Origin of the sequence: Acidovorax soli (assembly GCF_014207955.1) — a bacterium.
GTDB lineage: Bacteria > Pseudomonadota > Gammaproteobacteria > Burkholderiales > Burkholderiaceae_C > Acidovorax > Acidovorax soli_A.
The window spans coordinates 1-451,666 of the sequence record NZ_JACHLK010000001.1; the positions used below are offsets into that span (position 1 = coordinate 1).

The window sequence follows — 451,666 nt, forward strand, 5'->3', positions numbered from 1 at the left end:
GCCGCCGTCAGCGTCGTCTTGCCGTGGTCCACGTGGCCGATCGTACCCACGTTCACGTGGGGCTTGGTACGTTCGAACTTACCTTTTGCCATTTTCAATTCTCCAAAGAGCGATGCCTGTGTTGTGGTTTAACGTCTGCATCCGGTTGCTGGTTCGTCCCGCACAGGGCAACGGGACGGCACCGGATCGCAGACTGCAAAAAACTTTGCGAAAGAGGGAGAACACCGCCGCGGCCTTCAAGCAGGCCCTGGCGGCATTCCGGACAGCCGCGCTTGCTTGTTACTTGGCGCGGGCTGCGACGATGGCTTCCGACACGTTGCGAGGTGCTTCGCTGTAGTGCTTGAATTCCATCGAGTACGTGGCGCGGCCTTGCGTGGCCGAGCGCAGCGTGGTCGAGTAGCCGAACATTTCCGACAGCGGCACTTCGGCACGGATGGCCTTGCCACCGCCCGGGATGTCGTCCATGCCCTGGACCATGCCGCGGCGGGAGGACAGATCGCCCATCACGGTACCGGCGTAGTCTTCAGGCGTTTCCACTTCCACGGCCATCATGGGTTCCAGGATGACGGGGCCGGCCTTGCGGCAGCCTTCCTTGAAGCCGAAGATGGCAGCCATCTTGAACGCCAGTTCGTTCGAGTCCACATCGTGGTACGAACCGAAGTGCAGCGTGACCTTGACGTCGACCACGGGGTAGCCGGCCAGCACGCCTTGCGTGACGGCTTCGTTGATACCCTTTTCCACGGCCGGGATGAATTCGCGAGGCACCACACCGCCCTTGATCGCGTCGACGAACTCGATGCCCTTGCCGGCTTCGTTGGGTTCGATCTTGAGCACGACGTGACCGTACTGGCCCTTACCACCGGACTGGCGCACGAACTTGCCTTCGGCTTCTTCCACCGTCTTGCGGATGGTTTCGCGGTAGGCCACTTGTGGCTTGCCGACGTTGGATTCCACGCCGAACTCGCGCTTCATGCGGTCCACGATGATTTCCAGGTGCAGCTCGCCCATGCCGGAGATGATGGTCTGGCCGGATTCTTCGTCGGTCTTCACGCGGAAGGATGGATCTTCTGCAGCCAGACGCTGCAGGGCGATGCCCATCTTTTCCTGGTCGGCCTTGGTCTTGGGTTCCACGGCCTGCGAGATCACGGGCTCGGGGAAAATCATGCGCTCAAGGATGATCTGCGAGTTCACATCGCACAGGGTTTCGCCCGTGGTCACTTCCTTCAGGCCCACGCAGGCAGCGATGTCGCCGGCGCGGATTTCTTCGACTTCCTGGCGCTCGTTGGCGTGCATCTGCACGATACGGCCGATACGTTCCTTCTTGCCCTTGATCGGGTTGTAGACGGTATCGCCCTTGGTCAGCACGCCGGAGTAGACGCGCACGAAGGTCAGCTGGCCGACGAACGGGTCGGTCATCAGCTTGAATGCCAGCGCCGAGAACTTCTCGTTGTCGTCGGCCTTGCGGGTGATAGGCTTTTCATCTTCGTCGGTACCGGCCACGTCGGGAATGTCCGTCGGTGCTGGCAGGTAGTCGATCACGGCGTCCAGCATGCGCTGCACACCCTTGTTCTTGAAGGCCGTGCCGCACAGCATGGGGTGGATCTCGGTGGCGATCGTGCGCGTGCGCAGACCCAGCTTGATCTCGGCTTCGGAGAGGTCGCCCTCTTCGAGGTACTTGTTCATCAGGTCTTCAGACGCTTCAGCAGCGGCTTCGACCATCTTCTCGCGCCATTCCTTGGCGGATTCCACCAGGTCGGCCGGGATGTCTTCGTAGTTGAACTTCATGCCCTGGGAAGCTTCGTCCCAGATGATGGCCTTCATCTTCAGCAGGTCCACCACGCCGGTGAACTTGTCTTCGGCACCGATCGGGATCACCACGGGCACGGGGTTGGCCTTCAGGCGCAGCTTCATCTGCTCGTAGACCTTGAAGAAGTTGGCACCGGTACGGTCCATCTTGTTCACGAAGGCCAGGCGAGGCACTTTGTACTTGTTGGCCTGGCGCCACACGGTTTCCGACTGGGGCTGCACGCCACCCACGGCGCAGTACACCATGCAGGCGCCGTCCAGCACGCGCATCGAACGCTCCACTTCGATCGTGAAGTCCACGTGGCCGGGGGTGTCGATGATGTTGAAGCGGTGCTCGGGGTAGGTATTGTCCATACCCTTCCAGAAGCAGGTCGTGGCAGCCGAGGTGATCGTGATGCCGCGCTCTTGCTCCTGCTCCATCCAGTCCATGGTGGCAGCGCCATCGTGCACTTCACCAATCTTGTGGCTCACGCCCGTGTAGAACAGGATACGTTCGGTGGTCGTGGTCTTGCCAGCGTCAATGTGGGCCGAGATACCGATATTGCGGTAGCGCTCGATGGGGGTATTGCGAGCCATGGTGGATCCTTGGATGGGTCGTGTTATTCAGGGGACGGGCCAGCATTGTGGCGCTGCAACCCGTCAATTTTGTGACCGCCGCAATCGCCACAAGGCTGCAGGCAGAAATGCCGGCAGCCTTGCGATGGGCGACGCGAGAGCGGTCGTCGATTTAGAAGCGGAAGTGGCTGAACGCCTTGTTGGCTTCGGCCATGCGGTGCACTTCGTCACGCTTCTTCATGGCGCCGCCACGGCCTTCGGTGGCCTCCAGCAGCTCGTTGGCCAGGCGCTGGGCCATCGACTTCTCACCGCGCTTGCGGGCGGCTTCCTTGATCCAGCGCATGGACAGGGCCAGGCGGCGGACAGGGCGCACTTCCACGGGCACCTGGTAGTTGGCACCGCCGACACGGCGGGACTTCACTTCGACCATGGGCTTCACGTTGTTGATGGCAACGGTGAAGGCTTCCAGGGGGTCCTTGTCAGGGTGCTTCTTCTCGATCAGTTCCAGGGCACCGTAGATGATGCGCTCTGCAACTGCCTTCTTGCCGCCTTCCATGATCACGTTCATGAATTTGGACAGCTCTACATTGCCGAACTTGGGATCCGGCAGGATTTCACGTTTGGGGACTTCGCGACGACGTGGCATTTTTCACCTCATATTGCTTCAGTTGGCATCTTTTCAGACACCGCGAGATTCATTCAGAACCCCACTTACTCGACCCACACGGAACAGTCCGCGCTTGGGGTCACTTCGTTTGACTGCGCCTGCCAGGCGAATCAAACACCGTTGGAGACACAACCGCCAGGGCTTACTTGGCCTTTGGCTTCTTGGCACCGTACTTGGAACGGGCCTGCTTGCGATCCTTCACGCCCTGCAGGTCCAGCGAACCGCGAACGATGTGGTAACGCACACCGGGCAAGTCCTTGACACGACCGCCGCGAACCAGCACCACGCTGTGTTCCTGCAGGTTGTGGCCTTCACCGCCGATGTAGGAAATGACTTCGAAGCCGTTGGTCAGGCGAACCTTGGCGACCTTCCGCAGAGCGGAGTTAGGCTTCTTTGGCGTCGTGGTGTACACACGGGTGCACACGCCGCGGCGCTGGGGAGAGTTCTCCATCGCAGGGCTCTTGGACTTGATCTTTTCGACCTCGCGCCCCTGACGGACTAGTTGATTGATGGTTGGCATGAAATACGTCCCTAAACGTAAAAAACGAAAACGTGAAACCCTTCGGAATTTCCGAAAAGCCTTCTAATGTAGCAGCAAGGCGTCGATCAGGCAAGCCGCATTGCGGCGTAACCCCAAGCATCTCCCGATGCGCCGATATTGCCTGCCGCGTTTAAAAGCGCAGGGCCAAGGCCAGGACCGCCGCGCAAGGGCCGCCCCGCCGCGCTGGCGGTGTCCCCCTTCCCGAATGGCGTAGCCATTCGAGAGAAGGGGGAAGGCGCGAAGCGACTCAGGGGGATGTACCTTATTTAATCCACAGGCGGATCGCATCCCAGGCGCGGCCCAGGATGCCGGCCTGGGCCACGCCGTCCAGTGCCACCAGGGGCACGTCGGCCAGCGTCTGCTCGCCCAGCACCACTTTCAGGGAACCCACATTCTGGCCCTTGGTGAAAGGGGCCACCAGGGGGTCGGGGCGCGCGATCTCGGTCTTGATCTTGCCGCCGCTGCCCGAAGGCACGGCCACCACGATGGCCTCGCTGCGGCCGATCTTGAGGGTGTTTTCCGTTCCCTTCCAGACGGCGGGGGTCGCCACGGGCTGGCCCGCATCGAACAGCTTGACCGCATCGAAGGCGGTGTAACCCCAGTTCAGCAGCTTCTGGCTTTCATTGGCGCGGGCATTCTCGCTCGCAGCGCCCAGCACGATGGACAGCAGGCGGCGCTGGCCCACATTGGGGAACTCGCGCTTGGACGTGGCCACCAGGCAGTAGCCGGCAGCGGCCGTGTGGCCGGTCTTCAGGCCATCGACCGTGGGGTCGCGGAACAGCAGCGAGTTGCGGTTGTTGCCATTGGAAGCCGGCGTGCCCGGATAGCTGTACTGCTTGGTGGCGTAGTAGTGCATGTACTCCGGGAAATCCTTCATGAGCCGGCTGGCCAGCACGCCCAGGTCGCGCGCGGTGGTGGTGTGGCCGGGCTCGGTCAGGCCCTCGGGGTTCTTGTAGGCCGTGTTCTTCATGCCCAGCGCCTTGGCCTGGTCGTTCATGAGCTTGACGAAGTTCTCGGCCGTGCCGCCCACGCCTTCGGCCAGCGCCATGGTGGCGTCATTGCCCGACTGGACGATCATGCCCTTGATCAGGTCGTCCACCGGCACCTGCATCTTGGGGTCGATGAACATGCGCGAGCCGGGCATCTTCCAGGCCAGCACGCTCACCGGCAGCTTCTGGTCGAGGGCGATCTTCTTGGCGCGCAAGGCGTCAAACACCAGGTAGCCCGTCATCAGCTTGGTCAGCGAAGCCTGCTCCACCGGCGCATCGATGTCCTTGGCGGCCAGCACCTGCCCGGCCGTGATGTCCAGCAGCAGGTAGTTGCGTGCGGCGATCTCGGGCGGCTGCGGGGCCTGCACCTGGGCCCACAGGGCGGCAGGCGCGAGCACCGCGGCAAGGACAACGGAGCGCAGCGCGGGCAGAAAGGACTTCATGGAAACAGGCATTCAGGTGAGAAGAGAAAAGAAAACAGCAGAAAGCAGGCAGAAGCAGCGCAATGCAGGTGTGGCGCGCGGGCGGGCCGCTGAGCCTCAGGCCCCGGCCAGCAGGTGGCGGGTCACCAGATTTTTCAACAGCGGCAATTGTCCGTGAAAGAAATGCCCCCCACCGGGAACGACTGTCACAGGGAGTATCTGGGGACGCGCCCAGTCCATCACCGCGGCCAGGGGCACGGTGTCGTCCTGCTCGCCATGCACGACCAGGGTGCGTTCGTGCGCCTCGGGCGGCACCGGCGCCACGGCGAATCGGCTGGCCGCCGTGCCCACCAGCACCACACGCTCGATGGAGCGCTCGGCCCACAGACGCGCCAGCGCATGGCTGGTCACGAAGGCGCCAAAGGAGAAGCCCGCCAGGGCCAGCGGCCCCTCGGGCGCCACCTGGCGCACCACCTCCAGCAGGTCTTCGGCCTCGCCCCGCCCTTCGTCGTGCGTGCCGGCACTGCCACCCACGCCACGGAAATTGAAGCGCACGGCCGTCCAGCCGCTGTGCACGAAGGCACGCGCCAGGGTCTGCACCACCTTGTTGTCCATGGTGCCGCCGAACAGCGGGTGGGGGTGGGCGATGACGGCCACGCCACGCGGGGCGGCCAGGCCCTCGGGCAGCACGGCGGCGTCGCGCACCGCCTCGATGGCGCCGGCTGCGCCGGCGAGGGTCAGGCGTTCGGTCTGGGAATTCACGGGATTTGCTACCAGGTCAATAGCAGCCTGCACCCAAAGGGCAAGGCAGGCCGCCTGGAATCAGAAGGTCGAAAGCGCTCTGAATGGAAATCAGCGGCCAAGTTCCGGGGGCGTCAGAAGCCGCTCCACGACCTGGCCATTCTGGAGGTGGGATTCGACGATCTCGTCAATGTCCGCGTTGTCCACAAAGGTGTACCAGACCGCCTCGGGATAGACCACCGCGATGGGCCCGCCCGCACAGCGGTCCAGGCAGCCGGCCTTGTTCACGCGCACCTTGCCGGCACCGGACAGGCCTGCGGCCTTGACCTGCGACTTGCAGCGGTCAAAGGCTGCCTGGGCGCCATGGTGGGCACAGCTGTCCTCGCCATTGGTGCGGTCGTTCAGGCAGAAGAAGATATGGCGCTGGTAATAGCCCGGCTGCGCCGCCGGGGTCGTCGTGGGGGTGTCGCTCATGCCGCCATTTTAGGAGCGGGCCTGCCCCCGGCCCACTCCCAGAGCCCCTACGGAGGACTTCAGTCCTGCAGAGAAGCTGTCAGAAATCGAAGCTGGCAGACACCTGCCAGGTGCGCGGCGGCGCCACGGCGATGAAGTTGCGCCCGGCAATCGTCCAGTAGGCCTTGTCCGCCAGGTTGGTGATGCCGGCCTGCAAAGTCATGGTGGTGCCATCGCCCACCGCGGTGCGGTAACGCACACCCACATCCACCCGGTTCCAGGCAGGCACGCGCTGGGTATTGGCCAGATCGACATAGGCGCTGCCCGTGTGCAGGTAGCGCCCCGTGAGCGTGAGCCCCGGCACCGCCGGCAGGTCGTACTCCGCTCCCAGATTGGCCGTGAGCTCGGGCACGCCGATGGCTTTCTTGCCATCGGCGGTACCGCCTGCCGTGCGCGCCATGCGGCCATCGGTCCAGGCCACACCGCCCAGCAGGCGCAGGCCGCGCGCCAGCTCGCCAAAGGTCTCCAGTTCCACGCCCTTGTTGCGCTGCAGGCCGGCAGCACGGAACACATTGCTGCCATCGACGAAGGCCGTGGCCCGACGGATGTTGAAATAGGCCAGCGTCACGCCGTAACTGCCCTGGTCCCACTTGAGCCCCAGTTCATGCTGCTTGGACAGGTAGGGCTCCAGTTGCTCGCCCGCATTGGCCGAGCCCGCGGGCGCAATGGCGCCCTGGGCCAGCGCTTCGGCGTAGTTGCCATAGAGCGAGACCCCGCCGCCCAGCTTGTACAGCGCCGCCACCGTGGGCGTGATGCGCGATTGGCGGTACGGCGCCTTCTCGATGCGCTGGTGGCGTGCCGCCAGTGTGAGCAGCAGGCGCTCGTCCAGCAGGGCCAAGGTGTCGGCCACGGCCAGGCTGTCCAGGTGCAGGGCCGGGCTGTCCACGCCCACCACAGGCGGGATGCCGTTGGCGAACGGGTCGGGCACGCTCAGTGGCTGGTAGATGTTGCTCACCACGGGCGCAGCCAGGGGCACCGAGATGGAGCGCAGGTTCTGCAGTTGCTGGCGCTGCAGCACCGTGCCCACGGCGAGCTTGTGGCGCACGGAGCCCCACTGGAACTCGCCACGCACCCCCAGGTCGGTCACCTGGTTGGCCTGGGTCCACAGCAGACTGGAGGCACTGGTGTAGCGCACTTCACCCGCCCCGTTGAGGGTGGTCTGGTCCACATACTGGCGCACCGGCGGGGCCTCGCGCATGCGGCCATGGCGGGCATGGGCCGTCCAGCCGCTGGCGAAGTCCCACTCGGCACTCAGCAGGCCATAGGTCTGGCGCAGATCCATCTTTTCCCATGAGGGCTTGGCATGCACGTGCGGATCGGGCACCGCCGGCACGGCCGCGCCCGCCTGCAGCAGCCAGTGGCCAAACAGCGGCGAGGATTCGCGCCGCGTGATACCGGCATCGAGCACCACGCGCACCTTCTCGCCCCGGTAGTCCAACGCCACCTGGGGCGCTATCAAGCGGCGCTGGGCGCCGTCGTAGAGCTTGCCGTCCTCGGCCGAGAGGTTCAGGCGCGCGCCCAACTGCTGGTCGACACCGAAGCGCTGGCCGATGTCGGCATGCGCGCCGAGCAGCGATTTGTCCAGCGCCAGAATGGAGACCGAACGCACAGGCGCATCGGTGGCGCGCTTGGGAACCAGGTTGAAGCTGCCGCCCACCGTGGCGCCGTAGCCCGACGCCCCCACCAGCCCGCCGGCCGGGCCCTTGAGCACCTCCAGCCGCTCGTAATGGCGCACCGGCACGCTGCTGTACGCAAACAGGCCCTCCACCCCGTCGAACAGGTAGGCGTCACTGTTGCCCAGGAAGCCGCGGATGGAGCTCTGGTCCAGCGGCGAGGTGGCCGACAGGCTGGTGCGGATCGACGGATCGTTGGCCACCATGTCGTTCACGGTGCGTGCGCCCTGGTTGCGCACCAGCTCGCTGCTCCAGGCCTTGGTATTGAAGGGTGTTTCGAAGACATCGCTGTTGCCCAGCATGCCGGTGCGGCTGCCGCGCGCGACTTGGCCGCCGGCATAGACGGGGGGCAGGTCACCCGGCCGCTCCTGCGCGGCCGTCACGCGCACGGCCGGCAGCGTGGCGGCGCCCTCGGCACCGGCCGGCACCGCTGCGGCAGCGGCGCGGCGCAGCGAATAGCCGCCACCGGGCTGCGCCAGGGCCTCCAGGCCCGTGCCGGCCAGCAGGCGTGACAACGCAGCACCGACCGGCATGGTGCCCGACAGGCCCGGTGTGGCCAGTCCCGCGACCAGCGCGGGCTCGTAACTCAGGTTGACACCCGCCGTGCGCGCAAAACGATCGAGTGCGCTGCCCAGCGGGCCAGCAGGGATGGAAAAGCTGCGGTTGTCGGCGCTGGCAGGCGGGGCGGTGGCGGCCGCAGGCTGGGCCAGCGCAGGCAGGCCTGCCAGGGCCAGCACGCAGGCCAGGGCGGCAGCAGTCGGATGGGAGGGGAAACGGTGCTCGTTACGGGGCATGGCAGCGGCGGATCCTGGGCAAGGGAGGGGCCCAGCAGGCAGTTGCCCGCAGGGTGCTTTCACCAGGGAGGCCGTATGAAACGCGCTATCCCCTCACTTTTTCTGAAAAATATTTTCAGCCCTGCGCCGAAGGCCCCACCGAGACCCACAGCCGGGAGCGGTAGATCACCTCGACCGGCTGGGTCTGCACGAGGAACTGCAACGCCCGGTCGGTGTCGCGCACGTGGTAGACCCCCGAAACGCGCAGCCCGGCCACCCGCTCGTCGCAGACGATGCGGCCGTGCCGGTAGCGTTCCAGTTCGGCCAGAAGATCGGCCAGGCGCATGTCCTGGCCGGCCACCACGCCGTCGGCCCATCCATCGGCATCGAAGCCCTGGGGCGATGCCGGCTCGGCTCCCGTGGCGCCCAGCCACCACGCATCGCCTGCGCGCGCCAGGGAGGAAGCGGTGGCCTCGGAGGGATGCAGCTGCACGGCGCCTTCCTGCACGCTGACCCGCGCCCGGCCCGCGGCCAGCCGCACCACGAAGCGCGTGCCCAGCGCCTGCAGGGCACCGAAGGGCGTTTGCACCCAGAACGGGCGCTTCGCCGTCGCGCCGGTATCCGCCCCGGTGGTGACCAGGATCTCACCGCGGTGCAATTTCAGAGTGCGCAGTCCGGGCGAAAAGACCGAAGAAAGCGCTGTGTCGGTGTTGAGCACCACCGTGCTGCCATCGTCCAGGCGCAGCGTGCGCTGCTCGCCCACGCCGGTGCTGGCATCGGCCAGCAGGCGCTGCCACGGCGCATGCTCGCGCACCGTCCAGCCAGCCACGGCGGCCATGCCCGCCAGGCCCAGCAGGCGCAAGCCCTGGCGGCGGCGCTGGCGCTGCGCATCGGCCGCCTGCAGGGTGCCCAGGGCCAGGGCGGGCGGCACGGCGGTGAAATCGCCACGCAGCGATTGCACGCGCGCCCAGGCGTTCGCATGGTCGGGTTCGGCCTGCAGCCAGCGCTCGAAAGCCGCCCGGGCGCGTGGCGTGGGGGCGCTGAAATCGAGCTTGACGGCCCAGGCGATGGCCTCGTCCACCACGCGCTGGGGCAAAGGGTCGGCGCCGGCCTTCATGGGCCGAAACGCAGCGCGTAGCAGTGGCGCAGGGCCGTGGCCACGTAGCGCTCCGCCGTGGCCAGCGAGACGCCCAGGCGCTCGGCGATCTGCGGGCAGGTCAGCCCTTCGAGCTGGGCCCACAGGAAGGCGGTGCGCACGCGCGGCTTGAGCGCATCAAGCATGCGGTCGATGGCGACCAGGGCCTCCAGCACCATCAGCCGGCTTTCGGGCGACGGCGCCTCGGCTTCGGGCAGGTGGGCCAGGGTCTCCAGCCAGGCCTGCTCCAGCGCCCGGCGGCGCCAGTGGTCGGCCACCAGGCCGCGCGCGATGGTGCTCAGGTAGGCCCGGGGTTCGCGCGGGGTTTCCGGCGTCTCGCGCGCCAGCAGGCGCATGAACACGTCCTGCGCCAGGTCGGCCGCGTCACAGCTATTGCCCAACTGGCGGCGCAGCCAGCCATGGAGCCAACCGTGGTGGCGGCGGTAGAGGGTGTCGATCTGTTGCAATGCTGGCGCGGCGGCGGGCATGGAAACCCTTTCGGCAGGCGGCGGGGCACGCCGCCATCTTTAAAATGAGAATTATTCTCAGTGTATCCAAAAGCAGCTTTGCCCGGCGACACCGCCTGCGTGGAAGCTCAGCTCTCCCGCCGCCCCACCCTGACCAGCACGAAAGCCAGGGCCCCATAGGGCCAGAGCCAGCCCAGCCACTGCCCCAGGCCGTAGAAGCGGATGAAGCGCCCCTGCTCCCAGGCCTGCAGGGTCTGGGCGAAGTAGGCGCTGGTGGGGGCCTGGTTGAGCAGGCCCAGATGCCACACCAGCACCAGCAGCAGCAGGGCCGCACAAGCCCGCCGGGGCACTGCCAGCAGCACCACGGCCAGCGCGAGCGCGCCCCACACGCCCACGCGCGCCGGCAGGCCCATCCATTCCCAGGCATGGGCCGGGCCCCAGCTGAGCGCGGCCGACAGCGCCGTGAGCACCACCCCGGCCACCACCACCGCCAGGGCAAACAGGGCCCTGCGCGAGGCCTGGCGGATCACGCAATAGCCCAGCAGGCAGGGGATCAGCAGGCCCAGCGTCACGCACAGCAGTTCACCGCCGGGGGACAACGGATCGAGCGCGGTATCGCGCATGGGCAGCCAGTCCAGGAAAGGCGTATCGGCCAGGATCTCGGCCAGCGCGGCCTCCAGCCGCTCCAGCACCTGCCCCAGGCCGAAGGGCACGGCCGCCGGAAACAGCAGGGCCAGCGGCCACAGCGCCAGCAGCACCAGTGCGCCCTGCGCGTCCTGCACGAACCAGCGGTCGCGAAAATCGCTCCAGCGGTCGATGGCGCCCAGGCGTTCGAGCGCCGCCGCCGTGAGCGCCCCCACCAGGGTGCCGGCCGAGTTGAGCGCCAGGTCCATGTTGGAGGGCACGCGCCGGGGCAGGTAGATCTGCAGGAACTCCAGGCCCAGCGACAGCAGCACGCCCGCCACCGTGGCCAGCAACCAGGCGCCCCAGCGCCAGCGCATGCGCATCAGCGCGAGCGCCAGCAGAAAGCCCAAAGGTGCATAGCCGACGAAATTGGCCGTGACATCGAACCCGGTCCAGTACGGCGGCGGCATGTGGGCCACCAGGAACACCCAGGGGTCAATGCCCTGTGCGCGCCAGCCGTCGAACGGGAACAGGCTGGCAAAGACGATCAGCGCCGCGTAGATCAGCGCCAGGGGGCCAGCGGAGCTCTTGTACACGGGCGCTCGGCGCGTCAGAAGGGTTTGACCACGACCAGCACCACGGCGGCCACCAGCAGCAGCACCGGGACTTCATTGAACCAGCGGAACCACCGGTGGCTGCGGCGGCTGGTGCCATCGGCCAGCTTGCGCAGCAGCACGGCGCAGGCATGGTGGTAGCCGATCACCAGCACCACCACGGCCAGCTTGGCATGCATCCAGCCATTGCCCGGCCCCCGGCCAATGCCATAGCCCAGCCACAGCCACAGGCCCAGGGCCAGCGCCGGCACCGCCAGCAAGGTCGTGAAGCGCAGCAGCTTGCGCGCCATGAGGACCAGGCGCTCGCGCTCGGCCACCGAGCCCGGGGCCACCATGGCCAGGTTCACGAAGATGCGCGGCAGGTAGAACAGGCCGGCGAACCAGCTGGCGATGAAGACGATGTGGAAGGCTTTGACCCAGAGCATGGTGGCAGTTTAAGGGGCAATCTGTGCCTTACGGATCGGGCTCCAGCGAAATCCGTCCTTTTGACATCTTACCAAGGCCTTCATTTTCAAAATCCAAATCAAAATATTTTATTCCAAATAAATTAACAGCAATTGATATACCCATCGAAACCCCACCAATATCAAAATCAATCAATGGCAAAACAGATCTTTACCCAACCAAGGAACGCTGGTAAGATGTGTCAAAATTTTACAGAGGGAGGCTGCCTTGCGGGTAGTATTAATTGCAGCATTGCTGGTATGCCCTGCCGCATTTGCGCAAACATCGTTAAAGGTGTCTGCCGTGGCGTGGCAAGGCCTCACCGCCGACGAGAAGGCGAATGTTCAACAAAAGTACGTGGTCGAGGTGATGGCGCCCGAATCATTCGGAACCATTATCGACAACCAGGGACTGGACCGATCCACCCCAGGCAGCAATGCCGGAACCGCCATGGGCGCCGCCATCGGCAGCACCGCCTATGTGGACAGGGCCATCAATCACGGTAACTATTCTGGCAAGACCCACGTGGCCGCTATGCTTCTAGGGATGCTGGTGGGATCCGCACTCGACCGACCGGCTCAATCCAGCTACCAGTTCCGCTATGCCATACGGCTGGGCAATGGAAACGTCATTTACCAAGATACCTATTCATCAACACCATTTCGACATGCTGTTGGTGTGTGTGTATTCACACCCTCCATTGACCTTGCGCCTGAGCAACACCTGTGCACGCAGACCACGGATACCTTCAAGAATTCCCTGGGCATTTTCAATGTGCCAACTGCGCTCAACGCGCCTGCTGGTGATCGCCTCAGTTCACCAGAAACACCGCCAACGCTACAGGCCACCGAGACTGCCAGCGAAACCGTCAGCTGCAAGCTTGGCACGTTGGCGCCCGTCAAAACCTCACCAGAAAAATGCAAACTCATCAATGGAGCAATCATCAATGATTAAGAAGACCCTTATGCTGGCTGCAGCCGTTTTGCTGTCAGGGTGCGCCGCAAATACCTACACGTTGAACCAGAAACAATATAGTGGAGAAAAAGCGTTTCACACGGCGGTAAGTGCGGATGTTGCAGAATCACTTGCGTCAGTCACTCCTTTGGCTGCCCCATTGACGAAGAAGCGGCTCATCGTTGCATTTCCGAGTCAGCAGGCAGCTTTTGAGGAGACTGGCAGAAGGCATGCAGCAATTGCAGGCAGGGAGGCCAGTGGGGTTCAACTAGAACTCTACAAAAACCTATCCATAGCCAATAACAGGTTGACCCGTGTTTTTTTTGAAGCCATTCAGAAAAAAGGAATTTATTCATCTATTGAAATTCGAGAGCTTCCCAGTGTTGTAATCTCCATAGAGCCATCCGTTGACTATGATGTCCTGTATTACACCGAGGCTGCAGCGAATTCAGGTCAGTATTTTTATGCATCGGCAAAACATGGAAAGCAGGTTTTCGCCTATGACCGCAGCGGAGTGACCTCGGCAGCCAAGGTGAGCGCTTTCATTGACGCAGCACAGGCACAAGCGATCCGTGAATGACCTTTCGCGCGACCGATTCAGGTTGAAGTCTCCGTAATATCAAAAAAAAGCCCGGCAAAAGCTGCCGGGCTTCGAAAGCCCTGCCTGCATTGCGGCAACCCAGGGCCCCGCTCAGGGAGGAAAAGCGGGGGGCAGCAAGCTGCCCGGAATCAATTTAGCACCAGCCCGCGGGGCATACAAGCAGGGTTTGACACGTCCGCAAAACACCCCCACCGGGCCGCTGGCGGCAGGCTTGAGGCACAATTTTCCCCATGCACCTCCCAAGCTCCGCCCTCTTCCCGCAGAACCGCCCGCGCCGCCTGCGCCGCGATGCCTTCACCCGCAATCTGGTGCGCGAGCACCGCGTGACGCCGCACGACCTGATCTACCCCGTGTTCGTGCACGAAGGCGAGAACCGGCGCGAGGCCGTGGCCTCCATGCCCGGCGTGGACCGGCTGAGCCTGGACCTGCTGCTGCCCGTGGCCGAGGACTGCGTGCAGCTGGGCATCCCGGTGCTGGCCCTGTTCCCGGCCATCGACCCGTCCCTGAAGACGCCCGATGGCAAGGAAGCGCTCAACCCCGACGGCCTGATCCCGCGCGTGGTGCGCGCCCTGAAGAAGGAATTCCCCGCCCTGGGCGTGATGACCGATGTGGCACTGGACCCCTACACCAGCCACGGCCAGGACGGCGTGCTCGACGACACCGGCTACATCGTCAACGACGACACGGTGGAGATCCTGACCGGCCAGGCGCTCACGCACGCCGAGGCGGGCGTGGACATCGTCGCGCCCAGCGACATGATGGACGGGCGCATCGGCGCCATCCGCGAAGCGCTGGAGGTGCAAGGCCACATCCACACGCGCATCATGGCCTACAGCGCCAAGTACGCCAGCGCCTTCTACGGCCCCTTCCGCGATGCGGTGGGTACGCGCGGCGCTCTGGGCAAGGCCGACAAGAACGTCTACCAGATGGATCCTGGCAACACCGACGAAGCGCTGCGCGAGGTGGCCCTCGATATCGCCGAAGGCGCCGACATGGTGATGGTCAAGCCCGGCATGCCTTACCTGGATGTGGTGCGCCGCGTCAAGGACGAGTTCCGCGTGCCCACCTTCGCCTACCAGGTGAGTGGCGAGTACGCCATGCTCAAGGCGGCCGCCGCCAACGGCTGGCTGGACCACGACGCCGTGATGATGGAAAGCCTGCTGGCCTTCAAACGCGCCGGCGCCGATGGTGTGCTGACCTATTTCGCGCGCGACGCAGCCCGCCTGCTCCTGGCGCGCTAGCCCGCAGCCCGGCACCGCGCCCATGCGCATCTTCCATATCCAGGGCAGCGGCGTGCAGGAGCTGGACACGCTGCCGGCGCAGCTGCCCGACCAGGGCTACCTGTGGATCGCCTGCGCACGCCCCGCCTTCCAGGCACAGCTGGCCGACGTGCAGGCCGCCCTGCTGCGGCTGACCGGGCTGCAGCTGGTGGACCTGCATGTGTCCGACCTGCTCAACGCCCAGTTGCCCTCGCACTACGACTACACCTCGCAGTACGATCTGCTGGTGTTCCGGCGCCTGGCCACCCTCCCGCCCGAGGACGACGCTGCCGCCACGCTGCAGCCCGCACCCCGGCGCGGCGGCCCGCCGGTGCTGCGGCGCATCGACACCAGCCCCGTGGGCTTTGCCGTGTTCGACCAGGTGCTGCTCACGGTGCACCCCGGCGACTGCAGCGTGCGCGACGCCTATGCCAGCCGCCTGCTCGCGGCCGCCCCGGCGGACCCGCGCGAGGGCCGGGCCAATCCGACGGCATCGGGCACGCGCAAACCCACCTCGCCCGCCGACCTGATGCTGCGCCTGGTGAACCAGATGGTGGACGGCTACCTGGACCTGCGCCGCGAACTGTCGCGCCAGCTCGACCACTGGCAGACCGAGCTGCTGCGGCCCCGGGCGCGCTACGTCAACTGGAGCTCGCTGCTCGACGCCCGCCTGTCGCTGCATGCCCTGGACGAGATCTGCGAGGACCAGCGCACCGCCGTGCAGGACTGGATCGACGCGCTGGAGACCTGGGCCGTGCCCGATTCGCCCACGGGCCTGCGCGACCTGGACCTGCTCAAGGTGCGCAGCCGCGACGTGCTCGAACACATCGAGCGCGTGGTGCACCATGTGCGGCGCATGGAGCAGAACACCGAGACCGCCGTGCAGATGCATTTCTCGGTGCAGGGCAACCGCACCAACGACATCATGCGCACGCTCACGGCACTCACGGCCGTGTTCCTGCCGCTGAACCTGATCGCAGGGATCTTTGGCATGAACTTCGAGTTCATCCCGCTGATCCACAAGCAGGACGGCTTCTGGTGGGCCATGGGCTCGATGATCACCATCGCCGTGGTGCTGGTGGCCGTCTTCTGGCGCAAGCGCTACCTGGCCCGCACGGGCAGCTGACGGCGGCAGTTGCCCCGCTCAGTTCGGGCCGGCGGCCAGCAGCGCGTCCTTGAGCTGGTTGTCCACCGGCGAGGCGCCCAACCAGATGCGCAGCACCATGCCGAAGTACTCGGCATCGCCGACCGGCGCGCCCTGGGGCTGGCCCTGGATGAAGAAGGTCGTGCCCTTGCCCGGCACGAACTCCATCGCGAAGGTGTCCCCCGAGGCCAGCTTGGTGCGGCCCGAGAAGATCTCGACCAGGCGGTTGCTCGAGGGCGTGTGGCGCCGGATCTGGTCGGGCGTGGCATTGGCCGACAGGCCCTTGATGAAGGACAGGCCCAGGTCCGTGCCCGGGATGTCGCGCTGGGCCACGAACTGCAGGCGCACCGGCCCGCTGGTCGCGGCCAGCACCTCGTCGGCCGTGCGCACCTTCCTGGGTAGGTACAGCGCCATGTCGTAGACCTTGAACACGGCGCGGTAGCGCGTGCCCGCACCCTGCAGCACCAGGGGCGTGCCCTGCACGTTCTGGGTCGGCTCGAAAGCCGTGGCGGCGATGGAAGGCGCCACGAAACCCAGGCTGGCGGCCGCCAGGGCCAGGGCGCAGGCGCTGCGGGCCACAGGACGGCTGCCGGCGTGGAAGGAAAGGATGGTTGTGTTATTCAAGGGCTTGTCTCCGCAATGCAGGGCCGGGGGCTGAAGCGATGAATTCCCGGCAGCCTCCGCCCGCGCTGGAATGATAGGCGACGCCGGGCCCGCCCCCACCCGCTACTTGCCCGGTACCGGCACACCGAACAGGGCGGCACCGTTGCCGAACGCCACCCCTTGCGCCAGCGCAGGCGGCAGGCCGCCGAGCCAGCTGCGGTAGCCCTTCATGAGCCCCTCGTAGTGCTGCCAGCGTTGGTTGACCCAGGTGTCCGAGCCGATCACAAAACGCGTGGGGTACTTGAGCAGCAGCGCTCGCCAGGCCGGGCACAGCTGCTCGTTGTCGCAGACCAGGCCCGGCCGGTAGGACAGTTCACCCACCAGCCCCGGGTAGCGCGCCATGAGCGCGTCCACCCGCTCCACCGGCGCGCCGCCGATGCCCGTGTGCGCCCAGACCAGGCGCAGCTTCTGCCCCTTGGAAGGCGTGTTGGCCATGAGCAGGTCGATCGCAACATCGTCCACATGGGCCAGGACCACCAGGTCGCGCTGCTCGGCCAGCACCATGAGCTTCTTGGCCACCGGGCCATCGGCATTGGCGCTGTCGTACAGGTGGAACTCACCGATGCCTTTGTAGGGCCCCGAGGCCGTGCCCTTGGCGAGTTCGGCCTGCACCATCTCGTAGATGCTCTCGTCGCGGAACCAGTTGCTGTAGTCGTCACGGTTGCGGTACAGGCGCACAAAGGGCACGACGGCGATGCCGGCGTCGCGCACCTCCTTCGAGGCGGCCAGCGCGAGCGAACCCGTGTTGGGCCGCGAGTTGGCCACGATGGCGCGCACACCCGAGGCCTTCATGCGCGCGATCACGTCGGCCGGCGGGTGCGGGCCGTTCTGGCCGTTCCAGGCCTCTTCGTTGTAGTGCAGGTGCGCATCGAACAACGGGCCGGCGTAGTCCGCAGCGTGTGCAGTGCCGGCCAGGCAGACGGCGGCCAGCAGACCGCCCAGCAGCGCACAACGTCGTGCCATGGCCTCAGCCCGCCAGGTGCTTGTCGAAGAAAGCCAGCGTGCGGTCGCGCGCGGCCAGGGCTGCGGCCTCGTCGTAGCTGCCGCGCTGATCGCAGTTGAAGCCGTGGTCGGCTTCGTAGAGATGCACCTCGACCTCGGGGTGGGCGCGGGCAAAGGCCTGCACGCCATCCACAGGGATGTGCTTGTCGCGCTGGCCGAAGTGCGCCAGCACCGGCACCCGGGGCGTGCGGCCGGCCTCGGCCTCGCTGGTCACGCCGCCACCATAGTAGGGCACAGCGGCCGACAGGCCCTGGAGCAGGCAGGCCGAGCGCCAGGTCAGCAGGCCACCCCAGCAAAAGCCGACGACGCCGACCTTGCGGCCGCTGCGCTCACCTGCGCAGTCAATGGCGGCCTGGATGTCGGGCAGCACGCCGGGGGCGGGCAGGCCTTCCACCGCCGCCTTGAGCGCAGCGCCGGCGGACACGTCCTCGGCCGTGTAGCCCAGCTCCACGCCTGGCTTCACGCGGTGGAAGGTGGCAGGCGCCACGGCCAGGTAGCCGCGCGCGGCCAGGCGGTCGGCGATGGCGCGGATGTGCGAGTTGACCCCGAAGATCTCCTGCAGTACCACCACGGCACCGCGCGGCGCGGTGTCCGGCTCGGCCACCCAGGCGGGAAACACGAAGCCATCGGCGGACTTCAGATCGACAAACTGACCCATGGTGCAACTCCTTGAAGACGACAAAACCAGACAAGTAGGGAATGAACGGGGCTCTCCAGCCCCGCAAGGGGGCCGAGCAATGCTGTAATGCCCCAATTCTTGCAGGAGACGCGGTTTTGGACAAAGTTGCATTGATCACGGGCGGCAGCCGGGGCATTGGCGCCGCCACCGCCCTGCTGGCCGCGCGCCAGGGCTGGGCCGTGGCCGTGAACTACCAGGCCAACCAGGCCGCCGCAGACGCGGTGGTCGGCCAGATCCGGGCCCTGGGCGGCACCGCCATCGCCGTGCAGGGCGATGTGGCCCATGAGGACCAGGTGCTGGCGATGTTTGCCGCCGTGGATGCGCAGCTTGGCCGCCTCACGGCCCTGGTGAACAACGCGGGCGTGGTGGACGTGACCCAGCGCGTGGACGAGATGGGCGTGGCGCGGCTGCGCCGCATGTTCGAGACCAATGTCATCGGCAGCATCGTCTGCGCGCGCGAGGCCGTGCGCCGCATGAGCACGCGCCATGGCGGCGCAGGCGGCTCCATCGTCAATGTGTCCAGCGCCGCATCGCGCCTGGGCTCGGCCCACCAGTATGTGGACTATGCGGCCAGCAAGGGCGCCATCGACAGCTTCACCCTGGGCCTGGCACGCGAGGTGGCGGCCGAGGGCATCCGCGTGAATGCCGTGCGCCCGGGCCTGATCGAGACCGACATCCACGCCAGCGGCGGCCTGCCCGACCGGGTGCGCGACCTGTCGCACCAGGTGCCCATGCAGCGCGGCGGCACGGCCGAAGAGGTGGCGCAGGCCATCGTGTGGCTGATGTCGGATGCGTCCCCCTACACCACCATGACTCTTCTCGACGTATCTGGAGGGCGCTGACATGGACCTGAAACCGCTCATCACCCTGCTGGCCATCGTGAACCCGCTGGCCATTGTCCCCTTCTTCATCCACTACACGCAGGGCTTCTCGGCCGCGCAGCGGCGCGCCACCATCCGCACGGCGGCGCTGGCCTCGTTCTGCGTGATCGCGGCCTGCGCGCTGCTGGGCCTGCAGATCCTGGAGTTCTTCAACATCTCGCTGCAAAGTTTCCAGGTGGGCGGCGGCATGCTGCTGCTCATCAGCGCGATGAACATGCTCAACGCCCAGCCGGCCGAGGCCAAGCCCCTGACCAACGAGCTGGAGGAAGGCGTGGAGAAGGCGGCCGCAGGCTCCAGCATCGCCGTGGTGCCGCTGACCATCCCGCTGCTGACCGGGCCGGCCAGCATGTCCACGGTGGTGATCTATGCCGACCGCGCCCAGACCATCTGGCAGCAGGTGGCGCTGGTGGGTTATGGCGTGGTGATCGCGCTGGCCACGGCCCTGTGCTTCTCTCTGGCCGACCCGATCGCCCGCGTGCTGGGCAAGACCGGCATCAATGTGATGACGCGGCTCATGGGCCTGATCCTCGCGGCGCTGGCCGTGGAGGTGATGGCCGATGGCCTGGGCAAGCTGTTCCCGGTGCTGGTGGCGCGTTGAGCTTCCCCGCACGCGCCCCCATGCCGGCCCGCCTGCTGCTGCTGGAAGACGACCCGGCCATTGCGCGCACGGTCGCCTATGCGCTGGAGCGCGAAGGGCTGGCGGTGGCGCACAGCGTGCTGGTGCAGGACGCGCGCGAGCAGCTCGCCCGTGCGCCTTTCGACCTGCTGGTGCTGGACGTGGGTTTGCCCGACGGCAGCGGCCTGGACCTGCTGCGCGAGCTGCGCGGCACTCCGGCCACGGCCGCCCTGCCCGTGCTGGTGCTCAGCGCGCACGGTGAGGAGATCGACCGCGTGCTGGGCCTGGAACTGGGCGCCGACGACTACCTGGCCAAGCCCTTCAGCCCGCGCGAGCTGTCGGCCCGCGTGAAGGCCCTGCTGCGCCGCGCCGGCACGCAGGCCGCTGCGCCGCCGGCCACGCGCCCGGCACCACTGTTCCACGACGACGAAGCCGGCCAGCGCATCAGCCTGCGTGGCCAGCCGCTGGCGCTCACACGGCGCGAATACCGGCTGCTGGCCTGCCTGCTGCGCGGCGCGGGCCGCATCCATTCGCGCGACGCACTGCTCAATGCCGCCTGGGGCGATGACAGCGAGAGCACCGACCGCACGGTGGACACGCACATCAAGACGCTGCGCGCCAAGCTGCGCGAGGCCGATGCCGGCCGCGAGTACATCAGCACCCACCGCGGCATGGGCTACTGCCTCGATTTGTAGCTGGACGGCTCCCCATGCGCCTGGGCATCCGCCTGCTGTTCGCCTTCTTCCTGATCAACGGCATCGCCGCGTTCTTCGTGCTGCGTGTGTTCACGGCCGAGATCAAGCCCAGCGTGCGCGAGGTGATGGAAGACATGATGGTGGACACGGCCAACATCCTGGCCGAACTGGCCAGCGACGACCTGGTGGCCGGGCGGCTGGAGGGCGGCGCCGTGGACAGCGCCTTTGCCCGCCATGTGCGCATCTACGCCACGCGGCCCATCGATGCGGCGATCTGGGGCTTTTCCAAACAGTCGCTGGACTACCGCATCTACGTGACGGACGCCAGGGGCCGGGTGCTGTTCGACTCGGAGAACCGCGCCGTGGGCGCCGACTACTCGCAGTGGCGCGACGTGGCGCGCACCCTGCGCGGCGAGTACGGCGCACGCTCCACCCGCGACATCCCGGACGACGATGCCAGCGGCGTGATGCACGTGGCGGCGCCCATCTATGCGCCCGGCGGCAGCGCCACCGCCGAGCGCCGGATCGTCGGCGTGCTCACCGTGGCCAAGCCCACGCGCACGGTGCAGCGCTTCATCGACCGGGCCGAGAACAAGGTGCTGGCCAGCGGCGTGCTGCTGCTGGCCCTGTCGGCCGCCGTGGGCGTGGCCGTGACGCTGTGGATGGTGTGGAACGTGCGCCGCCTGCGCGACTATGCGCTCAGCGTGCAGGGGCCGGCGGCCGGCGACCGGGACAGCCCGCCAGCAACGGCCCTGGCCGTGCCCGAAGTGCCCGGCGAGCTCGGCGACCTGGCGCGCGCCATGGACCGCATGCGCGCGCGGCTGGAGGGGCGCGACTACATCGAGGGCTATGTGCGCGCCCTCACGCACGAGCTCAAGAGCCCCGTGGCCGCCATCCGCGGTGCGGGCGAGCTGCTGCAGGACGAGTTGCCCGCGGCCGACCGCGCCGAGTTCGCCACCCAGGTGGTGCAGCAGAGCGAGCGCCTGCAGCGCATCATCGACCGCCTGCTGGAGCTGAGCAAGCTGGAGCAGCGCCACCATGCCGACGCCCAGGCACCCGTGGCGCTGCAGGACTGTGCCAACGCCGCCGTGGCCCAGACCCGGGGCCGCGCGGGCCAGCGCGGCATCGAGCTGACCGTCAGCGGCAGCGGCGCCAGTGGTCCCTGGGAACCCGAGCTCGTGACCCTGGCGCTGACCAACCTGCTGGACAACGCGATCGACTTCGCCCCCGGCGGCAGCAGCGTGCGCGTGGAGCTGGCCGGCACCACCGTGGCCGTGCAGGACAGCGGCCCCGGCGTGCCCGACTACGCCCTGCCCCGGCTGGGTGAGCGCTTCTTCACCACGGCACGGCCCGGCGGCGAGCGCAGCGGCTCGGGCCTGGGCCTGGCCATCGTGCGGCGCGTGATGGCGCTGCACGGCGGGCAGATGGCGGTGCGCAATACGGCGCCGGGGCTGCGGGTGGAGCTGGAGTTTCGGGGCGTCTAAGCCGCAGCCGACTGAATGCGGGGCTGGGCGTTCAGGAAGTGGACGAGGTCGCCCACGGTGCTGACCTTGCCGTAGAACGGGTTGCCCTGGGTGGACGAGAGGTCACGGCCCGCGCGCTGGGCGATGTCGGGCACCAGCGACAGGTCCAGGTCGTCGGCATCGAGGCGCAGGTCCTTCTGGAGCCGGTCCGTCACCCGCAGCGGAAACAATCCGACCTGTCCCGGCAATCCAGTCTGGAGTTCTTCATACACGGCGCGCACCACCCAGGTGTCCACGCCACGGCAGTCGATGGACCGGGCGAACTGGCAGATCGACTCACCCGACCGCTCCTGCGCCAGTTGCGCAAAGTGCCTTGCGTCCAACCAGCCGGCAACGGCAACCAAGCCCCACAGCACGATGGCCAGAAAGCACACCGCCAAAGGATGGGTCCAGACGACCCAGAGAGAGGCGATGGCCACCGCTGCCACGAGAAGGCGGCCCGGCCATGGCAGAGGCCTGGGCTGGCGCGAGACCGGAGGCATGGATCGGGAAGCGCGTCGCGTGGTGGGCATCGCTGCCATTCTGCCACCGCCCCCACTTCACACTGCCCTCACAAACTTCATTCCGCCCTCACACCCGCCGCCAACACTGCCTCCACATTCATCACACCGTGGAGGACTCTTTGAAACACCCCTTGTTCATCAAACTCGTGGGGCTGGCAGCCATCGTGCTGCTGCTCATGGTCGGGCTCGGCCTGATCGAGGACGTGGTGCGCGACCGGCAGCGCTACCGCAGCATGACGGCGCAAAGCGTGGCCGACAGCCTGGCCGGGCCACAGACGCTGATGGGGCCCATGATCCACAGCGCCTGCGTGGAGAGCTGGGATGTGGAGACCGGCAAGGGGGAAGAGCGCCGCACCGTGGAGCAGCGCCGCGAGTTTCTGCTCACGGCCATGCCCGAGCAGCTCAAGCTGCGCACCGGCGCTGCGATGGAAGAGCGCGCCCGCGGCCTGCACAAGGTCAACACCTACAACCTCAAGTCGCATGTCACCGCGCAATGGGGCGCCCTCAACAGCCTGCAGCCGCAAAGCACCGTGAAGGGCTCGCGCATGCACTGCGGCGCGCCCATCCTGATGGTGGCCGTGGGCGATGCGCGCGGCATCCGCATGGCGCAGGTCACGCTGGGCGAGCAGGCGCTGCCGCTCAAGCCCGGCACCTTCCACCCGACCTACACGCGTGGCCTGCACGCCGGCCTGCCCGAGTCGGTGCGCGGCCGTGCCGAGGGCCTGACGGCCACGCTGGACCTGGAGCTCGTGGGCACGGAACGCCTGTCCATCGTGCCGCTGGGCGGCAACACCGAAGTGCAGATGACCAGCGGCTGGCCGCACCCTTCGTTCTCGGGGCGGTTTCTTCCCTCCGAGCGCGAAGTGACCAAGGACGGGTTCAGCGCGCAATGGCGCCTGTCGTCGCTGGCCACCACGGCGCAGCAGGACATTGCCAACAGCAAGCGCATCTGCGTGGGCGGCCAGGACGCCCCGAACGAGTACGCAGTGCCGGGCGGGGGCACGGCCAGCGACTGCGCCGACAGCTTCAGCGTGGCCTTCATCGACCCTGTGAACCCCTACACCCTGGCCGACCGCGCCACCAAGTACGGCGTGCTGTTCATCGCGCTCACCTTCGTGGCCGTGGGCCTGTTCGAGCTGATGAAGAAGCTGCGCGTGCACCCGGTGCAGTACCTGCTGGTGGGCAGCGCGCTGTGCAGCTTTTTCCTGCTGCTGGTGAGTTTGTCAGAGCATGTGGCCTTCGGCGTGGCCTACGGCATCGCGGCCACGGCCTGCGTGCTGCTGCTGGCCTACTATGCCAGCCACATGCTGGGCAGCCTGGCGCGCGGCATTCCGCTGGGGGCCGGCATCGCGCTGCTCTACGGCCTGCTCTACGTGCTGCTGCAGCTGGAGCAGACCGCGCTGGTGGTGGGCTCGATCGCGCTGTTCCTGGTGCTGGCAGCCGTGATGGTGGCGACCCGCAAGGTGAACTGGTATGGCCTCAACGCCTCGGCGGGCGGCCCCCGCCCACCGGCACCGCGCCGCGAGCCGCCCTCGGTTCCGCCAGCCGCCTCCGGCCTGGTCAGCCCCCAGCAGCCCGCGAGCCCGGCATGACGCACGCAGCCTCCCCCACCGTGGCCTGGGCGCGGCACCTCACGGCCCCCGCCAGCCACCCCGTGCCGGCCTTGTCGGAGGCCGAGGTCCAGCGTGTGCAGCGCTACCGCGACCAGTTGCTGGCCGCCCTTACGGCCCATGACCGGGCCGCGCTGCAGACGGCCAAGCAGGCAGTGCTGCGCGCGGCCTATGGCCCGCCCCCCGATGCAGGCCCACCGGCATCCACCGCGCTGCGCGCGGCCCTGCGCGACCTGTCGTGGCACATGGCCATCCTTCTGTTGCCGCGCCGCCCCACCGCAGCCCTGCACCACTGAGCAGGGTGGACTCTCAGGCGGGCACGGCCTGGGGCGTGGAGCAAGCCGCGCCACCACAGCCCTGGAGCAGTTCGCCCGGCAGCGCTTCGGGCAGGTGCACGGCACCGGTAGCTGCATCAAAGCCCACGCGCCGCAGGTGCAGGGCCAGCGCGGCATCCATGGTCTGGGCATGCTGGGGGAACCACAGCGCCAGCTCCCCCGCCATCATGCGCAGCACCTGCAGGTCCCCCTGTGCAGCGCGCGCCGCGCCTTCGCGCATGACCTGCAGCACCACCTTGTGCTGCATGCTGTGGCAATTGCCCGAGGCGAAGCGCGTGGCCGCCATCCACCGGTCTTCCATGCCGAAATGCTGCTCGGTGTGGGTGGTCAGCTCCTGCCATCGGGCGAGGATCTGCGCGTCCTCTGCGCGCTCCACCCCGGCCAGCAGCGCCACGAACTCCTCGTGGGTTTCGTCCAGTTGCGGCAGGTCCAGTACCAGTGCCTCGGACCATTCCAGTGCTGCCATTGCGTGCTCCCTGCGTAACATTGAGCGGCCAGCTTAGGTGCGCCGGCACCGATCCGCCTTGACGCAGGTCAGACCCTGTTCTCCCCAACGGCAAAGCCCCGCACAGGGCGGGGCTTTGCAGCGGTGGGCGCAAGCCCGGGATCAGCTCTGGCCGTACATGCGCTTGGCGTCGTCCACGCACTTGGACTTGGCGTCGCCGCTCATGGCGTCGCAGCGCTCCTTGGCGGCCTTGTAGTTGGCCTCGTTCTTCTCGGCGGTGGCGTCCTTGCGGGCTTCGGCCACCTGCGCGCCCTTTTCGGCAGCGCTGTCGGCGGGCTTGGCGGCGGCCTTGGCCACCTTGGCGTTCTCCTTGGCCGTGGTGTGGGCGGCCTTGGCGTCCTTCACGCAGACGTCCTTGGCATTGCCGGTCAGGTCATCGCACTTCTCCTTGGCGATGGCGTAGTCGGCATCGGCACGGGCCATGCGGGCCTTGTTCGTGGCCTTGTCGGAGGGCTTGTACTGGGCTTCGAGTTCGGCCTTGGCGACGTCTTCGGCGCCCTTGGCTTCCTTCATGCAGATGTCTTTGGCATTGGCCTTCAGGGCATCGCAGGTGGTCTTGGCGGCCTTGTAGTCGGCCGAGATCTTTTCCTTGGCGGCCTTGTGTTCGGCATCGGTCATGGCCATGGCCGAAGTGGCCATCAGGCCGGCGACGACAGAGGCGATCAGGGTACGGGCGATTTGCATGGTTTTCTCCTCAGGGTCTCAGGGGGATGTTGGTGTGATGTGATGGGGTGAGGCACTGGCTCCGGCTGCCGGCCCTCTGCAGGGCAGGTCCCAGGAAGGTTGGCGGCGGGTGCCTGCGGCCTCTGTCAGTCGTTGAAGCGGAAGTCGGGGTGGCGGCTCTGCCAGTCCTTGAGCTGCTTTTCAGCCGCGTCGCGGGCCAGGCCCTGGCGCTCCTGCAGCTTGCCCAGGAACTGTTCGCGCTTGCCATCGATGACGTCCAGGTCGTCGTTGGTGAGCTTGCCCCACTGTTCGGTGATCTTGCCTTTGAACTGCTTCCAGTTGCCCTTGATGGTGTCTTCGTTCATGGTGTGCATCCTCGGAAAATGTCGCTTCAGCCATCCACTCGGAGTGCGTGGAACACTTGCGTGATGCGATGGAAAGACTGTAAGAACGGGGCCGTGCGCAGCGCGTAGTCCGCACCGTGGAACCCGCGTCGGCGCATGCCTACGGGCTGCCGGACAAGCCCCCGCTACGGCGTTCGAGCCGATTCCAGTCGCCGGAAAAGCGGGTGTTGCGGCAATGCATCGCCCAAAAACGCCGCCCGCCCTCTGTGGCGGTGGATACGCGTTTCTTTTGGTAACGCTTACTAGCATGTAGGGAATGCCAGTTTTGTAGGAGCTTGCCTACACTTCTCAACAAATCTTCACAAAAGTCGCTATGACACACGCCCACGAAGTTTCCGATGCGGCGCTGGCAACCGCTTTGCCCGCACGCGCGCCCTCCTCTGTGCCGCCGACCGATGCAGCGCCCGCCGCGTCGGATTCCGTGGGTTCTCCCTGGCTCAAGCTCTCTGCAACCGCGGCCGCCAGTGCGGCCCTCGCCGCCTGCGGTGGCGGCGAGGCCGAGGCCGAAGCGCCCCAGGCCCTGCGCCAGGCCGACAACGCGCCCCATGTACCGCTGCTGGGCGACATGGGCGGCTCGGGCTCCTTCCGCTCGGACCAGGCGGCCAGCCGCACACCCACGCCCGACGAGTTGATGGACTGGGCGGAGATGGTGTTCCCGCAGTACTTCGACTCGCACCAGGCCACCATCACCAACGGCGCGCTCGTCTTCCGCTACTACAGCGGCACGCGCAACTACCTGGGGGTGTACCAGGGCAATGTCGTGGTACTGGGCCCGCCCACCAACAACGCCGTGGTCAACGTCGGCGCACTGGCCAGCTTTGGCGAAGCGGTCTTCTCCAGTGGCCGGCCGCTCAACGACCCGGAGGCCGCGCGCTTCCTGCTGCAGGCGGGCTTTGCGGCCACCACGCAGGACATCGCCACGGTGCGCTCCATCGGCTTCGACGCCTGGCTGAACTCGCAGTTCAACGCCCCCATCGGCATCTCGGGCTGGGAGTGGCTCAACCAGCGTGGCTATGCCACCGTGGACAACTCCACGGCCTACTACGACAACACCTACCCCGGCGACTGCATGATCTGGTCGCAGCTCATGACCTCGCCCGACAGCCTGCGCAAGCGGGTCGCACTGGCGCTGTCGGAGATCTTCGTGGTCTCGCTCTCGGGCCTGGACTTCAACTGGCGCAGCCATGCGATCGCGCACTACTGGGACACGCTGGTCACCCACTCCTTCGGCAACTTCCGCAACCTGCTGCAGGACGTGTCGCTGAACCCGGCCATGGGCTACTACCTCAACACGCGCGGCAACCAGAAGGAGAACGCCGCCACGGGCCGCCAGCCCGACGAGAACTATGCACGCGAGGTCATGCAGCTGATGTCGATCGGGCTGGTCATGCTCAACATCGACGGCACCGTGCGCCGCGACGGTACGGGCCAACCCATCGAAAGCTACAGCCAGTCCGACGTGACCAACCTGGCGCGGGTCTTCACGGGCTATGACTACAACCAGTCGCTGAACCAGCAGGGTACCGTGCCCGGCACCACGCGCACGATACCCAACACGGCGTTCACGCGGCTGTCCATGTCGCTCAACGCCTCGCTGCACTCCAATCTGGCGGTGAGTTTCCTGGGGACCAACATCCCGGCCAACACGCCCGGTGCCACGGCCCTGGCGATGGCCATGGACACACTGTTCTACCACGGCAACGTGGCGCCCTTCATCTGCAAGCAGCTGATCCAGCGCCTGGTCACCAGCAACCCTTCTCCGGACTATGTGGCACGCGTGGCCACGGTGTTCAACAACAACGGGGCCAGCGTGCGCGGCGACCTGAAGGCGGTGGTCCGCGCCATCCTGCTCGATGACGAGGCGCGCTCCTCCGCCGGCCTCACGCAGCCGGGCTTCGGCAAGCTGCGCGAGCCCATGCTGCGCCTTGTGCAGTGGGGCCGCACCTTCAACATCAGCTCCGCCTTCGGCAGCTGGAAGATTGGGGACACCAGTTCGGCGGCATCGCGGCTGGGCCAGAGCCCGCTGCGCTCGCCCTCGGTGTTCAACTTCTTCCGGCCTGGCTACGTCCCTCCTTCCACCGCGCTGGCGCAGGCCGGCGCCGTGGCGCCCGAGTTCCAGCTGGTCAACGAGAGCAGCGTGGGCGGCTACCTCAACTACATGCAGGGTGTGATCCGCAACGGCATCTACGTGAATGCACCGGATGTCCCCTTCAACAGCAGCAACGGCACCAACGGCTACGACATCAAGGCGCTGTACACCCACGAAATGGTGCTGGTCGTCGATCCCGACGCGCTGGTCGCGCGCATCAACCTGCTGATGTGTGCAGGCCAGCTGTCGGCGGCCACGGTGAAATTGATCAGCGATGCCATCAAGGCCACGCCGGTCACAGCTGCGAGCACCGATGCCGTCAAGCTCAACCGCATCGCGGCAGCGATATTCCTGGTCATGGCTTCGGCCGAGTACCTCATCCAGAAATAAGAGGACACGCTGCCATGCACCTGCTCCAACCCGAACTCCACACCCGCCGGGCCTTTCTGCGCCGCAGCGGCCAACTGGGCCTGGCCGGAACCGCCCTGCCCTTTGCGCTGAACCTGGCCGCCATGGGCGAAGCCGCAGCCTTCACCGCCACCGACTACAAGGCCCTGGTCTGCGTGTTTCTCTACGGCGGCAACGACTATGCCAACACCGTGGTCACCTACGACGACCCCAGCTACCTCAAGTACAGCGCCATCCGCGGCGGCAACGGCCTCGCTGGCGGCGGCATCGCCATTCCCAAGGCGGAGCTGGCCAACACGCTGCTCAATCCCACGGCCGCACTGCCCGGTGGGCGCCAGTACGCACTGCACCCGGCCATGCCGGGGCTCACCGGCCTGTTCAACAGCGGCAAGGCCGCCGTACAGCTCAATGTCGGCCCCCTCGTGGTGCCACTGACCAAGGCCCAGTACAACGGCTCCAACCGCAGCCTGTACCCGCTGCCGCCCAAGCTGTTCTCGCACAACGACCAGCAGTCGGTCTGGCAGTCGTCCTCGCCCGAAGGCTCGACCATTGGCTGGGGCGGCAACATCGGCGACCTGGCCCTGTCGTCCAACGCCAACTCGCTGTTCACCTGCATTTCGGTGACAGGCAATGCGGTCTTCCTCTCGGGCGACTCGGCGCTGCAGTACCAGGTCAGCACGGGCGGTGCGATCCCCATCAATGGCGTCAAAAACAGCGTCTACGGCTCCACCGCCGTGCGCACGGCCTTGACCAGCCTGATCCAGCAAACCAGCGCCCAGACCCTGGAGAACGAGTACAACCGCGTGACCACGCGCGCCGTGACCTCCGAATCGCTGATCACCACCGGCATCGCCGGCGTGAACCTGGCGACGCCGTTCCCCGCCAACAATGGCCTGGCCGACCAGCTCAAGATGGTGGCGCGCCTGATCGGTGCGCGTGGCACCCTGGGCACCAAGCGCCAGGTGTTCATGGTGTCCATGGGCGGCTTCGACCTGCACGACAACCTGATCTCACAACAGCCCGGACTGATGCAGCGCCTGAGCGATGCCATGACGGCGTTCCACAACGCCACGGTCGAACTCGGCCTGGCCGACAAGGTGACGGCCTTCACCGCATCCGATTTCGGCCGCACGCTCAACTCCAACGGCGATGGCTCCGACCACGGCTGGGGCAGCCACCACCTGATGGTGGGTGGCGCCGTCAAGGGCAAGGCCTTCTACGGCTCGGCCCCACCGGTCAGCAACACCAACACCACTGCCGCCGAGGACCAGTGGCATGTGGGCCAGGGCCGCCTGCTGCCCAGCACCTCGGTGGACCAGTACGCAGCCACCCTGGCCAAATGGTTCGGCGTGAGCAGCACCGAACTGGCAGGGGTGCTGCCCAACCTGAGCCACTTCGGCGGCGCCGAGTACCCCGTGGATCTGGGCTTCATGAATGCATGATGTGAGCCCCCCCTGAGTCGCTTCGCGCCTTCACCCCCAGCGCGGCGGGGCGGCCCTTGCGCGGGGGCGCTGGCCTCTGGCGTGCCAGTTTCATGCGCCGCGGGCGGAGCGTGGCGCAGCAGGTAACCTTTAGGGGCCCGGCAGACTGCCCATAATGCAGCCATGAGCAGCATTCCCAACACAGCCATCCGCCCCCGGGTCGTCATCGTCGGTTGCGGATTCGGCGGGCTGGAGGCGGCCCGCGCACTGCGCGGCAGTGCCATCGATGTCACCGTGGTCGACAAGACCAACCACCACCTGTTCCAGCCCCTGCTCTACCAGGTGGCCACGGCCGGGCTCTCGGCGCCGGCCATTGCTGCCCCGGTGCGCCACCTGTTTCGCAAGCAGCCCAATGTGACCACCTTGCTCGGCGAGGTGGAGCGCATCGACGTGGCCGAGCGCCAGGTGCTGCTGCAGGGCGGCGATGCCCTGCCCTACGACCACCTGATCGTGGCGGCGGGCGCCACCCACAGCTACTTCGGCCGCGACGACTGGGCTGCGTTTGCCCCCGGCCTGAAGACGCTGGACGATGCCTTCGAGATCCGCCGCCGCATCCTGCTGGCCTTCGAGGCCGCCGAACGCGAGAACGACCCCGCCCGGCGCGCCGCCTGGCTCAATTTCGTGGTGGTGGGCGGTGGACCCACCGGCGTGGAGATGGCCGGAACCCTGGCCGAGATCGCGCGCCACACGCTGCCGGGCGAATTCCGCCACATCGACCCGGCGAGCGCAAAGATCATCCTGCTTGAAGGGGGCACGCGCGTGCTGCAGGCCATGCCCGAGGCCCTGAGCCAGCGCGCCAAGGAGCAGTTGGAAAAGCTGGGGGTCGAGGTGCGCGTGGATGCACGGGTCACCGCCATCGACGCCACCGGCCTCACCGTGGCCGGCCCCGCACCGGGCGGGGACCCGGCGGCCACCAGCTACACCATTCCCAGCCAGTGCATCGTGTGGGGCGCGGGCGTGGCTGCATCGCCGCTGGGCCGGCTGCTGGCCGAGGCCACGGGCAGTACCACGGACCGCGCCGGCCGGTTGGTGGTGGAGCCGGACCTCAGCATTCCTGGCCACCCCGAGATCAGCGTCGTGGGCGACCTGGCCGCAGCCAAAAGCCATGTGCCTGGCCAGGAGCCCACGCCCGTACCCGGCGTCTCCCCCGGCGCCAAGCAGATGGGCCGCGCCGCAGCCGCCAACGTGCTGCGCCGCCTGGCCGGCCAACCCTCCCAACCCTTCCGCTACCGCGACTACGGCAACCTCGCCACCATCGGCCGCAATGCCGCCGTGGTGGACCTCGCTTCGCCCATGGGCCCCGTGCGCTTTTCAGGCTACTTCGCCTGGCTGTTCTGGCTCTTCGCCCACGTCTACTTCCTCATCGGCTTTCGCAACCGTCTGGTCGTGCTCATGGACTGGGGCTGGGCCTACTGGAGCTTTGCGCGCTACGCGCGTGTGGTGACGGGCATCGAAGGCGCCAAGAAGCAGCTGCAGGAATAGAACCCACAGCCTGTGCGCATGCGCTGCCCAAGCCAGGGCAGCCGTGCAAGGGCCGCCCCGCCGCACGGGCTGCGTCCCCCTTCCCGAATGGCACAGCCATTCGAGAGAAGGGGGAAGGCGCGAAGCGCCTCAGGGGGATGTACCGAATGCAGTCAATACCCAGCGCCAATCGCCAGCGGCAGGAAGCTATCGACCGGCCCCAGCACCCCCGGTGCCGAACCCACCTGGGAGTAGCTCAACTGGCCGTTGCTGATGGACAGGATGGTGCCCGTGTCGCGGTAGAAGCGGTAGTACTGGTTGCCCGCCGTCAGCGAAGGCGCGAACGACGGCTTGAACATGGTGGGGAAAGTGTCTTCCGCGTAGTTGAACAACCGGTCTTCGGCCCGCGTGACCACGGCCTTGAAGGGCGCCAGCCCACCAGCCTGGCCCAGGCCGGTGAAATCCATCACGTAGCTGATGGAGCCGGTGGAAGGATCGACCTTGAACAGCTTGGTGAATGCGGCACCGTACAGGGTGTTGCTGTCGCCCTCGGCCAGGCCGTAGACCGAGGTCGCCAGGCCGAAGTTGCCGACGTTGGCCGACTGCTGGTTGTTGCGCAGGTTGACGATGCCCAGCGAGTCGTTCTCGCCCGCAAAGAACAGGCGGCCATTGAGGTAGGCCAGGTCGCCCGCCGACTGCGACGGCAGCGTGCCGACAATGGTGGACTGCGCGTTGTCGGGGTTGATCTGGTAGAGGTTCTTGTTGGTGCTGGAAGCGCCGAACAGCCGGCCGCTGCCATCGAAGGTCAGCGCGTTGGCACCGTTGATGCCGTGCCTGCCGATCAGCGTGGCCGCGCCCGCCGCATCCAGGCGGTACAGCGAGGTGAAGGTCATGACATACAGCGTGCCGGCAGCATTGGTGGCGATGTCGGTGATGGAGCCATCCACCGAGGGGCGAGACACCAGGGTCAGGGACTTGGCGTCCACGTCGACGAGCATGATCTTGCCGCTGTCCTGCACATAGAGCTTGTCACCGGCCCAGGCGGTGGTGGTGGCAGCGGCGGTGGCGACAAGGGCGATGGTGGCAGCGCAGGCAGAGCGCAGCAGCGATGGCTTGAAGAACATACGGGAAATTACCTCGGCAAGGAACGTGGATCGGAGCCCGTGGACGGGCCGCAAGCCGGTGTGCCATCCCGCCTCGCACCCACGGGGTCGGGGGACGGGGGAACCGGCGAAGGGCGGCAGCCAGCGCGGGGCTGATTGCAGCGCCAGGAACGTACTGACGATCCATGCGAAGCCGTGCCGGGCAGTGCCTGCGGGGCTGCCTGGCAAGGGTCTTGTGCGGCCCCGAACAGATCGTCAACACGGCCCGGACCATTATGGAAGAGCGCCCCTGGCTCCGGCACCCTACCAAGGTAGGGTTTGGGCGCCATACACAAAGTGTTTCATCCCGTGGTGGTGCCGCAAGCACCCGGGGCTTCAGCGCACCACGACCTGCTCCAGCCATTCGTCGAGTTCGCGCGCGACCTGGTTCGCGGCGTCGGCCAGGGCGCGCGTGCCGCCGGCTGCATCGGCCGTGGCGGCCGGGCGTTGCACGATGAAGACGCGCTGGCCCACCAGGTTCTCGCCCAGGCCGGTGGGCTCGGCCACGGTGGCGCGCAGGCGCAGCAGCGCGGCGCTGTCGGAGGCACTCGTGAACACCTGGCTGAACTCTTCGAGTTCCATGCGCAGCACGGTAGGCCGCTTGTTGGCCACACGCGCCTGCACCGCTGCATCGCTGGTGTTCAGGATGGCCCGGCGCAGGCCCAGGTGCTCGCGGATGCGCTGTTGCACCAGCGTGGCCGGCGGCTGGCTCCAGCGTGCCTGCGCATAGGGGCGCGGCTGCTGGGCGTCGGCATAGGCCAGGCGGTAGAGCACCGCGGTGCTGCTCTCGGGCATGCCGGTGGCCTCCACATCGGCCAGGGCCAGCGGCGGCAGCGGCGCGCGGCGGTCGCTGGGCGCCGTGGCCATGGCACCGGGGCCGAAGTCGTACTGCACGGCCCGCACCGGCGGTGCGGGCAGGGCCGAACATCCGGCCAGCACGGCGGCGGCACACACCAGGGCAAGGCCCCGAAGGCCCGGGCGGTTTGGTGCGGCGCGTTGGATATCCAGCATGGCGATGTACTCCTTGAATTCGTCGGACAGCGTGGACACCATCAGCGCGCGCCGCCCGGTGCGGCAAAGCCTTCTTCGCCCGGCCCCGGGGGGATGCGGCCCGCGCCGTAGATGAAGGACTGCGGGTTGTCACTGACACTGTTGGCGGCCCGCCCGATCTGGCGCGCCGTGCGCGACAGTTCATCGGCCGCGCGCGTGACGCGCGGCAGCGTGTTGCTGCCCAGCGCGTCGGCCGCGCGCGTGAGTGCCTGCGTGCCCTGGGTGATCTGGTCAATGGCCCCGCCTTCGGCCGCCAGCCGCTGGTTCGTGGCGTTGATGCCCGCGGCCATGTCCGACACGCTGGTGCCGGCCTTCTGCAGCGACTGCAGGGTCTGGCGCGCGTCGCCGGTCAGCGCGGGCAGGGAGGCCAGGGCCGGGTCGATGCGGGTCTGCACGGTGGTATCCAACCGCTTGGTGAGCGCGCTGACATTGCCGGCCGCCTGGCCGATGTTGCCGATGGCCTCGGTCAGCAGCTTCTGGTTGTTGTCGCCCAGCAGCTGGTTGATGCGGCGCGTGGCTTCCTCGACCTGGCCCAGGATGGCCGGCGCCTGTTCGGCCAGGCGGCCGAAGGGCGAAGGCTTGAGCGGCAGGCGCGGCAGGCCGCTCGGGCCGGGCGGCAGCTCCGGATAGGGCGACGCGGCATCGTCGAGCTGCACATGGGCCAGGCCGGTGACGCCCTGGTAGCCCAGCACGGCGAAGGTGTTGGGGCTGATCGGGGCCTGCTCGTTCACCGCGATGCGGATCAGCACGTTGCCATTGACCTGCGGGTCAAAGCCGATGCGCGTGACCTTGCCCACGGCCACGCCCTTGTAGCGCACGGTGGCCTGGGGCTGCAGTCCGCTCACGCCGTCCTTGGTGGACAGCTCGTACTGCTCGTAGTTGGCGTTGTCGCGCGTGAGCCAGATCGCCAGGCCCGCCAGCATGGCAGCCACCACGATGACGAAGATGCCGGCGGCGAGTGCATGGGATTTGTTTTCCATCAGGCGTCCTTGGAAGTCTGCGTTGTCGGGGCCGCGGCCGGCTGCCCGGGCACGCCTGCCAGGGGGGCCATGGCGCGCTGGCCTCGCTCCCCCATGAAGAAATGCTCGATGAACGGGTGCTTGACGCGTGCCACCTCGGTGGGTGGCCCGGTGACGATGACCTTCTTGTCGGCCAGCACGGCCACCCGCGTGGACAGGGCGAACAGGGTATCGAGGTCGTGCGTGACCATGACCACCGTGAGGCCCAGCGCCGCATGCAGCTCGCGCAGCAGCGCACAGAACTCGTCGGCGCTGTTCGGGTCGAGCCCGGCGGTGGGTTCGTCGAGCAGCAGCAGCGGAGGGTCCATGATGAGCGCGCGCGCCAGCGCCACGCGCTTGACCATGCCGCCCGACAGGTCGGCCGGCATGCGGCTGGCATGCTCGGGCTTGAGCCCCACCATCTGCAGCTTGACCAGCGCCGCATCGCGCACCAGCTCGTCGGGCAGCGTGCCCTGCTCGCGCAGCGCGAAGGCCACGTTGTCGAGCACGTTGAAGGCCGAGAACAGCGCGCCATGCTGGAACAGCATGCCCACACGGCTGGCGGCCCCCGCACGCCCCATCTCGGAAGCCGGCCGGCCGAGCACGGTGACCGTGCCGCGCGCGGGCCGGGCCAGGCCCAGGATCTGGCGCAGCAGCACCGTCTTGCCCGTGCCCGAGCCCCCCACCAGCGACAGCATCTCGCCACGCTGCACGGTGAACTCCAGGTCCTGGTGCACGGCGAAGGCCTCGCTGCCCTTGCCGAACACGCTCCACAGGCCCTTGACCTCGACCACGGGCGGTGTGCCCGGGGGCACGGCCAGCGCCTGGGGCCTGTTGGCGGGAGAAGCGGTGGGGGCAGTGACTGTCGTGGCCATGGCGTCAGATCCCGATGCTCTTGAAGGCGATGGCAAACAGCGCGTCCACGATGATGACCATGGTGATGGAGGTGACCACCGAGGCCGTGGTGCCCTCGCCCAGGCTCTGGGTGTTGGGTTTGACGCGCAGGCCCCAGTGGCAGCCGATGAGCGCGATGCAGGCGCCGAAGACCACCGACTTGGTCATGGCCAGGGTCAGGTTGCCCACCTTCACGGCGGCCGGCAGGGCCTGCACGAAGTAGGCGGGCGAGATGTCCATGGCGATGTCGGCCGCGAGCATGCCGCCGGCCAGCGCCGCCAGCGTGGTCCAGACGCTGATCAGCGGCATGGCCAGCGCCAGCGCCAGCGTGCGCGGCATCACCAGCCGAAAGCCGTGCGGGATGCCCATGACGCGCATGGCGTCGAGCTCCTCGGTCACGCGCATCACGCCGATCTGCGCGGTGATGGACGACCCCGAACGCCCCGCCACCAGGATGGCCGCGAGCATGGGCCCGAGTTCGCGGATCAGCGAGATCCCGAGGATGTTGACGATGAAGGACTCGGCACCGAACTGGCGCAGCTGCAGCGACATCAGGTAGGCCAGCACCACCCCGATCAGAAATCCGACCAGCGCCGTGATCGGCAGCGCCGTGGCCCCCATGCGGTACAGATGGCCCGACACATCGCGCCAGGGACCGCGCTGGGGCGCGCGCGCCAGGCGCAGCAGGTCCAGCACCAGCTGGCCCACCATCTGCAGCATGTGGCGCGCATGGTCCACGCCATGCAGCACCAGGAGCCCCAAGTGGTCCACCTCCTGGGCCAGGCGCCAGGGTTCGGGCGGCGGTGGCTCAGCCACGGTGAACCCGGCCACGCGCTCCAGGATGTCCCGCTGGATGTCGGTCGCCATCAGGCGCGCAGGCCAGGCACGGCCCCAGTGGTTCCACAGCAATTGCGCGCCCACGTGGTCCAGCCACTGCAGCTCGCGCAGGTCCCAGCCCAGCCCGGCAGTGGCCGGCTGCGCCTGGAGCTGGACGGACAAAGCCTTCCATTGCCTGCGTGTGCCCAGCTCGGCAGCCCCCCAGCGGCCATGCAGCAGCAGCCCCGGTCCTTCGGGGGTGTTGGTGCGGGCAATGCGCGGAGCTGGGTCGGTCATGGAACGGGCGGCGCAAGCCACCGGCAAGAGGGTAGGGGAAGCATGGTAGCGGAGCCGATGGCCCGCAGGTAGGACAAGCCCTCGCGTGCAAGCACGACACGGGCCCGAATGCTTGCAATTATTATCAAATTGCTTGCAATCGCAACCGCTGCAAGCCATGCGAGCTACAAACTTGCTAGCAAGCCGCGTTTACCCCCTCGACACCGCGGGCACGGTCCGCACAATGGCGCCGACCCCTCCGATCAACCTGCGCCAAGCCCTTGCCACACCGTATTTCCCATGAGCGACACCACGTTTGACCACATCATCATCGGCGGCGGCACAGCGGGTGCCCTGCTGTGCAACCGCCTGAGCGCCGACGGCCGCAAGCGCGTGCTGCTCATCGAGGCGGGCCGCAAAGATGATTACCACTGGATACACATTCCCGTGGGCTACCTGTATTGCATTGGCAACCCGCGCACCGACTGGCTCTACAACACCGAGCCCGACGCGGGCCTGAACGGCCGCACCCTGCGCTACCCGCGCGGCAAGACGCTGGGCGGCTGCAGCAGCATCAACGGCATGATCTACATGCGCGGCCAGGCGCGCGACTACGACCAGTGGGCCGAACTCACCGGCGATGCGAGCTGGCGCTGGGACAACGCCCTGCCCTACTTCCGCCGCCACGAGGACCACTGGCGCCTGGACCAGCCCGGCGGCGTGAACGAGAACTTCAAGCGCCTGCATGGCAACAAGTCCACTGGCAGCACCGGCGAGTGGCGCGTGGAAAAACAGCGCCTGCGCTGGGACGTGCTGGACGCGTTTTCCAAGGCGGCGCAACAGGCCGGCATCCCGGCCACCGACGACTTCAATGGCGGCAGCAACGAGGGCGTGGGCTATTTCGAGGTCAACCAGAAGAGCGGCTGGCGCTGGAACACGGCCAAGGCCTTTCTGCGACCCACCTGCTATGGCCGGCCCAACTTCGAGATGTGGACCAACGCCCATGCCACCAAGCTCCTCATCGAGACCCAGCCGGACGGCACGCGCCGCTGCACCGGCGTGCAGGTGTGGGACGGGCACGAGATGGTGACCGCCCACGCCACCGGCGAGGTGATCCTGAGCGCGGGCGCGATCAACTCGCCCCAGCTGCTGCAGCTGTCGGGCATCGGCCCGGCCGCATTGCTCCAGCGACATGGCATCGGCGTGGTGCAGGACCTGCCCGGAGTGGGCGCCAACCTGCAGGACCACCTGCAGATCCGTGCGGTGTTCAAGGTCAACGGTGTGCCCACGCTCAACACCATGGCCAACTCGCTCTGGGGCAAGGCCAAGATCGGCATGGAATACGCGATGAAGCGCAGCGGCCCGATGAGCATGGCGCCCTCGCAGCTCGGCGCCTTCACGCGCAGCGATCCGAACCAGCCCTGGCCCAACATCGAATACCACGTGCAGCCGCTGTCGCTCGATGCCTTCGGCGAGCCGCTGCACAGCTTTCCGGCCTTCACGGCCAGCGTCTGCAACCTCAACCCCACGAGCCGCGGCACGGTGCAGATCAAGAGTGCCGACTTCCGGGCCGCACCGGCCATCGCGCCCAACTACCTGAGCACCCCCGAAGACCGCCAGGTGGCCGCCGACAGCCTGCGCGTCACGCGCCGCATCGTCGCCCAGCCCGCGCTGGCCGCCTACCAGCCCGAGGAATGGAAGCCCGGCGTGCAGTTCGAGAGCGACGAGGACCTGGCGCGCCTGGCCGGCGACATCGCCACCACCATCTTCCACCCCGTGGGCACGACGCGCATGGGCCGGGCAGACGACCCGATGGCCGTGCTCGACCCGCAACTGCGGGTGCGTGGCATCGCCGGCCTGCGCGTGGTGGATGCCGGCGCCATGCCCACCATCACCAGCGGCAACACCAACTCACCCACGCTCATGCTGGCCGAGAAGGCAGCCGAATGGATACTGGCGGCGCAGAGGGCATGAGCCCTCTCGTTCAGCGGATGCCTCCCACGTAGCGCGGGATTTCGGCCACCGGCTCCGGCACCAGGCGCTGGCGCACGGCCTGGCTGGCGGTTTCCAGCAGGGGGCGGCGCTGCGGCGCGGGGGCCGGCGCATGCACGGCCTGGTCGAGCCGGTCCGCCCATTCGGCGAGTTCGGGCACCCCGTCATCCAGCGCATGCTGGCGCGCGAAGCGCACGACCTCCAGCGCATACTCGGCGTTGACCGCCATCCACTCGGTGTCGGTCACACGGCCGGTCTTGCGGCGCAGCAGCACGTGCAGGTGCGCTGCGATGGCGAGTTTGTCGCTGTCCTGCATGGTGGCTTGCTCCTCATTGGCCAAGTCGTTCCCGGTGCTGTGCAATATCCAGGCCCGTCTGCTCGCTCTGCTCGTCCACACGCAGGCCGAGCACCAGGTTGGTGATCCACAGCAGCAGCGCCGTGCCCACCAGGCTGAACAGCATCACGGCGCCCACGCCGATGGCCTGGGTCCACAGGCTGCCCGCCACGCCGCCCACACTGCGGCTGGCCAGCACCCCCGTGAGCAGCGAGCCCACGATGCCGCCAATGCCGTGCACGCCGAAGACGTCCAGGGAGTCATCGGCGCGCAGCAGGCGCTTGAGCCCCGTCGCGCCCCAGTAGCAGGCCAGGCCGGCCACCAGGCCGATGACCACGGCCGAGCGCAGGGTGACGAAGCCGGCTGCGGGCGTGATGGCCACCAACCCGGCCACCAGGCCCGAGCACAGGCCCAGCAGGGACGGGCGCCCGCGCATGACGGCCTCGCCCAGCATCCAGGACAGCGCACCCGCCGCGGCCGCCACATGGGTGACCGCCATGGCCAGGCCCGCCCGGCCATCGGCCGCCACGGCCGAGCCCGCATTGAAGCCGAACCAGCCCACCCAGAGCATGCCCGCCCCCACCATGGTCAGTGCCAGGCTGTAAGGCTCGAAGGGTTCGCGCCCATAGCCGCTGCGCCGCCCGAGGAACCAGGCGCACACCAGGCCCGCCACACCTGCGTTCACGTGCACCACCGAGCCCCCGGCAAAGTCGAGCGCGCCCATCTGCGCGAGCCAGCCGCCCGGCTCCCAGACCCAGTGCGCAATGGGGGCATAGATGAACACCGTCCACAGGCCGATGAACAGCAGCATCGCGGAAAAGCGCATGCGCTCGACAAAAGCGCCCACCAGCAGCGCCGCCGTGATGATCGCAAAGCTCAGCTGGAACATGGCATAGACCGATTCGGGAATGGCCGGCGCCACATGGCTCACCGCCAGCTTGCCGGCCGCCAGCTGGAAATCCAGCCCCGCGAAGCCCATGCGCTCGGTGCCGCCCAGCCAGGCACTGCCCGGCGTGAAGGCCCAGGAGTAACCGACCGCAAACCACAGCAGGCTGACCAGGGCCGCAATGGCCACCACGCTGGCCATGGTGTTGAGCACGTTCTTTCGGCGCACCATGCCGGCATAGAACAAGGCGATGCCCGGCAGCGTCATGAGCAGCACCAGCGCCGTCGAGGTCATCATCCAGGCAGTGTCGGCGGCACTGATGTTTTCCTTGGCCACCAGGCCGGGGCGAACCAGGGGAGCGGCGGCAGCGGCAGCGGCCGATGCGGCGGTTTCGGGAGCAGGGGCCTGCGCCCAGGCTGCTGCACTACAAAGCCCGAGGCACAAGGCCACGACCGCGACGAACCCATGGATGACTGCCCGCATCTGGAAGCTCCCTTTTCGCAATTTGTTACAGCGCACAACGCACAAGGCATGCCAAGCAAAAAACCGCATTTGGGGCAGACCAGGCCGGTCTCTGGCCGGTTTGCTCCCCCAAATGGGGGCGGGAAACCCCCAATGCACCAAGCGGGTGCCGCCGTTACAGTACCGTCACTCGAAAGCGCGCCCCGGTGTGCTGGACGAGGGGCCGAGGAGACATCCCTACAAGCACAACCGAACAAAGCACCCAGCGAGGTGCACCCCCTTTCCAGGCGCTGGCGATCCCAGCGCCTTTTTTATGCCCGCAACGCAGGCCGTTCCGCTAGCAAAAGCGTAGCTGGCGAGGTGCGACAATCAAGGGATGGAATGGATTTTCATCACCCTCGCTTCGCTGCTCGCCGGTTTTGTGGATGCCATCGTGGGTGGGGGCGGCCTGGTCATGGTGCCGGCCCTGTTCGCGGCATTTCCCAGCGCCGCGCCCGCCACGCTGCTGGGCACGAACAAAGCCGCCGGTGTCTGGGGCACGGCCATGGCCACCTGGCAATACAGCCGCCGCGTGCAGATGCGCTGGAGCGCCCTGCTGCCCGCTGCCGCGGCGGGCTTTGCCGGCTCGTTCGCCGGGGCCTGGGCCGTCACCGTGGTATCGCCCGACTTTCTGCGCCGGCTGCTGCCGCTGGTGCTGCTGGCCGTGCTGGCCTATACCCTGGCCAAGAAGGACATGGGCCGCCACCATGCTCCCCGCTTCCACGGCAGCGCCGAAACCGTGGCCGCCTGCCTGGTCGGCCTGGCCATCGGCTTCTATGACGGCTTCTTCGGCCCGGGCACGGGCAGTTTCTTCGTCTTTCTGTTCGTGCGCTGGCTGGGCTACGACTTTCTCAACGCCTCGGCCTCGGCCAAGCTGCTCAACACGGCCACGAATGTGGCGGCCATCGCCCTGTTCGCGGCCAAGGGCCATGTCTGGTGGCACTTTGCGGTCACCCTGGCGGTGGCCAATGTGGTGGGCAGCCTGATCGGCACGCACATGGCACTCAAGCATGGTGCGGGCTTCGTGCGGGGCATCTTCATCGTGGTGGTCGGGGCCCTGATCCTCAAGACCGGTTACGACGCCTTCCTGCGCTGAAGCGCAAGGTGATGAAACACCCCCTGAGGCGCTTCGCGCCTTCACCCCTCTCTCGCATTGCTGCGCAATGCGGGAGGGGGACGCCCCCAGCGCGGCGGGGCGGCCCTTGCGCGGAGACACTGGCATGGGTCGCGCCAGTGTCATGGGCCGCTAACGGTGCGCAGGGCCAGAGATAACTGAAAGAGGTACGCCCGCGCGCTACCAGTGCGGCAGCCGGTTGGGGAGTCGCCTCTAAAACCTGTTGTGAATTGGCATACAACCGGCCTCACACGGCATTTCGCGGTGGCGCCGGGAAAATTGCCTTCCCTATAATCGTGAACATTTCGTGACGCCAGACCTCGCAATCCGCGATGGCAGGCGCCGCATTCCCCCTCGTCTCCGGCCTGCTTACCCGCATGCCGGATTTTTTGTACCTGAAATACCCCGTACAGGATCCATCCCATGCAATTGTTCAAGGCTGTAGCCACCGCCCTCGCGCTCTGCGCCGCCTTCTCCGCCCAGGCCCGGACCCTGGATGAGGTGAAGAAGGACGGCAAGATCCTCATCGCGACCGAAGGACAGTTCGCACCCTTCAACTTCTTCAACGGCACCACGCTGACCGGCTTCGAAGTGGAAACGGCCGAGCTCGTGGCCAAGAAGATGGGCCTCACGATCCAGTGGAAGACCCTGGGCTTCGACGCCCTGCTGACCGGCCTGCGCCAGGACCGCTGGGACCTGGTGATCGCCTCGCACGGCATCACCGAAGAGCGCGCCAAGGCCGTGACCTTCACCGAGCCCCACTACTGCTCGGGCGGCATGATCATCGCGATGGACCCGGCCATCAAGAGCGCCAAGGACCTGGCCGGCAAGGTGGTCGCCGTGCAGACCGGCACCAGCTACCTCGAGAACGTGCAGAAGGTCTCGTCGATCAAGGAGATGAAGAACTTCCCCACCGACGTGGATGCCCGCAGTGCCCTGAACTCGCGCCGCGTGGACGTCTGGGTGACCGACCGCTTCGTGGCCAAGGCCGTGGCCGAGAAGAACCCCGGTGCCGGCTTCAAGCTCGGTGACATGCTGTTCATCGAGCGCATCGCCGCCGCCGTGGCCAAGGGCAACAGCTCGCTGGCCGCAGGCTGGAACAAGGCACTGGCCGAAGTGATGGCCGACGGCAGCTACGCCGCCCTGTCCAAGAAGTACTTCAACGAAGACGTCCGCTGCACGAACTGACCCCAGGTCCTGAACGGGGTTTCCCATGCTCACTGCCCTTTGGCCCGAGCGCTGGTCTCGCCAGCAGCGCAGCAACGCCACGCTCGTCTCGGCCGTCGTCCTGATGGTCCTGGCGCTGGCGCTGCTGGGCAAATTGCTCTCCTTCCTGCCCGATCCCATCGGGCCCAACGCCCAGGCCTTCTCGGACGGCGCGCGCACCACGCTGTGGCTCACTCTGGTGAGCGGCAGCCTGGGCCTGGTGCTCGGCACCGGCGCCGCACTGGCGCGCACCTCGCGCTTCGTGGCCGTGCGCTGGGTGGCCAGCTTCTACATCTGGGTCATCCGCGGCACGCCGCTGCTGGTGCAGATCCTGTTCGTCTACTTTGCACTGCCGGTGCTGGTGCCGGGCCTGAACCTGCCCGACTTCGCGGCCGCGGTGCTGGCCCTGGGACTGAACGTGGGCGCCTACAACGCCGAGGCCATCCGCGCCGGGCTGCTGGCCGTGCCGCGCGGCCAGACCGAGGCCGCCCGCGCGCTGGGCCTGGGCCGCATGCATGTCTTCCTGGACGTGGTGTTCCCGCAGGCCTTCAAGATCTCGCTGCCACCGCTCGTGAGCAACTTCGTGGCGCTGCTCAAGGATTCGTCGCTGGCCTATGCCATCGGCGTGGTGGAGCTGACCAACGTGGGCAACCGCATCCAGTCGGCCACCTTCCAGCCCATTGCCACCCTGTCCACGGTGGCCATCACCTACCTGCTGCTGACCACCCTGGTGACCCAGATCTCGAATGCCGTGGAATACCGCTTCGACGTGGAAGGGCGCAACAAATGAGCCGGCCTGCACCTTTCATCGTCGTCAAGCAGGTCTGCAAGTCCTTCGGCAGCCACCAGGTGCTGCGCGATGTCTCCACCGTGTTCAACACGGGCGAGGTCACCGTGATCATCGGCGCCTCGGGCTCGGGCAAGAGCACGCTGCTGCGCGCCATCAACCGCCTGGAGCCGCACGACAGCGGCAGCATCACCATCGGCGGCGAGCCGGTGGGCGACGACCAGCACACGCTGCAAAAGCAGCGCAGCGAGGTCGGCATGGTATTCCAGCAGTTCAACCTGTTCGGCCACATGAGCGTGCTGGACAACGTGACGCTGGCGCCGCGGCGCATCCGCCGCACGCCGCGCGCGCAGGCCAACGAGCAGGCCATGGCCCTGCTGCGCCGCGTGGGCATGCAGGACCACGCGCACAAGTACCCCTGGCAGCTGTCGGGCGGCCAGCAGCAGCGCGTGGCGATCGCGCGCGCCCTGGCCATGCAGCCCAAGGTGATGCTGTTCGACGAGCCCACCTCGGCCCTGGACCCGGAAATGGTGCAGGAAGTGCTGGACGTGATGCGCGAGCTGGCCCGCGGCGGCATGACCATGATCGTCGTGACACACGAAATGGGCTTCGCGCGCGAGGTGTCCGACCGCGTGATGTTCTTCGACCAGGGGCGCATCGCACACGATGCGCCACCTGCCGAGTTCTTCAGCAACCCCGCCAACGACCGCATCCGCGCCTTCATCGGCCGCATGGGTGCCTGAGATCCAGGCCCCAGTGAAACAACCACAAGCCCCTACCGGAGTGACCATGAAACTGAACCACACGTTCCTCGCCCTGATGGCCGCCGGCCTGTGCAGCCTGCCACCCGCAGCCTTCGCCCAGACCGCCAAGGATTTCGAAGACATGCGCAACGAGCTCAAGGCCCTGCGCGCCGAGCTCAACGCGCTCAAGGCCCAGCAAGCCCAGGCCCCCGCTGCTGCGCCGGCCGCCTCGGCATCGGCCTGGAACGACCGCATCGAGGCGGTCGAGCTCAAGCAGAAGGACGCCGTGGTGCTGGGTGACATCCCCGGCAGCTTCCGCCTGCCCGGCAGCGAGACCTCGATCCGCGTGTACGGCTACGCCGAAGCCAACATGGTCAAGGACTTCAAGGGCACGGCCCCTGGCGACCACTTCACCAACCTGATGGAACAGCCCCTGGGCGATGCGCGCGGCGGCAAGACCAGCCTGACGGCACAGACCTCGCGCTTTGGCTTCGAGACCTCCACGCCCACGGCCGTCGGCACCTTCAACACCAAGATCGAGGCCGACTTCTACGCCTACTGCGGCAGCGAGTGCAACCGCAACCGCCTGCGCCTGCGCCATGCCTATGGCGAGTACGCCGGCTGGCTGATCGGCCAGACCTGGTCGACCTTCATGGACACGGACAACCTGCCCGAGACCGTGGACTTCAACGGCCCGCCCGGCGCCACCTTCCGCCGCCCCGCCCAGGTCCGCTACACCTACAACAACCCCAACCTGGCCAAGTTCCAGTTCGCGCTCGAAGAGCCCACCGATGGCGCCAAGGGCCTGAACTTCGTGGCCCGCGTGGACAAGGCCTTCGACTGGGGCAATGTGAACGCCCGCCTGCTGTCGCACGAACAGCGCATCGAAGGCTTCAGCAAGCGCGGCCTGGGCTTCGGTCTGGGCGCCGGCTACAAGATCACCGGCACCGCCACGCTGATGGCCCAGTACACGCGCCTGGACGGCGACGGCGACGGTGCCTACCTGATCGGTGCGAACTACCCCGTGCTCGACGGCAGCACCGTGCGCCTGGACCGCTCGCACGGCCTCGTGATCGGCCTGAGCAATGTGTTCAGCGAGAAGATGCGCGCCACCGTGTCCCTGGGCGCCGTGCGCTCGCGCCAGCGTCTGGGCGACGACTATGTGAACGCCTACGGCGGCGAAGGCAACCACAAGCTCTACCAGTGGCACGCCGGCATGTACTACCTGCCGATCAAGAACGTGGAACTGGGCAGCGAGCTGATCGGCGGCCGCCGCACCACCTTCGACGGCCAGAAGGGCGACATGCTGCGCCTGAACCTGCAGGCCCGTTACCTGTTCAACTGATCGCTGGCGTTCCGCCCCGATCGATCGGGCTGGCCGGGTTGACCGGCCAGCCTTTTTTCTTTTGCATCGCAGCCTATGCGCACAGAACGTTTCGGCCTGCTGGCCCTGCTGGTGGTGACCCTGGTGTGGGGAACCACTTTTCCTTCCATGAAGCTGCTGTCCGCCCATCTCGACGCGCTGCAGATCATCTGGCTGCGCTTTGCCATCGCCCTGGCCGTGCTGGCCCCGCTGTGGTGGGGCATGCAGCGGCATGAGCGCCGCTGGGGCTGCGCCCTGGGCGTGCTGCTGTTCCTCGCGTTCTGGCTGCAGATCGAGGGGCTGGCGCGCACCAGCAGCAACCGCAATGCCTTTGTCACCGGCCTGAACGTGCTGGTGGTGCCGCTGATCGCGATGGCGCTCATGGGCCGGCGCTACGGTTGGCGCCTGTGGGCCGCCTGTGCCATGGCCTGCGCCGGCATGGCGCTGATGTTCCACGAAAACGAGCCCTGGAACCTGGGCGATACGCTGACGCTGGCGAGCACGGTGTTCTACGCCCTGTACATCCTGGCGCTGGAGGAATGTGCACGCCGCACGGCGGACCAGCCACTGCGCGCCACGCGCATGGCGGCAGCCCAGGCCCTGGTGATGGCCCTGGCGTCCACGCTCTTGCTGCTCGCGCGCGGCAAGGGGATGGACTGGCTGCCCCAGGCCGCAGACCGCCTGCCGACCGATGCCTGGCTGGCCCTGGTCTACCTGGGCCTGCTGGCCAGCGTGGTGGTGGTCACGCTGCAGGCCTGGGGCCAGCAGCGCGTGGATGCCATGCGCAGCGCCATCGTCTTCGGGCTGGAGCCGGTGTTCGCCGCCCTCACGGCCTGGGCCCTGCTGGGCGAGCGGCTCGGCTGGGCCGGCTTGAGCGGCGCCGCCATGATCGTGGCCGCCCTGGTGTTCAGCCAGCTGGCGCCGCCGGTCCAGGTGGCCAAAGCCTGATGGAATTCAGGGCGCCGGGGGGCTGACCGTGACGTCCGCCGCCAGGCGCGGCTTGCCGATAGGCGCGGCCGCCTGGCCCTTGCGCACGGCGGCCAGGTCTTCCTCGTTCGGGTACTCGCCCTGCAGCCAGTAGTCGAACACGCGGCGCGCGATCGGGCCGGCCGCCGCCGCGCCGAAGCCGGCGTTCTCCACGATGACGGCCAGCGCGATCTTGGGGTCTTCGGCCGGCGCGAAGGCCGCAAACAGCGAGTGGTCGCGCTGGTGCTCTTCGAGGGCCTTGGCGTTGTAGCGCACGTTCTGCCCCAGGCTGATGGCCTGGGCCGTGCCGGTCTTGCCAGCCGATGAGTAGGCTGCGCCGGCAAAGATGCGTGTGCCCGTACCGCCCTTGTTCACCGCCACCAGCGCGTTGCGCACGATCTCCACGTTCTTGGGCGAGAAGCCGAGGTTCTCGCCCGGCGGCTGGGCGACGGGCGTCACTGTGCCCGTCACCGTGTCGCGCACTGCCTTGATGAGGTGTGGTGCGTAGCGCGTGCCGCCATTGGCCAAGGTGGCCTCGGCCTGCGCCAGCTGCAGCATGGTGAAGTTGTTGTAGCCCTGGCCGATGCCCAGGGACACGGTTTCGCCCGGGTGCCAGCGCTTCATCTCGGGGCGCTTGTAGGCATTGCGCTTCCAGGTGGTGCTGGGCAGCACACCGCGCACCTCGCCATTGAGGTCGATGCCCGTGACCTGGCCCAGGCCCAGCGGCTTCATGAAGTCGTGGATGGTGTCCACCCCCATTTCGACGGCCAGCGAATAGAAATAGGTGTTGCTCGAGAACTGGATGGCGCGGTGCATGTCCACCCCGCCCAGACCGCCTTCGTGGCTGCGGAAGGTGTGGCCGCCGAAGGTGTAGAAGCCCGGGTCGCTGACCACCATGCTGGGGGAGCGCTTGTTCAACTGCAGCGCTGCGAGGGCCATGAAGGGCTTGTAGGTCGAGCCCGGCGGATAGGTGCCGCGCAGCGCGCGGTTGAGCAGCGGCTTGTCGATGGATTCGTTGAGCGTCTGCCAGCTTTCGCTGTCGATGCCTTCCACGAACAGGTTGGGGTCGAAGGTGGGCTTGCTCACCAGGGCCAGCACCTCGCCATTGCGCGGGTCGATGGCCACCAGGGCACCGCGCCGGTCGCCGAACATGTCCTCGATGAGCTTTTGCAGCTTGATGTCCAGCGACAGCATCACCGTGTTGCCCGGCGTGGCCGGGTGGCTGGCCAGGCGCCGCACGGCATGGCCCCCGGCCGAGGTCTCCATGCGCTCCACGCCGGTCAGGCCGTGCAGCATGTTCTCGAAGCTCTGCTCCACGCCGAGCTTGCCGATGTACTCGGTGCCGCGGTAGTTGGCCTCGTCCTCCGAATCCTGGATGCGCGCCTTCTCGGTCTGGTTGATGCGGCCGATGTAGCCGATGGCGTGCGCCCCCACCTCGCCCAGCGGGTAGTTGCGAAACAGCCGGGCCTTGATGTCCACGCCGGGGAAGCGGTAGCGCTGCGCAGAAAAGCGCGCAACCTCCTGGTCCGTGAGGCGTGTGCGGATGGGCAGCGACTCGAAGTTGCGCGATTCCTCCAGCAGGCGCTTGAAACGCCGGCGGTCGCGCTGCTGGATGTCAACCACCTTGGACAGCGCCTCGATGGTGTCTTCGAGCCCCCCGGTGCGCGAGGGCGTGATCTCCAGCGTGTAGGCCGCGTAGTTGGTGGCCAGCACCACGCCGTTGCGGTCCATGATCTGGCCGCGGTTGGGCACAATGGGCACCACGGCCGTGCGGTTGCTCTCGGCCTGCGCGGCCAGGTCGTCGTGGCGCACCACCTGCAGGTACACCAGGCGCGAGACCAGCAGGCCAAAAGCGAGGAACACCACCAATGCGATGGTGTAGACGCGGGCGCGGAACCGGAAGGAGTCCGCTTCGGCGTTGCGCAGCTCGGTCATAGCGGGCGATTCTGGTCGCGATCGGGCGGGCGCCGCTGGGGCGCCAGCAGCACCCAGCTGGCCAGCGGCCAGAGCAGCGCTTCCAGCACCGGCGCGACGAAGACCCACAGGCCCGGAAAGATACCGCCCGAGGCCACGCGCACCAGCAGCTCGATGGAATGCGCGATGAGGAACAGCGGCAGCACCTGCAGCGCCTGCGAGGGCACGCTGAACCACAGCAGGCGCCGGTGGATGGCGATGGCGCCAAAGGCCAGCACCGCATAGGACAAGGCGTGCTGGCCCAGCAGCGCGGACTGCTGCACGTCCATGCACAGCCCGAGCGCAAAGGCCGTTCCCATGCCGATGCGCAGCGGCTGGTGCACGCTCCAGAACACCAGCAACAGCATCAGCAGGTCAGGCGTCCAGACCACGCGCCCCAGGGGCAGCATGTTGAGGGCCAGGCCCACCGCCAGGCTGGCGGCGATGAAGACGGGGTTGACGGGCAACAGCAGCGGCTGGCCGCGCGGCATGATCATTTGTGGCGCCCCTTCCTGGTGGAGCTGGGCACAGGGGCCGGCTCGGGCCGCTCCGGGATATGCCCCGACAGCGGCTTGAGCACCACCACGTGCCGGGCGCCCTGTACCTGGGCCAGCGGGGCGCAGTAGATGCGCGCGAAGGCCGAATCGGCCCGGCGCTCCACGCGCACCACCTTGGCCACCGGCAGGCCCGAGGGGTACAGGCCGTCCACGCCGCTGGTGGTGAGCAGATCGCCCTCGCGCACGTCGGCATTGGCAGGCATGAAGCGCAGCTCCATGCCACCCTCGTTGCCGGCGACCGGGTCGCCATAGGCGACACCGCGCGCGCCGGTGCGGATGTTGAGCACCGGAATGGCCTGGTCGCGGTCCACGAGCAGCGTGACCTCGCTGAGCATGGGGAACACGCGCGTCACCTGGCCCAGGATGCCCGCTTCATCCAGAACGGGGGCCCCCAGTTCCACGCCGCCCATCTGGCCCTTGTCGAGCACCACCCGGCGGGTGTAGGGGTCAGCCGTGTCATAGATGACCTCTGCGGCCTGCGACGGCGTGCTGACCCGCTCGCGCAGCGCCAGCAGCTTGCGCAGCCGGTCGTTCTCGAGCAGCAACTGCTCGGCCTGGCTGGCACGCTCGGACATCTGCGCCATCTTGCTGCGCGCGGCATCGGCATCGCCCTGCGCGGTTTTCAGGTCCTGGAAGTAGCCGGCGCCCCGCCCTGCGAACTCCACGGGCTGCAGCATGAGCCACTGCACGGGGTAGAGCACGGTGGCCACGGCCTGGCGGAACGGGCCGGTCAGCTTGAAGCGCACGTCCGCCACCATGAGGAACAGGGCCAGCGCACTGTAGAGCGCCAGCCGCGACAGGGCCGAAGGCCCTTGTTTGAAGAAGGGGGGCGCACTGCGCTCCAGGGTTCCCAGGGGCATGGCGCTCAGCGTCGGATCCGCTGCGCGTGCGAACGCGGCGGCCAGGGGCACGGCTCAAAAAGCATCGGTGCGGTTGCGGTCATGCCATTTCAGCGCGATGGGGTGCCTGCGCGGTTGCGCGCAGGCACGGGGAACTTACTCGCTTGTAAAAATGCTGCCCTGGCGGTCCATGCGCTCCAGCGCAATGCCGCAGCCGCGCACCACGCAGGTCAGCGGGTCTTCGGCCACCAGCACCGGCAGGCCGGTCTCCTCGGCCAGCAGGCGATCAAGGTCGCGCAGCAGCGCGCCACCACCGGTCAGCATCATGCCGCGGTCGGCAATGTCGGCACCCAGCTCGGGCGGTGTCTGCTCCAGCGCATTCTTGACGGCCGAGACGATCTGGTTGAGCGGGTCGGTCAGCGCCTCCAGCACTTCGTTGCTGGAGATGGTGAAGCTGCGCGGCACGCCTTCGCTGAGGTTGCGGCCCTTGACCTCCATCTCGCGCACCTCGGAGCCCGGAAAGGCCGAACCGATGTTCTTCTTGATGGATTCGGCCGTGGGTTCGCCGATCAGCATGCCGTAGTTGCGGCGGATGTAGCTGATGATGGCTTCGTCGAACTTGTCGCCACCCACGCGCACGCTGCCCTTGTAGACCATGCCGCCCAGCGAGATCACGCCGACCTCGGTGGTGCCGCCGCCGATGTCCACGACCATGGAGCCGCTGGCTTCCGACACCGGCAGGCCGGCACCGATGCCGGCAGCCATGGGTTCTTCGATCAGGTAGACGGCGGTGGCGCCGGCGGCTTCGGCCGCGTCCTTGATGGCACGGCGCTCGACCTGGGTGGAACCGCAGGGCACGCAGATGATGATGCGCGGGCTGGGGGTGAACAGCGTGCGCGGGTGCACCATCTTGATGAACTGCTTGATCATCTGCTCGGTGATCACGAAGTCGGCGATCACGCCGTCCTTCATGGGACGGATGGCTTCGATGTTGCCGGGCACCTTGCCCAGCATGGCCTTGGCTTCGTGGCCTACGGCCTGGATGACTTTCTTGCCATGGGGGCCGCCTTCGTGGCGGATGGCAACGACGGAGGGCTCATCGAGCACAATGCCTTTGTCGCGGGCGAATATCAGGGTGTTGGCTGTGCCAAGGTCGATGGCAAGGTCGGTGGAGAAGTACCGACGGAAAGCTCCGAACATTCAAGAATCCTCTCAGGCATGGCGTGCGCATCGGCCTGCCATCGCCGGGTTTACGGGGTCAAATTTCGCTTTTTTCGCACAATGACCGGCATGAGGGAGGGTATTGCGGCAAAGCCGGGATAATACCCTATCCCCTGTGAATAACTCCCCTGGCTCCACCCCCCCATTCAGCTTTACATCTGGTTTCCCCCGAATTTTTTCCCTATGGCACTGACATCCCTGGACATCGGTCGAATCGCCAATCTGGCGCGACTGGAATTGAGCGCAAACGAAAGTGAGCGCATGCTCACCCAACTCAATGGATTTTTCGACATCGTCGAGAAGATGCGCGCTGTGGATACCGGGGACCTCACGCCCCTGGCCCACCCCGTGGCAGCCATCCAGGAGGTCGCCTTGCGCCTGCGCGACGACGTCGCCAGCGAGCCGAACCAGCGCGAGGCCAACCAGCGCAGCGCCCCTGCGGTAGAGCAAGGATTGTTCCTTGTGCCCAAAGTGATCGAGTGAGACCGGCATGAGCGACAACAAGAACACTGCATTGCACGACCTGACCGTCACCGCCCTGGCCGCACGACTGCGCGAGCGCCAGGTTTCCGCCGTGGAAGCGGCCCAGCACTTCCTGGCCCGCGCCAGGGACCACCAGTCGCTGGGTGCCTACGTGGCCGTCAACGAAGAAGCCACCCTGGCCCAGGCGCGTGCGGCCGATGCCCGCATCGCCGCGGGCACCGCCGGCGTGCTCGAAGGCCTGCCGCTCGCGCACAAGGACATCTTTGTCACGCGCGACTTCCCCAGCACCGCCGGCTCGAAGATGCTCGCGGGCTACCAGTCGCCGTTTGACGCCACCGTGGTGCGCAAGCTGGCCGAGGCCGGCGCCGTGACCTTGGGCAAGCTCAACTGCGACGAGTTCGCGATGGGCTCGGCCAACGAGAATTCGGCCGTGGCCCCTGTGGGCACCGACGCGCCCGCCCCGGTGCGCAACCCCTGGGACACCAGCCGCATCCCTGGCGGCTCCTCGGGCGGCAGCGCCGTGGCCGTGGCCGCGCGCCTGGCCCCGGCCGTGACCGGCACCGACACCGGCGGCTCCATCCGCCAGCCAGCCTCGTTCTGCGGCATCACGGGCATCAAGCCCACCTACGGCCGGGCCTCGCGCTACGGCATGATCGCCTTTGCCTCCAGCCTGGACCAGGCCGGCCCCATGGCCCGCACGGCCGAGGACTGCGCGCTGCTGCTGTCCACCATGTGCGGCCCCGACCTGGACCGCGACTCCACCTCGCTGGATGTGCCGGCCGAGGACTACAGCCGCTCGCTCAACGACCCCATCGAGGGCCTGCGCATCGGCATCCCGGCCGAGTTCTTCGGTGATGGCCTGGCACCCGACGTGCGCGCCGCCGTGGACGGCGCACTCAAGGAATACGAGAAGCTGGGCGCCAAGCTCGTGCCCATCAGCCTGCCGCGCACCGAGCTGTCGATCCCGGTGTACTACATCATCGCGCCGGCCGAGGCCTCGTCCAACCTGAGCCGCTTCGACGGCGTGAAGTTCGGCCACCGCGCCAAGGACTACACCGACCTGGTGGACATGTACAAGAAGACCCGCGCCGAAGGCTTTGGCGACGAGGTCAAGCGCCGCATCATGATCGGCACCTACGTGCTCTCGCACGGCTACTACGACGCCTATTACCTCAAGGCCCAGAAGATCCGCCGCATGATCGCCGACGACTTCCAGCAGGCCTTTGCACAGTGCGACGTGATCGCCGGCCCCGTGGCCCCCACCGTGGCCTGGAAGCTCGGGGAGCACGGTGCCGACCCGCTGGCCGACTACCTGGCCGACATCTTCACCCTGCCCGGCTCGCTGGCCGGCCTGCCCGGCATGAGCGTGCCCGCGGGCTTTGGCGAAGGCGGCATGCCCGTGGGCCTGCAGCTGATCGGCAACTACTTCCAGGAAGCGCGCCTGCTCAACGCGGCCCACCGGCTGCAGCAGGCCACCGACTTTCACCTCCGCCAACCCGGAGGTCTGTGACATGACGACAACGACGACCAGCAAACTGATCCGCGGCTACGAGGTGGTGATCGGCTTCGAGACCCACGCCCAGCTCGCCACCGAGAGCAAGATCTTCAGCCGGGCCGCCACGGCCTTCGGCGCCGAGCCCAACACCCAGGCCTGCGCCGTGGACCTGGCCCTGCCCGGCACCCTGCCGGTGATGAACCGCGCCGCCGTGGAATGCGCCATCAAGCTCGGCCTGGCCCTGGGCTCGCACATTGCGCCCGAGAGCATCTTCGCACGCAAGAACTACTTCTACCCCGACCTGCCCAAGGGCTACCAGATCAGCCAGTTCGAGATCCCTGTGGTGCAGGGTGGTGAGGTGCAGTTCTTCCTGGGTGACGAGAAGAAGACCGTGCGCCTGGTGCGCGCGCACCTCGAAGAGGACGCGGGCAAGTCGCTGCACGAGGACTTCATCGGCCAGAGCGGCATCGACCTGAACCGCGCCGGCACGCCGCTGCTGGAGATCGTGACCGAGCCCGACATCCGCTCCACCGAAGAGGCCGTGGCCTACGCCCGCGAACTGCACAAGATCGTGACCTGGATCGGCATCTGCGACGGCAACATGCAGGAGGGCTCGTTCCGCTGCGACGCCAACGTCTCGGTGCGCAAGCCCGGCGCCCCGCTGGGCACACGCCGCGAGATCAAGAACCTGAACAGCTTCAAGTTCATGCAGCAGGCCATCGACTACGAGATCCAGTGGCAGATCGACGAGATCGAGGATGGCCGCGCGATCCAGCAGGCCACGGTGCTGTTCAACGACGCCACGGGCGAGACCCGCGCCATGCGCACCAAGGAAGACGCGGCCGACTACCGCTACTTCCCCGACCCGGACCTGCCGCCGCTGCAGATCCCGAGCGCCTGGGTGGACGCGCAGCGCGCCCAGATGACCGAGCTGCCACGCACCATGGCCGCACGCTTCGTGGCCGACTATGGCCTGCCCGAGTACGACGCCACCACGCTCACGCAGAGCAAGGCCATGGCCGCCTACTTCGAGGCCGCCGCCCAGGCCAGCAAGCAGCCCAAGCTGGCCAGCAACTGGATCATGGGCGAGGTGTCACGCCGCCTCAACGCGGGCGACCTGGCCATTGAGGCATCGCCCGTGACGGCCGCCCAGCTGGGCGCGCTGATCGGCCGCATTGCCGACGGCACGGTGTCCAACAACGCCGCCAAGCAGGTGTTCGAGGCGCTGTGGACCGGGGAATCGGCCGATGTGGACGCCGTCATCGAGGCCAAGGGCCTCAAGCAGATGAACGACACGGGCGCGCTGGAGGGCATCATCGACGAGGTGATTGCCGCCAACCCCGACAACGTGGCCCAGTTCCGCGCAGGCAAGGACAAGGCCTTCAACGCGCTGGTCGGCCAGATCATGAAGGCAAGCAAGGGCAAGGCCAATCCGCAACAGGTCAATGACCTGCTGCGCGCCAAGCTGGCGGGCTGACCCCGGTGCAATGGAACGGCTGGCCTTTGGGCCGGCCGGCTTCCTGCAACAAGGTGGAACGAGGCGACTGCAGCGCCCCGGGTCCGATCAGCGTGCGCCCGAGGCAGCCGGTGCGACCGCACTCGACGCCGCGCCCCCCCCAGGCACCACCACGCCACGCTGCTCATCCCAGAGCCGGCGCAGCTGGGCCAGCTCGGTGTCGAAACGCTGGTGCACACGGCGCTTCTCGTCGCCCTGGCCAGCAATGAAGCGCTGTTGCTCGGCAATGCTGTCTTCGTTTTCGGCGATCTTGCGGCGCAGCGTCATCGGGGCCTTGTTGGGGTCCTTCTTGTAGAACTCCATCTCCGTATCCATGGCCTTGCGCTGCTCGCGCAATTCGACGATGCGCTTTTCCGCCGTGGCGGCGACGTCCTCCACCATCTGGATGGCCGCCCTGCGCTCCACGTCGTGGGCCGCCTTGTCGGGGTAACGCGCCGTCAACGCGCGTTCGCGGCGGCGTTCCTCCTGGGCACGGGAGCGCTCCTCGGCTTCCTTGCGCTGGCGCGCTTCGAGCACTGCGCGCTCCTGCTCCGAGAGCACCGGCCCCACCTGGCGCCGCACCATGCCCGAAGGGGCCAATTCACGCTGTTCGCGGTCTGCGCATTCGGGAATCGGCCGGTCCGCCGTGAGCTTGCGCCCATTGCGGTCGGTGCAGGTGTAGATGCTGCCCACCGGGCCGGAGGATTGTTGCGCCCACGCGGATGCCGTGACCAGGCCTGCCAGTGCCAACTCGCCAATGAGCCACGCCGTCTTGTGCAACTAGTTACCCTTCATTGACTCCGTACCGCTCGCGGTAGGCGGAAACCCGTTCGTGGTGGGCGCGCATCTCCGCCCCCCCTGTTTGCGATAGGTACAGCAATAAGTCTGCCAGCTTGGCGATAGTACAAACCTTCATGCCCAGCTGCTGGCGCACATACTGCACCGCACTGTGCTCCACGTCCAGTCCATTTTCAGTCGCTTTCTCCTGGCGGTCCAGCGCAATGGCCATGGCATGGGGAATGGCGCCCGCCGCCTGGATCAGGGCGATCGACTCGCGCGCGGCCGTACCGGCCGACATCACGTCGTCCACGATCAGCACCCGGCCCTTGAGCGGCGCGCCCACCAGGGTGCCGCCTTCGCCGTGGTCCTTGGCTTCCTTGCGGTTGTAGGCAAAGGGCACGTTGCGGCCATGGCGCGCCAGCTCCACCGCCACCGTGGCGGCCAGTGGAATGCCCTTGTAGGCGGGCCCGAACACCATGTCGAATTCGATGCCGCTGGCGATCAGGGCTTTTGCATAGAATTCGGCCAGGCGCCCCATCTTGCTGCCATCGTCGAACAGGCCGGCATTGAAGAAGTACGGGCTCATGCGGCCCGCCTTGGTCTTGAACTCCCCGAAGCGCAGCACGCCCGACTCCACGGCAAACCGTACAAAATCCTGCGCCAGCGGGTCCTGACCCGGGCCTTGCGCAACAACATCTACCATGGGAAATTCCTTGTTCAATTTGACCAGCCTCAACCTCAATGGCATCCGTTCGGCCACCACCAAGGGCGTGGAAAGCTGGATGGCTGCCACACGGCCGGATTGTATTTGCGTACAGGAAGTCAAGGCCCAGGCCGCCGACATCGCCACACGCTTCGAGCGGCTGGCCGAGATGGACGGGCATTTCCACTTCGCCCAGAAAAAGGGCTATTCGGGCGTGGGCATCTACACGCGCCACCTGCCCAGCGACGTCATCGTGGGCTACGGCTCGACCGAATTCGATGCCGAAGGCCGCTACCTCGAGCTGCGCTTTGACACCCCCAAGCGCAAGCTCTCCATCATCAGCGCCTACTTCCCGAGCGGCTCCTCGGGCGAGGAACGCCAGCTCGCCAAGTACCGTTTCCTGGCCGAATTCCACCCCCACCTGATGCAGCTCAAGGGGGAGCGCGAGTTCATTTTGTGCGGCGACATCAACATCGCGCACCAGCAGATTGACCTCAAGAACTGGCGCAGCAACCAGAAAAACAGCGGCTTCCTGCCCGAAGAACGGGCCTGGATGACAAAGTTGTTGCACACAACTGATGAAGGCGGCGGACTGATAGACGTTTACCGTCAGTTACAACCGACCACCACCGATACCGCCTACACGTGGTGGAGCAACCGCGGCCAGGCCTACGCCAACAATGTGGGCTGGCGCCTGGACTACCACCTGGCCACGCCGGCCCTGGCGGCCCTCGCGCGCACCGAGACCATTTACAAGGATGTGAAGTTCTCGGACCACGCGCCGATCACCATCGGCTACGACTTCAAGATGTAGCCCTGCTCAGCGCGGAAACCGCAGTTCGAAACGGACCGCGCCCGAGGCCGAGCAGGATGCCCGGGCCTCGCCCCCGTGCAGGTCCATGATCGCCTTCACGATCGCCAAGCCCAGGCCGCTCGATTCCGCAGGGCGGCTGCGCACAGCCTCGGCGCGGTAGAAGCGGTCGAACAGCCGAGTGAGCTGCTCCGCAGGGATCGGCACGCCTTCGTTTTCGACCGCCAGGACCGAGGCACCATCCTCCTGGATTCCTGTGAGCTGAATCACCGTGCCCGGTGTGCTGTAGCGCACCGCATTGACCACCAGGTTGTGCAGCGCGCGCAGGCACAGGGCCTGGTTGACCCAGGCCGTGCCACTGGCCTGTACCACAAGGCGCAGGCCCGCCTCGTCCGCAGGGCCTTCGAAGTAGTCGGCGATGCGCTGCAGCTCGGCCGCCATGTCCAGCGCAGTGCGCTCCACCTGCAGCGTCGCATGGTCGGCCTGGGCCAGGAACAGGATGTTGTCGACGGTGCGGCGCAGCCGATTCAGCTCCTCCAGGTTGGATTCGAGCACCTGCTGGTACTCCTCGGCCGTGCGTGTGCGCGCCAGTGCCACCTGCGTCTGCCCGATCAGGGCGCCCACGGGCGTGCGGATCTCGTGCGCCAGGTCGGCCGAGAACTGCGAAAGCCGCCCATAGCCGGTGGCGATGCGGTCGAGCATGGCATTGAACACCGCCACCATCTGCTGCAGCTCCAGCGGCGCGTCGTGCTCAGGCAGCCGGATCGCCAGGTTGACGGGATCGATGCGGGAGGCCTGTTCCGCCACCCGGTGCAGGGGCCTCAGGCCCCGGCGCAGCACCCCGTACACCAGCAGCGAGCAGGCGAGCACGGCCAGGAAGGTGCTGAACAGCACCTGGTCGCGGCTGCGCCGGATCATCTGCATCTCGCTGGCCAGGGCATGGCCCGCGAGCACCTCCACCATCCGTCCATCGTGGCCCGCGCGGGCGACCCCTGCGGCCCAGTGCATGCGGGGTATGCCCGGAGCCTCGCTGTGGCACACATCGCCCCGCGCCAGCGGTCTGTCCAAGGCCGTCGGCACGGCGCAGGCGGGCGGCGCCACCTGGCCGGGGTTGACTTCGACCAGCGGCGCCTCGCCCGCGCGGCGCAGCACGAACACATCGCCCGAGCTGCCCGACAGCGCTTCCAGCAGCATGGCCTGGTCGCGCAGCTCCTGCACGCTGCGCACATCGGCCAGCAGACGGCGCAAGCGCTCCACGCGCGTGATCAACTGCTCGTCGGCATGGGCCAGGATGGCACTGCGCGCGGCAAAGAAGTAGTTGCCGCCCAGCATGCCGGTGATCGACACCGCGATCAGCCCGCACAAGAGCGTCACACGGACAGCCAGCGAGCGCGGCAGCCAGGGCGCGGGCATCAATCACCGCCCTCGGAAGGCGGCTCGCCGAAGGCGTAGCCCACGTTGCGCACGGTGTGGACCAGTGGCGTGGCGAAGGGCTTGTCGACCTTGGCGCGCAAGCGCTTGATGGCGACATCGACCACATTGGTGTCGCTGTCGAAATTCATGTTCCAGACCTCGGAGGCGATCAGGGTGCGCGACAGGGCCTCGCCCTGGCGCTTCACCAGCAGGTGCAGCAGCAAAAACTCCTTGTTTGTGAGCGCGATCTCGGCACCTTCGCGCGTGACGCGGCGGCGCAGCACATCGAGGTGCAGGCCCGCGATGTCGTACACATCGGCCTCGCGCGCCGGCCCGCGCCGCAGCAGCGTGCGGATGCGCAGCACCAGTTCGGTGAAGGAGAAAGGTTTGACCAGGTAGTCGTCGGCCCCCAGTTCAAGCCCGCGGATGCGGTCGCTCAACTGGTCGCGTGCCGTGAGGAAGAGCACACGCACATCGCCCTTTTCGCGCAGCGCCGGCATGATCTGCCAGCCATCGATGCCGGGCAGGCTGACGTCCAGCACCACCAGGTCATAGGCCTCGCCCAGCGCCATGCGCAGGCCCTCGGTGCCGGTGCGGGCCAGGTCCACGCCGTAGCCGCTCTCGCGCAGGCCCTTCTTCAGGTAGTCCCCCGTCTTGGGATCGTCCTCGATGACCAGGATCTTCATGGCGCCGATTCTCGGGCAAAGCCGCGCTGCGGGTCGTGGATGACAGCTTTGTCATGCACTTGTCACCCCCGTCCGGGGCGCGCGATCCTAGACTTTTCCCATCTCCAGCAACCACCCACGACAAGGTCTTCTGCCCATGCCCAACCCCCTCTCCGCCCTCGGCATCGCCCACACCGCCCTCAGCCTCGTCCCGCTGGGCGCAGCGATCTACAGCTTTGCGCGCTACCGCGCCATCGAGCCGGACACCCGTGCCGGCCGCGTGTACCTGATTGGCCTGGTGGCCTCGGTGCTCACGGCCTTCGGCCTGTCGAGCACGGGCGGCTTCAATGCCGGGCACGCGCTGGGCATCCTGGCCCTGCTCGCCGTGTCCGGTGCCTGGCTGGCACCAAAACTCTCTTTCCTCGGGCGGGCCAGCGCCTACCTGGCCACCCTGGGCTGGTCGTTCAGCGTCTTTTTGCTGCTGGTACCTGGCATCAACGAGACGCTGACGCGCCTGCCGCCCGCGCAGCCGCTGGCCTCGGGGCCGGACTCACCGCTGGTGCGTGGTGCGCTGCTGGCCTGGCTGGGGATCTTTGCCCTCGGCTATGCCGCCCAGGTGTTCATGCTGCGCGCACGCCGGCGTGGCGCAGCCGCGGCACGCCGCTGAACGGCCGAAACGCTCAGCGCCGGCCGCGCGTGCGGCTGTGCACGATCAGCGCCCCCAGCACGATACCGGCTGCCAGGCTGGTGTGGCCGCTGTAGCTCACCAAGCCCATGCTCCAGCCCTGGGCCTGCACGATGATGGCCAGCGCCACCACCAGTGCTCCCCAGCCCAGCAGGCGCCACAGCCAGGTGGCGCGCGGAGCCAGCGGCTGGCCAAAGAGCTCGTCCTGCTGGCGCTCGGTGCCCAGCGCCAGCGCCGCAAACGCGACGAGGCAGACCACAAAGGTGGCAGCGTGGGCCATCAGGCACCCTCCTTCGCCATGGCCGCACCCGCCGGCACCACGGGGGCTGCAGGCGCACGCGCCGCCCGGCGCTTGGGGCCCTGGTGGCGCGCCGTGCGCACCGCCAGCCACCCATGCAGGCCGGCCAGCACCCAGAGCATGAGCTCGAAGCCCACGAACACCCAGTCACCCTGCGCCAGGCTGCGCCACAGCGGGCGGTCGGTGGTCAGCGCGCTGACCACGGGCAGCAGGGCCAGTGCCGCAGCCCCGATCCAGAACTGCTCGATCCACGCACGGCGCGAAGGCCGCAGCATGGCATGCGCCAACGTGAGGGCCCAGACGATAAAGAACACATGCACTTCCCAGGCGGTGCGCTCGGCCATGCCCTGCGGCAGCAGGCGGTTGCCCCAGAGGAAGCCCGCCATGGCGATGGACAGGCCGGCGATGCTGGCGATGTTGAGCTTTTCCACCAGCCGGAAGCCGAAATGCGGCCGCGCCGGGTCACCGAGCTTCTGGCGGCGCTTGACGGTCCACATCACGAGGCCCGTTCCCACCATGGCCGTGCCGGCCAGGCTCACGATGAAGTACAGCCAGCGCATGTGCAGGTCGGAAAACCGCCCAAGGTGCAGCGAATACAGCACGCCACGGGTTTCGGCCGCGGGGCCCACGCTTTCCTTGACCTCGAGCAGCTTGCCGCTCACGCCGTCGAACAGCATGTACTGCGGGCTCATGGTCACGCGGCCGGCCTCGCCGCGCGTCACGCTCACGCGCGCCGCGGCGTCGCCCGCGTTGGTGGCCGTGACCCGGCCCACATTGCCCTCGCCCCAGCGGGCCTGGGCCTGGCGCACCATGTCGTCCACCGGCGCCAGCGGCGCGGCCTGGCCCGTGGGCTTGCCGGGCTGGATGAAGGTGTTGAGCTGGGCCGTGAGCTCCTGGCGTTGCGCCGGCGTCTTGTACGCTGCCTGCTCGCCGAACGGCATGTACAGCGCCATCAGCGTGATCAGGCCGGTGTAGGTGATCATGAAGTGGAACGGCAGCCCGAACACCGAGAGCGCATTGTGCGCATCCAGCCACGAGCGCTGGCCCTTGCCCCAGCGGAAGGTGAAGAAGTCGGTGAAGATCTTCTTGTGCGTGATGACCCCGCTGACGATGGCCACCAGCATGAACATGGCGCAGAAGCCCGCGAGCCAGCGCCCCCACAGCACGGGCATGTAGTGGAACTGGAAGTGGAAGCGGTAGAAGAACTCACCGCCCACGGTCTCGCGCGAGGCCACCTTGTCGCCGGTCATCGGGTCGAAATTGGCGCTGCCGAAGCTGCGGCCGTTCGGGCCCGGCGCCTGTCCGCGCGGCAGGCGCCAGAAGCTGTCCATGGTGGTGTAGCGCTCGTCGGGCAGGCGCATGCTCCACTGCGGCGCGTTCGGCGCCAGCTCCTGCAGCTTGCCGGCGATGCGCTGGGCGGCCTCGGCCGCATCGGGCACCACCGAGCGGTGCGGCATCTCGGGCCGCATCCACTGCGAGATCTCGTCCTTGAAGTAGCTCACCGTGCCCGTGAGGAACATCGCATACAGGAACCAGCCGCACAGCAGGCCGGCCCAGGTGTGCAGGTCCGACATGGTCTGGCGGATGCCCGGTGCCTTGGGCGCATCCACCGGGGATGTTGTGTCCTTGTTCGTCATTGGGAAGCTCCTGCAGAGGACGACCATACGCTCCATGCGGCCAGCAACAGCGGCAGCGCCGCCACCAGCAGCCCGCCCCAGGCGCGCCAGGCGCTGCGCACGGCAAACACCCAGATCACCGCGCCGGTGTAGATCGCAAAGCTGGCCAGCATGCCCGTGATCACGGCCTGCGACCGCGTCATGGGCAGGGCCAGCACGGCCACGCTGAACAGCGCGGCCAGCACGTAGCCGCCGCCGATGGCGGCAACGGTGCGCGACAGCACCGGCCCGGCACGCCAGATGCCGCGCAACAGATTCGTCACCATGCCCACTGCTCCTGCCTCACCCGGGGCTTCAGAAGTCGACCGCAGCCGACAGCATCAGCGTGCGCGGAGCACCCACGGTCACGTAGTTGCTGATGACCCAGTAGTTCTTGTCGGCCACGTTTTCCAGGTTGGCGCGCAGCACCAGGGGCTTGCCGGCCACCTTGGTGGCATAGCGGGCGCCCAGGTCCAGGCGCGTCCAGGAGTCCACGCGCAGGCGGTTGGTCGCGTCGGCGTACATGCTGGAGGTGTGGATCACACGGCCGTTCACGCTCAGGTTCTGCACGGGGGTGTCCCAGTCCAGGCCCAGGTTGAAGGTGCGGTCCGGCACGCCGGCCGCGTCGTTGCCCTGGTTCACGCCACCGGCGGTGCGCGTGAGCTTGGCGTTGTTGAACGAGGCGCTGGCCATGGCACGCAGGCCGCGCTGCACTTCGCCGTAGGCCGTCAGTTCCAGGCCGCGGTTGCGTTGCTCGCCACCAAAGCTGTAGCGGTTGGTCACCGGGTCGGTCATGGCGCTGGGGCGCTTGATCTGGTAGATGGCGGCCTGGGTGGTCAGCTGGCCCCAGTCGACCTTCACGCCGATTTCGTTCTGCTTGGACTTTTGCGGTGCAAAGGTCTCGCCGGCGTTGGCCGTGCCGGGGCCGGCCGTGCCGCCGCGCGTGAGGCCTGCGGTGTAGTTGGTGTAGACCGAGATGTTCTTGGTCGGCTTGAATACCAGGCCTGCCAGCGGCGTCACGGCGCTGGCTTTGTAGTAGCTGGAGGAGGCGCCCGTGTTCACGTTGAATGCGCTTTGCTCGATGGTCTGGTCACGCATGCCCAGCGTCAGCAGGTAGCGGCCGCTGTCGAACGACAGGGTGTCGGCCAGCGCCACGCTGTGCTGCTCGAGCTCGCTGCTCTTGCTGGGGTTGCCACGCGGGAAGGTGATGGTGGGCAGCGGCGCAGGGTTGTAGATGTTGGAGGGTGCGTAGGTGCTGGTCAGCTGGTAGAAGTAGCCGATCTCTTGGTTCAGGTAATTCGTGGACAGGGCCACCGTGTGGCCGATGCCGCCGGTCTGGAACTTGGTGCGCAGGCCCGCGTCCATCGACGAGGTCTTGTTGTACGCGTCGTAGTAGCCATTGGCCACCGTGAAATTGCCCAGCGAATCCACACGCAGCCCGGCCGTCGGGAAGTTCTGCTCGTTGGTGTTGTGGGTGTAGCCCACGCCGCCATACACCACGGTGCTGTCGTTCAGGTCGTACTCCACGCGCGACATCAGGGTGCGCATGTCGTCCGTGAGGTTGGCGCCGGGGTAGATGCTGGTGCGGTTGTCCGGTGCGGCGGGCATCTGCGTGATGCCGGCGCGGAAGGCCGTCTGGGGGCGGAACTGCCGGGTTTCACCTTCGGTGGCATAGGCGTCCAGCGACCAGCGCAGGCGGCCGCCCGCGTAGTCCAGACCCAGGGCGGCCAGGTCGGCACGCTGGCGGCCACCATCGACGTTGCCCTCGCCGTTGCGCACCAGCGCGTTGGCGCGCACGCCCCACTGGTTGTCTTCGCCGAAGCGGCGGCCCACGTCCACATGGGCGCCGAACTGGGCCTTGCCCATGTAGGTGGTGGTCAGGCGCGTGATCGGCGTGTCGGCCGCGCGCTTGGTCACCAGGTTGATGCTGCCGCCCACGCTGCCGCTGGGGCCCACGCCATTGGTCAGGGCGCCAGGGCCCTTGAGCACTTCCACGCGCTCGATCAGCTCCAGCGGCATGCGGGTCGAGGGGCTGAGGCCGAACAGGCCATTCACGCTCACGTCGGTGTTGGACACCGTGAGGCCACGCACCTGGAAGTCGTCACCATAGCCGCCGCGCGCCTGCAGCGTGCGCACCGAGGCGTCGTTCATCACCACATCGGCCACCGTCAGGGCCTGCTGGTTCTGGATCAGCTCGTTGGTGTAGTTGGTCGTGCTGAAGGGCACGTTCATCTGGTCGGTCTTGCCCAGCATGCCCAAATCACCACCGCGCGCGAACTGGCCGCCGTGGTAGGTCTTCTGCAGGCCGCCAATGGCTTCGGCCTGCTCGCGCACCTTCACCTCGTCCAGCGTGGCGCCACTCTGTGCGGCCGCGCCCACGGCGGCCACGGCCAGGCCCGCGCCCAGGCATTGGCGCACCAGCAGGGCCAGGGGGTGGGGGGTGAAACGCTGGGAGTCGCGCAGCGAACGGGGGATCATGGATTGCATGGCAGGGCCGGAATATGGAAAAAAGACGAGCGAACGCCCGGCCGGGGCCGGGTCGATGGCATGGCGGGAAGTCGTACAAGCTGCGGCAGCGCGGGGCCGCTCAGGTTCATTCCTGGAAACAAATCAAAACGACAACTATTCTCATTTTAATTTAGCACTTGCCGAACGGGGAGGCCTGGCTCTGTAAAGCCCGTCTGCCGTCTGTTCGCGCAGTGCCGGGAAAACCCGAATCCACCGCAAGGCGCTGTTGGGCGCTACCAAATTCAGAGCAAACTGGTTATCAACCCGTTGCATCTTCGCAACGATACAGGGCATTCCAGGCCGTTGGAGTTCCTGGGACTGCGTCTTGCCGCCCCCCGCCCAACCCCGCTGCACTCCCAGAGGTAGGAGGACTGCATGCGCCCAGCCCTCCCCCTATTTCCCCCGTTGGCACTGCGGGTCCCTGTCCATCGTCATACTCCCCGGCGATGCAAGAACACCATGACCGACTCCGACGCCTGAACGAGGAAAACACCATGCCACTGCACCGAGCATCCCGACAAAGCCCTTCCCGCCCACTGATCGCCGCCTGCCTGGTGGCCGCCGGCACGGCCATCGCCGCCACCGCCGCGGTGGCAGGCACCGTGGATGTGCGCTTCGTCGCGCCGGAAAAGTACACCGACGCCAGTTACTCCAGCCCCGTGGCGGGCGAATCCGACCGCGCCCAGGTGCTGCGCGACATCGACCAGCACCTACAGCGTCTGGCTTCTCGGGGCCTGGCCCCCACCGACAACCTCAAGGTCGAGGTGCTGGACGTCGACCTGGCCGGCCACTTCCCCCCGCTGGGCGCCGGCGGCTCCGAGGTGCGCGTGGTCACCGACGTCACCGGCCCGCGCATCCGGCTGCGCTACAACCTGATGCGCGACGGCGCCGCCACGGTATCCGGCGGCGAAGAGGTGCTCAGCGACCTGAACTTCATGGTGCCCAGCAACCGCTACTCCAGCGGGGACCGGCTGCGCTATGAAAAAGTGCTGCTGGACCGCTGGTTCGAGAAGCGGTTCGGCTCCAAGTAGGCGCGCTTGTCCCTGGATTGCACGGGCCGGGTTTCCCCGATGTCTAATGGCGGCCCAGAAGACCTGTCCCCACGCCATGCTCCACTACCTCACCGTCCCCGTCACCGCCTTCCAGCAGAACGCCTCGATCCTCTGGTGCGACGCCACGAACAAAGCCACCATCGTCGACCCGGGTGGCGACCTCGACGTGCTGCTCGCCGAGGTGCAGCGCCTGGGCCTCACGCTTGACCAGATCTGGCTCACCCACGCCCACATCGACCATGCGGGTGGCACGGGTGAGCTGGCCGAGCGGCTGTCCCTGCCCATCGTGGGGCCGCACCCCGGGGACCAGTTCTGGATCGATGCGCTGCCGCAGCAAAGCGCGATGTTCGGCTTTCCGCCCGCGCAGCACTTCACGCCCACGCGCTGGCTGGCCGATGGCGACACGGTGCAGATCGGCAACGAGACGCTGCACGTGCGCCACTGCCCGGGGCACACGCCGGGCCATGTGGTGTTCCACGCGCCGCAGATCGACCGGGCCTTCGTGGGCGATGTGCTGTTTGCGGGCAGCATCGGGCGCACGGATTTCCCGCAGGGCAACCACCAGGACCTGATCGACAGCATCACCGGGCGCCTGTGGCCCATGGGGGACCAGACGGTGTTCATTCCGGGCCACGGCCCGGAAAGCACTTTCGGCCGCGAGCGCAAGAGCAACCCCTATGTCGGCGGCACCTGATCGCCGCTATTCGGAAGCCTTCTTTCCCAGCAGAGCAGTGAGCCCCGTGGCCAGGGTGCCGCGCCAGTGCAGGTAGTCGTGCCCGGAGGCGTATTCGCGGTGCTGCACGCTGTAGCCCTTGGCGCGCAGCACGTCGCGCAGGTGGCGCGTGGATTCGAGGATGCCGACCTGGCCGGTGCGGCCGCCTTCGAACAGGCCGGCCTCCAGGTAGAAGCGCACGGGCTTCACCGGGGCCTGCACATAGTCGCGTGTGAGCGATGAGGGTTGCTGGCCCGGCGTGCTCCACCAGAACGAGCCCGATTGGCTGTAGACGTTGCCGAACCACTCGGGGTGCGTGAGCCCCAGGTAGGCCGCGGCCAACCCGCCATAGCTGGCTCCTGCGACCACGGTGCGCGCGGGCGCGGCGGCCACGCCCTGGCTGCGCGCCCAGGGCATGAGCTCGGTGGCCAGGAAGCGGGCGAACGCCGGGTTGGGCGGCAGTTCGTCGCCGCGCGCCTGGCGGCTGGGGTTGCTGATGAGGATGGCGGCCATGGGTGGCAGTTCGCCGGCCGCGATCAGGTTGTCGAGGATGGTGGGGGTGGGCACCTCCTTCTGGTAGGTGTCGCCGTCAAACACCACCAGCAGCGCATTGGCGCTGGCGCCGGGCTGCCAGCCCGCGGGGCGGTACAGCGCCACGTCGCGTGTATTGCCCAGGGCCTGGCTGGTGATGCGGTGCGCCTCGACCGTGCCCTTGGGCACGCCGGGCCGCTCGGCCACCCAGGTCTGGGGCGGCGCATCGGCCAGCTCGAACACGGACTCGCCCGCATAGATGTCGATGGGCCGGTCGGGAAAACTGCGCGCATTGAACGGGTCGCGCTGGGCCGTGGCCAGGATGGCGCGGCGGCGCACCATGGGCGAGGCATTGAGTTCGGGCACGTCGGGCGCGAGCTTGTAGCCCAGGCGCGTGCCGGCCGGCACGCGGTAGCTGCGGTACCAGACGTCCGAGCTGCCCAGGCGCGTGAGCTGCTCGTGGTTGCCCGAGGGCGCGCCGAACAGCCAGGCATTGCGCTGCGCACCGCGCCAGACGAAGGTGACGCGCACCGTGCCGTCCTTGGCGGGCTCGGCATCGGCCTCCACCAGGGGCGTGCCGCGCTGCTGCACCTCCGCCCAGAAGGCCTCGGTGCTGCCGCCTGCGGCCAGGGATTGCTGCAGCGCACGGATGCGCGGGCTGTCGATGACCTCGGGCGGGGGCATCTGCTCGGCACGCATGACGACCTCGGTCACGCGCAGGCCATAGCTGCCGGCCACGGGCGCGCGCACCTCCAGGGCATAGGGCGGGTTGGGCCCGGCGACAAAGACGAACTCCTGCAGCTCCCCCACGCCCGTGGCCAGCACGCGTTCGCGCTTGCCCTCGGCGTTGGTGAGCACCAGGCGCATGCTGGCGCCCGTGAGGCTGCCGCGCACCATGTCGCCGGGCTGGGCCGTGATGGCATGGGCGCGCGTGGTCATGGCGGCGAGCGAACCCTGCACCTGCCCGCCCGCGCCGAGCGGCGCATCTGCCGGCGTCTGCGCGCCGGCGGGAGATATTGCCAGCAGCGCCCCCACCAGGACACACGCCGCTGCAACCACCCCATGACCATCCCACGAAAAACGCCCCATGCAAACACTCCTTGGTTATCAAAAATCGAACGCTGCCGACAGGCGCACGCTGCGCGGTGCGCCCACGTTCACGCGGCCTGCGCCCCAGATGCTGTCGTAGTACGCCTTGTTGGCCAGGTTGGTGACCGTGGCGCGCAGCACCACAGGCTGGGCGCCGACGCGCAAGGCGTAACGCGCACTCACGTCGACCGTGGTCCAGCCGGGCAGCTTGACACTGTTGTCGCCCGTGAGCCACTGGACGCCCGTGTGGTTCACCCGGCCCGAAACGGCCAGGCCCTGCACGCCCGGGATGGCCCAGTCGGCCCCCAGGTTCAGCGTGAGCTTGGGCACACCGAACTGGGCCAGGCCCTGGTTCACGCCCCGGGTGGTCTTGGTCTGCTTGGCTTCGGTGTAGGCCGCGCCGCCCAGCAGCGTGAGGCCCCGGGCCACCTGGCCGAAGATGTTCCACTCCACGCCACGGTTGCGCTGCTCACCGTCGAGCAACTGGCGGTTGTTGGCCTCGATCAGCGCAGGCTTGCTGATCTGGAACAGGCTCACGGTCTGCGTGATGTCGCCCATGGCCCACTTCACGCCCACTTCCATCTGTTGGGTCTTGTAGGGCTTGAAGGTCTCTCCCTCGTTGGCATAGGGTGCCTTCACCGTGGTGCCGGCGCTCAGGCCTTCCACGTAGTTGCCGTACAGCGAGATGTTCTCGCCCCAGGGCTTGGCGACCACGCCGACCAGCGGGGTCACGGCGGTTTCCTTGTACCTGGCGAGCTTCTGGTTCACCTGCTGGGCGCGCAGGCCCAGGGTGAGCTGCAGCTTGTCCTCGGCAAACGAGAGCGTGTCCACCACGCTCAGGCCGGTGAGCACGTCGTCGTTGTACCTGGTGAAGGTCGACGCAGCCGCCCCGGCCGGCATGGTGATGGGTGTGGGGTTGAAGATGTTGCTGGTGATGTTCGCCGTGCCGTTGCCGCGGCTGCCACCCTCGTAGTCGAGCACGTTGGCGGCCAAGGTGAGCTTGTGCGCCACCGCGCCGGTGGTGAACTGGCCGCGCAGGCCCAGCTCGGCCGTGCTGGTTTCGTACTCGCCCCAGGAGTTGTAGGCCGTGCCCGTGGCATTGCCGGTGGCCGCGTTGGCCACGGTCCACACCGGGCGGGTGCCGAAGATGAAGCCGTCGTACGAATGCTTTGCGTGGCCGGCCGAGGCAAAGGCCGTCCAGCCGGCGTTGAGCTGCGCCTGGCCGCGCACGATCAGGCCCTGGGTCTCGGTGTTGCTGAACACACCTTCGCCATAGAAGAAGTTGGTGGAGCCATCGGGCGCGCGCGGCACCGTGGTCCAGCCGGTGATGATGGGCTGCATGGTCACACCCTTGCGCACCTTGTTGGTGAGCGAGTAGGCATCGGCCTCCACGCTCCAACCCTGGCCCTGGTAGTCCAGCGCCAGGTGGCCGATCTCGCGCTTCTTGGTCTGGTGGTCGAGCCAGGTTTCGCCGCCCGACAGCACGCCGTTGACGCGCACGCCCAGGCGCTGCTCGGGGCCGAAGCGGCGCGCCACGTCGGCGTGCACGCCGACGTTGGATTGGTCGGACCAGGTGGTGGTCACGCGCGTGAGCGGGTCCTTGCCGGCGCGCTTGGGCACCAGGTTGATGGCACCGCCCACATCGCCCGCGGGCGGCAGGCCCATCATCATGGCGCCGGGGCCCTTGAGCACTTCCACGCGCTCGAACATCTCGGTGGGGGTGTTCTGCTCGGGCGCCAGGCCGTACACGCCGTTGATGGCCAGGGAGTTGGCCGACACGGCAAAGCCACGGATGATGAAGTTCTCCACCACGTGGCCTTCGTTGGTCGTCATGCGCACGGAGGGGTCGTTCTTGAGCACGGCGCCAATGGTCTGGGCCTGCTGGTCGGCAATGCCTTCGGCCGTGTAGGACGTGGTGTTGAACGGCGTGTCCATCACGCCCACATTGCCCAGGATACCGAGGCGCGCGCCCTTGGCGACCTGGCCGCCGGGGGCGACAGCAGGCAGGCTGTCAGGGGTTTCGGGCGCGGCGTTCACGGTCACTTCCTTGAGCGATGGCGCCGTGCTGGCTTGCTGGGCCATGGCGGCGCCGGTGCCCGCGAGCAGGGTCCACGCACAGGCCTGGGCGATCTGGCGCAGGGCGAAGGGTTGGGCAGTGAAAGTGCCCCGGGTCGGGCGGCGTGTGCTGTGCATGGTGGTCCTGGAAAGAAGCATGGAAGACGAAGGCCAGGCCCCACCGGAGGCCGAAAAAATCGGAATGATTGCGATTCACCCCATGGGTCGCACCAACGCCCTGGGCGGGCTGCGGCGGTGGAATCCGGCAGGCAACCTGGTTGCAAGTTGTGCCAACGATGATTCCACGCGGACTGTACGACCGTGTTTGCGCGGGCAACAAAGATCTTTGCCGCAGCGCGGCGCTCCCGCGCCTCAAACCCTCCCACGCGCCAATTTGGGCGACATGCCGAAACGCTTGCGGTAGGCCGTGGCGAAATTGGCCGCACTGTTGTAGCCCGCCACCAGCGCCGCCTGCGCCACCGAGAAGCCGTCGCGCTCCAACGCCTGGCGTGCGCGCTGCAGCCGCGATTCGCGCACGAAGTCGAACACCGTGGTGCCGTACACCGCCTTGAAGTGGCGCTGCAGCGTGTTGGCATTGGTGCCCGCCTGGCGCGCCAGCGCGTCCAGCGACAGGTCCATGGCGCCCTCGGTCTGCAAAAAGGCATGCAGGTCGCGCATGCGCCGGTGCTCGTGCGGCAGCAGGCGCAGGGCGGACGGCACGGGCGCCGGTGCGGGCACGGGGGCCGGCGCCGGGCCGCTGGCCTGCTGGTCCAGGCTGGAGAGGGCTTCGCCCACGAGTTCGAGCGCGCGGCTTTCCAGGTACAGGTGCAGCAGCAGCGGGCTCAGGTCGGGCGCGCGGGTGATCTGCTCGGCCAGCGCGGTGATGCGCGCCGAGGGCTGCCAGTGGTGCATGGCCAGGTGCTGGCGGCGAAAGCCGTCGATGGCGTCGGAGGCCGATGGCCCGGCCACCTGCTCCAGCCACTCGGCCCCCAACCCCACGCTCACGCGCCGGGCGTAGGAGCCCCCGCGCGCGCGGCGCTCGAAGCGCTCGGGCTGCGCCACCGATACCAGCAGCGCGCGCGGCAGGCCTGGCCCCGGGGCGCGCGTGCGCGGCAGGGCCGTGCCGGCACTGCTCGACAGTGCCACCCGGCGCGCGCCATAGCTCACGTCGACCGAGCCTTCGAGCAGCACCACGATGCGCAGGCCGGCCTCCATATCGCCGCTGGCGCGGAAATCCTGCGCGTCGGCCACATCGTCGGCATGCAGGTGCAGGCCCGGGCGCAGCACATGCAGGCGCTTCAGATGGCGCTGCAGCGAGGCCTGCATGCCTGCGGACGCAGGCGCCTCGGAGCTGACATGCAAGGGGCTGACGACGGACATGGTGCAGGGGAAAGAAGGGGGCGAACGCCGGGGCCGCTGGCGCAAAGGTTTTTCTCTGCATGGCAAACACAGCGGGCCCGCGGGCATGGGATGCTAGCAAGCTGTCACAATAAATGCAAATGATTCTCAATAGTGAAATTTCACTGCGAGACTTTTCCGCAACGTTTGCACGGACTGACCGCTGACCATGCCCCTCTTCTTCCTGCGCGCCGCCGCGCTGTTTGCCTTCTCCGGCCTCTTCTCGCTGCTGGTGCTGTGGTGCCCGCCCCTGCACGCCCAGGCCGCACCGGGTGCCCCCCAGACAGTGATCGACCTCGCGGGCCGCAGCGTCAAGCTGCCCGCCAAGGTGGAGCGCATCCTGCTGGGCGAGGGCCGGCTGCTGCCCGCACTGGCCGTGTTCGAGCGCGACGACCCGGCCCGGCGCCTGGTGGGCATGATGGGCGACTACGAAAGCCTGGACGAAGCCGGCTATGCCCAGTGGCGCAGCCGCTTCCCGCAACTCGACAAGGTGCCGCGCGTGGGCCGCAACAGCAGCGGCAGCTTCAGTGACGAGCAGGCCATCGCGCTGCGTCCGCAGGTCGCCATCCTGGGCCTGGCCGGTGGCCATGGCCCGAGCAAGAACGACCGCGAGACCTTAGCCCGGCTGGAGGCGGCCGGCGTGGCCGTGGTATTCATCGACTTCCGCCACGACCCGCTCAAGAACACGCCACGCAGCATGGAACTGCTGGGCACAGTGCTGGGCAAGCGCAAGGAGGCCGACGCGTTTGTCGCCTTCTGGCGCGCCCAGCTCGACCGCGTGGAGTCGCGCCTGCGCAGTGCGCCGGCCAGCATGCGCCACCCCACAGTGTTCCTGGAGAACCGGGTGGGCCTGTCGGACGAATGCTGCGCCACCATGGTCGGCCTGGTGGGCCTGCTGATGGACGCAGGCGGCGCGAACAATGTGGCGCGCGGCCTGATCCCCGGCGAGCACGGCACCTTGAACCCCGAGTTCCTGATCGCCACCCAGCCACAGCTGTACATCGGAACGGGCATCGGCAGCATGGCCACGGTGCAGAAGTCGCCGCTGCGCATCGTGCTCGGTGCCGACGCCACGCCCGAGGCGGCACGCGCCTCGCTGGTGCGCGCCACGCAGCGCCGCGGCATCGCCCAGCTGCAGGCCGTGCAGCAGCCGGGCCGCGCCCATGCCATCTGGCACCACTACTACAACTCGCCCTTCAACGTGGTCGCAGTGCAGGTGTTCGCCAAGTGGCAGCACCCCGAGCTGTTCGCCGATCTGGACCCGCGTGCCACGCTGCAGGAGATGTTCACGCGCTTCCAGCCCATTGCGCTGACCGGCGTCTACTGGACCAGCCTCTGATGCGCGCCGATCCCTTGCACAGCAGCACCCGCCGCGCGCTGCTGGCCTCGGGCGCGGGCCTTTGGCTGGCCGGCTGCTCCACCACTACGCCATCGCAGCCCGGCCCGCTGCTGCAGGCGCCCCCTGTGCAATTGCCCGGCACGCACCAGATGGACCTGCGCGACCCGGTGAGCGGCCACACCTGGCGCATCTGGGTGCAGCGCCCTGCCGGCCCCGCCCCGGCCACGGGCCACCCGGTGCTGTACCTGCTGGACGGCAATGCCTCGTTCGCGCTGGCCGCGCAGCTGGCACGCAATGGCGCGGGCCGCCCCGGCGAGCTGCGCAGCGATGGGGCCATCGTGGTCGGCATCGGCCACCCGGGCGACGCCACCATCCACCCCGCCGAGCGCCAGCGCGACTACACACCGCCGGTGCCCGGCGGCACGGCCACTGCCCAGGCGGGCGGTGCCGAGGTGCTGCTCGACTTCATCGCGCGCGAGCTTCAGCCGCGCGTGGCGGCCGCCCTGCCCGTGGACCCGCAGCGCCAGACGCTCAGCGGGCACTCATTCGGCGGCCTGATGGTGCTGCACGCGCTGTTCACCCGCCCAGCCCAGTTCACCCGCTATGCGGCCACCAGCCCCTCGGTCTGGTGGAACAATGGCCAGGTGATGGGCACGGCCGAGCGCTTCGTGCAGGCCTACACCGGCGCGCCGCGCCCCTTCCGCGCACAGCTGCAATTGCGCATCGGCAGCCTGGAGACCGCCGAAGCGGCCGCCACCCCGGCCCGCGCTGCGGTACAGCGCGAGCGCCGCATGCGGGAGCGCACCGAGGCCCTGGCCACGCAGCTGTCCGCGCTGCAATGGCCCGAGCTGGCCGTGCAGATGCAGGTGCTGGCCGGCGAGGACCATGGCAGCGTGATGGCACCCGCGCTGATCGACGCACTGGCCCTGGCCCAGCTGCCGCGCTGAGCCCCCTTTTTCCTGCGTACACGCCCGTGCCGTCCCCTATGTCCTCCTCCCCTGCCGAACCGCTGGCACAGCGCTACCGGCAATTCGTTCGTTTGCGGCTGGTGCTGCTGGCCGCACTGGCGGCCGTGCTGTGTGCCAGCGTGGTGGCCGACATCGCCATCGGCCCCTCGACCTTTGCCTTTGCCGACGTGCTGCGCGGCCTGTTCGCTCCGGAAAGCCTGCCGCAGGCGCAGCAGGTCATCCTCTGGCAGGTGCGCCTGCCCTACGCCGTGATGGCGGTGCTGGTGGGCGCCAGCCTGGGCCTGGCGGGCGCGGAGATGCAGACCGCACTGAACAACCCGCTGGCCAGCCCGTTCACGCTGGGCGTGTCGGCCGCCGCGGCCGTGGGCGCATCGGCCGCCGTGGTCAGCGGCTTCACGCTGCTGGCCTTTGGCGAGAACCTGGCCGTGCCGCTGTGCGCCTTCGCGGGCGCGGCCTGCGCCACGGCGCTGATCCAGCTGCTGGCCTGGCGCCAGGGCGCGACGGTGGACACGGTGGTGCTGTTCGGCATTGCGCTGCTGTTCAGTTTCGAGGCGCTGCTGTGGCTGCTGCAGTTCATCGCCGACAGCAATGCGCTGCAGCAGATCGTGTTCTGGACCATGGGCAGCCTGGGCCGCTCCACCTGGACCAAGATCGCCATCGTCGGCACGGTGCTGGGCGTGTGCATGCTCTGGTCGGCGCGCCAGGCCTGGGCGCTCACGGCACTGCGCGCGGGCGAAGACCAGGCGCGCAGCTTCGGCATCGCGGTGGAGCGGCTGCGCCTGGTGACCTTGCTGCGCGTGAGCCTGCTGGCCGCCACGGCCCTGTCCTTCGTGGGGACCATCGGCTTCGTTGGCCTGGTGGGTCCGCACATCGCGCGCATGCTGCTGGGCGAGGACCACCGCTACTACCTGCCGGGCAGCGCGCTGGCGGGGGCGCTGATGCTCTCGCTCGCCTCCATCCTGAGCAAGTCCCTGATCCCGGGCGTGGTGCTGCCCATCGGCATCATCACGGCCCTGGTCGGCGTGCCCCTGTTCATGGCGCTGGTGCTGCGCCAGCGGAGGCTGGGATGAGCACGGGCTTTGTACTGGACCAGCTGTCCGCCGGCTATCCCGGGCGGCCCGTGCTGTCGGGCGTAAGCGTGGACGGTATCCCGCCCGGCACACTGGTGGCCGTGGTGGGCCCCAATGCCGTGGGCAAGTCCACCCTGCTCAAGGCCATTGCCGGCCTGCGCCCGGCGCAAGGCCGCGTGCTGCTGGAGGGCACCGACCTGGCCACCCTGCCGCCGCGCGAGCGCCTGCGCCGCGTGGGCTACCTGCCCCAGGCCCTGCCGCAAAGCACCTCGCTCGTGGCCTACGAGACCTGGCACAGCGCCCTGCGCGCCGGCCGCAGCGAATGGAGCGCCGCGCGGCGCGAGGCGGCCATCGAATCGGTGGTGGCCGCGCTCGGCCTGCAGGCTTTGGCATTGCGCCGCCTGGACGAACTCTCGGGCGGGCAGCGGCAGATGGTGGGCCTGGCCCAGGCCATCGTGCGCGCGCCGCGCCTCTTGCTGCTGGACGAGCCCACGAGCGCGCTGGACCTGCGCTGGCAGCTGCAGGTGCTGCAGGCCGTACGCGCCCTGGTGCAGCAGCAGGGCACCGTGGGCCTGGTGGCCGTGCACGACCTGAATCTGGCGCTGCGCTTTTGCCAGCAGGTGCTGGTGCTGGGCGGCGGTGGCGTGCTGGCCGCGGGCGACCCCGCCCAGGTGCTCACCCCCGCGCTGCTGCAGCGCGCCTACGGCGTGCAGGCCCGCGTCGAACGCTGCTCGCTTGGCAACCTGCTGGTGCTGGCCGATACCGCCCTGCCCCTTGATCACCCGCTTTCCCACACAACGACGACCACGACCTCATGATGCGACGCCAGGGCCATGTGCCCACGCCCGAAGCCAGCCGTTACCTGCAACGCCTGTGCTACCACTTCACGCGCAAGATCAGCGTCACCTACGACGCGCACCAGGGCCAGGCCCATTTCCCCTGGGGCCTGTGCGTGCTGCGGGCCGACGATGCGGCCCTGCACTTCGACTGCAGCGCCGAGGACGATGCCAGCCTGGCCCGCGTGCAGTTCGCCATCGACTCGCATGTGGAACTGTTCTCGCGCAAGAGCCCCGTCGCCGTGGACTGGCAGCCGGTACAGACCCTCTGACTGCACAATAGGCGGGCATTGACCCGCTTGATCGGGCGATGGCCGGGGCGCCAGCTTTCTAGGATGTGACATTTTGTTAACAATCCCGGATGCCGACGGAATGCACCGGGCCCTGTCCCGCCATGGCATCCCCTGCTAGCACCACCCCTACCGCCCATCCACCCCGCCCTTTTGCCGTTCCGCAGCGCGGCTCCAGTGTGGCGGGCAAGGCCTACTGGGCCATGGCGCAGCGGGTGGCGCTCACGGCCGCCGCCATCGATTGCGGCTACTTCGTGCTGTTTCTCTGGCTCGGGTCCCCGCCGCTGGCCTGGGTCAACCTGGCCAGCATCGCGATGTACCTCGGGGCCTACCAGCTCATCCAGCGGCGGCGCAACACCGCCGGCATCCTGCTGATCTGGCTGGAGGTGATCGTCCATTCGGCCCTGGGCTCGCTGCTGGTGGGCTGGGACAGCGGCTTCCACTACTACCTGTGGCTGTTCATCCCGGCCATCGTGATCGCCAACTCGGGCCGCTATGCGGCGCCCATGGTGCTGGCCCTGCTCGCCTACTACCTGGGCCTGCGCTTCGCGTGCGACCACTGGGGTGCCCTGGCGCCGCTGCCCGGCAAGGGGCAGCAGATCGTGAACACCCTCCACACCTGCCTGGTGTTCGGCATGTTCGCGGCCCTGGCCGCGTTCTACCGCCGCACCATCCTGATCGCCGAGAACCGGCTGCTCAAGCAGGCCACGCTCGACGGGCTCACGGGCCTGAACAACCGCGCGCACTTCCACACCCTGGCCGGGCACACGCTGACGCGCATCCAGCGCACGGGCGAGCCCGTGGCCCTGGTGCTGTGCGACATCGACCACTTCAAGCAGGTCAACGACCGCCATGGCCATGCCATGGGCGACCGGGTGCTGGTGGCGGTGGCCGGCGTGCTCGCGCGCAAGCTGCGCGAGAGCGATGTGATCGCGCGCTGGGGCGGCGAGGAGTTTCTGGCGCTGATGCCTGCGAGCTCCCTGGAATCGGCGCTCGAAGTGGCCGAGCGCATCCGCGTGGCGGTGGAGCAGGTCGAGATCAGCGACCAGGGCACGCCGGTGCCGCTCACCATGTCCTTCGGGGTCACGCGGGTGGCGGGCAGCGACGACCTGCAGGCCGCCATCGTGCGGGCCGACAAGGCGCTCTACCAGAGCAAGAACAGCGGCCGCAACCGCGCTACCGCGGGCTGACAGAGGCGGCTGTGGGGTCTAGCCGCGCTTGCGCGCGGCTTCGTAGAGCTTTTGCACCTTGGGCACGTTGAGCTGCAGCTGCTCGATGCGCGCCGGGCCCGAGGGATGCGTGGACAGAAAGGCCAGCCCGCCCTGCTTGTTGCCCGTGGCATTGCCCATCTTCTTCCACAGGCTGACCGATGCCTCGGGGTCGTAACCGCCGCGCGCGGCGAGTTCCAGGCCCACCAGGTCGGCATCGCTCTCGTCCGAACGGCTGAACTGCAGCGTGAGCAACTGACCGCCCAGGCTGGCGGCGGCATTGCCCAGGTCGCCCAAGCCCAGCAGCTGCGAGCCCAGGCGCAGGCCGATGTTCGTGGCCTGGGTCTTGGCCAGGCGCTCGCGCGCATGCTCGCGCAGCGCATGGGCCATTTCGTGGCCCATGATCATGGCCGCCTCGTCGTCGGTGAGCTTGAGCTGGTCGAGGATGCCGGTGTAGAAGGCGATCTTGCCGCCCGGCATGCAAAAGGCGTTGATCTGCTTGCTGCCGATCAGGTTGACCTCCCAGCGCCACTGGCCGACCCGGTCGTTCCAGGGGGCTGTAAAGGGAATCAGCCGCTGCGCGATGGCGCGCAGGCGCTGCAGCTGGGGGTGGTTGTCGGGGGCCAGCGCACGCTGCGAGCGCGCCTGCTCCATCATCTGCTGGTACTGCTGCGCGGCAGAGCGCTCCAGCGTCTCGGCCGGGATCAGCTTGCGCAGGGTGGAGGAGCTACCCACATCCACCTGCGCGATGGCAGGCGCCACCGCGCCGGCCCCCGCGGCAAGGAGAAAAGCACGCCGCGCGGACCAGAGGGACGAAGGCGCGGCAACAGGAGCGGGGCAGAGCATGCACATGCAGGAATAATAGACAAAAACCCAGGCACCCATGTCAGATACCTCCCCCACCACCGGCATTCCCTCGGCGCCCCGTCCTTCCTGGCTGCAGACGCTGCGCATCTACCTGGAGCCCGCGAGCCTGCGCATGCTCACGCTGGGCTTCTCGGCCGGGCTGCCGCTGCTGCTGGTGCTGGGCACGCTCTCGTTTCGCCTGCGCGAGGCGGGCATCGACCGCAGCACCATCGGCTACCTGAGCTGGGTGGGCCTGGCCTATGGCTTCAAGTGGGTCTGGGCACCGCTGGTCGACCGCATGCCCCTGCCCCTGCTCACGCGCTGGCTGGGCCGGCGGCGCAGCTGGCTGCTGCTGTCGCAGCTGGTGGTGGTGGCCGGGCTGGTGGGCATGGCACTGGCGGATCCGCGCGAGATGCTGGGCCCCATTGTCTGGTGTGCGCTGGCCGTGGCCTTCGGTTCGGCCACGCAGGACATTGCGCTCGATGCCTTCCGCATCGAATCGGCCGACGCGCGCTACCAGGCGGCGCTGGCAGCCTCTTACCAGACAGGCTACCGCCTGGCCATGATCTGGGCCGGCGCCGGTGTGCTGTGGATCGCCGCACGCGCCGAGGTGGCGCCCGCCGTGGGCCAGGCCGTGGCCGGCTACCAGAACGGCGCCTGGCAGGCAGCCTACCTGGCCATGGCCGCATCGATGGCCGTGGGCATCGTGACGGTGCTGTTCTCGCGCGAGCCGGCGCAGCTGGCACTACCGCCCGCCAGGAACGCTGCCGAGTGGATCAAGGGCGCGGTGATCGATCCGTTTGCCGATTTCCTGGGACGCTATGGCTGGCACGCCGCGCTGATCCTGGCGCTGATCGCCGTGTACCGCATCAGCGACGTGGTGATGGGCATCATGGCCAACCCCTTCTACGTGGACATGGGTTACACCAAGGACGAGGTGGCCGCTGTGACCAAGATCTACGGCGTGGTGATGACGCTGGTGGGCGCCTTCGTGGGCGGTGTACTGTCCGTTCGATTCGGGGTGATGCGCATCCTGATGCTGGGCGCGCTGCTCAGTGCCGGCAGCAACCTGCTGTTCGCCTGGCTGGCCGGCCACGGCCACGACGTGACGGCGCTGATCGCCGTGGTTTCGGCCGACAACCTGGCCAGCGGCATCGCCTCGGCGGCCTTCATTGCCTACCTGTCGAGCCTGACCAATGTGAGCTACTCGGCCACGCAGTACGCGCTGTTCAGCTCGCTGATGCTGCTGCTGCCCAAGTTCCTCGCGGGGTTTTCGGGCCGCTACGTCGATCTGTTCGGCTACGCCCACTTCTTCACGGCCACGGCGCTGCTGGGCCTGCCCGTGCTGGCCTTGGTGTGGCTGGCCTCGCGCGTGCAGGCGCCGGCCAATGAACAACGGTAGGCGTGGTGCGCTATGCATTGCATAGCAAAAAGGGCTGCGGCGCCCGCCCCAGGTTTACGGAAGCTTTACAGAGGCTACAACACGGCGTGACGCCTGTGGGCGAGCATAGGGTGTACCCAATACACTGAACCCATGAGCTCCCAACTGCTGATGATCGAAGACGACGCCCGCCTCGCCGAGATGGTGGGCGAGTACCTGGGCCAGTCCGGCCTGGTGGTGACGCACCGCGCCGACGGCAAGAGCGGCCTGGCCGAGCTGCAGGGGCCCGATGCGGCCGCCCTGCCCGACCTGGTGATCCTGGACCTGATGCTGCCCGACATGGACGGCCTGGAGGTCTGCCGCCGCATCCGCTCGCTGCAGGGCCCGGCGGCCCAGGTGCCGGTGCTCATGCTCACGGCCAAGGGCGACCCCATGGACCGCATCATCGGCCTGGAACTCGGTGCCGATGACTACCTGCCCAAGCCCTTCGAGCCGCGCGAGCTGCTGGCGCGCATCCGCGCCATCCTGCGCCGGCGCACCGATGGCACGGCGCCCGCCGCGCAGGCCCTGCGCTTCGGCACGCTGGAGATCGACCGCGATGCGCGCACCGTCACCGTGGGCGGGCAGCCGGCCGACCTGACTTCCTACCAGTTCGACCTGCTGGTGGCGCTGGCCGAGCGCGCAGGCCGCGTGCTCACGCGCGACCAGATCATGGAGGCCGTGCGCGGCCGTGAGCTGGAGGCCTTCGACCGCTCCATCGACGTGCACATGGGCCGCATCCGCGCGGCCATCGAGGCCGATGCCAAGAACCCGCGCCGCATCCTCACCGTGCGCGGCGTGGGTTATGTGTTCGCCAAGCAGCAGGATTGACGCGCTGTGAGCCTGTCCAACCCCTTCGCCCGGCGCCTGTACCTGCGCATCTGGCTCGCCGTGGTCGGCGGCATCGCCGTGCTCACGCTGGTCGTGGGCTGGGCCTGGCGCATGGCCGAGGAACAGAAGGCGAGCAACAACCAGCCCTTCGTGCCCCCCTCGCGCGAAATGGTGCTGCGCGACGCCAAGGGCGATGTGGTCTTTCGCGGCCCCGCCACACGGCAGCCGTCGGAACCCGGCGAGAACGTGGAATTCCACATCGAATCCGACACCGGCCAGGCCTTTGTGCTGCAGATGGCGCCGCGCCAGAACCGCGGAGGTGGCCGCCCGGGCAACGCGGATGCCGCGTTCTGGACCCGCCCGCCCTTCGGCTTTCTCTGGCTGCTGGGCATCGTGGGCCTGGCCGTGGCCGTGGGCGTGTACCCCATCATCCGGCGCCTGACCCTGCGGCTGGAGGCCCTGCAGCGCAGCGTCAAGCATTTCGGCGAAGGCGATCTGTCGGTGCGCGTGCCCGAGCAGGGCCAGGACGAAGTCGCCGACCTGGCGCGCCAGTTCAATGCCGCCGCCGCGCGTGTGGAGAGTCTGGTCAAGTCGCACAAGTCGCTGCTGGCCAACGCCTCGCACGAGCTGCGCTCGCCGCTCACGCGCATCCGCATGGGCATGGAGCTCATGGGCGGGCAGCAACCCTCGCCGGCCTTCCGCGCCGAGATCCTGCGCAACATCGCCGAGCTCGACCAGTTGGTCGACGAAATCCTGCTGGCCAGCCGACTGGACGCGCGCGAAGCCGATGTGGGCACGGTGGAACTGGTGGACCTGGTGGGCCTGGCGGCCGAGGAATGCGCCCGCGTGGATGCCGACCTGGACGTGGGTGCCAGCCCCGACGGCGTGGACGTGCAGGGCATCTCCAAGCTGCTGCGCCGCGCCATCCGCAACCTGCTGGAGAACGCCCGGCGCTACAGCACGGGCGAGATCAGCGTGGCCGTGCTGCGCCGCCAGGGCCACGCCGAGGTGCGCGTGAGCGACCAGGGGCCGGGCGTGCCGGCGAGCCAGCGCGAGCGCATCTTCGAGCCCTTCTACCGCCTGCCCGGCGCCAGCGAACGTGCGGGCGGCGTGGGCCTGGGCCTGGCCCTGGTGCGTTCCATTGCGGGGCGGCACAACGGCGTGGTGTTCTGCGAAGACCGGCCCGATGGCGCGGGCGGCGCGTGCTTTGTGCTGCGCTTGCCAGTCACTTCCGCCAGCGCCACGCCATGAAGGCGTAGAGCCCCGCTCCCAGCACCAGCACCGAGCCCGCCACCCCCAGCGCCCAGTCGAAGCCCTGCGCCCGCGAACCGGCCTGCGCCAGCAACGCAGCCGCCATGGGCGGCCCGGCGATCTGGCCGATGCCGTACAGCGCCGTGAGCAGGCCCGTGAAGCCCGCGGCGGACTGGGGCCACTGGTGGCGCGCCTCCTGCAAGGCGAAGAAGGTGATGGCGGTGAAGGGCAGGCCCAGCAGCAGGCTGCCTAGCGCAAAGCCTGCCGGGCTGGGCCAGAGCATGCCCAGGGCAATGCCCGATGCCTGCAGCAGGTAAGCCCCGGCCAGCAACCAGCGGCGGTCGCGGTGGGGCGCAATGCGCGTCGAGAGCCAGGCACCCAGCGCCACACCGGCACCGAACACGGGCCAGAACAGGTCGGGCCAGACCGAGCCGGCCGGCAGTGCGGCGCGCGCGATCACGGGCAGAAAGGTGGCCGTGACGATGTAGCCCAGGCCCGCCAGGCCATAGGCCAGTGCATGCAGGGCCCGCAGCGCGGCCGGACGGGCCGCCGGCAGGGCCTGGGCAGCGCTTGCACCCGCCACAGCGCCGGGCGCCTCGCGGCCGCGCAGCACCGGCCAGATCCCGACGCACAGCAGCGCCGCCAGTGCGGCAAAGGTGGCCCAGCCGGCCGCCGCGCTCCAGCCCGCGGCGACCATGGCGCCCGTGGGCAGGCCCGTGGCCACGATGCCCAGGCCGGGGCCGCAGAAGATCAGGCCGGCAAGCTGGGGCTGCCCGAGGCGCGCGAGCTGCCCCATGCACCAGTTGGCCGTGCCCAGGAACACCAGCGCGCTCGCCACCCCGGCCACAAAGCGCAGCAGCGGCCACGATGCCGGCCACGGGCAGGCGAGCAGGCCCGTGAGCAGCACCGTGGCCACCAGCCCGCCACGCGCCAGCGCCGCATTGCCGGGCACCGCTGCGGCGGCGCGCCGCGCCAGCCACGGCAGGGCCATGTAGAGCAGTGCTCCGGCCAGGTAGCCGGCGTAGTTGGCCGTGGCCAGCCAGCTGCCAGTGGCAATGTCCAGCACGCCATCGTGCAGCATCATGGGCAGCAACGGGGTGAAGGCAAAACGACCGATGCCCATGGCCACGGCCAGGGCGACCATGCCGGCCAGCGCGACCCGCAGGGGGGCCCGTTCGGAAGCATGCATGCGGGCGGGGGAAGGGGGAGATGACACCTGGTCCATAGGGGTACCGCAAAGGGTTGCCACGGCGGATGCCGCGGCGTATCATCTTAACAAGAGATTGAATTTTTTTAATTCATACTTTTTCAAGATGATCGAATCACCCTCCCCGCTCGATCTGGCGGCCCTGGACATCTTCCGCACCGTGGCGGCCGAGGGCAGCGTCACGCGCGCGGCCGAACGGCTGGGGCGCGTGCAGTCCAATGTGACCACCCGGGTGCAGCAGCTCGAGGCGGACCTGGGTACGCCCCTGTTCCTGCGCGAAGGCAGGCGCATGGCGCTCACGCCCGAAGGGCAGGTGCTGCTGGGTTATGCCGACCAACTGCTGGCACTGGCCGAAGAGGCGCGCCAGGCAGTACGCCCCGGCCCGCCGGGCGGGCGCTTGCGCCTGGGCTCGATGGAAAGCACGGCTGCGAGCCGCCTGCCCGTGCCGCTGGCGCGCCTGCATGGCCAATGGCCGGGGGTGGCACTGGAACTCTCGACCGCCCCCACCCGGGAGCTCGTGGAACGGCTGCGCGCCCACGCGCTCGACGCCGTGCTGGTGGCCTGGCCCCCGGGGCAGGCGCCAGACCCGGTCTTCGAGACCCGGCCCGTGTTCACCGAGGAGCTGCTGCTGGTGCTGCCCGCAGGCCACCCGGCCGTGGCCGGGCCCGAAGAGGTACAGCCCGGCGCGCTCGCGGTGTTCGAGCCGGGCTGCACCTACCGGCGCATCGGACAGGACTGGTTCGCCCCGCGGCCGCAGCCCATGCAGGTGCTGGAACTGGGCTCCTACCATGCCATCCTGGCCTGCGTGGCCGCTGGGAGCTGTGCCGGCATCGTGCCGCGTTCGGTGCTGGCCATGACGCCCCACGCCGCCCTGTTGCGCCACCAGCCGATCATCCGCATCGACACCCTGCTCACCTGGCGCAAGGGCTACCGTTCCAGCGCGCTCGATGCCTTGCAGCAGGCCCTGTCTGCCGACTGACCGCTTTTTCACTTCCCCGCTCCAGGAGTCCGCCATGTCCGACCGCAGCCTTCGCACCGCCCTTTCGCTTCGCCTGCCCATCATCCAGGGCCCCATGACCGGCTCCGACACCCCGGCCCTGGCTGCAGCCGTCTCGGCCGCCGGGGGCCTGGGTTCGCTGGGCTGCGGCATGCGCTCGCCCGCGGCCATGATCGAAGCGGCGGCCGAGGTGCGCCGGCGCACCGACCGGCCTTTCTGCATGAACCTCTTCGTGCAGGACACGCCCACGCCCGACGCGGCCACCGTGGACGCTGCCGTGGCGCGGCTGGCCCCGCTGTATGCCGAGTTCGGTCAACCAGCGGCCGTGCCCGCGCGCTGGTGCGAGGACTTCGCGGCGCAGTTCGACGCGCTGATCGCCGCGCGCCCGGCGGTGGCGAGCTTCACCTTCGGCATCCTGTCCGCAGCGCAGGTGGAGCGCCTGCACGCCGCGGGCTGCTATGTGATCGGCACGGCCACCACGGTGGCCGAAGCCGTGGCCTGGGCCGATGTGGGGGCCGACGGGGTCTGTGCCTCGGGCATGGAATCGGGCGGGCACCGGGGCACCTTCCTCGGCGACTTCGCCTCTTCGATGGTCGGCACCATGGCCCTGGTGCCACGCTGCGTGGATGTACTGGCGCCACGCGGCGTGGCCGTGGTGGCGGCCGGCGGCATCATGGACGGGCGCGGTATCGCCGCCGCCCAGGCCCTGGGTGCCGAGGCGGTGCAGATGGGCACGGCCTTTTTGTCCTGCGACGAATCGGGCATTGGCGCCCCCTACCGCCACGCGCTGGCGAGTGCCAAGGGCACCGATACGCGCACCACACGGGCGCTGACAGGGCGCCATGCGCGCGGCATCGTCAATGCGCTGATGGACCGCCTCCAGGTCGATGAGACGGCCGTGCCCCCCTACCCCGTGCAGAACGCGCTGACGGGCGCGCTGCGCAAGGCCTCGAACGAGGCCGGCCGGGCCGACTACCTGTCGCTCTGGGCCGGCCAGGGCGTGGAGGCCGTGCGGCCCATGGCCGCCGGCGCGCTGGTGGCGCTGCTGGAAAAGGAATGGAGACAAGCCAGCGCGCGCGTGGGCGCAGTGCGCTGAAGCGAGGTCAACGCGTCCAGGGCAGGTCGCGCGCGGTACCTTGGATGACCGGGTGCTCGCGGTGCAGCACCTCGCCGGCCAGCACGCGCTCGTAGTAGCGCAGGTAGCCGCGTGCCATGGCCTCGGCGCTGAAGTGCTGCTGCACGTGCGCATGGCAGGCGCGCGGGTCGGCCTTGTGGGTGCGCACGGCCTCGGCCAGTTCACTGGCGCTGGCCGACAGGCTGCCGCACTCGGCAGGCACCAGCTCGGGCAAGGCACCATAGGGCGTGCTGAACACCGGGCAGCCGAAGTACAGGCTTTCGATCACGGCCAGGCCGAAGGGCTCGTGCCAGCGCACGGGAAAGATCAGACCGCGGGAAGCATTCAGCAGTTCGTTCTTCTGCGGGCCGCCGACCATGCCGAAGAAATGGATGCGGCGTGACAGCGTCCAGCGGAAGCCGCGCTTGAAGTTGATGCGGTCGCCGCCCAGCACGTCGAGCTCCACGCCCGCCAGCTTGGCCACCTTGATGGCGCCGGCCACGTTCTTCACGCCCCAGGCCGCCTTGCCCAGGAAGTGGTAGTGGTCGCGCGGGCGCGCGAAGTCCACCGGGCCATAGGCCGACCAGTCCAGGCCGTTGTAGACGAACTCGGTGGAGCCGTAGCGCGCCGCATGGTTGCGCGACAGGAACACGGTGTTCAGCGGCAGCGGCTTGGGCTTGCGCGCATTGCCGTGCTCGGTGACCAGGTAGGGCCGCGAGGGCTCGCTGCGCGGGTTGAACTGGAAGTGGGTGATGTCGACGTCGGCCGGGATCTGGCCGTCCCAGGGCGCGTCGGGTTGGATGGGCAGCACCTGGGCGAAATCGCAGCTCGAGCCTTCGGGCACGAGGTAGCTCACGCGGTGGCCCAGTTGCACCAGGGTCTTGCCCAGGTCCCAGATCACGCGCTCGGTACCGCCGTAGCCGTACACCGGAATGGGGGAGTTGTTGACCAGCAGGATATGCATGGGAAAGACGCCGTAGTGTCAGAAGGGGCGGCCGCAGCCGATGCGCGCACGCCGCTCGTGCAGGGCCGCCAGCACCAGCGGGCACATGAAGAGGTAGAACATGTTGCCGCTGTTGTGCGCGAGGAAGACCTGGGTCAGCCCGAAGCCGATGTACGACAGGGGCAGCATCACGCCCACCAGGCACAGCGAGAGCGATTCGCGGTCCATCTTGCCCGCGCCATCGCGGATGCGCCGGGCCGTGGGCCAGAACATCACCAGCGGAATGCCGTAGAACGCGAACAGCAGCAGCACGCCGGGCAGGCCGCGCTTGGCGAACAGGTCCAACACCTCGTTGTGCGCATGGCCGAACTCCAGCACCACGGGGTGCGCGAGGCCTGCGGCCACGCGGCGCGCCTTTTCCTGCTCGTAGCCGGCCCGGCCCCAGCCGGTGAAGGGCCGGTCCCAGCCCATCTGCCAGGCCAGCTGCCAGTGGGCCAGGCGCTGGCCCACCGAACTGCGGCCATCGCCGCGCTGCTGGTAGACCTGCATTTCCTGGCGCGCCTCGTCCACGCGCTGCTCCACGGCCGGCACCTGCGACAGCGCGGCCGCGGCAATGGCCAGCACACACAGGCCCCAGTACACGCGGCGCTGGCCGGTGGTGCGCACCAGCAGCCAGGCGCACACGGGCAGCAGCAGCACCAGCGCCAGCCAGCCGCCGCGCGACTGCGAAAGCACCGAGCCCACCGCACCGAGCACGATGGCGGCCACCAGCAGCAGCCGCTGCCAGGCCACCCAGCGCCGCCATTGCACGACCAGCAGCAGGCCGCTCATCACGGCCAGCAGCATGCTCAGGTTGCCGTACTGGATGGCGTTGGTGAAGCCGCTGGCACGCGGCAGCTGCTCCACGCCAATCTGGTAGATGCCGACCAGGCCACTGCCCACGGCCCCTACCGCCATGCCCATCCACAGCCAGGAGGCCCGCGGCTCGAAGGTCATGAGGTAGAAGATGCAGGGCAGCGCCAGCAGGTACTTGACCGGGCGGTCCATGCTGCCCCAGCCCCAGGTGGCGCCCACATCGAGCAGCCACAGCGCGGCCATGCACGAGAAGGCCGCCGTGAGCCACCAGGCGGCACGCGGCGCGGGGCGCCGCCACCACACGGGGGCGCTGGCCAGCGCCGCCAGCAGCAGCAGCGCCGCACCATAGGAGTAGCCGGACGGCAGCCACAACGCCAGGCCGGGCACCATGAAGGCGCCCACACTGGCGCTGCGCCCGAACCAGCGGTAGGTGCGGACCGTCACCGGATCACCCGGCCCGTGAGGCTGTCACGATCGTAGTGCAGCGCGGCATAGCGGAAGAAGCCTTCGAGCGCCACGAACAGGCAGTACAGGAAACCCGCGCCCCCGCACAGAAAGCCCAGGCGGAACACATACAGGCGCAGGAACATCGAGCCGCCCGAGGCCAGGCCACGCAGCACGCCGCCACGCTTGCCCAGCTCGGCGCGCTTGGCAGCGCCCAGCATCACGTACTGGGTGAGCTTTTCGAGGCTGGTGCGCACGGAGTTGCGCGTGTAGTGCAGCAAGCGCGCGCGCACCAGGCGGCGCGGTACCGCGGTGCCGCCGGGCTCGGGGTGCAACTGGGCCTGCTCGTGCACCACGCCCGTGAACTCACGGACCATGGAGCGCACGAACAGGCGCTCGATGCGCGACTGCGAGAGGAAGTAACGCAGCTCCTGGCCAAAGGCCACCATGCGCCAGCGGATGGTCCATACCGCGCGCTCGCCCGAGCGCACGATGGCCTGCACCTCCTGCTGGAAGGCAGGCGTCATGACCTCGTCGGCGTCGAGAAAGAACACATAGTCGCCGCGCGCGTGGGCGAGCAGGCGGTTGCGCTGCACGGCAAAGCCCTGCCAGTCGGGGTAGGAATGGACTTCCGCGCCCAGGCCCTGGGCCAGGGCGACCGTGTTGTCCGTACTGCCGCTGTCGACGACCAGCACCTGGTCGGCGAAGGCAGCGCTGCGCAGGCAGGCTTCAATACGGTGGGCTTCGTTGTGCGTGAGCACCGCCACCGTGAGCGTGGGCGACGCCTTTGCGTCGCCAGCGGCCACCGACATTGGTCAGTGGCCAGCGTGCACGTGCTCGCCCGCCTTCAGGCGGTACACCGTTCCGCAGTAGGGGCACTTGGCCTCGCCGCTGCGGCCCACGTCCAGATAGACCTTGGGGTGGCTGTTCCACAGTTTCATGTCGGCCTTGGGGCTGGGGCAGAAGACCCCGCCCTGGGCGTTCAGGTCCTTGGCCAGCAGTTCAATCACAGCTTGGGACATCGTTCAGACCTTTGCGAGCCAGTGGGCGTATTTCGGGTTGCGGCCGTTGACGATGTCAAAGAAGGCGCTCTGGATTTTTTCGGTGATCGGGCCGCGGCTGCCGCTGCCCAGCTCGATGCGGTCGAGCTCGCGGATCGGCGTGACTTCAGCGGCCGTGCCCGTGAAGAAGGCTTCGTCGGCGATGTACACCTCGTCGCGCGTGATGCGCTTTTGCACGATTTCCAGGCCCAGGTCCTTGGCGATGTGGAACACGGTGTTGCGTGTGATGCCGTTCAGGGCGCCGGCCGACAGGTCGGGCGTGTAGATCACGCCGTTCTTGATCACGAAGATGTTCTCGCCCGCGCCTTCGCTCACGAAACCGCTGCTGTCCAGCAGCAGGGCTTCGTCGTAGCCGTCGTCCAGGGCTTCCATGTTGGCCAGGATGGAGTTGGTGTAGTTGCTCACCGCCTTGGCCTGCGTCATCGTGATGTTCACGTGGTGGCGCGTGTAGCTGCTGGTCTTGACGCGGATGCCGCGCTTCATGCCCTCCTCGCCCAGGTAGGCGCCCCAGGCCCAGGCGGCCACCATCAGGTGGATCTGGTTGCCCTTGGGCGAAACACCGAGCTTTTGCGAGCCGATCCAGGTCAATGGGCGCAGATAGCACGATTCGAGCTTGTTTTCGCGCACCACGGCCTTCTGGGCTTCGTTCACTTCGTCCTTGCTGAAGGGAATCTTCATGCGCAGGATCTTGGCGCTGTTGAACAGACGGTCGGTGTGCTCTTCGAGGCGGAAGATGGCCGTGCCATCGGCGGTCTTGTAGGCGCGCACGCCTTCGAACGCGCCGCAGCCGTAGTGCAGGGTGTGGGTCAGCACGTGGATCTTGGCGTCGCGCCAATCCACCATCTGGCCGTCCATCCAGATCTTGCCGTCACGGTCGGCCATTGAGGGAACTACGGGGCTCATGGGGGTCCTTTGGGTTGCTGTAGGTCGCAAAACAGCGATTTTACGGGGCCGGAGGGACCTCGGCCACCGGAGCTGGCGCCTCGTCCTGGGCGGGGCGCACCAGTTCCCACTTCACGAGCTTGCCATTCTTGAACTCGCAGGTCACGAAGGAGCGGGATCCATCCGTCCAGCGGTACAGCTCGGGCTGGGCACCATCGTCGGACAGCAGCTGGCCCAGCGAGCGCGTCATGGCCACCACATGCATGAGGTTCACCCCGGGACGCAGCTTGGCATTGAGCATGACGGCGCTGCCAACGTGGCCGATGGGCCGGTCTGCCGCTTTTTTGAGCACATTCATGAGGCGCGTGAAGTGCAGCAGCGCCCACATCATGAGCCCGCCGCCCACAGCCGCCACGCCCGGCCACCCATATTGCACATAGCCGAATGCCAGGCCACCCACCGCCGCGAGCGGCACCACGAGATTGCGAAAATTCATGGGCGGTATTGTCTTATGCCCGGCGCGCACAGCCATCCGTGAAGACCGCAGGCCGGCAAGGCCCTCCCGGCCACCGCCCCTGGAACCCAACGCAGACTGCGCCTGCGTGGCGGGCACGGCCATTTCGTTGTGCAAACGCTACATCAAATGCATGGCTGCGGCCGCCGTATGGCGCAAGCGTGCGCCGCGGTTTACCCTCGCCCGGTTGATACAACCTGATACGCCGGGTGATGCCTGCGGGAGCACAAGCCATGAAACTGGACGACATACGCCTTTCCCCCAAGCTGTGGGGATCCATCGTGGGCCTGCTGGGTGCCATGCTGCTGGTGTCCCTCTGGGCCCAGGCCCGGACCGACAGCGTCGTGGGCGAGGCCATGGCCTCGCTGCAGTCCTACGACCAGCGCATCACCCTGGCCCTGCAATGGAAGGGCGCGACCGAAACCACGGGCGAGCGCGTGCTGGCCAGCAATTCCACCCCCGATGCGGACCTGACCACGCTGTTCGATGGCCGCGTCAAGGCCGGCGTGACCGGCATCTCGGCCATCCAGGCCAAGGTGGTGGAACTGGCCACCAGCCCCGCCGACAAAGCGGCCCTGGAGCGGGTGGCGGCCGAACGCACCAAGATCCTCGCCCTGAACAAGCAGGCCCGCGAGATCAAGCAGGGCGGCGATGCCGCCGCCTTCAAGACCTTCGTGGAGCGCCAGTACCTGGCGGCCATCGGCAGCTATGTGGACTCGCTCGAGGCCTTCGTGCAGCTGCAGCAGTCGCAGCGCGACGCCGCCAAGCAGGAAGCCGGCGCCGCCCTGGGCCGCGCACGGGTGCTGGCCTGGGCCATCCAGGGCCTGGTGTTCGTGCTCGGCCTGGTGCTGTCCTTCCTGCTGGTGCGCTCCATCAGCCGGCCGCTGGACCGCGCGGTGGAACTGGCCGACGCGATTGCCGGCGGCGACCTCACGGTGCAGGCCAAGGACGACCGGCAGGATGAATTCGGCCATCTGCTGCGCACGGTCTCGCAGATGGCCGAGCGCCTGCGCGCGCTCGTGTCCGAGGTGCGCACCGGTGTGGATTCGATGTCCAACGCCTCGGTGGAAATCGCCACCGGCAACCACGATCTGTCGTCGCGCACCGAGCAGACGGCCGCCAACCTGGAGGAAACCGCCGCCAGCATGGAGGAGCTGACCGCCACCGTGACCCAGTCGGCCGATACCGCGCGCCAGGCCAACCAGCTGGCCAGCACGGCCGCCCAGGCCGCCGGCCGCGGCGGCGAGGTGGTGGCCCAGGTGGTCGACAGCATGCAGACCATCACCAACAGCTCGCGCAAGATCGCCGACATCATCGGGGTGATCGATTCCATCGCCTTCCAGACCAACATCCTGGCGCTCAACGCCGCGGTGGAAGCCGCGCGCGCCGGTGAGCAGGGCCGCGGCTTTGCCGTCGTGGCCAGCGAGGTGCGCAGCCTGGCCCAGCGCAGCGCCGAAGCGGCCAAGGAAATCAAGGGCCTGATCACGGCCTCGGTGGAATCGGTGGAGACCGGCTCCGGACAGGTCACCCAGGCCGGCCAGGCCATGGACGAGATCGTCAGCAGCGTGCGCCGCGTCTCGGACCTGATTGGCGAGATCACGGCCTCCTCGTCCGAGCAGCGCGACGGCATTGCCCAGGTGAACGTGGCCGTGACCCAGCTCGACCAGATGACGCAGCAGAACGCCGCCCTGGTCGAGGAATCCGCCGCGGCCGCCTCGTCGCTGCGCGACCAGGCCCAGCGCCTGGCCGAGGTGGTGTCGGTGTTCAACGTGGGCTACCAGCAGCCCGCAGCGGCACCAGCGCCCCGCCGTGCCCCCGTGGCGGCGCCACGCCCGGTCGCGGCGCCTGCGCCCAAGGTCGCAGCCCCCACGGCTGCCGCCCGCAAGCTGCAGGCCCCCAAGGCGACTACGGCACCCGCACCCGCCAAGGCATCCACGCCAGCCCCAACGCCCAAGGCCGCAGCCAAGGGCTCGGACGACGACTGGGAATCGTTCTGAGCGGAAAGCCCCCGTTGGGCCACCCGCTCCCATGGGCCGTCACCCCGAGGACGGCCCGCCTGCATGCTCCCTGGCCCAGCGCGCCCGCCAGGCCGCGACCCAATCGAGCACCTGGTCGGCGGGCATGGGCCGCGCAATGAAGTAACCCTGGGCCAGGTCGCAGCCCGATTTCTGCAGGAAATCCCAGTCCTCGGCGTCTTCCACGCCCTCGGCCACCACCTCCATGCCCAGCTCCTTGGCCAGGCCCAGGCTGGCAAAGAAAATGGCGCGCAAGGTTTCGTTGTGGTGGGCGCCATGCACGAAACCCTGGTCGATCTTGAGTTCGTCGAAAGGCACATCGCGCAGCTGTGCCAAGGATGAGTGGCCGGTGCCGAAATCGTCGATGGAGAGCTTGAACCGGCGCAGGCGCAGGCGCGTCAGGATCTCCAGCGGCGCCCGCAGATCCTTCATCAATTGGCTTTCCGTCACCTCCAGGACGATGGACTGGGGCTTGACCTCGGCCGCAGCGGCCACGGCGGTGATCCGCTCGGGGAATTCCAGGGCATGCAGGTTGTCCATGGACACATTCACGGCCACCTTGAGCGCCAGGCCCTCGCGCGCCCAGGTGGTGCTGTCGCGCAACGCCTGGGCCAACACCACCTGGGTGAGCGCATCGATCAATCCATGGGCTTCGGCCAAGCCGATGAACTGGTCCGGGTACACCAGGCCGTCTTCCGGGTGGCGCCAGCGCACCAGGGTTTCCACGCCCACCACCGCGCCGGTCGAGACCGATACCTTGGGCTGGTAGTGGTTGACCAGCTCACCCGCCTGGATGGCCTGTGCCAGCCGCTCCACGCCATAGCCCTTGCCGTGCAGGTGCTGGGCGCGCCGTGCCGCAGGCACCCACCGCTCCACCAGCTGGAACAGCGCCTGCGGCGGCACGGGCTTTTGCAGGCTGCCCAGCACTTCGATGTGGTGGGCCTGCACCAGCCGGCGGGCCGAGTGCAGGGTGCGCTCATCCTCGCCGCTGACCAGGATCAGGCTGCCGGTGTAACCGTGCTCGACCAGCTTGCGCACGAACTCCACGCCATCCATGCCGGGCATGTTGAGGTCGCACAGGATGAGCTGCGGCGCCAGCGCGGCATCGTCCACCCGGTCGAGCGCCGCCTGGCCGTTGTCGCAGGTATCGACCCGGGTGAAGCCCAGGTTGGCCAGTTGCCGGGCCAGGAGCATGAGCATGAAGGGCTCGTCGTCGAGCACCAGGATGCGGATGTCCGATCGGGCGCTCATGGCGTACTGTCCCCCAGGTCGCCGGACAGGATCTCGGCCAGATGCTGGTCGACGGTGGCCATCTCCAGCTTGAAATGCTGGAAGGCCAGCGACAGCGCGTCGATCTGCCCCGCCGCGCCCACCTGCTCCATGTCGGCGCACAAGTCCCCCAGCGCCATGGCGCCCACCGACCGCGCTGCGGACTTGAGCTTGTGCACCGCCGCCACGGTCCTGGCCGCGCTGCCGGCACAGTAGGCCTGCTCCACTTCCTGGGCAATGCGTGCGGCACTGCTGCGAAAGGCCTGCAGAAACTCGCGCACGACCTGCGGGTCCTCCCCCACCAGGCTGCGCAGGACCTCCACGTCGACCGGGCCGGCGGGCAGGTGCAGCAGGCCGGGACTGCGCTCCCCCGGGGCCGGCGTGGCCGGCGAGGGCTTGGGCAACCAGCGCTCGAGCAGGTCCTGCAGGTCCGACAGGGGGGCAGGCTTGCTCATGTAGTCGTCCATGCCGGCATCCTTGCAGCGCTGCGCCTCTGTCTTGAGGGCATTGGCGGTCAGCGCCAGGATGCGCACGGGCGGATCGACCGCTTCGGCGGCGTGGATGCGCGCGTTCGCGCGTTCCTGCTCCTCGGCGCGGATTACCGAGGCCAGTTGGTAGCCGTCCATGCCGGGCATGTGCAGATCGGTCACGATCAGCGCATAGTCACCGCTGCGCCAGCGTATGAGGGCCTGCAGGCCGTCGCTGGTCAGATCGGCGGTCAGGCCCAGCAGCGACAGCTGCTGCATGATGACCTTCTGGTTGATTTCATTGTCTTCCACCACCAGTATCAGCCGGCGCTGGCGGCGTGCCTCTTCGCGCGACAGCGCCAGGGGCGCCGGGGCATGGCGCGCTGGCGCCAGCGCGCTCTGCTCGTCCTGGCAGGGCACACGCCCCGCCGCCATGGCCACGGCACGCAACAGCGCAGCACGCGTCAGCACATTGCCATCCACGGAGATGCGGTCCGCATCGAACTGCGGTGGGTAGCGGTGGGGGCCATGGCCGATGACCACGAAGTGCTGGGTCAGCCCCGGGTTGGAACGCGCGATGGCGCGCAGGCGATCAAGCGATGCGGGGCTGTCGGCCTCGGTGTTGACCACCCAGACCCAGGGCCCGGGCGCCAGGCTGGGTGCCAGCCGCCCGGCCGCCTCCAGGCTCGCCACATGCCGTGTGTGCGCGCCCGCATTCGCCAGGTAGGTCACCAGGTCTCCAGACAGCGTCTTGCCGTTGCCGATGATGAGGCAGGACAGGCCGGCCACCAGGGAGGGGGGTGGGGCGGCCCCGTCTTGCGCGCCTGCAGTACCGTCCTGTGCGCCTGCAGCGCGCGCAAAGGGCAGGCGCAGCGTGAAGGTGGACCCCGCACCGGGCGCGCTGACCACGGCGATGCTGCCCCCCATGCGCTGCGCCAGGTTGCCGGAAATGGCCAGCCCCAGCCCGGTGCCGCCAAAACGCCGCGTGGTGGACACATCCGCCTGCGTGAAGGCCGTGAACAGCGTCGCCAGTGTGGCCTCGCCCATGCCGATGCCGTTGTCGATGACCTGGAATTCCAGGGTAACGCTCTGAGCGCCTTGCTCCACCAACACGGCGCGCACCGCCACGCGGCCGGTGGTCTTTCCGCCCGCGGAGAACTTGATCGCGTTGTTCACCAGGTTGATCAGTATCTGGCGCAGGCGCAAGGCGTCCCCGAGCACCAGGCCGGGGATTTCGGGGTCGGTGAACAGGCTCAGTTCGACGCCCTGCTTCTCGGCCAGGCGGTTGAGCATCACGCACACCTTCTCGACCACCTCTCCCACAGCCATGGGCTCGCTTTCCACGTCCATGTGGCCGGCCTCGATCTTGGAGAAATCCAGGATGTCCTCGATGATGCTCAGCAGCGAGAACGCGGACTCGCGGATCAGGTCCACCATCGCCACCTGCGGGCTTTTCAGGCTGGAGCACGCCAGCACGTCGATCATGCCGATGACGCCGTTCATGGGGGTGCGGATTTCATGGCTCATCGCGGCCAGGAAGTTGGACTTGGCCTGGGCCGCCGCGTCGGCCTCGTTGCGCGCCACTTCGAGCTCTGCGCTGCGCTGGCGTTCGCGCGCATGGGCCGTGGCCAGCTCGCCATAGAGGCGGCTGCTCTCCAGCAGCAGCACGATGAGTACAAAAGACGAGGCCAGCAGCCCGTACACCCGCCCGCCATAGAAGCCCAGGTCAAAGCGCGCCCCGTTGAGCACCGAGGACAGGGCGATGTCCAGCAGCCAGGCCACGAGGGTCACCATCAGCCACAGGTCCAGCACGCTGTGCGCCTTTCTCCACAGGGCCAGCAAGGCCACCAGCGACAGGATCCAGGTGCACACGGCCACCAGGAGCTTGCCCGAGTCGTCCTGGTTGCCGCGCATCAGTACGGGCAAAGCGTCATGGCCGGCGGTGCTCAGCAACACCAGCGCCAACGCCAGCGCCAGGGTGCACAGGATGGCCCCTACGATGCTGCGGCGCACCGAACCCTTCGCCGGTGCATGGGCACCCGCGCGCAGGCCCGACCGACCCTTCCAATGGACATAGGCGAGAACAAACAGCGGAAAGCCGCCATGCCACAGGAAATACAGCCATGCCGTGGTTTGCGGACCAGCGCCCAGGGCGCCACCGGGTGCAAACAGCCCGGGGAAGCTCAGCCCGTGCGCCACCGCCATGCAGGCGCAGAACAGGTAGCCCGCCCCCAGCACCAGCAATGCACGGGAGCGCAGAAAGCTGTACTGCCCGAACAACAGCACGGTGGTGATCAGGTCGCTGGTGACCAGGGCGGTCTGGTAGATGGGGATGAAGGCGCCCACCTGCGGCAAGGCCACGCGCGCAAAGGGCGCAATGGCCAGGAAGATCAGCAGGGAAGCAAAAATCGCGGCAACGGCCACGCGCCGCTGGCGTGTGTCTGCATCCAGCGTGGACAGAAAGGCCGATCCGCTGTCAGAAGGCGAACCCAGAGAATGCTCCATGGCCAACGCAGCCTCCCTCTGCAATCGCTACCGGCGCCGCAGGTGCCTCTGAAGCGGGCATTGGCGGACGCCGGGCAGATTCGTCCAATGGACCCGAACCAGCTTAGTCCAAGTGCCCTGCAGGAGCAAGGAAAATGCTGCCGGGCCGGTCCGGGGAAGGGCGTTAGCCCATTTCACGCACCACGTTCATCGCCTCTTCCACGCGCTCCACGGCGTGGATGGTGAGGCCTTCGATGGGCTTCTTGGGCGCATTCGCCTTGGGCACCACGGCCACGCTGAAGCCGAGCTTGGCGGCCTCTTTGAGCCGCTCCTGACCACGCGGCGCGGGCCGCACCTCGCCGGCCAGGCCCACCTCGCCAAACGCCAGAAAACCGCGCGGCAGCGCCTTGCCGCGCAGGCTGGAGGTGATGGACAGCATCACCGCCAGGTCGGCCGCAGGCTCGCTGATGCGCACGCCGCCCACGGCGTTCACGAACACGTCCTGGTCCATGCAGGCCACGCCCGCATGGCGGTGCAGCACGGCCAGCAGCATGGCCAGGCGGTCCTTGTCCAGGCCCACGGACAGGCGCCGCGGGCTCGGGCCACCGCTGTCCACCAGGGCCTGGATCTCCACCAGCATGGGGCGCGTGCCTTCGAGCGTGACCATGACGCAGCTGCCCGGCACGGGCTCGCTGTGCTGGCTCAAGAAGATCGCGCTGGGGTTGCTCACGCCCTTGAGGCCCTTTTCCGTCATGGCGAACACGCCGATCTCGTTGACGGCACCGAAGCGGTTCTTGATGGCACGCACCATGCGGAACTGGCTGTGCGTGTCGCCCTCGAAGTACAGCACCGTGTCCACCATGTGCTCGAGCACGCGTGGGCCGGCCAGCGCCCCCTCCTTGGTGACATGGCCCACCAGCACGATGGCCACGCCCGTGGACTTGGCCGCGCGTGTGAGGTGGGCCGCGCATTCGCGCACCTGGGCCACGGAGCCGGGGGCCGAGGTGAGCTGGTCGGAGTACACGGTCTGGATGGAGTCGATCACCGCCACGGCGGGCTGGGTGGATTCGATGGTGGCGAGGATCTTTTCGAGCTGGATCTCGGCCAGCACGTTGACCTGACTGTGGTCCAGCCCCAGCCGGCGCGAGCGCAGCGCCACCTGGGAGCCGCTCTCCTCGCCCGTCACGTACAGCGTGGGCAGGCCCATGCGCTGCAGGGCATCGAGCGCCTGCAGCAGCAGGGTGGATTTGCCGATGCCCGGGTCACCCCCGATCAGCACCACACCGCCTTCGACAATGCCCCCGCCCAGCACGCGATCGAGCTCATCGATGCCACTGGCCGTGCGCTCCACGTCGCTGGCCTCGATGGCCGACAGCGGCATCACCGCCTGGGCCTGGGCCAGGCCCGCATGCTGCGGCGTGCTGTAGCGGTTCTTGCCCGGCCCGGCCTCGGCCACCTGCTCGATCAGCGAGTTCCAGGCGCCGCAGGACGGGCACTTGCCCAGCCAGCGCGGGCTGGTGCCGCCGCATTCGGTGCAGGTGAAAACGGTCTTGTCCTTGGCCATGGTGTCGGGTGTCGTGAAGCGGGTGGGTGACTATAGCGGCCGGCAAATGCCCTGTGCACCGGTGCGTGGCCGCAGGCTCCCGTACGATGTCGCCCTGGCACACGACGGACCGACGGACACGCACGCATGCACACCCCCACCAACACCTTCAAGCAGGCCATGGCCGAGGGCCGTACCCAGCTCGGCCTGTGGCTGGGCCTGGCCGATGCCTACAGCACCGAGATCCTGGCCGGCACGGGCTACGACTGGCTGCTGCTCGACGGCGAGCACGCGCCCAACGACCTGCGCTCGCAGCTGCACCTGCTGCAGGCCGTGGCCAGCGCCACCAGCGCACTGCCCGCTGGGGCGCAGCCGCCCCACCCCATTGCGCGCGTGCCCGTGGGCGACACGGCGCTGATCAAGCAGTACCTGGACATCGGCGCCACCACCCTCCTCGTACCCATGGTGGATACGGCCGAGCAGGCGCGCGGGCTGGTGCGCGCCACGCGCTATGCGCCCGAAGGCGTGCGCGGCATGGGCAGCGCACTGGCGCGTTCGTCGCGCTGGCAGGCCTACCCCAACTATGTGCACGAGGCCAATGCCCAGATCTGCCTGCTGGTGCAGGCCGAGACGGTGCAGGCGATGGAGAACCTTGATGCCATCGCCGCGGTGCCCGGCGTCGACGGCGTGTTCATCGGCCCGGCGGACCTGTCGGCTTCGATGGGCCACCCGGGCAACCCCGGCCACCCCGATGTGCAGGCCGCCATCCACGAGGGCATTGCGCGCATCCTGCGCGCGGGCAAGGCGCCCGGCATCCTCGCCACCAACGAGGTCCAGGCGCGCCAGTGGCTGGCGGCGGGCGCACGCTTTGTGGCCGTGGGCATCGACACCATGCTGCTGGCCAGTGCAGCCCGGCAGCTGCTGGCGCGCTTTCGCCCGGACGGGGCTGCGCAGGCACGCCCCAACGGCTATTGAATCAACCGACAACGACAGCAAGAGACAACGACGATGAAAGCATGTATCTACGGTGCCGGCGCCATTGGCGGCTGGATTGGCCTGGCCCTGGCCCAGGCAGGCTGCGAGGTGAGCCTGGTGGCGCGCGGCGCCACGCTCGCGGCGCTGCAATCCGACGGCTTGCGCCTGCGCCGCCCGGACGGCAGTGTCACCAGCGCCCCCGTGCGCGCCAGCGACAGCCCTGCCGCCCTGGGCGTGCAGGACCTGGTGGTCATCGCAGTGAAGGCGCCTGGCCTGCCCGAGGTCGCACGCGCCATGGCACCACTGATCGGCCCGCAGACGGTGGTGCTGACCGCCATGAACGGCGTGCCCTGGTGGTTTCTCGATGGCTGCGGCGGCGCGGCCCGGGGCCGCACGCTGGAGTCGGTGGACCCGGGTGGTGCCATTGCGCGCGCCATTCCCGCGCGCCAGGTGCTGGGCAGCGTGGTGCATGCCAGTTGCTCGGTGGAGGCGCCGGGCTTCGTCAAGCAGCATTTCGGCAACCGCCTGATCGTGGGCGAGCCCGATGGCAGCGCCAGCGCGCGGCTGCAAGCGCTGGCCGAGGTGCTGCAACGCGGCGGCATCGAGGTGGAAGTCTCCACGAACATCCAGAAGGACATCTGGTTCAAGCTCTGGGGCAACCTCACGGTGAACCCGATCAGCGCGCTCACGGGCGCCACCACCGACCGCATCCTCGATGACGAGCTGGTGCGCGGCTTTGTCTCGGCCGTGATGCTGGAGGCCAAGGCCATAGGCGCCCAGCTCGGCCTGCCCATCGACCAGCAACCCGAAGACCGCCATGCCGTGACGCGCAAGCTCGGCGCCTTCAAGACCTCGATGCTGCAGGACGTGGAGGCCGGCAAACCCGTGGAGATCGACGCTCTGGTGGGCGCCGTCCACGAGCTTGGGCAGATCACCAACACACCGACCCCGCACACGGGCGCACTGCTCGGCCTCGCCCGCCTGATGGCCCGCACCCGCGGTTTGTACTGACTTTCCACTTCACCACGCAACCATGCTCAAGCTCTACTCCGCCCCCGGCACCTGCTCCCTGGCCGCGAACATCGCCCTGCACGAGGCCGATGCGGGCCATGAACTCGTGACCCTGGACTTCGCCAACCAGCAGCAGCGCAGCCCCGAGTACCTGGCCATCAACCCCAAGGGCCGCGTTCCCACGCTGGTGACCGAACATGGCGTGCTGTCGGAGACACCCGCGCTGCTGCTCTACATTGCGCAGCGTTTCCCGGCCGCGAAGCTCGCACCGCTGGACGACCCCTTCGCCCTGGCCCGCATGCAGGAGTTCAACAGCTACCTGGCCTCCACCGTGCACGTGAACCACGCCCATGGCCGGCGTGCCGCGCGCTGGGCCGATGATGCGGCCGCCATTGCCGACATGCAGCGCAAGGTGCCGCAGACCATGACCGAAAGCTTCACGCTCATCGAGAACCACTACCTGCAAGGCCCCTGGGTGCTGGGCGAAGACTATTCGGTGGCGGACGCCTACCTGTTCACCATTGCCTCGTGGCTCAAGTCGGATGGTGTGGACATTGCCGCCTTCCCCAAGGTGGCCGGCCACACGGCCCGCATGCGCACCCGCCCGGCGGTGCAACGCGCGCTGGGCTGAGCCCCATCGCCCAAAGAAAAAAGCCCCCGCAGCCTGCACCGGCTGCGGGGGGCTTTTTTTTGAGTGGAACCGGGGTTCAGTTCACCTTCAAGATGCGCCAGTCGACGCGGTTGTCGGCGCGGTGCACGATGTCCACCTTCTGCGTGGCGGCCCAGGGGATGATCTGGTTGTACAGCGGAATGTGCGAGATCAGCTCGTGGTCGGCGATCAAGGCTTTTTCGATCAGGCCGTTGCGCGTGGCGGTGTCGGTCTCTTTCTTGATGCGCTCGATCAGCGCATCCTGCTGCGGGTTGGAGAAGCGGCCCAGGTTGAAGTTGCCGTCGCCGCCGGCGCCGCTGGAACGGACCAGCGACTGCAGCGAGTAGTAGGCGTCGAAGGTCGGCACGCCCCAGCCCAGCAGGTAGATGCTGGCCTCGTTGCGCTGGATCATCGGGAAGTAGGTGGCAAACGGCAGCGAGCGCAGCTTGGCCTTGACGCCGACCTTGGCCCACTGCGCGGTGATGGCCTGGCACAGTTGCTCATCATTGATGTAGCGGCCTGCGCTGCAGGCGAAGTCCACCTCGAAGCCCTGCGGGTAGCCGGCCTCGGCCAGCAGCTTCTGCGCTGCAGCGGTGTCATAGGGGTAGCGCACATCGGCCTTGGGCGTCCAGCCGTTGATCTGGCGCGCGATGATGGTGCCCGAGGGCTGGGCCAGGCCGCGCAGCACCACGCGCTGGATGGCGTTGATGTCGATGGCCTGGTAGAGCGCCTTGCGCACGCGCACGTCCTTGAGCGGGTTCTTGCCCTTGACGTCGGAGCCTGGCAGCTCGTCGCGGAACTGGTCCAGGCCCAGGAAGATGGAGCGGTTCTCGGCACCGTCGAGCACCTTGAGGTTCGGCGTCTGGCGCACGCGCGGCAGGTCCTGCAGGCCCGGGTCGAGCACGAAGTCGAGCTCGCCCGAGAGCAGCGCAGCCGTGCGCGTGGCGTCGGACTTGATGGGCGTGTAGACGATCTGCGTCACGTTGCCGCCGTACTTGCCCTTGCCCCACCAGGTGGGGTTGGCCTTGAGCACCAGGCGCTGGTCGGGCGTCCACGACTCGAGCACGAAGGGACCGGTGCCCAGCGCGTTGCGGTGCGAGAAGGGCTCGTCCTTGGTCTTGATGTCCTTGGGCGTGACAGCATTGTTCTTCTCGGCCCAGGCCTTGCTCAGGATGCGCAGCTCGGTGAGCTGGTTCACGAGCACCGGGTTGGGTACGTCGGAGAAGATGTCGATGGTGTGGGCGTCGACCTTTTCCACGCGGTCGATGCCCTGGGTGTAGACCGCGAAGTTGGAGGTCTTGGCCTTGGCGCGCTCGAGCGAGAACTTGGCATCGTCGGCCGTGAAGTCGCTGCCGTCGCTGAACTTCACGCCCTTGCGCAGGGTCAGGCGCAGCTGCGTGGGGCTCACGCGCTTCCACTCGGTGGCCAGTGAGGGCTCGGGCTTGAAGGTCTTGCTGTTGTACTCGACCAGGGTGTCGTACACGGCCGCGTGCAGGGTGTTGTTGACGCCCACGTTCTGGGCGTGGATGTCCCAGGAGGACAGGTCGGTGGAGCGCGACCAGCGGAAGGTATTGGCGTGGCTTGCCAGGGGCAGCGCGCCGGCCAGTGCGGCCGCCAGCAGCAGGGATTGGAATCGCATGGAAAAAACAGTGCTTGTGCAAAAAGTCGTTGTGCACTGCACTATGGACCGCGCGGCCCGGGGTGCGAACGAATTTCTCGTTGTAACCTTATGCGCCGCGCCCCCAGGGCGTCTGCCGCCCCCTCAATGCAGCAGCAACCCCACGGCCAGTGCGACCATCATGGCCGCCACCACGCCATCGAGCACCCGCCAGGCGTGCGGCGACGCGAACAGCGGCGCCAGCCAGCGCGCGCCCCAGCCCAGCGCAGAGAACCACAACAGGCTCGCCAAACTGGCTCCGGCCGCAAAGCCCATGCGCAGCGAGGGTGGGTAGGGGCTGGCGATGGCGCCGAGCAGCAGCACGGTGTCCAGGTACACATGGGGGTTGAGCCAGGTGAAGGCCATGGCGGTGAGCACCACGGGCTGCCAGCCGGCCGCTGTCGCGCCATCGGACCCGACCTGCATCGCCGCAGGCTTGTAGGCCCGCAGCAGGGCACGCGCCGCATAGGCCAGCAAAAAGGCCGCGCCCAGCCAGCGTGCGGCCACCAGCAAGGCGGGGTGGGCCTGCACGGCCGAGCCCAGGCCCCAGACACCGGCCTGCACCAAGATGGCATCGGACAGCGCGCACACCACCACCACGGGCAGCACATGCTCGCGCCGCAGGCCCTGGCGCAGCACGAAGGCGTTCTGCGCACCGATGGCGATGATGAGGATGGCGGTCGAGGAAAAGCCGTTGGCAAAAGCCGAAGAGAGATTCATGGCCGCGATGGTGCCCGTCGCGCAGCGGAAAGAGAAGCTATACTTTTTTTCTACCCGTAAGCAGTTCTGAATGCACCTCGACACCGCGCAACTGGCGGCCCTGGCCGCCGTGCTGGAAACCGGCAGCTTCGAGCGCGCCGCCGTGGCGCTGCACGTGACGCGGTCGGCCGTGTCCCAGCGCGTCAAGCTGCTGGAGGAGCGCGTGGGCCAGGTGCTGGTGCGCCGCGCCGCGCCCTGCACGCCGACCGAGGCCGGCCAGGCCCTGCTGCGCCACGCACAGCAGATGGCCCTGAGCGAAGCCGATGCCTTGCGCAGCATTGCCGGCAGCGGCGCGGGGCTGGCGCCCGTGCGGCTGGCGCTGGGGGTGAATGCCGATTCGCTGGCCAGCTGGTTCATTGACGCCATGGCCCAGGCTGCGGAACCAACCCCGGGCGCGGCCCCGCCCATCACCTTCGACATCCATGTCGAGGACCAGGACCATTCATCCGAGCTGCTGCGCCAGGGCCGGGTGATGGCCGCCGTCACGGCCGATCCGCAGCCCGTGCAGGGCTGCCAGGTGGTGCGCCTGGGCACCATGCGCTACCGGGCGCTGGCCAGCCCGGCCTTCATGCAGCGCCACTTTGCCCACGGGGTGACGGGCACTGCACTGGCCCAGGCGCCGGTGCTGGTCTTCAACCGCAAGGATGCGCTGCAGGAGCGCTTCATGCGCCGCATCGCGCGGCGCGAACTGGCACCGCCCGTGCACTGGCTGCCTTCATCGCAGGGCTTTGTGGCCGCATCGCTGGCCGGGCTGGGCTGGGGCATGAGCCCCGACCAGCTGGCGCGCGAGGCCATCGATGCCGGCCACCTGGTGGAGCTGGTGCCCGGCAAGCCGGTGGACGTGGCCTTGTACTGGCAGTTCTGGCGGCTGAATGTGCAGGCACTGCAGCGCATGACGCAGGCGGTGCAGCAGGCCGCCAAGGCAGCGCTGCTGCCCTGATCGATCAGGCAGGGAGATCTTCGTGGTGGTCGGCCACGCCTTTTTTCCAGTAGGCCGCGATGCGCATGCGCTTGGGGCTCACGCCCGGCTTGGCCAGCACCACCTTGCGCAGGGCCGCCATGTCGGCATGCTCGCCGGCCGCCCAGATATAGCCATCACCCTCGGGGATCGCCAGCGCCTCGGCCGCCTCTGGCAGCGAGCTCACCCACTGCAGATCGAGCCTGGCGGCACTGGCCAAGGCCCGCTGATCGGCCGGGTTGCGCACCTGGATGCGCACGGTGGCGCTTGCCTCGGCCGGCAGTTCGGCCAGGCGCCGCGCGATGGCGGGCACCGCCGTCTCGTCGCCCAGCAGCCAGTGCCACGCGAAGGCGGTGGGCACTACCATGCTGCCACGCGGGCCGGCAATGCCCACCCAGTGGCCCACCTGGGCGGCAGCGGCCCAGTCGGAGGCGGGCCCGGCATCGTGCAGCGCCACTTCGATGTCCAACTCGCCCTTGGTGGCGTCGTAGTGCGCGGGCGTGTAGTCGCGCAGCACGGGGCGCGGCTCGGGCATCACCGGGCGGCCATCCTGCATCGACGGCAGGCTGGCGCGCTCCTGGCCCGGGTGCGGCAGGATGAGCTTCAGGTGGTCGTCGAAGCCTGCGCTCACGAAGTCGGCCATGTCGGGCCCGCCCAAGGTGAGGCGCACAAAGCCGGGGCTGACTTCGGTGCGGCGCAGCACCTGGGCTTGGCGTGCCTTCAAGGCATGGCGAACGCGGGTGATGGCCAAGGAATCGGCAGGCGCAGCGGTGACAAGGGTTTCGGTGTCCATAAGTTACAATGTTGTTGATTCAATCAACCAAATCATCCGCCAACAAGTTGACTTTGTCAACCGGTTGGCTTTGCCATGCACCGCAACCGCCCCCCCGCCGATGTCTTTGAAGCGATGCACGACCTGATGCACGTGTACCGCGCGCACATGGTGCGGGCCATGGCCGCCATCCACCCCGACCTGACCATGAACGAGGTGCGTGCACTGGGTTTCGTCGGCCGCCACCCGGGGGCCACGCAGAAGGACCTGGTGCGCCACAGCGGCGCCGACAAGGCCCAGGTGGCGCGCATGGTGGCGCTGCTGGCCGAGCGCGGCTGGATCACCAGCCACCCCAACCCCGACGACGGCCGCAGCCGCATCCTGGCCCTGAGCCCCGAGGGCCAGGCCCTGCAGGAGACAGTGCGCAGCCTGCGCCAGACGCTGTCGGCCCGGTTGCTGGCCGGCTGCGATGCGGGCACCCAGGCGCAGCTGCTGGCACTGCTGGAGCAACTGCGCGGGGAGCTGGATGCCCTGCCAGCGTGCGACCGGCGCGGCTGACCACGGCACAGGCGTCCCCGGTGCACCCGGGCCCTGCGCGCACTGCTGGAGCACCCAGGGCGGCCGCAGCTTCAGCGCCACAATCGCACCAAGCGGTAAAACTTTACGTGCAGTCGTTAAAATTTGCGTGTAACTTCTGGTTTTTGCGGCACGGCGCCGCTGGCAGAGCCTGCCTGGTTGGGCGGCAAGAAAGGTGTGGCAAGTGGGAGCGTCCATGGCGAAGCAGCAGCCAGCCCTCGCGTTGCGTCCTGCAACCGAGCACGACGCAGCGTTCCTGAACGCCGTGTACCGCTCGGTGCGCGAGCCTGAGCTCCAAGCCATCGGCTGGCCGGACGCCCAGATCGACGCCTTCTGCGCCATGCAGCACCGCTTTCGCACGGCCGGTTACGGCCAGTACCTGCCCCCTGTGGAAACCCGCTTGGTGTTGAGCGACGACCAACCCGTCGGCATGCTGGCCGTTTGCCGCAATGCGGAACGCTGGGTGCTGGTCAACATCGAGCTTCTGCCTGCCGCCCGCGGCCAGGGCATTGGGGCCGAACTGATCACCCGGCTCCAGCAGGAGGCCCAGGCGGCTGGCGTGGGCCTGCGGCTGCAAGCCGCCAGCGCGAACCCCGTGGTGCACCTGTACGAGCGCTGCGGCTTTGCGAGTGTGGCCGACGACGGCATGGTGCGGCAGATGGAATGGCCGCATGGCAAGCCACGGCGGGCTTCCGCAAGGAAGTCCGGCAACCGTGGCACGAATGAACTACAGACAGTGGACTGATTGAACCAGGAACAACGACCCATGGAATTCGAAGACACCGCGCCCTTGGCCCCAGAGGCCCCGGAATCCGAAAGCCGCCGCCGGTTTGTCGCCGGCGCCGGGGCGGTGGCGGTTGCCGCTGCCCTGGGCGCCCCAAGCCTTGCCGGTGCAGCCCCATCCTCGCCGCTGGGAGCGGGCCGCAGCACGCTGCGGGTCGGCATGCTGTTGCCCCAGGGGCGTGCCTACCCCCTGCTTGGTGCGCAGCTGATGGCCGGCGCCCAGGCTTTTGCGCAGCAGCAGACCGCTGGCCCGCGATTGCACTTCACGCCGGTCGCCTATGGAAGCCACTCCAGCCAGGCGCAACGTGCCGCACAGGAGCTGCTGGCGACCGGGCAAGTGGACGTGCTGGCCGGTTTTGTCGACGCCGGCGCGCAGGCCGCCCCCTGGGAGCCTCTGCTGGAGCGCTACCAGGTGCCCCTGCTCGTGGGCGATACCGGCGCCAATGCGCTCAGTCCCCAGGCGCGCTCACCCTGGGTGGTGCACAACAGCCTGGCTTACTGGCAAGCCGCCTGGGCCACGGGCCGCTGGGCTGCCAAGGCGCTCGGCCCGCGCGCCATTGTGGCCGTGGGCCCGGCAGACAGCGGTTTTGACCACCTGCCTGCTTTCGAGCGCGGTTTGGCTTCCGCCGGTGGCCGGGTGCAGAACACGGTGTTCACACGCGCAGCCGATGGGGCCAGCCAGTTGGAAGAGCTGGCGTTGCTGGTGCGCCAGACACGGCCCGATTTCGTCTTCGCGCTGGATTCCGGCGCACGGGCGGATGCATTCCAACAGTTCTGGGCGGGCTCGGACGCGGCCCGCCATGTCCCCCTGGTGGCTGGCGGCATGCTCGGGGAAACCATGGCTGCTGCTGCCCTGCAGCAGCCTGCTCAGGGTCCGCTCATCTGGGCCACCCGCCCCTGGCAACCCCGTTTGAGCGATACCGCCTTGGCATCCGCGCTGGGCACACGCAGCCCCACGCCCTTCCATGTGCTGGGGCACGAGATGGCCCAGCGCCTGCACGCCGCCGCCCTGTCGCGCCCCCGTGGACTGCAACTGGCCCAGGCCATGGAAGCCGCCGTGCTGCAGACGCCGCGTGGCGAGGTGCGCCTGGATACGGCCTCCGGTGAAACCGTGGTTTCAGCCTATCTGCATGGCCTGCACCTGGGTCAGACCGGTTCCGCTGTGGCACTGCCGTCCGTGCATGCTGGCAGTTGCCAGGGCCTGTGTGAAATTCTGGGGAGCCGCATCGCCGGGACCTACCTGGCGACCTGACGGCACGAGCGACCACAACAGAAAGATATTGACGATGTCAGAAGCTTATCTTGGCGAAATCCGCATATTCGGCGGAAACTTCGCGCCCCGGGACTGGATGTTCTGCAACGGCCAAATTTTGTCCATTGCACAAAACACTGCTCTCTTTTCTCTGCTGGGCACCACCTATGGAGGCAATGGAACAACCACCTTCGCGCTGCCCGATCTGCGGGGACGGGCACCGGTGCACCAGGGCCAGGGCCCCGGGCTGAGTTCGTACACCATGGGGGAAGTCTCGGGGTCGGAGGACGTGACCCTGACCACCCAGCAGATGCCACAACACAGCCATGGTTTGATGCATGGGGGGATCGGCACCCAGGCCTCTCCTCAAAATGGCCTGCTGGGCACCACGTCTGCCCGTGATTTTCGCTACACCAGCGCTGCTGCCACGACGAATCTTGCGGCCGATACGCTGACGACATCCGGCGGTAGCCAACCGCACGAAAACCGTTCGCCCTATCTGGCCGTCGGTTACATCATTTGCGTGGGCGGGATCTTCCCGTCGCGCAACTGAAAGGGGACATTCCATGGATCCATTCGTTGGAGAAATCCGCATCTTCGGCTGCAACTTCGCACCGCGTGGCTGGGCGAAGTGCGAGGGCCAGATCATCGCCATTCAGCAGAACACCGCCTTGTTTTCGCTGTTGGGAACCACCTATGGGGGCAACGGACAGACCACCTTTGCGCTGCCCAATCTCCAGGGGAGAGCCCCTATCGGGTTCGGCCAGGGGCCAGGCCTGTCCATCTACAACCAGGGTCAGGATGGCGGCGTTGAGAGCGTGACGCTCCTGGCAACGCAGATGCCGGTACACACGCATGGTGTGAACGCTGTGACAGCGGCCGGCAACTTGAACACACCCGCTGCAGGCACAGGCGGGCTGGCGCCATCGAGCATTCGCTCGGACCTTTACGAACCCGGTGCCTTGAACACCAACATGGCAGCTACGGCTGTCACATCGGCGGGCGGAACTCAGGCCCACGACAACATGCCGCCCTACCTGGCCCTGAATTTCTGCATCGCCCTTGAGGGGATCTACCCCTCCCGCAACTGAGCGATTGCCGCCCCCTGATCGGAACCCCCATGACGACCCCATTTCTCGGCGAAATCACACTGTGTGCCTTCCCCTTTGCGCCCAGAGGCTGGGCCTTCTGCAGTGGACAGATGCTCCCCATCTCACAGAACACCGCCCTTTTTTCTCTGCTGGGAACCACCTATGGGGGCAACGGACAGACCACCTTTGCGCTGCCTGATCTGCGGGGGCGGCGCCCCATGGGCATGGGGACCTCCACCCTGGGCAGTTCCTACCAGCAGGGCCAGCAAGCGGGGGTGGAAACCGTCACCCTGACCCTGGCACAGATACCTTCGCACACCCACGCCCTGAACGCCGTCAGTGGGGTCGGTACCAGTAGCTCCCCGCAGAACGCCCATCTGGCTGCATCGGCGGTGGATTCCCCCTACACCGATGCCACCGCTGCTGGAATCAATACACAGCTGCTGGCGCCCGCCGGCGGAACACAGCCTCACAACAATTTACCGCCATTCCTGGTGATGAACTTCGTGATCGCACTGCAGGGCGTCTTCCCGTCCCGCAACTGATCCACACAAGAACCCACAAGGCGCGCTGGCGCTGCAAGGCCTGCGGGCCGACCGAGGAGTCGATTTCATGCAACGAAGGATCCCAACCCTGAAGCCGATCTGGTGGTCCGGCCTGGGCATGCTGGTTCTGGCCTTGAGCGCCGCAGGCCAGGCGCAGGCTGCCGCCGCCACAGTGACGGTGGATGCACTGGGGGACGGCTCTACAGGCTGCACGCTGCGCAAGGCTATTGCGAACACCAACGCGGGCGGCAATGTCTCGGCAGGCTGCGCTGCAGCGGACGCCACCGGCCCCAACACCATTGTGTTTGCGAGCGCGTTGTCAGGCCAGACCATCGTGCTGAGCACCGGCCCCCTGGTCATCCAGAAATCCGTCACTATCACCGGCAACGGAGCGACCGCCACCAGCATTTCCGGCGGCAATGCCGTCCGCGTGCTGGACATCGTGCCGCCGAGCGGCAACGTGACCCTCACGCTGAGCGGGCTCACCGTGCAAAACGGCAAAGCGCTGGCCAGCAGCGGCATGAGCAATGCAGGTGGATTGTTCATCCCAGCAGGTTCCACCGCCAGCCTGAGCAACTGCGCCTTCCGCAGCAACTCTGCGGAATCCAGCGGCGGTGCCATCGAAAACCGTGGTGCGCTGACCATCAATTCCTGCATTTTCAATGGCAACACGGCTGCTGGTGAAGGCGGCGCGATCCGCAACATCGGCACGATGACGGTGGACGGCTCCATCTTCAACAGCAACACAGCCGACCGCGGTGGCGCGGTGTGGGTCAACCGCACGGCAGCGACCACCATCAACCTGACCAATTCCCAGTTCGGAGCCAACACCGGCGGCAACATCGGCGGTACAGTGGTCCTGGATACGGCCGTGATGAATGCCACCGGCAGCAGCGCCACCCTGGCCACTACGGGAAGCGTATCGAACACGAGCGCCTACCCCGAAGGACCGCCGAGCATGGTGGTCAATCCCACAACGCCCGTCACACTGGGCAGCCCTGCCATCCTGTCGGTGACGGTCACAGGCAATCCTGCGCCCACGGCCCAGGTGAGTCTGCGGTCCGGCGTGGATGCCATTGCCGCTTGCTCCAACCTGACCCTGACCAATGGCACGGCCAGTTGCAGCCCGATCGATCTGGTTGTGGGGGTGCACACCATCACGGCCCAGTACCCCGGCGACAGCAACTACCTGGCCGGTACCTCCGCCGGCAGAGCCCAGGTGGTCAATGGGTCCACGAATACCAATACAACCTCGATCACGGTGACCGGCCCGCAAAACGCCGAAGTATGGGTGGACGGTGCCAACCAGGGCACCATCACGGCCACCGGCAAGTTGGCCGTCCTGCTGAACACGCCCGCGCCGGATGGTGACAAGACCTTCGTCGTCGAAACCAAGACCGCAGGCGGAGGCAGCACGCTGGTCAGCGCCACGCTCACGATCACCCGCGACGGCACGCTGCCGGTGTTCTCCGGCATCCAGCCGGCCGACAATGGCTTCCTGGGCAGCAGCAGCACCATCGACTACATGCTGAGCGAAGAGGTGGTGGCTGGCGCCACCATCATGCTCACGCGCACCGGCGGCGCTGCCGACCCGACAACGCACACCTGCACGCTGCAGGGCACGGCACTGAATGCGGGTACGCACCAGATCGCCTATGCCGCCAATGCCAATGGCTGCACCACGGCACTGAACCTGGTCAGCAACGCCATCTACACGATTGCTTTCAGCGGCACGGACAAGGCGGGCAACGTCTCAGCGGCCACCCAGGTCACAGGGGTCACCTATGACACCACGGCCCCAACGGCCAGCCTGACATTGCCCGCTTCTGTCACGGCCGCCAACCGGACGGTCACCGTGGCGGCCGGGGCCTTCAGCGGCAGCGATGCAGGATCCGGCATCGCCGCTGCGGGCTACTGCCTGCATGAAAACAATGCGTCGGCCGGTTGCGCCTGGGGTGCCGTGCCCACGAGCTACCAGTTCGCATCGGATGGCAGCTACACGCTGCACGGCTTTGTCAAGGACAACGCAGGCAATATCTCTGCTGCCGCCACGGCCAGCGTGCTGGTGGATTCCGTTGCGCCGACGCCTCCCACACTGGCCGCAAGGCCCTCTTTTGCCATCGGCAACTCCACGCAGCTGATCGTCCAGAACGTCGAGGATGGACTCCAGGTGTGGGTCAACAACGTCTACACCAACCAGAACATCTCCGGCGGCACGGCCACCATCACGCTCGACACCAGTGGCATCGCCAATGGACAGCAGGCGACCTTCCGCATCACCCTGCGCGATGCAGCGGGCAATGAAAGCACTCTTGTGCAGGATCTGGTGTTGACACGCGATACCGATGTCCCCGTGTTCAGTGCCCTGACGCCCGCCAACAACAGTGCCATCAAGCTCGGCAGCACGCTGGGCTTCACACTCAGCAAGGCCGTGGTCAGCGCCAGCATCACGGCAACCCGCACCGGCGGCACCGCCGACAATGCATCGCCCCGCACCTGCACGCTGCAGGGCACCGCCCGTGATGCCGGGGCCCATGTGGTGGCGCTGACCGCCGATGCCAATGGCTGCGCGGCCCCGCTGGGCCTGGTCGACGGTGCGGTCTACACCTTCGCGTTCGACGCGACCGATGCGGCCACCAACGCCGCCGTGACGGCTTCCATCACCGGCGTGACCTACGACATCAGCGCTCCATCGGCCCCGGTGGTGACCAACCCGGCCAACAACGCGTCGGCAGAAGGCAGTTCGGTGGTCATCACCGGCACGGCAGAAGCCGGCAGCCGGGTGGAGGTGTACGAAGGCGCCACGCTGCTGGGCAACGCCACGGCCACGGGTGGCAGCTTCTCGGTCACCGTCGCTGGCCTGAGCTTCGCGCTGCACAACTTCACGCTCAAGGCGATCGATGCCGCGGGCAACGAGAGTGGCACCACGGCCCTGGCCTACACGGCCCAGGTGCCCAGCAGTGGTGGCGGATCGCCCCCGCCCGCGGTGATCACCCAGGGCACTGCAACCGTGACGCCGGGCACCCCGGTCACCATTGGCGGCAGCGTGCAGGTCACGGCGTCCCCGGGCAGCACGATCACGCTCAACCCGCAGTCGGGCGGCTCCACCATCACCCTGCCCCCGACGAGCAGCGGCGGGACTCCGGCGCCCGTGACCCTGGTGATCGGTGGCCAGACCTTCAGCATCCAGCCCCAGCCCAACACCGCCACGGTGCTGAGCGTGGTCACGCTGACCGGTGCCAATGGCCAGCCCCAGGTCGCCCTGGTGCTCAACCCATCGACCTCGGGCGACTCGCAGGTGACGCTCAGCGGCACGGTGAGCCAGGGCACGGTGGTGGCCCTGCTGTCCACCACCACGGGCAACCTGCCGCTGACGGCCCAGGGCGACGGCGTGGTCTCGGTCACGCTGGTCACCACCCCGCGCGCTGCCGCAGGCACGCCGCAATCGTGGAGCGTGTTCGTGGGCACCGGCCGCGTGGCGCTGCCACCAGCCACCAACGGTGCCGCGAGCGTGACGGTGCTCAGCGGTGAAGTGGCGCGCCTTGATGGCACGGGCAAGGTGCAGAGCGTGCGCCTGGGCACCGTGGCCGGCACTGGCCTGGGCGACCCCGTGCAGCGCGGCGACCTGCCTGCCGGCATCAACGCCAACGTGGGCTTCGTGCGCCTGGCAGGTGTGCCGACACGCACCGGTGGCAGCACGCCGCTGGAAACCCTGGTGAACGCAGGCCTGCGCACCGTCGGCATCACCGGCAGTGCACAAGCCACCAACGGCAGCATCACCTGGACCCTGGGCGGCGCGAGCTTCCCCGTGGTGCCGCTGGAAGTGCGCGTGGTACCTGGCCGCGCGGATGGCGTCACCGTAGCGGACGACGGCAGCATCGAGGTGGCCACGGCAGGCCTGGTGACCCGCTTCGGTCCGGCCCTGCAGTCGCTGGCCGCCATGGGCCAGGCCCTGACGGGCCTGGGTGCCACCACGGTGCTGCAGCCCAATGGCGCACTGCGCGTCTCCCTGGGCACCACCGTCTTCCACCTGCGTCCGCAGTGGCTGCCGATGGGCCGCACGGGCAATGCCCCGGGCTTTGTCTTCAGCAACTCGGCGGGCCTGGTCTTCACGGATGCGAACGGTGTGAGCCAGGCCCTGCAGGGCGATGTGGCCGACTACGAAGGCTTGACCAGCCTGCTGCAGTCGCTCCTGGGCTCCACCACCACCGTGCGTACTGGCCTGGATCTGCAGACCGAGCTGGCGCTTGGCAGCCAGCGCTTCCTGCTGGTTCCCGATCTGGCGCTGCTGCCTGCGGGCACCGGACCTGCCAACAGCAACTGGTGGTTCGAGGGCGCCAAGCTCTTTGTGCGCTACCCCGGCGGACTGGTACAGGGATTTGCCGTGACGGCACGCTGAACCGAAACACAGGTCCCGCACGGAGCGGGGTGCGCCACCGAGTGGCGCACCCCGCTTTTTTTCATGGGCGACGGGTCACGAAAGACCCGGTACCAGGGCCCTCAGCTGCGGCGCGTGCCAGCGCCCAAATGGCGCTCCAGGTAGGCCTGCAGCACCGCGCAGCGCGCCTGCGGGTCGGCGCAGGCCACATAGCTGTCGGGGCGCAGAAGGTAAGCGGCACCACGCGCCAGGCCCACGGCTTCGTGCGCCGGGCCAAACGGAAACCGGTGCAGCGCGATGCCTTGCGAGGTGCACCAGGCGGCGAGCTCGCCCGGTGCATCGCCATAGACATGCACCTGCCAGGCGATATCGGCCAGGGGGCCGTGGTTGTCGGCCGTGCGCACCCAGGGCAGGCGGTCGCCGCTCCGCACCGCGCCGGCCTGGCCTGCAGCCAGGGGGCCGTCGTGGTAGCTGATCATCGTCTGCGAGACCATGCGGAAGGCATACTCGCGCACGGCACCCGCGCCAGAGGCCAGCGGCACCAGCAACGGAGCGATGCGCGTGCGCATGAAATCGGCAAAGCTGCCGTCGGCCGTGACAAAGCTGAACAGCCTATCGGTGGTTTCCACCAGCTTCAGTGCAAAAGCACGCCGTTCGGCCTCGTAGCTGTCCAGCAGTGCATCGGGAGCGCCGTGCTGCAGCACGGCGGCCAGCTTCCAGGCGAGGTTGATGGCATCGCCAATGCCCGTGTTCATGCCCTGCCCGCCGGCCGGGCTGTGCACGTGGGCGGCGTCGCCCACCAGGAAGGCACGGCCCCGGCGGTAGTGGTCCGTGACGCGGTGGTGCACACGGTAGGTCGAGAACCAATGCACCGCCCGCACCTGGAGCCCCACGCTCGCAATGGCGCTGTGGCCCACGTCGTCGAAGGCCAGGGATTCGGCCCGCTGCGCCCGTTCATCGCCCACCACGCCGATCAGCCGGCCGCGCCCCTGGTTGTCGTAGGGCAGCCAGGCCGCGAAATCTGCATGGTCCAGCGCGATGTGCGCCTGCCCGTTGGTCGCTGCTGGCCCGCGGGCATCGACATCGGCCACGTAGAAGATCTTGTCGTAGGTGCCGCCCGGGAAACCCGCGCCGATCTGGTGGCGCACCACCGAACGGGCACCGTCGCAGCCGGCCAGGTAGGGGGCTGCGCAAGCCTGCTCGCTGCCATCGGGCAGGCGCAGTTGCGCGACGATGCGCTCGCCCTGGTCCTCGAAACCCAGGCACTCGGTGCGCCACTCCACCCCGACCCCCAGGGCCTGCAGGCGTGCCACCAGCAGCCGCTCGTGCTGGTCCTGGGGGTAGACCAGCAAGAAGGCGTAGGGCGTGAGATCCTGGCCTGCCGAGCCGAAGGACAGCGTGGCGCGCCGCTGGCCTGTGGTCCAGAGGTGGATGGCCGGGATGGTGTGGCCGCTGGCCACCACCGCGTCGGCCAGGTCGAGCTGGCGGTACAGCTCCAGCGTGCGCGCCTGCACGGCCATGGCGCGCGATGCCGTGCCAGGCCCGGCCGCCTTGTCGATGATGCGCACCGGCACGCCCTGGCGTGTGAGCCACAGGGCCAGCACCAGGCCAGTGGGGCCGGCGCCCACGATGAGAACGGGTGCATGGGGCATGGTGGTCTGTCCTCTCCAGTGGCTTGCGGCCTTGCCGCGCAATGCGCCTAAGGCGCTTTCGATACCGACGATTGCAGCGCCCGCACGGCCTCGGGCAGCGAATTCACATGGGGCAGGAAATGGTCGATGGCCGCGCCCAGGGCCACGGCGCACACCACGGCGCCCAGCATGGGCTTCCAGGTCAGGCGCACGGCGGCACTGAGCCAGCCCTCGCGCTCCACCCCCATGGCGGCGCGCGCCGTCACCACCGAGAAGGCCAGCTCCACCGCCACGGTGAGCAACACGTCCCAGCCGAAGAACAGCATGGCCAGCGCGCCCGCCCCGAACACGATGGCCGAACCAATGAGGAAGATGGCCACGATGGGGATCACGACCACGGCGCCCTCGTCGGCGCCCGACACGGCATCGGCCGCGCCGCTGGCCAGGTCGCCCAGGCCGGAACCCGCATCCGACAGGGCGGAGCCGAAGTCGCCCGAGCCGCCACTGGTGTGGACTGTACCGCCCGAGCGCGGCATGGGCATGCTCGGCCCGCTGCCGCCGCGCCATGAGACCGCATCGATCGCGATGTCCGCCACGTCCCCGGCGGCCTCGATCGCATCGCCCGCACCGCTGTCCGAATCGTCCTCATCCCGTTGCACCAGGCGCGCCGCCCACAGGCGCAGCACCAGCAGGTAGCCGACGTAGCCAACCGACAGGGTGACCAGGTAGCGCCACGCCAGGGTCTCCATGCCCATGCGCATCTGCACATAAGAGGCGCACCACATCAGGATCAGCACAAAGCCGCCGATCAGAAATCCGTGCAGGCGCAGGCTGTAGCGCTGCTGCAGGCTGTCCGCCAGGTGGTGCCGGGGCTGCATGCGCACGGAGCGCCAGTTCGAGTTCTTTTTGCGGGCGCTGCGCTTGTCGGCCATGGGCTGCACTCCTGTCAGGGCGGATGGTCAGGCGCGCAGCGTACCCGATCAGGCCCGGTTCACGGCAAGGCCCGTCGGGCGAACCGTGACAAGATGCTCACTACTCCACCGTGACAGGTACGCGCTGCGCCAGCGCACACATCAGCTCCCAGGACACGGTGCCCGCCGGCTCGGCCACCTCGTCGATGGTCAGCACCGCCCCGTTGCTGGCGCGGCCCCAGAGCGTGACCTCGCTGCCAAAGCCGACCTCCATGCCCGCCTGCAGCAGCGGCGTGAGGTCGACGGTGACCATGTCCATGCTCACCCGGCCCACCAGGCGCGTGCGCACCCCGTTGACCAGCACCGGCGTGCCGGTGGGGCAGTGGCGCGGGTAGCCGTCGCCATAGCCGCAGGCCGCCACCCCGATGGTGAGCGGCCCATCGGCGACGAAATTCGAACCATAGCCCACCGTGTCGCCCGCCTGCAATTGCTGCACGGCCAGCAGCTTGGTCGCCAAGGTCATGGTGGGCGCCAGCCCCCAGTGGCCGGCGGTGTTTTCCGGGTGGTCGGGGGCATTGCCGTAGAGCACGATGCCGGCACGCACCCAGTCGCCGCGCACGGCCGCATCGCTGCTGTGGCGCAAGGTGGCGGCGCTGTTGGAGAGTGTGCGCTCACCTGGCAGATCGGCCGTGGCCTCGTTGAACGCCGCCATCTGGTGGGCAATGCCGCGCGGGCCGTCGGCATCGCTGAAGTGGGTCATGAACGAGATCTCGTCCACCTGCGGCAGGGCATTGAGCCGGGCCCAGGCCGCACGGTAGCGCTGGGGTGTGAAGCCCAGGCGGTTCATGCCCGAGTTCATTTTCAGGAACACGCGGTGCGGCACCTGGGTCTTGTGCGCGGCCAGCATGTCGATCTGTTCGTCGCAGTGCACGGCATGCCACAGCCCCAGGCGCGAGCACAGCTCCAGGTCGCGCGCCTCGAACACCCCTTCAAGCAGCAGGATGGGGCCGCGCCAGCCCAGCTGGCGCACGCGCTCGGCCTCGGCCAGATCGATCATGGCAAAGCCATCGGCGCCGCGCAGGCCTTCGTAGGCACGCTCGATGCCATGGCCATAGGCATTGGCCTTGACCACGGCCCAGACCTTGGCATCGGGCACGCTCTTGCGCACGCGCTCCAGGTTGTGGTGCAGGGCGGCGGTATGGATGGTGGCGTGTATCGGGCGTGGCATGGGGTTTGACCGGGTGGGATGCCCTGGATTCTGGCACCGTGACCGTTTACCCACGTGATATAACCATCTGTCGGCCACCCGGCTCCCCATATTTAACAGGGCATCAGTTCGCCTGATGCAGCACCAGCCATTCGATGAAGCGCGGTTTCTACACCATCATGTCGGCGCAGTTTTTCAGCTCGCTGGCCGACAACGCACTCTTCGTGGCAGCGGTCGAACTCCTTCGTTCTGAGGGTGCGCCCGAATGGCAGCGCGCCGCGCTGGTGCCCATGTTCGCGCTGTTCTATGTCGTTCTGGCGCCTTTCGTGGGGGCCTTTGCCGACGCCCTGCCCAAAGGGCGGGTGATGTTCGTGAGCAATGCCATCAAGGTGCTGGGCTGCCTGATGATGCTCTTTGGCTCGCACCCGCTGATCGCCTACGCGGTGGTGGGCCTGGGCGCCGCGGCCTACTCGCCGGCCAAGTACGGCATCCTCACCGAGCTGCTGCCCGCCTCCCAGCTGGTCAAGGCCAATGGCTGGATCGAGGGGTTGACCATCGCCTCCATCATCCTTGGCGTGCTGCTCGGTGGCCAGCTCGTCGGGCACAACGTCTCGGGCATGATGCTGAGCTTCGATTTCCCGGTGATCGATACGGGCGTGGACACGCCCGCCGAGGCGGCCATTGCCGGATTGATCGCGATCTACGCACTGGCGGCCTGGTTCAACACCCGCATTCCGCACACCGGCGTGGAGATGCGCCCCCTGCGCGCCGACCCCTCGCGCAGCGTGCTGGCCAACACCATGGCCCTGCTGCCCGACTTCTGGGCCTGCAACAACCGCCTGTGGCGCGACAAGCTGGGCCAGATCTCGTTGGCCACCACCACCCTGTTCTGGGGTGCGGGCGGCAACCTCAAGTTCATCGTGCTGGCCTGGGCCGGCGTGGCCCTGGGCTACAACACCACCCAGGCCTCAGCCCTCACGGGCGTGGTCGCCATCGGCACCGCGGTGGGCGCCGTGGTGGCCTCCATGCGCATGCGGCTGGACATGGCCACCCGGGTCATCCCGCTGGGCATCGCCATGGGCCTGCTGCTGATACTGATGGTCTTCATCAAGAACATCTGGCTGGCCATTCCCTTTCTGATCCTGCTCGGCGGCCTGGGCGGCTACCTGGTCGTGCCCATGAACGCGCTGCTGCAGCACCGCGGCCACAACCTCATGGGCGCCGGCCGATCCATCGCCGTGCAGAACTTCAACGAGCAGGCCTGCATCCTGGCGCTGGGCGCGTTCTACAGCCTGTCGCTCAAGTTCGGCCTGTCGGTCTTCGGCGCCATCACCATCTTCGGCCTGGTGGTCGCGGGCATCATGTGGATCATCCGCCGCTGGCACCAGAACAACTGCGTGACCCACCGCGAAGAGGTCGAGCACCTGCTGCACATTGCGCGGCAGGATGCGCACCACTAGGCTCCCCCTGAGGCGCTGCGCGCCATCCCCCTGAGGGGGACGCCACCAGTGCGGCGGGGCGGCCCTTGCACGGTGGCACTGGCCTCGGTCGCGCGCATTGCATAGATTACGCCCAGGGCCGAAGCCGGCGGGCAGACAAACCGCGCAGCGGCTACCATGGCTTCTTCATCCACCGAGGAGCCCCGATGCCCGAGACCATCTACGATTTCGAAGCCCTGCAGATGAATGGGCAGAGCGTGCCGCTCTCGCAGTACCGGGGCAAGGTGCTGCTCATCGTGAACACGGCCAGCGCCTGCGGGTTCACGCCGCAGTTTGGGGGGCTGGAAGAGCTGCACAAGGAGTATGGCGGCAAGGGCCTGGTGGTGCTGGGTTTTCCGTGCAACCAGTTCGGCAGCCAGGACCCGGGCAGCAACGACGAGATCGCAAGCTTCTGCCAGCTCAACTACGGCGTGAGCTTTCCGATGATGGCCAAGATCGACGTCAATGGGGCCAATGCATCGCCCCTCTACAAATGGCTCACGGCCGAGGCCCCGGGCCTGTTGGGCAGCAAGGCCATCAAGTGGAACTTCACGAAATTCCTGGTGGGCAAGGATGGCCAGGTGATCCGCCGCTATGCCCCGCAGGATGCGCCCAAGAAGCTCGCAGGCGATATCGAGGCCGCGCTGGCCTGATCCTGCGGCCTACCTACCTCTGCCAGCGGCAGAGCACACGCTCGCGGCCTGTGACAGGGTTGCGGTCCGGTGCGCCTTCCTGCAGGCCGCAGCGCGCATAGAAGCGGCGTGCGCCCAGGTTGCCGCTGGCCACGTGCAGCGACCAGCCCGCCGGGCACAGCGCGCTGACCTGCGCGACCAGGGCCGCGCCAATGCCCTGCCCCTGCAATTCAGGGTCCACGAACAACTGGTGCAGGTAGCCCGCGCCCGTATCCAGCACCAGGAACGCGGCGATGCGCCCCTGCAGCTCGCCCACCAGCGTGAGGCATGGTGGCCCGAAAAACTCCCCCTGGACCCGCCCCTGCCAATGTGCCAGCGGCGCGACCTCGGCCACCGCGGGGTTGGCCGACGCCCAGGCACGCCGCCACAGCGCGGCCAGTGCGGGGGCATCGTCCCTCCCAGCGGGGCGCAGGGGCAAGGGCTCGGGCAAGACGGGCGCGGCAGTCTCCATGGGGGGATCTTCTCGGTCAACGGGCCGCCAGTATCCCCCCTGGCGCCGCCTTGGCCCGCACCGCTCCGGCCGGCGGCAGGCCGAACAGCGGCCGCAGCCAGCGCGAGCGCCGCACCAGTCCCGTCAGTGCCCAGCACAGCAGTACCGTACCGGTCAGCAAGGCGAGCGGTTCCAGCACCGGGCCCAATGGCCAGCGCGCCAGGGCGACCGCAAGCACGATGATGGCCGTCTGGTGCAGCACATACCAGGGGTAGACGGCCTCACGCGCCCAGGGCAGCCAGCGCCAGGGCCGGTTGAGCCGGTGGTGGGCCCAGCCCAGGAGAGCCAGCAGCATGCCCCACAGGTACAGGTCGGCTAGCACCCGCACGGCGGTGCGTGCCAGCCAGCCGCCGTTCTGCACGGCAGGCCCCCGCAGGAGCATGAACAGCGCCAGCAGGAGCAGCGCCCCCGCCAGAGTGCGCCAGCGCAGACGTACCAGCTCCGCCCACAGGCCGGCATCGAGCCCGATCCAGTAGCCGTACAGGAACAGCGTGAAGTACACCGCATGCAGCCAGGCATCGTGGATGAGGTCGTGCGTGGGCGGGAAGTGGCGCCACAGCAGCAGCGAGTACAGCACCAGGGGCAGCACGGGCAGCAGGAACAGCGCGGCGCCCCGCAGGCCGGTAAAGGCCGCACGCAGCCGCTGCCCCCTGGCCGACTCCAGCCCGGGCAACAGCAGCGCCAACACCACCGTGTAGGCCCACAGGTAGGCCAGGTACCACAGGTGGTTCCAGGTCACGCCCACCTCCCAGCCATCGAAGGCACCCGCCGGCCAGCCACCTCCTGCGCCGAAATAGCGGAGCAGAAAGGCCCCGAAGCCCGGTGCGATCAACCCGTTGGCAACGCCCTGCGCATAAGGCTGGTAGGGCACCACGATGGCCATGCCGAACACCAGCGGCAGCAGCAGGCGCCAACTGCGCAGCCGGACCAGCCCCGGCACGGTCTTGCGGCCGCGCACCAGTCCGAACGCCAGCCCGGACACCAGGAACACCAGGTCCATGCGCCAGAGATTGAGCGCCCGCATGGGCGCCTGCAGCCATTCGGCCGCATGCGGGCTCTTGAGGTGCCAGTGCCAGTCGGCCACGTAGTACATGGCCACGTGGTAGACGATGACCAGGGCGAAAGCGAGGGCGCGCAAGGCATCGATGTCATGGCGGCGCGGGGCCGCGGAGGGAAGGTGGTGGGGATCGGTCATGCCCCCATGCTCGCGCCGCAAGGCCTGTGCCCTGCCCCCTGCGGGACGGGGACCCATGCACTTTGGGATGGGCGGTGGCCGGCAGGGACGAAGATCGGGCCCGTTTTCCAACCCGATCCAGGCCCTTGCCTACACTGGGGGCATGTCGTCCCCGCCCACCCTGCCCTGGCCCGAACGCTACCGCCCGCTGCGCCGCCGCGCCGAAATCGGCTTCTGGGCCACGGTACTGCTGGTCCAGGCGGCCTTCAACAGCGTGGTGACCTTGATCGACCTGCGCTCCGCGGGCCGGCCGGTGGCCGCTTGGGAGCCGGCGCTGTGGGAGTTGTCCAGCGTGCTGGTGGTGGGCCTGCTGATCCCGGCCATCGTCGCCTTCGAGCGCCGCTTTCCCCTGCACTGGGACACGCTGCGCCGCCACCTGCCCTGGCATGTGCTGGGCAGCCTGGTGTATTGCACCGTTCACCTGGCGGCCATGATCGCGCTGCGGCATATCGCCTACGCCGCGCTGGGCGCCGAATACCGGCTGAACGGCCCCTGGTGGGCGCAATGGGGGTACGAGTACCTCAAGGACGTGCGCACCTATGCACTCATCGTGTGCGCCTTGGTGAGCTACCGCTTCGTGCTGCTGCGCCTGCAGGGCGAGGCCCGGGTGCTGGACACGCCCGAGCCCTCGCCCCTGCAGGAGGTGCCCGCCACCCCAGCAGTGGAATCCGCAGAGCCGTCCCCCCCACCCGCCGCGGTGCCGCGACCCGAGCGCTTTCTGGTGCGCAAGCTGCGCCGCGAGTTCCTGATCGCTGCCAACGACATCGCCTGGCTGCAGGCCGAGGCCAACTACGTGGGCCTGCATGTCAACGGGCACGACTACCTGGTGCGCTCGACCCTTACGGACTTTCTCACCCAGCTGGACCCGGCGCGCTTTGTGCGCGTGCACCGCAGCTATGCCGTGAACCTGGACGCCGTGGCCGAAATCGAGCCGCTGGACAGCGGCGATGCGCGCCTGCGCATGAAGGACGGCAGCACCGTGCCCTGCAGCCGGCGCTACCGGGACGCCCTGGCATAGGAGGCTGTGCCGTCACGAGCGCCAGGGCAGTTCCAGGGCCTCCCCGTCGGGCAGCCGGGTGTCCACCGGCGTGCCCGCAAAGATGCCGATGACTTCGAGCGGCACCGCCCCCACGCTGAACAGCTGGTGCACCTGGTCGCGCGGCAGCGCCACCACCGATTCGGGCCCGAAACGGTGCACCCGGCCATGGGTGTGGACCTCGCCCCAGCCGCTCAGGCACAGCACGACCTCGTCGCAGCCGTGCTGGTGCGGCGGCGTGGCGGCACCGGGCTCCAGGCGTTGTCGCCATACCGACAACTGGGCCAGCCCCGTGTCCGATCCGGCCCAGGTGGCATGGGCCACGCCAGGGATGGGGGTGGGCTCGGGGTGGGTTTGCGCAAGAACTTGCATGGGGACTCTCTCTTTCCAAGGGGGTGAATGAAGAACTGCAGTGTGTCCAGCGCGCAACCTTTCGAGAAGACACGCCAGTGCCTTAACATTGCCGAAAATTCTTCGTCAATCACGCCGCGAGGGCGAGACAAGGAGCCCCCATGCCCGGCCTGCAGCAGTTCGTCGCCTTTGCCGAGACCGCCAAACAGGGCGGGTTTGCCGCAGCCGCACGGCAGCTGGGCGCGGCCCCCTCCACCGTGGCCAAGTCGGTGCAGCGGCTCGAAGAGGGCCTGGGGGTCAAACTGTTCCACCGCACCACGCGGCAGGTCACGCTCACGCCCGATGGCGAGCGCCTGTACCAGCGCTGCCAGCGCGTGCTGACGGAGCTGGAGGATCTGCAGGCCGACGCCTCGGGTGCGCGCCAGACGCTTTCGGGCACCCTGCGCATCGACCTGCCGGTGTTCTACGGCAAGCACTTTGTGCTGCCCCTGCTGGCAGCACTGCGCCGCCAGCATCCCCAGCTGGAGATGGACATCAGCCTCACCGACCTGCAGGTGGATCTGGTGCGCAGCGGCATCGACCTGGCCGTGCGCATCGGCGCGCTCAAGGACTCGACCCTGGTGGCGCAGCGGGTGGACCGGCAGCAACTGATGCTGTGCGCCAGCCCCGCCTACCTGGCTGCACACGGCACGCCCCGGTGCATCGATGACCTGGCCGCGCACGCCACCGTGGTGTTTCGCCTGCCCAACACAGGCCGCGACCGCAGCTGGCAGTTCCAGCAGCAGGGACAGGCGTTGGAGTACACCCCCCACCCGCATGTGCGCATGAGCGAGACCGAAGGCCTGCTGGAGGCCATGCGGCTGGGCATGGGCCTGTGCCAGGTGCCCGACATGCTGGTGCAGGCATCGATGGCCAGGGGCGAACTGCAGGAGGTGCTGCCCGACCTGCGGCCACCCGCCATGCCCATCCACATCGTCTACCCCTCCGGGCGGCTGCTGCCCGCGCGGGTGCGCGCCGCCATCGACATGCTGCAGGCACTGCGGCAGCGCCTGCCCGCCGCCGACGTGTGAGCGGACAGGCTCAATCCGTGCCCGCAGGTGCGGGAGCGCAGGCGGGCGGCCATTCTGGCGGCCGCGATTCCATCTCGGCCTCGATCTGGCGCAGCATGTCGGCCAGGGTCTTGCCGGGCTCCTGGCGGAAGCGCTCGGGCAGCACGGTGAGGGTGGCGATGCGATCGATGCGGAAACCGCGAAAATCGTTGCGCAGCTCGCACCAGGCCGACAGCGTCCAGACCTTGCCCCAATAGAAGCAGCCCAAGGGGCGCAGGCGGCGCACGCTGGGCCGGCCCTGCACGTCGGCATAGTCGATCTGCACCACATGGCAGCTGTGCACCGCTTCGCGCAGGGTCTGCAGCGTGGCCTGGGAGCGCGGCCCCAGGCCCACCGAAGGAGCGTAGAGCGCCTGCGCTTCGGCCGCCACGCGCGCCTCGGGCGGCAGCACCGAGAGGATCTTGCCGAGCGCCCCTTCGACCTCGCGTGCCAGCCCGGCGTCGAGCCATGCCTGCGCCAGCCGCGCAGCTGCAACGAGGGCATTGGCCTCGCCCTGGCTGAACATCAGCGGCGGCAGGTCAAAGCCTGCGCCCAGGCGGTAACCGACACCGGCCTCGCCATCGATGGGCACGCCCTGGTGCTGCAGGTCGGCCACATCGCGGTAGATGGTGCGCTGCGACACCTCCAGCCGCTCGGCCAGGAAGGCGGCGGTGGACAGGCGCCGCCCACGGATGAGTTGGACGATCTGGAACAGGCGGTCTGCGCGGCGCATAGATTAAAAAGCCATCAAGGCGTTGGGCAGTGATCGCATATCAGCTATCCACGGTGCTGCGCGCGCGGGTATGAGACTGGCGCAGCCAAAGCCAGTGCCCCCGTGCAAGGGCCGCCCCGCCGCACCGGGGGCGTCCCCCTCCCAGATTGCGAAGCAATATGAGAGAGGGGTGAAGGCGCGAAGCGACTCAGGGGGTGTCATCTCAAATACCGATGTGGATGGCGACGCGGTCAGGGCCCGGGTAAGCCTCGAAGTCCGTGGCGAAGCGGCGCTTGATCTGCGGGTTCTCGGCGAAGTAGCGCCACACCTGGCCCCAGGCATCGATCACCATCTGCGGCATGGCGCCCTGTCCGTGGAACACCAGGTAGTCGCCCGCCTCGATCTCCACCGTGGTGGCACCGCCCACGATCTCTGCGCCCGCGGGCGCGTCCACACCGGCCGTGACGTCGAAGGCGCCATGCTCGTTGGACTCGTAAGCGCTGTAGACGCCGAAGATGCGGCCGTCGGCGCCCGGCTTGGGCAACTTGTGCTCCCAGCTTTCGCTGAAGAAGCGGTCCCACAGGCCGCCGATGCGCGCGGTCTCGGGGTTCATCTCTTCGCTGTTGCGGGTGCGCACGGCGATGCCGGCAACGCGAAAGGCAGGGATCTTTTCAGAAACGGGTGGCATGCGGTTCTCTCTCTCTCTGGGTTTGTCAGGAGCCGTGATGGTGCCGGCCCCCTGCTGACAACCTTGTGTCAGCAGGATGGCGCGGCGCACGGCAAATTGCAACCAGGGGAAAGAGAGGCCGCCATCCCGCCCGAAGGCGGGGCTGCTGCCAAGGCCTTGTCAGCAGCCGCCCCCAAGGGAAGGAGCCTGTGCAGCGGCTCAGGCCGCAGGGGCGGTGGTCGCTGCGGCGGTGGCAGCCGCGGCCACCACACTGCGATAACGGCGTGCGCGCTCCAGCGTCTGGCCGGCTGCGCGCGCAGCCATGCCGTACATGTCGGCGAAAGCCTCCAGGGTCTGGCCGCTGGCCTCGAAGGCGCGCAGCAGGGCTTCGTCGCGGGCGTTGCGCATGGCCCATTCGGCAAAGGCCTCTTCGAGCAGGGTATTGGCCTCGTCATCGCGGCCCGTCACCAGCTCGGTGTAGGCCTCGCGCGTGAGGCCCGAGGCCTCGAAGGCCTGGACCAGGCGGTTGCGCAGCTTGGGCAGCAGGTCTTCGCCGGCGCGCGCCTTGCTGTTCTTGCGGCGGCGGTAGACCTCCAGCAGCGCGTGGTGCACATGCTCGGGCGCCATGGCTTCCACCGGCTTGCCCGCGAGGTCGTGGCGCTTGTCGCCCGCGGCCACGCTCTGCAGGTAGCGGGTGGAACGGGTGTGGATGCCCAGAGCTGCCTTGAGCGCCTCGCGCTCGAACAGCTCGGGGTGGGCCGCCTGCAGGTCCTGGAAGATGCCGCGCTTGAGCGGGCGGAACACCGCGCCGAAAAGCTGCGGGTACAGGCCCGCCAGTTGCTCCAGCACAGGGTGGGTGCGCGGTGGCGTGCGCTGGGCGCCGGCAGGGGCCGCGGCGGCCCCCTTCACCTCGGGCGCAGCGGTGTCATGCGGGCGCGGGTTGCCGCCATCGTGCTTGCCACCGCGGCCGCCACGGCCTCCGCGGCTGCGCCGGCTCTTGCTGGCAGGCGCCTGGGCTGGCGAATCCCCGCCCTCGGCTCCGGCCGAAGCCACGGCGGAGGCAGGCGATGCGGCCTGGTCCGCCGTGGGGGCAGCGGCGGCGGGCGCGGCGATCTTCTGTTCTTGTTCTGGCACGTTGTCGGTCATGGCGTAGCGAGGAAGGGGGGGCAAGAAAACCCTCAATCATGCCAGCCTTGGGCTGGAAAGCCTAAAAATCAGGCCAAAGCCTCATCCAGCACCTCGATCCAGTGGCGCACAGGCGTGGCCGTGCCGCTTTGCAGGTGCGTGATGCAGCCGATGTTGGCTGAGAGGATGGCCGCGGGCGGCTGCTCGCCCAAGGCCTCACCCAAGGCGCCGAGCTTGCGGTCGCGCAACTGGTACGACAGCCCTGGGTTGAGTACCGAATAGGTGCCAGCCGAGCCGCAGCACAGGTGCGACTCGTTGCGCGCCACGCGCAGCGTGAAACCCAGCTTGGCGAGGTGCGTCTCGACCCCGCCGCGCAGCTTCTGCCCATGCTGCAGCGTGCAGGGCGGGTGGTAGGCGTACTGCACGTTGGTCTGCGGCCGGACGCGCCCGGCCAGGCGCTCGGCCAGTTCGGGCAGCAGGTCCGGCAGCAGCTCGGACAGGTCGCGCGTGAGTGCGCTGATGCGTGCCGCCTTGGCCGCGTACTGCGCATCGTCCTGCAGGATATGGCCGTATTCCTTGACCGTGACGCCGCAGCCCGAGGCATTCATGACGATGCACTCCACACCGCCCGCCTCGACCAGCGGCCACCAGGCATCGATGTTGGCGCGCATCTGGGCCTTGCCGCCCTCCTGGTCGTTGAGGTGGAACTTGACTGCGCCGCAGCAGCCCGCCTTGGGCGCCACCAGGGTCTCTATGCCCGCGGCGTCGAGCACGCGCGCCGTGGCGGTGTTGATGCCGGGCATCATCGCGGGCTGCACACAGCCGGCCAGCATGAGCACCTTGCGCGCGTGTTCGCGTGTGGGCCAGGCACCGGCATCGCGCGGGGCCGGCACCTTGGCCTGCAAGGCCTTGGGCAGCAGGCCGCGCACCATCTGGCCGGCCTTCATCGCCGGGGCGAACAGCGGCGAGGGCAGCCCTTCCTTGAGCGCCCAGCGCAGGGCCTTTTCGCCGGCAGGGCGCGGCACCTTCTCGTCCACGATCTTGCGCCCGATGTCCACCAGATGGCCGTACTGCACGCCGCTCGGGCAGGTGCTCTCGCAGTTGCGGCAGGTCAGGCAGCGGTCCAGGTGCATCTGGGTGGCGCGCGTGGGCGCCTGGCCTTCGAGCACCTGCTTGATCAGGTAGATGCGGCCGCGCGGGCCATCGAGCTCGTCGCCCAGCAACTGGTAGGTGGGGCAAGTGGCCGTGCAGAAGCCGCAGTGCACGCACTTGCGCAAAATGGCCTCGGCCTGCTGGCCATCGGCGCGGGCGCGGTATTCAGGGGAGAGTTGGGTTTGCATGGTGCATGCCTGGCAGTTGAAGGGGTATCGGCCGTGGCCGGCAGAGCGGCGCGGCCCTACCAGCCTGCCGCCATGCGCCCGGGATTGAAGATACCGGCCGGATCGAAGCTGTGCTTGAGGCGCGCATGGATCTGCTCCAGCGCCCGTGACGGCAGTGGCGCATGCCCTGCCCCCCCGGGTTCACGCGCCGCGGGTGCGCGGAACACCGCTGCGCTGCCACCCGCAGACCGGGCCGCTTCGCGCAGCGCATCGCCGGCGGCTTCGGGCGCCTGCACCCAGCGCAAGGCTCCATGCCATTCCACCAGGGCCTGGGCGGCCTCGGGCAGCGCCAGCACGGGCGCGGTGGCGGGCAGGGACAGGCGCCACAGGGCCTGGTCCGGCCGGCGCGCGGCAAACCAGGGCAGCACCTGGTCGCGGCATGCCCCCCACTGCACAGCGGCCATGGCTGGCTCCAGGCGCTCCCCCCCCAGGCTGCGGCAGGCCGCCTCGACGGCGGCCACGGCGCCACGCAGGCGCAGGTGCAGCACGCCACCATCCGCGCCGCCCTCCCAGCGGCTGGCGTTGAGGGGCAGGGGCTGGCCGCCCCAGGCATGCAGCCGGCGCAGCGCCTCGTCCTGCCCGCATTCAAACCGCAGCGTGGCCTCGGCGGGCACCACGGGCAGCACCTTGAGGCTGACCTCGGTGAGCAGGCCCAGCGTGCCCCAGGAGCCCGCCATGAGGCGCGGTACGTCGTAGCCCGCCACGTTCTTCATGACCTGGCCGCCGAAGGTCAGCAGTTCGGCCTGGCCGTTGAGCAGCACCACGCCCAGCAGGTAGTCGCGCACCGCGCCCACGCTGGCGCGGGCCGGGCCCGAGAGGCCGGTCGCGACCATGCCGCCGACCGTGCCGGCCTGGGGCGGGGTGCCGAAATGCGGGGGTTCGAACGGCAGGCACTGCCCCTGTGCGGCCAGGGCGGCTTCCAGATCGGCCAGCGGCGTACCGCTGCGTACGGTGACCACGAGTTCACTCGGCTCGTAGTCCACGATGCCCGTGAGCACCCGGGTGTCCAGCACCTCGCCATGCAGGGCCAGGCCATGGAAGTCCTTGCTGCCCCCGCCGCGGATGCGCAAGGGGGTCTGGTCGGCCGCGGCGGCGCGCACGCGTTCGGTGATCTGGGCAAGGGCGGCATCCATGCCGTGCATCGTAGCGGCTGCATCCCGCCCGGGCCTTGGCCGAGGCCGTGAATTTTTTGAACGGACGGCGTGAGGCCGGCGATGGCCCCGTGCCGCGCGGCCATGAAAAACCCGCCAGCAGGCGGGTTGGTCAAAAAGAAGCCCGCCGGAAGGCGGGCCAAGGGATCCGAGGAGGATTCCGAGGAGACTCTCGCAGAAAACCAAACTCAAAACTCGGGAGAGGCCTGGCTGCGGCACCACCAGACACCGCAGCCTGCGGCCTACCCCCTTCTCACGCTCATCAACGGTTGTAGGCCGTTTCGCCGTGCGACGTGATGTCCAGACCTTCGCGTTCGGCTTCTTCCGAGACACGCAGGCCCACCAGCAGGTCAGCGATCTTGTAGGAGATGAAGGCCACGACGCCGGACCACACGATGGTGAACAGCACGCTCTTGACCTGGATCCACACCTGGGTGCCCATGGCGAAGGTGTCGGGCGTCAGACCACCCGTACCGCCCAGACCCTTGGAGGCAAACACGCCGGTCAGGATAGCGCCCAGGATACCGCCCACGCCGTGCACGCCGAACACGTCGAACGCGTCGTCCACGTTGAGCATGCGCTTCAAGCCACCCACGCCCCACAGGCAGACGATGCCGGCGATCAGGCCCAGCACGATGGAACCCATGGGGCCCACGAAACCGGCAGCAGGCGTCACGGCCACCAGGCCCGCCACGGCGCCCGAGGCAGCGCCCAGCATCGAGGCCTTGCCCTTGTGCAGTGCTTCACCAGCGATCCAGCTCAGCGTTGCGGCAGCGGTGGCCAGCACGGTGTTCACGAAGGCCAGGCCGGCACCGGCGTTGGCGGCACCGGCGGAACCGGCGTTGAAGCCGAACCAGCCCACCCACAGCAGCGAAGCACCCACCATGGTCAGCGTCAGGCTGTGGGGCGTCAGGGCTTCCTTGCCGAAGCCGATGCGCTTGCCCACCATGTAGGCGCCCACCAGACCGGCGATACCGGCGTTGATGTGCACCACGGTGCCGCCAGCGAAGTCCAGCGCGCCGTCAGCGCCCAGCAGGCCGCCGCCCCACACGATGTGGGCCATGGGCACGTAGCTGAAGGTGAACCACAGCACCGAGAAGATCAGCACGGCGGAGAACTTGATGCGCTCGGCGAAGGAGCCGACGATCAGCGCCACGGTGATGGCTGCGAACGTGCCCTGGAAGGCCACGAACACATACTCGGGGATGGTGATCAGGGCACCGAAGGTCTCCTGCGTCACGCCCTTGAGGAAGATCTTGTCCAGCCCGCCGAAGAACTTGCCTTCGCCCGAGAACGCCAGGCTGTAGCCATAGATGGCCCACAGCAGCGAGATCAGCGAGAAGACCACGAAGACCTGCATCAGCACGGACAGCATGTTCTTGGAGCGACCCAGGCCACCGTAGAACAGTGCCAGGCCGGGGATGGTCATCAGGATGACCAGCAGCGTGGAGGTCAGCATCCAGGCGGTGTCGCCGGAATCGACCTTGGGAACGGGGGCAGCCGGAGCGGCTTCGGAGGCAGCGGCAGCGGGCGCGGCAGCAGGGGCTGCTGCGGCAGGTGCAGCAGCGGCGGCTGGTGCGGCTTCGGCGGGTGCCGATGCCGCCGCGTCAGCAGCGGGGGCCTGGGCCAGCGACAGTCCACCAACGGACAGCAGGCTCAACCCCAGGATGAAGGAAGCAAGCAGTTTTTTCATGGCTCTTTTCTCTTGTGTGTGATGCGGCGTGCCTTTTAGAGGGCTTCCTTGCCGGTTTCGCCGGTGCGGATGCGCACCACCTGCTCGAGGTGCGTCACGAAAATCTTGCCGTCGCCGATCTTGCCGGTGCGGGCCGCGGCCTCGATGGCCTCGATCACGCGGTCCACCAGTTCATCGGCCACGGCGGCTTCGATCTTGACCTTGGGCAGGAAGTCGACCACGTACTCTGCACCGCGGTACAACTCGGTGTGGCCCTTCTGGCGCCCGAAGCCCTTGACCTCGGTCACCGTGATCCCCTGAACCCCGATGTCCGACAGGGCTTCACGCACCTCGTCGAGCTTGAAGGGTTTGATGATGGCTGTCACCATTTTCATTTTTGGTTCCTCCGGGAAGGAGCGCACTGCGCGCCCCCAAAAGATTTACAGGGTTTTGGTCAGCGTGACGATCACGCGCGACTTGTTGACGGGGCCGAAGTAGTCCTTCTTGTTGGCGCCCACCACGGCAGCGCCCAGCGACAGGCCCGAACCGAAATCGTAGGCACCGCCCACGCTGTAGTCGATGTAGTTGGGGGCCACGATGTCGCCACCGAAGCGCGTGTAGCCCACCGATGCCTTGACGGTGATCTTGGGCGCCACTTCCTGTGCGAAGGCCAGGTTCAGGTAGCCGGTGTTGCGGCCCTTGAAGCCGGGACCGGCGTAGGCGAAGTAGTCCTTGGACAGGGTGTGCGAGTACTTGGCGGTCACGGGGCCGAAGGTGGCGGCGCCATAGACTTCGGTGGTGTTGCCGTTGCTGTTGCCGGGGTAGATGTAGGTCAGGAGGCCCACGTCCAGGTCGACCGAGCCGGCCTTGAACTTGTAGCCGCCGTAGATGTCGGACTCGATGGAGTTGCCCGACAACCAGTCGACGCTGGAGTTCCAGTTGCCGACGTAGAAGCCCGATTCGCCGAAGGCGTAGTCGAAGCCGCCCTGGATGGCAGGCTTGACGGCCTTGACCTTGGACGCATCCTGGTCCTGGCCACGGAACTTGTAGTTGGTGGTCAGGCTGACGTTGCCCGTCAGCTGGGCGCTGGCCAGCAGAGGCAGGGTTGCGACAAGGGCAGCGCCCAGGAACTTGATGGATGCGCGGGTCATGTTTCCTCCGGGTTGGACAAAGTAGGGACAAGCGCTTTAAGCATGGACCGTGCCATGCGCCATCGGCAGGCAATCCGCCCGCGATCGGGGCAGATGGGGATTCCCTATTAAAGTGAGGGTTGAGGGGATTGCAGGCACGCACCACCATGGTGCGATCGTGAAGCATTTCACGCCAGTGCACCATAAAACGCACCCATCTGGGGAGAAAGTTGTCCATGAGTCTTGCTTTGGTGCAAAGCCGCGCCCTTCTGGGGCTGCAGGCGCCGGCCGTCACCGTTGAAGTGCACCTGGCCAATGGCCTGCCCAGCTTCACCCTGGTGGGGCTGGCCGAGGTGGAGGTCAAGGAGGCCCGTGAACGCGTGCGCTCGGCGCTGCAGAACGCCGGGCTCGAATTCCCGCACAACAAGCGCATCCAATGTAGTCAAGCAGTTCTTCAACTTTTTGAGCAAGGTAGATTGAAATCTCACTTGCTTGCTTGTGGATAACTGCTGCCAACTGCCCGCGGCCGATCGATTGTGGACAAATTCCGTGAGCTGGCACGTTTAGCCTCAACTCGACAAGCCGGCCGCCTCTGGTTGTGAGCGACGTGGTGGCAGACGCTGACACCGGCCACCACCTCGGCCTACTCGTAGATCCGATATACGAACCCAGGTGTTCGCCGTGGGACCACTCCTCCGCTCAGCTCGGCGACGCAACCAACTACCAAAACCCGCGACGATTCACACCGCTTAGCAGAGCGCTCAGCTGCATCACCGCCTCTGTGTCGAGTGAGCCTGACGCAGCCCCGAGCCCCGTCAATGGGCCGACATCTATTGATTTCTCTTGAGCTCTGCGCAGCACCTGATTGACCAAGCGGGTGCGAGGAATCAGCACATATCGGACCTCGCAGTCCAGGCCTTCAGCAAGGCGGGCCAGTGTTCGAAGAGCGATAGTGCCATCCGCTTCCGCGCGCTCAAGTTTGCGTACGCCTTGAGGAGACATCGCCACGCGCTCACCCAAAGCGAGAGAGCTCATGCCCATTGCCAAGCGCAGGGTCTTCACCCATCCAGAGCGCGGCGTCTTGATCGCACCCAGGCTCCCAACTTCATGCAGTTGTCTATCGATCTCGGCGAGGCGGTAGATGTTCAATGGAGTTTTCACAGCGGGGCGTAGTTGCTTGGTCGTTCTTCGGCAACTGAAGAGTTGCTTTTTTGGGGGCTACAGCAACCCCCATGTTTCCTTTGACGCATGTGCCTCTCGCGCTCGACCGCGCTCCGGCCAAGTTCAGCTATCTTCGCATCCAAGCAGCGATGGGACAAAGTCGTCCCATAATATTTTATCCTAATAATATGCTATTTATTGAGCACCCAGAGGTCGGCCAATTTGGCCATGCGGAAGTAACTTCGATATTCAAACAACGTGGGTGGAAGGCACTTCTGCCAAACGCTCTATCGGATTCGCAGTTGCTGTCAGCATCGCGGGGCTTACGCTCGCTGCTGTACAGCAACGACTGGGAGGATCACCCCGATCAAGCAAGTCCTGTGGTGACCATGGCCATCTTGCTGCTGATAAGTTGCAGCCCAGAGGTCAATGCCACAGAGCACACCAGACAGTTCGGTCTATCCACCCTCCAGCAAGCGATGACTATGCTCAGTTTGGACGTGGATCGTGAAATCGTGAGCAGAGTCCTTGGCGAGTCGAGCGACGAGCCAGAAGAGGCGCTAACGGAGATCCTGCGCGAACTTGTCGAGCGGGATCTCGCAACCACTTGACCTTCAGCGGTTGCGGTCCTTGTCGTGCACCAACTCAATGAGGTCGGACTTAACAGCCTCAAACAACTGGTTAACCGCTGTAGAGCTGGATGTCTGGCAGTACGCAAGCACGATCAGCGTCAGCGGATGGATATCCAGCCCTTCCGCCAATCGGTCAATGGTCCGGAAAGATGGGACTTGAGCGCCATGCTCGATCCGCCCGACGGACCGACGACTAGACCTCGGCAACAGATCTTCCTGGGTAACACCGCGGGCATCGCGTAGCTGTTGTAAGGCACGGCCGAAGTTGACCTCCGACGTAAATTTCTTCTTGGATGACATTGACCCGATTGAGGGTCAATGCGACAAGTTTGACCACGCCAAATCTGTCGCATTCAAGCACACTGAATAATAATTCCACAAAAATAAATTCAGAGATACATAGCGAGTGAAACATTGAAAATATGCTGCAGCCAGCGTTGAAAGCCACGGAAGAATTCAGCGGCGAAGACCTTATGAGAATCTTCGACTCGGGCGGATGGGAGGAGATCTTGCCCAAGAGCCTGCCGGACCAACGGCTGGTTAGCTTGGCGCATCAGTTGCGCGGTTTCCTCTGGGACGAGGGGGAACTCAAGCCCGGCGAAGACACTACTGCCGCGGTTACTCTGGCGTTGCTTCTGTTGACCAAGGTCGACCCGTCCTGCCTTCCATTCGATGAATCGCTTCCCTGGGCTGGAAAGGAAGAATTGCTGCGTGAAATCCTCATGGTGCTGCACGTAGCAACCCATCAAGAGATCGTGAACCGCCTACTCAACCGACCAAAGGATGTGGAATCTCTGGCGGTACTGACGGGAATCTGCGCCGAGATTAATGTCGACCCAACACCGGCAACCCGCACGCCGTAGCAATGCAAAGATTGAAACTTGGGTTCAAAATTGAGCCGCATTGCCAAAGTGCTGCCAGCGTGTGGGCGTGCTCAATTCTGGTGCACTGCAGTGGGGAATACGTATGCCTGTGCTTTTTCTTGATTTTGACGGTGTACTGCATCGGGAGTTCTGCCACGCCTCCAAGCACTTTGAGTTTGAGCCGAGCTTTGCCTTGGCCATTCACAGGTTGGATGTGGAGATTGTGGTGAGCAGCACATGGCGTCACAACCGGGAACCGAAAGAACTCCTGGCACAGCTGTCCGATCCCGTGTCATCTCGAATTGTTGGGATGACACCTAGATATTCACAACTGCCTGATGTTCCGAGCAAGCTCGCGTTGTACGAGCGAGAGGCAGAGTGCACTGCTTGGCTGTCTGCCAATCGGCCGGCCTATACCCGATGGATTGCGGTCGACGACCGCCCTTGGCTATTCAGGCCGTTTTGCCCCAACCTGTTTATGGTCGACGGCAAACGGGGCCTCGACGAGCACTCGTCGCAACTGCTGCGAGCGAGGTTGAATGAACTATCCCTGTAGGCGTGCCGAGTTGTGGCACGCCGGGCTATCACTTGATCTCGAATTGAGCACGGTCCTTATTGGCGATCCACAGCGGTGCCTTACCGCGGCCAGTCCAGGTGGCACCAGTGCTTGGATCTCGGTACTTCGGAGCAACTGTCGAGCCCTTCGACGCGCTTTTGGCGCGGCCTGCAGGGAATACATCGGAGGCAGTCAGACCGAATTCCTTGACCAGACCCTGAATCGCAGACAGAGCCTCGCTGATCTCGGATTTGCGAGCGGCTTCGATCTGGGCTTCGAGGTTTTGTTTTTGAGCGAGAAGTTCTTTGTAGCTGGGCATATTGGTTTTCAAAGAGAAATAGCGAAGTTGATCCGTCGCAGATTGTGGCGGCAGGTCACGAATAGTTCTGTAGGCAAAATTCGCATCCACTGCGAAAAGCTGTTCCCTCAACTCTTGATTATGCAGCTTTGCCGCTGACCGCTTGAGCACTCGAGAAATTTCCAGCTGCACTCTCAATGAAAATCCTCGTTCTCTCAGACCTTCACGTAGAGTTCGCGCCTTTCCGTCCAATGCTTCGATCGGCGGCATCTGCCAACGTGGTGGTGCTCGCCGACGATATTCAGCAGGGAAACCTGGCTCCATCCTGGGCTCGCCGGACATTCCCCGACAAACTCCTCGTGCTGGTGGCCGGCAACCATGAGTTCTACCACGGCCACTGGGAGAGGACGCTTGACTCCATTCGCAATGCCGCGCGCTTGCATGAGGTGCACTTCCTAGAGGACACCGCAGTCACTATCGGCGAGGCGCGCTTCCTGGGCACCACCCTTTGGACAGACTTCGAATACTTTGGCGCAGAGCTTCGCCATGCTGCCACGCTGGCTGCGCAGCGCTACATGGCCGACTACCGGCTGATCGAGGGTTGCACGCCGCACGCTACCGTCGAACGCCACAACGTCAGCCGTGCCTGGTTGGAGCGCGAACTTTCGACACCAGTTGCTAGGGTACGGCACGTGGTGGTGACCCACCGCTATCCGCGCAAGGATTCCACCCCTGAGCAGTATCAGGATGAGCTGAGCACTGCGGCGTTTGGCTCCGAGTTTCCCGAGCATATGTTTGGCGGTGTCGACCTGTGGGCCCACAGACACACCCACAGCTCGTTCGACTACCGGGTTTCCGGCTGCCGCGTGGTCTGCACCCCCCGCGTCTATCCGATCAACAAGGAGAAGACCGTGTATGAGAACCCGGACTTCAACCCTGGCCTAGTCATCAATCTCGGAATGAGCACCATGAAAGGACACTCAGAGTGCAGGCTTCCTTGTCCGTGCCAGGGGCATTGGCATGAGCGGCAAACCCACCAGCACGTTGGACGGATTAGGCACTGCCGGAGCGCATTCTCCACGCTCGCTCAATATGCATGCCGACGTGTCGCAGAAGACTGAAGGATCGCCATGCTCCGCCCCATTTTTGGCAATGACCGCCCTGCGCCTGATGTGCAGTTGCAACCTCATGTCGAGCTGCATCACTGGCGTATCGTGCAGCGCGGCAACGGAACACTGCACATCGCAGCGCAGCTCGCTTCCGGATCCTTCAGGGTGACCACCATGTTGATCGCCATCGATCTTCAACGTGCCCTGATCAGGACGGAATCTGGCCGCTGCTATCACCTCTGCGCGCCTCCTGAAGAAGATGAGTTTCTGCGCGGCGTGATGGGCGCCTGTGCTGCGCGGGAACTGTTCTTCGTGGACAGCGACTTCAGTGACCTTATCTGGAAGGCGATCCTGACCGGAAATTGGTCTCAGAACAGCGTGCTGTTGCCGCCGTTTCAGTAGACGTTCGGAGGAGGCCTCCTTCACCGGTTGTGCGAGGTGTGCCGTGGCGCAAGTTCAAAACGAAGGTGGTCTTCAACGCGGGGGATACAGGGATGAGTGGAAACCCATCATCGCGCTGGACGGGGCCGGTGTACTGCTCGATTACAGCGTGGCCTATGTGCCGCTGTGGGAGCGCGCGCTTGGACACTGCCCTGCGGAGTGTGACGCGGATGCCCACTTGCCTTTCGACCTCTGGCCCGTTGGGAGGCTGGAGGGCCAGCGCTTGGCGGTTCTGCAGGCCTGCATGGATGAGCACTTTTGGTCCTCTATACCACCGGTCGCTCTCGCGTTGAAGGCCTGCCGTCGGCTCTGAGATGCCGGGTTCGAGTTTGCGTGCGTCTCTGCACTGCCCTCGCAGTTCGAAACAGCGCCGCCACAGAATCTTGCACCGGTAGCCATCGTGGATGATCAACTGCAGTACTTCCGCGGAGTTGTGCCTGCCATTCATCGCGCTGATCTGCCGCGGTCCGAATGGGATGCCCACTGCAGGGCCGGAGTTGGATGCTGTGCGCTCGTTTAACGACGACTTTGGGAGTGCGGCAACTGGGTGCTCTCAGCTCGCCGTGCATTCGATACAGGACGCCATTGACAGGCGCCACGTCAAAACTCCTTGAATGCCCAGCAGAGTTCGCTTCGATACTGAGTGCCGGGGTACTTTCGCGATCAGCTCATTTGCGACGAAAGCCCGTGTTCACCTGTAAATTGCGGCTGCAGCATGCGGTTCTCCATAGGCGGTCTTCCATACCAGTATCGATCTCGACCTTCGCAGGAGCAAAGAAATGCCGATCCTTGTCAATACGTACGGTCCAAAAATCGGGGCATGCAACATCTGCGGGGTTCACGGTCCGCTGACTGACGATCACACGCCCCCAAAAGGCTGCTACCGTCCGACGCAGGTCGAGATTCGGCACTTAACTTTTCTCCTATCCGGAGTTGAGAATCCTCCGAGGGGACGACGCTCTCAAAATGGCGTCAAGTACCGAACCCTTTGCGCCCAATGTAATACCGATTTTCTTGGACTCCGGTACGATCCTTCGTTCATCGAATTCGTGAACGAAGCCGCTCGACATCTGCGCAGCCCGCTGAGCCTTCCAGAAACCATTGTCATTCGAGGAAGGCCCCAGGCCATTGTTCGATCCCTCCTCGGCCACATGTCGGCCCAGGGGGTCGATCGGTATTTGAAGGGTCCGCTCACAGAGCCGTTGCGCGACTACTTCCTCGACGAGACCAAACCATTGCCCGCGGACATCAAGGTCTTCTATTGGGCATACCCGCATCGCGTACATGTGATGTTCCGGGACGCAGCTTATGCCCACCTACCGAGCGGCAAGAATTGCATGATCTGGCTGTTGAAGTTCTTTCCTCTCGCCTTTCTTCTTGCGTGGGATGAGCCGGTCGGCCTGAACCACACCATTCATAGTTTTGAGCCCTGGCGAGATGTAGCCATCGATCACGTGGCCGATCTGCCACTTAACCTTTACGGGGTGCCGCCGTTGTTCTGGCCCGAGGCTCCTACACGCGAGTCGATCCTGATGTACGGGCAGGAGGCGATTCACGTGGCAGGTTGAGAGTTGTCTGTGATCTTCTGGCTATCATGGCCATGGTCGATAACATGGCCCTGTTACTTGTTTTCCGGTACGAGTGTTCTGCCGTTACGGAGAGTACTTGTATCCTGCCAGTCATGCCTTTGGAAGCGTGTCACCTCGCGGCCTGCCTTACATCGAGGGGCAGTGGGGTTGGTGGTGCTGACAGCGCTTCCTGGCAACGCTGAAGCTTGACCCTCAGGTCACATTGGACTTTCTGGCTGGAAAGGCCCGTGGACCCCTCACATGCGACCAGGTTGTCGCGAGCGGAATCAGGCCAATCCTCGATGTCGTCATCCAATGCAATCCACCGGCGGGGCTTTCTGCGCAGGGCATCGTCCAGAACCTGCACGCCCCTGGGCATGGCCCGAAACATGGACAGATTCCAAGAATCCACGCCATGAACACGCTTGTGGTACGTCCCACCAATGAACCTGGAACGCAAGGAGGCAGGCAACCGCTTGAGAGTGGCGTTGTAGCCGGGGCGGATGCACCAGGTGCTACTCAACACCAGCGCTACCCCTGGGTGCGGCCAGAGGGCCTCTTCCAGGATGTGAATCCATTCGAACAAGGCATGCCCTGCGGCTTGGTATGGGCTCATGTAGATACCCTGGCGGGGATGCCAGAGCACGGCCTCATGGTGAACTACACCATCGAGATCCAGATAGAGAACCACGTCCGCACTGCGCGGGGAGGATGCTGGAAGATAGGGCGCAGCCTGGTTAAAGGACACGGTGGTCATGCCGATATTTTGCGTCTGTTTGACCACGTCGGTACGGTACGCAATTTGGCGGATCAGTCTGCCAACAATCGGCTGTCAACAGCCCAGTCTGGCCTGCTGCAGCTTCGGTCGAGTTGTGGGCTGAGGTGCCCGTGCAGCCGGGCTGGCCAGTCCGTCAGCTTGACCCCGGAACGCATCGGTCGTAGCCTGATGAACATGTCCCAAACAGAGCCCACAATCCTCGGTTTGACCGCTGCTCAATTTACGAGCCTCGCCAAACGCGCCGTGACCGAAGCCGTGCAGTCCGATGTCCGAGCGGGAATTGCCGTGACAGGCTTCGTGGATGGCGAGGTGCAAACCCTGGAGCCTTCAGACCTGCGTTTGTCCAAGTTTCTCCAGGACGAACAAAGGTTGATACGCTATCCGTGAGCCATGGCGCGGTGCAAAGCGACGGCGAGACCATCTTCATCCCCAAGAAGCCCTCCTAGTGTTGACGCAGCCAGACAGAGCTGCGGTCAATTTCCGATTCGAGTTGAACGTGGTGGACGACAGGCGGTGACACTAAAGGCATGGATTCGGTTTCCCCCTCACCCAGAAACTTCTGCGGCATCTGCGGCGCAACCAGCTACCGCAAGGTGATCGCGCGCGACGCCAGCGGCGCCATGCGCCCCACGAGTCGCCTCCGCTGCGTTGGCTGCGAGCGCGAATTCGTGGACGTGCAGGCTTGGCGCCAGGGTGTTTCAAGGGTTCCCGCGTCCCCCGAGGCCGGCTCATGAACGGCACCTACCTCACCTCATCGTTTCGCGACAAAGACCGGGTCAAGGCGCTCGGCGCGCGCTGGGACCCAGCGAAGCGGCAGTGGTATGTCCCAGATGGCCTGGCACTCTCACCCTTCTCCGAGTGGCTGCCCGCTGGCGGAGTGGAGCCGCCTTCACCGTCCACCGCGCTGATCAGCCCGGAGCTGGAGCCAGGAGGCTCCAGGAGCCTGTCCGCTGCCCCGCGGGGCATTCCCCTGTCCCAGCTGCTGGTCGGCGTCGCTGCGGCCGTTTCCCAGGCCTTCCGCTCCGGAGTTTGGACCCTGGTCGAGGTGGTGGACACCCGCGTGCGCAATGGCCACGTCTACCTGGAGATTTCGGAGCGGGATGCCAAAGGTGTTGTGGTGGCCAAGGCCAGCGCAGCCATCTGGGCCAGCACGGCCAGTCGGATCCTTCCAGAGTTCGAGCGCGCCACCGGCGCCCAGATCGGTCCCGGCATCAAGTTGCTGGTGCGGGCCAAGCCGGTATTCAAACCCCAATTCGGTTTTTCCATCGAACTCGACGCCATCGACCCTGACTACACGCTCGGTGACCTGGAAGCCCGCAAGCGGGAGATCCGTGAGCGCTTGCAGCGGGAGAGCCTGTTCGAGCTCAATCGCCAACTGCCCAGTCCCTGGGACTATTACCGGGTGCTGGTGGTGGCTCCCGAGGGCGGCGCCGGCCTGGGTGACTTCCAGGCCGAGGCCCGTAGGCTGGAGAACCTGGGCATCTGCCAGTTCCTCTATGTGCACAGCCGGTTTCAGGGTGACGGCGCCGCCGGCGAGATCCGCATGGAGCTGCTCGGTGCGGTGGAGCGCCTGGGCCATGAAGGTGTGGAGCTGGACGCCGTAGCCATTATCCGCGGTGGCGGTGCCATCAACGACATGGCCTGGCTCAACGACTATGCCCTGGTGCGTGCCGTGTGCGAGCTGGAGGTGCCCGTGCTGACTGGCATTGGCCATGAGCGAGACAACACCCTTCTCGACGAGGTCGCGAACGTCCGGTTCGACACTCCATCCAAGGTCATCGCCGGCATCGAGCGGGTGATCCTGCAACGCGCCCAAGAAGCCAAGGGTCTGTATGCCGACGTGATCCGTGATACCACCCGGGCGATGGATACCGCTAGACGCACTGTGGTCCAGAGCTTCACGGCCATCGAGTCGGGAGCACGGCAGGAATTGGCCCGCAGCCGGACCGAGGCGAGCGAACTGCTGAGCGGCGTGAATCTGCAGGCGGCGCAGACCATCCGCGTTGCTTCGGAGAACACCGAGCGCCAGATGAACGACGTGCGCCGCCTGGCCGCCGGCCAGGTCGCCCAGGCCAAGCGCGAGGTACCGGCCAGGCTGGCTGAGATCCGGGCTGATGCACGGCAGACCCTGCAGATGGCGCGAGCGGGCATCGAGGCCGAGCGCAGCTTCATTTTCGACCGCGCTGTGGCCGATGTGCGATACATGGCGGATGCTGCGGCCAGAACCTTCGAAGACACCGCCACCCTTGCCCAGAAGACCTTGGCCGACGCCCGCACGAACACCCAAGCCCTGATGCGCGAGATCGCGGGCCAAGGGCCGGCCAAGACCCTGGGCCGCGGCTTCGCCCTGGTGCGCGACCAGAACGGCCATGCCGTGACCAGCGCCACCAGCACCGAGACCCAGATCACCATCCAGTTCCGAGACGGGCAGCGCAGCGCGCAGCTCAAACCGAAAGACAAGCCATGAGCGAGACCTTCAAGCAATCCTACGGTGTGCTCCAGAAACACGCCCAGACCCTGCGCAAGCAGAACGAGCCCAACATTGATGATCTGCTCACCATTGTCGAAGAGTCCGTGGCGGCCTATAAGGTCTGCCAGACGCGCATCGATGCGGTGGAGAAGGCGCTGGAGGCGGCATTGGGCAATGCACAGGCCTCAACGGAGGCTTCCGCGAGAAATTCTCAGGGCAAGCTTGCGAGCGCCGAGTCATTGGGCGGCGATGACGTCCCGCTTTAAGACGCAATGCTGACCTGACATCGCTAAGCCGAGCGGGTGGGCTGCTGGAGCACGGAGCTTCCAAGTCGACAGCTTTCGCCCTGGAATGCTACTTTTTTGTTGACGAACGCTCGAACAACAGCACAATGATTGTCACAAACAGTTTCAATCCGATGCCCTTCATAAAAAAGGGCAAGCATTGTAGCACACAAAAAAGCAAAAAACTGCGTATAATTGAGGGCCTCGAATTGTTCGAGGTTGACAAGGAGTGAGTCCCCATGAAGGGACCTGCATCGCGATCGATCGATGCGAAGGAGTGTGAAATGCCCGATTCAGAACTGACAGCAAAGCAAGAGCACGCAGCAAGGGTAAGAGACGTGCTGAATAGAGTTACCCAGATGGAACGGGAGCAGAAGCAGGCAGCTCTTGCTCCGGCAGCCACTCGCACAGTCTTTGTAGCTCCGACGCCTGCTAGAAGTGCTGGACGTGTGCTTGCGGGCGGCAGTCGTGACAACATACTCACGCAAAGCTACGGCTTGTAAACTTCATTGCTCCTCAGAAGCCGCAATGGTCTTGCGGCTTTTTTTTATCTAAAAAATGCCTCATTCAACACTTCCACCACTGAGCGTAGCTAAATTTAGCGCCGACTATATTATCGATTTCGTTCGATACATAACTGGATGGAACGAACGGGATGAGGTTTCCGAAAAAACCCAATTAAAGTATCTTTGCAACTATCTGGCAATTGACCACGTAAACTGTCAAACTGTGATAGCGGAAAGTGACTATATCGACCGTCACTATTTGGAGGACTACGCTGAATATTATGCGCGCTGTTTTCCATCGCATCCAAAAAAGTGCTCTAGACTGCACTTTTTCTCATCCGATTTTACAAGTTCTGATTTCCGTAGATGCTTGTCTGGTAATAACCAGGCGCTGAAAAAGAGCTTAAAAGACTCTTATCTTGGATTTGCTGTAATCAGGCCAATTCCACACACTGTTTTCGCGCGGCTCTGTCTAAGGCCTTATTCTGCCTTGTTGAGAAATCCGCTTAAAAAAGTATTAACCAGAAAGGTTGAAGTTTCACTTTTCGGTCTTGCACTTTCAGTAGAGACCATTCCGTTCATTGAGCAAGATAAAGTTGTTTCCGCTTGCGCAACAAGTGCTTTGTGGGTTGCGCTTGGAGCGCACACGGACATCTCTCCGAATTTGCTCCCATCACCAAGCGCAATTACGAAGGCTGCAACAAATGGCGGTGCTGAAGCAGGTCGCATCTTTCCTACCGCAGGCCTTTCACCACCTCAAATTTTAAGAGGGCTACGTCACTTTGGGCTCGAGCCTTCGATTGCTTGGAGTGCCGAGAACTCGATTCAAGATCTCAAGGCTTTGATTTATGGATATCTGTCAAATGACATGACCATAATACTTGGTGGCGAAATGTATGAAAGAAGTGGGAGCGGATACACCCACCTTGGAGCTCATCTTGTTTGTGTTACTGGATACTCTATCAAAAAGGGGTTGACTCCCTTGCAGGGGCTGAAATTTCATTCAGACGATATGGACAAGATCTATGTGCATGACGACAGGAGTGGACCATACCTGCGTTTAAGTACAGATATCCAAGAATTCACGCGCGGGAAACAGAAGCTGGAAGGGATGGCATTGGGAGTGCATGAGGCTCAATCTCATATCTTCATTCCAACCATTGCAATTGTCGGGGCGTACCACAAAATTCGAATTCCGTATATTCATATTCAAGATGTCTGTGTCGCATTTCATGCCTATCTTGGTGAATCAGTTCGATCCGCTGTTCCATCAGGAGGTGATGCTGAGCGGTCTAGCGAGATGCATGACGGAGCAATATCTCTTTTGAAGAGTTGCTGGGAAATATCACTGATAACAAGTACCAAGTTAAAGCAAGATGTCATCGAATCAAAAAATTTTGAGGCATACAACGGAATTCAAGGGAAGAACTCATTGCTTCTTCAGAACATGCCTCGCTTTCTATGGCGGTGCCGAATCAGCGACCCAAAGTCAGGAAAAAGATTGAGCGATATATTATTCGATGCTACCGAAGTACCTCAAGGTAACGTCTTGGTCGGCTATATCGCTTGGACTCTGGAGGCATCATTCGCATGGATCTTTGTTCGTTCTCAAATTAAAACGCGCGTTTGGCAAGGTATGCGAAGTGCCGACAAAACGAAATTTCGCGATCTGGCTGGCTGCTTTATTAAGTTTTTTAGCAGAGATGAGAACGACGCGTTCCTAAATACCGCATACGGTCCAATCGGATTGCCGCAGCGTTCTCTCAAGAGCGGCGAGACCGATGTCAATCAAAACATCACGATACGCACGGATGTGCCAAAAATAATACCAAGAGCATCCGAGAATATATCTTGGAACTTTCTTGATAGATCAAAAAAATACATCTGGGTCATCGATGCCGCTGGAGATATTATTATCGGAGAGGATATTGCTTCAAGTGGTCAATTCCAGGGGCATCCAACCCTCACAGATGGTAAGCCTGGTCGAATCGCCGGAGAACTTAACGCAGTCAAGAGAAAAGGCTCTACAGGATGGAGACTCAATCTCCAATCCCGAACTTATTCTCAGCATGTTACGGAGAAAATCGACATGATTAACTATCTAGAGCAAGTGGTTGCCGACAATTTGAGGGGACTCAATGTTAAAGTTGATTATTCCTGGGTCAATGCCAAAGTAGAGACGGAAGCCCCCATTGGCGGCCGCATAAAAGCTGGAGAAAAAAATAAAGCCGTCAAGGATGGAATGTCCGAGCGAAAGAGCACTGCGGGCGCTCGGAGCAAGCACTCGAATCACTCCAACGTTTCCAATCCAAAAAACATTTCTGCAAGATAGTCTATCAATGGTGCAGCGGTAGCAACTGGTCAGCCAATTAACCAACATATGTCGCTCGGTCTGTGAAATCACAATCTTGAGTGGTGTGTATGTTAGCCATACTTGCTGTACAGCTAGTATGGCTAAAACACCAAACATAGCGACGACTCTCCACCCAGCTTTCTACATCGGTTCCTGTGAACCTCATCTATCCTTGGCCACGAACCGTGCGCCTGGCCCTAGCACTCCTGGTGGGCGCAGCGGGCATCGCATCCGCCCGCACACCGAGCGCGGCATTTGAACGGGACTACTTCCGAGTCCCACAGCCCACTAGCTTTGCGCAGTGCCCTAAGTTCTTCGTCGGCGGCAAGCCGCCTGCGATGCCGGTGCGGCCCATGCAGCGCGAGCTGTGCTATGAGGCCTTCGCGGTTCTTCACAGTGGGGAGACGCGCACGCCAGTCTATGTGGCGCAGCTGCTGAACCGCAGGACCATTGAGCAGGCCGACGAGAAGCGCGCCGACAAGTTTTTTGCGGATGCTCGTCTGCCTTCGTCCGAGCGAGCCGAACTGGAGGACTACAAGCGCTCGGGGTACAGCCGCGGGCACATGGCGCCGGCGGGCGATATGTCCACACCCACGGCGATGGCGCAGAGCTTTAGCCTGGCCAACATGGTCCCGCAGAACATCCAGCACAACGGCGGAGCATGGGCCAAGATCGAGCAGGACACGAGGCGCTATGTGCTGCGCGCCAAGGGCGATGTCTATGTCATCACCGGGCCGGTCTACACGAGTTCCAGCCCGTCCATTGGTGCCAACAAGGTTCGCGTACCGACCTACCTCTACAAGCTCGTATACGACGCGACTACGCAGCGGGCATGGGCCCACTGGCAGGCCAATCGGGAAGGTGAGCGCGTAGGGCCGCCGATCAGCTATCAGGAGTTGGTGAAGCGGACGGGGATTGAGTTTTTTGGCTGATGCACACGCCAGCCAAAGTGCGCCCCGCGTTTTGCACGCGGGATGATCACTGTCCGTACTGCTCCTTGCTGACCTTCTCCAACCAATCCACCGATTTACCGTCCAAAGACTCGGAGATCGCTACGTGACTCATGCCTACCGTGGAGCTTGCCCCGTGCCAATGCTTCACGCCCGGCGGAATCCACACCACATCGCCGGGTCGAATCTCCTGCACGGCATCGCCCCACTTTTGCACACGGCCCACTCCTGAAGTGACGATCAACGTTTGACCCAACGGGTGCGTGTGCCATGCAGTGCGTGCGCCTGGTTCAAATGTCACGACGCCGCCGCCCACTCGCGCGGGCGCGGACGCCTGAAAGCGCGAGTCCACCCGCACCGAGCCTGTGAAGTTCTGCTCGCCCCCGGCGCTGGAAGGCTGCGCACCGACTCGCGTGACTTGAACCGGTGCGGTATCGGAGGCAGACGCCGCCGTCATCCCTAGAGAGAGCGCGATGGCGGTAACTGCTGGAACTGTCATCTTCATATTCATCCTTCTTGGTGTGTGGTTGATAGATCTGGCGAAGCAACTCCCGCAGGCATACGTGCCACGAGGCGCTACATCGCGTCTCTTCGCATGCGACGCTGCGCCCAAAGCATCGAGTAGTGCGTTAGAAACATGCAAAGGCCTGCGATGGCCATGCAGTGCAAAAAGAAGGCGGCGACCGACTCCTCGAAATTCCACCAGTCGAGCGATATCTGAAACAGCAATCGGGCTGGCAAGTTCAGCGCAAGCGCACTGAATACTCCCTGCAAAGCAATGCCCGCGGCGACCAAGCGAAGAATTGCAGTTCGGGCCGCGTTGCTCTCCTGGAAGCCGAACAGCTTGCGTGCGACCGCCATGAGCAGAGGCCAACGCAAGCCCAGGTGGATGAACACTACGATCAGAAGCCAGTACGCGATACCCGCATGGACTCGCCTCAACGTAAAGTCGTCATCGAGCCGCAGTCCGGCAAACAGCGTTTCGGAGATCACCAAGCTCGTGCCCAACAGCGCCAGCATTCCGACAAGCAGCACCAGGGTCAGTGCGACGTTGAACTTGCCGCGCTTGGCTCGCGGCACTTGGGTGAGCGAGGCAAACCAACGGCGATGAAATGCGTTGTGAACGATGAGCACCGCGAACATGCCGATCCCGGCCCACTCGTGCGATGCATTGCCCTGCCAGAAGTAGGCGAAGGCAAATAGCAGCAGTCCGGCAGCGACGCTGTCTAGAACAAGCCTCAGTAGGAACACGGAATTCACAGCATGTTTCCGGTGCGCGCTGGGTTACTCCACGGGCTTGCCGCGAAACTCCGGGATGCGCCTGGCGGTGAACAGGTAGTCCGCACCTTTCTGCGACGAATGGCAGGACATGCAACGCGCAGTGTTCTCCTGCACGTTGATCTTGCGATCAGGCCAGTACCACTGAAACTGCCAGTCCCCAGTGCGGCGGCGCTCTTCAAAGTCAGCCCCCCAACCGGGGCCCTTCTCCATGACAAAGTACCGGTAGATCTTTTCGTCCCGATAGTCGGCCAGTACGAAGTGCGTGCCGTTCGGCACAGGCTGCCCCTTCTGGATGGCGTCGATGGCTTGCTTGGTCGTCGAGATGTGCTCTGTCACATTGCCACGGCGAACCGTCGTGTAGTGGACGAGGTCTTCGAGCTTGGGAAAGGTGACGCGGGTGGCCTCAGCATGCGCCTGCCAGCAGAAGGAAGATGCTGCAGTTGCAGCCAGGATGGCCAATGCGGTGTTGCGCGCAAATCCGCTATTGCTTCGATTCATGGTTTTGCGCATCGGCATGGTTCTCCGCTGCACCTCAACGCCCGGTCATCTTCAGCGCGGCTTCTGGCAGACGCTCGCCCAGGACATCGATCTTCGACACTTCGCGGTTGACCTGATCAAGCTCTTCAGGTGTGAGTTCCAGGTCGACAGAACCCAAGTTTTCCTCCATCCGGCGTCGCTTCGTGGTGCCAGGAATCGGGACGATCCAGGGCCGCTGAGCAAGCAGCCAAGCCAGGGCCACCTGAGCTGGCGTTGCGCCTTTGCGCGTAGCGACCGCCTTCACCACATCGACCAAAGCCAGGTTGGCTTTCCGGGCGGCTGGTGCGAAGCGGGGTACGAGGTTGCGAAAGTCTGTGGCATCGAACTGCGTGCTCTCGTCGATCTTGCCGGTCAAGAACCCTGCGCCTAGCGGACTGAAGGGCACGAATCCAATGCCCAACTCCTCCAGCACGCCAAGCAACTCGACTTCCGGGCCACGCCAGAACAGCGAATACTCGCTCTGCACGGCGGCCAAAGGCTGCACGGCGTGGGCACGGCGTATGGTTTGCGCACCAGCCTCGGAGAGGCCAAAGTGCTTCACCTTGCCCTGAGCAATCAAGTCCTTGACCGCGCCGGCAACATCCTCGATCGGCACCGCCGGATCCACTCGGTGCTGGTACAGGAGGTCGATTCGATCGGTCCGCAGGCGCCGCAGGCTCCCCTCTACCGCCGCCTTGATGTGTGATGGAAGACTGTTAGTGCCACCCAGGCGCTCACCCGTCACCAGGTCGATGTCGAATCCGAATTTGGTGGCAACCGTCACTTGGTCCCGAATGGGAGCCAGGGCTTCGCCAAGAAGCTCCTCATTGGCAAAAGGACCATAGGACTCGGCTGTATCGAACAACGTGACTCCCCGCTCGAATGCCGCCCGGATCAGACGCACCATCTCATCCTTGTCCGCAGGAGGGCCGTACAACGCACTCATGCTCATGCACCCCAGGCCGAGGGCCGAGACTTCCAAGTTCCTTCCGAGTTTCCGAGTCTTCATGGATCTATCCTTGTCGCAGCTGCCGACTTGGTCGCCAGCAAATTGGGTTGCGCAGAACTGACCGGGCTGCACCCGCTCAACTCCGCACCTTCTTTTCCTTCAGCCAGTCGGTCACACGGTTCATCGTTCGACGCTCCTGCTCCGCCTCCATCACGAAACCGCTGCGCAGTAGTGCCCGGGGCGCGAACTTGGCCAACACGCTCTGACTGCTGCCAAGCCCATAGCCGCCGTGGGTGATGAAGGGAATCAGGTTCTTGCCAGACAGATCGTGTGCAGCAAGAAAGCTGCGGATCAGAGGCGGGGCGGTTTCGCCCCATATGGGAAAGCCCAGGTAGATCGTGTCGTACGCCGCCATGTTCTTGACCACGGACTCCAGTGCCGGCTCAAACGCGCTGTCACGCTCCTTTCGAGCTTGCTCTACGGTTTCGAGGTAGTCCTCCGGGTACGGGACTGCAGGGCGAATCTCGAAGAGATCGGCCCCTTGTGCCCGCTGGATCAACCCAGCGACAACACGCGTGTTTCCCGACCGAGAGAAGTAGGCAACCAGAGGACGGCCCTCGCCCTGCCCGGTCGTCGCAGGCTTCTGCCCGGGTGCGGCAGAACTGTCCGCAAGCGAGAGCGTAGCGAACGCGGCCATCGCTGCGCGGCGCGCTGGATCGTGCACTGGATTCATTGCATGCCTCTGGCCTTATCGCCCTACGCGCGCCTGCATTGCCGCGTTGTATCGGTCACCATGCACTTGCACCGCCTGCAGGGCGCTCTCGATTACCTCCAAGTCATCTTGAGACAACGCCAGCGACACGGCAGCCAAGTTCTCTTCGAGTCGGTGCAGCTTGGTCGTGCCAGGAATCGGCACGATCCACGGCTTCTGGGCCAAGAGCCAGGCCAGCGCAATCTGCGCGGGGGTGGCACGCCTTTCACTGGCAATCCGCCCCAGCACATCCACCAGCACCTGGTTCGCCTTGATCGCATCTTGCGAGAAGCGCGGCACCTTGCTGCGAAAGTCATCGCCGCCAAAGCTCGCGCCTTCCTTGATGGTGCCCGTCAGAAATCCTTTTCCCAATGGGCTGAAGGGAACAAAGCCAATTCCCAATTCTTCAAGCAAGGGAATGACCTGGGACTCAGGTTCACGCCACCACAACGAGTATTCGCTCTGCAAGGCAGTCACCGGCAAAACCGCGTGTGCACGTCGAATGGTCTGCACGCCGGCTTCGGACAGTCCAAAGTGGCGAACCTTGCCCTCGGCGATCAGATCCTTTACGGTCCCTGCAACGTCTTCGATCGGCACCTCGGGGTCGACGCGATGCTGGTACAGCAAGTCGATGACATCCGTCTTCAGACGCCTGAGTGAACCCTCCACTGCCCACCGAATCTGGAACGGACGGCTGTTGAGGACTTGCTGCTTGTTGTCTTCGCCAAAGGTGAAGCCGAACTTGGTTGCGATCACGACCTTGTCTCGCACCGGTGCAAGCGCTTCGCCGACGACCTCTTCATTGAGGTATGGACCATAGACCTCAGCCGTGTCGAAGAAGGTCACACCGCGATCGACGGCGGCGCGGATCAACGAGACAGCCTGGTCCTTGCTCGTTGCGGGCCCGTAGCCATGGCTCAGCCCCATGCAGCCCAATCCAACGGCTGAGACTTCAAGGCCACTCGTGCCAAGGGTTCGTTTTTGCATCTTTGATCTTTCTGTGTCGGCAGCGTCCACGTCTGGGGTCCGCCTCTGAAGTGCTCGCCGGCCACACCGGCAAGCTACTTGCTACGACCAGCGGCAGCGGAGAGAGCGCGGCATGCGCCACGTACAAAACGAATGTAGTGATCGCCGGCGGCGACGACTAGGTGGCAGAATCGGCAAATACTTGTGAGGTGATCTCATCAATGCCCAGAGAGAGCTACAACGATCTGCTTGCATTCATCGCCGTGGCGCGCGAGCAAAGCTTCACGCGCGCAGCAGCGCAGCTGGGTGTTTCCCAATCGGCGCTGAGTCACACGATCCGTGCTCTTGAAGCGAAGATGGGAGTGCGGCTGCTGACCCGTACCACGCGAAGCGTGTCTCCTACGGAAGCCGGTACCCGCTTGATGGAGAACGTTGCACCGCGCTTTCAGGAGATCGAAGCGGAACTGGCAGCCGTCGGTGAATTGCGCGATGCCCCTGCAGGTACGGTTCGGATCACAGCCTCCGAAAACGCCGCAGAAACAGTGCTCTGGCCAAGGCTGGAGAAGTTGCTGCCCAAGCACCCCCAGATCAAGGTGGAGATCACGACCGACGCACGGTTCATCGACATCGTGACCGAGCGCTACGACATGGGTGTGCGGCTTGGTAACGAAGTTGCAAGAGACATGACTGCCGTGCGCATCAGTCCAGATGTCCGCTTCGCTATCGTTGGCTCGCCCGCCTATTTGTCACGGCACCCCGCGCCAAAGAAGCCGCAGGACCTGGCGGACCACGAATGCATCAACCTGCGCCTGATGAGCCACGGAGAGCTCTACGCCTGGGAGTTGAAGAAGGGTGAGCAAGCAGTGAAAGTACGGGTTGAAGGTCAGCTCGTATTCAACGGGACCAGGCCAATCCTGAAGGCTGCGCTCGCGGGCTTCGGCCTGGGATACGTGCCAGAAGATCTTGCACGCCCCCACATCAAGGACGGACTTCTCAAACCAGTTCTCAAGGACTGGTGTTCCTCGTTTCCGGGCTACCACCTCTACTACCCAAGTCGCCGTCATCTGAACCGCGCAATGGCCGTGGTGATCCATGCACTGAGCTACCCTGTACCAAGGACATGAGCGCCCAAGACTTCGAGGACGCTCGAACGCGCTGAATCGACCCCTTCAACGATCGAACATCATCATGGCGATAGACAGCTTCAACGACGTTCTTGCGTTCGTTCACGTCGTGCGAGAAGGGAGCTTTACCCGAGCCGCGGCCGTGGTCGGAGTGTCGCCTTCTGCACTGAGCCATGCGATCAGTGGGCTCGAAAAGCGCTTGGGTGTTCTGCTGCTCACACGCACCACACGAAGCGTCTCGCCGACGGAGGCTGGCGACCGTCTGTTCCGGAGCGTGGCGCCGCGGTTTGAGGACATCGACTCCGAGCTTGCCGCGGTCAAGGAGATGCGCGACAAACCCGCTGGAACCATCCGCATTACTTCAGCGGAGCATGCAGCAAATTCTGTCCTGTGGCCTAAGCTTTCTCGCATGGCGCACGAGCACCCAGACATCAAGATCGAAGTGTCTGTCGACTACGCTCTCTCCGACATCGTCGCCCAGCGATTCGACGCAGGCGTTCGCCTGGGCGACCAGGTCGCCAAGGACATGATCGCCGTCCGCATCGGGCCCGACTTGCGGATTGCCGTGGTCGGATCACCCAGCTACTTTGCAAAACGCGCGAAGCCCAAAGTGCCGCGCGATTTGCTTGAGCACGACTGCATCAACCTGCGCCTTCCCACCCATGGTGGTCTCCTACCTTGGGATTTTGCCAAGGATGGACAGGAGATGAAGTTCCACGTCGCGGGGCAATGGGTCTTCAACAGCAGCTCGCCCATCGTCCGTGCCTCACTGGCTGGCTACGGCCTCGGCTTCGTTCCCGAGGACCTGGTGCTGGAACACATCGCGGCAAAAAGGCTGGTGCGGGTGCTCAACGATTGGTGCGCACCATACCCTGGATACCACCTGTACTACCCCAATCGCCGACAGTCCTCGCGCGCACTGGCTGTCATCGTCGACGCACTTCGACATCGGGCATAGCGCGTTTGTCTTTGCCCGGTACGCCGGGCAGCGGGCTACCGATGTACACCCTGGCCACTCTGGATGGCCAACGAATTGGCGCTCACTCATGAAGCTGGCTCAGCAGTGAATGCGGATTCATGGGCTTTATCAAAGAGCCCGCCCTCCCTACGATTCATCCACCAGCGAAGGATCTGTGCAGTTCCGATCAAGGCAACGAGGTCCATCGCGTGAAGAGCCCACCTGCGTTCATCGCCATCTGGCCTGTTCGCCACACGCTATCAAGGGAGAGTCGTTTGATGTTCAACGAAACACCTTTTCAGGTTCAACGTGCCAGGATGATGGCATTCGGTCTGGCTACTTTCCTGTGCGCAGCAGGCCTGCCATCCCATGCGGCTGAGAGCGCCGGAACTCTGTCCAGCGCGAGCAATGCCTCCGTGGCGGAGTCGCTCTCAGCAAAGCAAAAGGCGATTCCACTGATCGCTGCGTTCGCAGCCACAAGCGACCTTGCAAAGCTGAATTCGGCTTTGGCACTTGGCCTGGACAGTGGCCTTACGGTGAATGAAGCCAAGGAGATCCTAGTCCAACTCTACGCCTACGTGGGCTTTCCACGCAGCCTCAACGCGCTGGGCGAGTTGATGAAGTTGGTTGAAGAACGCAAGAAGCGAGGCATCCAGGACGCCGTTGGACGCGAGCCCAGCAAGGCACCGCCTACTGGCGATGCACTGCTGGCAGCAGGCACTGCAAACCAGACGCGAATCTCAGGTGCCCCGGTGAAAGGCCCTGTGTTCGAGTTCGCACCGGTGATCAATCAGTTCTTGCAGTCTCACCTGTTCGGCGACATCTTTGAACGCGACAACCTTGACTGGCAGAGCCGTGAGCTCGCGACGGTCGGGGCGCTGGCCGCAACGCCAGGCGTGGAGCCTCAGCTGCGGTCCCACATGGCAGCCAGCATGCGGGTGGGCCTGAGTGCATCGCAGTTGCGCCAAGTCATCGAAGTGCTCTCGGAGCGAGTGGATGAGCAGGCAGCAACGCGTGCTCGCACAGCACTGACACAGGTACTTGCTACCCGGTCTGGAGGTTGATCATGAAAGCAATCAAACCAGTGCTCGCACTGACGGCGACGCTCGTCCTCGCTGCGTGTGGAACCTCTATGACGGCATCCAGTGAATCGGGCGGGCCGTTGCTGATTCAACAGCAAGGGAGTTTCGCCGCGGGGGGGACCACCAATACCGCACCGGGAACGTTCGATCCGCGCAAGCCGTTGGAGCCGGCAGGCCAGACTTACCACGGCGACCACGCCTACACCTTCTACCAGATACCGGTAAATGCCCGGAAGCTACCCATCCTCATGTGGCACGGTGCAGGCCAGTTCTCCAAGACCTGGGAGACCACAGCCGACGGTCGAGAGGGCTTTCAGAACATTTTCCTGCGCCGCCGGTTCGGCGTGTACCTGATCGACCAGCCCCGACGCGGGGATGCAGGTCGCAGCATGGTCGAAGCGACGCTCAAGCCGACGCCTGACGAGCAGCTCTGGTTCAACCAGTTCCGCGTGGGCTTGTGGCCGAACTACTTCAACGGTGTTCAGTTCGATCGCAGCCCGGAAACCCTCAACCAGTTCTATCGGGCCATGACACCCAATACCGGGCCTTTCGACTTGAACGTTGTCTCCGATGGCGTGTCGGCGCTGTTTAGCAAGGTCGGCCCCGGGATTCTGTTCACCCATTCGCAAGGCGGCGGACCTGGCTGGCTTACTGCGATCAAGAACAGCAACGTGAAGGCCATCGTCTCCTTCGAGCCGGGCAGCAGCTTCATTTTCCCGGAAGGCGAACTACCACCACCCATCCCCAGCGCGTTCGACACGGTCCGCGGGGAAGCAACCCCGTTGCCCCAATTCCTGCAGCTAACAAAGATTCCGATCCTGATCATCTACGGCGACAACATTCCTGGGCAGAGCATTGACCTGCCGGCCCAAGACAGCTGGCGCGCGCGCCTGCAAATGTCCCGCCTGTGGCGCGATGCGGTCAACCGGCATGGCGGTGATGTCAAGGTGGTGCACTTGCCCGAGATCGGCATCAAGGGCAACACGCACTTTCCCATGTCGGACCTGAACAACGTCCAGATAGCGGACCTGGTGTCCAAATTTCTGGCCGAGAAAGGCCTGGATTGATCCAGCCATATCTCTTTCAGCGCAGCCGAACTGACAGAACCTAACGCTGCTGTTGCCGCCATCCCCATTAGAGACGCTCGCCTCTCTCCTGCCGTGCTATCTGCCACTGGGGTCGAAGCACCACCGAGGCGTTGAGGTGCCCTAGCCGGCAGGCTGCTTGATCCACAACGTATTTCAATCCAACTCTTGAAGAGCAAACTCATGAAACGCACAATTTTGAAGGCCACCTTGATGGCAGCAATGGTCGGCGTCACGGGCGGCGAAGCCCTGGCAGCGGACTACAAGAAGAACCCGTTCACGTTGACCTACGAAGGTGCGATCACCAAGAACGAACCGGGCAAGGTCAACATCCACCCGGTCAAGTACAAGCTCAACGGCCTGGACATTGCGGCCAACGTCTACACACCCGCGAACTTCGACCCGAAGAAGAAGTACCCTACGGTCGTCGTGGCGCATCCAAACGGTGGCGTCAAGGAGCAGGTGGCTGGCCTCTATGCCCAGCGCCTAGCTGAGACGGGCTACATCACCATCACTGCCGATGCCGCATACCAAGGCGGCAGCGGCGGACAGCCGCGCAATGTGGACAAGCCTGTGCACCGCATTGAGGACATCCACGGCATGGCCGACTTCATCACCCAGTATGGGGGCGTGGACAAGGATCGCCTCGGGGTCCTGGGGATCTGCGGCGGCGGTGGGTACACCTTGGCAGCAGTTCAGTCCGACAAGCGCTTCAAGTCGATCGCTACCCTGAGCATGTTCAACTCCGGCCGCGTCCGCCGCAACGGATTCGCCGATTCGCTGCTCAACACCATTCAGGACCGCCTGCAGCAGGCTTCGGCTGCCCGCGCCCAGGAAGCGGCCGGCGGGCCGGTGCTCTACTCGGGGGACGCCGACATGACGGATGCGCAGATCGCCGCACTGCCGTTCGAAATGTACCGCCAGGGCTACGAGTACTACTGGAAGACCCACGCGCATCCCGGCTCAACCTTCAAGTACACCACCAGCAGCTTGCTGGACCTGATGCGGTTTGACGCGACCAGCCAGATCGAACTCATCGACAAGCCGCTCCTGATGATCGCAGGCAGCAAGGCCGACAGCCTGTACATGACGGAGGACGCATTCGTCAGGGCTTCGGGCACGAGAGACAAGGAACTGTTCAAGATCGATGGCGCAACGCACATCGAGACCTACTGGGTTCCTAAGTATGTGGACATCGCGATGGGCAAGCTGACGTCGTTCTACGCGAAGACTTTGTAGTGCGGCGGCATGCCCTGAGACTCAGGCATGGCCCTCCCGCTCAAACTCCAATCGCTGGATGGAACGCGGGCTTTACCACCCATCAATGCAAATCGATAACGAGCAAGAATCATCTGACCGGCGGCAGAACGCGAGCCGCTTGTTTTAGTGCCTTTGTCGCTTTGGGCCAGCCGGCGTAGAACGCCAAGTGCGTCAATGCCTCGGCCACTTCTTCTCGCCTCAGCCCGGATGCTCGGCCCACGCGCAAATACTGTTCAAGCAGAGTATCGTCGCCCATTGCCGTAAGCGCGGCGATAGTCACTAAGGCGCGGTCGCGGCGCGTGAGATCGGCACGACGCCAGAGGTCCCCGAAGACGATATCGTTCGTAAGGTCTGCGAACTTCGGCGCAAAAATCGCGACCTGATCTGCATCTCGTCGTGGACGTTTTGTATCAAAGGCCAAAGGCGGCAGGGTCGGTACGGGTGCTTGTAGTGCAGCGAAGTCGATGCCGCGAGAAGTGTAGACCTCTTCATACACGGTCAATGCCGAAACAGCATTCGGCCAGCCCGCGTAAAGAGCAAGGTGGGTCAGCACGCCCGAAGCCTCGACAGGGGTGACCCCGTTTGTCAAAGCGCGATTTAAATGACCGGTGAGCTGAGCAGGCCTGTTCATGGCGATCAATGCCGAGATTACGATCAGGCTGCGATCGCGCGGCGACAGGTCCGAACTGGGCCAGACTTGGCCGAAAAGAACTTCGTCTGTGTACCGAGCGAGGCCAGGAGCGATCTTCGGTTGCAGGAGGCCGGAAGGCCGCGTAGCCGCAGGAGGCGCCGGGATGGAAGCGGACTGAGTTTGGCCTTGAGCGAATTGACCCGCGCTGGCAAGCGTGAATGCGAGAAAAGTGACGGCGATATTCATATGGACGGTCCTTCACTTCTCGTTGCCACGCACATTCTTGTCCAACCAACTTCTTACATGCTCGGCTAACTGGAGGCTGTTTCGATCCTGCATCAGCATATGACTATTTCCACGTACGCCGAGCTCTGTCGTCGACAGGATGGCTGCTCTGCCTCCGGCTTGTGAAAGCCGCTTCACAAACGTGGCGCAATCGTTGTATCGATCCTGCCACGTTTGCTCGGTGTATCCGGTCGGAGCCGAAAGGTAGTCACCGTACATCACGAGAGTTGGAACCTTGGCAAGCAGCGCGATCTGTTCGTCTGAGTAGTCTGCGCCGCGACATCTTCCCGGTTCCAGTGCAACGATCGCCTGAACACCCTTGGCGTTAAGTAGGGCCGCTTCCATCGGAAAGTGGCCGGATTGCGAATGACTGATCAAAACGGCGCCGCCCAGGTCGGATGCCAGGTCAGCAAGCGCCTTGTGCGTGGGACTTGGACTTGGCACCATTTCGCTCATGTCGGGAATCGACTGCTTGGCCAACTCATTGGCTGCCTCCACGGGGAACCTGGAGTCTGGAAATGCTTGACCAAGGCGCGGGCCAAAGCGGAAGTTGGTCCAGACGCCATTTCGATCACCGAATCGATAAGGCTTTGGCGACTGCTCACGAGGCGTCTCGCCTGCAATCGCGCGATTCAATGCCGCTTGATTGAAGCCGGACCGGCCCCTGCCAACTTGGTCGACAACGTACACTGGGTGCGCCTGCCGGACGAAGTACTCGAACCATCCCATCCTGCCATCAGGTGTTGTGTCATAGGACTTCCCGCTCAGCGAGGCACCATGGACCATGACCAATGGAGTCTTCTTCGCTCCCTCAGGGATCATGTACTCCACATACATTTGATTGACGGTCACCCTATCTGCGGGGGCGCGTCCGCCGAGCTCGACTCTGCTTTGCTCCACAATTTCCCCCCCGACAAAAAAGCTGCCCCGAGCCTGTAGAACTAGCGGTCGCTCCGGAGTTTTCAGGGACTGGATGCTTTGCGCAGAGGCGAAGCCCGCCGTGAGACTTGTAGCCAATAGCGTTGCGGAGAAAATGTTCATCGTGACTCTCCGGCAGGGCGTGTCGAACCTGGATATTGGGTATCGCTGACTTTTTCCAGCCACTCAACTGATTTTCCGTCGAGCAGCTCGCCGATTGCGATGTGGCTCATGCCGTTTGTCAAAGTCGCGCCGTGCCAGTGTTTCTCACCCGGTGGTATCCAGACCACGTCACCAGGCCGGATCTCCTGCACAGGACCGCCCCAGCGCTGAACGTATCCAACACCCTGTTGGACGAGCAGCGTCTGACCAAGAGGATGTGTATGCCAAGCGGTTCGAGCGCCGGGTTCGAAGGTGACAAGCGCACCGCCAGCACGACCTGGCGGCGCTGCACGAAATGACATGTCGACTCTCACCCTTCCGGTGAAGTTGTCAGCCGACCCTACGGCCGATGCCTGGCTGCCGCCGCGAGCTATTCGAAGGCCACCTTCTGGCTGTGCATGTGCGCAGACGCATAGAAGTAGCGAGGCGAGGGCAATGGGAGCAAGCTTCATGGGAGTAACTTTTGGGGAATGGGTATTAGTTTTTCCGCGGCGTTTTGATGTTGGCAAACATCTGTCTCTAGTCCGGACGGCGAGTCGCAAGCCCTGACTTCGGACACCGCCGTGAGGATCTCAGCGAACGCAACACACCGCTACCGGATGCGGTTCATACGATTTAGTCCATCGCCGAGCGGCTCAACAAGCTCGTCTGATGCATCCGGTTGATGGCTTGCGCTTCCGCCCACGCTGAAAAACTCCAGCTTGCTTAGCTGACGCCCGACGATCACCTTGTTGTAGGTTGTCGGCTTCCAATGCATCGACTGCGCGGCTGCAGGCCCGACACGCGTCATCGACGCCGCTACGACACCTGAGGACAGGAAAGTAGCGGCGCTCATACTCTCGCAGCCTCATCATGCTGCGGTGGGCATCTGCCGGATCAGCTTGTCCAGCGTCAAGGGATAGTCCCGCACGCGAATGCCCGTGGCGTTGTGGATTGCGTTTGCGATTGCCGCGCTCACACCGCATAGGCCTAGCTCGCCAATTCCCTTGGCCTTCATGGGGGAAGACAAGGGATCCGGCCCATCGAGGAAGATCACTTCCTGAGAGAGGATATCTGCGTGCACAGGCACTTCGTAGCTAGCTAGATCGTGGTTGACGAAGAAGCCCAGTCGTTTGTCGATCGCTAGCTCTTCCATGATCGCGCCGCCGACGCCCATCGTCATGGCACCAATTACTTGGCTACGCGCTGACTTCGGATTGAGAATGCGCCCAGCGGCGCATACGGCCAGCATGCGCCGAATGCGAATTTCGGCAGTGAAGCGGTCGACGCCGACTTCAACAAAATGCGCACCGAACGTCGATTGCTGAGATTTCCTCGCGAGGTCGCCGAACTCGATCAGGTCCTCTGCAACGAGCTCGCCCTGAGCTGCAGCTTCGGAGAGCGGAACGCTCTTGCCACGCGAAGTTACCTTGCCGTCTGAGAAGCTTGCATCCGCAACATCGAGGCCCAACTGCTGCACGATCGCCTCACGCAGTTTCATGCAAGCAGCGTAGACGCCTGCAGTAGAACTGGCCGCTCCCCACTGTCCGCCCGATCCTGCAGACACTGGAAAGTTGGAATCCCCCAGGCGGACGAAGACGCCAGCCAGTGGAACTCCCATCATTTCTGCAGCGGTCTGCGCGATGATCGTGTAGCTTCCGGTGCCGATATCCGTCATGTCGGTCTCGACGACGATTCGACCACTGCGTTCGAGACGGACGCGTGCCGCCGATTTCGTCACGGGGGCACCGCGATATGCAGAGGCCACCCCCATCCCAACCAACCAGCGTCCGTCGCGTACTTGGCCCGGACGGGCGCTGCGCTTTGCCCAGCCAAAGCGGTCTGCCCCGATTTGCAGGCACTCGACCAGCTGCCGCTGCGAGAACGGATGCCCCGCAGGCTTCACATCGCCGGTTGCTGCCTCGGGCTTTTGAGCCTGAGAATTCTCTGCCGTGGGGGCGATGGCCCTATCGGGGACAACCTGCGAATCGTTGCGGATGCGAAAGTCAACAGGATCGATGCCAAGCTTCTCGGCCATCTCATCCATGGCAGCTTCCAGTGCCATGTGTCCAGTTGCTTCACCAGGAGCTCGCATCGCGTTGCCCTCCGGTAGGTCGAGGACGGCGATCCGTGTCGCCGTCATCCGGTTATCGCCAGCATAGAGCATGCGAGTCTGGTGCACTGCACCGTCCGCCTTTCCTTGGGGCTGGTCCCCGGACCAGCTCTCGTGCCCGATAGCGGTGATCTTTCCCTCACGGGTCGCACCGATTCGCACTCGCTGGATGGTAGCTGGCCTATGCGTTGTATTGTTTGTAATCAAGGCGCGGTGTAGCGCGACTTTGACAGGGCGGCGCGCGGCGCGTGCGCCAAGCGCAGCCAGCAGTGCGTCGGCCCTCAAGTACAGCTTCACGCCAAATCCACCGCCGATGAAAGGCGAGATTACGCGCACCTTCGTCTTCGGCATACCCAGGGTGCGCGCCAGGTCGCTACGCGCCCAGTCCACCATCTGGGTAGATGTCCAGACGGTGAGTTCGTCGCCGTTCCACGTGGCAAGCGTGGCATGCGGCTCCATCATCGCGTGGGTCTGATCGGGGGTCGTATACGTGGCGTCCAGCGTGACCGGAGCGGCGGCATATGCTGCAGCGAAATCGCCCACCGCGGAGTCTGGAGGACCGGCACTGATCCGAGGGGGCTTGGTTGCGCTGTCCTTTGCCTTGGCCAGATCGAATGCCCCATCCATCCGGTCGTACTCGATGCGCACCATCGCACCAGCAGCGCGTGCCTGCTCAAAGGTCTCCGCCACTACCAGTGCAACAGCCTGGTGGTAGTGGTCGACTTGTGGCCCTCCGAGGAGTTTGACCGTGTTGTACTGGCCTTTCGCCAACTCGCCCGCAGACTGGGCCGTCACGATCGCAATGACTCCTGGTGCTCGCTTTGCGGCTTCCAATTCCATGCTGCGGATGCGGCCCTTTGCGATCGCGGCACCTACAACAAATCCGTATGCCTGATTGGATGCGACTTCGTGGCGCTCGTACGCATACGGCGCAGTACCGGTGGTCTTTAGGACGCCCTCAATCCGGTCGACAGGCTTACCGATCACCTTCATCTGGTCGATCGGATTGGTGGTGGCAGGCGTATCGAACTTCATACTGCGCTCCTAGCTTGCTGCAGGACCGAAGCAAGTGTTCGCTCGGCCAATGGCAGCTTGAATTCGTTCTCATGGGTCGTACGCGCGCCCGACAGCAAACGCGCTGCAACGGCCTTTGAGCCACGCCGCATCTCGGCTTCGGCTGCTTCAACACGCCAAGGCTTATGAGCCATACCTCCAAGAGCTACGCGACCGGTGCCGTCGCGCTGCACAATCGCGGCAACAGATACCAACGCGAAGGCGTAGGACGCTCTGTCTCGCACCTTGTGATACACCTGGGTGCCGCCAATGGGCCGGGGCAAGCTAACCGATGTAATGAGCTCACCCGGCTCAAGCGCTGTCTCGATGTGAGGTGTGTTGCCCGGCAAGCGATGAAATTCGGCGATCGGTATCACCCGAGACCTGCCGTCGGCGCGGGTCGTTTCCACTGTGGCGTCAAGCACTCGCATGGCAACAGCCATGTCGCTTGGGTGAGTCGCGATACATGCATCACTCACGCCCATTACGGCGTGCTGGCGACTGAAGCCTCCCAATGCAGAGCATCCGCTGCCCGGCACACGTTTGTTGCAGGCCATGTTTGTGTCGTAGAAGTAAGGGCATCGTGTGCGCTGAAGCAGATTGCCTGCTGTAGTCGCCATGTTCCTCAGCTGACCCGACGCGCCAGCCACCAACGCACGCGCAAGCACACCGTAGTCTCGGCGCACACGTGCATCGGTCGCTAGATCGGCGTTTCGCACAAGTGCCCCGATGCGCAGGCCGCCCTCAGACGTTGGCTCGATCTTGTCGAGTCCAATTCCGCTCACATCCACAAGGTGCAGCGGTGTCTCTATCTGCAGCTTCATAAGATCGAGGAGGTTGGTACCTCCAGCGATGAACTTCGCGCCAGGCTTCGCCATGACGGCGGCCGCTGCTTGGGCCGGAGAAGACACGCGCTCGTAGCTGAACGGCTTCATGTGCGCACCCCCGCGACTTCGCCGATGGCATTGATGATGTTCGGATATGCGCCGCAGCGACAAATGTTGCCGCTCATGCGCTCGCGCAGTTCGGCCGACGAGAGCAACGGCTGGGCGGTGATGTTCCCGCTCACGTGGCTCGGAACGCCGCGTTTGATCTCGTCAAGTACACCGACTGCCGAACAGATTTGCCCTGGCGTGCAATAACCGCATTGAAAGCCATCATGCTTGACGAAGGCAGTCTGCAAGGGGTGCATCGCGGTAGGCGTTCCTAGTCCCTCGATCGTCGTGATCTTGGTCCCCTCCTGCATCACCGCGAGGCTCAAGCAAGAAACAACTCGACGCCCGTTCACCAGCACCGTACATGCACCGCATTGCCCTTGATCACAGCCCTTTTTCGTGCCAATCAACTGCAGATGTTCTCGCAGAGCATCCAGCAGCGTTGTGCGGGTATCGATTTGCAGCGTGTGAGGTACACCATTCACTTCCAACTTCACGCTCGCCGTGATGGGTGTCGCGTCTTCAGACACTTGCGCGGCTGATCCAGCGGGCATCGCCACTGCGGCTGAAGCGGCACCTGCAAACAGCAGATCGCGTCGCGTGAGGGTAATGTCATCAAGATGATGCATGGATAGTTTCCTTATTAAATTCGGCCCTGTGCGAGCACGTCATCGGGGTTCATTTGCCAGCATCGCTCGCAGGTTGCTGTACTGCGCTTCGGAGACTTTTTCCATCCACTCCACCGCGTTGCCTTCAAGTCGCTCGGAGATGGCTACATGGCTCATAGCAATGCCGGGCGTGGCACCGTGCCAGTGCTTTTGATGTGGCGGAATCCACACCACGTCTCCGGGGCGAATCTCCTGCACCGGGCCTCCCCAGCGCTGTACAAGTCCCACCCCTTGCATCACTATCAGTGTCTGGCCCAGCGGGTGGGCGTGCCAAGCGGTGCGTGCGCCAGGTTCGAACGTGACTAGCGCGCCGGCGACGCGGCCGGGGGAGTCAGCGCTGAACGTGATATCCACTCGCACGCGGCCGGTGAAGTTTTGGTTAGGACCGAACGCCGAAGGCTGGCTGCCATTGCGCGTGATACGCAGCCCTTGGTCGGCCTGCGCGATGACAGAAGCGGCAAAGGAGAGCGCCGTGACTGCGGAAGCAAGCTGTTTCACGAAGGCTCCTTACTCAGTCAGGGTCTGCGCTCAGTGGCGGTTGAAGAGCTGCGTTGAAGTCGCAGGACAGATGGGCATGGAGGAACTTTAGAAGCAAGGGCTCGCAGGGACTAGCCCCCGCCGACTTGAAGGATTAGCAAAGAGCGCTTGATAATGGCTTCATGCCAATCAATGAACTGCGCTCCATCACCACTTTCGCCCGCACCGCCGAGCTGGGTAGTCTGCGCAAAGCAGCTTCCGCTCAGGGGATCACTCCCCAGGCCGCGAGCCAAGCGCTCGTGCAGCTGGAACAGCATCTGGGCGTGAGGCTGTTTCACCGTACAACGCGAAGCATGTCGCTCACCGATGAGGGGCGGCAGTTTTTGGAAGCAGCACTTCCCCCTCTGGCCGGGCTGCAAAGGGCGCTTGAGATGACCCGCCGATCTAAGGATGAGATCGGCGGACCGCTACGTATCGTGGGGCCGCGTTCTGTGTTTGCCACAGTGTTGTGGTCCCTGCTGAACGAGTTTTGCACCCTGCATCCGGAGGTCCAGCCGGATGTGCAGCTGGACGATCGTATCGGCAACTGGGTCGAGGATCGCGTTGACGTGGGTTTCCGCATCGGCCGTTCGCCGGCTGAGGGGGTAGTCGCTCGCAAACTCTTTCCGCTGCAGCTGATCGTTTGCGCTTCACCCCAGTACCTACGCCGCCATGGGGCGCCTGACAATCTGGGCACATTGACCAATCATCGTTGCAGCGTGTATCGCAGCCCAGGCACCGGTCGCATGATGCCGTGGCGGATGAAGGTCGCCAATAGCGTAGTCGAGCAGCCAGTGCTACCCGCACTGTGCGTGAATGACGAAGCATTGGAGACCGACGCAGTGCTCGCTGGTCACGTGCTTGGCTTGCTTTCAGGTATAGCCGCGGCCCCTCACATCCGAGCTGGGCGCCTGGTCCCCCTGCTGACGGAGCATGTGGACGACCAATCAAGTGCATTCGTCTACTACGGAAGCCGGTCAGCACAACCGCTGCGGGTGCGCGCCTTCATCGACTTAGCCGTGGAACGCCTGACGAACGCGCCGGAGTATGTGCTCAGCGCAAGGGAACTGGCTGAAGCCGAGATGCAAGGGCGCAAGGCTGCCAAGTTGAAATAGCTTTTCCAGGAAGTCTGGCACATGCTCGCCAGTAGTTGAAACTCAGCTATTCAGACTGGAACATACTCGTTGGACCATATCCCCGATATGGCTTGACTCTCCACGCGACCAGTAGAAATGTTTTAGCAGGAAGCTCTTCGTTAGCCTAAGGCCTTGGCGTTGTCTTCTGCCTATCGTGAGAGCTGATTCCACTGCGTGCTCCGGACCTGATCTATCACCAAACCGAATTGGGCTGATCCAAGTCACCGCACCTCGTTATCGAAAGCGGCTGCCCATGTCATGTTCACCGATAGTTGCAGCAGGCGGCTAGACCTCGGCTATTGGTGACAGCCCCTGGACAATCCGTCCAGTGCGCCTGCGAGAGTGCGTCTTATGATCCGTTGAAACTCGCAACCAATGCACGTGGGCGGTCCCGGAAAGAAGTTGCGCAAAAGCCGCTCCCGCATTCGGGGTCGGGCATCGCGCCAAGGCAATCCGCACCTTCGCCCACCCTGTGCCGTCCATCCCAGCCACAGCCCCAACACTATGCCCAAGCCCAAATCCAAGTGGACCGACCTGGCCTACTCCCGCATCAGCGTGCTCAACCACTCCAATGGCCTGCGCCTGGAGCGCTTCACCAGCGAGGAACTGGACCAGATCGCCGGCTGCGACGACGTGCTCGAACTGACGCTGGACCGCAGCAAGATGAAAGAGCCGGTGGACCTGGCGCGCATCGCCCATATCACCAGCCTGAACAAGCTGGCACTGCATGGGCTGAAATTCACGAACCTGGAAGCACTGCGGGCGCTGCCCCGCCTGCAGACGCTGATCATCGACAACTGCCGGTTCTCGAACTTCGATGTGCTCAACGGCTTCAAGGTGCTGAGCCACCTGTTCCTGTACACGAACAAGCTGGCGGCGTTTCCTGCGGGGCTGGACCTGCCGCAACTCGAGGCCCTGTTCTTGTCGGGCAACAGCATCTCGGACCTGGGCTTTGTGCAGAGCTACCCCGGCCTGGCCTCGTTGCAGCTGAGCCGCAACCAGATCACCGACCTGTCCCCGCTGGCCGCCTGCCCGGCCGTGGTGGACCTGGACGTGCAGGGCAATCCCATCACCAGCCTGGCGCCGCTGGCTGGAAAAAAGTTCACCCGCTTCTACGCGGACCCACAGCACCGCGAGGAGCAGATCGCCCTGCGGCTGCTGCAGCAGGACCCATTGCCCAGGGGGGAGCCCATACCGGAGGAGGACAATGCACCGCGCCGCGTGGCCGATCTGATGGCGAAACAGGATTGGCCAGCGCTCTACGCCATCACCGATGTGGCCCTGCTGGGTAAGGCCTTCGCCAGCCTGGTGAACCGGCGGTGCGACCTGGCGACCCTGCGAGGCGCACTGGCGCACCCGGCCGAGGGGGCCTTCCACGCCATGGTCGTCAACGGGCTGCGCCCGGACGACGATGTATCGGAATTGCTGGTGCTCGTGCTCTGTGGGTACGGCGAACGCACCCTCTCGCCGATGACCGAGTGCTTCTACGCGGCGCTGGCACGGCCCACCTACCAGGATGAGTTCTACGTCGGCAAGATGGAGAAAGAACACGAGATCATCATGTGCGTCCTGTCGGGTATCGCCAGCCCGGCCTGCACCGACCTGTTTCTTGCCTTCTTCAACGAACGCGAAGGCTTCTCCGAGAACTACCTGTACCTCTACAAAAACCTGCTCGACATGGTGGGCAAGACCAAGTCGCCGCAGTTGGTCGCGCCCATCATGGACCTGCTGCGCTTCGAGCGGCACATCATCGGCGGCGACGCGGCCTTCATGAAGAAGATCTTCAAGGCCATCGGCCAGTTGGGCACCCGGTCCGACGCCGCCGTGCTGGCCAGCCGATACGACGCCGCCGCCGATGACCGGCCAGATGTGGTGCAAGAGTACGAAGCAACGCTTGTGCGCTTGGGGCGGAAAAAGGTCTGAACCGTCGGGCTCTAAACCGCTGGGGTAGCACTCTGCGCGCTATCCAGCGTCTACCTGCCGAGTTCAGCGTACGTGAGGTAAGTGTTGCTGCTGGTTCAGCGTACGTCACGGGCTCCTATAGGCCCAACGCTGCTGCAGCGTCCTTCGCCGATAGACCCTGAACAGCCAGCCTTGGCCCCTCGGGCCGCAATAGGTGCTGCCGGCAGGCGATGTCGCGCAATTGCCGGCGTGTCTGCCCCATGCTGTTAGATGGATGCCGATGGGCTGTTTTACCTGGGCAATCAGATGCCGAGCATGCGCATCATGGACTGAGAACGATCAGCCCCGTGCAGGAGCTTTGCAACAGCAATACCGGCCATGCAACGTAGGCTTAGCCACCACGCTTGGCCTTCTGTTCCGCGGTGAGCCTCGAGCGGCCTGAGTAGGCGACTCTATGCGGAGGGTTCGGATTGCGCCTTTCACAGCTTGAGGCGCTCGGCTGCGTTTGTCAGCTCGATCGGTCTGGTGTTGGAGGAGAACAGACGCGCAAGGAGAGTAGTCCGGCACGATCCGGACTGCTCACTGCGGATCAACCATGAAAGCCGCAACTCGCGTTCAGAAAAACGCGATGGACGCATTGCAACCCCGTTTCTAGACTTCGTTACATGGATGCGGGCACCACCTGCATCCAGGCTCACCGGATCAATCGGCTCGATCAGAACACGGGGATCCAGAGTGCCCCTTCTAGCGACCACGTGAAGCGGACGAAGACGCGGAGATCACCGAGAAGTGGATCTCGAAAGCAGCACCGTGCGAGTGCTGCAACTGCCAGCCTAGAAAATCGGAGACAAGGTCCAATGAAAAATATTCCATTGCTGCTCGCCCTCGTGGGAGCAGCGACTACCGCTCATGCCCAATCGTCGGTGACCCTCACGGGTACCGTCGACATCGGGGTGAACTACGCCAAGGGCTCTGAAGCGAGCCGCACCCAGATGATGAGTGGGGGAAACGCCACCAGCAAGCTCGTTTTTCGAGGTCAGGAAGACCTTGGCGGAGGTATGTACGCCATGTTCTGGCTGGAGTCAGGACTGAATGCAGACAGCGGCATTTTCCAACCCACCAACACCAACAACCAGCCGAGCGGCGCGACTCCCGCAGCGACAGGGCTGACCTTCAATCGTCGATCCATCGTGGGCATCGGCGGAAACTGGGGAGCGATTCATCTGGGACGTGAGTGGTCTCCTACCTACGTCATGTACACCAGCAAGTTCGACCCCTTTGCCTTGGGCGCCGGCCTGGCACTGAACTATTCGGGCGGCATCAATCCGAATCAGCTTCGCGCGTCGAACGCCATTGCGTACCTGTCCCCAACGGTCCTCGGCGGTTTCAGCCTGAACGCTCAACACTGGCGCGGCGAGAACCTCAGCGGCACAGCCACGGCTGGCGACGGAACGGGCGGCGGTGCGCGGATCAGCTACGACAATGGCCCCTTCAGTGCTGCCGCAGTGCTTCTCCGGACCAAGTACGCGGCTGGAGATGCCATTTACCGCGTAGTAGGGACAGCCTACGACTTCGGCTTCGCACGTTTCTCCTTCAACCTCAACAAGGATCAGCAAGGCACGCTGAAGCAGGATGGCTGGATGGCAGGGGTCACCGTGCCGGTGGGCGAGACCCAGCTTCGCGCAAGCTACTCCTCGATCAAGTCCAACCAGACTGGTGAGCCCGAGGGCAAGAAGCTGGCTGTGGGCGCTGTCTACAACCTGTCCAAGCGCACGGCTCTGTACACGACAGTTGCCTCGATCCGCAACAGCGGTGGCGCGAGCTTCACCTTCACCGGCGCAACGACGGCCGTCAACCGAAGCGCAACGGCCATCGACCTGGGCCTGCGCCACAACTTCTAACCCCGGTTCCTCAACCTCCGCAAGGCGACGCAGCAGGCTCCTGGTGGGATGTCAGCGAAGCCAAACGGAGGTTGATTGGCTGGGAACTTTTCATTCCCGACACCCCGGTTTACACAACGCCGAAACGGAACAAGCGATGCACGACAGCCCTAGAGAAATTGGCCGCAAGATCATGAACGAGCTGATGGGAGACGGCTACGTTGAAGGCAAGGACAAGAACGCCAACGCATTCACGTCCGCCCTCAACGAATACTCGGAGGAAGTGTGCTTTGGCAGGGTGTGGGCACGGGATGGAATTGACCGAAAGCTGAGGTCAATTCTCAATATCGCAATGCTCACCGCGTTGAATCGCCCGGTGCAGCTGCGCCACCACATTGAAGGGGCGCTCAACAACGGGGTCACCGTCAACGAGCTGCGCGAGATCCTCCTGCATACCGCGGTGTATTGCGGATTGCCAGCCGCTGGTGAGGCGTTTAAAGCAGCCGAAGAAATCCTGAAGAAGCGCGATCTCATCGCCTAGGTCCAGCGCTAGCGCCCTGCGTAGAGCTACCTGGGCCCATGCCCCGACATCACCATGAACACGCTTGGCCACACCAGCGCTACGCGCGGACTTGCTCCGATTCCGCCGTCCGAGCGCGACATCGCGTCGGTCGTAGCGGCACCTTTCTACAAAGTCGCAGACGAAGCACTTCCCCTTGAAGGGCCCGCGTTTGATCGGGAGGGCAACCTCCTGTTCGTGGACATCTACGGAAGTCGGGTCCTCCGGCTCTCACCCAGTCAGCAGCTGACCACGGTCTACACCGAAGCTGGCCAAAATTTCTCGGGCATTGCCGTGCACCGGGACGGCAGGATATTCGTAGCAGCTGTCGGTCCAAAGAACTGCCTCGGCGCATTTGACGCCGGCACCATCTTCGCGATCCACCCGGATGGCAGCCGCAAGCAAATCATCGTTCCCCCGACTGCAGGCTATGTGGCCAATGACCTGGTCTTTGATCGCCAGGGCGGCTTTTACTTCACCGACTTCCGTGGGTCATCGACCCATCCGCTTGGAGGGGTGTACTACATGCCCGCCGAGCTCAACACCATCAAACCCGTGCTGCCCAGCATGTGCGGTGCCAATGGAGTGGCACTGAGTCCCGACGACAAGGTGTTGTGGGCGACAGAGTTCAGCGCCTGCAGGCTTCATCGAGCGGATCTGAGCGCACCGGCCACCGTACCGCATACGGGTACTTCCATCCCCTACCAATTCACCGGGCCAGGAGCTGACTCCATGCGCACGGACTCGGAAGGCAACGTCTATGTGGCGATGAACCGGCAAGGCCGGGTCCTGGTGTTCAACCCCTACGGCATACCGATTGGCCAGATCCTGCTGCCCGGTCGAGAGAAGAACCAGTTCCTCAGAAGCACAAGCCTCGCCTTGATGCCCGGATCACGGGAGCTGTTCATCGTCTCACGGGATGAGTTCGGCGGCGGCGGGGCAATGATTTTCAAGGCCGGCGGATTTTCCGAAGGGTTCGCGATGTTCTCTCACCAGTAGCGGAGAGCACACACGAGTCGCGCGCCGATACGTTCGCAGAGAGATGGGCGACTCGGCTGCCAACAGCATTCCCAATAAGCACACAAGGAGACAAGCTCATGAACATCACTCGAAGATCACTGATGATCGCGTCCGCATCGCTGGCGCCTTTGGGGCAGGCGCTGGCCCAAGGCACCTATCCCAACAAGACCATCAAGATTGTGGCGCCCTTCACGGCGGGCGCCGCTTCAGACACGCTGCTGCGCAAGATCACGGAGGCGGCAGGCAAGCTGCTGGGGCAGCCCATGATCGTGGACAACAAGCCAGGTGCGCAAGCTGCCATCGCCGCGCGTATCGTTGCGAAGGCGCCCAATGACGGCTACACGCTAATCATGGGCGGCAACTCCTCACACGCAGCCAATGTGCACACCTTGAAGAACCCCGGCTATGACCCGGTCAAGGACTTCACTCCGATCACCCAGCTGAGCCTCAATCCGTTGATGCTGGTTGTCAACGCCGAGCTGCCCGTCCGCACCCTGCAGGAGTTCGTGAGCTACGCCAAGGAGCGCCCTGGCAAGTTGAACTACGCCACCGGAAACTCAGGAATGCTGGTGGCTGCAAAGCTGCTGACCACCAATGCGGGCATCGACGCGATGGGGGTGAACTACCCCGGCGCAGCGCCCGCTACCACGGACCTGATCGCGGGGCGCATCGACTTCATCATGAATGACCCAGTGGTCGCTGCGCCCTTCATCAAGAGCGGGCAACTGCGAGCCCTGGGCGTCACCTCGAAGCAGCGCATCCCCCTGTTCCCGAACGTCCCGACGATTGCAGAGCAAGGCCTGCCATCCTACGAGTACGCATCATGGTCTGCGATGTTCGCTCCAGCAGGACTGCCGGCAGACATCACCCGCAAGCTCCACCAGGCATTCGCGCAAGTGATGTCAGATCCTGAAATGGTGCGATTCGCGGCCGCCGCAGGAATCATTCCGCTCGCGACAACGCCTGAACAGCTCCAGGCCTTTGTGCAGGAGCAGATCAAGTTGTGGGAGCGATGGGCAAAAGAGTCTGGGATCACACCTGCTTGATTTTTAGGGACTGGGCCTTGGTGACAATTAGCACGCTATTCATCTAGCAGGCACTTGGAAAATACCCTTGAGCAACGAGAGATCGCGAAAAAAGTGCTGGCCCAGCCCCTAAAAAAATTGCACCCCAAGAACTTTTGCATCTATTTTGAGCCAGAGAGCGCGGACTTTCGAGATGATCTTGCGCGACGAGTGACTGGTTGCCCCAAATAATTCCGTTCATAGGTGTCAAGTAGTGCGCCGATTAACTGGTCCGGAGTGTAATGCTTCTTGGGATTTCGAAGTTTTCCCAAAAGATCTGCAAGGAATTTCGCTGTAAGCTTCACAATCAACACTTTGTGATCATTATAAATACTTCGAAGCCAGTCAAGCTCTCGATCTCGCTCCAGCGCAGTAGATGCCGATCGCGTAATGAAAAACCCAAGTCTCCCATATCTATCCGATAGATACGAATGCAATTGCCTATAATCAGTCAGCGTCAGATCAGCATAATTCTTGCATTCGAAAATCACCTGCCGCACCTCGTAGTCCTCTCTTATTCTTTGCCAGCAGGGCGGCTGCCCCAAGTTGGTGCCAACAATATCCCTGCGATTTATTGCATCCCGATTCGGATGAAGCACTACATTTTCCAATCGACCGGCAAAACAGACCTTCACCGCTTCAAGACACCAATGCTCAAAATCACTAGACCCCTGATCGCCAGGTGGAATTGTTTGATATTCCGCCATTAGCTTGTTTAGCTTGCCGATACGAATATCAGGCGTCTGGGATGCAACCTTGATGTCGTACTCATCATTGATTTCCGTAGCCTGTTCCTCACCCACACTTTCTTGCTTTATATCCAGCGCCATCCAATAACATGGATGAACCAATAAACGCTGCTCTTTTCTAAATTCAGATACAGGCCGTTTACCATCATGGGAAAATACGAAACTTCCCGAGGATGCGTCGTGGCAGCCTAGAAATCCCACACTGTACAAGGCTCGAACAAGCTCCTCCGGTCGATCAAGTATAGCTAACTCCAGCTGGGTTTGATGATCATCCTCGGGGGGGTTTTCAATTACCTCGATCAATTTGCCCGCAGCAGTTTGCATCGTTATCTCGGGCGCAACTCCTTCGAATACACCGACCGCCATTTCTATCGATGGAAATATTTGCTTATATTCTTTTTTTAGATCATCCAATCGGTTTAAAGAAATTACTTTTGCCGATTTTTCGATATCTTGCATGGAAAACGTTATAGACGAAACGGATGCATCTCGTTTGCTAGCATTTTCCAGGGCGGAATTGAGCAGTATAAGAATATCTCGTGGACGATAGAGCGTGTAACTCAAGCATCTCTTAAATCCCTCCTCGCCTTGGAGTTCGTGTGATGCAAACTTATTCCAGAGTCTTTTGTTATTTTCTTGCTCAATTCGAAATGCAGCTCTAAGACGGTTGCAAACCAAGTAAAAGAGATTGTTTACATCCCAATGCAAGCGCAGAGTTTGCCCTTCAATGTTTCGAGCGTAGTCCTGGTCGTAATGCGCAACTGCTCTGTAAATATTGTCACGCAGGAAAACTACAGGCCGAACGCCATCTTTCAAAGCTGCGGCCAGATCGATGGCCGCAGAGATAGCCCCATCTATGAAAGCCACACTCATGCTATTAGGATCAAAGCCTTCATCTAGTCTATCGACCAAGATATAAGCCTTATATCCCAACCGCAACAAGCCTTTTAATTCCTTTTCCACACGATTGATTTCCAATAGGTCAGCCACATCTCCAATAAACTCCCCAGGCTCTGAGGCAGTAGCTGTCGCCAATTTCACCAAGGTACGCATTCGCTCAAAGAATACGCGCCCAGGCTGAGCCCATTGTTTCAAATGCTTCTTGAGCAAATCGGATTCGCCAATTACCTCTCGAATCTTATATCTATTGGAGAGCGATTCGACTACCTCCATAATAAGACCGTACTTCCAAAGCAGACGGCTTATAGCTCTGACCTCTAAGAAATTTCGCCCGTTTTTTACGACAAGTGGGATTAAGGCGAGCGTGTGATGCTCGTCGGGAGCCACTGTCACCAGTACGTCGTTTTTCTCTTTAGACCATTGCTTCCCGAGTCGGTAAGTCAATGCACTCTTTCCCGTTCCTCGCCGTCCAACCACAACCACTTTTTCGTCTGAAGCTAAAAGGGAAAGATAGTCCGGAGTTTCATAGAATGATTTTCCCAACATTGGGTGATCCGCTTCGGCCCGGATATCGCCCAAAGGATTTGAAAGCACTTGAATGCTCATGATTTCCCTCTCAAGACACGCAACCCTACACTAGAAACAGACTTACCACACTAGGATACCTCCGGGCTGCGACTAAACAGTCAGCTTAGCTTAGGCAGGAGGCCGGTAGTTTTTAAGAACGATCGAGCGCTTGGCGGGCGCCAATGCGCAGAGTCAAGGCCGCGGTCTCCTGACGAGCACTCAAACTTGATCCTTTTGAAGTTGCACGCTTGGGCCAGCGCCCATAGCAGGCCTATCTAGACTGGATCAACGCCCAGATCATGTCCGCAGCTTGGCACGGTAACGATGCTCTCCGGGGGGCCCGCGCACTCGGAAGGAACACATCCAGATTGCGACTTTCGCTGGAGTGAAAGAGAGAGCAAGTTGCTAGCGGCGCAACTCCAATGCGGGCATAGTCTCTCCTTAAGAAAAAGCTCTGCTAAGTTCTCTCGGTGCCTTTAGCGGTGCGGCAGCAGGAGTTGACGAAGTACAGCGCCATTTTCCAAACGGTCAAGAGCGATGTTGAGCGCATCGAAGCTCATAGTGCCGCTCATCAGACGGTCCACAGGCATACGCCCTTGCTGGTAGTACGCCAGGTACTGGGGGATATCCCGCTTCGGCACGCAGCTGCCCATCAATGAGCCGCGGAACACCTTTTCCTCAGCGACCAGGGCGGTGTGCGCGTACTCGTAGAGATCGCTGGACGAGCCCATGCCTACCCCCACAACCTCGCCCCCTTTGCAAGTGATGGCAATGGCGGTTGCCATGGCCGGCTTGCTCCCAGAGATCTCGAACGCGAAGTCAACGCCGCCCCCCGTCAGCTCCTTCACCTGTTGCACCAGGCCGGGATCACGGGCTGAGAGGGTGTGGGTACATCCCAGCTCTTGAGCCAGAGGGAACTTGCTGTCGTTGATGTCGATACCAATGATCTGCGATGCACCCGCTACCTTGGCTGCCATAACCGAGCACAGACCAACGCCGCCCAAGCCGATGACGGCGACGGTGTGACCTGCGTGCACCCGGGCAGCATTGAAGACGCAGCCTGCCCCTGTAACCACAGCACAGCCAAACAGCGCAGCGACATCGAGCGGAATCGATGGGTCGATTTTCACCAGTGACCCGGGAACGGTAACGGCGTATTGCGCGAAGGACGAAACGCCGCTGTGGTGGAACAGTGGCGAGCCGCCTCGGCTCAGCGCCCGCCGTCCATTGAGCAGCAAGCCCTTTGCTCTCGACGCCCCAACCGCATCGCAGAGCACGGGCCGGCGGCCAATGCAATATCTGCAGTGCCCACATCCTGAGCCTACGGTCATCACGACATGGTCTCCTGGGGCGAGTTCCGTCACGCCCCCGCCAACTTCGCGAACGATGCCTGCCCCTTCATGTCCCATGACGACAGGCACGGTGCGCTTCCTGAGTCCCGCGACCTGTGAAAGGTCCGAATGGCAGAGACCGGCAGCGCGAACTTCGACCAGGACCTCGCCCTCGCCTGGGCCTTCGATATCAACTTCCTCGATCTTCAGCGGCAGGCTCTCCGCATACGGGGCCGGCAGCCCCTGTTCGTACATCACGGCGGCAATCATGCGCATAAAGAGGGCCCCTTCGTTCTGTCAGTTCTCATTGATCGTGACGGCTTTCTGGTACAGGAATCCGTCCACGTGCTGGGTCCCGCCTTTCCAGCCATAGCCGCTGTGCTTGTATCCACCAAACCCCACTCCGGGGTCCACCAGGCCGTAGCAATTGACCCAGACCTGGCCTGCCTGTATCCCGTGGATGAAGCGGGTGGCGGTCTTCAGGCTGGAGGTCCAGACTGCGCCCCCCAAGCCGTACTCTGTGTCGTTGGCGAGCTTGAGAGCTTCGTCCGCCGTGTCGAAGGGGATGACCGAGATCACCGGGCCGAAGATCTCTTCCCGGGCAATCCTCATGTCGTTGTTGACGTTCCCGAAAACGGTGGGCTCCACGAAGTAGCCGCCGGCAAGCGCGCCTTGGAGCCGCTGACCGCCGCTGCGCAACTGGGCACCCTCATCGCTTCCGATCGAAACGTAGTCGAGCACACGCTCCATCTGGCGCTTCGAGACGATGGGGCCAAGTGCGACGCTGGGGTCCAGTGGATCACCCACTTTCAGAGTCCTGCTGTAGGCGGCCAGGCGCTCGGTGACTTCTTCCTGGATCTTCCGCTCGACGAACACGCGGGTGCCTGAGTAGCAGGTCTGGCCGCTGTTGTTGAACACGCCCATGGCCGCACCGGGAATGGCCTGGTCCAGGTCAGCGTCGCCGAAGATGATGTCCGGCGACTTGCCCCCGAGTTCCAGAGCCAGGCGCTTCATGTTCACGGCCGATGCCTTAATGATTTCCCGGCCGGTAACGGTGGATCCGGTAAACGCGATGCGATCCACGTCGGGGTGTGCTGCAAGGGCAGCGCCTGCCTCGCCCCCGAGACCGGTGACCACATTGATCACGCCCTCCGGCACGCCCACTTCGGTCAGTATCTCGGCCATCTTCAGCACGGACAGCGAAGCATCCTCAGCCGGCTTCATCACCACGGTGCAGCCGGTTGCGAGGGCACCACCAAGGATCCACCACTGGCTGATCAGGGGACCATTCCAGGGAATGATGCCGCCCACAACGCCGACAGGCGCCTTGAGGATCATGGTCGTGTACTTGCCCGGGTGGGAGTTTGGAACGGTCTGGCCCGCGCAGTTCATGGTCTGGCTGGAGAAGAACATGATGGTCTGCAGCATCCGCTCCTTCATCTTCTGCATACGCACCAGAGGAGCTCCCATGTCGAGGGTCTCCAGCAATGCGAGTTCGTCCCAACGCCGGGCAACGACGTCGTGGATCTTCACCAGCAGCTTCTGCCTCTCGGCCGGTGTGAAGCGACTCCATGGGCCGTTAAACGCACGACGTGCAGCTGCGACCGCAATATCCACGTCTTCCTTGCGGCCGCGCGCCAGGCGCGCGATGGCCAAACCTGTCGCGGGATTGAAGGTCTCGATCGTCTCCTCAGACAGGGATGCGCGCCATTGGCCATCGATGAAGTGCCGCTGGACCGGATTTGCCAGGAACTCTGGCTGAGGTTGTATAGATGTTGTCACGTGTGCTCCTTTGCCAAAGCGTTATTCGGGCTGGACTCCGGCGTCTCGAGCCAGCTTGGTCCAACGAGTGATTTCCTTGTCGATGTGCTTGCTGAACTCTTCGGGCGTGGTGGGCCACACAACCGATGCGCCGGCAGCAATCTTTTCCACGACATCCTTCTGACCCAACGCGGCATTGAGTGCTGCATTGAGCTTTGCGACGACGTCCTGCGGGATGCCTGCGGGTCCAATCATTCCGGACCAGACAGGAACTGCGAGCCCGGGAACCGTCTCCGAGGCTGTGGGAAGGCCCGGTGCCAATGCATTGCGCTCGGGGAGATTGATGGCCAACACCTTGAGCTTTCCACCCTTCGCATAGTTCAGCGCGGAGGCGATGTCTGCCAGTGTTGCGTCGACTGTTCCGGCCATGACGTCCGTGTAGGCCGTGGTGGTGATCTTGTAGGGAACGGTCAACAGCTTGACGTCGGCGAGCTTTCCGAGCGCGGCAAACTGGAGCTTGGTCAGCGCCGAGTATTCAGCTACGGAGACCTTTCCCGGATTGACCTTCGCATAGGCGATGAACTCAGGGAAGTCCTTGACTGGCAAAGTGTTGCTCACCATGTACCCCTGGAAGGTGTTGTACATGCCGCCGATGGGGGTGAAGTCGCGCCGAGGATCGTAGGGGAGGTTCTTGATGACAGCCGGATTCAATGCCACCGGTGAGATCCCCCCCAGCATCAGGGTGTTGCCGTCGGGCTTGGACCGCATGAGGTCCTGGACCGCAAGGATGCCATTGGCGCCGGGCTTGTTGTCGACGATGACAGGCCGCTTCAGATGCTCCGCCATTGCCGTTGCCACGACGCGCGTGACAGAATCGCTCGGGGTGCCGGGGCTGAGCGGAATGATGATGCGGATCGCATCGCCCGATGGCTGTGCAAAGGTCGCAGAGGCCGCCAGCGCCAAGGCTGCGGAAATCAGGAATATTCGCTTGGTCAACAGTGTCTCCAGATACTTCTTGTTGGCACGAAGACAGCGAGGACGCCACTTCGTGTGTGCTCGCGGTGGAGCTTGCTGCAGCCACATGCATGCTGGGCATATGCAATGCAGAACAGGATGCTCGGGAAGTTAGGCGAGACAGAGCGAGCAGCGCGGGCTGCTCGTTCAGTGCTTGATTTGCCCGCCCGTGCTACCTGTCTGCTGTTCAGAATAGCGAACAGGGCATGTCGCCGTCCATGGCGATATTCAGCAGACGGCGTCCCGCTTTTTAGGAGGCAATGCACGCGGTAGAGAGCACATCGCCTTCATGACGGAGACTGTGGCGGCGCGAGGGAAAGCGCTGCATCCCGGCCTCTGCGGGTGGGCAGCCTGAGGAGTGCCGGTTGAGACATGCGCCCCGTTGGCGCGGTCCGGGCCGAATGCCCAAGTCCCACGCTCAGCGCGCTAGATGACTTCGCGGGGGATAGTAGAAAGCCGTGCCCACGCGCTGGCGTGCTTGACCAGCGCTGCCGAAAGTGCGGCGAAGCGCGGCTCCATTTCCGCAATGGGTCCAACCACCGTTACAGATGCAACGACGTCGCCTGCGCGGCTTCTCACCGCGGTCGCCAATCCGCAGCGCATGCGCGCGGGATTCAAATTCTTGGCGACCTGAGCTTTCGTGATGCCGTCGAGCTCGCCCAGAAAAACGTCCACCAGTTCGGCTTCTTCGCGTGGTCGCCGCCTGAGATACAGCTCCCGTTCCGATGGTGACTTTGCCGCCAACAGCGCCTTTCCACCTGCAGTCGACAGCAGAGTCCGTCGGATGTTGGAGCGCGCTTCAAAGCCGGCAACGGGGTCGCTGCCAGCCTCGGCAATGTAGATCAGGTGATCGCCCGCCTGGACGCCCAGGAATACGGCCAGACCAGTCTCCTCGTGGAGCGCGACCAGGTCTTGGTGTGTTACCGATCCCGCGCGAATGTGGCCGCTGGCCAATGTGAGACCGTAGACCGCGGGCCCCAGGTAGAAGCGATGCTGGTCCTCATAGAGCCAGCCCTTGGCCAACAACCCCCGAATGAACCCATGGACTGAACTCTTGGCGGCGCCCAGGGCGCGCACGAGCTCAGCGAAGGTCATGCCTGGCCGATAGACGACCTCTTCCAGGATTTGAGTCACCCGATCCACAGTGCGGTGGTTTTGAGGATCCGCAGGAGCACGCTTGGCCGAGACTCTTCGCGGAGTCGGGGCCGCATTGGACAGGGGCTGCTCGGTTTGATTTTCTCTATCCATCGGCTTGTGTGTTCGTCGTGCCAACTGTGTGGGCGCACGCCAGTTTAGGGCATGGCCAGCCGCAGGGTCACCCAGAGGAAACGCGCTGCAACGCGATGATAGGTGCCTCGGCATCGAGGCATCCATCCGAAATCTGGGACGTGGCGTATCGAAATACGCCATGGACGGATCACCTGCCTGGTCGAGATACTTCCGGGCTTCTGTATGCGCCATGGGTTCGACAGTCCATGGCCGCTTTCACATTGCATCCTGCAGTCCTATGCCACGAAGTCCAGACCAGTCCCCCACCTGCATCGACCCGTCCGCCCCCTCTATCTTGCCAACCCGATGAGCTACCGCGCCCCTATCAAAGACATGCTGTTCACGATGCGGCATGTCGCCGGCATTGACCGTGTCACATCGTTGCCGAATTTTGAAGAGTTTGACCTGGAGACCATTGAGGCGGTTCTGGAGGAATCAGCAAAGCTGTGCGAGCAGGAGATTGCTCCTTTGAATGCAGTCGGTGACCGGGAGCCTTCTCGATGGAGCGACGGTAGCGTGGTTGCAACTCCCGGCTTTCAACGAGCGTTCCAGCTCTTTGCGGACGGTGGGTGGCAGGGCCTCGGTCATCCCCAGGCATTCGGTGGGCAGGGACTGCCCAAACTCGTAGCGTCCGCGTGCTCCGAAATGCTGCAGGCATCCAACGTCTCGTTCGGGTTGTGCCCAATGCTGACGGATGGCGCCATCGAGGCCCTGATCACGGCAGCCAGTCCAGAACTGCGCGAGAAATACGCGCAGCCACTGATCATGGGCAAGTGGACAGGCACGATGAACCTGACCGAGCCTCAAGCCGGCTCCGACTTGGCCGCAGTGCGCACCCGTGCCGAGCCACACGCTGATGGGAGCTACCGCGTCTTCGGGACCAAGATCTTCATCACTTGGGGCGAGCACGACATGGCACAGAACATCGTGCACCTGGTGCTCGCGCGCCTTCCCGACGCACCTCCAGGGGTGAAAGGCATCAGCCTTTTTGTTGTGCCCAAGTTCCTCGTCAGTGAGGATGGGTCGCTGGGCGCCCGGAACGACGTCCAGTGCGTCAGCATCGAGCACAAACTGGGGATCAAGGCCAGCCCAACTGCGGTGCTGCAGTTCGGGTGCGCAGATGGCGCGGTAGGTGAGCTTGTCGGCGAGGCGCATCAGGGCCTGAAGTACATGTTCATCATGATGAACGCTGCGCGGTTCGCGGTTGGCATGCAGGGTATCGGCGTTGCTGACCGTGCCTACCAGCAGGCGCTGGCCTTCGCGCGCGAGCGGGTTCAAGGACGCGACCTGTCGGGCACAGGTGAGCCGGTCGCCATCGTGCAGCATCCCGACGTCAAGCGCATGTTGCTGACCATGAAGGCGGTGACGGAGAGTGGCCGTGCTCTGGCCTATGTTGCGGCCGCCGCCAGCGATCTTGCGCATCATTCTGGCGACGAGTCAGTGCGACAAGAAAATCAGTCGCTGTATGAGTTCCTCGTCCCGGTTATCAAGGGCCATTGCACGGAGATGTCGGTGGAGATCGCGAGCCTGGGTGTACAGATCCATGGGGGGATGGGTTTCATCGAAGAGACCGGTGCGGCCCAGCACTATCGCGATGCACGCATCCTCCCCATCTACGAAGGCACCACAGCGATCCAAGCCAACGACTTCGTGGGGCGCAAGACGATGCGCGACGGGGGTGTCTTTGCGATCGCGGTGTGCACGCGAATCGCCGCTACCGAGCGAGAACTGGCAGAGCATGCTCACCCAGACTGCCAGAGCATGCGCCTTGCACTTCAAGCTGGACGGCGTGCCTTTGAAGCGGCCATTGAGTTCGTGGTGAGCGAAGGGAGCACTCGACCGGCGGTCGTCTACGCCGGCGCCGTGCACTACCTGCGGCTTGCCGGCATAGTGCTCTGCGGATGGCAGATGGCGCGCTCGATGCTTGCAGCCATGTCCTGCGATGCCGGGGACTCGGGTTTCTCCGTGTCGAAGGTTGCCACGGCGTTGTTCTATGCCGAGACGTTGCTCCCCCAATCTCAGGCGCTTGCGACGGCGCTCATGGGAGGTGGGACCACCGTGGAGCGCGTCACCGCGGAAATGCTTTAGCCGATGGGCCTGGTCCATTGCGCCCAGGACAAAGCGCTCGCGCGCCAGGAAGCGCTTGCAGGCTCACTTCCGGGCGGGAGAGGCCTTGCGTTTCATGTCGGGCCACACTTCGCTGGCGGCATCGATGAATGTACGGATGAGCGGGTCGTTGTCGCGGCCCGCCAGATGCGCAATGAATTGCGGATAGTCCGAGCGCGCGATGGGAGACAGCGCAAGGTGGCCCTCCTTGACGCCCTGCAGCGCGTACTCCTCGCGCATCAGCAGCATGCCGACGCCCGCCTGCACCAACGCCCGGCCAAGGGCCGAGTTGTCGAAGCGGACGACGCTATTGAGCTCTAAACCCCTCTCGCCGAACAGCCGATCGAGCATGTAGGCGTAGGCACGATTGGTGTCGCTGGGCGTGATCCAGGGCAGAGCGGCCAGCTCCTCCCAGTCGGCACTCTCTATCTTGTCCTTCCAGGCCACGGGACCTGCTACCAGGAAATTGATCGTGGTCAGCTGGTAGTAGGTGAGATCAGGATCCATGGGCCTGCCCAAAAGCATCCCGATGTCGAACTCCCCTGTCTTGAGCGCCTGGCGCGCTCCCGCAGAGGCTCGCGCACACACATCGACCGTTATCAGCGGATGCCGAGCACGCAGGCCTGCCACCACCTCTCCGATGCGGCTGGACAAAGGATCGCTGCTGGCGCCAACAATAAGGTTGCCTTCGGTCTTGCCCCGCAGGTCCCTTGCGAACGACGTGAACTCGGCAGCCCCGTTGAGGAGGACCTTGGCCTGGCGCAGTAGCATCTCTCCGGCGCGGGTGAGCTCGAGGCTGCGATTGGTCCGCACGAAAAGCTGCATGTCCAGGCTGTCCTCGATGGCGCGCACGTGTGCGCTCGCCGCCGACTGGCTGACATGGAGCCGCTCGGCGGCTCGGGTGAGATGCTGTTCCTCCGCCACGGCGACGAAGGTACGCAACTGCACGAGGTCAATCATCATTTCTAAGTAGGCCTTCTTTTGACTGTCAGACCCCGTGATTTTCTGACAGTCGATGGAGTCTCGAAAGCGGGCTTTCCCCCACCTTCCCATCGGTCACCGATCAAACCCCGCTTAGCCTCACAAGCCGGGGGGTTGGGTGCGTTCGAATGCGGGCTCGCTTTCTGCGAACGAAGACAGCCAGAGCGACAGGCCAGGAAAGGCGGCGCGCCACTCCACCGCCTTGCGGCGGTCCAGGAAGCCCAAGGCGCACGCCAAGCCGATTGACACTGCATCGGTCTGCCGGGGATCAGGAGGCGATGCTTCGAAGACAGCGAGCGCTCGGCGAATCTTGCCGCGTTGGTGCTCTAACCACTCCTGCGACCTCATGCTGGCATCGTGATAGCGCTCCTCGTAGATGATCAGCGCACCGGCGTCGATGATCCCATCGGCCAGCCGGGTTTGGCTGAGCATGGCAATGCGCTGCTCTCCAGAAGCGGGTAGCAGCCTTTCTGTACCAGCAACCCACTGCAGGAATTCCAGAATCACGCTGCTGTCAAAGATGGCTGAGCCATCGCTCCTGACCAGGCAGGGATACTTCCCCAGCGGATTCTGTTCCCGCAGAGTCAGGTCGGATGCATCTGTCCCAACGTGCGTTACGCGATCCGTGAGGTGGAGCACGTCGATCACCATACGCACCTTGCGCACGAATGGGGATGTGGGAGATGAGCGAAGGATGAAGGTTTCGGTGGAGATCGACATGGTCAGGCGGCGATAGCTCAGTGAAAGGACCGGCCTCCGTCCACAGCCAATGCGGCCCCAGTCACATACGAAGACTCCTCACTGGTCAGGAACAGAATCGCCCGGGCTATCTCTTCGGGCTGGGCGAGCCGCTGCAGGGCGTAGTTGCTCACGTTCACACGCACCCCATCCGCCATGGCGGTGTCGACAAGGCCTGGGCACACCGTGTTGGCGCGAATGGACGGTGCGAGTTCGGCGGCGAGCGCACGTGTCAAATTCAGCACGCCCCCTTTCGATGCTGAGTAGGCCGTGCGATTGGGAGAATTCGGCAGCAACGACTGCCCGGAGCCGAGATTGACGATCGTTGCAGAGGTAGAGCGTTGCAGCCAAGGAAGGCAAGAGCGGACAACGATGTAGCTGCCGGTCAGGTTGATTTCGAGCACACGCCTCCATTCGGCCAGCCCGACTTCCAGAACGGATCCTCGCAGCATGACGCCGGCGGCGTTCACGACGCCATCGATACCGCCCATAAACTCCGCACCCGAGGAGACAGCCCGGTCCACGGACTCCTCATCGGTAATGTCCGTTTCGAAGGCCTGCGCGCCTGTCTGGCGCGCGATGTCCTGCAGGCCCAGGGGGTCGCGGTCCAGCAGCGTCAGTGCTGCCCCCTGCGCCGCAAAAAGCGTGGCCGTCGCGCGGCCGATACCCGAGGCGGCGCCCGTGATCAGAATGCGGCGGCCGCTGAGGCGATTGTCAGAATTTTGCATGTCAACGCTCAGTCACTTTTTCGGAATTCCCGCCATTTCCACCAGTCGTCCCCAGCGCTTGATCTCTTCGTGCACGAAATCTCGCAACTCTTTGGCCGACATCGGCATGGGCGCCATGGCCATCTTCTGAATGGCGGCCTTGGTCTCCGTTCTTGCCAGGCTTTTGGAGACTTCGGTGTTGAGCCTGCGCACGATGTCCGGATCGGTGCCCGCGGGCGCAAAGAGAGCGGCCCATGTCACGACATGCACGTCCGGGTAGCCCGCCTCTCCCATCGTCGGGACATCCGGCAGCGAGGGATGGCGCTGGACATCGGTAACAGCCAGCACTTTCAACTGGCCACTTTGAACAAATCCCATCGAGGAAAACGGATCGACCAGAAGTGCATCAATCTGCCCGCCCACCAGGTCGGTCAGGGCCTGCGGCGTACCCCGGTAGGGCACATGGGTGATCTCCAGTCCGGCCTTGGACTGCAGCAGTGCCGCGGCGATCTGGCTGGATGTGTTGCCGCTGCCGAAGCTCAATGGGCTGCTGCCGGAGCGAGCCTTGGCCGTGCGCACAAAGCTGGCTACATCTGAAGCGGGAAAGTCACGCCGAACGAGCAGAGTCAATGGGATGCGAATAAGCCCTGCCACCGCATCGAAGTCCTTCTCAGGGTCGTAGCCGAGCTTGGCATAGAGCGTCTTGTTCACCGCATGGGCAGAATTGGTGCTCATGAACAGGGTGTAGCCGTCTGGTGCTGCACGCTTGGCATTCATAGCCGCAATGTTGCCGTCTGCGCCTGCCTGATTTTCAATCACGATCGGCTGACCGAGTCCCTTGCGCAGGTCCTCCGCAATCACCCGGGCTGTCCCGTCCGTGGCACTGCCCGCAGGGAACGGCAGGATCAGCTTGATGGGCTTGTTGGGGTAGGCCTGGGCGAGGCACACGCCGGGAAGCATCGCCAACCCGGCAATCGCCGACAACAGTCGGCGTCGAAATGTCTTCATCCTTCAGTCTCCTTTTTTATAGTGCTCGGGCCAGTGCATGCGCACCAGGTCTCGGGACTCGCCATACGCATAGCAGCTGTCGATCTTCAGCGGGCGGCCATTGGCGTCCACGCGCTCGGCCCGCCCCCGGTTGAACTGGCTGAGTGACTGGAACGCAGTTGTCGCCATTGGTATCAGCAGCTCCATCAGATGGGTGCAGCTGCGCGCGCCGCCCAATCGGCTGCGCACCTCCTTGCTCCAGCCGCTGGTCATGCGCAGGCCAATCAATGACTGCAGCGCTCGCCCCCCCTCGGGGCATTGCTCGTACGGCGCTGCTTCAGTGAACGTCTCGACGCCATGGATGCAAAGCTCGGTGTCGAACACCAGGCGCACCCCCATGTCGTGGATGGGCTCGCCGGCCGCAACCTCTTTGCCGCCGCGCCATGGAACGAACTCATGCGGCTTTCGGTCGGTCACCCTTCCTTCGAGCTCGTAAAGCCCGTCGCTGCGTTTCCAACTGCGCATGTCGATGCGGCGAAAATGCAGTTCCTCCTCGCGCGTCGCATGGGGATGGATCATGGCCAGGATCTCCTTCAGCTGAACTGCGGCGCACGCTTCTCCAGGAACGCATTGACCGCTTCGCTGTGGTCCGGCGTCTTGTGACAGACCGCCTGGAACACTGCCGAGAGCTCCAGAACCGTGTCCAGCCGGGAGTGGATGGCCTCGCGCATCAGGCGCTTGGTCAACCGGATGCTGTGGGCCGCATTGGCAGCGATGCGGCCTGCCAGCTCACGTGCAGCCGGCAGAAGGTCATCATGTGGGACCAGGCGAGAGACCAGGTTCCACTCCAGTGCCTGCTGGGCTCCAATCGTGTCGCCCGTGAATGACATCTCGGCCGCCCTGGACATACCAATGATTCGCGGCAGCAGCCAGGCGCCGCCGTCGCCTGGGATGATTCCCAGCTTGACGAAGCTCTCAGCAAACTTGGCCTTCTCGGAGGCAATGCGGATGTCGCACATGCAGGCCAGGTCCAGGCCCGCACCGATGGCATGCCCATTGACCGCTGCAATCACCGGTACCTCCAGATTGAAGAGCGAGAGGGCGAGGCGCTGGATGCCGCGCCGATAGTCCTGGCGGATGTCCATCTCGCTCACTTCCGGAGACGCCTGGCGCTTCATGTCGTTGATGTTCCCGCCGGCACAGAACGAGGGACCATTTCCGGTCAGGATCACGCAACGCACGCTTCGGTCGTCATGGATGCGGTCGATCGCGGCAAGGAACTCCGGTATTGCGCTGTTGCCGGTCAATGGGTTGCGTTGCTCGGGCTGGTTCATCGTCAACGTGACAACGGCGCCATCTTGTTCGTAGATCAGGAAGTCGGACATAGGTGTACTCAAAGTGTGGTGTTGTCGATCACGAAGCGGAATCTCACATTGCCCGCCAGCAGCCTTCGATAGGCATCGTCGATTCCGTCCGCGTGGATGACTTCCACCTCGGCGGAGATGCCATGCTCAGCGCAGAAGTCCAACATCTCCTGTGTCTCGGCGATGCCCCCACTGCGCGTGCCCGCGATGGACCGTCGGTTGGTGAGCAAGGTCGTGGCGGAGATGCTCAGCGGCTGGGCCGGAACTGCCAGGTTGACGTAGACGCCATCGCGGGCGAGCAGGCCCAGGTAGCGGTCCAGGCCGACATAGATCGGGACGGTGGAAATGACGAGGTCAAAGGCGCTGTCAAGGGACGTGAAGGTCTCCGGCTCAGTGCTCAAGCGAAAATCCTCGGCACCCAGGCGCAGCGCGTCGTCGCGTTTCTCGGGCGAAAGGTCCAGCACCGTCGTCTGCGCGCCCATCGCTTTCGCCATCTGCACCCCGACATGGCCCAATCCGCCAAATCCGATGATTGCGACCTTGCTCCCGGGCCCAGCCTTCCAGTGGCGAAGGGGGGAGTACATGGTGATGCCGGCACACAGCAGCGGCGCGGCGTTCGCAAGCGCCACACTCTCAGGGATACGGACAACAAATCGTTCGTCGACCACGATGTGCTGGCTGTAGCCACCATCGGTTCGCTTCCCATCGCGCCCGATGGAGTTGTAGGTCAATGTGCGGCCGCCACTGCAATACTGCTCCAGGCCAGCCAGGCAGTTCTCGCACTTCCCGCAGGCATCGACCATGTTGCCCACTCCGACCCGATCTCCAACCTTCAACCGAGAAACCTCAGCACCCACAGCAGATACCGTTCCGGAAATTTCATGACCAGGTACGATGGGATAGACGGTCTTGCCACGCAGGCTGCGCGCATGCTCAACGTCTGAATGGCAGATGCCCGCGTAGGCAATGTCAATCAGCACATCGCGAGGACCGGGATCTCTGCGCTCGATGGTGGTGCGAACAAAGGGTTCTTCTGGACCGAACGTGCAGCATGCCCTTGAGACGATCATGGAGTGCTCCGCGCGCGTCGGCGATCAAATTGGATGCTGCGCATCACTCGGGCTGGATCTTCGCGGCCTGCGCCAACTTCACCCATCGCGCCGTTTCGGACTCGATGAAGCCCTTGAGCTCATCGGGCCCCATGATCAAAGGGGTAGTGCCATGGTTGGAGTATTTGTCGACCAGGTCACGCTGCTTCTGCGCCTGCATGACTGCATTGCTGACGCGCAGCACCAATTCGCGCGACATGCCCGGCGGGCCAATCAGCGCGTTCCAAGAGGGGAAGTCAAAGCCCGCCAGTGTTTCCGAGATTGCTGGCCAGTCTGGAGTGGTCGGGTTGCGTTTGAGCGATGTGACAGCCAGGGCTCGCAGTTGGCCCGCCTTGGCCTGCGACTGCGCGTTCCCTGGGTCGGTAAGCGTAGCGTCCAGCACGCCACCAATCACATCGGTGATAGTGGCTGGACTTCCGCGATAGGGCACCGGTAGCAGTTCGATGCCCGCAAGCTTGTTCATGGTGGCGATCTGCGTTTGCACCGCCGTGGTCGAGTATCCGACGCCTACCTTTCCTGGCCGCGCCTTCGCGTAAGCAATGAAGTCCGCGAAGGTCTTGATGGGTGAGTCTGCCTTGACCATCAAGACGTGGTTCGTCAGGCTCACCCCGGCAATCGGCGTGAGGTCCTTGCGAGGGTCGTAGCCCATGCTCTTGACGAAGGCCACGTTGGCTGCCAGCGGCGAGTTGGAGCCACACAGGAGCGTATTGCCGTCCGGAGCAGAGCGCAACACGTCCAACGTGCCGATACCTCCGTTGCCACCGGGCTTGTTGTCGATGTAGTAGTTCTGCCCATTGATCGCGCCGACCATGGGCATGAGGACGCGTGTCGCATAGTCGTTCGAGCTGCCTGCAGGAAGCGGGACGACCACACGCACACCCCGCTGGGTTGCCTGGGACCATGCGAGCTCGGCGGGGAGCGCCAGCGCCAAGCCCAGCGCCTTGATGAAACCACGTTTTTCCATTTTGCTTGTCTCCGTTTATTTCTACTGTTGTGCCCACCAGTCAGTGGGCTCATCCAAGGATCGACTTGTATTCCATGAATTCCTCGATGCCGAAGCGCCCCCATTCACGGCCGACGCCTGACAGCTTGAAGCCGCCGTGGGTGCCACGCTTGTCAAGCGGGGCCCCGTTGATACGGACGCGCCCCACCCGCAGGCGGGACGCAATGCGACGCGCGCGCTCTGCATCCTTGCACCAGACCCCGCCAGCCAGGCCGTACTGAGAGTCGTTGGCAATGCGGATCGCATCCTCCTCATCGTCGAAGGGGATGATCACGACCACAGGGCCGAAGATCTCCTCGCGCGCGATGCGGCTGTTGTTGTCGCCCGAGAAGATGGTCGGGCGTACATACCAACCGCTTGGCAGATGGTCCGGAGCTTCGGGACCGCCCGTGAGCATCCGCACGCCGTCTTCCTGGGCTGAGCGGATGAAGTCCCGCACGCGGTCACGCGCCGCCGAGGTGGAGACTGGGCCGAGCGTTGTGGCCTCGTTCAACGGATCGCCAACAACGTAGCTCTCAGCCTTCTGTACCGCCAGTTGCTCCGCCTCTTGCAGACGCTCCCGCGGTACCAGCATGCGAGTCAGTCCTCCGCAAACTTGGCCCGTGTTGCGCAGCGCATCCTGGATTCCATCCGCGACCGCGCGCTCGAAGTCCGAATCGGCCAGGATGATGTTGGGCGACTTCCCGCCAAGTTCCAGATGGACTCGCTTGATCGACTCGGAGGCAACCTGCATCACGCGGCGTCCGGATCGAACCGAGCCCGTCACGGACACCATGTCGACCAGCGGGTGTGCTGCAATTGCCTCGCCGACTTCAGGCCCAGTACCGCACACCAGATTGAACACGCCACGCGGCAATCCGGCCTCAGCGCACAGCTCGGCGAACATGAAGGCTGTGAGGGGTGCCACCTCCGACGGCTTCAGTACCACGGTGCAGCCAGCTGCAATGGCTGCCCCTGCCTTGGAAATGACAGAGCGCAGTGGTGCGTTCCATGCAGTGATGGCCCCCACCACCCCGGAGGGCTCGCGTCGCACGTTGGTGTTGCCTACGCTCTCCACCCATTCGATCTGGGAAAGCGACTCCGCGATGATGTCGAGCTCCTCCACGGCCCCCAGAGTCTGCGACCTGCGCAAGGCCGTGATCGGATAGCCCAGCTCGCTCACCAGCACTTGGGTGATCTCTTCAGAGCGTGCCTCCGTCAGGCGTGCCAGCTTGTTGAAGATTGCGATGCGCTCTTGCACAGACGTCCGGGACCATTCCGAGAATGCGCGCACCGCCGCCTGCACCGCAAGCTCCACGTCTTGAGCCGTCCCACGAGGCACCGTCGCGATAGGCTGCTCCGTCGCTGGATTGATGACAGTCAGGACATCACGCCCAGCTGAGGCGACCCACTCACCATCGATGTAGATCTTGTTTCGTTCGATCATCTTGCTCACCATGCCTCTTCCAGAATTTGTTGTAGTTCGGCAGCACTGCGTACCGGTCGCGGATTGCCTCGCAGGAACCAGTCACCCATGCCGTGCTCAGCGATATCCGCCAGGGCCTCTCGCGGCACCTTCACATCACGCAGGCGCTGCGGCACGCCGAGGTCGTTGAACAGGGAAGTGACTTTCTCGATGGTGCGTTGCAGATCTCCTTGTTCCTGCGAGTGCGGCGCATCAAGCGCGGCCGCGACATCTGCCATGCCCGCGGCTGCGGCTTCGGCGTTGAAGCGCAGCACGTGCGGTAGCACGATGGCATTGACCGTGCCGTTCTCGATGTCATGCCGGGCGCCGATGGCGTGGCCCAGCACCGTGGTAATCCCAGCTGCAGTATGGTCCGTGCCCTGCCCACAGAGGATGGCAGCCAGCACCAGTTGGCCACGCACCGCTGCGTCGTCGGTTTTTGCAGCTTGCGGCAGATACCTTCCGAGCAGACGAAGTGCCTGGATCAATGCACCCTGGGCGAGTGCATCCTGCGAGCGCGATGTCAGGCCCTCGATAGCCATCGACAAGGTATTGATACTGGCGCTGGCTACCAGGCCGCGCGGCGCCGAGAGGATCATTTCGGGGTCGATGAACACGGACTGCGCACGCGTCTTGGGATCGAACATCGCCAAGCGCTGTCCGGAGGCCGGGTCGAACACCGCGCTGCCAGCCTTCACGGTGGCAGTGGTAGGCGTGGTGGGAACGATGAACTGAGGCAATTTGGGGGCCGACAGCTTGGGGCTGCGCAGGCTGCCGTCTGCCTCGGTCACGGTACACAGTTCGGAGACCGGCTTGCCCTCGGCCGCCAGGATGCTGGCAGCGCGCGCCGTCACGATGGCTGAGCCACCGCCGACTGCGATCACGGCGTCCGCTTCCAGGCGGCGCAGCAACTGGGCAGCATCTTCAACGGAGGCCACCGGGCTGTGCCCCAGCACCTCTCCATAGACACCCGCACAGCGCTCGCCCAGTGCCGCACGAACACGCTCAAACAAAGGACCTTTTGCCAGCCAGTCGCCGCAAACGACGACGGCACGCCGGCTCTTGATGCGGTCCAGCTCGCGGCCCAGGTGGGACAGGCTGTCGGGGCCGTGGAACAGCCGCAGCGGCGGCGTGACGTGTTGGAAGTTCTGCATGGCCATGTCAACCTTCGTTCTGGAGTTCGGCGCGGAGTTGGGCGCTGATCGCGGCCTTGTCCACCTTGCCGGTGTGGTTGGTTGCCAGCGGCTCGCGCTGGATCTTCCAGCGGCTGGGCACAGCAAACGATGCGATCTGCCCGCGCAGTTGGTCCTGCAGTTGTTGCGGTGTGATATCGGTGTCGGTCACGACGGCTGCCATGACTTCCTCGCCCAGATCGCGGTGGGGCACGCCGAAGACCACGGTTTCAGTCACGCCGGGAATATTCAGCAGTGCTCGCTCTATCGCGGCCGGGGCGATGTTCTCGCCGCCACGGATGATCATGTCTTTGCAACGGCCCGTGATCCAGAGATTGCCCTTCTCGTCGAGCTTGCCGAGATCACCGGTGTGCAGCCAGCCATCCGCATCGATGGGCGACTCATTCAAGCCAAAGAAGCCGGACATCTGGGTCGGGGAGCGCAACAGGATCTCCCCGTCCGGCAACCCGTCATGCGGGAGGAAGCGAATCTCAACACAGGGCAATGGCTTGCCGGTGGAGCCCAGTTCCTCGATGGCTTCTGAGCCAGCTGCAGCAGTGGCCTGCCCCCCGTTTTCGGTCAGGCCGTAGCCTGTCGGAATCCTTGGACTGACGCTGGGCAGTTGGGTGCGAATGCGCTGCATCAGTTCTGCATGCACCGGCGCACCGCCAATGCTGATGGACTTCAAGCTGCTCAAGTCCCTGCGCGGTACGTCCGGGTGGTCCAACAGGCGCGAGACCATCGTCGGCACTGCGTTCCATCGATTAACCTTGTTGCGCTCAATGGACGCGAGCACCTCTGCAGGGTCATAGCGACCTTCCGACAGCACCAGCGTATCGCCGACAACAACGGCCCGCATGAGGGTTTGCATGCCACCGACATGGAACAGTGGGCCGGTAATGAGCGTCACGTCTCGGGCCGCCTCGTCGATCTGATGCGGCAACTTGCGCGTGATGTGCAGGGTCATCTGCAGCCGCGCCAGCAGGGCCCGGTGCGAGAGCACCACCGCCTTGGGCTGACCCGACGTGCCGGAGGTGAAGATGATGAGAGCGGTGTCTTCCTCAAGGCGTGTACTGTCCACCTCCGCGGCAGCTTCGTCGCCGTTCCACCACTTGGAGTCGATGGCCCAAGGCCCCTTGCGAGCGCCCTGGGGCACGCGCGGCGCGCAGCGGTCATCAGCCAAGGTCATTGCGGGCTGCAGCAGTGCGAGACCGTTGCTGACTTCCACTTCGCTCCACCAGGCGTTTGCGAGCACTGGTACTGCGCCCACAAGGAAGCAAGCCCAGAAGTTCACCACCCACTCGGGGCTGTTCCAGCCCAGGATGAAGATGCGATCACCTCGTTGAATTCCCAGCTCGGCGAGTTGGCTGGCCTTGGCCAGTGCTCCCCGGTGCAGGTCCTGGAACGACAGGACGCGATCACCCTGTATGAGGTGGGGCCGGGCGCCCCAGCGGCGGGCGAAACCGAGCACCTGCTCGACCCGGCGCGGGCGATCCGTGTACATCCGGAAGGGGACGCCGCCAACCGTTTCGGTCGCGATCTCTTTGCCCCATGGCGTTGCTGCTGCTGACATCGATGTCTCCAATTCAGTGAGCCGGCGCAAAGAGATCGCGCCCACTCACTGCACGTTCAGATTTCTTTGTATTGATTGAGGATCGCGTTGTCCTGGCCGAGTCCCGGCGCCGGCTTGGCGGGGCACCACTGGCCATCGAACTTGATCGGTATCCGCACACTGCGAATCGTCCCGACCGTCCCCGGGTACTCGACATCGGCAATCGAGCCCGAGCCACTGGCGCATTCCATTTCCAGCGCCTCGCCCAGGCTGCGCACCACGCCGCAGGGAATTCCCGCCTTGTGGAGGCGCTTCACGATCTCTTCGGAAGTGAACCCTGCAAACACCTCACTGAGCAGCCCATCGCATGCGTCTCGATGAAGAACCCGCGAGGCCGCAGTCACAAACCGCGGATCTTCCGCAAGCTCGGGACAGTCCATGGCCTCGACAATCTTCTTCCACGAGTTGTCGCTGAAGGTGGAGAGCAAGACCTTCCCGTCCGACGCCGAATACTGGCCATAGGGCACCACGCCGGGATGGCGCGACCCCATGCGCTTTGGCGTTTCGCCCGTCACGAAGTAGCGAGTGGCGTTGTAGACCGACAGGGACAGCAGCGAGCTCATCATGCTGACCTCGACCAAGCCGCCCTTGCCCGTGCGTGAACGGCGGTGCAGCGCAGCGAGAATGCCATGCACCGCGAACATGCCCGAGGACAGATCGGCCACCGGAAGGCCCAGCTTGCTGGGCGGGCTGTCGCTTTCGCCGTTCAAGCTCATCACGCCCGACTCAGCCTGCACGATGAGGTCAAAGGCGGCGCGCCGGCTTTCAGGTCCCGTGCCGCCAAACCCAGAGATCGAGCAGTACACAAGCTTCGGGTTGAGCTTGGAGACGACGTCGTAGCCAAAGCCCAGGCGCTCGGCGACACCGGTGCGGAAGTTCTGGATGAAGACATCGCAGTCGGCGACCATCGCGTGGACGAGCTTTCGGCCCTCTTCGGACTTCAGGTCGACTTCCACCGAAGCCTTGCTGCGGTTGATGGTGGAGTGGTAGAAGCTCACGTCGCCTTGCAGCGGAGCAATATGGCGGGTATCGTCGCCGGCCTCTGGCACTTCCACCTTGATGACCTCGGCTCCCATCTCGGCGAGCAGCAAGGTCGCATAGGGGCCCGAAAGGTAGCGCGTCAGGTCAAGGACACGCACCCCGCGAAGCGGCAGTGAGTCGTCCTCAGGTGCTCGCACGCCATCCTCGTGCGCCGATTCAGCAGACGCCAATGTGTGGCGTGCCTCACCCTTCGCTTTCGCGATCAAAGTGTCGCTGGCAGTGGTCATGTTTGTCTCGGTCTAGGCTGGTTTCTTTTATAGGAGCCGTTGGCTCATGCCGCTGGGCGCTTGGGCAGTGCGACGACGGCAGTGCCCGGCATTACCTTCTGATCGCGCTGGTTCGTTGCCCAGGTGGTGAGCTTCACCACGTATTCGCCATTGGTGTCGATCTCCTTGGATTCCACGCGTCCCCCCAAACGCACCACGTCGCCCAGATAGACGTGTGCGCGGTACTGACCGGTGATCGCACGCAGTTGTCCCGCGTCGCCCATCCAGTTGGTCAGCGAGTGGATCTGCCAGCAGGTGCGCTGGATGCCCACGTCGTAGGCAATCTGCGCGCCCTGGAGTTGTGCGGCGTAGTCGTTGTAATGAACGGAGTAGACGGGTTCCAGCGCATGGGTCCGAGGGTCACGGAACGCCCACTTGGGGTGCTTGTGGTATCGCTTGAGCGAGACAGCATGCGCCGCTACCCGTGGAATGGGCGCCGCACCGGCGGCAATAAAGGCAATGAAGTCGGTCAGGCCGAGTGGACCCTTGGTGATGACGTCAAGTTCGTCACCGACCTGCACATCATCCCAGTAGCGCGTCTCAGCGCCACGTGGGCGCTCCGCCAGGATCTGCTTCTCGATCTCGGCGATCTCTTCGTCTTTCCATGGATGGGGCACTTCGATGGCGCGGCTCTCGCGGCGCTTTTGCATCTCGCCGCGCTCGAAGCGCATGCGTGAGCAGATGAAGGTGGCCTTGAGCTCACCGTTTTCGTTGCGATATTCCTGGCGCAGGTAGTCCTTGATGCGCCGGCCGCCGAAGTTGCTGTCGTCGATGGGCCCATCAAAGCCGTCGAACGTCACCTTCGCGGTGATCTTTTCGCCCACGCGGATGGGCTCGTTGAAGGTCATCTTGGTTTCCGCATGGAAACCACCCAGACCAGGCCAGCCGACCTGCACCGAGCCGAGACAGGCAAAGATGAAGCTGGGTGGCGCGACCAGTGTCTTGTATGGGCCGTCCTTCGCGTAGTTGGCATCCGTCCACAGCGGGTTGTCGTCGCCAATACCCTCGCAGAAACGCATGATCGCCAGCCTGGTCGCGTACTCGTTATTCAGGCAGGACTCTGTGCGCAACTCGGTCCCGATCAGGGCGCGCATGTCATCGAGCATCTTGTCGGTGAACTTGCCCAGGGCCAGCTCTTTACTGATGCCGGCATCAGTTGTCTCTTTGGTGTTCATATATGCGAACTCTTGGTCGTAATGGCGATAAGAGACTGTAGGATTTTGGGCGGGAAGGGTCAATGCGGTTTTTGTGCAGCCCGCATCCGCAAAAGCCGCTCACCGGGAAGATGGCAACCTTGCAGCCCGCATTCGGGAAACACGAATCCCGGCTCCTGAACATCGCCATGGACGCCCACCAAGCCCGACTCCTAGACTGGGTCGCAAAAGGGCGCCTGTGCGAGGGGCACAGATGCCCTACAACGACAGGAGACATGCATGCCCAATTCCATTGGCCTTCCCAGCCGGCGAACGTTTCTTTCCACTGCAGCTCTCGCACTTGGCGATGCCGGGCTATGCAGCTCGGCACTGGCACAAGAGAGCGCAGCTCCTGCGGCCTATCGCGGGAACCAACATCGCCCAACGCAGGATCTGCTGGAGTGGCATGGCCGCGGACCACGCGAAGCTGCGATGGAACCAGGGCTTCCCATCGTGGACCCGCACCACCACCTCTTCGGTACCAGTTCGGACAAGCTCTACTACCGTCGCGAGGACATGGAGAGCGACCTGGCATCGGGACACAAGGTCGTGGGGACCGTGTACATAGCGGCCTACGGGGCTGGCTGGCGCACCGACGGACCGCCTGCTATGCGCTCGCTCGGGGAGGTGGAACGCATCGTCGCGTTGAGCGCAGAGCCGCTCAGCACGCCCCAGGGACCTTGTCGCCTTGCTGCGGGCATCGTCTCGGACGTCGACCTGGCGCTAGGGGATGCGGTGGATGAGGTCTTGCGAGCACATGTGGAAGCAGGAAAAGGCAGGCTGCGGGGCGCTCGCTTCTATGCGACCTACCACGAGAGCGATCTCAAGAAGTTCATCCCCAACGCCCAACCCAACATCATGGGCGACGCCAACTTTCGCCGCGGCTTCGCTTTACTGGACCGGCACGGCCTCAGCTTCGATGCGCTGATCTATCACACCCAGCTGCGCGAGCTGGCCTCATTGGCCGACGCGTTTCCCCGCACCCCCATCGTACTGAACCACGTGGGCATGTCGGTGGGGGTCCTGGGATTCCAGTCTCAGCAAGCTAGCGTTCGGCGCGAGTGGGAACGCGACATGCGCGCCCTGGGCAGCAGGCCCAACGTTCGCGTGAAGGTCGGTGGCATGGGCATGCCCATTTTCGGATTCGGATTCGAGTCGGGGGCGAAACCTGCAGAAACCCAGGCCTTGCTGCAGGCCTGGAAGCCTTTGATGGATGTCTGCATTGATGCATTTGGCCCCGGGCGATGCATGCTGGAAAGCAACTTTCCGGTGGACAAGCAGTCGGGCGGCTACGTCCAATTGTGGAATGCCTTCAAGCTTGCGACCCGCTCGTTGTCCCAGTCAGAGCGCCAGGCACTTTTTTATCGAACCGCATGTCAGACCTATCGGCTTCCAGAGCTTGAGCGTGCGTGCGATCAAACCTGGTCTCAAAAGGGATAAGCGGCAGTCGGCGAATTGGTTTGCGTCGCGCAGATGCGGTGCCTGCGCGGCGCCGCACCCGAGGCTTTTCCGGACCGCCAGAATTTCGCCAACCTCAAGACGGGTGGCCAGCTCACATCGCCCACCGATGCCGCCACCCGCGTGCTCGCCTGGCTGGACCGCGCGGACTTCGGCGCCAATCCCGTGGCCGATGTACGCGAGGCCTGACAAGAATTCTCCAGACATCCCTCCAGAAAGGAAACTCCCATGACCCGTGAAGTCGTCGTCGTCAGCGCAGTGCGCACCGCCATCGGCACCTTTGGCGGCAGCCTCAAGGACATTGCCCCCACCGAACTGGGCGCGCTCGTGGTGCGCGAATCGCTCGCCCGTGCCAACGTGGAAGGCAAGGACGTGGGCCACGTGGTGTTCGGCCATGTGGTGAACACCGAGCCCAAGGACATGTACCTCTCGCGCGTGGCCGCCATCAACGGCGGCTGCAGCGAGAACACCCCCGCCTACAACGTCAACCGCCTGTGCGGCTCGGGCCTGCAGGCCATCGTGAACGCCAGCCAGTCCATCCTGCTGGGCGACACCGACGTGGCCATCGGCGCCGGTGCCGAGAACATGAGCCGCGCACCGTTCGCCAGCCTGAACATGCGCTGGGGCGCGCGCATGGGCGACACCAAGATGGTGGACATGATGATCGGTGCGCTGCACGACCCCTTCCACAGCATCCACATGGGCGTGACGGCCGAGAACATCGCCGCCAAGTGGGGCATCAGCCGCGAAGACCAGGACCAGCTGGCCGTGGAAAGCCACAACCGCGCCGAGCGCGCCACCGCGGCCGGCCTGTTCAAGGACCAGATCGTGCCCGTCACCTTGAAGAGCAAGAAGGGCGACGTGCAGTACGCGACCGACGAGCACTTCCGTCCCGGCGCGACGCTGGCCCACATGGCCAAGCTCAAGCCCTTGTTCATCAAGGAAAACGGCACTGTGACGGCGGGCAATGCCTCGGGCATCAACGACGCGGCCGCTGCCGTAGTGCTGATGGAAGCCGGTGCCGCCAAGGCCCGCGGCGCCAAGCCCCTGGCGCGCCTGGTGGCCTACGCCCATGCCGGTGTGGACCCCAAGTACATGGGCATCGGCCCCGTGCCCGCCACCCAACTGGCGCTCAAGAAGGCCGGCCTCACGGTGGCCGACCTGGACGTGATCGAGGCCAACGAGGCCTTCGCCGCCCAGGCCTGCGCGGTGAGCAAGGACCTGGGCCTGGACCCGGCCAAGGTCAACCCCAATGGCTCGGGCATCTCGCTGGGCCACCCGATCGGCGCCACGGGTGCGCTGATCACCGTGAAGGCCCTGCACGAGCTGCAGCGCGTGCAAGGCCGCTATGCGCTGGTGACCATGTGCATCGGCGGCGGCCAGGGGATTGCGGCGATCTTCGAACGCCTCTGAGGCCGAGCACCGCTTGAAGCTTGCTTTCTAGAGCACACGCTGACTAGACAACTTGCGCACCACGCCCGTGGAGTTGGCCTGGATCGATTTCTCATTTCAGCCCGCTCCTCCGCACCAAACGCGTCGAAAATCGAGAGCGGCTGCAGTGGTCACTTCCGTCGAATCATTGCTTGCGCCCACCAATTGCTACTGGCCATGGCCAAGCCTCCGAGCGGCTCCCATCCGCACTTGATCGCATCGTTGACCTGTTCGATCAAGGTTTTCATGCTGACATGGGAGAGGATGTTGTACTCCATTGCCTACTTTCTGAACTGAATCAAAATCTGCGACGTGAAGGCTTTGGGTTGTGGACATCGCTACAAGCCCTCGGCCATCTTCTTGCGCCGAATCTAACAGTGGTGAATCCATCCGGTCCAACATCCTTGCGCCCATGACCGGCCCCAGGCCTTTGCATGTGGGCCTGATCCTAGGTGTGGTGCATCAGCCCTCCTGCTCCTCAGCACCTGGCTCATCACCTGTCAGCAGTGAGTGCCGGAAATACGGCCGCGCCGAAGAATCCAAAATTGCATCGAGCTGCTCGTACGTGGATTGCTCAGGCTGCAACCACGTGTCAATGTCCTTGGGCCTGATCGGCACCACGCATCGGTCGTGGCCCACCGCTCGAACCTCGGGCGGCGGATCATCGGTGATGATGGCAAACGAAAGAAGGTCAGGCACCCCTGGCGCCGACCATCGGGCCCAGACGCAGGCAAGCACCAGGTCCTGCTCAGGCTCCGGCCAAAACTCCACGATCACGGTTCCGGGCTTTTCGCCAGGTTGAAGCGTCTGCCGGCCTTCGGCTAGGTGCCTGGGCACGTGCTCATAGAAGCGGCTGATGACGATAACGGCGTGGGTCTTGCCGTACTGGTGCCTCCAGAAGCCCTTGAGCGAATCCTTGCGGGCGTTGTAGCAACCTGGGAACTCCTTGTCGAAGGACTCGGGCACATGCGACGGGCGGCAGTGGTAGCGCATCAGCTTGAGCACCCGCTCACCGTCTTCCATCACCATCACAGGTACATAGGAGCCGGGGAAGATCCGCGAGTCGATGGCACTCAAGCGGGTCTGGTGCAGCTTGGCGATCTTATCTTCATACCAGGGGATCTTCTTGGTGGCGATGCGCTGATCGGCTGCCGCTGTCTTGGTGAATTTGACCTGCAGCTTCGCAGTGGCCTTGGCCAGCCTGGCACGCTGCGTTTCCAGGTCGGCGAGGAGTTCTTTTTCCCGGTCGGCCGCGTACTGCGCGATCGCCATCTTGATGTCGCGCTCGGCTTCTGACTGCGGCATTTCGAAGGCAGCTTCGACGCTCTTGGGGATCAGGATGCTGCTGTCGCCCAGTCGCCGGTAGAAGAGCTCGTAGAAGTTCTTGAGGCTCAGCTTGGCCCCGTATTCGCGCACGAACTTCGCGTAGTCAGACCGGACCATTGCGCTGTAGCACATCGGCAACTCCTGAACGGTGAACCAGTATGCCTCGGCTGCGGTCGGCACGCGATGTTCTCGCGAAACATAGCGCCCCCGCCGGTGATTTACACATGGCGGTGGAAAACGGCAGGACGATGGGTCACATTCCTCGCTGTCGAGCAATGTTTCGCAAACGCATGTATCGGATATCCTGAGCGAGAGTTGGAGCAGCTTGAGCGATCTTGTCGAGGCACCGCGCGAACTCCGAAGGTATCCATCGCTGCTCGGAGATCAGCGAGTGCAAGAGACTCAGTGCATCAGCCGGAAATCGCGAGCAAAACTCCGACTTGTCCAGTCGATGGATGAGAAAGTCTGGATGTTCGACAGGGCGCAGCCAGTCGTACACCGCCTTGAGCGCCGCAGGGAATTCGGATCCCGCAGCGAGAGCGGTTCTGGCCAGAGATTCGGCAATCTGGGGACTGGCAAGGTCCCGTGACTTGGGCCACACGCCGTTCCAAAATGGCAGAGCACGATTCTTCCAGTAGTCCTCACGCTGCTCACCCGCCCCTTCAAGGGCCTGAGACAAGGCTCGCGCTGACTGCTCAAGGCCATGAAGAGGTAAAGCACTGATCGCCCCTCGAAAGTCTTGTCCCGAGAATCCCTCGATCGGCGCAAGGGCAGCATACGTGAGGAACGCAGCGAACTGCTTCTGATGCTCGCCAAGTTCTTCGTAGTGATGAGCACACGCTAAAAAGTCGCGCTTGAAAGCCACCAGGAGTGGTTGATACAACCGCGGCGACCAAAGGAACCCTTCCCAAAGCGCTCTTGCTTCGTTGCGATTTTCCCAACTGAGTAGGGGCAGTAGATGTTGCTGTGTCCATGCCCTATCGACTCGGAAGAGCGCGATCAGGTTGGCTGCCAGCAGCACTCGACCGTGGCGGAACCGGTCGATGGTCAGATCACACAACTCGGCGAACAGAACATCTATGATGTCTGGGAGTTGATCGTTGTCGTTTGGACTCCGCTTGAACCAAAGATTGATCAGCGCTTGAGTAGTGTGTCCGATCGGATGATTGATGGCTTCAGTGACAGGCTGGTCAATGACTTCACCATTGCGCGTCATTCCGGTGCCTGCTTCGATAGGCAGTGCCATGATCCGGCGAGCCAGCGAAATCAGCATGTCCTCATGTTTGCTGATCGACTTTGAGGCCCTTTCGATCCACCAAGTCACTCCATGGGCGAGCTCTTGCAATAGGTCGTCTGGCATTACCTCAACCAACGGTGCCGCATGTAACCACGATCGCGAGATTTGGTCGTCCTCGCTCCAGACTTGCAGCGCCTCCCGCCAGCGACCCGTCGGCCAAATATTCTCTTTCGCCAAGTCACGCAGTGCGTAAAGACTATGGAAGAACCGAGTGCGGCAGACATCTCGCCAAGTGTCTTCGGAGAATGGCCGTCGTTCCGTCGGCTGCTTCGTGAGCCATTGGACAAGCGATCGTCGGGTACGGGGCGCAATGTCGACATCAATGTCGTCTTCGAAATCAGGGTCACCAGACCCACTCATCCAATGTGAGAACTCGTCACTTTCATTGGCAGCAAGTTGTCGATGTGGCAACTGGTTGGAAAGCTCTGCCAAGCGTGAAGCAGCGTTGCGTCCGAGTGCCACGCCCGACGCGCTCATTTTCGCCAGAAGGAACCAGACCGCATTCGCTTTGATGCGATCCCACTCCTCTGGCCGTAGCTCGTCGCGGTACATGTCGCGTGGAGGCCCTTCGATAATGGCGGCTTCTATGCGATCCTGAATGGGGCCTGCAAGTTGACTCCCTTGCAAAGTTAGAAGCCGTGACACTTCACGCTTTGTGCATATCGACCACAGCCACCATGCACCATCAGCAAGAAGCCAATCGACCCAGTCGCCAGGTGCGATGCAAGCGTTATGGCTTGCGGCGAAGAGTGCGAGCCTCTTGAACGTCGGATAGGGCAAGTCGAACCACATCCGGGCTACATACGAAGCCCGGGAATTGTCGATGGCGCGCACTGCCAGCCAAGCATCACGCAGGATCTCAATCAAGATCACCCAATCGCGGAAACCCCGGTTTTGCCAATGAGGAGATATCGAAGGTAGATCCCAGATAGATGTGTCATGCTTGTCGCTTGCATCACCCAACTCGCGCAGCAGATCGAGCGCGTCGCGAACCAGCTGCTGCATGTCCTCAAGCAATGAGGGCAAGATGGGCGCCCACTGCTCATCCGCAACATCGCGCCACGCTGAGTGGAGGTGATCCGCTGCAAGGACTAGCTCGTAGTCGATCAACCCCTTGATGCTGGTGGCATCGCCGCTGTCTTTCGCCACATCGTCCCAAACGAATGGCTTCCTGAGGGCAACCTGCGGCGCAAGTAGTTCACGCAATTCGAAGCGTAGGGTCGCAGTAAGGCCCTCCCTCTTCAGCCGGTCTCGCCAACGATAGAAGTCTGCGTAGCGCACAGCCGACTTCACTCGGCCGCTGAGCAGCAGTCGCCACATCGCTCGCATCGGTGGCCCTGGAATCGCCTCGGGCGCTTGGGCACGTATTGCATCAAGTTCAGCAATGCTGCCCTTACGCTCCAGCTCAGCGAATCGATCCAGCTCTCTTTCGACCAGCCATACCAAGCGATCATGCATTTGACCGCCACATTGCGCGATCCAAATCACGAGTTTTGGATTATTCAAATGGCGCACGAGCCAGGGGGCCAGGTTGCCCATCACATCATCCCACTGGCTGCATAACTCGCCACTGTGGGCCAGAACCATCCTGGGCGAACGGTCATATGGCGCAGGGCGATGGGTAAAACTGAAGCGCAGGCCTGAATCGACATCCTGCCTTGGCGGCACGCCAAAGCGCGCTAGGTCGCTGTGCTCGAAGCGCTGGTTCGCGAAAGCCTCTAACAGCCAATCGATTGACGGAGCTGGGTTGAATTCGGCAAAGCGCTTGGCAGGAAGCCCAGACCGATCCGATAACGCCCATAGCATGCGACCTACAAAGTCGTCTTGCTGCGTGCTTGCCGATGGTCGCGCCAACGCATGGCTCACAACAATACGCTCCTTTCCCAGCACGCCGTCTCGATAGGTCTCCGCCCATGCGCGCAGGGTTTTGTGCAATGCTGAGTGGTCATAGGTACCTGCCGGGACTTCGTACAGGATTGGAGTTACCCCTTTTGCTTTCCACTCCACGGTCTTGACGTGCTCCATGCCAGGTGCACAGTCGCCCAGCGCCCAGGCTTGAGGGGTGACCTCTCCCAGCATCCTGTCTGCAGCCAGGGCATCCATCATGTAGCGCAACACCGGATCGTTGATGCTGTATCCAACAAAACAGACAACATAGTTGCGGAACAGTTCACTCACGAAACGAGCCGCCCAGCGCTCCGTCAGATAGGCCAAACCAAAGTCTCCGCTTGTGACAACCAAGCGGTTCAACGTGGCGTCATCCAATTTTTCTGTCAGTAGCCCATGCAGGTAGACAAGTCCATCCCACCGACTGTTCTTGGGGATGGGGAGCATGGGTGCAGCAAAGGATTGAAACTTCTTGCCGGTGCGTTTGGCGGCGGTATGGAACACGCGGTCAAAGTTGGTGGTCACCAGGCGAATGCTGCCTTCACGCGACCGTCCCAGCTCGAGCAACGCCTCGTGCGTGGCGGTAGCCTCCTTGCGACGCAACTTCGGCTGGAGTGCTTGAGCCAAAGCGCGCCGCACGGCTAAGCGCTGCCCCGGCAAGCGCCGCTCAAGCAGGTCGAGCGTTGCGTCAAATTGCTTGCGATCAAACGCCTCCTTCTCTATGTCTGACGGTGTTGTGCCGTTCAGCTGATAGATCTTGTTGACTAATCCTTCAAATCCTGGAAGTCCGGCTGGGTACGAGATTCCAGCACCACAGAAAAACACCACTCGACCCTCTTCGTGTGCCTGCAAAAGTGCATCTGGAATGTCTGGCCCCTTGGCAATGAACTGCACGTCTCGTGCCCCCCATGTTGTTTGGCCGGTCGATTTTGCTCTGCAACTCCGAAAGCCTGAAGCACAAAGTGCCGCTCAGTGAGATCAGCCGGCCGGAACAATCGGTCTCGATCCTGAATGCAAATGCGAGATCGCAGGCGGTAGGGCTCAACTCGGACGAGGAAATCCGGCCTGCGAGGAATCTGGGGTACAAGTTGCATCTGCGATGGCGGCTACGATCCCTGAATGCTGCTCACACTCCACATCATCAAGATCGAGTCCGGGGACTATCGGGCCCACGTGATGGAAGGCGCGCAGCACCTGGGCAACTACGAAACCACCAGCATCGCGGAGGCCATCCGCCTGGCTGCAGAGAACCCACTACCTGACCTGGCAGGGTTCCACATCTGGTACGAACATGTCTCCATTGGCAGCGTACCTGCCGGAGACATGCGGCGCGATCCCGAGGCGTTGGCCCGACGGCTGGTCGAGCTGCATGCCCTCTTCAGCAACTCCCATTCGAAAGGATTCCCATGAGCGACAAACATGTTGACGCCTCCAGTGGACAGGTCGAGCTTGACGGGTTCATCGGCGAGTGGACCGTGAAGGACGGGCGAATGAAGCTTACATGCCTCACAGCAGGAGCATCGCCCAAGGAGGCCCAGGTAGACGGCGATCCCGAGGCCTTGGCCAAGCTGCTGCTGCGGGAACTGTTGGACGACTGGAAGCGCACCCGACCGTAGAGACGAACGCGCCTGCGCGGTCCGATAGGGTTCTTGCAGATGCCCCTACACCGGCTTGGCAAGTGACGTCGTGTGCAAGCGCTGTGCAGGATCAATGACCTCGGCCGGCCCGATCCCGTCGTACACCACGGCCTTCGACACCGCCACCCTCACCTGCGTCCGATCCCCCTGGTGCTCGACTTCGTAGTGGGTTTTGGGAAACGGCAGCGCAATCTCGTCCGGAGGGCCGCCATACCAGACCGGTACCAGGAGGATTGCGGGCGAAGGAAGCAGGTCGGTCATTGAACGATTTTAGAGGCGCCTCCTCTGTCTCAAGTTCGCAGAAATTTTTCCACGGCTGGCGAACATTTGATCCTCCCGCGCCAGCCGTGACTCCCCCGCTATCGTTTTCGGTGCGACCGGCGCGCAATGGCCTTCAACTGCCGTCGGCGACCTCTTTTCTGTCAGTAGGGCTGTCCGTATACTGGGTTTAATTACAGTATTTCGCCATGCCAGCCGCCCGCTCCTTCGACACCCAGCACCTGCCCATCGGCGTGCGGGAGGCCGTCTGGACGGGCGACGACCTGGCCCACCAGAACCATCCGACGATCCCGACCGGCTTTGACAGCCTGGATGCCTCCCTTCCCGGGGGCGGCTGGCCAACGCGCTCCCTGACGGAAGTCCTGTCGCCCCAGGCGCCCCTCTGCGAATGGAGCCTGCTGGGCGGCTGCATCCCCTCCTTGATGGAGGGCGACGGTCAGATCCTGTTGGTCTCGCCCCCACTACCCCCGCATGCCGGGGGCCTGGCCCAGCGCGGCGTGCACCCGGATCGCCTGGTGTGGATCCGCGCCAAGGCGCCCGCCGACCGGCTTTGGATCACCGAGCAATTGGTCAAGTCCAACCCGCGGGGTGCGGTGATGGCTTGGCTGCCCCAGGCGCGTGCGGACCAGATCCGCCGCCTGCAGGTGCATGCCCAATCTTGCCAGTCGCCGGTCTTCCTGTTCCGGCCGACCGGTGCACAGCGGGAGGCGTCTCCCGCGCCGCTGCGCCTGCTGGCGTCCCTGGGCTCCGGCTGGAACATCCACGTGCAGATCCTCAAGCGCCGCGGCACGCCGTGCACTGATGCACTGGAGTTGGAGTCCATTCCCCCTCAGCTGCGCAAGGTGCTGCCACCGCGCCTGCTGCGCTCCACATCGTTTTCTTTTTCGCGCGAGGAGGCCCCCGATGCTCGGGATCTGGGCCGCACTGCGACCATCCAGCACCCACAGCGCATCCTGCATCCCCATTGACCTGCCGTCCCTCGCCGTGTGGGCGCTGCAGTTCTCGCCACGGGTGACCGTGCTGGAGGAGGCTGTGCTGGTCGAGGTGGGGGCGAGTGCGCGCCTGTTCGGCGGGCTGGAGCAGTTGCGCCAGCGGATCGAAGCGGAAGGCACGGCTGTGGGCGTGGAATGCATCGGATGGGCACCCACGGGCACGGCCGCGTTGGCGCTGGTGCGCGCGGGCGTACCCGACGGATTTGTGGGCCCGCTGCCGTCCATTCTGGACAAGCTCCCGCTGGAGACCATCACCGCCGTGGCTTCCCACCTGGGCACGCTTCAGCGCCTGGGCTGCAGGACTCTGGGGGATGTGCGCAAGCTGCCGCGCGGCGGCCTGAGCCGGCGTTTCGACAAGGAGCTGCTGACCCGGCTGGACCAAGCTTACGGCCTTCGGCCCGAGGCCTACGAGTGGGTGCAGTTGCCGGAGACATTCAGTGCGCGGTTGGAGTTCCAGTTCCGCGTGGAGCATGCGCCCGCATTGATGTTCGGGGCCCGCCGGCTGCTGCTGCAGATGTCCAGCTGGCTGGCGGCCCGGCACCTGGGCGTGACCTCGTTCACCCTGCTCTGGTGGCACGACGTCATGCGCGCCAAGACTGCCGGTACGGGCGGCGAGCTGACCGTGGGCACGGCCGAGCCCACGCAGTCGGTGGACCACCTGAGTCGGCTGCTGAACGAACACCTGACCAAGGTGGAGCTTCAGGCGCCCGCGGGAGACATCGAACTCGTCGCAACCCGCACCATCCCGATCCAACAGGAGAGCAAGTCACTACTGCCCGACACCGTCCGCCAAGGCGAGGCGACCTGGCTCGTCCTGGAGCGCGTGCAGGCGCGCATCGGCAAGGCCGAGGTGGTGCGCCCGCTGCTCGCCGAAGACCACCGACCCGAATGGATGCAGCGCTGGCCCGGAGCTGAGGAGCCACGCCCGCGTGCCGCCCCCGGCCTGTGCCAACTCCCTGTGCCGGACTGGATCTTCGAGGAACCACTGCGCTTGGCCGAGCGCGACCACCGTCCGATCTACCAGGGCCCCCTGGTGATGCTGCTCGGCCCCGACCGTGTCGAGGGCGGCTGGTGGCACCGCGTGGGCGAAGGTGCGGATGCGCAGCAGACCAACGTGCAGCGCGACTACTGGGTGGCGCAGAGCCAGCATGCAGGCCGGCTGTGGATCTACCAGCAACGCCTGGCCAATGACGAGACCGGCTGGTTCCTGCACGGGCGCTACGCCTGAGCGGCCTGCACCTCACACCCACCCGTGAGCAGGCTGTATGGCGCTTCCCCTGTATGCAGAGCTGCTCTGCGTCTCCAACTACTCGTTTCTCATCGGCGCCAGTTGGCCCGAGGAACTGGTTGAACGCGCGAAAGAGCTGGGCTACAGCGCTATCGCGATCACCGATGAATGCACGCTGGCCGGCGTGGTGCGCGCGCACATGGAGGCCAAGAAGCAAGGCATCCAGCTGCTGATCGGATCGCAATTTCGGGTGCAGGCGGACCTGCCTTTTACCCTGGTCGTGCTGTCCCAGAACATGAACGGCTACGGCAACCTGTGTCAGTTCATCACCCGCCTACGGCGGTCCTCCGAGAAAGGCACCTACCTGCTGCACCGGGCGGACATCGAGGGTGACACGCTGGCCGACTGCCTGTTGGTGGTCTCGCCTTGCCGCGAGGCCAGCGATGCGCAGTTGGAAGAGTTGGGCCAGTGGACCTTGACCCATTTTCTGGGTCGGGCATGGTTGGGTGTGGACCTGAATCGCCGGATCGACGACGAGCTGTGGCTGCACCGCGTGCGCGAGCTCTCCGCCCTGACCGAGCTACCGCTGGTGGCCCTGGGCGACGTGCTCATGCACCTGCGCAGCCGCAAGCCCCTGCAGGACGTGCTGACCGCGACCAGGGTGGGCAAGCCGCTGACCGAGTGCGGCTACGAGCTGCAGCGCAGCGCGGAGCGGCACCTGCGCAGCCGGGTGCGGCTGGCGCAGACCTACCCCGAGGAACTGATGGCCGAGACCGTGCGCATCGCCGAGCGCTGCACCTTCAGCCTGGACGAGATCCGCTACCAGTACCCCGACGAGGTGGTGTCCGATGGGCACACCCCCGCCAGCTTTCTGCGCCAGGCCACGTACGAGGGTGCGGGCCGCCGCTGGCCCAACGGCATCCCCGCCAAGGTGCAGTCCCAGATCGAGCACGAGCTGGAGCTGATCTGCGACCTGCGCTACGAGCACTACTTCCTGACCGTGTTCGACATCGTTAGCTTTGCACGGTCGGAGAACATTCTCTGCCAGGGCCGCGGCTCGGCCGCCAACAGCGTGGTCTGCTATTGCCTGGGCGTGACCGAGGTGGACCCGGCGCGCATGTCCATGCTGTTCGAGCGCTTCATCAGCCGGGAGCGCAACGAGCCGCCGGACATAGACATCGACTTCGAACACCAGCGCCGGGAAGAAGTCATTCAGTACCTGTACCGCAAGTACGGGCGCGACCGCGCCGCCCTGGCGGCCACGGTGGTGACCTATGGGCCGAAGTCCGCGATCCGGGATGTGGGCAAGGCGCTGGGTTTCAGCCTGGAGACCGTAGATGCGCTGGCCAAGGGCCACCAGTGGTGGGATGGTGATGGGGTGCGGCTGGAACGGTTCGAGGAATTGGGGCTGCCAGAGAACGACTTGGCCGTGCGGCAGCTGATCCTGCTGACCATGCAGTTGATCGGCTTTCCCCGACATTTGTCACAGCACACGGGTGGCTTTGTGCTGACCAAGGGGCTGCTGTCCCGGCTGGTGCCTATCCAGAACGCTAGCATGGACGAGCGCACGGTCATCGAGTGGGACAAGGACGATCTCGATGCGGTGGGCCTGCTCAAGGTCGATGTGCTCGCTCTGGGCATGCTCACCGCCATTCGCAAGGCACTGGACCTGGTGGGTATGCGCAAACGCCAAGACTTCGGGCTGCAGGACATCCCGGCCGAAGATCGTGAGACCTACCGGATGATCTCCCGCGCCGACACGGTGGGGGTGTTCCAGATCGAGAGCCGGGCGCAGATGTCCATGCTCCCACGGCTGCGGCCCCGGTGCTTCTACGATCTGGTCATCTCCGTCTCGATCGTACGCCCGGGACCCATCCAAGGCGGCATGGTGCATCCCTACCTGAACCGCCGCCAGGGCCTGGAGCCTGTGACCTACCCCAGCGAGGCTCTCAAGCAGGTGCTCAGCCGCACTCTGGGGGTGACGCTGTTTCAGGAACAGGTCATGCAGGTGGCCATGGTTGCTGCAGGCTTTTCTGCTGGCGAGGCCGATGACCTGCGAAGGGCCATGGCAGCCTGGCGCAAGCGTGGCGGGCTGGAGAAGTACGAGAAGAAGATCATCGATGGCATGTTGGAGCGTGGGTACACCCCTGCCTTCGCACAGGCCACCTACCAGCAGATCAAGGGGTTCAGTGGGTACGGGTTTCCGGAGAGCCACGCGGCGAGTTTTGCGTTGCTCGTCTACGCGTCGTGCTGGCTCAAGCGGCACGAGCCCGCGGCCTTCCTGGTCGCCTTGCTCAACTCGCAGCCCATGGGCTTCTACTCGCCCAGCCAACTGGTACAGGATGCCCGCCGGCACCGCGTGGAAGTGCGTAGCGTGGACGTGATGCACAGCGCGGTGGAATCAACCCTGGAGGACCTGCCTGCGATCCCTGCGGTGCGAATGGGCCTGCACATGGTGGCGGGCCTGCATGCGACATCGGCCGCGCGCATCGTGGAAGCCCGCGAGGAGCAGCCCTTTGACAGCGCTGAGGACCTGGCCATACGGGCCGGATTGGAGCAGCACGAGATGAAGCTGCTGGCCGCGGCCGACGCGCTGCTGGGGTTGTCTGGTCACCGGCGTCAACAGGTGTGGGACGCGGCGGGGCTGCATCGCACGCCCGAGCTGTTGCAGGATACGCCGGTCAATGAGGACTACCTGGAGCTGCAGGCGGCCCCCGAGGGCGAGGAGATCGTGTGGGACTACGCGTCCACCGGGCTCACGCTGCGCAGGCACCCGCTGGCACTGCTGAGGCCGCGCATGGCTGCGAAGAAGCTGCTGTCATCGCGGGACCTGCGGCACATCCCGGATGGCCGGGTGATCCGCACAGCGGGGATCGTGACCTTGCGGCAGCAGCCGTCCACGGCCAAGGGAACGATCTTCGTGAGCCTGGAGGATGAGTTCGGCGCCGTGCAGGTGATCGTGTGGTCAGCGGTGCGGGATGAGCAGCGGCAGGTGCTGCTGGAGTCGCGGCTGCTGGCGGTCAAGGGGGTGTGGGAGCGGCGGGGGCCGGTGGCCAACTTGATTGCACACCGGCTGGTGGATCTCACGCCGTGGCTGGGGAGGCTGGGGCGGTTGGAGAGCCGAGATTTTAAGTAGGCAGCATCACTGCCGCGTGTCTGGCCCTTTCATTTGAGATAGTCGGTGCAATAACAGTTGACTGGTGAGCCATTGAATTTGCGATCCTCGCTCCCGCACATAACATGCAACCTCACGCAATATCGCCCCATCCAGAAGCGCATGCACTCAAATTTCTTAATTTATGCCTCCACAGTTAGCGGCTGATTTTGAGAGCTCTTAGAAGAAGCTCTTTCTCTCGCAGCTCGCAGCGCCAATGCGCGCGACACATATGAAAAAATTGACAGAGGGTCACTATGACCCATTTTGAGAGCGACCGACGCGCATATCGACGCGGCAGAGGTATCCAATCCTCTAGCCAGTCGATAATCTATTTCGCGCTCTATTTCTTCCGTACAGAATAGCGCTCTGAAAGCATGTACGGAAGTCCCCTTTGGTGCGCCAAGAGACCTTAGCAAGCAAGCAATTTGCTGCGATATAGCGCGTGAAGTTAACGGTTTAAGCGTGCGCTCTGAAACAAATATTCTACGCTCCATCACCCGTGCGCTCAATCCCTTGCACCGTAGATGCTCATCTCGAATTTCGATCAATGCACATATACGCAATGCTAGCCAAACAGGTATGTTAAATGAATTTTGATAGGAGTATTTCTGAACAAGAGGGGTAACAACTACAGTTGACTCTGCTGTTGTGGTAATCTTTTTTTTATCGAAGTCAGAATCTCTAAGGGATGCAATTGACCCGACTCGAAATCCAACCTCAACAGCCAAGTCAACAATTAAAGCATCTCGAAGATTCCGGTATTCGCTGGAATTTCTTGTCGTAAGACGTTCTACGATGCTGTCAGCGTCTGTTCGAGTTGCAACAAAGCCTGTCTTGAATTTCCCTCGCTTTTCCGCATCTGGAAAAAGCAGGTGCATCGTCAATGAATGACGTGATGATGGGGTGTTGCGGACTTTCCCTGATAATGGTCCCCTAGATTTCCTCGCAATTCGACTCGGACCACGAATGTCAACGATAACGGAACACCCCTTTGGGCCTGCTACATGCTCAGAGATGATCCCCGTCTGACGCATCCACCATATCCAACGGTAAACTGCTGATAGCCTAGCATTTACTGTTGCTTTTGCTTTTCGCTCATTCTGACGTGACCGGGAATTCTTTATTACCAACTCCAACTCTTTATCTCGAAAACCCTCCAGTATAGAGTCCTCTAGACTATGCACTAATTTTGAAATTCCAAGATTCGCCAGACGGCTTGACTGATTGAGCAAGAAGTAGTTCGAAAATCGGATCAGATGATCAATAGTCGCATGAACAGTTTTTTCATCCAGATGTTCATAATCGATTAAGTAGAGCGAAAAGTCAGTCAACTCCTCTACAACCACTCCAGCAGCCAAATCATAGATGACTATCGGCGATCGCGAACCCCCTTTAATTATTCTCTGCATTTTAAGTACCTTTTGGTGGCCAGAGCGTAACTACATTTCCACGCAAAGCTGTTGTATCGCCGCTGGCTTCCTGCTTGGCGATAGCCCTCTTGAGTTCAGAAGCAATCTTCTTAGTTTCCTTCTCTAGCGCAATATATCGATTTTCGGCTGCGACGACCTCTTTCTTGAGGGAGTCGATGGTTCGCTTCTGAGAATAGATCGTGTGCTCGGCGATAACTCTAAGCTGCACCGCCAATGCAAGCTGCCGCTTTAGTGAAGCAAGTTTCTCAATCTTCGGTTTTTCCTCTACACCCTTTTCAAGCACCCTAACAAGAGCAATTATTCTCTCAACTTCGCCAGACCTCTTCAAATCCTTTCGAAGCGTTTCTGCTGCGTTCGAACGAAAATTTGGGGCAATATGGCGCCAGCTAGTCGGCAATTCTTCTGATGTAAAAGCATTAAATTTTCTCTTGCTACTTGGCAAGATAGTCGCTAATTCCAGAAAATCCTGCTTAGTCATACCGCTATACACGTCCCCCCTCGCCCTTTCGGTCGCTTTTAGACGTGAAAAATTGGTTGGATAGCAATCACAAATGTCAATCACAAATCTCACTTTCACATCTATATTCTTTAGCGCCAGTTCTTGATTTTCAAATGCTACAGGCGGCTTATTCGCAAACGCCTTTCTTCCACTCATCCTTTTATTCGTCATTGCCCATCCTCCTCTTATAAAGAGTAACTAGGCGCACGATGTTCTCCAACCTTGGCCCTATTCGCGCGCGTTCTAGCGCTCCACAGTTTTGGTCTAGGCCTCGTCGCCTGAGTGATTCAGCATAGTTATCCATTGATCTCACATGATCCAATGTCAAATGATGGTATGAGCAACCAGCACAAACGTTGGGGCTAGCGTTTTCTCTACGAGTTCCTTTGCTGCGCTCGACATTGCAATGCGCATTTTTTGCGAATTTCTCGCCTGGCGCGCAACAATTGCCATGCCAATAAGGTCGAAATTGATGATCTCTAGATTTCAGCAAATCTGATATTGTCTTGCTCTGCTCAAATCCATTCATACGAGAATAATCAACGTTTAACGACAGTCGCTGATGCAGACGGCGAATCAGTTTGGGGAAAAGCCCTCCATCAGGGCAAGATCCAGCGAGGAGGCTTGTGACCATTTCCTCGAGGCGCTCATCGCTAATTTTGCGTATCTCCTCTTCGACACTTCGCGTTTCTTCGAAGGACGCTTTGATCTGATCCGGAGAAAGACGTCCATACTTCCTTACTGCTGGACCACTCCCACCGTGCCATGGATCGACCAAATAGGTGACTGTATCAGTGGGGTCTAAATGCCCATACTTTTGTGTGAGTGCAAGTATAGGCCCCTCGAAGCGATATATAAACAGCAGTCCGTATCCCCTGCGAAACATATGAGAGGTGATCCGGTTTGGTACATCTGAGTCGCCTATTGCCCTTCGCAAAAAGTCGTCAGTTGCGGCTCCAACTCCGAACTCAAACCACCGGCGGAGGCTACTTCTTTTTCCTCGAAGGGTAAAATTGGGGAATCGGAATAGTGCACGTTCCGCCGGGGCTAGCTCATCAACTTGCAGACCCGTGGCATTGGCTAAGCGCATCGTTAGTCTTTCCATTTCTTCGAGGCAGTTTATTGCACGCACAGTGGCACGCCCCACGTATAGCGGAACGTGTTGCTTTAGGTGCTTCTGAAAATAAAACATACATTCGTAGATGTCCAACGACTTGTCAACACGCTGTAACGAGGCCTGCGTCAACCCAATCTTGCGATGTTGCACCTCATCCTTTCGTCGAGCATTCAGGAGTCCAATCACGCTAAAGCAGCCAGAGAACAACGTGTTGATGATTCCTTCTAAGGTTTGATGACTGCGTACCTTGACATTCGGTTGCAAATCAATGATGTCATCTCCTGTTAGATCTCTAAGCAGAACTCTATGCTTTGAAAGGAATAACGCCTGAAGCGCAGATTTCCGGCAAGGCACTATCCCTTGGGAAACATCAGCCTCAATCCTTTCCACTACTGCTTCAAAAACCCCTATGATATGAACGCTTACTTGCTCAGAGAAATATATTCCTTTTCCAACGATCTTTGCAATCTGCTCAGGTGTGATATTTGCCGTTCTGCCTGTAGGCCGTCCCAGTTGTATAGATATCTGAAACGGCGAGGGGTACGGAGCGTATTGAAGCAAATCACCGCTCGGAACCTCCGAGAGAAGGTTTATCCACGCAAGCTCCTGACGCAGAAGGGAGGAACTCATACCAAGCTCCGCCGATGCCTGAAATGTCCTAGATTTTCCAGACCCATGACCTTCAACGGATACGTTCAGCGTACTTGCGAAAATATCTCGTACCGGACGAAGCTCAGCCTGACTAATGTTGGTTCCCAAATCTACCTGAAATTTTCTATTGATACTCATATCTCGATTTTTTTCTCGAGGTAACGATATATACTGCCTAGCCACCTCTTTGGGATTCTCCCCCAGAAAATCTAAGACTCTTTCTCTTATATTGAGAGCTTTCGACCAGCCGCCTTCAGCAAGTATTGGAGGCAATTTGTCAGTGAGGGCGACGCTCCAGTCTGAGAGAGAGTAACAGCCATTAACCCAGCAGAACTCAAGCATTTTTGCGATCGCCCGGATGGCCTTTACAACGTTAAGGTGAGTAGATTTACTAGGAACTTGCCTATCCGCGTAGGCTCTTACTGAGTAGAATACCGCCTGAACCAATTCGGGACGATCAGCTAATGTAATGGGACCGCTAGTGAATGGCGCAGGCGGAAGATGGTAGGATGCCAAATCGACCATCTGGAAAAGTGGCTCATCTGCTCTGACCTCGTGTTTTCGGATGAAAATCTTTCCATCGCGCATTACAACAGTACCACCCTCAATGCCAGAGTTTATATACTGTCCCGCTCTTTCAGCCTTCGCCACTTCTTCGATTTTCTTCATTTGACACCTTTCATGGTGACTTCCTCCTTGATCTGCTTCGCCACATGGCGATAGGCACTTTTCAACAAGATATCGACGAGCGCAAAATTCACCATCATGGCGGGAACATGCATCTTCCGAAACAACTCTTTATTCCCAGAAAGAAGATCTCGCCAGGATTCCAGATAAAAAACTTGAGTACGGAAAATCTCCTCGATTCTCGCTCGATCTATGATCAGCCTGCGATTCACGCACCCGTCCCCCTCATGACAACTCTTCCCAGCGCATACTCCATATTCAAGGTACTCCGGTTCTGGAGGATTGTATGGATCCGAACATGAACTACCATCTCCGATTGGATACAGGAGATCCTCCTCCAAATCGAAATTGGGAAAATCTCCCATACGGAACCGGACAGATTTCTCCAGTCTTCCTTCAAACTCCAAGGCGTACGCCGAATTAATTCGATGCAATATCAGCTGATCGGCATAGTGGGCCGTCGTTGCTATAGATGCGTGACCTGCAACTTGACGAGCAGCTTCTAGTCCACCTTTCGAAGTCGTGTGACTACCGATCACTTCATTACGAATTTGCTCGGCCGAAAATTGGGGCAGGTTATGCCTCTTGCAAAATTTGTGGAGAGAAGACCCCCACCCTACAAACTGCCGCAGCTTCCCATTTCTGGCATAGCGTGCATTTAGCCAAAGCCGACGTTCATCAAAAGGCGCCCATCCAAGATTTTGAAGCGCTTCCAGCCGACCAGTAAGAAGTTCAATAACACGAACAACATTCACGTCGGACGCAAGGACCTCAGAGAATGGTGTCTCCTCACCGATGCGTGCCTTGAATCCCTGGATAATATACCCCCCCTTCCCATTGCCCTGGATTCCGTCCAGCTTCATCTCAAGGATCGAGTTAACATTCCAACCAGTATGTATTTGGAGAATTATCAAACACCCAAGCAATGCCCGCTGGTTAAGCAGGCTGCAAGACATAAAAATATATGCCAAGTCAGATGACCCGGTAGCTTGATATCCATTTTCTCCCAACCACCTTAATATTTCATTCGCCCTCAAAATCCTCGGTTGAAATTTCTCATCTGATTTTTGAAGTAGAGCGTCTCGACAAGCACGATAATAAGCCGCAGCTAGTTGAGAAACGCTTTGATCCTCGATCCATTGAAAATATGGTTTCGTGAAGCTTTTTGATTCACCTGAAAACTGGAGCTTAACTCTCTCAAGTACAAAATTTTCCGCCTCATAACGACTAAGAATTTCCTCGAGAACAGCATTTGAAGCAGTAAGGCTGTCGATCTCGCTAAGCGCGGCGCTCGCAATTGTCGTTAAGGTATCTTCGATTTTTTTATTAAATTTTGACTGAAGTTCATACGCCGTATTGAAAGGGACTGCACCGAGTGGATGCGGGACATCACTGCCATGCAAAACAGCGTCGCTGATCATCCTTCGCCCACTCGCCCCTACTGTGCTGTGAGGAGTCCGATACATAACACCCAGCCGTGACACGCGATCTACCTGTTGGTAAACACCGAAGTCTCTGAGTAATTTTCTAACGTGATAGGAAAGCTGAGATCTCGTTGCCTGCGAACGGTCCATCTTCGACGCTACGAAATCATCAACATGGCGCATGGCGTTGACCAACAACTCTACCGTCAACTCGTCTGGAGTGACGCGAGCGCAGCGGAGCCAATCCATGTTCAGTGCAAGCCCACTGAACACCTGCTGGTACATGTTTGGAATCGCCGATTCCGTTGGCTTCCGGCGGGAGGCTTCGGCTGCCCGGCCGACGGCGGCAATGACCCAACTTCCTGGAGACAACCCGCTCCCCACAAGGTCGACAACCGCCACCTTTTCGTAAACGGTTTGGTGCACCTTCTGTGCGGCATGAAACTCATAGCGCATCACTCCTCCCGTGAGAAGTAGAGGACCTTGCTTTCCCAAGAGCCGAACTCTACTATGTACAGATGCGCTACGCTACATCGAGCTCGACCGTGAACCTGGCCCCGGCCGACCTGCCCAAGGACTCGGGCCGTTTCGACCTGCCCATCGCCCTGGGCATCCTCGCGGCCAGCGGGCAGATCGATGGCGGCCGGCTGGCGGGCCATGAGTTCGCCGGCGAGCTCTCGCTGTCGGGCGAGTTGCGCCCGGTGCGCGGGGCATTGGCCACCAGCCTGGCCTTGCAGGCGCAGCAGATCACCGTGCAGCTGGTGCTGCCGCCCGGCAGCGCCGAAGAGGCCGCCCTGGTGCCCGAGGCCCAGGTGGTGCGCGCACGCCACCTGCTCGACGTAGTGGGCGCCTTCCTGCCGCCCGGTACCCCCGTGCCCGAGGGGGATGGCGAAGGCTTCACGCGCCTGCAGCCCACGCCCATGCTGGCCTCGCAGCACGGGCCCGACATGGCCGATGTGAAAGGCCAGGCGATGGCCAAGCGCGCGCTGGAGATTGCCGCGGCCGGCGGCCACAGCGTGCTGATGGCCGGCCCGCCCGGCTCGGGCAAGTCCATGCTGGCGCTGCGCTTTGCCGGCCTGCTGCCGCCCATGACGGTGCAGGAAGCCCTGGAGAGCGCGGCCATCTCCAGCCTGGCGGGGCGCTTCAGCCCCGAGCGCTGGGGCCTGCGGCCCACGGGGCAGCCACACCACACGGCCAGCGCCGTGGCGCTGGTGGGGGGAGGCTCGCCACCACGTCCTGGCGAAATTTCGCTGGCGCACCATGGGGTGCTTTTCTTGGATGAGCTCCCGGAATTCCCACGGGCCGCATTGGAGGCTTTGCGCGAACCGCTGGAAACCGGCCACATCACCATCGCCCGCGCCGCACAGCGTGCGGACTACCCGGCCCGGTTCCAGATGGTGGCCGCGATGAACCCCTGCCCCTGCGGCTTTCTCGGCTCCACCCAGCGCGCCTGCCGCTGCACGCCCGACCAGATCGCGCGTTACCAGGGCAAGCTCAGCGGGCCGCTGCTGGACCGCATCGACCTGCATGTGGAGGTGCCCGCGGTGCCCTCGGAGCAGTTGCTCAAGGCGCCGCCCGGCGAGACCAGTGCCGCGATCCGCGCGCGCGTGGTACAGGCCCGCGCCCGGGCCCTGGCGCGCCAGGACAAGACCAACCAGGCGCTGCAGGGCCAGGAGATCGATGCCCACCTGCACCTGGAGGATGCGGCCGCCAAGTTCCTCAACACGGCCGCTGCGCGCCTGGGCTGGTCGGCACGCAGCACGCACCGCGCGCTCAAGGTGGCGCGCACCATCGCCGACCTGGCAGGTGCCGAGGCCACCGCCGTCGGGCATGTTGCCGAGGCGGTGCAGTACCGGCGCGTGCTGCGCGCCCCCGCCTGAGCCGCCCGGCTATAGTTCGCGCCAACCCCAGCAACACGCACCATGGCCAGCGCATCCCCCAAGATCCTCTCCGCAAGCCCCGCCAGCACCGACACGGTGGACAACAGCTACCTGCGCACCCTGGTGGGCTACAACGCGCGGCGCGCCTCGCTGTCCATCATCGAGGTGTTCATGGAGCGCATGGCGGTCTATGGACTCAAGGTGGTGGATTTCTCGGTGCTCTCGCTGGTGGCGCACAACCCCGGCATCACATCGCGCCAGCTGTGCGCCACGCTGGGTGTGCTGCCCCCCAACCTGGTGGGCCTGATCGCCGCGCTGGACCGGCGCGGCCTGATCGAGCGCCGCCCGCACCCGAGCGACGGGCGCGCCATGGGCCTGCACCTGACCCCCGCGGGCGAAGACCTGTGCGGCCAGGCCGAGCAGACTGCAGCGCAGCTGGAGGTGGACGCGACTGCGCGCCTCACGGCGACCGAGCGCAAGACGCTCATCCGCCTGCTGCAAAAGGTCTACGACTGATCCCCTCGCGGCTCAGGCCTTCGCCGGCTTGTCCAACCCCAGCAGCCGCACTGCATTGCCCTTGAGGATGCCGGGCATCACCTCGGGCTTGAAGCCGGCGTCCTGGAAATCCTTCATCCAGCGCTCGGGCGTGATCAGCGGGTAGTCGCTGCCGAACAGGATGCGGTCTTTGAGCAGCGTGTTGGCGTACTGCACCAGTTGCTTGGGAAAGTACTTGGGGCTCCAGCCCGACAGGTCGATCCAGACGTTGGGCTTGTGCGTGGCGACCGAGAGCGCCTCGTCCTGCCACGGAAAGCTTGGGTGCGCCATGACGATCTGCATGTCGGGGAAGTCGATGGCCACGTCGTCCAGGTGCATGGGGTTGCTGTACTCCAGGCGCAGGCCGCCGCCGCAGCGCATGCCACTGCCGATGCCGCTGTGGCCGGTGTGGAAGATGGCCGGCATGCCGTACTCGGCGATCACCTCGTAGATCGGCCAGGCCATCTGGTCGTAGGGGTGGTAGCCCTGCACCGTGGGGTGGAACTTGAAGCCTTTGACACCGTGCTCCTCGATCAGGCGGCGCGCCTCGCGCGCACCCATCTTGCCCTTGTGCGGGTCGATGCTGGCGAAGGCCATCATCATGTCGCTGTTGGCCTTGGCGGCCTCGGCGATCTCCTCGTTGGGGATGCGCCGGCGGCCCATCTTGGACTCGGCATCCACGGTGAACATCACCAGGCCGATCTTCTGCTCGCGGTAGTAGGCCACGGTCTCGGCGATGGTGGGCCGGCGGCCGTTCTTGAAGTACTTGTCGGCGGCGCGGTCGTACTCCTCGCCGTAGTTGTCGAACGGGTTCCAGCAGCTCACTTCGGCGTGGGTGTGGATGTCGATGGCGATCAGGTTCTCGTGGTCCATATGGGTCTCCTATGGGAGCCAGGCTTGCATGGCGCCGCCCTTCAGCATGCACCAGGGCAGGTGGCACGAATCAAGGGTAACTACCAATAAAAAACCGGGCTGGCTTGCTTGAATTGGTTATTAACTATAACCACAATCCACCCATTACGAAAGCCACCATGACCCATCCAGACATCCATTTCGAGCTCTCCGGTGACGAGAAGGAGATCGCCGTCATCCGCCTGACGCGCAGCGCCAAGCGCAACGCCCTGAACGACGGCCTGATCCTGGCCCTGCGCGACCTGTTCGAGAAAATGCCCGCGGGCGTACGCGCTGCCGTGATCGACGGCGAGGGCCCGCACTTTTGCGCCGGCCTGGACCTGTCCGAACTCAAGGAGCGCGACGCCGGCCAGGGCCTGTACCACTCGCGCATGTGGCACGCCGCGCTGGAGCGCGTGCAGTACGGCCCCGTGCCCGTGATCGCTGCGCTGCATGGCGCAGTGGTGGGCGGCGGGCTGGAGCTGGCCAGCGCCTGCCACATCCGCGTGGCCGACGAGTCCACCTTCTACGCGCTGCCCGAGGGCTCGCGCGGCATCTTCGTGGGCGGTGGCGGCGCCGTGCGCATCCCCAAGCTGATCGGCGCGGCGCGCATGACGGACATGATGCTCACCGGCCGCGTTTACAACGCGCAGGACGGCGAGAAGGCCGGCTTCGCCCAGTACCTGGTGCCCGAAGGCCAGGCCTTCGCCAAGGCGCTGGAGCTGGCCGCACGCGTGGCGCAGAACGCGCCGCTGACCAACTACGCGCTGATGCACGCCCTGCCGCGCATTGCCGAGCAGCCGGCGGACCAGGGCTTCCTGACCGAAGCCATGATGGCCGCCATTGCCCAGAGCGCGCCCGAGGCCAAGTCGCGCCTGGCGGACTTCCTGGAAGGCCGCGCCGCCAAGGTCCGCAAGGACTGAGCATCCAACCTGCACCCGCTGGACGACCCCCATGAGCGATCTCTCCACCCCCCTGGCCCCGCCCCGCTACCGCCCCGTGCCCTTCGGCGTCACCCGCGTCAGCGTGCGCGAGGGCGCGCCCGGCGTGCGCTACCTGCAGGCCGACCTGCCGCTGGGCGCCTATGCGCGCCGGGTCACGGACTACCTGGTGCACTGGGCCGAGGCAGAGCCCGAGCGCAGCTTTCTCGCGCGCCGTGTGCAGCACGCGGACGGCAGCACCGGCGACTGGCAGCACATCAGCTACGCCCAGGCGCTTGCCGCGGCGCGCAGCATCGGCCAGGCCCTGCTGGACCGCGGCCTTTCCGCCGAGCGCCCGGTGGTCGTGCTCAGCGAGAACAGCCTGGAGCATGCGCTGATGGCACTGGGCTGCATCTATGCCGGCGTGCCCTACTGCCCGGTCTCGCCCGCCTACGCCACGGTGAGCCAGGACTACGACAAGCTGCGCCATGTGCTGGACACGCTGACCCCGGGCCTGGTGTTTGCGGCCGACGGCGCGCGCTTTGGCCGCGCCATCACGGCCACCGTGGCGGCGGACGTGGAGGTGGTGCTGGCCCAGGGCGCCATCGAAGGCCGCCCAGCCACCACCTTCCAGAGCCTGCGCAACACCGTGGCCACGCCTGCCGTGGATGCGGCCATGCACGCCACGGGGCCGGGCACCATCGTGAAGTTCCTGTTCACCAGCGGCTCCACCAAGATGCCCAAGCCGGTGGTCAACACCCAGCGCATGTGGTGCGCCAACCTGCAGCAGATCACGCTATCGCTGCCGGTGCTGGCCGAAGCCCCGCCGGTGCTGGTGGACTGGCTGCCCTGGAACCACACCTTCGGCAGCAACCACAACTTCGGGCTCACGCTGCAGCATGGCGGCACGCTCTACATCGACGATGGCAAGCCCACCGCTGCGCTGATCGGCGAGACCCTGCGCAACCTGCGCGAGATCGCGCCCACGGTGTACTTCAACGTGCCCACGGGCTTCGAGATGATCGCCGAGGCGATGAAGACCGACGCCGCGCTGCGCCGCCAGTTGCTGTCGCGCGTGCGCATGTTCTTCTACTCGGGCGCGGGCCTGGCCCAGCCCATCTGGGACAGCCTGCACGCCACGCAGGAGGCCGAAATTGGCGAGCGCATCGTCATGTCCACCGGCCTCGGAATGACCGAGTCGGCCCCCTCGGCCATGTTCTGCAACAGCCCCGACGTGCGCTCGGGCCACATCGGCGCGCCCGTGCCGGGCATGGTGCTCAAGCTGGTCGACGTGGACGGCAAGACCGAGGTGCGCTACCGCGGCCCCAACGTGACGCCGGGCTACTGGCGTTCGGACGCCGCTACGCGCGAGGCCTTCGACGACGAGGGTTACCTGTGCACGGGCGACGCCGTGCAATGGATCGACGAGCAGGACATCCACCGCGGCCTGCGCTTCGACGGCCGCATCGCCGAGGACTTCAAGCTCTCCACCGGCACCTTCGTGAGCGTGGGCCCCATGCGCGCCAAGATCGTCGTGGCCGGCGCCCCCTACATCCAGGACGCGGTGCTCACCGGCCTGAACCAGAAGGAAGTGGGCGCCCTGCTGTTCCTCTCACCCGCCTGCCGCGAGGTGAGCGGCCTGGGCGCCGATGCCCCCTGGGCCGAGGTGATCGTCAGCACCGGTGTGCGCCAGCGCATCCAGGCCGTCATCGACCACCTGGCACGCGAATCCACGGGCAGTGCCAGCCGCGTGGCGCGCGCACTGCTGATGGCCGAGCCGCCCTCGCTCGACAAGGGCGAGATCACCGACAAGGGCTCCATCAACCAGCGCGCCGTGCTCAAGCACCGCGATGCCCTGGTGCAGGCCCTGCACGACGGCACCGCGCCCGGGACCCTCGTCCCTGCCGCCTGAAGCCCACCACCCAAAGGACATATTCCATGCAGATCCAAGGACAGACCGCCCTCGTCACCGGCGCCGCATCGGGCCTGGGCGAGGCCACCGCCCGCGAACTGGCGCGCCTGGGCGCCAAGGTCGCGGTGCTCGACGTGAACACCGCGCTGGCCGGCCAGGTGGCCGACAGCATCAACGCACAGCATGGCGCCGGCACCGCCGTGGCCTGCGCCTGCGACATCACCCAGACCGATAGCGTGGTGGCCGCCCTGACCCAGGCCGAGGCCGCCCTGGGCCCGGCGCGCATCCTCATGAACGTGGCCGGCATCGGCAGCGCCAAGCGCGTGGTGCAACGCGATGGCAGCGCCGCGCCGCTCGAAGACTTCGCCCGCGTGGTGGGTATCAACCTCATCGGCAGCTACAACATCAGCCGGCTGTTCGCGGCGGCCTGCGCCAAGCTGGCCCCCCTTTCCAACGGCGAGCGCGGCGTGATGGTGTTCACCGCCTCGGTGGCGGCCTTCGACGGCCAGGTGGGCCAGCAGGCCTACAGCGCCTCCAAGGGCGGCCTGGTGGGCATGACCCTGCCCATGGCACGCGACCTGGCGCAGCACGGCATCCGCGTGTGCACGGTGGCGCCCGGCCTGTTCGCCACCCCGCTCATGAAGGAGCTGCCCGAGGCCGTGCAGCAGTCGCTGGCCGCGAGCATCCCCTTCCCGCCGCGCCTGGGCAAGCCTGAAGAGTTCGCCGAGCTCGCGTCCCACATCGTGACCAACGGCCACCTCAACGGCGAGGTGATCCGGCTCGATGGCGCCCTGCGCATGGCGCCCAGATAGCCCCTTCCTGTTCCCTGCCCCGTCAACACACCATACCTATACCGGAGACAAGCATGACGACGACACGACGCCACCTTTTGCAAACCCTGGGCAGCGCTGCCGCCCTCGGTGCGCTCTACCCCCTGTCCGCCTTCGCGCAGGCGCTGGACCAGGTCAAGATCATGTACGGCTTTCCAGCCGGCAGCGCGGGCGACAGCGTGGCCCGCCGAGTGGCCGAAAAGCTGGGCGGCACGGCCTACAGCAAGAACCCGGGCTTCGTCGAGAACAAGCCGGGTGCCGGCGGCCGCATCGCGGTGGAAACGCTGAAGAACTCGCCCGCCGACGGCTCGGTGCTCACCCTGGCACCGGTATCGGCCCTGTCGGTGTACCCGCACATCTACCCCAAGCTGAGCTACAAGCCCGAGGACGTGGTGCCCGTCTCCATCGGCGCGATCATGCACCACGGCCTGGCCGTGGGCCCGGCCGTGCCGGCCGAGGTGAAGACGCTCAAGGACTTCCTGGCCTGGGCCAAGGCCAATCCGGAGAAGGCCAGCTACGGCTCGCCCGGCGCGGGCTCCATGCCGCACCTGCTGGGTGCGCTGCTGGGCATCCGCTCGGGGGTGGAGCTCAAGCACGTGCCCTACCGGGGCACCGTGCCCAGCATCACCGACCTGGTGGGCGGCCAGATCGCTGCTGCCATGAATCCCAGCGGCGACTACCTGCAGTACATGAAGACCGGCCGCGTGCGCGTGCTGGCCACCTCGGGCAAGAAGCGCTCGCCCTACCTACCCGACGTTCCCACCTTCATCGAGCTGGGCTATCCCGACGTCACCTCCGAGGAATGGTTCGGCTTCTACGCCCCGGCCAAGACGCCTGCGGCCACGCTGGCCAGCGCCAATGCGGCCATCACCGGCGCGCTGAAAGACAAGACCGTGATTGACGCGCTGGGCGTCGTCGGCCTGGTGGCCCATGGCAGCACGGCGCAGGAAATGCTAGCCGACCAGAAGGCCGAGTTCGAGCGCTGGGGCCCGCTGGTCAAGCAGATCGGGTTCACTGCAGAGTCTTGATTGCGGATTGGCGCCTCCTGAGGGGGCGCCTCCGGATCCACGGTGGCTCTGGCCTTGGGCCGAGCCAGTTGCCACGGCCATGGGTAAACGACGGACATTGGAAGCACGATCAGCATGCAAGCACACCAGACCCTGGCCGATATCCAGCACCTGCTGAACGAGGTGCTTGCAGCCCCTGCGCAGTGGCAGGCGCTGGCACCGTTTACCGACACCGATGGCGACCTGGCGGCGCAGGTGCTGGACGAGGCCGCGAAGTTCGTCGACAGTGCCGTCGCTCCGCTGCAGCGCAGTGGCGATGAAGAAGGTTGCCGCTTCGAGGCGGGCACCGTCACCACGCCGGCCGGGTTCCGCGCGGCCTACCAGGACTTCTGGCAGGCGGGCTGGCCGTCGCTGGCCTGTGCGCCCGAAGACGGTGGCCAGGGCCTGCCGGCGGTGCTCGAATGCGTGCTCTACGAATGGCTGGCCGGTGCCAACCATGGCTGGACCATGGCGCCCGGCTTGCTGCATGGTGCCTACGAATGCCTGCGCCACCATGGCAGCGAGGCGCTCAAGGCGCAGTACCTGCCCAGGATCGCCAGCGGCGAGTGGCTGGCCACCATGTGCCTGACCGAAGCCCACGCCGGCAGCGACCTGGGCCTGGTGCGCACGCGCGGCGTGCCGCAGGCCGATGGCAGCGTGCGCGTGAACGGCAGCAAGATCTTCATCTCCGGCGGTGAGCACGACCTCACCGACAACATCGTGCACCTGGTGCTGGCGCGCCTGCCCGATGCGCCGGCCGGCCCCAAGGGCTTGTCGCTGTTCCTGGTGCCCAAGTTGCTGCCGGGCGGTGAGCGCAATGCCGTGGTGTGCGAGCGCATCGAGGAAAAGATGGGCCTGCACGGCAGCCCCACCTGCGTGATGCGCTTCGACGATGCCACCGGCTGGCTCGTGGGCCAACCCCACCAGGGCCTGGCCGCCATGTTCGTGATGATGAATGCCGCGCGCCTGCATGTGGGCCTGCAGGGGCTGGGCCTGCTGGAGGCGGCGTGGCAAAAGGCCAGCGCTTATGCCCAGGAGCGCCGCCAGATGCGTGCGCCCAAGGCACCGGGCAGTGCAGCCTCTACAGGCCCCGACCCGATCGCCCGGCACCCGGCCATGCGCCGCATCCTGACCACGCAGCGCGCCTGGATCGACGGCGGGCGCGTGCTGGCCTACCACACGGCCCTGCAGCTCGACCTGGCGCACCACCATGCTGACGCCACCGAGCGCGCCGCGGCCCAGCGCTGGTGCGCACTGGTCACGCCCGTGCTCAAGGCCGCGCTGACCGACCAGGCCTTCCATGGCGCGAGCGCCTGCCTGCAGGTCTTCGGCGGCCATGGCTATGTGCGCGAATGGGGCATCGAGCAGGTGGTGCGCGATGCGCGCGTGGCCATGATCTACGAGGGCACGAACGAGATCCAGGCCATCGACCTGCTGGTGCGCAAGGTACTGGCCGATGGGGGCCAGGGCCTGTGCGCGCTGCTCGCCTCGCTTCGCCATGGCCTGCCGCAGGACGACGCCGCCAACGCCCGGCGCAATGCGCTGGCCGACACCACGCGCGCCCTGGCCGCCGCCGCGGCCACCGAGCCAGAGCTGCCCTACTGGGTGGCCGACGACTACCTGCGCGCCGTGGCCCTGGTGCTGCTGGAATGGGCCTGGGCACGCATCGCCGCCGCCCCTGCCAGCCAGGGCCCGCGCTGGGCCGAACCGGCCGAGGCCTTCGCCACCTGGGTGCTGCCCGAATTCGACATGCGCCTGGCCATCATCCGCCAGCGCCTGTCCACCGCCGCTGCCGACGTCCACCGACGTACCGCGCCCGCCATGGCTGCCGCCTGACGGTCCACGCCCTTCCAGTTCCGCATTCCCCCGCCCCCAGCGCTCCGAGGCCGCGCTGCGGGTCTGCCTGCCTGCGCCTTGCAACAACACACGAGGAGACAACACCATGAAGAAGAGGAACGAGGGTATCTGGAACCTGCACGGCCTGGGCCGCCCCCTGGCATGGGCGGCCCTGCCGGCAGCGGCACTGCTGGTCGCCGGCTGCGGCGGGTCGGACGGTGGGCTGCGGCAATTGTCGGCGGCATCGCCGGGCACCTTGCAATCCTGCGCCAACCTGGCGACCACGCTGGCCCTGCCCAACACGCGCATCACCTCCGCCGCCCCCGTGGCCGAGGGTGAACTCAAGGCCACTGGCGTGAACACGCCCATCCCGGCACACTGCCTGGTCAAGGGCGCGATGAACCAACGCACCAGCGCGGTCGACGGCAACAGCTATGCCATCGGTTTCGAGATGCGCATGCCCGTCGCCTGGAACGGCCGCTTCCTCTACCAGGCCAACGGCGGCCTGGACGGCAGCGTGGTGACCGCCCTGGGCGCGACCAGCGGCGGCGCACCCGTGGCACCGGCCCTGAGCCAGGGCTTCGCGGTGCTCAGCTCCGACGCGGGCCACAGCGCGCCCACGCCCTTCTTCGGTGTGGACCCGCAGGCCCGGCTGGACTATGGCTACACGGCCGTGGGCAGCCTCACGCCCATGGCCAAGGACCTCATCAAGAGCGCCTACGGCAAGGCGCCCGACCGCTCCTACTTCGCCGGCTGCTCCAACGGCGGGCGCCATGCCATGGTGGCCGCTTCGCGCTATGCAGACCAGTACGACGGCATCCTGGCCGGCAACCCGGGCTTTCACCTGCCCAAGGCGGCCACGGCCCAGTTGTGGAAGGCCCAGCAGTACGCCAAGGTCTCCACACCCGACGCGAACGGCCAGCCCGACCTGAACACCTCGGTCACCGCCGCCGAATACAAGCTGCTGGGCAGCCGCATCCTGGCCAAATGCGATGCGCTCGACGGCGTGACCGATGGCCAGGTCAACGACGTGGCAGCCTGCCAGAGCGCCTTCAACCTGCAGACCGATGTACCCAGCTGCGCACCGGGTGCCGCGCGCGATGGCAGCTGCCTGACCCCGGCCCAGAAGACCGTGCTGGCCGACATCTTCGCAGGCCCCAAGAACAGCAAGGGCGAAGCGCTGTACACCGGCACCTGGTTCGACCCGGGCGTGGGCGGCACCAACTTCGCGCAGTGGCACCTGGGCTCGCCCGCCACGCGCGATGCGGGGGCCGTGGCCTTCATCTTCACCTCACCCCCGTCCACGGTAGCCGCCTTCAGTGCGACCACGGGTCTGCAATACGCCCTGGCCTTCAGCATGGAGACCGACTACCCGAAGATGTTCGCCACCAGCGCGCTCTACCCCGAGTCGCCCTGGTCCTTCATGACGCCGCCCAATGAGGCCGACCTGGGCACCCTGAAGGAGCGGGGCGCCAAGATGATGGTCTACCACGGCATCGCCGACGGCGTGTTTTCGCCGGTGGATACCGCGAACTGGATGGACCGCCTGCAGGCCAACCACCAAGGCAATGCCGCCAGCTTTGCGCGCCTGTACATGGTGCCCGGCATGAACCACTGCTCGGGCGGCCCGGCCACCGACCAGTTCGACATGCTGGCCCCGCTGGTGCAATGGGTGGAACAGGGCAAGGCCCCCGACACCGTGCTGGCCCAGGCGCGTGGCGCCGGTGCCAACGTGGTGAACGCCGAGCTGCCCGCCAGCTGGTCGGCCAACCGCACGCGCCCGCTGTGCGTCTACCCCAAGGTGGCGCGCTACAACGGCACGGGCGACGTGGAATCGGCCAGCAGCTTCAGTTGCAAGTGACCGGCTGATTGCCGGGTAGCCACCCGGTCACAGCGGTAACAGGGGGTGAGTGCGATGACGCTCATCCCCTTGGCGCAGGCACACTGCATCCATGTTGTGAACTCCATAAGGACCACGCCATGGAAACCCAGGAACTGCACCGCGGCCGACTGATCGACCACATCCAGCTGGTGGTGCGCGATCTGCCGGCCAGCCAGGCCTTCTACAGCGCCATCTTCGAGGTGCTCGGGGTACCGATGGGTGGCACGGCCGAAGACTATTTCTGGGCCGATGAGCTGTTCGTCTCCACCTCGAAGAGCGCCGCCGCCCAGGGCCACCTCACCGGCCGCCACCACCTGGCCTTCCAGGCGCAGGACGAGGCCATGGTGCAGGCCTTTTACAAGGCGGCGCTGGCCCACGGCGGCAAGGACAACGGCGCCCCTGGCGAGCGCCCCTACCACCCCGGCTACTACGCGGCCTTTGTGCTCGACCCCGATGGCAACAACATCGAGGCCGTGTTCCATGGCAAGGCGCAGCGCAATGCGCCTTCGGTCAAGATCACGTTCTAGCCTCCGCAAAACGGTGGATGGTGCGGCCGTGCGCATCCACGGCCACCGTCACAGGGAAGTCCACCACCTCGAATTCGTGGATGGCCTCCATGCCCAGGTCGGCAAAGGCCAGCACCCGCGCCTTGCGGATCGCACGCGAGAGCAGGTAGGCAGCGCCGCCCGTCGCGGCCAGATAGGCAGCGCCATGCTTTCGAATGGACGCAATCGCTTCGGGCCCCCGCTCGGCCTTGCCCACCATGGCCAGCAGCCCGGTCTGCGCGAGCAGCGGCTCCACGAAGCGGTCCATGCGCGTGGCGGTGGTCGGGCCGGCCGGGCCCACGGCCTCGCCGGCCACGGCGTCCACCGGGCCCACGTAGTACAGGGTGCGGCCGCGCAGTTCCACCGGCAGCGGCTCGCCGCGCTGCAGCAGGTCCACCAGGCGCTTGTGCGCGGCATCGCGCGCGGTGAGCAGGGTGCCCGTGAGCAGCAGGGTCTGGCCCACCTTCCATTGGCCGACTTCGGCGCGGTCCAGCGTGTCCAGGTCCACGCGCACGGCGTCCTCCACCGTGAAGTGCTCGGGGATGCCTTCCCAGGCATCGAGCGCCAGGTCCGGCAGCGGAGCCGGGCCTGACCCGTCCAGCGTGAGGTGCAGGTAGCGCGTGGCCGCACAGTTGGGGATCAGCGCCACCGGAATCGTGGCCGCATGGCAGGGCGCGGTGCGCACTTTCACATCGAGCACGGCCGAGAGCCCCCCGAGCCCCTGCGCGCCAATGCCCAGTGCATTGCTGCGCGCGTACAGGTCCAACCGCAGCGCTTCCTCGGGCGTGGCCACGCCGCGTGCGCGCAGTGCGTCGATGTCGATGGCATCGAACAGCGAGCGTTTGGCCAGCAGCATGGCCTGCTCGGGGCTGCCGCCGATGCCGATGCCCAGCACGCCCGGCGGGCACCAGCCCGCGCCCATGCCGGGCAGTTGCGCCAGCACCCAGTCGGCCACGCTGTCGCTGGGGTTGAGTGTGGCAAAGCGCGCCTTGACGTCGCCGCCACCGCCCTTGGCCACCACCAGCAGCTCCAGCGCATCGCCCTCCACCAACTCGCAGTGCACGACGGAGGGCGTGTTGTCGCGCGTGTTGGTGCGCGCGCCCAGCGGGTCGGCCACCATGGTCGCGCGCAACGGGTTGCCGGGGTCGCCATAGGCCGTGCGCACCGCCTCGTCGACCACCGCCTGCAGGCTGCGCAGCGGACCACCGTCATGGCGCACAAAGGCCACGCCCATGCCGATGCGCAGAAACACCTGGGCCACGCCCGTGTCCTGGCACAGCGGGCGCCGGCCCAAGGCCGCCATGCGGCTGTTGACCAGCAGCTGGCCCATGGCGGCGCGCGCCGGCGCATGGGTCTCGGCCGCATGCGCGCGGCGCAGCGCACGCACGAAGTCGGGCGGATGCCGGTGGCTGATGAACTGCAGCGCCTGGGCGATGCTCGTGGCCAGGTCTTCCTGCGCGATGCGGGTCATGGGTTGTTTATCGCTCAGTCGATCTGGATCTTGGCGTCGGTCGCCACCTTGCGCCACTTCTCCACCTCGGCTGCCGTGTGCTTGGCAAAGGCGTCAGGCGCGTACTGCGCCTCGGGCAGCATGTGGATGCCCTGGGCCGCCATGCGCGCCGTCCAGGTCTTGTCGGCCAGGGCCTTGAGGTAGGCCTGGTGGAGCTTTTGCACCACGTCCTTGGGCGCGCCCTTGGGGGCGTACAGGCCGTACCAGGTGGCGGCCTCGAAGCCAGGCAGGGTCTTGTCGGCGAGCGGAGCCACGTTGGGGTACTGCTGCGGCATGGGTTGGAGCGAGGTCAGCGCAATCGCGTTGAGCCGCCCGCCCGTGACCTGGGGAAGCGCCGTGTTGCTCTGGTCGAACATGGCCTCCACCTGGCCGCCCACCAGGTCGTTCATGGCCGGGGCCGCGCCCTTGTACGAGATGGAGGTGACCTCGATGCCGGCGCGCGACTCGAACAGCGCCGCGATCAGGTGCGAGGTGGAGCCCACGCCGGCATTGCCGAAGTTGATCTTGCGCGGGTTGGCCTTGGCCGCGGCGATCAGCTCGGCCGCCGTCTTGTAGGGCGAGCTCTTGGGCACCAGCAGCACCAGCGGCGTATCGGGAAAGCGGAACACCGCGTCGAAGTCCTTGACCGGGTCGTAGGCCAGCTTCTTGTACAGCGACGGCGCGGCGCCCATGTAGCCCATGTGGCCGACCAGGAAGGTGTAGCCATCGGGCGCCGACTTGGCAGCCTTGGCCGCGCCGATGGTGCCGCCCGCGCCGGCCGCGTTCTCGATCACGATGGACTGGCCGACCTGGCGCCCCACCTTGTCGGCAATGTCGCGTGCCATGGCATCGGTGGGGCCGCCCGCCGCAAACGGCACGATCCAGGTGATCGGCTTGGCGGGCCAGGCCGGCTGGGCGTGGGCGAAGGTGGCGGCGCACAGCAATGCGGCGGCCGCACCAAGGGTCTTGGCGGTGTTCATGGACGGGTCTCCTGGAATGGTTGTGGGAAGGAACGGAAAACGCAAGCGGGCGGTGATCGGGGGTACTCAGCAGCCGGCCGCAGCCGCCGCCGACGCGGCCAGGGCGCGGTCCACCATGGCGGGGGCCAGGCCCAGGTAGTTGGCGGGGTCGGTGAGCCGGTCGATGGCCGCGCGGTCGAAGTGGCGCACCACCTCGGGCAGCGCGGCCAGGGCCTCGGCCAGGGTGCCGCCCTGCTCGTTGACGGTGCGGCAGGCGCCGTAGACCACGTCGTGCGCCTGCTGGCGGCCCATGGCGGGGGCCAGGCCCATCATCACGGCCTCGGCCACAATCAGTCCGCGGCTGATGCCGAGATTGCTGCGCATGCGCGCCTCGTCCACGATCAGGCCACCCAGCGCGAACTTGGCCTGGTGCAGCGCGCCGGCGGTGAGGACGAAACTCTCGGGCAGCGCCAGCCATTCGGCATGCCAGGGGCCAGTGGCGCGCTCGAAGTCCTGCACCATGGCGTCGAGCATCAGCCCCGCCTGCTGGCGCACGGCCTTGGAGGCCGCCAGCATCAGCTCGCTGGAGATGGGGTTGCGCTTTTGCGGCATGGTGCTGCTCGCGCCCCGGCCCTTCACGAAGGGCTCGTACACCTCGCCGAACTCGGTGGAGGCCATGACCATGATGTCCAGCGCGATCTTGCCCAGCGAGCCGGTGACCAGGGCCAGCAGGTTCACCGCCTCGGCAAAGCCGTCACGCGCCACATGCCAGGTGGTCACGGGCACGGCCAGGCCCAGTTCATCGGCCAGCGCGGCCTGCACCTCGAAGCCCTTGTCGCCGAGCGAGGCCAGCGTGCCCGCGGCCCCGGCGAACTGCACCACCAGCACGCGCTTGCGCAGCTCGGCCAGGCGCTCCTGGTGGCGGTCGAACATGGCCAGCCAGATGGCCACCTTGTAGCCGAAGGTCACGGGCAGGGCCTGCTGCAGGTGGGTGCGGCCGGCCATGGGCGAGTCGCGGTGCTTTGCCGCCAGCGCCGCGAGGATGCCGCGCAGCTCGCGGATATCGGCCTCCACCAGCGCCAGGCCATCGCGCAGCTGCAGCACGTTGGCCGTGTCCATGATGTCCTGCGTGGTCGCGCCCCAGTGCACGTAGCGCCCGGCCTCGCCGCACATCTCCACGAGCTGGTGCACCAGCGGCAGGATGGGGTAGCCCACGATGTCGGTCTCGTGCCGCATGTGGTCGAAGTCCACGCGCTCCAGGCGCGACGCGTGGGCGATGGCCTCGGCCGCCTCGGCCGGGATCACGCCGCAGCGCGCCTCGGCACGGGCCAGGGCCACCTCCACCTCGATGTAGCGCGCGATCAGCGTGCGGTCGGAGAACACCTCGCGCATGCGCGGCGTGCCGAAGGCATCGCGGAACAGCACCGAATCGAGCACCGTGCTGGCGGGGGAAAACAGGGAAGAGGACATGGCAGGCCGATATGTTGATAAAATACGAACATATATAAATGTTCGAACAAATACGCTGGTGTGAACTGTAGATATGTTCGAACAAAACTCGGCCTGGGGTTTTCCCTAGGCAGGACGCTGCCTGCATGACCACCGCTGCCAAGAACACCCAACCCGACCTCGCCCGCGACCTGTCCGAAGGCATCGCCTCCGGCCGCTTTGCCGTGGGCACGCTGCTGCCCACCGAGTTCGAGCTGTGCGCGCAGTACGGGCTGAGCCGCTACGCCGTGCGCAAGGCGCTGGACGGGCTGCAGGAGCTGGGCCTGATCTCGCGGCGCAAGAACGTGGGCACGCGCGTGGAGGCCCAGCGGCCCCAGGCCGGCTTCACGCAGTCCATCGCCACCGTGGAAGAACTGGCCCGCTTCGGCGCCGAGCACATGCGCACGGTGCAATCCGTCCACGAGGTGGTCGCGGACCTGGCCCTCGCCCAGCACCTGGGCTGCCCCGGCGGCACGCGCTGGCTGCACATCGCCTGCCTGCGCATGGAAGGCGGCAGCACGCGCAAGGCGCGCCCCATCTGCTGGCTCGACCTGTACATCGACCCGGCGTACGCCGACATCGGCCCCATCGTGCGCGACGCGCCCGAGACGCTGGCCAGCACCCTCATCGAGGAGCGCTATGGCCGGCGCATCGCGCGCATCCGCCAGGACATCGAGGCCGTGCTGGTGCCGCGCGAACATGCCGAGGCCCTGCGCGCCGAGGCCGGTGCGCCCGCGCTCAAGATCACGCGCCACTACCTCGACGCGGCCGACCAGGTGTTCGAGATCTCGGTCTCGCTGCACCCGGCGGACCGGTTCAAGTTCTCACAGGAACTCACCCGTTCGCGCGAGTAACAACGCTGCTGCTACCGTACTGACAAGCCGCTGTCAGCAGCAGGTCATCACCATCGGGGCTTCTTCATTTGCACACAAGGAGCACCCATGAAAAACGCCATCACCTGGTTCGAGATCCCCACCACCCAGCTGGACCGTGCCCAGGCCTTCTACGAGGCGGTGCTCGGCCAGACCATGCGCCGCGAGGCCATGGGCCCGAGCGAGGGCGCGGTGTTCGCCTACGACCCCGAGGCCGATGGCACGGGCGGCGCCCTGCTCATGGGGCCGACCGCGCCGCAGCCCGCGCCCGGTGCCGGCACGCTGGTCTACCTGGATGCCTCGCCCTCGCTCGACGCGGCGCTGGACCGCGTGCTGGCGCAGGGTGGCCAGGTGGCCCTGCCGCGCCAGGCGCTGCCACCGGGCCTGGGCTTCTTTGCCCACATCCACGACCTGGACGGCAACCGCGTAGGCCTGCATGCGCTGGCCTGAGCCGGTGCAGTCGCCCCTGTGGGGCGAAGCCGCCCCACCCGCTTCCCCACGGCGCGGCAACTGGATCGCCGTGGCCTGCGCCGACCATGCACGACGCGGCTGTGCGGAGCCCGGTGCGGGCTTCATGCAGGTATGCCATGGCAAGGCGGCGCCGCTGCGCCGCATGCAGGCCGGTGACCGTGTGGCCTACTACGCGCCCACGGTCAGCATGGGCGGCAGCGACCGGCTGCAGGCCTTCGTGTCCGTGGGCCTGGTCAAACCCGGTGATCCCTATGCCTTCGACATGGGCGGCGGCTTCGTGCCCTACCGCCGGGGCGTGGACTATGTGCCGGCCCGCGAGGCCCCCATCGCGCCGCTGCTCGACCACTTCGACTTCGTGCAGGACCGGGCGCGCTGGGGCTACGCCTTCCGCTTCGGCCTGGTGGCCATCAACGACCATGACATGCGGCTCATTGCCGGTGCCATGGGCGCGGACCGCCAGTCACTGCACCTTTGAGACTCAGGGATGCGCCGGCCCCGCCCGCACGCGCGCCAGCGCCTCGGGCACATCGGTCCAGGCCGGCCGGCCCGGGGCGTAGCGCTGGCGCATGTAGCCTGCGAGTTCGGTGATCTGCGCATCGCTGAGCGCGTTGCCAAAGCCCGGCATGAAGCCCAGCTCGCGCGAAGCGGGCTCGCGGATGCCGTTGACGATGACTTGCAGCAGGTTGTCGGGCCGGTCGCTGTGCAGATTGCTGTTGAGCGCCAGGGGCACATTGGCGCCCAGCAGTTTCGGGCCGTCGCCATCGTGGTGGCAGGCGGCGCAGGCGCCATTGAACAGGCGCTGCGCCTGGCCGGGTTGGGGCGCCCATGCGGCCGCCCGCGCCACGGCGGCCTGGGCCTTGGCCGCGGCGTCGGCGGCGGGTTCCGGGGCCGCATTGAACGAGGCCAGGTAGGTGGCCATGGCGCGGATGTCTTCGTCGGGCAGTTGCGCCAGCTCCTGCACCACGGGTGCCATGGGCCCCGAGGCCACGCCATGCTGCGGGCTGTGGCCCGTGCGCAAGTAGCTGTAGAGCGCGTCGGCAGTCCAGGGCACGGGCGCCTTCGACAGGCCGGTGAGCGCAGGCGCCTCCCAGCCATCGACCTGCGCGCCCGAGAGGAAGGCTGCACCGCCCATCTCCGCGCCCAGCGTGTTGCGTGGCGTGTGGCAGGCGCCGCAGTGGCCGGCGCCCTGCACCAGGTAGGCGCCGCGGTTCCATTCGGGCGGGCGCGTGGGGTCAGGCTTCCAGGGCGTGGCGTCGTGGAACAGCGCGTTCCAGCCGGCCATGAGCGGCCGCACGCTGAACGGAAAGGCCAGCTGCGTTGTCGGCACCTCGGCGCGCACCGGCGGCTGGGCCATGAGCCAGGCGTACAGCGCAGTCAGGTCGTCGTCGCCCATCTTGGCGAACGAGGTATAGGGAAACGCCGGGTACAGGTGCCTGCCATCGCGCGAGATGCCCTCGCGCATGGCGCGCTGGAAGGCGCTGAAGGACCACTGACCGATGCCGGTCTCGGCGTCGGGCGTGAGGTTGGTGGTGTAGACCGTGCCGAACGGCGTGTCCATGGCGCGCCCGCCGGCATTGGGCGTGCCACCGGCTGCGGTGTGGCAGACCACGCAGTCGCCGGCCGCGGCGACCAGGCGGCCGCGCTCGATGGTGGCCGCGTTGTAGACCGAGGCGCCGCCCGCCGTCTGCGCCACGGGAGCGATGGCCGGGCGCCAGCCCAGCAAGGCGGCGCCCATGGCCAGGCCGCCAGCTACCAGGGCCAGCGCGCGCCCCCAGGGGCTGCGCTTTTGGGGCCAGGTGGCGGTAGCCGGCACCGCGGGCGCAGGCAGCTCCAGCGTGGGCAGCACATCGGCCGGCTGCACCGGCGCGCCTGCGGGAGCATCACCGCCCTGCCCTGAGGCCGCGCCCAGCGGGTTCAGGCCCGCGCGCACCACCTCGGGTGTGAAAGGCGGCGCACGAAAGCGCACGCCCGTGGCATCGAAGATGGCATTGGCAATGGCGGCCGTGCCGGGCACCGAGGAGGATTCGCCCGAGCCCAGCGGCGCCTCGTCCTGCCGGGGCATGTGCATGACCTCGATGACCGGCACCTCGCGGAAGCTCAGGATGGGGTAGCTGCCCCATTCGCGCGTATCGACCGCCTGCGTCACGGGATCGAAGCGCACCTGCTCCTTGAGCGCGCGGCTCGTGGTCTGCACCACGTTGCCATGCACCTGGTGCTCCACGCCCGCGGGGTTGACCATGAGGCCGGTGTCGTGGCCCACGACCACGCGGCGCACATGCACCTCGCCGGTCTTCTTGTTCACGTCCACATCGGCCACCCAGGCGGCCCAGGCGGCGCCAAAGCCCGGCCACTTGCTGTGGATGTAGCGCGCGTAGGCAAAGCCCTGGCCCTGCACCCAATCGCCCTCGGCACCCTGCAGATCACCCGGGCCAGGCACGCGCGGGCCGGTGTGGGGCAGCCAGCCGGCCTTCTCGGCCGTGGCCCGCACCAGCTCGGCCGCGCGCGGGTCGCTGAGCAATTGCAGGCGGAATTCGACCGGGTCCACACCGGCCGCAGTGGCCAGTTCGTCCACATAGGACTCGTGCGCGAAGGAGTTGGGCAGGGCCGAGACGCCGCGCAGCCACGAGGCGCGCACGATGGGCGCCATGTCGTTCACGGCCACGCGCAGGTTGTCGTAGTCGTAGGGCGGGCGCGCCGTGCGGTCGCCCATCTCGTAGGCCTGGGCCAGCGGCTCGATGGTGCGCGTGAGCAGCAGGGCCAACGTGGGCGCGCCGTTGGAGGGGTAGGAGGTCTCGAAATCGTAGGCCGCCACCGAGCCGTCGGCGTTGAGGCCGCCGCGCACCTGCATGAGCTGGGCCGTGCCCTTGGGCTCCCACAGGTGCTCCTGCTCGCGCGTGAGCTGCACGCGCACGGGCGCGCCCACGGCGCGCGAGAGCAGCGCGGCATCGGCCGCCACGTCGTCGGCGCCGTTGCGGCCATAGCAGCCCGCGGCCTCCATGCGCACCAGGTCGATGTCCACGTCGGCCAGGCCCATCAGGCGCGCCAGGTCGGCGCGCAGCACATGGGGGTTCTGCGTGCCAGCCCAGACGGCCATGCGCGCGCGGCCGGAGGCACCGTCCTGGCGCCACTCCGCCACCGCGCACGAGGGGCCGATGGAGCCGTGCAGCTGGTAGGGCCAGACATAGGTGCGTGGCATGGACTGCTCGGCACCGGCGAGCGCGGCGTCCACGTCGCCCTCGTCCACCAGGCGGCGCTGGGTGGAGGAGTTGGCGCGGATGGCCTGGGCAATGGCGTCCGGGCTGTCCTGGCGCGGAAAGCCCGGCCAGGCCTTCCAGCGCACCACCAGGCTGCGCAGGGCTTCCTCGGCCTGTTCCTCGCGCTCGGCGACGATGCCCACAAAGTCGCGGATCACCACCACCGCGCGGATGCCCGGGATGTGGGCGATGGACGACTGGTCCACCGACTCCAGCGTGTTGCCGATGAAGTCGCCATGGTCGGCCCCCGCATAGGGCGGGCGCACCACGCGGCCATGCAGCATGCCGGGCACGCGCATGTCGTGCACGAAGACCAGCTCGCCGCTGACCTTGGCCGGTATGTCCACGCGCGGCACCGACTGGCCCACCACCGTGTAGTCGGCCGTGGGTTTGGTGGGCGTGGCGTCGGCCAGCTTCAGCGCGCTGTGCGTGCCGGCCAGCAGTTCGCCATAGGCCACCTGGCGCGCCGGGTCGGCCGCCACCTGCACCACGCCGGCCTGCACCTGCAGCGCATCGGCGGCCACGCCCAGGCGCTCTGCGGCCCGGGCCAGCAACCAGTGGCGTGCCTGGGCTGCGGCAATGCGCAGCGGTTTGGCGTGGATCTGGATCGAGGCGCTGGCAATGGTTGCGCCCTGGTTGGGTGCACGCGTGGTGTCGCCCAGCACCATGTTCACGTGCGCCAGCGGCACGTCGAGCTCCTCGGCCACGATCTGCGCCAGGGCCGTGCGGATGCCGGTGCCCAGGTCCACATGGCCGTTGAGCGCGGTCACGCTGCCATCGTCCCAGACGGCGATCAGGATCTCCACGCCCTCGGCCGGGTTGCCGGCCACCAGCGCCGGCTGGCCCTTGACGGGCGGCGGCGCGGGCGGCGGGTTGCGCACCACCAGCAGCACGCCCTGTGCCGCATGGAAGTCGGCGCGCGTGAGCGGGCTGTGCGCGCGCAGCGAGGAAGCAGCCGGTGCGTTCATGCGGCCACCCCGCGCACCAGCACGGCCGCGCGCTGCACGGCGCGGATGATCTCCACATGCGTGCCGCAGCGGCACAGGTTGGCCGAGAGCTCGCGGCGGATGGCGGCTTCGTCGGGATCGGGGTTGCGCTCCAGCAGCGCCACCGCCATCATCACCATGCCATTGAGGCAGTAGCCGCACTGGGCCGCCTGTTCATCGACAAAGGCCTGCTGCACCGGGTGCAGGCCGGCGCCGCACACAGCGCCCTGGCAGCGCGTGGGCAGGCCCTCCAGCGTGGTCACCTCGCGGCCCGCCACGCCGCGCGCGGGGATCACGCAGGCCCGCGCCGCCACCCCGTCCACCAGCACCGTGCAGGCGCCGCACTGGCCCAGGCCGCAGCCGTACTTGGGGCCGTTGAGCGAAAGGTCGTTGCGCAGCACATGCAGCAGCGTGGCGCCCGCGCTGGGGGTGCCTGCTGGCAGTTCACAGGGCTGGCCGTTGACGGAAAGGGAAAAGACGGTGGCTGGGGTCTGCATTGTTCCTGTGGGGGTCGGTCAGCGCCTGAGGCTGCCGGTGCGGGTGTACATCTCCAGGTCCACAAAGTTGGACCCATTGTGGTTGTTCGGACCGTACTGCACCGGGAAATCGCCGAACTTGGTGGTGCCCATGTCTTCCATGGCCTTGATGAAGGCTTCGCGCGTGAGGTTGCGCCCGGCGCGCTTGAGCCCTTCGACGAACACGCGCGCGGCGATATAGCCTTCGAGCATGGTGTAGCTGTCGATCTTGGCGCCCGCGTCGGTGCGGTCCTTGCGGTAGTCCACGACGATGGGCATGCGGCTGGCCTGCGGCGAAGGCACGATGTTGGCCGTGACCAGGCCTTCGATGCCGCCATTGAGGCGCTGGGCCGAGCCCGGCGCATCGGTGATGCCCACCGAGATGGTGTACAGCGGCGATGCGGCGCCCGCGGCGCGGTAGTCGCGCAGGAACACCTCGACCATCTTGCCGGCCACGATCATCACCACCGCGCCGGGCCGGGCCTTGGTGAGCTGCGCCACCTGGGCCTTGGCGTCGGTCGCGGCGATCTCCATGGGCACGGATTCGACCACCTTGACCTTCAGGCCCTGGGCGATCTGCAGGCAGGTTTCGAGGTTGGACTTGCCGAAGGCGCTGTTCTGGTAGATGACGGCGATGTTGGTGATGCCCAGCGTGGCCAGGTGGCCCACGATCTTGCGCAGCTCGGTCTCGTAGCTGGCGCGCACGTGGAACAGGTAGCGGTTGTGCGTGGTGCGGAACGAGGTCGTGCCCACCAGCGGGGCGAACATGGGGACGCCGGCCTTCTCGGCCAGCGGCATGGCGGCGATCAGGTTGCCCGTGGCCACGTAGCCGATCAGGGCGAAGACCTTTTCCTCGTCGATCAGGCGCGCCGTGTTCTCGGCGGTCTTCTTGGGCTCATAGGCATCGTCGAGCGACACGAGTTCGAGCTTGCGCTCGAACACCCCGCCAGCCTTGTTGATGCGGTCGAAGTAGAGCGCGATGCCGGCCTTGTAGTCCACACCGAAATCCTTGGCAGGCCCGGTGAAGACGGCGGACTGCCCGACCTTGATGCCCTTGTCCGTCACCCCCGTCTCGGCCGCCGCAGCCGTGCCCGCACGGCCCAGGGCCGTGGCCGCCAGGGTCATCAGCACGGCCCTGCGATCGGTGCGCCCCGCCTCCATCTCACGACACTTCATGAAACGCTCCTTACATCAAACGTGGAAGTTTCCCCTCTTGCGAAGGGGTCTTGCAAGCCCTGGCCCCGGGTGTTGCGAATCCGTCATACCAGGGTGCCTACGGATTGCTCCGCAAGCGCGAAAGCGCCAGACGCAAGACCCGTGCCGAGGGCGGCCTTCCCGTTCTCAGGTGAGGGCGATGTCCTCCGACTGGATGCGCTGGACGCCCTTGGCCTTCATCTGCTTCCACGCGGCTTCGAGCGAGCCGTTGAGGTCGATGGCGCGGCAGGCGTCCTCCACCACATAGGTCTCGAAACCCAGGCGCTTGGCGTCCAGCGCCGTCCAGGCCACGCAGAAGTCCGTGGCCAGGCCGGTCACGAAGACCGTCTTGATGCCGCGCTGCTTCAGATACCCCGCCAGGCCCGTGGAGGTCTTGCGGTCGGCCTCCTCGAAGGCCGAGTAGCTGTCCACATGCTCATGGAAGCCCTTGCGCAGGATCAACTGGGCCTGGGGCAGCTTGAGGTCCTTGTGCAGGGCGGCGTCGTCGGTGCCGCGCACGCAGTGGTCGGGCCACAGCACCTGCTGGCCGTAGCTGAGCTTGGTGGTCTCGAAGGGCTTCTTGCCCGCATGCGTGCTGGCAAACGAGGCATGGCCGGGCGTGTGCCAGTCCTGCGTGACGACCACGTTCTCGAACGCGGTGGCGATGCGGTTGATGACCGGCACCACCTCGTCGCCCTTGGCCACGGGCAGCGTGCCGCCGGGCACGAAGCAGTTCTGCACGTCCACCACGATCAGGGCCGCCCGCTCGCCGGGCTTGATCTTGCCCGCCGCGAAGGCCAGGGGCAGGCCGCCCCCCGCGAGGGCAAGGGCAGCAGCGGATTGGAGGAAGGAACGGCGCTTTGCAGGGATCATCATGGCGGACACTCCGGTTGGGAACGCACTGGCAGATCGGCCCTGGCCCGATAAGGCCTAGGCCGGGGAATCAATCCTTCACACGCTCAGGTAGGACCTGCGCACTTCGTCGTTGGCGGCCAGCTCTGCCATCGAGGCCTGGTAGCGGATCTGGCCCTTTTCGAGCACATAGGCACGGTCGGACACCAGTTCGGCGAAATGCATGTTCTGCTCGGACAGCAGGATGCTCACGCCCTGGGCCTTGAGCTCCAGGATCATCTGCGCCATCTGCTCCACGATCACCGGCGCCACCCCTTCGGAGGGCTCGTCCAGCAGCACCAGGTAGGGGTTGCCCATGAGGGTGCGGGCCACGGTCAGCATCTGCTGCTCGCCGCCGCTCATGCGGCCGCCGGGGCGCTGTGGCATCTCGCCCAGGTTGGGAAACAGCTTGAACAGGGCCTCGGGCGTCCACAGCGGCGCGGCCGTGCCATCGGGCCAGTGGCGCGCGGGCTGGCGGCCGACTTCCAGGTTCTCCATCACCGTGAGGTCGGTGAACACGCGCCGGTCCTCGGGCACGAAGCCCAGGCCCAGGCGCGCGGCGTCATGCGGGTCGCTTTTCGACAGGTCCTTGCCCATGAAGCGGATCTGGCCCTTGCGCTTGGCCAGCATGCCCATCAGCGTCTTGAGCGTGGTGGACTTGCCCGCGCCATTGCGCCCCATCAGGGCCACGACCTCGCCACGGCGCACATCGAGGTCCACGTCGTACAGGATCTGCGCCGCGCCATACCAGGCCTGCAGGCCCTTGGCCTCGAGCAGCACTTCCTTGGGTTCACTCGTCGTCGTTGTCATCGTCATCATGCGGTCTCCGCAGGCGCTGCCACCGGGGCGGCACCGGCCGTCTTTTTCTCGAAGGTCTTGCCGGTGCCGAAGTACACCTCCTGCACCTTGGGGTGGTCGCGCAGTTCCAGGGGCTTGCCCTCGGCGATCAGGCGGCCGCGCGCCAGCACGATCATGCGGTCGGCGTACGCGAACACCACGTCCATGCTGTGCTCGGTGAACAGCACGGCCATGCCGCGGTCGATCACCAGCTGCTTGGTCAGCGCCATCAGCTCGTTGCGCTCCTTGGGTGCCATGCCGGCCGTGGGCTCGTCCATGAGCAGCAGCTTGGGCGCGTTGGCCATGGCAATGGCCAGCTCCACGCGCTTCACGTCGCCATAGGCCAGCACGCTGCAGGGCCGGTCGGCCTGGGCCTTCATGCCCACCTGTTCGAGCAGGGCCAGGGCCTCGTCGCGCTTGTGGTCCGAGGCCTTGCGGAACATCGAGAACAGCCGGCTGTCATGCGAGATCAATGCCATCTGCACGTTTTCCACCACCGTCAGCGAGGAAAAGGTCTCGGCGATCTGGAAGGTGCGGCCCACGCCCAGGCGCCAGATGTCGCGCGGCTTGCGGCCCACGAGTTCCTGGCCGTTGAGCTGGATGGAGCCCGCGTCGGCCTGCAGCTGGCCGTTGACCATGTTGAAGGTGGTGGACTTGCCCGCGCCGTTGGGGCCGATCAGGGCCAGCAGCTCGCCGGCCGCCAGCTCGAAATGGATGCCGTCGACGGCCTTGACCCCGCCGAACGACTTGCCCAGGCCAGTGACTTTGAGCAGGCTCATGCTGCCTCCTTCGCTTCGCGCTTGTTGTCGACGAGTTGCTTGATCGCACCGGCAATGCCCTGCGGGAACAGCAGCACCAGGATCAGGATGATGGCGCCCAGCATGGCGCGCCAGTAGTCTGTATTGCGCGCCACGGTGTCGTGCAGCCAGGTGAAGGTGACGGCACCCACCACCGGGCCGGCCAGCGTCTGGATACCGCCCAGGAGCACCATGACCAGGCCGTCGACCGACTTGCCCACGTGCAGCGCCTCGGGCGAGATGCTGCCCTTGGAGAAGGCGAACAGCGCACCGCCCAGGCCCGCGAACAGGCCGGCGATGACGAAGGCCGTCCACTGCATGCGCTTGACGTCGATGCCGATGGCGTCGGCGCGCAGCACCGAGTCGCGCCCGGCGCGCAGCGCATAGCCAAACGGCGAGAACAGCACGCGGCGCAATGCCAGCACGCCGCCCACCACCAGGGCCAGCGTGAGGAAGTAGTAGTTGCGCTTGTCCGACAGCCACTGCGCCGGCCACACGCCCGTGAGGCCGTTGCTGCCGCCCGTGAAGCCGTCCCACTGGTAGCAGATGGCCCAGGTGATCTGTGCGAAGGCCAGCGTCAGCATGGCCAGGTACACGCCCGACAGGCGCACGCAGAACCAGCCGTAGAGCAGCGCGCCCGCAGCGGCGGCCAGCGGTGCCAGCACCAGAGCCACCTCCATGGGAATGCCAGCCGAGCGCACCAGCAGCGCGGCCGCATAAGCACCCAGCCCGAAGTAAGCCGCATGGCCGAAAGAGTGCATGCCCGCCGGGCCCATGATGAAGTGCAGGCTGGCCGCGAACAGGGCGGCGATCAGCAGGTCGATCATCAGCACCGTGAGGTAGGGCGAGCCGGTCGTCACGAAGGGCAGCACCACCAGCACGGCCACCAGCGCGGCGGCGCCGATCTTGTACCAGGACGGCGAGGCGCGCAGCGGCGCTTCAGGGATGCCGGTGTTGCGGCTGGCGGCCTGGGCCTTGCCCATCAGCCCCCAGGGGCGCACCACGAGCACGACCGCCATCACGAGGAACTCGACCACCAGGGTGAGCTTGGAGAACGAGACGCTGTAGCCGAAGATCTCGACCACACCGAGCCAGATGCAGACGGCCTTGATCTCGGCGATCAGGAGCGCCGCCACATAGGCGCCCGGGATGGAACCCATGCCGCCCACCACCACCACCACGAAGGCAGCGCCGATGGTGTTGAGGTCCATCTCCAGCGTGGCGGGCTCGCGCGGCAGCTGCAATGCGCCGCCCAGGCCGGCCAGCAGGGCACCCAGGGCGAACACGGCCGTGAACAGCCAGGCCTGGTTCACGCCCAGGGCGCTGACCATCTCGCGGTCCTGCGTGGCGGCGCGCACCAGCGTGCCCCAGCGGGTGCGGGTGAGCAGCAGCCACAGCAGGCCCAGCACCACCGGGCCGACGACGATGAGGAACAGGTCATAGGACGGAAATTGCCGGCCCAGGATGCTGACCGAGCCCGACAGGCCCGGCGCACGCGGGCCGAGCAGTTCCTCGGGGCCCCAGATCCAGAGCGCCGCGTCCTTGATCACCAGCACCAGCGCAAAGGTCGCCAGCAGCTGGAACAGCTCGGGCGCCTTGTAGATGCGGCGCAGCAGCACCACCTCCACCAGGGCGCCGAGCACGCCCACCACCACGGCCGAGAGCAGCAGCGCGGGCCAGAAACCCAGGCCCGTGCCCAGCTTGGCCACCAGCGAGTAGGCCACGTAGATGCCCACCATGAAGAACGAGCCATGCGCGAAATTGACGATGCGTGTGACACCGAAGATCAGCGACAGCCCGGCTCCCACCAGGAACAGCGAGGAAGCCCCCGCCAGCCCATTGAGCAGCTGAACGATAAAACTCGAAAAACTCATTCCAGATCCTTCGGCAACACTTGTCCCTCGGGCATGTCCGTCTGCCCGTTCGCGTGCATGTGGGGTAGCAATATGGCCTTGGCGGCTGGCGGGCGCAAGAGCCCACCAGCCGCGTCAGGCCGGGGACCAGCCGTCAGTCGGCTGGGCGCATCTTCTTGACTTCGTCGTTCGAGGGCTGCACCTTGGCGCCGTCCACATAGCGGTAGTCGACCATCACGCCCTTGCCGCCTTCGTTCTTGGAGCGGCCGACATAGCCGCCCATGGTGGACTGGTTGTCCTCGGGGCGGTAGGTGATGCGGCCGAAGGGCGTGGGCACCTGCAGGCCCTTGAAGGCGACGACCAGCTTCTCGGTGTCGGTGGAGTTGGCCTTCTTGATGCCCTCGCCCAGCGACTTGATGGCGCTGTAACCGACCACCGAGCCCAGGCGCGGGTAGTCGTTGAACTTGGCCTGGTAGGCGGTGTGGAAGGCCTTGTGCTCAGGCGTCTGCAGGCCGTACCAGGGGTAGCCGGTCACGATCCAGCCGTTGGGGGCCTCGTCCTTGAGCGGGTCCATGTACTCGGGCTCGCCGGTCAGCAGGCTGACCACTTCACGGCCCTGGAACAGGCCGCGGGTGTTGCCTTCGCGCACGAACTTGGACAGGTCGGCACCGAACAGCACGTTGAAGATGGCATCGGGCTTGGCATCGGCCAGGGCCTGCACCACGCTGCCCGAGTCGACCTTGCCCAGCGGCGGGGCCTGCTCGACGACGAATTCCACATCGGGCTGGGCCGCCTTGAGCAGCTGCTTGAAGGTGGCCACGGCCGACTGGCCGTACTCGTAGTTGGGGTAGACCAGCGCCCAGCGCTTTTTCTTCAGGGCCACGGCGTCGGGCACCATCATCGACACCTGCATGTAGGTGGAGGGACGCAGGCGGTAGGTGTAGCGGTTGCCGTTCTGCCAGACGATCTTGTCGGTCAGCGGCTCGCCGGCCAGGAAGAAGAATTTCTTTTGCTTGGCGAAGTCGGTCAGCGCCAGGCCCACGTGCGAGAGGAAGGAGCCGGTGAGCACATCGACCTTCTCGCGCGAAACCAGTTCCTCGGCCGCGCGCACGGCATCGCCGGGGTTGCCGTTGTCGTCGCGGATCACGAGCTGGACCTTCTTGCCCAGCAGGCCGCCGGCGGCGTTGATTTCGTCCACGGCCAGTTCCATGCCCTTCTTGTAGGGCTCGAGGAAGGCGGGCTGGGCCTTGTAGCTGTTGATCTCACCGATCTTGATGACATCCTGGGCCATGGCGGGAGCCAGGGTGGCGGCCAGCGCGGCGGCGGCCGTAACACGCATGAGGGTCTTTAGCATCGTCATGGGAACACTCCTGAGGGATTGGATGGGAGAGAAACAGCGGGGCAAACGGTAAGTATCGGGGAGACTGTGGGTCACGGGTGTGGCGGTGCGCTCAGCGCAGGCCGTCCTTGCCCTGGATTTCTGCGGTGGTGAGGCCGCCGATGCGCGGCAGCGGGCGGCCGCCGGCCGTCACGACCACCGCCACCACGATCTCGTTGGCGCGTGGCGCATCGGCCACACGGGCCTCCATGGCGTCGAAATGGCTGCGCACGTAGGCAGCATCCTTGTGGCCCAGGGGCACGTCGATGGCGGCGCCCAGGCCGCCGATCTTCTTGCTCGATGGCACCAGGGCGGCGCCCTTTTCCACCGCCACGCGCAGCGGCGCGCCCAGTTTGGGGTGCAGGATGGCGGCGGCATGTTCCAGCTCGCCGCCCTCGCCCACGATGGCGGCCTTGCCATAGCTTTCGGCCTGGCCGGGCGTGATGCCCAGGGCCTGCACGCAGCGCTCGCCCAGCAGACCGCCGAGTTCCTCGCCGATGGCGATCAGCGCGTCGAGGTTCTGCTCGAAGCGGCCGGCAAAGGGATTCTCGATGACGGCCATGGCCAGGGCCTTGCGCACGGGAGGGTTGACCTCCTGGCCCATTTCCACGCGCACTTCGTCGGTCTGGACGATGATTTTCCGGATCTTGGCGGGCATGTGTGTACTCCTTGGTCTCTCGTATTCGTTATGGATGGCGGGGGATCAGCGCAGGCCGTTCCACTGGCTGATGTCTTCGGCCTTGAGCCCGCCCACGCGGGCGTGGATGCGCGCGCCGGTGGTCATGGCCAGGATGAAGACGATCTCGTCGGCCCGCGGCGCACCAGGCACGCGCACCTCGATGGCGTCGAAATGGCTGCGCACGTAGCTGGCGTTGATGTGGGTGAGCGGCACGTCGAGCGCCGCACCGGGGCCGCCCACCTTCTTGGTGGAGGGCACGATGGACAGCGCGTTGCCCGGCTGGCCGGTCTTTTCCTCGGCCTGGCCCTTGGCGTAGGCGTTGCGGTCGCCCTTCCAGCCCAGCAACTCGCGCATGGCATAGCCGCCGGGTACGTGCCACAGCGCGCCGTGCTCGAGTTCGCCGGCCGCGCCGACGATGGCGCCCTTGCCATAGGTCGCGATGCGCTCGGCCGGCACGCCCATGGCGGCCAGCAGGCGTTGCGCCATGTCCAGGCCCACGTCCTGCAGCGCATCCATCATGGGCAGGATGTCGGCTTCGTAGCGGCCGGCATAGGGGTTGGTGAGCACCGCGCCGATGGCACCGCGCAGCAGCGGTGCACCGGTTTCGGGCCCGAATTCGTGCCGGATTTCCTCAACATGGGTGAAAACGCGTCGGATCTGGATCATGGGATGGCCTGTGCAATTCATTAAGCAAATACTGAACCAACTTCGATAACGGCGCCGGACTTCCCGGGCGCAGCGTGCTCCAGCAGGCCGGTGGCCGATGGCGTCGCCATCCATTGCCCCTGGCATGAGAGCAGGGCGTACCACAGGTGACCGCCAGCCTGCAATTCTTGCGCTTTTTCCAAACCGGCCTGCAGGGCCTGGCGCACCAGCGCCGCAGGCAGCTGGGGCACATCGACCGTCACGGGGATGCTGCCCAGGTCGCTGTCGTCCTTGACCTCCCAGGCGGGCCTGCGCACGATGCGCGCATCCTGCACGTTCACCGCATTGGCCACCACCGTGGCAGCGGCATCGGCCTGGGCCGCCGTGGTGGCCAGGATGGTGACGCTGTCGGCAATGCCCAGCGAATGGCTGCGCCCGCGCCAGCCGCTGGTGGCAATGCCGCGCACGGGCATCGTGCTGGCGATGCTGAACGCGCCGTCCAGCAGCAGCCCTTGCTGCAGCTGCGCCGCATCGAGTGCAGCGATATCGGCATACACGCCGACCCGGGCCGTTTCGCCCGCTGCCAGGTGCAATGCGATGTCGCCACCATTGTTCACCCAGGCCCGCCGCACGCCATCCACCACGTAGCAGGACAGCAGCTCCTGCGCCACCGAGCCGGCGACCGCGGCCATGGGGGTGATGAAGTCCTGGCGGAAAGGCCGGCACGCTTGCCACATGCGGCGCGCCACGGGGCCCTGCAGCGGGCATTCGCCCTCGCCCACCGGTGCGCGCAGCGCGGGCAGCTCGCGCACCAGCTCCTGCAGCAGGCCCTCGAACCGCACCCAGGCGCGCGCATGTGCGGCAGCCACGGCCAGCGCATCGCCCTCGGCCTGGACGATGATGTCCATGGGGCCATGCTGCAGATGCCAGCGGCCCGGGGACAGCAGTTGACGGGTGGCTTGCATGGCCCAGCCCTCAACCCAGCAGCGGTGGGCGGCCCAGCGGCCAGGGGTTGGCCGATGGCAGGGCCAGCCAGGAGGCCGACAGCGGCGCCCCATCGTTGTGCCAGGCACCGCGTTCGAGCACCTCGCGCAGGCTGCGCACCTCGCCCATGTGGCCGCCCAGCAATTCGTAGTCGCTGCGGCGCATGCTGAATTCGATGGGCGCCACGATGGCCGGCGTGGGCACGGTGCCAAAGCTGTTGTCGGGCATGCGCAGCACATCGGCCATCACGGTGATGCCGCCGCCGGGCCAGACATAGGCCGGCGCGCCACCGCAGGTCACGTTGACCAGGGCGTTCTTGATGGAGCGCGTGAGCAGCACCGGGTTCTCGGTAACACCGGCGCGCAGGCTGCCACCCGCGCCGCCGAGGAACAGCACCGAGGTCAGCGAGGGCTCACAGTTCTCGCCGATGCGCTCGACGATGCGGCGCACCGCTTCGGGCATTTCGGCCTCCACCGGCACCAGCGACTCATCGAGCACATACCAGCTCGCGTGCTCGCCGGTCGTGGAGGTCATCAGCAGGCGCAGGCCGGGCCAGGCCACGGCTTCGTCCCAGCCTTCGATGATGGACAGCGGATCGGCAATATCGGTGCCGCCCCAGCCCGTGCCCGGGTTGGCCACCTGGAAGTAGCGGCCCGGCGTGGACTTGCGCCCGCGCATCTTGATGCCCGAAGACTTCATGTCCAGGCAGCGGCCGGCCTGGTGCTCGGTGAGCACGCCGGTGATGTGGTCGTCCACCACCACCACCTCGTCGGCCTGGCCGAAGAACTGGCGCGCAAAGATGCCGATGGCCGCCGAGCCGCAGCCCACGCGCATGCGCTGCTCGGCCACGCCGTTGACGATGGGCGCATGGCCGGCCTGGATCACGAGCTGCGAGCCGCCGTCGATGGTCAGCTCCACCGCCTGCTTGTTGCCCAGCGCCTGCATCATCTCGTTGGCGATGCGCCCTTCCTTCTTGCTGCCGCCCGTGAGGTGGTGCACGCCGCCCAGCGACAGCATCTGCGAGCCGTACTCGGCCGTGGTCACATGGCCCACGACCTCGCCCTTGCAGCGCACATTGGCCTGCTCCGGGCCGAGAAAGCGGTCGGTATCGATCTTCACCTTGAAGCTGCAGTAGCTGAAGATGCCTTCGGTGACCACGGTGACCATGTCCACGCCATCGGCCTGGGAGCCCACGATGAAGGGCGCGGGCTTGTAGTCGGGGTAGGTGGTGGAGGAACCCACGCCGGTAACGAAGACTTCCTCGGTCAGCAGCAGGTCGCCATTCCAGGTGGGTTGGCCGGCAGGGGCCTCGGCAGCCTCGGCAGCCTCGGCACCGGCTTCGATGGCACGGCCCGAGAAGGGCACCAGCTTGGCCTCGCCGTCCTCGATGGTCTTGCGCAGCAGCACCACGGGATCGACCCGCACCAGCACGCCGGCCTGGTTGGCATAGCGGTCGCAGGCGCCGCTGCGGCCTTCGGAAATCTGGCACAGCACGGGGCAGGCATTGCACTCCACCTTGGCCGCGTTCATGCGCTCATTGCGCGGCCGGGCGCGCTCAAGCACCTGCGGCAGCTCGGGTGCATCCATGCCGGGAAGTCCGTCGGTCTTGGTGTGTTCAGTCATCGTGGCAACCCATTCCTCGCACCGATTTCAGTGCTTGTACGTTCATGGCGTTTTGTGTAGCATTCACTTAACAAAAATGTGGTGATCACTACATTTGAGGCGAATGTAGCGCAATCATTCGCAGTCCGCAATAGTGTTTGCGCGCCCCCTGAAATGGTGCACAAGGAGCCCCAAAATGACGCACGTAGTCACAGACGCATGCATTCGGTGCAAGTACACCGACTGCGTGGATGTATGCCCGGTTGATTGCTTCAAGGAGGGGCCGGAGTACCTGGTGATCGACCCCGACGAATGCATCGACTGCGCGGTCTGCATTCCCGAATGCCCGGCCAATGCCATTTATGCCGAGGACGACCTGCCCGAAGGCATGGAAATCTTCCTGGCCTTCAACAAAAAGCTGGCTCCCAGCCTGCCCACTATCACCAAAAGAAAACCGCCTTTGCCAGATGCGGAACAATGGAGGGTTGTGAGCCACAAGCTTTCCGGCCTGGATGTCAGCTTCTGACGCCTGCGGCCCCAGCCTTCCAGCCAGCTTTTACACCCGATTTCTCAACTTTTAGCCGACGTTACGACCATGAGCGCCTTTCTTGAAGAACGCGTGCTGTCCGTCAACCACCTGACGGACCGCCTTTTTTCGTTCAAAACCACCCGCGACACCGCGCTGCGGTTCTCCAATGGCCACTTCACCATGATCGGCCTGCGCGTGAACGGCAAGCCGCTGCTGCGCGCCTACAGCATCGCCAGCGCCAACTACGAGGAGCACCTGGAGTTCCTGTCGATCAAGGTGCCCGACGGCCCGCTGACCTCGCGCCTGCAGAACATCCAGGTGGGTGATTCCATCGTGGTGGGCAAGAAGCCCACGGGCACCCTGCTGATCGACTACCTGCTGCCCGCCAAGCGCCTGTACATGCTGTCCACCGGCACGGGCCTGGCCCCGTTCCTGAGCCTGATCCGCGACCCCGAAACCTACGAGAAGTTCGAGGAAGTGGTGCTGGTGCACGGCGTGCGCGAGGTCAAGGAACTGGCCTACCACGACTACATCACCAAGGAACTGCCCGAGCACGAGTTCCTGGGCGAGATGGTGAGCAAGCAGCTCAAGTACTACCCCACCGTGACGCGCGAGGAGTTCAAGAACCAGGGCCGCGTGACCACCGTGATCGAAAACGGCCAGCTCGCCCGCGACCTGGGCCTGCCGGCCCTGAACCCGGTGGAAGACCGCGTGATGATCTGCGGCAGCCCCGAGATGCTGCGCGACCTCAAGCACATGATGGAAGAGCGCGGCTTCAAGGAAGGCAACACCACCAAGCCCGGCGATTTCGTGATCGAGCGCGCCTTCGCGGAGCAGTAATATCTCCGGCAGGCCCGGCCCCTGCACCGCAGGGGCTGCCCTGCCACCCAACGGATCATCCATGTCGGCCACACCCACCAAGACCCGGACTGCTTCCACCCGCGCTCCCTCCGCCCGCCGCACCGGCGTGCGCGAGCAGGCGGCGCAAACGACCCGCGACAACATCCTCAAGGCGGCGATCAAGGTGTTCGCGCGCTACGGCTACGAAGGCGGCAGCGTGGAGAAGATCTCCAAGGCGGCCAAGTCCTTCGACCGGATGATCTACTACTACTTCGGCAGCAAGGAAGGCCTCTTCATCGAGGTGCTCGAAGAGATCTACCGGCGCATGAACGACGCCGAGACGGCCCTCGATATCCGCCTCGACACCCCCGTCGAGGCCCTCAAGGCCGTGGTGCGCTTCGTGAGCCAGTACTACCGCAAGCACCCCGAGTTCGTCACGCTGCTCAATACCGAGAACCTGCACAAGGGCAAGCACATCTCCAAGTCGCTGCGCGCGCGCGAGTATTCCTCGCCTGCCGTGTCGGTGATCGAGCAGGTGCTGGCCGCCGGCGTGGCCAGCAAGGAGTTCCGCGCCGACCTGCGCGCGCGCGACCTGTACCTGCTGATCGCCTCCATGGGCTACTTCTACCAGTCCAACCGCTACACACTCTCGGCCTTCCTGGGCGAGGACATTGACCAGCCCGAAGCCGTCGCCCACTGGGACGACTTCATGATCGATACCGTGCTTCGGACTGTGCGCGCAGCCTGAGGCGCGGCACGCATTCCCCGGGCCCATGGCCCCCATCTTGCAAGCGCTTCTCGCCGGTCTACCTGACCAGCGAGGGGCGCAGCCTGCCTGCCTCGCGGCCCCGCCCGGCTTTGCGACAAGAGCGCTTTGCAGTGCATTCCATCTTGCACGACACGCACCTCTTATGTAGTATTCACTACACGAATTGCAGCCCCACGATCGCCGCAGTTTGCCCCTTCCATCCCTCCCCCGACTGGAACCCTCCATGGCAGACCTCTCCACCAACGCAACCTCCGGCAAAGTCGTCATCAAGAACATCGGCCTGCTGCTCTCGGGCGACCTCGAACGCCCCATCCTCGATGCCGACACCATCGTCGTGAACGACGGCCTCATCGTGGCCGTGGGCCGCGAGAAGGACTGCGACACCGAACACGCGCGCACCACCATCGATGCACGCGGCACCTGCGTGGCGCCCGGCCTGATCGACAGCCACGTGCACCCCGTGTTCGGCGACTGGACACCACGCCAGAACCAGATCGGCTGGATCGACTCGACCATGAACGGCGGTGTGACCACCATGATTTCTGCCGGCGAGGTGCACCTGCCCGGCCGTCCCAAGGACATCGTGGGCGTGAAAGCCCTGGCCATCACCGCGCAGCGCGCATTCGACAACTTCCGCCCCGGCGGCGTGAAGGTGATCGCCGGCGCCCCGGTGATCGAGAAGGGCATGGTCGAGCAGGACTTCAAGGACATGGCCGAGGCCGGCGTGAAGCTGCTCGGCGAAGTGGGTCTGGGCTCGGTCAAGGCCGGCTACGAGGCCAAGGAGATGGTGGCCTGGGCGCGCAAGCACGGCATCCAGAGCACCATCCACACGGGCGGCCCGTCGATCCCGGGCTCGGGCCTGATCGACAAGGACGTGGTGCTGGAGGCCGACGCCGACGTGATCGGCCACATCAATGGCGGCCACACCTCGCTGCCCTGGAAGCATGTGTGCGAGCTGTGCGAAAAATCCTCGCGCGCCATCGAGCTGGTGCACAACGGCAACGAGAAGATCGCCATCGAGGCCGCGCGCGCCGCCATGGAACTCAAGTGCCCGCACCGCGTGATCCTGGGCACCGACGGCCCCGCGGGCTCGGGCGTGCAGCCCCTGGGCATGCTGCGCATGATCGCGCTGATTTCGAGCTTCGCCAACATCCCGGCCGAGCTGGTGTTCTGCTTTGCCACCGGCAACACGGCACGCATCCGCGACCTCAACTGCGGGCTGATCGAACCGGGCCGCGCAGCCGACTTCGTGTTCATGGACCGCGCCCAGCACACGGCCGGCGCCACCCTGCTCGAAAGCGTGCAGCTGGGCGACATTCCGGGCATCGGCATGGTGATGATCGACGGCATCGTGCGCTGCGGGCGTAGCCGCAACACGCCGCCCGCTACCGAAATCCCGGTGGTGGTCTGAGCCCTGGCCGCGAACCGGCCCTGAACCCCTTCAGCACACCTTTTTCATTTGCCGCGCTGGTGCATGCGCCAGCGCCCCCTGTTTCTTTGTACTGATGGAGTTCTTCCAATGAAAGTAATCGTCCCCGTCAAGCGCGTGGTGGACTACAACGTCAAGGTCCGCGTCAAGTCGGACAACACGGGTGTGGACATCGCCAACGTGAAGATGAGCATGAACCCCTTTGACGAAATCGCCGTCGAAGAGGCCGTGCGCCTCAAAGAAAAAGGCCTGGTCACCGAAGTCATCGCCGTCTCCTGCGGCGTGGCCCAGTGCCAGGAAACCCTGCGCACCGCCATGGCCATTGGCGCCGACCGCGCCATCCTGGTGGAAACCCCCGCCGACCTGGATCTGCAGCCCCTGGCCGTGGCCAAGCTCCTCAAAGCCCTGGTCGACAAGGAACAACCGGGTCTCGTGATCCTGGGCAAACAAGCCATCGACGACGACGCCAACCAGACCGGCCAGATGCTGGCGGCCTTGGCCGACCTGCCCCAGGCGACGTTCGCCAGCAAGGTCGAACTCGCCGCCGACAAGGTCAGCGTCACCCGCGAAATCGACGGCGGCCTGGAGACCCTCTCTCTGTCCCTCCCCGCCGTCATCACCACCGACCTGCGCCTGAACGAGCCCCGCTACGTCACCTTGCCCAACATCATGAAGGCCAAGAAAAAGCAGCTCGACACCGTCAAGCCCGAAGACCTCGGTGTGGATGTGGCCCCGCGCCTGAAGACCCTCAAGGTCAGCGAACCGCCCAAGCGCGGTGCCGGCGTCAAGGTGGCCGATGTGGCCGCCCTGGTCGAGAAGCTCAAGAACGAAGCCAAAGTCATCTGAACAATAAGGAGAACAAGAAATGACCGTACTCGTTATTGCTGAACACGACAACGCTGCCATCAAGGGCGCGACCCTGAACACCGTGACCGCAGCCCTTGCCTGCGGTGGCGACGTGCACGTGCTGGTGGCCGGCCACAACGCCGCTGGTGCCGCCGCAGCAGCCGCACAAATCGCGGGTGTTGCCAAGGTCCTCCACGCCGATGCCGCCGGCCTGGCCCATGGCCTGGCCGAAAACGTCGCCGCCCAGGTCCTCGCCATCGCCAGCAACTACAGCCACATCCTGTTCCCCGCCACCGCCGGTGGCAAGAACGTGGCCCCGCGCGTGGCGGCCAAGCTCGATGTGGCCCAGATCAGCGACATCACCAAGGTGGTCTCCCCTGACACCTTCGAGCGCCCCATCTACGCCGGCAACGCCATTGCCACCGTGCAGAGCCAGGACGCCACCAAGGTCATCACCGTGCGCACCACGGGCTTTGATGCCGCAGCCGCAACGGGCGGCAGTGCCGCCACCGAAACCGCCACCGCAACAGCGGATGCTGGCAAGAGCAGCTTTGTGGGCAGCGAGATCGCCAAGAGCGACCGACCCGAGCTGACGGCTGCCAAGATCATCGTCTCCGGTGGCCGGGCTTTGGGCAGCAAGGAAAAGTTCGACGAAGTGATGACCCCGCTGGCCGACAAGCTGGGGGCTGCGATTGGCGCCAGCCGCGCCGCGGTCGATGCAGGCTATGCACCGAACGACCTGCAGGTGGGCCAGACGGGCAAGATCGTGGCGCCGCAGCTGTATGTGGCGGCTGGAATCTCCGGGGCCATCCAGCACTTGGCGGGCATGAAGGACTCCAAGGTGATCGTGGCGATCAACAAGGATGCGGAGGCGCCGATCTTCAGTGTGGCCGACTATGGGCTGGAGGCGGATCTGTTTGCGGCGGTGCCGGAGCTGGTCAAGGCGCTCTGATCAGCCGGCCTCAATAGCCGTTCGCGACACGCACCGCGCCCGCCGGGGCGTGGGTGTAGGCGCCGCCACCGCCCTGGCTCGGGCGGCTGTCGCGCTCGTGGTCGATGCGGTAGCCCTTGCCTTGCAGCGCCACGGGCGTGCCCACGGCCGGTGGCTCGGCGCGCGTGAAGCGGCGCAACGAGCCATCGTCCATGCGCACCGCCACCTGGTAGACCGTGCGGGTGCGCGTGCGCTGTTCCACCTGGTGGCCCACATAGCCGCCGCCCACCGCGCCCAGCACCGTGGCCGCCGTGCGGCCATTGCCCTTGCCGATCTGGTTGCCCACCACGGCGCCGAGCACACCGCCCGCGACCGCACCCACGCCGGTGGCAGGCTCGGCCTGCTGGATGGCCTGCACCGATTCGACCCGGCCGCAGGTGCTGCACACGGGCGCGCGCTGCGCCGCCATGGGCATGGTGCCCCCCACGAGATCGGCACGCTGGGCGGGCTGCATCGGCTCAGGCATGCGCTGCGGCGTGGGTGTACCGCCTGCTTGGGCCGGCACCAGCCCCAGGGGCTGCGCAGGCTGGCCCGGCAGGGCCTGGGCCACCACGGCCGGGCTTGCCGACGTGGCAGCCGGCGCCGGCACCGCGGCGCCCTGCGGTGCCCGGTTCTGCACCACCAGGGTCGTGGCCAGGGCCACGACGCAGGCACCCAGCGCGGCAATGGCGCCCCACATCCACTTCATCGGCATGCCCGCGGGGTCATGGGCTGCGGTGGCCACGGTGCGCACGTCGCGCGCTTGCAGGGTGGTGACCGTGTTCATCTTGCTTGTTCCTTTCCATGTTCGCTCATTCATCCAGTGCCATGGCGGCGCCCCCATCGGGCGGCCCCACGCGCGCGGACCATGGGCCGAAGGTACCCAGCGGCGGGCCCGTTTTCTGCCGCCTTTGTAAGAACCGGTAAGAACTGCTTGCCTGCCTGCCGCCGTTTCGCAGCAAATTGCGATTGCTTACAGTGAAAGGCGACAGAGAGCGTCAGGGCACCGGCGCCACGCCGGTGGCGGGTTGGTCGACCGGCACCACGGCCCGCCGGCGGCGCACCTGCAGGCCCGCTTCGTCCAGGGCCCGCGCACAGCTGGCGGCAAACAGCAGCACCGCCGACGAGAAATAGATCCACATGAGCAGCACCACCAGCGAGCCGGCCGCCCCATAGGCCGACACCACGGCAGCGGTCGACAGGTACCAGGCCAGGAGCTGCTTGCCCACGGTGAACAAGGTCGCCCCCAGCACCGCGCCCGCCAGCAGGCAGCGCAGCGGCGGCTTGCGCCCGCTGCCGATGCGCATCAGGCCGACGAACAGGGCCACGGCAAAACCGAAGGCGATGACCTCATTGACCACCTGCAGAATGGGCCCCAGCGGCGCAACCGACAGCCGCGCGCTGGCCCAACCCGCAAACAGGTTGATCAAGGTGGACATGGTGAGCGACACCAGCAGCAGAAAGCCGATGGCCAGCACATAGGCCAGGCCGCGCAGGCGCAGCGAGGCCATGTGCCACCAGGCGGCGCGCGCAGGGTCGGGGCCGTCGTCGACCTGCCAGAGCCGCGCCAGCGCCGACTGCAGTTCCACGAACACCCCGGTGGCGCCAGAAAGCAGCACCACAAAACCGACCAGCGAGGCCAGCCTGCCTTCGGACGGGGCCTGGGCACTGGCCAGCGCCTGGCGCACCACGTCGGCCACGCGCTCGCCCATCACCGACTGCACCTGGTGCAGCAGGCTGGTTTCCAGGTAGCTGCGGTCCAGCCACCAGCCGAGCACGCCCACCAGCAGCAGCAACAGCGGCGCCAGGCTGAGCATGCCGTAGAAGGACATGGCGGCGCTCATGCGCAGGCCGTCCGCATCGAGCCACAGCTGCACCGCGCGCCACAGCGGCATCACGGGCTGCACCAGGGGCTGGAGGCGGTCACGGGCGCGCTGGATTCGGTCGGAGACGGTCATGCCACGAGGCTAGGGTGCACGCAGCACACCGGCCAGAGGCCGGGCACCGAAGCACCTGTAGGACAGATCCTGCACCCCCTTACGGGCCGCGCCGGCCTCTGCCCTAAAATCGTCCCAAGGGGCAAGAAAAGAATATGCAGATTCGCTGCGCACTGGTCGGCATGCCCGGCTCGGGCAAATCCACCATCGGCAGGCAGCTGGCGCACCGCGCAGGCGTGCCCTTCATCGACCTGGACCACCGGCTGGAGGAAGTGCTGGGCACCAGCATCCGCCAGTTCTTCGAAGAGCATGGCGAGGCGCGCTTTCGCGAGCTCGAAGCCGAGGAGCTGGCCAAGGCAGCCGCCCAGCCCGGCGGCATGGTGCTCTCGACCGGTGGCGGCGCCGTGCTGCGCGCCGAGAACCGCGCGGTGCTGCGCGCCATGGGCCCGGTGCTCTACCTGCGCGCCTCGCCCGAAGAGATCTACAAACGCGTCAAGCACGACCGCACCCGCCCTCTGCTGCAGGGTGGCAACCCCATGGACAAGCTGCGCACGCTTTATGCCCAGCGCGACGGCTTCTACCGCGAAAGCGCCCACTACGTGATCGAGACCGGCCGCCCCACGGTGCACATGCTGGTCAACATGATCATGATGCAGCTGGAGATGGCTGCGGGCACCGAGCAGGCGCCCCAGTAGGCCTCAACGCAGGGGCGAGGAATCGCTCCAGTGGAAGTGCACGCGCGGCTGGATGTCCGCGATCTCGGCGCGCAGCAACGCGGCCAGGCGCGCCGCCTCGCGCTGGGTCAGCCGCGCCACGGTGGTCGACAGGCTCACGGCCGCAAACGCCCGCCCCCCCGCATCCACCACCGCATGGCCCACGGCGGCGGTGTTGGTGTTCAGGCAGCCGCCGCTGCGCGCATAGCCCAGGGCCTGGGTCTGGGTGAGCAGGGTGCGCAGCGTGGCCTCGTCCAGCCCGCCGTAACGGCCCAGCGTGGGCGCATTGGCGGCCAGGGCGGCCTCGATGAGCGCATCGTCCTGCGCCGCCATCAGCGCCAGGCCGGCCGCCCCCACGCCCAGCGGGCGGCGCCCGCCCACCGTGACTGACAGCGGCGGCTCCAGCCGCTGCACATTGGTATGGGCATAGCAGACGGCCTCATGGCCGCTGAGCACGAACAGGTAGGCCGCATAGCCCGTGGCATCGGCCAGGCGCTGCAGGTTGGCGGTGAAGAGCGGCGCCACATCGTGCCGGCCGCGCGCGGCCAGGCCATGCTCGAACGGGCGGCGGCCCAGTACGTAGCCCTTGCCCTCGGGCAGCGCCGCCACCAGGCGCGCGGCCATCATGTCCTGCAGCAGCCGGTGCACGGTGGGGTGGGGGATGCCGGACTGGCGCGCAATGTCCGACAGCGACAGCCCGCGCGCGTCGTAGCGCGAGAGCTGGTCGAGGATGCGCAGCACGCGGTCGAGCACCAGGGTGGTCATGCTTGTCCATACAGTGGAAAGAACGATTGTAGGAAACCGCAGGCCGGCCAAGAATGCCGGGCATCACTACAACGACCCTTGGAGACACCGCATGGCAGCTTTCGCCCACACCCTTTCCACCCGCCGCAGCCTGCTTTGCGCCGCCACCTGCGCCGTGCTCGGCCTGGCCGCCGGCCCGCTCGCCGCACAGGACTTCCCGGCCAAGCCCATCCGCTTCGTCGTGCCCTATGCCCCCGGCGGCACCACCGACCTGGTGGCGCGCACCGTGGGCGCCCACATGGCGCAGACCCTGGGCCAGCCAGTCGTCATCGACAACCGCGCGGGCGCGGGCGGCAACATCGGCATGGACGCCGTGGCCAAGGCTGCGCCCGACGGCTACACCGTGGGCATGGGTGCCATCTCCACGAATGCGCTGAACCCGCACATCTACAAGAAGATGCCCTTCGACCCGCGCAAGGACTTCACCGCCGTGGGCCTCTTGGGCAACTCCACCATCGTGCTCGAAGCCGGCCCCGCCCTGCCCGTGAAGAGCGTGGCCGAGCTGCTCGCCCATGCGAAGAAGAGCCCCGGTGTTCCCTACGCCACGGCCGGCGCCGGCACCTCCATGCACCTGACCGGCGTGCTCTTCGCGCAGACCAGCAAGACCGACCTGGTGCACGTGCCCTACAAGGGCAGCGCACCGCTGATCACCGACCTGATCGGCGGCCAGGTGCCGATCGCCTTCGACAACCTGCCCGCCTCCCTGCCCCACATCCAGGCCGGCAAGCTGCGCGCCCTGGCCGTGGCCGGTGCCCAGCGCTCGCCCGCCCTGCCCGACGTGCCCACCCTGGCCGAAGCCGGCCTGCCCGATGCGGTGGTCGAGCCCTGGTTCGGCGTCTACGGCCCCGCCGGCCTGCCCGCCGCCGTGGCCCAGCGCCTGAACAAGGCGCTGGCCGACGCCCTGGCCGACCCCGCCGTCAAGGACAAGCTGCTGGCCGCGGGCTTCACCCCGCGCAGCGCCAGCGTGGCCGATTTCGATGCCCTGACCAAGCGCGAGTACGAGCGCCTGGGCAAGGTCGCGCACAGCGCGCAGATGAGCGCAGACTGATCCCTTTCTTTTCTCTTCCATCCCGACTGACCATGACCACCACCCTCGACGCCACCCACGGTATCCAGCTGCGCAGCTGGGTCGCCTCCGCCAACGTGGCGGGCTGCGACTTTCCCATCCAGAACCTGCCCTTCGGCCGCTTCCGCACAGCGGGCAGCCGCGAGGCCCTGCGCATCGGCGTCGCCATCGGCGACCAGATCCTGGACCTGCAGGCCGCCGGCCTGGTGGCCCACAACGACATGAACGCGCTGATGGCCGCCACCCCGGCCGAACGCCAGGCGCTGCGCCAGCAGCTGTCCGAAGGCCTGCGCGAGGGCAGCAGCCGCCAGGCCGCCTGGGCACAGGCCCTGGTGCCCCAGGCCACGGTGGAGATGGCCGTGCCCTGCCAGATCGGCGACTACACCGACTTCTACACCAGCGTGCACCACGCCACCACCGTGGGCAAGCAGTTCCGCCCGGACAACCCGCTGCTGCCCAACTACAAGTGGGTGCCCATCGGCTACCACGGCCGCGCCTCGTCCATCGGCGTCAGCGGCCAGCGCATCAAGCGCCCGCAAGGCCAGACCAAGGCCCCCGATGCCGCCGTGCCCACGCTCGGCCCCTGCAAGCGCCTGGACTACGAACTGGAGCTGGGCTGGTTCATCGGCCAGGGCAACGCCCAGGGCGAACCTGTGGCCATCGGCCAGGCCGAGCAGCACCTCTTCGGCGTGGCCCTGTTCAACGACTGGAGCGCGCGCGACATCCAGGGTTGGGAATACCAGCCGCTCGGCCCCTTCCTGTCCAAGAACTTCGCCAGCACCCTGTCGCCCTGGGTGGTGACCCTGGAGGCGCTCGCGCCCTTCCGTGCCGCCTTCGAGCGCGATGCCGCCGACCCGCAGCCCCTGCCCTACCTGGACTCGGCGGACAACCGCAGCCAGGGCGCCTTCGACATCACGCTCGAAGTGCTGCTGCAGACCGCGCGCATGCGCGAGGCCGGCGAGGCCCCCGTGCGCCTGTCGGCCACCAACAGCCGCCGCGCCGCGTACTGGACGCCCGCGCAGCTCGTGGCGCACCACACGGTCAACGGCTGCAACCTGCAGCCGGGCGATTTGATGGGATCGGGCACGCTCTCGGGCCCCGAGGTGACCGAGGCGGGCTCCTTGCTGGAGCTGGCCAGCGGCGGCAAGCAGCCGGTCACGCTGCCCAATGGTGAGCAGCGCACTTTTCTGGAAGACGGTGACACGCTGATCCTCAAGGGCTGGTGCGAGCGCGAAGGGGCTGTGCGCATCGGGCTGGGTGAGGTCAGCGGAACGATCGTCGCCTGATGCACCGCAGGCGGCCCCTCGAAGGAGGGGCTGCTGCCTTTACAGGTTCGGCGCCAGCAACCGCCCCAGCACCGCCTCATCCATGCCCCGGCGCTGGGCCATGTCGTGCAACTGGTCCTCGCCGATCTTGCCGACGTTGAAGTACACGCTCTCGGGGTGGCCCAGGTAGAAGCCGCTCACGCTGGCGGCGGGCATCATGGCCAGGCTCTCGGTGAGGGTCATACCCACTTCCTCGCACTGCAGCACGCGGAACAGTTCCGTCTTGGCGCTGTGGTCGGGGCAGGCGGGGTAGCCCGGCGCGGGGCGGATGCCGCGGTACTTCTCGGCGATCATCTCGTCATTGCTCAACTGCTCGCCTGCGGCATAGCCCCACAGGTCGGTGCGCACGCGCTGGTGCAGGCATTCGGCAAAGGCCTCGGCCAGGCGGTCGGCCAGGCTCTTGAACATGATGGCAGAGTAATCGTCCAGCGCGTCGATGAAGGCCTTTTCCTTCTTCTCGATGCCCAGGCCCGCCGTCACGGCGAACAGGCCGGCGTAATCGGCGATGCCGCTCTCCTTGGGCGCGACGAAGTCGGCGAGGCAGCGGCTGGGGCGGGTCACGCCGTCGATGACCTGCTTTTCGGCCTGCTGGCGCAGGCCGTACCAGGTCATGGCGACCTCGGTGCGCGATTCGTCGGTGTAGAACTCGATGTCATCGCCGCCATTCACGCTGTTGGCCGGGTACAGGGCCATCACGCCGCTGGCCGTGAGCCAGCGGCCCTCGATGATCTTCTTGAGCATGGCCTGACCGTCGGCGAACACGCGCGTGGCTTCCACGCCGACCACCTCGTCGCTCAGGATGGCCGGGTACGGGCCGGCCAGGTCCCAGGTCTGGAAGAACGGGCCCCAGTCGATGTAGCGCGCCAGCTCGGCCAGGTCGAAGTTCTTGAACACGCGCCGGCCCAGGGCGCGCGGCACGGTGGGGCGGAAGGTGGTCCAGTCCACCGGCGTCTTGTTGGCGCGGGCCTTGGCCAGCGGCCACAGCGGGGTCTGCTTCTTGTTGGCGTGCTGGGCGCGCACCTTGTCGTAGTCGGCGTTGAGCTCTTCGAGGTAGTTGTCCACCCCCTCGCCCAGCAGGCTCTGGGCCACGCTCACGCTGCGCGAGGCGTCGGGCACATAGACCACCGGGCCGTCGTAGTGCGGCGCGATCTTGACCGCCGTGTGCACGCGGCTGGTGGTGGCGCCGCCGATGAGCAGCGGGATCTTCTTGATGCGGAAATGGTCGTCCTTCTGCATCTCTCCGGCCACGTACTGCATTTCTTCGAGGCTGGGCGTGATCAGGCCCGACAGGCCCACGATGTCGGCCCCCTCGACCTTGGCGCGCGCCAGGATCTCGTGGCAGGGCACCATCACGCCCATGTTCACCACCTCGAAGTTGTTGCACTGGAGCACCACGGTGACGATGTTCTTGCCGATGTCGTGCACATCGCCCTTGACGGTGGCGATGATGATCTTGCCCTTGCTGCGCACGTCGCGCCCGGCCAGTTCGTCCTGGCGCTTTTCTTCCTCGATGTAGGGGATCAGGTGGGCCACGGCGGACTTCATCACGCGCGCGCTTTTCACCACCTGGGGCAGGAACATCTTGCCCGCGCCGAACAGGTCGCCCACCACGTTCATGCCGTCCATGAGCGGGCCTTCGATCACGTGCAGCGGGCGCCCGCCCTTGGCGAGGATGGCGCGGTAGGCCTCTTCGGTGTCTTCGACGATGAAGTCGGTGATGCCGTGCACCAGCGCATGCGACAGGCGCTCGCCCACGGTGCGCGGGGCCTCGGGCGTGCCGCGCCATTCAAGCTTCTTGCTCTCGTCCTTGGCGCCGCTCTTGGCGGTTTCGGCCACCTCGACCAGGCGCTCGCCCGCGTCGGGGCGGCGGTTCAGCACCACGTCCTCCACGCGCTCGCGCAGCGCAGGCTCCAGGTCGTCGTACACGCCGACCATGCCGGCGTTGACGATGCCCATGTCCATGCCCGCCTGGATGGCGTGGTACAGGAACACGGTGTGGATGGCCTCGCGCACCGGGTCGTTGCCGCGGAAGCTGAAGCTCACGTTGGAGACACCGCCCGAGACCTTGGCGCCGGGCAGGTTCTGCTTGATCCAGCGCACGGCCTCGATGAAGTCGACCGCGTAGTTGTTGTGCTCCTCGATGCCGGTGGCCACCGCGAAGATGTTGGGGTCGAAGATGATGTCCTCAGGCGGGAAGCCCACCTCGTCCACCAGCACGCGGTAGGCGCGCTCGCAGATCTCGATCTTGCGCGCGAAGGTGTCGGCCTGGCCCTTCTCGTCGAAGGCCATGACCACGGCGGCGGCGCCATAGCGCTTGACCAGGCGCGCCTCCTGCTTGAACTTGTCCACCCCCTCCTTCATGGAGATGGAGTTGACGATGCCCTTGCCCTGGATGCAGCGCAGGCCGGCCTCGATCACGTCCCACTTGGAGCTGTCGACCATGATGGGCACGCGCGCGATGTCGGGCTCGGAGGCGATGAGCTGAAGAAAGCGCACCATCGCGGCCTTGCTGTCGAGCATGGCCTCGTCCATGTTCACGTCGATCACCTGGGCGCCGTTTTCCACCTGCTGGCGGGCCACGGCCAGGGCCTCCTCGTACTGCCCGTTGAGGATCATGCGGGCAAAGGCCTTGGAACCGGTGACGTTGGTGCGCTCGCCGATGTTGACGAACAGCGTGCCCTCGCCAATGGAGACGGGCTCCAGGCCGGACAGCTTGAGCGGGGGAATGGCGGAAAGGGCGGAGGACATCAGGCTCACCTGCAAGGGGGGTCGGACACAGGTGAGCGTCGTTGCGGGGTGGTCGGCCCCGAGCCTGACGGGCGTGCCAGGCCATCTGGGGCCTGGGCGGTCCGCTGCAACGCTCCTCGGGGGAGGCTGATTTTACCGAACTGGCAGGAACTGCAGGAACGTGCCCCCGACAATCCCCTGCACATAGCTGATGGCCGCGCGCCGGTATTTCTCGGTGACCACCACGGCCACCAGGTCCAGGCGCGCGATGAGCTTGCCGAATTCGCGCTCGAAGCTCAGGTTGCGCCCATCGGGCCCGATCTCGTCGGCCAGCAGCAGCGGCTGGCCGGCGGCATTGCGGCGCTGCGCCAGCAGCCACACGGCCGATTCCACATTGCGCGCGGCGTTGTACAGGTGCTGGGCGTCGAGCGAGTCGAGCAGGTAAAACTCGGTCTTGCCGCCATGGGCGGTGACCAGCATGTCGGCCGTGGCCACCGTGAAGGCGGCCACGCGGTCGCCCGTGAACTCGGGCGCCAGGGCAAAGGCCAGGGCCGCCACATCGCGCCGGCCCTGCAGCGGCGCCCAGGGCTGGCGCTGCTCGATGGCGGCACGCGCCCGTTCCATGGCCTGCTCGCGGCTGGCCGCCCCGCCCTTGCGCCACTCGGCCGGGTTGCGGCGGTAGAGCTTGTCCATCAGCAGGGTCAGGCTGGCCAGGTTGTCGCGCATGGCCAGCGTGGCCATGCGGTTCGCGTCGGACTGGGCCAGTTCGCCTGTGCTGGCGGACGCGCCCTTCACCTCGCCCCGCTGGGTGGGAGCGGGGGACGAACAGCCGGCCAGAAAGACCAGGGACGACAGGGCCAGCAAGGCCAAGGGGAAATGAAGGAATGCGGGCACCAGCATGTGCGCCGCATTATCGGCAACTGGCGGGCCCGCGCCGGTAACCGTGCGTCACCCGCCGTGCGGGATGCCCTCGATGGGGCACTCCGCCGTGCCCACCGTGCTGCGCGTGATCGCCTCCACGGCTTGGCGCGTGCCCTCGGGGTCGGTCACCCAGCGCTGGTAGAAGCCATAGGGGCAGGCGGCCACGCCCTGGTCGCCCTCGCCCGAATTGATCACGCCGGTGTAGCCGCGGTGCAGCAGCTTGAACAAATGGTTCTCGGACTGTCCGTTCTTGCGGAAATCGCGGATCAGGCGGGTGGACAGGGCCGCATACTGCACGCCGTATTCCTCCTCGCCGCATTCGCCCAGCGTGCGGCCATCGAAGCCGATCAGCGCCGAGTGGCCGAAGTAGCTGTACACCCCATCGAAGCCCGCCGCATTGGCCACCGCCACATAGGTGTTGTTGGCAAAGGCCATGGCCTTGCTGATGAGGATCTGCTGCTCCTTGGCGGGGTACATGTAGCCCTGGCAGCGCACGATGAGCTCGGCGCCCTTCATCGCGCAGTCGCGCCAGATCTCGGGGTAGTTGCCATCGTCGCAGATGATGAGGCTGATCTTGAGGCCCTTGGGGCCCTCGGTCACATAGGTCTGGTCGCCCGGATACCAGCCCTCGATGGGCGTCCAGGGCATGATCTTGCGGTACTTCTGCACGATCTCGCCCCGGTCGTTCATCAGGATCAGGGTGTTGTAAGGCATCTTGTGCGGATGCTGCTCGTGGCGCTCGCCCGTGAGCGAGAAAACGCCCCAGACCTTGGCTTGGCGGCAGGCCGCCGCGAAGATCTCTGTCTCGGGGCCAGGGATGGTGGTGGCCGTGTCCATCATCTCCTGGCGGTCGTACATGATGCCGTGGGTGCTGTACTCGGGAAAGATCACCAGGTCCATGCCCGGCAGGCCGGCCTTCATGCCGACCAGCATCTCGGCGATCTTGCGCGCGTTGTCCAGCACGTCGGCCTGGGTGTGCAGGCGCGGCATCTTGTAGTTGACGACCGCGACGCCCACGGTGTCCTGGCTGCTTGAAATATCGCCGTGGATCATGGCGTGTTCTCCTTGGGAATCGGTACAGGGCGGCCTGGATCAATGGCTGATCATCCAGGGCCTCTTGGATGGAAAGGTCTTCGCGCCATTCGGCGCCGTGACCGTCCCGCCGCGCTTGCTGGTGCCGCCCCCGCTGCAGCAGCCGCACCCCGAGGGGTGGCGCAGCCGCCCATAGCTGCCCGCATCGCCATCGCGCGATGAACGCGGCGCGTGCCGGGCACGCTCGTTGGTGTCGTGCGCGCGGCGCTGCTCCGGGCTCACGCAGGCCAGGTGCGGTGCGTGGGCAAACACGCGCTCCGCCGCCATGCCGCACGCCGGGCAGGCGCAGGGTTCGTTGCGCGCTGCCACACTGCGCAACGCATCGAAGGGCCCGCAGCCGGGGCAGTCGTAGTCGTAGGTGGGCATGCGCTGCTCCTTGCTGGCTATTTGTCCTGCGAGATCGGCATGTCCACGCTGCCATCGAGCACCTTCACCGGGCCCGCGGCCGTGGGGTTGATGTCGAAGTCGAAGATCTCGGTGGGCAGCCACAGCGTGGCGCAGGCATTGGGCACGTCGACCACGCCGCTGATGTGGCCCTGCACGGGGGCCGTGCCCAGGATGGAATAGGCCTGCGCGCCGCTGTAGCCGAACTTCTTCAAATACTCGATGGCGTTCAGGCAGGCCTGGCGGTAGGCCACCGTGACATCGAGGTAGTGCTGCTGGCCAGCCTCGTCGACCGAGATGCCCTCGAAGATCAGGTAGTCCTTGTAGTTGGGCGTGATGGGGCTGGGCTTGAAGATCGGGTTCTTGATGCCGTACTTGGCCATGCCGCCCTTGATCAGGCTGACCTTCATGTGCACCCAGCCGGCCATCTCGATGGCGCCGCAGAAGGTGATCTCGCCGTCGCCCTGGCTGAAGTGCAGGTCGCCCACCGACAGGCCCGCGCCTTCCACATAGACCGGAAAGTACACCTTGGAGCCGCGCGACAGGTCCTTGATGTCGCAGTTGCCGCCATGCTCGCGCGGCGGCACGGTGCGTGCGCCCTCGGCCGCTGCCTTGGCCCGGGCCTCACCCTGCAGCGTGCCCATGTGGGCCGTGGTGGCATTGGGCGGGTTGGCCAGGCCGGGGATGCGGTGCGGGTCGGTGGCGATCAGTTCGGCCTCGCGGGCGTTCCAGGCATCGAGCATCTTCTGGTCGGGCAGGCAGCCGATCAGGCCGGGGTGGATCAGCCCTGCGAAGTTCACGCCCGGGATGTGGCGGCTGCTGGTGAACATGCCGTGGAAGTCCCAGATCGATTTCTGCGCCAGCGGGTAGTGCTCGGTCAGGAAGCCGCCGCCATTCTTCTTGGAGAAGAAGCCGTTGAAGCCCCACAGGCTGTCGTCGCGCGCGCCGATGTCCAGCAGGTCCACCACCAGCAGGTCGCCGGGCTCGGCGCCCTTCACGCCCACGGGGCCCGAGAGAAAGTGCACGGTGGACAGGTCCACATCGCGCACGTCATCGGCACTGTCGTTGTTCTGGATGGCGCCGCCGGTCCAGTCGTAGGTTTCCAGCTTGAACTCCGCCCCGGGCTCCACCCACACAGCCATGGGGATGTCCGGGTGCCAGCGGTTGTGCACCTGGGGGTTGTCGTACGGCGACTGCTTGAGGTCCACCTTGATCAGGGTATCGGCCATGGCGTGTTGCTCCTTGGAAAGTGACTAGGAAGTGACAGAGGGAAACGGCGTAACAAGAAAAGAGCCGTGCGCGCAATGCGCCACCCACAGCCCGCAAAACTGGCGCGGCGGAGGCCAGTGCCCCCGTGCAAGGGCCGCCCCGCCGCACCGGGGGCGTCCCCCTCCCAGATTGCGAAGCAATATGAGAGAGGGGGAAGGCGCGAAGCGACTCAGGGGGTGCATATCAGACCGAGAGGTAGGCCTTGATGCGCTGCTGGTCGGTGTCGGCGCGTGCCGTCTCGTGCACCAGGCGACCGCCTTCGATGACGAACAGGCGGTCGGCCACGTCCATGGCGAACGAGAGCACCTGCTCGCTCACCACGATGGTGATCTGGCGCAGCTTGCGGATCTCGTTGAGCGCGCGGGCGATGTCCTTGATGATCGAAGGCTGGATGCCTTCGGTGGGCTCGTCGAGCAGCAGCACCTTGGGGTCGGTCACCAGCGCGCGTGCGATGGCCAGTTGCTGCTGCTGCCCGCCCGAGAGGTTGCCGCCCTTGCGCCGGCGCATGTCCCAGAGCACGGGGAACAAGGCGTAGATCTCTGCGGGGATCTCGCGCGTCTTCGAGTTCTCGAGGCCGGTCTGGATGTTCTCCTCCACCGTGAGCGTGGGGAAGATCATGCGCCCCTGGGGCACATAGGCGATGCCCTTGGCCACGCGGCGAAAGCTCTCGTCACGCGTCACCTCCTGGCCGGCCACGTGGATGCTGCCGCTCTTGGCCGGCATCACGCCCATCAGGCTCTTGAACAGCGTGGTCTTGCCCATGCCGTTGCGGCCCATGATGGCCACGGTCTCGTTGGCCCGGCCCTCGAAGGAGATGCCGTGCAGCGCTTCGCTCTGGCCGTAGGCCACGAACAGGTCCTTGACTTCCAACATGCGGGTGCTCCTGTGCGGGAATGGCGTTGTTCAATGGCCGAGGTAGACGTCGATCACCTTGGGATCGTTCTGGACCTTGTCCATCGAGCCCTCGGCCAGGATCTTTCCCTGGTGCATCACGGTGACCTTGTGCGCGATGCGCTTGACGAAGTCCATGTCGTGCTCGATCACGATTACCGCGCGGTTCTTGCAGATGCGCTGTAACAGCTCGGCCGTGAGCTCGCGCTCGCGCGCGCTCATGCCGGCGATGGGCTCGTCGAGCATCAGGAGCTCGGGCTCCTGCATCAGCAGCATGCCGATCTCCAGCCACTGCTTCTGGCCGTGCGAGAGCAGACCCGCCTCGGTGGCCAGCTTGTCGCCCAGGCCGATGTCGTCGGCCACGGCCTGCACGCGCTCCTTCACCGCATCGGTGCAGCGAAAGGCCAGCGCGCCGAACACCGTGCGGCCCGAGGGGTAGGAGACCTCCAGGTTCTGAAAGACCGAAAGGTTCTCGTAGATCGAGGGCGTCTGGAATTTGCGCCCTATCCCCAGGCGCACGCGCTTGTGCTCGGCCATGCGCGTGAGCTCCTCGTTCTTGAACTTGATGCTGCCGCCGGTGGCGCGCGTCTTGCCGCAGATCAGGTCCAAGAGCGTGGTCTTGCCGGCGCCGTTGGGGCCGATGATCACGCGCAGCTCGTTCTTGTCGACGTACAGCGTGAGGGCGTCAATGGCCTTGAAGCCGTCGAACGAGACCGTGAGGTCTTCCACGGCCAGGGCGAAGTCGGTGTTGCTCATGGGGTGTGCTCCGGGTGCGCGGCGTATTCAGGCGCGCTGGCTGCTGGTGCCTTCGGGCAGGCTGGGGGCGGAGGCCTCGGCTTCGGCGACTGCCGGGCGGGTCGGCGGTGCCACCGGCGCCGCGGGCACCCGCATGGCAGCCTGGCGCAGCGCTTCGCGGCGGCCCTTCCACCAGGGCACGACATGGCTCTCCCACAGGCCGGCCAGGCCCATGGGGAAGGCCATGGTCACGCCGATGAACAGGCCGGCCATGAGGAACAGCCACAGGTCGGGAAAGCTCTCGGAGAAATAGGTCTTGCCGGCATTGACCAGCAGCGCGCCGTAGACCGCGCCCACCAGGCTCATGCGCCCGCCGATGGCGGCGTAGATCACCATCTCGATGGAGGGCACGATGCCCACGAAGCTCGGCGACATGAAGCCCACCTGCAGCGAGAACAGCGCCCCGCCGATGCCCGAGAGCGCGGCCGCCAGGCAGAAGGTGAAGACCTTGAAGTTGGCCACGTCATAGCCCGAGAAGCGCACGCGGTCTTCCTTGTCGCGCATGGCCAGCAGCAGGGTGCCAAGCTTGCTGGTCTGCACGAAGCGGCACAGCACGATGGCCAGCACCAGGAGGGCCACGCAGACGTAGTACAGGATGTATTTGGCGCTGTCGGTGCGCGTGTCCCAGCCCCACAGGGTCTTGAGGTCGGTCATGCCGTTCACGCCGCCCGTGTAACCCTGCTGTCCGATGATGAGCACCGTGCAGATCAGCGCCACGGCCTGGGTGATGATGGCGAAGTACACGCCGCCCACGCGGCGCTTGAACATGGCAAAACTCACGATCCAGGCCAGCAGCGTGGGCACCACGATCACGGCCGCCAGCGCGAACGGCAGGCTCTTGAACGGCACCCAGAACGCGGGCAGCTCGGTGATCTGGTTCCAGTCCATGAAGTCGGGGATGCCGGGGGTGGACTGGATCTTGGTGCTCACGGGGTCCGAGGCTTCGAGCTTGAGGAACATGGCCATGGCATAGCCGCCCAGGCCGAAGAACACGCCCTGCCCCAGGCTGAGCACGCCGCCATAGCCCCAGACCATGACCAGGCCGATGGCCACGAAGGCGTAGGTGAGGTACTTGCCCACGAGGTTCAGGCGGAAGATGTCGAGCGTGAGCGGCAGCACCACGGCCAGCAGCACGGTGAGCAGCACCAGGCTGGCAAGCTGGTAGCGCTGGATCCAGGCTTTGAGGGCATTCATGAAAGGACTCCGGTGAACTCAGGGGAAGGTCGGCCAGCGCTCAGCGGCGCACCTTGGAGGCGAACAGGCCCTGCGGCCGCACCATCAGGATCAACACGATCAGCGACAGCGTGATCACCTTGGCCATGGATCCGGCCAGGAAGAACTCGGTGATCGACTGGGTCTGTGCGATGCCGAAGGCCGAGACCACGGTGCCCAGCAGGCTGGCCGCGCCGCCGAAGGTGACGACCAGGAAGGCATCGACGATGTAGAGCGAGCCCGAGGTAGGCCCGGTGGAGCCGATGGTGGTGAAGGCCGCGCCCGCCACCCCGGCAATGCCGCAGCCAATGGCAAAGGTCAGGCGGTCGGTCTTCTTGGTATCGATGCCGGTGGCGTTGGCCATCACGCGGTTGCTCACCGTGGCGCGCACACGCAGGCCCCAGCGGCTCTTGTGCAGGGCCAGCAGCACACCGCCCGTCACCACCACCGTGAGCCCCAGCACGAACATGCCGTTGATGGGGATATCGAGGCCCTCCACCGGCGTCCACGAGCCCAGCAGCCAGTCGGGCAGCGTGGGGCTGACTTCCTTGGGGCCGATGAAGGTGCGAAAGCACTGCTGCAGCGCCAGGCTGATGCCCCAGGTGGCCAGGAGCGTATCGAGCGGGCGCTTGTACAGGTGGCGGATCAAGCCCCACTCCACCAGCCAGCCCGCCGCAAAGGCGATGCCGAAGGCCGCCACGATGGCCAGCGGAAAATAGTAGGCCATGAAGCCCGGCGCATGCGTGGCCGCGAGCGTGGAGCCCAGGTAGATGGTGTAGGCGCCGATGGTCATGAACTCGCCATGCGCCATGTTGATCACGCCCATCTGCCCGAAGATGATGGCCAGCCCCAGGCCCATGAGCAGCAGCACGGCGAACAGGCTCAGCCCGGCAAAGCCCTGCATGAGGCCGATGTTGAGCATTTCTGAAAAGGTCATGGGTGCCAGGCTCCGGTGGGACGAGAAGAAGTGGGCGGCCATGCGGCGGCCCGGCCCGTGGGCCGTGCGCCGCAATGGAAGGGCTTACTGGTAACCCTTGGGGAACGGGTCGGGCTTGATGAGCTCGGGCGATTCGGAGACCACCTTGAAGCTCGCATCCGGCATGCCCATGGCAATGCGCGATTTGCTCCACAGGTGGTGGTTGGCGTCGAGCTTCACGTAGCCCTCGGGCGCGGTCTTGAGTTCGATGCCGGGCGAGGCGGCCACCACCTTGTCCACGTCGAAGCTCTTGGCCTTTTCGACCGCGGCCTTCCACAGCCAGGGGCCCAGGTAGCCGGCCTGGGTCACGTCGCCGATCACGGCGTCCTTGCCGTACTTGCCCTTGAAGGCGGCGACGAACTTCTTGTTGTTCTCGTTGTCCAGCGACTGGAAATACTTCATCGACGAGAAGAAGCCCGCGAAGTTCTCGCCCCCCACGCCGGTCATCTCGTCCTCGGTGACCGAAAGCGTGACCAGGAGCTGCTTGTCGCCCGTGATGCCGGCGGCCTTGAGCGCCTTGTAGAAGGCCACGTTGGAGCCACCGACCACGGCAACGAACAGGCAGTCGGGCTTTTGCACCTTGATCTTGTTCATCAGCGAGCCGAAATTGGTGCTGCCCAGCGGGTAGTACTCCTCGCCGACGATCTTGCCCTTCTGGAAGTTCTCCACATGCTTGCGCGCGATCTTCATCGAGGTGCGCGGCCAGATGTAGTCCGAACCGATCAGGAAAAAGGTCTTGGCCTTCTTCTCGGTCTTGGCCCAGTCCAGGCTGTACAGGATCTGCTGCGTGGCCTCCTGGCCGGTGTAGATCACGTTCTTGGACTGCTCCAGGCCTTCATAGAAGGTGGGGTAGTAGAGCAGGCCGTTTTCCTTCTCGAACACCGGCAGCACGGCCTTGCGCGAAGCGCTGGTCCAGCAGCCGAACACCGCGGCGCAGTGGTCGTTGATGAGCAGCTTCTTGGACTTTTCGGCGAAGGTGGGCCAGTCAGAGGCGCCGTCTTCCTTGATGACCTTGATCTTGCGGCCCAGCACGCCGCCCATGGCGTTGATCTGGTCGATGGCCAGCTGCTCGGCCTGGATGGAGCCGGTCTCGGAAATCGCCATGGTGCCGGTGGCCGAGTGCAGCTGGCCCACGGTGACCTCGGTGTCGGTCACGGCCAGCTTGGTGGTGTTGACCTGGGCCGTGGCCTGTGCGAAGGACCAGGCGGGCAAGCCGGCCATGGACGCAGCGCCCATGGCCTGCAGCAGGCGGCGGCGGCCGGCATCTGTGGAGGGGTTGATGCCCAGGGCATGCGGATCGGTGAGGTGCTTCATGGTGCGTACGCTCCTTGCAACTGGCGGTTGGGGTGGTTCAGGGCGGCGTGTCGGAGGTGCCGCGCTGGGGTGAAGATTAGGGAGAACCCTGGTGCGCGCCCATACGTCAATTAACGTAGCCGCTGCATACGCACCACCCGCTGCGGCTAGAACGTTTCTTGCATGGGCCGGTGCATGCCCTCCACCGCCACCCCGTCCGGCGCCCCGCAGCCTGCACCGCAGACGATCTTTCGCTTCCGGCGCGAGTACAACGCCTGGGTGGCCGACGAGACCATGGAGGACTACGCGCTGCGCTACACGCCCAAGGGCTTTCGGCGCTGGAGCGAGTTCCGCGTGGCCAACACGGCGTTCGGCTCGCTGTCCTTCCTGGCACTCGAGGCCATTGGCGGCGCCATTGCGCTCAACTACGGCTTTTCCAACGCCATGTGGGCCATCCTCGCGGTGGGGGTGCTGATCTTTCTCACGGGGCTGCCCATCGCCTACTGCGCGGCGCGCTACGGCCTCGACATGGACCTGCTCACGCGCGGTGCGGGCTTTGGCTACCTGGGCTCGACCATCACCTCGTTGATCTACGCGGTGTTCACCTTCATCTTCTTCGCGCTGGAAGCGGCCATCATGGCGCTGGCGCTGCAGATGGTGGTCGACTGGCCGCTGGAGTGGTGCTATGTGCTCTCATCCCTGGTGATCCTGCCCATGGCCATGCGCGGCATCACGCTGATCTCGCGCCTGCAGGCCTGGACGCAGCCGCTGTGGCTGTTTCTGCTGCTGCTGCCCTTCGTGTGGATCGCGCTCACGCAGCCGCAGCTGTACCGCGACTTCGCGGGCCTGTCGGGCCTCAAGAGCGGCAGCAGCCAGTTCAATGCCCTGATGTTCGGCGCGGCGGGCACGGTGATCTTCTCGCTGGTGGTGCAGATCGGCGAGCAGGTGGACTTTCTGCGCTTTCTGCCCGAGCGCACGGCCGCCAACCGCTGGCGCTGGTGGGGCGCAGTGCTGGTGGCCGGGCCCGGCTGGATCGTGATGGGCATGCTCAAGATGGCGGGCGGCGCCTTCCTGGCCTTTGCGGCGCTGCAGTTCGAGGTCGGCGCCAGCCGCGCGGCCGAACCCACGCAGATGTTCCTCGCCGGCTTCCACCAGGTCATGCAGGCACTGGGCCTGCCGGGCATGGCCGTGGCGGTCACGGTGCTCTTCGTCGTGGTCTCGCAGATCAAGATCAACCTGACCAATGCCTATGCGGGCTCGCTCGCCTGGTCCAACTTCTTCGCGCGCATCACGCGCAGCCACCCGGGGCGCGTGGTGTGGCTGGTGTTCAACGTGGGCATCGCCACGCTGCTCATGACGCTCGGGGTGTTCGGCGCGCTCGAGAAGGTGCTGGCGGTCTACAGCAATGTGGCCATCGCCTGGGTCGGGGCGCTGGTGGCCGACCTGGTGATCAACAAGCCGCTCGGCCTGTCGCCGCCGGGCATCGAGTTCCGGCGCGCCCACCTGTTCGACTTCAACCCCGTGGGCCTGGGCGCCATGGTGCTGGCGGCCGCGGTGGCCTGCTGCGCCTATGCGGGCCTGTTCGGCGAGATGGCGGCCGCCTTCTCCCCCTTCATTGCACTGGTGCTGTCGATGGCGCTGGCCCCGCTGCTGGCCTGGACCACCCAAGGGCGCTACTACCTGGCGCGCAAGCCCGACACCACCTGGCAGCCCGGCGAGGCCGTGCGCTGCACCGTGTGCGAGAACCAGTTCGAGGCCGAGGACATGGCGCGCTGCCCGGCCTATGGCGCCGCCATCTGCTCCCTGTGCTGCTCGCTCGAATCGCGCTGCCACGACCGCTGCAAGACCGGCTCGCGCGCCACCGACCAGTTGCGCGCCGTGGCCGCGCTGCTGCTGCCGCGCCACTGGGCGGCCAAGGTCAACTTCCGCATGGGCCAGTACCTCATGGTGACCGTGGTGCTGTGCGCGGTGATGGCCTTCCTGCTCGGCGTGGTGTACGTACAGGAGAGCCTGGAGACGCCCGCGCAATTCCTGCGCATGCCCTTCCTCAAGGTGTTCGCGCTGCTCGCGCTGCTGGCCGCCGTGTGCGCCTGGTGGGTGGTGCTGAGCACCGACAGCCGGCGCATGGCGCAGGACGAATCGGAACGCCAGACCCAGCTGCTGCTGCAGGAAATCGAGGCGCACAAGCGCACCGATGCCGAGCTGCAGGCCGCCAAGGACCAGGCCGAATCGGCCAGCCTGGCCAAGACGCGCTACGTGGCCGGCATGACGCACGAGCTGCGCTCGCCGCTCAACAGCATCCTCGGGTACACGCAGATCCTGCTCAAGAACCCGCAGACCGAGGGCTGGCTGCGCGAAAGCCTGTCCACCATCCAGCACAGCGGGCAACACATGCATGCGCTGATCGACGGCTCGCTGGAGCTGGCGCGCATCGAGGCCGGCCGCTTGCGCCTGGACCTGGCCCCCCTGCCCCTGCCCGAGCTGGTGCAGAACGTCGAGGGCATGCTGCGCCCGCAGGCCGAGGCCAAAGGCCTGCGCTTCGTGGTGCAGACCGAGGGCACCATGCCCGGGTGGATACGGGCCGATGCCAAGCGCCTGCGCCAGATCCTCATCAACCTGCTGTCCAACGCCGTGCGCTTCACCGAGCGCGGCGAGGTGCGGCTGCGCATGGATTTCCGCCCGCATGTCTCGCGCATCGAGGTCATCGACACGGGCATCGGCATCGAGCCGCAGGACCGCGAGCGCATCTTCCTGCCCTTCGAGCGCGGCAGCGCCGGACGGCGCGCGCGCGAGGCCGGCACGGGCTTGGGCCTGACCATCACGCACCTGCTGACCCAGCTCATGGGCGGCGAGCTCACGGTGGCCAGCACGCCGGGCCAGGGCAGCACCTTCACCGTGCGCCTGTACCTGCCCGGCATCTCGCCCGACCCGGCCTGGCGCCCCGCGCACATGGCCGTGCTGCGCCCGGTGATCGGCCACATCGGGCCCAGGCGCACGCTGCTGGTGGTGGACGACCAGCCCCTGCAGCGCCAGCTGCTGGCGGGCCTGCTGGTGCCGCTGGGCTTCATCGTGTGCGAGGCGGCCAGCGGCCTGGAGTGCGTGGAGATCGTGCGCCAGGCGCCACCCGACCTGGTGCTGCTCGACATCTCCATGGACGACCTGGACGGCTGGCAGACCGCCGCCCTGCTGCGCACGCTGGCCCCGGCCGAGCAATTGCCCATCGTCTTCGTCTCAGCCAACCAGTTCGACCACGAGCCCGAGCGCCTGGCCGCCGTGCAGGTGCAGGGCTTCGTGGGCAAGCCGGTGGTCGAATCCGAGCTGCTGCGCGCGCTGCAGGTGGCATTGCAGCTCGAATGGCTGCACGACAACACCCCGCAGCCCGCGCTGGCCCCCGTGGCCCTGGCCGGTGCCAGCCCGGCCGCCCCCACGGCCCTGCCGCAGGAACTGCGCGACGACCTCACCCGCCTGGCGCGCCAGGGCCAGGCCGCTGCCGTGCGCGAACTGCTGCGCCGGGCACGCGCCGAACTGCCGCCCCAGCATGCCCAGGCGCTGGCCCTGCTGCAGGCCTGCGCGGACCGTTTCGATTTCGAGGCCCTGGCCCAGCACTTGCGGGAACCCGACCATGACGCCATCCATTGAAGACGCCCCACCCGCTGTGTCTCCCGCTGCCGCACCGGCCCCCGGCCAGCGTGTGGTGCTGGTGGTCGACGATGCCCTGGACACCTTGCGCATGCTCTGCGACGCGCTCGCGGCCGAGGGCTATGCCGTGCTGGCCGCACGCGACGCCGAGGAGGCGCTGCAGCGCTTCGACATGGTGGTGCCCGATGGCGTGCTGCTCGACGCGGTGATGCCCGGCATCGATGGCTTTGCGCTGTGCCGCCAGCTCAAGGCCACACCGCCCTGGTCGCACGTGCCCATCGTGTTCATGACCGGGCTGTCGGACACGGCGCAGATCCTGCAGGGCTTTGCCAGCGGCGGCGTGGACTACGTGGTCAAGCCGCTGCGCATTCCCGAGGTGCTGGCGCGCCTGGCCACCCATGTGCGCAATGCCCAGGCCACGCGCCTGGCGCGCGAGGCGGTGGACGTGGCCGGCCTGGGGGTGGTGGTGCTCGACGGCCAGGGCCGTGTGGCCTGGCGCTCACCCCAGGCAACGCGCTGGCTCGAAGATGCCTTCGCCCACACCGAAGCGCCCACGGAACGGGCCGCCGCCTGGCTGGTGCAGGCCCAGCGCGATGGCGAGCAGACCCTGCCCCTGGCCGATGGCCGCCAGCTGCTGGCGCGCCACATGGGGGCCAGCGGCCTGGCCGAATCCATGCTGCTGCTCAGCCACGCAGCGGCCGAAGCCGCCGCGCCGCGCCACCTGCAGCAGGTGGCGCTGACGCCGCGCGAGACCGAGGTGCTCTCGTGGCTCACCAAGGGCAAGACCAACCGCGACATCGCCGACATCCTGGGCATGAGCCCGCGCACGGTGAACAAGCACCTGGAGCACATTTTCGAGAAGCTGGGGGTGGAGACCCGCACCGCCGCAGCGGCTATCGCGGGCCAGTTGCTGCAGGGCTGACTTGGCGCCAGAGGCGCGGTATCAGGCTTGCGTGGCGCTTTGGGCGCTGGCCGGCAGGCCGAACACGTGGTCGAACACCCAGTTGAAGACAAAGGTGTAGCACAGGAAGAAGACGATCATGCCGATGTCCATCACCAGGGCCTGCCACAGGCTGATGCTGAACCACCAGGCAAAGATCGGCACCAGGGTCACGACCAGGCCCATCTCGAAGCTGATGGCATGCACCACACGGCGCCTGGTGCTGCGCCCGCGCACTTCCTGGCGCGACTCCCAGCGCTCGAAGGCCCAGTTGAACACCAGGTTCCAGACCACGGCGATCAGCGCGGCGACCGCGGCAATCACGCCGGCATGCGCGGCACCCTGGCCCGTCAAGAAGGCCAGCCCCGCCGTGGCGGCAAAGATGGCGATGAGCTCGTACAGCGTGACATAGACGACCCGGCGCTTGACGCCCTGCAGGCCGGCGGCAGCCTGCGGCGCTGCCAGTTGGGTGGTGGGGTTCCGTGGTTCCATGGACCGAACTTTATGTGCCTCTGGCTGATATAAAAAGTTAGCTTGTTTCAATTTTTCTGATAGATTGGGCTATGGCCTTTTCTTCGGACAACATCCAGGTCTTTCTGTCGGTGCTGGACCAGGGCTCGTTCTCGGCGGCCGCACGCAGCCTGTCGCGCGTGCCCTCGGCCGTGAGCATGGCCATTGCCCACCTGGAGGCGGAGCTGGACATGCCGCTGTTCGACCGCAGCGGCCGCGAGCCCCGGCCCACGGCGGCGGCGCGTGCGCTGGAGCCCCAGGCGCGCCTGCTGGCCGGGCAGCTGCAGCAGCTCAATGCCCAGGCGCTGTCACTCACCCAGGGGCTGGAGGAGCGGCTCACGGTGGCCATTGCCCCCGAGCTGCTGGCCTCGCGCTGGACCGAGCCGATTGCGGCGCTGGCGCGCGAGTACCCGCTCTTGCAGGTGGAGGTGCTGGCCGCGCCCCAGGTCGATGCGCTGGAGCTGCTGCACACCGGCCGCGCCCAGTTGGCGCTGGTGTTCGAGCGCCCCAGCATCGATGGGCGCGAGGGCTTCCAGGAGGTGGGCAGCGAAACCCTGGTGGCGGTGATGGCGCCCGACCACCCGGTGCTGCAGGCCGCGCGCGCGGCCGCCGCGGCACGGGGCGAGGCCAGCGCCCTGGCCCAGTTGCGCGAGGAGCACCTCACGACCACGCGGCAGATCGTGGTGGCCAGCCGCGACCTGGCGCAGATCGACCGGCGTTTCGTCTTTGCGCGCCACCACTGGCGCACCGACAACCACCTGGCCGCGCTGGGCCTCATCGAGGCGGGCCTGGGCTGGGGCTGGCAGCCGCGCGCGCTGGTGCAGCCGCGCATCGATGCGGGCACGCTGGTCGAGATGCCGTTCGAGAACCTGAGCAACGGCACCGCCTTGTGGGTGGACGTGGTCTGGTCCAAGGAGCGGCCCCTGGGCCTGGGCGCGCGGCGCTTCGTGGACCTGATGGCGCACGACGCGCACCGTGCCGGGCACCCGGCCGAGCAGAACTGTTCGGGCACCTGAGCCGTATCAGAACACGCGCGACTCGCCGTCCTCGGGTATCCACAGCCGTGCCCCCACCCCGGCCTTGGTGGCCAGGGCCGCGAGCCCAACCCGCGTGGTGGGGCAATGGTCGAGCGCTTCGAGGTGGTTGGCCACCACCCAGCCCGGCGACAGCGTGCAGGCATCGACCACACCCTGCCCGTCCATGAGAATCTCGCCCCCCAGGTCGAAGCGTGCGCCGCCGGCCGGCAGCACCGCTACATCCGGCCGCAGCCGCGTGAGGCAGTCGCGCACCTCGGGCGTGAGCACCGTGTCGCCCGCGATGTAGACACTGGGCTCGCCCGGCATCTCGATCAGGTAACCATGGCCGTGCTCCATGAGGCGGCCGACCCAGCCGCGCCCATGCACGCAGGCGATGGGCGTGATGTGGCCGCTGTCCAGAAAGGGCTGGCGGCCGGTACCCGCCAGCGGCTGCACCGCCAGGCCGCGCGCCGCCAGGTGCTCCGCATCGCGGGGCATGCACAGCACGGGCGTGCCCCGCGTGCGCAGGAATTGCTTGCCTGCCCGGTCCAGGTGGTCGAAATGGCCACGCTGGCAATGGGTGATGAGGGCATGCGTCACGCGGCCGAGCACGGCATTGCTGCAGTCCGGCAACTCCACCACCGGGTTGCGGCGGCGCGTGCCGCCCAGGTAGCGCAGGGTCGGCAGGCTGCCCTGGGGCGACAGCATGGGGTCGACCAGCAGGGCCACGGGCCTGCCCTGGGCTTCGAACTCCAGCACGATGGTGGCGTTGCGCAGTTGGGTGATTTTCATGGGATGGATCAAGAGGCAAGGGATGAAGCCCCATTGTTCGAAAACACCCGCTCCGCGAGAATGGCTTGAATGGACAATTCATTGCCAATTCCTGCCACACGCCCCTTGCGCCTGGCCCTGCTGCTCTACGAGGGCTGCATGCCCGCGGGCCTGTTTGCCACGGCCGACATGGCGCGCGCGGCCAACCTGCGCGCGGGCCGGCCGCTGTTCGACGTGCAGTGGGTGGGGCTGGAGCTGCAGCCCGTGCCCACCTGGCAGGGGCCGGCACTGCTGCCCGCCGCTACCCTGGACCAGGTGCAGGCCGATGCCGTGCTGGTGCCGGGCCTGTGGCTGTCGGCACCCGACCAGGTGCAGGCACAACTGCGCCCCCTGCAACCCCTGGTGCGCGCGCTGCGCGCCCTGCCCCGGCGCACCCCGCTGTGGAGCTACTGCGCCGGCGTGCTGCTGCTCGCGGCCAGCGGACGGCTCGACGGCCAGCCCGCCACGGCCACCTGGTGGCTGCAGGCCGCGCTGGAGCAGGAGTTTGCGGCCGTGCAATGGCGCCTGGACGAACCCCTGGTGGCCACGGCCGTGGCGACCACGGCGGCCGGCGCCAGCGGCTACCTGCCGCTGATGCTGCATGCGCTGGCGCCCCGGCTGCCACCCCAGGCCCTGCAGGACCTGCAGGAGGTGCTGGTGCTGCCCCGCCCGCGCGCCACCCACCCGGTGTTTGCCGGGCTGGACCTCGTGGCCCAGGCGGAGCCCGCGCTGCGAAAGGCCATGCTCTGGGTGCAGCGCAGCCCCGCCCAGGGCCTCAGCCTGGCCGATCTGGCGGCGGCCATGCACCTGTCCACCCGCACCCTGGCGCGGCGGGTGCGTGCACACACCGGCCTGTCTGCGGCACACTGGATGCGCCGCATCAAACTGCGGCAGGCCGCGGACGCCCTGTGCCAGACCCGCCACCCGCTCAAACGCATCGCCCAGGACCTGGGCTTTGCCAGCGAGGCGGGCCTGCACCGGGCCTTCACCCATGCCACCGGCCAGACGCCCCTGGCCTACCGCATGGCCCACGGCAGCCATTGACGCCCTTTTTCCTGGACAGGAGATGAACCGCATGACCCATCCTTTCGAGAGCAGCACCAAGGCCTTCGCCGAGCGCTGGGCCGCCTGGCAGCCCAGGCCCGGCAAGAAGGGCAAGGCCCCTTCGCTGGCCGACTGGGACCCCGGCGCCAAGCCGTTCTCCCAGGGCAGCAAGGCCGAGGACAAGGCAGCCGTCGAAGCCCTGGCGCTGGAACTCGATGCACTGCAGAACCTGTTCTACGCCGACAGGCGCTACAAGCTGCTGGTGGTGCTGCAGGGCACCGATACCTCGGGCAAGGACGGCACCATCCGCGGCGTGTTCGGGCGCATGAGCGCTTTGGGCGTGCGCACCGTGGGCTGGAAGGCACCCACCGAAACCGAGCGCGCGCACGACTACCTCTGGCGCATCCACCAGCAGGTGCCGCAGGACGGAGACATCACGGTGTTCAACCGCAGCCACTACGAAGACGTGCTGGTGCCCGTGGTCAATGGCTGGATCACGCCCGAACAGCAGCAGCAGCGCCTGGCCCATATCAACGACTTCGAGCGCATGCTCAGCGAGACGGGCACCATCGTGCTCAAATTCCTGCTGCACATCAGCCCCGAGGAGCAACGCGCGCGCCTGCAGGAGCGCCTGGACGACCCCACCAAGCACTGGAAGTTCAGCATGGGCGACATTGAGGTGCGCAAGCAGTGGAAGGAGTACCGCCAGGCCTACGACACCCTGCTGGCCGCCACGCACACCGCCTGGGCGCCCTGGACCATCGTGCCGGCCGACTCCAAGACCCACCGCAACCTGATGATCGCCAGCGTGCTGCGCCAGGTGCTGCAGAACCTGGAGCTGCTCTACCCACCGGGGGATCCGCAGCTGGCGGGCTTCCAGGTGGAGTGAGTCCCGCGCCCTGCGCAAGCCGCTGGGGAGGGGCGTCGGAGCGTGCCCAAGGGGCGCCTGGCAAGTTATGCATCAGACGCATAACCCTGTAACACTATGGCCTTGGACAGGTTCCGGGGGCAGGCATAAGCTTCGCGGCTTGAACCGATCCCAAAAGGAAATCACCATGTCGCACTCTTCCGGCGCTCCGGCCACCGCCTCCCAAGCGGGCGCCGTCCACACCCTGCCCTCCTACCTGCAGGCGGACAACCTCGGCCCCTGGGGCATCTACCTGCAGCAGGTCGACCGCGTCACCCCCTACCTGGGCCACCTGGCCCGCTGGGTGGAAACGCTCAAGCGCCCCAAGCGCGCGCTGATCGTGGACGTGCCGATCGAGCTGGACAACGGCACCATCGCCCACTTCGAGGGCTACCGCGTGCAGCACAACACCTCGCGCGGCCCGGGCAAGGGCGGCGTGCGCTTCCACCAGGACGTGACGCTGTCGGAAGTGATGGCCCTGTCGGCCTGGATGTCGATCAAGAACGCGGCCGTGAACGTGCCCTACGGCGGTGCCAAGGGCGGCATCCGCGTCGATCCCAAGAAGCTTTCGCTCGGTGAACTGGAGCGCCTGACGCGCCGCTACACCAGCGAGATCGGCATCATCATCGGCCCCTCCAAGGACATCCCCGCTCCCGACGTGAACACCAACGGCCAGATCATGGCCTGGATGATGGACACGTACTCCATGAACGTGGGCTCCACCGCCACCGGCGTGGTGACCGGCAAGCCCGTGGACCTGGGCGGCTCGCTGGGCCGCGTGGAAGCCACCGGCCGCGGTGTCTTCACCGTGGGCGTCGAGGCCGCCAAGCTGACCGGCCTGGCCCTCGACGGTGCCCGCGTGGCCGTGCAGGGCTTCGGCAATGTGGGCGGCATCGCCGGCAAGCTGTTTGCCGAAGCGGGCGCCAAGGTCGTGGCCGTGCAGGACCACACCGGCACCATCTTCAACGGCAAGGGCCTGGACGTGCCGGCCCTGCTGGCCCACGTGAAGATCCGCGGCGGCGTGGGCGGCTTTGCCGGTGCCGACACGATGAAACCCGAGGAGTTCTGGGGCGTGGACTGCGAGATCCTGATCCCCGCCGCGCTGGAAGGCCAGATCACCAAGGACAACGCCGGCAAGATCAAGGCCAAGCTGGTGATCGAAGGCGCCAACGGCCCCACCACCCCCGAGGCCGACGACATCCTCAACGACAAGGGCGTGCTGGTGCTGCCCGACGTGATCGCCAACGCCGGCGGCGTGACGGTGAGCTACTTCGAATGGGTGCAGGACTTCTCCAGCTTCTTCTGGAGCGAGGACGAGATCAACGCCCGCCTGGTGCGCATCATGCAGGAAGCCTTCGCCGGCGTCTGGCAGATCGCCCAGGAGCACAAGGTGAGCCTGCGCACCGCCACCTTCATCGTGGCCTGCCAGCGCATCCTGCACGCCCGCGAAATGCGCGGCTTGTACCCCTGAGCCTTCGCGGCTCCGGAAACCGCAGCGGCCGACCCGGCCGCTCTGGTCTCGAAAGCAACCGCCAGCGGCCCACCAGGCCCTGGCGGTTTTTTCTTGGGCGGGATGTGCTGTTGCGCCCGGGCGACGCCCGAATGGGGGTGTCTGTGCCTGTCGTCGGCCAGAAGCAACCGCCTGGCCGCTGCGGAAACAGGCGGATACGCGCCCACACAAATGGAGACGTTTGCCCCCAAGGCCACGTGGGAGACTGCCTGCCTCTTTGCCCTCCAGGAGACAACGGTGGCCCTCCCTTCCCTGCGCAGCGCCGTGGCGCGCTTCATGCTGAACCGGCTTCGCACCGCCCGTTCGGTGGCCCGCCTGGCCTACCGCCTGCATGGCAAGAAGCCGGCCCTCATCGACCGGCGCGGCACCCTGACCTACCAGCAACTGCACGGGCGCGTGCTGCGCCTGCACGGCTGGATGCAGGCCCAGGGCGTCAAGCAGGGCGACATCGTCTTCACCTGGCTGCCCGAGACCGGTGAGCAGTACGAGACGCGCCTGGCCACGTTCGAAAACGGCACCATCTTCGCCAGCTTCCACAAGCACCTGTCGGCGCAGGCCGCGCTCGATACCCTGCTGCGCGTGAAGCCTGCCGTGTTCATCCACGACCCGGCGCTCAGCGAGCCCATCCTGGCCACCGTGCGCGAACGCATGCCCGGCCTGCACATCCTGGCCATCGGCAAACCCTACGAGGAGGCGCTGGCCCAGGCCACGCCCACGCGCGGCACGGCGAAGGTGCACGAGGACGAGGTGTTCGCGCTGCACATGACCTCGGGCACCACGGGCCTGCCCAAGGCCATCGGCTACACCCACCGCAAGTACCTGGACAGCGTGCGCTTCATCGCCCAGTCCATCAACTTCACGCCCCCGGCCAGCGGCCAGGACGTCAACATGCTCGGCCTGCCGATCACGGGGCCGGGCTCGGGCCTGGTGCTGCCCACGCTGCTGTCGGGCGCGGTGCTGGTGATGCCCGAGAACTTTCGCCCGGCCACGCTGGCCGGCCTGATCGAGCGCCACAAGGTCTCGCGCGCCTTTCTCTCGCCCTCGGCCATCATCGACCTGCTGGATGACCCGGACCTGCCGCGCTACCGCCTCTCCTCGCTCAGCCACGTGCCCTACGGCTCGGAGATGATGCCCGCGCCCAAGATCGCCGAGGCGATTCGCCGCTTCGGACCCATCTTCCAGCAGGGCTATGGCTGCCTGGAAGCGCTGCCCCCGATCACCTGGCTGCTGCCGCACGAGCATGTGGACGCCAGCGGCGAACCGCTGGGCCTCCACATCCTGTCGTCCGTGGGGCGCGTGATGCCGGGCGTGCAGGTGGTGATCCGCAGCGATGACTTCGAGCCCCTGCCCCAAGGCCAGATGGGCCTGGTCACGGTGCAGACGCCGGTGCGTTTCGACCGCTACTGGCACGACCCCGAGAAGACCGCCGAGACCCTGCGCGATGGCTGGGTGGTGATGGGCGACATGGGCTACTTCGACGAGGCCGGCTACCTGCATGTGCTGGGCCGCAGCGCCGACCGCGTGCGCAAGGGCGGCCAGTTGCTGAACCCGCGCGAGGTGGAAGAGGTCACGCACCAGCACCCCGCCGTCAAGGAATGCTGCCTGGTGCAGCATGGCGAGCAGGCCGTGCTGGTGGCCAGCCTGCGCCAGAGCTGGCGCGCCGAGCACAACTGGCGTGCGCTGGAGCACGACATCACCGAGTACCTGGCCGAAAACCTGCGCGCAGAGCTGCAACCCGACCGCGTGCGCATCGTGCCCGAGATCCCGCGCAGCTTTCTCAACAAGATGCTGCGCCGTGAAGTGCGCGCCATGCTCGATGCCGAGGAGCCGGTGGCCGAACCGGCGCACGCGCTGTGAGCGGGCACGCCACCCGCCAGGCCACCCCACCGATGCTGACGCTGGGCACCAAGCTCAGCTACGCCGTGGGCAATGTGGGCCTGCAGATGCTGATCGCGGCCATGGGCTTTCTGCTCATGATCTTCTACACCGACGTGGCCCTGGTGCCGCCGGCCGTGGCCGGCGCCGCGCTGCTGGTGGGCAAGGTCTGGGACACGATCAACGACCCGCTCTTTGGCTGGGTGACCGACCGCACGCGCTCGCGCTGGGGCCGCCACCGCGTGTACCTCATCTACGGCGCCATTCCGCTGGCCGTGGTGGCCGCCGCGGTGTGGATGGTGCCACCCGGGCTGTCCCCCGTGGCGGCCTTCCTGTGGATCGCCATCACCTACACGCTGTTCGACACGCTGATGACGCTGGTGCAGCTGCCCTACCAGGCCATGGCTGCCAACCTCACGCGCGACTACGACGAGCGCACCAGCCTCACGGCCTTTGCCTCGCTGGGCGCATTGATCGGCTTTTTCGCAGGCAGCGTGCTCATGCCCGTGCTGGTGCGCGCCGCGCCCGATGCGCGCACCGGCTATGCGCTGGCCGGGGCCTGCTTTGGCCTGGCCGCCGGCATGGCGGTCGCCGTGGTGGCCTGGCGTGTGCACGAGCCCGTGGCCGATGAAGCCGCCGCCCCGGCCGACCCGGCGCCCGCCTGGGACTCGGTGCGCCGCACGCTGCTGGGCACGCTGCGCAACCGCCCCTTCCTGCTGCTGGTGAGCGCGGCCGGCCTGGTGCGCCTGGGCCTCACGCTGGTGCAGGGTGCGCTGGCCTACTTCGTGATCTACCAGCTGCAGGGCACGCAGGGCGACCTGCCCAGGCTCATGGCCATTCTGCTGGGGGTGGTGGGGGTCTCGCTGTTCGCCTGGAAGCGCGTGGTCGACCGCTGGGAAAAGAACCGTGCCTACATCCTGGGCCTGGTGTTCAGCGCCGTAGGACTGGTCATGCTCTACTGGATCCAACCGGGGCAGCAGGGCATGCTGGCCGCCGTGCTGGCGCTGATCGGCATCGGCATGGGGGCGCACTGGATCGTGCCCTACGCCATGGTGCCCGACACCATCGACCACGGCCACATGCTGGCGGGCGAACGCACCACCGGCATGTACTACGGCCTGTACGGCCTGGTCGACAAGATCGCGCGCACCGTGGCCACCGTGGTCGTGGCCGCCGTGCTCGACTGGACGCACTATGTGCCCAACGTCGCGCAGACCGAACTGGCGCTGCAGGGCATCCGCACCATGACCGGGCTGCTGCCGGCCCTGTGCCTGGCGTTCGCCATCCCGTTGCTGATGGCCTACCCGATCACGCGCGCGCGCCACGGCGAGATCCGCCGCAGCGTGGGCGATGTGCGCGACAGCCAGTTCGCCAGCTGAGATTCAGGCGGCCGGCCCTGCCGGCACGGTGGGAACCACCGGGTCCACCCAGCGCAGGGCCAGGCAGAACGGCTGCGCACAGGGCGAACGGCCGGCATAAGGGCAGCCGGCCACCTCGCACACTGGCCGGTCGCGCCCACGGTCTTCATCGACCGGCAAATGGCCGCTGGCCTGCAGCACGGCCATCTGCGTCCAGGGGTCCAGGCGCTGGCCCGGCGCGAGCAGCATCTCGCGCCCATAGACCGAGGCGGGCAGCTGGGCCTGGAAGTCCAGCACCAGCAGTGCACTGGTGCGCGCCATGGCCGCCGTCCCTGCCGGTTCCACCAGCCCCTGCAGCACCAGGGCAAACACCCCCGATTGCAGGGTTGGGGCATTGCCGGAGAACGGTATCTGCAGCGGCGCTGGCGGCGTCGTCGCCACCGCTGCTGGGGGTGCCGGCTGCGACGCCATCCAGGGCACCGGCACGCGCAGGGTCAGCGCAAAACCGCGCGGCCCCTCGGGGGTCTGCACCGTGCCCTGGCGCACCAGCCAGGTCTGCAGCGGTGGCTGCCCGGGTTCGGCCTCGCCCTTCTCCAGCGCATGGGCCAAGCCCACGGGCCAGGGCTGGGCGGCAACCACGCGCTGGGGCATGCCGCTGCCCTCGGTGAGCTGCGCCACCATAGCGCCCACCATGCGCAGCGCCGGGGCGTCCAGCCCCTCGGCCGGCCAGGCCGCGGCTGCGAGCGGTGCCGCGGCGGCGACAGGCGGCGCTGCCACAGGGCTGCCCGGCGCCAATGCCGCCGGCAGCGGGCTGCGTGCCGCCGCGCCCGCGGTTGCGGCCGCCGCATTGCCGCGCGGGTCGAAACCCGCACCCAGGGGGCCGCGCGCCTCTTGCGAAATGCTGGCCTTGTCGGCCGGTGCGGGAGTCGGTGCCGGCGCCGCCCCAGGCACGGGTGCCGCAGGGGGCGCCGGGGGTGCCGCGTCGCCCAGCGGAAACGGGGCACGCGCCGGGGCCGCCTTGTCGGTCCCGAGCAGTGCGGCCTGGCGCTGCAGCGCCGCTTCGGCCAGGAACTGGGCCACGGGCGGCAGTGCGCCAGGGCGGGAGGGGTCGATGGGTGCGGCCATGCGGGCGGTGGGGTAGGGCCTGATTCTGGCGCCAATCCCCGGCCGGGGCCAGCCCCGGGGCCGATGCGGCGCCTATTGCAAGGCGCGCAGGGCTGTGTGGGGTACGGCGAACTGGAAGCCATCGACCACCTGCAGCAGGCGCGCGGCCTGCTGCCTGAGGCTGGCCGCCGCAGCCGCCGACTGCTCGACCAGGGCCGCATTCTGCTGGGTCATCTGGTCGAGTTCGTTGACCGAGGTGTTGACCTTGTGCAGGTCACCCGACTGGCCTTCGACGGCGCTGCTGATGGTGCCCACACGCTGCGAGACATCGCGCGCATGGCCCACCACCTCTTCCATGCTGCGGCCGGCATCGACAACCAGGCTCGCCCCCCGGTCAGCTTGCTGCAGGGACTCGGTGATCAGGCCGCGCACCTCGCGCGCCGCATCCGCGCTGCGGCTGGCCAGGGCCCGCACCTCGCTGGCGACCACGGCGAAGCCCCGGCCTTGCTCGCCGGCACGGGCGGCCTCCACGGCCGCATTGAGCGCCAGGATGTTGGTCTGGAACGCAATGCCATCGATCACGCCCACGATGTCGGCGATGCGCTTGGCGCTGGCCTGGATGCCTTGCATGGTGGAGACCACCTGCGACACCACACCCCCGCAGCGCTCGGCCACCTCGGAGGCCTCGGTGGCCAGGTCGCGCGCGGCCACCGCCTCCTGCACACTCTGGCTGACCATGCCGCCCAGTTGCTCCATGGACGCGGCGGCCTCCTGCAGGTGGGCCGCCGTGCGCTCGGTGCGCTGGCTCAGGTCCTGGTTGCCCACCGCGATCTCACCCGACGCGCTGGACATGCTCTCGGCCGCCAGTTGCACATCTGCCACCGCGTTGTTCAGGCGCAGCAGCGCATCGCGCAAGGCCATGGCCGTCGGGCTGCTGACGGACATGCGGCCCACGTCCAGCGACAGCTGCCCGTCGGCCTGCGGCCGGCACAGCTGCTGCAGCTCGGCCGATTCGATGGCGTCGCCGCGCATGCGCAGCGCAATCAGCACTTCCACCGTGGCCTGCACGACCACGAAGGCCGCATGCACCAGAATGCGCGCAAAGTCCGGCTCGCTCAGGCAGTACAGGGGCAGGCCGGCCAGCTGCAGCCGGTCGAAGGCCACATGGTGCACGGCGATCACCAGGGCGGCGAACAGCACGGGCCGCCAGTCCCGGTAGGCCAGGAGAAAGGCCAGGAAGACGAACACGCCGAAGTGGAACTCGGGCTGGCCCAGGCTCAGCTGCAGGTGCAGCGCCACCATGGCCATGCCGCAAAAGCCGATGACCAGGCGCGACAGCAGCGTGCCCGGCGCCAGCCAGAAGGCCAGCGCCCCCGCCCCGGTGAGCAGGGCGCCCCAGGCCGCCGCCGTGCCGGGCCGCCCATGGATGAGGCCCACCCACAACGCCACGACCCAGCCCAGGGCCACGATGCCCAGCACGATCAGGTCGGCACGCCGGCCTATGCGTTGCAGGGCGTCGTGCACGCCCCAGTCCATGCGCTGCAGCTTTGCGGAATCGGCCATGTCTGCTCCTGGTTGCTGCACCGGCAAGGCCTGCGCCCCAGGGGCACACCGGCCCGGGGGATGCATCTGGGTGCGCAAACATGGTCTGGGGATTCTTGACGCAGGTCAATTTCCAAAGTGCCAAAGCCGTTGCGCCGGACGGGAAATGGCGCGGCCCTGCGCGCGGCCGGCCTTTCGCCGCCGGATCACACCACCAGTTCGGGCGCGGCTGCCGGCTGTTCCACCACCCGGGCCAGCAGTGCACCCGCGTAGCGCGCGGGCAGCGGTATCCACACGCGCACCGGGTTGCCCTGGGCCACGGCCACGGGCTGGCCGTGCACGTCGTGCATGCGCTCCAGGCGCAGTTGGACATTGCCGCTGGGGTGCACCACCTCCAGCAGGTCGCCCACGGCGAAATGGTTCTTGGTCTCTACCTGCACCCAGTCGCCCGCCAGGCCCACGGCGTCCTGGCCTTCGGCGCCCAGCACCTCGCCCGCGAACTGGCTGCGCTGGGTGGCCGAATGGCCGCTCACGTAGTTCTGGTAGTCCTGGCTCGGGCGGCGCTCCAGCAGGCCGCCGGTGTAGCCGCGGTTGGACAGGCCTTCGAGCTCCAGCAGCAGCTCGGGGTTGAACGGCCGGCCGGCCACGGCGTCGTCGATGGCGCGGCGGTAGACCTGGGCGGTGCGCGCCACGTAGTACAGGCTCTTGGTGCGGCCCTCGATCTTGAGCGAATCCACGCCGATCTGCGCCAGCCGCGCCACATGCTCCACGGCGCGCAGGTCCTTGCTGTTCATGATGTAGGTGCCGTGCTCGTCCTCCATGATGGGCATGAGCTGGCCGGGCCGGCCCAGCTCCTCGATCAGGTAGACCTTGTCGGCCTTGGGGTGGCGCTGGCCGTTGCCGGTGGTGGAAAACGACTGTTCGGCCTTCTGCTGCGCGGCCTCGAAGTTGAAGTCCCCTTCCATCTTCTGCGCAATGGCTTCGCCCGTGGTGGGATCGACCTCGGCATCGTGCGTGGCGTAGTTCCAGCGGCAGGCGTTGGTGCAGGTGCCCTGGTTGGGGTCGCGGTGGTTGAAATAGCCGCTGAGCAGGCAGCGGCCCGAGTAGGCGATGCACAGCGCGCCGTGCACGAAGACCTCGAGCTCGATGTCCGGGCATTCCTGGCGGATCTTTTCGATCTCGTCCAGGCTCAGCTCGCGCGAGAGGATGATGCGTTCCACCCCCATCTTCTGCCAGAACTTCACGGCCGCCCAGTTGGTGGTGTTGGCCTGCACCGAGAGGTGCACGGGCACCTCGGGCCACTTTTCCTTGACCATCATGATCAGGCCGGCGTCGGCCATGATGAGGGCGTCGGGCTTCAGATCGATCACGGGCTCGATATCGCGCAGGTAGGTGCGGATCTTGTCGTTGTGCGCGATCAGGTTGCTGGTCACGAAAAACTTCTTGCCGCGCGCATGGGCCTCCTCGATGCCCTGGCGGATCTGCTCCAGGCGGAACTCGTTGTTGCGCGCGCGCAGCGAGTAGCGCGGCTGGCCCGCGTAGACCGCATCGGCGCCGAAATCGTAGGCCGCGCGCATCTTGTCGAGCGAGCCGGCGGGCAGCAGCAGTTCAGGGGCTTTGAGGGTGCTCATCGGGGGCCATCCAATCTCGTTGTGTGTTGTTCAGCGCAGCACCGGCATGGCGATGGCCTGCGGGAACTCCTCGCCGTCGAAGGCCTTGTCGCCCTCGGCATCGGCCACGCCATTGGCCACCAGGCCCTGGAAGTCGAAGTGGCGCGGGTCCATGAAGTGCGAGGGCACCAGGTTGCGCAGTGCCACGGCCATGTTCTCGATACGGCCCGGGTACAGCTGCTGCCAGTCGCGCAGCATCTGCCCGATCTGCTTGCGCTGCAGGTTTTCCTGGCTGCCGCACAGGGTGCAGGGGATGATGGGGAAATTGCGCAGTTCAGCCCAGCGCGTGAGGTCGTCCTCGGCCACATAGGCCAGCGGGCGGATGACGAGGTGGTCGCCCCGGTCGCTCTGCACCTTGGGCGGCATGCCCTTGAGCTTGCCGCCGAAGAACATGTTGAGGAAAAAGGTCTGCAGCATGTCGTCGCGGTGGTGGCCCAGCGCGATCTTGGTGCAACCGAGCTCGTCGGCCACGCGGTACAGGATGCCCCGGCGCAGGCGGCTGCACAGGCTGCACATGGTCTTGCCCTCGGGCACATGCTGCTTGACCACGCTGTAGGTGTCGCGGGTCTCGATGTGGAAGGGCACGCCCAGCCCGGCCAGGTAGTCGGGCAGCACCTGGGCCGGAAAACCCGGCTGCTTCTGGTCGAGGTTGACGGCGACCAGCTCGAAGCGGTGGCCATTGCGCTGCTGCAGCATGCGCAGCACGTCCAGCATGCCGTAGCTGTCCTTGCCGCCCGAGACGCACACCATGACCTTGTCACCGTCGGCGATCAGGCCGAAATCGCTGATCGCCTGGCTGACCTGGCGCACCAGGCGCTTTTCGAGCTTGACGGCCTCACGGTCCGTGCTGCCCGCCACGGGGGCGGGTGGTGCGGTGTCGGCGGGCAAGGTGGGGGTGTCGGTCAGCATGGCGGGCGAGGATGGTCACGGCCGCAGCCAATGCTGCGGCCCAGGTTTGCTATGACATGCATAGCATCTGGCGATGGCCAAGCCACCGCCAGGTTCGATTTTCGTACAGATGGGCCCAGCGGCCCGGGGAATCAGGCCTCGGCCGGGTAGAACATCTTGCGCGCGGGCACCGTTTCCACCGCGCGCGCAATCGCGCCAATGTGGTCGGGCGTGGTGCCGCAGCAGCCGCCCACGATGTTCACCAGGCCCTCGGCCGCGAATTCGTGCACCAGCCGGCTCGTGACCTCGGGGGTCTCGTCGAAGCCGGTGTCGCTCATGGGGTTGGGCAGGCCGGCGTTGGGGTAGCAGCTGATGAAGGTGTCTTCCGCGACGCGGTTGAGCTCCTGGATGTAGGGGCGCATCAGCGTGGCACCCAGGGCGCAGTTCAGGCCGATGGCCAGCGGGCGCGCATGGCGCACGCTGTTCCAGAAGGCCGTGACCGTCTGGCCCGAGAGGATGCGGCCCGAGGCGTCGGTCACCGTGCCGCTGATGATGATGGGCAGGCGCTCGCCGCTGTGCTCGAAGTACTCGTCGATGGCGAACAGCGCGGCCTTGGCGTTCAGGGTGTCGAAGATGGTCTCGACCAGCAGCACGTCGCTGCCGCCTTCGACCAGGGCCTGGGTCTGCTCGTAGTAGGCGGCGCGCAGCTGCTCGAAATCGATGTTGCGCGCACCCGGGTCGTTCACGTCGGGGCTGATGCTGGCCGTCTTGGGCGTGGGGCCCAGCGCGCCGGCCACAAAGCGCGGCTTGTCGGGCGTGCTGTACTTGTCGCAGGCGGCGCGGGCGAGCTGGGCGGATTTGAGGTTCATCTCGCGCGCCAGCTCGGCCATGTGGTAGTCCTCCTGCGCGATGGTGGTCGCACCGAAGGTGTTGGTCTCGATCAGGTCGGCGCCCGCGGCCAGGTAGCGTTCGTGGATGTCGCTGATGACATCGGGCCGGGTCAGGCTCAGCAGCTCGTTGTTGCCCTTGACGTCGTAGGCGAAGTCCTTGAAGCGCTCGCCCGCGCCGCCGGGGCCGGTGTAGCCCTCGCCCCGGTACTGCGCCTCGCCCAGCTTGAAGCGCTGGATCATGGTGCCCATGGCGCCGTCGAGGATGGCGATGCGTTGGGCGAGGATGTCGGGCAGCTGTTGCGCGCGGGTGTAGTGGAGGGCTTGCATCCCGCTATTGTAGAAAGTGCGGCTTTTCCCGTGCCGGAACGGGACGCTTAGCCCTGCTGCCCTGCGGCCGCCACGTCCAGGAAGCTGCGCAGCGCCGGGCTCACCGCGTCGCGGTGCCAGGCCAGCACGCCCACCGTGGGGTGGTGCAGGCCGGCAATGGGCACAAAGCGCACACCCTGGGCCCCGGCCCGCGCCATGGCGGCCGGCACCAGCGCGACGCCCATGCCCAGGGCCACCAGCGCCACCACGGTGAGCCACTGGCGCGCCGCATGGCGCGTGTGGGGATGGATGCCGGCGCGGTGGAAAAGCGCGATCACGTTGTCGTGGTTGGAAGGCGCCACGTCGCGCGAAAACATCACAAAGGTCTCGGCGGCCAGCGCCTGCAGGTCCAGCGCCGCAGCCTGGGCCATCGCATGGCCTTCGGGCAGGCAGCAAACGAAATGGTCCTCGGCCAGCGGCAGGCTGGCCAGCGGTTCGGGCACCACGCTGCTGTTGATGAAGCCGGCATGCAGCTGGCGGTGCAGCAGCGCCTCCAGCTGCTCGCCGGTGGACATCTCGCGCAGCTGCACCTCGATGCCTGGGGCCTGCGCGCCGAAGGCGCGCACGATGGCCGGCATGTCGCGGTAGACCATGGAGCCGGTGAAGCCGATGTCGAGCCGCCCGCGCAGCCCCGCGGCCACGGCGCGCGCCGTCTCGCCCGCACGCGCCACGCGGTCGAGCACCACGCGCACCTCGGCCAGGTAGGCATGGCCTGCGGGCGTGAGCGCCACATGCTTGCTGCTGCGCTCGAACAGCTTCACGCCCAGTTCGTCCTCCAGCGCCTTGATGCCCGAGCTCAGCGGCGGCTGGGTGATGGCCAGGCGCTCGGCCGCGCGGCCGAAGTGCAGCTCTTCGGCCAGCACGGCAAAGTAGCGCAGCAGGTACAGCTTCATGCGCCCATCATGCCCCACGTGAAGGGGCATGGGACGGTCTTCTTGCGCGACGGTCAAAGCGGCTCACAAAGCTCAGCGCAGCGGTTCTGGCTAGGCGCTGCGTCGCAGGCAGTACGAGTAGTACGACAAGACGCGGCAACGACGCCAGAAGAGCTTTTTGAGTCGCTCAGTACGACTTGGGCAGGCCCAGGACCTTCTCGGCAATGAAGCACAGGATGAGCTGCGGGCTCACCGGTGCCAGGCGCGGTATCCAGGACTCGCGCAGGTAGCGCTCCACGTGGTACTCCTTGGCGTAGCCCATGCCGCCATGGGTGAAGATGGCGCGCTCGCAGGCGTGGTAGCAGGCCTCGGCCGCCAGGTACTTGGCGCTGTTGGCCTCGGCCGCACAGGGCAGGCCCTGGTCGTAAAGCCAGGCGGCCTTGTGCACCATGAGGTGGGCGGCCTCCAGCTCCATCCACGACAGGGCCAGCGGATGCTGCACGCCCTGGTTCTGGCCGATGGGGCGGCCGAACACCTCGCGCTCGTTGGCGTAGCCGGCGGCGCGCACCAGCGCCGCGCGGCCCAGGCCCACGGCCTCGCTCGCGATCAGGATGCGCTCGGGGTTCAGGCCGTGCAGGATGTAGCTGAAGCCCTTGCCTTCTTCGCCTACCCGGTCTTCCACGGGGATGCGCAGGCCGTCGATGAAGACCTGGTTGGAATCCACGCACTTGCGCCCGAGCTTGTCGATCTCGCGCACCTCCACCGTGCTGCGGTCCAGGTCGGTGTAGAACAGGCTCAGGCCCTCGGTGCCCGTGCACTCCTCCACCGGCGTGGTGCGCGCCAGCAGCAGGATCTTGTTGGCCACCTGGGCCGTGCTGATCCAGACCTTCTGGCCGTGCACCACGTAGTGGTCGCCCTGGCGCACGGCACGGGTCGTGAGCTTCAGGGTGTTCAGGCCGGTGTTGGGCTCGGTCACGCCGAAGCAGGCGCGGTCGCGGCCCGCGACCAGCGGCGGCAGCCAGCGCGCCTTTTGTTCCTCGGTGCCGAAGACCACCACCGGGTGCAGGCCGAAGATGTTCATGTGCACCGCCGAGGCGCCCGACAGGCCCGCGCCCGTGGCGGCAATGGTGTGCATCATCAGCGCGGCTTCGCTGATGCCCAGGCCTGCACCGCCGTAGGCTTCGGGCATGGCGATGCCGAGCCAGCCCGCATCGGCCAGGGCGCGGTGGAAGTCGTCGGGAAACCCGCCTTCGCGGTCCTTGCGCAGCCAGTAATCGGCATCGAAGGGCGCGCACACGCGCTCGATGGCACCCTGGATCTGTTCGTGTTCGGGGGAGAGAGCGAAGTTCATGCGGACGCGGCGGCGGAAGAAGAAGCAACAGGGAAGCGCACCACCCGCTCGGGCGATTCGAGGTAGGGCGGGCTGTAGATGACGAGCAGCTTCACCGGCGTTGCGCTGGTCACGGTGAAGACATGCGCCACATCGGCCGGGAAGAAGCACATGTCGCCCGGCAGCATGTCGAAGGCTTCGCCCGCCACCTCGGCGCGGGCCGTGCCCTCCAGCAGGTAGCAGGCTTGCTCGACGCCGGGGTGGGCATGGGGCAGCGCGCCGCCGCCCGCGTGCAGGGTGCCCAGCAGCACTTCCATCTGGCGGGCGCCCACGGTCTCGGGGCCGATGAGGCGCTGGTTGTGCGTGTGCTGGTGGTTGGCCGGCTGGTAGGCCGGCACCCCGGCGCTGCGCACCAGGTAGCGGGGTGAAGGGGCAGAGGGGGTCATGCGGTGTCTCCGGCAGGCAGGTGGCAGGCGCCCTGCGCCAGCAGGGCGTCGATGTCGGTGGGGGCGTAGCCGGCCTCGGCCAGCAGTTCGCGCGTGTGCTCGCCCAGCCGCGGGGCGGGTGCCAGCTCCCGCACCGGCGGCGTACCGGACCAGCGCGTGGGGTGGGCCAGGGTGTGCAGGGCGCCTTCGCTCGGGTGCACGCTGTCCTGCAGGAAGCCCGTGGCACGCAACTGCGCATTGGCGAGCAGGTCGGCCGGCGCGTTCATGGGCATGTTGGGCACGTCGGCCGCGTCGAGCAGGGCGCGCCATTCGGCGGTGCTGCGGCCGCGCAGGATGCGCGCCACCTCGGCGTACACCGCGTCGATGTGCGCAGCGCGCGCGCCGTGGCTGGCAAAGCGCGGGTCGCGGCCCAGGCCCTCGGCCTCGCCGATGGCGGCGAAGAAGCTGCGCCAGTGCTTGTCGTTGTAGATCAGCACGCAGAGCATGCCGTCGGCCGTGGCGTAGGGCTTGCGGTGGGCCGTGAGCAGCCGCGCATAGCCCGCATCGCCGCGCGGCGGCTCGAAGCTCAGCCCCGCCATGTGGTCGCCCAGGACGAACTGGGCCATGGCCTCGAACATGGGCACGACGATGGCTTGGCCCTGACCGGTCTTCTCGCGCGCATAGAGCGCTGCGGTCACGGCGTACACCGCGTGCAGCCCGGTCACGCGGTCGGACAGGGTGGTGGGCGCATAGGCGGGCTCGGGCGCGCCGTACTGCTGCATGAGCCAGGGAATGCCCGTGGCGCCCTGGATCAGGTCGTCGTAGGCCGGCCGCGCAGCGTCGGGCCCCTCCTGGTCGAAGCCGCAGCAACTCACGTGGATCAGCCGCGGGTTGCGTGCGGCCACGGTGGCGGCGTCGAGCCCCAGCCGCGCCAGCGCCTGCGGCCGCACATTGCTGATCAGCACGTCGCAGCCCTCGGCCAGGCGCAGGGCCGCCTCGCGCCCCGCGGGGTGCTTGAGGTCGAGCACGATGCTGCGCTTGCCGCCATTGGCGTGCAGGAAGATATGGCCCATGCCCGGGTTGGCCATGGGCCCCACATGGCGCATGTTGTCGCCCTCGGGCGTTTCCACCTTGATGACCTCGGCGCCCAGTTGCGCGAGGATCTGCGTGGCGAACGGGCCCATGATGACGCTGGTGAGGTCGAGCACGCGCACGCCGGCGAGCGGGCCTGCCGCCCCTTGGGGCCTGGTGTCCTGCATGAAAAGAGTTCCTTCCCGGTGGTTCATTCGGGCTTGATGCCCGCCTGGCGGATCAGGGTGCGCCAGTGGTTCAATTGGTCGGCCACATAGGTGGCGAACTCCTCGGGCGTCTTGCTCGGCCAGACCTGGAAGCCGATCAGCGCCAGCTTGTCCTGCGTGTCCTTGTCGGCCAGCACGGCCTGCAGCTCGGTGTTCAGCCGGTTCACCACGGCGGGCGGCATGCCGGCCGGGCCAAAGATGCCGTTCCAGGAGGTCAGATCGAAGCCCTTGGCCGTCTGGCCGATGGGCGGCACACCCGGCAGCAGCGGCGAGGGCTGGGCCGTGGTGATGCCCAGGGTTCGCACCTTGTCGCTTTTCAGCATGCTCATGCCCGAGCCCAGGTCGGCCACATAGACCTGCACCTGCCCGCCCACCAGGTCCGTCATGGCCTGCGGGCTCGACTTGTAGGGCACGCTCAGCAGGTCGATGCCGGCAATGTGCTTGATGCTCTCCATCGCCACCAGCGAGGTGCTGTTGGGCGTGGCGTAGCTGAGCTTGCCGGGGTTGGCGCGGGCGTGGGCGATCAGCTCGCCCAGGGTCTTGGCCGGCACCGAGGGGTGCACGGCCAGCGCGAACGGCAGCTCGCCCACACGGGCCACGGGCGTGAAGTCCTTGATCGGGTCGTACTTGAGGGCGGTGTAGAGCGCCGGGTTGGCCGAGTGCGAGGTGTTCGTGGTCATGAACAGCGTGTAGCCGTCGGGTTTGGCCTTGGCGGCGATCTGCGCGGCCACCTGGGCATTGGCGCCGGGCTTGTTGTCCACCAGCACCGGCTGCTTGAGGCGCTCGGCCAGCTTCTGGCCCACGGTGCGGGCCACCGAATCGGTGCCGCTGCCGGCCGCGAACGGCACGACCAGGGTGATCGGGGCGCTGGGATAGGCGCCAGCGGGCTGCTGCGCGATGGCCGGCAGGGTGGCTGCGGCCACCAGGGCCGCAGCCAGCCAGCGGGCTCCAAAGGGATACTGCATGTCTTGTCTCCTGGATCGTTGGTCGACGCCCCTGTGCCGGGGCTGGGTCGCATCTTGGCGGCGGCAGCCATTTGCGTCCAATTGGACAATTGGACCGATCCATTCGCATTGCGAATCGTTGACCACAGCAGCGGGTTGGTCGCAGGCGGGCAGGCGCACAGCGCACAATAGGCGCCTTTGCCCGCCGCCCCACCGGGGCCGCACGAGGCGTCTGAACACCCACCCGATCAGGCTGCAGCCCACAACAGACAAGGCCATGCAGCTACCAAAAGGAGAGTCATTGAGTTTGTCACCCGCCCTCACCGTCCTGCACGACGTGTTCGGCTACGAGCAGTTCCGGGGCGCCCAGCAGGACATCGTCGAGCATGTGATCGGCGGCAGCGACGCCCTGGTGCTCATGCCCACGGGCGGCGGCAAGTCGCTGTGCTACCAGGTGCCGGCCATCGTGCGCCAGCGCCAGGGGCGCGGCGTGACCATCGTCATCTCGCCGCTGATCGCGCTGATGCACGACCAGGTGGGTGCCCTGCACGAGGCCGGGGTGGACGCGGCCTTCCTGAACTCCACACTGAGCTTCGACGAGGCCCAGGACGTGGAATTCCGCCTGCAGACCGGCGCCATCACCCTGCTGTATGCAGCGCCCGAGCGGCTGAACACACCGCGCTTCCTGGGCCTGCTTGACAGCCTCTACAGCGGCGGGCACCTGTCGCTCTTCGCCATCGACGAGGCGCATTGCGTGAGCCAATGGGGCCACGACTTCCGGCCCGAGTACCGGGCCCTGTCGGTGCTGCACGAGCGCTATGCGGGCGTGCCGCGCATCGCGCTCACGGCCACGGCCGACGAGCTCACGCGCGCCGACATCATCGAGCGCCTGCAACTCGAAGACGCGCGGCTGTTCATCAGCAGCTTCGACCGGCCCAACATCCGCTACACCATCGTCGAGAAGAAGGACGCCACCACACAGCTCCTGCGCTTTATCGAGCGCGAACATGCGGGCGAAGCTGGCGTGGTGTACTGCCAGTCGCGCAAGCGCGTGGAAGAGCTGGCCGCCACGCTGAGCGATGCCGGCCTTACCGCCCTGCCCTACCACGCGGGCCTCGACACCAAAGTGCGGCAGAAGAACCAGGACCGCTTCCTGCGCGAGGAAGGCGTCGTCATGGTGGCGACCATCGCCTTCGGCATGGGCATCGACAAGCCCGACGTGCGCTTTGTCGGCCATGTGGACATGCCCAAGAACATCGAGGGCTACTACCAGGAGACCGGCCGCGCGGGCCGCGACGGCCTGAACGCCGACGCCTGGATGGCCTATGGCCTGGCCGACGTGGTGAACCAGCGCCGCATGATCGACGAGAGCCCCGCGGGCGAGGAGTTCAAGCAGGCGCTGCGCGGCAAGCTCGATGCGCTGCTGGCATTGGCCGAGGCCACCGACTGCCGGCGCGTGCGCCTGCTGGCCTATTTCGGTGAGGAGTCCACGCCCTGCGGCAACTGCGACAACTGCCTCACGCCGCCGGCCATCTGGGATGCGACCGACGCGGCGCGCAAGCTCTTGTCCACCATCTACCGCGTGCAGCAGGCCAGCCGCATCGGCTTTGGCGCGGGCCACATCATGGACATCCTGCGCGGCAAGAAGACCGAGAAGGTGGTGCAGTTCGGGCACGAGAAGATCTCCACCTTCGGCATCGGGGCCGACCTGTCCGAGCCCCAACTGCGCGGTGTTTTGCGCCAGCTGATCGCCACCGGCGCCCTGGGCCTGCAGAAGGTCATGCTCGACAGCGGCCACAGCTTCGACACCCTGTGCCTGACCGAGGGCTCGCGCGCCGTGCTCAAGGGCGAGGTGCCGGTGCAGCTGCGCGAGTCGGTTTCGTCCGCGCCGGCCAAGCGCACGCGCAAGGGCAGCGCGCCGCCAGCGGCTGCCGCCAACCTGGGGCCCGACGCACAGGTGCGTTTCATCAACCTCAAGGCCTGGCGCGCCGAGGTGGCCAAGGAGCACAACCTGCCGGCCTATGTGATCTTCCACGACGCCACGCTGGCCGCCATTGCCGAGCGCAACCCGGCCACGCAGGACGACCTGCAGGGCATCAGCGGCATGGGCGCCAAGAAGCTCGAGGCCTACGGCAGCGAGGTGCTGCGCGTCTGCGCGCAGTAGCCACGGGTGCTCACCGGCCGGGCTTCTTGCCCGGCAACAGGGTCGCGGTGATGGCCCGGCCGATCTGCTCGAAGGCCTTGCCGGCCTCGCCATGCTCGTCCAGGCCTTCGGCGCAGGTGGCCACCACGATGGCGGCACGCCCGCCGTCCTGCGGGTTGACCACGCCCATGTGGCAGGCCCGGTGCAGCTGGGTGCCCGTCTTGTGGATGAAGCGCTCGCTGCGTGGCAGGCCGGCTTCGAGCCGGTAGGCATCGTAGGTGGCGTACTTGAGGTCGGTGAACAGGCGCTGCTGGTGCGCGGGCGACACCAGCTGGCCCCGCACCAGTTTCTCCAGCATGTCGCCGTAGGACGTGAGCGGCGCTGAATTGAGGCCGCGCGCGTAATAGCGCCTGTAGGCCTCGTCCATGGTCTGCACACGGAAATCCGCCTTGTCCACCCCGATGGTGCGGGCCAGCGCGTCCACGCGCTGGGGCCCCATGGGTGCGGCGGCCAGGCGCACCAGGTCCATGTTGCCCAGGGTGAGCGCATCGGGGTGCAGCTCGGCATACACGTCGTAGCGCACCTGCGCGAAATTGGTGATGCGCTCGAAGCCCTTGTTGCCCAGCAGCTCGCGCGCGCGGCGGTTGAGCGCCTCGTCGCCGATGGTGCGCATCAGCATGTTGGCCGCCGTGTTGTCGCTCTCCATCAGCATGCGCTTGAGCAGTGCGTCCACCCGGTAGCGCGTGCCGGTCTTGTTCCAGACCACGTTGCCCGAGCCGTCCACCTTGTCCGTGTCCAGCAGCGTGGCCTGCTCGGCCAGGCTGTGCCGGCCCTGCTCGACCTCCTGCAGCACCGCAATCGCCACCGGCAGCTTGGCCGAGGAGCCCAGGTACCAGGGCCGATCAGCCTGGTAGGACAGCACCTCGCCGTTGTCCAGCCGCTTGACGTAGACCCCGAGCTGGCCGGGCGTGGCCGCGTCGATGCGTTCGATCTGCTGGCGCAGCGCGTCGCTCCAGGCGGCGCCTTGCGCCGCCAGGCTAGCGCTCGCCAGGATCAGCGCGGTGCACCACGCGCGCCACGGGGGGACACTCTGGGTCATGGGTTCGTCCGTCGGTCAGCAGGCCAGACTGGCACAGGGCCGCCCCCACATCGCGCAGGGCACGGTCTGAACGCGCGCTGGACAGCTCTCCACGCGTGCAGGCGACCACGATAACGCGCCGGTCCCGGCCCAGGCGTGGGACAGTGACCAATCCGGAGTCGCAGGTGCGCGCCCTTTGCGTGCCGGTCTTGTGCGCAAAGCGCGCCGTCTTGGGCAGGCCGGCCTGCACGCGGTGCACCCCGGTCTGCACGCGTTCCATCACCGACAGCAGGTAGCGCGTGTGCCCGGCATTGACGATCTTGCCGCCCACCAGCAGCTCCAGCAGATCGGCATAGGCATCAAGCCGGCCCGAATTGAGGCCCTCGGCATAGTAGGCCTCGAAGGCCTCGCCCACGCTGGGCAGCCGGAAGGACGCGACCGGCACCTGCAGCAGGCGCGACAGCACCTGCAGGCGGTCCGCATCGCTGCGCTGCTGCTTGATCACCAGGAAGTCATGGCCCGACAGGTGCGAGGCCTGCGGCGTGAGCTGGCCATAGGCATGGCGACGCACGTCAGCCAGGCTCGTGATGCGCTCGAAGCCCTGGGGCACGAGCTGCTGCACCAGGGCGTTCACTGCGCGGATGCCGACCAGGCCGATCAGCATGTCGCTGGCCGTGTTGTCGCTGTAGATGAGCATCTGCTCGAGCAGGTAGCGCACGCTCAGCGCCCGGCCCACGGGCTTGGCGTTGGTCTGGCCGGCACCGTCCACATAGTCCGAGGCGCGCACGCGCAGCGGGGTGTCGAGCGTGAAGTCACCGCGCTCCACGGCCTGCAGCACCGCCAGCGCGACCGGCACCTTGACGGTGGACGCCAGGTACCAGCGCTCCATGCCGCGGTGCGACACGGCAATGCCCGTCTCCAGATCGCGCACGTAGACGCCGATGCCGGCCGTGTTCTGCGCCGCGACCTGGACCAGCTCGGCCTGCAGCAGCTCGGGCCAGGCCGGAGGCGGGGACGGGACGCCCTGGGCGCGCGCAGCGCCCGCTGCCAGGGCCAGCGCAAGCAAAAGGGCCGGTACAGGACGGGCGATGGCGGGCACCTCCGTAAACCTGCAACGGTACACCCCGGCCCTGGCGCGGCCGGTAACACTGTGTGATCCCGAGGGTTACCGCATGCGCGGGCTCAGGGCTCCTGCAGCAGGGGCGAGCGCAGGATGAGCTGCGCCGTGGCGAACAGATGGGCGTCGATGGCGGCAAAGGCGCGCGCCTTGTCGCGGGCCAGCGCGGCCTCCATGATCTGGCGGTGCTCGCCACGCACGTCACGCTGGTCCGTGCCCAGGGGCACCGACAGGCGCCGGTAGCGCTCGCTCTGGCGGTACAGCATGTCGCGCATGCGCAGCAGCCACTGGTTGGGGCATGCGCCAACCAGGGCCTCGTGGAACTCCCCATGCGCCTCGTTCCAGGCAGCGGTGGAGCGCGCCTCGGCCTCGGACGGCAGGGACTGCAGGCGCTCCATGCGGTGGGCCGCCGCGACGATGCGCGTCTCCCACTCCACGCCGCCATGGTCCATGGCCTGGCCCAGGCACAGGGATTCCAGCTCCACCCGTGCGCGGGTCAGGTCCAGCAGCTCCGCCCGGCTCACCGGGCTCACGCGGTAGCCGCGGTGCGACTCGCCCATCACCATGCCCTCGGCCCCCAGGCGCGACAGCGCTTCGCGCACGGCGCCCAGGCTCAGTTCCAGCCGCTCCTCGATGGCCTTGATGTTGAGCTTGGCGCCCGGCGGCAGGCGCCCGTCGAGGATTTCGGCGCGGATCAGGTCGCACGCCGTCTCGGCCTGGGTGCGCTTGGGGAGGGTGGTCAGCATGGCGGCTCTATCTTATCCGGGAATCTACCAACACACTAATAATAGATTATTCGATCAAATATATATCCAAGCGGCCGGGGCGGTGGTCCCGCGGCCGGCCACCAGGAGAACTGATGAAATTGCTTCGCTTCCAATCGTCCGGCCGCAACGGCTGGGCCGTGTGCCACCCCGCCACCGGTGCATGGCATGGCTGCACGCAGGGCGCGCCCGCCTACCCCGGCGATGTGGACCAGCTGCTGCGCGAAGGCCGCACCGCGCTGGACGGCGCGGCCGCCACCATGGCCCGCCAGCCCGTGGTGGACCTGGCCGCCGTGCAGCTGCTGGCCCCCGTGGCCCGCCCCGCCAAAATCATCTGCGTGGGCCTGAACTACCGCGACCACACGGCCGAAAGCGGCTTCGTGCAGCCCGCCTACCCCACCCTGTTCGCGCGCTTCAACTCCAGCGTCATCCCGCACGGCGCGCCGCTGCTGCACTCGCCCCTGTCGGATTCACTGGACTTCGAGGGCGAGCTGGTCGCGGTGATTGGCACCGGCGGCAGCCGCATCACCCGTGAGGACGCCCTCTCGCACGTGCTGGGCTATTCGGTCTTCAACGACGCCAGCGTGCGCGAATACCAGTTCAAGACCCCGCAATGGACCATGGGCAAGAACTTCGACGGCACGGGCGCCTTCGGCCCCTGCCTGGTCACGGCCGACGAGCTGCCCCCGGGGGCGCGCGGCCTGCAGCTGGAAACCCGGCTGAACGGCCAGACCGTGCAGTCGGCCAACACCGACGACATGGTGTTCGACATCGAATCGCTGATCGTCACCATCAGCGAGGCCATCACGCTGGAGGCCGGCGACCTGATCGTGGCCGGCACGCCGGCCGGCATCGGCCATGCGCGCGAGCCGCGCCTGTACATGAAGCCCGGCGACACCTGCGAGGTGGAGATCGAGCGCATCGGCCTGCTGCGCAACCCCGTGCAGTCCCAGCATGCCAGTGCCCCCCGCCCGTCCGAACCCGCCATCGCTTGACCGAACACACCCAAGGAGACAGCCATGCCATTGAACCGATTGCTGCGCGCCACCCTCGTCGGCACGCTCACCGCCCTGGCCGCCCTCGGCGTCCAGGCCCAGGACGTCAAGGCGCGCACCGCGCGCTTCGGCCATGGCCTGGCCGACAACCACCCCGCCGGCCTGGCGGCCAAGCAGTTCGCCGCCGACATGGACAAGGCCACCGGCGGCAAGATGAAGATCACCGTGATCGCCAACCAGGCCCTGGGGCCGGACCCGCAGATGCTGGGCGCCCTGCAGGGCGGCGTGCAGGAGTTCTACACCGGCAGCGCGCTGGCACTGCTCGGCCAGGTCAAGGAACTGGGCTTCCAGGACGTGCCCTTTTTGTTCAACACCGAGGCCGAGGCGCACGCTGTGTTCGACGGCCCCGTGGGCCAGTACCTCAACACCAAGCTCGCCGGCGTGGGCATCCACGTGCTGGGCTGGTGGGAAAACGGCTTTCGCCACATCACCAACTCGCGCCGGCCGGTAAACAAGATCGACGACCTCAAGGGCCTGAAGCTGCGCACCCAGCCCAACCCGCTCACGCTCGATGCCTTCAAGGCCATCGGCGCCAACGCCTCGCCCCTGCCCTGGTCGGAGCTCTTCGTGGCACTGGAAACCAAGGCCTTTGACGGGCAGGAGAACCCCGTCGTGCTGATGTACACCCAGCGCTTCTACGAGGTGCAGAAGTACATGACGCTCTCGGGCCATGTCTACTCGCCGCTGATCTTCGCCGTGTCCAAGAAGTACTGGGACAGCCTCTCGGCCGACGAGAAGCAGATGATGACCACTGCCGCCAAGAGCGCCACGGCCTACCAGCGCAAGACCACCGCGGCCGAGGCCGGCGCCGCGCTGCAGGGCATGAAGGACAAGGGCATGCAGGTGACGCAGTTCTCCGAGGCCGACCTGCAGGCCATCCGCGACAAGGTGCCGCCGGCCATCGCGCCGCACCTGGAGAAGATCGGCCCCGAGTTCATGGCCCTGGTGCGTGGCGAGATCGCCAAGGCGCGCGCCGCCGGCAAGCCGCAGTGAGCGCAGTGAACGACATGCCCCAGCGCCCGCCCCTGCCCCCCGCCTTCCTTGGTGCGCTGGAGACGCTGCTCGGCCCGCGCCTGTCCACCAGCCCGGCGGTGTGCGCGCACCACGGGCGCGACGAGTCGATCTTTGCGGCCATGCCGCCTGACGCCGTGGTCCATGCACGCACGCAGGACGAGGTGGTGGCCATCGTGCGCCTGTGCCGCGACCATGGCGTTCCCCTCGTGCCCTATGGTGCGGGTTCGTCGCTCGAAGGCCACACGCTGGCCACCCAGGGCGGCCTCACGCTGAACCTGCAGCAGATGGACCGGGTGATCGCCATCCACCCCGAGGACCAGACCGCCACCGTGCAGCCCGGGGTGACGCGCAAGGCGCTCAATGCGGAACTGCGCGACACCGGCCTGTTCTTTCCCATCGACCCCGGGGCCGACGCCACCATCGGCGGCATGTGCGCCACACGCGCCAGCGGCACCAACGCCGTGCGCTACGGCACCATGCGCGAGAACGTGCTCAACCTCACCGTGGTCACGGCCGATGGTGAGGTGGTCAGGACCGGCCAGCGCGCGCGCAAGTCGGCCGCGGGCTACGACCTCACGCGCCTGTTCGTGGGCTCGGAAGGCACCCTCGGCGTGGTGGTGGAGGCCACGGTGCGCCTGTACCCGCTGCCCGAGAGCGTGATGGCCGCGGTCTGCGCCTTCCCCGACATCGGCGCCGCCGTGCAGGTGGTGGTGCAGACCATCCAGCTCGGCGTACCGATCGCGCGCTGCGAGTTCGTCGACGCCACGGCCATCCGTGCGCTCAACGGCTACAGCCGCACCGGCCTGCCCGAGCAGCCCCACCTGTTCTTCGAGTTCCACGGCAGCGAGGCCGGCGTGAAAGAGCAGGTTGCCATCGTGCAGGCCCTGGCACAGGACGGCGGCGGCGCCCAGTTCCAGTGGGCCAGCAGCCCCGAGGAACGCACCCGCCTGTGGGAGGCACGGCACAACGTCTACTTCGCCGCGCTGCAGCTGCGCCCGGGCTGCCGCTCGGTGGTCACCGATGTCTGCGTGCCGATCTCGCGCCTGGCCGAATGCGTGGGCCAGACCGCGCAGGACCTGCAGCAGTCGGGCATGCTGGGCCCCATCGTGGGCCATGTGGGCGACGGCAACTTCCACGTGCAGATGCTGGTGGACGCCGCCGACCACCAGGAGGTGGAGCAGGCCGAGGCGCTCAATGCCCGGCTGGTGCGGCGCGCGCTGGCCATGGAGGGCACCTGCACCGGCGAGCATGGGGTGGGCCTGCACAAGCAGGGCTTTCTGCTCGACGAGCTGGGGGCCAGCTCGGTGGCTCTGATGCGCCAGATCAAGCACGCCATGGACCCGCACAACCTCATGAACCCCGGCAAGGTCTTCGCGTTCTGACGCGGCCTCCCCGCCCTTTCTCCCACTTTCCATGAAGCAACTCATCCACTGGTATTTCAAGGCGCTGGAGGGGATCGTCGTGCTGTGCCTGGCCGCCATGTGTGTCATGGTGTTCGGCAACGTGGTGCTGCGCCATTTCTTCGATTCGGGCATCAATGTCTCCGAGGAGCTGTCGCGCTTCCTGTTCATCTGGCTGATCTTCCTGGGCGCCATCCTGGCGATGCGCGAAGGCGGCCACCTGGGCATGGACATGCTGGTGCACCGCCTCTCGGGCAAGGCACTGTTCGCGGCCGTGCTGCTGGCCCAGTGCATCACGCTGGCCTGCTGCGGCGTGCTGCTGTGGGGGTTGCTGCGCCAGCATGCGCTCAACATGGCCAACTCCGGCCTGGTGACCGGCATCTCGCTGGGCGTGGTGTACTCGGTGGCCTACCTGTGCGCGGCGTCCATCGGGGTCATGACCGTGGCCAACATCGCGCGGCTGCTCAGCGGCCGCGTCAGCCCGGCCGCCCTGGTCGCCGTGAGCGAAGAAGGGGCCTGACATCATGGTCGTCGCCGTCTTCGTGCTCTCGCTGCTGGCTGCCATGGCGCTGGGCGTGCCCATCGCCTTTTCGCTGATCGCCTGCGGCATGGCCATGATGTTCTACATGGACCTGTTCGACGCGCAGATCATCGCGCAGAACATGCTGTCCGGGGCCGACAGCTTCCCGCTCATGGCCATTCCCTTCTTCGTGCTCGCGGGCGAGCTCATGAACGCCGGTGGCATCTCGCGGCGCATCGTGGACGTGGCCAGCGCCTGGGTCGGGCACTTCAAGGGGGGCCTGGGTTACGTGGCCATCTTCGCCTGCGTGGTCATGGCCTCGCTCTCGGGCTCGGCCATCGCCGACACGGCCGCCGTCGCGGCGCTGCTGATCCCCATGATGCGCAAGGCCGGCTACGACATCCCGCGCGCCTCGGGGCTGATCGCCTCGGGCGGCATCATCGCGCCCGTGATCCCGCCGTCCATCGGCTTCGTAATGCTGGGCGTGGTGGGCAACATCTCCATCACCCAGCTGTTCATCGCCGGCATCGTGCCGGGCTTGCTGATGGCACTGGCCCTGGTGTTCACCTGGATCTACCAGTCCCACCGCGACGGCATGCCGCGCGGCGAGCGCATGCCGCTGCGCCGGCGCCTGTCGGCCACCATCGCCGGTTTCTGGGCCCTGCTGCTGCCCGTGCTCATTGTGGGCGGGCTCAAGGCGGGCTACTTCACGCCCACCGAGGCGGCCGTGGTGGCCGTGTTCTACGCACTGTTCATCGGCTTCGTGGTGTACCGCGAGCTGCGCTGGTCGCAGCTCTACGGCCTGCTCCTGGCCAGCGCCAAGACCTCGGCCGTGGTGATGTTCCTGGTGGCGGCGGCGCAGGTCTCGGCCTGGCTCATCGCCGCGGCCAACATCCCCATGGTGGTGGCCGACATGCTGCAGCCGCTGGTGGGCAGCCCGGTGCTGCTGATGCTGGTGATCATGGCGCTGGTCTTCGCCGTGGGCACGGCGCTCGACTTCGCGCCCACCATCCTGATCCTGGTGCCCGTGCTGATGCCCGTGGTGCGCATGGCGGGCATCGACCCGGTGTACTTTGGCGTGCTGTTCATCATGAACAACGCCATCGGCCTCATCACCCCGCCCGTGGGCACGGTGCTCAACGTCGTCTGCGGTGTGGCGCGCGAGCGCATGGAGCCGGTGATACGCGCCGTCATGCCCTACCTGCTGGCACAGACGGCGGTGCTGCTGCTGCTGACGCTGTTCCCGCAGCTGGTGATGGGACCGCTGCGCTTCTTCACTCGGTAAGGGGCGCCGCGGGCGGGCAGGCCAAGAAAAGGCCCGCCGGCCGTCGCACAAGCGGGCCTGGCGGCGCCACAATGGCACCCATGCTGACCCTCCAAGACATCCATGCCGCCGCCGCCCGCGTCCAGGGCCATGTGCTCGACACGCCCTGCGTCGAGTCCAAGACGCTCTCGCAGATCGTGGGCGCGCAGGTCTTCCTCAAGTTCGAGAACCTGCAGTTCACCGCCTCCTTCAAGGAGCGCGGCGCCTGCAACAAGCTGGTGCAGCTGAGCGCCGAGGAGCAGGCCCGCGGCGTGATCGCCATGAGCGCCGGCAACCATGCCCAGGGTGTGGCCTACCACGCGCAGCGCCTGGGCCTGCGCGCGGTGATCGTGATGCCGCGCTTCACCCCGGGCGTGAAGGTGCAGCGCACGCGCGGCTTCGGCGCCGAGGTGGTGCTGCACGGCGACACCCTGGAGGAAGCGCGCGCCCATGCCTACCACCTGGCCGGTGAGCGCAGCCTGACCTTCGTGCACCCCTACGACGACGAGGCCGTGGCCGCGGGCCAGGGCACGCTGGCGCTGGAGATGCTGGCCGCCGTGCCCGACCTGGAGACCCTGGTGATCGCGGTGGGCGGCGGGGGCATGATCGCGGGCGTGGCCACGGCGGCCAAGGCGATCCGCCCGGGCATCGAGGTCGTGGGCGTGCAGACCCGGCGCTTCCCGGCCATGGTCAACGCCATCCAGGGCACGCAGCACCCGCAAGGCACCTCGACCATCGCCGAGGGCATCGCCGTGGGCACGCCGGGCAAGATCACGCAGGAGATCATCGAGCACCTGGTCGATGACCTGCTGCTGGTGGACGAAGGCGACATCGAGCAGGCCGTGCTCATGCTGCTGGAGATCGAGAAGACCCTGGTCGAAGGCGCAGGCGCCGCCGGCCTGGCGGCGCTGGTGCGCCACCCCGAGCGCTTTGCGGGCAAGAAGGTCGGCCTCGTGCTCTCGGGCGGCAACATCGACCCGCTGCTGCTGGCGGCCATCATCGAGCGGGGCATGGTGCGCTCGGGCCGGCTGGCGCGCGTCAAGGTCAGCGCGCGCGACGTACCCGGCGTGCTCGCCCGCATCACGGCCATGGTGGCCGACACCGGCGCCAACATCGAGGAGGTGCACCACCAGCGTGCCTTCACCATGCTGGCCGCACAGAATGTCGAGATCGAGCTGGTGCTGCAGACGCGCGGCAAGGAGCACATCGAAGAGGTGCTCACGCACCTGCGCGAAGGCGGCATGGAAGCCGGCTTGATGTAACCCCCTGAGGCGCTACGCGCCTTCCCCCTACAGGGGGACGCCCCCAGCGCAAAAGCTGGATACGCCGCCTTCGCGGCGGGGCGGCCCTTGCGCGGGGGCACTGGCCCAGGCAGCGCCAATTCCGCGGCTCCTGGGAGTAACAGCAAAGGGGCTTGCGACACGGTCAATCAGAAAGCAAGGGCCGTTTTAAATACACCGGCTAGAATTGGCCAAGTTTTAAGCACCTGGAGCCCCGCCATGTCCGACCACAACACCTCGCACGCCCCTGAAGAACATTCGGCCGACGCCGTGGAAAACGTGGTGCCATTGATGCCCATCGTGCTGCCTGTCGTGGGCGGCATCATGATGTTCCTGCTGGCATTCATTGCCGTGAACATGGCCTGATCGCCGCGGAGCGCCTTGCACGCCCCCTGGCAAGCCCCGCGCAGCGGGGCTTTTTTTTGCCTGTTTTTTCATCACCCTCAACCGCCAGGAGTTCGCCATGAGACCCGGAAGCGCATTGGTTCTTTTCTCCGGTGGACAGGATTCCACCACCTGCCTGGCATGGGCGCTCAGGCATTTCGCCCATGTCGAAACCATCGGCTTCGACTATGGCCAGCGCCACCACATCGAGCTGGCCGCCCGCCAGACCGTGCTCTCGGCCCTGCGCGAGCGCTTTCCCGAGTGGGCCGCCCGCCTGGGCGAAGACCACATGCTCGACCTGGCCGTGCTGGGCCGCATCAGCGACACGGCCCTCACCAGCGCCACCGAGATCCAGATGACCGCGGCCGGCCTGCCCAACACCTTCGTGCCCGGGCGCAACCTGCTGTTCTTCAACCTGGCAGCCGCCGTGGGCTACCGGCGTGGCCTGCACACCCTGGTGGGCGGCATGTGCGAGACCGATTTCTCGGGCTACCCCGATTGCCGCGATGACACCTTGAAGGCCCTGCAGGTGGCCGTGTCGCTGGGCATGGGCCAGCGCTTCACCTTCGAGACGCCGCTGATGTGGCTGGACAAGGCCGAGACCTGGCAGATGGCCCAGGACCTGGGCGGCCAGGCCCTGGTGGACCTGGTGCTGGAGGAGTCCCACACCTGCTACCACGGCGTGCGCGGCGAGCGCCACGCCTGGGGCTACGGCTGCGGCAGCTGCCCGGCCTGCGCGCTGCGCAAGGCCGGCTACGAGCGCTGGACCGCCTCCGCGGGGAGCTGAAAGGCCCCAAAAGGTCCGCATAACCCTATGCTTTTTTTGCATTGTTTTAGGACCTTTCTGACAGACAAATTGGCGGCAGATTCATAAAATCGACATCCCAGCCGACCCGCGGAATCCGTGGAACCCGTCCTCCACCCCGTGGGGATGAACCGCGCCCCGCCCGCCGACTGAGCCAGAAAGCCGTTTTTTCAAAGGCAGCGCTCAGCATCCGCACCTGCGCCAGGCCTCTCGCCCCGGGTCCCGGGACGCTTCCTTTGAAAAGACTGTTTTTCAACTTAGGAAGCTCCCGATGAACGCACCCACCATGCAGGGCCTGAACCTCAACGCCCCCGCACACGTCAAGAACGCCCGGCTGCTCGCCTGGGTGGCCGACATGGCCGCCCTGTGCAAGCCCGACAGCATCTACTGGTGCGATGGCAGCCAGCAGGAATACGACCGCCTGTGCCAGCAACTGGTCGACGCCGGTACCTTCAAGAAGCTCAACCCCGCCAAGCGCCCCGGCAGCTACCTGGCCTGGTCCGACCCCTCGGACGTGGCGCGCGTGGAAGACCGCACCTACATCTGCTCGGCCGCCAAGGAAGACGCCGGCCCGACCAACAACTGGATGGCCCCGGCCGAGATGCGCGCCACGCTGCAGCCCCTGTTCGACGGCTGCATGAAGGGCCGCACCATGTACGTGGTGCCCTTCAGCATGGGCCCGCTGGGCTCGCCCATCGCCCACATCGGCATCGAGCTGTCCGACAGCCCTTACGTGGCCGTCAACATGAAGATCATGACCCGCATGGGCAAGGCCGTGTACGACGTGCTCGGCGTGGACGGCGAGTTCGTGCCCTGCGTGCACACCGTGGGCGCCCCTCTGGCCGCCGGCGAGAAGGATGTGTCCTGGCCCTGCAACAAGACCAAGTACATCGTGCACTACCCCGAGACGCGCGAGATCTGGAGCTACGGTTCGGGCTACGGCGGCAATGCGCTGCTGGGCAAGAAGTGCTTCGCGCTGCGCATCGCCTCGACCATGGGCCGCGACCAGGGCTGGCTGGCCGAGCACATGCTGATCCTGGGCGTGACGAACCCCGAAGGCAAGAAGTACCACGTGGCTGCTGCCTTCCCCAGTGCCTGCGGCAAGACCAACTTCTCGATGCTGGTGCCGCCGGAGGCCTTCAACGGCTGGAAGGTCACGACCATCGGCGACGACATCGCCTGGATCAAGCCCCAGGCCGACGGCAGCCTGCGCGCCATCAACCCCGAGGCCGGCTACTTCGGCGTGGCCCCCGGCACCAACACGCTGACCAACCCCAACTGCATGGCCAGCCTGGACAAGGACGTGATCTTCACCAACGTGGCCCTGACCGATGACGGCGACGTCTGGTGGGAAGGCATGGAGAAGGACAACGGCGGCCAGCCCGCGCACCTGATCGACTGGCAAGGCAAGGACTGGACGCCCGAGATCGCCAAGCAGACCGGTGCCAAGGCCGCCCACCCCAACGCCCGCTTCACCGTGGCCGCGACCAACAACCCCGCGCTCGATGCCGCCTGGGACGACCCCAAGGGCGTGAAGATCGACGCCTTCATCTTCGGCGGCCGCCGCTCCACCACCGTGCCGCTGGTGACCGAGGCGAAGAGCTGGACCGAAGGCGTCTACATGGCCGCCACCATGGGTTCGGAAACCACCGCTGCGGCTTTTGGCCAGCAGGGCGTGGTGCGCCGCGACCCCTTCGCCATGCTGCCCTTCATGGGCTACAACATGAGCGACTACTTCCAGCACTGGCTCAACCTGGGTGAGAAGCTGGCCGCCTCGGGCGCCACCCTGCCACGCATCTACACGACCAACTGGTTCCGCAAGGACGAGGCCGGCAAGTTCGTCTGGCCCGGCTATGGCGAGAACATGCGCGTGCTCAAGTGGATGATCGACCGCCTGGAAGGCAAAGCCCAGGGCCAGGACACCATGTTCGGCGTGGCCCCGGCCTACGCCGAGATCAATTGGACCGGCCTCGATTTCAGCGCCGCCCAGTTCGACACCGTGACCAGCATCGACAAGGCCGCCTGGACCGAGGAACTCAAGCTGCACACTGCCCACTTCGAGCAACTGGCCTACCACCTGCCACAGGCCCTGCTGGACACCAAGGCTGCCATCGAAAAGCGCCTGGCCGCCTGACCACGGCAGAGCCTGGCGTAGCCGGGCCTGCACCAAGCCGCCCCGATCGCACGGTCCGGGCGGCTTTTTCATGCCCGCGCCTCCGGATCAGGGCCCGGGGATGTCTCGCATGCGCGACGCCAGCCACGCGGCATCGGCCTCTGAAGGTGCCAGCGCCAGCGCCCTCTCGTAGGCCGCCCGGGCCCGGGCATGCAGGCCCTTGCGCACCAGCAGCTCCGCCTGCGCGGCAAAGAAAGGCTGGTAGTCCTGCAGGCCCGGCGCAAGGTCCTCCAGTTCGGCCAGGGCCGCATCCAGCGCGCCGGCTTCGGCATGGGCCACGGCCCGGTTCAGGCGCACCACCGGCGTGGGCTCATGGACCAGCAGGCGGTCGTAGAGCAGGGCAATCTGTGCCCAGTCCGACTGCGCACCCTCGGAGTGGCAGGCCGCAATGGCCGCCTTGAGCTGGTAGGGCCCCAGGGTGCGCCGGGCCAGTGCCCGCTCCAGCACCGCCACGCCTGCTGCAATCTCGTCCCTCTTCCACAGGGCACGTTGCTGCCGGCCCAGGGGGATGGTCTGGCCGCCAACGTCCGTGCGGGCCGCACGCCGCGCATGGCTGATCAGCAGCAGGGCCAGGCAGCCCTCGATCTCGGCCTCGCCAGGGCGCAGCCGGTCGAGCAGCGCGCACAGGTACAAGGCTTCCTGGGCCAGGTCGCTCCCCGCCTGGGGCCCCGCCGAGTAGCCCGCATTGAAGACCAGGTAGATGACCGCGAGCACGGCGGCCAGGCGCTCGGGCCATTCGGCCGGCTCCGGCACCGCGTAGCGGATGCGTGCCGCGGCGATCTTGGCCTTGGCCCGCGACAGGCGCTGGCCCATCGTGGTCTCCTGGTCGAGAAAGGCCCGGGCGATCTGCGCCGTGGACAGCCCGGCGACCACGCGCAGCGTGAGCGCCACCTGCGACTTCTGCTCCAGCGCCGGGTGGCAGCAGGTGAAGACCAGGCGCAGGCGTTCGTCCGGGATCTCGTCGGTTTCGGCCTCATAGGCCTCGCCGCCCGCCAGCACGAGCAGGCTGTCGCCCGCCCGGTCGGCCGTCCTGCGGCTGCGGATGCGGTCCAGCGCCTTGCGGTAGGCCACGCGCAGCAACCAGCCCAGGGGCGACGACGGGATGCCGGAACGGCCCCAGTGGGTCACGGCGGATTCCATGGCGTCCTGAAGCGCATCCTCGGCCAGCTGGAAGTCCTGGAGCCGGGCGATCAGTGCCGACAGCAGCCGCCCCCGTTCCTCGCGCGCCAGCCGGTCGAGGGCCTGGGTGATGGCGAGGGCTCGGGAGGCGGGTGTTTTCATCGGCAGTGGCCCGCTGGGGGGAAGGCCGGGTCGCTCAGGCCGGCGTGTCGTAGACCATCAGCGGCCGCACCTCGATGGTGCCGTAGCTCGCCGAGGGCACGGTCTGGGCATATTTCAGGGCCGCGTCCAGGTCGGCGACCTCGATCACGTAGTAGCCGCCCAGGTGCTCCTTGGTGTCGGCGAAGGGGCCGTCCATGGTTTCCACCTTGCCGCCGCGGATGCGCAGCGAGGTGGCAGTCTCCACGCCCTGCAAGCCGTCGCCGGCGATGAGGACGCCATCGTCCCGCAGCCTGGCGGTGAGCGCGAAGTAGCCGGCCATCATGGCCTGGAACTCGGGCGTGCCGTAGGTGGGCTCGCGCTGGGGGTCGCTGTAGATCAGGAGCATGTATTTCATGGTGGTTCCTTGAAAAGGGTGGACATCAGGAATCCGCAACCGCTCGATGCCGCTCGGCACGCCAGAGGTTGTGGTGCACCAAGGACGCTGTCGCAGCAGCTTTTTCGACATGCGCGCCGATTATTTTGTCCCTTCCGCATCCCACCAGGTCCGGAGTCTGTCCCCCATCCAGCCACGCAGGAAATTCGCCCAGGGAACAGGCCACCGGACAGGGGGCTCGCGAGCGCCCAAGAAAAAAGCCGTGGCACAGCCACGGCTTTTTGTCGGGGTTCCCCGATCCGCCACGCGGCGGGCCGGCAGACGGCAGCTCAGTAGAGGGCGCGCAGATCGTTCACCGTGCGCACGCCCATGGCGTGGTTCAGCTCGGCCATGATGCGCGGGTCGCGGATGGCGACCTGCCAGGTGCGCTCGTCTTCGGCAGCGCGGCGGCGGCTTTCGGCCCAGCCGGCAAAACCGGCGCGCAGTGCGGCAGCGGCGCGGCGTGCGGGGCCCGACAGCAGGGCCAGGGCGGCAAAGGCCACCACCCACAGCAGCATCCAGGCGGCCAGCAGGTGGCCTTCGCTCCAGGTGTCGATCACCTGGTTGGCCACCACCAGCAGGGCGGAGACGATGGCGGCGAGCAGGAGGGAGGCGGCGCCACGGGAGCTGTCAAAGCCGGATGCGATGCCCTTGATGGCCGCAGCGGCGTTCTGGGCGCGGATCACGCCCGAATGTTCGGTTGGATAGTCAACGTGTGCAAAACTGGTCATTTGGTTTCCCCTTTACAGCGCTTGTGGCGACATTGCCGGGCGAGTGACTGAATCTTAGGGTTTACCCCATGTGTTATCAAGTTTATATCTTGAATTACCGTCATTCATCGCAGTGATGTATCTTCGGATTCCCCGGCAGACGGGCACAAAAAAAGCCGTGGCATGCCACGGCTTGGATGTCCGAACCCCGCCTGCCTTGAAGCAGGCACGCGGGCTCAGTAGAACTTGCGCAGGTCGGTCAGGCCGTGGTTCAGTTCGGCCATGATGCGCGGATCGCGCAGGGCGACCTGCCAGGTGCGGCGGTCTTCAGCGGCATGGCGCTGGCTTTCGGCCCAGCGGGCGAAGCCGGCGCGCACGGCCAGGCCGGCACGGCGAGCAGGAGCGGACAGCAGGGCCAGGGCCGCAAAGGCCACCAGCCACAGCACGATCCAGGCCGACAGCAGGTGGCCGTCGGTCCAGCGGTCGACCACCTGGTTGGCCAGCACCAGCAGGCCAGAGACCACGGCGGCCAGCATCAGGGAGGCAGCGCCCCGGGCGCTGTCGAAGCCGGCGGCAATGCCCTTGAGGGCGGCAGCGGCGTTTTCGGCGCGCACGACACCAGGATGTTCGGTTGGATAGTCCACGTGTACAAAATTGGTCATTTCGGTTCCCTTGTTCAGCGCTTGTGGCGACATTGCCGGGCGATGGCGCAATCCTAGGGTTTACCCTTTGGTCTTTCAAATTTATATGTTGAATCATTGGTATTCACATCCGTGATGAATTGCCACCATGCCCCAGCGCCTGAACTTCCGCTCGCTCGACCTGAACCTGCTCAGGGTCTTTGACGAGGTCATGGCCGAGCGCAGCCTGACCAAGGCCGCGAACAAGCTCGCGCTGACCCAGCCGGCCGTGAGCAACGCCATGCGCCGCCTGCGCGAGGTGCTGGGCGACGACCTGGTGGTGCGCAGCGGCCAGGGCGTGGAGCCCACCCCCCGGGCCCTGGCGCTGTGGCCGCCCATCCGTGACGCCCTCACACAACTGCAGGAATCGCTGGCGCCTGGCCGCTTCGACCCGGCCACGGCCGAATCGACCTTCGTGCTGGCCATGGCCGATGCCACCGGGGCCACCCTGGTGCCGGGCCTGGTCGAGATCCTGGAGCACGAAGCCCCCGGCATCGCGGTGCGTGTGGTGCCCCTGACCACGCGCGACCCGCGCCGCCTGCTCGAAGAGGAGGCCGCCGACATGGCCGTGGGCTACTTCCCGGCCGTGCTGGCCGACCTCACGGCGCGCGCGCAGTCGGGCGGCATGGTCTCGTTCGAGAGCCGGCGCCTGTACGACAGCGAGTACATGTGCGTGATGCGCCAGGGCCACCCGCTGGCCGACACCCCGCTCACGCTGGACGCCTACTGCGAAGCGCGCCACATGCTGGTGAGTTTTTCGGGCCGGCCCTTCGGCTTCATCGACGAGGCCCTGGCCTCGCTCGGGCGCCGGCGGCGCGTGGTGCTCACGGTGAACCAGTTCTTCACCGCGGGCCGCGTGGTCTCGGGCTCGGACATGCTCACCGTGCTGCCGCGCCACTTCGTACCGGTGACCGGCATCTCGGGCGCCCTGGTGCAGCGCTCCCTGCCCTTCGACGTGCCGCCCGTGCACGTGGACGCACTGTGGCGGCGCAACAGCACCCAGGAAGCCGCCAAGGGCTGGCTGCTGTCGGCGCTGGCGCGCGCCGCGCGGCGCGCCTTTCCGCACGATGAGCCGGGCCACCCGGTGCATGCACCAGGCAGCGCAACACCTTAGACTCCGAGGTCCATGCGCATCCAGATCCTCTCCGACCTGCACCTCGAAGCCAACCCCGATTTCATGCCCGAGCCGGCGCCGGACGCCGACCTGCTGGTGCTGGCCGGCGACATCGGGTCCTACCAGGAGGGCGGCGACATGCAGGACCCGGACTTCGGCCTGGCGCGCTTTTCGCCGCTGCCGCAGTTCGCGGGCTGGCCCACGCCGGTGCTCTATGTGCCGGGCAACCACGAATACGACGCGCTCGACTTCGACACCGCCCATGCGCGCCTGCGTGCCACCTGCGAGCGCCTGGGCATCCGCATGCTGGAACGCGAGACCCTGGTGATGGATGGCGTGCGCTTCGTGGCCACCACCCTGTGGGCCAACTACGACGCGCTGGCCGATGGCGAACAGGCGACCGACCTCGCGCGCCGCCTCAAGCTGCGCGAGAAGGCCTTTCGAGCCGCCAACTACTACCTGAACAAGATGGCCGGCACCAAGGATGGCGCACCCTTTCTGGCCGAGCCCATGCGCGAGCACGCCCTGGTCTGTGAGCAGTGGCTGCGCGAGGCGCTGGCCACGCCCTACGAGGGCACCACGGTGGCCATCACCCACTTCGCGCCCAGCCTTCGCAGCGCCGATCCGCGCTACGGCGTGGTGCCGGGCACGGCGGGGTTCTGCAATGTGCTCGACGACCTGCTGCCCGGGGCCCGGCTGTGGATCCACGGCCACCTGCACTCGCCCAGCGACTACCTCGCCGAGGGTGTGCGTGCCGATGGCAGCCCCTGGCAATGCCGCGTGGTGGCCAACCCGCTGGGCTATGCCCGCAACGGGGAACAGGACAGCTTCCGGCCGCGCTACTGCGTCACCGTATGATGGCCTGGCGAAGGGCCGCCCTTCGCCAGGCGCAGGATGAAAAGCATGATCCAGGTCAAGACAACAAGCACCCGCGCGCGTTACGGTCTGTCATACCAACTAGGAGAATCCGAATGAACATCCTGCTCGCTGTCGACGGCAGCACCTATACCAAGAAAATGCTCGCCTACCTTGCCGCGCACGAGGAGCTGCTGGGCCCCAAGCACGATTACTCGGTGCTGACCGTGCAGGCGCCCCTGCCCCCCCGGGCGCGTGCCGCCCTGGGCAAGGAGGCCGCCGATGCCTACCACGCCGAAGAAGCCGAGAAGATCCTGGCCCCGGTGGCCAAGTTCCTGGCCCGCCAGGGCGTGCAGCCCAAGCGCATCGTCAAGGTCGGCGCCGTCGGCGAGACCATCTCCAAGGTGGCGGATTCGGGCCGCTACGACCTGCTGGTGATGGGCTCGCACGGCCACGGCGCGCTGGCCACGCTGGTCATGGGTTCGGTCACCACGCAGGTGCTGGCCCATTGCAAGGTGCCGGTGCTGCTGGTGCGCTGAGCCCTTGCGCACCACGCCCTGAGGAACGCCCGGTACGCCGGGCGTTTTTGCGTGCGGGCCCTGATTCTCGCGGTCAGCGGAAGCGCTCGACCACGAAGTCCACAAAGCTGCGCAGCTTGGGCGAGCGGTAGCGGTCCGGCAGGTAGACCACGTTCATCGGCCGCGCGGGCAGTTCATGGTGGGGGAACAGCTGTACCAGGCGCCCGGCCCGCACCTCCGCTTCCAGCAGGATGGCTGGCTGCAGCACGATGCCCAGGCCGTGCACGGCCGCCACGCGCAGCGCCTGCCCCTGGTTGACCTGCAAGCGGCCCGAGACCGGGACCCGGCTCGCCCCCTCCCCGTCCCCGATGCGCCAGTGCGTGAGGGCGGTGGGCGCGAAGCACAGGCATTCGTGCTGGCCCAGGTCCTGCGGCTGCAGGGGCATGCCGCGGCGCTCCAGGTAGGCGGGCGAGGCGCAGACCATCAGCCGGTACGGGGCCAACGCCTGGGCAATGAGCCCCGAATCCGGCAGCTCGCCGACGCGCACCGCGGCCTCGAACCCCTCCTCCACCAGGTCCACCACCCGGTCGGACAGCGACACATCGAGGCTGACCTCGGGATAGCGCTCCAGGTAGGCGGGCAGCGCCGGCATCAGGGCTTCGGTACCGAAGGTGACGGGCACCGTCACCCGCAGCCGGCCCGCCGGGGCGAGCTGCTGGTTCTGCGCCTGGGCATCGGTCTCGGCCACCAGGCGCAGGATCTCCTTGCAACGCGTGTAGTAGTCCTGGCCGAACGGCGTGAGGTGCTGGCGCCGGGTCGTGCGCTGCAGCAGCTGCATGCCCAGCCGCTTCTCCAGTGTGCGCAGGTGGTTGCCCGCCATGGTGGCCGAGATGCCGCAGGCCAGCGCCGCCGCGCTGAGGCTGCCTTTTTCGACCGCCAGCACGTAGACCCGCATGCTGTCGAACACATCCATTACACACCCCTACTTTTAAATCAATCAAGTTTCTGGCAGTTTATCCCTTGTGCATTTGAAATCACACTGACGGCCATTCCCCTTGCTTCCCCAAGACCCCCATGAAAGCCATTGAACTGACCGCCCCTTCGCTCACCGCCTTGCGCACGACCACCCTGCCCGACCCGGTGGCGGGGCCGGGCGAGGTGCTGGTGCGCTTGCGCGCCGCCGCGCTGAACTACCTGGACGTGGCCGTGGCCACCGGCGGCTTTCCCGCACCGGCCTTCCCCATGGTGCCGGTGGCCGATGGCGCGGGCGAGGTCGCCGCGCTCGGCGCAGGCGTGACCGGCCTGGCACTGGGCGACCGCGTGGTGCCGCATTTCATGCCGCATTGGCTGGGCGGCGCCATCACGCCGCGCCATGTGGCCGCCATGCGCGGGCTCACCCTGCCCGGATCGCTCGCCGAATACGTGGCCTTGCCGGCCACGAGCCTGGTGGCCCTGCCGGCGCACCTGGACTTTGTGCAGGGCGCGGCGCTGCCCATCGCCGCGACCACCGCCTGGAACGCCATGCGCGCGGCCGCGGTGCGGCCCGGCTCGGTGGTCCTGCTGCTGGGAACGGGGGGTGTGAGCATCTTTGCGCTGCAGTTCGCCAAGGCCTCGGGTGCGACCGTGATCCTGGCCTCCTCGTCCGAGGAGAAGCTCGAGCGCGCGCGCCGGCTCGGCGCGGACCACCTCATCAACTACCGCGCCACGCCGGCCTGGGATGAGAAGGTGCGGGAACTCACCGCAGGGCACGGCGCCGACCTGGTCGTGGAGGCTGTGGGTGCGGCCACGATCGCGCGCTCACTGCAGGCCGCGGCCATGGGAGGCACGGTGTTCACGGTGGGTTTCGTGGGCGGGACCTCGGCCCCGGTGGACCTGCTGCCGGTCATCGTCAAGGCGCTGCGCGTGGTGGGCAACAACACCGGCTCGGTGGCCGATCTGGCCGAGGCCGCGCGGGCGATTGCAGCGCACCGCATCGTGCCGGTCATCGACCGTGTCTTCGGCCTTGGCGACACCCGCGAGGCCTATGCCCACCTTGCAGCGGGCGGACAGCATTTCGGCAAGTTGGCCATTGCGCACTGAGGGCGCAAGGCGCCTGGGGTCAGCGTGCAACCAGCCCGTCGAAGCAGGTGCGCAGCACCAGGTCGACGATCTCGGCGTCGGAGTACTGGCCGCTCTCCTTGAGGAAGGTCACCACCGGGTCGCAGGCGCGCGCGTACAGGGTGTAGAGCACCACCAGCGGCGGCAGCGTGGGGTTGATCACGCCCTGCGCCTGGGCCTCGGTGATCCATTCGCCGATCTGGTCGCTGACCTTGACCAGACGGTCCAGGTAGTCGTTGTTGGCCATGAGCACCGCGCGCAGCGAGGAATTGCGGCTGGGCAGGAGCGGCATCTCGTTGGTCAGCAGGCGCTCCAGCGACCAGCGCACCAGCGCCCGCAGCTTCTCGTGCGCGGGCTGCTCGGCCGGCAGCGCAGACAGGTAGACATGCACGCGCTCCAGGATCTGCACCATCGCGGCGCTGCACAGCTCTTCCTTGCTGCAGAAGTGCTTGTACAGGCTGGCCTTGGCGATGCCCACCGCGTTGGCGACATCGTCCATGGTCATGGCGTCGAAGGCCTTCTCGCCCAGCAGCCGGCAGGCCGACTGGAGGATGGCTCCCTCGCGGGCCTGGTGCATCTGCTCCTTGAAGGAAACTTTTGGTTGCAAGGTGGACATGCCCAACATCTTATACATTGCAGTAAAAAAATAAATGACAAAGTTGCTTTGCAACTACGTCGTTCACGTTTTAGTCTGCAGGAATCGTGCCGCCCCATTGAGGGGAAGCCATTTCGTGCGGGTTACCCCCTGTTGACGGCTTTTACCGCTTGAGGCGCACCATTCAGGGCTGGGTCAGCGTCTTGGCGGCCGTGCTGGTGAGGGCGGCGGTCAGTGCATCCAGCACCACCGATTCCAGGTTCCAGCAGTGCCAGTACAGCTGGATAGGCAGGGCGTGGCCGGGCGCCAGGTCGATCATGCTGCCGTCCGCCACGGGCCCGCGCGCGAGCAGCTCGGGCACCACGCCGACGGCCCAGCCCGCGGCCACCGCACGCATCTGGCCCTCGGTGCTGGGCACGAACAGGTGGTTCAGCGCCACGCGCTTGAGCCCGAAGCCGCGCGCCACGAACTCGGCCGCCATGTCGTCCTTGCGGTTGAACGAGAGGAAGGACACCTCGCGGAAGTTGTGCGGCGTGAGCCCGTGCGGCAGGTGCCTGGCGGCAAAGTCGCGCGAGGCCACGGCCACATAGCGCATGGCCCCGAGCGGCACCATCTTGCAGCCGCGCAGCGCCTGCTTGAGCGTGGTGACGCAGCCCAGCACCTGGCCCGAGCGCAGCCACTCCTGCGTGAAGTCCTGGTCGTCCACGATGATTTCGAGCGGCAGGCGCTGGCCCACCAGCTCGTGCAGCGCGCCCATGGCCCAGGTGGCGATGCTGTCGGCATTGATGGCGATGGAGATGCGCTCGTCCTCGCGCGTGGCCCCGGGCGCGCTCGGGGCCAGCTCCTGCAGATCGCGCTCCAGGTCGGCGCGCAAGAGGCGCATCTGCTTGGTGTGCTTGAGCAGCAACTGCCCCGCCGAGGTCGGCCGCAGCGGCCGGCTGCGCACGATGAGCACCGAGCCCACCTGGGCCTCCAGCGCGCGCAGGCGCTGCGACACCGCCGACTGGGTGACGTTCAGGCGCTGGGCGGCGCGCTCGAAGCCGCCCTCTTCGACGATGGCGGCAAGGCATTCCAGGGCGGCGGGGTCATAGGTGCTCATGGCGGGCTCTCGGCAAACGGTGCAGTGGGCGCCTTGTGGGCGGTCACTGCATTAGACAGACTGATGCGTTTGGATTGAGTTTAATTTTGCTTTTAGTAGAACGCAATGTGGATCACACTGCCATCCATGAAAACCATCATCCTGGGCGCCGGCATCATCGGCATCAGCACCGCGTGGCACCTGCTTGAGCGGGGCCACGAGGTCATCGTGGTCGACCGCCAGCCCGATGCGGCGCTGGAGACCAGCTTCGCCAACGCGGCGCAGATCTCGGTGAGCTACTGCGAGCCCTGGGCCAACCGCGAGGCTCCGCTCAAGGCGCTCAAGTGGATGTTCGACAAGGAGGCGCCGCTGCTGTTCCGCCCCCAGCTCGACTGGGAGCAATGGCGCTGGGGCCTGAAGTTCCTGGCCCAGTGCAATGACACGGCCTTCGAGCGCAATGTGCAGCAGATCGTGGCGCTGGGCGCCTACAGCCATGCCGCGCTCAAGGAACTGGTGGCCACCACCGGCATCGAGTACAACCGGCTCGAACGCGGCATCGCCCATTTCTACACCGACCAGAAGTCCTTCGACGATGCCGGCCACGCGGTGGAACTGATGCGCCGCCACGGCGTGCAGCGCCGCCTGGTGAGCCGCGAAGAACTGCTGCAGATCGAGCCGGCGTTCAAGGCCTATGGCGAGCACATCACAGGCGGCACCTACACCAGCACCGACGAGAGCGGCGACGCGCGCGTCTTCACCCAGGCCCTGGCGCGGCGCTGCGCCGAGCGCGGCGCGCAGTTCCTCTACGGCCACGACGTGCTGCGCCTGAACAAGATCGGCGATGCCATCGACTCCGTGGCCGTGATGCCGCGTGCCGCGAGCGGGCTCAAGAAGGACTTTCTGCTCAAGGCCGATGCGGTCGTGGTGGCCTGCGGCTCCTACAGCGCGCCGCTGCTGCGCACCGTGGGCGTGGACCTGCCGATCTACCCCGGCAAGGGCTACAGCGCCACCTTCCCGCTGCTCAAGCCCGAAGCCGCACCCTCGGTCTCCACCATCGACGATGGCCGCAAGATCGCCATGAGCCGCCTGGGCAATGTGCTGCGCGTGGCCGGCACCATCGAACTGGGGGGCTACGACCTCTCGCTCGACTCGCCGGTGGCCAAGGCGCGCTGCCACATGCTGTCGCGCCGCATTGAGGAGATCCTGCCCGGCGTGGCCGACACGCGCACGCCCGAGCAGGGTGGCAACCCGCAGTACTGGACCGGCCTGCGCCCCGCCACGCCGACCAACATCCCCTTCATCGGCCGCACGCGCCTGGGCAAGCTCTGGGTCAATGCGGGCCACGGCACGCTGGGCTGGACGCACGGCGCGGGCTCAGGCAAGGCCCTGGCCGAGCTGATCAGCGGCCAGGTGCCGACGATGGATTTCGGCTTCTACGGCATGGAGCGGGGCAGACTCCGCATGGCGACCCAGGCAGCGTGACCGCCGGCTTCGGTCAGGTCTTGCCGGTGGCAGCGGCGAAAGGGGCGAGGTAGCGGGGCGGAACCTCCAGTGCATGGAACCCGCCCGCCAGCAGCGCAACCAGGCATGCCGCCAGCAGCAGGCCCGCCAGCACCGACAGTGCCAGCGCCCGGGCGCGTACCGCAGGGGACAGATTCCAGTAGAGCGCACAGCCCACATGGGCGCCCAGCGCGGAGACCGCCAGAAAGTAATAGGGACCAAAGAACCACGGCCAGGGCGGCACCTGCATGCCTGCCGCCGCGAAATGCAGGTTGGTGTCCAACCCCTGGGCGCGGCCCTGAAGCACCGCACCCACGTGGATCGCCAGAAAAAGGCCCAGATAGGCGCCCGACAGCCTCTGCAGCCAATCGATAGCCCCCTGGCACCGGGCCCGCCCCCGCCACAGCAAGCCCAGGCCACTGCCGGCCTGGAACACCACGCAGCCCAGCAGCAGCGCCTCGACCACGGGTTGCCGATACGCCAGGCGCAGGGCCTCCAGCACCGACTGGTGCGCCGCCACCCCTGCCAGGCCGGCCAGGTGCCCGGCCAGATGCAGGACAATGAACAAGGCCAGCAGCTTGGCACTGGTGCGGTGCAGGGTGCGCAGCGGCAGGCGCCGGTGCCAGGCTGGTGCGGCGGCATGGGGTGCGGCTGGACGGATGGGCTGTTCTGGCACGGTGGCTGCTCCTCGGATCGACAGCGCTAGGATATTCACCGGCCCCCTTGCCGCCTACTCGCCTTGCGCTCACATTTGCCCATGCCTGCCACCCCCCGCCGCACCCCTCGACAGGAGCGCTCCCAGTTCACCGTGGACGCCATCTTCGAGGCGGTCGCGCGCATCGTGGCCACCCAGGGCGAAGCAGGCCTCACCACCAACCGCATCGCGGAGACGGCCGGCGTGTCGGTCGGCTCGCTCTACCAGTACTTTCCCAGCAAGGAAGCGATTCTCTCGGCCATGCTCGACCAGCACTGCGACCGCGTGATGCTGGAACTGGATGCGCTGCTGGCCCAGGCCCGTGCCGAAAGCTGGACACCCGGGCAGCAGGTGCGCCGCTACGTGCGCCACTACCTGCAGGCCTTTGGCGCCGGGGCGCCGCAGGGGCGTGCCCTGGCCCGCCTGTCATGGCAGCTGGACTACCGCGCCTCCATGCTCGTCTCCGTGCGCGGTGCGAGCGAACGGCTGGCGTTGCACCTGCAGCGCATGGCGCACGACCACCAGCTTGCGCCCCCCACGCCCGCCCAGTTGTTCGTGCTCACCCGCTCTTTCATGGGCGCAGTCCGCGCCGCTTCGCTGGAACAGTCGCCTTTGCTCGACAGCCCGGAGTTCGAACAGGCGCTGGTGGAACTGTGCCTGGCCAGCCTGGTCCCAGGCGCCGCCCAGCAGTCAGGGGCGCAGAGGGCTCCATGACGGCAGCCACCGAGCCCCCCGCGGCGGCCCGCTTCAAGGCTTGGGTTCGGGCGCCAGCGCCTCGGGCCAGTGCTCGCCCATCCAGCGCAGCAGGTCGCGCCACATGGAGCGCACCTCGGCATCGGGAGGCATGTTCAGCGCATGGGGCAACTCGATGGTGACCACGGGCATGCCGCGGTGCACACCGCCGTAGTTGCCCAGCGACCCCGGGAAGATGCCTACCTGGTCCAGCCACAGCCGGCCCAGCCGCTCGGGTGGTGACAGCGGGCCGTCGAAATCGAGCACGCCGTAGGGCGCATGGATGCTCACGATCAGGTGCGGCCGGAAGGCCGCCATCTGGGCATGCAGAAACTGCGATTCGGGCTCCGACAGCGCCGCGTGGCCGGGAAAGCGCCGCGGGTCGCGCCGGGTGCGCTTGTCCCAGTACAGCGGCGCATCCTTTTCCCAGCCCGGCGTGGGGAAGTTGCGGTTCAGGTCCACGCCCCGGCCATTGGTGCGCGTGGCGGGCCGGGCCAACAGGCCATCGGGGTTGAGCACGGGGATGAAGCGCCAGTGCACGGGCCGGCCAGCCTGCTCGGCCAGCGCGATCCAGCGCAGCGCCAGCGCCGCGGCCGTGAGTTCGTCGCCATGGATGGCACCCGCGATCAGTACGCGCAGTGGCGCCTCGGTGGTGCCCTGCGCGACCGGTGCCGGCACATCGCGCCAGAACAGCGGCACGCCATGCGCCGAGACGGCACCGCTGGGCCGGAGCTGCGCCTCCTCGCACTGCGCGCGCGAGACGCTGGGCAGGCGTGCCAGAAACAGCGCGCAGGCCTCGGGGCCCTCGGGCACGGCCTTCGCCACGGGTGCGGCGGACGCGGGAGCCACAGGCACTGCTGCAGCAGCAGGCGGCCCGGCCGCAGGGGCCTGGAGCACCTGCACGGATGGGGCCGCCCGCGGCACGGTCGTCCCCCGCTCCACCTCGGCGCGCGGGGCAATCCACAGGCCGCCCGCCGCCAGGGCAACGAGCACGGTGCCGGCCAGCACCGACCCCCGCCAGGCCAGGCCCCGGGAGCTTGCAGGGGCCGTGCAGGAATCGCCCTGGGTCAATGCAGTACCCGCGTCGTGGCCAGGAAATCCGCCAGCGCGCCGTCGAAGGCGTCGGGGTCTTCGAGCTGGGGCCAATGGCCCGCACCGGGCAGGTCCAGGTAGCGCGCATCGGGCAGCACATGGGCCAGGGCCTGCAAGGCCGCTGGCGGCGTGCAGCGGTCCTGCGCGCCGCCGATGACCAGGGTGGGCATGTGCAGCCGGCCCAGCACCGCGGCACTGCGGTCGAAAGTCGACAGGGCCTGCAGCGCACGCCGGTACGCCCCCTTGTAGACCTGCGACAGGGCATGGGTGGCCAGGCGCACGCCTTCGGGCAGGGCTGCACTGCCAATGAACTGCGGCACCACGGCCTGGGCCAGCGCGGCCATGTCGTCGGGCGCGGAGTCGAGGGCCGCCAGGCGCGGCTCGACCCAGTCCGCCATGGCTTGCGCATCGAGTGCCGGGCCACCGGCGCACAGCACCAGGCGGCGCACCATGGCGCTCTGGCGCACGGCCACCTCCAGCGCCACCATGGCACCCATGCCGTGGCCCACCAGGGCCACGGGCCCGCACTGCAGCGCATCGATCAGCGCCAGGCAGCTTTCGGCCAGGCCCTTGAAGCCATAGGGCTCGATGGGGGCGCTGTTGCCATAGCCGGGCATGTCCCAGGCCACGGCGCGGTAGCCCAGGCTGGCCAGGGTTTCGACCTGGGGTGCAAAGGTGAGGTGGCCGCCATCGGCGTCGTGCAGCATGAGCACGGTGTGCCCGCTGCCCAGGGTGGAGAAATGGGGGAGAAGTGCCATGGGTATCCTGCGCAAGCCCTGCCAGGGCAGGGGCGGGCCCATGATAGCCGACGCATTTTTAACCCTGGACAGCGTCCGGGACCTCCACGCACCACCCAAGACCACCCACGGCGACAGCATGGCTGTAGCACGCAGACCATAATGGCTGCCTGCCTCCATTTCGGCGCGCTGCGCCCGTCTGTTCGTGAACCGCCCCCTGCCCCGCCCTGCCCTTGCCCGGCCCCCGAGCTTCTCCGCCCGCGAGTTCCGCGATGCGCTGGGCATGTTTGCCACCGGTGTCACCATCGTCACCGCGCGCAACGAGGACGGCAGCCTGGTGGGTCTGACCGCCAGTTCGTTCAACTCCGTCTCGCTGGCCCCGCCGCTGGTGCTGTGGAGCCTGTCGCGCGGCGCCAGCACCATGCCCACCTTTGCCAATGGCGCGCACTACGCCATCAACGTGCTGGCGGCCGACCAGAAGGCGCTGGCCGAGCGTTTCGCCACGCGCGGCATCGACCGCTGGGCCGGCGTGGTCCACCACCCCGGCACCAACGGCGCACCCGTGCTCGACGGCGCGGCTGCGACCTTCGAATGCTTCAACCGCAGCCGCTACGAAGAGGGCGACCACCTGATCTTCGTGGGCGAGGTCGAGCACTGCAGCCACCGCGCCGGCGTGCCGCCCCTGCTCTACCACGGCGGTCGCTTCTATACCGAGCACCCGCTGTGACGCCGGGCGTGCTGGCGCGCCATGTGAACACCGGCAGCGCGCGGCGCCTCCAGGTGAGCGGGCGCAGCGTGCTCAGCGCCATCGGCAAGGCACCGGTCGAAGGACCGGTGGCCGTGGGACGGCTGGGCCTGGCCGGGGACGAGCAGGCCGACCTCAGCGTCCACGGTGGCCTGGACAAGGCCGTCTACGCCTACCCGGCCGCCCACTACCCTTTCTGGCAGGCTGAGCGACGCGAGCGCGGCGTGAGTCTGTTCGACGAAGCATTGCCACCGGGCTTCCTCGGCGAGAACCTCACCGTGGACGGGCCACTGGAAGACGAGGTCTTTATCGGCGACGAGCTGCACTTCCCCGACTGCGTGCTGCGCGTGACGGCACCGCGCGAGCCCTGCTTCAAGTTCAATGCCGTGATGGGCTTTGCCCAGGCCGGCCGCACCATGGCACTGGCAGGCTGCTGCGGCTACTACCTCGCCGTGGACCGGCCCGGCAGCATCGCCGCGGGCCAGCAGGCGACCCTGGTGCCGGGACGCCGCTCGCTGAGCATTGCCCAGGCCTTTGCAGCCAAGTTCGCCAAGCACTCGCGTTAGGACCGGGCGGCGGGCCCGGGTTGCGGCGCTGACCATTGCCGCGCCTGCTCCTGCAGTTGCGGGAACACCTTGCCCACCAAAGCCAGCTGCGCGGCCATGAGGCTGGGAGCGGGGCTGGCTGGCACAGACGCCGCGGCACCGAATTCCTGCAGCACCTGGGCCACGGCCGGCACCGGGATGAATGGCTTGCCCGCCTGCTGCTGGGCCTGTCCGAGCTGCTCGGCCAGTTGCTGCAGCGATGCCAGCAGTGTGCCGGCCATGGCCTGCGCGGCCTCGTCCACAGGCTCTGCTCCCTCGCGGCGCTGCGCACCCAGGGCCGACAGGTAGTTGAGCTGGGTGTGCGACAGGCGCAGGAAGTTGGCCACCGCCTCCACATTGCCGCGCACGCCGCGCGGCTCCTTGAGCATGGCGCTGTAGGAGTGGGACAGCGCGGCATCGGCATTGTGGGCATTGCGCCGCGCCAGGCGGTAGTCAAGGTGGTCGCTTTTGCCGCTGTGGTACTGCGCCAGGATGGCGCGCAGGTACAGGGCCTGGGTCTGCAGCACCTGGGCCGCCAGCCGTGGCCACTGGCGCGACTGCCAGTGCGGCAGCACCAGCCAGGAGGCCGCCGCCGCGATCAGGCAGCCGGCAGCGGTGTCCAGCAGGCGTGCCAGGATCACACCCTGGGATGTGCCCATCTGGTGGAAGCCCAGCAGCAGCAAGGTGGTGACCGCCGCCGTGGCCAGCACATAGCGGGTGTGGCGCGCGCCGAAGAACACCGCGCCGCCGAGCACCAGCAGCGCGGCCTGCACCAGCGCACCCGGAAACAGCTGGATCGCCGCCCAGCCCAGGGCCAGGCCGATGGCCGTGCCCTGGGCACGCTGCAGCAGCCGCGCCTGCGTGGCCGCGTACTGCGGCTGGCTCACGAACACGATGGTCAGCAGGATCCAGTAGCCATGCGGGTCCTCTGTGGCCTGCATGAGGGCAAAGCCCGCCAGCAGCGACAGGGCGAGCCGCACGCCATGGCGCAGCCAGGGCGACTGGGAATGCAGCTGCGCGCGCACCCGGCGCCAGGCATCGCCCAGGCTGCGCGGTTCGCGGTCGAACAGCGCCGTGTCCGCGCCCCCGGCCGGGCCGCCCAGGGCGCCTGCCAGCACCCCGGCCATGGCCGCCAGGTTGTCGCCCAGCGCATGCAGCGAGCGCAGCGGCCGGGCCATGGAGGCGGCGGCCGACTGCGTGCCACCGAGTTCGGCCGCAATGCCGTCCTGGTGCGCCATGGCGGCCTGCAGGTCTTCGATCGCGCGCGAGGTCATGCCTGCGTGCTGCGGTGGCGTCTGCTGCTGGATGGCCAGCGACAGCCGCAGTGCCTGCTCGCCCAGCAGCGTGAGCACGCGCTGGCAGCGGTAGAGCGCATCGCTGTGGAAAAACGCCGTGGCCAGCAGGTCGTAGTGTTCGTGCGAAGAGCTCGCGCGCTCGTGCACATCCTGCGCCGCCAGGTACTGCTGCATGCCGGCCTGCAGCCAGGCGGGCGGCGTGCTGCGGCCCATGCGGCTCATGAGGCTTTCCTTGGCGGCATTGAGCGCATCGACCACGCGCCCGTTGTGCAGCGCCAATGCCATGCGCCGGCGCTCCAGGTCCACGTCGCGCACGGGTTCCAGCAGCAGGGCCTTCAGGCGCAGGTACTCGCCCAGCACCGCGTACAGCCGCGCCAGCCGAAAACGCACCGGCGGTTGCGGCATGGCCCAGGCCCAGGCCACCGAGACCAGCCCGTACCAGGCAGCCCCCGCCAACAGCAAAGGCGTGGTCTGCGCCGCCTGGGCCTGGCTGGCATGGGCCGCGAGTGCGGCATAGATGCACAGGATCAGCGAACCGAAGGCGATGGCGCGGTAGCGCTCGCCCAGCGCCCCCAGCAGGCTGAAGGCGAAGGCGGCCACGGCCATCACCGCCATCAGCACCCAGGGCGACTCCACCGTGGCCCACACGGCCAGGCCCGCCATGCCGAAACAGCCCAGGGCCAGCAGCTGCGCGCGCAGCCGGCCGCGCCAGCTGTCGTCGGTTTCACTCAATGCGCTGGCAATCACACCCAGCAGCACCGGCATCAGCTCGGTCTGCCAGCCGGCTTGCCAGCCAAAGGCCAGCACGCAGGCCAGCGCCAGAAACGCCCGCGCCCCGCGCGTGAAGCCCTCATGGTTGCGCGCACGTTGCCAATTGAGCCGCCAGGATTCGTCCACGGGTTTGCCTTGTACTAGGGATTACCCTTAATACTAAGCAAAAAATCGGCCAGAAAGCCGGATGGGCTCCCTCAGCGCCCGCCAGGTGCGCCTATGCCGGCCCATGGCAGCACACGCACAGCTTGTTGCCGTCCGGGTCGCGCACATACGCCCCGTAGTAGTTCGCGTGGTACTGCGGGCGCAGGCCCGGCGGGCCGTCGCAGGTGCCGCCGTGGCGCAGCGCCAGGGCATGGACTGCGTCCACGGTGGCGCGGTCGGCGGCCAGCAGCGCGTTCATGGCGCCATTGCCGGGGCTGGCGGCCTGGCCGTCAAAGGGGCGGCCAATGAGGAACAGCGGGCGCGCCACGCCCGGCACCTGCCAGCCGGCCCAGGGCACGGCCGGCTCGCAGAAACGCTGGGCCAGGCCCAGGCGTTCCAACACCGGGCCATAGAACGCCAGGGCGCGCTCGAAGTCGTTCACGCCGACATGGACATGGGACAGCATGATCTGGCAACCTCCAGGGACATCAATGCCTTGCGCACGATCTATGCGACTGGCACGGCCCAGGCCAGTGCCCCCGTGCAAGGGACGCCCCGCCGCACCGGGGGCGTCCCCCTCCCGACTCGCGCAGCGAGTCGAGAGAGGGGTGAAGGCGCGCAGCGACTCAGGGGGTGGTTTACCTCACCGTATCGGGCAGCTCGATCTTGACCTCGAGCACCTCCAGGTTGTCCTGGCGTTCCAGGTGCACCTTGAGGTCTTCGGGGTTGATCTTCACGTACTTGGAGATCACCGACACCAGTTCGCGCTGCAGCGCGGGCAGGTAGTCGGGTTCGGAGGCGTTACGGCCGTTGCGTTCGTGCGCCAGGATGATCTGCAGGCGTTCCTTGGCAACGCTGGCGGTCTTCTTCTTTTCGCCGAGCAGGAAGGAGAGAAACGATGCCATGGCTTATTTGCTCCCGAACAGGCGTTTGAAGAAGCCGGGCTTTTCGGCTTCGATGAAACGCAGGGGCTTTTCCGCCCCGAGGAAACGGTCGACCACGTCCTTGTAGGCTTCCGAGACATCCGTGCCCTGGGCATGGATGGCCGGTGTGCCCTGGTTGGACGATTGCAGCACCACCTCGGACTCGGGGATCACGCCGATCAGCTTGATGCGCAGGATGTCCTGGATGTCCTCCAGCGAGAGCATCTGGCCGTCCTCGACCCGGCTGGGGTTGTAGCGCGTGATGAGCAGGTGCTCCTTGATCGGCTCGCCCCCCTCGATGGCACGCTTGGTCTTGCTGCCCAGCATGCCCAGGATGCGGTCGGAATCGCGCACCGAGGAAACCTCGGGGTTGGTGACCAGCAGGGCCTCATCGGCGAAATGCATGGCCATGAGCGCGCCGCTTTCGATGCCGGCGGGCGAGTCGCAGACGATGTACTCGAAGCCCATCTCGGCCAGGTCCTTGAGGATCTTCTCCACGCCGTCCTGCTTGAGGGCGTCCTTGTCGCGCGTCTGGCTGGCGGCCAGCACGAACAGGTTCTCGCACTGCTTGTCCTTGATGAGGGCCTGGTTCAGGTTGGCCTCGCCCTGGATCACGTTGATGAGGTCGTACACCACACGGCGTTCGCAACCCATGATGAGGTCCAGGTTGCGCAGGCCGACGTCGAAGTCGATCACGGCGGTCTTGTGGCCGCGCAGGGCGAGGCCGGTGGCGAAGCTGGCGCTGGTGGTGGTCTTGCCCACTCCCCCCTTGCCGGAGGTCACGACGACGATTTTGGCCATGGATTATTGGATCTCTCTGGGGTTGATACGTACGGGATTGCGCAGCGGCTCGATGAAGAGCTTCTCGCCTTCCAGGCGCACCTGGGCCGGCCTGCCCGCGACCTCGTCGGGCAGGGCGGTCTCCGTCGTGCGGTAGATGCCTGCAATGGACACCAGCTGCGGCTCCATGCAGGTGGAAAAGATGCGTGCCTCGGTGTTGCCGCGCGCGCCGGCAATGGCGCGCCCGCGCAGCGGGGCATAGACATGGATGTTGCCATCGGCAATGACCTCGGCGCCGAAGCTGACCATGGCCAGCACCACCAGATCGGCGCCGCGCGCGTAGACCTGCTGGCCCGAGCGCAGCGGCTTGTCGACCACCAGGGTGCCGGGGCCGGCCACGGGCACTTCGCGCACCACCTCGACCTCGTGCACCACCTCTCGGATGACTTCCTGCACCTGCACGGACGTTTCGGCCGCCGGTTCTGGTGGTTCTTCTTGCGCGGGCGGGGCTTCGGCACGGGGGGGCGGCGCGTCGGGCGCCAGGCTGAGGCCCGCTGCGTGCGCAGCCTCCATTTGGGCCGGGTTGCCGCCGCGCACCGCCACGGGCAGGGTGCGGTGCTCGCGCAGCACGGCGACGATGGCCGCGAAATCGATGGACTCCTCGGCCTCGCGCACCAGCGCCAGATCGATCAGCACGGGGTCGTTGTCGAAGAAGCCGGGGGCGTCGGCGACCCGTTCGGCCAGTTCGGCAGCGAACTGGGCCGCATCGGTGGTCTTGAGCAACACCGCCACCACAGGCAAGCTTGCGCTCTTGAGATCGAAGCGGGTGCGGACCTGGGCCGCCGTGGAAAAGGCCATGTCAACGGGTTTGGTTGATTGGAAGCGCCTGGAAAGCCCAGGCGCCATGCGCAAAGTGTACCGTGGGCCCGCAGGGGCCCTGTTTCGGGGTGTCCGGCCGGTGCCAGCACACTGGACGAGCGCCTCCCATAATCGGCCGCCATGTCCATCGCCCGCAAAACCCACCTCGATTCCCTGGCCGTCGGCCTGCTGCTCACCTGCTGCATGTTCTGGGGCTTCCAGCAGGTGCTGGTCAAGGCCACGGTGGGTGAGGTGGCCCCGGTGTTCCAGGCCTCCGTGCGCTTCGTGCTGGCGGCCCTGGCCGTGGCCGCCTGGTGCCGCTGGCGCGACGTGCCCCTGTCCAGCCGCAGCGAGCCCCAGGGGGCATTGCGCGGTGGCCTGCTGGCCGGCGCCCTGTTCGCGGGCGAGTTCGCCTGCATCTATGTGGGCCTGCAGTACACCAGCGCCTCGCGGCTCACGGTGTTCCTCTACGGCGCGCCGTTCTGGGTGGCACTGCTGCTGCCGCACTTCATCCCGAGCGAGCGGCTGCGCGGCTGGCAGTGGCTGGGCCTGGCTGCTGCCTTCGTGGGGGTGGGGCTGGCCCTGGGCGACGGCATGGCCGGCCCGGCCAATGCCGCCATGCCCCGGGCCTGGCTGGGCGACCTGCTGGGCATGGGGGCCGGACTGATGTGGGCGCTCACCACCGTGGTCATCCGCACCACGCCGCTGGCACGTGTGGCACCGGCCAAGCAGCTGTTCTACCAGGTGGGCGTGAGCGCCGCCGTGCTGCCCTTCCTGTCCCTGGCGCTGGGCGAGCCCTGGGGCTGGCAGTTCAGCGCCTTTGCCTGGGGCTCGCTGCTGGTGCAGGCCCTGGTAGGCGCCTTCGTGAGCTACCTGGCCTGGATGTGGATGCTGGCCCACTACCCGGCCACGCGCATCTCTGTGTTCGTGTTCCTGACCCCGGTCTTCGCCCTGCTGTTCGGCGCCCTGTGGCTGGGCGAGCCCGTGACGCCCGGCCTGGTGGTGGCCCTGGGGCTGGTGGCGGTGGGGATTGTGCTGGTCAATCGCAAGCCGGCCGCTGCGTAACCCTTACCCCCGCACGCCCAGGTAGAGGTGCGCGATCAGCGAGGAAACGGCGAACGCACCGCCCAGCCACAAGGTCAGCCACCGAAAGGCTTCGTACTCCCGGCCATTCGCGTTGCGAAACAGGTTTTGCACCGCCACGGACAACAGGGCCACGACCCCGCACGCCAGCGCGCCCAGCATGAGCAGCAAGGGGCCGCCGCTCAGCACCACCAGGGTACGGTATCGGCCCGCAGGAATGCGCAGCCTGCCTGCGCTGGCGGCGACCACTGCAACGACCACCAGGTACAAGGCCCAGCGCAAACTCGATGCCCAGGCCTTGGAGTCTGGACCGGCGGGTGGTTCGTCCTGCCGCGGGGGCTTCGCCATCAGAATTTCGGTATGCGGATGCGGCTGATCATGAGGGAACCGGACGCAGCAAACAACAGCACCAGCGGGTGCAGCGTGAAACCGCCGATCAGCACCTTGCCGAACCACAGGTTCTCGCCCAGGGCGCCCATGTACGCGGCCAGGGCCAGCAGGCCCACGAGCACGATGGAGGTGGGGATGGGCGTGCCCTCGAAGTATTTCACCTTGCCATCGTCGCCCGAGAGCGATTCGGCCGTGACGTTGTAGCGCGCCAGGCGCGAGACGCCGCAGGCCACGAAGTAGGCCAGCACCACGCGGTCGTACAGGCCCTGCATGCCGCAGCCATAGGCGATGATGGCGGGCGCCACGCCGAACGAGATCACGTCGGCCAGCGAATCGAGCTCGCGCCCCATGGCCGAACTCTTCTGGCGCCAGCGCGCGATGCGCCCGTCGAGCACGTCGAAGATCAGCGCCGCCAGCACCAGCGCCGCCGCGAAGTAGATGTGCAGCACCTCGCGCGTACCCAGGTAGGTCATGGCGGAGAACAGCGCGCCCACGCCACACACCGCATTGCCCAGCGTGAACCAGTCGGCCAGGTGGAACTCGCGGATCATCGAAAAGCGCTTGGGATGGGGTTGGGGGGTGGTCATGTCAGGGGCGCTCCGGTCGCGCCATGGAAAGTGGTGACGCCACATTATGGGCGGCAGCGCACACCCCCCCTGTAGGTCCATGGCCCGCGCGGCCAAGGGGGGCGTCAGCGGCGGGCGCAGCCCGGCAGAACCACCTGCAGTCGTCAACATTCTTGAACAGTGTGTCCATGGTTTTGGGCAATTGTCAAAAAATCCACGCGCACCAACAATGGCCAGACAACGGCCTGTTTGTCAGGATGGAGCCGATTTGCCAGGAGACAAGACCATGCACACCGCCAGGAGCGCACAGCAGCCCTGCCCCACCCCCGCAGCCGCCGCGGGCATGGAGGCGACCACACCATGACAGCCGCCATCGGCTCCACGCACCCGCCCCTGTCGGCCCCTTTTTCTCCGGCATTTCCCATACGCAGCTTGCAAGACGTAGAACGCCTGGAGGCCGTTCCCCTGGCCCAGGCGCTGCCGGTGCAGAGCACCTACGAGATCTTCCGCAACTCGGCCCATGCCTTTGGCGACAAGACGGCGCTGAGCTTTCTGCCCACGGCCGACCCGGCGGACGAGCCCGTGCGCTGGTCGTACGCCCAGTTGCTGGCCGGCATCCACCAGACGGCCAACCTGCTGCACAGCCTGGGCGTGGGGCCGCAAGACGCCGTGGCCGTGCTGCTGCCCGGCTGCCTGGAATACCACCTGGCCCTGTGGGGTGGCGAGGCGGCCGGCATCGTGCAACCGCTCAACCCGCTGCTCACGCCCGAAAAGCTGGCCTCCATGCTGGCCCTGGCCGGCGCCAAGGTGCTGATCGCCTATGGCGAGGATGGCGACTCGGGCTTCTGGACCAAGGCCATGGGCCTGCGCAACGCCGTGCCCGGCCTGCACACCGTGCTGCGCGTGGCACCGCATGGCGAGGCGCCCGGCGCGGCCGGGCCCCTGCCCGACGGGGTGATCGACTTTGCCCGCCGGATGGCCCAGCCCGACGACCGGCTGGTGAGCGGCCGGCGCATCGCGGCCAGCGACATCGCGGCCTACTTCCACACCGGCGGCACCACGGGGGCGCCCAAACTCGCGCGGCACAGCCATGGCGCCCAGGTGTTCACGGCCTGGGCCTGCGTGCAGATGCAGGGCATGCGGCCCGAGGATGCGGGCATCAACGGCTACCCCCTGTTCCACGTGGCGGGCGTGCTGCCCGGCGCGCTGGCGGCACTGTCGGCCGGGGTAGAGACCATCATCCCGACCACCGGGCTGTTCCGCAACCGCCAGGTGCTGGCCAACTACTGGCGCCTGGCCGAGCGCTACCGCTGCACCTACCTGTCGGCCGTGCCCACGGTGCTGGCCGCGCTGGCCAATGTGCCGCTGGACGGTGCCGACATCTCGACCCTGCGCTACTGCCGCACGGGCGCCGCCATCCTCGCGCCCGAACTGGCGGCACGCTTCGAACGCCTGTTTGGCCTGCACGTGCACGAAAGCCTGGGCATGACGGAGATGGCCGGTATTTCCACCATCACGCCGCCCGGCGTGAGCGCGCCCGCGGGCTGCGTGGGCTGGCGCCTGCCCCACGCGCGGCTGCGCATCGTCGCGCTCGACGCGCACGGCAATGCCTCGGACCGGGAGATGCCGCCCGGCCAGCCGGGCATGGTGCTGTTCCACTCGCCCAACCTGTTCTCGGGCTTTCTCGATCCCGCCGACACGGCCAAGGCGTTCACGCCCGATGGCTGGCTGGCCACGGGTGACCTGGGCTTCATCGATGACCAGGGCCGGTTGCATCTGAGCGGGCGCTCCAAGGACCTCATCATCCGCAGCGGCCACAACATCGACCCCAAGGTGATTGAGGACGCCCTGGGCGCCCACCCCGCCGTGCAGCTGGCCGCCGCCGTGGGCGCACCCGATGCCTATGCGGGCGAGCTGCCGGTCGTCTTCGCCACGCTGCTGCCCGGCGCCCAGGCCAGCGAGGCCGAGCTGCTGGACTTTGCCTGCGCGGGCGTGGACGAGGCCGTGGCCCGGCCGCGCCGCCTCACCGTGCTGGAAACCATGCCCGTGACCAATGTCGGCAAGATCTACAAACCTGCCCTGCGCCTGCAGGCCGCCTGCCAGACCGTGCAGGCGCTGGTGGACGGTGCGTGCGCCGACCTGGACCTGGCTGCCCGCCCCGCCGTGCAGGCCGAGGGTGAAAGCGCCGTGCGCGTGCTCGTCGAAGGCGGCGACGCGGCCCTCGCGGACCGCCTGCGCCAGGTGCTGGACCCCCTGCCCATCAAGGTGCAGGTGGTGCTGTCCCCGCCCGGCACCTGAGCCTTTTTCCCCAAGACCCATAACGATTCCAGGAGACAAACCAACCATGCGAACTTTCCAGACCCTTGCACGCCGCACCTGGCTCGGTGCCGCCGCGCTCGCCACCATCGCGGCCCTCACCGGCACCGGTGCACTGGCCCAGCAAGCGGCCAACTACCCCAACAAGCCGATCAAGGTGGTCGTGCCCTTTGCACCCGGCGGCGCCACCGATGTGCTGGCCCGTGTGCTGGCCGAGAAGATGGCGGCCGGCCTGGGCCAGCCCCTGGTGATCGACAACAAACCCGGTGCGGCCGGCATCATTGGCACCGATGCGGTGGCCAAGGCCGCGCCCGATGGCTACACCATCGTGCTGGGCCTGAGCAATTCGCTGCTGACCAACCAGTTCCTCTACGAGAAGCTGCCCTACGACCCGCAGCGCGACCTGGCCCTGGTCTACCAGATCGCCATCGCCCCGCTGGTGCTGGTGGCCCACCCCAGCGTGCCCGTGGCCACCGGCCCCGAGCTGCTCAAGTACGCCGCCGCCCACAAGGGCAAGGTGGCCTATGGCTCCTACGGCACGGGGGCCTACCCGCACCTGGCCGGCGCCTACATGAGCCTCACACAGAACGCCGACATGAGCCACGTGGCCTACCGCGGTGAGGCCCCCATGGTGCAGGACCTGATCGGCGGCCAGATCCAGATGGCCTATGCCAGCGCGCTGGTCGCCAAGGCGCACATCGACGCCGGCAAGCTCAAGGCGCTGGGGGTGACCGGCGAGCGGCGCATGGGCATCCTGCCCAACGTGCCCACCCTGGCCGAGCAGGGCATGACCGACGAGGCCTACCGCGTGGCCGGCTGGCTGGCCTTTGCCGCGCCGGCGGGCACGCCGCCGGCCATTCTGGAGCGCCTGGCCGGCGAGGTGCGCAAGGCCGTGCAGTTGCCCGACGTGGCCCAGCGCATTGCAGGCATGGGCTTCGACGCCAAGACCAACTCCTCGCCGGCCGAGTTCAAGGCCGCCTACATGAAGGAGCGGCCGGTGTGGGAGCGCCTCATCAAGCAGTCCGGAGCGAAGCTAGATTGACCCCCTGAGCCGCTTCGCAGCTTCCCCCTGAAGGGGGACGCCCCCGGTGCGGCGGGGCGGCCCTTGCACGGGGGCACTGGCCTGCGCCGTGCCTACCCAGAGGCCGCCTTACCTAAGTCGCACCCGCGGCCCGTTGGTTGGCGAACGCCACATACCAGTCCAGGCAACCCGGGTTGGCCATCGCGTCCTTGTTGACGACCTTCTCGATGGGCTGGCCCAGCAGGAGTTTCTTGATGGGCAGTTCCTGCTTCTTGCCGCTCAGGGTGCGCGGGATCTCGGGCACCTGGAAGATGTCGTCGGGCACGAAGCGCGGGCTCAGCGCGGTGCGCACGGCGCCGTTCAAGCGCTGGCGCGTGGCCTCGTCGAGCACCGCGCCCTCGCGCAGCACCACGAACAACGGCATGTAGCTTTCGCGGCCCAGGTATTCGAGGTCGACGACCATGCTGTCGAGCACTTCGGGCAGGGCCTCGACGGCGCTGTAGATCTCGCTCGTGCCCATGCGCAGGCCGTGGCGGTTGATGGTGGCGTCCGAGCGGCCATAGATGATGCAGCCGCCCGTGCGCCCGTCGATCTTGAGCCAGTCGCCATGGCGCCAGACGGCGCCGGCCTCGGGGCCGGCATCGCCGCCGCCGGGGCGACGGCCATGTCCGGGCGGGTACATGTCGAAGTAGCTCGACAGGTAGCGCTCGCCATTGGGATCATTCCACAGGTACAGGGGCATGGAGGGGATGGGTTGCGAGCACACCAGCTCGCCCACCTCGTCCTTCACGGGCTCGCCCTGGGCGTTCCAGGCTTCCACGGCCGCGCCCAGCATGCGGCACTGCATCTCGCCGGGCACCTGGGCCATCTCGCGGTGGCCGCCGATGAAGGCGCCGCAGAAGTCCGTGCCGCCCGAGATGTTGTTCCACCAGATGTCCGGCGTGCCGACGCGCTGGAACTGGGCCGTGCCCCAGGCCTGCACCTCGGGCGAGAGCGGCGAGCCCGTGGTGCCCAGGGCGCGCACGCGCGACAGGTCGCCGCAGGCGGCCAGGTCCAGCCCCGACTTCATGCAGTTGGCAAAGAAGGCCGCGCCCGCACCGAAGAAGGTGACGCCCGTCTCGGCCGCGAAGCGCCACAGGGTGCCCCAGTCGGGCCGGTCCTTGCTGCCACCGGGGTTGCCGTCGTAGATCACGCAGGTGGTGCCCGAGAGCAGGCCGCTGGCCTGGGCGTTCCACATCACCCAGCCGGTGGAGCTGTACCAGTGGTAGCGCTCGCCGAAGCTGTTGGCCTCGTAACTGCAGCCGATGTCGTTGTGCAGCACCTTGAGCTGCAGCGCCACCAGCACCATGCCGCCATGGCCGTGCACGATGGGCTTGGGCAGGCCGGTGGTGCCGCTGGAGTAGACGATCCACAGCGGGTGGTCGAAGGGCATCCAGGCGGGCTCGAAGGCATCCACCACCGGCCCACTGGCCGCGACGTCGGCGGTCCAGTCCGACCAGCCGGGCAGCGTGGCCGCAGCGTCGAGGTTGGGCACCAGGATGGCATGCCGCACGCTGGGCAGGGCTGCGCGCAGCTCGGTGAGCACGCCGGTGCGGTCGTGGTCGCGCCCGCCATAGGTGATGCCGTCGACGCCAATGAGCACCGTGGGCTCGATCTGGCGAAAGCGGTCGAGCACAGCGTTGGTGCCCATGTCGGGCGCGCAGATGCTCCACACCGCGCCGATGCTCACCGTGGCCAGCAGGGCCACCATGGCCTCGGGGATGTTGGGCAGGTAGGCGGCCACGCGGTCACCGGGCTGCACGCCCTGGGCTTTCAGGTGCAGCGCCAGCGAGGCCACCTGGCGGCGCAGCTCGGGCCAGACCAGCTCGCGGTGCTGGCCTTTTTCATTGCGGCTGATGACGGCCGGCAGGCCGGCGGCATGGGCCGCCTGCACATGGCGCAGCGCCTGGCGCGCATAGTTGAGCTGCACGCCCGGGAACCATTGCGCCCCCGGCATGGTGTTTTTGGCCAGCGCCACGGCGGGGGGCGTGGGCGACTCGATCTCGAAGTAATCCCAGACGCTGTGCCAGAAGGCATCGAGCTCGGTCGTGGACCAGCGCCACAGCGCGTCGTAGCTGTCAAACGCCAGGCCGCGCTGCTCGCGCAGCCAGTTCTGGTACAGGCGGATCTGGGGAACGAATGGGGGGGTGTTGTTGCTTGTCTCCATGGCGACGCAGCGTACCAGCGCGGGCGCAGACCTGCCATGGGGCACCGTCCCCGGATTGACACCCGACAGGGGCATGGCAGGCCTCCGACCGGCACAACAGACGGTCACACTTTTTCGGGAAAACCCTTGCGAGGTACGACAACTGCTGGCGAATACTGCGCTTCGCCCGGGCGGGATCCGGGACGCCACAACAAATGCATCCGCAATAGCGAGGGGGGAATGGAGATGAAGAACACCCGCACCGCGGGGCGCGCCGCCGCGCGCCTGCCGCAACGCACGCCCTGGGCCATCGCGGCCTGGCTCGGCCTGGCCTGCGCTGGCAGTGCCCAGGCGCTCACGCCACTGCCGCCCGCCGTGTCGGGGGCCAGCACCTGCTTCCACAAGGACCGGGGCTTCATCGGCCGGGCCCAGCTGGATTTCAGCACCGAAAGCCCCGACGGGCTCTTCGACATCTACAAGGGCGCCCACTACCAGGGGCAATGGGCCTTCCAGAACGGCCAGGGGCAGTGGGTGGTGCTGCCGCCCTCGATCGGCGTGGTGCCCGTGGCCGGCAGCGCGGTGCGCCACCCCCAGCGCAGCCAGGGTGCCGGCGTGAACACCCTGGAGGTGGCGGTCGCCGAACCCGGCCTGCGCTCCGCCGCAGCGCTGCCCGGGCTCACGGTGTTCGTGGGCTACGGCGCCAGCGGGTCCCAGAGCTTTGCCGACCTGCTGGCGCGCCAGCGCTTCGGCGTGCTGGGGCAGATCGCGGGTGATGAGCCCCTGCGCGACCAGTGCGATACCGCCGCGCCCGGCACGGGCGGTGGTGGCACGGCGCCCATACCCGCGCCGGCCGGGAGTCTGCTCCCCCTGAACGTGCGCGTACAGGGGCTGGGCCTGGGCCGCACGCTGCAGCTCGGCCACGGCACGGCCACGCTGAACGCCACCTTGAACGAACCCTACCGCTTCGCGCCCCAGGCCGCTGCAGGCGCCCCGCTGGACTTGCGCATCGCGGCCCAGCCCGAGGGACAGCACTGCGCCGTATCGGAGTCCGCGCCGGCCACGGTGCCTGCCGATGGCGCACCGGTCTTCGTGCGCTGCGTGCACACCGCCACGGCCTCGCTCACCATGCCCGATACCGAGCCGCGCAAGCCGCTGGCCGTGGGCTTTGCGCTGCGCGAGCTGGCCTACCCCGGCATCGCCTACGAGAGCCGGCCCGGCGTGGTGGGCGGCCGCTTTCCCTACGAATACCGGCTGCAGGGCTTCACACGCAACGGCGTGGCACAAAACAGTGCCGATCTGTCGCTCGACTTCCGGCGCGGCACGGTGCGCTTCACACCGGCCACCGAGGGCAGCTACACCGTCACGCTGGAGATCCGCGACAGTGGCAGCCCGCCCCAGACCGTGGTGCGCAGCTTCACCATCGACGTGGCCGCGGCGCGCTTCGTGTTCGTCGCGCCCGACGGGCAGGACGCCAGTGGCCGGGGCACGCGCGCCCTGCCCTACCGGACGGTGGCCTACGCCCTGGCGCGCAGCACCGCGAACCAGGCCATCGTGCTGCGCCAGGGCACCTACCTGAGCGGCAGCCTGCGTATTCTGGACAGCAAGGCCAAGCAGATCCTGGCCTACCCCGATGAGGTGGCCACGCTGGACATGAACAAGGTCGACAACATTTCCGTGGCTTCCTCGACTGCGCCGGCACCGCGCATCGAGGGCGTGGACATCGCCAACGTCAAGCAATACGGCATCGTGAGCGACCCGAGCAAGGCCGGGCTGGTGGTGCGCAACGTGCGCTTCGTCAACGGCGAAGAAGGCCCCACGCTGAGCGAGAACCCTGCCTTCATCCATGGCTGGGGCGACACGGGCCCGGCCTGGCGCCACCAGTTCCTGGTGCAGGACAGCGATTTCGGCAGCTACGTGGGTGCCGGCTACGCCACCACCTTCTTCGATGCTGGCGAGTCGCTCGTCGAGAACAACCAGCTGCGCCTGGGCAAGGTCAACGGCGGCTTCCATGACAAGGACAATTCGCAGAACAACACCTACCGCGAGAACTACATCGAGTTCTCGGCCGCCAACCGCACCACCTCGGGCATCCAGGTATCGGCACAGGCCAATTCGGTGGGCATTCACATCCACCACAACCTGCTGGTGAATGCCGGCATCCTGCTCGGAACCCAGTGCTTCCAGAGCACCTGCTTCATGCGTGACCACGACGTGCACCACAACACGCTGGTGAACCAGCGCATTGCCCTGAGCTGGGGGCCGTTCAACCCCACGAGCGCGGGCACGCGCATCAGCCACAACATCCTCAGCAGCGGCAGCACGGCACCCTATGGCGGCCTGTCGTGCCAAAGCCGCCCCGCCGGCCTGGCCTCGCAGCTCACGGCCCGCGCCAACCTGATCGAGAGCAGCCACGCGCTGGCCTTCAAGGACAGCGAATGTACCGGCAACGACATGGCCTGGCCCGTATGGCAGGGCACCTATGGGCAGGACACCGCGGCCTCGGGCAGCAGCGTGGGCGCCAGCAGCGCGCTCACGGGGTCGGGGCCGACCACCGGGCTGCCCGCCGGGGACGCCCGGCGCACCCAGCGCGGGCACCAGTATTGACCGCTTGCCGACCGCTGCCTGGCAGCACTCAGCGACCCAACCACCCGATTTCCCGGGGAAGGATTCCCATGCAACACAACACGGCACGTAAGGGCGCAGCGCCTCTTGCCCCAACCCCCTGCGCTTCGGCTGCTGCAACCGCCCTGGCTCTGCTGGGCCTGTGCTGTGCCGGTGCCGCCCATGCGGCGCCGCAGCTGGCACCGGCGCTGCTCGACTCCAGCAGTTGCTTCCAGAAAAACCAGGGATTGCTCGCCCAGGGGCGGCTGGATTTCAGCGGCGAAAGCCCGGAGGCATCGTTCGATCTCTACAAGGGGGCCACCTACCAGGGGCAGTGGGCCTTCCAGAACACGCAGGGCCATTGGGTGCTGGTGTCGCCCGGCAACGCGGTGGTGCCCGCTGCGGCACTCGCCGTTCGACATCCGCAACGCGCCCACGGCGCGGGGGTGAACACGCTGGATGTCAGCCTCGCCGAGCCAGGACTGCGTGAGGCCAGCACCCTGCCCGGTCTCACACTGTTCGTCGGTTACGGAGCCACAGGCCCGCAGAGCTTTGGCGACCTGCTGGCACGCCAGCGCTTCGGCATCGTAGGCCAGTTCGCAGGCCATGAGCCAGCGCGCGAACGCTGCGATGGGCTTGCGCCCGCTTCGGCCACCTCACCGGGCACGGGGGCAGGTGGCACGCCAGCGCCGGTTCCCGCGGGAGATCGCGTCGCCCCCAGTGCCCCGCCAGGCCTGGCGGTCAGCAACCCATCCGCCACGTCGGTGCTGCTGCAATGGGGAGCGAGCAGTGACAACGTGGCCGTGGTGGGCTACCGTGTCTACGTCGACGGCGGGTTGGCAGCCACCGTGGCGGGGACCAGCCATGCGCTGACCGGCCTCGCGCCGGGCCAGAAGCCCCTGCTGGAGGTAGAGGCCTACGATGCAGCGGGCAATGCATCCGAGCGCAGCAGCGTGGCATGGGCAGATGCGTCCGTCTACCGGCATGGTGACAAAGTCACCGTGCAGGGCGCATTGGGCACGGCCGATGTGGTGCACACCTTCCTGGGAGGTTCCTCGGGTCTGGTGGAATCCACAGCCGTCGGCGCCAAACCGGCGAATGCGCAAGGGTGGCGCTTCAACCAGCTGGGCGGCCCCACGACCGTCGCGCTCGACGCCCGGCGCGGCAAGGTGCTGTTCACGCCCGAGGATTCGCGCAACTACAACGCCGTGCGCCGGTTCGACCCGGGGGCGTCCATCCCCGAGCAGCGCCACTTCTACAAGGCCCACTGGGTGCGCAACGTGGTCCTTCTCGATGGCCTGCCTTATGCCAAGAGCTACCAATGGAAGCATGAGCGGGTGAACTGGGAAGACACCGTGGTCGACGGCGACACCGAGATCAAGGTGCACAACCAGACCAAGGTGGCCGGACTGGTCACCTACGTCAACCGCTCGGCATCCGACAAGAGCACCTACTGGAACTACCAGGCAGCCCCCGACAGCAACAGCGACTGGGTGCTGATGGAGATCCTGGTCTATACCGGCACGCAGGGCCTGAACGATGGCAAGCTGATCACGCGGGTGCACAAGAACGGCCGAACCTGGGTCAACCAGAACCGCCAGGCCGAAAAGATCTATGCCGACCCGGGCATGCGGCTGCGCTACTTCATCGAGCAGAACTACTTCGGCAATTTCGGCCAGCGCGAGGACGGCGTGGACAATCCGCTGCCCAAGCCGCAGGTACGCGAACTGTATTCCGATGACAGCCGGGTCATCATCGGCAACGACGCCAGCTCGGGCTGGAAGCGCGTGGAACTGCGCGATTCCGTCGCACTGGCGCAGGCCAAGGTCCGCGAAGTGCAGTCCTGGACCATCTGGAACGGCCGCATCGAGCTGTCGCTCAACACCGGTGGCCTGGCACGGGGAACCCACGATCTGCACCTGGTGGTGATTGACGGCGTGGACGCCAATGGCTGGGACGTGGTGCGCCACTCCCAGCCGATACGCGTGCAGGTGGACTGAGCGCGCAATGCGCGCCCTGCCCCGCGAGAGCGAAGCTCAGCCGCCTTCCGGCTCGTTCAGGCCCGTAATGGCATAGCCCTTCTCCTTGAGCTGGGCGCCAGGTTGCACGATGCCGTAATGTTCCCAGCGCTCGGCATCTTCGTCCAGGTCCTGGCCTCTCACCTCGGTGTCCCAGTCCGTGTTGGTCGCTTCCTCAGGGATGCGCCTGCCTTCCGGCACGGCAAGGTGGGTGAAACGGCCCGCGGCTTCGGCCCGGCGGTAGATGTCCACGCGCATGGTTGGTCCTTTGGCGATTGCAAGACCGGCCACTCTAAACCCCGGGCCCCGGGACCGCCGTAGGAAAAACTCGCGCTGGCATCAGGGCCATCGGTGTGCCCTCTTTCCGAATAGGGTATTTTGCTTTTCGCACAATCGTGCTAAATTTGCACCATGGACGCCAAGACCCAGAAAGCCGAGCTCACGCGCGCCGCCATCGTCGGCGCGGCGCTGGACATTGCCGCGTCCGACGGGCTCGAATCCATCACCCTGCAGGCCGTGGCCGACCGGGTGGGGCTGTCCAAGAGCGGGGTGTTCTCGCGTGCCGGTTCGCGCGAGGCACTGCAGAAGGCGGTGATCGAGGAGTTCGGGCGCCGGTTCCTGGCCGATGTGTTCGTGCCTGCCATGCAGCACCCCAAAGGGCTGCCGCGCCTGCAGGAAATCGTGCGCCGCTGGATCGCGCGCACCCGCGATGTGGAGGCCTTCACAGGCTGCATCTACACCGCTGGCGCCTTCGAGCTCGATGACCGCGATGGCGAGCTGCGCGACCTGCTGCACACGGAAATCACGCGCTGGCGCGCTGCTTTGCGCCGCACCGTGCTGCAGGCCATCGAAGCCGGGCACCTGCCTGCTGCGACCCCACCCGACCAGCTGGTCGCCGAGATCTATTCCATGATCATGGGCCTGCTGCACGACGTGCGCTTCCTGCGCGATCCGCAGGCTGTGCAACGCACCGAGGCGTCCTGGGCGCGCCTCGTCAAGAGCTACCAGACCGCCTGACCCCCGGGGTGTGGCCTTGGAAACCCTTGCTTTTAGTTCGCCCGAATTTCGCACAACCGTGCGAAGAAAGGAAAACACCATGCTGATCCTTGCAGGCCTTGCCATTGCCGCCGCCCTGGTGGCCGGCGCCCTCCATGCCGTGCGCCAGACGCTGGCCCGGCTTCCACGCAGCAACCGCGACTGGGTCTTCTACTGACCCGGAGTCCTCTTCTCTTCCCGTGCATCTTCCCTCCTCTCTTTCGGAGCCCCACCATGAGCCAGTCCACCGCCGTGCAGGCCACCTCGAACTTCTACGGCGCCCATGCCGGCATGCGCCTGGTGCGCCTGGCACTGGGCACGGCGCAACGCCTGTGGCCGCTGCTCGCCGTGCGCACGGCCTACCGCCTCTTCGGCACCCCCCTGCCCTTGCGCAAACCCGGCCAACAGACCCTTCCGGCCGCAGGCTGGCACGCGGAGCGCTGGCCCTTCGAAGACGCCGAAATCACGCTCTACACGCGCAGCGACCTGCCGGCCGATGGCCCTGTGGTGCTGCTGTCCCATGGCTGGGGCGGGCATGCGCGCCACATGCTGCCCCTGGCCGAGGCCTTGGCCGCACGCGGCTTGCAGCCCGTGCTGGTGGACCTGCCCGCGCACGGCGGCAGCCGGGGCCGGGTGAGCAACCTGCCGCAGTTCGCCCGCGCCCTGGAATACGCCACAGCGCGCCTGCAGTCCCGGGGCCATGCGCTGGCCGCCGTGGCGGCCCACTCCCTGGCGGCCAACGCGGCGGCCCATGCCGCGAGCCGGGGTCTGCCGGCCACCCGGCTGGTGCTGTTGGCCCCGCCCGCATCGCCGCGCGAGTACACCCGCCTGTTCGCCCAGGTGTTCGGCCTGACCGAGGCCACGCGCGCCGCGATGGAACGCCACATCGAGGCGCGCGAAGGCATCCTCATGCCCCAGTTCGAACCCCAGGCCGTGGGGCCGCGCATCGCGCTGCCCACACTGGTCGTGCACGACCGGGGCGACCGCATCAACCGCTTTGCCGATGGCGAGGCCTACCGCGACCACATCGCCGGTGCGCAGCTGCTGGCCACCGACGGCCTGGGCCACCGCAAGCTGCTGCAGGACGCGGCCGTGCTGCACGCCGTGGCGGATTTCATACAGAAAACCCCCTGAGTCGCTTCGCGCCTTCCCCCTGGAAGGGGGACGCCCCCAGCGCGGCGGGGCGGCCCTTGCGCGGGGGCACTGGCCCTGGCCACGCCAGTATCGTGCGTTGCGGGTTACACAACGCACCATGAAAAACCGATAGGAACCGACCTGCAGGCCTATGATCGGCAGCATCGCTTTTGCCGACCCGAGTTTTCGATGCCCCTGCTCATGTCCGCCTGGCCCATTCTGGTCTGGGTGCTGCTCGCCCTGGTCGCGGTGTCCGCCCTCTTCTTCCTGGCCAAGGGCAACCGCCAGGCCTTCCTGCAGCTGCTGGCCTTGGTGGCCTGCTTCCTGATCGGCGCGCTGCTGATGGAATTCATGCTCTTCATGGCGGCGCGCATGTCGCGCACGGGCGGGGTGCAGGGCACGCCGGTGCTGGGCGATGGCACGCGCCAGTTGCTGCAGACCATTGCCAACCCGCGCTCGATCGCGGCGCCGCCGCTGTCGCTGGCCGCCGTGGCGGCGTACTCCGTGCCGCTGGCCTACCTGTGGCTGGCCGTCGCCTGGGTGCTGCACCTGCGCGGTGGCGGCAGCAAGGCGACTCCCTCCAAGAAGAAAAAGCCCGCCAAGCCGCGCAAGGCTTGACCTGCGGCAAAGCCCCTGCTGGCGTCAGGGCAGCACAATGGGCCGCGCACCTGATGGAGGGTGCGTTCCCTTTCCCCCTGTTGCCATGACTTCGCCGTGTGACGTTCTCATCGTGGGCGCAGGCCCCGCCGGGCTTTCGCTGGCCATCGCGCTGGCGCAGGCCGGCTTCAGCACCACCGTGGTGGAGCGGCAGCCCGAGGCCGCGCTGGCGGACCCGGCGCCCGATGGGCGCGAGATCGCGCTCACCCACCCCAGCGTGGCCACCTTGCAGCGCCTGGGCACCTGGGCCGGCCTGCAGGCCCATGAACGTGGGCAGATCCGCGAAGCGCAGGTGCACGACGGCCCGCCAGGCCGCCATGGCCCCCTGCGCCTGCACACTGGCGGCGCACAGGCACTGGGCGCCATCGTGCCCAACCACGCGCTGCGGCGCACGGCCCATGCCGTGGCCACCCGCACCGCAGGTGTGCGCATCCTCACCGGCGCCCAGGTGAACCGGGTCGCCACCGGAGCGAGCCACGCGGAGGTCGATTGCAGGCTGGCCCCGGCCGAGGACACAGATGCCACGCAATCGCTGCGCTTGCAAGCGCCCCTGCTGGTAGCGGCCGACAGCCGCTTTTCGGCCACACGCCGCCAACTGGACATCGGCGCGGACACCACCGACTTTGGCCGCACGGTCATCGTCTGCCGCATGCGCCACGCCCTGCCCCATGGCGGCACGGCCCACGAATGCTTTGGCTACACACGCACGCTGGCCATCCTGCCCCTGCCCGATACGCCCGACGGCCAAGCCGTCTGCTCCGTGGTGGTCACGGCCGGTGCCGCCGATGCGGCCGCACTGCTGGCCCTGCCGCCCGAGGCCTTTGCCGCCGAAGTGCAGGCCCAGTTCTGCCAGCGCCTGGGGCCCATGGCGCTGGACGGCGAACGCCATGCCTATCCGCTGGTGGGCGTGTATGCCCAGCGCTTTGCGGGCCCGCGCTGCGCGCTGCTGGGCGATGCCGCCGTGGGCATGCACCCGGTGACGGCCCATGGCTTCAACCTGGGATTGGCGGGCGTGGAACGGCTGGTGGCCGCCCTGGTCGCGGGCCGCCACCAGGGGCACGACACCGGCCATGCAGCCGCGCTGGCCCGCTATGCGAGCGCCCACCACCGCCATGCCTGGCCCCTGTACCAGGGCACGAACGCCATCGTGCGGCTGTACACCGACGCCCGGCCGCTGCCCCGCCTGCTGCGCCAGGGCGTGCTGCAGCTGGCCCGGCGCCTGCCGCCGTTGCGGGCGGCCATCGTGGGGCAGCTCACGGGCCCCATGGGCGCACCCGCGCCGGCCCACCGGACCACGCTGCGGCCCTGGGACTGAGCGCCTGGCTTAGTGTGCTGTCCCGCAAATAAGTGGCACCAAAACCGCGTCTTTCACACCATGGCTGCGTTGCCAATCCTCGCGATAGCACGAGCTATCGCTGCGGTTTGCGCCTTGCCATGGCGCGAAATCCATCGGTTTTAGTTTTGCCACCTATTTGCGGGGCAGCACACTAGGAACTCAGCATGCCCCAGACGAGGGCCACCCCGGCAATGAGCAGATCGCCGGTCACGCTCGCCTCGGTCGCACTGGCGCTGCTGAAGCGCTCTTTCTGCCGCTCGCGCTCGGCGCGCGTGCGGTCGCGCTCCAGCGACACCAGCGCATCCGCGAGGTCCGTGCGCTGGGGTGGGTGCAACTGGGCGGCACGCTGGCCGGCCTGGGCATAGCCTTCCAGCGCGCGTTTCACGGCCTCGGGGTCGATGAGCGAGAACGCCGCGCGGCAATAGGGGCAGGCGTGGTCCTTGCGGATGTCCACGGGCGCGCCGCAGCTCGTGCAGTAGATGGCGCCCACGCGCTGGGCCAGGTCCGCCACCTCGGGCTTCGTCATGTGGCGCACAAAGCCCTTTTCCACCATGAAGGACGAGAAGGTGCTGAACCGGCCATGCTGGCTGGCGCAGCGGTACAGCACATAGCGGCCGCTGCGCACCACATCGAAGCCATGCGCCAGCGGGCGCACGCAGCGCGGGCAGGCCATGCTGTTCTGCAAGGGGCGCCGCTCGTCCGTGCGGTGCTCGTGCAGCAGCTTGAACAGCTCCACCACCGCCGCGGGCGCGAGCTTGAGGTTCTCGTGCCGGTCGAACCAGATGCCCTGGCAGGGAAAGCAGATGTCGAGCGCCAGTTCGCCGCCCAGGTTGGTGGCGAAGCGGTGCTCCTCCATGGGCTGGCGGCAGGAGGGGCAAGAGGGAAGGTGCTGCATGGACGAAGGCAAAGCCGGCGGGAATGCGCCCATGGTAGCGCGGCAGCCGCCTGAGCCGCAGGCGACGCGCCCGGCCCGCCGAACCCAAGCACAATGGCGTGTTGCCAACCCGACGGGCGCCTGCCGGCGCCCTCTGCGAGAGAAAAGAAGAGTACAACGATGCCTGCCATCTGGAAGAAACCCATCACCGTCGAATCGCTCACCCACCACAGCCTGCGCACGGCCGTGCCGCACCTGGGCATCGAGTTCCTGGAGGTCGGCGACGACTTCGTGCGCGGCCGCGTGCCCGTGGACGAGCGCACCCACCAGCCCTACGGCCTGCTGCACGGCGGTGTCAGCGTGGTGCTGGCCGAAACGCTGGGATCGGTGGGTGCGGCCCACGCCTGCCCCGAGGGCTACCGCGCCGTGGGCCTCGACATCAACGCCAACCACCTGCGCTCCACCCAATCCGGCTGGGTCACGGGCACGGCACGCCCGGTGCACATCGGCCGCACCACCCATGTCTGGCAGATCGACATGGTCAACGACGCGGGCGAGATGACCTGCGTGTCGCGCATCACCATGGCGATCCTGGCGCCGCGCTGATTCCTGCCCCTCCCCGCTCCCGCGCCGCTCAGTGGTGCGGCGGGTGCGTGGGGTCTTCGAGCGCTGCCTGGGGCCGCGGCGCCTGGGCCGCATAGCCGGCCGCGACCTGCTGCAGCATGCGGTCCAGTTCCGCGCGCGGAAAATGCCGGCCGCGCAGCACCACCGAGGCAATGCGATCGAGGTTGCGCACGTCCTCCAGCGGGTTGCCATCCAGCAGCACCAGGTCGGCCCATTTGCCCGGCTCCACGGTACCCAGGGTGGATTCGCGCCCCGCGAACTGCGCCCCGTTCAGCGTGGCTGCCTGCAGCACCTGCAGGGGTGTAAGGCCGGCGGCACGCAGCTCGGCGAACTCCTGGTGCAGGCTGAAGCCAGGCACGAGCCAGCCCCCGCCCAGGTCCGAGCCAGCGAGGATCTTCACGCCCTGGTCCTGCAGCAGCTTCACGGTGCTGCGCTGCAGCTGGTAGAACGACTGCAGGCCCGCCCGGGCCGAGGCCGACAGGGTGGCGTCGAACTGCGCGCCGATGCCGGCCCATTGCGCTGCACGGGCCTTGTCCACGTACTGCAGGTTGGGGTCGTTGCGGTAGGCCGGGTCATTGCCATAGGCCTGGGTGCGCAGCCGGATCAGCGTGGCGGCCTGCCAGGTGCCGTTCTGCGCGAACACCCGGGCCAGGCGCGCACACTTGGCCGCGTCGTAGCTGCCGATGAGCCGCAGGGTCAGGTCGGCATAGGCATTGCCATCGGCCAGGCGCGGGTTGATGACCTGCGTGGGCGGCGGCACCCGCAGTGCCAGGGCTGCGGCGCGGATCGACACCTCCTCGGCCGAGCAGTCGAGCAGCAGGCCCATGCCCGAGCCCAGGTGCTCGATGGAGCGGTAGCCGGCTTCGGAGGTTGCGGCCGCACTCACCGCCGGGCTCATGTGGCCGGCCGCATGCGATCCTTGTCGGCGCGCCTCGTCGATCGCGGCCAGGAAGGCGGCCGGCGGGCCGCCCACGATCTTGATGAAATCCGCCCCTTCGGCCAGCCGCTCGCGCACGAACTGGCGCGCGCCCTCGGGCGTGGGTGCCTGCCCGGCATAGATCAGGCTGGGCACCATGAGCACTTCGGGCCCGGCGGCAGAGCCCGACTGCACGGCGGCGTTGTGCCGGCGCACCGCAGCGATCAGCGCCGGCGAGCCGCCGGCCTCGCGGATGCCCGTGACGCCGTTGGCCAGCAGCACGGTGAAGCCGTTGGGCTCCGATCCCAGCGTGGGCGCCGCATGGGTGTGCATGTCCAGGAAGCCCGGCACGAGGTAGCGGCCCGCGCCGTCCACCGACTGCGCGCCAGCGCCGGTGCGCACGGGCGACGCGCTGATGGCCTGGATGCGCCCGCCCTGGATGACCACGTGGACCCCGCGCTGCAGCGTGCCGTCGCGCGTGTCCACGACATGCACATTGCGCAGTACCAGGCCTTGGTCGATCGCCGCCAGCGGGGGTTGCTGGCTGCATGAGGACAGGGCCGCCGCCGCAGCGAGGGCGGCCACCACGGTGGCCAGGGAAGTCAGGATTTTCATGGCAGGTCCTCAGAAGCTGTGCCGGATGCCGATGTCGTAGCCCGTGCCGGAGCCACCCCCGGCCAGGCCCGAGCTGCCGCCATTGCCGCCGCGGAAGGTAAAAGTGTCTCCGCCCCGGTTGCGCAGATGGGCGATGCTGCCGTAGACCGCCGTGCGCTTGGACAACAGGTGGACATAGCCCACCGCCACCTGCTGTGCCCCACTGCCCTGCGCGTTGTCGCGCCGCGTGCGGTGGTAGGACACGGGGATGTAGCCGACCACTCCCACCGGAATCGTCGCACCCACACCCCAGTGCGTGTAGCGCGTGCCCGCCACGCCCGTTGCATTGAAGCCGCCATGCGCCATCAACTTGGCGAAGCCCGCGTCGTACGAGGCCCCCAGGTTGAACTCCCTGACTTCACCACCCGCCGGCCCGCCATAGGCCGCCGGACCGCGTGACTGGGCATAGGCGACGGCGGCATTCAGGCCGTCCTGCGCATAACCGGCGCGTGCGCCGGTGTAGCGGCCCAGGGGCGCTGCGCTGCCGCTGTTCTCGGCGAAGGCATGCATGGCCTGGGCGTAGAAGCCGCGCCCCACGTACGAGGAGCTGTTGGGCGCATAGCCGAAGCGGTAGCTCACGGTGTTGTCCACATACACCGAGGTCAGCGGGTTGGCGCTGGAGCCCCCGTTGCCACCGGCACCGATGGCGATGTTGGTCGCGGCACCCGGCCCCACGCCATTGAAAGGGTCGAACACCAGGTGATTCCAGAACGTGGGCGCGTTCTCGCGGCCCAGGCGCACCTCGCCCCAGGGGCCGCTCAGGCCCACCGTGCTGCGCCGCTGGAAGGCCAGGGCACCCCCCGCCGTGCCCGCGCCGGTATCGTTGAGCAGCGCGGCTTCCAGCCAGAAGCCCGCGACCAGGCCGCCACCCAGGTCTTCGGTGCCGCGAAAGCCCAGCAGGCTGGGCGAGCCGCCGCTGCTGCCCAGCAGGGTCTTGCGCACGCCGTTGAGCTGGTAGTGGGCGATGTCGGCATCGATGTTGCCGAAGATCGTGACCGAGGATTGGGCAGCGGCGGCCGTCGCCAGCAGGCCCAGCGTGGCGGCCAGGAGGGTTGTTTTCATGTCCATGTCTCCGTTCTTTTGAAAGTCGTCGTGTTTGGGGAGCACGTTGGAGCGCTCTCGGCCAGGGCTGCGCCGCCCTCCCCCATCGCACCCGCAGGGCGATGCACGGGAGGGACAGCGGCACCGCAGGTGCGCCGCGGGTCTGCGTCAGTCGATGGAAATCTTCACGCGCTTGACCACCTCGGCATAGCGTGCGCGGTCCTCTTGCATGAGGTCCAGCACCTGCTGCGCCGGGCCGGGGTGGGGCACGAAGCCGAAGGTGGCGAACTTCTCGCGCACGTCGGGCAGGGCCAGTGCTTCGTTCACGGCCTTGTTGATGTCGGCGGCCGTCGCCGCAGGGGTGCCGCGCGGGGCCATGAGTGCCACCCAGGTGGAGGCGTACAGGCCCTTGGGGCCGCCTGCGCTCTCCAGCGTGGGCACCTCGGGCATGGCCGGGGACTTCGCGCTGTCCGCCACGGCCAGCAGGCGCAGCCTGCCGCCGCGCACCAGCGGACCCGCCGTGGCGATGGAGCCGAAGGCCCAGTCCACCTCGCCCGTGGCCACCGCGGTGTAGAGCTGGCTGGTCTCCTTGAAGGGCACGTGCACCATCTCCACGCCGGCGGCATGCGCCAGGCGCTCGGAGGCCAGGTGGATCGGCCCGCCCACGGCGTTGGAGCCGTAGGTCAGCTGCTTGCGCTTGTCGGCGGCGGCGACCATCAGCTCCTGCACGCTCTTGTGAGGGCTGTTGGCGCCCACGGCGACGAAGAACGCCGTCTTGTACAGCAGGGCGACCGGCACCAGGTCCTTGTCGGGGTCATAGGAGAGCCGCTTGAAGATGAGGGGGTTGATGGACATGTTGCCCACGTCGACCACCACCAGCTCGCTGCCATTGGGCGCTGCGCCCTTCACGCCATTGATGGCCACCATGCCGGCGCCACCGGGCTTGGCGTCGATGACCACTGCCCGCCCCCAGCGGGCCTGCAGCTTCTCACCCACGATGCGGGCCACCACATCCGGGCCGCTGCCGGTGGGAAACACCGTGGTGATGCGCAGAGGCAGGCCCGGCGCGGGCTGGGCCCAGGCGGCGAAGGGGGCCGCCAGGGCCAGAAGGCCGGCGGTGCGGCGGGTGATGGTTGGCATGTCTTGTCTCCGTTGTTTTTGATGTCTGACCTGGTGGAATTCTTGGATGGCTGCTACCCCGGGGCACGCCCGGTCACGCGCTCCAGCAGGCCCCGGCCATCTTCGGGCCAGGCGTCGCCGCGCCAGGCCACATGCTGGTCGGGGCGGATCAAGGTGTAGCGCGCCGGGTAGAGGCTGGCGATGCCGCCCTCCTCGCACTGCAGCACCTGGATCGGCACGCCCGCAGCTTCGCACTGCGCGCGGATGCGGTCCAGGTCCGCGCGGTCGGCCTGCGCGGCGGCGAGCAGGGTGAAGCCGGTGCCGAACAGGTCGTAGAGCGAGCTGCCGTCGTGCAGCCAGGCGTGCGGCGCCAGGCTGCCCGGGCGGGACGTGGGCACATAGTTGATGAAATCCCGGGCGGGCGGCGCCGTGCCATCGGCCACGACCACGGGCGAATCCTCGTAGCGGTAGCCCAGCACCACGCCCAGCGTGGCGAATTCGCGCAGCTTCGTGGCCTGGATGCGCACGCCGATCTCTGCGCGCAGGCGCTCGCCCTCGGGCGTGTCGTCCTCCACCCCGGCAGCGGACAGCTGGTTGCCCAGCACGGCGTGGTTGGCCTCGGCCTCGGCCATCACCCATTCGTGCACGGGCCGGCGCTCGGCCTCGTAGCTGGCCAGCAGGGCATCGCCACCCCAGCCCTGCAGCCGGGCGGCGAGCTTCCAGCCCAGGTCGACGCCGTCGGCCACACCCATGTTCATGCCGTAGCCGCCAAACGGCGGGTGCAGGTGGCAGGCATCGCCGGCCAGGAACACACGGCGGTCCGCGTAGCGGTCGGCGATGAGGCGGCTGGCCACCCATTCATCGCTGCTCAGCACCTCGTAGGGCAGGTCCAGGCCCGTGGCCTGGCGGATCATGGCGGCGGCGTCCAGGTCGGAGAGCTTCACGCCTTCGGGCACCCGCGTGGGCATGAAGAACCAGGTATCGCCCCGGTCCATGGGGCCGATGAGGCTGGGCAGCTCGTTGTTGACCTGCCAGTACATGATGGCCGGGCCGTGGCGGTGGGCCTGGGCCAGGCCCGGGGCACGGAACACGATGTTGTAGTTGCGCGAGAGGCCGTAGGTGCCCTCCATGCGCGCACCGATGAGCTCGCGCACCTTGCTGCGTGCACCGTCGGCCCCCACCAGGTAGTCGGCACGCACGCAGAAGTCGGTCTCATCGGTGCGGTCATGCAGGTGCACCTCCACACCCTCTTGGTCCTGCGCGAAGCCGCTGAGTTCGCAGTTGAAGCGCAGCTCCACCGTCGGCAGCGACTGGGCGTGGGCGCGCAGCACCTCCTCCACCGTGTACTGCGGGATCCATTGCGCGTGCTCGGAGTACAGCGGGTTGCGCCCGGGGGCGCAATACATGGCATTCTCGAAACGGGTCAGCTCCGGCCCGGCCAGGCGGGTGACGAAGACCACGTTGGAGGGGTAGTGCATGCCCAGCGGCGAGGCGGCGCGCAGCTGGTCGGCGATGCCCCAGCGGCGCAGGTGCTCGCGGGTGCGCACATTCGTCGTCTTGGCGCGCGGGGCATAGCCCACACGGTCGTTGCGCTCCACCAGCAGGCAGCGGATGCCGCGGTGGCCGAGCTCTATGGCCAGCGCCAGGCCGACGGGGCCGGCGCCTACGATGAGGACCTGAACGGATTTCATGGGGACTTTTTCTGGATCGGCATCAAGAACATGGGGGCGATCGTAGGCAGTGGCCCGTGGTCGTGAAAGACGGCAAAATACGCTGACTGATCGAAATTTACGATCACCAAACCCGCCTATGAAATTCAATGCCCTGCGCGATTTCCTGGCCGTGGCCGAGCGTGGCAGCCTGCGTGGCGCGGCGCGCCAGTTGGGCAGCGCCCAAGCGGCCCTGAGCCACAGCATCCAGGAGCTGGAAAAGGACCTGGGCGTGCCGCTGTTCGAGCGCGGCAGCCGGGGCGTGGCCCTCACGCCCATGGGCGAGGTCTTTCTGCGCCGGGCCAAGTCGGTGGTGGAGAACGTACGCCGTGCGCGCGAGGAGATCGAGCAGATGCGCGGCCAGGTGCACGGCCGCCTGGCCATCGCCATGTCCAGCGTGCCGCACCTGGCGCTGTACCCGGGGGCGCTGCGCGCGTTTCGCCAGCGCTATGCCGACGTCAAGCTGGACATCATGGACGCGGTGTACCCGCGCGTGGAGAGCCGGTTGTTCGACGGCAGCCTGGACTTTTATGTGGGACCCGCGCCCGCCGACACGGCGGCCGGCCTGGTGGTGGAAAAGCTGTTCGACAACACGCGCGTCGTCGTCGGCCGCAAGGGGCATCCGCTGGCGGGTGCGCGCTCGCTCAAGGACCTGGCCGGTGCGGAATGGATCACCAGTTCCGTGACCTACAAGGCCGAGGAGGAGATCGGTCCGCTCTTCCAGCAGCATGGCCTGCCCCCACCCCGCCTGGTGATGAGCTCGCACTCCACCCTGACCTTCCTCACCTCCATGGTCTATTCGGACCTGCTCATGGTGCTGCCGATCCAGTGGACGCAGTCGCCCCTGTTCGGCATGGTGCAGCAGATCCCGGTGCGCGAGCTGATCCCCGCGCCGCCGATCTGCCTGGTGGCCCGCAGTGGCATGCCGCTGACACCCGCAGCGGAGTACTTTTGCGACATGCTGCGCCGCGAGGCGAACCACCTGGTGGTACCGCCGGGCGCCTAAACGGCGGCGCAGACCCCGTCGGCACGCGGATCGGTCGCGCCCTCGATGCGGCCATCGGGGTGGAAGGCCACCGCCCCGGCATGGCCCATCATGTCCTCGAAGGCGCCCACCACCTGCACGTCGTGGCCGGCGGCGCGCAAGGCGTCCACCAGGGCCGGGTCGGCGCGCGATTCGAGCTTGAGGTTGGTGGATTGGTCGCCCCAGGTGCGGCCCAGCAGCCAGCGCGGCGCCGTGACGGCGGCCTGCATGTCCTGCCCGAACAGCACATGGCGCGTGAACACCGCCGCCTGGGTCTGCGGCTGGCCCTCGCCGCCCATGGTGCCGTACGCCAGCACACGCCCGTCCTTGAGGTGCGCCAGCGCAGGGTTGAGGGTGTGGAACGGCAGGCGCCCGGGCGCCAGCTGGTTGGGCCCCGCGCCCAGCGTGAACGAGGCGCCGCGGTTCTGCCAGTGCAGGCCGGTCTCGGGCAGCACGATGCCGCTGCCGAACTCCCAGTAGATGCTTTGGATGTAGCTCACGACATTGCCGTGTGCATCGGCGGCACCCATCCACACGGTGTCGCCGGGCTCCGTGGGTTCGGGCCAGGGTGCGGCGCGCTGCTTGTCGATGCGCGCGGCCTCGGCTTCCAGGGACGCGGCCTGCAGGAAGGCGGCCGGGTCGGCCTGCATGAAGGCCGGGTCACCCACATGCCGGTTGCGCCAGGCGAAGGCGCGCTTGGTGGATTCCACCAGGCCATGCACATGGGCAAAGCCCTCGGCCTGGCCCACGCCCAGGCGGTCGAACAGACCCAGGATGGCCAGCGACGAGACACCCTGCGTGGGCGGCGGCTGGTTGAACACGCGGCCGGCCGAGAGCTGCACCGACAACGGTGCCACCCGCGCCGCATGCCAGCCCTCCAGGTCGGCCAGCGCCAGCGGGCTGCCCAGGGCCTGCAGATCGCGCGCCATGCTGCGCGCCAGGTCGCCGCGGTAGAAGTCGTGCAGCCCGGCCTCGGCCAGGCGCTGCAGCGTGGCCGCGGTGCGCGGCTGGCGCAGCGTGTCGCCGCGGTGCGGCTGCCCCTCGGGCGCAAAGGCGGCGGCAAAGCCGGGCACATGTTCGAGCTCGGCCCACTTGGCGCGGGTCAACTCCACCTGCGAGGTGGTGATGGGCACGCCCTCGCGCGCATGGCGGATCGCGTCTTCCAGCAGGCGCGCCAGCGGCAGCGGCTTGCCGCCCCAGCCGCGCGCCACTTCCAGCGCCTCTGCCCAGCCGCCGATGGCACCGGCCACGGTGAGCGCCGCGCGCGGACCGCGCGTGGGAATGGCCGCATCGCCATGTGCCTGGTAGAACGCGGCATCGGCCGCCCGGGCCGCACCGCCGCAGGCGCGCACGGCCACCGGGGCCGCCGCGCCCGGCTGGTGGATGAGCCAGAAGCCATCGCCGCCCAGGCCGTTCATGTGCGGGTAGACCACGGCGATGGCGGCGGCCGCCGCCACCATGGCTTCGACCGCGTTGCCGCCTTCGCGCAGCACGGCGGCGCCGGCCTGTGCGGCCAGGTGGTGGGGTGCGGTGACCATGCCACCGCGGCTTTGCAGACTGTGCAACATCGAAAAGTCTCCCGGTTTCTCAATCCATCAACGATACATGCGCCGCGACCACGCACCAACCCTGTCCGGGCATGCGCACCCAGGTCTGCTGCTGGCGGCCCGTGCGGGCGCTGCCTTCGCGCGTGAATTCGGTGCTGGCGGTGGCGAAGTCGCGCCCGTAGGTCGTGATGCAGGTGTTGCGCAGCGTGCGCGCCAGCCCTGCGGGCGAGCGGCCGCTGCGGAAGGCGCGGATGGCATCGATGCCGTAGAGGCATTCCGTGGCGCCGTAGCGCACGGTGTGCGGGCTGTGGAAGAACAGCGCGTCGAGCACCTCCACCTCGTTGTGGACCAGGGCATGCTCGTAGCGTGCAAACGCGGCCGTGACCTCGGCGAGGACATCGGGCAGGTTGATGCTGGTGGTGCCGTCGTTCATGTCAATGTCCCCCGCCGAGATACGCCCGTGTGAGCGCATCGTTGGCCGCGATCTCGGCTGCCGTGCCCTGGGCCACCACGCGGCCACCTTCGAGCACATAGGCCCGGTCGGCCAGCGACAGCGCCAGCGCCGCCATCTGGTCCACCAGCACCAGGGTCATGGATTCGTCGCGCAGGCGCGCGAGCGAGGCGAACAGCTCCTCGATGACCTTGGGCGCCAGGCCCAGCGAGGGCTCGTCGAGCAGCAGCACGCGCGGGCGGCTCATGAGGGCGCGGGCGATGGCCAGCATCTGCTGCTCGCCGCCCGAGAGCAGGCCGGCGCGCTGGTGCAGGCGCTCGCGCAGCCGCGGAAAGCGCTGCAGCATCTCTTCCACGCGTGCCTCGCGGCCCTCGGGATGGAGGAACGCGCCCAGGCGGATGTTGTCGAGCACCGAGAGCTCAGGAAACACCTGGCGCCCCTCAGGCACCAGCACCAGGCCGCGCGCCACGATCTGCTCGGCGCGCAGCGGCCCCAGCTCCACCCCCTGCAGGTGGATGCCGCCCTCCACGGGCCGGTGCAGGCCCGCCAGGGTGCGCATCAGCGTGGACTTGCCGGCGCCGTTGGCACCCAGCAGGGCCACCATTTCGCCCTGGCGCACGCGCAGGTCCACCGCGTGCAGCACGGGCTCGGCGCCGTAGCCGGTGGTGAGCCGGCCCACGCCCAGCACCTCGGGCGCATCGGTGGGCAGGCCGCGGTCGGCGGCGGCATGCACGGCCACCGCGCCACCCGCGCCTTCGCCCAGGTAGGCCTTGCGCACGGCGGGGTGGGCCTGCACCTCGGCCGGCGTGCCCTCGGCCAGGTGGCGGCCCGATTCCATCACCACGACATGGTCCGACAGGCCCATGACGAGCGCCATGTCATGCTCCACCAGCAGCACGCCCACGCCCTGGTCGGCAATTCGGCGCAGCAGCGCCGAGAGCTGGTCCTTGTCCTCGGTGGACAGGCCCGCAGCCGGTTCATCGAGCAGCAACACCTGGGGCCGCATGGCCAGGGCGCGCGCGATCTCGACCAGGCGCCGGTCCACATGCGCAAGGTCGGCCGCGGGCACCTGCACGGCGCCCCGGTAGCCGCACCAGGCGAGCAATGCCCGTGCCTCGTCGCGCGCACCGGGCGAGCACACCCGCCCATCGCCCAGCAGCGGGCCCAGCGTGCCGCGCGCCAGCGCCAGGGCCACGTTGTCGAGCACGCTGAGCGAGCCGAAGAGCTGCGAGGTCTGGTAGCTGCGCGCCACCCCGGCCCGCGCGATGCGCCAGGCGCCCCGGCCCTGCAGTGGCTCGCTGCCCAGCAGCGAACCGCCAGCGGTGGGGGTATAGAAGCCGCTGAGCATGTTGAGCACCGTGCTCTTGCCCGCGCCATTGGGCCCGATCAGGCTGGTGACGGCACCGGGGCGCACGGAAAAGGACAGCTCGCTCACCGCGCGCACCCCGCCAAACACCATGGACAGGCCTTGTGCGCTCAGCGCGCGGGCTTCCACAGGCTGTAGCGCGGGCAAGGCATCGCCTTGGGCGGCATCGGGGGATGCAGCGCCGGGCGCCGCGCGGCGCAGGCGCGCCAGCAGGCCCACCAGGCCCTGCGGCGCCACCCACAGCACCACCAGCAGCAGTGCGCCGAAGAACAGCAGCCGGTATTCCTCCAGGCTGGAGAGCAGCTCGGGCAGCAGGCCCACGATGACCGCACCCACCAGCGGCCCGGCGATGCTGCCCGCGCCACCGATCATCACCACCAGCACGAAGAGGATGGACTGCAGAAAGGAAAAGCTGTGCGGCGTGACGAAACCCGACAGCGGTGCATACAGCCCGCCCGCCAGCCCCGCGAGCAGTGCCGACACAGCAAAGGCCATGGTCTTGACCACCAGCGGGTTCAGGCCGATGGACTCGGCCGCCGTCTCGGAGTCGCGCACCGCGCGCAGCGCCGCGCCCCAGGCCCCGCGCGACAGGCGCACAAAGGCCAGCAGCGCCACCGCCGCGGCCACGACGGCCAGCACCGCAATGGCGCGCTCGCCACGCAGAGCGTCGATACCCAGCGCCGGCGCGGCAATGCCCATGATGCCGTTCTGCCCGCCCGTGAGGTCGCGCATCTCCACCGCGCTGTGCTCCACGATCAGGCCGAAGGCAATGGTCACCATGGCGAGATACGGGCCCTTGACGCGCAACGCCGGCAAGGCGAGCAGCGCACCCATGGCGCCGGCCAGCAGTGCAGCAACGGGCCACGCAGCCCAGAAGCTCCAGCCCGCCTTGGTGGTGAGAATGGCCACCGCATACGCGCCGATGGCGTAGAAGCCCACATGCCCGAACGACACCTGGCCCGACAGGCCCAGCAGCACGTTCAGGCCGATGCCCACCAGCGCCAGCAGTGCCACGTTGGCCAGCACGAACACGTAGTAGCCGTTGACCTGCGTGGCCAGCGCCAGGCCCACGGCCACACCCAGCGCGGTGAGGCCCAGCAGCGCCGGCATAGCCAGCCCGCGCGCGGACGAAGAAAGGTGAAGGGGTGCAGTCTGCATGGAAAGAGGCGTTGTCTTCTTCGTCATACCTTGCGCACCAGGGCACGCCCGAACAGCCCGTTGGGGCGCACGGCCAGCGCCACGATGACGAGCGAGAAAGTGAGGATCTGCGTGTAGCCCGAGCCCAGCGTGGCGGTGATCAATGCCTCGGCCACACCGAAGATCAGCCCCGCGGCCATCACGCCCCAGGCGCTGCCGATGCCGCCCAGGATGGCGACCGCAAAGGCCTTGAGGCCGAACAGCGTGCCCATGTCGGACTGCACGTTCACGAGCGGAGCGATGAGCACGCCGGCCACGCCCGCAAACACGGCCGACAGCGCAAAGGCCGTCGCCACCACGCGCCCGATGGGAATGCCCATGAGCCGCGCCGCATCGCGGTTCTGCACCACAGCCAGCATGGCCGTGCCCCAGCGCGTGCGCCGCGCCACGAAGTGCAGCACCGCCGCCAACACCAGGCCGATGGCCGGGATGAGCAGCTGCAGCGGGTACACGCCCAGCCCCAGGCCGCCCAGGGTCATGGGCGCCTGGGCCAGGGGCGAAGGCAAGCTGCGCGGCTCCTTGCCGAAGGTGAACATGGCCAGGTTGTCGACCACGATGCCCAGCGCCACGGTGGCCATGAGCCAGGCGTCCGAGTTGCGGCGCGCGAAGGGCCGCACTGCGAAGAACTCCACGGCCAGGCCATAGAGTGCGCACAGCAGCAGCGCCAGCAACACTGCCAGCGCCATGGGCCAGCCCAGCACCATGGCGAAACCATAGGTGAGCACGGCGCCCAGCATCATGGAGCTGCCCTGGGCGAAGTTCACGGTGCCGGAGACCACGAAGGTGACGTGAAAGCCCAGGGCCATGAGCCCGTACATGCTGCCCAGGCCGATGCCGCTGATGAGGGCGGAGAGAAAGAGCATCGTGGTGATCGAAGAAGAAGGGGAGAAGCAGGAAAGGTCCCGCACCATGCAGGGCGCAGGACCGCGTGGCATGCAGGGCTTATTTTTCGAGGCCCACCGGCAGGATGCGGTTGCCGATGAACTGCGCCCACACGTAGTCGTTCTCGCTCAGCGCATCGTGGTTGGCTTCGTTGAAGGGCTTGTCATAGGCCTTGATCAGGCCCTCGTACTTGCCGATCTTGTAGAAGCCCTGGCGCACGGCGTCGCCTTCGGTGCTGCCGGCCTGGGTGATGGCCAGGGCGGCGAGCTGCATGGCGTCGTAGGCATTGGCCACGCCCACGGCGGGGGTGATGTTGTCGGGGCCCTTGATGTCGGGGTACTTGGCCTTGAGCGCGGCCACCACCTTCTCGCCCACCGGGCCCTGCTTGCCGAAGAAGCTGTAGGTCTGCACGAAGTGCACGTTCTTGGCGTTGGGGCCGGCCAGTTCGGTGAAACGGCCGCCCGCGGGGCCCCAGTGCGAAACGATGGGCACCTGCCAGCCCATGCGGTCCAGCGACTTGACCACCTGGGCCGAGGGGCCCACGTTGCCCACCAGGAACAGCGCGTCGGCGCCCGCGGCCTTCAGGCGCGTAAGCTGGGGCACCACGTCCACGTCGCTGTCGCCGAACTTCTCGATGCCGGCGGGCTTCATGCCCTTGGCGCTGAGCGCCGCGGTCAGGCCCTTCTCGTTCGATTCGCCCCAGGGGTTGTTCACCAGGATCATGCCGGGGTTCTTGGCGTTGAAGGTCTTTTGCGCATAGGCCAGCATGCCGCGGTCCACGATCTCGTCCACGGCCGAGACGCGGAACGCAAAGTTGGGCTTGGCGCCGTTCTTGGTCACCGGTGTGCCGGCGGCCCAGGGGCCCATGAAGGGCACCTTCTCCTGGTTGGCCAGCTGCACGATCGCGATGGAAACGGGCGTGTCGAGTCCGCCGAAGAGCACGGCCACCTTTTCCTTGTAGATCAGCTCGCGCGCGGCCGTCACACCCTTGGCGGGGTTGGCCTCGTCGTCGCGGCGCACCAGTTCGAGCTTGCGGCCGCCCAGCAGGCCGCCCTTGGCATTGATTTCCTCGATGGCGATGGTCAGGCCGCGCGTGATGGCATCGCCCGCCAGCGCGGACTGGCCCGACAAGGCCGTGACTAGGCCGACCTTGATCGGCTCGGCCGCATGGGCAACGCCCAGGGCGGCCCAGGCGGCAGCGGTGGCAAGCGTGGCCACGGCGAAGCGGCGGCGGGTGGTGGGGAATGGCATGGCGGGTTCTCCTGCGGTTGCGGGTGGACGAAGGGAATGGATCGAAGGCGGGTTCTCACCGCCACACCGCTGCCACCAGCAAGCACCGTGCCAATGTCAACAAATAATCATATTCATTGGCAACTTATCCAATATCCAATTGTCGACAATCTGGCACATGCTTTGCTGACAAACAAACCACACCGGCATTTCCGCCGTTTTGCCCCAATCCGCAGCATTGCGCACCCAAGCGGTGCAATCAGGAGCACCAACATGCAGCAGCACACCACCCCTCCCGGCCAGGACGCCGGGGCCATCGTCGAAGAATTCCTGCGCCTGGTGATGGTTCCGGACCCCGTGGCCGCCAGCCGCTTCGTGGCGCCTGGCCTGGCCATCCGTTTCACGGGCGGGCGCCCCATGCGCCAGCCCGCCGAATGCAGCGCCTTCAACGCCACGCGCTACGCCTGGGTGAAAAAGAAGTTCGAGAGCACCGATGTGGTGGCCGGCGCCACGCACGAGGAGGCCGTGGTCTACAACACCGGTACGCTCTACGGCGCCTGGCCCGATGGCACGCCCTTCGAGGGCAACCGCTATGTGGACCGCTACGTGCTGCGCCGCGGCCTGATCGTGCAGATGGATGTGTGGAACGACAGCGCCGAGTGGCTGCTGGTGCGCGCCGGCCTGGCCGCGCCCTGGACCACACCGGGGGCCGGCGCATGATCACCAGCATCTATGGCGACGGTCCGCTGCCCACGCATGGCCGCTTCGACTACAGCCCCATCACCCGCCGGCCGGACTACACCTGGCCGAACGGCGCACGCCTGGCCGTGTACCTGGGCTTCAACCTGGAGCACTTCGCCTTTGGCGGCGGGCTGGGCGCACGCATCGGCCCGGCATCGCCCGAGCCCGACGTGCTCAACTACAGTTGGCGCGAATACGGCAACCGCGTGGGCGCATGGCGCTGCCTGGAACTGTTCGACCAGCTGGCCCTGCCGGCCGGCTGCATCCTGAACACGGCCCTGTACGACCACTGCCCCGAGCTGCTGGCGGCCTGCGCGGCGCGCGGCGACGAGCTGATCGGCCACGGCCACACCAATGCCGAGCGCCAGGGCGACTTCGCTGAAGGCCAGGAGGCCGCGCTGCTGGCCGCCTGCCGCGGGCGCATCGCCGCCGAGAGCGGCACGGTGCCCGCAGGCTGGCTTTCGCCCTGGATCTCGGAGAGCCCCACCACGCCCGACCTGCTGGCCGAGGCCGGCTACCGCTACACCCTGAACTGGGCGCACGATGACCAGCCCGTGCCCATGCACACGCGCAGCGGCCAGCGCCTGTGGTCCGTGCCCTACCCGCAGGAGCTCAACGACATCCCGATGATCATTGCGCGCCAGCTCGACGGCAAGGATTTCGCGCAGATGATTGTCGACAATTTCGACGAGATGCTGCAGCAGTCAGCCAGGGAGCCGCTGGTCATGGGCATTGCCCTGCACCCTTACCTGGTGGGGCAGCCCTACCGGCTGCGCCACCTGCGCCGGGCCCTTTCGCACGTGGCGCGCGCACGCGATGCCGGCGCCATCTGGTTCACCACGCCCGGCGCCCTCTGCGCGCATGTGGACGCCCTCTTCCCCCTCTGACCCGTCCACCGCCCATGCAGACCCCCTCCCCTGCCCGCCCCGGGCTCCCTTTCATCGACACCGTGCAGGCCTGGGTGCCGCACGGGCACTTCACCCTGGATGGCGCCCCGGCGGGCCCGCTGGCCGGCCTGCGCTTTGCCGCCAAGGACGTGTTCGACGTGGCCGGCCACCCCACGGGCGCGGGCAACCCCGCCTGGCTGGCCAGCCACCCCGTGCCCACGCGCCACAGCGCGCTGGTGCAGCAGGTGCTCGATACCGGGGCCACGCTGTGCGGCAAGGTCATCACCGACGAGCTGGCCTACAGCATCCACGGCCACAACCGGCACTACGGCATGCCGCTCAACAGCGCTGCGCCCGAGCGCATCCCGGGTGGCTCGTCGAGCGGCTCGGTCGCGGCCGTGGCCGCGCGCCTGGTGGACTTTGCGCTGGGCACGGACACGGGTGGCTCCACCCGCGTGCCTGCCAGCTACTGCGGCGTGTGGGGCCTGCGCACCACGCATGGCCTGGTCCCGCGCGCCGGGCTGGTGCCGCTGCACGAGAGCTTCGACACCGCGACCTGGTTCGCACACGATGCGGGCACCTTCGAGCGCGTGGCCCAGGCACTGCTGCCCGCCACCCCTTTTTCGGCCACGCGCGCCCTGCTGCTGCAGGACGCGGCCGCCGAGGCCGACGCGGAGGTCGCCGCCCTTTTGCCCCAGGTGGCCGACGTGCTCGCCACGCTGCTGCCCCAGGGATGGGCCATGGCCACGGCAGCCCAGGGCAGCTCGCTGGAAAATTGGCGCCGCCACTACGTGGCCTGGGGCGCCTACGAGGCCTGGCACGCCCATGGCCGCTGGATCACGCAGCACGCACCCGGCTTCGACGAAGCGATTGCCGGCCGCTGGCAGGCCGCCTCGCAGGTCACGGCCGACGCCGCGGACGACGCGTTCAACGCAGGCCTGGCGGCACGCGCCCAGGTGCGGGCCCTGGTGAACGCAGGCGCGGTGCTCGTCGTGCCCTCGGCCGCCAGCGTGGCACCCTTGCGCAGCGCAGGCGGCCCGGAGATCGACGCCATCCGCGCGCGCACCCTGCGCATCTGCTGCATTGCCGGCCTGGCCGGGCTGCCCCAGGTCAGCCTGCCACTGGCCACGGCCGGCGGCCTGCCGGCGGGGGTGTCGCTGATCGGCCCCGCCCGCAGCGACCTGGCGCTGGTGCGCCTGGCCGTGCAGGCCTGGCGCACCTGGCAGGGACTGCAGGACGGCGCACGCTGAAGGCGCGACAATGGGGGCAACAACATCCGCCGGACCGCGCGACGACCGACCGCAGGCGTTCCGGGCGAACACCATGGCCACCAAGACAACTCCCCGCGCCAGCGCCAAGCCAGCGCGGGCTCCCCTCCCCTCTGCCAAGCCCGCTGCCCCCCTGCAGGAAAGCGACCTGCCCGGCCTGCCGGGCCTGCGCACGGGCGACGATGTGGAAACACGCATCTACAACACGGTCTACGAGAGCGTGATGACCCAGCGCCTGACGCCGGGCACCAAGCTGCCCGAGGCCTCGCTGTGCGAGCTGTTCGATGTGCGCCGCGCCACCGTGCGCAAGGTGCTGCAGGCGCTGGCGCACGACCACATCGTGGAGCTGCGCCCCAACCGCGGCGCCATCGTGGCCGAACCCACGCCCGAAGAGACACGCCAGGTCTTCGAGGCACGCCGCGCGCTCGAGGGCGCCATCGTGCGCCTGGCCACGCGCCACGCCACGCCCGAGGACATCGCCTCCCTGCGCCGCCAGCTGGCCGCAGAGCACGATGCCATGCACCGCTTCACCCAGCCCGCCTGGGCGCGCCTGGCCAGCGCCTTCCACCTGCACCTGGCGGAGCTGTCGCGCAACCCGGTGCTGCAGCGCTACCTGATGGAGCTGGTCTCGCGCTGCTCGCTGATCGTGGCGCTCTACGAGCCGCCCGGCAAGGCCTCGTGCGAGCACGAGGAGCATGCGCGCGTGGTGGACCTCATCGCCCAGGGCGATGCCGAAGGCGCCGCGCGCGAGATGGAGGCCCATCTGCTGGCGCTGGAGCACAGCATCACGCTGCAGCAGGAGCGCAGCGACAACAACCTGGCGCGCATGCTGGGCATGGCCTGAAGTGAAACACCCCCTGAGTCGCTTCGCGCCTCGGCACCACCGCCAGAGGCAGCGGCTCTTCGGGCACGTCCAAGCCTGCGCAGGCAGGCTTGGAGCCGCGGCCCTCAGCCCCTCTCTCGCCTCGCTGCGCGAGTCGGGAGGGGGACGCTCCCGGTGCGGCGGGGCGGCCCTTGCACGGGAGCACTGGCCTTGGCCGCGCCAGTTTCATGCGTCGTGGGTGGCGTGCAGCGCAATGAATAACTGATACGACCGCAAAAGCTTCTTCTCAATTGTCAGCGGCTCGCGACCGGGCCAGGCGCTCGCTTTGCCAATAGACATCGTCCCCGCCATCCATGCGGTTGAGCACGCGCGCCAGCACGAACATCAGGTCCGACAGGCGGTTGAGATACTGGCGTGGCGCGTCGTTGAGCGGCTCTTCGGCGCCCAGGCCCACGACCACGCGCTCGGCGCGGCGCGCCACGGTGCGGCAGACATGGGCCTGCGCTGCGGCGCGCGTGCCCGCGGGCAGGATGAATTCCTGCAGCCTGGGCAACGACGCGTTGTAGTGCGCCAGCGCTTCATCGAGCTGCAGCACGGCTTCGGGCTTGAGCAGCTCGTAGCCCGGGATGGACAGCTCGCCGCCCAGGTTGAACAGCTGGTGCTGGATCTGTACCAGCAGTGTGCGCACGTCGTCGGGCAAGGTCTCGCACAGCAGCAGGCCGATGTGGGAATTGAGTTCGTCCACATCGCCCATGGCATGGATGCGCGTGCTGCTCTTGGACACGCGCTGGTCATTGCCCAGGCCGGTGGTGCCGGCGTCGCCGGTGCGGGTGGTGATGGCGGTGAGTCGGTTGCCCATGGCAGCAGGTCTCCGGTGCGGCATGCCCGGATCGGGCGCGCCGAGCGGGTGCGGGGAAAGGAACAGTGTGGCCGCATTGTCCCGCATCGGGCCACCAAGAAAAACGGCGGTGGCTGCGCGCCATCCGCTGTGGGGTTTGGAGGCGCAGGCCCGGGCCTGTGCCCCCAGGTTCAGGCGCCGCCATGGCGGCCGTCAGTGCACGGCCACGGCACGGCGGTTGGCCGCATCGATTTCGGCGGTGGAGACCAGGCCGTTCTTGGCGCTGGACTGCATGCTGGACCAGGCATCGGCGTGGTAGCGGTCCCATTCGGCGCGCGACACCATGCCATCGCCGTTGGCGTCCATCAGGCGGGCGTTGGTCTTCTTCTCGGCATTGGCGGCCGCCTTGCCGCCAGCCGCCGTGGCGTCGATCTCCGGCGCTGCTGCGGTCTTGCCCATGCCGGCCGCAGGGTTGGCCACGGCGGCGGCCGAGTGGGCCTTGCGGTTGTCGACCTTGTCCTGGGCCATGGCCGCTGCCGCGCCGCCCGATGCAGAGGGCGCCACTTCGGCCGGCGTCTTGCCCACGCCGACAGGGGCCTGGGCCAGTGCAGCGCTGCAGGCGATGGCAGCCAGGGAAGCGAGGAGGGTGTGCTTGGTGGTCATTGGGAGGTCCTTTGAGATGGTTGGAAAAGCAAGAGCCTGCAAGAAGCTCTGGTGCGATTGTTCAACCCGCCCTGCACCGGGGCTGTAGGACGTGCGCAGGCCCTCGCGTGGGACTTCAAGCGCCACGCGCAACTGCTTGCCCCACTTCAGGAAACCACACTCACCAGGCGTTACACCGGGCAGGCAAATGTAGGCCCAGGCAACAGCAGGCAAAATGGCTGGCCTCCGAAGGCTGCCTGCGGTGCAATGGCGACCTGTTCAACTTTGGAGCACACCACCCATGAAGACCCCAACGACCCTGAACACCTCCAAACCGCTCAAGGCCGCCCACCCCTTCGATGCCAGCAGCGCCCTGCTGTTCGCCGTGCTTTCGATCGGGGGTTTCACCGCGGTCTCCGCCGCCCATGCCCAGACCGCCCAGGCCAATCCGCCCCTGAGCGCGCCAGCCAACAGCGCCACCCGGCCTGCGGCAACGAGCCAGGGCGTGACCCCGCCCATTCCCCACAGCGCGACGACCCCGTCGCCCGCGCTGGCACCGCAGCTTGGCGGCACGGCCAGTACCACCCAGCAGGTACAGAACTCACAGGCCGGTGTCGCCTTTACCCGCGCCGACGCCAACCGCGATGGCCGGCTGAGCCCGCAGGAGGCCGTGATGCTGCCCGCCATCAGCGAAAAGTTCGAGGCCCTGGACCGCAACAAGGACAAGTTCCTGTCGCTGGAGGAATTCGCCCTGGCCACCAAGTCCTGAGCACCGCGGCTCTGGCCCTTCCCTTCTCCCCCCATTCCCAAGGCACGCTGCGGCGTGCCTTTTCCGTGGCCGATCACGCTGCGGCGTGCCTTTTCCGTGGCCGATCACGCTGCGGCGTGCCTTTTCCGTGGCCGGTTTCTTCGGTCAGTCGTGCAACGAGGACAGGAACTGCTGCAGTTCGGGCGTCTTCGGGCTACCGAAGAGTTCGGCAGGCGTACCGCTCTCGTGCACGCGGCCCTGGTGCATGAAGATCACGCGGTCGCTGACCTTGCGCGCGAACGCCATCTCGTGCGTGACCATCATCAGCGTCATGCCTTCGAGCGCCAGCGATTCGACCACGCGCAGCACTTCGCCCACGAGTTCGGGGTCCAGCGCCGAGGTGATCTCGTCGCACAGCAGCACCTGCGGCTCCATGGCCAGGGCGCGGGCAATGGCCACGCGCTGCTGCTGGCCGCCCGAGAGCTGGTCGGGCATGGCATCGAACTTCTCGGCCAGGCCCACGCGCGTGAGCAGCTGGCGCGCCTGCTCGGCCGCGGCCTTGGCATCGCGCGCCTTCACCAGCGTGGGCGCCAGCATGATGTTGCGGCCTACGGAGAGGTGCGGGAACAGGTTGAAGTTCTGGAAGATCATGCCCACCTGCTGGCGCAGCGTGCGCATGGCGGTGGGGCTTTCGTGCAGGAGCTTCTGGCCGTTGACGCTGAGCGCGCCCTCCTGGAACACCTCCAGCCCGTTCACGCAGCGCAGCAGCGTGCTCTTGCCCGAGCCGCTCTTGCCGATGATGCAGACCACCTCGCCGCGCTGCACCTTGAGATCGATGCCCTTGAGCACCTCGTTCGTGCCATAGGACTTGCGCAGCGCCGTGATGTCCACGATGGGACGGCCCGGCACGGCGTCGGTGGGCACTGCCGCGCCCAGGGTGTCAGTGGCGGTTGCCATGGAGTTTCCTTTCAAGGGATTGCGCCACCAGGCTCACCGGGAAGCACAGCGCAAAGTACAGAAGGGCCACGCAGGCGTAGACCAGGAAGGGCTTGTAGGTGGCGTTGGAGATCATGCTGCCGGCCTTGGTCAGCTCCACAAAGCCGATCACCGAGGCCAGGGCCGTGCCCTTGATCACCTGCACCAGAAAGCCCACGGTGGGCGGCACGGCGATGCGCAGCGCCTGCGGCAGCACCACATGGCGCAGCTGCTCGCGGAAATTGAGCGCCAGGCTTTGCGCCGCCTCCCACTGGCCCTTGGGGATGGCCTCCACGCAGCCGCGCCAGATCTCGGTCAGGTAGGCACTGGTGTAGAGCGTGAGCGCCACGGCGGCCGCGGTCCACGGCGAGGTCTTGATGCCGAACAGCGCGATGCCGAAATAGGCCAGGAACAGCTGCATGAGCAGCGGCGTGCCCTGGAAGATCTGTACGTAGGCCCCGATGGCGCGCTGCGCACCGCGCAGCTTGGCCAGGCGCAGCACCAGCAGCGCCATGCCCACGATGCCGCCGCCGATGAAGGCGATGAGCGAGAGGCTCACCGTCCAGCGCGCGGCGCCGAGCAGGTTGCGCAGGATGTCCCAGATGGAGAACTCGACCACATTACCTCCCGACCAGGAAACGCGCACCCACCCACACCAGCAGGCGCCGGGTGAGCATGGACAGCGCCAGGTACACGATGGTGGCCACGATGAAGGCCTCGAACGCGCGGAAGGTGTTGCTCGAGATCAGGTTGGCCGCGTAGCTCAGCTCGGGCGTGGAGATCTGGCCGCACACGGCCGAGCCCAGCATGACGATGATGATCTGGCTCACCATGGCCGGCCACACCTTGAGCAGGGCCGGCGGCAGCACCACGCGGCGGAAGGTCTGGCCCGGCGTCAGGGCCAGGCTGGCCGCCGCCTCGACCTGGCCGCGCGGCGTGGCCTCGATGCCGGCGCGGATGATCTCGGCCGAGTAGGCCCCGAGGTTGATCACCATGGCCAGCACCGACGCCAGCTCGGGCGTGAGCTTGAGCCCCAGCGCCGGCAGGCCGAAGAAGATGAAGAACAGCTGCACGATGAAGGGCGTGTTGCGCACCAGCTCCACATACGAGGCCACGGCCCAGCGCAATGCCGCCGGGCGCGGGCCTAGGTTGCGCGCCCGGGCCCAGGCGCAGGCCGTGCCCAGCAGCAGGCCGAGCACGGTGCCCACGATGGTGAGCCCTATCGTCCAGGCCACGCCGCGCAGCAGCAGGGGCCACTGCGAGAACACGGCAGAGAAATCCAGTTGGATCAGCATGGTGGGCGTGCCCTGCCGCGCTCATCGCGCAGCAGGCCTGTGCAGGGAGGAAGGGGACGGGGAGGTGTTGACTTACTGGGGGAGATCACCGGCGGGGCGACCCAGCCACTTGCTCGACAGCTTGTCGATGTCGCCGGACTTCTTGGCGTCGGCAATGATCTCGTTCACGCGCGTGCGCAGCTTGTCCTCGCCCTTGGCCACGCCGATGAAGTTGGGGCTGTCCTTGAGCAAGAGCTTGTATTCGGTGGCCAGGCCGGGGTTCTTGACCATGATGGTGCCGGCCGTCGATGCGCTGGTGGCAATCGCCTGCGTCTGGCCCGAGACGAAGGCCGAGATGCTCGCGGCGTGGTCCTCGAAGCGCTTGACGTCCACGCCGGCGGGCGCGACCTTGGCCAGCTCCTGGTCTTCCATGGCGCCGCGCGTCACGGCGACCGACTTGCCGGCCAGGTCGGCAAAGCTCTTGATCGACAGGCTCTTGCTGGCGAACACGGCCTGGAAGAAGGGTGCGTAGGCGGCGGTGAAGTCGATCACCTTCTCGCGCTCGGGGTTCTTGCCCAGGGTGGAGATCACGAGGTCGGCCTTCTGCGTCTGCAGGTAAGGGATGCGGTTGGCGCTGGTCACGGGCACCAGCTCGACCTTCACGCCCAGCTTGGCGCCGATGTAGTTGGCCATTTCCACGTCCAGGCCCTGGGGCTTGAGGTCGGTGCCGACAAAACCGTAGGGCGGGTAGTCGGTGGGGATGGCGATCTTGATTTCCTTGGCCTTGAGGATGTTGTCCAGTGCGTTCTGGGCATGCGCAGCGGGGGACAGCAAGGCGACGGACAGGCCTGCTGCGGCCAGCAGGCCCAGGGTGGTACGGCGGTGGGTAGAGACGGCGCGGGGGGTCATAGCAAGGCTCCTAGGTAGGGGGATGTGTCGTCGGGCGGGGTGGAAACAGGCTTCTTGGCCGCGGCCTTGCCGCGCGCTGCGCGGGCCTTGGCCGGGGCGTCGGGGGCCGCGGCGCTCTTGCGCACCGGGGCCAGTGCATCGCGCAGCTCGGCCAGCGGGTCGTGGGCGGCCTGCAGGCGCAGCGCGTCCTGCACGGTGCCGATGTGTTCGGACATGAGCGCCTCGGCGCGGGCGATGTCGCCGGCTTCGAGCGCCTCGACGATGCGCACATGGTCGGCGCAGGACTGGGCCGCATCGTGCGAGGACTGGTAGAGCATGGCGATCAGCGTGGTGCGCGCCGTGAAGTCGCGCAGCGTGTCGGCCAGCAGGCTGTTGCCCAGGCATTCGGCCAGGCAGACGTGGAAATCGCCCAGCAGAAAGCTGCGCGCACCCACATCGGTGCCGGCCAGCGCCGCTTTCTCGCGCTGCAGGTGGTTCTTGAGCTGGCGCACGGCCGCCTTGTCCACCGACTTGAGCTGGTGCAGCAGGCCGAGCTCGATCACACGCCGGGCCTCGAAGGCCTCGCGCGCCTCGTCCTCGGACGGCTCGATCACGTACCAGCCGCGGCGCGCGCTCACGGTGACGATGCCGCGCGTGGACAGCCGCGTGAGCGCCTCGCGCACGATGGTGCGGCTGCAGTCGAACAGCATGGCCAGCTGCTGCTCGCCCAGGCGCGAGCCCGGGGCGAGCTTCTGGGCCATCACGGCTTCGATGATGCGGTTGCTGATGTCGGTGGCGGAGGTCATTGACACCCTCTACGCAGAAAGCGTGCCAACTGGTATACAAGCTCAATGCACCAGCTTGGCGCACCACAGGGATGCACTGGCCAGGGCACTGCACTGCCGTGGCGCATGCAGCAGTCAGGTTCTCGGCCCTCTGCCCCGCGCCTGGGCACAGCGCCCTAAAATGAATCCCACACCCAGATACCGCACGGAGACACGCCATGAACGCCCCCACCGCCGCCTCGCACCTGCTGCCCGAAATCCATCTGCGCGAGGTGCCCCAGGCCCTGATCGAGGCCCTGCAGGCACGCTTTGGTGCGCAATGCTCCACGGCCCAGGCCGTGCGCGAACAGCATGGCCGCGACGAAGGCTCGCTGCAGGCGCCGCCGCCCTCGGCCGTGGTGTTTGCCGAGAGCACCCAGGACGTGGCCGACGCCGTGAAGCTGGCCGCCCAGTACGAGGTGCCGGTGATCCCCTACGGCGCGGGCTCCTCGCTCGAAGGCCACCTGCTGGCCGTGCAGGGCGGCATCAGCATCGACGTGGCGCGCATGAACCAGGTGCTCAGCATCGATGCCGAAGACCTCACGGTGACCGTGCAGCCCGGCATCACACGCAAGGCGCTCAACGATGCGATCAAGGACACGGGCCTGTTCTTCCCCATCGACCCCGGCGCCGACGCCAGCATCGGCGGCATGAGCGCCACGCGCGCCAGCGGTACCAATGCCGTGCGCTACGGCACCATGCGCGAGAACGTACTGGCGCTGGAGGTGGTGACGGCCAGCGGTGAAGTGATCCACACCGGCACGCGCGCCAAGAAGAGCAGCGCGGGCTACGACCTCACGCGCCTGATGGTGGGCAGCGAGGGCACGCTCGGGATCATGACCCAGATCACCGTGCGCCTGTACCCGCTGCCCGAGGCCGTGTCGGCCGCCATCTGCTCGTTCCCGAGCATCGAAGCGGCCGTGCGCACCACCATCCAGACCATCCAGCTCGGCGTGCCGATCGCGCGCGTGGAGCTGATCGACCACAACACGGTGCGCATGGTCAATGCCCACAGCAAGCTCGGCCTGCGCGAAGAACCCATGCTGCTCATGGAATTCCATGGCTCGCCGTCGAGCGTGAAGGAACAGGCCGAGACCGTGCAGGAGATCGCCAGCGAGTTCGGCGGCAATGCCTTCGAGTGGGCCAGCACGCCCGAGGAGCGCACGCGCCTGTGGACCGCGCGGCACAACGCCTACTTCGCGGCGGTGCAGAGCCGCCCGGGCTGCCGTGCCATCAGCACCGACACCTGCGTGCCCATCAGCCGCCTGGCGGACTGCCTGCTCGACTCGGTGGCCGAAGCCGACGCCAGCGGCATCCCCTACTTCCTGGTGGGCCATGTGGGCGACGGCAACTTCCACTTCGGCTACCTGCTCGACCCCAACATCCCCGAGGAGCGCGTGACCGCCGAGGACCTGAACCACAAGCTCGTGGCGCGGGCCCTGGCGCTGGGCGGCACCTGCACCGGCGAGCACGGCGTGGGCCTGCACAAGATGGGCTTTCTGCTCGACGAGACGGGCGCCGGCGCGGTGGACATGATGCGTGCCATCAAGCGCGCGCTGGACCCCAAGAACATCCTGAACCCGGGCAAGATCTTCGCGCTGTGAAGGCTGCCGCCGGGCAGCGCCAGTCGACACGGCCCGGTTTGCGGGCATAAATCACGCAATCGTGCAGGGCGTGGCTTGCCTTGCGGCCAGGCTGGCGTATCGTGGCCGATCCCCGGCCCCCTGCTTCGCCCCGCCCATGCACACCTTCATCCGCCCCCTGGTCCTGGCCGTCGCCCTGGTGGGCGGCCTGTTCTTCGGCGCCCTGCTGCTCCTGTCCGTGGCCAAGCCGACCTGGGTGGAGCACCAGGCCCGGGACCTGATCCGCGCGCAGATCGAGCGCAAGACCGGCGAGAAGATCGCGGCGCTGGACGCGAGCTTCCTCGACGGCCGGGCCCGCGCACTGCTGCAGGACCATGAGCGCGAGATCGCGGCGGCCCGCCGGGCCCTCACCGAGGGCCTGCCCGCGCGCATCGCCGCCATCGCGGCCCAGATGGGCGTGCCCGAATGCGAGTGCCGCAAACGCTACCGCGAAGGCACGGAGCTGCGCCTGGGCACCCTGCAGCAGATGCAGGCCCAGCTCGCGGCGCTGATCCGCAGCCAGTACCTGGACACTGCCGACCAGTTGCAGCGCGAATTGCGCATCTTCAGCGGCGCCAATGCGCTGGCCTTTGCCCTGCTGGGCGTGGCCGCCCTGCGCCGCCCTGCCGCACGCCTGCAGCTGTTGCCGGCCGCGGCCACCCTGCTGCTGGCCACCGTGGCCGCCAGCGGGTTCTACCTGTTCGGCCAGCACTGGCTGCACACCATCGTCTTCGGCGACTACGTGGGCTGGGCGCTGCTGGGCTATATTGGGCTGGTCTATGCATGGCTGTGCGACCTGCTGCTCAACCGGGCGCGGGTGACCGCCCACCTGCTCAGCAGCGCAGGCGGCAGCGTCGCCCCATGCTGACCCCCGAAGCAACAAGACACCACCCCACCATGCGCATCGCCTTCGTCTCCGACATCCATGGCAACCTCGCGGCCCTCGAAGCCGTGGCGGCGGACATCGCCCACCGCGGAGCCGACCGCGTGGTGAACCTGGGCGACAACCTCTCGGGGCCTTTGCTGCCGCGCGAGACGGCACAGTGGCTCATGGCCTCGGACTGGCTGTCGCTGGCCGGCAACCACGAGCGCCAGGTGCTGCAGCTGCGCTCCGGCCATGGCAGCCCGTCGGACCAGTACGCGCACAGCCAGCTCACCGAAGAGGAGTTCGCCTGGATGCGCAGCCTCACCCACACCCTGCGCCTGGGCGAAGACGTGCTGCTGTGCCACGGCTCGCCGCGCAGCGACCACGAATACCTGCTCGAAACCCTGGACGGCCATGTGGTGCGTGCCGCTACCCCGGCAGAGATCGACGAGCGCCTGGCGGGCCAGTACGCGCCGCTGATCGCCAGCGGCCACACCCATGTGCCGCGCCAGGTGCGCCTGGGCGCGGGCATGCTGCTGGTCAATCCCGGCAGCGTGGGCCTGCAGGCCTACGACGACGACCACCCCGTGGCCCACAAGGTGGAGAACGGCACGCCCGATGCGCGCTACGCCATCGCCCAGCGGACTGAAGAGGGCTGGCAGGTGGAACACCACGCGGTGCCCTACGACCACGAGTCCATGGCGGCGCTGGCCGATCGAAACGGCCGCCCCGGTTGGGCGCATGCCCTGCGCACGGGAACCATGCCCTCCTGAGCCCTTGCGCTCAGCCGTGCACCGCGCGCGAATCACCGGGCGCCTGCGCCCGGTCGTTCATGCCGTAGTCGCGCACCACCGTCGCCACGCGCAGCCGGTAGTCGGCAAACACATGGTCGCGCCCGGCCGCCTGGGTGCTGCGGTGCGCCTCCTGCTGGCGCCAGCAGGCCACGGCCTCCTCGTCGCGCCAGAAGGACAGCGACAGCAGCTTGCCCGGCGTGGCCAGGCTCTCGAAGCGCTCGATGGAAATGAAACCGTCGATCTGCGCGAGCAGCGGCTTGAGCGCGGCCGCCGCATCCAGGTAGGCGCCACGCTGGCCGGGCGCGGGCGTCACCTCGAAGATCACGGCCATCATGGCGTGGCCTCTTGCGCATGGGCCGGCAGACCCAGCGTGCCCTCCACGCCCTGGGTGAAGCTGCGCTCCTCGCGCAGGATGAAGCGCTTTTCCTGCGCGAAGGCGAAGTTCGCGCGCCCCTCGGCATCGCTGCGCAGCCGCGCACGGTAGGCCTCGTAGGCAGCCAGCGAGTCGAAGCCGATCAGGCCCCAGGCCTCGTAGTTGCTGCCCTCGTGCGGCAAAAAGTAGCCCAGCAGATGGCCGCCGCAGCGGGGGATGATCTGGCCCCAGCGCCGCGCATACTCGGCAAAGCTGTCGCGCTGGAAGGGGTCGATCTCGTAGCGGATGAAACAGGTGATCATGATAGAGAACCTGGTCAAGGTCACTTTTGAGGCCGCGCAAGTCCCTTTTCGGGATGGGATGCAAGGCGCGGTGCGCAGCCGATAGCCCGTGCTATCGGCAAGCGCCGCAACGCCGCAGACCGCCCGAAAAGTGACTTGCCCTTCGGGTTGGAGTGAAATCGGGCGATTGGACGCCCCGGCTGCTTGCATGGGCATGAGCCCATGCGGCGCATCCGAAGCATCCACTCATCCCGATTGCACTCCAACGCGGCTGCAAAAGTGACCTTGACCAGGTTCTTAGCCTTTCGTTGGAACAGGCTTCACGATAGGCGCTTGACCGCCCCGGATGCTTCGCCCACCATCGAAGCATCATGAAGACCCAGACCGCCCCGCTGCCCTCGCCCTCCGCATGAAGACCCTGCTGCTGTTCATTGCCACCGCGCTGGCCGAGATCGTGGGCTGCTACCTGCCCTACCTGTGGCTCAAGCAGGGCAAGCCCGTGTGGCTGCTGCTGCCCGCCGCCGCGAGCCTGGCGCTCTTCGCCTGGCTGCTGACCCTGCACGACACGGCCGCCGCCGGCCGCGTGTATGCCGCCTATGGCGGCGTCTACATCGGCGTGGCGCTGGCCTGGCTCTGGGCGGTCGACCAGATCCGGCCCACCATTTGGGACATCACCGGTGTGGCCGTCGCGCTGGCCGGCATGGCTATCATCATGTTCCAGCCAGCGCGCTGATCCCCTATTCCGCGGTCTTCGGCTTGGCCGCTTTGGCCGCGGCCTTGGGCCGCACATGCGCAGTGCGCGGGCTGCGCAGGGTCTCGGCGTCCAGGATCAGCCGGCCCTGCAGGCGGCCCTTCATGCGCTTGACGCTGCTGGCCGCGTCCTGCATGTGGTCCACCATGAGGCTGCGCACCTTTTCCACATCGCGCGCGCGCGCAGCCTGCACGATCTCGCGGTGGAATTCGGCGTTGACCTCGCCGAAGCGCTTGTGCTCGGCCTTGGACGTGCGGTTGCCGTAGACGATGAGCTGGCGCAGCATCTCGTTGATCAGCTCGCAGTTGAAGCGCAGGAAGGGGTTGGGGCAGGCTGCCGCCAGGATGTCGTGGAAGTTCACGTCCTCGCGGCGCTGGCTCAGCATGTCCTCGCTGCTCGAGGCCGGGTCGCAGCAGGAGATCGAGTGTTCCAGCGCCTCGAAGTCGGCCTCCGTCAGGTGGGGCACGGCGCAGGCGGCCAGCTCGGGCTCCAGGAACTGGCGCACCGTGTAGATGTTGTCGATGGTCACTTCCTGGAAGAACAGGTAGTTCTGCATGAACTGCAGGGTGCGGTCCAGGGGCACCTCGGCGATGGTGCCCCCGCCCGAGGGACCGGTGGAGATGGTCACCAGGCCTTGCACCTCCAGCGACTTGAGCGCCTCGCGGATGGTGCCCTTGCTCACCTCGAACTGCGACTGCAGCTCGCTCTCGCGCGGCAGGCGGTCGCCCGGGCTCAGGTTCTTCTCGGTGATCAGGCGCTTGATCTCCTGCGCGATCAGGTCAGAGCGCTTGAGGGCCTTGAGCGGCTTCTTGGTGGAGGGGGTGGTCGTACTTGCCATGGTCGCGATTGTCGTTGCTCGGCACTGCCCCGGCGCAGCGCAGTGCCATCGATGGTGCAGGGCATGCACCGCAAGAGGGCAATGTAGGGCATGCAGGGTTTTCACGCACGCTGTTTATTGTATTTATCACTATAAATAGCAGAAATGAGCGCGAACGACGCTCTGCAGCGGTGGCACGCCGTGTGCTTTGCAGATGCCACAACCGCCTTTCCGTCCCAGGGCCGACCGGCCCCAACCCCTGTACAGGAGCTCGCCCCATGCACCGTCGTCACCTCTTGCAACTCTCGGCCCTGGGCGCTCTGCCCGCATCGCTGGGCCTGGCCCAAAGCGCCTTGGCGCAGGCCAGCGGAGCCATCCAGTTCGGCTGCCCGGTGCCCATGTCGGGCGCGTTCGCGGCCAATGGCAAGTTCGCCGACCTGGGCATGAAGCTGGCCATCGAGCAGTACGGTACCGCGCTCAAGCGCCCGCTGGCCTACACGGTGCTGGACACCGAGGGCAAGCCCGCCACGGCCGTGCGCAAGCTGCAGGAGTCTTCGCAGCAGCAGGGCGCGCGCTTCTTCGCGGGCGGCATCCTGTCGTCCGAAGCCTTGGCCATGGGCAAGGAGGCCGAGAAGGCCGGCGGCATCTTCATCACCACCGCGGGCGCCGACGAAATCACCGGCAAGGACTGCAATGCCGCCACCTTCCGCTGGTCGGTGCCGACCTTCGGCGCCATCGAGCAGACGGTGCGCCCCCTGGCCGAGGCCCTGCCCAAGGCCAAGCGCTGGTACACCATCACGCCGCAGTACGTGTTCGGCGACGGCCTGCTCTCGGCGGCCAAGAACATCTTCAAGGAAAAGAACCTGGAGCATGTGGGCAACAGCTACCACTCGCTGACCGAAAAGGAGTTCAGCGGCTACCTGACCAATGCCATGGCCGCCAAGCCCGACGTGCTGCTGCTGCTCAACTTCGGCTCGCAGTCGTCCGACGCGCTGCGCCAGGCCGTGAGCTTCGGCATGCACAAGAACATGACCATCCTGGTGGCCTGGGCCTCGGGGCTGGAGCAGTTCGAGTCGCTGGGCGCCGACCTGTGCGAGGGCGTGTACTTCGGTGCGCAGTACTGGCACACGGTCAACGCGCCGCTCAACCTGGACCTGGTCAAGCGCAGCAACGACAAGTTCAAATCCAACCCCAACTACAGCCTGGCGGGCTCGTACATCTGCACCAAGCTGATGATCGACGGCATCATCAAGGCCGGCACGGTGGAGCCCAAGGCGGTCATCGCCGCCATGGAAGGCATGAAGTACCAGGGCCTCACGGGCGATGAGGAGATCCGCAAGGGCGACCACCAGGTACTCAAGAACTACTACCTGCTCAAGGGCAAGGCCAAGGCGAAGATGGCCAACAAGGACGACTACGTGGACGTGGTGAGCTCGGGCAAATCGTTCCTGCCGCTGGACCAGACGGGCTGCAAGATCGCCTGAGCACCGCGCGGCCCGGCGGGCCGCGCCCCGGTCCCATCGCCTTCCACGGCCCGACCACGGGCCGTGTGTCCCCTCCTTCGTCCCTTGCCCATGAACATCTACCTGCTACAGGCCATCAACGGGATCGGCATCGGCATGCTGTACTTCCTGCTGGCGGTCGGCCTGTCCATCGTGTTCGGCCTGCTGCGCTTCGTGAACTTCGCGCACGGTGCTTTCTACCTGCTGGGTGCCTACTTCTGCTACCAGATGACGCGCTGGGGCCTGAGCTTCTGGCTCGCGCTGGCGGTGGTGCCGCTGGTGGTGGGCGCCCTGGGCTGGCTCACCGAGAAGCTGGTGCTGCGCCACGTGTACGCCAGCCCGCACGAGTTCCACATCCTCGTCACCGTGGGCCTGGCCCTGGCGGTGCAGGAGCTGGTGATCCTGCAGTGGGGCCCCCTGGGTGACAGCGTGCCCGTGCCCGACCTGCTGCAGGGCGTGGTGATGTGGGGCGGCATCGTCTACCCCAAGTACCGGCTGTTCGTGATCGGCTTCACCGCCGTGCTGGCCCTCATCCTCTGGTACGTGCTCGAAGGCACGCGCCTGGGCAGCGCGGTGCGCGCGGGCAGCGAATCGACCGAGATGGTCTCGCTGCTCGGCCTCAACGTGTTCCGCATCTTCAGCCTGGTGTTCGCGCTGGGTGCGGCCACCGCGGCCATCGCCGGCGTGCTGGCCGCGCCCATGCGCGGGGCCGAGCCCTTCATGGGCATCGAGGCGCTGGGCGTGGCCTTCATCGTGGTGGTGGTGGGCGGCATGGGCAGCTTCTTCGGCGCGCTGATCGGCGGCCTCTTGATCGGCGTGGTGCAGAGCGTGATGAGCACCGTGTGGCCCGAGGGTGCGCGCCTCATGATCTACATCGCCATGGCCGCTGTGCTGCTGCTGCGCCCGCATGGCCTGCTGGGCCGCAAAGGATGAACCCGCCATGACGACGACACTTCTGCACAAACACTTCCACCTGCTGCTGGCCCTGGCCGTGGTGCTGGTGATGCCGCTGACCATGCAGTCGGGCTCGCTCGCCAGCGAGGTGCTGATCTACGGCCTGGCCGCCATGGGCTGCAACCTGCTGCTGGGCCACACCGGGCTGCTGTCCTTCGGGCAGGGCATCTTCTTCGGGCTGGGCAGTTACACCATTGCGCTCACGCTCACGCGCTGGCCCCTGCCCATACCGCTGGCCCTGGTGCTCGCCGTGGCCATGGGCGCGCTGGGCGCGGCCATCGTGGGCTGGGTCGCCATCCGCCAGCGCGGCACCTACTTCGTGATGCTGACGCTGGCCTTCGCGCAGATGTTCTACTTCCTCGCCTATTCCATGCCCGGCCTCACGGGCGGGGACAACGGCCTCCTGGACATTCCACGCCCCTCGCTGGCCGTGGGCGGCTTCACGCTGTGGCCGCTGACCTCGCCCTGGCAGTACTACGGCTTCGTGGCCACGTTGTTCCTGGTGTCCTTCTGGCTGCTGCAGAAGGTCTCGGCCTCCATCTTCGGGCGCACGTTGCTGGCCGTGCGCGACAACGAGGAGCGCGCGGCGGCCATCGGCTACAACCTCCAGCTGCTCAAGCTGCAGGCCTTTGTGATCTCGGGCGCGGTCACGGGCCTGGCGGGCGCGCTGCACGCCATGATGACGGGCATCGCCCCGCTGGCGAGCGCCGAATACCACACCAGCGAGATGATCCTCATCATGACGGTGATCGGCGGCACCGGCAACCTGCTGGCCTCGCTGCTGGGATCGGCTTTCTACCTGCTGGTGGGCGACTGGCTGTCCACCCTGTGGCCGCGCTGGCTGCTGATCCTGGGCGTGGTGCTGATGGTGGTGAGCTTGGGGCTACAGCGCGGCCTGTGGGGCCTGGGCGAATCGGCCTGGAATCGGCTGCGCGGCAAGCATGGCAACGGCAAGGCCGACGCCGCAACGCAGGGAGGCCACGCATGAACAGCGTCACAAGCTCTCCCATCCTGCTCGAAGCCGTGGGCGTGGAAAAGCGCTACGACAAGTTCGCCGCCCTCGCGGGCGTGGACCTCAAGGTGCGCGCCCACACCGTGCATTCGGTCATCGGCCCCAACGGCGCGGGCAAGACCACGCTCTTCCACATGCTCACGGGCACCAAGAACGTGAGTGGCGGGCGCATCGTCTTCGATGGCCACGACGTCACGCACGAGCCCGACCACCGCCGCGTGCAGCGCGGCATGGCACGCTCCTTCCAGGTGACCAGCCTGTTCCTCACCCTGCCGGTGCGCGAGAACCTGCGCCTGGCCGCCCAGGGCACAGCGCCGCGCCACGCGCTCAACTGCTGGCATGCGCCGTTGGGCACGCGTTCGCAGGCCGATGTGGTGGCCAGCGTGCTCGCGCGCCTGGGCCTGGAGCGCCATGCCGACACACCCGTGGGCAACCTCTCGCACGGCCAGCAGCGCCGGCTGGAGGTGGGCATGGCCCTGGCGGCCCGGCCCAAGGCCATCTTCCTGGACGAGCCCACCTCGGGCATGGGCATCGACGACCTCGATGACATGAAGCGCCTGATCCAGGGCCTCAAGGACGAGCACACCGTGGTACTGATCGAGCACAACATGAACATCGTGATGGACATCTCCGACACCGTGACGGTGATGCAGCAGGGCCGTGTGCTGGCCGAAGGCCACCCGCACGCGATCCGCAGCGACGACCGGGTGCGCAGCGCCTACCTGGGCAACATGATCACCGGGGGCAAGGCCGCAGCATGAGCAGCACCACCACTTCCAGCCCCATCCTCGCCGTCGAAGGGCTGCACGCCCACTACGGCAAGAGCCATGTGCTGCAGGGCGTGGACCTGCACGTGAACGACGGCGAACTCGTGACCCTGCTCGGGCGCAATGGCGCGGGCAAGACCACCACGCTCAAGAGCATCTGCGGCGTGGTGCCGCCTACGCGGGGCCGCGTGCGCTTTGCGGGCCAGGAGCTGCAGGGCCAGGCCACGCACGCCATCGCCCAGCGCGGGGTGTGCCTGGTGCCCGAGCACCGCGGCATCTTCAAGCTGCTCACCGTGGAAGAGAACCTGCTGCTGGGCCAGCGCAAGCGCTCGCCCTGGCAGTTGCCCGACATCTACCGCATCTTCCCGCGCCTGCAGGAGCGGCGGCGCAACGGCGGCGGCCAGCTTTCGGGCGGTGAGCAGCAGATGCTGGCCATCGGCCGCGCGCTGATGAACGCGCCGCGCCTGTTGATGCTGGACGAGCCCGTGGAGGGTCTGGCGCCGGTGATCGTGGAAGAGATCGTGGCCCAGCTCCAAACCATCAAGGCCGCGGGCGTGGCCATTGTGCTGGTGGAGCAGAACCTGGAGGTCTGCACCCAGCTGGCCGACCGGCACTACGTGATCGAACAGGGCGCCATCGTGCACGAGGCGGACAACGCCGCCTTCCTCGCCGACGACGCCATCAAGGACCGTTACCTGGGCGTGGGCCTGGGTTAGATTTTCAGAAATCCGACTATGGACATGACGACGACCCCCTCCCCTGCCCTGCAGCCGCGCGTGGATGGCGCGCGCCTGTGGCAATCGCTGATGGACCTGGCACAGATCGGCGCCACCCCCAAGGGCGGCGTGTGCCGCCTGGCGCTCACCGCGCTCGACGGCGAAGGCCGCGACCTCTTCGTGCGCTGGGCACGCGAGGCCGGCTGCAGCGTGCGCGTGGACGCCATCGGCAACATCTTCGCGCGCCGCGCCGGGCGCAACGACGCCCTGCCGCCGGTGATGACCGGCAGCCACATCGACACCCAGCCCACGGGCGGCAAGTTCGACGGCAACTACGGCGTGCTCGCAGGCCTGGAGGTGGTGCGCACGCTCAACGACCGGGGCATCGTGACCGAGGCACCCATCGAGGTCGCGGTCTGGACCAACGAGGAAGGCTCGCGCTTCGTGCCCGTGATGATGGGCTCGGGCGTGTTCGCCGGCGCCTTCACGCTCGACCATGCGCTGGCCCAGCGCGATACCCAGGGCACCAGCGTGGCCGAGGCGCTGGCCGCCATCGGCTATGCCGGTGAACAGGGGCCCACGCCGGCCGTCGGCGCGTATTTCGAGGCCCACATCGAGCAAGGCCCGATGCTGGAGGCCAACGGCTGCGTGATCGGCGTGGTGCAGGGTGCCTTGGGCCAGCGCTGGTACGACGTGAGCGTGCAGGGCATGGAAGCCCATGCCGGCCCCACGCCCATGGAGCTGCGCCGCGATGCCCTGCTGGCCGCCAGCGCGCTGGTGGCCGAGGTCAACCGCATCGCGCTGGCCCACGCGCCGCACGCGCGCGGCACCGTGGGCGTGCTGGAGGTGTTCCCGAGCTCGCGCAATGTGATCCCTGGCAGCGTGCGCATGACGGTGGACCTGCGCGCCGCCGACGATGCCGTGCTGCTGCAGATGGATGCTGAATTGCGCGCCGCCTGCGAGCGCCTCGGCCATGCGGGCCGCACCCCCATCACGGTGGAGCAGGTGGTGTACTTCCCACCGCAGCCCTTTGCGCCGCAACTGGTGGAAGGCGTGCGCGCCGATGCCCAGGCGCTGGGCTACAGCGCCATGGACGTGGTGAGCGGCGCCGGCCACGACGCCGTGTACCTGGCGCGCCTGGCGCCCACGGCCATGGTCTTCGTACCCTGTGCCGACGGCATCAGCCACAACGAGATCGAAGACGCCCAGCCCGAGCACCTGGAGGCTGGCTGCAACGTGCTGCTGCAGGCCATGCTGCGCAGCGCCAAGGTGGTGGCCGCATGAAGTTCCTGATCGCCCGCCTCAACCACGAGACCAACACCTTCTCGCCCGTGCCCACGCCGCTTTCGGCGTTTGCGCCCACCTACGGCGAGGACGCCCTGCGCGAGAACCAGGGCATGCGCACAGCCATGGCCGCCTTCATCGACCTGGCCCAGGGCCTGGGCGCCACGCTGGTGACGCCGGTGTCGGCCATGTCCAACCCCAGCGGCCCGGTGCATGCAGCTGCCTACGACGAGCTGACCCGCCGCATCGTGGAAGCGGCGCCGGGCTGCGATGCCATCCTGCTCGACCTGCACGGCGCCATGGTGGCCGAGAACAGCCCCGACGGCGAAGGTGACCTGCTGGAGCGCGTGCGCGCCGCCGCGCCCGGCGTGCCCATCGGCGTGGCGCTGGACCTGCACGGCAACATCACGCCCAAGATGGTCGCCAACGCCGATGTCATGGTGGGCTTCAAGACCTACCCGCACATCGACATGTACGAGACCGGCGAGCATGCCGGCCGCCTGCTGCTGGCCATGCTGCAGGGGCGGCAGCACTACCGCGTGCACTGGCACCCGCTGCCCATGATGGGCCACACCCTGCGCAGCACCACGCTGCAGGGCGCCATGCTGCGCGCGGTGGACGCGGCCCGTGCGGCCGAGGCCGATGGCGTGCCTGCTGTCACCGTGTTCGCGGGCTTTTCGCTGGCCGACATCGAGGCGCCCTGCATGAGCGTGGTGGTCACCGGCCATGCCGAGGACCCCGGGGCCGCCCAGGCCGTGGCCGACCGCATTGCGGCCACCATCTGGGAAGAACGTGCCGAGTTCGTCTACGACAGCGAGCCCCTGGCGCAGTCGCTGCAGCGCGCCCAGGCCCTGGCGCAAGGCGCAGAGCGCCCGGTGCTGCTGCTGGACCACAGCGACAACTGCATGTCGGGTGGCACCTGCGATTCCATGGATGTGCTGCAGGCCGCGCTGGCCGAGGGCCTGGCCGACATCGCCGTGGGCCCGCTGTGCGACCCCGAGGCCGTGGCCGAGCTCGTGGCCGCCGGCGTGGGCGCGCAGTGCAGCGTGCGCCTGGGCAACAAGGTGCCCCTCACGCAGCTCAATGTGGCCAAGGAGCCCGTGGCCTTGCAAGGCACGGTGCGCGCCATCAGCGACGGCGAGTACACCGTGACCGGGCCCATCTACACCGGCGCGCGCTGCGCCATGGGCCGTACCGTGCTGTTCGACACCGGCAGCGCCCTCATCGTGGTGACCGAGAAGACCCACGAACCCTGGGACCTGGGCGTGTTCTCCTGCGTGGGCGTGGACCCCACGGCGCACCGCTTCGTGCTGCTCAAGTCGCGCATGTACTGCCGCCCGGTGTTCGTGCCGCTGTCGCACGCGCTGGTCGAATGCGACAGCCCCACGGGCGTGACCAGCTCCAACTACGCGCTGTTCCCGTTCAGGAACGTGCGCCGGCCGGTGTTCCCGCTCGACGCAGTTTGACCACCGGGCGACAAATGGCAGCGCGTGGATGAACTGGCGCGGACGAGGCCAGCGCCCCGCGCAAGGGCCGCCCCGCCGCGCTGGGGGCGTCCCCCTGAGGGGGATGGCGCGAAGCGACTCAGGGGGTTAGTTGATTTTTATTAGGCGCCAGTCGATGCGGTTGTCGGGGCGCTGAACGAGTTCGACGTTCTTCTTCATCGCCCAGGCCAGCATCTGGTTGTGCAGGGGGATGTTGGCCACCGTGTCGTTTTGCAGCTGCAGGCCTTCGGTCAGCAGGCGGTTGCGCACGGGCTGGTCGATCTCGGTCTTCACGCGGTCCACCACGTAGTCCATGCGCTCGTTGCTGTAGCGGCCCAGGTTGTAGTTGCCGTCACCGCCCGTGGTCTTGGTGCGCGTGAGCGATTGCAGGGTGTACAGCGCGTCGAAGGTCGGCACGCCCCAGCTGAGCAGCGCGATGCTGGCCTCGTGCCGCTGGGCCATGGGGTAGTAGGTGACGGACGGCAGGGTGCGCAGCTTGGCCTTGACGCCCACGCGCGCCCACATCGAGGTGATGGCCTGGCACAGGTTCTCGTCCTGGATGATGGAGTTGTTGCTGCACGCGAAGTCGACCTCGAAACCGTCCTTGTAGCCGGCATCGGCCAGCAGCGCCCGGGCGGCATTGGCGTCGTAGGGCAGGCGCTTGTCTACCGCCTCGGTCCAGCCATTGACCAGGGGCGAGACCATGGCGCCTGTGGGCTTGGACATGCCGCGCATGGTCACGCGCTGCAGCGCGGCCACGTCGATGGCCTGGTACAGCGCCTTGCGCACGCGCAGGTCCTTGAGCGGGTTCTTGCCCTTGACGCTGCTGCCCACGAGTTCATCGCGGAACTGGTCCAGGGCCAGGTAGACGGTGCGGTTCTCGACCATCTCCATCACCTTGAGGTTGGGGTTGGCCTTGAGCCGCTCCAGATCCTGCAGGTTGGCTTCGCGCACCATGTCCACCTCGCCCGAGAGCAGGGCCGCAATGCGCGTGGCCTCGGACTTGATGGGCGTAAAAACGATTTCGGTGACGTTGCCCTCGGCCTTGCCCGCGTTCCACCACTGCGGGTTGGCCGTGAACACCAGCTTCTGGTCGGGCACCCACTCCTTGAGCACGAAGGGCCCCGTGCCCATGGCATTGCGGTGCGAGAAGGTCTCGTCCTTGGACTTGATGTCCTTGGGCTCGACGGAGTTGTTCTTCTCGGACCAGGCCTTGCTCATCACGCGCAGCTCGGTCAGCTGGTTGAGCAGCACCGGGTTGGGGCTTTTCAGGAAGATGTCGATGGTCTCGCCATCGACCTTGGCGATGCGGTCCATGCCCTGGGTGTAGATGGCATAGGTGGAAGTCTTGCTCATCGCGCGCTGCAGCGAAAACACCACATCGTCGGCCGTCATGGTGGAGCCATCGCTGAACTTCACGCCCTGGCGCAGCTTCACGCGCAGCTGCGTGGGGCTGACCTGCTGCCACGAGGTGGCCAGGAGCGGCTCGACCTTGAGCGTGCGGCTGTTGAACATCACCAGCGACTCGTACACCGCCGCATGGATGCCGTTGCCCAGCGCGCTGTTCTGCGAGTGGACGTCCATGGTCTGGATGTCGGTGGAGCCGGCCCATTTGAACGGTTTTGCCGAAACGGTGGGGGCGGCGGCTGCCAGGGCCAGGGTGGCGGCCGCGAGCAGGGAGTGCTTGAAGTGCATGGGAGGGTTTCCTTTGCAAGACAGGATGAATGTAAAGAACCGGCAATATGCAGCAGGACGGGCGCGCGCAAAAGCCCCCGTCCGGGCAGTGTGGTTCCGCCGCGCAACTGCGCGTCATGGCGGATTGCGCAAATGCCGCAACTGCGGTATCTACCAGTACCTACCTGGCAAGGGGGTAGCGCGCCGCGCTGCGCTCGACTCCCACCTGCAACAGGTTGATCACGCCCATCACGTCGTCCACCAGCTCCACGGCCTTTTCCAGCGCCCGCGCCTGCTCGGCCGACTGCACGCAGCCCATCAGCGTGACCAGGCGCCGCTCGCCCAGCACCCAGACACTGGTGTCGTCAAAACGCCCCTCCTCGCGGATGTAGCGCTGCACGCGCGGGATGATCTCGGCGTCGTACAGGTAGGAATTGGGCAGCCGGCAGCGCCCCACGCGGTGGCAACTGCCGCCATGCTGCGAGCGCACATGGGCCAACTCGCGCACCTCGGCCTCGGTATAGAGCGGGCCCTCGGGCACGGGGCAGCCGGGCATGGCGGAGGTGACCTGCACGAAGGGGTCGTTGAAGGCGTTGGTGCGGGGCGCGGGCGACTGGGCACCTTGGCCTTGCGCGAACGCACTCGGCAGACCGAGCGCCGCCAGCACCAGGGCGCACGCGAGGCGCTTGCGGAATGTGAAAATGCCTTCCATCGGATGCCCTCCTTGCGGCACAGCCCCTGCTCCACCAACGAATGAACGCGTTCCCATGACCGGATTCCTTTGCGCGACCTGCGGCCAGACCCACGACAGCATACCCATGTGCCTGGGCGCGCCCGTACCGGAGCTGTGGCACTCCATCCCCGAAGGGGAGCGCGCTGACCGGGTGCATCTTTCATCCGACCAATGCGTGATCGATGGACGCCATTTCTTCATTCTCGGCCGCATCCTGTTGCCTGTCATTGGCGGGGAGGATTCCTTTGTCTGGCTCGCCTGGGTGTCCTTGAGCGAAGCGAATTTTGTGCGCAGCGGCGAACTGTGGGAGAGCGAAGGGCGTGAGGCCGAGCCCCCTTACTTCGGCTGGCTGCAGAGTGCCCTGCCGGGATACACGCCCGGCACGCTGAGCCTGAAAACGAACGTGCAGACCATGCCCCTGGGGCAGCGCCCCCTCATCACGCTGGAGCCGACGGACCATCCGCTGGCGGTGGAGCAGCGAGAGGGCATCACCATGGCCCGGGTGCAGCAGATTGCGGAGGCGGCTTTGCATGGCTGACCGACCGGCATCCTTGCGCACGGCACACTCCCGCATAGCCCGCTTTATCCAGCAAAACAACGCAGAGAGGGACCCACCACCATGCCTGCCAATGCAGCGATCTATATCCAGCAGGGCTCGGGCGACCTGGCCACCGTCTTTGACGGCGTGAAATCCGACAAGGGCCTGCTGCGCCGCACGGCCACGCGGTACGACGTGCCCTTGGGTGGGGAGACGGTGCGCTTCAATGTGATGGATGCCAAGGCGGTTGCGGCCCATGTCCAGGGCTTTCTGGGCTACATCGCCTCGCTGGACCAGGACGAGGCGCGCAAGCGCGATACCGCCCACGCCATCGGCCACACCACGGTGGTGCTCGGGCTTATGACGGAGCGCGAGTTCGAGGACAACCCGGCGATCTGGCCCGCGCTGTTCCGCATTGCGGACGCGTTCGACGGCTTTGTCTTCGCCTTTGGCAGCGTGCTGCTGCCCAATGGCGCCGTGCTGGTCGGGCCTCTGCTGGACCAGGAAGAAGAAAACGACGCACCGGGCGGTTGACCCTGCTGTAGGACACGGCTGCGATTTGCCTGGCAAGCGGCCGGCCGACCACTGCGAGCGCTTAGGATGGCCTGCCCATGCCCAGCGACCTCATCGTCCACCGCCCCGAAGGCCTGTACTGCCCGCCCGGCGATTTCTACATCGACCCCTGGCGGCCGGTGGAGCGGGCCGTGGTCACGCATGCGCATTCGGACCATGCGCGCATGGGCTCAGCCCACTACCTTGCACACCGGGACAGCGAGGGCACGCTGCGCAACCGGCTGGGCGCGGACATCGATTTGCAGACGCTGGCCTATGGCGAGACCATCGACCACCACGGCGTGCGCGTGTCGCTGCACCCGGCCGGGCATGTGCTGGGCTCGGCCCAAGTGCGGGTGGAGCACGGCGGCCAGGTGTGGGTGGCCTCGGGCGACTACAAGCTGGAGGACGATGGCACCTGCCCGCCCTTCGAGCCCGTGCGCTGCCACACTTTCATCACCGAATCGACCTTTGGCCTACCCATCTACCGCTGGCCGGCGCAGCCGGCGCTGTTCGCCGACATCAATGCCTGGTGGGCCGCGAATGCGGCGGCGGGCAAGGCCAGCGTGCTGTATGCGTATGCCTTCGGCAAGGCGCAGCGGCTGCTGCATGGGGTGGATGCGGGCATCGGTCCCATTGTGGTGCATGGCGCGGTGGAGCCGCTCAACGCCGTGTACCGCGCAGCGGGCGTGGCGCTGCCGCCCACCGTGCGCGTGACGGACCCGGGCGTGACCAAGGCCGAGCTGCGCCGTGCGCTGGTGCTGGCACCGCCCTCGGCCGCAGGCACGCCCTGGCTCAAGCGCTTTGGCGAACATTCCGATGCCTTTGCCAGCGGCTGGATGCTGGTGCGCGGCGCGCGCCGGCGCCGCGGCGTGGACCGGGGCTTTGTGATGAGCGACCACGCGGACTGGCCCAGTCTGCAGAAAGCCATTGCCGGGACGGGGGCCGAGCGCATCATCGTGACCCACGGCAGCACCGAGGTGATGGTGCGCTGGCTGTGCGAGCAGGGGCTGGATGCGCAGGTGTTTGCGACCGAGTATGGCAGCGACGACAACGAGGACGGCAGCGGTGCTGACCCCGAAGCCACGGCAGCGCCATGAAAGCCTTTGCCGCGCTGTTCCAGGCGCTCGATGCCACCACCGCGCAGTCGGCCAAGCTGGCAGCGCTGGTAGCCTACCTGCGCGTGGCGGCGCCGGCCGATGCGGCCTGGGCGGTCTACTTCCTCGCGGGCGGCAAGCCGCGCCAGATGGTGCCCACCAAGCGGCTGAAGGCCCTGACGCAGGAGGCCGCGGGCCTGCCCGAATGGCTGTTCGAGGAAAGCTACCAGGCCGTGGGCGACCTGGCCGAAACGCTGGCCCTGCTGCTGCCACCACCAGCGCAGCCGGTGGACCTGCCCCTGGCCGAATGGATGGCCCAGCTGCTGCCTCTGCGCGCCCTGCCACCTGATGAAGCGGATGCGCGCCTGCGCGCGCAGTGGGACCTGCTGGCGCCGGAGCAGCGCTTTGTGTACTTCAAGCTCATCACCGGCAACTTCCGTGTGGGGGTGTCGCGCCTGCAGGTCACCCAGGCGCTGGCCGCGGTGAGCGCGCTGGACCCCAAGCGCATCGCCCACCGGCTGATGGGCTACACGCAGATCGGCCGCCAGCCCGCGGCAGACGACTACGCCGCCCTGGTGGCACCGGTGGACGACCAGGCCGCCGATGGCGGCGCGCCCGGCACGGGCGACAGCGGCATGGCCGGCCAGCCCTACCCCTTCTTCCTGGCCCACCCGTTCAGCCAGCCCGTGGCCGAGATGCCCGCGCTGCTGGGCGCGCCCAGCGACTGGCTGGTGGAATGGAAGTGGGACGGCATCCGCGCGCAGATCGTGCGCCGCGCGGGCGAGGTCTGGGTCTGGTCGCGCGGCGAGGAGCTGGTGACCGACCGCTTTCCCGAGCTGGCCGAGGCCGCCCTCGCGGCCCTGCCCGATGGCACGGTGGTCGATGGCGAAATCCTGGTGTGGCTGCCCGACGAGCCCCAGCCCCGCCCTTTTGCCGACCTGCAAAAGCGCCTGGGCCGCAAGACCCTGACCCCCAAGCTGCTGCGCGAGCTGCCCGTGGTGCTGGTCACCTACGACCTGCTGGAGCACGCCGGCCAGGACTTGCGCCAGGAACCGCAGCAGGCGCGCCGCGCCCTGCTGGAGACCGTGCTGCAGCAGCCCGGTCCGCCCGCCCTGCGCCTGAGCGCCCTGCTGCACGGCACCGGCTGGCCCGACCTCGCGCGCCAGCGCGAGGCCGCGCGCGGCATGGGCACCGAGGGCTTCATGCTCAAGCACCGCCAGGCGCGCTATGGCGTGGGCCGCACCAAGGACGCGGGCGTGTGGTGGAAGTGGAAGATCGACCCCATGAGCGTGGACGCCGTGCTCATCTACGCCCAGCGCGGCCACGGCCGGCGCGCCAGCCTGTACACCGACTACACCTTTGCCGTGTGGACCGGGCCACAGGAAGACCCGGACCGGCAGCTCGTGCCCTTTGCCAAAGCCTATTCGGGCCTGACGGATGCGGAGATCGCGCAGGTGGACGCCATCGTCCGAAAGACCACGCGCGAGAGCTTCGGCCCCGTGCGCAGCGTGGATGCGACCCTGGTCTTCGAGCTGGGATTCGAAGGCATCGCGCGCAGCCTGCGCCACAAGAGCGGCATCGCGGTGCGCTTTCCGCGCATGCTGCGCTGGCGCCAGGACAAGGCCGTGGCCGAGGCCGATACCCTGCAGACGCTGATGGCGCTGCTGCCTGGGCAGGACGCAGCCGCATGAGCACTGCGGACCGGCGTTCTCGCAGGAAGCCGCCCAAGGCCGACGGAGCCGCTGCGGCCTGGATGGCCACGCGCGGCTGGCAAGCCTTCGCCTTCCAGCACGAGGTGTGGCAGGCCCTGGGTGAGGGCCGCTCCGGCCTGCTGCACGCCACCACGGGCGCGGGCAAGACCTATGCCGTGTGGCTGGGCGCGCTGCAGCACCTGGCCCCGCCCGGCCCTGCCATGGTGCCGGCGGAGGCCACGCTGCAGGCCCGCCGGGCCGCTGCGCCACCGCTCACGGTGCTGTGGATCACGCCCATGCGCGCGCTGGCGGCCGACACACTGCGTGCGCTGCAAACACCCCTGCCCGATATGGCGCCGACCTGGACCAGCGGCTTGCGCACGGGAGACACCGCCAGCGGCGAGCGCGCCGCGCAGGACCGCCGCCTGCCCACGCTGCTGGTGACCACGCCCGAGAGCGTCTCGCTGCTGCTGGCGCGCGCCGATGCGCAAGAACGCCTGCGCCAGGTGCGCCTGGTGGTGGTGGACGAATGGCATGAGCTGGTGGGCAACAAGCGCGGCGTGCAGGCGCAGCTGGCGCTGGCGCGCCTGTCGCGCTGGAACCCGGCGCTGCAGGTCTGGGGCATGTCGGCCACGCTGGGCAACCTGCAGGAGGCGCTGCACACCCTGCTGCCCCGTCCGGTCGACCATGCGCCCGCGGCGCCACCGGCCCTGCTGGTGCAGGGCCGCATCGACAAGGCGCTGCAGGTGGAGGTGATGCTGCCGCCCAGGCTGGACCGTTTCGCCTGGGCCGGCCACATGGGCCTGGCGCTGCTGCCGCAGGTGGTGCAGTCCATCGAGGCCTGTGCATCGACCCTGGTCTTCACCAACACGCGCTCGCAGGCCGAGCGCTGGTACCAGGCGCTGCTGGAGGCCCGACCCGACTGGGCCGGTACTATCGCGCTGCACCACGGCTCGCTGGGCCAGGAGGTGCGCGCCTGGGTGGAGGCCGGTCTCAAGGCCGGCCAGCTCAAGGCCGTGGTCTGCACATCGAGCCTGGACCTGGGCGTGGACTTTCTGCCCGTGGAGCAGGTGCTGCAGGTCGGTTCGGCCAAGGGCGTGGGGCGGCTGGTGCAGCGCGCGGGCCGATCCGGCCATGCGCCGGGCCGCACCTCCAGCATCACGCTGGTGCCCACACACAGCCTGGAGCTGGTGGAGGCCGCGGCCGCGCGCCATGCCCTGGCGCTGGGCCGCATCGAGGACCGGCACACGCCCCATGCCCCTCTGGACGTGCTGGTGCAGCACCTGGTCACCATCGCGCTGGGCGGCGGCTTCGTGCCCGGGGAATTGCTGGCCGAGGTGCGCCGCGCCCCGGCCTATGCCGCGCTGGCCGACCACGACTGGCAATGGGCCCTGCAGTTTGTGCGCCAGGGTGGCGCCTCGCTGGCCAGCTACCCCGATTTCCACCGCGTGGTGCCCGATGAGGCCGGCGTGTGGCGCGTGCCCGATGCGCGGCTGGCGCGCCGCCACCGCAGCAACATCGGCACCATCGTGAGCGATGCCAGCATGCAGGTGCAGTTCGTGAGCGGCGGGCGCCTGGGCTCGGTGGAAGAAAGCTTTATCGCGCGGCTGCGCAAGGGCGATGTGTTCCTGTTCGCGGGCCGCCTGCTGGAGCTGGTGCGCACCCAGCAGATGACGGCCTATGTGCGCGTGGCGCCCCGCGGCAGCGCCGCGCTGCCGCGCTGGAACGGCGGGCGCATGCCGCTGTCGAACACGCTGGCCGACGCCATGCTGGAAATGCTGGAGCAGGCCGAGCGCGGCGTGTATGCCTCGCCCGAGATGCAGTGCGCCCGCCCCCTGCTGGCCGTGCAGGGCGCCTGGTCCGCCCTGCCCACGCCCGGCCGCCTGGTGGCCGAGACGCTGCACACCCGCGAAGGCTGGCACCTGTACCTGTACCCACTGGCAGGCCGCCTGGTGCACATGGGGCTGGCCGGCCTGCTGGCCTGGCGCGCCTCGCAGCAGGTGCCCAACACCTTCTCCATCGCGGTCAACGACTACGGGCTGGAGCTGCTCTCGGCCAAGCCCATCGATTGGGCGACGCTGCTGCCGCGCATCCTGGGCGAGGGCACGGCCACCACCATCGGCAAAGGGCTCGAAGAGGAAGTTCTCGCCAGCCTCAACGCCACCGAGATGGCGCGCCGGCGCTTTCGCGAGATTGCGCGCATCGCCGGCCTGATCTTCCAGAGCCATCCGGGCGAGCAGCGCAGCAGCCGGCAGCTGCAGGCCTCGTCCTCGCTGTACTACGACGTGTTCGCCCAGTACGACCCCGGCAACCTGCTGCTGGCCCAGGCCCGCGCCGAGCTGCTGGCCAACGAGCTGGACATGGAACGCCTGGCGCGCACGCTGCAGGGCATGCAGGCACAGGCCCTGTCCCTCCATGCGCTGGAGCGCCCCACGCCGTTTGCCCTGCCCTTGATGGTGGAACGCTTTCGCGAGCGCCTGAGCACCGAGACCCTGGCCGACCGGCTGGCGCGCATGGTGCAGGCGCTGGAGAAGGCGGCCGATACGAGCACCGGTACCCACCATGCCGACAATCCGGTGATGCCGGCCGACATGGCCTGGGACGTACCCGAGGGGACCAAAACCTCCGCTCCCCGGCGCCCACGGGGCGATGGCGAAGGTGCATCGCGCCGGCCCCGCCGGCGCCACGGATTCTGATTTCCTTCTCATCAAGCCGTGAACGCGCCCTCGCTGCCCCAGATCCCGCCCACAGGCACCCACGCCCTCACCCTGCCGGGCGGCACCGTGCTGTGGCTGCTGCCCCAGCGCGCGGTGGTCTGGCCGGCCGCGCGCATGGCCTTTGTGGCCGATGTGCACTTCGGCAAGGCCGCCAGCTTCCGCCGCGCGGGCCAGCCCGTGCCGCATGGCACCACGGCCGACAATCTGGCCCGGCTCGATGCCGTGCTGGCCGCCACGGGCGCGCAGCACCTGGTCTTCCTCGGCGATTTTCTGCACGCGCGCAGCGGGGCCGAGGCCCCCCTGTGGGCCCAGTTGCGGCCCTGGCGCGAGCGCCACGCCGGCATCCGCATGACCCTGGTGCGCGGCAACCACGACCTGCTTGCGGGCGATCCGCCTGCGGCCCTCGCCATCGACCTCACTGACGAACCCTGGCAGCCGGTGGAGGGCGCCGAGGTGCTGGCCTGCCACCACCCCCTGGCCATGGCCGGCAGCACCGTGCTGGCCGGCCATCTGCACCCCACGGTGACCCTGTACGGCCTGGCGCGCGATGCGGCACGCCTGCCCTGCTTCGCCTTCACGCCGGGGCTGCTGGTGCTGCCGGCCTTCGGAGCCTTCACGGGGACATCGAGCCAGTCCATGGCGCCACAGGCGCGGCGGTTGGCGGTGGTGGGGGATCGGGTGGTGGAGGTTCGGCCGTCTGGCGAGTCAGATTGAGCCCCGCCGCTTGGCCCTTGTGCCAATGAGGCCTTTCGGTCTTGCCGCAGCCCAATTTCCCACCCCAAACCGCTTCCGCTATAGACAACGCATCAAAAAATTGCGCCTACCCGTCGGCAAATTTTGCATTGTGGGATTCGATTGCAAAAACCGGGTCCCGCGAAAGCGCCAAAGGACGAGAATGCGAGAGCATTCGCGTTTGGCCCCTGCCATACCCCGGCAAAGGGCATTTACACACTCGTTTCGTGAGACAAGCCATGACGACCCAGCAACCGACCATCATCTACACCCTGACCGACGAGGCGCCTCGCCTGGCCACGGCTTCTTTCCTGCCCATCATCCGCACCTTCGCGGCGCCTGCGGGCATCAACGTGGCGGAGTCCGACATCTCCGTGGCCGCCCGCGTGCTGGGCGAGTTCCCCGAGTTCTTGAAGGAAGACCAGCGCGTTCCGAACACCCTGGCCGAGCTGGGCAAGAAGACGCTGCAGGCCGATGCCAACATCATCAAGCTGCCCAATATCAGCGCCTCGGTGGCCCAGCTCAAGGCGGCCATCGCCGAGCTGCAGGGCAAGGGCTACGCACTGCCCGACTACCCGGACCAGCCCAAGGACGACAAGGAAAAAGAGATCAAGGCGCGCTACGGCAAGTGCATCGGCTCTGCGGTGAACCCCGTGCTGCGCGAAGGCAACTCCGACCGCCGCGCGCCCGCCGCCGTGAAGAACTACGCGCGCAAGAACCCCCATTCGATGGGTGAATGGAGCCAGGCATCGCGCAGCCACGTCTCGCACATGCACCACGGCGACTTCTACCACGGCGAAAAGTCCATGACGCTGGACCGCCCCCGTGAGGTGAAGATGGAACTGATCACCAAGAGCGGCAAGACCATTGTCTTGAAGCCCAAGGTCGCGCTGCTCGACCGCGAAGTGATCGACAGCATGTTCATGAGCAAGAAGGCGCTGCTGGAGTTCTACGAGAAGGAAATCGAAGACGCGCGCAAGACCGGCGTGATGTTCTCGCTGCACGTGAAGGCCACGATGATGAAGGTCTCGCACCCCATCGTGTTCGGCCACTGCGTGCGCATCTTCTACAAGGACGCGTTCGCCAAGCACGCCAAGACGTTCGACGAGCTGGGCGTGAACGTGAACAACGGCATGGTCGACCTGTACACCAAGATCGAGACGCTGCCCCAAAGCCAGCGCGACGAGATCAAGCGCGACCTGCACGCCTGCCACGAGAACCGCCCCGAGCTGGCCATGGTGGACTCCGCCAAGGGCATCACCAACTTCCACTCGCCCAACGACATCATCGTGGACGCGTCCATGCCCGCGATGATCCGCAACAGCGGCAAGATGTGGGACGCCAACGGCCGCCTGAAGGACGTGAAGGCCGTGATGCCCGAGTCGACCTTCGCCCGCATCTACCAGGAGATCATCAACTTCTGCAAATGGCACGGCGCCTTCGATCCCAAGACCATGGGCACGGTGCCCAACGTGGGCCTGATGGCCCAGCAGGCCGAAGAGTACGGCTCGCACGACAAGACCTTCGAGATCGCCGAAGACGGCGTGGCCAACATCACCGACCTGGCGACCGGCGAAGTGCTGCTGTCCCAGAACGTGGAAGCCGGCGACATCTGGCGCATGTGCCAGGTCAAGGACGCCGCGATCCGCGACTGGGTCAAGCTGGCCGTCACGCGCGCCCGCAACTCGGGCATGCCCGTGGTGTTCTGGCTCGACTCGTACCGCCCGCACGAAGCGCAGCTGATCACCAAGGTCAAGATGTACCTGCACGAGCACAACACCACCGGCCTCGATATCCAGATCATGAGCCAGGTGCGTGCCATGCGCTACACGCTGGAACGCGTGATCCGCGGCCTGGACACCATCAGCGCCACCGGCAACATCCTGCGCGACTACCTGACCGACCTGTTCCCCATCATGGAACTGGGCACCTCGGCCAAGATGCTGTCCATCGTGCCGCTGATGGCCGGTGGCGGCATGTACGAAACGGGTGCCGGCGGCTCCGCCCCCAAGCACGTGCAGCAGCTGGTGGAAGAAAACCACCTGCGCTGGGATTCGCTGGGCGAGTTCCTGGCGCTGGCCGTGTCGTTCGAAGACCTCGGTATCAAGACCAGCAACGCCAAGGCCAAGATCCTGGCCAAGACGCTGGACGCCGCCACGGGCAAGCTCTTGGACAACAACAAGAACCCCTCGCCCAAGACCGGCCAGCTGGACAACCGCGGCAGCCAGTTCTACCTGGCCCTGTACTGGGCCCAGGAACTGGCCGCTCAGACGGACGACAAGGAACTGGCCACGCGCTTTGCCGCACTGGCCCAGGAACTGACGGCCAAGGAAGAGACCATCGTGGCCGAACTGGCTGCCGTGCAGGGCCAGCCCGCCGACATCGGCGGCTACTACCACCCCGACGTGTCCAAGCTCGACAAAGTGATGCGCCCCAGCGAGACGCTGAACAAGGCGCTGGCTGCTGTGGCCTGATTTTTTGCAGCTGCCCCAAAGCAAAGGCCCCGCGTAGCGGGGCCTTTTTTATTTTTCGGATGTTCAGGGCCTGTCGCGGTCCACCACGCGGCTGTTCAGGGGCTTGGGCACATAGGCCGGCAGGAAAGCGCAGCCCTTGCCGAATTTGGCCTCGTTGGCCGGGCACTGCTGGGCAATGACCTCGGGCGTGGGCTTGGCGCCCTCGTCCACCCAGCGCAGCAGCGCGGTCATCAGCGTGGGGTAGGTCGGGTCGCTCAGGTAGCTGTGGGTGTTGTGCTGGGTAAAGGTCTGCACCAGGCGCGCGCCGCTGCCCGCGCGCTCCATGGTGCCCTTGAAGAAGGCATCGAGCTCGACGAAGGCGGTCGGGTCGTCCACGCCCTTGGTAGTGAGCACGGGCACGTCGATGCGGCCTGTGGGGTCGGTGTCCTGCGCGAAGCGGGCCAGGGCCTGCGGATCGGCTTTGTAGCGCAGCACGGCGGCGTTGAGCGCCGCATCGTCGGGCGAGCCCGTGTAGCGCGCGCCGGTGTTGCCGAAGGGGCTGGCATCGCCCGTGCGCAGGTGCACCACATCGCGGTAGTGGAAGGTGCCCCAGTTCAGGTGGCTCTGGATGGAGCTGGCAGGGATGCGGAGTACGTCGACAATCGTCTTGACCTTGCGCTGCTGCTCGGGCGTGCGCTGGGCGGCAGGCTTGTCCAGGCCCAGGCAGTCGTTGACCCGGGCCGTGAGCTCGGCGCCGGTCAGCTTCGCACCGGCCGGCAGGCCGATGTTCAGCGGGTACTGCGCCTCGCTGGGCAAGGGATGGTTGTGGCACAGATGCTGGTAGACCACGCGCAGGTCGGTGCGGAAGTCGTACGAGCGGCTGCCGCCGGCGAGCAGGCCGCTGGTGAGCAGCACGGCGTCATAGGGCCGGGGGCTGACGGCGCCATGGCCGAACATGTCGGCCCCCATGGCGGCCACGCTGGCCCCCCAGGACTGGCCGTGCAGGATGGTGCGGCGCGGCTGCGCCACCTGGGCGATGAAGATGCGGCGCAGGCGCTCCGTGTCTTCGGCCGCGGCGCGCACGGCCACGCCGCCCTGGCGGAAGGTGCTGCCGGCCCAGGCATAGCCGGCGCGCACCATGATGGACCAGCGCTCCAGGTCCTCCACCGCGCGCTCGGGCTTGGGGGCGCCCAGCGTGGGGCCGCCGTGCGAGTGCATCACCAGCACCTGGTTCCAGGCCTTGGGCATGGCGATGAGGTAGTAGGCGCCGGCCGAGTCCTGGCCCGAGAGGCAGCGCGCGATGGCCTCGATGTCCTTGGGGCAGGCCGTGGCGACAGGGGCTGCCTCCTTGCTGGCGGGCACGGCGGTGCCCACGCCGGCGGCGGGCGGCGTCTTCATCGGAGCGCAGGCCGCCAGCAGCAGGCTGGCCGCCAGGCCTGGCAGGACCAGCCGCCTTGCGGGCACGGGGAATGCAGAGAGGGGGTGCATGGGCAATTCGTCTCCGGGAATGTCGTGTGGTTCTGGGGAAAGGAGCGGGCAGCAAGGGCCGTGGTGCATCGTAGAAAGCCGCCTGCGGCCCGTCAAATAGCCTGGGCAGGGCAGCTCCATACGCCATGCATATGCCCATGCGGCAGCCCGCCCCCGCACGCCCTGGCTATAGTGCTTCCCCGTGCCTGTGTGAGCCCGTGCCGCGCCGTGCATCGCTGCCGCAAATCCTTCCCGCCCGGAGTGGGGCTGGATTTTGTTAACCAAATAGTGAATTATTCAGGCATGAGCAAAGACACCGACACCACAGCCAAGGAGCGCCAGCGCGACGCCGACCGCTCCCAGGGCGCGATCCTCAGCGCGGCACGCGACGAGTTCGCCGAGCATGGCCTGGGCGGCGCCCGCATGGACCGCATCGCCGAGCGCGCGGGCCTGAACAAGCGGCTGATCTACTACTACTTCGAGGACAAGGAGACCCTGTTCCAGGCCGTGCTGGAGCAGGCCTACCTGCACATCCGCGAGGAGGAACGCAAGCTCAACCTGCTGGAGCTGGAGCCCGCCACCGCGATCCGCCGGCTGGTCGAATTCACCTGGGTGTACTACCTGGAGAACCCCCAGTTCCTGACCCTGCTCAACAGCGCCAACCTGCACAAGGCGCGCCACCTGCAGGAGTCGCAGCGCGCGCGCGAGATGAACTCGCCCCTGATCGCCATGCTGGGCGAGGTGCTCGAACACGGGCGGCGCGAGGGCAGCTTCCGTGGCGGGGTGGACCCGCTGCAGCTCTACGTCTCGATCGCCGGGCTGTCGTACTTCTACCTGTCGAACAACCACACCCTGTCGGCCATCTTCGGGCGCGACCTGATGACGCCCAAGGCCCGCAACGAGCGGCTGACGCACATGTGCGACGTCATCCTGGGCTACGTGTTGAAGTAAGGCCCCCCTGAGGCGCTTCGCGCCTTCACCCCTCTCCCGGTGCACGCAAGCGGAGCGCCGCCTGCGCGGCTTGGCAGCCCTTGCACAGGAGCACTGGCTTGGGCGGCGCCATTGGCACAGGTCTTCGGCGGTGCAAGCGCCCCTGCAGCCCGGGTAAACCCCTAGCTTCGTTCGATGCGTCCGCGTTGACGCAGGCGCAGCAATGCCTAAAAATCCGATTATTCACCATTCAGTGAATTAAAGAGCAAGTCCAAGCCTGCCAACGGAGACAAATCCATGCCCTTCTTCCGCACCACCCGCCGCGCAGCAGCCACCGCCCTGGCGGCGGCTGCGCTCACGTCGCTGTCCTTCGGCGCCTTCGCGCAGGGCGGCTACCCCACCAAGCCCATCCGCGTGATCGTGCCCTTTGCGGCCGGCAGCACCACCGACATCATTGCGCGCGCCATCGCCGACAAGATGGGCCAGAGCATGGGGCAGTCGCTGGTGGTGGACAACCGCGGCGGCGCCAGCGGCACCATCGGCCAGCAGGCCGTGGCAACCGCCGCGCCCGATGGCTACACGGTGATGATCCACTCGTCCTCGCACACGGTGAGCCCGCTGACCTTTGCCAAGCTGCCCTTCGACACCACGGGCGACTTCGCGGGCGTGACGCCGATTTCCTCGCTGCCCAATGCGCTGGTGATCTCGCCCGCCAAGGGCATCAAGACGCTGCAGGACCTGGTAGCCGCGGCCAAGGCCAAGCCCGGTACGGTGAACTTCGCCTCGGCCGGCCAGGGCAGCGCCACGCACCTGAACGCCGAGAAATTCAAGCTGGCCGCCAAGATCGACGCGACCAACATCCCCTTCAAAGGCTCGGCCGAGGCCGTGACCGAGGTGCTGTCGGGCCGCGTGGACTACTACTTCTCGCCGATCGCGCCCGTCATCGGCCAGATCAAGGACGGCCAGTTGCTGGCGCTGGCCGTGGGCTCGCCCAAGCGCGCGGCCGCCCTGCCCGATGTTCCCACCACGGCCGAGGCCGGCGTGCCCGGCTCGGAATTCAACTTCTGGATCGGCATGATGGTGCCGGCCAAGACGCCGCGCGACATCGTCAACCGCCTGCACGACGAGGTGGTCAAGGCCCTGGCCACGCCCGAGGTGAAGGAGCGCTTCCTCAAGCTCGGTGCCGATGCCTGGACGCTCAAGCCCGAGCAGTTCGACGCCTACATCAAGGACGAGATCAAGAACAACGCCGCGCTGGTCAAGGCGGCCGGCCTCTCGCCCGCCCAGTAAGCCCATCCCGCGCTGAACCGTACCGCCAGCCCCTGCCATGGGGGTGGCCAGGCCGCGCCTTTGCCCATTTCTGCAACCTTTGAACTGAACGGACCTACCACCATGGCAACCCAACGACTCGGACTCATCATGCACGGCGTCACCGGCCGCATGGGCATGAACCAGCATCTGATCCGCTCCATCTGCGCCATCCGCGCGCAGGGCGGCGTGCTGCTGGCCAACGGCAACCGCGTGATGCCCGACCCCATCCTCATCGGCCGCAATGCCGAGAAGATGGAGGCCCTGGCCAAGGCGCATGGCATCGCACGCTGGGGCACGGACCTCGACGCCGCGCTCGCCAACCCCGAGGACACCGTGTTCTTCGACGCCGGCACCACGCAGATGCGCCCCACCCTGCTGGCCAAGGCCATCCGCGCGGGCAAGCATGTGTACTGCGAAAAGCCCATTGCCACCAACCTCAACGAGGCGGTGGAGATCGCACGCCTGGCCTCGGGCTCGGGCCTCAAGCATGGCGCCGTGCAGGACAAGCTCTTTCTGCCCGGCCTGCGCAAGCTGGACATGCTGCGCCGCGCGGGCTTCTTCGGCCGCATGCTGAGCGTGCGCCTGGAGTTCGGCTACTGGGTCTTCGAAGGCGACCTGCAGCCCATCCAGCGCCCGAGCTGGAACTACCGCAGCGAAGACGGCGGCGGCATGATCCTGGACATGATGTGCCACTGGCGCTACGTGCTGGACAACCTGTTCGGCGAAGTGAAGTCCGTCTCGTGCATCGGCGCCACCCACATCCCGCAGCGCTGGGACGAGGCGGGCCAGCCCTACAAGGCCACGGCCGACGACGCCGCCTACGCCACCTGCGAGCTCACGGGCCACAACGGCGAGCCGGTGATCGCGCAGCTCAACATGAGCTGGGCCACGCGCGTGCGCCGCGACGACCTGGTCACCTTCCACGTGGACGGCACCGACGGCTCGGCCGTGGCCGGCCTGTCGAGCTGCCGCGCGCAAAGCCGCGTGGCCACGCCGCGCCCGGTGTGGAACCCCGACGAGAAGCAGACCATGAACTTCTTTGACCAGTGGCAGGAGATCCCCGACTCGCAGGTCTACGACAACGGCTTCAAGATCCAGTGGGAGCACTTCATCCGCCATGTGGTGGAAGACGCCCCCTACAAGTGGACCCTGCCCGAAGGTGCCAAGGGCGTGCAGCTGGTGGAAGCCGCGTTGGAAAGCTGGAAGGAACGCCGCTGGGTGGACGTGGCACCGCTGAAAGCCTGACGCCTGACCACTTGACCCTTTTCACCCCATAGCCCGAGCTCACCATGGCCCTTCGCCTCTCCCTGCCCACGGCCGACGGCCGCACCAGCCCCTACACCCTGCAAGGCCGCGCGCCCGTGGTTCCCAGCAAGGGGGCCGTGTTCAACCGCATCGCCTACTCGGCCGCCCATGTGGTGGCCGACCCGCTGGCCGCCATCGACCCCTGGCTGCAGTGCGCGGTGGACTGGGACGCCACCATCGCCTACCGCCAGCGCCTGTGGTCGCTGGGCCTGGGCGTGGCCGAGGCCATGGACACCGCGCAGCGTGGCATGGGGCTGGACTGGCCGACCTCGCTGGAGCTGATCCGCCGCTCGCTCGACGCGGCGCGCGATTTCGGGCCGGGCGCGCTCGTGGCCTCGGGCTGCGGCACGGACCACCTGGTGCTGGACGAGGTGAAGTCGGTGGACGACGTGATCCGCGGCTACGAGGAGCAGATGGAGGCCATCGAAAAGCTCGGCGGCAAGCTCATCGTGATGGCCAGCCGCGCGCTGGCCCGCGTGGCGAAAAGCCCCGCGGACTATGAGCGCGTGTACGACCGCATCCTTGCGCAGGCGCGCCAGCCCGTGGTGCTGCACTGGCTGGGCGACATGTTCGACCCGGCGCTGGCCGGCTACTGGGGTTCGCGCGATGTGGATGCGGCCATGGACACGGCGCTGGCCGTGATCGCCGCGCACCCGGACAAGGTGGACGGCATCAAGATCTCGCTGCTCGACAAGGACAAGGAGGTCGCCATGCGCCGCCGCCTGCCCGCCACAGGCGGCACCGACGGCCAGGGCGTGCGCATGTACACGGGCGACGACTTCAACTACGCCGAGCTGATTGCGGGCGATGGCGCCGGCAGCACGCCGCGCCAGGGCCAGAGCGATGCGCTGCTGGGCATCTTCGACGCCATCGCACCGGCGGCGAGTGCCGCGCTGGCGGCGCTGGCCGCGGGCGACCAGGCGCGCTTTCACGCCATCCTGGGGCCCACGGTGCCGCTGTCGCGCCACATCTTCGCGGCGCCCACGCGCTTTTACAAGACGGGCGTGGTCTTCATGGCCTGGCTCAACGGCCACCAGGGCCACTTCACCATGGTGGGTGGGCAGCAGAGCACGCGCTCGCTGGTGCACTTTGCCGAGCTGTTCCGACTGGCCGACCAGGCCGACCTGCTGGAGCAGCCCGAGCTGGCCGTGCAGCGCATGGGCCACCTGCTGGCATTGCACGGCGTAGCCGCCTGAGCACCGCCATGCGTGATTTCTCGCAAGACCACCGCTGGCTGTCCATCAACACCGCCACCGTGCGCAAGCAGCAGGGGGCGGAGGTGCCGCTGTCGCGCATCATCGACCAGTGCGCCGAGCGCGGCATCCGCGCCATCAGCCCCTGGCGCGACCAGGTGGCTGCGGCCGGGCTGGAAGCCACCGCGCACCAGCTGCGCGCCCATGGCATGGCGCTGTCGGGCTACTGCCGGGGCGGCTTCTTCCCGGCCGCCGATGCGGCCGGCCTGCGCGCCGCACTGGACGACAACCGCCGCGCCATCGACGAGGCCAAGACGCTCGACGCCGCCTGCCTGGTGCTGGTGGTAGGCGCCCTGCCCGGCGCGCTGGAGGGCACACCGCACTACACCGACCTCGCGCGCGCACGCAGCGAGGTGTTCGACGGCATCGCCGCGTCGCTGGAATACGCGCGCCAGGTGGGCATGCCCCTGGCCATCGAGCCGCTGCACCCCATGCAGGCGGCCGACCGCGCCTGCATCAACACCCTGGAGCAGGCACTGGACATCTGCGATGCGCTCGACGCGAACAAGACCGGTGCACTCGGCGTGGCGCTGGACGTGTACCACGTGTGGTGGGACCCCAAGCTCGCGCAGCAGATCGCGCGCGCCGGCAAGGAGCGCCTGCTGGCCTACCACGTCTGCGACTGGCGCCTGCCCACGCGCGACCTGCTCAGCGACCGCGGCATGATGGGCGACGGGGTGATCGAGTTGAAGAAGATCCGCCAGTGGGTCGAAGCCGCAGGCTTCGAGGGCTATGCCGAGGTGGAGATCTTCTCGGCGCTGGACTGGTGGCAGCGCACAGGCGAAGACACGCTGGACACCTGCATCACGCGCCACCGCACGGCGGTCTGATGCAGGTAGCCAGCTTCAGGCTGGCAGCGGCGCCACCGTGCGCCGCACACGGCGCACATTGAAGGCACTCGCGATCAGCACGCCCTGCACCACGGCCAAGCCCAGCAGCACGGCCGTGAAGCGCCCCTGGTCGAGCAGCACGCCGAACAGCAGCGGCGACATGGCCTGGCCGATGTCCAGGCCCGAGTACACAATGCCGTAGACCCGGCCCGTGGAACCCTCGGGCGTGGAGCGCTTGACCAGCAGGTCGCGCGAGGGGCCGGCAATGCCGGCGCAAAAACCCATCACACCGAACATCACGGGCACCAGGGCGCCAGGCGGATGCGCCAGGGCCAGGGCCACCGCCACGCAGGCGGCGAGGCCGAAGCCCACGCCCACGATGCGCTCGCAGCGGCTCGGGTCGGCCGCGAGGAAGCCGCCCAGCACCATGCCGCCCGCGCTGGCCACCATGTAGACCGTGAGGCACATCGCTGCCAGCGCCACGGGCACCGCATGCAGCTGGCGCGCTGCCTCGGGGGCAAAAGCCTGCACCACGTTGAGCGAGACGGCGTAGAAGAAGAAGAACGCAAAGCACATCCACACGGCCGGGATGCGCAGGAAGGAAAAACTGCCCTGCTGTGCGCCTGCCCCACCCTTGGCAGCGGCAGCCAGTGCGGGCGGCAGCTCCAGTACCCGGCGGTTGAACAGCAGCAGCGCGAGAACGGCAAAGGCCAGCACGCCCGCGCACACCAGGGCCACACGCCAGGAGAAGGCGATCGCCAGCGGCACCAGCATGGCCGGTGCCAGCGCCCAGCCCAGGCTGCCAGTGATGCCGTGCACGCTGTAGGCATGGCCCAGGCGCGGCGCGCTCACGCGGCGGTTGAGCAAGGTGTAGTCCACCGGGTGGAACACGCCGTTGCCGATGCCTGCGAGCACCGAGAAAGCGGCCAGCATGGCGTAGCTGGTGCTGGCCGCAAAGCCGAAGGCCGCCAGGCCCAGCAGCGCCAGGCCGCCGAACAGGATGGGGCGTGGGCCAAAGCGGTCGACCACAAAGCCCGAGCCCGCCTGCACGGCGCACGAGACCACGAAGAAGATGGTCATGAGAAAGCCCAGCTCGGTGTAACCGACCTGGAAGGCATCCTTGAGCCAGGGGAACAGCGGCGCCAGCAGCAGCTGGCTGTAGTGGCTGATGAGGTGGGCGATGCCCACGAGGCCGATCACGCCCGCGTCGGCACGCAGGGGAACAACGGCGGCAGCGGGGCTGGCGGCGGGGTTGGCAGAGGTCATGCCGAAATCGTAGTATTGCGCCTGAGTTTCTGGAATGCGACGGATAGACAGCTTTCGGCGAATTTGCGCCAACTCCGTATACACAGCCCACCCACCCATGGCACGCACCAGCCAAGTCGCCCCGCTCGGGGACACCGACCCCTTTGCCCCGAACCCCGCACACCCGGTGCGGGTGCGCGCGCGCAACATGCCGGCCGACACGCACTTCGAGCCGCACCGCCATGCCTGGGGGCAGCTGGCCTACTGCGCCAGCGGCGTGATCCAGGTCAGCGTGGTGGCCCCGGTGGCGCCCACGGCCTACATCGTGCCGCCCTCGCGCGCGGTGTGGATCGCCCCGGGCGCGCTGCACGCCATCGCCGTGCTGGAGGCTGCGGCCTTTCGCACCCTGTACATCGATCCCAGCGTGGTGCCCGCCGATGGGGCCGTCTGCCGGGTCATGGCCGTGACGCCGCTGCTGCGCGAGCTGGTGTCTGCCCTGGACCCCGTGGGCGGCCCGCCGCCCGGCCCGGCGCGCGAGGCGGCCCTGACCACGCTGGTGCTCGACGAGATCGGCCAGGCCGAAGTGCTGGCCCTGGGCGTGCCCCTGCCCGGCCCCGACAGCGACAAGCGCCTGCGCGCCCTGTGCCAGGCCGTGCTCGAAGCCCCTGGCCGCCATGCCACGCTGCACGGCTGGGCCACCGACAGCGGCGCCAGCGAGCGCACCCTGGCGCGGCTGTTCCAGGCGCAATTCGGCATGGGCTTTGCGCCCTGGCGCAAGCAGGCGGTACTGGCCCACGCCCTGCCCCGCCTGGCGCGCGGCGAATCGGTGGGCGCAGTGGCGGCCGCCAGCGGCTACGCCAGTGAAAGCGCGTTCTCGGCCATGTTCAAGGCGGCCATGGGGCAGCCGCCGAGTTGGTTCATCGGCAGGAACGATGCCTTTGGGCCGTCTTCCGCATGACCGCCAGGGGGCCTTCGGCAACCGCCGGGACAGCAGGCAGTCTTGCACCCGCCCGATGCGGCGATACTGGGAAGCAGCAACACCAGGTTTCAGGGGAGAGGGAAAGCATGATTCGACAGTTGTTCCTTGGCACAGCCGCCTGCCTGGCGCTGGCCGCGCCAGCGTGGGCCATCAACAAGTGCACAGGTCCGGATGGCAAGGTGTCGTTCCAGGATGCACCCTGCGCAGGCGCAGGCAAGGGCGAGAAGATCGAGGTCCGGCTGTCGAGCAGTGGCATCGGTACCGCGGCGGCGGCGCCGGCGGCCGCCACACCGGCCTCGGGTGCATCGGCAGCGGCACCTGCCGCGGGCGCCGCATCCGCCCCGGCTGCGGCCACTGCTCCCCCCGCACGCAAGGAAGGCGCCTTTGGCGAGACCTGGCGCCGCAAGACCGACCTGGAGCAGCGCCTGATCCGCGAAGCGCGCGGCACGCTGAACGCCCACCAGCAGCGCTGCACAGCCGAGCAGCGCGAGCGGGCTGCGCGCCGCACCCAGGCCCGCACCAACACGGCCGTCGCCACGTCCGAGCAGGCCCTTGCGTCCGAGATGCAGGCCGCGACCGCCGCCTGCGAAATGCGCTCGCGCGAGCTGCAGGCCAATGTGGACGCGCTGGAGAAAGAGCTCAAGGAATTGAGCAAGAAATAGCGTCCACAGAAGGGCCCGCGCGAACGCTCAGCCCGGCGCCCCCACCTGCTGCACCAGCGCCATGGCAAAGCGCCCGTGGCCCACGGACCAGTCGGAATAGTCGTTTTCGTGCATGAAGATGAACACGTCGGCCGGCTCCACCTGCGCCATGGCCTGCAGCTTGCGCGCGATGGCGGCATAGAGCGCGCGCTTCATCGCATCGCTGCGCCCGCGGCGCAGGGTGATCTCCACCACCACCACGGCGTCCGAACGCGCCACACCGTTGAAACTGCGGCTGAAGGCGAACTGCCCTGGCGCATAGCCGGTGACCATGTTGAACAGCTCGTCCTCGGGCATGCCGATGCCCTCGACCAAGGCCTGGTGGATGGCCTGGACGACGGCCTCGCGCGTGGCTGCAGGGGTGGCTTCGGGCACATGGGTGTGGATGAAAGGCATGGGCTTATGTTCCTGAAAATCAAAACTGGCTGAGCCCGGATTCTTGCCGTTGACCCTCTGGCGGAAAAGCGATTTATGCTCCGCATCTATGTGCATTGAAGTCACATAGCCATGCCCCACCGCCTGCCCCCGCTCGCTGCCCTGCGCGCCTTTGAAGCCGCGGCCCGCCTGGGTCGCATGACGGCAGCCGCCGACGAGCTCTCGGTCTCGCCCGGTGCCATCAGCCGCCAGGTGCGCCAGCTCGAAGACCATCTGGGCCTGCCGCTGTTCGATGGCAGCAAGGCCCGGCCTACCCTGACCGCCGCGGCGCGCACGCTGCAGCCCGTGCTGACCACGGCCTTCCAGCAGATCGCGGACACCGTGCGCGCGCTGGGCGACGCCCACCAGGGCCCGCTGGACGTGGCCTGCTTCAGCACCTTCACCGTCAAGTGGCTGATACCGCGACTGTTCGACTTCCATGCGCAGCACCCGGGCATCGAGGTGCGCCTGCGCACCACCGACACGGGCACCGATGCCGCGCGCGAAGGCTGCGACCTGCTCATCACCGCCGAGGAGGCGACCGGCACGCCCCGCGACGCGGCCACCGCCCTGCCCCTGTTCGCAGAACGCCTGGGGCCCGTGCTGTCGCCTGCACTGGCTGCGCGCGCCGGTGTGCTGCGCACGCCCGCCGACCTCGCCCGCCAGCCCCTGCTGCATACGCGTGCCCGGCGCAGTGCATGGGCCACCTGGGCGGCAGCGGCCGGAGCGGACTGGCCCGAGGCCGCGGCGGCTGCCGGCCCGGTCTACGAGCACTACTACTTCACGCTGGAGGCCGCCGTGCGCGGCCTGGGCATAGCCATGGCCCCCTGGCACCTGGTGGTGGACGATGTGCAGGCCGGACGGCTGCTCGCGCCGTTCGGCTTTGCCGCCTCGGGCTACGACTACCTGGCACTGCGGCGCACGGGGGCCGCACACCCCAGGCTTGATGTGTTCAGCGCCTGGCTGGTCGCGCAGGCGTGCGCGATGCCCTCGCCGCTCAGCGCGCAGCCTTGAGCTCGTCGATCCAGCGCTCCAGCGCGATGGCATCCGCGACGAACTGGCGGATGCCTTCGGCCAGTTTCTCGGTGGCCATCGCATCCTCGTTGAGCGCCAGGCGGAACGCGGATTCGCCGAAGTGCATCGGCGCCGTGGATGCCTGCGCCGCAGTGCCGGCCTGCGGCATGGGCACCACCGGGGCCACGCCGGTTTCGGGCCTCAGTCATCCCACCGGAACAGCCTGTGGGCGCGGTGCTTGGTGGTTTCGATCAGGCGTGCGTTGGGTTCATCCGTGCGGCCCACCCACGCCAGCGCGTCCTCGCGGCTGCGGCCGTATTCTTCATGGCGCCGGGTCAGGCGGCGGGTGCGCAGGCCATCGTCGACATCGACGTACCAGACCTCGTCCAGCAGCCCGGCAACGCCTGCCCAATGGCCGCTGTCGAGCAGCAGGTAGTTGCCTTCGGTGATGACCAGCCGGGTCTGCGGCGCCACGGCAATGGCCCCCGCGACCGGCTCTTCGATCTCGCGCCGGAACTCCGGTGCATAGACGGTTTCGCCAGGCTGCTGCGCCCGCAGGCGCTGCAGCATGGCGGCATAGCCTGCGCTGTCGAAGGTGTCGGGGGCCCCCTTGCGGTCCGCGCGGCCCAGCCGCTCAAGTTCCACATGGGCCAGGTGGTAGCCATCCATGGGGACCACCTGCGAGACGTCGGCGAAAGCCTGCTGCAAGGTCGTGGCCAGCAAGGATTTTCCGGCGCCTGGCGGCCCGGCCAGCCCGAGCAGCTTGCGTTGGCCGTCCTGCAGGAGTTGGTGCACGCGCACCAGATGGCGGGGCGGGATGGTGGGAAGTGCGCGGGTCGTCATGCGTTCATGGTCTTCATGCCCGCCACGCGGCCGGGATCTGTTCCGCAGGCAAGGCCCCCGTCATGACCGACACCGTGTCGCTCATGGTCACCGCCTTCGGGTTGAGCACGGCACCGCGCTTGCCCAGGCGCGCGACGTGGATGCGGTCGGCGATCTCGAACACATGGGGCATGTTGTGCGAGATCAGCACCACGGCCAGGCCCCGGTCGCGCACGCGGCGGATCAGCTCCAGCACCATGTTGCCCTCCTTGACACCCAGCGCTGCCGTCGGCTCGTCAAGGATCACCACATGCTCGGCGAAGGCCGCCGCGCGCGCCACGGCCACGCATTGCCGCTGCCCGCCGGACAGGGTTTCGACCGCCTGCGTCATCGAGCGGATGCCGACCTTCAGGTCGTTCATGCGCGCAATGCTTTCTTCCAGCATGCGCTTCTTGTCGAGCATGCGCAGCACACTGCCCATGAAGCCCTTGCGGCGCAGTTCACGACCCAGGAAGAGGTTTTCGGCAATCGTCATCGCGGGAGCGACGGCCAGGTCCTGGTACACGGTTTCGATGCCTTCGCGGCGCGCGTCGACCGGACCTTTGAAATGCACCGGCTTGCCGTCGAGTTCGATCACCCCTGCGTCAGGGATGGTCGCGCCCGACAGGCACTTGATCAGCGAGGACTTGCCAGCCCCGTTGTCGCCGATCACGGCGAGGATTTCGCCCGCACGCAGCTCGAAGTCGGCGCCATCGAGGGCCGTGACCTGGCCATAGCGCTTGACCAGGCCCGCGGCCCGCATGACGACGGGGGTTTGCGCAGCCATCAGCGGCCTCCTTTGCGCGACAGTTGATCGACCGCAACCGCCAGGATCACGAGGATGCCGGTGATCAGCATCTGGTAGACGGACGACACGCCCATCAGCGTCAGGCCATTGCGCAGCACGCCCACGACCACGGCCCCGATCAGCGAGCCGAGCACCACGCCGCGGCCGCCGAACAGGCTGGTGCCCCCCAACACGACGGCGGTGATGGCATCCAGCGCCTCGGTCTGCCCGGCGTTCGGGTCGCCCACGCCGGTGCGGGCCACGGCCAGCAGCGAGGCGATGCCGTAGAACACCCCGGACAGGGCATACACGCCCAGGATGACGCGCTCGGGCGGGATGCCGACCAGCCGCGTCGCCTCGGGGTTGTTGCCCACTGCATAGACATGCCGGCCCGAGGCCGTTTCGCGCAGCCAGAACCATACGCAGAGGTACAGCAGCACCATCAGCACCGTGCCGTAGGCAATGTTGGTGCCACCAATGGCGAAGGTGCTGCCCAGCCAGGTCATGGACGCCGGCACTTCGGTGACCGTCTGCGCCCCCGAATACAGCTGCGTGATCGCGAAGGCGATGTTGAAAACGCCCAGCGTGACGATGAACGGTGGCAGCTTGAGGCGCGTGACGAGCAGGCCGTTGAGCAGGGCGAACAAGGTGGTCACCGCCACGCCGACCAGCACCGCGAGAAACGGCGGCAGCCCGAAGTCGGCGGCCACCTTGGTCATCACGATGCTGCCCAGCGCCATGACCATGCCGCACGACAGGTCGATGCCGGCGGTCAGGATGATCAGCGTCTGGCCGATGGCGATGACGCCGACGACCATGACCTGCTGCAGGATCAGCGAGAAGTTGTCCCCACTGAGGAAGCGCTCGGTGGTGCTGCCAAAGATGGCGCAGGCCATCAACAGCGCGATGAAGGGCCCGAGCTGGCCGAGGGGGGGCAGTTTGTCTTTCAACGTGGGGATCCTCAGGATGGGGGCTGAAGGCGGGCGCCCGGGGCCTGCGCCCAGGCCGGCTACTTCTTGCCCCAGCACAGGTCGGTGCCGGTCTTCACGTCCTTGCTGTCGACACCCGCAACGGCCTTGCCGGCGATCAAGGTCACGCCGGTGTCGGTGTAGCCGCTGACCTTCTTGCCGCTCTTGGCGTACTCGATCCCCGCCTCCACCCCCATGGCCGCCATTTTCAAGGGGTACTGCTGCGAGGTGGCGGCGATCTTGCCGGCCGCCACGTCCCTGATGCCGTCGCATCCACCGTCCACGGAGACGATCATCACGCCCTTCTCCTTGCCGGCCTTCTGCAGCGCATTGAATGCGCCCGCGGCTGCCGGCTCGTTGATGGTGTAGACCAGGGTGATGTCGGGGTTCTTCTGCAGGCAGTTCTCCATGGCCGTCTGGGCCTTGGCACGGTCTCCAAAGCTGTCGGCCATGCATACCACCTCTGAAGGCCGGGCCAGCTCGTTGTTCTTCGCGTCGTAGCTGGCCAGGCCGAAGCCCTGAAGAAAGCCGTTGTGCCGTTGCGCACCCACCGGATGGCCCGGCAGAAGATCGAGCGTTGCGATCTTCAAGGGCTTGCCCGGCGCACTGGCGGCGAGGGCCGCCTTGGCGTATTGGCCAATCAGCACACCGGCCTTGTAGTTGTCGGTGGCAAACAGTGCGTCGGTGCCATCGGCGGGGTCCGTCGGGCTGTCCAGCGCGATCACCATCACCCCCTTGTCGCGCGCCTTCTTGATCGCGGGAAGGATGGCCTTGGAGTCGTTGGGCGTGATCAATATGGTCTTGGCACCCGCGCCGATCATGTTCTCCATCGCGGTGATCTGGCCGGCATTGTCGCCATCGGCCTTGCCGGCACCGCTCAGCAGCTTGGCCCCCTTGGCTTTGGCGACTTCGGCGGCGCCTTCCTTCATCTTCACGAAGAAGGGGTTGGTCTCGGTCTTGGTGATCAGTCCGATGACCGGCGTATCGGCCATCGCCGCGCCAGAGGCGGCCAGCAGGGTTGCGATCAGGGTGGCGTACTTCAAGTTCATCGGATGTCTCCAGAAGATGGTCGGGTCCAATTCGGCCTTGTGCAAGCCCTTGCCTGGACACATGCCGTGTGCGATTATGGGAATACGCAAGCGCTTGCGCAAGCGCTTGCTACCTAGGGAAATCCATAGGCCTCGGTACGTCTTCGGCGGTGGGCCAGGGCCGCGCGGGCCTCCGTCCGGAATTCCCGGGATGGGTGCGATACGATGAAGAAAACCCCATGCCTGCCCACCACGCCGTGCATCCGATGGCACGGCGTGGCAGTACAGGCCATGGGGCTTGGAGCTCAATGGAGAACTGATGATTACGATGGAAACCGTCGCGGCGGCCGCAGGGGTATCGACCTCGACGGTCTCGCACGTCATCAACAAGACGCGCAAGGTCCACCCCGATACCGAGCGCGCCGTGCTGGACGCCATCGAGCGGGTCGGCTACTCGCCGAACCACCTGGCACGGGCCCTGGCAGGTGCTCCGACCAGGACCGTCGGGGTCGCCATTTCCGTCCTGTCGAACCACTACTTCGCCGCCGTGGTGCGTGCCATCGAGGCCGAGTGCGCCAAGCGAGGCCTGATGATGCTGCTGGCCGACACCCACGAGGATGCCGACTACGAGCTGAAAGTGGTGCAGGCCTTGCACGAGAGGCGTGTCGATGGCATCGTGATTGCCCCCTCCGCCGAGCCACAGCACCGCGCGCTGGACTACCTGCGCGACAAGGGTGTGCCGACGGTCCTGGTGGACCGGTTTGTCGGGACCACGTTTGACCAGATTGGCGTGGAGAGCCGCGATGCGGCCCAGACCCTGGTGGAGCACCTCATCGGACTGGGCCACCGGCGCATTGCCCTGGTGTCGGGGGCAGCAGGGCTGTCCACGACGACGGAACGGCTCGAAGGCTACTGCCGCGCCCTGGAGGCGGCAGGCATCGCTTTCGACCCGGCCCTGGTCCGCAGCGGCGAGTCACGGTCCGAGCCGGCCAGCGCAGCCGTGCACCACCTGCTGTCGCTGGACCAGCGCCCCACGGCCTTGATGACCGGCAACAACCTGATGACGATTGGCGCCATGCAGGCCTTGCGCGCTGCCGGGCTGGGCGTCCCGAACGATATTTCGCTCGTCGGCTTTGACGACTTTGACTGGGCCGACGTCTTCTCTCCACGCCTGACGGTCATGGCGCAGCCCGTGGAAGAACTCGGCACCCGGGCGGTCCGCCTGTTGGCCCGGCGCATTGCCGACCCCGGTGCGCGCCGCCAGACCGTGCGGCTCGCGCCCACGCTGCGCATGCGCGACTCTGCGGGCGTTCCCGGACCCCGGTGACACCGACCCTGCCCCGTTGCAGCATTGCGGCCTGGGTCGCCCTGCTTCTCAGCGAGAGCGCATGTCCCTGGCCATCCTGCGTTCAGTGGACCCGGTCTGCGACCGGTGCCCCCGCAGCGCAGGTCTGGGGTGCCAGGCAATCGACCTGGAGCACCAGCTCCCCCAGGGCAGGATGCACGCCCTGCTCGGCCGCACGGCGCTCCACCTCACTGCGCAATGGGGTGCCGGGCAGCGCCACCGAGCGCGCGCAGCCCCGGCAGGCCATGCGCACCACGGCGCTCTCCGCGGCATCCACCGGGCACAGGCGGTAGAGGCTGCGCTGGCTGTGCTCGCCCCGGCCCTGCAGCAGCACGCCCAGGAACTCCAGCTGGTGGATGGCCCGGTACACCGTGCTCACGCTCACGCGCGTGCCGCGCAGCAGCATCTGGCGAAACACCTCGTCGGCCGCCACACCGCAGGCGCCTGCGGCCTGGATGACCTGCAGGATGCCGATGCGCGCTGTGGTCGGCCGCAGGCCCGCATCGCGCAGGCGCTGCAGCAGGGAGGGGCACGCGCTCACGGGCGCTCCATGGTGGCCAGGCCCGGGGCGGGCCCGGGCGCTTCCCAGCCACCGCCCAGCGCCTTGTACAAGGCCACGGCCGCCACCAGCCGCGCCTGGCGCAACTGGGCCGCGTGGTCCTGTCCGGCATACAGGGTGCGCTGGGCATCGAGCAGGGTGAGCAGCGTGTCGGCGCCTGCGCGGTAGCGCACCTGCGCCAGGGCGTAGGCCTGTTGCGCCTGCTCCAGCACCTGGGCCTGCGCGGCGGTTTGTGCGCCGGTACCGGCCACGGCCTGCAGCGCCCGCTCGGCATCGCCCACGGCCGCAATGATGGCGGCCTGGTACTGCGCCAGCAGTTCGTCGCGCCGCGCCTGGGCGATCTCGGCCCCGGCGGCCAGCCGGCCGCCACCAAAGATCGGGGCCGTGAGCCCTGCGGCCAGGCTGTACAAGGGGTGGTCGAAGGCGCGGCCCGGGCGATCGCCGCCCACGCCCAGGCCGGCGCTCAGGGTGATGCGTGGCAGCAATGCGGCACGCGCAGCCTGCACGTCGGCATGGGCGGCGGCCAGTTGGGCCTCGGCGCGCGCCACATCGGGCCGGCGCACCAGCAGGTCGGCGGGCAGGCCCGCGCCCACAGCCGGCGGCTGTAGCGCCACGAGGCTGTCGGCCTGCACGGCGGGCGCCGACGCCTGGCCCAGCAGCACGGCCAGGGCCGTGTGCTGGTCCTGCACCTGCTGGCGCAGCGCTTCGATGGCCTGGCGCTGCGCAGCCACCAGGCCGCGCTGCTGGGCCAGCTCCAGCGGGGTCGCGGCACCAGCGCGGGCGCGGGATTCGACCAGGGCCAGCACGCGCTCGGCGCTGTGCAGGTTGAGCCCGGCAATCGCCAGGCGCTCGCGCCCGCCCACCAGGCGCAGCCAGGCCTCCGCCACGGCCGCGGTGAGCGTGAGGCCCACCGTGTCGCGGTCAAAGCGGCTGGCCCGCAGGCTGGCGAGTGCGCTGTCGTGCCCTGCGCGCTGGCGGCCCCAGAAGTCGAGTTCGTAGCTCGCGGCCAGGCCCGCTGCATAACGGTTGGCCGCCGTGCCCTCGGTGCTGCTGCCGCCCGAAAAGCGCGCCTGGCGGCTGGCGTCCGCCGTGGCGTTCACGGCGGGCAGCCGTGCGGCGCCGGCCTGGCGCGCCGTGGCCTCGGCCTGGCGCAGGCGGGCTGCCGCAGCGGCCACATCCAGGCTCTGCGCCTGGGCGGCCTGCACCAGGGCATCGAGCTCGGCGCTGCCCAGGCTGCGCCACCAGCCGGGGGCAATGGACAAGGGGCCAGGGCCGCCCCGCGCCGACCACTGCGCGGGCAAGGCCGGCGCTGTGGCCGCCAGGGGCGGCGGGGTGGTACTGGCGCAAGCGCACAGCAATGCGGCCGCCAGCAGGGTCAGGGCATGGGAGGAAACAGCAGACATCGGTTCATTCATTCCGAAGCCAGGGCCACCACGGGGTCGAGCCCCGCCGCGCGGCGCGCCGGCATGTAGCCGAAGACGAGGCCCGTGGCCACCGAGCAGGCAAACGCCCCGCCCATGGCCGTGAGCGAGAAGATGACGGGCACACCCGAGGCGATCAGCACCGCCCCCACGGCCAGCCCGATGGCCAGGCCCGCCAGCCCCCCCACGAGGGTGACCAGCACGGCCTCGGTGAGGAACTGGCGCAGGATGTCACGCTGGCGCGCACCGGTGGCGATGCGGATGCCGATTTCGCGCGTGCGCTCGCGCACCGTCATGAGCATCACGTTCATCACACCGATGCCACCCACCACCAGCGAGACGGCCGCGATCAGGCCCAGCATCATGGTCATGGTGTTGCGCGTCTGCGCCTCGGCCTGCAGCTTGGCGGCGGCGTTGCCGATGCGAAAGTCCTCGCGCCCGTGGCGCGCCAGCAGCAGGGCGTGCATGGCCTTCTCGGCCGCCTGCACCTGCTCGACCGACGCGGCCGAGATCACCGTGTAGTCGGGCTGGGTCTGCACGCGGTACACGCGTGCGCGGCCGGCCTGGTAGGGGATGAAGACCATGTCGTCGTAGTTCTGCGCACCCGAATCGGCGCCGCGCTCGGCCATCACGCCGACCACCTCGAAGGGCGCGTTGCCGATCAGCAGGATGCGGCCCAGCGGGTTGGGCGTGTCCGGAAAGAACTGCTGGTGCGCCTTGTGGCCCAGCACCACCAGCGCGGCCAGATCGCGGTCCTCGGCCTCGGTGTAGTAGCGGCCCTGGGCCACCTTCCAGTGGTGCACGGCCGGCATGTCTTCGCTGGCAGCGAAGACATAGACCTGGCGTTCCACATTGCCCTGGCGCACGGGCGTGGGGTCGCCGATCACGGGCATCACATAGCCGATCTCGGGCAGTGCGGCAATCGCCTCCAGGTCGCCATCGGTGATCTCGCCCGGTGGCCCGCCGCTGCCCACATGGGCGCCACCCAGGTACATGATGGTCGTGCCCATGGCGCCCATCTGGTCCACCACCCGCTGCTTGGCGCCCTCGCCCACCCCCATCATCACGATGACCGAGGCCACGCCGATGACGATGCCCAGCAGGGTGAGCCCCGTGCGCGCCCGGTTCATGCGCATGCCGCGCCAGGCGCTGCGCGCGGCCTCGGCCAGTTCGGCCCACAGGGCGCGGCGCACACCGCCCTCCCCGGCTGCGGCATGGACCGATGGCACGGCCGCCGGCTGCGCCTGCCCGCCAGCCTCCCTGCGCCCGCTGTCGGCCACGATCTGGCCGTCGCGGATCTCGATCACGCGGCGCGCCTGGGCGGCCACCTCGCGGTCATGGGTGATGAGCACGATGGTGTGGCCCGCATCGGCCAGCTCGTTGAGCAGGGCCATGACCTCGGTGCCGCTCTTCGTGTCGAGTGCGCCCGTGGGCTCGTCGGCCAGGATGATGCGCCCGCCGTTCATCAGTGCCCGCGCGATGGACACGCGCTGCTGCTGCCCGCCCGAGAGCTGGCTGGGCCGGTTCTCCAGCTTGTCGGCCAGGCCCAGGCGCGCCAGCAGTGCCGTGGCACGCTCGGCGCGATCCTGGCGCGACAGGCCGGCGTAGATGGCGGGCACCTCCACGTTCTCGCGCGCCGACTCGGCCGCGATCAGGTGGTAGCCCTGGAACACGAAGCCGAAGGCCTCGCGCCGCAGCCAGGCCAGCTGGTCGGCATCGAAGCCGGCCACGTCCTCGCCATTGAAGCGGTAGCGCCCGCTCGTGGGCCGGTCCAGGCAGCCCAGCAGGTTCATCAGCGTGGACTTGCCCGAGCCCGAGGCCCCGACGATGGCCACAAACTCGCCCGCGTGGATGGACAGGGACACGCCGCGCAGCACCTCCACTTCGGGCTGGTCGCCACCGCCGTAGCGTCGGCGCACGTCTGTGAGTTCGATCAGGGGAGCCGCGGGGGCTACAACGTTCACAGCTTGAACCTCTTGGTGCCGCCCTGCACAGCGCGTTCGCCGGTGACGAGTTGCTCGCCCACCTGCAGGCCGCTGCGCACCTCGGCGCGGTGCCGGCTCTTCACGGCCACCTCCACGGTGCGCGACTGCACACTGCCATCGGCCAGCAGCACGCGCGCCTGGTGCTGGCGCAGTCCAGGCGCTGCCTTGGCGGCAGCATCCTTGGGCGCATCGGGAGCTTCCTTCAACGCGGAGAGGGGCACGGTGATCACGCCCTTGGCCTGCGCCGTGATGAAGCTGGTCTGCGCCGTCATCTGCGGCATGAGCTCGCCGTCGGCGTTGTCCACATCGAACAGCACGGTGTACGACACGGCCTTGCTGGCAGCCGCCTGCGCATTGGCGCCGCCGCCTGCGGCCTTGCCCTCGGGCGTGGGCGGTGCGGGCAGCACCTGGCGCACGCTGCTCTGCCAGCGGCGCGCACCCGCATCGGCCTGGTTGCCCAGCGTGGTGAAGTACACCGGCATGCCCACCTTCACGCGGCGGATGTCGGCCTCGGACACATCGGTCCATACCGTCATGGCCGAGAGGTCGGCGATCCGCAGGATGTTCGGGGTCTGGTAGGTGGCGTTCAGGGTCTGGCCCTCGCGCGCCTCCAGCGCCACCACGGTGCCTGCCATGGGGGCGTAGATGCGCGTGTAGCCCAGGCGCGCCTCGTCGGCCTTGAGGCTGGCCTGCGTCTGGTCGATCTGGGCCTTGAGGTGCTCGATGCGCGCGGCGGTCGAGGCCAGCGTGGCCTCAGCCGTCTGCAGGTCTTCCAGGCGCGTGGCGCCCTCGCGCTCCATCTGCTGCTGGCGTGCCAGCTGCTGCTGCGCCAGGCGGTGCTGGGCCTGCTGCTCGGCCTGCTGGGCGCGCAGCCCGGCCAGCGCGGCGCGCCCGCCGTCCACCGTGGCCTGCTGCACGCTGGGGTCGATCTCCACAAGCAGCTGGCCCTTCTTCACCTCGGCGCCGGGTTGCACGTGCAGGCGGTTGATCTGGCCCGAGACCTGGGCCCCCACGTCCACATAACGGCGCGGCTGCAGCGTGCCGATGGCGCTGACCGTGGCCTCGATGTCGCCCAGGGCCACGGGCGCGGTCTCGTACACCACCGGAGTGGGCCGGGCCCACCAGGCTGCGGCCAACGCGCCAGCCACGGCCACCAGGGCAAACGCCCCGAGCCAGCGGCCCCAGCGCGCGGAAGGAGCAGGAAGGGACGCCATCAGCGGGCCACCTCGAAGCTCAGCGTGGCCGTGTGGCGCACATCCTCGTACTTCGTGCCGTCCACCGTGGTCGCGCCGTTGACGCGGGCCGTCACCTCCAGCACGTACAGACCGGGAAACGGGGTCTCCAGGCTCACCGTGCCATCCTTGGCGGGTGCCAGCGTGCGCTGCCAGCCCGCGCTGGTGTCCACATTGACCTGCGATGCGGCCACGGCCTGGCCCTTCCACACCAGCTTGAAGGTGTTGCCGCCAGGCGTGGTGGGCACCAGCTCCAGGTCGTTCGCAGCGCGGGTCTCATTGCGGCCGTGGCGTGCCTGGTAGAACGTCAGCGCGCCCTTGTCGCCCACCACGCTGGTGGTCAGGCGCAGGTCCTGGCCCTCGGGGGCGGTGATGTCGATGTGGCCGGCCTGCGGGGCCAACGGCAGGTCCTTGCCATCGGCCAGGGTGGCCCGCGGGGCCTTCAGGGCCGGCAGCGCAGCGCTGCGGCGCGCCAGCTCGCCGCTGTAGGCGCGGGCCTGCGCGCCCTCGCGCTGCAGCCACAGGTAGTCTGCATGGGCGGCAGGCGCCATGAAGGCAGCGGCGGTGGTGGCCAGCACGGCCAGGGCGGCAGCGCGCAGGGCTTTGGAGCGAGAGGGAGCGACAGGCGAAGAGGACATGGCGTGGATGAGAAAGACAAGAAAGACAGTGGCACTCGGGCTTTTTCTGAGAGCCCCTTGCTGTCTATGACCAACGAGATCGAAAAAAGGGCAACGCAAAGCGCACTTTTTTCGGCCCCGTGCGGAAAAGAGATGCCGGGGCGGCCCCCGGCAGGGCTCAGCCCGCCATGGCGAGGGCGAGCCCGCCGAAAAGGCCCAGCGCCAGGGCAGCCCCGGCACTGGCGACCGACTGGCGCGGCCGGTAGGCCATGAGCCAGGCCACCAGGACGCCACCCGCCGTGAGAAAACCCCACCAGGCGGTAAAGCCCACGGTGGCGCCCCAGGCGCGGGTACAGGCCAGCAGCGCCAGCACCAGCAGCACACTGCCCGCAGCGCGCAGGGCCCGGCGCCGCGCCGGCGGCACCTCGCCCTGCCCGGTGAGCTGTTCATGGTGGCGGTCCATGGCCAGGCTGAGCCCGGCCATGCCCGCATAGCTGAGCGCCAGCGCCACGGCCGAAGCGATGGCGGCGCTCATGCGCGCGCCCCTTGCAGCGCCAGCAGCGCCGCGCCGAACACGGCCGAGGCGATGGCCAGGCCCACCCAGGCGGAGAGGGCGCTGCGTGCGCTGAACGCCCACATCACCGCCACCGCATACACCGCAAAGCTGAGCATGGTGGCCGTGAGCAGCGCGCTCGCGCGCGACGCCCCGGTGATGAGCGGCAGCGCCAGCGACAGCACAGCCGTGACCAGCGAGGCCAGCGCATAGCCGCCAAAGGCGCCCGCGACGGCACGGCTGGCCACCATGAGGCGGTAGCGCGCTGGAGACGGTTTGGTGGACGATGCCGGGATGGCAGCCATGGCTTACTGCGCGACGAAGGTCAGCGTGGTGGTGTAGCCGAGCTTGGCGACCTTCTGGCCGGCAATCACCACATCGCCCACCGCCGGCGCCTCGTGCGTGCTGACCAGCACGTAGCGGCCCTTGCCGGTGACCGGCACGTCGATGCGGCCGGCGGCGTCGGTCTTGAAGCCCTTGCTCCACTTGTCGGGCGTGATCACGGTGACGGCCTTGTTCGCCAGGGGCTGGCCCTTGAACAGCAGGGTGAAACTGTTGCCGCCAGCGGCCACGGGCACCAGTTCGTGGTCCAGCACGGCCTTGGTGTCGGTACGACCGGCGCGCGCATTGAACACGGCGGCCTGGTAGCTGCCGTCCTTGGCCTTCCAGGGCTTCCAGACCTGGTCGTTGAACAGGCGCACATCGCCCGCAGCGGCCACGTCGGCCTCGAGGAACTCTTCCTTGGCCGTGAGCTTGGCGGTCTGCTTGCGGTCGCTGGTGAAGACCTGGGTGGTGGCGGCCAGCTTGGCCACTTCCTCGCCCTTGTCGTGGGCGCTGTCGGCATCGCCCACGTAGACACGCACCGGGCCGGTGGCATCACGCTCCAGCCACAGCTGGTGCGCGCTGGCGGAGAGCGCGAGGGTGGACAGGGCCAGGGTGAACAGCGATTTCTTGAACATGAAGACTCCTTGGGAAAAATCGATGGTGCTCAGCCGGCAGCGTTGGCCGCCATGAGGGGCGCCTGCGCGGCAGGCGAGCGCATGGCCGCCGCGGCGCGCGCCTTGCGGCGCACCCGGTGCGCCGCCACGGCAAAGCAGGCGCCCAGGGCCAGCAGGGTCAGGTCGAACCCGGCCAGCACCCAGTCGCCGGCCGGCAGGCTCACGCCCAGGTGGCGGTCGGTGGTCAGGGCATTGAGCACAGGCAGCAGGGCGAAGGCGGCCGCGGCCAGCCACAGCGACTCGACCCAGGCACGCAGCGGCGTGCGGAACGCGGGGTACAGCAGCAGCAGGCCCCAGGTGATGAACATCGCGTGCACCTCCCAGTCGCGCCGGCTGGCGAAGTCGGCCGGAATCAGCCGGTTGGCCCAGAAATACGCGGCCACCGCCACGGGCAGGCCAGCGATGGTGCCGATGTTCAGGCACTCCACCAGGCGAAAGCCGAACTCGGGCTTCTCGCCGGCCTTGGCACGCTTGTCCTGTTTGGCCCGGCGCTTGGCGGTCCACAGCACCAGGCCGGTGGCGATCATGGCGCAGCCCAGCAGGCCGCTGGCGAAGTACAGCCAGCGCAGCACCGGCCCCGCAAAGCGCCCTTCGTGCAGCGCGAGCATCACGTCCTGTGTCTCGCGCGCGGCGCCATCGTCGGCGCGCGGGTCCAGCGGTGCGCCGGTGTGCGCGTCAAAGCGCAGGCGCTCGCTGCCCGCGATGCGACCGCCCGCCACACGCACCACCAGCACATCGGCGTCGGCAGCCTGGGGCTGCTGCACGCCGACCCGCGCCACCTGGCCCGCGCCCCACTGCGCCTCGGCCTGGGCGACCAGCGGCGCAAGGGCCGTGATCGGAGCCCCCGGGCCGTCCCCTGCCCCACCCGGTGCGGGACGCTGCAGCAGGTCGTCATAGAAAGCCTGGGTATTGCCGGCATAGTGGCTGGCCTGGATCCCCGCCGGCATGTACTGGAACAAAAAGAACACCAGCCCGCTGTAGGTGATCATCACGAAGAACGGCAGCGCCGTCACGCTGATGAGGTTGTGCGCGTCGAGCCACGAGCGCTGGCCCTTGCCCGGGCGGAAAGTGAAGAAGTCGACGAAGATCTTCTTGTGCGTGACCACCCCGGTGAGGATGGCCATGAACATCAGCATGGTGCACACGCCCACGAGGCGTATCGTCACGTCGTAGGGCACGTAGTGCAGCATGTAGTGCATGCGGTACAGCAGGTGGCCGCCGCCGGTCTTGCGCACGGCGGGTTCGGCCGCTGCCTCGCCGGTCACCGGGTCCAGCGCCTTGCGCACGAAGCGCCCGCGCGCGCCGGGCTTGGCATCGGCTGCCGGCGGCTGGCGCCACGAGACCGACAGGTTGTTGCTGCCACGCTGGCCGGGCAGTTGCACCGACCAGTCCTGCGCACCCTGCGCGTTGGCTTGCAGATAGGCCTGGGCCAGTGCCACGGCCTGTTCGGGCGCCACCTGCGCGGTGTCACCAGCGAGCGGCAGCTCAGGCCGCATCCAGCGGTCGATCTCGTAGGCGAAGTAGCCGGCCGTACCCGTGACGAACACGAAGAACAGCACCCAGCCCACGACCAGCCCGGTCCAGGTGTGCAGCCAGGCCATGCACTGGCGAAAGCCCTCTTTCATGGCGCGCTCAGAACCGCACGTCCAGCCCCACGCGCAGATGGCGCGGAGTGCCGTAGTAGGAGTTGCCGACGGTGTTGTAGTACACCTTGTCGAGCAGGTTGCCGATGTTGGCGGTCACGGCCACGGTGTCGGTCACCGCGTAGCGCGCCATCAGGTCCACCACGGCATAGGCCGGCTGGGTGAAGCGCGTGCGCGCGGCGCCCTGGTTGTCGAGGTAGATGGCGTTCTGCCAGCGCACGCCGCCGCCCACCGTCAGGCCCTTGCCGATGCCGGCGATGCGGTAGCTGGTGAAGAGCTTGAGGGTGTTCTGCGGCACGTCGGTGTTCAGGCGGGCACGCAGGCGGTCGCGCGTCATGTTGCGCGAAAAGCCTGCGGACACCTGCCAGCCCGGCTGCACCTCGCCCGACACTTCCATCTCGAAGCCGCGCGTGCTGGTGCCCGAGACGGCCTGGTAGGCCTGGCTGCCATCGGGTGCGAAGACATTGGGAATGGCGATGCCCAGGTTGTCCTGGCGCGCCTTGTAGACCGCGGCCGAGGCGTTGAGCCGGTCGTTCAGGAAGGCGCCCTTGATGCCCAGCTCGAAGCTGTCACCGGTCTGCGGGTCCATGTAGTCGCCATTGGCCAGGCGCAGGTTCTGCGGCGTGAAGATGCTGGTGTAGCTCGCGTAGGCCGACCAGTTGCGGTCGATGTCGTAGACGGCGCCCAGGTAGGGAATCACCTCGCCGGTTTCGCCGCGGTCGGTGATGGTGGTGGCGCCCGTGGAGTAGCGCGTGCTGGTCTGGTAGCGGCTCCAGTCGACCACGCGCGCGCCGGCCAGCAGGGCCAGGGCATCGGTGGGCTTCAGGCGCAGGGTGGCATAGGCACTGTTCAGGCGCTCGTCCGAGGTGGCGCGGCCGATGCTCGGGTTGTTGGGTTCGGCGGGCGAGGTGCCGTCCCAGGTGTAGATGTTGGCGATGGCGCTGCTCCAGCCCGCATGCGTCCAGTTGGTGTAGTTGGGTGCGCGGTAGCTGGTGCGCGAGAGCTGCGCGCCGAAGGCGATGTCGTGCTTGCGGCCCAGCAGGTCGAAGCGGCCCGTGGTTTGCAGGTCCAGGCTGTCCTGGCGCGGCTTGGCGGTCCAGCGGCCGGCCCAGATCGTGACGCCCGCACCCGTCTCGCGCACGGGCGCACCGCCGCTGGCGTAGCCGATCAGTTCGTCATAAAAGCTGGTGGTGCGCGTGGCCGTGGCCTTGAGCTTCCAGTCGTCGCTCACGCGGTGCTCCAGCGCGGCGAACACCGAGGTGTAGTGGCGCTGCGAGTACGCCCAGGGTGGCGCGGCCGAGGCGGAGCGGGCCCAGGCAGTGCGGGTGCCGTCCGCATAGAAGGCCGGCAGGCCGCCGCGCGCATGGCCCGTGGCGTCGTGGTGCTGCACCGAGGCACCGGCAAAGAGCTGCGTGTCGGGCGTGAGGTCGGCCTCGACCACGCCGTAGAGCAGCTTCTTGCGCTCCTTGAGGCGGTCGATGTAGGAGTCGTTGTCCTGCGCCGCGGCCACCAGGCGGCCGCGCACGCTGCCCGAGGCATTGAGTGGCGAGGAGAGGTCCACCTCGGCGCGCGCATGGTTCCACGAGCCGGCTTCGGCGCGCACATGGCCCTGGAAGTCGGCCGTGGGGCGCTTCCTGATCAGGTTGATGGCCGCGCCCGGCGTGCCCACGCCGTTCATCAGGCCCGAGGCGCCGCGCACCACTTCCACGCGGTCGAACATGGCCATGTCGTTGGTCTGGAAGATGCTGGAGTAGTTCGAGTCCGTCTGGCGCACGCCATCGACCATGTAGGTGTTGACGGTGAAGCCGCGCGAGTAGATGGGCGAGCTGTCCGAGCCCTGGTTGCCGCCCTGCCGGAGCACCAGCCCCGGGGTCTGGGCCACCACCTCGGGCAGCTGGGTCAGGCCCTGGTCTTCCATGCGCTGGCGCGTGATCACGCTGACGGACTGCGGCGTCTCGCGCAGCGACAGGCCCAGCGGCGTGGCCGTGCCGGCCTGGCGCGTGGTGTAGGAGCCGGTGTTTTCGGTCAGGCCGCTGCGCTCGCCCGCGGCGGTCACGCGCACTTCGGACAAGGTGGTGCTGCCGGCGGGCGCCGTGCCCGCGGCCGGCACCGGGATGCGCTGCACGGTGACGACCGTGCCCTCGATCACGGCCACCAGGCCGCTGCCGGCCAGCAGGCGGTCGAGCGCCTCGCGCGGCGTGAGCAAACCTGCGACAGCCGGCGCGGTGCGGCCCGCCACCAGGGACGGCTGCACGATCAGCTCCAGCCGGGTCTGGCGCGCCAGGTCGTTGAGTGCCTGGGCCAGCGGCTGCGAGGCAATGCTCAGCTGCACGGCGGCCTGACCCGCCGGGGCGGGTTGGGCGTGGACGGCCAGGGGGACGGAGAAGGCCAGCACGGCGGCAAGGGCGAGCGGTGCGGGTCGGAATCGGTGGCGGCGCATGGGCAAGGTTTCCCCGGATGTTGGAGTTTGAATAAGACGCTTTCTCAGGTAGACGCACCACCGCCCCGCGACCCTAGGTCGCGGGGCGAAATTTTTTCAGGGGCTGGCGCCGTGGGATCAGGGTGCCGCGACGATTTCGGTCACGGCTGCCGCGCCCGGCTCGGCGGGCTCTTGCATGCGCACCGGCAGCACCCGGGGCAGCACGCGCACGAAGTTGTCGAGCCGGCGCGGGTCGAAGGTGCCGGTCAGGCGCAGCGCGGCCACCGCGGGGTCGCGCACCGTGAGGCGCGTGGGCCCGTAGCGGCCGAATTCGGCCAGGGCCTGGGCCAGGGGCGTGTTGTCGAAGCTCACGCGGCTCTCGCGCCAGGGCGCGATGCCCGAGGCCGGCACGGCCGCCACCGGGCCAAGCTGGCCCGTGGCATCGCTGGCGATCTGCTGGCCTGCGCTCAGTTCCACCACCGCACCAGGGGCTGGCCCATCGGCCCGGGCCACGCGCACGCGCCCTTCCTCCACGGCCACGCGCACCCCCTCCTCGCCGGGGATGCCCGGGGTATTGCGCACCGAAAAGCGTGTGCCCACCACGGTGATGCGCAGCGGTCCGGCCAGCACGTCGAAGGGGCGTGCGGCGTCGCCCTGCACACGGAACACGGCCTGGCCCTCGGGCAACCGCACCTCGCGGCGCTGGCGGAACAGGGCCACATCGATGGCGGTGGCGGTATCCAGGCGCAGGTGGCTGCCGTCGGGCAGTTGCACATCCACCTGCTCGCCGGTGCGCGTGGCGATGTGCTTTTCGAACACGGGCTGCTGTTGCCAGTGCTGCCAGGCCAGCAGGCCGCCCGCGGCGACCACGGCCACCGAGGCCACCATGGTGGCGCTGCCCGCCCAACTCCCGGCCAGCCAGCCGCGTACCGGCCTGGGGGCGGTGGCGCGCTCGCGCGCCAGGTCCTGCGCCAGATGGGCGCGCAGTTGCGCCACGCCCTCCTCCGGCAAGGCATCAAGCTGCTGCCAGTCGGCCTGCCAGCGCGCATAGGCCTGCGCATGGGTGGGGTCCTGCGCCTGCCAGGCCACGAATTCGCCCTGCTCCTGCACGCTGAGCCCCCCACGGGCGCGCACAAACCAGCCGAGCGCTTCGCGCTCGGCATCGGCGGGTACGGCTCCCGGGGTGGGCGTGTCGGTGGTGGACATGGCAGGTGGTTCGGGCCTTATGGATGTAGACGCACGGGCCGGACAAAACCCCGTGTCCGTGGCGCGCGCTTCACGGCGCAGCCTCCCCCTCCAGCGCCTGTCGGCATTGCCGGCAGGCCTGCATGGCGCGCTGGATGTGCTGCTCCACCATCTTGCGCGAAATGCCCATCTGCGCGGCCACCTCGGCATGCGAGAGGCCGTCGAACTTGTGCAGGATGAAGGCCTGGCGGCAGCGCAGCGGCAAGGCGTCGATGGTGGCCAGCAGCGCCGCCATGCCCTGGGACGAGGCGGCCAGCGCTTCGGGCCCCAGGGCGGCGGGCGCTGCCAGTTCGGCCACGTCGGGCAAGGGCGCCTCTTCGCTGGCGCCGCCAGGCACGGGTTCGCGCACGCTGCTGCGCCGGTGCTGGTCCACCAGCAGGTTGCGCACCGTGCGGTACAGCAGGGCCCGGGGCTGCGCGATCGCCTGGCCTGAGCGCTGCAGGGTGAGCACGCGCGCATAGGCTTCGTGCACCAGGTCGGCCGCATTGTCGCGGCCGCGCGCGGTGCGGGCGAAGTAGTTCAGCAGTTCCTGGTAGTAGCGGGCCAGCACGGCGTCGACGGGAGCGGTGGGTGGCACAGCCCCCACATCAAATGCGAATTATTCTCAATATTGTAGGGGATGGCCTCGCGTCGGCCGGCACGGGAGCCCCTGCCCGGTGAGCGCCTTTCTGCGCCGCCCATGGCCCCCGGCCGTGCAGGCCATGCGCGCTTCACGTATGGTGGCGGCTGGACCGCACGAACCACCGCCCTTCCCCATGGCCACACCCGACCCCACCTCCATCCACAGCTACCAGCCGCGCAACGGCCATGGCCTGCCGCACGATCCGTTCAACGCCATCGTCGGGCCGCGCCCCATCGGCTGGATCTCGACCCAGAGCGCCGCAGGCGCGCTGAACCTGGCGCCCTACAGCTTCTTCAACGCCTTCAACTACGTGCCACCCATCGTGGGCTTTGCGAGCATCGGCTACAAGGACACGGTGCGCAATGTCGAGGCAACCGGCGAGTTCGTCTGGAACCTGGCCACGCGCAGCCTGGCCGAAGCCATGAACCAGAGCTGTGCGGCCGTGCCGCCGGAGGTGAACGAGTTCGAACTGGCCGGCCTCACCCCACTGGCCAGCACCCAGGTGGCGCCGCCGCGTGTGGCCGAGAGCCCCGTCAGCTTCGAATGCCGGCGCACCCAGATCCTGCAGCTGCAAGGGGTGGACGGCGTGCAGGTACCGACCTGGCTGGTGCTGGGCGAGGTGGTGGCCATCCACATCGACAAGGCGCTGCTCAAGGACGGCATCTACGATACGGCGGCCGCTGGCCACATCCTGCGCGCCGGAGGACCGGCGGACTATTTCACGGTCGGCCCCGAGCAACTCTTCAAGATGTACAGGCCGAGGTAGCGCCGGGTTGCGGGCGGTTACAACTGCGCGCGCCGCGCTGTAACAAGGCGTGGCAGCATCCTGGCGAGTACCCAGGAGACCCCACCATGCCCCGCCCCCACCTTGCCCTGCTGGCCTCGCTGGCGCTGCTCGCCAGCGCCGCCGTGGCTGCTCCCACCATCGGGCCCTGCCCCGTGCTGCCGGCCGACCATGTGTTCAACACCCGCATCGACCAGTTGCCGGTGCACCCGCAATCGGCGGCCTTTCTGCAGACCATCAGCACGGGCAGCCGGCGCCTGCACCTGGACCTCGGCCAGAGCGAAGACATGGCCAGCACCGAGTACTGGGGCATTCCATACAACGTGGTGCAGGGCAGCAAGATCACCTGGCCTGCGGTCTATTTCGATGCCGACGGAGCTCCCGACGAGAGCGATTGCGCACGCGCCGACGGCAGCCTGGCGCGGCCCTGCACGGGCCTGACCAGCCCCGCGCGCCTGCCCTTCCCGCTGCAGCCCAAAGTGGAAGGCGGCATCAGCAGCAACAAGGCCATCTACAACGACCACCACATCCTCAGCGTGGACACCGACACCTGCATGCTGTGGGAGAGCTACCTGAGCTATGCCCGTGCCGACGGCGGCTGGGACATCTACAGCAGCGCCGCCTTCGACCTGCGCTCCAACGCGCTGCGGCCTGCAGGCTGGACCTCGTCGGACGCGGCGGGCTTTCCCATCTTCCCGCTGCTGCTGCGTGCCGAGGAGGCCAGCACCGGCGAGATCCAGCACGCGCTGCGCTTCACCATCCAGAGCAGCAAGATTCGCACGAGCTACACCTGGCCAGCGCGCCACCTCACGCGCAATGGCGACGCCTCGGCCGCCAAGCCCCCCATGGGCCAGCTGTTCCGCCTGCGTGCCGACTACCCCGTGCCCGACAACTACACGGCGCAGGCCAAGGCCATCCTCAATGCGCTCAAGCGCTACGGCATGTACATCGCCGATGGCGGATCGGACATGTACATCACGGGCGACCCGAGCCGGCTGTGGCAGGACGCCACCATCTCGCAGGTGCAGACCGTGCCGCACACAGCCTTCGAGGCGGTGGACCTGAGCCCCATCACCACGCGCGCGGGCTTCAGCGCCGACAGCGCGCGCGTGCCGCCCGCGCCCGGCGGCGGGCCCCTGACGCCGGCCAGCTTTTCGGGCACGACCGAGGGCACGGTGCAATCGCTGCGCCTGACCGGGCGCGTGCAGCCCGCATCGGGCGATGTGGGCCAGGGTGGCGTGGTCTATGTCGTGGCCGTGGTGCCCAATGTGGGTGTGGCAGTGCTCTCGCCCCAGGGCTGGACGCTGTTCAACGGCGCCTCGACGCCAGCGCCGGCTTGGCAGGGCACGCTGGCGGCGTCGCAGACCGTGCCCATTCTGGAGCTGGTCAATGTGAGCAGCCTGCGCGGCACGCAGTTCTTCCTGGGCTACGGCACCAGCCTGGCCGACATGCTGAACAACGGCAAGTTCCAGCTCATCTATACCGTCCCCTGACGCAACAGGGGCGAGCACAGGCCCTGCTGCGGCGCCCTGCCCCACTGCTCCAGCCAGGCCCAGAGCTGTTGCACGCCATCGCGGCCGGGGCTTTGCAGGCCATGGTCGGCACCCGGTATCTCACGCGTGCACCAGGGCGCTGCGCGCCCTTGCGCCAGCCGCGCACCCTGCGCGAAGGCCGCAGGTGGCACCAGGGCATCCGCCCCACCCCATACCTGCAACACCGGCCAGGGCCCCTCGCGCAGGGGCCGGGCCAGCGGCCAATGCCACAGGTCACGCCAGTAGCCCAGGCTGCGGCCCTGTGCGGTCGCACTATCGGGTAGACGGCTGTCGGCCTGCAGGCGGCCCAGGGCCTCCCAATCGGTCGCCACGCCCAGGCGCCGCGCTTGCAGGGCACCGGCTTCCTGGGGGTCCAACCCGCTCGACGACAACAGCACCAGGCCCGCGAGGCCCGGCACTTCGGGTGCCAGCGCAGGCAGAAGCTCGGCCCCTTCGGAGATGCCCACCAGGACCTGGGGCATGGCGGGCAGGCCTTGCGCCTGGCGCTGGCGGGCATCGGCCTGCAGCGCGGCCCGTGCATGTTCGCGCCAGGCCGAGAGGCGGTCGGCCTGCACGAATTCGGCGGGGCAGGCACCTGCCGCCGTACGGGCCTGGGGATCGACGCCGGGCTTGTGCAGCACCAGCACCTCGGCATGCAGCAGGCCGGCGAAATAACGGTCGGCCAGCGGCCCCATGCCGGCGCAGCCCGAGCCCGGCACCACGATCACACGGTAGCGCAGCGGTGCCGTGCGCGCGGGGCGCTGCAGGGCCCGCACACTGGCACCATCCGCCCCGGGCAAGGGGTAGGCCGCAAAGGCGGTGGCGGCCGGGGATTCCGGCCCGGGCGCTGCGGCGCAGCCGCCCACAAAAAAGGCCAGCACCAGGCTGGCCTTGAGGGCGCGGGTCGGGAGGGCGCAGGCCATCCCCGCTGCGCGAGGGGCACGACTCACTTGAGGATCAGCACCTGGTCGGCCTGGGGTGCGGGCATGGGCTGGCCGCCGCCCTGGTAGACCACGGGCGGTGGTGGGGGCGCGCCAGGGCGCACGCCACGCGCCAGGTGGGCGTCGGTGTAGCCCAGCTGGGTGGCCAGCTGTTCGTACACGCTCTGCGCCAGGCTGCGCGAGGTCTCGCTCATGACCTTGGCGCGGTTGGGCGGGGCGATGTCGCCGCGGTTGGACAGGATCTTGGTGTCGTTGCCTTCGCCCTGTGCGGAGAAGGCGGCCTTGATCTCGTAGGTGCGGGTGTTGATCAACGAGAAGTCGGCCAAGAGCTGCAGGCCGTACTGGCGCGTGGCGCTGGTCGTGCCCTGCAGCGGCGAAAGCGCATCGGTGAAGTTGATGCTGGAGACCACGCCGAAGAGCACGTAGTCGGCACCGGCGAACTCGCCCTTCTTGATGCGCGCGACCACGTTGGCCACCTGGTTCTGCGCCTGGGGCGTGGCCATCTTGCCGGTCTGCACCTGGTTGAGCACCTGCTCGGCCTTGCTGTTCTGCGGCTTGCCGGCATCGAAGCCCTTGCCCTGCACCAGGCGGAAGTAGGTGCCCTGCAGCAGCGCGCCCTTGATGTCGTTGGTGTAGCCGCCGAGCTCGCGCTGCTCGATATAGCTGTAGCGGCCGGCCACGAAGGTGCCGCTGGCCTGCTCCGAGGCCTGCATGGAGTGGCTGCCCGAGCCGCCGTACATGCCGTGGCTGTGGCTGCCGCCCGCGCTCATCTGGGCGCTGCGCTGGTAGGCGCCGGCCACGAAGTATTCCGAGACCTGCTGGGCATAGGCCAGGTCGGTCACGGCGATCTTGGGGGCGGCATTCTGCGCCTGGGCGCCCGTGCCGAGGGTCAGGGCCAGCACGGAGAGTGCGGCCGCCAGGGTGGTTCTGCGTTGCATGGTGAAGTCCTTTCAGTGCCGCGGCCGATCAGCGCTTGCTGGTCTTGCGGATTTCCTTCTCGTCCTGCCATTCCACGGTGCCTTCCTGCACGTCGAACAGCTTGAGCGTGAACTTGTAGTACACGTCCTTGGTGGTGTTGCTCTGCTTGACGATGCTGGTCAGCTCGCCTTCCATGGTGTACTTGGCGGCTGTCATCTGGCCGACCTTGGCAGTGGTGCCCTGCTTGTACAGGCCGCTCTGGTTCTGGCGCTGCAGCTCGTCCACGCCCTGCTGCATCTCGTTGATGGAGCGCACGAAGCGCACCTTGCCGGACTTGACCAGCGCGGTCTGGATCGAGTTCATCACGTTGGTGGTGTCGATGTACTCGCTGGTCTTGTTCTTCACGGTGGAGATGGTCACCGTGGGGCGGCCCTGGAAGATGCCGGTTTCGAGCAGGCCGCCGGTCATCTTCTCGGCGATCATCTGCAGGTCGGTGGAGCCGAACTCGTTGGTCACCAGTTCCACGGCCTTGGCGTCGCCGTAGTTGACCTGGCGGTCGAAGCGCACGGTGGGCGAGGACAGGTTCTGGCAGGCCGAGAGGGCCAGGGTGCTGGCCGCGAAGGCCAGGACAAGCGCGCTGCGCTGGAGGGTGGTGTTGCGTTGCATGGTGGGTTCTCCGGTCGGCGCTGAGTGGCTCAGCGCGGTTCTACGTTCATTTCCAGGCGCAGGTCGACTGCGGCGCTGGTGGGGGCTACGCTCTTGACGGTCTGCTGGCCCAGGCCGAGCACGCTCATCTGCTTCCACGACTCGCCGTCACCCACCTGGTTGCCCACCTGGTCCACCCACTTGAAGCGGTAGAACACGGTGCGGTCGGTGCGGCCCATGTTGGCCATGTCGGCCTGCACCACCAGGATGTCGTTGGTGCGCACGATGCGCATCTCGCGCACGGCGATGTTGTTGGCCTCGCCGCGCAGCGCCACCTTGGAGGCCACGGCGATCGGTGTTGCGGGGTCGTGCAGCTGCGCGTGTGCCGCAGCGCCGGTCAGTGCCATCACGGCGACGCCGATGGCGGTCAGGTGGGTGCGGATAGTCATGGATCAAACTCCTTGGGAAAACGGTCGTCGGTTCAGTTCTTGGCCGGGGTCACGGGCGCTTGCGCGGGCTTGGCTGCAGGCCGCGTGCGGTTGGTGGTCGTGGTGGTGGTCTTGGTCGTCGTGGTGGTGGAGACCGACGTGGTCGAGGCGGCGGGCACGTTGACGGGCGCAGGCGCCACCGCCGCCGTGGAGGCCGCGGCCGCCAGCTGGCCGACCGAGGCCACATCGCCCATGAGCACACTGTTCTCGTACAGGCGCAGGGGCACCAGGGCGTACTGGCCATCGACCTTCACGGGCTGGGGCAGCGCGCGGCCGTTGATGGTCACGGTGTGCTCACCGGGCGGCAGGTAGCCGCGGGCCACGTAGACGCGGCCGGGCAGCATGCGCCACATGCGGTCATCGGCCTGCTCGGTGGCCGAAGCCGCCACGGCACCCACGATGCCGCCCAAGAGGCCGCCCTTCTTCTGCAGCTGGTCCTGCATCACGCCCTTGGCAACGGCGCGCGTGAAGCCGCGCAGCACCATGCCGGGCATTTCGTCCTTGAGGGCACGGCGTGCCATCACGTTCACGTCGACGACCTTCTCGAGCTTGAAATCGGTGCCCGCAGCCGACAGGTTGGTCAGCGGCGCGTCGCGCGAGGGCTCGATCACGGGGTAGGACACGCTCACCGTGGTCCAGCGGCTGCCCACGGGCACGGGCAGCGTGAAGGCACGGGGCTTGCGCGCCGGAGCGTCGCCGGCCTCGACCACGAACAGCACGTCGGTCATGCGCTGGCGGCGCTTCCAGGTGAAGCTGGTGCGGCTGTCCAGGCCACGCAGGCCTTCTTCGAGCACACCGGTCTCGGGCTTGAGCTCGATGGCCTTGCGGTAACCGGGCGCTGCCAGGCCGGGCTCGTTGAGCATCTCGTACAGGAAGCCGGCCAGGTAGTGGCTCAGCGCGTTCTGGTAGCCGTTCTTGAGGGCCAGCACCTCGGGGTCGTTGAAGGTCTCGACGGGGTAGCCGTTGAGCTCCTTGCCGCCTGCGCTGGCACCCTTGGACTTGGCTTCCTGCTCGGCGGCCAGGGTTTCCTTGGAGCGGAACTCGGCAATGATGGCCTCGCGTTCGTGCGTGCGCTTGATGTCCACGCGGGCGTTCTCCACGTCGCCCACGGCCACGCGGTTGAGCGCCAGGCGCGTGGTCAGCCAGACCTTCTCGTAGTCCTGGCCTTCATAGGCCTTCAGGCGTTCGCTGATCAGCGCCGCGCCCACGGTGCCCATGAGCTTTTGCGGGTTGCTCTTGGCCGTGTCTTCCCATTCCTTGACCTTCACGTCGGCCAGCAGGAAGGCGTTCGTGCTGTCCGCGTAGCGGCGGTCCATGCGCAGCAGTTCGCCGCGCTCCATGTTGAACAGCAGCGCGGTCTTCTCGTCCTCGGTCTTGGCCGTGGATTCGAGCTGCGCGATGGCAGCGGGAATGCCGCCACTGCGGCCGGCGCCCTGCACGTCCGAGGCGAGCTTGTCGTGGCTCTGCATCGTCGCGCAGCCCGTGAGGGCCGCGCTCAGCGCGAGCGCCCACAGCAGGCGCGGGCGGAATTGGGGTTGGGATGTCATGGATACTCCTTGCAAATGGATCGGGTGCTCACCAGAAAACCCCGGGCGACGCGCCCTGCCACGGGAATGCTGCGGCGGGCACCCGAAGAGGTACCGCACGCGGCATGCCGCTGGCGAGGGAGGATGTCGACCGGACAAGGAAGGCTGTGCAGGCCCGAGCGCTCCCTCCTGGCGCTGGTCCTCGCTGCTGCTGCTGCAAGCCCCCTGTGGCTTTGAATTTCTAGGTTCTTGTGTGGTTGGTAGCCAGGGCGCAATGTAGCAAAAGGATGTATCTTTTCTGTAACCGCCAGGGGCTGGGAAAAACAGTTGTAGCGGTGCATTTCAGACCCCCTTTTCCCGCAGCAGCGGCAGGCGGTAGAGCCACACCACGCGGCCGCCGGGCACGCGCAGCTGGGCACTGGGCAGCAGGCCGGGCACGGCGAACTCCAGGCTCACCAGCCAGCTGCCGGCCGGCATCTCGGCCTGGGCCTTGGCCGCGGCGCGGTCCATGCTCTCGGGGCGCTGGAACAGGTAGACCATCTGGTAGCCGCTCCAGTCGGCGGCCCACATGTCGCCGCGGCGCACCTGGGCCCAGCGGCAGCGCAGTGCGCAGGCCAGGCGCAGCGGCCAGCTCCACTCCAACCCCTCCAAGCGGGCATCGGGATAGGCATGGCGCAGGGCGATGAGCCCGTCGCCCACGCCGCAGCCGGCATCGAGCACGCGTGCCCCGCGCGCCAGGGGCGCCTGCACGGCCAGGGCCTGCAGCGCGTGGTGCGGGGTCGGGAACAGCGGCGCATCGCGCCAGGCATTGAGCGGGTACACCAGCAGCAACAGCGCCAGCGGCACCAGCCAGGCCCAGGCCGGCAGGCTGGCCATGCCCGTGAGCGCCAGCGACAGCGGGAAGCCCAGCGCAATCAGCCCACGCCGCCACCAGCTGGCCCCCAGCACACTGGCCGCCGTGCCCAGCAGGCTGGCCGCGACCAGCGCCGCCACGGGCGGCACGGCGCGCAACAGGCTGAGGTACAGCAGCCAGGCACCCGCCCACGCCAGCAGCGCGGGGAGAGGCCAGGGCAGCAGGCGCAATGGCATATGCATTACAGGCCCAGAAGGCCTTGCAGGAAGGAGTGGGCAGCGCCCGGGACGACCAAGCCCACAGTCTGCGCGCAAATCGCGCAAACGGCCATGCCCACCAGCCCTGTGACCAGGGCGGCTGAATGCAGTGACGGCAGGCGGCTTGCGCGGGGCATGGAACTCTCCAGAACTCCCCCGGAGCGCATGCCCCGGGATGGAATGGAGCGCAGTGTAGGGCGGCATGGCGCGCTGCAACACGCCTGTGCAAGCCGCCGCAGCACGATTGTGTGCACTTTGTCACGTGGCCCCATGCGAAGGGGCCTCTGCCCACCCCTGGCGGGTGTTGCCTAGCGTCGCAGGCGGTCAATCAGGCCGTTCAACGCCTCGATCGAGCCGAACTGGATGGCCAGTTCGCCCATGTCTTCCACCTTGCCGCCCCGCTTCACGCGCTTTTTCACGCGCACCTCGACCTCGGCCATGAGCAGGTCGGACAGCTCTTCCTCGACGCGGCGCAGGTCGCGCGACTTTTCCTTCTTGGGCTTTTGCGGCACCAGGCTGAACTCGGCGCCGATCTTCTTGACCAGGGCCTCGGCCTCGCGCACCGACATCTTCTTGGCCGCGATCTGGTTGCCGGCCGTGATCTGCGCGGCCCGCTCCAGCGACAGCAACGCGCGCGCATGGCCCATGTCCAGGTCGCCCGCCATGAGCATGGTCTGCACCGGCTCGGCCAGGTTCAACAGGCGCAGCAGGTTGCTCGCGGCGCTGCGCGAGCGGCCCACGGCCTGCGCCGCCAGCTCGTGCGTGAGCCCGAACTCGCGGATCAGGCGCTGCAGGCCATGGGCCTCTTCGAGCGGGTTCAGGTCCTCGCGCTGGATGTTCTCGATGAGGGCCATCGCGGCCGCAGCCTCGTTGGGCACATCGCGCACCAGCACCGGCACCGTGTCCAGGCCCGCCAGGCGCGCGGCCCGGAAGCGCCGCTCGCCGGCAATGATTTCGTACCTGCCGGCGTTCTCGCCATCGGCCAAGCGGCGCACCAGGATGGGCTGCATGATGCCCTGGGCCTTGATGCTCTCGGCCAGCTCGTAGAGCGCGCCCTCGTCCATGCGCGTGCGCGGCTGGTACATGCCGGGCACCATCTCGGCCAGCGGCAGGGTGCTGGGCAGGCCCGCTTCGACGGCCTGGGCCTTCTCGGTGGCTTCGCTGACCTTGGGGCCGAGCAGGGCTTCGAGGCCGCGTCCGAGGCCCTTGGGTTTTTTGGTGACCATGGTGAATTGATTGCTTATTTTTGGAGAGAGTCGAGAGGGGCCGCAGCACCCGCGCGGCCAGGCAGTCTGCGCCGCCGGGCAAACCGCAGGCCTATGCCCAGCACCAGGGCCGCCAATACGGCTGCCAGGAACAGTTTGCCCAGGATCACGGCCAGGGGAACTCCCGCCAGGCTTGCCACACCGGCCAGCAGTTCCAGCATCCCGCCCAGCTCGTAGCCCAGCCGCTGGGCCCAGGACTGGCGGGGCGCAGCGGAAGAGGCGTTGGAAAACCAGGACATCATTGGTCGATGATCACCAGCGTGCCATGGCTGCCCGGCGCCACCGCATGGGGCACGCCCGCGGGCACGATGAAGACTTCGCCAGCCTGCACCTCGGTGACGGTTCCCTGCAGGTCCAGGCGCATGCAGCCCTCGACCACGATCAGGGCCTCGTCGAAGTCGTGCGACTCGTCGGGGTAGGCGCCGTCGTCCATGCGCAGCACCTTGACGTTGGCATTGGCGGCCCGGCCGACGACGCGGGACGACCAGGCTTTGGGAAACGTGCGTGCCGTCTCCAGGAGATTGGTTTTGGACATGGCAGCCGCCGGTCAGGAAAGGGAGGGAGTCGATGCTGCCGCCGGCGCACGCAGGCCGGCCAGCAGGGCCAGGCCTTCGGGCCAGTCCGCCAGGCCGGATTCGGCATTGATGTGGCCGCGTGCACCGTAGTCAATGAAGCGTGCCCCCCAGGCGCTGGCCATGGCCTCGGCGCGCTCGAAGCTGCAGTAGGGGTCGTTGCGGCTGCCCACCAGCACGGCAGGGAACGGCAGCGGCTGGCGCGCAATGGGCGACCAGCCGGGCAGGTAGCCTGCGATGTCCTCACGCTCCACATCGCCCGGTGCCACGAGCAGCGCGCCCTTCACGCGGTGCGTGTTGGATGAATGCGCGGCCCACCAGGCCGTGAGGATGCAGCCCAGGCTGTGCGCCACCAGCACCACGGAGCCCGGGGCATCGACGATGGTCTCTTCCAGCCGCGCGGTCCAGTCGCCGCGCAGCGGGCGCATCCAGTCGTGCTGCTCCACGCGGTGAAAGCCGTGCAGCGCCTCCCAGCGGCTCTGCCAGTGTTCGGGGCCGGAGCTCTGCCAGCCAGGCAGCACCAGCACGGTGTCGGGGGATGGACTCATACTATGAATTTGATAGCAATCGGTGCCCTGCGCGGTCAGACCACGGCGGGCTTGCGGCCCAGTGCCTTCATGGTCTGCACGCGCTCGACCATCTCCTGGGCGAACTCGATGAAGGCCTGGCTGCCCTTGGCCAGCGGGTCGAACACCACGCCGGGCAGGCCGTAGCTCGGGGCCTCGGCCAGGCGCACGTTGCGCGGGATCACGGTGTTGAACACCTTGTCGCCGAAATGGTCCTTGAGCTGTTCGCTCACCTGTTGCTGCAGGGTGATGCGCGGATCGAACATCACGCGCAAGAGGCCGATGATCTGCAGGTCGGGGTTGAGGTTGGCGTGCACCTGCTTGATGGTGTTGACCAGGTCGGTCAGGCCTTCGAGCGCGAAGTACTCGCACTGCATGGGCACGATCACGCCATGCGCCGAGCACAGGCCGTTGAGGGTGAGCATGGACAGCGAGGGCGGGCAGTCGATGAGCACGAAGTCGTAGTCCGCATCGGCCGCGGCGAGCGCGGCCTTGAGGCGCTTTTCGCGGTGCTCCAGCGTCACCAGTTCCACCTCGGCGCCGGCCAGCTCGCGGTTGGCGCCCAGCACATGGAAGCCGCAGTTCTCGCTCAGCACCGCTGCTTCGCGCACCGAGGCCGATTCGAGCAGCACGTCGTACACCGTGAGGTCGAGCTTGCGCTTGTCCAGATTCGAGCCCATGGTGGCATTGCCCTGCGGGTCCAGGTCGACCATGAGCACGCGCTGGCCGATCTTGGCCAGGCCGGCGGCGAGGTTGACGGTGGTGGTGGTCTTGCCGACGCCGCCCTTCTGGTTGGCAATGCAAAAGATCTGGGCCATGGGGTGGGAGCCTCGTTTACTTCGAAATGGCCAGCTTGATGCCGAAGCCGATCAGGAACACGCCGGCGACTTTTTCGAGCACGCGGCCGATGGTGGGGTTGGCACGCATGCGCTCTGCCAGGTGGTGGGTGAGCAGCACGGCGATGAGGCCGTAGGCAAAGGTCAGGGCCGCCACGGTCGCTGCCATGACGCCGAAGGTCAGCAGGCCCTGGTGGCGCGCCGGATCGACAAACAGCGGAAAGAAGGCCATGTAGAACACGATGGCCTTGGGGTTGAGCAGCGTGATCAGGCCAGCCTGCTTGAAGTAGTGGCGCGGCTCGATGTTCAGGATGGGCTGGGCTCCGGGCTTGGCCGTGAGCATCTTGAAGCCCAGCCAGGCCAGGTAGGCGGCGCCGAGCCACTGCACGGCATGGAAAGCCGCCGGGTAAGTGGACAGCAGGGCGGCCACGCCGGCCACCGCCGCCCACATCAGCACCTGGTCACCGGCGATCACGCCCAGGGTGGCCGCCAGGCCGCCACGGATGCCGCCCTTGCTGGTGGAGGTGATGAGCGCCAGGTTGCCCGGACCGGGAATCGCCAGGAACAAGACGATGGCAGCCACGAAGGCGCCGTAATCTGCAATGCCAAACATGAGAATCCCCTGGGGAAGAGCCCGCCGCAAATCCGGCCGGTGAGCGGGGAAGTTTAAGCGACCCGCCGCTGCGGGATCGGCTTTTTTGCCGCAGCGTTGCTTAGGCGGTCCGCATCCAGACGATGCAACGCTCCGCGTCGAGCCCCGGCACCACCAATGGTTCCACGTGAAACACCTGCACGCTGGCCGGCAGGGCCGCGATTTCCTCGGCCGGGTGCTTGCCCTTCATGGCCAGCCACACGCTCTGCGGGCCCAGGGCCTGGCGCGACCAGGTGGTGAAATCCACCAACGAGGCGAAGGCGCGGCTGGTCACCACATCGAAGGGCCCGTCCAGGTTTTCGACCCGGGCATGCACGCCGCGCAGGTTCGGCAACTTGAGCGATACCGCCACCTGCTGGATGAAGGCGGCCTTCTTGGCCACCGTGTCCACGCAGCTCACGTCGACCTCGGGGCAGCAGATGGCGATCACCACGCCGGGCAGGCCGGCACCGGCCCCCACGTCCAGCAGCCGGGCGCCCTGCCCTGCTGGCAGACTTGCCTGGGCAAGAGCACGGCGCAGCGGGGGAATCGCCGCCAGGCTGTCGAGCAGATGGTGGGTGAGCATCTCCTTGGGATCGCGCACGGCCGTGAGGTTGTAGACCTTGGTCCATTTCTGGATCAGGTCCAGGTAGCACAGCAAGGCATCGGCCTGGGCATCAGTGAGTGCCACGCCCAGTTGCTCCGCGGCAGAGAGCAGCGTGGGGCGAAACGCCTGCGTGGTGGCGGAGGGAGTGTTCATGGGTATCGCATTTCCATTGTTCGGTGGGCAGACTGCCATGGTTCCACGTGGAACCATGACGGGGCAGTGTCAGGAGCCGCTGCTGTTCCAGCAATTGGCCGGCTGGTCCTGGGTCTGTACCCAGTAGCGGGTGCCCTGGCCCAGGGTGGTGTTGGTGGTGCGCAGGCCCGCGATGCTGCCACTGTCCAGGCCGTCTTTCACATCGGCCATGCGCCAGCCGCTGCCCAGTTCCTTTTCGCAACGCGCCGATGCCAGAGCGGAAGAGGTCAGGATGGCGCCCATCACAGGCTGCGTGGGTGCAAGCTGCCCACCGGTCCAGCCGGCGTAGGTGCCGTCGGCGCCACCCACGGGTTTGGCCGCCGTGCCCGGCTGGATGCAGAGCACTGGCAGGACCACACGGCACGAAGTATCGCCCTGCTGGTGGTTGCAGGGATGGTCGTCTTTCAGCGGACGGTCCGTTGCACGGGGCTCGCCCGCGCAACCCAGGCGGGCCACCTCGGCGGGCAGTTTGGCATCGTCTGCCAGCAGTGCGAAGGTCAGTCCATGGCCCATGCCGCCTGTCACTGCCGGTGCGCTGGCCTGTGCCGCGGCGGGCGCCATCGCCTTGGCAGCCGGAGACTTGGCCACCGGTGCCGGGCTTTCCTTGCGTGCCTGGCCTTCGGTGCGCTTGTCCCGCTCGTGCTTCATCCACAGGGGAATGCCCAGCAACAACAGCAGCACGGCCACCACCGCCACGGTGCGCACCATCAGCAACTCGCCACGCTGGCGATCCCTGCGGGCCGCCCTGCCCCGTCGGCCTGCGGCCACTTCAGTGCGCGGGCGCTTCGGCATGGGCGCGGGCACCGGGGATGGAACGGAAGGCGCCCTTCTTCAGGTGCACCATGAGCAGGGAGATCGTTGCGGGCGTGATGCCCGAGATGCGCGAGGCCAGGCCCAGGGTCTCGGGCCGGTGGCGGCTCAGGATCTGACGCGCCTCGATGGACAGTGCCGCCACCTGCATGTAGTCCAGGTCCTCGGGCAGCTTGAGGTTTTCGTAGTGGGCGGCGCGCTCCACCTCGTCCTTCTGCCGGTCGATGTAGCCCGAATACTTGGCCGCGATCTCCAGCTGCTCGACCACGGACTCGGCCAGGTCGCCCAGGGTTTCACGTGAAACCTCGGCCGAGGCGTACTTGCCGCCATCCATGCCGACCAGGGATGCATAGGCCACGTCGGGCCGGCGCAGCAGCTCGAACAGGTTGTACTCGTGCTCGATGCTCTTGCCCAGCACACGCTCGGATTCGCTCGCAGGCAGGTTGCGCGGGTTCACCCAGGTGGCCTTGAGGCGTTCTGTTTCACGTGAAACCGCATCGCGCTTGCGGCTGAAGGCATCCCAGCGCGCGTCGTCCACCAGGCCCATCTGGCGGCCCATTTCGGTCAGGCGCAGGTCGGCATTGTCTTCGCGCAGCTGCAGGCGGAACTCGGCCCGGCTGGTGAACATGCGGTAGGGCTCGTTCACGCCCTTGGTGATCAAATCGTCCACCAGCACACCCAGGTAGGCTTCGCCGCGCGCGGGCAGCCAGGGTGCATCGCCCCGGCACTGCAGCGCGGCATTGATACCAGCGAACAGGCCCTGGGCTGCAGCCTCTTCGTAGCCCGTGGTGCCATTGATCTGGCCGGCGAAGAACAGGCCCTCGATCTGGCGCGTCTCGAAGCTGCTCTTGAGCGAGCGCGGGTCGAAGTAGTCGTATTCGATGGCGTAGCCGGGGCGCAGGATGTGCGCATTCTCCAGCCCTGGCATGCTGCGCACCAGCGCGTACTGGATGTCAAACGGCAGGCTGGTGCTGATGCCGTTGGGGTAGAACTCGTGCGTGGTCAGGCCTTCGGGCTCCAGGAAGATCTGGTGGCTGTCCTTGTCGGCAAAGCGGTTGATCTTGTCTTCCACGCTCGGGCAGTAGCGCGGGCCCACGCCCTCGATCTTGCCCGTGAACATGGGGCTGCGGTCGAAGCCGCTGCGGATGATGTCGTGCGTGCGCTCGTTGGTGTGCGTGACCCAGCAGGGCATCTGCTGCGGGTGCATGGCCGCATTGCCCATGAAGCTGAACACGGGCACCGCCCCTTCGTTCACGCCGCCGGGCATGCCGTCGCCGGGCTGCTCGGTGCACTTGGAGAAATCGATGCTGCGCCCGTCCAGGCGCGGCGGTGTGCCGGTCTTGAGGCGGCCCTGGGGCAGCTTGAGCTCCTTGAGGCGTGCCGACAGCGACACGGCCGGCGGGTCCCCTGCCCGACCGGCGGAGTAGTTGTTCAGGCCCACATGGATCTTGCCGTCCAGGAAGGTGCCCGCCGTAAGCACCACGGTGCGCGAACGGAAGCGGATGCCGACCTGCGTGACGGCGCCCACCACGCGGTCGCCCTCCACCATCAGGTCGTCCACCGCCTGCTGGAACAGCCACAGGTTGGGCTGGTTCTCGAGCATGCGGCGGATGGCGGCCTTGTACAGAATGCGGTCGGCCTGGGCGCGCGTGGCCCGCACGGCCGGGCCCTTGGAGCTGTTGAGGATGCGGAACTGGATGCCACCCTCGTCCGTCGCCAGCGCCATGGCACCGCCCAGCGCATCGACCTCCTTGACCAGGTGGCCCTTGCCGATGCCGCCGATGCTGGGGTTGCAGCTCATCTGCCCCAGCGTCTCGATGTTGTGCGTGAGCAGCAGCGTCTTGCTGCCCATGCGGGCAGCGGCCAGCGCGGCCTCGGTGCCGGCATGGCCTCCGCCGACGACGATCACATCAAATTCCTGGGGGTACAACATGGGAGCGCTCCGGGGCCTGTCGGGCCCGATAATCAAAAGTCCCGGTACGACGCCTTGGCGGCAGCCCCTGCCTGGGCGCACCATGCATACCGGCCCCGCCCGGGCGCATGGGCGCAACCCTGCACCCTGCCCCGGCGGGCAACCCGGGATTTTCCCACTTTGCGCCCACCGTGTCTGCCCACAGCCCTCTCAGAGCCTGTTTTCGATTTATCCGGGGCCGCGTTGGGGCGCAATCGGGATGAGTGGATGCTTCGGGTGCGCCGCATGGGCTCGTGCCCATGCAAGCAGCCGGGGCGTCCAATCGCCCGATTTCGCCCCAACCCTTCGGGCAAGTGCTTTGCCGGGCGGTCTGCGGCGTTGCGGCGCTTGCCGATAGCACAAGCTATCGGCTGCACCCCGCGCCTTGCATTCCATCCCGGCAAAGCTCTTGCGCGGCCCCGGATAAATCGAAAACAGGCTCTGGGTCGCTTTCTCACCGGACTGGTGGGCGATCCGCCTGTACCGGTGGCGTCCTGGTGGGCCAGCGCCCAACCGGTCGACCTTGCCAAGGGCCAGCCCCTGCTGCGCGCGGGAGACCCCTGGCGCCACCTGTGGTGGGTGGAGCGCGGCGCCCTGCGCCTGTACCTGGTGGACCGCGACGGAGCGGAGGCCAACAAGAACTTCTTTCTCGACGGTGCCCTGTGCTGGCCCATCACCCCGAGCCTGCGGCAGCAGCCCGCGATGTTCCACGTGGAACCATTGGAAGACAGCCGGGTGTGGGCGCTGCCCCTGCCTGCTCCGGGCGTGGCAGCACCCACCGATGGCTGGGCACCCTGGGCTGCACTCGAACACCGGGTACTGTGCGCCCTGCTCGATGGCAAGATGCAGCGCGAGCAGGAGTTCCTGCAGCTGAGTGCGCGCGAGCGCTACACCCGGTTGCTGGCCCAACACCCGGACTGGCCGGAGCGCATTGCGCTGCGGCACCTGGCGTCCTACCTGGGCGTCACCGATGTCACGCTGTCGCGCGTGCGCAGCGAGATGGGTCTTATCAAAGGTTAAGGCGCCAGGCCTTCCCCGCGGGCACAGTGGGCACATGCCTGCCCTCGCCATCGCCCCCCATTTTCTCGCCGTCGTCTGGCTCGGTCTCCTGGCCGGCTTCTTCGGCACCTACAGCGGCAATGTGAATCTCGCCATGCTGCAAATGGACGGGCCCACCTATGCCACCGTGCAGTCCGCCCTGAACCGCAATGTGCGCCATGCCCTGTTCTTCGCCCTGTTCTTCGGCCCCCCGCTGTGGGGCGCGCTGGCCCTGGCCACCGACTGGGCCCGGCGCCGCGAGGGCTGGTGGCCCATCCTGGCCACGGTGATGCTGGCCTACGCACTGGGCATCATCGTCTTCACCCAGCAGGTGAACCTGCCGCTCAATGCCGCCACCGAGGCCTGGGATCCGAGAGCCCTGCCGCAGGACTGGGCCCAGGTGCGCGCGCAGTGGAATGCCGCCAACCTCTGGCGCGCCCTGCTCAGCCTGGCGGCCTTTGTGCTGGCCCTGGCCACGCTGGTGTGGCGGCTGGCGCCATCGCGCACGCCGAGATAGCCCGCGCTTGCAGGAATCCTGCCCGGTGCCTGTGCTCCAATGCAGCACCATGCACAAGAATTCCCTCCTCGTCTTCGCCGGCAGCACGCGCCAGCAGTCCTTCAACCGCCGCCTGGCCCACGCGACCGCCGCCATCGCCCGCGATGCCGGGGCCGAGGTCACGCTGCTGGAGCTGTCGGACTACGACATCCCCATGTACAACGCCGACCTCGAAGCCCAGGGCACGCCGGCCGACGTGGTGCGCCTCAAGCAGGTGCTGTGGGAGCATCCGGCCTGGATCATCTGCTCGCCCGAGTACAACGGCAGCTACACCGCCCTGCTCAAGAACACCATCGACTGGGCCTCCAGCCCCGTGAGCGGCAACCCCGACTGGCAGGACGGCAGCAAGTCCTTCCGCGGCAAGGTGGTCGGCATGCTCAGCGCCTCCAACGGCGGCCTGGGCGGCCTGCGCTCGCAAAGCCACCTGGCACCGCTCTTGGTCAACCTCGAATGCTGGCTCGCGCCCAAGGCCTTCGCGCTGGGCCAGGCCAGCACGGCGTTCGACGAAGCCGGCGCCCTGGTGCAGCCGGTGCACAACGAGCGGGTGCGCGCGGTGGTCGACCAGGTGCTCTGGGCCTCGGCCCGTTTGAATGCCTGATTTAGCTATTGAATAGATAGCAAACCATGCAGTGCAGACCGGGCTGCGGTGCCTGCTGCACCGCCCCCTCCATCAGTTCGCCCATCCCCGGCATGCCCAAGGGCAAGCCGGCGGGCGTGCGCTGCATCCAGCTCGCGGACGATGCGCGCTGCCTTATTTTTGGGCACCCCGAGCGCCCCGCCGTCTGCAGCGGCCTGCAGCCCTCGGCCGAGATGTGCGCAGGCAGCACGCACGAGGCCATGGCCTTCCTGACGCGGCTCGAAGACCTGACCCGGCCCGCGGCCTGATCAGTCCTCGTCGTCGTCCTTCTCGACCTCAGGGGGCACGTCCAGCGCCACCCGGGTCTCAAACTTGGAGCAGTTCATCGCGAAGGTGCTCTTGAAGTTGCGCACATTGTTGTTCGACGAAAACACCTCGCGCGTGAACGCGTGGTAGCGCTCCATCGACGCGGAGTTGATGATGAGCAGAAAGTCGAACTCGCCCGACACCTCGTAGCAGGCCATCACGTCGTCCTGCGCTGCCATCTTGGCCTCGAAGTTGCGCAGCAGCGCATCGTTCTGCTTGTCGAGTTCCACCGACACGAAGACCGTGAGCGGCCGTCCCACGCGCTGGCGGTCCACCACCGCGACCTGCCGCAGCAAAATGCCCGCCGCACGCAGGATGGCAATGCGCCGCTGGCAGGTGGCGGGTGAGCTGTTGACCTTGCGCGCCAGCACGCGCAGGGGCTGCGAGGCGTCTTCCTGCAGCAGATTGAGGATCTGGATATCCAGGCGGTCAAGGTTCATGGCTCCGCCCACGATACCAAAGGGCGATGGGACAAATGCATCACGGTTCTTCCGATTGTGAGACAGATCCCTCATTGAACGCCGCATTGCGATCGTTTTAACCGGGCGTGCGCCCCAACAATGCGTAGGAAACGTCCGACACCTGGAGTGCCCGCATGACCCACCACCCCGCCGCCCCCTCCGCCGACTTCGAGCAGCAGCTCGTGCGCTGGCGCCACCACCTGCACCGCCATCCCGAGACCGGATTCAACGAAGTCGACACCGCTGACTACGTGGCGCGCCACCTCAGCGCCCTGGGCCTCTCGGTGCACCGCGGCATCGGCGGCACGGGCGTGGTGGCCAGCCTCACCGTGGGCCACAGCGCGCGCAGCATCGGCCTGCGCGCCGACATGGACGCGCTGGCCATGGGCGAAGCGGCCCCGGGCCGCGCCCATGCCTCGCAAAACGCAGGCTGCATGCATGCCTGCGGGCACGACGGCCACATGGCCATGGTGCTCGGCGCCGCGCAGCTGCTGGCCGAGCGGCGCGACTTCGACGGCACGGTGCACTTCATCTTCCAGCCCGCCGAGGAGCATGGCAAGGGGGCCGCAGCGATGATGGCCGACGGCCTGTTCCAGCGCTTCCCCGTCGATGAGATCTACGGCGCGCACAACATCCCCGGCATGCCGGCTGGCCACATGGCCATCCGAAGCGGCGGCATCATGGCCAGCGAGGACAACTTCGTCATCGAGATCACCGGCCGAGGCGGCCACGCGGCGCGCCCGCACATGGCCATCGATCCATTGGTCATCGGCGCCGAGATCGTGCTTGCGCTGCAGACCGTGGTGGCCCGCTCGGTCGACCCGAGCCAGCCTGCCGTCGTCTCGTGCACCGAATTCACCACCGACGGCATCCGCAACGCCCTGCCCACCCACGCCACGATCAAGGGCGATACGCGCAGCTATTCGCCCGAGGTACAGGCCCTGCTCGCAAAACGCATGCGCGAGATCAGCGAAGGCATCTGCGCCGCCCATGGCGCCAGCTGCCGCTTCACCTACACCCACGAATTCGCCCCCACCGTGAACTGGCCGGCCTGCGTGGAGGTGGCCACCGCGGCTGCCCAGGCCGTGATCGGTGCCGAGCGGCTGGACAGCAACGTCACGCCCATGATGATCTCCGAGGACTTCGGTGCCTTCCTGCAGGTGGTCCCCGGGGCCTTCATGTTCATCGGCAACGGCGAGGCCGGCACGCCCGGCGGCGTGCCGCTGCACAACGCCGCGTATGACTTCAACGACGCCGTGCTGCCCGTGGGCGCGCGCTACTTCGCCGAACTCGCGCGCGCGCGCCTGCCCATCACCGCCTGACCCTGGAAATCACCCATGCTCTTCACCAACCCTGCGGCCTCTCGCCGCCCCTACGACCCCGCCCTGCAGCGCGTGATGAACCTCGCCGCCGCCCGCGAAAGCCGGCAGTGGCTGGCCGGCTGGACGCAGCTGCGCCGCGGCAGCACGCCGCTGCACGCCCTGCCCCACCTGGCCCGCCAGCTCGGCCTGGGCCAACTGCACCTCAAGGACGAATCCGTGCGCTCGCCCCTGGCCAGCTTCAAGGTGCTGGGCGCGCCCGCCGCCCTGCTGCGCCTGGTGCTGCGCCAATGGCCCGACGCGGGCTGGGCCCCGGCCGACCTGCTCGCAGGGCGCCACGCGGATGCACTGGCCGGCTTCACCGCCATCAGCGCCACCGACGGCAACCATGGCCGCGCCCTGGCTGCCGCCGCGCAGAGCATGGGCTGCCGCTGTGTCATCGTGCTGCATGCCCAGGTGAGCGCCGAGCGCGAACGGCCCATCCGTGCCCTGGGCGCCGAGGTCGTGCGCATCACGGGCAACTACGACGACTCCGTGCAGGAGGCCGAGCGCCTGGCCCGCGCCCACGGCTGGTGGGTGGTCTCCGACACCTCGTACGAGGGCTACGAGGACATTCCGCGCGACGTCATGCAGGGCTACGGCATCCTGGTCGACGAACTGCTGGAACAGATGCCCGGCAATCCCTGCCCCTTCACCCACGTCATGCTCCAGGGCGGCGTGGGCGGCCTGGCCGCAGGCGTCGTGGCACCCCTGTGGGAACGCTACGGTGCGCAGCGCCCCACCTTCATCGCCGTGGAGCCCCAGCAGGCCGACTGCCTGCTGCAGAGCGCCATCGCCGGCCGCGCGAGCCGCGCCACGGGCAGTGTGGATTCGGTGATGGCGGGCCTGGCCTGCGGTGAGACCTCGCCCCTGGCCTGGCGTTTCCTGCAGCCTGCCGTGGACCATTTCATGACCGTGGGCGATGCAGAGGCCGAAGCGGCCATGCGCACCCTGGCCAGCGGTGCGGCGGGCGATGTGCCCGTGCTCAGTGGCGAATCGGGCGCCGCGGGCCTGGCCGGGCTGGCCGCGCTCATGGCCGATCCGGCCCGCGCCGCCCAGGCCGGCCTGGGAGCAGGCTCGCGCGTGCTGCTCATCAGCACCGAAGGCGCCACCGCCCCGGGCGTCTACGAAGCCATCACCGGCCGCAGCCCGGCCAGCGTGCTGCAGGCCCAGGCCGAATGGATGGCACGCCCATTGCACACGTGACAATCCACCCGTGACCCCAGGACCCCCGATGAACGACACCGCCCCTCTCGACTTCGATTCGCCCTCCGTGCGCCAGTTGCGCGAAGACCTGGCCCTGGCCCTGCGCGCCGCCGCCCACCACGGCCTGTCCGAGGGCGTGTGCAACCATTTCAGCGTGGAGCTGCCCGACCGCTCCGGCCGCTTTTTGCTCAACCCCCGCGGCCTGATGTGGAGCGAGGTGCAGGCCGAGGACATCGTGCTCATCGACGAAGAGGGCCAGCGCCTGGCCGGCCGCCACGAGGTGGAGCCCACGGCCATGTTCATCCACGCCGCCATCCACCGCCTGTGCCAGAAGGCCTGCGTGCTGCATACCCACATGCCCTATGCCACGGCGCTCACGCTGACCGCCGACCGGGCCCTGGACACCACGCTCTCGCAGAACGCCATGCGCTTCCATGGCCGCACGGCCGTGGACCCGAACTACAACGGCTTCGCGCTCGACGTGCGCGAGGGCGAGCGCATCGCGGGCGTGCTGCGCACCGCGGACATCGGCTTCCTGGGCAACCACGGTGTGGTGGTCTGCGGCGACCGCATCGACTACGCCTACGACGACCTGTACTACTTGGAGCGCGCCTGCATGGCCCAGGTGCTCGCCCAGTCCACGGGCCGGCCCCTGGCCCCGGCCAGCGCTGCGCTGGCGCAGCATGTGAGCGAGCAGTCCATGGGCGAACGCCTGCAGTCCGAACTGTTCTTCGAAGCGCTGCGCAGAACACTCTGATTTTTTGCGGCAAGCCTGTCACAGAGCGGCCCCCTGGCGCGTCTGGTAGGTACCAGACTATGTATGCTTGGAACCCTGCCATGACCACCACCCGGCCCCCCACCACCCCGGTCGACGACACCTTCGCCGCCCTGCGCCCGCGCCTGTTCGGCATTGCCTACCGCATGCTGGGCGTGCGCGCCGACGCCGAGGACGTGGTGCAGGACGCCTGGCTGCGCTGGAGCGGCACGGACACGGCGGCACTGCAATCGGCCGAGGCCTGGCTGGTCACCGTGACCACGCGCCTGTCCATCGACCGGCTGCGCGCCGCCAAGGCCGAGCGCGAGGCCTATGTGGGCTGGTGGCTGCCCGAGCCGCTGGTGGAGCCGCTCGACGAGCGCACACCCGAGGCCGCGGCCGAGCTGGCCGGCGAGCTGTCGGTGGCCTTTCTCTACGTGCTCGAACGCCTGGGCCCCGAGGAACGCGCCGCCTTCCTGCTGCGCCAGGTCTTCGACTACGACTACCCCGAGATCGCCGCCCAGCTGGGCAAGAGCGAGGCCGCCTGCCGCCAGATGGTGCACCGCGCCAGCGAGCGCGTGCAGCAGGCGCGCACGCGTTTCGAGGTACCGCGGGGCGTGCACCACCAGCTGCTCGAGCGCTTCATCGCGGCCGCCCACAGCGGCCAGCGCGATGCCATCGAGTCCCTGCTGTCCGAAGACGCCATGCTGATCGGTGACGGTGGCGGCAAGGTGCAGTCCTTCCCGCACCCGCTGGTGGGCGCCTTCCGCATCGCCAACCTGTTCTGGGCGCAGTGGCGGCGCATGGCCGAGCAGGTGGTCTACCGCACCGTGCTCATCAATGGCGAGCCGGGCCTGCTGCGCTACATCAACGGCCGGCTCGAATCGGCCCAGGCCATCGTGACCGATGGCGAGCGCATTGTCGCCATCTACGCAATCCGCAACCCGGACAAACTGCAGGGCATCCCGCTCACGCTGGATTGAAAATTTTTGGGGCCCTGCTGTCACAAGGGCACAGGCCCACGCGTCTTGAAGGGTATGGAAGGCAACGACAAGCTCGGCGCCCTCCAGGTTTCAACCCTTCATCACCACCCAACGGAGTTTTCACCATGTCCCAGCACACCGCCCGCCTGCCCTACCACCAGCTCGCCAACAAGGCCTTCATGGGCCTCGTCAACCTGTCCGAGACCGTCAAGAAGGGAAGCATCGGCGCCCGCCTGGCCGAACTCGTGTTCCTGCGCGTCTCGCAGATCAACGGCTGCGCCTACTGCATGGACATGCACTGGACCTACCTCGTCAAGGACGGCATGGAGCCGCGCCACCTCAACGCCGTGGCCGGCTGGCGCGAAGCCCCCTTCTTCAGCGAACGCGAGCGCGCCGCCTTCCGCTGGGCCGAGATCATCACCGCCACACCGCACAGCGACGCCAGCGACGAGGAATTCGCCCTGCTCAAGGCCCAGTTCAACGACACCGAGATCGCCGAGCTCGGCTTTGCCATCGGCGTCATCAACGCCTGGAACCTGATCAACGCCGGCATGCGCAGCCCCATCCCCCAAGGCGCCTGAGCTCAAGGAATGCCGTACTTGTTGGGATAACGGATGTTCTCGCGCATGTGCGCGCTCATGGGAATGCGCAGCGTGGCCGTGTCGAACCACTGGCGGTACAGCGCCGCCAGTTCGCCCGAATGCATCAGCCCCAGCACCGTGCGGTCCACCACCTCGCGCAGCGGCAGATCGTCCTTGGGCAGCATGAAGGCATAGGGCTCCACCGTGAGGTGGCGGCCGGTCACATGCAACGCCCCGCGCAGCGGCGATGAGGCGATCAGCCCGTAGAGCAGCACATCGTCCTGCGCAAAGGCATCGACCTTGCCCAGCTCCACCAGGCGCACGCCCTCGGCATCGGTGGCCACCACGGTCACGGCGATCTCCTGCTCGCGCTGTGCGCGCTGCACCGTCTCCTGCGCCGTCGTGCCCTTGCTCACGGCAATGCGCCGGCGCCACAGGCTGGGCACGCCATCGAGCTGCACCGACTGGCGCGCCAGAAAGCGCACACCCGTGGTGAACAGCGTGTGCGAAAAATCCACCGCCTTCTGCCGGCCCACGGTGTTGGTGTTGCCCCCGCACTCGATGTCGATGCTGCCGGCCTGCAGCAGCGGAATGCGCTGCGCCGCCTCCAGCGGGCGGAACGCCACGCGCAGGTCCGGCCGGCCCAGCTGTTTGCGCAGGGCCTCCACCACCTTCATGCACACCGCAATCGAATAGCCCACCGTGTTGCCCGCCGCATCGCGGAAGGCAAAGGTGCCCGGCGTGGGGATATAGCCCACCTGCACCGTGCCGCTGCGCGCGATGCGGGCCAGCGCACCACCCGTGCCCTGCGCCTGGCACAACGGCCCCAGCAAGGCCAGCGCGACCAGGACCGGCAGGGACTTCGCGAGAACGCGTGCATGCATGGTGTGCTCCTCGTATGGCCTAGCCCAGGCCGGGTGGCACGGCCAGGTACCAGCGCGTCGCGCGCTCGAAGGCCTGGCCCACACGCAAGGCCGTGGCCTCGTCGAACGGCCGCGCAATGAACTGCAGCGACACCGGCATGCCGGCCCGCGTGAAGCCCGCGGGCACGGCCACCGAGCACAGGTCCAGCAGGTTCACGAAGCGGCCCAGGCGCGACAGCGGCGTGGCCAGCTCGTCCACCTCGGTGAGCGGGATCGCGGCGATGGCATTGGTCGGAAAGGCACAGACATCCACCCCGTCCATGGCCGCCAGCATCTCGGCCTTGGCCTGCTCGCGCAGTCTGAGCAGCTGCAGGTACTGCGCCGCGCCGATGTCACGCCCCAGCAGGATGCGCCGGCGCACATGCGGGTCGAACTCCAGCCCCTCCTGCTCGAAGAGTTCGCCCAGGTTCGCATAGCCCTCGGCGCTCATCAGGCTGCCCGCCACGCGCATGGACTCGGCCAGGCTCTGCGGCAGCGCACGCTCCACGCGCTGCAGGCCCAGGCCTTCGAGCACGCGCACGGCCTCATCGCAGGCGGTGAGCACCTCGGGGTCCACATCCGCACGCTCGGCCTCGGGCAGCACCCACATGCGCATGCCGGCCACGCCGCGCGCGGCGTCGAGCTGCGGCAGCACCGCGCGCGCAGGCACCGGCAGCGACACGGCATCGCGCGGGTCGGGGCCCGACAGCACATCGAGCAGGATGGCGCTGTCGCGCACCGTGCGTGTGAGCGGGCCCACCGTGTCGTGCGTGGGGCACAGTTCGATGAGCCCATGGCGGCTGACCAGCCCGCGCGTGGTCTTGAGGCCCACCACCCCGCACAGCCCCGCGGGGATGCGCACCGATCCCCCCGTGTCCGTGCCGATGCTGGCCGTGCACAGGCCGGCCGCCAGCGCCACGGCCGAGCCGCTGCTGCTGCCGCCGGGCGTGCGGTGCGTGTGCAGGTCCCAGGGGTTCCAGGGCGTGCCCATCACGGCGTTCGTGCCCCAGCCGCCAAAGGCGAACTCCACCGTGTGCGTCTTGCCGATCACCACGGCCCCGGCCGCACGCAGCCGCTCCACCACGGCTGCGCTGATTGCGGAGGTGCGCGGCGGCCGCGCCTTCGAGCCCGCCGCAATGGGCTTGCCCTCTACCTCGAACAGGTCCTTCACCGCCACCGTCACGCCGTGCAGCGGCCCCAGGCGGATGCCGGCGCGCGCCATCTGGTCCAGGCCGCGCGCCGCGGCGCGGGCCTCATCGGCATAGACCTCGGTGAAGGCATGCAGCTGCTTGCCATGGCGTGCAATGCGCGCAAGCTGCGCCTCCAGCAGCGCCTCGCTGGTCAGCTCTCCGTGCTGGATGGCCTGGGCCAGCTGCTCCAGCGGTGCATAGGTCAGGGAGGTCATGGAATCCTTGGTCGTCGTGGTCATGCCGCACCCACCGTGCGGCGCCCCTGGGCCAGGCGGCGTTCGAGCAGCCGCGAGCACATCGACAGGGGAAAGGCGATGGCGAAGTACAGCAGCCCCACCAGCAGGAAGATGTGCAGCGGCAGGAAGTACTCGCTGGACATGGCGCGCGCCGCCAGCATCAATTCGTTGGTGGCGATCAGCGCGCACAGCGAGCTGTCCTTGAGCAGCGCCACATAGCTCGACAGCAGCGGCGGCAGCATCACGCGCAGGGCCTGCGGCAGCGTCACCGAGAGGAACACCTGGCGCGGCGTGAGGCCCGCAGCCAGCCCCGCCTCGCGCTGCCCGCCATGCACCGACTGCAGCCCGCCGCGCAGCACCTCGGCCACATAGGCCGCGCCATGCACCCCGAGGCCCATGGCCCCGGCCCAGTAGCCCGACAGCGTGATGCCCACCGAGGGCAGCGCAAAGTAGATCGCCAGCAGCAAGGCCAGCAGCGGCACCGCGCGCAGCAGCTGGATGCAGCCATTGGCCGCATGGCGCAGCACGCCCACGCCGCTGCGCAGCATCCACACCAGCACGGCGCCCAGCACCAGCGCGATGGCAAAGCCGATGGCCGAGAGCTCGGCCGTCACCCGGGCCGCCTGCAGCAGGCGCGGCCACCACTCGCCCAGGTACTCGGCATAGGTCGCGAAGAAAGCGCTCATCGCACACCCCCTGCGGTGCGGCGTTCCAGCCGCGCAAACGCCCAGCTGATGGGCAGCACCATGGCCGCGTAGAGCAGCATGGCGGTCAGGTAGATCAGCGGTGTCTCGAAGGTCGAGGTGACCAGGTTGCGCGCGTAGAACATCACCTCCGGCGCCGCGATGGCCGAGGCGATGGACGTGTCCTTGACGAGCTGGCTCGCATAGTTGCCCAGCGAGGGCAGGGTCACGCGCAGCATCTGCGGCAACAGCACCGCGCGCAGCGCCTGCGCGGGCGTCAGGCCCACGGCCAGGGCCGCCTCGCGCTGGCCCGCATGCAGGCAGCGCAGGCCGGCCGCGAACACATCGCACAGCACGGCCGCGCCCACCAGGCCCAGGCCCACCACGGCGGCCGTGAGCGGCGACAGCCGCACGCCCACCGAGGCCAGGCCGAAGTACAGCACGAACAGGTGCGCCAGCGCGGGCACATTGCGCATCCACTCCACATAGGCCGCAATGGCAGCGCGCGGCAACGGGTTGCGCACGAAGACCACCACCAGCGCCAGCAACAGGC

At 66.9% G+C, this 451,666-nt stretch carries 422 protein-coding genes, 4 pseudogenes and 1 riboswitch (1 of these 427 cut by a window edge); of the genes and pseudogenes, 187 read left to right on the forward strand and 239 right to left on the reverse strand.

What is annotated here, in order from left to right; all coding sequences use genetic code 11:
* The 13 genes from HNP48_RS00005 to HNP48_RS00065 all read right to left on the reverse strand — a co-directional run.
* Positions 1–92, reverse strand: a 92-nt coding sequence (locus tag HNP48_RS00005) for a GTP-binding protein (protein ID WP_005434227.1), incomplete at its 3' end; no start/stop codon positions are given.
* 187 nt (positions 93–279) lie between these two features.
* Positions 280–2,382, reverse strand: a complete 2,103-nt coding sequence (gene fusA / locus HNP48_RS00010) for an elongation factor G (protein ID WP_184854807.1) — start codon at positions 2,380–2,382, stop codon at positions 280–282.
* Positions 2,383–2,533: 151 nt separating this feature from the next.
* On the reverse strand, positions 2,534–3,007 hold the full coding sequence (gene rpsG / locus HNP48_RS00015; protein ID WP_005798541.1) for a 30S ribosomal protein S7: 474 nt from the start codon (positions 3,005–3,007) through the stop codon (positions 2,534–2,536).
* Between the two features lie 163 nt (positions 3,008–3,170).
* Complete coding sequence (gene rpsL, locus HNP48_RS00020) at positions 3,171–3,548, reverse strand: 30S ribosomal protein S12 (protein WP_010104110.1); 378 nt, start codon at positions 3,546–3,548, stop codon at positions 3,171–3,173.
* Between the two features lie 283 nt (positions 3,549–3,831).
* Positions 3,832–5,001 (reverse strand): D-alanyl-D-alanine carboxypeptidase family protein, encoded by a 1,170-nt coding sequence (locus HNP48_RS00025; RefSeq protein WP_184854808.1) that lies wholly within the window; start codon positions 4,999–5,001, stop codon positions 3,832–3,834.
* A gap of 96 nt (positions 5,002–5,097) precedes the next feature.
* Positions 5,098–5,742 (reverse strand): alpha/beta hydrolase, encoded by a 645-nt coding sequence (locus HNP48_RS00030; RefSeq protein ID WP_184854809.1) that lies wholly within the window; start codon positions 5,740–5,742, stop codon positions 5,098–5,100.
* Between the two features lie 90 nt (positions 5,743–5,832).
* The gene (locus tag HNP48_RS00035; RefSeq protein ID WP_184854810.1) at positions 5,833–6,195 is read right to left on the reverse strand and encodes a ferredoxin; all 363 of its coding nucleotides are present in this window, start codon (positions 6,193–6,195) and stop codon (positions 5,833–5,835) included.
* A 79-nt stretch (positions 6,196–6,274) separates the two neighbouring features.
* Positions 6,275–8,701: a TonB-dependent receptor gene (locus HNP48_RS00040; RefSeq protein WP_184854811.1), complete on the reverse strand. Its 2,427-nt coding sequence runs from the start codon at positions 8,699–8,701 to the stop codon at positions 6,275–6,277.
* Positions 8,702–8,816: 115 nt separating this feature from the next.
* Positions 8,817–9,797, reverse strand: coding sequence for a FecR domain-containing protein (locus tag HNP48_RS00045; RefSeq protein ID WP_184854812.1), 981 nt, complete (start codon positions 9,795–9,797; stop codon positions 8,817–8,819).
* Positions 9,794–10,303, reverse strand: coding sequence for a sigma-70 family RNA polymerase sigma factor (locus HNP48_RS00050; protein WP_184854813.1), 510 nt, complete (start codon positions 10,301–10,303; stop codon positions 9,794–9,796). The genes HNP48_RS00045 and HNP48_RS00050 overlap by 4 nt, the downstream gene beginning before the upstream one ends.
* Positions 10,304–10,410: 107 nt before the next feature.
* A complete protein-coding gene (locus tag HNP48_RS00055; protein ID WP_184854814.1) occupies positions 10,411–11,502 on the reverse strand; it encodes a VanZ family protein in 1,092 nt (363 codons plus the stop codon).
* A 14-nt stretch (positions 11,503–11,516) separates the two neighbouring features.
* Positions 11,517–11,945 (reverse strand): CopD family protein, encoded by a 429-nt coding sequence (locus tag HNP48_RS00060; RefSeq protein WP_184854815.1) that lies wholly within the window; start codon positions 11,943–11,945, stop codon positions 11,517–11,519.
* A 28-nt stretch (positions 11,946–11,973) separates the two neighbouring features.
* On the reverse strand, positions 11,974–12,126 hold the full coding sequence (locus HNP48_RS00065) for a hypothetical protein (RefSeq protein WP_221480040.1): 153 nt from the start codon (positions 12,124–12,126) through the stop codon (positions 11,974–11,976).
* Between the two features lie 141 nt (positions 12,127–12,267).
* On the opposite strand from HNP48_RS00065, the gene HNP48_RS00070 reads away from it, so the two are divergent.
* The 4 genes from HNP48_RS00070 (at position 12,268) to HNP48_RS00085 (ending at position 15,904) form a co-directional block, all read left to right on the forward strand.
* Positions 12,268–12,918: a hypothetical protein gene (locus tag HNP48_RS00070; RefSeq protein WP_221480041.1), complete on the forward strand. Its 651-nt coding sequence runs from the start codon at positions 12,268–12,270 to the stop codon at positions 12,916–12,918.
* Positions 12,911–13,498 (forward strand): hypothetical protein, encoded by a 588-nt coding sequence (locus tag HNP48_RS00075; RefSeq protein ID WP_184854818.1) that lies wholly within the window; start codon positions 12,911–12,913, stop codon positions 13,496–13,498. Before HNP48_RS00070 ends, HNP48_RS00075 begins: the two co-directional genes overlap by 8 nt.
* Before the next feature lie 251 nt (positions 13,499–13,749).
* Positions 13,750–14,760 (forward strand): porphobilinogen synthase, encoded by a 1,011-nt coding sequence (gene hemB, locus HNP48_RS00080; RefSeq protein WP_184854819.1) that lies wholly within the window; start codon positions 13,750–13,752, stop codon positions 14,758–14,760.
* Positions 14,761–14,782: 22 nt separating this feature from the next.
* Positions 14,783–15,904: a magnesium transporter CorA family protein gene (locus tag HNP48_RS00085; protein WP_184854820.1), complete on the forward strand. Its 1,122-nt coding sequence runs from the start codon at positions 14,783–14,785 to the stop codon at positions 15,902–15,904.
* Positions 15,905–15,922: 18 nt separating this feature from the next.
* Here the strand turns inward: HNP48_RS00085 and HNP48_RS00090 are convergent, their stop codons facing one another.
* From HNP48_RS00090 to HNP48_RS00100, 3 genes are all read right to left on the reverse strand, one after another.
* Positions 15,923–16,546, reverse strand: coding sequence for a chalcone isomerase family protein (locus HNP48_RS00090; RefSeq protein WP_184854821.1), 624 nt, complete (start codon positions 16,544–16,546; stop codon positions 15,923–15,925).
* 102 nt (positions 16,547–16,648) lie between these two features.
* Positions 16,649–17,548 (reverse strand): amidohydrolase, encoded by a 900-nt coding sequence (locus HNP48_RS00095; RefSeq protein WP_184854822.1) that lies wholly within the window; start codon positions 17,546–17,548, stop codon positions 16,649–16,651.
* Positions 17,549–17,552: 4 nt separating this feature from the next.
* Positions 17,553–18,245 carry a dienelactone hydrolase family protein gene (locus HNP48_RS00100; protein ID WP_184854823.1) on the reverse strand — a complete coding sequence of 231 codons (693 nt, stop codon included), beginning with the start codon at positions 18,243–18,245 and terminating at the stop codon, positions 17,553–17,555.
* A gap of 116 nt (positions 18,246–18,361) precedes the next feature.
* Here HNP48_RS00100 and HNP48_RS00105 point away from each other — a divergent pair, with 116 nt between their 5' ends.
* The 4 genes from HNP48_RS00105 to creC are packed head-to-tail and all read left to right on the forward strand — an operon-like array spanning position 18,362 to position 21,942.
* Positions 18,362–19,108 (forward strand): SDR family oxidoreductase, encoded by a 747-nt coding sequence (locus HNP48_RS00105; protein ID WP_184854824.1) that lies wholly within the window; start codon positions 18,362–18,364, stop codon positions 19,106–19,108.
* A 1-nt stretch (position 19,109) separates the two neighbouring features.
* Positions 19,110–19,745 carry a MarC family protein gene (locus HNP48_RS00110; RefSeq protein ID WP_184854825.1) on the forward strand — a complete coding sequence of 212 codons (636 nt, stop codon included), beginning with the start codon at positions 19,110–19,112 and terminating at the stop codon, positions 19,743–19,745.
* A gap of 20 nt (positions 19,746–19,765) precedes the next feature.
* A complete protein-coding gene (creB, locus tag HNP48_RS00115; protein WP_184855621.1) occupies positions 19,766–20,458 on the forward strand; it encodes a two-component system response regulator CreB in 693 nt (230 codons plus the stop codon).
* 14 nt (positions 20,459–20,472) lie between these two features.
* The gene (gene creC, locus HNP48_RS00120; RefSeq protein WP_184854826.1) at positions 20,473–21,942 is read left to right on the forward strand and encodes a two-component system sensor histidine kinase CreC; all 1,470 of its coding nucleotides are present in this window, start codon (positions 20,473–20,475) and stop codon (positions 21,940–21,942) included.
* On the opposite strand, the gene HNP48_RS00125 is transcribed toward creC, so the two are convergent.
* A complete protein-coding gene (locus HNP48_RS00125; RefSeq protein ID WP_311773785.1) occupies positions 21,939–22,400 on the reverse strand; it encodes a hypothetical protein in 462 nt (153 codons plus the stop codon). The two genes, creC and HNP48_RS00125, sit on opposite strands and share 4 nt — an antisense overlap.
* Positions 22,401–22,603: 203 nt before the next feature.
* On the opposite strand from HNP48_RS00125, the gene creD reads away from it, so the two are divergent.
* Both creD and HNP48_RS00135 read left to right on the forward strand, forming a co-directional pair.
* Positions 22,604–24,076 carry a cell envelope integrity protein CreD gene (gene creD, locus HNP48_RS00130; protein ID WP_184854828.1) on the forward strand — a complete coding sequence of 491 codons (1,473 nt, stop codon included), beginning with the start codon at positions 22,604–22,606 and terminating at the stop codon, positions 24,074–24,076.
* Positions 24,073–24,390, forward strand: a complete 318-nt coding sequence (locus tag HNP48_RS00135; protein WP_260420033.1) for a hypothetical protein — start codon at positions 24,073–24,075, stop codon at positions 24,388–24,390. The genes creD and HNP48_RS00135 overlap by 4 nt, the downstream gene beginning before the upstream one ends.
* Before the next feature lie 13 nt (positions 24,391–24,403).
* Here the strand turns inward: HNP48_RS00135 and HNP48_RS00140 are convergent, their stop codons facing one another.
* The 3 genes from HNP48_RS00140 to HNP48_RS00150 all read right to left on the reverse strand — a co-directional run bounded on the left by HNP48_RS00140 (position 24,404) and on the right by HNP48_RS00150 (position 25,962).
* Positions 24,404–24,895 carry a hemerythrin domain-containing protein gene (locus tag HNP48_RS00140; RefSeq protein WP_184854829.1) on the reverse strand — a complete coding sequence of 164 codons (492 nt, stop codon included), beginning with the start codon at positions 24,893–24,895 and terminating at the stop codon, positions 24,404–24,406.
* Between the two features lie 141 nt (positions 24,896–25,036).
* Positions 25,037–25,618, reverse strand: a complete 582-nt coding sequence (locus HNP48_RS00145) for a hypothetical protein (RefSeq protein WP_184854830.1) — start codon at positions 25,616–25,618, stop codon at positions 25,037–25,039.
* 125 nt (positions 25,619–25,743) lie between these two features.
* Positions 25,744–25,962: a CsbD family protein gene (locus tag HNP48_RS00150; RefSeq protein ID WP_184854831.1), complete on the reverse strand. Its 219-nt coding sequence runs from the start codon at positions 25,960–25,962 to the stop codon at positions 25,744–25,746.
* Positions 25,963–26,314: 352 nt separating this feature from the next.
* Between HNP48_RS00150 and HNP48_RS00155 the strand changes: the two genes are divergently transcribed.
* The 3 genes from HNP48_RS00155 to HNP48_RS00165 all read left to right on the forward strand — a co-directional run bounded on the left by HNP48_RS00155 (position 26,315) and on the right by HNP48_RS00165 (position 31,461).
* Positions 26,315–28,480, forward strand: a complete 2,166-nt coding sequence (locus tag HNP48_RS00155) for a DUF1800 family protein (protein WP_184854832.1) — start codon at positions 26,315–26,317, stop codon at positions 28,478–28,480.
* Between the two features lie 14 nt (positions 28,481–28,494).
* Complete coding sequence (locus HNP48_RS00160) at positions 28,495–29,940, forward strand: DUF1501 domain-containing protein (protein WP_184854833.1); 1,446 nt, start codon at positions 28,495–28,497, stop codon at positions 29,938–29,940.
* A gap of 162 nt (positions 29,941–30,102) precedes the next feature.
* Entirely contained in the window at positions 30,103–31,461 is a 1,359-nt protein-coding gene (locus HNP48_RS00165) for an NAD(P)/FAD-dependent oxidoreductase (protein ID WP_184854834.1), read from the forward strand.
* Between the two features lie 152 nt (positions 31,462–31,613).
* Here HNP48_RS00165 and HNP48_RS00170 read toward each other — a convergent pair whose 3' ends face one another.
* The 5 genes from HNP48_RS00170 to HNP48_RS00190 all read right to left on the reverse strand — a co-directional run bounded on the left by HNP48_RS00170 (position 31,614) and on the right by HNP48_RS00190 (position 36,637).
* Complete coding sequence (locus tag HNP48_RS00170) at positions 31,614–32,564, reverse strand: hypothetical protein (protein ID WP_184854835.1); 951 nt, start codon at positions 32,562–32,564, stop codon at positions 31,614–31,616.
* 354 nt (positions 32,565–32,918) lie between these two features.
* The gene (locus HNP48_RS00175; protein WP_184855623.1) at positions 32,919–33,593 is read right to left on the reverse strand and encodes an ABC-type transport auxiliary lipoprotein family protein; all 675 of its coding nucleotides are present in this window, start codon (positions 33,591–33,593) and stop codon (positions 32,919–32,921) included.
* 41 nt (positions 33,594–33,634) lie between these two features.
* The gene (locus tag HNP48_RS00180; RefSeq protein WP_184854836.1) at positions 33,635–34,612 is read right to left on the reverse strand and encodes an MlaD family protein; all 978 of its coding nucleotides are present in this window, start codon (positions 34,610–34,612) and stop codon (positions 33,635–33,637) included.
* Positions 34,612–35,505, reverse strand: a complete 894-nt coding sequence (locus HNP48_RS00185; protein WP_260420035.1) for an ABC transporter ATP-binding protein — start codon at positions 35,503–35,505, stop codon at positions 34,612–34,614. Before HNP48_RS00185 ends, HNP48_RS00180 begins: the two co-directional genes overlap by 1 nt.
* A gap of 4 nt (positions 35,506–35,509) precedes the next feature.
* Positions 35,510–36,637: an ABC transporter permease gene (locus HNP48_RS00190; RefSeq protein ID WP_184854837.1), complete on the reverse strand. Its 1,128-nt coding sequence runs from the start codon at positions 36,635–36,637 to the stop codon at positions 35,510–35,512.
* A gap of 279 nt (positions 36,638–36,916) precedes the next feature.
* On the opposite strand from HNP48_RS00190, the gene HNP48_RS00195 reads away from it, so the two are divergent.
* Entirely contained in the window at positions 36,917–38,590 is a 1,674-nt protein-coding gene (locus tag HNP48_RS00195) for a GMC family oxidoreductase (protein ID WP_184854838.1), read from the forward strand.
* 10 nt (positions 38,591–38,600) lie between these two features.
* On the opposite strand, the gene HNP48_RS00200 is transcribed toward HNP48_RS00195, so the two are convergent.
* Both HNP48_RS00200 and HNP48_RS00205 read right to left on the reverse strand, forming a co-directional pair.
* Positions 38,601–38,924 (reverse strand): hypothetical protein, encoded by a 324-nt coding sequence (locus HNP48_RS00200; protein ID WP_184854839.1) that lies wholly within the window; start codon positions 38,922–38,924, stop codon positions 38,601–38,603.
* Positions 38,925–38,937: 13 nt separating this feature from the next.
* Positions 38,938–40,311: an ammonium transporter gene (locus tag HNP48_RS00205; RefSeq protein ID WP_184854840.1), complete on the reverse strand. Its 1,374-nt coding sequence runs from the start codon at positions 40,309–40,311 to the stop codon at positions 38,938–38,940.
* A gap of 355 nt (positions 40,312–40,666) precedes the next feature.
* Between HNP48_RS00205 and HNP48_RS00210 the strand changes: the two genes are divergently transcribed.
* The 6 genes from HNP48_RS00210 (at position 40,667) to HNP48_RS00235 (ending at position 46,490) form a co-directional block, all read left to right on the forward strand.
* Complete coding sequence (locus tag HNP48_RS00210; RefSeq protein WP_184854841.1) at positions 40,667–41,425, forward strand: TSUP family transporter; 759 nt, start codon at positions 40,667–40,669, stop codon at positions 41,423–41,425.
* A 441-nt stretch (positions 41,426–41,866) separates the two neighbouring features.
* Positions 41,867–42,631, forward strand: a complete 765-nt coding sequence (locus tag HNP48_RS00215) for an ABC transporter substrate-binding protein (protein ID WP_184854842.1) — start codon at positions 41,867–41,869, stop codon at positions 42,629–42,631.
* A 25-nt stretch (positions 42,632–42,656) separates the two neighbouring features.
* Positions 42,657–43,439 carry an amino acid ABC transporter permease gene (locus tag HNP48_RS00220; protein WP_184854843.1) on the forward strand — a complete coding sequence of 261 codons (783 nt, stop codon included), beginning with the start codon at positions 42,657–42,659 and terminating at the stop codon, positions 43,437–43,439.
* Positions 43,436–44,179, forward strand: a complete 744-nt coding sequence (locus HNP48_RS00225) for an amino acid ABC transporter ATP-binding protein (protein WP_184854844.1) — start codon at positions 43,436–43,438, stop codon at positions 44,177–44,179. The genes HNP48_RS00220 and HNP48_RS00225 overlap by 4 nt, the downstream gene beginning before the upstream one ends.
* A 46-nt stretch (positions 44,180–44,225) precedes the next feature.
* Entirely contained in the window at positions 44,226–45,524 is a 1,299-nt protein-coding gene (locus HNP48_RS00230; RefSeq protein WP_184854845.1) for a DcaP family trimeric outer membrane transporter, read from the forward strand.
* A gap of 75 nt (positions 45,525–45,599) precedes the next feature.
* Complete coding sequence (locus tag HNP48_RS00235) at positions 45,600–46,490, forward strand: DMT family transporter (protein WP_184854846.1); 891 nt, start codon at positions 45,600–45,602, stop codon at positions 46,488–46,490.
* Between the two features lie 6 nt (positions 46,491–46,496).
* Here the strand turns inward: HNP48_RS00235 and mrdA are convergent, their stop codons facing one another.
* From mrdA to HNP48_RS00255, 4 genes are all read right to left on the reverse strand, one after another.
* Positions 46,497–48,443: a penicillin-binding protein 2 gene (gene mrdA / locus HNP48_RS00240; RefSeq protein ID WP_184854847.1), complete on the reverse strand. Its 1,947-nt coding sequence runs from the start codon at positions 48,441–48,443 to the stop codon at positions 46,497–46,499.
* On the reverse strand, positions 48,440–48,958 hold the full coding sequence (gene mreD, locus HNP48_RS00245; RefSeq protein WP_184854848.1) for a rod shape-determining protein MreD: 519 nt from the start codon (positions 48,956–48,958) through the stop codon (positions 48,440–48,442). The genes mrdA and mreD overlap by 4 nt, the downstream gene beginning before the upstream one ends.
* The gene (gene mreC, locus HNP48_RS00250; RefSeq protein ID WP_184854849.1) at positions 48,955–49,878 is read right to left on the reverse strand and encodes a rod shape-determining protein MreC; all 924 of its coding nucleotides are present in this window, start codon (positions 49,876–49,878) and stop codon (positions 48,955–48,957) included. The genes mreD and mreC overlap by 4 nt, the downstream gene beginning before the upstream one ends.
* A gap of 135 nt (positions 49,879–50,013) precedes the next feature.
* Positions 50,014–51,057, reverse strand: a complete 1,044-nt coding sequence (locus HNP48_RS00255; protein WP_007858125.1) for a rod shape-determining protein — start codon at positions 51,055–51,057, stop codon at positions 50,014–50,016.
* A gap of 204 nt (positions 51,058–51,261) precedes the next feature.
* Between HNP48_RS00255 and gatC the strand changes: the two genes are divergently transcribed.
* Genes gatC through gatB form a run of 3 tightly spaced genes read left to right on the forward strand, consistent with a single transcriptional unit; the run spans position 51,262 to position 54,533 of the window.
* Positions 51,262–51,561 carry an Asp-tRNA(Asn)/Glu-tRNA(Gln) amidotransferase subunit GatC gene (gene gatC / locus HNP48_RS00260; RefSeq protein WP_184854850.1) on the forward strand — a complete coding sequence of 100 codons (300 nt, stop codon included), beginning with the start codon at positions 51,262–51,264 and terminating at the stop codon, positions 51,559–51,561.
* 7 nt (positions 51,562–51,568) lie between these two features.
* Entirely contained in the window at positions 51,569–53,071 is a 1,503-nt protein-coding gene (gene gatA / locus HNP48_RS00265) for an Asp-tRNA(Asn)/Glu-tRNA(Gln) amidotransferase subunit GatA (RefSeq protein ID WP_184854851.1), read from the forward strand.
* 1 nt (position 53,072) lies between these two features.
* Complete coding sequence (gatB, locus tag HNP48_RS00270; RefSeq protein WP_184854852.1) at positions 53,073–54,533, forward strand: Asp-tRNA(Asn)/Glu-tRNA(Gln) amidotransferase subunit GatB; 1,461 nt, start codon at positions 53,073–53,075, stop codon at positions 54,531–54,533.
* A gap of 87 nt (positions 54,534–54,620) precedes the next feature.
* Here gatB and HNP48_RS00275 read toward each other — a convergent pair whose 3' ends face one another.
* Together HNP48_RS00275 and pyrE are read right to left on the reverse strand one after the other, a co-directional pair.
* Positions 54,621–55,331, reverse strand: a complete 711-nt coding sequence (locus HNP48_RS00275; RefSeq protein WP_184854853.1) for a DUF4124 domain-containing protein — start codon at positions 55,329–55,331, stop codon at positions 54,621–54,623.
* Between the two features lie 4 nt (positions 55,332–55,335).
* Positions 55,336–56,034 (reverse strand): orotate phosphoribosyltransferase, encoded by a 699-nt coding sequence (gene pyrE, locus HNP48_RS00280; protein ID WP_184854854.1) that lies wholly within the window; start codon positions 56,032–56,034, stop codon positions 55,336–55,338.
* A gap of 10 nt (positions 56,035–56,044) precedes the next feature.
* On the opposite strand from pyrE, the gene HNP48_RS00285 reads away from it, so the two are divergent.
* Positions 56,045–56,848 (forward strand): exodeoxyribonuclease III, encoded by an 804-nt coding sequence (locus tag HNP48_RS00285; RefSeq protein ID WP_184854855.1) that lies wholly within the window; start codon positions 56,045–56,047, stop codon positions 56,846–56,848.
* Positions 56,849–56,854: 6 nt separating this feature from the next.
* On the opposite strand, the gene HNP48_RS00290 is transcribed toward HNP48_RS00285, so the two are convergent.
* On the reverse strand, positions 56,855–58,258 hold the full coding sequence (locus tag HNP48_RS00290) for a heavy metal sensor histidine kinase (protein WP_184854856.1): 1,404 nt from the start codon (positions 58,256–58,258) through the stop codon (positions 56,855–56,857).
* The gene (locus HNP48_RS00295; protein WP_184854857.1) at positions 58,258–58,944 is read right to left on the reverse strand and encodes a heavy metal response regulator transcription factor; all 687 of its coding nucleotides are present in this window, start codon (positions 58,942–58,944) and stop codon (positions 58,258–58,260) included. Before HNP48_RS00295 ends, HNP48_RS00290 begins: the two co-directional genes overlap by 1 nt.
* A gap of 136 nt (positions 58,945–59,080) precedes the next feature.
* Between HNP48_RS00295 and HNP48_RS00300 the strand changes: the two genes are divergently transcribed.
* A complete protein-coding gene (locus tag HNP48_RS00300) occupies positions 59,081–59,590 on the forward strand; it encodes a hypothetical protein (protein WP_184854858.1) in 510 nt (169 codons plus the stop codon).
* A 13-nt stretch (positions 59,591–59,603) separates the two neighbouring features.
* Here HNP48_RS00300 and HNP48_RS00305 read toward each other — a convergent pair whose 3' ends face one another.
* The 4 genes from HNP48_RS00305 to HNP48_RS00320 are packed head-to-tail and all read right to left on the reverse strand — an operon-like array spanning position 59,604 to position 64,048.
* Complete coding sequence (locus HNP48_RS00305) at positions 59,604–59,888, reverse strand: DUF3325 domain-containing protein (protein WP_184854859.1); 285 nt, start codon at positions 59,886–59,888, stop codon at positions 59,604–59,606.
* Complete coding sequence (locus HNP48_RS00310) at positions 59,888–61,543, reverse strand: PepSY domain-containing protein (protein ID WP_184854860.1); 1,656 nt, start codon at positions 61,541–61,543, stop codon at positions 59,888–59,890. Before HNP48_RS00310 ends, HNP48_RS00305 begins: the two co-directional genes overlap by 1 nt.
* Positions 61,540–61,848, reverse strand: coding sequence for a DUF3649 domain-containing protein (locus HNP48_RS00315; protein ID WP_184854861.1), 309 nt, complete (start codon positions 61,846–61,848; stop codon positions 61,540–61,542). Before HNP48_RS00315 ends, HNP48_RS00310 begins: the two co-directional genes overlap by 4 nt.
* 28 nt (positions 61,849–61,876) lie before the next feature.
* Positions 61,877–64,048: a TonB-dependent siderophore receptor gene (locus tag HNP48_RS00320; protein WP_260420036.1), complete on the reverse strand. Its 2,172-nt coding sequence runs from the start codon at positions 64,046–64,048 to the stop codon at positions 61,877–61,879.
* Positions 64,049–64,563: 515 nt separating this feature from the next.
* On the opposite strand from HNP48_RS00320, the gene HNP48_RS00325 reads away from it, so the two are divergent.
* Together HNP48_RS00325 and HNP48_RS00330 are read left to right on the forward strand one after the other, a co-directional pair.
* The gene (locus HNP48_RS00325) at positions 64,564–65,100 is read left to right on the forward strand and encodes a DUF3016 domain-containing protein (RefSeq protein ID WP_184854862.1); all 537 of its coding nucleotides are present in this window, start codon (positions 64,564–64,566) and stop codon (positions 65,098–65,100) included.
* A 76-nt stretch (positions 65,101–65,176) separates the two neighbouring features.
* On the forward strand, positions 65,177–65,815 hold the full coding sequence (locus HNP48_RS00330) for an MBL fold metallo-hydrolase (protein ID WP_184854864.1): 639 nt from the start codon (positions 65,177–65,179) through the stop codon (positions 65,813–65,815).
* A 6-nt stretch (positions 65,816–65,821) separates the two neighbouring features.
* On the opposite strand, the gene fes is transcribed toward HNP48_RS00330, so the two are convergent.
* From fes to HNP48_RS00345, 3 genes are all read right to left on the reverse strand, one after another.
* Positions 65,822–67,303, reverse strand: a complete 1,482-nt coding sequence (gene fes / locus HNP48_RS00335; protein ID WP_260420037.1) for an enterochelin esterase — start codon at positions 67,301–67,303, stop codon at positions 65,822–65,824.
* A 168-nt stretch (positions 67,304–67,471) separates the two neighbouring features.
* Entirely contained in the window at positions 67,472–69,646 is a 2,175-nt protein-coding gene (locus tag HNP48_RS00340; protein ID WP_184854866.1) for a TonB-dependent siderophore receptor, read from the reverse strand.
* Positions 69,647–69,880: 234 nt separating this feature from the next.
* Positions 69,881–70,888 (reverse strand): helix-turn-helix transcriptional regulator, encoded by a 1,008-nt coding sequence (locus tag HNP48_RS00345; protein WP_184854867.1) that lies wholly within the window; start codon positions 70,886–70,888, stop codon positions 69,881–69,883.
* 187 nt (positions 70,889–71,075) lie between these two features.
* Between HNP48_RS00345 and HNP48_RS00350 the strand changes: the two genes are divergently transcribed.
* From HNP48_RS00350 to HNP48_RS00375, 6 genes are all read left to right on the forward strand, one after another.
* Positions 71,076–72,245 carry an ABC transporter substrate-binding protein gene (locus HNP48_RS00350; protein ID WP_184854868.1) on the forward strand — a complete coding sequence of 390 codons (1,170 nt, stop codon included), beginning with the start codon at positions 71,076–71,078 and terminating at the stop codon, positions 72,243–72,245.
* Positions 72,245–73,192 carry an alpha/beta hydrolase gene (locus HNP48_RS00355; RefSeq protein WP_260420038.1) on the forward strand — a complete coding sequence of 316 codons (948 nt, stop codon included), beginning with the start codon at positions 72,245–72,247 and terminating at the stop codon, positions 73,190–73,192. The genes HNP48_RS00350 and HNP48_RS00355 overlap by 1 nt, the downstream gene beginning before the upstream one ends.
* A gap of 38 nt (positions 73,193–73,230) precedes the next feature.
* Entirely contained in the window at positions 73,231–74,283 is a 1,053-nt protein-coding gene (locus tag HNP48_RS00360) for an iron ABC transporter permease (protein WP_184854869.1), read from the forward strand.
* Entirely contained in the window at positions 74,280–75,101 is an 822-nt protein-coding gene (locus HNP48_RS00365; protein ID WP_184854870.1) for an ABC transporter ATP-binding protein, read from the forward strand. Before HNP48_RS00360 ends, HNP48_RS00365 begins: the two co-directional genes overlap by 4 nt.
* Positions 75,098–75,391 carry a DUF2218 domain-containing protein gene (locus tag HNP48_RS00370; RefSeq protein ID WP_184854871.1) on the forward strand — a complete coding sequence of 98 codons (294 nt, stop codon included), beginning with the start codon at positions 75,098–75,100 and terminating at the stop codon, positions 75,389–75,391. The genes HNP48_RS00365 and HNP48_RS00370 overlap by 4 nt, the downstream gene beginning before the upstream one ends.
* A gap of 122 nt (positions 75,392–75,513) precedes the next feature.
* Positions 75,514–76,599, forward strand: a complete 1,086-nt coding sequence (locus tag HNP48_RS00375; RefSeq protein ID WP_184854872.1) for a GGDEF domain-containing protein — start codon at positions 75,514–75,516, stop codon at positions 76,597–76,599.
* A gap of 18 nt (positions 76,600–76,617) precedes the next feature.
* Here HNP48_RS00375 and HNP48_RS00380 read toward each other — a convergent pair whose 3' ends face one another.
* Complete coding sequence (locus tag HNP48_RS00380) at positions 76,618–77,463, reverse strand: M48 family metallopeptidase (protein ID WP_184854873.1); 846 nt, start codon at positions 77,461–77,463, stop codon at positions 76,618–76,620.
* A 37-nt stretch (positions 77,464–77,500) separates the two neighbouring features.
* Here HNP48_RS00380 and HNP48_RS00385 point away from each other — a divergent pair, with 37 nt between their 5' ends.
* The 3 genes from HNP48_RS00385 (at position 77,501) to HNP48_RS00395 (ending at position 80,965) form a co-directional block, all read left to right on the forward strand.
* Positions 77,501–78,865, forward strand: a complete 1,365-nt coding sequence (locus HNP48_RS00385) for an AmpG family muropeptide MFS transporter (RefSeq protein ID WP_184854874.1) — start codon at positions 77,501–77,503, stop codon at positions 78,863–78,865.
* A gap of 132 nt (positions 78,866–78,997) precedes the next feature.
* The gene (locus HNP48_RS00390; RefSeq protein ID WP_184854875.1) at positions 78,998–79,714 is read left to right on the forward strand and encodes a response regulator transcription factor; all 717 of its coding nucleotides are present in this window, start codon (positions 78,998–79,000) and stop codon (positions 79,712–79,714) included.
* A 6-nt stretch (positions 79,715–79,720) separates the two neighbouring features.
* Positions 79,721–80,965 carry an ATP-binding protein gene (locus HNP48_RS00395; protein WP_184854876.1) on the forward strand — a complete coding sequence of 415 codons (1,245 nt, stop codon included), beginning with the start codon at positions 79,721–79,723 and terminating at the stop codon, positions 80,963–80,965.
* Here HNP48_RS00395 and HNP48_RS00400 read toward each other — a convergent pair.
* The gene (locus HNP48_RS00400; protein ID WP_260420039.1) at positions 80,940–82,154 is read right to left on the reverse strand and encodes a YbfB/YjiJ family MFS transporter; all 1,215 of its coding nucleotides are present in this window, start codon (positions 82,152–82,154) and stop codon (positions 80,940–80,942) included. The two genes, HNP48_RS00395 and HNP48_RS00400, sit on opposite strands and share 26 nt — an antisense overlap.
* Before the next feature lie 124 nt (positions 82,155–82,278).
* Here HNP48_RS00400 and HNP48_RS00405 point away from each other — a divergent pair, with 124 nt between their 5' ends.
* Together HNP48_RS00405 and HNP48_RS00410 are read left to right on the forward strand one after the other, a co-directional pair.
* A complete protein-coding gene (locus HNP48_RS00405; protein ID WP_184854878.1) occupies positions 82,279–83,151 on the forward strand; it encodes a LysR substrate-binding domain-containing protein in 873 nt (290 codons plus the stop codon).
* A gap of 34 nt (positions 83,152–83,185) precedes the next feature.
* The gene (locus tag HNP48_RS00410) at positions 83,186–84,265 is read left to right on the forward strand and encodes a nitronate monooxygenase family protein (RefSeq protein WP_184854879.1); all 1,080 of its coding nucleotides are present in this window, start codon (positions 83,186–83,188) and stop codon (positions 84,263–84,265) included.
* Between the two features lie 7 nt (positions 84,266–84,272).
* On the opposite strand, the gene HNP48_RS00415 is transcribed toward HNP48_RS00410, so the two are convergent.
* The 6 genes from HNP48_RS00415 to HNP48_RS00440 are packed head-to-tail and all read right to left on the reverse strand — an operon-like array spanning position 84,273 to position 88,964.
* Positions 84,273–85,247, reverse strand: a complete 975-nt coding sequence (locus tag HNP48_RS00415; RefSeq protein WP_184854880.1) for a glycosyltransferase — start codon at positions 85,245–85,247, stop codon at positions 84,273–84,275.
* Positions 85,248–85,265: 18 nt separating this feature from the next.
* Positions 85,266–86,525: an O-antigen ligase gene (locus HNP48_RS00420; protein ID WP_184854881.1), complete on the reverse strand. Its 1,260-nt coding sequence runs from the start codon at positions 86,523–86,525 to the stop codon at positions 85,266–85,268.
* Complete coding sequence (locus tag HNP48_RS00425; RefSeq protein ID WP_184854882.1) at positions 86,522–87,337, reverse strand: glycosyltransferase family 2 protein; 816 nt, start codon at positions 87,335–87,337, stop codon at positions 86,522–86,524. Before HNP48_RS00425 ends, HNP48_RS00420 begins: the two co-directional genes overlap by 4 nt.
* Positions 87,338–87,340: 3 nt before the next feature.
* Positions 87,341–87,547, reverse strand: a complete 207-nt coding sequence (locus HNP48_RS00430) for a zinc-finger domain-containing protein (RefSeq protein ID WP_184854883.1) — start codon at positions 87,545–87,547, stop codon at positions 87,341–87,343.
* Positions 87,548–87,550: 3 nt separating this feature from the next.
* Positions 87,551–88,489 carry a branched-chain amino acid transaminase gene (locus HNP48_RS00435; protein ID WP_184854884.1) on the reverse strand — a complete coding sequence of 313 codons (939 nt, stop codon included), beginning with the start codon at positions 88,487–88,489 and terminating at the stop codon, positions 87,551–87,553.
* 40 nt (positions 88,490–88,529) lie between these two features.
* Positions 88,530–88,964 (reverse strand): glycerate kinase, encoded by a 435-nt coding sequence (locus HNP48_RS00440; protein WP_184854885.1) that lies wholly within the window; start codon positions 88,962–88,964, stop codon positions 88,530–88,532.
* Positions 88,965–89,215: 251 nt separating this feature from the next.
* Here HNP48_RS00440 and HNP48_RS00445 point away from each other — a divergent pair, with 251 nt between their 5' ends.
* Positions 89,216–90,979, forward strand: coding sequence for a methyl-accepting chemotaxis protein (locus HNP48_RS00445; protein ID WP_184854886.1), 1,764 nt, complete (start codon positions 89,216–89,218; stop codon positions 90,977–90,979).
* 39 nt (positions 90,980–91,018) lie between these two features.
* Here the strand turns inward: HNP48_RS00445 and HNP48_RS00450 are convergent, their stop codons facing one another.
* The 3 genes from HNP48_RS00450 to radA all read right to left on the reverse strand — a co-directional run bounded on the left by HNP48_RS00450 (position 91,019) and on the right by radA (position 96,781).
* Entirely contained in the window at positions 91,019–92,248 is a 1,230-nt protein-coding gene (locus HNP48_RS00450; RefSeq protein ID WP_184854887.1) for an EAL domain-containing protein, read from the reverse strand.
* Positions 92,245–95,238, reverse strand: coding sequence for an MASE4 domain-containing protein (locus HNP48_RS00455; RefSeq protein WP_260420040.1), 2,994 nt, complete (start codon positions 95,236–95,238; stop codon positions 92,245–92,247). Before HNP48_RS00455 ends, HNP48_RS00450 begins: the two co-directional genes overlap by 4 nt.
* Before the next feature lie 163 nt (positions 95,239–95,401).
* Positions 95,402–96,781 carry a DNA repair protein RadA gene (radA, locus tag HNP48_RS00460; protein WP_184854889.1) on the reverse strand — a complete coding sequence of 460 codons (1,380 nt, stop codon included), beginning with the start codon at positions 96,779–96,781 and terminating at the stop codon, positions 95,402–95,404.
* Between the two features lie 126 nt (positions 96,782–96,907).
* Between radA and HNP48_RS00465 the strand changes: the two genes are divergently transcribed.
* The 3 genes from HNP48_RS00465 to HNP48_RS00475 are packed head-to-tail and all read left to right on the forward strand — an operon-like array spanning position 96,908 to position 99,377.
* On the forward strand, positions 96,908–97,735 hold the full coding sequence (locus HNP48_RS00465) for an aldolase/citrate lyase family protein (RefSeq protein ID WP_184854890.1): 828 nt from the start codon (positions 96,908–96,910) through the stop codon (positions 97,733–97,735).
* A 33-nt stretch (positions 97,736–97,768) separates the two neighbouring features.
* Entirely contained in the window at positions 97,769–98,746 is a 978-nt protein-coding gene (locus HNP48_RS00470) for a 2-dehydropantoate 2-reductase (protein WP_184854891.1), read from the forward strand.
* Between the two features lie 22 nt (positions 98,747–98,768).
* Positions 98,769–99,377, forward strand: coding sequence for a glutathione S-transferase family protein (locus HNP48_RS00475; RefSeq protein ID WP_184854892.1), 609 nt, complete (start codon positions 98,769–98,771; stop codon positions 99,375–99,377).
* Between the two features lie 76 nt (positions 99,378–99,453).
* Here the strand turns inward: HNP48_RS00475 and HNP48_RS00480 are convergent, their stop codons facing one another.
* Both HNP48_RS00480 and HNP48_RS00485 read right to left on the reverse strand, forming a co-directional pair.
* Positions 99,454–101,034 (reverse strand): ABC transporter substrate-binding protein, encoded by a 1,581-nt coding sequence (locus HNP48_RS00480; RefSeq protein WP_184854893.1) that lies wholly within the window; start codon positions 101,032–101,034, stop codon positions 99,454–99,456.
* A gap of 123 nt (positions 101,035–101,157) precedes the next feature.
* Positions 101,158–101,772 carry a LysE/ArgO family amino acid transporter gene (locus HNP48_RS00485; RefSeq protein WP_184854894.1) on the reverse strand — a complete coding sequence of 205 codons (615 nt, stop codon included), beginning with the start codon at positions 101,770–101,772 and terminating at the stop codon, positions 101,158–101,160.
* A 70-nt stretch (positions 101,773–101,842) separates the two neighbouring features.
* Here HNP48_RS00485 and HNP48_RS00490 point away from each other — a divergent pair, with 70 nt between their 5' ends.
* Positions 101,843–102,751, forward strand: coding sequence for a LysR family transcriptional regulator ArgP (locus HNP48_RS00490; RefSeq protein WP_184854895.1), 909 nt, complete (start codon positions 101,843–101,845; stop codon positions 102,749–102,751).
* A gap of 4 nt (positions 102,752–102,755) precedes the next feature.
* Here the strand turns inward: HNP48_RS00490 and HNP48_RS00495 are convergent, their stop codons facing one another.
* Complete coding sequence (locus HNP48_RS00495) at positions 102,756–103,562, reverse strand: siderophore-interacting protein (RefSeq protein ID WP_184854896.1); 807 nt, start codon at positions 103,560–103,562, stop codon at positions 102,756–102,758.
* A gap of 75 nt (positions 103,563–103,637) precedes the next feature.
* Here HNP48_RS00495 and HNP48_RS00500 point away from each other — a divergent pair, with 75 nt between their 5' ends.
* From HNP48_RS00500 to HNP48_RS35765, 7 genes and pseudogenes are all read left to right on the forward strand, one after another.
* Positions 103,638–104,099: a MarR family winged helix-turn-helix transcriptional regulator gene (locus HNP48_RS00500; protein WP_184854897.1), complete on the forward strand. Its 462-nt coding sequence runs from the start codon at positions 103,638–103,640 to the stop codon at positions 104,097–104,099.
* 214 nt (positions 104,100–104,313) lie between these two features.
* On the forward strand, positions 104,314–104,862 hold the full coding sequence (locus HNP48_RS00505) for a GNAT family N-acetyltransferase (protein WP_184854898.1): 549 nt from the start codon (positions 104,314–104,316) through the stop codon (positions 104,860–104,862).
* 21 nt (positions 104,863–104,883) lie between these two features.
* Entirely contained in the window at positions 104,884–106,152 is a 1,269-nt protein-coding gene (locus HNP48_RS00510) for an ABC transporter substrate-binding protein (protein ID WP_184854899.1), read from the forward strand.
* A gap of 34 nt (positions 106,153–106,186) precedes the next feature.
* Positions 106,187–106,705, forward strand: coding sequence for a phage tail protein (locus HNP48_RS00515; protein WP_184854900.1), 519 nt, complete (start codon positions 106,187–106,189; stop codon positions 106,703–106,705).
* Between the two features lie 13 nt (positions 106,706–106,718).
* The gene (locus HNP48_RS00520; protein WP_184854901.1) at positions 106,719–107,243 is read left to right on the forward strand and encodes a phage tail protein; all 525 of its coding nucleotides are present in this window, start codon (positions 106,719–106,721) and stop codon (positions 107,241–107,243) included.
* A gap of 29 nt (positions 107,244–107,272) precedes the next feature.
* Positions 107,273–107,788 (forward strand): phage tail protein, encoded by a 516-nt coding sequence (locus tag HNP48_RS00525; protein WP_184854902.1) that lies wholly within the window; start codon positions 107,273–107,275, stop codon positions 107,786–107,788.
* Between the two features lie 520 nt (positions 107,789–108,308).
* A pseudogene (locus HNP48_RS35765) lies at positions 108,309–110,714 on the forward strand (Ig-like domain repeat protein); the annotation flags it as partial.
* 1,574 nt (positions 110,715–112,288) lie between these two features.
* Here HNP48_RS35765 and HNP48_RS00535 read toward each other — a convergent pair.
* The 3 genes from HNP48_RS00535 to alr form a co-directional block, all read right to left on the reverse strand.
* Positions 112,289–113,818, reverse strand: coding sequence for an FAD-dependent monooxygenase (locus tag HNP48_RS00535; RefSeq protein ID WP_184854904.1), 1,530 nt, complete (start codon positions 113,816–113,818; stop codon positions 112,289–112,291).
* Positions 113,819–113,865: 47 nt separating this feature from the next.
* A complete protein-coding gene (locus HNP48_RS00540) occupies positions 113,866–114,729 on the reverse strand; it encodes a hypothetical protein (RefSeq protein WP_184854905.1) in 864 nt (287 codons plus the stop codon).
* A 100-nt stretch (positions 114,730–114,829) separates the two neighbouring features.
* Positions 114,830–115,936, reverse strand: coding sequence for an alanine racemase (alr, locus tag HNP48_RS00545; RefSeq protein WP_184854906.1), 1,107 nt, complete (start codon positions 115,934–115,936; stop codon positions 114,830–114,832).
* A gap of 134 nt (positions 115,937–116,070) precedes the next feature.
* Here alr and lplT point away from each other — a divergent pair, with 134 nt between their 5' ends.
* A complete protein-coding gene (gene lplT / locus HNP48_RS00550) occupies positions 116,071–117,375 on the forward strand; it encodes a lysophospholipid transporter LplT (RefSeq protein ID WP_184854907.1) in 1,305 nt (434 codons plus the stop codon).
* 185 nt (positions 117,376–117,560) lie between these two features.
* On the forward strand, positions 117,561–118,046 hold the full coding sequence (locus tag HNP48_RS00555) for a glutathione peroxidase (RefSeq protein WP_184854908.1): 486 nt from the start codon (positions 117,561–117,563) through the stop codon (positions 118,044–118,046).
* A gap of 13 nt (positions 118,047–118,059) precedes the next feature.
* Here the strand turns inward: HNP48_RS00555 and HNP48_RS00560 are convergent, their stop codons facing one another.
* Both HNP48_RS00560 and HNP48_RS00565 read right to left on the reverse strand, forming a co-directional pair.
* On the reverse strand, positions 118,060–118,536 hold the full coding sequence (locus HNP48_RS00560) for a GNAT family N-acetyltransferase (RefSeq protein ID WP_184854909.1): 477 nt from the start codon (positions 118,534–118,536) through the stop codon (positions 118,060–118,062).
* A gap of 16 nt (positions 118,537–118,552) precedes the next feature.
* Positions 118,553–119,770, reverse strand: a complete 1,218-nt coding sequence (locus HNP48_RS00565) for an acyltransferase family protein (RefSeq protein ID WP_184854910.1) — start codon at positions 119,768–119,770, stop codon at positions 118,553–118,555.
* Positions 119,771–119,912: 142 nt separating this feature from the next.
* On the opposite strand from HNP48_RS00565, the gene HNP48_RS00570 reads away from it, so the two are divergent.
* Entirely contained in the window at positions 119,913–120,827 is a 915-nt protein-coding gene (locus HNP48_RS00570) for a LytTR family DNA-binding domain-containing protein (protein ID WP_184854911.1), read from the forward strand.
* Positions 120,828–120,839: 12 nt separating this feature from the next.
* Here HNP48_RS00570 and HNP48_RS00575 read toward each other — a convergent pair whose 3' ends face one another.
* Positions 120,840–121,217, reverse strand: a complete 378-nt coding sequence (locus HNP48_RS00575; RefSeq protein ID WP_184854912.1) for a cupin domain-containing protein — start codon at positions 121,215–121,217, stop codon at positions 120,840–120,842.
* A 140-nt stretch (positions 121,218–121,357) separates the two neighbouring features.
* On the opposite strand from HNP48_RS00575, the gene HNP48_RS00580 reads away from it, so the two are divergent.
* Positions 121,358–122,266, forward strand: coding sequence for a LysR family transcriptional regulator (locus HNP48_RS00580; protein ID WP_184854913.1), 909 nt, complete (start codon positions 121,358–121,360; stop codon positions 122,264–122,266).
* A gap of 10 nt (positions 122,267–122,276) precedes the next feature.
* Here the strand turns inward: HNP48_RS00580 and HNP48_RS00585 are convergent, their stop codons facing one another.
* From HNP48_RS00585 to HNP48_RS00620, 8 genes are all read right to left on the reverse strand, one after another.
* Positions 122,277–123,017 (reverse strand): YafY family protein, encoded by a 741-nt coding sequence (locus HNP48_RS00585; RefSeq protein WP_184854914.1) that lies wholly within the window; start codon positions 123,015–123,017, stop codon positions 122,277–122,279.
* A gap of 202 nt (positions 123,018–123,219) precedes the next feature.
* Positions 123,220–123,684 carry a GyrI-like domain-containing protein gene (locus HNP48_RS00590; protein WP_184854915.1) on the reverse strand — a complete coding sequence of 155 codons (465 nt, stop codon included), beginning with the start codon at positions 123,682–123,684 and terminating at the stop codon, positions 123,220–123,222.
* Between the two features lie 198 nt (positions 123,685–123,882).
* Positions 123,883–124,809 carry a ProQ/FINO family protein gene (locus HNP48_RS00595; protein ID WP_184855627.1) on the reverse strand — a complete coding sequence of 309 codons (927 nt, stop codon included), beginning with the start codon at positions 124,807–124,809 and terminating at the stop codon, positions 123,883–123,885.
* A 68-nt stretch (positions 124,810–124,877) separates the two neighbouring features.
* Positions 124,878–126,128, reverse strand: coding sequence for a glycolate oxidase subunit GlcF (gene glcF, locus HNP48_RS00600; protein ID WP_184854916.1), 1,251 nt, complete (start codon positions 126,126–126,128; stop codon positions 124,878–124,880).
* Positions 126,129–126,184: 56 nt separating this feature from the next.
* Positions 126,185–127,309, reverse strand: coding sequence for a glycolate oxidase subunit GlcE (gene glcE, locus HNP48_RS00605; RefSeq protein ID WP_184854917.1), 1,125 nt, complete (start codon positions 127,307–127,309; stop codon positions 126,185–126,187).
* Between the two features lie 271 nt (positions 127,310–127,580).
* Entirely contained in the window at positions 127,581–129,011 is a 1,431-nt protein-coding gene (locus HNP48_RS00610) for an ammonium transporter (protein WP_184854918.1), read from the reverse strand.
* Between the two features lie 35 nt (positions 129,012–129,046).
* Positions 129,047–129,385: a P-II family nitrogen regulator gene (gene glnK, locus HNP48_RS00615; RefSeq protein ID WP_007851823.1), complete on the reverse strand. Its 339-nt coding sequence runs from the start codon at positions 129,383–129,385 to the stop codon at positions 129,047–129,049.
* 45 nt (positions 129,386–129,430) lie between these two features.
* Positions 129,431–130,141 carry a TorF family putative porin gene (locus HNP48_RS00620; protein WP_184854919.1) on the reverse strand — a complete coding sequence of 237 codons (711 nt, stop codon included), beginning with the start codon at positions 130,139–130,141 and terminating at the stop codon, positions 129,431–129,433.
* Between the two features lie 215 nt (positions 130,142–130,356).
* Between HNP48_RS00620 and HNP48_RS00625 the strand changes: the two are divergent.
* Positions 130,357–130,581, forward strand: a pseudogene (locus HNP48_RS00625) (magnesium chelatase domain-containing protein); the annotation flags it as partial.
* Positions 130,582–130,840: 259 nt separating this feature from the next.
* Here HNP48_RS00625 and HNP48_RS00630 read toward each other — a convergent pair.
* Complete coding sequence (locus HNP48_RS00630; RefSeq protein ID WP_221480042.1) at positions 130,841–131,269, reverse strand: helix-turn-helix domain-containing protein; 429 nt, start codon at positions 131,267–131,269, stop codon at positions 130,841–130,843.
* Between the two features lie 83 nt (positions 131,270–131,352).
* On the opposite strand from HNP48_RS00630, the gene HNP48_RS00635 reads away from it, so the two are divergent.
* Positions 131,353–131,892 (forward strand): hypothetical protein, encoded by a 540-nt coding sequence (locus HNP48_RS00635; protein WP_184854921.1) that lies wholly within the window; start codon positions 131,353–131,355, stop codon positions 131,890–131,892.
* A 3-nt stretch (positions 131,893–131,895) separates the two neighbouring features.
* Here the strand turns inward: HNP48_RS00635 and HNP48_RS00640 are convergent, their stop codons facing one another.
* On the reverse strand, positions 131,896–132,213 hold the full coding sequence (locus HNP48_RS00640) for a helix-turn-helix domain-containing protein (RefSeq protein WP_184854922.1): 318 nt from the start codon (positions 132,211–132,213) through the stop codon (positions 131,896–131,898).
* A 122-nt stretch (positions 132,214–132,335) separates the two neighbouring features.
* Here HNP48_RS00640 and HNP48_RS00645 point away from each other — a divergent pair, with 122 nt between their 5' ends.
* On the forward strand, positions 132,336–132,776 hold the full coding sequence (locus HNP48_RS00645) for a hypothetical protein (RefSeq protein WP_184854923.1): 441 nt from the start codon (positions 132,336–132,338) through the stop codon (positions 132,774–132,776).
* Positions 132,777–132,879: 103 nt separating this feature from the next.
* On the forward strand, positions 132,880–133,332 hold the full coding sequence (locus HNP48_RS35770; protein ID WP_184854924.1) for an HAD domain-containing protein: 453 nt from the start codon (positions 132,880–132,882) through the stop codon (positions 133,330–133,332).
* 28 nt (positions 133,333–133,360) lie between these two features.
* Here HNP48_RS35770 and HNP48_RS00655 read toward each other — a convergent pair whose 3' ends face one another.
* Positions 133,361–133,651, reverse strand: coding sequence for an H-NS family nucleoid-associated regulatory protein (locus HNP48_RS00655; protein WP_184855628.1), 291 nt, complete (start codon positions 133,649–133,651; stop codon positions 133,361–133,363).
* A 176-nt stretch (positions 133,652–133,827) separates the two neighbouring features.
* Here HNP48_RS00655 and HNP48_RS00660 point away from each other — a divergent pair, with 176 nt between their 5' ends.
* The 3 genes from HNP48_RS00660 to HNP48_RS00670 all read left to right on the forward strand — a co-directional run bounded on the left by HNP48_RS00660 (position 133,828) and on the right by HNP48_RS00670 (position 136,748).
* Positions 133,828–134,751: a metallophosphoesterase gene (locus HNP48_RS00660; protein WP_184854925.1), complete on the forward strand. Its 924-nt coding sequence runs from the start codon at positions 133,828–133,830 to the stop codon at positions 134,749–134,751.
* Positions 134,752–134,760: 9 nt separating this feature from the next.
* Positions 134,761–135,141 carry a hypothetical protein gene (locus tag HNP48_RS00665; protein ID WP_184854926.1) on the forward strand — a complete coding sequence of 127 codons (381 nt, stop codon included), beginning with the start codon at positions 134,761–134,763 and terminating at the stop codon, positions 135,139–135,141.
* A gap of 1,088 nt (positions 135,142–136,229) precedes the next feature.
* Complete coding sequence (locus HNP48_RS00670) at positions 136,230–136,748, forward strand: hypothetical protein (RefSeq protein WP_184854927.1); 519 nt, start codon at positions 136,230–136,232, stop codon at positions 136,746–136,748.
* 130 nt (positions 136,749–136,878) lie between these two features.
* Here the strand turns inward: HNP48_RS00670 and HNP48_RS00675 are convergent, their stop codons facing one another.
* Positions 136,879–137,505 carry an HAD domain-containing protein gene (locus HNP48_RS00675; protein ID WP_184854928.1) on the reverse strand — a complete coding sequence of 209 codons (627 nt, stop codon included), beginning with the start codon at positions 137,503–137,505 and terminating at the stop codon, positions 136,879–136,881.
* 189 nt (positions 137,506–137,694) lie between these two features.
* Here HNP48_RS00675 and HNP48_RS00680 point away from each other — a divergent pair, with 189 nt between their 5' ends.
* The 5 genes from HNP48_RS00680 to HNP48_RS00700 all read left to right on the forward strand — a co-directional run bounded on the left by HNP48_RS00680 (position 137,695) and on the right by HNP48_RS00700 (position 144,071).
* The gene (locus tag HNP48_RS00680) at positions 137,695–137,913 is read left to right on the forward strand and encodes a hypothetical protein (protein ID WP_184854929.1); all 219 of its coding nucleotides are present in this window, start codon (positions 137,695–137,697) and stop codon (positions 137,911–137,913) included.
* 343 nt (positions 137,914–138,256) lie between these two features.
* Complete coding sequence (gene xseA / locus HNP48_RS00685; RefSeq protein WP_184854930.1) at positions 138,257–139,993, forward strand: exodeoxyribonuclease VII large subunit; 1,737 nt, start codon at positions 138,257–138,259, stop codon at positions 139,991–139,993.
* On the forward strand, positions 139,990–140,262 hold the full coding sequence (gene xseB / locus HNP48_RS00690) for an exodeoxyribonuclease VII small subunit (protein WP_260420041.1): 273 nt from the start codon (positions 139,990–139,992) through the stop codon (positions 140,260–140,262). The genes xseA and xseB overlap by 4 nt, the downstream gene beginning before the upstream one ends.
* Before the next feature lie 576 nt (positions 140,263–140,838).
* Complete coding sequence (locus HNP48_RS00695) at positions 140,839–143,118, forward strand: hypothetical protein (RefSeq protein ID WP_184854931.1); 2,280 nt, start codon at positions 140,839–140,841, stop codon at positions 143,116–143,118.
* A 176-nt stretch (positions 143,119–143,294) separates the two neighbouring features.
* Positions 143,295–144,071 (forward strand): DNA/RNA non-specific endonuclease, encoded by a 777-nt coding sequence (locus HNP48_RS00700; protein ID WP_311773786.1) that lies wholly within the window; start codon positions 143,295–143,297, stop codon positions 144,069–144,071.
* Between the two features lie 46 nt (positions 144,072–144,117).
* Here HNP48_RS00700 and HNP48_RS00705 read toward each other — a convergent pair whose 3' ends face one another.
* The 6 genes from HNP48_RS00705 to HNP48_RS00730 form a co-directional block, all read right to left on the reverse strand.
* The gene (locus HNP48_RS00705) at positions 144,118–144,594 is read right to left on the reverse strand and encodes a cupin domain-containing protein (protein WP_221480043.1); all 477 of its coding nucleotides are present in this window, start codon (positions 144,592–144,594) and stop codon (positions 144,118–144,120) included.
* A 71-nt stretch (positions 144,595–144,665) separates the two neighbouring features.
* Positions 144,666–145,349 (reverse strand): DUF4405 domain-containing protein, encoded by a 684-nt coding sequence (locus HNP48_RS00710; protein ID WP_184854933.1) that lies wholly within the window; start codon positions 145,347–145,349, stop codon positions 144,666–144,668.
* Between the two features lie 24 nt (positions 145,350–145,373).
* The gene (locus tag HNP48_RS00715) at positions 145,374–145,886 is read right to left on the reverse strand and encodes a cytochrome P460 family protein (protein WP_260420042.1); all 513 of its coding nucleotides are present in this window, start codon (positions 145,884–145,886) and stop codon (positions 145,374–145,376) included.
* A 16-nt stretch (positions 145,887–145,902) separates the two neighbouring features.
* On the reverse strand, positions 145,903–146,895 hold the full coding sequence (locus tag HNP48_RS00720) for an aldo/keto reductase (protein ID WP_184854934.1): 993 nt from the start codon (positions 146,893–146,895) through the stop codon (positions 145,903–145,905).
* A 76-nt stretch (positions 146,896–146,971) separates the two neighbouring features.
* Entirely contained in the window at positions 146,972–147,568 is a 597-nt protein-coding gene (locus HNP48_RS00725; RefSeq protein WP_184854935.1) for a flavodoxin, read from the reverse strand.
* Positions 147,569–147,583: 15 nt separating this feature from the next.
* Positions 147,584–148,573 carry an aldo/keto reductase gene (locus HNP48_RS00730; protein ID WP_184854936.1) on the reverse strand — a complete coding sequence of 330 codons (990 nt, stop codon included), beginning with the start codon at positions 148,571–148,573 and terminating at the stop codon, positions 147,584–147,586.
* A 200-nt stretch (positions 148,574–148,773) separates the two neighbouring features.
* On the opposite strand from HNP48_RS00730, the gene HNP48_RS00735 reads away from it, so the two are divergent.
* From HNP48_RS00735 to HNP48_RS00755, 5 genes are all read left to right on the forward strand, one after another.
* A complete protein-coding gene (locus tag HNP48_RS00735) occupies positions 148,774–149,676 on the forward strand; it encodes a LysR family transcriptional regulator (RefSeq protein WP_184854937.1) in 903 nt (300 codons plus the stop codon).
* Positions 149,677–149,740: 64 nt separating this feature from the next.
* Positions 149,741–150,634 (forward strand): LysR family transcriptional regulator, encoded by an 894-nt coding sequence (locus HNP48_RS00740; protein WP_184854938.1) that lies wholly within the window; start codon positions 149,741–149,743, stop codon positions 150,632–150,634.
* Positions 150,635–150,912: 278 nt separating this feature from the next.
* Positions 150,913–151,698: a carboxymuconolactone decarboxylase family protein gene (locus HNP48_RS00745; protein ID WP_184854939.1), complete on the forward strand. Its 786-nt coding sequence runs from the start codon at positions 150,913–150,915 to the stop codon at positions 151,696–151,698.
* A 2-nt stretch (positions 151,699–151,700) separates the two neighbouring features.
* On the forward strand, positions 151,701–152,783 hold the full coding sequence (locus HNP48_RS00750; RefSeq protein WP_184854940.1) for an alpha/beta fold hydrolase: 1,083 nt from the start codon (positions 151,701–151,703) through the stop codon (positions 152,781–152,783).
* A gap of 240 nt (positions 152,784–153,023) precedes the next feature.
* Positions 153,024–154,040 (forward strand): alpha/beta hydrolase, encoded by a 1,017-nt coding sequence (locus HNP48_RS00755; RefSeq protein ID WP_221480063.1) that lies wholly within the window; start codon positions 153,024–153,026, stop codon positions 154,038–154,040.
* Positions 154,041–154,149: 109 nt separating this feature from the next.
* Here HNP48_RS00755 and HNP48_RS00760 read toward each other — a convergent pair whose 3' ends face one another.
* From HNP48_RS00760 to HNP48_RS00795, 8 genes and pseudogenes are all read right to left on the reverse strand, one after another.
* Positions 154,150–154,938, reverse strand: coding sequence for a carboxymuconolactone decarboxylase family protein (locus HNP48_RS00760; protein ID WP_184854942.1), 789 nt, complete (start codon positions 154,936–154,938; stop codon positions 154,150–154,152).
* A gap of 12 nt (positions 154,939–154,950) precedes the next feature.
* Positions 154,951–156,018, reverse strand: a complete 1,068-nt coding sequence (locus tag HNP48_RS00765; protein WP_184854943.1) for a hypothetical protein — start codon at positions 156,016–156,018, stop codon at positions 154,951–154,953.
* A 134-nt stretch (positions 156,019–156,152) separates the two neighbouring features.
* Positions 156,153–156,509: pseudogene (locus HNP48_RS00770) on the reverse strand (cupin domain-containing protein); the annotation flags it as partial.
* 140 nt (positions 156,510–156,649) lie between these two features.
* Positions 156,650–156,892, reverse strand: a complete 243-nt coding sequence (locus tag HNP48_RS00775) for a hypothetical protein (RefSeq protein WP_184854945.1) — start codon at positions 156,890–156,892, stop codon at positions 156,650–156,652.
* 15 nt (positions 156,893–156,907) lie between these two features.
* Complete coding sequence (paoC, locus tag HNP48_RS00780; protein WP_184854946.1) at positions 156,908–159,184, reverse strand: aldehyde oxidoreductase molybdenum-binding subunit PaoC; 2,277 nt, start codon at positions 159,182–159,184, stop codon at positions 156,908–156,910.
* Positions 159,181–160,137, reverse strand: coding sequence for a xanthine dehydrogenase family protein subunit M (locus tag HNP48_RS00785; RefSeq protein WP_184854947.1), 957 nt, complete (start codon positions 160,135–160,137; stop codon positions 159,181–159,183). Before HNP48_RS00785 ends, paoC begins: the two co-directional genes overlap by 4 nt.
* Complete coding sequence (gene paoA / locus HNP48_RS00790; protein ID WP_184854948.1) at positions 160,134–160,766, reverse strand: aldehyde dehydrogenase iron-sulfur subunit PaoA; 633 nt, start codon at positions 160,764–160,766, stop codon at positions 160,134–160,136. Before paoA ends, HNP48_RS00785 begins: the two co-directional genes overlap by 4 nt.
* Positions 160,767–160,805: 39 nt before the next feature.
* Positions 160,806–161,303: a cupin domain-containing protein gene (locus HNP48_RS00795; protein WP_184854949.1), complete on the reverse strand. Its 498-nt coding sequence runs from the start codon at positions 161,301–161,303 to the stop codon at positions 160,806–160,808.
* A gap of 161 nt (positions 161,304–161,464) precedes the next feature.
* Between HNP48_RS00795 and HNP48_RS00800 the strand changes: the two genes are divergently transcribed.
* The 6 genes from HNP48_RS00800 (at position 161,465) to HNP48_RS00825 (ending at position 168,864) form a co-directional block, all read left to right on the forward strand.
* Positions 161,465–162,436: a LysR family transcriptional regulator gene (locus tag HNP48_RS00800; protein ID WP_184854950.1), complete on the forward strand. Its 972-nt coding sequence runs from the start codon at positions 161,465–161,467 to the stop codon at positions 162,434–162,436.
* Positions 162,437–162,961: 525 nt separating this feature from the next.
* Positions 162,962–164,380 carry a leucine-rich repeat domain-containing protein gene (locus HNP48_RS00805; RefSeq protein WP_184854951.1) on the forward strand — a complete coding sequence of 473 codons (1,419 nt, stop codon included), beginning with the start codon at positions 162,962–162,964 and terminating at the stop codon, positions 164,378–164,380.
* Positions 164,381–165,216: 836 nt separating this feature from the next.
* Positions 165,217–166,260, forward strand: coding sequence for a porin (locus HNP48_RS00810; protein ID WP_184854952.1), 1,044 nt, complete (start codon positions 165,217–165,219; stop codon positions 166,258–166,260).
* 136 nt (positions 166,261–166,396) lie between these two features.
* Positions 166,397–166,780: a carboxymuconolactone decarboxylase family protein gene (locus tag HNP48_RS00815; RefSeq protein ID WP_184854953.1), complete on the forward strand. Its 384-nt coding sequence runs from the start codon at positions 166,397–166,399 to the stop codon at positions 166,778–166,780.
* Between the two features lie 54 nt (positions 166,781–166,834).
* Complete coding sequence (locus tag HNP48_RS00820; protein WP_184854954.1) at positions 166,835–167,797, forward strand: SMP-30/gluconolactonase/LRE family protein; 963 nt, start codon at positions 166,835–166,837, stop codon at positions 167,795–167,797.
* A gap of 98 nt (positions 167,798–167,895) precedes the next feature.
* The gene (locus HNP48_RS00825; RefSeq protein WP_184854955.1) at positions 167,896–168,864 is read left to right on the forward strand and encodes a tripartite tricarboxylate transporter substrate binding protein; all 969 of its coding nucleotides are present in this window, start codon (positions 167,896–167,898) and stop codon (positions 168,862–168,864) included.
* Between the two features lie 140 nt (positions 168,865–169,004).
* Here the strand turns inward: HNP48_RS00825 and HNP48_RS00830 are convergent, their stop codons facing one another.
* The 5 genes from HNP48_RS00830 to HNP48_RS00850 form a co-directional block, all read right to left on the reverse strand.
* Entirely contained in the window at positions 169,005–171,137 is a 2,133-nt protein-coding gene (locus tag HNP48_RS00830; RefSeq protein ID WP_184854956.1) for a P-loop ATPase, Sll1717 family, read from the reverse strand.
* A gap of 437 nt (positions 171,138–171,574) precedes the next feature.
* Positions 171,575–172,705, reverse strand: a complete 1,131-nt coding sequence (locus HNP48_RS00835; protein ID WP_184854957.1) for a zinc-binding dehydrogenase — start codon at positions 172,703–172,705, stop codon at positions 171,575–171,577.
* Positions 172,706–172,726: 21 nt separating this feature from the next.
* Complete coding sequence (locus HNP48_RS00840; RefSeq protein WP_311773787.1) at positions 172,727–174,211, reverse strand: aldehyde dehydrogenase family protein; 1,485 nt, start codon at positions 174,209–174,211, stop codon at positions 172,727–172,729.
* Positions 174,212–174,232: 21 nt separating this feature from the next.
* Complete coding sequence (locus tag HNP48_RS00845; protein WP_184854958.1) at positions 174,233–175,186, reverse strand: tripartite tricarboxylate transporter substrate binding protein; 954 nt, start codon at positions 175,184–175,186, stop codon at positions 174,233–174,235.
* A gap of 444 nt (positions 175,187–175,630) precedes the next feature.
* Positions 175,631–176,452 carry an IclR family transcriptional regulator gene (locus HNP48_RS00850; protein WP_184854959.1) on the reverse strand — a complete coding sequence of 274 codons (822 nt, stop codon included), beginning with the start codon at positions 176,450–176,452 and terminating at the stop codon, positions 175,631–175,633.
* Between the two features lie 327 nt (positions 176,453–176,779).
* Between HNP48_RS00850 and HNP48_RS00855 the strand changes: the two genes are divergently transcribed.
* A complete protein-coding gene (locus tag HNP48_RS00855; RefSeq protein WP_184854960.1) occupies positions 176,780–178,561 on the forward strand; it encodes an acyl-CoA dehydrogenase in 1,782 nt (593 codons plus the stop codon).
* 63 nt (positions 178,562–178,624) lie between these two features.
* Here the strand turns inward: HNP48_RS00855 and HNP48_RS00860 are convergent, their stop codons facing one another.
* From HNP48_RS00860 to HNP48_RS00920, 13 genes are all read right to left on the reverse strand, one after another.
* Positions 178,625–179,542: a LysR family transcriptional regulator gene (locus HNP48_RS00860; RefSeq protein WP_184854961.1), complete on the reverse strand. Its 918-nt coding sequence runs from the start codon at positions 179,540–179,542 to the stop codon at positions 178,625–178,627.
* 117 nt (positions 179,543–179,659) lie between these two features.
* Positions 179,660–180,280 carry a glutathione S-transferase N-terminal domain-containing protein gene (locus HNP48_RS00865; RefSeq protein ID WP_184854962.1) on the reverse strand — a complete coding sequence of 207 codons (621 nt, stop codon included), beginning with the start codon at positions 180,278–180,280 and terminating at the stop codon, positions 179,660–179,662.
* A 17-nt stretch (positions 180,281–180,297) separates the two neighbouring features.
* Positions 180,298–181,026 carry an SDR family NAD(P)-dependent oxidoreductase gene (locus tag HNP48_RS00870; protein ID WP_184854963.1) on the reverse strand — a complete coding sequence of 243 codons (729 nt, stop codon included), beginning with the start codon at positions 181,024–181,026 and terminating at the stop codon, positions 180,298–180,300.
* 12 nt (positions 181,027–181,038) lie between these two features.
* Positions 181,039–182,013, reverse strand: coding sequence for a tripartite tricarboxylate transporter substrate binding protein (locus HNP48_RS00875; protein ID WP_184854964.1), 975 nt, complete (start codon positions 182,011–182,013; stop codon positions 181,039–181,041).
* Positions 182,014–182,016: 3 nt separating this feature from the next.
* Positions 182,017–182,571 carry a DUF2889 domain-containing protein gene (locus HNP48_RS00880; protein ID WP_184854965.1) on the reverse strand — a complete coding sequence of 185 codons (555 nt, stop codon included), beginning with the start codon at positions 182,569–182,571 and terminating at the stop codon, positions 182,017–182,019.
* 14 nt (positions 182,572–182,585) lie between these two features.
* Positions 182,586–183,377, reverse strand: a complete 792-nt coding sequence (locus HNP48_RS00885) for a crotonase/enoyl-CoA hydratase family protein (RefSeq protein ID WP_184854966.1) — start codon at positions 183,375–183,377, stop codon at positions 182,586–182,588.
* An 8-nt stretch (positions 183,378–183,385) separates the two neighbouring features.
* Positions 183,386–184,426 carry an NAD(P)-dependent alcohol dehydrogenase gene (locus tag HNP48_RS00890; RefSeq protein ID WP_184854967.1) on the reverse strand — a complete coding sequence of 347 codons (1,041 nt, stop codon included), beginning with the start codon at positions 184,424–184,426 and terminating at the stop codon, positions 183,386–183,388.
* A gap of 43 nt (positions 184,427–184,469) precedes the next feature.
* Positions 184,470–185,429, reverse strand: coding sequence for a tripartite tricarboxylate transporter substrate binding protein (locus HNP48_RS00895; RefSeq protein WP_184854968.1), 960 nt, complete (start codon positions 185,427–185,429; stop codon positions 184,470–184,472).
* A gap of 49 nt (positions 185,430–185,478) precedes the next feature.
* Entirely contained in the window at positions 185,479–186,894 is a 1,416-nt protein-coding gene (locus HNP48_RS00900) for an aldehyde dehydrogenase family protein (RefSeq protein WP_184855632.1), read from the reverse strand.
* A gap of 5 nt (positions 186,895–186,899) precedes the next feature.
* A complete protein-coding gene (locus HNP48_RS00905; RefSeq protein WP_184854969.1) occupies positions 186,900–188,072 on the reverse strand; it encodes an iron-containing alcohol dehydrogenase family protein in 1,173 nt (390 codons plus the stop codon).
* A 1-nt stretch (position 188,073) separates the two neighbouring features.
* Positions 188,074–189,657, reverse strand: coding sequence for a class I adenylate-forming enzyme family protein (locus HNP48_RS00910; protein ID WP_184854970.1), 1,584 nt, complete (start codon positions 189,655–189,657; stop codon positions 188,074–188,076).
* Positions 189,658–189,713: 56 nt separating this feature from the next.
* The gene (locus HNP48_RS00915) at positions 189,714–190,964 is read right to left on the reverse strand and encodes a CaiB/BaiF CoA-transferase family protein (protein ID WP_184854971.1); all 1,251 of its coding nucleotides are present in this window, start codon (positions 190,962–190,964) and stop codon (positions 189,714–189,716) included.
* A 44-nt stretch (positions 190,965–191,008) separates the two neighbouring features.
* Positions 191,009–192,178, reverse strand: coding sequence for a MaoC family dehydratase N-terminal domain-containing protein (locus tag HNP48_RS00920; protein WP_184854972.1), 1,170 nt, complete (start codon positions 192,176–192,178; stop codon positions 191,009–191,011).
* Positions 192,179–192,436: 258 nt separating this feature from the next.
* On the opposite strand from HNP48_RS00920, the gene HNP48_RS00925 reads away from it, so the two are divergent.
* The 3 genes and pseudogenes from HNP48_RS00925 (at position 192,437) to bktB (ending at position 195,067) form a co-directional block, all read left to right on the forward strand.
* Positions 192,437–193,636: an amidohydrolase gene (locus HNP48_RS00925; RefSeq protein ID WP_184854973.1), complete on the forward strand. Its 1,200-nt coding sequence runs from the start codon at positions 192,437–192,439 to the stop codon at positions 193,634–193,636.
* Positions 193,637–193,678: 42 nt separating this feature from the next.
* Positions 193,679–193,843, forward strand: a pseudogene (locus HNP48_RS00930) (short-chain dehydrogenase); the annotation flags it as partial.
* Positions 193,844–193,882: 39 nt separating this feature from the next.
* Entirely contained in the window at positions 193,883–195,067 is a 1,185-nt protein-coding gene (gene bktB / locus HNP48_RS00935) for a beta-ketothiolase BktB (RefSeq protein WP_184854974.1), read from the forward strand.
* A gap of 149 nt (positions 195,068–195,216) precedes the next feature.
* Here bktB and HNP48_RS00940 read toward each other — a convergent pair whose 3' ends face one another.
* The 3 genes from HNP48_RS00940 to dsr1 all read right to left on the reverse strand — a co-directional run bounded on the left by HNP48_RS00940 (position 195,217) and on the right by dsr1 (position 200,489).
* A complete protein-coding gene (locus HNP48_RS00940; RefSeq protein ID WP_184854975.1) occupies positions 195,217–195,363 on the reverse strand; it encodes a DUF1737 domain-containing protein in 147 nt (48 codons plus the stop codon).
* Between the two features lie 184 nt (positions 195,364–195,547).
* Positions 195,548–196,591: an SOS response-associated peptidase family protein gene (locus HNP48_RS00945; RefSeq protein ID WP_311773788.1), complete on the reverse strand. Its 1,044-nt coding sequence runs from the start codon at positions 196,589–196,591 to the stop codon at positions 195,548–195,550.
* Positions 196,592–196,664: 73 nt separating this feature from the next.
* Entirely contained in the window at positions 196,665–200,489 is a 3,825-nt protein-coding gene (gene dsr1, locus HNP48_RS00950; protein WP_184854976.1) for an anti-phage defense-associated sirtuin Dsr1, read from the reverse strand.
* A 225-nt stretch (positions 200,490–200,714) separates the two neighbouring features.
* On the opposite strand from dsr1, the gene HNP48_RS00955 reads away from it, so the two are divergent.
* Together HNP48_RS00955 and HNP48_RS00960 are read left to right on the forward strand one after the other, a co-directional pair.
* Complete coding sequence (locus tag HNP48_RS00955; protein WP_184854977.1) at positions 200,715–201,005, forward strand: hypothetical protein; 291 nt, start codon at positions 200,715–200,717, stop codon at positions 201,003–201,005.
* Positions 201,002–201,211: a hypothetical protein gene (locus tag HNP48_RS00960; protein ID WP_184854978.1), complete on the forward strand. Its 210-nt coding sequence runs from the start codon at positions 201,002–201,004 to the stop codon at positions 201,209–201,211. The genes HNP48_RS00955 and HNP48_RS00960 overlap by 4 nt, the downstream gene beginning before the upstream one ends.
* A 45-nt stretch (positions 201,212–201,256) precedes the next feature.
* On the opposite strand, the gene HNP48_RS00965 is transcribed toward HNP48_RS00960, so the two are convergent.
* The gene (locus tag HNP48_RS00965; RefSeq protein ID WP_184854979.1) at positions 201,257–201,493 is read right to left on the reverse strand and encodes a hypothetical protein; all 237 of its coding nucleotides are present in this window, start codon (positions 201,491–201,493) and stop codon (positions 201,257–201,259) included.
* A 206-nt stretch (positions 201,494–201,699) separates the two neighbouring features.
* Here HNP48_RS00965 and imuA point away from each other — a divergent pair, with 206 nt between their 5' ends.
* From imuA to HNP48_RS00980, 3 genes are read left to right on the forward strand one after another with little or no spacing between them, the layout of a single operon-like run.
* Positions 201,700–202,479: a translesion DNA synthesis-associated protein ImuA gene (gene imuA, locus HNP48_RS00970; protein ID WP_184854980.1), complete on the forward strand. Its 780-nt coding sequence runs from the start codon at positions 201,700–201,702 to the stop codon at positions 202,477–202,479.
* Positions 202,415–203,731, forward strand: coding sequence for a DNA polymerase Y family protein (locus HNP48_RS00975; RefSeq protein ID WP_260420043.1), 1,317 nt, complete (start codon positions 202,415–202,417; stop codon positions 203,729–203,731). Before imuA ends, HNP48_RS00975 begins: the two co-directional genes overlap by 65 nt.
* 37 nt (positions 203,732–203,768) lie before the next feature.
* The gene (locus tag HNP48_RS00980; protein WP_184854981.1) at positions 203,769–206,867 is read left to right on the forward strand and encodes an error-prone DNA polymerase; all 3,099 of its coding nucleotides are present in this window, start codon (positions 203,769–203,771) and stop codon (positions 206,865–206,867) included.
* Between the two features lie 161 nt (positions 206,868–207,028).
* Here HNP48_RS00980 and HNP48_RS00985 read toward each other — a convergent pair whose 3' ends face one another.
* The 4 genes from HNP48_RS00985 to HNP48_RS01000 are packed head-to-tail and all read right to left on the reverse strand — an operon-like array spanning position 207,029 to position 213,152.
* The gene (locus HNP48_RS00985; protein WP_221480044.1) at positions 207,029–208,297 is read right to left on the reverse strand and encodes a hypothetical protein; all 1,269 of its coding nucleotides are present in this window, start codon (positions 208,295–208,297) and stop codon (positions 207,029–207,031) included.
* 1 nt (position 208,298) lies between these two features.
* On the reverse strand, positions 208,299–208,988 hold the full coding sequence (locus HNP48_RS00990) for a hypothetical protein (RefSeq protein ID WP_184854983.1): 690 nt from the start codon (positions 208,986–208,988) through the stop codon (positions 208,299–208,301).
* A complete protein-coding gene (locus HNP48_RS00995) occupies positions 208,978–211,254 on the reverse strand; it encodes a hypothetical protein (protein WP_184854984.1) in 2,277 nt (758 codons plus the stop codon). The genes HNP48_RS00990 and HNP48_RS00995 overlap by 11 nt, the downstream gene beginning before the upstream one ends.
* Entirely contained in the window at positions 211,251–213,152 is a 1,902-nt protein-coding gene (locus tag HNP48_RS01000) for a hypothetical protein (RefSeq protein ID WP_184854985.1), read from the reverse strand. The genes HNP48_RS00995 and HNP48_RS01000 overlap by 4 nt, the downstream gene beginning before the upstream one ends.
* Before the next feature lie 62 nt (positions 213,153–213,214).
* Here HNP48_RS01000 and HNP48_RS01005 point away from each other — a divergent pair, with 62 nt between their 5' ends.
* Both HNP48_RS01005 and HNP48_RS01010 read left to right on the forward strand, forming a co-directional pair.
* Positions 213,215–214,576 carry a YifB family Mg chelatase-like AAA ATPase gene (locus tag HNP48_RS01005; RefSeq protein WP_409362524.1) on the forward strand — a complete coding sequence of 454 codons (1,362 nt, stop codon included), beginning with the start codon at positions 213,215–213,217 and terminating at the stop codon, positions 214,574–214,576.
* A 42-nt stretch (positions 214,577–214,618) separates the two neighbouring features.
* The gene (locus HNP48_RS01010; RefSeq protein WP_184854986.1) at positions 214,619–215,092 is read left to right on the forward strand and encodes a MarR family winged helix-turn-helix transcriptional regulator; all 474 of its coding nucleotides are present in this window, start codon (positions 214,619–214,621) and stop codon (positions 215,090–215,092) included.
* Between the two features lie 12 nt (positions 215,093–215,104).
* Here HNP48_RS01010 and HNP48_RS01015 read toward each other — a convergent pair whose 3' ends face one another.
* Positions 215,105–215,983: an amidohydrolase family protein gene (locus HNP48_RS01015; RefSeq protein ID WP_184854987.1), complete on the reverse strand. Its 879-nt coding sequence runs from the start codon at positions 215,981–215,983 to the stop codon at positions 215,105–215,107.
* A gap of 158 nt (positions 215,984–216,141) precedes the next feature.
* Between HNP48_RS01015 and HNP48_RS01020 the strand changes: the two genes are divergently transcribed.
* The 7 genes from HNP48_RS01020 to HNP48_RS01050 all read left to right on the forward strand — a co-directional run bounded on the left by HNP48_RS01020 (position 216,142) and on the right by HNP48_RS01050 (position 224,954).
* A complete protein-coding gene (locus HNP48_RS01020; protein ID WP_184854988.1) occupies positions 216,142–216,924 on the forward strand; it encodes a crotonase/enoyl-CoA hydratase family protein in 783 nt (260 codons plus the stop codon).
* Between the two features lie 31 nt (positions 216,925–216,955).
* Positions 216,956–218,833 (forward strand): feruloyl-CoA synthase, encoded by a 1,878-nt coding sequence (locus HNP48_RS01025; protein ID WP_184854989.1) that lies wholly within the window; start codon positions 216,956–216,958, stop codon positions 218,831–218,833.
* A 26-nt stretch (positions 218,834–218,859) separates the two neighbouring features.
* A complete protein-coding gene (locus HNP48_RS01030) occupies positions 218,860–219,645 on the forward strand; it encodes an SDR family NAD(P)-dependent oxidoreductase (RefSeq protein ID WP_184854990.1) in 786 nt (261 codons plus the stop codon).
* A 53-nt stretch (positions 219,646–219,698) separates the two neighbouring features.
* A complete protein-coding gene (locus HNP48_RS01035; RefSeq protein ID WP_184854991.1) occupies positions 219,699–220,691 on the forward strand; it encodes a Bug family tripartite tricarboxylate transporter substrate binding protein in 993 nt (330 codons plus the stop codon).
* Between the two features lie 114 nt (positions 220,692–220,805).
* The gene (locus HNP48_RS01040; RefSeq protein WP_184854992.1) at positions 220,806–222,545 is read left to right on the forward strand and encodes an acyl-CoA dehydrogenase family protein; all 1,740 of its coding nucleotides are present in this window, start codon (positions 220,806–220,808) and stop codon (positions 222,543–222,545) included.
* Between the two features lie 106 nt (positions 222,546–222,651).
* Positions 222,652–224,406 carry a tannase/feruloyl esterase family alpha/beta hydrolase gene (locus HNP48_RS01045; RefSeq protein WP_184854993.1) on the forward strand — a complete coding sequence of 585 codons (1,755 nt, stop codon included), beginning with the start codon at positions 222,652–222,654 and terminating at the stop codon, positions 224,404–224,406.
* A gap of 119 nt (positions 224,407–224,525) precedes the next feature.
* Entirely contained in the window at positions 224,526–224,954 is a 429-nt protein-coding gene (locus HNP48_RS01050; RefSeq protein WP_184854994.1) for a VOC family protein, read from the forward strand.
* Here HNP48_RS01050 and HNP48_RS01055 read toward each other — a convergent pair.
* From HNP48_RS01055 to pcaB, 3 genes are all read right to left on the reverse strand, one after another.
* A complete protein-coding gene (locus HNP48_RS01055; protein ID WP_184854995.1) occupies positions 224,944–226,443 on the reverse strand; it encodes a fumarate hydratase in 1,500 nt (499 codons plus the stop codon). The genes HNP48_RS01050 and HNP48_RS01055 overlap by 11 nt on opposite strands.
* A gap of 14 nt (positions 226,444–226,457) precedes the next feature.
* Entirely contained in the window at positions 226,458–227,441 is a 984-nt protein-coding gene (locus HNP48_RS01060) for a tripartite tricarboxylate transporter substrate-binding protein (RefSeq protein ID WP_184854996.1), read from the reverse strand.
* A gap of 66 nt (positions 227,442–227,507) precedes the next feature.
* The gene (gene pcaB / locus HNP48_RS01065; protein WP_184854997.1) at positions 227,508–228,890 is read right to left on the reverse strand and encodes a 3-carboxy-cis,cis-muconate cycloisomerase; all 1,383 of its coding nucleotides are present in this window, start codon (positions 228,888–228,890) and stop codon (positions 227,508–227,510) included.
* 125 nt (positions 228,891–229,015) lie between these two features.
* Here pcaB and HNP48_RS01070 point away from each other — a divergent pair, with 125 nt between their 5' ends.
* The 3 genes from HNP48_RS01070 (at position 229,016) to HNP48_RS01080 (ending at position 230,726) form a co-directional block, all read left to right on the forward strand.
* Positions 229,016–229,762, forward strand: coding sequence for a GntR family transcriptional regulator (locus HNP48_RS01070; protein ID WP_184854998.1), 747 nt, complete (start codon positions 229,016–229,018; stop codon positions 229,760–229,762).
* 87 nt (positions 229,763–229,849) lie between these two features.
* The gene (locus HNP48_RS01075) at positions 229,850–230,230 is read left to right on the forward strand and encodes a VOC family protein (RefSeq protein ID WP_184854999.1); all 381 of its coding nucleotides are present in this window, start codon (positions 229,850–229,852) and stop codon (positions 230,228–230,230) included.
* Entirely contained in the window at positions 230,217–230,726 is a 510-nt protein-coding gene (locus HNP48_RS01080; RefSeq protein WP_184855000.1) for an EVE domain-containing protein, read from the forward strand. The genes HNP48_RS01075 and HNP48_RS01080 overlap by 14 nt, the downstream gene beginning before the upstream one ends.
* Before the next feature lie 3 nt (positions 230,727–230,729).
* Here the strand turns inward: HNP48_RS01080 and HNP48_RS01085 are convergent, their stop codons facing one another.
* From HNP48_RS01085 to HNP48_RS01140, 12 genes are all read right to left on the reverse strand, one after another.
* Positions 230,730–234,473: a molybdopterin cofactor-binding domain-containing protein gene (locus HNP48_RS01085; RefSeq protein WP_184855001.1), complete on the reverse strand. Its 3,744-nt coding sequence runs from the start codon at positions 234,471–234,473 to the stop codon at positions 230,730–230,732.
* On the reverse strand, positions 234,470–234,988 hold the full coding sequence (locus HNP48_RS01090) for a (2Fe-2S)-binding protein (protein WP_184855002.1): 519 nt from the start codon (positions 234,986–234,988) through the stop codon (positions 234,470–234,472). Before HNP48_RS01090 ends, HNP48_RS01085 begins: the two co-directional genes overlap by 4 nt.
* An 18-nt stretch (positions 234,989–235,006) precedes the next feature.
* A complete protein-coding gene (locus tag HNP48_RS01095; RefSeq protein WP_184855003.1) occupies positions 235,007–236,182 on the reverse strand; it encodes an ABC transporter substrate-binding protein in 1,176 nt (391 codons plus the stop codon).
* Positions 236,183–236,347: 165 nt separating this feature from the next.
* Positions 236,348–237,073: a bifunctional nicotinamidase/pyrazinamidase gene (pncA, locus tag HNP48_RS01100; RefSeq protein ID WP_184855635.1), complete on the reverse strand. Its 726-nt coding sequence runs from the start codon at positions 237,071–237,073 to the stop codon at positions 236,348–236,350.
* A gap of 78 nt (positions 237,074–237,151) precedes the next feature.
* Positions 237,152–237,901, reverse strand: coding sequence for an ABC transporter ATP-binding protein (locus HNP48_RS01105; RefSeq protein WP_184855636.1), 750 nt, complete (start codon positions 237,899–237,901; stop codon positions 237,152–237,154).
* A 5-nt stretch (positions 237,902–237,906) separates the two neighbouring features.
* Positions 237,907–238,707 carry an ABC transporter ATP-binding protein gene (locus tag HNP48_RS01110; RefSeq protein WP_184855004.1) on the reverse strand — a complete coding sequence of 267 codons (801 nt, stop codon included), beginning with the start codon at positions 238,705–238,707 and terminating at the stop codon, positions 237,907–237,909.
* The gene (locus tag HNP48_RS01115; RefSeq protein ID WP_184855005.1) at positions 238,704–240,599 is read right to left on the reverse strand and encodes an ABC transporter permease; all 1,896 of its coding nucleotides are present in this window, start codon (positions 240,597–240,599) and stop codon (positions 238,704–238,706) included. The genes HNP48_RS01110 and HNP48_RS01115 overlap by 4 nt, the downstream gene beginning before the upstream one ends.
* Before the next feature lie 133 nt (positions 240,600–240,732).
* Positions 240,733–241,938: an ABC transporter substrate-binding protein gene (locus HNP48_RS01120; protein WP_184855006.1), complete on the reverse strand. Its 1,206-nt coding sequence runs from the start codon at positions 241,936–241,938 to the stop codon at positions 240,733–240,735.
* Positions 241,939–242,029: 91 nt separating this feature from the next.
* Complete coding sequence (locus HNP48_RS01125; RefSeq protein WP_184855007.1) at positions 242,030–242,614, reverse strand: amino acid synthesis family protein; 585 nt, start codon at positions 242,612–242,614, stop codon at positions 242,030–242,032.
* A gap of 45 nt (positions 242,615–242,659) precedes the next feature.
* Complete coding sequence (locus tag HNP48_RS01130) at positions 242,660–243,301, reverse strand: amino acid synthesis family protein (protein ID WP_184855008.1); 642 nt, start codon at positions 243,299–243,301, stop codon at positions 242,660–242,662.
* 20 nt (positions 243,302–243,321) lie between these two features.
* Positions 243,322–244,245, reverse strand: a complete 924-nt coding sequence (locus tag HNP48_RS01135) for a UPF0280 family protein (RefSeq protein WP_184855009.1) — start codon at positions 244,243–244,245, stop codon at positions 243,322–243,324.
* A gap of 10 nt (positions 244,246–244,255) precedes the next feature.
* Complete coding sequence (locus tag HNP48_RS01140; protein ID WP_184855010.1) at positions 244,256–245,887, reverse strand: 6-hydroxynicotinate reductase; 1,632 nt, start codon at positions 245,885–245,887, stop codon at positions 244,256–244,258.
* Between the two features lie 175 nt (positions 245,888–246,062).
* Between HNP48_RS01140 and fdxA the strand changes: the two genes are divergently transcribed.
* The 6 genes from fdxA (at position 246,063) to HNP48_RS01170 (ending at position 251,231) form a co-directional block, all read left to right on the forward strand.
* Positions 246,063–246,392 (forward strand): ferredoxin FdxA, encoded by a 330-nt coding sequence (gene fdxA, locus HNP48_RS01145; protein ID WP_184855011.1) that lies wholly within the window; start codon positions 246,063–246,065, stop codon positions 246,390–246,392.
* A 69-nt stretch (positions 246,393–246,461) separates the two neighbouring features.
* Complete coding sequence (locus HNP48_RS01150) at positions 246,462–247,235, forward strand: ferredoxin--NADP reductase (protein ID WP_184855012.1); 774 nt, start codon at positions 246,462–246,464, stop codon at positions 247,233–247,235.
* 61 nt (positions 247,236–247,296) lie between these two features.
* Positions 247,297–247,983: a TetR family transcriptional regulator gene (locus HNP48_RS01155; protein ID WP_184855013.1), complete on the forward strand. Its 687-nt coding sequence runs from the start codon at positions 247,297–247,299 to the stop codon at positions 247,981–247,983.
* Positions 247,984–248,227: 244 nt separating this feature from the next.
* Entirely contained in the window at positions 248,228–249,415 is a 1,188-nt protein-coding gene (locus HNP48_RS01160; RefSeq protein WP_184855014.1) for an amidohydrolase family protein, read from the forward strand.
* Between the two features lie 108 nt (positions 249,416–249,523).
* On the forward strand, positions 249,524–250,279 hold the full coding sequence (locus tag HNP48_RS01165) for an electron transfer flavoprotein subunit beta/FixA family protein (protein ID WP_184855015.1): 756 nt from the start codon (positions 249,524–249,526) through the stop codon (positions 250,277–250,279).
* Positions 250,280–250,298: 19 nt separating this feature from the next.
* Complete coding sequence (locus HNP48_RS01170) at positions 250,299–251,231, forward strand: electron transfer flavoprotein subunit alpha/FixB family protein (protein ID WP_184855016.1); 933 nt, start codon at positions 250,299–250,301, stop codon at positions 251,229–251,231.
* A gap of 10 nt (positions 251,232–251,241) precedes the next feature.
* On the opposite strand, the gene HNP48_RS01175 is transcribed toward HNP48_RS01170, so the two are convergent.
* Both HNP48_RS01175 and HNP48_RS01180 read right to left on the reverse strand, forming a co-directional pair.
* Positions 251,242–252,036, reverse strand: coding sequence for a glycine zipper 2TM domain-containing protein (locus HNP48_RS01175; protein WP_184855017.1), 795 nt, complete (start codon positions 252,034–252,036; stop codon positions 251,242–251,244).
* Between the two features lie 211 nt (positions 252,037–252,247).
* Positions 252,248–253,207 carry a YihY/virulence factor BrkB family protein gene (locus HNP48_RS01180; protein WP_184855018.1) on the reverse strand — a complete coding sequence of 320 codons (960 nt, stop codon included), beginning with the start codon at positions 253,205–253,207 and terminating at the stop codon, positions 252,248–252,250.
* Between the two features lie 134 nt (positions 253,208–253,341).
* Between HNP48_RS01180 and HNP48_RS01185 the strand changes: the two genes are divergently transcribed.
* Positions 253,342–253,881: a shikimate kinase gene (locus tag HNP48_RS01185; RefSeq protein ID WP_184855019.1), complete on the forward strand. Its 540-nt coding sequence runs from the start codon at positions 253,342–253,344 to the stop codon at positions 253,879–253,881.
* Between the two features lie 3 nt (positions 253,882–253,884).
* Here the strand turns inward: HNP48_RS01185 and HNP48_RS01190 are convergent, their stop codons facing one another.
* Entirely contained in the window at positions 253,885–254,664 is a 780-nt protein-coding gene (locus HNP48_RS01190; protein WP_184855020.1) for an IclR family transcriptional regulator, read from the reverse strand.
* A 91-nt stretch (positions 254,665–254,755) separates the two neighbouring features.
* Between HNP48_RS01190 and HNP48_RS01195 the strand changes: the two genes are divergently transcribed.
* Positions 254,756–255,751: a tripartite tricarboxylate transporter substrate binding protein gene (locus tag HNP48_RS01195; protein WP_184855021.1), complete on the forward strand. Its 996-nt coding sequence runs from the start codon at positions 254,756–254,758 to the stop codon at positions 255,749–255,751.
* A 32-nt stretch (positions 255,752–255,783) separates the two neighbouring features.
* A complete protein-coding gene (fahA, locus tag HNP48_RS01200) occupies positions 255,784–257,055 on the forward strand; it encodes a fumarylacetoacetase (protein ID WP_184855022.1) in 1,272 nt (423 codons plus the stop codon).
* A gap of 39 nt (positions 257,056–257,094) precedes the next feature.
* Here the strand turns inward: fahA and metH are convergent, their stop codons facing one another.
* From metH to urtA, 10 genes are all read right to left on the reverse strand, one after another.
* Positions 257,095–259,842, reverse strand: a complete 2,748-nt coding sequence (gene metH / locus HNP48_RS01205; RefSeq protein WP_184855023.1) for a methionine synthase — start codon at positions 259,840–259,842, stop codon at positions 257,095–257,097.
* Positions 259,843–259,868: 26 nt separating this feature from the next.
* A riboswitch (S-adenosyl-L-homocysteine riboswitch) is annotated at positions 259,869–259,966 on the reverse strand.
* An 8-nt stretch (positions 259,967–259,974) separates the two neighbouring features.
* Entirely contained in the window at positions 259,975–260,721 is a 747-nt protein-coding gene (locus HNP48_RS01210) for a hypothetical protein (protein WP_184855024.1), read from the reverse strand.
* A 48-nt stretch (positions 260,722–260,769) separates the two neighbouring features.
* Positions 260,770–261,795 carry an aliphatic amidase gene (locus tag HNP48_RS01215; protein WP_184855025.1) on the reverse strand — a complete coding sequence of 342 codons (1,026 nt, stop codon included), beginning with the start codon at positions 261,793–261,795 and terminating at the stop codon, positions 260,770–260,772.
* A 39-nt stretch (positions 261,796–261,834) separates the two neighbouring features.
* The gene (locus HNP48_RS01220; protein ID WP_184855026.1) at positions 261,835–262,200 is read right to left on the reverse strand and encodes a zinc ribbon domain-containing protein; all 366 of its coding nucleotides are present in this window, start codon (positions 262,198–262,200) and stop codon (positions 261,835–261,837) included.
* A 17-nt stretch (positions 262,201–262,217) separates the two neighbouring features.
* On the reverse strand, positions 262,218–263,447 hold the full coding sequence (fmdA, locus tag HNP48_RS01225; protein ID WP_184855027.1) for a formamidase: 1,230 nt from the start codon (positions 263,445–263,447) through the stop codon (positions 262,218–262,220).
* Positions 263,448–263,670: 223 nt separating this feature from the next.
* Positions 263,671–264,360 carry an urea ABC transporter ATP-binding subunit UrtE gene (gene urtE, locus HNP48_RS01230; RefSeq protein ID WP_184855028.1) on the reverse strand — a complete coding sequence of 230 codons (690 nt, stop codon included), beginning with the start codon at positions 264,358–264,360 and terminating at the stop codon, positions 263,671–263,673.
* A gap of 30 nt (positions 264,361–264,390) precedes the next feature.
* Positions 264,391–265,134 carry an urea ABC transporter ATP-binding protein UrtD gene (gene urtD / locus HNP48_RS01235; protein ID WP_184855029.1) on the reverse strand — a complete coding sequence of 248 codons (744 nt, stop codon included), beginning with the start codon at positions 265,132–265,134 and terminating at the stop codon, positions 264,391–264,393.
* 27 nt (positions 265,135–265,161) lie between these two features.
* Positions 265,162–266,367, reverse strand: a complete 1,206-nt coding sequence (gene urtC, locus HNP48_RS01240) for an urea ABC transporter permease subunit UrtC (protein WP_184855030.1) — start codon at positions 266,365–266,367, stop codon at positions 265,162–265,164.
* Between the two features lie 40 nt (positions 266,368–266,407).
* Positions 266,408–267,322 carry an urea ABC transporter permease subunit UrtB gene (urtB, locus tag HNP48_RS01245; protein ID WP_184855031.1) on the reverse strand — a complete coding sequence of 305 codons (915 nt, stop codon included), beginning with the start codon at positions 267,320–267,322 and terminating at the stop codon, positions 266,408–266,410.
* 84 nt (positions 267,323–267,406) lie between these two features.
* On the reverse strand, positions 267,407–268,675 hold the full coding sequence (gene urtA / locus HNP48_RS01250; protein WP_184855032.1) for an urea ABC transporter substrate-binding protein: 1,269 nt from the start codon (positions 268,673–268,675) through the stop codon (positions 267,407–267,409).
* 174 nt (positions 268,676–268,849) lie between these two features.
* Here urtA and HNP48_RS01255 point away from each other — a divergent pair, with 174 nt between their 5' ends.
* Both HNP48_RS01255 and HNP48_RS01260 read left to right on the forward strand, forming a co-directional pair.
* Positions 268,850–272,293 carry an ATP-binding protein gene (locus HNP48_RS01255; RefSeq protein ID WP_184855033.1) on the forward strand — a complete coding sequence of 1,148 codons (3,444 nt, stop codon included), beginning with the start codon at positions 268,850–268,852 and terminating at the stop codon, positions 272,291–272,293.
* The gene (locus tag HNP48_RS01260; protein WP_260420044.1) at positions 272,277–273,215 is read left to right on the forward strand and encodes a response regulator; all 939 of its coding nucleotides are present in this window, start codon (positions 272,277–272,279) and stop codon (positions 273,213–273,215) included. The genes HNP48_RS01255 and HNP48_RS01260 overlap by 17 nt, the downstream gene beginning before the upstream one ends.
* Positions 273,216–273,236: 21 nt before the next feature.
* Here HNP48_RS01260 and HNP48_RS01265 read toward each other — a convergent pair whose 3' ends face one another.
* Positions 273,237–273,725 (reverse strand): PACE efflux transporter, encoded by a 489-nt coding sequence (locus HNP48_RS01265; RefSeq protein WP_184855034.1) that lies wholly within the window; start codon positions 273,723–273,725, stop codon positions 273,237–273,239.
* A gap of 71 nt (positions 273,726–273,796) precedes the next feature.
* Here HNP48_RS01265 and HNP48_RS01270 point away from each other — a divergent pair, with 71 nt between their 5' ends.
* The gene (locus HNP48_RS01270) at positions 273,797–274,759 is read left to right on the forward strand and encodes a LysR family transcriptional regulator (RefSeq protein WP_184855035.1); all 963 of its coding nucleotides are present in this window, start codon (positions 273,797–273,799) and stop codon (positions 274,757–274,759) included.
* 6 nt (positions 274,760–274,765) lie between these two features.
* On the opposite strand, the gene HNP48_RS01275 is transcribed toward HNP48_RS01270, so the two are convergent.
* Positions 274,766–275,551: an MBL fold metallo-hydrolase gene (locus HNP48_RS01275; protein ID WP_184855036.1), complete on the reverse strand. Its 786-nt coding sequence runs from the start codon at positions 275,549–275,551 to the stop codon at positions 274,766–274,768.
* An 81-nt stretch (positions 275,552–275,632) separates the two neighbouring features.
* On the opposite strand from HNP48_RS01275, the gene HNP48_RS01280 reads away from it, so the two are divergent.
* From HNP48_RS01280 to HNP48_RS01300, 5 genes are all read left to right on the forward strand, one after another.
* Positions 275,633–276,613, forward strand: coding sequence for a GlxA family transcriptional regulator (locus tag HNP48_RS01280; protein ID WP_260420045.1), 981 nt, complete (start codon positions 275,633–275,635; stop codon positions 276,611–276,613).
* A gap of 31 nt (positions 276,614–276,644) precedes the next feature.
* A complete protein-coding gene (locus HNP48_RS01285) occupies positions 276,645–277,502 on the forward strand; it encodes a PPK2 family polyphosphate kinase (protein WP_184855038.1) in 858 nt (285 codons plus the stop codon).
* A 166-nt stretch (positions 277,503–277,668) separates the two neighbouring features.
* On the forward strand, positions 277,669–278,991 hold the full coding sequence (locus HNP48_RS01290) for a Glu/Leu/Phe/Val dehydrogenase (RefSeq protein WP_184855039.1): 1,323 nt from the start codon (positions 277,669–277,671) through the stop codon (positions 278,989–278,991).
* Between the two features lie 276 nt (positions 278,992–279,267).
* Positions 279,268–280,887, forward strand: coding sequence for an AMP-binding protein (locus HNP48_RS01295; protein ID WP_184855040.1), 1,620 nt, complete (start codon positions 279,268–279,270; stop codon positions 280,885–280,887).
* A 32-nt stretch (positions 280,888–280,919) separates the two neighbouring features.
* Positions 280,920–282,284 carry an MFS transporter gene (locus HNP48_RS01300; RefSeq protein WP_184855638.1) on the forward strand — a complete coding sequence of 455 codons (1,365 nt, stop codon included), beginning with the start codon at positions 280,920–280,922 and terminating at the stop codon, positions 282,282–282,284.
* Positions 282,285–282,287: 3 nt separating this feature from the next.
* Here HNP48_RS01300 and HNP48_RS01305 read toward each other — a convergent pair whose 3' ends face one another.
* The 10 genes from HNP48_RS01305 to HNP48_RS01350 form a co-directional block, all read right to left on the reverse strand.
* Positions 282,288–283,388, reverse strand: coding sequence for a hypothetical protein (locus HNP48_RS01305; protein ID WP_184855041.1), 1,101 nt, complete (start codon positions 283,386–283,388; stop codon positions 282,288–282,290).
* A gap of 72 nt (positions 283,389–283,460) precedes the next feature.
* A complete protein-coding gene (locus tag HNP48_RS01310) occupies positions 283,461–284,930 on the reverse strand; it encodes a methyl-accepting chemotaxis protein (RefSeq protein ID WP_184855042.1) in 1,470 nt (489 codons plus the stop codon).
* A gap of 185 nt (positions 284,931–285,115) precedes the next feature.
* Positions 285,116–286,540 (reverse strand): tRNA 5-hydroxyuridine modification protein YegQ, encoded by a 1,425-nt coding sequence (gene yegQ / locus HNP48_RS01315; protein ID WP_184855043.1) that lies wholly within the window; start codon positions 286,538–286,540, stop codon positions 285,116–285,118.
* A 30-nt stretch (positions 286,541–286,570) separates the two neighbouring features.
* Positions 286,571–287,488, reverse strand: a complete 918-nt coding sequence (gene ttcA, locus HNP48_RS01320) for a tRNA 2-thiocytidine(32) synthetase TtcA (protein WP_184855044.1) — start codon at positions 287,486–287,488, stop codon at positions 286,571–286,573.
* Between the two features lie 131 nt (positions 287,489–287,619).
* Positions 287,620–288,684 (reverse strand): homocysteine S-methyltransferase family protein, encoded by a 1,065-nt coding sequence (locus HNP48_RS01325; RefSeq protein ID WP_184855045.1) that lies wholly within the window; start codon positions 288,682–288,684, stop codon positions 287,620–287,622.
* A 47-nt stretch (positions 288,685–288,731) separates the two neighbouring features.
* Complete coding sequence (locus HNP48_RS01330) at positions 288,732–289,616, reverse strand: LysR family transcriptional regulator (protein ID WP_184855639.1); 885 nt, start codon at positions 289,614–289,616, stop codon at positions 288,732–288,734.
* Positions 289,617–289,782: 166 nt separating this feature from the next.
* A complete protein-coding gene (locus HNP48_RS01335) occupies positions 289,783–290,946 on the reverse strand; it encodes an acyl-CoA dehydrogenase family protein (protein ID WP_184855046.1) in 1,164 nt (387 codons plus the stop codon).
* A complete protein-coding gene (locus HNP48_RS01340) occupies positions 290,943–291,371 on the reverse strand; it encodes a cupin domain-containing protein (protein ID WP_184855047.1) in 429 nt (142 codons plus the stop codon). The genes HNP48_RS01335 and HNP48_RS01340 overlap by 4 nt, the downstream gene beginning before the upstream one ends.
* Entirely contained in the window at positions 291,368–292,609 is a 1,242-nt protein-coding gene (locus tag HNP48_RS01345; protein WP_184855048.1) for a CaiB/BaiF CoA-transferase family protein, read from the reverse strand. Before HNP48_RS01345 ends, HNP48_RS01340 begins: the two co-directional genes overlap by 4 nt.
* Before the next feature lie 23 nt (positions 292,610–292,632).
* On the reverse strand, positions 292,633–293,613 hold the full coding sequence (locus tag HNP48_RS01350) for a tripartite tricarboxylate transporter substrate binding protein (protein ID WP_184855049.1): 981 nt from the start codon (positions 293,611–293,613) through the stop codon (positions 292,633–292,635).
* A gap of 286 nt (positions 293,614–293,899) precedes the next feature.
* On the opposite strand from HNP48_RS01350, the gene recQ reads away from it, so the two are divergent.
* Positions 293,900–295,756 (forward strand): DNA helicase RecQ, encoded by a 1,857-nt coding sequence (gene recQ / locus HNP48_RS01355; RefSeq protein ID WP_184855640.1) that lies wholly within the window; start codon positions 293,900–293,902, stop codon positions 295,754–295,756.
* A 10-nt stretch (positions 295,757–295,766) separates the two neighbouring features.
* Here the strand turns inward: recQ and HNP48_RS01360 are convergent, their stop codons facing one another.
* From HNP48_RS01360 to HNP48_RS01370, 3 genes are all read right to left on the reverse strand, one after another.
* Positions 295,767–296,834 (reverse strand): serine hydrolase, encoded by a 1,068-nt coding sequence (locus tag HNP48_RS01360; protein WP_184855050.1) that lies wholly within the window; start codon positions 296,832–296,834, stop codon positions 295,767–295,769.
* Positions 296,773–297,912: a serine hydrolase gene (locus tag HNP48_RS01365; RefSeq protein ID WP_311773789.1), complete on the reverse strand. Its 1,140-nt coding sequence runs from the start codon at positions 297,910–297,912 to the stop codon at positions 296,773–296,775. Before HNP48_RS01365 ends, HNP48_RS01360 begins: the two co-directional genes overlap by 62 nt.
* Before the next feature lie 83 nt (positions 297,913–297,995).
* Positions 297,996–298,676, reverse strand: coding sequence for a GntR family transcriptional regulator (locus tag HNP48_RS01370; RefSeq protein ID WP_184855052.1), 681 nt, complete (start codon positions 298,674–298,676; stop codon positions 297,996–297,998).
* A gap of 113 nt (positions 298,677–298,789) precedes the next feature.
* Between HNP48_RS01370 and HNP48_RS01375 the strand changes: the two genes are divergently transcribed.
* From HNP48_RS01375 to HNP48_RS01415, 9 genes are all read left to right on the forward strand, one after another.
* Positions 298,790–299,689, forward strand: coding sequence for a fumarylacetoacetate hydrolase family protein (locus HNP48_RS01375; protein WP_184855053.1), 900 nt, complete (start codon positions 298,790–298,792; stop codon positions 299,687–299,689).
* A gap of 24 nt (positions 299,690–299,713) precedes the next feature.
* Positions 299,714–300,742: a TRAP transporter substrate-binding protein gene (locus tag HNP48_RS01380; protein ID WP_184855054.1), complete on the forward strand. Its 1,029-nt coding sequence runs from the start codon at positions 299,714–299,716 to the stop codon at positions 300,740–300,742.
* Between the two features lie 14 nt (positions 300,743–300,756).
* Positions 300,757–302,145 (forward strand): FAD-binding oxidoreductase, encoded by a 1,389-nt coding sequence (locus HNP48_RS01385; protein WP_184855641.1) that lies wholly within the window; start codon positions 300,757–300,759, stop codon positions 302,143–302,145.
* A 31-nt stretch (positions 302,146–302,176) separates the two neighbouring features.
* A complete protein-coding gene (locus HNP48_RS01390) occupies positions 302,177–302,683 on the forward strand; it encodes a TRAP transporter small permease (RefSeq protein WP_184855055.1) in 507 nt (168 codons plus the stop codon).
* Positions 302,684–302,687: 4 nt separating this feature from the next.
* Positions 302,688–303,968 (forward strand): TRAP transporter large permease, encoded by a 1,281-nt coding sequence (locus tag HNP48_RS01395; RefSeq protein ID WP_184855056.1) that lies wholly within the window; start codon positions 302,688–302,690, stop codon positions 303,966–303,968.
* 80 nt (positions 303,969–304,048) lie between these two features.
* Complete coding sequence (locus tag HNP48_RS01400; RefSeq protein WP_184855057.1) at positions 304,049–305,248, forward strand: threonine ammonia-lyase; 1,200 nt, start codon at positions 304,049–304,051, stop codon at positions 305,246–305,248.
* Positions 305,249–305,485: 237 nt separating this feature from the next.
* On the forward strand, positions 305,486–305,632 hold the full coding sequence (locus HNP48_RS01405; RefSeq protein WP_184855058.1) for a hypothetical protein: 147 nt from the start codon (positions 305,486–305,488) through the stop codon (positions 305,630–305,632).
* 97 nt (positions 305,633–305,729) lie between these two features.
* Positions 305,730–306,437, forward strand: a complete 708-nt coding sequence (queC, locus tag HNP48_RS01410) for a 7-cyano-7-deazaguanine synthase QueC (RefSeq protein WP_184855059.1) — start codon at positions 305,730–305,732, stop codon at positions 306,435–306,437.
* Positions 306,438–306,726: 289 nt separating this feature from the next.
* On the forward strand, positions 306,727–308,589 hold the full coding sequence (locus HNP48_RS01415) for a phosphoenolpyruvate carboxykinase (GTP) (RefSeq protein WP_184855060.1): 1,863 nt from the start codon (positions 306,727–306,729) through the stop codon (positions 308,587–308,589).
* An 87-nt stretch (positions 308,590–308,676) separates the two neighbouring features.
* Here HNP48_RS01415 and HNP48_RS01420 read toward each other — a convergent pair whose 3' ends face one another.
* From HNP48_RS01420 to HNP48_RS01435, 4 genes are all read right to left on the reverse strand, one after another.
* Complete coding sequence (locus tag HNP48_RS01420) at positions 308,677–309,909, reverse strand: RNA polymerase sigma factor (protein ID WP_184855061.1); 1,233 nt, start codon at positions 309,907–309,909, stop codon at positions 308,677–308,679.
* A 34-nt stretch (positions 309,910–309,943) separates the two neighbouring features.
* Positions 309,944–310,303 (reverse strand): YciI family protein, encoded by a 360-nt coding sequence (locus tag HNP48_RS01425; RefSeq protein ID WP_184855062.1) that lies wholly within the window; start codon positions 310,301–310,303, stop codon positions 309,944–309,946.
* 308 nt (positions 310,304–310,611) lie between these two features.
* The gene (locus HNP48_RS01430) at positions 310,612–311,052 is read right to left on the reverse strand and encodes a hypothetical protein (protein WP_184855063.1); all 441 of its coding nucleotides are present in this window, start codon (positions 311,050–311,052) and stop codon (positions 310,612–310,614) included.
* Between the two features lie 215 nt (positions 311,053–311,267).
* Positions 311,268–311,693, reverse strand: a complete 426-nt coding sequence (locus HNP48_RS01435) for a hypothetical protein (RefSeq protein ID WP_184855064.1) — start codon at positions 311,691–311,693, stop codon at positions 311,268–311,270.
* Between the two features lie 127 nt (positions 311,694–311,820).
* Between HNP48_RS01435 and HNP48_RS01440 the strand changes: the two genes are divergently transcribed.
* The 3 genes from HNP48_RS01440 (at position 311,821) to HNP48_RS01450 (ending at position 314,219) form a co-directional block, all read left to right on the forward strand.
* Positions 311,821–312,825 carry a LysR family transcriptional regulator gene (locus HNP48_RS01440; RefSeq protein ID WP_184855065.1) on the forward strand — a complete coding sequence of 335 codons (1,005 nt, stop codon included), beginning with the start codon at positions 311,821–311,823 and terminating at the stop codon, positions 312,823–312,825.
* A gap of 12 nt (positions 312,826–312,837) precedes the next feature.
* Positions 312,838–313,683, forward strand: coding sequence for a metallophosphoesterase (locus HNP48_RS01445; protein WP_184855066.1), 846 nt, complete (start codon positions 312,838–312,840; stop codon positions 313,681–313,683).
* 113 nt (positions 313,684–313,796) lie between these two features.
* The gene (locus HNP48_RS01450) at positions 313,797–314,219 is read left to right on the forward strand and encodes a universal stress protein (protein WP_184855067.1); all 423 of its coding nucleotides are present in this window, start codon (positions 313,797–313,799) and stop codon (positions 314,217–314,219) included.
* Between the two features lie 73 nt (positions 314,220–314,292).
* Here HNP48_RS01450 and HNP48_RS01455 read toward each other — a convergent pair whose 3' ends face one another.
* Positions 314,293–315,171 carry a LysR family transcriptional regulator gene (locus HNP48_RS01455; RefSeq protein ID WP_184855068.1) on the reverse strand — a complete coding sequence of 293 codons (879 nt, stop codon included), beginning with the start codon at positions 315,169–315,171 and terminating at the stop codon, positions 314,293–314,295.
* Positions 315,172–315,272: 101 nt separating this feature from the next.
* On the opposite strand from HNP48_RS01455, the gene HNP48_RS01460 reads away from it, so the two are divergent.
* Positions 315,273–316,277, forward strand: a complete 1,005-nt coding sequence (locus tag HNP48_RS01460; protein WP_184855069.1) for an NAD(P)-dependent alcohol dehydrogenase — start codon at positions 315,273–315,275, stop codon at positions 316,275–316,277.
* Positions 316,278–316,296: 19 nt separating this feature from the next.
* Here HNP48_RS01460 and HNP48_RS01465 read toward each other — a convergent pair whose 3' ends face one another.
* Positions 316,297–316,911, reverse strand: a complete 615-nt coding sequence (locus HNP48_RS01465; protein WP_184855070.1) for a TetR/AcrR family transcriptional regulator — start codon at positions 316,909–316,911, stop codon at positions 316,297–316,299.
* 163 nt (positions 316,912–317,074) lie between these two features.
* Entirely contained in the window at positions 317,075–317,989 is a 915-nt protein-coding gene (locus HNP48_RS01470; RefSeq protein WP_184855071.1) for a LysR family transcriptional regulator ArgP, read from the reverse strand.
* A 126-nt stretch (positions 317,990–318,115) separates the two neighbouring features.
* Here HNP48_RS01470 and HNP48_RS01475 point away from each other — a divergent pair, with 126 nt between their 5' ends.
* Positions 318,116–319,450: a D-amino acid dehydrogenase gene (locus HNP48_RS01475; protein ID WP_184855072.1), complete on the forward strand. Its 1,335-nt coding sequence runs from the start codon at positions 318,116–318,118 to the stop codon at positions 319,448–319,450.
* Between the two features lie 13 nt (positions 319,451–319,463).
* Here HNP48_RS01475 and HNP48_RS01480 read toward each other — a convergent pair whose 3' ends face one another.
* The gene (locus HNP48_RS01480; protein ID WP_184855073.1) at positions 319,464–320,144 is read right to left on the reverse strand and encodes a hypothetical protein; all 681 of its coding nucleotides are present in this window, start codon (positions 320,142–320,144) and stop codon (positions 319,464–319,466) included.
* Between the two features lie 81 nt (positions 320,145–320,225).
* Here HNP48_RS01480 and HNP48_RS01485 point away from each other — a divergent pair, with 81 nt between their 5' ends.
* The gene (locus HNP48_RS01485) at positions 320,226–320,876 is read left to right on the forward strand and encodes a TetR/AcrR family transcriptional regulator (protein ID WP_184855074.1); all 651 of its coding nucleotides are present in this window, start codon (positions 320,226–320,228) and stop codon (positions 320,874–320,876) included.
* A 33-nt stretch (positions 320,877–320,909) separates the two neighbouring features.
* Here HNP48_RS01485 and HNP48_RS01490 read toward each other — a convergent pair whose 3' ends face one another.
* Both HNP48_RS01490 and HNP48_RS01495 read right to left on the reverse strand, forming a co-directional pair.
* Positions 320,910–321,965, reverse strand: a complete 1,056-nt coding sequence (locus tag HNP48_RS01490) for a M14 family zinc carboxypeptidase (protein WP_260420046.1) — start codon at positions 321,963–321,965, stop codon at positions 320,910–320,912.
* Entirely contained in the window at positions 321,962–322,744 is a 783-nt protein-coding gene (locus tag HNP48_RS01495) for an alpha/beta fold hydrolase (protein WP_184855075.1), read from the reverse strand. The genes HNP48_RS01490 and HNP48_RS01495 overlap by 4 nt, the downstream gene beginning before the upstream one ends.
* A 184-nt stretch (positions 322,745–322,928) precedes the next feature.
* Here HNP48_RS01495 and HNP48_RS01500 point away from each other — a divergent pair, with 184 nt between their 5' ends.
* Together HNP48_RS01500 and HNP48_RS01505 are read left to right on the forward strand one after the other, a co-directional pair.
* Entirely contained in the window at positions 322,929–323,450 is a 522-nt protein-coding gene (locus HNP48_RS01500; protein WP_184855076.1) for a flavin reductase family protein, read from the forward strand.
* Positions 323,447–324,034, forward strand: coding sequence for an MOSC domain-containing protein (locus tag HNP48_RS01505; RefSeq protein WP_184855077.1), 588 nt, complete (start codon positions 323,447–323,449; stop codon positions 324,032–324,034). Before HNP48_RS01500 ends, HNP48_RS01505 begins: the two co-directional genes overlap by 4 nt.
* On the opposite strand, the gene yccS is transcribed toward HNP48_RS01505, so the two are convergent.
* The 5 genes from yccS to minC form a co-directional block, all read right to left on the reverse strand.
* Positions 324,031–326,244 carry a YccS family putative transporter gene (yccS, locus tag HNP48_RS01510; protein WP_184855078.1) on the reverse strand — a complete coding sequence of 738 codons (2,214 nt, stop codon included), beginning with the start codon at positions 326,242–326,244 and terminating at the stop codon, positions 324,031–324,033. The two genes, HNP48_RS01505 and yccS, sit on opposite strands and share 4 nt — an antisense overlap.
* A 91-nt stretch (positions 326,245–326,335) precedes the next feature.
* On the reverse strand, positions 326,336–326,728 hold the full coding sequence (locus HNP48_RS01515; RefSeq protein ID WP_184855079.1) for a VOC family protein: 393 nt from the start codon (positions 326,726–326,728) through the stop codon (positions 326,336–326,338).
* A 172-nt stretch (positions 326,729–326,900) separates the two neighbouring features.
* Positions 326,901–327,167 carry a cell division topological specificity factor MinE gene (gene minE / locus HNP48_RS01520; protein WP_184855080.1) on the reverse strand — a complete coding sequence of 89 codons (267 nt, stop codon included), beginning with the start codon at positions 327,165–327,167 and terminating at the stop codon, positions 326,901–326,903.
* Positions 327,168–327,170: 3 nt separating this feature from the next.
* Entirely contained in the window at positions 327,171–327,986 is an 816-nt protein-coding gene (gene minD / locus HNP48_RS01525; RefSeq protein ID WP_184855081.1) for a septum site-determining protein MinD, read from the reverse strand.
* Positions 327,987–327,989: 3 nt separating this feature from the next.
* Positions 327,990–328,823: a septum site-determining protein MinC gene (minC, locus tag HNP48_RS01530; protein ID WP_184855082.1), complete on the reverse strand. Its 834-nt coding sequence runs from the start codon at positions 328,821–328,823 to the stop codon at positions 327,990–327,992.
* 141 nt (positions 328,824–328,964) lie between these two features.
* Here minC and HNP48_RS01535 point away from each other — a divergent pair, with 141 nt between their 5' ends.
* Positions 328,965–329,888: a DMT family transporter gene (locus tag HNP48_RS01535; RefSeq protein WP_184855083.1), complete on the forward strand. Its 924-nt coding sequence runs from the start codon at positions 328,965–328,967 to the stop codon at positions 329,886–329,888.
* Between the two features lie 3 nt (positions 329,889–329,891).
* Here HNP48_RS01535 and HNP48_RS01540 read toward each other — a convergent pair whose 3' ends face one another.
* Both HNP48_RS01540 and pssA read right to left on the reverse strand, forming a co-directional pair.
* Positions 329,892–330,254 (reverse strand): hypothetical protein, encoded by a 363-nt coding sequence (locus HNP48_RS01540; protein ID WP_184855084.1) that lies wholly within the window; start codon positions 330,252–330,254, stop codon positions 329,892–329,894.
* Entirely contained in the window at positions 330,254–330,883 is a 630-nt protein-coding gene (gene pssA / locus HNP48_RS01545; protein WP_184855085.1) for a CDP-diacylglycerol--serine O-phosphatidyltransferase, read from the reverse strand. The genes HNP48_RS01540 and pssA overlap by 1 nt, the downstream gene beginning before the upstream one ends.
* A gap of 339 nt (positions 330,884–331,222) precedes the next feature.
* On the opposite strand from pssA, the gene HNP48_RS01550 reads away from it, so the two are divergent.
* Positions 331,223–333,160 (forward strand): acyl-CoA synthetase, encoded by a 1,938-nt coding sequence (locus tag HNP48_RS01550; protein ID WP_184855086.1) that lies wholly within the window; start codon positions 331,223–331,225, stop codon positions 333,158–333,160.
* A 46-nt stretch (positions 333,161–333,206) separates the two neighbouring features.
* Complete coding sequence (locus HNP48_RS01555) at positions 333,207–334,220, forward strand: tripartite tricarboxylate transporter substrate binding protein (protein WP_184855087.1); 1,014 nt, start codon at positions 333,207–333,209, stop codon at positions 334,218–334,220.
* 112 nt (positions 334,221–334,332) lie between these two features.
* On the opposite strand, the gene HNP48_RS01560 is transcribed toward HNP48_RS01555, so the two are convergent.
* Positions 334,333–336,405 (reverse strand): acetoacetate--CoA ligase, encoded by a 2,073-nt coding sequence (locus HNP48_RS01560; protein ID WP_184855088.1) that lies wholly within the window; start codon positions 336,403–336,405, stop codon positions 334,333–334,335.
* 225 nt (positions 336,406–336,630) lie between these two features.
* Here HNP48_RS01560 and HNP48_RS01565 point away from each other — a divergent pair, with 225 nt between their 5' ends.
* Both HNP48_RS01565 and HNP48_RS01570 read left to right on the forward strand, forming a co-directional pair.
* Positions 336,631–338,988, forward strand: coding sequence for a right-handed parallel beta-helix repeat-containing protein (locus HNP48_RS01565; RefSeq protein WP_184855089.1), 2,358 nt, complete (start codon positions 336,631–336,633; stop codon positions 338,986–338,988).
* Positions 338,989–339,056: 68 nt separating this feature from the next.
* A complete protein-coding gene (locus tag HNP48_RS01570; RefSeq protein ID WP_184855090.1) occupies positions 339,057–340,985 on the forward strand; it encodes a fibronectin type III domain-containing protein in 1,929 nt (642 codons plus the stop codon).
* Positions 340,986–341,021: 36 nt separating this feature from the next.
* Here the strand turns inward: HNP48_RS01570 and HNP48_RS01575 are convergent, their stop codons facing one another.
* A complete protein-coding gene (locus HNP48_RS01575) occupies positions 341,022–341,261 on the reverse strand; it encodes a DUF6139 family protein (RefSeq protein WP_184855091.1) in 240 nt (79 codons plus the stop codon).
* A gap of 153 nt (positions 341,262–341,414) precedes the next feature.
* Between HNP48_RS01575 and HNP48_RS01580 the strand changes: the two genes are divergently transcribed.
* From HNP48_RS01580 to ubiM, 4 genes are all read left to right on the forward strand, one after another.
* Positions 341,415–342,020 carry a TetR/AcrR family transcriptional regulator gene (locus tag HNP48_RS01580; RefSeq protein ID WP_184855092.1) on the forward strand — a complete coding sequence of 202 codons (606 nt, stop codon included), beginning with the start codon at positions 341,415–341,417 and terminating at the stop codon, positions 342,018–342,020.
* A 252-nt stretch (positions 342,021–342,272) separates the two neighbouring features.
* Positions 342,273–343,172: an alpha/beta fold hydrolase gene (locus HNP48_RS01585; protein ID WP_184855093.1), complete on the forward strand. Its 900-nt coding sequence runs from the start codon at positions 342,273–342,275 to the stop codon at positions 343,170–343,172.
* A gap of 189 nt (positions 343,173–343,361) precedes the next feature.
* Complete coding sequence (locus tag HNP48_RS01590) at positions 343,362–343,790, forward strand: hypothetical protein (RefSeq protein WP_184855094.1); 429 nt, start codon at positions 343,362–343,364, stop codon at positions 343,788–343,790.
* An 85-nt stretch (positions 343,791–343,875) separates the two neighbouring features.
* Positions 343,876–345,144: a 5-demethoxyubiquinol-8 5-hydroxylase UbiM gene (gene ubiM / locus HNP48_RS01595; RefSeq protein ID WP_184855095.1), complete on the forward strand. Its 1,269-nt coding sequence runs from the start codon at positions 343,876–343,878 to the stop codon at positions 345,142–345,144.
* 172 nt (positions 345,145–345,316) lie between these two features.
* Here ubiM and HNP48_RS01600 read toward each other — a convergent pair whose 3' ends face one another.
* Complete coding sequence (locus HNP48_RS01600) at positions 345,317–346,060, reverse strand: zf-TFIIB domain-containing protein (protein WP_184855096.1); 744 nt, start codon at positions 346,058–346,060, stop codon at positions 345,317–345,319.
* Positions 346,061–346,219: 159 nt separating this feature from the next.
* On the opposite strand from HNP48_RS01600, the gene HNP48_RS01605 reads away from it, so the two are divergent.
* Positions 346,220–346,645, forward strand: coding sequence for a hotdog fold thioesterase (locus HNP48_RS01605; RefSeq protein WP_184855097.1), 426 nt, complete (start codon positions 346,220–346,222; stop codon positions 346,643–346,645).
* A 28-nt stretch (positions 346,646–346,673) separates the two neighbouring features.
* Here the strand turns inward: HNP48_RS01605 and HNP48_RS01610 are convergent, their stop codons facing one another.
* From HNP48_RS01610 to HNP48_RS01625, 4 genes are all read right to left on the reverse strand, one after another.
* Positions 346,674–348,194 (reverse strand): amidohydrolase family protein, encoded by a 1,521-nt coding sequence (locus HNP48_RS01610; protein WP_184855098.1) that lies wholly within the window; start codon positions 348,192–348,194, stop codon positions 346,674–346,676.
* 9 nt (positions 348,195–348,203) lie between these two features.
* Positions 348,204–349,295: a porin gene (locus HNP48_RS01615; protein WP_184855099.1), complete on the reverse strand. Its 1,092-nt coding sequence runs from the start codon at positions 349,293–349,295 to the stop codon at positions 348,204–348,206.
* A 147-nt stretch (positions 349,296–349,442) separates the two neighbouring features.
* Complete coding sequence (locus tag HNP48_RS01620; RefSeq protein WP_184855100.1) at positions 349,443–350,414, reverse strand: tripartite tricarboxylate transporter substrate binding protein; 972 nt, start codon at positions 350,412–350,414, stop codon at positions 349,443–349,445.
* Between the two features lie 53 nt (positions 350,415–350,467).
* Positions 350,468–352,084, reverse strand: coding sequence for an FAD-dependent monooxygenase (locus HNP48_RS01625; protein WP_184855101.1), 1,617 nt, complete (start codon positions 352,082–352,084; stop codon positions 350,468–350,470).
* A gap of 118 nt (positions 352,085–352,202) precedes the next feature.
* Here HNP48_RS01625 and HNP48_RS01630 point away from each other — a divergent pair, with 118 nt between their 5' ends.
* Positions 352,203–353,108, forward strand: a complete 906-nt coding sequence (locus HNP48_RS01630; protein ID WP_184855102.1) for a LysR family transcriptional regulator — start codon at positions 352,203–352,205, stop codon at positions 353,106–353,108.
* On the opposite strand, the gene HNP48_RS01635 is transcribed toward HNP48_RS01630, so the two are convergent.
* The 5 genes from HNP48_RS01635 to HNP48_RS01655 all read right to left on the reverse strand — a co-directional run bounded on the left by HNP48_RS01635 (position 353,105) and on the right by HNP48_RS01655 (position 359,820).
* Positions 353,105–354,694, reverse strand: coding sequence for a gamma-glutamyltransferase family protein (locus HNP48_RS01635; protein WP_184855103.1), 1,590 nt, complete (start codon positions 354,692–354,694; stop codon positions 353,105–353,107). The genes HNP48_RS01630 and HNP48_RS01635 overlap by 4 nt on opposite strands.
* A 19-nt stretch (positions 354,695–354,713) precedes the next feature.
* Positions 354,714–355,106 (reverse strand): oxalurate catabolism protein HpxZ, encoded by a 393-nt coding sequence (hpxZ, locus tag HNP48_RS01640; RefSeq protein WP_184855104.1) that lies wholly within the window; start codon positions 355,104–355,106, stop codon positions 354,714–354,716.
* A 1-nt stretch (position 355,107) separates the two neighbouring features.
* The gene (locus tag HNP48_RS01645; RefSeq protein WP_260420047.1) at positions 355,108–357,648 is read right to left on the reverse strand and encodes a branched-chain amino acid ABC transporter ATP-binding protein/permease; all 2,541 of its coding nucleotides are present in this window, start codon (positions 357,646–357,648) and stop codon (positions 355,108–355,110) included.
* 23 nt (positions 357,649–357,671) lie between these two features.
* On the reverse strand, positions 357,672–358,550 hold the full coding sequence (locus HNP48_RS01650) for a branched-chain amino acid ABC transporter permease (RefSeq protein ID WP_184855105.1): 879 nt from the start codon (positions 358,548–358,550) through the stop codon (positions 357,672–357,674).
* A gap of 79 nt (positions 358,551–358,629) precedes the next feature.
* Complete coding sequence (locus HNP48_RS01655) at positions 358,630–359,820, reverse strand: ABC transporter substrate-binding protein (protein WP_184855106.1); 1,191 nt, start codon at positions 359,818–359,820, stop codon at positions 358,630–358,632.
* 252 nt (positions 359,821–360,072) lie between these two features.
* Here HNP48_RS01655 and HNP48_RS01660 point away from each other — a divergent pair, with 252 nt between their 5' ends.
* From HNP48_RS01660 to HNP48_RS01675, 4 genes are all read left to right on the forward strand, one after another.
* Positions 360,073–360,519 carry a nuclear transport factor 2 family protein gene (locus HNP48_RS01660; RefSeq protein ID WP_184855107.1) on the forward strand — a complete coding sequence of 149 codons (447 nt, stop codon included), beginning with the start codon at positions 360,073–360,075 and terminating at the stop codon, positions 360,517–360,519.
* Entirely contained in the window at positions 360,516–361,427 is a 912-nt protein-coding gene (locus HNP48_RS01665) for a polysaccharide deacetylase family protein (RefSeq protein WP_184855108.1), read from the forward strand. The genes HNP48_RS01660 and HNP48_RS01665 overlap by 4 nt, the downstream gene beginning before the upstream one ends.
* 14 nt (positions 361,428–361,441) lie before the next feature.
* Positions 361,442–362,677, forward strand: a complete 1,236-nt coding sequence (locus tag HNP48_RS01670; RefSeq protein ID WP_184855109.1) for an amidase — start codon at positions 361,442–361,444, stop codon at positions 362,675–362,677.
* A gap of 73 nt (positions 362,678–362,750) precedes the next feature.
* Positions 362,751–363,539 (forward strand): GntR family transcriptional regulator, encoded by a 789-nt coding sequence (locus HNP48_RS01675; RefSeq protein ID WP_184855110.1) that lies wholly within the window; start codon positions 362,751–362,753, stop codon positions 363,537–363,539.
* A 265-nt stretch (positions 363,540–363,804) separates the two neighbouring features.
* On the opposite strand, the gene HNP48_RS01680 is transcribed toward HNP48_RS01675, so the two are convergent.
* Together HNP48_RS01680 and HNP48_RS01685 are read right to left on the reverse strand one after the other, a co-directional pair.
* Positions 363,805–364,377: a cob(I)yrinic acid a,c-diamide adenosyltransferase gene (locus HNP48_RS01680; protein WP_184855111.1), complete on the reverse strand. Its 573-nt coding sequence runs from the start codon at positions 364,375–364,377 to the stop codon at positions 363,805–363,807.
* A gap of 192 nt (positions 364,378–364,569) precedes the next feature.
* On the reverse strand, positions 364,570–365,019 hold the full coding sequence (locus HNP48_RS01685; RefSeq protein WP_184855112.1) for a hypothetical protein: 450 nt from the start codon (positions 365,017–365,019) through the stop codon (positions 364,570–364,572).
* 280 nt (positions 365,020–365,299) lie between these two features.
* Here HNP48_RS01685 and HNP48_RS01690 point away from each other — a divergent pair, with 280 nt between their 5' ends.
* A complete protein-coding gene (locus tag HNP48_RS01690) occupies positions 365,300–365,767 on the forward strand; it encodes an EF-hand domain-containing protein (protein WP_184855113.1) in 468 nt (155 codons plus the stop codon).
* A 144-nt stretch (positions 365,768–365,911) separates the two neighbouring features.
* Here the strand turns inward: HNP48_RS01690 and HNP48_RS01695 are convergent, their stop codons facing one another.
* The 5 genes from HNP48_RS01695 to HNP48_RS01715 form a co-directional block, all read right to left on the reverse strand.
* The gene (locus HNP48_RS01695) at positions 365,912–366,703 is read right to left on the reverse strand and encodes an amino acid ABC transporter ATP-binding protein (RefSeq protein WP_260420048.1); all 792 of its coding nucleotides are present in this window, start codon (positions 366,701–366,703) and stop codon (positions 365,912–365,914) included.
* Entirely contained in the window at positions 366,687–367,340 is a 654-nt protein-coding gene (locus tag HNP48_RS01700) for an amino acid ABC transporter permease (protein WP_184855644.1), read from the reverse strand. The genes HNP48_RS01695 and HNP48_RS01700 overlap by 17 nt, the downstream gene beginning before the upstream one ends.
* A 1-nt stretch (position 367,341) precedes the next feature.
* On the reverse strand, positions 367,342–368,016 hold the full coding sequence (locus HNP48_RS01705; protein ID WP_184855114.1) for an amino acid ABC transporter permease: 675 nt from the start codon (positions 368,014–368,016) through the stop codon (positions 367,342–367,344).
* A 72-nt stretch (positions 368,017–368,088) separates the two neighbouring features.
* Complete coding sequence (locus HNP48_RS01710; protein ID WP_184855115.1) at positions 368,089–368,904, reverse strand: transporter substrate-binding domain-containing protein; 816 nt, start codon at positions 368,902–368,904, stop codon at positions 368,089–368,091.
* Positions 368,901–369,689 (reverse strand): GntR family transcriptional regulator, encoded by a 789-nt coding sequence (locus tag HNP48_RS01715; RefSeq protein WP_184855116.1) that lies wholly within the window; start codon positions 369,687–369,689, stop codon positions 368,901–368,903. Before HNP48_RS01715 ends, HNP48_RS01710 begins: the two co-directional genes overlap by 4 nt.
* Before the next feature lie 197 nt (positions 369,690–369,886).
* Between HNP48_RS01715 and HNP48_RS01720 the strand changes: the two genes are divergently transcribed.
* The 3 genes from HNP48_RS01720 to HNP48_RS01730 all read left to right on the forward strand — a co-directional run bounded on the left by HNP48_RS01720 (position 369,887) and on the right by HNP48_RS01730 (position 372,967).
* Positions 369,887–371,311 (forward strand): FAD-binding oxidoreductase, encoded by a 1,425-nt coding sequence (locus HNP48_RS01720; RefSeq protein WP_184855117.1) that lies wholly within the window; start codon positions 369,887–369,889, stop codon positions 371,309–371,311.
* 136 nt (positions 371,312–371,447) lie between these two features.
* The gene (locus HNP48_RS01725) at positions 371,448–372,197 is read left to right on the forward strand and encodes a ParB/RepB/Spo0J family partition protein (RefSeq protein WP_184855118.1); all 750 of its coding nucleotides are present in this window, start codon (positions 371,448–371,450) and stop codon (positions 372,195–372,197) included.
* Positions 372,198–372,226: 29 nt separating this feature from the next.
* The gene (locus HNP48_RS01730; RefSeq protein ID WP_184855119.1) at positions 372,227–372,967 is read left to right on the forward strand and encodes a metallophosphoesterase; all 741 of its coding nucleotides are present in this window, start codon (positions 372,227–372,229) and stop codon (positions 372,965–372,967) included.
* A gap of 10 nt (positions 372,968–372,977) precedes the next feature.
* Here the strand turns inward: HNP48_RS01730 and HNP48_RS01735 are convergent, their stop codons facing one another.
* Both HNP48_RS01735 and HNP48_RS01740 read right to left on the reverse strand, forming a co-directional pair.
* Entirely contained in the window at positions 372,978–373,322 is a 345-nt protein-coding gene (locus HNP48_RS01735) for an antibiotic biosynthesis monooxygenase (protein WP_184855120.1), read from the reverse strand.
* Positions 373,319–373,663, reverse strand: coding sequence for an NIPSNAP family protein (locus tag HNP48_RS01740; RefSeq protein ID WP_184855121.1), 345 nt, complete (start codon positions 373,661–373,663; stop codon positions 373,319–373,321). The genes HNP48_RS01735 and HNP48_RS01740 overlap by 4 nt, the downstream gene beginning before the upstream one ends.
* Positions 373,664–374,051: 388 nt before the next feature.
* Here HNP48_RS01740 and HNP48_RS01745 point away from each other — a divergent pair, with 388 nt between their 5' ends.
* Positions 374,052–374,375 carry a YnfA family protein gene (locus HNP48_RS01745; protein ID WP_184855122.1) on the forward strand — a complete coding sequence of 108 codons (324 nt, stop codon included), beginning with the start codon at positions 374,052–374,054 and terminating at the stop codon, positions 374,373–374,375.
* Between the two features lie 4 nt (positions 374,376–374,379).
* Here the strand turns inward: HNP48_RS01745 and HNP48_RS01750 are convergent, their stop codons facing one another.
* Positions 374,380–375,231, reverse strand: coding sequence for a FadR/GntR family transcriptional regulator (locus tag HNP48_RS01750; RefSeq protein ID WP_184855123.1), 852 nt, complete (start codon positions 375,229–375,231; stop codon positions 374,380–374,382).
* A 257-nt stretch (positions 375,232–375,488) separates the two neighbouring features.
* On the opposite strand from HNP48_RS01750, the gene HNP48_RS01755 reads away from it, so the two are divergent.
* From HNP48_RS01755 to HNP48_RS01785, 7 genes are all read left to right on the forward strand, one after another.
* A complete protein-coding gene (locus HNP48_RS01755) occupies positions 375,489–376,694 on the forward strand; it encodes an ABC transporter substrate-binding protein (protein WP_184855124.1) in 1,206 nt (401 codons plus the stop codon).
* Between the two features lie 90 nt (positions 376,695–376,784).
* Positions 376,785–377,645, forward strand: a complete 861-nt coding sequence (locus HNP48_RS01760) for a branched-chain amino acid ABC transporter permease (protein WP_184855125.1) — start codon at positions 376,785–376,787, stop codon at positions 377,643–377,645.
* Between the two features lie 7 nt (positions 377,646–377,652).
* A complete protein-coding gene (locus tag HNP48_RS01765; RefSeq protein ID WP_184855126.1) occupies positions 377,653–378,654 on the forward strand; it encodes a branched-chain amino acid ABC transporter permease in 1,002 nt (333 codons plus the stop codon).
* The gene (locus HNP48_RS01770; RefSeq protein WP_184855127.1) at positions 378,651–379,439 is read left to right on the forward strand and encodes an ABC transporter ATP-binding protein; all 789 of its coding nucleotides are present in this window, start codon (positions 378,651–378,653) and stop codon (positions 379,437–379,439) included. The genes HNP48_RS01765 and HNP48_RS01770 overlap by 4 nt, the downstream gene beginning before the upstream one ends.
* Complete coding sequence (locus tag HNP48_RS01775; protein WP_184855128.1) at positions 379,436–380,161, forward strand: ABC transporter ATP-binding protein; 726 nt, start codon at positions 379,436–379,438, stop codon at positions 380,159–380,161. Before HNP48_RS01770 ends, HNP48_RS01775 begins: the two co-directional genes overlap by 4 nt.
* A gap of 18 nt (positions 380,162–380,179) precedes the next feature.
* Positions 380,180–381,445 (forward strand): Zn-dependent hydrolase, encoded by a 1,266-nt coding sequence (locus HNP48_RS01780; protein ID WP_184855129.1) that lies wholly within the window; start codon positions 380,180–380,182, stop codon positions 381,443–381,445.
* On the forward strand, positions 381,442–382,911 hold the full coding sequence (locus HNP48_RS01785) for a M81 family metallopeptidase (protein ID WP_184855130.1): 1,470 nt from the start codon (positions 381,442–381,444) through the stop codon (positions 382,909–382,911). Before HNP48_RS01780 ends, HNP48_RS01785 begins: the two co-directional genes overlap by 4 nt.
* A 126-nt stretch (positions 382,912–383,037) precedes the next feature.
* On the opposite strand, the gene HNP48_RS01790 is transcribed toward HNP48_RS01785, so the two are convergent.
* Together HNP48_RS01790 and HNP48_RS01795 are read right to left on the reverse strand one after the other, a co-directional pair.
* Positions 383,038–384,624, reverse strand: a complete 1,587-nt coding sequence (locus HNP48_RS01790; RefSeq protein WP_184855131.1) for an ABC transporter substrate-binding protein — start codon at positions 384,622–384,624, stop codon at positions 383,038–383,040.
* 160 nt (positions 384,625–384,784) lie between these two features.
* Positions 384,785–385,315 (reverse strand): BON domain-containing protein, encoded by a 531-nt coding sequence (locus HNP48_RS01795; protein ID WP_184855132.1) that lies wholly within the window; start codon positions 385,313–385,315, stop codon positions 384,785–384,787.
* Positions 385,316–385,370: 55 nt separating this feature from the next.
* On the opposite strand from HNP48_RS01795, the gene HNP48_RS01800 reads away from it, so the two are divergent.
* From HNP48_RS01800 to HNP48_RS01830, 7 genes are all read left to right on the forward strand, one after another.
* Positions 385,371–385,874 (forward strand): DUF2199 domain-containing protein, encoded by a 504-nt coding sequence (locus HNP48_RS01800; RefSeq protein WP_184855133.1) that lies wholly within the window; start codon positions 385,371–385,373, stop codon positions 385,872–385,874.
* Between the two features lie 81 nt (positions 385,875–385,955).
* Positions 385,956–386,408, forward strand: a complete 453-nt coding sequence (locus HNP48_RS01805; protein WP_184855134.1) for a hypothetical protein — start codon at positions 385,956–385,958, stop codon at positions 386,406–386,408.
* A gap of 77 nt (positions 386,409–386,485) precedes the next feature.
* Entirely contained in the window at positions 386,486–387,526 is a 1,041-nt protein-coding gene (locus HNP48_RS01810) for a ligase-associated DNA damage response exonuclease (protein ID WP_184855135.1), read from the forward strand.
* Positions 387,523–389,214, forward strand: a complete 1,692-nt coding sequence (locus tag HNP48_RS01815) for an ATP-dependent DNA ligase (protein WP_184855136.1) — start codon at positions 387,523–387,525, stop codon at positions 389,212–389,214. The genes HNP48_RS01810 and HNP48_RS01815 overlap by 4 nt, the downstream gene beginning before the upstream one ends.
* Positions 389,211–391,910, forward strand: coding sequence for a ligase-associated DNA damage response DEXH box helicase (locus HNP48_RS01820; protein ID WP_184855137.1), 2,700 nt, complete (start codon positions 389,211–389,213; stop codon positions 391,908–391,910). Before HNP48_RS01815 ends, HNP48_RS01820 begins: the two co-directional genes overlap by 4 nt.
* An 18-nt stretch (positions 391,911–391,928) precedes the next feature.
* A complete protein-coding gene (gene pdeM, locus HNP48_RS01825; RefSeq protein WP_184855138.1) occupies positions 391,929–392,645 on the forward strand; it encodes a ligase-associated DNA damage response endonuclease PdeM in 717 nt (238 codons plus the stop codon).
* Positions 392,646–392,902: 257 nt separating this feature from the next.
* A complete protein-coding gene (locus tag HNP48_RS01830; protein ID WP_184855139.1) occupies positions 392,903–395,137 on the forward strand; it encodes an NADP-dependent isocitrate dehydrogenase in 2,235 nt (744 codons plus the stop codon).
* Positions 395,138–395,200: 63 nt separating this feature from the next.
* Here HNP48_RS01830 and HNP48_RS01835 read toward each other — a convergent pair whose 3' ends face one another.
* Positions 395,201–396,604 (reverse strand): hypothetical protein, encoded by a 1,404-nt coding sequence (locus HNP48_RS01835; RefSeq protein ID WP_184855140.1) that lies wholly within the window; start codon positions 396,602–396,604, stop codon positions 395,201–395,203.
* A 282-nt stretch (positions 396,605–396,886) separates the two neighbouring features.
* On the opposite strand from HNP48_RS01835, the gene HNP48_RS01840 reads away from it, so the two are divergent.
* The 5 genes from HNP48_RS01840 (at position 396,887) to HNP48_RS01860 (ending at position 402,212) form a co-directional block, all read left to right on the forward strand.
* Positions 396,887–397,534: a TetR/AcrR family transcriptional regulator gene (locus tag HNP48_RS01840; RefSeq protein WP_184855141.1), complete on the forward strand. Its 648-nt coding sequence runs from the start codon at positions 396,887–396,889 to the stop codon at positions 397,532–397,534.
* Between the two features lie 276 nt (positions 397,535–397,810).
* Entirely contained in the window at positions 397,811–398,803 is a 993-nt protein-coding gene (locus tag HNP48_RS01845; RefSeq protein ID WP_184855142.1) for a tripartite tricarboxylate transporter substrate binding protein, read from the forward strand.
* Positions 398,804–398,905: 102 nt separating this feature from the next.
* Positions 398,906–400,069 (forward strand): Gfo/Idh/MocA family protein, encoded by a 1,164-nt coding sequence (locus HNP48_RS01850; protein WP_184855143.1) that lies wholly within the window; start codon positions 398,906–398,908, stop codon positions 400,067–400,069.
* Between the two features lie 44 nt (positions 400,070–400,113).
* Positions 400,114–401,325 (forward strand): dihydrodipicolinate synthase family protein, encoded by a 1,212-nt coding sequence (locus HNP48_RS01855; protein ID WP_184855144.1) that lies wholly within the window; start codon positions 400,114–400,116, stop codon positions 401,323–401,325.
* Between the two features lie 8 nt (positions 401,326–401,333).
* Entirely contained in the window at positions 401,334–402,212 is an 879-nt protein-coding gene (locus HNP48_RS01860; protein WP_184855145.1) for a sugar phosphate isomerase/epimerase, read from the forward strand.
* 15 nt (positions 402,213–402,227) lie between these two features.
* Here HNP48_RS01860 and HNP48_RS01865 read toward each other — a convergent pair whose 3' ends face one another.
* The gene (locus tag HNP48_RS01865; protein ID WP_184855146.1) at positions 402,228–403,478 is read right to left on the reverse strand and encodes an MFS transporter; all 1,251 of its coding nucleotides are present in this window, start codon (positions 403,476–403,478) and stop codon (positions 402,228–402,230) included.
* A gap of 97 nt (positions 403,479–403,575) precedes the next feature.
* On the opposite strand from HNP48_RS01865, the gene HNP48_RS01870 reads away from it, so the two are divergent.
* Positions 403,576–404,415 (forward strand): helix-turn-helix domain-containing protein, encoded by an 840-nt coding sequence (locus tag HNP48_RS01870; RefSeq protein WP_184855147.1) that lies wholly within the window; start codon positions 403,576–403,578, stop codon positions 404,413–404,415.
* Positions 404,416–404,522: 107 nt separating this feature from the next.
* The gene (locus HNP48_RS01875) at positions 404,523–405,098 is read left to right on the forward strand and encodes a DUF4124 domain-containing protein (RefSeq protein ID WP_184855148.1); all 576 of its coding nucleotides are present in this window, start codon (positions 404,523–404,525) and stop codon (positions 405,096–405,098) included.
* 27 nt (positions 405,099–405,125) lie between these two features.
* Here the strand turns inward: HNP48_RS01875 and HNP48_RS01880 are convergent, their stop codons facing one another.
* Entirely contained in the window at positions 405,126–405,533 is a 408-nt protein-coding gene (locus HNP48_RS01880) for a tautomerase family protein (RefSeq protein ID WP_184855149.1), read from the reverse strand.
* A 111-nt stretch (positions 405,534–405,644) separates the two neighbouring features.
* Here HNP48_RS01880 and HNP48_RS01885 point away from each other — a divergent pair, with 111 nt between their 5' ends.
* Entirely contained in the window at positions 405,645–406,565 is a 921-nt protein-coding gene (locus HNP48_RS01885) for a LysR substrate-binding domain-containing protein (RefSeq protein ID WP_184855150.1), read from the forward strand.
* On the opposite strand, the gene HNP48_RS35775 is transcribed toward HNP48_RS01885, so the two are convergent.
* The 5 genes from HNP48_RS35775 to HNP48_RS01910 form a co-directional block, all read right to left on the reverse strand.
* Positions 406,549–406,752: a hypothetical protein gene (locus tag HNP48_RS35775; protein ID WP_409362525.1), complete on the reverse strand. Its 204-nt coding sequence runs from the start codon at positions 406,750–406,752 to the stop codon at positions 406,549–406,551. The two genes, HNP48_RS01885 and HNP48_RS35775, sit on opposite strands and share 17 nt — an antisense overlap.
* Before the next feature lie 14 nt (positions 406,753–406,766).
* The gene (locus tag HNP48_RS01895; RefSeq protein WP_184855151.1) at positions 406,767–407,408 is read right to left on the reverse strand and encodes a nucleoside/nucleotide kinase family protein; all 642 of its coding nucleotides are present in this window, start codon (positions 407,406–407,408) and stop codon (positions 406,767–406,769) included.
* A 13-nt stretch (positions 407,409–407,421) separates the two neighbouring features.
* Positions 407,422–408,213 (reverse strand): ATP-binding cassette domain-containing protein, encoded by a 792-nt coding sequence (locus HNP48_RS01900; RefSeq protein ID WP_184855152.1) that lies wholly within the window; start codon positions 408,211–408,213, stop codon positions 407,422–407,424.
* Positions 408,213–409,109 (reverse strand): ABC transporter permease, encoded by an 897-nt coding sequence (locus tag HNP48_RS01905; RefSeq protein ID WP_260420071.1) that lies wholly within the window; start codon positions 409,107–409,109, stop codon positions 408,213–408,215. The genes HNP48_RS01900 and HNP48_RS01905 overlap by 1 nt, the downstream gene beginning before the upstream one ends.
* A 113-nt stretch (positions 409,110–409,222) precedes the next feature.
* Positions 409,223–410,230, reverse strand: a complete 1,008-nt coding sequence (locus tag HNP48_RS01910) for a sugar ABC transporter substrate-binding protein (protein ID WP_184855153.1) — start codon at positions 410,228–410,230, stop codon at positions 409,223–409,225.
* Positions 410,231–410,528: 298 nt separating this feature from the next.
* Here HNP48_RS01910 and HNP48_RS01915 point away from each other — a divergent pair, with 298 nt between their 5' ends.
* Positions 410,529–411,536, forward strand: coding sequence for a LacI family DNA-binding transcriptional regulator (locus HNP48_RS01915; protein ID WP_184855154.1), 1,008 nt, complete (start codon positions 410,529–410,531; stop codon positions 411,534–411,536).
* 82 nt (positions 411,537–411,618) lie between these two features.
* On the opposite strand, the gene HNP48_RS01920 is transcribed toward HNP48_RS01915, so the two are convergent.
* The 12 genes from HNP48_RS01920 to HNP48_RS01975 form a co-directional block, all read right to left on the reverse strand.
* Complete coding sequence (locus HNP48_RS01920; protein ID WP_184855155.1) at positions 411,619–412,095, reverse strand: transcriptional repressor; 477 nt, start codon at positions 412,093–412,095, stop codon at positions 411,619–411,621.
* Entirely contained in the window at positions 412,092–413,516 is a 1,425-nt protein-coding gene (locus tag HNP48_RS01925) for an efflux transporter outer membrane subunit (protein WP_260420049.1), read from the reverse strand. The genes HNP48_RS01920 and HNP48_RS01925 overlap by 4 nt, the downstream gene beginning before the upstream one ends.
* An 8-nt stretch (positions 413,517–413,524) precedes the next feature.
* Positions 413,525–415,498, reverse strand: a complete 1,974-nt coding sequence (locus tag HNP48_RS01930; protein WP_311773790.1) for a MacB family efflux pump subunit — start codon at positions 415,496–415,498, stop codon at positions 413,525–413,527.
* Positions 415,495–416,733 carry an efflux RND transporter periplasmic adaptor subunit gene (locus HNP48_RS01935; RefSeq protein ID WP_184855157.1) on the reverse strand — a complete coding sequence of 413 codons (1,239 nt, stop codon included), beginning with the start codon at positions 416,731–416,733 and terminating at the stop codon, positions 415,495–415,497. Before HNP48_RS01935 ends, HNP48_RS01930 begins: the two co-directional genes overlap by 4 nt.
* Entirely contained in the window at positions 416,733–417,389 is a 657-nt protein-coding gene (locus HNP48_RS01940; RefSeq protein ID WP_184855158.1) for a hypothetical protein, read from the reverse strand. The genes HNP48_RS01935 and HNP48_RS01940 overlap by 1 nt, the downstream gene beginning before the upstream one ends.
* 157 nt (positions 417,390–417,546) lie before the next feature.
* Positions 417,547–417,903 carry a DUF3325 domain-containing protein gene (locus tag HNP48_RS01945; RefSeq protein ID WP_184855159.1) on the reverse strand — a complete coding sequence of 119 codons (357 nt, stop codon included), beginning with the start codon at positions 417,901–417,903 and terminating at the stop codon, positions 417,547–417,549.
* A complete protein-coding gene (locus HNP48_RS01950; RefSeq protein WP_184855160.1) occupies positions 417,900–418,226 on the reverse strand; it encodes a DUF3649 domain-containing protein in 327 nt (108 codons plus the stop codon). Before HNP48_RS01950 ends, HNP48_RS01945 begins: the two co-directional genes overlap by 4 nt.
* Before the next feature lie 3 nt (positions 418,227–418,229).
* Entirely contained in the window at positions 418,230–418,880 is a 651-nt protein-coding gene (locus HNP48_RS01955; protein WP_184855161.1) for a nickel uptake transporter family protein, read from the reverse strand.
* 29 nt (positions 418,881–418,909) lie between these two features.
* Positions 418,910–420,544, reverse strand: a complete 1,635-nt coding sequence (locus tag HNP48_RS01960; RefSeq protein ID WP_184855162.1) for a PepSY domain-containing protein — start codon at positions 420,542–420,544, stop codon at positions 418,910–418,912.
* Between the two features lie 7 nt (positions 420,545–420,551).
* Positions 420,552–423,002: a TonB-dependent receptor gene (locus tag HNP48_RS01965; protein WP_184855163.1), complete on the reverse strand. Its 2,451-nt coding sequence runs from the start codon at positions 423,000–423,002 to the stop codon at positions 420,552–420,554.
* A gap of 117 nt (positions 423,003–423,119) precedes the next feature.
* Positions 423,120–424,187, reverse strand: a complete 1,068-nt coding sequence (locus HNP48_RS01970) for a FecR domain-containing protein (protein ID WP_184855164.1) — start codon at positions 424,185–424,187, stop codon at positions 423,120–423,122.
* A gap of 70 nt (positions 424,188–424,257) precedes the next feature.
* Positions 424,258–424,803, reverse strand: coding sequence for a sigma-70 family RNA polymerase sigma factor (locus tag HNP48_RS01975; RefSeq protein WP_311773791.1), 546 nt, complete (start codon positions 424,801–424,803; stop codon positions 424,258–424,260).
* A gap of 178 nt (positions 424,804–424,981) precedes the next feature.
* Here HNP48_RS01975 and HNP48_RS01980 point away from each other — a divergent pair, with 178 nt between their 5' ends.
* On the forward strand, positions 424,982–425,614 hold the full coding sequence (locus tag HNP48_RS01980) for a flavin reductase family protein (protein WP_184855165.1): 633 nt from the start codon (positions 424,982–424,984) through the stop codon (positions 425,612–425,614).
* Positions 425,615–425,700: 86 nt separating this feature from the next.
* Entirely contained in the window at positions 425,701–427,125 is a 1,425-nt protein-coding gene (locus tag HNP48_RS01985; RefSeq protein WP_184855166.1) for a hypothetical protein, read from the forward strand.
* On the opposite strand, the gene HNP48_RS01990 is transcribed toward HNP48_RS01985, so the two are convergent.
* The 15 genes from HNP48_RS01990 to mnmG form a co-directional block, all read right to left on the reverse strand.
* Positions 427,110–428,087, reverse strand: a complete 978-nt coding sequence (locus tag HNP48_RS01990) for an alpha/beta hydrolase (protein WP_184855167.1) — start codon at positions 428,085–428,087, stop codon at positions 427,110–427,112. The two genes, HNP48_RS01985 and HNP48_RS01990, sit on opposite strands and share 16 nt — an antisense overlap.
* Positions 428,088–428,110: 23 nt before the next feature.
* Entirely contained in the window at positions 428,111–429,043 is a 933-nt protein-coding gene (locus HNP48_RS01995; protein ID WP_184855168.1) for a hypothetical protein, read from the reverse strand.
* 28 nt (positions 429,044–429,071) lie between these two features.
* Entirely contained in the window at positions 429,072–429,689 is a 618-nt protein-coding gene (gene lpoB, locus HNP48_RS02000) for a penicillin-binding protein activator LpoB (protein WP_221480046.1), read from the reverse strand.
* A gap of 29 nt (positions 429,690–429,718) precedes the next feature.
* Positions 429,719–430,117, reverse strand: coding sequence for a YcfL family protein (locus tag HNP48_RS02005; protein ID WP_184855169.1), 399 nt, complete (start codon positions 430,115–430,117; stop codon positions 429,719–429,721).
* Between the two features lie 32 nt (positions 430,118–430,149).
* Positions 430,150–431,703, reverse strand: a complete 1,554-nt coding sequence (locus HNP48_RS02010; RefSeq protein WP_184855170.1) for a COG3014 family protein — start codon at positions 431,701–431,703, stop codon at positions 430,150–430,152.
* Positions 431,704–432,024: 321 nt separating this feature from the next.
* Entirely contained in the window at positions 432,025–432,777 is a 753-nt protein-coding gene (locus HNP48_RS02015; protein WP_184855171.1) for a class I SAM-dependent methyltransferase, read from the reverse strand.
* A 323-nt stretch (positions 432,778–433,100) separates the two neighbouring features.
* Positions 433,101–434,018: a ParB/RepB/Spo0J family partition protein gene (locus tag HNP48_RS02020; RefSeq protein ID WP_184855172.1), complete on the reverse strand. Its 918-nt coding sequence runs from the start codon at positions 434,016–434,018 to the stop codon at positions 433,101–433,103.
* 14 nt (positions 434,019–434,032) lie between these two features.
* Complete coding sequence (locus HNP48_RS02025) at positions 434,033–434,296, reverse strand: hypothetical protein (RefSeq protein WP_184855173.1); 264 nt, start codon at positions 434,294–434,296, stop codon at positions 434,033–434,035.
* Positions 434,296–434,592 (reverse strand): cupin domain-containing protein, encoded by a 297-nt coding sequence (locus HNP48_RS02030; RefSeq protein WP_184855174.1) that lies wholly within the window; start codon positions 434,590–434,592, stop codon positions 434,296–434,298. Before HNP48_RS02030 ends, HNP48_RS02025 begins: the two co-directional genes overlap by 1 nt.
* Before the next feature lie 12 nt (positions 434,593–434,604).
* A complete protein-coding gene (locus HNP48_RS02035) occupies positions 434,605–435,177 on the reverse strand; it encodes an alpha/beta hydrolase (protein ID WP_184855175.1) in 573 nt (190 codons plus the stop codon).
* A gap of 35 nt (positions 435,178–435,212) precedes the next feature.
* A complete protein-coding gene (locus HNP48_RS02040) occupies positions 435,213–436,013 on the reverse strand; it encodes a ParA family protein (RefSeq protein ID WP_184855176.1) in 801 nt (266 codons plus the stop codon).
* Positions 436,014–436,029: 16 nt separating this feature from the next.
* The gene (locus HNP48_RS02045; protein ID WP_184855177.1) at positions 436,030–436,644 is read right to left on the reverse strand and encodes a LysE family transporter; all 615 of its coding nucleotides are present in this window, start codon (positions 436,642–436,644) and stop codon (positions 436,030–436,032) included.
* A gap of 100 nt (positions 436,645–436,744) precedes the next feature.
* Positions 436,745–437,422, reverse strand: a complete 678-nt coding sequence (gene rsmG / locus HNP48_RS02050; protein WP_184855178.1) for a 16S rRNA (guanine(527)-N(7))-methyltransferase RsmG — start codon at positions 437,420–437,422, stop codon at positions 436,745–436,747.
* Between the two features lie 69 nt (positions 437,423–437,491).
* The gene (locus HNP48_RS02055; protein WP_184855179.1) at positions 437,492–438,253 is read right to left on the reverse strand and encodes a hypothetical protein; all 762 of its coding nucleotides are present in this window, start codon (positions 438,251–438,253) and stop codon (positions 437,492–437,494) included.
* A complete protein-coding gene (gene mnmG, locus HNP48_RS02060) occupies positions 438,231–440,204 on the reverse strand; it encodes a tRNA uridine-5-carboxymethylaminomethyl(34) synthesis enzyme MnmG (protein ID WP_184855180.1) in 1,974 nt (657 codons plus the stop codon). Before mnmG ends, HNP48_RS02055 begins: the two co-directional genes overlap by 23 nt.
* A gap of 504 nt (positions 440,205–440,708) precedes the next feature.
* Here mnmG and HNP48_RS02065 point away from each other — a divergent pair.
* The 4 genes from HNP48_RS02065 to HNP48_RS02080 are packed head-to-tail and all read left to right on the forward strand — an operon-like array spanning position 440,709 to position 442,701.
* Positions 440,709–441,242, forward strand: coding sequence for a Crp/Fnr family transcriptional regulator (locus tag HNP48_RS02065; protein WP_311773792.1), 534 nt, complete (start codon positions 440,709–440,711; stop codon positions 441,240–441,242).
* Positions 441,243–441,276: 34 nt separating this feature from the next.
* Entirely contained in the window at positions 441,277–441,777 is a 501-nt protein-coding gene (locus HNP48_RS02070) for a DUF1772 domain-containing protein (RefSeq protein WP_184855181.1), read from the forward strand.
* A gap of 49 nt (positions 441,778–441,826) precedes the next feature.
* Entirely contained in the window at positions 441,827–442,414 is a 588-nt protein-coding gene (locus HNP48_RS02075; RefSeq protein ID WP_184855182.1) for an NADPH-dependent FMN reductase, read from the forward strand.
* Positions 442,415–442,440: 26 nt separating this feature from the next.
* Positions 442,441–442,701: a YkgJ family cysteine cluster protein gene (locus tag HNP48_RS02080; protein ID WP_184855183.1), complete on the forward strand. Its 261-nt coding sequence runs from the start codon at positions 442,441–442,443 to the stop codon at positions 442,699–442,701.
* Here the strand turns inward: HNP48_RS02080 and HNP48_RS02085 are convergent, their stop codons facing one another.
* The gene (locus HNP48_RS02085) at positions 442,702–443,199 is read right to left on the reverse strand and encodes an Lrp/AsnC family transcriptional regulator (protein ID WP_184855184.1); all 498 of its coding nucleotides are present in this window, start codon (positions 443,197–443,199) and stop codon (positions 442,702–442,704) included.
* A gap of 155 nt (positions 443,200–443,354) precedes the next feature.
* Here HNP48_RS02085 and HNP48_RS02090 point away from each other — a divergent pair, with 155 nt between their 5' ends.
* The 5 genes from HNP48_RS02090 (at position 443,355) to HNP48_RS02110 (ending at position 448,102) form a co-directional block, all read left to right on the forward strand.
* Complete coding sequence (locus tag HNP48_RS02090) at positions 443,355–444,542, forward strand: M20 aminoacylase family protein (protein WP_184855185.1); 1,188 nt, start codon at positions 443,355–443,357, stop codon at positions 444,540–444,542.
* A gap of 15 nt (positions 444,543–444,557) precedes the next feature.
* Positions 444,558–445,784 carry a diaminopropionate ammonia-lyase gene (locus HNP48_RS02095; RefSeq protein WP_184855186.1) on the forward strand — a complete coding sequence of 409 codons (1,227 nt, stop codon included), beginning with the start codon at positions 444,558–444,560 and terminating at the stop codon, positions 445,782–445,784.
* A 28-nt stretch (positions 445,785–445,812) separates the two neighbouring features.
* Complete coding sequence (locus HNP48_RS02100; protein WP_184855187.1) at positions 445,813–446,541, forward strand: aldolase; 729 nt, start codon at positions 445,813–445,815, stop codon at positions 446,539–446,541.
* A gap of 80 nt (positions 446,542–446,621) precedes the next feature.
* Positions 446,622–447,521, forward strand: coding sequence for an RNA polymerase sigma-70 factor (locus HNP48_RS02105; protein WP_184855188.1), 900 nt, complete (start codon positions 446,622–446,624; stop codon positions 447,519–447,521).
* 125 nt (positions 447,522–447,646) lie between these two features.
* The gene (locus tag HNP48_RS02110; RefSeq protein WP_184855189.1) at positions 447,647–448,102 is read left to right on the forward strand and encodes a carboxymuconolactone decarboxylase family protein; all 456 of its coding nucleotides are present in this window, start codon (positions 447,647–447,649) and stop codon (positions 448,100–448,102) included.
* A gap of 2 nt (positions 448,103–448,104) precedes the next feature.
* On the opposite strand, the gene HNP48_RS02115 is transcribed toward HNP48_RS02110, so the two are convergent.
* The 4 genes in view from HNP48_RS02115 to HNP48_RS02130 are tightly spaced (at most 19 nt apart) and all read right to left on the reverse strand, a layout consistent with a single transcriptional unit that may run on beyond the window.
* Positions 448,105–448,986, reverse strand: a complete 882-nt coding sequence (locus HNP48_RS02115) for an amino acid ABC transporter substrate-binding protein (RefSeq protein ID WP_184855190.1) — start codon at positions 448,984–448,986, stop codon at positions 448,105–448,107.
* A 19-nt stretch (positions 448,987–449,005) separates the two neighbouring features.
* Entirely contained in the window at positions 449,006–450,433 is a 1,428-nt protein-coding gene (locus HNP48_RS02120; RefSeq protein WP_260420050.1) for an amidase, read from the reverse strand.
* Positions 450,430–451,116, reverse strand: coding sequence for an amino acid ABC transporter permease (locus HNP48_RS02125; protein WP_184855191.1), 687 nt, complete (start codon positions 451,114–451,116; stop codon positions 450,430–450,432). The genes HNP48_RS02120 and HNP48_RS02125 overlap by 4 nt, the downstream gene beginning before the upstream one ends.
* Positions 451,113–451,666, reverse strand: partial view of an amino acid ABC transporter permease gene (locus tag HNP48_RS02130; protein ID WP_260420051.1) — the 3' portion only. The gene runs 115 nt beyond the window's last position; only the last 554 of its 669 coding nucleotides appear in the window; its start codon lies beyond the right edge, outside the window — the gene reads right to left on this strand; the stop codon is at positions 451,113–451,115. Before HNP48_RS02130 ends, HNP48_RS02125 begins: the two co-directional genes overlap by 4 nt.

Bases quoted from the DNA above. Each gene is read 5' to 3' on its own strand.
- hemB (WP_184854819.1), top strand. From the start codon at position 13,750: ATGCACCTCCCAAGCTCCGCCCTCTTCCCGCAGAACCGCCCGCGCCGC.
- minE (WP_184855080.1), bottom strand. From the start codon at position 327,167: ATGGCATCGTTTCTCTCCTTCCTGCTCGGCGAAAAGAAGAAGACCGCC.
- HNP48_RS01125 (WP_184855007.1), bottom strand. From the start codon at position 242,614: ATGCCCGCCAAGATCCGGAAAATCATCGTCCAGACCGACGAAGTGCGC.
- HNP48_RS01165 (WP_184855015.1), top strand. From the start codon at position 249,524: ATGAAAGTAATCGTCCCCGTCAAGCGCGTGGTGGACTACAACGTCAAG.
- HNP48_RS02105 (WP_184855188.1), top strand. From the start codon at position 446,622: ATGACCACCACCCGGCCCCCCACCACCCCGGTCGACGACACCTTCGCC.
- ttcA (WP_184855044.1), bottom strand. From the start codon at position 287,488: ATGCTGACCGACACCCCCACCTTGCCCGCCGACACCGCACCACCCGCC.
- HNP48_RS01960 (WP_184855162.1), bottom strand. From the start codon at position 420,544: ATGAAAGAGGGCTTTCGCCAGTGCATGGCCTGGCTGCACACCTGGACC.
- HNP48_RS00975 (WP_260420043.1), top strand. From the start codon at position 202,415: ATGCTCGGGATCTGGGCCGCACTGCGACCATCCAGCACCCACAGCGCA.
- HNP48_RS00775 (WP_184854945.1), bottom strand. From the start codon at position 156,892: ATGAGCGCCGCTACTTTCCTGTCCTCAGGTGTCGTAGCGGCGTCGATG.
- HNP48_RS00565 (WP_184854910.1), bottom strand. From the start codon at position 119,770: ATGACCGATCCCCACCACCTTCCCTCCGCGGCCCCGCGCCGCCATGAC.
- queC (WP_184855059.1), top strand. From the start codon at position 305,730: ATGAGACCCGGAAGCGCATTGGTTCTTTTCTCCGGTGGACAGGATTCC.
- rpsL (WP_010104110.1), bottom strand. From the start codon at position 3,548: ATGCCAACCATCAATCAACTAGTCCGTCAGGGGCGCGAGGTCGAAAAG.
- HNP48_RS00170 (WP_184854835.1), bottom strand. From the start codon at position 32,564: ATGTTCTTCAAGCCATCGCTGCTGCGCTCTGCCTGCGCTGCCACCATC.
- HNP48_RS00535 (WP_184854904.1), bottom strand. From the start codon at position 113,818: ATGCCCCATGCACCCGTTCTCATCGTGGGCGCCGGCCCCACTGGCCTG.
- HNP48_RS01590 (WP_184855094.1), top strand. From the start codon at position 343,362: ATGCCCCTGCTCATGTCCGCCTGGCCCATTCTGGTCTGGGTGCTGCTC.
- HNP48_RS01540 (WP_184855084.1), bottom strand. From the start codon at position 330,254: ATGGCGAAGCCCCCGCGGCAGGACGAACCACCCGCCGGTCCAGACTCC.
- HNP48_RS01750 (WP_184855123.1), bottom strand. From the start codon at position 375,231: ATGGCAAGTACGACCACCCCCTCCACCAAGAAGCCGCTCAAGGCCCTC.
- HNP48_RS00100 (WP_184854823.1), bottom strand. From the start codon at position 18,245: ATGGGTCAGTTTGTCGATCTGAAGTCCGCCGATGGCTTCGTGTTTCCC.
- HNP48_RS01770 (WP_184855127.1), top strand. From the start codon at position 378,651: ATGAACAGCGTCACAAGCTCTCCCATCCTGCTCGAAGCCGTGGGCGTG.
- HNP48_RS01375 (WP_184855053.1), top strand. From the start codon at position 298,790: ATGAAATTGCTTCGCTTCCAATCGTCCGGCCGCAACGGCTGGGCCGTG.
- imuA (WP_184854980.1), top strand. From the start codon at position 201,700: ATGCCAGCCGCCCGCTCCTTCGACACCCAGCACCTGCCCATCGGCGTG.
- pncA (WP_184855635.1), bottom strand. From the start codon at position 237,073: ATGATCCCTGCAAAGCGCCGTTCCTTCCTCCAATCCGCTGCTGCCCTT.
- HNP48_RS01185 (WP_184855019.1), top strand. From the start codon at position 253,342: ATGCAGATTCGCTGCGCACTGGTCGGCATGCCCGGCTCGGGCAAATCC.
- HNP48_RS01395 (WP_184855056.1), top strand. From the start codon at position 302,688: ATGGTCGTCGCCGTCTTCGTGCTCTCGCTGCTGGCTGCCATGGCGCTG.
- HNP48_RS01095 (WP_184855003.1), bottom strand. From the start codon at position 236,182: ATGAAGTGTCGTGAGATGGAGGCGGGGCGCACCGATCGCAGGGCCGTG.
- HNP48_RS01460 (WP_184855069.1), top strand. From the start codon at position 315,273: ATGAAAGCCATTGAACTGACCGCCCCTTCGCTCACCGCCTTGCGCACG.
- HNP48_RS00295 (WP_184854857.1), bottom strand. From the start codon at position 58,944: ATGAAGATCCTGGTCATCGAGGACGATCCCAAGACGGGGGACTACCTG.
- HNP48_RS00825 (WP_184854955.1), top strand. From the start codon at position 167,896: ATGAACATCACTCGAAGATCACTGATGATCGCGTCCGCATCGCTGGCG.
- HNP48_RS01855 (WP_184855144.1), top strand. From the start codon at position 400,114: ATGGCCCTTCGCCTCTCCCTGCCCACGGCCGACGGCCGCACCAGCCCC.
- HNP48_RS01790 (WP_184855131.1), bottom strand. From the start codon at position 384,624: ATGCACTTCAAGCACTCCCTGCTCGCGGCCGCCACCCTGGCCCTGGCA.
- HNP48_RS01215 (WP_184855025.1), bottom strand. From the start codon at position 261,795: ATGATCCACGGCGATATTTCAAGCAGCCAGGACACCGTGGGCGTCGCG.
- HNP48_RS00355 (WP_260420038.1), top strand. From the start codon at position 72,245: ATGCGCGCCGATCCCTTGCACAGCAGCACCCGCCGCGCGCTGCTGGCC.
- HNP48_RS00660 (WP_184854925.1), top strand. From the start codon at position 133,828: ATGAAAATCCTCGTTCTCTCAGACCTTCACGTAGAGTTCGCGCCTTTC.
- HNP48_RS00185 (WP_260420035.1), bottom strand. From the start codon at position 35,505: ATGGCCACGACAGTCACTGCCCCCACCGCTTCTCCCGCCAACAGGCCC.
- HNP48_RS01570 (WP_184855090.1), top strand. From the start codon at position 339,057: ATGCAACACAACACGGCACGTAAGGGCGCAGCGCCTCTTGCCCCAACC.
- HNP48_RS02005 (WP_184855169.1), bottom strand. From the start codon at position 430,117: ATGACTATCCGCACCCACCTGACCGCCATCGGCGTCGCCGTGATGGCA.
- HNP48_RS00425 (WP_184854882.1), bottom strand. From the start codon at position 87,337: ATGTCGGTGGCCGCTGGCGACGCAAAGGCGTCGCCCACGCTCACGGTG.
- HNP48_RS00450 (WP_184854887.1), bottom strand. From the start codon at position 92,248: ATGAGCGCCCGATCGGACATCCGCATCCTGGTGCTCGACGACGAGCCC.
- HNP48_RS01565 (WP_184855089.1), top strand. From the start codon at position 336,631: ATGAAGAACACCCGCACCGCGGGGCGCGCCGCCGCGCGCCTGCCGCAA.
- HNP48_RS01335 (WP_184855046.1), bottom strand. From the start codon at position 290,946: ATGAACTTCGCTCTCTCCCCCGAACACGAACAGATCCAGGGTGCCATC.
- HNP48_RS01475 (WP_184855072.1), top strand. From the start codon at position 318,116: ATGAAAACCATCATCCTGGGCGCCGGCATCATCGGCATCAGCACCGCG.
- HNP48_RS00480 (WP_184854893.1), bottom strand. From the start codon at position 101,034: ATGCGATTCCAATCCCTGCTGCTGGCGGCCGCACTGGCCGGCGCGCTG.
- fahA (WP_184855022.1), top strand. From the start codon at position 255,784: ATGACCACCACCCTCGACGCCACCCACGGTATCCAGCTGCGCAGCTGG.
- HNP48_RS00330 (WP_184854864.1), top strand. From the start codon at position 65,177: ATGCTCCACTACCTCACCGTCCCCGTCACCGCCTTCCAGCAGAACGCC.
- HNP48_RS01690 (WP_184855113.1), top strand. From the start codon at position 365,300: ATGAAGACCCCAACGACCCTGAACACCTCCAAACCGCTCAAGGCCGCC.
- HNP48_RS01550 (WP_184855086.1), top strand. From the start codon at position 331,223: ATGACAGCCGCCATCGGCTCCACGCACCCGCCCCTGTCGGCCCCTTTT.
- HNP48_RS01105 (WP_184855636.1), bottom strand. From the start codon at position 237,901: ATGACAACGACGACGAGTGAACCCAAGGAAGTGCTGCTCGAGGCCAAG.
- HNP48_RS00235 (WP_184854846.1), top strand. From the start codon at position 45,600: ATGCGCACAGAACGTTTCGGCCTGCTGGCCCTGCTGGTGGTGACCCTG.
- HNP48_RS01535 (WP_184855083.1), top strand. From the start codon at position 328,965: ATGTCCATCGCCCGCAAAACCCACCTCGATTCCCTGGCCGTCGGCCTG.
- HNP48_RS00510 (WP_184854899.1), top strand. From the start codon at position 104,884: ATGGAATTCGAAGACACCGCGCCCTTGGCCCCAGAGGCCCCGGAATCC.
- HNP48_RS02075 (WP_184855182.1), top strand. From the start codon at position 441,827: ATGCACAAGAATTCCCTCCTCGTCTTCGCCGGCAGCACGCGCCAGCAG.
- HNP48_RS01910 (WP_184855153.1), bottom strand. From the start codon at position 410,230: ATGAACTTGAAGTACGCCACCCTGATCGCAACCCTGCTGGCCGCCTCT.
- HNP48_RS01575 (WP_184855091.1), bottom strand. From the start codon at position 341,261: ATGCGCGTGGACATCTACCGCCGGGCCGAAGCCGCGGGCCGTTTCACC.
- HNP48_RS02095 (WP_184855186.1), top strand. From the start codon at position 444,558: ATGCTCTTCACCAACCCTGCGGCCTCTCGCCGCCCCTACGACCCCGCC.
- HNP48_RS01445 (WP_184855066.1), top strand. From the start codon at position 312,838: ATGCGCATCCAGATCCTCTCCGACCTGCACCTCGAAGCCAACCCCGAT.
- HNP48_RS01310 (WP_184855042.1), bottom strand. From the start codon at position 284,930: ATGGCCGATTCCGCAAAGCTGCAGCGCATGGACTGGGGCGTGCACGAC.
- HNP48_RS00740 (WP_184854938.1), top strand. From the start codon at position 149,741: ATGGCGATAGACAGCTTCAACGACGTTCTTGCGTTCGTTCACGTCGTG.
- HNP48_RS01020 (WP_184854988.1), top strand. From the start codon at position 216,142: ATGACCCATCCAGACATCCATTTCGAGCTCTCCGGTGACGAGAAGGAG.
- HNP48_RS01725 (WP_184855118.1), top strand. From the start codon at position 371,448: ATGCACACCTTCATCCGCCCCCTGGTCCTGGCCGTCGCCCTGGTGGGC.
- HNP48_RS01705 (WP_184855114.1), bottom strand. From the start codon at position 368,016: ATGCTGATCCAACTGGATTTCTCTGCCGTGTTCTCGCAGTGGCCCCTG.
- HNP48_RS01220 (WP_184855026.1), bottom strand. From the start codon at position 262,200: ATGCCCACCTACGACTACGACTGCCCCGGCTGCGGGCCCTTCGATGCG.
- HNP48_RS01600 (WP_184855096.1), bottom strand. From the start codon at position 346,060: ATGCAGCACCTTCCCTCTTGCCCCTCCTGCCGCCAGCCCATGGAGGAG.
- HNP48_RS00730 (WP_184854936.1), bottom strand. From the start codon at position 148,573: ATGCAAAAACGAACCCTTGGCACGAGTGGCCTTGAAGTCTCAGCCGTT.
- HNP48_RS01660 (WP_184855107.1), top strand. From the start codon at position 360,073: ATGCAGCAGCACACCACCCCTCCCGGCCAGGACGCCGGGGCCATCGTC.
- HNP48_RS00375 (WP_184854872.1), top strand. From the start codon at position 75,514: ATGGCATCCCCTGCTAGCACCACCCCTACCGCCCATCCACCCCGCCCT.
- HNP48_RS00225 (WP_184854844.1), top strand. From the start codon at position 43,436: ATGAGCCGGCCTGCACCTTTCATCGTCGTCAAGCAGGTCTGCAAGTCC.
- HNP48_RS00445 (WP_184854886.1), top strand. From the start codon at position 89,216: ATGAAACTGGACGACATACGCCTTTCCCCCAAGCTGTGGGGATCCATC.
- HNP48_RS00580 (WP_184854913.1), top strand. From the start codon at position 121,358: ATGCCCGGCCTGCAGCAGTTCGTCGCCTTTGCCGAGACCGCCAAACAG.
- HNP48_RS00365 (WP_184854870.1), top strand. From the start codon at position 74,280: ATGAGCACGGGCTTTGTACTGGACCAGCTGTCCGCCGGCTATCCCGGG.
- HNP48_RS00990 (WP_184854983.1), bottom strand. From the start codon at position 208,988: ATGACGAATAAAAGGATGAGTGGAAGAAAGGCGTTTGCGAATAAGCCG.
- HNP48_RS01955 (WP_184855161.1), bottom strand. From the start codon at position 418,880: ATGTTCAAGAAATCGCTGTTCACCCTGGCCCTGTCCACCCTCGCGCTC.
- HNP48_RS00915 (WP_184854971.1), bottom strand. From the start codon at position 190,964: ATGACCACTGCCAGCGACACTTTGATCGCGAAAGCGAAGGGTGAGGCA.
- HNP48_RS00715 (WP_260420042.1), bottom strand. From the start codon at position 145,886: ATGCCGATGCGCAAAACCATGAATCGAAGCAATAGCGGATTTGCGCGC.
- minC (WP_184855082.1), bottom strand. From the start codon at position 328,823: ATGGCCTTTTCCACGGCGGCCCAGGTCCGCACCCGCTTCGATCTCAAG.
- HNP48_RS00500 (WP_184854897.1), top strand. From the start codon at position 103,638: ATGCACCGCAACCGCCCCCCCGCCGATGTCTTTGAAGCGATGCACGAC.
- HNP48_RS01755 (WP_184855124.1), top strand. From the start codon at position 375,489: ATGCACCGTCGTCACCTCTTGCAACTCTCGGCCCTGGGCGCTCTGCCC.
- HNP48_RS01945 (WP_184855159.1), bottom strand. From the start codon at position 417,903: ATGAGCGCCGCCATCGCTTCGGCCGTGGCGCTGGCGCTCAGCTATGCG.
- HNP48_RS00060 (WP_184854815.1), bottom strand. From the start codon at position 11,945: ATGCTCTGGGTCAAAGCCTTCCACATCGTCTTCATCGCCAGCTGGTTC.
- HNP48_RS00135 (WP_260420033.1), top strand. From the start codon at position 24,073: ATGACGCACGCAGCCTCCCCCACCGTGGCCTGGGCGCGGCACCTCACG.
- HNP48_RS00465 (WP_184854890.1), top strand. From the start codon at position 96,908: ATGCACACCCCCACCAACACCTTCAAGCAGGCCATGGCCGAGGGCCGT.
- HNP48_RS01270 (WP_184855035.1), top strand. From the start codon at position 273,797: ATGGCCTTTTCTTCGGACAACATCCAGGTCTTTCTGTCGGTGCTGGAC.
- HNP48_RS01990 (WP_184855167.1), bottom strand. From the start codon at position 428,087: ATGGCCTGCGCCCTCCCGACCCGCGCCCTCAAGGCCAGCCTGGTGCTG.
- HNP48_RS00190 (WP_184854837.1), bottom strand. From the start codon at position 36,637: ATGACCGACCCAGCTCCGCGCATTGCCCGCACCAACACCCCCGAAGGA.
- HNP48_RS01980 (WP_184855165.1), top strand. From the start codon at position 424,982: ATGGCCACACCCGACCCCACCTCCATCCACAGCTACCAGCCGCGCAAC.
- pcaB (WP_184854997.1), bottom strand. From the start codon at position 228,890: ATGTCCTCTTCCCTGTTTTCCCCCGCCAGCACGGTGCTCGATTCGGTG.
- HNP48_RS00805 (WP_184854951.1), top strand. From the start codon at position 162,962: ATGCCCAAGCCCAAATCCAAGTGGACCGACCTGGCCTACTCCCGCATC.
- HNP48_RS01285 (WP_184855038.1), top strand. From the start codon at position 276,645: ATGACCCATCCTTTCGAGAGCAGCACCAAGGCCTTCGCCGAGCGCTGG.
- HNP48_RS00675 (WP_184854928.1), bottom strand. From the start codon at position 137,505: ATGACCACCGTGTCCTTTAACCAGGCTGCGCCCTATCTTCCAGCATCC.
- HNP48_RS01585 (WP_184855093.1), top strand. From the start codon at position 342,273: ATGAGCCAGTCCACCGCCGTGCAGGCCACCTCGAACTTCTACGGCGCC.
- HNP48_RS00140 (WP_184854829.1), bottom strand. From the start codon at position 24,895: ATGGCAGCACTGGAATGGTCCGAGGCACTGGTACTGGACCTGCCGCAA.
- HNP48_RS01075 (WP_184854999.1), top strand. From the start codon at position 229,850: ATGAAAAACGCCATCACCTGGTTCGAGATCCCCACCACCCAGCTGGAC.
- HNP48_RS01655 (WP_184855106.1), bottom strand. From the start codon at position 359,820: ATGCCATTCCCCACCACCCGCCGCCGCTTCGCCGTGGCCACGCTTGCC.
- HNP48_RS02035 (WP_184855175.1), bottom strand. From the start codon at position 435,177: ATGAGTCCATCCCCCGACACCGTGCTGGTGCTGCCTGGCTGGCAGAGC.
- HNP48_RS01110 (WP_184855004.1), bottom strand. From the start codon at position 238,707: ATGAGCCTGCTCAAAGTCACTGGCCTGGGCAAGTCGTTCGGCGGGGTC.
- HNP48_RS01555 (WP_184855087.1), top strand. From the start codon at position 333,207: ATGCGAACTTTCCAGACCCTTGCACGCCGCACCTGGCTCGGTGCCGCC.
- HNP48_RS01390 (WP_184855055.1), top strand. From the start codon at position 302,177: ATGAAGCAACTCATCCACTGGTATTTCAAGGCGCTGGAGGGGATCGTC.
- HNP48_RS01630 (WP_184855102.1), top strand. From the start codon at position 352,203: ATGAAATTCAATGCCCTGCGCGATTTCCTGGCCGTGGCCGAGCGTGGC.
- HNP48_RS01015 (WP_184854987.1), bottom strand. From the start codon at position 215,983: ATGGACCACGAGAACCTGATCGCCATCGACATCCACACCCACGCCGAA.
- HNP48_RS01785 (WP_184855130.1), top strand. From the start codon at position 381,442: ATGAAGTTCCTGATCGCCCGCCTCAACCACGAGACCAACACCTTCTCG.
- HNP48_RS00095 (WP_184854822.1), bottom strand. From the start codon at position 17,548: ATGGCACGACGTTGTGCGCTGCTGGGCGGTCTGCTGGCCGCCGTCTGC.
- HNP48_RS00255 (WP_007858125.1), bottom strand. From the start codon at position 51,057: ATGTTCGGAGCTTTCCGTCGGTACTTCTCCACCGACCTTGCCATCGAC.
- HNP48_RS00865 (WP_184854962.1), bottom strand. From the start codon at position 180,280: ATGTCGATCTCCACCGAAACCTTCATCCTTCGCTCATCTCCCACATCC.
- HNP48_RS00635 (WP_184854921.1), top strand. From the start codon at position 131,353: ATGTTTCCTTTGACGCATGTGCCTCTCGCGCTCGACCGCGCTCCGGCC.
- HNP48_RS01845 (WP_184855142.1), top strand. From the start codon at position 397,811: ATGCCCTTCTTCCGCACCACCCGCCGCGCAGCAGCCACCGCCCTGGCG.
- HNP48_RS00470 (WP_184854891.1), top strand. From the start codon at position 97,769: ATGAAAGCATGTATCTACGGTGCCGGCGCCATTGGCGGCTGGATTGGC.
- HNP48_RS01810 (WP_184855135.1), top strand. From the start codon at position 386,486: ATGCCCAGCGACCTCATCGTCCACCGCCCCGAAGGCCTGTACTGCCCG.
- gatA (WP_184854851.1), top strand. From the start codon at position 51,569: ATGAGCGACAACAAGAACACTGCATTGCACGACCTGACCGTCACCGCC.
- xseB (WP_260420041.1), top strand. From the start codon at position 139,990: ATGAGCGAGACCTTCAAGCAATCCTACGGTGTGCTCCAGAAACACGCC.
- HNP48_RS00360 (WP_184854869.1), top strand. From the start codon at position 73,231: ATGTCCTCCTCCCCTGCCGAACCGCTGGCACAGCGCTACCGGCAATTC.
- HNP48_RS01465 (WP_184855070.1), bottom strand. From the start codon at position 316,911: ATGTCCACCTTGCAACCAAAAGTTTCCTTCAAGGAGCAGATGCACCAG.
- HNP48_RS00200 (WP_184854839.1), bottom strand. From the start codon at position 38,924: ATGCAGGACAGCGACAAACTCGCCATCGCAGCGCACCTGCACGTGCTG.
- HNP48_RS00705 (WP_221480043.1), bottom strand. From the start codon at position 144,594: ATGAAGATGACAGTTCCAGCAGTTACCGCCATCGCGCTCTCTCTAGGG.
- HNP48_RS01060 (WP_184854996.1), bottom strand. From the start codon at position 227,441: ATGAACACCGCCAAGACCCTTGGTGCGGCCGCCGCATTGCTGTGCGCC.
- HNP48_RS02080 (WP_184855183.1), top strand. From the start codon at position 442,441: ATGCAGTGCAGACCGGGCTGCGGTGCCTGCTGCACCGCCCCCTCCATC.
- HNP48_RS00940 (WP_184854975.1), bottom strand. From the start codon at position 195,363: ATGGAGTACAACATCCTCTCCCATGTCAGCATGAAAACCTTGATCGAA.
- HNP48_RS00595 (WP_184855627.1), bottom strand. From the start codon at position 124,809: ATGACCGACAACGTGCCAGAACAAGAACAGAAGATCGCCGCGCCCGCC.
- HNP48_RS00150 (WP_184854831.1), bottom strand. From the start codon at position 25,962: ATGAACGAAGACACCATCAAGGGCAACTGGAAGCAGTTCAAAGGCAAG.
- HNP48_RS00835 (WP_184854957.1), bottom strand. From the start codon at position 172,705: ATGCGCATGATTGCCGCCGTGATGTACGAACAGGGGCTGCCGGCCCCG.
- HNP48_RS01260 (WP_260420044.1), top strand. From the start codon at position 272,277: ATGACGCCATCCATTGAAGACGCCCCACCCGCTGTGTCTCCCGCTGCC.
- HNP48_RS02040 (WP_184855176.1), bottom strand. From the start codon at position 436,013: ATGGCCCAGATCTTTTGCATTGCCAACCAGAAGGGCGGCGTCGGCAAG.
- HNP48_RS00230 (WP_184854845.1), top strand. From the start codon at position 44,226: ATGAAACTGAACCACACGTTCCTCGCCCTGATGGCCGCCGGCCTGTGC.
- HNP48_RS01070 (WP_184854998.1), top strand. From the start codon at position 229,016: ATGACCACCGCTGCCAAGAACACCCAACCCGACCTCGCCCGCGACCTG.
- HNP48_RS01265 (WP_184855034.1), bottom strand. From the start codon at position 273,725: ATGGAACCACGGAACCCCACCACCCAACTGGCAGCGCCGCAGGCTGCC.
- HNP48_RS01735 (WP_184855120.1), bottom strand. From the start codon at position 373,322: ATGATGGCCGTGATCTTCGAGGTGACGCCCGCGCCCGGCCAGCGTGGC.
- HNP48_RS00995 (WP_184854984.1), bottom strand. From the start codon at position 211,254: ATGAAGAAAATCGAAGAAGTGGCGAAGGCTGAAAGAGCGGGACAGTAT.
- HNP48_RS00495 (WP_184854896.1), bottom strand. From the start codon at position 103,562: ATGGACACCGAAACCCTTGTCACCGCTGCGCCTGCCGATTCCTTGGCC.
- HNP48_RS01485 (WP_184855074.1), top strand. From the start codon at position 320,226: ATGCCTGCCACCCCCCGCCGCACCCCTCGACAGGAGCGCTCCCAGTTC.
- HNP48_RS00885 (WP_184854966.1), bottom strand. From the start codon at position 183,377: ATGTCCGACTTCCTGATCTACGAACAAGATGGCGCCGTTGTCACGTTG.
- urtE (WP_184855028.1), bottom strand. From the start codon at position 264,360: ATGTTGGAAGTCAAGGACCTGTTCGTGGCCTACGGCCAGAGCGAAGCG.
- fdxA (WP_184855011.1), top strand. From the start codon at position 246,063: ATGACGCACGTAGTCACAGACGCATGCATTCGGTGCAAGTACACCGAC.
- HNP48_RS00160 (WP_184854833.1), top strand. From the start codon at position 28,495: ATGCACCTGCTCCAACCCGAACTCCACACCCGCCGGGCCTTTCTGCGC.
- HNP48_RS00860 (WP_184854961.1), bottom strand. From the start codon at position 179,542: ATGATGATTGACCTCGTGCAGTTGCGTACCTTCGTCGCCGTGGCGGAG.
- minD (WP_184855081.1), bottom strand. From the start codon at position 327,986: ATGGCCAAAATCGTCGTCGTGACCTCCGGCAAGGGGGGAGTGGGCAAG.
- HNP48_RS00645 (WP_184854923.1), top strand. From the start codon at position 132,336: ATGCTGCAGCCAGCGTTGAAAGCCACGGAAGAATTCAGCGGCGAAGAC.
- HNP48_RS00720 (WP_184854934.1), bottom strand. From the start codon at position 146,895: ATGAAGACTCGGAAACTCGGAAGGAACTTGGAAGTCTCGGCCCTCGGC.
- lplT (WP_184854907.1), top strand. From the start codon at position 116,071: ATGAAGCGCGGTTTCTACACCATCATGTCGGCGCAGTTTTTCAGCTCG.
- HNP48_RS01115 (WP_184855005.1), bottom strand. From the start codon at position 240,599: ATGAGTTTTTCGAGTTTTATCGTTCAGCTGCTCAATGGGCTGGCGGGG.
- HNP48_RS01880 (WP_184855149.1), bottom strand. From the start codon at position 405,533: ATGCCTTTCATCCACACCCATGTGCCCGAAGCCACCCCTGCAGCCACG.
- HNP48_RS01435 (WP_184855064.1), bottom strand. From the start codon at position 311,693: ATGACCAATTTTGTACACGTGGACTATCCAACCGAACATCCTGGTGTC.
- fmdA (WP_184855027.1), bottom strand. From the start codon at position 263,447: ATGGCCGATACCCTGATCAAGGTGGACCTCAAGCAGTCGCCGTACGAC.
- HNP48_RS00810 (WP_184854952.1), top strand. From the start codon at position 165,217: ATGAAAAATATTCCATTGCTGCTCGCCCTCGTGGGAGCAGCGACTACC.
- HNP48_RS00870 (WP_184854963.1), bottom strand. From the start codon at position 181,026: ATGCAAAATTCTGACAATCGCCTCAGCGGCCGCCGCATTCTGATCACG.
- HNP48_RS01815 (WP_184855136.1), top strand. From the start codon at position 387,523: ATGAAAGCCTTTGCCGCGCTGTTCCAGGCGCTCGATGCCACCACCGCG.
- HNP48_RS02045 (WP_184855177.1), bottom strand. From the start codon at position 436,644: ATGTTTGGCATTGCAGATTACGGCGCCTTCGTGGCTGCCATCGTCTTG.
- gatC (WP_184854850.1), top strand. From the start codon at position 51,262: ATGGCACTGACATCCCTGGACATCGGTCGAATCGCCAATCTGGCGCGA.
- HNP48_RS01730 (WP_184855119.1), top strand. From the start codon at position 372,227: ATGCGCATCGCCTTCGTCTCCGACATCCATGGCAACCTCGCGGCCCTC.
- HNP48_RS01040 (WP_184854992.1), top strand. From the start codon at position 220,806: ATGCAAGCACACCAGACCCTGGCCGATATCCAGCACCTGCTGAACGAG.
- yegQ (WP_184855043.1), bottom strand. From the start codon at position 286,540: ATGAGCACCCTCAAAGCCCCTGAACTGCTGCTGCCCGCCGGCTCGCTC.
- HNP48_RS00680 (WP_184854929.1), top strand. From the start codon at position 137,695: ATGAACATGTCCCAAACAGAGCCCACAATCCTCGGTTTGACCGCTGCT.
- HNP48_RS02015 (WP_184855171.1), bottom strand. From the start codon at position 432,777: ATGCATATGCCATTGCGCCTGCTGCCCTGGCCTCTCCCCGCGCTGCTG.
- lpoB (WP_221480046.1), bottom strand. From the start codon at position 429,689: ATGCAACGCAACACCACCCTCCAGCGCAGCGCGCTTGTCCTGGCCTTC.
- HNP48_RS00290 (WP_184854856.1), bottom strand. From the start codon at position 58,258: ATGCCCGCGCCCTGGCTGCCGCGCTCGCTGGCTGTCCGTGTGACGCTC.
- HNP48_RS00325 (WP_184854862.1), top strand. From the start codon at position 64,564: ATGCCACTGCACCGAGCATCCCGACAAAGCCCTTCCCGCCCACTGATC.
- HNP48_RS01835 (WP_184855140.1), bottom strand. From the start codon at position 396,604: ATGCACCCCCTCTCTGCATTCCCCGTGCCCGCAAGGCGGCTGGTCCTG.
- HNP48_RS01745 (WP_184855122.1), top strand. From the start codon at position 374,052: ATGAAGACCCTGCTGCTGTTCATTGCCACCGCGCTGGCCGAGATCGTG.
- HNP48_RS00220 (WP_184854843.1), top strand. From the start codon at position 42,657: ATGCTCACTGCCCTTTGGCCCGAGCGCTGGTCTCGCCAGCAGCGCAGC.
- HNP48_RS00430 (WP_184854883.1), bottom strand. From the start codon at position 87,547: ATGTCCCAAGCTGTGATTGAACTGCTGGCCAAGGACCTGAACGCCCAG.
- HNP48_RS02030 (WP_184855174.1), bottom strand. From the start codon at position 434,592: ATGTCCAAAACCAATCTCCTGGAGACGGCACGCACGTTTCCCAAAGCC.
- HNP48_RS00905 (WP_184854969.1), bottom strand. From the start codon at position 188,072: ATGGCCATGCAGAACTTCCAACACGTCACGCCGCCGCTGCGGCTGTTC.
- HNP48_RS01180 (WP_184855018.1), bottom strand. From the start codon at position 253,207: ATGACCGTCTCCGACCGAATCCAGCGCGCCCGTGACCGCCTCCAGCCC.
- HNP48_RS00985 (WP_221480044.1), bottom strand. From the start codon at position 208,297: ATGCAGAGAATAATTAAAGGGGGTTCGCGATCGCCGATAGTCATCTAT.
- HNP48_RS01715 (WP_184855116.1), bottom strand. From the start codon at position 369,689: ATGACCTCCGCCACCGACATCAGCAACCGCATCATCGAAGCCGTGATG.
- HNP48_RS00900 (WP_184855632.1), bottom strand. From the start codon at position 186,894: ATGATCGAACGAAACAAGATCTACATCGATGGTGAGTGGGTCGCCTCA.
- HNP48_RS02125 (WP_184855191.1), bottom strand. From the start codon at position 451,116: ATGAGCGCTTTCTTCGCGACCTATGCCGAGTACCTGGGCGAGTGGTGG.
- HNP48_RS00765 (WP_184854943.1), bottom strand. From the start codon at position 156,018: ATGAACATTTTCTCCGCAACGCTATTGGCTACAAGTCTCACGGCGGGC.
- HNP48_RS01695 (WP_260420048.1), bottom strand. From the start codon at position 366,703: ATGGCAACCGCCACTGACACCCTGGGCGCGGCAGTGCCCACCGACGCC.
- HNP48_RS02110 (WP_184855189.1), top strand. From the start codon at position 447,647: ATGTCCCAGCACACCGCCCGCCTGCCCTACCACCAGCTCGCCAACAAG.
- HNP48_RS00400 (WP_260420039.1), bottom strand. From the start codon at position 82,154: ATGCATGCTTCCGAACGGGCCCCCCTGCGGGTCGCGCTGGCCGGCATG.
- HNP48_RS00310 (WP_184854860.1), bottom strand. From the start codon at position 61,543: ATGACGAACAAGGACACAACATCCCCGGTGGATGCGCCCAAGGCACCG.
- HNP48_RS01135 (WP_184855009.1), bottom strand. From the start codon at position 244,245: ATGCAAGCCACCCGTCAACTGCTGTCCCCGGGCCGCTGGCATCTGCAG.
- HNP48_RS01035 (WP_184854991.1), top strand. From the start codon at position 219,699: ATGACGACGACACGACGCCACCTTTTGCAAACCCTGGGCAGCGCTGCC.
- HNP48_RS01620 (WP_184855100.1), bottom strand. From the start codon at position 350,414: ATGCCAACCATCACCCGCCGCACCGCCGGCCTTCTGGCCCTGGCGGCC.
- HNP48_RS01675 (WP_184855110.1), top strand. From the start codon at position 362,751: ATGGCCACCAAGACAACTCCCCGCGCCAGCGCCAAGCCAGCGCGGGCT.
- HNP48_RS01255 (WP_184855033.1), top strand. From the start codon at position 268,850: ATGCCCTCCACCGCCACCCCGTCCGGCGCCCCGCAGCCTGCACCGCAG.
- HNP48_RS01385 (WP_184855641.1), top strand. From the start codon at position 300,757: ATGCCCCAGCGCCCGCCCCTGCCCCCCGCCTTCCTTGGTGCGCTGGAG.
- HNP48_RS01775 (WP_184855128.1), top strand. From the start codon at position 379,436: ATGAGCAGCACCACCACTTCCAGCCCCATCCTCGCCGTCGAAGGGCTG.
- urtD (WP_184855029.1), bottom strand. From the start codon at position 265,134: ATGAGCAACACCGACTTCGCCCTGGCCGTGGAAGACCTCACGGTCTCG.
- HNP48_RS00655 (WP_184855628.1), bottom strand. From the start codon at position 133,651: ATGCCCAGCTACAAAGAACTTCTCGCTCAAAAACAAAACCTCGAAGCC.
- HNP48_RS01860 (WP_184855145.1), top strand. From the start codon at position 401,334: ATGCGTGATTTCTCGCAAGACCACCGCTGGCTGTCCATCAACACCGCC.
- HNP48_RS01515 (WP_184855079.1), bottom strand. From the start codon at position 326,728: ATGCTGTCCCATGTCCATGTCGGCGTGAACGACTTCGAGCGCGCCCTG.
- HNP48_RS01120 (WP_184855006.1), bottom strand. From the start codon at position 241,938: ATGACGATGCTAAAGACCCTCATGCGTGTTACGGCCGCCGCCGCGCTG.
- HNP48_RS01005 (WP_409362524.1), top strand. From the start codon at position 213,215: ATGCGCTACGCTACATCGAGCTCGACCGTGAACCTGGCCCCGGCCGAC.
- HNP48_RS00505 (WP_184854898.1), top strand. From the start codon at position 104,314: ATGGCGAAGCAGCAGCCAGCCCTCGCGTTGCGTCCTGCAACCGAGCAC.
- HNP48_RS35770 (WP_184854924.1), top strand. From the start codon at position 132,880: ATGCCTGTGCTTTTTCTTGATTTTGACGGTGTACTGCATCGGGAGTTC.
- HNP48_RS01685 (WP_184855112.1), bottom strand. From the start codon at position 365,019: ATGACCACCAAGCACACCCTCCTCGCTTCCCTGGCTGCCATCGCCTGC.
- HNP48_RS01740 (WP_184855121.1), bottom strand. From the start codon at position 373,663: ATGATCACCTGTTTCATCCGCTACGAGATCGACCCCTTCCAGCGCGAC.
- glcE (WP_184854917.1), bottom strand. From the start codon at position 127,309: ATGCACGGCATGGATGCCGCCCTTGCCCAGATCACCGAACGCGTGCGC.
- HNP48_RS00390 (WP_184854875.1), top strand. From the start codon at position 78,998: ATGAGCTCCCAACTGCTGATGATCGAAGACGACGCCCGCCTCGCCGAG.
- HNP48_RS01400 (WP_184855057.1), top strand. From the start codon at position 304,049: ATGCTGACCCTCCAAGACATCCATGCCGCCGCCGCCCGCGTCCAGGGC.
- HNP48_RS01635 (WP_184855103.1), bottom strand. From the start codon at position 354,694: ATGTTGCACAGTCTGCAAAGCCGCGGTGGCATGGTCACCGCACCCCAC.
- HNP48_RS01425 (WP_184855062.1), bottom strand. From the start codon at position 310,303: ATGAAATACATGCTCCTGATCTACAGCGACCCCCAGCGCGAGCCCACC.
- HNP48_RS00085 (WP_184854820.1), top strand. From the start codon at position 14,783: ATGCGCATCTTCCATATCCAGGGCAGCGGCGTGCAGGAGCTGGACACG.
- radA (WP_184854889.1), bottom strand. From the start codon at position 96,781: ATGGCCAAGGACAAGACCGTTTTCACCTGCACCGAATGCGGCGGCACC.
- HNP48_RS01405 (WP_184855058.1), top strand. From the start codon at position 305,486: ATGTCCGACCACAACACCTCGCACGCCCCTGAAGAACATTCGGCCGAC.
- HNP48_RS00830 (WP_184854956.1), bottom strand. From the start codon at position 171,137: ATGAGCATTCAAGTGCTTTCAAATCCTTTGGGCGATATCCGGGCCGAA.
- HNP48_RS00750 (WP_184854940.1), top strand. From the start codon at position 151,701: ATGAAAGCAATCAAACCAGTGCTCGCACTGACGGCGACGCTCGTCCTC.
- HNP48_RS01370 (WP_184855052.1), bottom strand. From the start codon at position 298,676: ATGCTGACCACCCTCCCCAAGCGCACCCAGGCCGAGACGGCGTGCGAC.
- HNP48_RS00165 (WP_184854834.1), top strand. From the start codon at position 30,103: ATGAGCAGCATTCCCAACACAGCCATCCGCCCCCGGGTCGTCATCGTC.
- HNP48_RS01360 (WP_184855050.1), bottom strand. From the start codon at position 296,834: ATGACCCAGAGTGTCCCCCCGTGGCGCGCGTGGTGCACCGCGCTGATC.
- HNP48_RS00370 (WP_184854871.1), top strand. From the start codon at position 75,098: ATGATGCGACGCCAGGGCCATGTGCCCACGCCCGAAGCCAGCCGTTAC.
- HNP48_RS01935 (WP_184855157.1), bottom strand. From the start codon at position 416,733: ATGGCGTCCCTTCCTGCTCCTTCCGCGCGCTGGGGCCGCTGGCTCGGG.
- HNP48_RS00315 (WP_184854861.1), bottom strand. From the start codon at position 61,848: ATGGTGACGAATCTGTTGCGCGGCATCTGGCGTGCCGGGCCGGTGCTG.
- HNP48_RS01940 (WP_184855158.1), bottom strand. From the start codon at position 417,389: ATGTCCTCTTCGCCTGTCGCTCCCTCTCGCTCCAAAGCCCTGCGCGCT.
- HNP48_RS00895 (WP_184854968.1), bottom strand. From the start codon at position 185,429: ATGGAAAAACGTGGTTTCATCAAGGCGCTGGGCTTGGCGCTGGCGCTC.
- mreD (WP_184854848.1), bottom strand. From the start codon at position 48,958: ATGATCATGCCGCGCGGCCAGCCGCTGCTGTTGCCCGTCAACCCCGTC.
- HNP48_RS01800 (WP_184855133.1), top strand. From the start codon at position 385,371: ATGACCGGATTCCTTTGCGCGACCTGCGGCCAGACCCACGACAGCATA.
- HNP48_RS01455 (WP_184855068.1), bottom strand. From the start codon at position 315,171: ATGGATGTGTTCGACAGCATGCGGGTCTACGTGCTGGCGGTCGAAAAA.
- HNP48_RS00215 (WP_184854842.1), top strand. From the start codon at position 41,867: ATGCAATTGTTCAAGGCTGTAGCCACCGCCCTCGCGCTCTGCGCCGCC.
- HNP48_RS01830 (WP_184855139.1), top strand. From the start codon at position 392,903: ATGACGACCCAGCAACCGACCATCATCTACACCCTGACCGACGAGGCG.
- HNP48_RS01670 (WP_184855109.1), top strand. From the start codon at position 361,442: ATGCAGACCCCCTCCCCTGCCCGCCCCGGGCTCCCTTTCATCGACACC.
- HNP48_RS00305 (WP_184854859.1), bottom strand. From the start codon at position 59,888: ATGGCCCACGCTGCCACCTTTGTGGTCTGCCTCGTCGCGTTTGCGGCG.
- HNP48_RS00570 (WP_184854911.1), top strand. From the start codon at position 119,913: ATGTCGTCCCCGCCCACCCTGCCCTGGCCCGAACGCTACCGCCCGCTG.
- HNP48_RS00410 (WP_184854879.1), top strand. From the start codon at position 83,186: ATGTCCGACCGCAGCCTTCGCACCGCCCTTTCGCTTCGCCTGCCCATC.
- HNP48_RS00210 (WP_184854841.1), top strand. From the start codon at position 40,667: ATGGAATGGATTTTCATCACCCTCGCTTCGCTGCTCGCCGGTTTTGTG.
- HNP48_RS00920 (WP_184854972.1), bottom strand. From the start codon at position 192,178: ATGAACACCAAAGAGACAACTGATGCCGGCATCAGTAAAGAGCTGGCC.
- HNP48_RS01090 (WP_184855002.1), bottom strand. From the start codon at position 234,988: ATGCAGACCCCAGCCACCGTCTTTTCCCTTTCCGTCAACGGCCAGCCC.
- HNP48_RS00025 (WP_184854808.1), bottom strand. From the start codon at position 5,001: ATGAAGTCCTTTCTGCCCGCGCTGCGCTCCGTTGTCCTTGCCGCGGTG.
- HNP48_RS01300 (WP_184855638.1), top strand. From the start codon at position 280,920: ATGCTGACGCTGGGCACCAAGCTCAGCTACGCCGTGGGCAATGTGGGC.
- HNP48_RS00575 (WP_184854912.1), bottom strand. From the start codon at position 121,217: ATGCAAGTTCTTGCGCAAACCCACCCCGAGCCCACCCCCATCCCTGGC.
- HNP48_RS01875 (WP_184855148.1), top strand. From the start codon at position 404,523: ATGATTCGACAGTTGTTCCTTGGCACAGCCGCCTGCCTGGCGCTGGCC.
- HNP48_RS01970 (WP_184855164.1), bottom strand. From the start codon at position 424,187: ATGTCCACCACCGACACGCCCACCCCGGGAGCCGTACCCGCCGATGCC.
- mnmG (WP_184855180.1), bottom strand. From the start codon at position 440,204: ATGTTGTACCCCCAGGAATTTGATGTGATCGTCGTCGGCGGAGGCCAT.
- HNP48_RS00110 (WP_184854825.1), top strand. From the start codon at position 19,110: ATGGACCTGAAACCGCTCATCACCCTGCTGGCCATCGTGAACCCGCTG.
- HNP48_RS00385 (WP_184854874.1), top strand. From the start codon at position 77,501: ATGTCAGATACCTCCCCCACCACCGGCATTCCCTCGGCGCCCCGTCCT.
- HNP48_RS01840 (WP_184855141.1), top strand. From the start codon at position 396,887: ATGAGCAAAGACACCGACACCACAGCCAAGGAGCGCCAGCGCGACGCC.
- HNP48_RS02115 (WP_184855190.1), bottom strand. From the start codon at position 448,986: ATGCATGCACGCGTTCTCGCGAAGTCCCTGCCGGTCCTGGTCGCGCTG.
- HNP48_RS01325 (WP_184855045.1), bottom strand. From the start codon at position 288,684: ATGCAAGCCCTCCACTACACCCGCGCGCAACAGCTGCCCGACATCCTC.
- HNP48_RS00850 (WP_184854959.1), bottom strand. From the start codon at position 176,452: ATGGATAGAGAAAATCAAACCGAGCAGCCCCTGTCCAATGCGGCCCCG.
- HNP48_RS01140 (WP_184855010.1), bottom strand. From the start codon at position 245,887: ATGACTGAACACACCAAGACCGACGGACTTCCCGGCATGGATGCACCC.
- HNP48_RS01950 (WP_184855160.1), bottom strand. From the start codon at position 418,226: ATGGCTGCCATCCCGGCATCGTCCACCAAACCGTCTCCAGCGCGCTAC.
- HNP48_RS00540 (WP_184854905.1), bottom strand. From the start codon at position 114,729: ATGGCCGACAAGCGCAGCGCCCGCAAAAAGAACTCGAACTGGCGCTCC.
- mreC (WP_184854849.1), bottom strand. From the start codon at position 49,878: ATGCCCCTGGGAACCCTGGAGCGCAGTGCGCCCCCCTTCTTCAAACAA.
- HNP48_RS01720 (WP_184855117.1), top strand. From the start codon at position 369,887: ATGAACGCCCCCACCGCCGCCTCGCACCTGCTGCCCGAAATCCATCTG.
- HNP48_RS01420 (WP_184855061.1), bottom strand. From the start codon at position 309,909: ATGAAAACACCCGCCTCCCGAGCCCTCGCCATCACCCAGGCCCTCGAC.
- HNP48_RS01985 (WP_184855166.1), top strand. From the start codon at position 425,701: ATGCCCCGCCCCCACCTTGCCCTGCTGGCCTCGCTGGCGCTGCTCGCC.
- HNP48_RS01870 (WP_184855147.1), top strand. From the start codon at position 403,576: ATGGCACGCACCAGCCAAGTCGCCCCGCTCGGGGACACCGACCCCTTT.
- HNP48_RS01470 (WP_184855071.1), bottom strand. From the start codon at position 317,989: ATGAGCACCTATGACCCCGCCGCCCTGGAATGCCTTGCCGCCATCGTC.
- HNP48_RS01010 (WP_184854986.1), top strand. From the start codon at position 214,619: ATGGCCAGCGCATCCCCCAAGATCCTCTCCGCAAGCCCCGCCAGCACC.
- HNP48_RS00745 (WP_184854939.1), top strand. From the start codon at position 150,913: ATGTTCAACGAAACACCTTTTCAGGTTCAACGTGCCAGGATGATGGCA.
- HNP48_RS01380 (WP_184855054.1), top strand. From the start codon at position 299,714: ATGCCATTGAACCGATTGCTGCGCGCCACCCTCGTCGGCACGCTCACC.
- HNP48_RS00760 (WP_184854942.1), bottom strand. From the start codon at position 154,938: ATGAATATCGCCGTCACTTTTCTCGCATTCACGCTTGCCAGCGCGGGT.
- HNP48_RS00485 (WP_184854894.1), bottom strand. From the start codon at position 101,772: ATGAATCTCTCTTCGGCTTTTGCCAACGGCTTTTCCTCGACCGCCATC.
- HNP48_RS00340 (WP_184854866.1), bottom strand. From the start codon at position 69,646: ATGCACAGCACACGCCGCCCGACCCGGGGCACTTTCACTGCCCAACCC.
- HNP48_RS01760 (WP_184855125.1), top strand. From the start codon at position 376,785: ATGAACATCTACCTGCTACAGGCCATCAACGGGATCGGCATCGGCATG.
- HNP48_RS01170 (WP_184855016.1), top strand. From the start codon at position 250,299: ATGACCGTACTCGTTATTGCTGAACACGACAACGCTGCCATCAAGGGC.
- HNP48_RS01710 (WP_184855115.1), bottom strand. From the start codon at position 368,904: ATGACCCCCCGCGCCGTCTCTACCCACCGCCGTACCACCCTGGGCCTG.
- HNP48_RS01915 (WP_184855154.1), top strand. From the start codon at position 410,529: ATGATTACGATGGAAACCGTCGCGGCGGCCGCAGGGGTATCGACCTCG.
- HNP48_RS01415 (WP_184855060.1), top strand. From the start codon at position 306,727: ATGAACGCACCCACCATGCAGGGCCTGAACCTCAACGCCCCCGCACAC.
- fusA (WP_184854807.1), bottom strand. From the start codon at position 2,382: ATGGCTCGCAATACCCCCATCGAGCGCTACCGCAATATCGGTATCTCG.
- HNP48_RS00045 (WP_184854812.1), bottom strand. From the start codon at position 9,797: ATGAAGGCCGGCGCCGACCCTTTGCCCCAGCGCGTGGTGGACGAGGCC.
- HNP48_RS01350 (WP_184855049.1), bottom strand. From the start codon at position 293,613: ATGCAGTATCCCTTTGGAGCCCGCTGGCTGGCTGCGGCCCTGGTGGCC.
- HNP48_RS01850 (WP_184855143.1), top strand. From the start codon at position 398,906: ATGGCAACCCAACGACTCGGACTCATCATGCACGGCGTCACCGGCCGC.
- HNP48_RS00855 (WP_184854960.1), top strand. From the start codon at position 176,780: ATGAGCTACCGCGCCCCTATCAAAGACATGCTGTTCACGATGCGGCAT.
- HNP48_RS00350 (WP_184854868.1), top strand. From the start codon at position 71,076: ATGCCCCTCTTCTTCCTGCGCGCCGCCGCGCTGTTTGCCTTCTCCGGC.
- HNP48_RS01805 (WP_184855134.1), top strand. From the start codon at position 385,956: ATGCCTGCCAATGCAGCGATCTATATCCAGCAGGGCTCGGGCGACCTG.
- HNP48_RS00455 (WP_260420040.1), bottom strand. From the start codon at position 95,238: ATGGAGCATTCTCTGGGTTCGCCTTCTGACAGCGGATCGGCCTTTCTG.
- HNP48_RS01440 (WP_184855065.1), top strand. From the start codon at position 311,821: ATGCCCCAGCGCCTGAACTTCCGCTCGCTCGACCTGAACCTGCTCAGG.
- HNP48_RS01430 (WP_184855063.1), bottom strand. From the start codon at position 311,052: ATGACCAGTTTTGCACACGTTGACTATCCAACCGAACATTCGGGCGTG.
- gatB (WP_184854852.1), top strand. From the start codon at position 53,073: ATGACGACAACGACGACCAGCAAACTGATCCGCGGCTACGAGGTGGTG.
- HNP48_RS00195 (WP_184854838.1), top strand. From the start codon at position 36,917: ATGAGCGACACCACGTTTGACCACATCATCATCGGCGGCGGCACAGCG.
- HNP48_RS01780 (WP_184855129.1), top strand. From the start codon at position 380,180: ATGGACATGACGACGACCCCCTCCCCTGCCCTGCAGCCGCGCGTGGAT.
- HNP48_RS00405 (WP_184854878.1), top strand. From the start codon at position 82,279: ATGATCGAATCACCCTCCCCGCTCGATCTGGCGGCCCTGGACATCTTC.
- HNP48_RS01865 (WP_184855146.1), bottom strand. From the start codon at position 403,478: ATGACCTCTGCCAACCCCGCCGCCAGCCCCGCTGCCGCCGTTGTTCCC.
- HNP48_RS00560 (WP_184854909.1), bottom strand. From the start codon at position 118,536: ATGGAGACTGCCGCGCCCGTCTTGCCCGAGCCCTTGCCCCTGCGCCCC.
- HNP48_RS01050 (WP_184854994.1), top strand. From the start codon at position 224,526: ATGGAAACCCAGGAACTGCACCGCGGCCGACTGATCGACCACATCCAG.
- HNP48_RS01580 (WP_184855092.1), top strand. From the start codon at position 341,415: ATGGACGCCAAGACCCAGAAAGCCGAGCTCACGCGCGCCGCCATCGTC.
- HNP48_RS00925 (WP_184854973.1), top strand. From the start codon at position 192,437: ATGCCCAATTCCATTGGCCTTCCCAGCCGGCGAACGTTTCTTTCCACT.
- HNP48_RS00040 (WP_184854811.1), bottom strand. From the start codon at position 8,701: ATGCCCCGTAACGAGCACCGTTTCCCCTCCCATCCGACTGCTGCCGCC.
- HNP48_RS00955 (WP_184854977.1), top strand. From the start codon at position 200,715: ATGCTGCTCACACTCCACATCATCAAGATCGAGTCCGGGGACTATCGG.
- HNP48_RS01605 (WP_184855097.1), top strand. From the start codon at position 346,220: ATGCCTGCCATCTGGAAGAAACCCATCACCGTCGAATCGCTCACCCAC.
- HNP48_RS01275 (WP_184855036.1), bottom strand. From the start codon at position 275,551: ATGAAAATCACCCAACTGCGCAACGCCACCATCGTGCTGGAGTTCGAA.
- HNP48_RS00145 (WP_184854830.1), bottom strand. From the start codon at position 25,618: ATGCAAATCGCCCGTACCCTGATCGCCTCTGTCGTCGCCGGCCTGATG.
- HNP48_RS00075 (WP_184854818.1), top strand. From the start codon at position 12,911: ATGATTAAGAAGACCCTTATGCTGGCTGCAGCCGTTTTGCTGTCAGGG.
- HNP48_RS00820 (WP_184854954.1), top strand. From the start codon at position 166,835: ATGAACACGCTTGGCCACACCAGCGCTACGCGCGGACTTGCTCCGATT.
- HNP48_RS01305 (WP_184855041.1), bottom strand. From the start codon at position 283,388: ATGGCCGCACCCATCGACCCCTCCCGCCCTGGCGCACTGCCGCCCGTG.
- HNP48_RS00640 (WP_184854922.1), bottom strand. From the start codon at position 132,213: ATGTCATCCAAGAAGAAATTTACGTCGGAGGTCAACTTCGGCCGTGCC.
- paoC (WP_184854946.1), bottom strand. From the start codon at position 159,184: ATGAAGTTCGATACGCCTGCCACCACCAATCCGATCGACCAGATGAAG.
- alr (WP_184854906.1), bottom strand. From the start codon at position 115,936: ATGCCACGCCCGATACACGCCACCATCCATACCGCCGCCCTGCACCAC.
- HNP48_RS00800 (WP_184854950.1), top strand. From the start codon at position 161,465: ATGCCAATCAATGAACTGCGCTCCATCACCACTTTCGCCCGCACCGCC.
- HNP48_RS01925 (WP_260420049.1), bottom strand. From the start codon at position 413,516: ATGTCTGCTGTTTCCTCCCATGCCCTGACCCTGCTGGCGGCCGCATTG.
- HNP48_RS00735 (WP_184854937.1), top strand. From the start codon at position 148,774: ATGCCCAGAGAGAGCTACAACGATCTGCTTGCATTCATCGCCGTGGCG.
- HNP48_RS00620 (WP_184854919.1), bottom strand. From the start codon at position 130,141: ATGACCCGCGCATCCATCAAGTTCCTGGGCGCTGCCCTTGTCGCAACC.
- HNP48_RS01175 (WP_184855017.1), bottom strand. From the start codon at position 252,036: ATGAACACGGTCACCACCCTGCAAGCGCGCGACGTGCGCACCGTGGCC.
- HNP48_RS01150 (WP_184855012.1), top strand. From the start codon at position 246,462: ATGAGCGCCTTTCTTGAAGAACGCGTGCTGTCCGTCAACCACCTGACG.
- HNP48_RS01025 (WP_184854989.1), top strand. From the start codon at position 216,956: ATGAGCGATCTCTCCACCCCCCTGGCCCCGCCCCGCTACCGCCCCGTG.
- HNP48_RS02055 (WP_184855179.1), bottom strand. From the start codon at position 438,253: ATGCCGAAGCGCCCGCGCACTGAAGTGGCCGCAGGCCGACGGGGCAGG.
- HNP48_RS01450 (WP_184855067.1), top strand. From the start codon at position 313,797: ATGAACATCCTGCTCGCTGTCGACGGCAGCACCTATACCAAGAAAATG.
- HNP48_RS00910 (WP_184854970.1), bottom strand. From the start codon at position 189,657: ATGTCAGCAGCAGCAACGCCATGGGGCAAAGAGATCGCGACCGAAACG.
- HNP48_RS00415 (WP_184854880.1), bottom strand. From the start codon at position 85,247: ATGCATATCCTGCTGGTCAACAACTCCCCCATTCCGGTGTACGGCTAC.
- urtA (WP_184855032.1), bottom strand. From the start codon at position 268,675: ATGAAGCACCTCACCGATCCGCATGCCCTGGGCATCAACCCCTCCACA.
- HNP48_RS01130 (WP_184855008.1), bottom strand. From the start codon at position 243,301: ATGATCCAGATCCGACGCGTTTTCACCCATGTTGAGGAAATCCGGCAC.
- HNP48_RS01345 (WP_184855048.1), bottom strand. From the start codon at position 292,609: ATGCAGGACACCAGGCCCCAAGGGGCGGCAGGCCCGCTCGCCGGCGTG.
- HNP48_RS02010 (WP_184855170.1), bottom strand. From the start codon at position 431,703: ATGACATCCCAACCCCAATTCCGCCCGCGCCTGCTGTGGGCGCTCGCG.
- HNP48_RS01645 (WP_260420047.1), bottom strand. From the start codon at position 357,648: ATGCAGACTGCACCCCTTCACCTTTCTTCGTCCGCGCGCGGGCTGGCT.
- HNP48_RS00525 (WP_184854902.1), top strand. From the start codon at position 107,273: ATGACGACCCCATTTCTCGGCGAAATCACACTGTGTGCCTTCCCCTTT.
- HNP48_RS00205 (WP_184854840.1), bottom strand. From the start codon at position 40,311: ATGCGGGCAGTCATCCATGGGTTCGTCGCGGTCGTGGCCTTGTGCCTC.
- HNP48_RS00890 (WP_184854967.1), bottom strand. From the start codon at position 184,426: ATGATCGTCTCAAGGGCATGCTGCACGTTCGGTCCAGAAGAACCCTTT.
- HNP48_RS01340 (WP_184855047.1), bottom strand. From the start codon at position 291,371: ATGACCCCCTCTGCCCCTTCACCCCGCTACCTGGTGCGCAGCGCCGGG.
- HNP48_RS00555 (WP_184854908.1), top strand. From the start codon at position 117,561: ATGCCCGAGACCATCTACGATTTCGAAGCCCTGCAGATGAATGGGCAG.
- HNP48_RS00345 (WP_184854867.1), bottom strand. From the start codon at position 70,888: ATGTCCGTCGTCAGCCCCTTGCATGTCAGCTCCGAGGCGCCTGCGTCC.
- HNP48_RS00965 (WP_184854979.1), bottom strand. From the start codon at position 201,493: ATGACCGACCTGCTTCCTTCGCCCGCAATCCTCCTGGTACCGGTCTGG.
- HNP48_RS00980 (WP_184854981.1), top strand. From the start codon at position 203,769: ATGGCGCTTCCCCTGTATGCAGAGCTGCTCTGCGTCTCCAACTACTCG.
- HNP48_RS01885 (WP_184855150.1), top strand. From the start codon at position 405,645: ATGCCCCACCGCCTGCCCCCGCTCGCTGCCCTGCGCGCCTTTGAAGCC.
- HNP48_RS00300 (WP_184854858.1), top strand. From the start codon at position 59,081: ATGCCCAACCCCCTCTCCGCCCTCGGCATCGCCCACACCGCCCTCAGC.
- HNP48_RS00515 (WP_184854900.1), top strand. From the start codon at position 106,187: ATGTCAGAAGCTTATCTTGGCGAAATCCGCATATTCGGCGGAAACTTC.
- HNP48_RS01000 (WP_184854985.1), bottom strand. From the start codon at position 213,152: ATGCGCTATGAGTTTCATGCCGCACAGAAGGTGCACCAAACCGTTTAC.
- HNP48_RS00725 (WP_184854935.1), bottom strand. From the start codon at position 147,568: ATGAATCCAGTGCACGATCCAGCGCGCCGCGCAGCGATGGCCGCGTTC.
- HNP48_RS01995 (WP_184855168.1), bottom strand. From the start codon at position 429,043: ATGCAACGCAGAACCACCCTGGCGGCCGCACTCTCCGTGCTGGCCCTG.
- HNP48_RS00960 (WP_184854978.1), top strand. From the start codon at position 201,002: ATGAGCGACAAACATGTTGACGCCTCCAGTGGACAGGTCGAGCTTGAC.
- creB (WP_184855621.1), top strand. From the start codon at position 19,766: ATGCCGGCCCGCCTGCTGCTGCTGGAAGACGACCCGGCCATTGCGCGC.
- HNP48_RS01030 (WP_184854990.1), top strand. From the start codon at position 218,860: ATGCAGATCCAAGGACAGACCGCCCTCGTCACCGGCGCCGCATCGGGC.
- HNP48_RS00180 (WP_184854836.1), bottom strand. From the start codon at position 34,612: ATGGAAAACAAATCCCATGCACTCGCCGCCGGCATCTTCGTCATCGTG.
- HNP48_RS00610 (WP_184854918.1), bottom strand. From the start codon at position 129,011: ATGAAAAAACTGCTTGCTTCCTTCATCCTGGGGTTGAGCCTGCTGTCC.
- HNP48_RS00755 (WP_221480063.1), top strand. From the start codon at position 153,024: ATGGTCGGCGTCACGGGCGGCGAAGCCCTGGCAGCGGACTACAAGAAG.
- HNP48_RS00380 (WP_184854873.1), bottom strand. From the start codon at position 77,463: ATGCTCTGCCCCGCTCCTGTTGCCGCGCCTTCGTCCCTCTGGTCCGCG.
- HNP48_RS02120 (WP_260420050.1), bottom strand. From the start codon at position 450,433: ATGACCACGACGACCAAGGATTCCATGACCTCCCTGACCTATGCACCG.
- HNP48_RS00050 (WP_184854813.1), bottom strand. From the start codon at position 10,303: ATGCCCGCCGCCGCGCCAGCATTGCAACAGATCGACACCCTCTACCGC.
- creC (WP_184854826.1), top strand. From the start codon at position 20,473: ATGCGCCTGGGCATCCGCCTGCTGTTCGCCTTCTTCCTGATCAACGGC.
- HNP48_RS02085 (WP_184855184.1), bottom strand. From the start codon at position 443,199: ATGAACCTTGACCGCCTGGATATCCAGATCCTCAATCTGCTGCAGGAA.
- HNP48_RS00695 (WP_184854931.1), top strand. From the start codon at position 140,839: ATGCCTCATTCAACACTTCCACCACTGAGCGTAGCTAAATTTAGCGCC.
- HNP48_RS02070 (WP_184855181.1), top strand. From the start codon at position 441,277: ATGCCTGCCCTCGCCATCGCCCCCCATTTTCTCGCCGTCGTCTGGCTC.
- HNP48_RS00520 (WP_184854901.1), top strand. From the start codon at position 106,719: ATGGATCCATTCGTTGGAGAAATCCGCATCTTCGGCTGCAACTTCGCA.
- HNP48_RS01905 (WP_260420071.1), bottom strand. From the start codon at position 409,109: ATGGCCTGCGCCATCTTTGGCAGCACCACCGAGCGCTTCCTCAGTGGG.
- HNP48_RS01665 (WP_184855108.1), top strand. From the start codon at position 360,516: ATGATCACCAGCATCTATGGCGACGGTCCGCTGCCCACGCATGGCCGC.
- HNP48_RS01680 (WP_184855111.1), bottom strand. From the start codon at position 364,377: ATGGGCAACCGACTCACCGCCATCACCACCCGCACCGGCGACGCCGGC.
- HNP48_RS01625 (WP_184855101.1), bottom strand. From the start codon at position 352,084: ATGAAATCCGTTCAGGTCCTCATCGTAGGCGCCGGCCCCGTCGGCCTG.
- HNP48_RS01195 (WP_184855021.1), top strand. From the start codon at position 254,756: ATGGCAGCTTTCGCCCACACCCTTTCCACCCGCCGCAGCCTGCTTTGC.
- fes (WP_260420037.1), bottom strand. From the start codon at position 67,303: ATGACCACGCGCGCCCATGCCATCACGGCCCAGCCCGGCGACATGGTG.
- HNP48_RS01765 (WP_184855126.1), top strand. From the start codon at position 377,653: ATGACGACGACACTTCTGCACAAACACTTCCACCTGCTGCTGGCCCTG.
- HNP48_RS00155 (WP_184854832.1), top strand. From the start codon at position 26,315: ATGACACACGCCCACGAAGTTTCCGATGCGGCGCTGGCAACCGCTTTG.
- HNP48_RS01900 (WP_184855152.1), bottom strand. From the start codon at position 408,213: ATGGCTGCGCAAACCCCCGTCGTCATGCGGGCCGCGGGCCTGGTCAAG.
- HNP48_RS01085 (WP_184855001.1), bottom strand. From the start codon at position 234,473: ATGAACGCACCGGCTGCTTCCTCGCTGCGCGCGCACAGCCCGCTCACG.
- HNP48_RS00475 (WP_184854892.1), top strand. From the start codon at position 98,769: ATGCTCAAGCTCTACTCCGCCCCCGGCACCTGCTCCCTGGCCGCGAAC.
- HNP48_RS00440 (WP_184854885.1), bottom strand. From the start codon at position 88,964: ATGAATTTTCGCAATCTCGTGGTGCCGCTCGCGGCGGTGGGTGGCCTG.
- HNP48_RS00590 (WP_184854915.1), bottom strand. From the start codon at position 123,684: ATGCCACCCGTTTCTGAAAAGATCCCTGCCTTTCGCGTTGCCGGCATC.
- HNP48_RS00490 (WP_184854895.1), top strand. From the start codon at position 101,843: ATGCACCTCGACACCGCGCAACTGGCGGCCCTGGCCGCCGTGCTGGAA.
- HNP48_RS00785 (WP_184854947.1), bottom strand. From the start codon at position 160,137: ATGAAGCCGTTCAGCTACGAGCGCGTGTCTTCTCCGGCCCAAGCAGCG.
- metH (WP_184855023.1), bottom strand. From the start codon at position 259,842: ATGTCCTCCGCCCTTTCCGCCATTCCCCCGCTCAAGCTGTCCGGCCTG.
- mrdA (WP_184854847.1), bottom strand. From the start codon at position 48,443: ATGACCGAGCTGCGCAACGCCGAAGCGGACTCCTTCCGGTTCCGCGCC.
- HNP48_RS01495 (WP_184855075.1), bottom strand. From the start codon at position 322,744: ATGGCACTTCTCCCCCATTTCTCCACCCTGGGCAGCGGGCACACCGTG.
- HNP48_RS00175 (WP_184855623.1), bottom strand. From the start codon at position 33,593: ATGCTGGATATCCAACGCGCCGCACCAAACCGCCCGGGCCTTCGGGGC.
- HNP48_RS00035 (WP_184854810.1), bottom strand. From the start codon at position 6,195: ATGAGCGACACCCCCACGACGACCCCGGCGGCGCAGCCGGGCTATTAC.
- HNP48_RS00585 (WP_184854914.1), bottom strand. From the start codon at position 123,017: ATGCGCCGCGCAGACCGCCTGTTCCAGATCGTCCAACTCATCCGTGGG.
- HNP48_RS00665 (WP_184854926.1), top strand. From the start codon at position 134,761: ATGCTCCGCCCCATTTTTGGCAATGACCGCCCTGCGCCTGATGTGCAG.
- HNP48_RS01795 (WP_184855132.1), bottom strand. From the start codon at position 385,315: ATGGAAGGCATTTTCACATTCCGCAAGCGCCTCGCGTGCGCCCTGGTG.
- glcF (WP_184854916.1), bottom strand. From the start codon at position 126,128: ATGCAAACCCAACTCTCCCCTGAATACCGCGCCCGCGCCGATGGCCAG.
- HNP48_RS02090 (WP_184855185.1), top strand. From the start codon at position 443,355: ATGACCCACCACCCCGCCGCCCCCTCCGCCGACTTCGAGCAGCAGCTC.
- HNP48_RS01210 (WP_184855024.1), bottom strand. From the start codon at position 260,721: ATGCTGGTGCCCGCATTCCTTCATTTCCCCTTGGCCTTGCTGGCCCTG.
- HNP48_RS01330 (WP_184855639.1), bottom strand. From the start codon at position 289,616: ATGAAGCTGTACCTGCTGCGCTACTTTGCCGTGCTGGCCGAAGAGCTG.
- paoA (WP_184854948.1), bottom strand. From the start codon at position 160,766: ATGCATCATCTTGATGACATTACCCTCACGCGACGCGATCTGCTGTTT.
- HNP48_RS02025 (WP_184855173.1), bottom strand. From the start codon at position 434,296: ATGTCCTGGTTTTCCAACGCCTCTTCCGCTGCGCCCCGCCAGTCCTGG.
- HNP48_RS00435 (WP_184854884.1), bottom strand. From the start codon at position 88,489: ATGAGCCCCGTAGTTCCCTCAATGGCCGACCGTGACGGCAAGATCTGG.
- urtC (WP_184855030.1), bottom strand. From the start codon at position 266,367: ATGAATGCCCTCAAAGCCTGGATCCAGCGCTACCAGCTTGCCAGCCTG.
- HNP48_RS01160 (WP_184855014.1), top strand. From the start codon at position 248,228: ATGGCAGACCTCTCCACCAACGCAACCTCCGGCAAAGTCGTCATCAAG.
- HNP48_RS01965 (WP_184855163.1), bottom strand. From the start codon at position 423,002: ATGCGCCGCCACCGATTCCGACCCGCACCGCTCGCCCTTGCCGCCGTG.
- HNP48_RS00320 (WP_260420036.1), bottom strand. From the start codon at position 64,048: ATGCAATCCATGATCCCCCGTTCGCTGCGCGACTCCCAGCGTTTCACC.
- ubiM (WP_184855095.1), top strand. From the start codon at position 343,876: ATGACTTCGCCGTGTGACGTTCTCATCGTGGGCGCAGGCCCCGCCGGG.
- bktB (WP_184854974.1), top strand. From the start codon at position 193,883: ATGACCCGTGAAGTCGTCGTCGTCAGCGCAGTGCGCACCGCCATCGGC.
- rsmG (WP_184855178.1), bottom strand. From the start codon at position 437,422: ATGAACACTCCCTCCGCCACCACGCAGGCGTTTCGCCCCACGCTGCTC.
- HNP48_RS01290 (WP_184855039.1), top strand. From the start codon at position 277,669: ATGTCGCACTCTTCCGGCGCTCCGGCCACCGCCTCCCAAGCGGGCGCC.
- HNP48_RS01190 (WP_184855020.1), bottom strand. From the start codon at position 254,664: ATGACCACCCTGGTGCTCGACCGCGTGCTGCGCATCCTCGACCAGCTC.
- HNP48_RS00880 (WP_184854965.1), bottom strand. From the start codon at position 182,571: ATGATCCATCCCCATGCGACGCGCGAGGAGGAACTGCATTTTCGCCGC.
- HNP48_RS01080 (WP_184855000.1), top strand. From the start codon at position 230,217: ATGCGCTGGCCTGAGCCGGTGCAGTCGCCCCTGTGGGGCGAAGCCGCC.
- hpxZ (WP_184855104.1), bottom strand. From the start codon at position 355,106: ATGAACGACGGCACCACCAGCATCAACCTGCCCGATGTCCTCGCCGAG.
- HNP48_RS02020 (WP_184855172.1), bottom strand. From the start codon at position 434,018: ATGGTCACCAAAAAACCCAAGGGCCTCGGACGCGGCCTCGAAGCCCTG.
- pssA (WP_184855085.1), bottom strand. From the start codon at position 330,883: ATGACCACCCCCCAACCCCATCCCAAGCGCTTTTCGATGATCCGCGAG.
- HNP48_RS02100 (WP_184855187.1), top strand. From the start codon at position 445,813: ATGAACGACACCGCCCCTCTCGACTTCGATTCGCCCTCCGTGCGCCAG.
- HNP48_RS01610 (WP_184855098.1), bottom strand. From the start codon at position 348,194: ATGAAAATCCTGACTTCCCTGGCCACCGTGGTGGCCGCCCTCGCTGCG.
- HNP48_RS00815 (WP_184854953.1), top strand. From the start codon at position 166,397: ATGCACGACAGCCCTAGAGAAATTGGCCGCAAGATCATGAACGAGCTG.
- HNP48_RS01895 (WP_184855151.1), bottom strand. From the start codon at position 407,408: ATGACGACCCGCGCACTTCCCACCATCCCGCCCCGCCATCTGGTGCGC.
- rpsG (WP_005798541.1), bottom strand. From the start codon at position 3,007: ATGCCACGTCGTCGCGAAGTCCCCAAACGTGAAATCCTGCCGGATCCC.
- HNP48_RS00875 (WP_184854964.1), bottom strand. From the start codon at position 182,013: ATGAAGACATTTCGACGCCGACTGTTGTCGGCGATTGCCGGGTTGGCG.
- urtB (WP_184855031.1), bottom strand. From the start codon at position 267,322: ATGACCTTTTCAGAAATGCTCAACATCGGCCTCATGCAGGGCTTTGCC.
- HNP48_RS01615 (WP_184855099.1), bottom strand. From the start codon at position 349,295: ATGAAAACAACCCTCCTGGCCGCCACGCTGGGCCTGCTGGCGACGGCC.
- HNP48_RS01055 (WP_184854995.1), bottom strand. From the start codon at position 226,443: ATGACCCGCATCGCGCAGGAAGACCTGGCCACGAGCATCGCCCAGGCG.
- xseA (WP_184854930.1), top strand. From the start codon at position 138,257: ATGAACGGCACCTACCTCACCTCATCGTTTCGCGACAAAGACCGGGTC.
- HNP48_RS01045 (WP_184854993.1), top strand. From the start codon at position 222,652: ATGAAGAAGAGGAACGAGGGTATCTGGAACCTGCACGGCCTGGGCCGC.
- HNP48_RS01650 (WP_184855105.1), bottom strand. From the start codon at position 358,550: ATGCTCTTTCTCTCCGCCCTCATCAGCGGCATCGGCCTGGGCAGCATG.
- HNP48_RS01560 (WP_184855088.1), bottom strand. From the start codon at position 336,405: ATGGAGACAAGCAACAACACCCCCCCATTCGTTCCCCAGATCCGCCTG.
- glnK (WP_007851823.1), bottom strand. From the start codon at position 129,385: ATGAAAATGGTGACAGCCATCATCAAACCCTTCAAGCTCGACGAGGTG.
- HNP48_RS01820 (WP_184855137.1), top strand. From the start codon at position 389,211: ATGAGCACTGCGGACCGGCGTTCTCGCAGGAAGCCGCCCAAGGCCGAC.
- pyrE (WP_184854854.1), bottom strand. From the start codon at position 56,034: ATGGTAGATGTTGTTGCGCAAGGCCCGGGTCAGGACCCGCTGGCGCAG.
- HNP48_RS01155 (WP_184855013.1), top strand. From the start codon at position 247,297: ATGTCGGCCACACCCACCAAGACCCGGACTGCTTCCACCCGCGCTCCC.